This window comes from Aliamphritea hakodatensis, from assembly GCF_024347195.1.
In the GTDB taxonomy this organism is placed as follows: Bacteria; Pseudomonadota; Gammaproteobacteria; order Pseudomonadales; family Balneatricaceae; genus Amphritea; species Amphritea hakodatensis.
Genome location: NZ_AP025281.1, coordinates 3,286,125 through 3,747,497, shown reverse-complemented (window position 1 = coordinate 3,747,497; position 461,373 = coordinate 3,286,125). Strand labels below are relative to the sequence as shown.

The window sequence follows — 461,373 nt, the reverse complement described above, 5'->3', positions numbered from 1 at the left end:
TGACGAGATCCGTAACAGCCTGGCGAATAATGAACAGGTAAAGCTGTCTGGCTTCGGGAATTTTGATCTGCGTGACAAGCGGCAGCGGCCGGGGCGTAATCCGAAAACCGGAGAAGAAGTACCAATCTCTGCCCGCCGGGTTGTCACCTTTAAACCGGGACAGAAGTTAAAGGACCGTGTAGAGGCCTATGACGGCGACTGAACCCAGCTACGAAGATCAATTACCCATTCCAAACAAGCGCTACTTCACCATTGGTGAAGTAGCGTCTTTGTGTGACCTTAAGCCGCACGTGCTGCGCTACTGGGAACAGGAATTCGAACAGATCAGCCCGGTGAAACGGAACAACCGTCGCTACTACCAGCGGCAGGATGTACTGATTATTCGCCAGATCAGAGGCCTGCTGTATGACCAGGGCTACACCATTAACGGTGCCCGCCAATGGTTCAGCGGCGAACAGGCAGGGGATGATGCCGGCAAGTATAAGCAACTGCTGCGGCAGATGATTAACGAGCTGGAAGACATCAACAAGCAGCTTAAGAGCTCCTAGCTTAAGATCTGCCAGATAGCCCTCTCAGCGGCCAACTGCCCACACCCTACAGAGACCCACCCGGGTCTCTTTTGTTTTCTAAACCGCTAAAGCACCGCGTAACTCAGTGGGAGAATATTCGCTCTGAGCGCCTCAGGCCTGTTCTGAGGCTTTTTTTGGTCTACACCCATGCCCTTGATTAGTAACACTTAAATATCCCACCCTGCGGCCTTTCTGGCACGTGAACAGCCAAGTTGACCTGTGTCTCTAATAGACTCATAGTGACCCCTGAGGCGTCGAAACCTCTTACACAGTAGATTTTCCAGCGGTAATGCCGTTGGTTTTTTTGTGCCACAAATGTGGTACAAACTCCCGTTATGTCGGGAGGGCGGTGAATATAAAACCCCTTGTGGGGAATAAGCCCGCGGTCTCTGTGTAGCCGTTTCGAACCTCCCGACACCTCACGGACTGAGGCGTTATATCGAAGAAATATACAGGAGGCCAGGTATGGCTAACCATCAGATCGATAACACAGTGTATACCCTGCGTTCATGCACACAGGAAGACAACACCCCCACACTCACCACACTCGACGCCCGCATAAACCTCAGCCGGCTGTACAACTACCGGGTGCTGGACATTGGCACCATGGGCCTGTTCGGCAGCGCCCAGGGTGAATTCATACACTTGCTGAAAGACTGGGATGCCGGCAACGAACCGGACCCTGAAGATTTCCACAGCCTCATGTGGCGCTACGCCAGCGTACTGCGCAGCATCGATTTCGCCGACCGCTTCATGGCGGTACACAGCGAACCCCTGCATCCTAGCGATGAAATCACCGCCCTGCGTAAACGGCTCAACCGCCTGCTGCACAACCGCACCAAGGTCGTGATGTAAGGGAAGAAAACCCGCGACAAATCAGGCGCATACGCGCCTGAATTGCTCAAGAAATAACCGAATATTTAGCGGCCGCACAAGCCTAAAAAAGAGCTTTTAAAAAACAGAAAGTTAGCGTACTATTTCGCTTCTTCTAAGGCCTGTTCAGGCCAGTGTCGGGATGTAGCGCAGCCTGGTAGCGCACATGCATGGGGTGCATGGGGTCGGAGGTTCGAATCCTCTCATCCCGACCATTAAGATCAATAAGTTACGTTCGTGGCTTGTTTCTCAAATCTCAAAACTTCGTTTTTATCTACTTCTTGTGCCCACTTCGTGCCCATTTGTTTAAACTTCAGTGATATTTGCACTTAGAATGCATGATCTGTGTTGTGGTACCAACGTGTCGTAAGTGATAGATTTCTATTTTGTTTTTCTGCGCGATAAGGAGAGATTGCGTGGCTATCCCTGATTTTCAATCCTGCATGCGGCCGTTATTAGTAATGGTTGAAGACGGTGCTGTGCATAACTTCAATGAAACGGTTGAACGTGTTTGTGTTTATCTTGAGCTAACCGAAGATGAGATTCGAGAAAAGTTACCTTCAGGCAAGCAATCTTATATAAAGAACCGCCTGGCTTGGGCCCGTACCTATATGAATAAAGCAGGTCTGACGCAAGCTCCTGGTCGTGGGTTGATTCAGATTACACCGTTAGGCTTTATAGCCTTGAAAGAGTGTCCGCAGCGGGTGGATGTACGGTATTTGAAACAATTCCCAGCGTTTCTGGAATTTCATCAGGTTAAAAGCAAATCCGATGACGCTTCCAATAAAGCAGTATCAACGGCCACGCCTGAAGTTAGTGAAAAAGATCCTCAGGAACGCTTGGATGAAGCATTTGAAGAGATTCAAAGTAGCTTAGCTGATGAGCTTCTGGATATGGTTAAGCAACAAACACCGGACTTCCTCGAAGGCTTAGTTGTACAGCTGTTACAAGCGATGGGCTATGGCGGTTGGAGTGAAAGCTCAGGAGCAGCAACACAATATACGGCTGATGGTGGCGTCGACGGTTTGATAAATGAAGATCCGTTAGGTCTAGATACTATCTATTTGCAGGCAAAGCGTTATAGCGATAGCACTGTAGGTCGGCCAGATATCCAAGCCTTTGTTGGTGCGTTAGAAATGAAGCGCGCGCGTAAAGGCGTCTTTATTACAACCAGCCAGTTCAGTAGTGAGGCCAAAGAATACTGCCAGATGATTGAGAAAAAGGTTGTTCTCATTGACGGAAAGAAACTGGCCGAGCTGATGGTTAAATATAACTTGGGCGTATCGACGAAACAAAGCTATGAAGTTAAGTCGATAGATACGGACTTTTTTAGCGAGTAATTTTTGCGCTCAAAAGTATTTAAGGAACCTGGGATGGTTTTAACATCAAAGCCAGAAGTTGAAGTATGCCTAAAGATTGATGCTAGGTTGGAAGCGGTAGGCTGAGATTATTCAGGATTTTAGGTGTATTTAGGCAGGTATGTGTTAGGCGTACTTTGGGGATCTCGAAAAAAGTATAGAGACATTACAACCGCCAATACGGCCAGCATTATTAACCCAATAATTAGAGTAAAGATAAAAGCCAATGGTAGAACAGCATAAGAAGAATTTAGAGAAACAGCTCTGGAATATCGCCAATGCCCTGCGTGGCAATATGGCAGCGGATGATTTTCGCGACTATATCCTCGGCTTTATTTTCTACAAATACCTCTCTGAAAAGATTCATCTGTATGCTGACGACATCCTACAAGCAGATGGCTTTAGGTTTGAAGAGCTGGATGAAGAGAGTAAGCAGGGGCAGGAGCTACTGGAGGCTGTTAAAGAAGAGGCTATTGATCATTTGGGCTACTTCCTTAAGCCCAGTGAGCTGTTCCATGTAATTGCTGAAAGAGGCGAAAACGGTGAATTTATCATCGAATCGCTGACAGAAGTGCTGCGCCATATCGAGCAGTCGACTATGGGATCAGAATCAGAAGATGACTTTAACGGTCTGTTTGATGATCTGGATTTGACGTCTAACAAGCTGGGTAAGACTGAGAAGGCAAAGAATGAATTAATTACCAAGGTACTCACGCATCTTGATGCCATTGACTTTGCTCTGGAAGATACCGAAATTGATGTTCTTGGTGATGCTTACGAATATCTTATTGGTCAGTTTGCCAGCGGTGCTGGTAAAAAAGCCGGCGAGTTTTATACTCCGCAAATGGTGTCTAAGTTACTGGCACAAATCGTCACTCATGGGCGTGATGATATTCGCAGTGTGTACGATCCTACCTGTGGTTCAGGTTCTCTGTTATTGCGGGTCGCGCGAGAGCTATCCGGTCGTAAAAATGGCGCAGAACTAAGCAAAAATTTGCAGTACTTTGGTCAGGAGTCTAACCCCAGTACCTACAATCTGGCGCGCATGAACATGATATTGCACGACGTGCATTACAGCCGCTTTGATATTCAGCAGGACGACACCCTGGAAGACCCACACCATACCGATAAACGCTTTGATGCAGTAGTGGCTAATCCGCCGTTTTCTGCAAAGTGGTCAGCCGCTGCTGGTCATTTAACCGATGAACGTTTTCAGGATTACGGCAAACTGGCGCCAGCCAGTAAAGCCGATTTTGCTTTTGTGCAGCACATGTACCATCAGTTGGATGAAAACGGCACGCTGGCTGTAGTCTTGCCTCATGGGGTGTTGTTCCGTGGTGCAGCGGAAGGGCACATACGCAAATTCTTCATTGAGCAACATAATGCTTTAGATGCGGTGATTGGTTTACCGGCCAATGTGTTTTTTGGCACAGGTATTCCTACCTGTATTTTGGTGCTTAAAAAAAATCGAAAGAACACTGAAAATATATTCTTCATTGATGCCAGCGCTAATTTCGGTAAGGCTACTAACCAAAACTATCTGCGCGATGAAGATCTCGACCAGATTATAGATGCTTACACCCAGCGCCAAAATATCGATAAGTTTGCCTTTGTTGCACCTATCAAATCCCAGCAGGATGAAAACGGTGAGCTGCTTGAAGATACAGCCTTGAGCGGTATAGAGAGTAGTATTGAAGATAACGATTACAACCTGAATATTCCTCGTTATGTAGATACTTTTGAAGGAGAGGAGCCGGTTGATTTGGCAGTGGTAGCTCAAGCTATTTCAGAGATTGAAACCGAGCTTGACGGTGTGGATAAACAGCTGGCGGATTTTTGTAAGCAGCTTGGCATTCAGACACCTTAGGAAGTGGATATGACAAATGCACAGAGAAGAGAGCCTCAGTTAAGGTTTCCAGAATTCAGCGAGGAATGGAAGAGTATAATTATTGCCAAACTCATTGAGAGCAAGGCAATAATAGGTCACCTAGATGGAAATCATGGAGAGTTATACCCTCGTTCAGAAGAGTTTTCAGAAGAAGGTGTTCCATACATCGCTGCAAATAATCTTGTAAATGGCGAGGTTGACTTTGAAAAATGTAAAAGACTTCCTTTATCTAGAGCGGCTAAATTTAAAAAGGGGATAGCAAGAGACGGTGATGTGTTATTTGCTCATAATGCTACTGTTGGGCCCGTTTCATTATTAAAAACAAATCATGACTTTGTAGTTTTAAGTACAACAGTTACTTATTTTAGATTTGATGAAGAGAAGCTTAGCAATCACTTTTTTAAATTTCTTCTTGAAACTGACGCGTTCATCCATCAATGCCATAGGGTTAAATTTCAATCTACGCGTTTGCAAGTTCCGATAACTGCTCAGAGAAAGTTTAGATTAGATCTTCCTCGCTTAAATGAATCTCAGAAAATCTCTAGCTTCCTTTCTAGCGTAGATAAAAAAATCAGCCAGCTAAAACAAAAGCATGAGCAGCTAGTTAAATATAAAAAAGGCATCATGCAACAGCTTTTTAGTCAGAAACTGCGTTTTAAAGATGAACATGGGCGGGACTTTCCTGATTGGAAAAAAGATTGTCTTGGGAATCATTTAGAAGAGTATAGGGAAAAGTCGAAAATTGAAGATCAGCATGAAGTATTGACTTCGGCTAGATCAGGGATTGTTCGTCAACAAGATTACTTTAGAGAAAGTCGATTGATTGAACGATCTAATATTGGATTTAACGTAGTACCTAAAGGTTATATTACTTATAGATCGCGAAGTGATGATCGACGATTTTATTTTAATCTTAATGATACTGGTGAGATTGGAGTTATCAGTACTTATTATCCAGTATTTAAAATGAGGAACGGTGTGAATCAGTTCTTTATTGAGTTAAGTCGAATTTATGAGAGAACTTTTGGAAAATACAGCGTAGGGACATCACAAACAGTGCTTTCATTTAACGAGATGAAGAATATAAAAGTAAAGATTCCTTGCGACAAAGAGCAGCAAAAGATTGCCTGTTTTTCTGAGGAGTTGGACAGAAAAATCAATCTATCTCAGCAGCAGATAGAACAAACCCAAGCCTACAAACAAGGTTTGCTGCAACAAATGTTTGTATAAAGTTCTTACCTGATTAATAGCGAATAGTGACAGCGGTCAAAACTGCGTAAGGCCGCTGCTGAGTTAAGGAAAACCATGTCTACACAGTCTGAAGCCGCCTTGGAAGCCGAGTTGCTGAAACAGTTGCAACAGCAGTCATTTGAGTTAGTCAGTGTTACCGATGAAGCCAGCTTGTTGGCTAATCTTAAAGTTCAGATCGAAAAGCTTAATGACATACAGCTAAGCCAGAATGAGTTTAGGCAGATACTAAATCATCTGGCCAAAGGTAGCATTTTTGAAAAAGCCAAAACTCTCAGGGATCGTTTTCAATTCGATAAAGAGGACGGCAGCTCAGGCTATGTGCGGTTTTTGCACCAAGATCATGATGCAAATCAGTGGCAGGCTACTCAGCAGGTAACGGTAGAAGGGCGTTATAAAAACCGTTACGACGTGACTATTCTGGTCAATGGTTTACCTCTGGTGCAAGTTGAGTTGAAGCGTCGTGGCCTGGAGATGAAAGAGGCTTTTAATCAGATTCAGCGCTATCAGCGCCACAGCTATTGGGCCAGTTATGGGCTATTTCAGTATGTGCAGCTGTTTGTGATTTCTAATGGTGTTAATACCAAGTATTACGCCAATAATAAGAACCAGAGTTTTAAGCAGACTTTCTTCTGGACTGATGAGCACGGTAAACGCTTTACAGAGTTGGATCAGTTCACTGAGGAATTCCTCACCCGCCAGCATCTAAATAAGATGTTCAATCAGTACATCGTGCTGAATGAGACGGGCCGTTATTTAATGGCGATGCGTTCATATCAGATTTACGCCACTGAGGCGATAGTCAGGCAGGTAACAACGACCAAAGATAACGGCTATATCTGGCACACGACGGGTTCCGGGAAAACTCTCACTAGCTTTAAAACTGCTCAGATTCTTACCGCATCTCCTGATATAGATAAGGTGGTGTTCGTGGTGGATCGCAAGGATCTGGATTTTCAGACCAGCAAGGAATTTAATGCCTTTTCTAAAGGTTGCGTGGATGGTACGGATAAGACCAAGGTATTGTTTAATCAGTTTATCGACGCACCGCCACCGCTGGATAAAGATGGCAATGCGATAAACACCCAACGCAATATCAAGCTGATTGTTACTACCATTCAAAAGCTCAACAATGTGATCAGCCATAAGCGCTACACTCAGAAGATGGCTGGGGTAAAAGATCAGCGCCTTGTATTTATCTTTGATGAATGCCACCGAAGCCAGTTTGGTGATACCCATCAGCGGATTGTTAATTTTTTCAATAATCATCAGATGTTTGGTTTTACCGGCACACCAATCTTTGCTCAGAATGCCCATAGAAAAGCTTCGCGAAAGTACACTACCAAAGATCTGTTTGGTGAATGCCTGCATAAATACACCATTGTTGATGCCATTAAAGATGAGAATGTACTTAAGTTTGGTGTGGAATATGTAGGGCGTTACAAGCAGAAAGCCGGTAGCAAAAACGCCCTTGATATCGAGGTTGAAGGTATAGACACCAAAGAGCTGCTTGAGGATGAGCGGCGGCTGGAGAAAATCACCGATTACATTATTGCTAATCATAGCCGTAAAACACAGAGTAAAAGCTTTACCGCTATGTTCTGCGTGAGCAGTGTAGATGTGCTCATTAAGTATTACGAGCTGTTTCAGCGTAAGAAGGAGGCAGGAGAGCATCAGTTGTGCATCGCGACTATTTTCTCCTATGCCGCTAACGAAGAAGATCCGGACGCTGATGGTTTTCTTGATAATCTGGATGAGGCTGAGGCGTTAGTGGGTGACGGTCTAACCGTTCAGACACATGGCGTGGCCGAAGCTGCAGGTGTCTATGCTGCAAATAGCTTTACCCATAGTCGCGATAAACTGGAACAGTTTATTGGCGACTACAATGAGATGTTTGGCAGCAGTTACACCACAAAAGACAGTCAGTCGTTTTATAGCTACTACAACGATATCTCCAAGAAGGTCAAAGAGCGCAAGGTGGACATTCTGCTGGTGGTGAATATGTTCCTCACCGGTTTTGATAGCCCGCCGCTCAATACTTTATATGTGGATAAGAATCTTAAACATCATGGTTTGATTCAGGCTTATTCACGGACGAACCGAATACTCAATGAGCAGAAGTCCCAGGGTAATATTATTTCTTTCCGTAACCTGAAGACGGCGACTGATGATGCTCTGACCTTGTTCTCGAATAAAGAGGCCAAGGAAACGGTGATTATGCCGCCCTATGATGACTTCGTGAAACTCTTTAATAAGGCCTATGGCCAGCTGCTAGCGATAGCGCCAGACCTGGATAGTGTTGATGATCTGGCCGATGAAGAGCAGGAGTTGGCTTTTATTCAGGCATTCCGTGAACTGATGCGCCTTCGCAATATACTCAGTAGCTTCGCAGATTTTGATTTTGATGATGTGAAGATCGACGAGCAAGAGTTTGAAGACTACAAGAGCAAGTATCTGGACCTGTACGACAAGGTTAAATCCAATAATGTTGTTGAGAAAGAATCGATACTCAATGATGTGGATTTCGAGCTTGAGCTGATTCATCGCGATGAAATAAACGTGCTTTATATCACTCAGTTGTTAGCTAAATTAAAGGGCGCAGATAAAGGTAAAGATTACGAATATCAGTATAAAGCTATTATGGATCTCCTTGGTGGCACACCGGAGCTGCGTAGTAAACAGGAACTGATTGACCAGTTTATCCAGTCTAATCTCGATAATGTGCAGACCCCGGAGCAAGTTAGTGATGCTTTCGAAGCTTACTGGGAAGTGGAGAAACTGAAGGCATTGGATGGTTTGTGCAAAGAAGAAAAACTCATCCCTGACCATATTAAGAGTCTAGTGGAGCGTATGATCCACAATAATAAAGATCCTCTGAGAGAAGAGGTTGTAGCTTTGATGGAAACCCCACCGACGCTTTTACAGCGGAAAGCTCTGATTCCACGCGTTACTGAGAAGCTTAAAGGGTACATCGATACATTTTATAGTGGTTTTTAGTCTGATTTTATGTGTTATGGATGATGTTTCAGCAATGAGATTAGTGTACTTGTGGATTGAGAGTTATAAAAATGTCCAGCGGCGAGAGCTGTATTTCACACTGGATTATCGGGTCGTTCATGATAATCAAGATCGACAAATTCAAGTAGTAAAGACTGATTTTGGAAATCTTCGTGATAACCGAAGTAATCCGTTAGCTCTGTTAGATCAATTCTCTGCCATTGTAGGTGAGAATGGTACTGGTAAGTCTAATATCTTTGAACTTATTAGCTACGTAAATATCCAGGGCTGTTTTCCAGAGAATATATCTGAAGATACTGATAAAAATTTTGTTATTTTGGAAGGTGAAAGTAACGGAGAGAAAAATTTATATTTACTTACTTTGTCTTCAGTTTACCAAAAGAAAAACGACAGTGGCTTAAAGCTTAGTTTTATTCGTCATATCAATGAAGCTCAGATGTCTATAAATAATAGTACAATTCTGTACCACCCGCTAAATGATTTAGCTGCGGGTTCATCAACTGCAAGCATCAAAAATTTAAAAAAAATTACTTCTAATCCATTTCAGAAGTTAATAGCAGGGACTAGTGATGGAGCACTTGCGAGACGTTTTGTTGAAAATATATTGTCTCTTGAGACTCTTGGTGTGTTTGAGAAGATTGCTTCTAACCCTTATGGTCAGCTTGTCATTCTTTATCGTGAGGTTAAGAAGAAGTATTTTGAATTTGAAATGCTTCACGAACCTTTTACTAGGATGAGAAAAAAAACATGGACGTATGAACTATATCAGGAATTTGAACGGTTTATTGAGTCTGATGAACCCGGATTACTGCAGTATAAAGTTGTACATCTTGTCCTAAGTATCTGGCATGCTCTACAAGGATCTGCAGAAAAAGATGAATCACATCTTCATGCGCTAATATTGACTTCTGTTGTTCTTGGCGCGGAAAGTCCTTTTACTAAATATTCAGCAGAAATTGATAAGCGTCTTGAGCGATACTCGTATGGTTCGTATATAGAGAATTTTAGGCTGCACTTACAAACTGTAAACTATCAACTAGAGGAATTTAAACTTTTTAATAATCTTGTTAATGGTTGCTATCTATCGGCTTCGGTAAAAAATCCATTATCCTTTACGCTGTTTGACTTTTTCTGCTCTGATGAACGGATCAAATTAGGAACTGGACATCATAGCTTTATAGGTACAGGTATTCCTTTAAAAATTGATGGTTTAAGTTCTGGAGAAATTAGTGCGGTACATTTTATAAATGAGTTGAAGTCTGCACTTGTAGAAATTAAAGCCAAGGGCAGTGATTGTTTAATTCTTTTGGATGAACCAGAAAACTCATTTCACCCAGAATGGCAGAGAAAGTTGATTTCAATTTTAGTTGCGCTTTTTTCTCAGGTTGGCATTCGTCCACAAGTGCTCATATCATCTCATAGTCCATTTGTTTTATCAGATATGTTGAGTGGTAAGGCATTGATGTTAGGTGGGGGTTCACCATTAGAAAATTGCTTCGCAGCTAATATTCATGAGCTACTATCTGATAGTTTTTTTCTGAAGTATACAATTGGTGAGGCATCTAGAATTAGAATTAAAGAGGTTGTAGATTTTATTAATGAGCCAAAGGCCCAATCTCAACTTGGTAATACCATCGAAGAAAGGTGTTTTTCAGCTGAGATAGTTATTAACCAAGTATCAGATCAATTATTAAGAAGCGAGTTGCGTAAACGGCTTAATAAGGTTCTGGCCAAGCACTCAAATGAAGATGAGCTCTTTGCTCATTTAGCCATTGCAAGTAGAGATAATCCTGAGTTAACGAATCAATTAAGACAGTTGTCTGCTCATTATCGTAGGGAAACTAATGATGTTTAGTTTACATTATCTGGATAGACCTGAAACTGAAAATCTACATGCTACTTGGTGCAAGGATAATATTAACTTTTTTAGTCAGAGCCTCCCATCACCTGTCAATCCTTACCTGAGTTGGTTGCACGGGATTGGTGAAAAAATTTTTTTATGTTCGCCGGCTGAACAGCTAGATATCGTTAATAGCTATTACCAGGTATTAAAAAGTTCGATTCAGCATTATCCTCTAATTTTTGAAATACTTACTCGCACAGACTTTCCTGGTTTTGAGCCTGTTGTAAGAGCTGGGGTGTTAACTGACTTTCGGCTGTCTTTTCAATGGCCAAATACCTTAGAGTTTAGCGAGATTAAAAAACTATTAGGGAAGCAATCTTCTAAAACGGTGGATTTAGAATTGAGATCCTACTTGGCTCAGCTTGGTATTCAGGATGAAATTGAAACGCTCGCAGCTAGTCAAAATGGTAAGTACCTAAGTACAAAAATTAAAAATATATTTAATCCTAATGGAAGTATTAAGATTCTACTTTCTGTATTTGGGGTTTTTAAAACATATAAGGATTTTATTGATAATTGTAAAAATATTTTTGATTATTCAAAATTTATATCTAACTATACTGGATGGGGCGCTTATGGTCTAGTTAAATCTATTGTTAATACTGTCTGTCCTTATTGTAATAGAGGGTTTACTCACTCTATCGAAGATAATGAGCTCGGCAAGGGACGACCAGAGCTAGATCATTTTCTTCCAAAATCAGTATTTCCATTTTTTGCAGTTTCTCTTTATAACCTTATTCCTGTTTGTCATACTTGTAACCATGCAAAATCTGATACTTCTGTGTTAGAGGGGAGGGCTGGTGTATTTATGTTTTCGCACCTGCATCCAAACATCATGGGAGATGATGTAAGCGATAGTGTTGTTTTTAAAACTGTTTCTGAAGGTGATATAACAAACTTTTTATTGAATAATACAGCGACATTAAATGACAAATTAACCCTTACAAAAGAATGCTTAGATAATAATAGACTAGCAGAATCTCTTAAGACCTATAAGCTTGCACGTACAAGTAATGAACAAGAATACTTAATTGGATATTATTCTAATCATTATAAAGAAGTTGAAAGAATTTTAAATATGGTTAAGCGATATCCTGTAAAGGCTATTGAATCTATAGCGGCTTTGGTTGGTGATGAGGATAGTGCTAGTTTACAAAAAAAATTCATGGAAGTATTAGTTATTGATAGGCCAGGTGATGAGCCTTTAGGCAAACTAAAAAATGATTTAATTGCTGGCATTGCTGATAGTTGGAAAGCCTAGTTGTAGATAAACTGTCAGAAGGGGATTGATAAATTGACTCATGTAAATGGGGCCATGTGAGGGTAGGTAGAGCACTGGTTAAAATTGTTATCCTGACTTCAGAAATTTGGATTTAAGTAAGTGTAAAAGTTCTATAAAATATATTTGTCTAGTTGGATAGTTTTTCTTTGAAACAAGAAGATTCAAAACTCAAGGAAATTATAAGGATTTAATGTGAGTGAAAATACAGAACTAAATGAAGTTGAAGCGAAGCAGGGTGAGGTAATCACGAAAGAACAGTCTGCTTCTGAATTAGAAGCTATCACTGCTTTGCTTCAGGGAGTCGTAACTCCATTTGCCAAAGCTCAGGAAGTTTCGGAGCAAGAAGCAACTAAACGAGCTGGAATTATTGCCGGTGTTGCAAATAAAGCAATCTTAGCTCTTTTTGGAGTGGCGTTTTTTGTGCTTTTACTAGCAGCTTATGCTGTCAGTCAGGGTAATGAATCAATGGCTGAAAAGATGGTTATTGCTTTATTGGCATTTTTTGGTGGCTTGGGAGCTGGTAAAGCTACAAGCAATAAATAAGCAGGACGATACGAAGGATAGATAAGAGATTATATGTCAGCAAAAGATTTTATAGAGAACGTAGCCGATTCAATGGAGTCCCTAGTGTCCCTTTATAGCAAGGGAGCAGAAGGTCCTACATATCTTGGTTTTGAGTTGGACAGAATAGGACTTAGTTTTGAGCAGCGAGAAAAAGTGTTAGATCTAATCCAGTTGGCAGTTAGCGAAGCAACGCATTCGTTAATTTGTGGAATTGAAGGGAGCACATCTCTAGGAAAAAGCCTGACACGATATAAGCTCTTGGACGCAGAAGGAAACGAGCTAACCGGTGAGTTAGGTGCATTGTTAAGTGAAAAGCTAGAAGAGCAAACGTTTAATAGTACAGCTGAATAGTTTTTTTAGTAGGGGGAGCAGAGTAATGAGGGAAGGTTTTGTCTTGTACCTTTATGTCATTATAACTAAAGAGAACTTCTAAAAGATAAGTTCTGCCCTAAGTCGCTTTGCCACTCAGCCTGCTATATTCAAGAGATACCATCTTTATGTACTCACGGGGGCTGGTCTTGTTTTTGGCCAGTTTAGTAAGACCATCAAAATGAAAGATCTGACCCAGTAACTGCTAGAGATGTGTCGTGCATGCATTAGGTGACGGGGTCATAGGTGACGGGATCAGGCCTTGTTTATTGCCAATTTAGTAAGACCAGCAAAATGAAAAACTTGGCCCGGATCCTTTAGAAATGTGCCGTGTATGTGAGGCTTTGAATGCGGTGAGGGCGAAGGCTTCTGAGCAGCCGCTGTGGTGAGCTGCTTGGCAAGGGGTGTGAATCTTGAAGTTTTAAAATTGCTTCTTCATAACTGCAGCCATTCTGTCTATTGATAGGTAAAATCTCTTTTTTTCTCTCCAGTTTCTAAGGCTTCTGAATGCTTCTCCTTTCTTCTGTCTCCAGTGAAAAAACACTGAATAACCATCTGCCCGGATGCCTTACAGTATGATAAATCGTATTCGTCTGTGGCTGGTTGAGCTGTTTCTTACGGTGAGCAGTGGTCAGGCCGATCCGGTGAAAGTGGCTGCTCTTGTGGGGATTCTCAGCACTGCTGGATTGTTTTTGGTGATATTTGCGTACACGGTGTTCACTCAGAGTGATCTTACTTTTCACGTGTATGTTTCGCCGTTGCCGTTATACATGGGATGTAAGCAGGTTTTTGATCTGATGCTGGGTAAGCACGGTTGGCGTAACGGTGCTGAATGGTTGTTAAAGCCGGAGCAGAAAGCGCCTGATTCTGCTTCGTCTAAGCCGGATTTTCGTTTGTTAGCGCTGGCGTTGGTGTATATCTGGGGCGGGTTTTATTTGCTCAGGGTTTAAAGAACTTTCTGAGTCTGAGTCGCTGACGAGGGCAGGTTTTGTTTTATGCCAATTGAGCAAGGCCGATAAAAGGAGAAACCTGGCCCGCATCTGTATCCGTAAGATCGTTATTCTGCTCTCATCTTTCCTGAAAATCAGCAACTTCTGCATTACCTGATAAGCGGTTGGAACCTGCATAATGCCTGGGCAGTGATCGTATGGTGCTAACTGTTTACGTCTCTGCCAGCTCAGGTGAACACTCTATTAAGGTCTCTGTTGCGTAATATTCATTATTCGGCCAACGTTCGGGGGCGAGACAGGTGCCTGCGTTGGGTCGTCAGGAACCTAATCATAGCGTGGCTACCGATAGTTGATTCTGGCACAAAGTGGACATTGCTTATGGTGAAAATTAAGTGCCAGAAACAGGCATGTAATAGATCCGCTATTTAACTTTGGCTTTTCCGATATTCATCTGGTGTTGTATCAAGTAAGCGTCGGAACATAGCGATAAAAGCAGACGCAGAGCTATACCCCAGCTCCAGAGCAATACTTTCTACGCTATGGCCTTCTTGTAGCATGGGAAGGGAATGCATTACTTTCATGCGTTGGCGCCATTCACTTATAGCTATACCTAAATCTTTTTGTGCTTTGCGGGCTAAGGTTCGCTCTGAGGCTCCGAACAGTTCAGCTAACTCTGACAGAGGACGGTTACTGCCGGGGTTTTCCTTTAGATAGGCTAACACTTTTGCGAGCAAAGGGTCCTTGGAGTCAGGGAGGTAGCTACCCGCAATCGGGGTAACAACCAGTTGATCCAGTACGACGTCTAATAGTTTATTTTCTTCCTTTGTATAGGGAATCTGCGGTGGATTTAGCCGAAGGTGGTTCAATATTGCTTTAAGCATTGGGTTAACCAATAAAGCACAGGTTTTATCGGGCATACCACGTTCGGTAGCGAGTGCTTGATCGATGTAAAGAGAACAATGAATGGAGGCGTGACGATTTCCACCATGATGTTCAGAACCAGGAGGGTGCCATAAACCAAAACTCGGCGGTATACGAAATTCTTTGCCTTCTGCTTGCATCTCTAAGACGCCGCTAAATGAAAAAACAAACTCTCCCCAGGGATGCTCATGTGCAGGGTAGATCGTATGTTCAGGCAATGAACGTAACTGATAGTAAATTGAGTTCGGTAGCGCTTCCAGCTTGATCGGGGTATGGGTAAAAGGCTTTTTTGGCATTATCTGGCAGATCCTAACTATATCTTGTCTGATTCTAGCTATATGTATAGTTATAGACAACGTATTCTTATATGAAATATATCTTAGCCTCTGAAGGAAAGCCTATAAATAATTGGCTGTATCCTTTCTGAAATTGAGATATTTCTGTTTCTTCACACTCATAGTTTTTGATTAAAGGGCTATAAGTGTCTCGTTAAATTAAAGAGTACGTTATGGATTCACGCAAAGATATTGATGGGGTAGCGATTGGATTAGTTACTCTGATAAGTTTAATCTGGGGAATACAGCAAGTTTTTCTAAAAGCTGTTTCAACAGATATGTCGCCAGTTTTGCAAATAGCTCTGAGGTCAGGCATTGCGGCATTATTACTGGCCGTTGTTATGGTTTACCGAAAGGATGATTTAATTAGCCGTGATACTTGGAAGCCGGGGTTAATTGCTGGGGTATTATTCGCACTTGAGTTCTTTTTTGTTGGCGAGGGGCTTAGACATACAACCGCTTCACATATGATTGTTTTTCTTTACAGTGCGCCAATATTTGTAGCGTTAATTTTACATTTTAAAATTACTTCTGAACGCCTTAAACCATTACAGTGGTTAGGAATAATCACTGCATTTATCGGCTTAAGTGTGGCTTTTCTCTGGCGTGATTCTCAAGAAGTTGTGCCGTCGGCGGCAAACATGTTTTGGGGTGATATTCTGGCTTTGCTTGCGGCCATTTCATGGGCTCTGACAACCGTATTGATCCGTAGCTCTAGCCTTGCGAAAGCCTCTTCAAGCCAGACTCTTTTCTACCAACTGGTTGTGTGTTTTATCGCTGTGCTTTTTGCCGCAATTGTGACAGGGCAAACTGAATATACCCTCACAACCGCTGTCGTCTCTAACCTGGCGTTTCAGGGCGTAGTTGTTACGTTTGGAAGCTTGCTCGTATGGTTTTGGTTGCTACGTCGATATTCAGCTTCACAGATAGGGGTCTTTACGTTTATGACGCCGTTATTTGGTGTCCTGCTCAGTGTCTGGCTGCTGGATGAGCCACTTGAGGAAGGGTTTATTTTTGGCGCGATCATGGTGATGGTCGGTATTTTTATGGTAAGCAGCCATAACAAAATTAAAGAACGTCTAAAAATAGTTTTTCAGCAATAATCCTGGTTTGTATAAAGTAAAAAGATAAAACGCTATGTTTTTCTGTTTTCGATATAACGCTTCAACGTAATTAAAGGATACTTTGGCTTTGAATAATTCTACAGATTTAAAAACGCATAAGGTCTTAGATAGCCTTGGAATTGATTGTGAGATTATTAAATGTAAATCTGAATTGTCAGATACTAAAGTGTTTTGTGAACACTATGGATATTCAGTGAATGAATCTGCCAATCTATTATTGGTTGCATCTAAAAAGGGTGAAAAAAAGTATGCGGCATGCCTGGTTCTGGCGACAACCCGGTTGGATGTAAATAAAGCGGCCAGAAAAAAATTAGGTGTTTCGCGTATATCTTTCGCAAGTCCTGATCAAACACGGGAATTAACGGGCATGGAGCTTGGTGGAGTTACTCCTTTTGGCTTGCCAGAGAGCATTCCGGTATGGATCGATTCCCGTGTCATGCAGTGTGAGCAAGTCATTATCGGTGGAGGCAACCGTGAATCTAAAATCATAATGGCTCCAGAAATGTTAATGAAGATTCCAAATATGGAGATTGTAGAAGACCTTGCTTTTTAAGCCTGTTATCGAACGATTTTTTGGCGCAGAGCATCACTAAACTGTTTAAAGTTCTGTGGCTGATTGTCCTGTGAGTAACTCGTCGCTATGTCTGCATCGGGCAGAGCCGTCATTTTACAGTGGCTTCTGTTCCGATCACTTTTTTGAACTGGCGTGGCTTAGCCATCAGCCAGATCCCATCCCGTACAAATTATAAAACCAGAGAGCAGGTCTTTTTCTTGCCTGTTCTCCGCCCCCGCGTTTTGGGTTATACGCTATTCGGCTGAGTTGGCGGGATGTCTGTATCCAGCTGATTATGCGGTGTGACCTGGCTCTTCAGTAATTCGATAATCCATTTATGCACGGGGCTGTGGTTAGAGCGGCTGTGCCAGGCGGCGATGACTTCAAAGCTTGGCGGGGCAATGTCTAGCTGCAGCGGTGCCACTTTATCATTAGGCAGCAGCCGTGAGGGCAGAAAGGCAACCGTGTCAGACTGTTCAATAATATCGGCTGCTGCCGCAAAGCTTGGCACCGACATAACAATGTTTCGTTTGAGCCCCTGCTGGGCAAACCAGTTGTCGTGGGAGCCTTTCAGGTTGGCCCGCGAAGGGGAGACGATCAGTTGCGGCTGGCTGGCAATATCACTGAGTTGCAGTGGCTTACCGATTAACGGTGAATGCCGGGATGCAACGCAGATATGCTGTTCCCGGAACAGTAACAGCGAGTGGCATTTGTCGGGTACGAAGGCTGAGAATGTCAGGGCCAGGTCTATTTCAGATGATGCGAGCAGGTTATAGAGGTTGTCTGATTCGAAGTCCCGGATGATGAGTTTCAGGTTGGGTGCCGCTGAGCGGATGGCGGATGTGAGCGAGGGCAGCACGGCTTTGATTGCATAATCGGTGGCACTGATGATGAAGGTGCCGCTGAGTTTTTCCGCACTGAAGTTCTTATCAGAAAACAGACCTTCCACTTCATTGAGGATGGTGTTGATCTTGTCTTCCATCTCTTCTGCCAGTGACGTGGGGACCACACCGCTACTGCTTCTGACGAACAAGTGGTCGTTAAAAATGATCCGCAATTTACGCAGCTGTTCGCTGATGGCTTGCTGGGTCAGGCCCATCTGAGCGGCAACCCGCGACAGATTCCTTTCCTGTAACAGCCCCTGAATGATCCGTAACTGCTTGATATCAATCTTGTTAATTTCGCTCATCGTCGTATTGCCTGCCGTTTTACAAAGGGGATACAAGTTCAAAAAAACATCATCATTAAAGATTGTATCACTAACAATTAAACCTTGTTTTTAATTGTATCACTGAATAAATACCATTGAATCCTGATTGAGTTAGCGGCTTTTAAAAAAACGGATTGCGTCAGTTGATTACCGGATTTTTACCAGCCTTGTTCCCGTTTTTATCAGGAGAAAATCATGAACCAGCCAGTTACCCCATTACAGAATGTACGGCCCCAGGCGAAATATCAGCTTTATATCGGCGGCCAGTGGGTAGACAGTGCCAGCGGGCGCACCATGCCCAGTGAAAACCCGGCAACCGGTGATGTGCTTAGCCAGATCCCGCTTGCGAACGCTGAAGATGTTGAGGCGGCCGTCAGCGCGGCGGAGAAAGGGTTTGCTCTGTGGCGTAAGACGTCACCGGTTGAGCGCCAGAATGCCCTTTTGAAAATTGCGGATCTGATGGAGGCCGAAAAAGAAAAGTTTGCGTGGCTGGAAGCGCTGGAAACCGGTAAACCGATTCGCGAAACCTCACTGATTGATGTGCCGCTGGCAATTGATCACTTCCGCTACTTTGCCGGCGTTATTCGCGCTCGGAGCGATGAGGCGGTGATGATTGATGATCAGACAATGAGCCTGGTGTTCAGCGAGCCGATGGGGGTTGTTGGTCAGGTGATTCCATGGAATTACCCGATCATGATGGCGGCCTGGAAGATTGCGCCGGCCATTGCGGCAGGTAATGCGGTGGTGATTAAGCCGTCTGAAATGACCTCTACCACGCTGCTTGAACTGACCAAAATTCTGGATCAGGTATTGCCGGCCGGTACGGTTAACGTGATTACCGGGGTTGGTCCGGAAGCCGGTCAGGCGCTGCTGGATCACCCGCGTATTGCCAAGCTGGCGTTCACCGGTTCTACGGGGATTGGCTACAACGTTGCCCGTGCGGCGGCTGAAAAGCTGATTCCGGCTACGCTGGAGCTGGGCGGTAAGTCTGCCAATATCATCTTCCCGGACGCCAACTGGGATAAAGCAATGGAAGGGGCGGCGCTGTCAATTCTGCTGAACCAGGGGCAGGTTTGTGAATCCGGTGCCCGTCTGTTTGTGCATGAAGATATTTATGACAAGTTCTTAGCAGAGCTGAAAACCCGCTTTGAGTCGGTGCAGGTGGGTGACCCGATGGATTTTGCGACCCAGATGGGCAGCCAGGCCAGCGAAGCACAGATGAACCGTATTCTGGGCTATATCGACATTGCGAAGAAAGAAGGCGCGCAGATTCTCACCGGCGGTAACCGTTTACTGAAACCCGGTCTGGAAAATGGCTACTTCATTGAACCGACCATTATCACCCATGCAAACAATTCCATGGAGATTGCCCAGCAGGAGATCTTCGGGCCGGTTGTTGTGGTGATTCCGTTCTCTTCTGAAGAGGAAGTGATTGGGCTGGCGAATGATTCTGACTACGGCCTGGCAGGCGGTGTCTGGACGCAGGATATTAACCGTGCCATCCGCGTGGCCCGGGCGGTTGAAACCGGCCGTATGTGGGTGAATACCTACCACGAGCTGCCCGCTCATGCACCGTTCGGCGGGTATAAGAAGTCCGGTATTGGCCGTGAAACCCATAAAGAGATGCTGGATGCCTATTCTGAGAAGAAGAACATCTTCATCAGCCTTAACGAAGGCGGTTACGGCCTCTTCTGATCTTTATTCAATTTTCTATTAATCCGGCCTGCGCATTGCGCGCAGGCCTGCAACGAAGTGATTTCAACATGCAGGAAAAAACATTATTCAGCGCGGTGACGCTGGGCCCTTATACCCTTAAAAACCGCATTGTGCTGCCGCCTCTGACCCGTTCCCGCAGCAGCCAGCCGGGCAATATTGCTAACCCTCTGATGGCGGAGTATTACGGCCAGCGCACCGGGGCCGGTTTTATGGTCACCGAAGGGACACAAATCGAACCCCGTGGGCAGGGGTATGCCTGGACGCCGGGTATTCATTCTGCCGAACAGGTCGAAGGCTGGAAGCATGTTACCCGGGCGGTGCATGACAAGGGCGGCATTATTTTTGCGCAGTTATGGCATGTGGGCCGGGTGTCTCATGAGACGCTGCAGCCGGATGGCGGTGCACCGGTCGCGCCTTCTGCAATCCGCGCGGATGCGGTGAAGGTATTCATCGAGACGGGGCCAGGCGAAGGTGCTTTGGCAGATCCGAGTGAACCGCGGGCGCTGACCACCGCTGAAGTTAAAGCGCTGGTGCAGTTGTATGCACAGGCCGCCCGCAATGCTCTGGAAGCCGGGTTTGACGGGGTTGAGCTGCACTGTGCCAACGGCTATCTGATCAACCAGTTCATTTCTGAACATACTAATCAGCGGACGGATGAGTATGGTGGCAGCCTGGAAAACCGCCTGCGTTTCCTGCGTGAAGTGGTGGCGGCCGTGGCGGAAGTGGTAGGGCCACAGCGCCTGGGTGTTCGTTTTGCGCCCCTGTTTGAAAGTACCGATGAAGACCGGGTGTATCTGGGACTGGTGGAAAGCGATCCGCATACCACGTATCTGGAAGCGGTTCGTTTACTGAACCGGGCGGGCATTGCGTATTTATCACTGGCAGAGGCTGACTGGGATAACGCGCCGGATCTGCCGGAAGATTTCTATGCCGCGGTACGGGAGAACTTTTCTGGCACGATTATGTATGCCGGTAAGTACAGCGCGGAAAAAGCCCGCCGGGTACTGAGTAAAGGTTACGGGGATATTTTCGGCTTTGGCCGTCCGTTCATCGCGAATCCGGATCTGCCGGAAAGAATCCGCAACGGCTGGAGCTTAAATCAGGTTGACCCGGCCACCATGTACGGCGGCACTGACAGGGGCTATACGGATTATTCCCTGTATCAGCAGGATTAACGTCAGAAATGACGGCTGTGTTCCCTTTGCCAGGGAAGGCTTTTTTATTCGCAGGAGTTTTGTATGAAAGTTTTAGTTTCCTATAACCCGGGTGATGATTCTGTTCTGGGGGAAGTCCCGGTGACTGATGCGGGTGATTACCAGCGGGTGCTTAAGCAGGCCCGTCAGGCGAGTATTGGTTGGCAGGCAATGCCGATGGACAACCGGGTTGCACTGATCCGGGAGGCTTTCGGATTGGTGGATGGGTACAGTGATAACCTGGCGCGTCTGCTGAGCCGTGAGATGGGTAAAGATCTCCGCCGTTCTATGGGGGAAGTTAAAGGCGCGGTTTACGGTGCAGGGGTGATTGCCGGTAATGCCCGGCAGGCGTTGCAGCCAGAGCCGGTCAGCGCCCGGGAACGTGTTGAGTATCAGCCGCTGGGGGTCTGTGGCGTAATTTCACCCTGGAATTACCCGTTGGCGATGGCGGTTAATCTGATGGTTCCCGCACTGGTGGCGGGGAATGTGGTGATCTTTAAACCGTCTGAAGAAACCCCTTTGATCGCGGATCATGTGGTGCAAATCCTTAATCAGGTATTGCCAGACAATGTGTTGCAGATTATCCACGGTGACGCTGAGGTGGGCCGGATGCTGGTGGACAGTGACATTGATATTGTTGCTTTTACCGGTTCACGGCGGGCGGGTAAGGAGATCATGCAGAGTGCTGCTAAGCGTCTGACCCGGCTGGTGATGGAGCTGGGCGGTAATGATCCGATGCTGGTTCTGAATGATGCCGATCTGCAGTCAGCGGCCCGGTTTGCGGTTGCCAGCAGTTTCGAAAATGCCGGTCAGATGTGTACCTCAACCGAACGGATCTATGTGGATAGCCGTGTTGCTGAAACCTTCGAGCAGCAGGTGGTTGCTATTGCCCGGCAGTACAGTGTTGGGCAGTGGAATACCCCAAGGGTGAATATCGGGCCGATTATTAACAGCCGTCAGCATCAGAAGATTACTGAACATATCAGTGATGCAGTAGAGAAGGGGGCGCGCCTGTTATTGGGTGAAACGGCTCCGGCAGGGCCTTTTATCCCTCCAACCGTGCTGGCGGATATCACCCCGCAAATGCTCACCGAGCAGGAAGAGACGTTCGGGCCGGTGGTGGCCATCAGCCGGTTCAATGATCTTGATGACGCCGTGGCCAGAGCGAATGCCAGTGACTATGGCCTTGGTGCTGTGGTGTTTGGCGGGGAAGACGCCGCTGCTGTTGCCAGCCGTTTGCAGGCGGGCATGGTGGCGGTTAATCAGGGGGTGGGTGCCGGCGGTGACAGCCCCTGGGTTGGAGCCAAGCAAAGCGGTTTTGGTTTTCATGGTTCAGCAGCCGGGCATCGTCAGTTTGCGCAGCTGCGGGTAATGAGTCTCTGAACACAGGGACGGTTAATCGCGCCACACAAGGGTGGCGCAGTGGAGTATGTTATGAATGATACTGCAACAGACAGCAGCGGCCAGGTAACGGCCGGGTTTTATGTGGTGGCCCGGGAACCGGGGGCGGAGAATCCGTCGTTACCGACCTGGGGCAATGAGTCGTTAAACCCGCTGGCGTTGGACAACAATTATCAGGGAGATGTTATCCGCAAAGATCTGGCGGCAGTGCCTGGCGGTTTCCAGCTGCTGAATGTGTTTTCTGCCGAAGAATGCCAGCGGTTCATTGAGCTGACCGAGCAACTGGAATATCTGCCGGATGCCCCCGTGTCGCTGCCACGTCGGGTGCGGCATAACGACAATGTTACCTGGGTGGTGGATACCGCCACTGAGGAACTGATCTGGCAACGGGTAAAATCACTGTTCCCCCCGGAAGCGATTTATGATGACCGCGAAGCGCTGGGGCTGAATGCCCGGTTTCGTTTCTACCGGTATCAGCAGGATGATTTCTTCCGCCCGCATATTGACGGCGACTGGCCCGGCAGCCGGATTGTTGACCGGGAATTAATCACCAATGCTTACCCTGATCGCTGGAGCCGGATGACGTTTTTGATTCTGCTAAGCGATGATTTCCTGGGTGGCAGCACTCAGTTTTGGGTGGATAAGAACAACCCCAGGTTACCGGCAACGAATGCCAGTGATGCGCATTTGGTGGATGTCCGTACTCCCCGTGGCGGTGTGCTGTGTTTCCCGCACGGTACTCATCCGCTCCATTGCCTGCACAGTTCTGAGCCGATTCTCAAGGGTGTTAAGTACATCATCCGTACGGATGTTCTGTTCAGTCTGTAAACGGGGGAGTTGATTATGTTGCAGTATTTATATGACCGGCAGCATCGCCATGCAACCTGGCTGGAGCTGTTTTTCGACCTGGTCTTTGTCGCGGTGCTGGGGGTTGTTGCCCATGATCTGGCGTATACTCACGAAGGGCATATCAGCCTGGAGCAGTTGCTGAAGTTTGCGCTGGTGTTTATCCCCGTCTGGTGGATCTGGATGGGGCATACCCTGTTTGCCAATATTTACGACAGGGATGACCGGCAGCACCGGGTGATTACGTTGCTGATTATGGCCTGCATCGTGGTGCTATCAATCTTCAGTAAGAAGGTGCTGGCCGGTGACTTTGTGTGGTTTGTGCTGGTGTATTTTGTTATCCGGCTGTTTATTGCCGGGCTATACCTGCTTGAGCTGGCCTCCGGTCAGCCACATCACCGGGCAATTATTTTGCCCAAGGCTGGCATGATCACGGTAGGCGCGATGATTAGCCTGAGTGCTGTCTGGTTGCCGGATAATTACAAATATCTGCTGTTTTACGGCGGTATCTTACTGGATATGCTGGGGCAGCTGTGGATCCGCAAAAGCAATAAACGCCACAGCAAAACTGATTTGCGCCACTTTGTAGAGCGCATGGGCTTACTGTCGATCATTATTCTGGGTGAGTCAGTCATTGTGATGGTGGCCAGCTTGCCTGAGGCGACAGGTGACAGCCGGGGAATCTTCAGTGCGGCGGTCAGCTTTGTGTTGCTGGGGGCTGTCTGGTGGATCTACTTTGACAGTTTTCCCATGCTGGAACGCGCCCGGCGACTGGTGTCCGGTAATGTGCTGATTTATTCGCACTTACTCCTGTGTACCGGGTTACTGATTCTGGCGAACCTGATTCAGCATGCAATTCTGAATGATCTGGACCGCGCCACTTTCAGCTTGTTTGCGATCAGCGGGTTGTCTTTGTTTTATCTGGGTAAGCAGATTCCCTACTGGGTTGGCTTTCCACCCTGGCGTTTGCGTATCCTGCTGAATACCGTGATCTGCATTGGCTGTACTGTATTCAGCGTACTGCTGGCAGACATTGCCCAGGCCTTAATTGGCATGACAGTGGGAATGCTGGTGTACGTCTGGATGACTCTGCGTTATGTGGTGACCGTCGATGTCAGTGAGTATTTACTGAAGGAATAAACCCCACCGCTCAGGGATGAGCAACGGATGACGGTTGTGATTCAGGTAATGGCTGTCGCATCAAAGGCCCTGAACAGAAGCGGCCGGTTACTTTGCACATTCATCGTGACGACCGTTCCATCCACCCATCACCGGTATGATACAAGGTGTATTCCCGCCTTCCGGTTTTCCTCTGAAAGTTCGGTTATCCGACGCTTTGGATATCCGGGGAGTGCGCAGATGTTATATCGGCCCGTCTGTCTCATTAAGCATGGCTTTTAACCATCAAGGGGACGCGTACCTGTGAGGCAGAATCCGGGACTCGGAGTATTGTTAACCCGGTTAGCCAGGTGTCAGATAAGACTGGGAATTGCCTGCTTACAGATACAGGGCAGGGGGGAAGCAGGTACTGCGCCGTTAAACGGGCAACAGTACCTGAGCAGGGTTACAGCAGTGCAATAAATTCATCCACTTTTTCTTCCGGCGTTGCCCAACCGGTGACCAGCCGCACCACCGAGCTGTCGGCAGTTTTGCGGCTCCATACGTAGAAATCGAACTTCTCTTGTAAACGGGTAATCAGTGCATCCGGTAACACGGCGAAGATCTGATTGGTTTCGGTATCGGCTTCCAGTTGAAGGCCGTGACTTTGCAGGCCTGCAGAGAGCCTTTTGGCCATCTTATTGGCATGTTCTGCCAGCTCGAAATAGAGGTTATCTTTAAACAGTTCGACAAACTGAATGCCGAGTAACCGGCCCTTGGATAACATGCCTCCCCGTTGTTTCACGTTGAAGGCGAAGTCTTCTGCCAGCGCGGGATTATTAATAATGATTGCTTCTCCGATGAGTGCGCCGTTCTTGGTGGCACCCAGCGAAAACAGATCAGTCAGTTGGGCAATGTCCTGCAGGCTAAGATCATTCTTTTCAGCTGTTAAGGCGGTTGCCAGACGGGCGCCGTCAAGAAACAGGAAAAGATTATTCTCCCGGCAGAATTCAGAGATCGCCGTTAATTCCTGCTTACTGTAAAGCGTACCCAGCTCAGTGGCGTTGGAAAGATACACCAGTTTTGGTTTCACCATATGAGGCACGTGAGCATGATCAGTCAGCACCTGCTCCAGTTGCTTGACGGTAATTTTACCCTGCTGATTGCTGACATTGATGATCTTATGTCCGGTCGCTTCAATGGCCCCGGTTTCCCGTACCACGATATGACCGGTATCTGCAGATACGACAGCTTCGTAGGGGCGCAGGCAGGAAGACATGATGATAATGTTGGCCAGGGTCCCGCCTACCACCAGATACACTTCAGACTGTTCAGCATTAATATCCCGTTTAATCAGTTGCTTAGCCTTACTGGTGTACTCATCGTGTCCGTAAGCGGTTTGCTGGATGAGATTGGTATTCGCCAGGGCGCTTAGAATATTCGGATGACAGCCTTCGCTGTAGTCATCAAGAAAACTGTATTTAGTCATAGTTCTTGCCGTATAGGTTGTTCAGTAAGCTTACTATAAAAGGTTGCTGTTGCAGGGGCTTGTAAAATATTGCAATACATATACGTATGGGGCCAGATGATTTATTCAGATTGATTAATAACGCAATGGCGGTGACTTTTTACGGTGTTTTTTTAGTCTGTATTGCGGGGTCGTTAGTCATATTGGCGGGGTTTTATGCTGGATTGCGTTTTACTGTTATATGGAGATCTTTTATCAGGCGTGGGGCGTTTGTGATCATCGATTTTGTACCCTATGGTATTAAAAAATCAATCAGAGGTAGTTAAAGAAATGTTTTTAAGAGCCCTGGCAGTCGCCGCCACTTTGTTTATGCTGTCTGCGAATGCATACAGTAAAGTCAGTCTCAGTGAGTTTGTTGGCACGAAAGAGTTAGTTAATTCTTTTCTTGTTGATGATGGTAAAGATTCACTATTGATTGATGCGCAGATTGATAATGAAAATGCAAAGGAACTTGTAAAGGTTATCGAAAAATCCAATACGAATTTAAAGTATATTTTTGTTACCCATTCTCATCCTGACCATTATATGGGGTTGGCGTATATTCTGGATATGTATCCTCAGGCGCAGGTCCTGGTGGCCAACGAGGATATTAAAAACAGCATTATCGCTAATACAGTATTTATGCAGGAAAATGGCTTTTTGTCAGTGCCTGAAATGCATACGGATAAGTTCGACTATGAAGCAGCACTTGAGGTGATGAAGGGGAATAAGATTTATTTTCCGTCAGGTACGGCTTTACTTGTACAGGATGACTATCTGTCCAGTGAGACGGGATTTATTTCGACGCTGTACAGCCCTGATCTGAATGCTTTGTTTGCTTCAGATTTAGCCTACAACAAGGTTTTCCCGTGGTTGGGTGAGTGGATGGGCGCACCGGTAGGGAATCAGGAGATCACTAACTGGAAATTTAATCTGGAAATCATGGAACGTCGCTGGGGTGAGCTGAAGCCTGTTGTCTATGCCGGTCATGGTGAGGCTGGCGGTTTTGAAATCTTTGCTGATTTAATTGAGTACATGGAGATTTTCCAGTTTGTTGTGCGTACTTCAGGCAGCTTTGAAGAAGCATACAATAAGTTGGAACTGTTGTTTCCTGAATACAGTGAAGCAGAGCTGTTCCTGAATTTTTCTCTGAAAAATCATATACCCGGTAAGTAATACGTCTGTTGAGTCCCGTTGTTATGTCAGATGATTTGATTTTTAAAAGTCAGCGTCCCGCTACCCTGAAAGGCTGTAAGCGTAAGTTACAGATCATTGAGGTAGCTGAAAACCTGATGCATCAGCGGGGCTTTAAAGCAGTGAGTCTGGATGATGTTTTTTGTGCGGCTGATGTCACTAAGAGTCAGTTCTATTATTACTTTTCCGGTAAACAGGCGCTGGTTGATGAGGTTTTGTTCAGCTATAACCGGCGTTTTTTACCCGCCCGCTGTTTGCCTCTGGACAGTTGGGAAAAATTGCAGGAATGGTTTGATTATCTTAATGAAGCCAGCCGTAGCAGTGGTACAGCCCGCAGTTGTCTGCTGGGAATGTCAGTGGCTGAGGCGATGAGCCCGCCGCTCAGTTGTCGCCAGGCATCTGATCTGGACGCCTCAGTATTCGGGGCGGTTATCCGTGAGTTAAATGCCGGTTTTAGAGCCATGCAGCGCGCAGGTGAGTTTCCGTCTTCTGTGAATACTTACTCCCTGGCGGTGTTTTGTCTCGCCTGTATCCAGGGGGCTGCGCTGACCGTTAAAGCGTCCCGGGGTGGATATCTGCTTAAAGACAGCCTGGAGCATTTAATGGGCTATCTGCGTCAACCGGTGAAAATTCAGGGTGTTTTTTCTGAGTAGTCATTTGTTTTCAGTTTTTAGTGCTGAGAGTATTTTTTATTCTGTTCTTTGGTGATGAGTTTCAGTTGCTGGGTGTTTTCGGCAACGATTCGCAATCCTGTATTTTGTCATTCTGATACCATTTTTAAGTGTTGATATTGGTTTCCTGGTGCTGAAAAAAACGTAGTTTCAGGTTGGGAGGTATCGCTGGTTTCTGGGTAACTCCAGTTCAACAGGCCTTAGGGTCTGTTGCATATTTCCTGAGCATTTTTGAATGTTTTTAACCAATGATCTGAGAGAAACAGAAATGACTTTGGAGATGTGTTTATGCTGTATACCTTGCTCAAAATTCTTTTGGTGATTCATCTGGCCGGGGTAATTCTGGGATTTATCGGTGGCCGGGTACATGGTGCGCTAATTAGCTGGTTAGAAACAGCTCCGGCAGACACTGCCGAAATTCTCTGGCGCTATGAGAAGAGCGCTTCTTATATGGCGTTTTTAGGGACTTCCTTACTGATTATCACCGGTATTTTAATGCTGGTGTATAAGTGGGGCGGCCTTGCTGGTCAGGATTGGTTATTCTGGGTGAAGATGGTGTTGGTGGCTGCGGTGGGCGGTGCCGAAATTGTTCGCCATATTACTGCCGTGAAATGGCGTCAGGGTGATCAGTCAATGCTTGCCTGGACTAAAAACTCGGGTAAGTTTTCCGGTATTGCAGCCGTGCTGACGGTTATTGTCGGTGTGTTTAATTTTAATTAAATGAGTTGAATTCATAAGCAGTCATACATTTATGGCTGCTTTTTTTTGCGTTTTATAAAGAGGTTTTTATAGGTTCTTAATCCGGATCATAGAGGTGGCAATTTGATTGACTTATATGTCTTATATTTAGTGTTCTGTGTTTTTTTTTATATTTTTTAAGGTCGCATTAGCAACCCGATGCTAATAACTAGGTGGTAGTATTTTTCCCTGTCAGGTGAACGGTTTTACCTTCTTATCTGATTATTTAACTAACTCACAATCATGAGTTTGGTTGGCGATACAATAAAAAACTGGAGCTATTTATGCTTGCTAATAAAATAAAAAATGCGGCCGTCGGTTTAGGCTTTTCTGCTGCTTTAACCCTGTCTTCTGGTGTTACCTATGCGGAAGAAATGATTTTGGCTCACCCGATGCCAGCTGAGCATATTTTTGATCATACCTCGCAGATCTTTACCAAGAAACTTGCCGATCTGAACGGTGATGATATTTCTGTTAACTACCAGCCTGGTGGTGCCCTTGGTGACTGGACTTCCCTGTTTGAGCAGACAATACAGGGTGAGATTCCAATGACGATGACGTTTGCTTCGAGTGAATTTGATCCCCGGCTGAATATCTTCATTCTTGGATATATTTCAGATAACTGGGATACCGCTAAGTCATTATATGGCCCTCAGGGTGCCATGATGGATGTGTATAACGATATCTATGCTGACCTGAATATGAAGCTGCTGGCGATTTTGCCGTCGGACTTCGGAGGGGTGGCAATCCGTAAAGGGGTAGGCGCTGTACCTGTCAATTATCCTCAGGATGGTGAAGGTCTGAAGATTCGCGTACCGCCTATTTCTCTGGCGCAAAAACGGTTCGAACTGCTGGGATTTGATCCGATTCCAATGGCCTTCTCTGAACTTTATACCTCGTTACAGTTAGGGGCTGTGGATGGCCGTTCTTTTGGTCCTCCGTCTGAAATCTGGCAGATGCGCGATGTGCTGGAGACCTACATCTTTACTAAGGATGTCTTTGAACACGGTTTCTGGCTGGTGAATCTGGACTGGTGGAATGACCTGAACAGTGAGCAACAGGCGAACATTCAGGGAGCGGTTGATCATTCTGTTGAATGGGCCTGGCAGGAAGCACGTAACCTGAGTGACAAGACTCTGGCAGACATTGAAAGCTATGGCATCGATGTGGTCGAGTTGTCACCGGAGCAACTGGAAAATACCAAGGCGCTGCTGCGTGAGGAAGAGTGGTCCTGGTTGCAAAATGAAACTGACGCGGCCTTTGTGGCCGGTGTACGTGAGAAAATAGCTGCGAAGTAACCAACCTGTGTGAAGTCGGGGCGCTGGCCCTGACTTCCCCGTTAGTTGAAAGGTATGAATCATGTTGGTTATTTTTCTTAAAAAACTTGATGTCAGGCTGGCGCAGTTCCTTCGTTACAGTGTTGTGGTATTAAGCCTGCTGCTGGCGGCGCTGATGTTTACTGCTGTTATTCTGCGGTATGTCCTGAGCGCGTCTTTTCCTGAAGTTGAAGAGTTGAGTGTTCTGGTGGGCCTGTGGCTGTACTTCTTTGCGATGATTATTGTTACCCGTGAGCGTAGCCATTTGCACGGTGGGATCGCGGATCTGCTGAATATGAGCGATAAGTTAAGGGCTGGCATTCAGTATATGAATTACCTGATCGCGTTTGCGCTTACCTCTGCTTTTGCTTTTTATACCGTCAAGTATCTTCTCTTCACCATGAAAATAAACCGTACCAGCACCAGTTTGCAGTGGCCAACGGCTATTTGGGTGTCTGCTGCTGTATTTGGTTTTCTGTTGATGGCGATGTATCTGAGCAGAGAGTTATTCAGCTTCCGATTTAAAGTGGGTGATTACGACTATAAGTCGCCGCATCCTTCTAAAGATAAACCGTTAGGGGAGCTGTGATGCTGGTACTGAGCCTGACACTGTTATTTATTGTTGTTTTTCTATTGCTGGGTATGCCGGTTGCCTACGTGTTCGGTATTGGTTCATTAGGTTTTGCCTTGCTGGCCGGAAAGAGTCTGGGGTATTTGGTGCCTCATGCGTTCTGGCAACTGGGCAGTTTTGCCTTATTGTCGCTGCCGTTGTTTATTATTTCCGGTGCGCTGATGGGGGCCAGTGGGATATCAGACCGGCTGGTGAATTTTATTAATTCCATCGTAGGTTCGATTCGGGGTGCGCTGGGGGCGGTAACCATTATTACCTGCGCGCTGTTCGGGGCCATCGCCGGTTCCGGTGCGTCTGCAATTGCTGCTATCGGGTCGATTATGATTCCGAAGATGGTGCAGCAGGGGTATCCCCGGGGATACGCAACGGCACTGGTTGGCTGTTCTTCGGTACTGGCGTTGTTGATACCGCCAAGCGTGCCGATGATCGTATTTGCCCTGGCGGGCGGTTTGTCTGTGGCGGCGGCATTTTTATCGACGATCCTGCCGGGCATCATGATTGCCCTGATTTACTGTGTGATCAACTTCATCTATGTACGCAGGCTGCCGGGTGTTAAAGCGGATGTGAAACTTGAGCCCGCTGAGCGGCGCAAGTTAGTGTTCAGCTCCACCCGTAAGGCCAGCTGGGCGCTGATGATGCCCGTTATTATGCTGGGTGGCATTTATGGCGGCGTGTTTACGCCAACAGAGGCGGCAGCAGTGGCGTTAATTTATACGCTGCCGGTGGGCTTTTTCATCTATAAAGGGCTGAATTTTAAAACCGCGTCTGATGCCATCGTGAAGGGGGTGATCAGTATCGGTGCGATTGTGACGATGATCTTTTTCCTGTTCATCATGAGCCGGGCAATGATACTCGAACAGGTCCCTCAGCAGTTGTCGGCGTTCCTGTTGTCATTGTCTGATAATAAGATCTTTATCCTGTTGCTGATTAACCTGGTGCTGATTCTGATCGGGATGCTGGTGGATGATGTTTCCGGCAGTATTTTGGCCTCGATTATTCTTTTACCGGTTGCGACTGATCTGGGGATTCACCCGATCCATTTTGCTGCGATTGTCGGAACAAACCTGGGGCTTGGCAATATAACGCCCCCCTGTGCCCCCTTATTGTATATGGCCGGGTCTGTGGGTAAGGCGCAGATAAATGAATACCTGGCACCGACGCTGAAGTTTTTATTGCTGGGGCATTTACCGATTGTCCTGCTGGTTACCTTCGTACCTGATTTGGCGCTCTTCCTGCCACGGCTGTTACTGGGATTGGAATGATCAATTCATAACGCTTCTCACTCGATGCTGTCCAAGCATTTTTGCCCTCGTAAGAGGGCTTTTTTTTGTCTGCAATCGGGCGTGTGTTTTTTCTGATAAATCTTGGTTGTCTGCTAAAAGTCAGCCGTTTAGAGGTGCAGTACGCAAACGGGACAAAGCACTGTTTTGGTATATTCAAATCAGGATGAATGCACGGATTTCTTAGGCTTCCTGAGTTTGGAAGGTGTTGCGCGTGCCCTGTAACACCTTGTGTCAAAAGAAAATTATACAGGCTGATTATGAATAACAATTTATTAGTGAATTATGAGTATCGCGGTGCCCGTTATATCGGCATAACTAAGGGGGAGGGGATTGTATGTGTGGATCAGCATTCCGGTTATTCCAGCGATAGACATCCGTTCCTGAGTGCCGCATTACGTAATGAGTACCTCAGTGTTGCGGCCAATAATGATATTGATCATGAGCTGCAGGATGTCACTCTGTTGCCGCCGGTTGAGCACTCTCAACGGGTGATCTGTGTTGGCCTTAACTACGGCAAGCATGTGCAGGAAACCGGCCGCAGTCACGGTGATTATCCGGTGCTGTTTACCCGTTTTGCCTCTACTCAGGTGGGGCATGGCCAGCCTTTGTTGGTGCCTGAACAGAGTGATGAACTGGATTTTGAAGGTGAGTTGGCACTGGTGATCGGTAAGGGCGGACGCCGCATCAGTCAGCAGCAGGCGTTTGAGCATATTGCCGGTTACAGCTGCTATAACGATGCGACGGTACGCGACTGGCAGTTCCATACACATCAGTACACTGCGGGTAAAAACTTTCCGGCTACCGGTGGCTTCGGGCCCGGTCTGATGCCGGTAGAGTGTGTGCCTGAACTGGCGCAGCTGGAAATCAGAACTGAGCTGAACGGGGTGGTGGTTCAGCAGGCTAAGCTTGGTGAGATGCTGTTTCCGGTGGAACGGATTATCGAATACGTGTCTGCTTTTACGGACTTATCGCCGGGCGATGTAATTGTTACCGGGACCCCGGGTGGCGTAGGTTTCAAGCGCGAGCCGAAACTGTTCATGAAGGACGGAGATACCGTCAGCGTATCTGTCAGTGGCATTGGTGAGCTGGTGAATCCGGTAAGAAAAGAACAGCTGTAAGGAGTATTGCTTATGATTATTGAGCAGCGTACCTACCGTTTAAAGCCTGGGGCTGTGCCTGAGTTCTTACGTATTTATGGCAGTGAAGGTTATGAGCTACAGAAGTCTTTACTGAAAAATCCTGTGGGCTACTACTACACCGAAATCGGTGGCGTGAATGAAGTGGTTCATATGTGGGCGTATGAAAGTTTTGCCCGGCGTGAAGAACTGCGTGCAGACTTGCTTGCTCATCCTGAGTGGCAGGCATTTCTGGGTAAGGTTGGCCACTTGCTGGATCAGATGGATAACAAAATTCTGCGCCCGGCAGCATTTTCGCCGTTACCACAACTGAAAGATTAATGTTGTAAATGGAGGGCCGGAGATTGCCGGCCCATTACCTGAAGTCTGTATGGCTCAGAGTGGGATGGATGTGCTGTATTTCACCGGTTTCATGGTGATGGTCGTCTGAATGTTTTTGACGCCTTCGATCAGTGTCAGCTTATCCATCAGGAAGGTTTGGTAGCTGTCTATACTCTGCGCCACAATTCTTAAAATGTAGTCGTACTTGCCAGTCACCAGGTAGCATTCCATTACTTCCGGGTAATTCATGATGGCGTCTTCAAAGTGTTTGACGGATTCTTTGGTTTGTTTATCCAGGGCGACATTCGCGTAAATGCTGATCGGGAAACCGACTGCCGCAGGCTCTACCAGTGCGACGTATTCTCGTATGATGTTGGTGTCTTCGAGGTGCTTTACCCGGCGGGAACAGGGGGATTGTGATAAGCCTATTTCGTCGGCAAGATCTTTGTTTTGTTTTTTTCCGTCCTTTTGCAGTCTCCTGAGTATTTCCTTGTCAAATTTATCAATGCTCATTATGTGCTCCGAAATATAACTGATAAGTAAACTAACCCCATGATTTCATGGGGTTAGCCTTTTTGCTAGCTTTCCGAGGATAGCTTACCGACAGTATCTTCTGTGTGGTAGGACGGAATCTCGTCGTAATGAGGGCCGTCGTATATTTCCAGCATCAGGCAGTCTTCAATCGCCCTGGTCGGGCCGTGATAGGAGCCCTTTGGGTTCCAGTAAAAACTGTTGCCCTGCAGGATCAGGCTGTCCGGCTCCAGGTATTCGTAGGTACCTTTGACGCAGTACATGAACTGGTTCGAAGCGTGTTTGTGACGTACCGGGATACCCGCGCCCTTAGGGATGTCCAGCAGGGAGATGCTGGCACCGGTCTCAGGGTTTTCATACAGCGTGTTTACCCGCACACCGCCGGTTTTTTCTAATAAAACCCAGTTTTCTTCCGGTGGGCTGACAATCAGTGTTTCTAAGCTCTTAGTAATATCGCTCATTTCAGGCTCCTTATACAGACTGGCCAATCGCCGCTACTGCGCTGATTTCAATAAGGCATTCAGGATCAACCAGCCGGGTCACTTCAACCATAGCAGACGCCGGAGGATTTTCCGGGAAGTACTCTTTGCGCACGGCATGGGTTGTCTTGAATTGGGTAACGTCGGTGGCATAGACGGTGACATTCACTATGTCTTTCAGGCTGCCGCCGGCCGCTTCAACAGCGGTTTTCAGGTTTTCACAGATTTGCCGGGTCTGAGCGGGCATGTCGCCTTTACCAACAACCTCCCCCTGTTTATTGCGGGCGGTGACGCCGGAGATATACAGGTGTTTACCTGGCTCCGACATAACGGCTGTTGTCCATACGCCGAAAGGTGCTGACATCTCTTCTGGATTGATATGTGTAATGGCCACGTGAGTGCTCCTGTTGATTTGTTAACGGAGAGTTTTGCTCTACTGATGATGCTTGCATCATGTAAAAATATTATGATATGTTTTGTGATATATCAAGTGATATGAAATTTAGGCGGGCACAACTGGATAGTTGGATGAACTACAGTTACAGAATTGATGCTGGCCGGAGAGACAGAAATGAACAAAATTTCCACCCTGGGGCCCCGGGGTACTTTTTCAGATGCTGCCACGATGAACTATATGCAGCGCGCGGATGAACGGTCGGAGCCGGTGTATTTCCGGTCGATCAAGAGCGCACTGTGTGCAATCGGTGAAGAGTGCGATCTGGGGGTAATTCCGGTGGAAAATTTTTCAGAGGGCTATGTGTCGATTGTGCTGGATCATCTGGTTGCAGCACCGCTGATCATTCTTGGGGAAATTTACCAGAGCGTAAAATTTTCTTTCATCAGTAAAGAGAAAGATCTGGCTGCGATAAACCAGCTGTATGCACAGTTTGTGGCTAAAGGGCAGTGTGTGGATTTCATTGCATCGCTGGGTGAGATTAATGTCATCAATACTGACAGTAATATTTACTCACTGGAAATGTTGCGGGATAACAGCCATGGCTGCGGGGCGATTGTACCGGCGGGGAGTTTTGATCCTGCTGATTATCCGACGGTGATTGAAGATGTGGGGGATTTCAGTGACAACCAAACCCGTTTTCTGGTGCTGGGTAACGCTGATCAATACCCCCAGGTAAGCCATGCTGCTGAGAAGACCAGCATTATTATTCTTGATCATAATGATTACGCCGGGCTGTTGTGCGAGGTGCTGAAACCGATGGCAAAGCGGGGCATTAATCTGACCAGTATTGTTTCCAGACCCACCCGTAAGATGTTTGGTAAGTATTATATTTTTATCGATTTTATTGGCTCTCTTGCTGATCTTAAGGTGCAGGAGGCGTTGGCCGAAATGCGCAAAATCTCGACAGTGAAACTGTTGGGCTCCTATCGGAAAATCTATTAATTGGTAGCAGTAATTATGAAGCTTTATGCAATTAACGGTGCCTGTTCACAGGCAGTCAGAATTACCCTTAATGAACTGGGCGTTGATTATCAGGTTGCAGATGTTGATCCGGGATCAAAGCTAACCGGCGAAGGTGAAAATTATCTGGATATTAATCCTAACGGTTATGTGCCAGCGCTTGTCGCTGAAGATCATGGTGTGCTGACAGAAGTGCCGGCTATTTTGCAGTATCTGGCAGATGCATATCCGCAGGCTGAGCTGATTGCCGAGAACGGTAGCTGGGAGCGTTACCAGCAGCAGGCCATGCTGAACTTTTTATCTTCTGAATTACATAAAGCGTTCTCGCCATTTTGGTACCAGCCGGACATGACCTGGCAGGAACGCAGCAGTGCCTTGGATAAGCTGAAACGCCGGCTTGATTATATTGATGCTGTTCTGGCTGATGATACAGTGTTCTTACACGGTGAAAAGCTAACGGTTGCCGATATCTATGCGTATGTGATTATCAGCTGGACCCGGCATCATGATATATCCATTACGCCCTGGCAGAATATCTGTCGCTTTATGGAGTCTCATGCTAACCGCCAAAGTTTTTCTGCTGCGGTTGCCGCTGAAACTGCCGGCTGAACACCGGAAGGGCTCAGGACCGTTGAGTGACTTATGCAATGGCCTGGGGGATAATGCCTCGTTTTTTAATTACTCAGGTGCTGATTTTGGCTGCTGCAAAGAACAAAGTGTCTTTAACCGATCAGGTTTATGAAAATATTAAATGGAAGATCCTTTCAATGGAATTCGCGCCGGGTGCGTATCTGAATGAACTGGAACTTTGCAGCCAGCTTGGGTATACCCGGGCGCCGGTACATCATGCGTTGCAGCGTCTCAAATATGATGGGCTGGTGGATATCATTCCCCGTAAAGGCGTTGTAGTTAAAGCGCTGACGCCTAAAGATATTGAGAACTTGATTGAAGCACGGTTACCCTTGGAAGTGGCCATGGTCGCCTGTGCGGCTGAACGTGCGACTGAAGAGCAGTGTCAGGCACTGCAGGAAATTTTACAGCAGGCTTATGCCCTGATTGAAAATAATGATCAGCAGGGGCTTATTCGTCTGGACCGGGATTTTCATACCTCTCTGGCGCAGATGACCGGTAACGATTTCTTTGTTGACCTGGTGGGCAATCTGCACCAGCGGTCGACCTTACTCTGGCATTTTTCTGTCTCGGACAAGCAAACTTATGTGGCAGTACAGAAACAGCACGAAGCCATCGCGGATGCTGTGTGCCGAAGAGATCAGGCTGCTGCTGTGGCGGCGATTACCCAGCATCTGAAGTATTTTTCTAAACACTGAAACATAACCGAATGTCTTTGCCGGTGCTGCTCAGCTGTATTGCAGTTTCGGCAAAAAAATTTAGCTGATTTTTTGATATATCACTTAATATTTTAATGGTGTTTTCAGCGCCAGACTCAAAGCAGATATTTTCCGGGAGGCTGTTATGCAGGGTGATTTCTTACGGCTGACGACCGATGTAAAGCGATTCTCCGACGCGCTCGAGAAGCAGCTGTGTACCGCTTTGCATCAGCAGAACATTCATTTATCTCTGAATGCGCTCAATCTGTTGTTAGTACTGCGCAGAGAACCCGCACTGTCGGTGATTGAACTGGCGGGAAAACTTAATATCAGCCATGCCGCAGTGAGCAAATTACTGAAGCAGTTACGCCGGCAGCAATTCATTGAGCAACGTACGGTCGGCACTGATAAACGTCGCAACGAAGCTTTTCTCAGCCTTCGTGGAGAGCAACAGCTTGCTGCTGCCCGCCAGATTTTAGGGCAGCTGAATTCTGACGTGCGGTTTAACAACATCTGTATCGAGGGCATGGAATTGCTCAGCGAAGGCGGATGCCGGCACGTTTTTCAGCAACATTTTTGTAAAGAGGATACGTGATGAAACTCTGTCATTTAATCATTGGTCAGCGGGTTTTCAGAAAAGCAGTCATTGCAATGTTGGTCGGGCAGATGGCATGGCATGTATCTGCCGGGGACGCTGTGCAGGGCAAGCTTAAATCCGTCAGTTGCTGGGGGTGTCATGATCAGTCCGGTATTTCCGCTAATCCAGCTTTTCCTAACCTGGCAGGACAAAAGCCTGTTTATCTGATGAAAGCTTTACAGGATTATAAACAGGGTAAGCGCTCAGACGGGATGATGAACAGCGCTGCAGCCAGATTATCAGATGAAGACATCGCTGATATTGCGGCGTATTACAGCCAGATTTCAAACTGACACATAATTTTGGTGTTAAACGCCAGGACAAATTTGTTATGTGCTTTTCGTTTGCGGAAGTGGCTTTGTTCAGGGCAGAGAACGCAACCGGAACAAAGGCCTGTTTCGATATACTTTTCTCATGTCACAGATATGTTATCCAGCGTCAGATTCCCCTTTTATCGCTCTGTTTAACATCTGTTTTCTGTTATTTCTAAGAAAGGTGTATTCCGATGGCTGGTTTAAATTTTCTGCATACTCCGGGGCCAACATTTCTACCGGAAGAAATTCTTAATGCGATGAACCGGCAACCGCTGGATTTTGGTGATGAGCGCATTGCTGAGCTGGTAGCCGGTATTCAGCCGGATTTACAGACGCTGTTCCAGACACGCGCAGATGTGTTTATCTATATTGCTAACGGACACGGTGGCTGGGAAGCAACACTGTCAAATATCTGTGATCCTGGTGATACCGTCGTTATCCCGATGACAGGTTTCTTTTCATCACGCTGGGTCGAAGTTGCCAGAGCGCTCGGTCTGGAGATTATTGAAGTCCGTTCTACCGATGGCCATGATGTGGATTATGCTGCGGTGGAGAAAATTCTCAGCGAAGACCGGTCACATAAGATTAAAGCTGTGCTGGGTACGCAGATTGATACCGGTGCCGGCGTCGCACACGATATCAAACGGTTTCGTGGTTGTCTGGATGCTGCTGCGCATCCTGCATTACTGGTTGCAGACTGTATTGCTTCACTGGGAGCCGCTGAATTCCGGATGGATGAATGGGGTGTTGATGTGGCGATCACCGGTTCACAAAAAGCCCTGATGATGCCTCCGGGGCTGGCGCTGGTGGCCGCTAATGATAAAGCGAAGGCAATTGCAGCTGCGAATGTTCGGCCAAAGTTGTATTGGGACTGGCAGGCGCGTAATAGCGAGATTATCTACCACCGTTTTTGTGGCACCTTACCGATTCATCTGTTGTTTGGCTTGCGTGCAGCGCTTGATCTGATTCTTGAAGAAGGTCTGGAACGGCGAATTCAGCGGCATCAGCGTGTCGCCAGTGCAGTGCAGGCGGCGGTGGCTGAATGGGTGAAGGGCGGCGATATGGAGTTTTTTGTGCCTGAAGAAAATTGTCGCTCCGTGTCTGTTACGGCTATCCGGGTTGTATCTGATAATGCTTCAGCGGAAACCATCCGCAAGCTGGCAAGGCATCAGTTTAATGTTTCTATTGCCGGTGGTCTGGCCAGTTTGGAAAATCAGATTATTCGTATCGGTCACCTCGGGGTGGTTAACACGCCGATGATTCTGGGTTGCCTGGGTGGGCTGGAAGCGACGTTTGAACATTTAGGTGTTCGTTACCGTTCAGGGCTCAGTGCCGCTGCAAAAGTGTTAAGTACGCCTTTATAACGGCATTAGCATGAATGAAGAGAGGGCTGTGTGCTCTCTCTCTTTTTTTAGGGGGCGGGATGTATATCGAAACAGCGATTACTCCGGAAAAGCGCCCGTATTCATGACGCCACATTGTTTACTGACGCAGAGGTTGACTGTGATTCCTGAGCAAAACGTAAAAGTATCGGAGCAGATTGGCATTATTGGGCTGGGCAAAATGGGGCAGGCGCTGGCTTCCCGTTTAACGGGTCAGGGCCATGAGGTCAGAGGTTGGAACCGAAGTGGAATAAGTAATGTGACTGTGGAAGAAACACAGATAACCGCTTGTGACTCGTTAGCAGACCTGGCCAGTAACTCTACGATCATTATCATCTCAGTGTCAGATGCGGCTGCGGTCACATCCGTGCTTAAAGCGTTATGTAAACAACCGCTGCATGGGAAGCTGATCGCCGATGCAAGCACGGTAGAACCACGGGTGCTTCAGGATCTGGAGCATGCGGTCCTTAATCGCGGCGCATCTTTGATTGATGTGCCCGTGGCAGGAGGACCTGCCGTCGCTTTAAAAGGTGAATTAGGTGTGTTTGCCGGTGGCGCTGCTGAAGATGTGGCAAGGTATGCACCGGTTTGTGAAGCATTCTCGAACCGCATGTTTCATGTCGGCGCGCTAGGGAATGGCTATGTGATGAAAGCCATAAATAACATGGTTCTGGCGGGCTTTCTGCAGACAATGACTGAAGCCGTTTCCATGGGTAAGCATTCCGGCTTTTCTCTGGAGGATATTCTGAATGTGATTACCAGTGGACCGGCAGCCAATCCCTTCTTATTCTCTCGCCTTCCCGTTATCCTGAAGCAGGCCGATACACTTGAATTCAGCTTGATACAAGCACTTGACGATATGCAGGTATTTCAAAATATTGCGATTGATAAAGCGCTTAAAACACCTGCACTGGACGCTGCTCTCCGTTCTGTCAAGCACGCGATTTCTGTGGGTAAAGGTGATCAGGATATTGTCAGACTCATCACACATGCGTATGAGGATACAACGCCATACTGAGATGGGCGCTTGGCGTGGAGTTTGTGTCAGTCACTGAATATCGGCAGGAGGAAGGTTGCCGTTCACTGACGGTATCTGGCGCGTCAGCTTCCTGTTCAAGTGGTGTAAATGCGCAATTTTGTCCAAGCAATGCTTCTTTGCTTCCCCCTATACTGTATCTCAGCCTCTAAGTGGCCAGCGAAGTATAAAGCGGTGAATGCAGATGAAGCACAGAAATCAGTTCCGGTATGTAAAGAGCCAGCATCTTGAGCAGGTGTCTGTGTTGCGGGCAGAAATGAATGATTTTTCTTATGGTAAGCATGCCCATGAGGAATTTTCGTTCGGGGTTACTCTGGCCGGTCGGCAGGATTTTTTTGCCAGTGGCGCGTATCACCGCAGTCACCCGGGCAATACCATCATATTTAATCCCGATGAGGTACATGACGGACACTCAGGTGTGGATGATGAGCTGCAGTACCGTATGCTTTATATACATCCGGATCAGTTGGCACCGGTGTTAAAAAGTGTCTGTTCAAAGCAGAAGGCGGATTTCCGGATTGTTGATACTTTGCTGAATGATCCGTTGCTGCGCCAGCATATTCTCAGTTTAGCCTTGTTGATCGAAGATCAGACAAGCAACAAACTTCAGCAGGAATATGCGCTTTATCAGTTAGCCGTCGGTATTACACAGCATTACGGTGAATATTCTCCTGATCAGAAAGCGCGGAAGGTCGATCATTTACTGCGTCAGGCTCAGGATTATATTCATGAGAACATTCAGGCTGATATCTCATTAGAAGACGTCAGCCAGCAGGCTAATCTGTCGAAGTATCATTTCGTGCGTATGTTCCGTAAACAATTCGGTATTACGCCCCATCAATATATTCTGAATTGCCGCATTAATCGCGCCCGCGAAGATCTTGAATCAGGCGTCTCTCTTGATGATGTTGTATTTGAATATGGCTTTAGTGATCTGAGCCATTTTAACCGTCGTTTCAAGCCTGTTTTCGGTATGACCCCCCGGCAGTATCAACAGCACTTTCTCAGTTCCTGATATACCGCGCCGGGCCTTCCGGTAAGCCGTTTACATCTTCAGTTCTCTTATTATTCCAGGGTAATTACTATGGTTGAAATACTCGCGTATGCGTTTGGCATTATGTACACCCCAGGCCCGTCGAATCTGTTAAGCATGAACGCCGGCCTGAATGGTCAGTTTCGTGCTCCGCTGATGTTTTGTGTGGGAGTGGCCTGCGCTATGTTGCTGCTGTTTTTGCTCTTTGGTTATAGCGGCGCATGGCTGGTGAGCCCGGGTTATCAGTTACTGATAAGTTGTGCAGGCAGTGTGTATATTGCGTATCTGGCGTATAAAGTTGCGGGAGCCCATATCAAACTTACGGGTTCAGAATCGACTGCTGGCAAACTGAGCTTCCGCTCCGGGTTATGTATGCAGTTGCTTAATCCCAAGTCCTTTGTGGCGATTTTCCCCATTGTCACTGTGCAGTTTCCAGCGGCAGAAATTTCCGGAAGTTCGATTTTTGTCTGGTCTGTATTGCTGTCAGTCTTAGCGTTTGGAGCACCCGGGAGCTACCTGTTAATGGGGGCTCGCCTTGGAAAGCTTATTCGCAAGCCCCGTACTTTTCGTTTACTGAATATCTGTATGGCCCTGTTACTCTTGTACGTAGCCGGTGATATTGCTTACCACCATGTGTATCTGAAACTGAGTGAGTAGACTGTTCTGATTCTGGCTTGGAGAGTTTGCCAGCCGGGGTGATTTGCTGGTGGAATTCAGCTGTATTCAATCCTGATCTGCGGCAATCAGGAACATCTGCGTATGTGGCAAAGCTGTTTGGCCCGTTTGCTTTCATCTCAGGCTAAACAGGGGCCTGGTGACGTTGCAGGGCACAGGGTCACTCTTTGCTATACGGGCTTATGGAGTACTGTACAGTGTGCAGGGGCCAAAGTCCCAATCCTCCCGTATCGAACATGAAACCCTTATTCCTTATTTTTCATTCATCGAATAAATCTCTGTTCTCTGATTCAGTTTCTGGAACAAACTTTGCTCATTGAAATGTCGGATCTGAGTGGTGGCATTGATGTGCTTCAAGTGATAAATTTCAGGTTGGTTTTGCTCTCCGGATAATCAGTGATTACCGGTTTCAAATGCTGAACTGATTTTTAGCGTGATGCCGTGGCTGATACTGAGCCCTGTGCATTTGGTTGTAGTGGGAATTCCGCAACATTTACAGGTTGAACTCTATGCAAGAGTCAGAGGCAGTGCGTCAGCGTTTATGTGAGTTTGCTAAGGCTCGTGACCGGGGGCAGCCATTTCCCTAAGAATTTATTGATAGCCCTCAGTGCCGCAGCCGGTGGGTTGGTTGAACGCTTTCAATGCTTGACTGAAGAACCGTCATGTTTGTACGCGAATAAACAGCTATTTCGGGCGCGTCTTACTGGCTAGTTACTGTTTGTTTAATCGGGGGCGAAAGTGGGGGCGGAACTGCTGAGTTTATTGGGCTAATACAGCGTCTGTCATTTTAATCGATATGTTGTTTTTGGCTATTAATTATAAGTCATCTGTGGAATGAACAGTTTTTATAACAGTTTGAATGCTAAAAAATTAAGTGGTCCAGGTTGTTGGTTACTTAATGATTAATAAATTATGTGCAGTTTTACTAAAGTTAAACTGTATGGGTAGTGAGATTAGGGCTTGTTTAGTGAATGATGTAGAAAATAAAGTCATAGAGTTGAATGACGAGTTACTCTTATCGAAAGGAAGTGAAAGATCCTGTTATTTATATCCTGGAGATAACAGCAAAATAATAAAAATAGGTCCTGATGTAGGCAAGCACAGGAATCAAAATAAGCTGGACTATCATTATTATTCTTACCTTATTTCTGCAAATAAGGACTTACACTACGTTACCGAGTGTTTTGGCTTTGTAGAGACAAGTCTGGGAAGAGGTTTAGTCTTTAAACGAGCACTAAACTATGACGAAACACCTTCTCACTCGCTCAAGTACATGATGTTCCACAAGAAAATTACAGCTGATGTGCAACGAGAGTTATTGAATGATTTATTATCGTATTTGCAGGGACAGCAAATAGTCTTCGGTGACATATGCTGTGGAAATATCTTTTGTAAAGAAGTGAATAGTGGGAAATACGAGTTTATAATTGTTGATGGTTTAGGTGCGAGGCGCTTAAATTATAAATATTGGATGTACCTTAAAATCGGAATTTATCGTCGCTATAAAATCATGAAACAAGCGAAAAAAATGCGTAACGAGCTTGAAAGGCAGTTGAAAAAAGCAGAAGTGACTAATCCGGAAGACGTTGTCTATTATAAATAATAGTTGCTGCTTCTAAATTTATTAGAGGCATAATCTTGATTCAGGATTACTTGCAATAAAATAGTTTCCATTCTTGCGCCTGTTTTATACTAAGCCCGGTCTGAGTATAAGCGAGCAATGGGAGCTGCTTTCGTTTTTGCCTTTCTTTAAAGTCATGACGAAAATTGATGACTTCTAAATAATATGTTTTGGCCTAAGTAGCTTTGTCACCCGGCCTGCTATACCCAAGAGAGCCCACTCCGTGCCCCAGCCCAATCCATTAAACACTTTAACCTTTGAAACACCCGAAGCCCTCGGCCAGTGGCTTGAAACCCATCACGCCACTGAAACTGAGCTGTGGGTGAAGATCTTTAAGAAGCAGTCCGGCATTCCCAGTGTCACCTGGGATGATGTGGTGGTTGAGGCGCTTTGCTGGGGCTGGATAGACGGGGTTAAAAAGTCGGTTGATGATCATGCCTATGTGCAGCGGATTACGCCCCGCAAGCCGCGTAGCAGTTGGTCGAAAAGGAACCGGGCACATGTGGAGCGGCTGATCAGTGAAGGGCGGATGATGGAGCCCGGGCTGGTGCAGGTGCATGCCGCGCAGGCAGATGGCCGGTGGGAGAGTGCTTACACAGCGAGTGAGATGGAGGTGCCGGCGGATTTTATTGAAGCGCTGGCCAGCCAGCCGGAGGCGCAAGCTTTTTATGAAACACTCACGAAATCGGCCCGGTATGTGATTGCGCACGGCTTAACCAGTGCCAAGAAGCTTGAAACCCGGCAACGGCGGTTTACTAAGTTCATGGATGCTCTGACCCGGGGGGAGAAACCGGCGTAGGTGCTTGTGGCATTGTCCGCTCAGTTTTAGTGGCACGGTTGACATGGAATTACACGTGCATCAGGATAACCGCATGACTACATATCTCACGCAACAGGCCGTTCGAATTATCATCATTCCATAGGAATGGTGGGTTTCGTGATGCGCGAACATTTATCAGACCCGCCCCCAGAGGCGGGTTTTCTGTTTTTGCCTCCGGGGAATTTATCTCGCAAGGAGGAGCAAACATGAAGAAAGTGGCAGTATTCGGGAAACCGGCCAACGGTAAATCCACATTAAGTAAGCGGCTGGCGGCGGCAACCGGCATTTCGCTGTATCCGGTTGATTCGTTGTTGTATCAGCCTAACGGGCAGGAGGTTGAAAGGCAGCAGTATGAAGCGGCTCACGATAAGATTCTTGCTTCAGATGAGTGGATCATCGAAGGCTTTGGCCCGCTGAGTTCGCTGGCGTCGTTTAACCGGCGCCTGGAAGCCGCGGATACGCTGGTGTATATCGAGTTGCCGTATTTTGTTACCTATTGGCTGGTGACCAAGCGACTGCTGAAAAGTATGTTTAAAAAGCCGGAGGGCTGGCCTGAGGACAGTTCGGTTTTCAAAGGCACGTTGCAGAGCTATAAGGTGTTAAAGCTTTGCCCGATGTTCTGGAATGATGATTTTCTGCAAAGGGTTGATAAGCTCTCGGCGAATAAGTCGCTGCATGTGATCCGCTCGGTGTCTGAGCTGAATCGCTTTGTTGCGCAGCATGTGAAATAAACAGCGCTTAGCAAGCGGTCAACATACCGATTCTGTTGCTGTATGCTGCGCTGATCAGATTTTAATGAAGGCCGTTTATGGATACCCAGAGAACAAATTACATCGCTGCACTGGAGCTGCGTTTAATGCGGTTTTATATGGCCGTCAGGGATACAGGGGTGGCGGATGAAGTGGAGAATGCCGGCATTAAGGCTTTTATGGAGGCCGGTGTGATCACGGAAGTTGTTACCAAGCAGGATCTGGAAAACATTATTGAGCGCCAGCATATGTCCGCATTCGGGATGACGCTGGACGAGCGCTATCAGAAACGCATGGCTGAGGCGCAGGAAAAGGGCGATTTTGAGTTCTTTGATAAACCCGCCTGGGAACGCCAGGGTAAGCGGGTGAATTTGTCTGAGTGAGGCCGGCGCTGATGAAGGAGAGGATTGTATGGCTGAATCCTCTCATTTCATTTCTATACAGGCATTGCCTGGTTACAGCAGCCTTGATTTCCCCAGCCTGAAACTGAATTCCCAGATTGCCCCGCCCCTGTTAAACCGCAGGGTATCGGTGGCGGTGAGTGCCATGTAACGTTCGTTTTCGTTGGGGAACGGGGTGTGCAGCAGCGCAGAGCCTATGTCCGGGTAAATGCGGGCCGATACACCGATCACATCGTCGTCATCTCTGAAGGGGCGGTCCCGTACCCGGTATTCATTGGTGATTGTCCACAGGTCATCGGCGGTGGGCATCTCGCCGCGATTAAATACTGTGTCCAGCCGTTCTTCGAGGCGCTGTTCGGTGGCCCGTCTGGCGCTGCGGCGATCCCGGCCACTGCTTTTATCTCTTTCAATGGCAACCACTGCCAGCCCCAGAAAGGGATATTCTTCCGAGAGGAGTTCCTCACTGAAGGTGAGAGTCAGCCCTGCGGTATCACCGGCGGAGAGGTTTGCGCCGAGGCTTTCCGGCACAAAATCAATCAGCGTGAAGCTGCGGTAATGGCCCGGCGTAAAGGTTCTGACTTCCGCGCCATGGCGGTTCTGGGTAATGATATAGAAGGTGAGGGTAACGTCGTCGCCACTGCGTTCCTGGGTGTCGAGAACGTCCAGCGTGCCACTGATATAGAGGTTCATGATCAAAACTCCCTGTAATGAATATGAAAGGTGTTACTGCGTTGTTGCGTCCTGCAACTGCAGGTATCAGCTTAGTCTATTGCTCAGTAAAACGTATCTGAAAATGCATCTGACCGGGCATGGGTATAAGAAAACAGCAGATAATGTATCTGCTGTTTTGTGATACCTGAATAGGTTTTTTTAAGGCTGCTGGCGGGTGGCGGTGATGACCACGTCGCGGATGTTCACCCCCTGTGGCTGGGCATACATGAAGGTTGCAGTGCGGGCGATGTCGTCGGCAACCAGTACGCCGCCCATGGCCTGTTTCCAGTCTTCATAGCCGTCGATGATTGCCTGCGAGGTGGTGTGCCCCAGCAGTTCGGTTTCTACGGCACCCGGGCAGATGCTCATGATGCGCACGTTGCTGTCGGCCACTTCTTCACGGATGTTTTCGCTCATGGCGGATACCGCAAACTTGGTGCCCACGTAAGCGGCATGGTTCTGGAAGGATTTCTTACCGGCAATGGAGCTGATGTTAATGATGGTGCCGCCATTACGGGCTTTCATGTCTCCCAGTACGGCCTGCATGCTGTTCAGCAGTGCCAGCACGTTGATGTCGTACATGCGTTGCCATTCCTGCGGGTCCTGGGTGTCGATCTGGCCCAGTAGCATTAAGCCGGCGTTGTTCACCAGACAGTCTACCGGGCCGTGAAGGGCTTCGGCTTCTTTAACTGCCGCGCGGAATGCCGCTGCGTCGGTCATATCTACCTGACGGCACAGGGCGTTAGGCAGTTCCAGTGCTTCCAGTTTTTCAATGCGGCGGGCAACCAGCAACAGTGGGTGACCGGCAGCAGAGAAGTGTTTTGCCATTGCAGCGCCAATGCCTGAGCTTGCGCCTGTGATAACTACCAGTGAGTGAGTCATGTGCGTGTCCTTTGTGTGAATGTCGTTGGATGTTGCACATAGTAGGCTTTGGCATTAGTGTGATAAATATCACTAATCTGAAAACATTGTTTGGTTTATATGAACAATATTTCCTGGCGGGGAATACGCGCGTTTTTGTATGTGGCGGAACATGGTGGCTTTACCGCGGCGGCTGAGGTGTCTGGGTTTTCAAAGGCGAACCTGAGCCAGTTGGTTACCGAGCTGGAAGCGGCGCTGAGCGTACAGTTGCTGTACCGCACCACCCGGCAATTACGGCTCACGGAGATCGGGCAGGGCTATTATGAGCGCTGCAAAATTGCCATGCAGCAATTGGATTCCGCGGCGGAGTGGGCCAGCCAGTCCACTGATGAGTTGAGAGGCGAGATACGCATGAATGCGGTGGGCGGGCCGGTGGGGGAAGAGGTACTGGCACCGCTGATCATTGAGTTTCAGCGCCAGCATCCGGGCATCCGGGTGGATCTGGATTTTTCCAGTATTCATGTGGATCTGATCGCCAGCCATTACGATCTGGTGATGCGCATGGGTGAGTTGCCGGATTCAACGCTCATTGCCCGCCGATTGCATTCGGTGACAACCCGTTATGTGGCCAGCCCGGAGTTTGTTGCTGAGAACCATGAGATTGCCGGGCCGGATGATCTGAAAAGCCTGCCGCTGATCCGTGGCAGTGTGGATACCTGGACGTTAAGCAAAGGTAAAACCCGTAAAACGGTGCACGTAGCCGAGGGGATTAAAGTCACCAGTGGCCGGGTGATGCGGCAGGCCGCGCTGGCCGGTTTGGGTGTGACCCGGCTGGCGGATGTATACGTGCAGGCAGACTTACAGCAGGGCAGGTTAACGGAAGTGCTGCCGGCGTGGTCGGAGGAGACTCAGCTCACGCTGGTGTGCCCGCCTTTGCGGCATCAGTTGCACCGGGTCAGGGTGCTGATGGAATGGCTGAAGGCACATTTTGCCGAACGTTATCAGCAGGCGCTTGCGGAAGGGCCGGGTCAACATTTCAAAAGCAACTTAGGAGCTTCTTAAAAGCGCTTTAGAAACAGTTGCCTGAAGGTTTTTTTACGTTGTTTGGTGCTGAGTGAAATGGGCTGCTTTACAGGTGCTTTTCTGCCGGATATGGCCGGCTGGCGGGGGGGATGAGCTTTCCGAAGACATAGGTGATTGTTTGTACTTAAAATTTTCTTAAATTTAACTAAATAATTACTGGACAAGCACCGGAGATATCTATAAAGTTTGCCGCAGCTAGAAAGAAGTCTTTTATTTACAAATCTACATTTCGCAGTTTTATTCGTAAGCCTGGTCCTGCAGTTTTTAAGTTTCAGTCTATTTTTTATGCGATTATCGCCTGCAGTCTGTAGGCACAAATTAAATTTAAAATTTCAGGATATTTATTATGTCTAAAACTACCGGTACAGTTAAATGGTTCAACGAAACTAAAGGTTTTGGTTTCATCGAGCAAGAATCTGGTCCAGACGTTTTCGCTCACTTCAGCGCGATCCAGGGTTCAGGTTTCAAAACTCTGGCTGAAGGCCAGCAGGTTGAATTCACTGTTACTGCAGGCCAGAAAGGCCCACAAGCTGAGAACATCGTTGTTATCTAATAACTGATACTCGCTTGTATATAGAAAGCAGATCTTAGGATCTGCTTTTTTTTCGTCTGTTATTTTGCGAAGAATCATAAGTTTTTGTTTTTATAGCTTTTCTTCTGCAGCATTTTCAGCTGCTTTCGCTCAGCCTCTTGCTCTCATGCCGTCCCTGAAAGCCACACGTGAACTATCCTTATAGCGCTTTGTTCCGTTGCCGGCCCTGAACGTTTACAGATCTGTACTGTCTAGAAAACCATGTGCTACACGCTCGGAACACATTTTTTGTGGAGGTGATTTATGCGTTACAGTTTTCTGATTCTGGCCCTCGTTGCCGGTATTGCCAATGCGGGTGCTGACTACACCGTTAAGAAAGGGATCAACTGGAAAGGGGTGAAAATCGGTTCATCTTCACCGTCCGGTTCTGATCATATTTGCCGTAACTATGAGTGTTATCCGCTGTTTAAGAACATTCCGGTTTCCCGTCAGCTGATGGACCGTTACCAACTGAGTTCGCTGAAGTTCAGTGCGTTGCAAAAGGTGGCGACATCTACCGAGGGTGACCTGATTACATTGCCGGCAGACCTTGCCGATGTGCTGTTCAAGCGCAGTAAGGAGCGGGTACAGCGGGCTAAATTTTCAGATTCTAACTGAGCCAGCCAGTAATGAATCTGCTGAACCCTATGGTGCCAGGTTGCGTATAACGGTTTCAGTCAGTTAAAGATACGGAGGAATCGTTATGCGTTACTGTCTTTTAATGCTGGTTCTGGTGGCGGGTTTGGTGCAGGCCAGTGATGACTATTCAGTGAAAAAGGGGGTTAGCTGGAAGGGCGTGAAAATTGGCTCTCAGCCGCTTTCCGGATCGGATTACATTTGCCGTGAGAGCGAGTGCTATCCGCTGGTGCTGATCAGCCTGACGGCGAAGGAAATGAAGCAGTATCAGATTAAATCGGTACGCTATAAAGACCTGCAGCCAATTGCTCTGAGTGAGGCTGACAACCGGTTAGCCTTACCACACGCGCTGGCGGAGGATCTGTTCAGAAGGGCGCGGGATCATGCCCTGCGGGAAATTTTCTACGAGAGCAGTTTATAAAACTACATTCTTAACCGGCGCCGGCATGATTCCGGCGCTTTTTTTATAGGCCGGTGTGGCCGCTGGCGCAAACAAGCAAATTCTCTTTTGGCCATAGTGTTACCTTGCAGGCAACATTAATCGACAGGAATTTGTTATATGACCATTACCTACCGTGCCGCAGAGATTGCCGCAGATGCGCTGAATGAAGCCCCGCTGGCACAACCGACTGCCGAGCCGCTTTCCGGTGAGATCACTACCCGCAGCCAGGTGTTTTTTAATACGGAAGAACAGAACATTAAGTCTGGCACCTGGGAGTGTGAGCCGGGTGAGTCCCGCTGGGAATTCATGACCCGCGGTGAAGTGATTTATGTGCTGTCCGGCCGGATGACCGTTGTGGAAGACGGCGGTGAGCCAGTGGAGCTTACCGCCGGTTCAAGTGCTGTGTTCCCGGTGGGCTGGTGCGGCAACTGGACCGTACATGAAACCCTGCGCAAGGTGTACGTGATTTACGGCGCGTAAGGTGCAGCTGAGCAGGGAGCCTGTATGTGCTCCCTGCTGTTTTGGCCAGCCCGTGTCGGGTTGGCGTAGCAGTTCTGTTCGGATTATTTTCTGCTTTATTCTTCGGCCTCATACACAATCTCGCCCTGCAGAATCGTCATGAGGATTTGCGTGTCGGCTATTTTCGACGGTGCAAGCTGCGTGATGTCTTGGCTAAGCACCACGAAGTCTGCTGATTTCCCCACTTCAATGCTGCCGGTGATATCGTCCAGCCCCAGGCTGATGGCCGGTTTGAGGGTATAGGCATCAATGGCGGCGTCAATGTCTGGCAGGCCCCGTTTACCCATTTGTATGCTGCTGCCAATCCCGGACAAGGGGTTAATGTCGTTCACATTCCAGTCGCTGCTCAGGGTCAGATTCGCGCCGGTGTCGTAGATGGGCCGTAATTGCATCAGTTGGTGGGTGCGTTTTTTGCCGATAAACGGAATCGCCCAGTCATGATCGCCAACGCTGCTGGCAACCTGAAAATCCGCTGTAACTTTTAAGGGCTTAAAGCGTTGGATGTCTGCGTTCTGGATCATTTCAACGTGGGTGAGGGAATAGTCCCGGCCGGAGCCTTCATTGCGAACCGCTTCAATGGCATTCAGTGATTCGCGGACGGCACCGTCACCAATGGCGTGGATGTGTGCGCCATAACCGATTTCATTCAGTTCGCTCAGCCAGAACTTCATGTCTTCCGGGGGGATATAATTCAGGCCGTAGGGCATGTCGTCGACAAAACTGTCGCGGTAGGGTTTGATTATTTTGGCGGTGCCGTTGGTCAGAATGCCATCGCTGTACATTTTTACCTGATCGACGATCAGCCGGCTGTCTGGCTGGCGGGTCTGAATTTGCTTCAGGAAGGCCAGTTGCTCTTCCGGTTCGCCTTCCGGGTAAATCCAGGGCCGTAAAGAAACCCGGGCGGTGAGGTCGCCATTTTTCCGGGCGGCTTGCCAGACTTCATACCAGCCGCGCTGCCAGTACATCCGGCCGTCACCAATGGTGGTGATGCCGTGTTCCGAGGCGATATACAGGCCATTCAGCAGGCCGTTATAACTGCGCTGGAAAACATTGTTGAGGTTATTCCAGGCCAGTTCCATAACAATGTCGCCGGCGTTATCCAGCAGGATGCCGTTAAGTTCGCCGCTGTCAGGGTCTTTAAGGTGTCTGCCGCCCTGTGGCTCCGGGGATGCGAGGGTAATGCCCGCCTGATCCAGCGCTGCGGAGTTTACCCACATGGCGTGCGAAGTCTGTTCCATCAGGATGACCGGCTGATCCGGGAAAAATTCGTCCAGCAGCGCTAGCGGGGTCTGGGCGTTAGCGGCATCATCCAGAATCATTTCCAGTGAGAACCCGTAGCCAATCAGCCATTGCCCCGGCTGTGCCTCATCGGCGCAGGCTTCCAGATAGGGGATCTGGCCGTTGAGATCTTCATCCGGGCTCAGTTCACAGCTACCGCCGGCTTCCGAAGCCGCTTCAAACACATGGTTATGGTTATCAATGAAGCCGGGCAGCACCATGGCGCCTTCCATATCCAGCACGTCCGTCTGGTTACCCTGTAATTCTCTGGCCTGCTGGTTGCTGCCGACAAAGGTGATTTTGCCATCTTTAATGGCGATAGCTTCGGCGGGCTGCTCCGCATACACAACGGCATTTATCACAAGTGTATCGGCGTCGTCAGAGGCAGAAACCGACGGGCTACAAAGCAGCGCTGAAACCAGCAGAGAGGCAAAAGGCAATTTTTTCATGGATATTGTCTGTGTCATAAGCGGAAGAATGGCCGCGCTAAATGGCAGGTTTGCTGTGCAGGCAGTGTAAAGCGAATGGGCAGCGAATGGAAAGTGTCCGGTGCAGTGTTGCGAAAGCCCGAAAGATAAACATGAATCATGTGCACAGTCCGTGTGCTCAACAAAGGAATTGCGATCCGTAACTTTACATGAAGACGCCGTCAGGCTGACGGGGGGGGGGGGGTAGAACTGACAGCGACCGGACAAGTCTATGGAGGTACGGGGTATTTAACCAGTGATCCATTACCCAACTTGGGTAGTGTGTTGGCCGGTGTCAGACTTTCGGTTGTTTCTAACTGTTTGTGAATAAAGGAATAAATTTATAAAGCATTAGATTTGCTTCAGGTTGGTTTCAGTTTTTCTGGCTACAGTGCGACTCAATCTCAGGTAAGCGCATCATGATTGTGCTTGTTGTCCGTTTGATTCAGCCAGTGATTTAACTTGATAACCAGCCAGGAAAACCGCGATGCCATTTCATGTATATAAACGCAAAATTCAGGATGCCATGTTTGGCAATACACAGAATACTGCCGGAGGTGTGCAGGCCGATGAACTGGCTAATGCCCGGTTGGGTATTGTCTATTCACTGGCCCATACGGACATGAACCGGGTGCGTTCCTTCAGCGCTTCACCGTTCAATACGTTGGTTGTGAATACGACCGCCGCGAAAGATTTCATTGCCGGACAAAAAGCTGCCTACAGTATGGGCATTGATGCTGCCGGCCAGCTGATCGATAAAAGCCCCCTGAAAGATATGAAAGACTCGGCTATGGCTTACCTGAAGGAAAGCGAAGCGCTGGCGAAGGTGAAAGGGGCCGCTAACGTTGTTATTGACGGTGTTTCTGAGCTGAAAGCCAAGCTTAAACAGCTCATCAGTGATTTCTTTTACATGATGCTGGAAGCGGTAAAAAAGCGTTATGGCGTGAATATGCAGATGATGGAAATCCTCACGGACTTTGTTATCTGGGGAACGAATACTTTTGCTACCGGGTTGTCGGCGGCAATTCCTGGCTGGGGCTATGTGAAAACCGCCGCCGGCATGTATGCGGACGCTAAAAAAGCGTTTCTGAAATCTAAAATGCTGATTGAGCAATGCTATAGCGGCTACGGCGTTGAATTACTGGGCGGGCATCCGTCGATAATCGCGAATGCGCTGGCCCGCCATTCTGTGGCCGGTATTGCCAGTGCCGCCAAGGGGCTGGCGATCTCATCTACCAGTCTGGGGCTGAGCATCGCTGCTGATGTGTCCGGTGCCGGTGGCAGTGCGGGCATGATCTTCAGCGTTGTAACCAGCATCTTTAATAAGATTTTTAATCTGGTGGAAAGCCTGGTACAGAAATTTAAGGTGACTTCAGTGTTGGAAGACGCCAAACAGATGTGGCGTAACCGCTCAAACAGCAGCAGTAAACTGAAGGACCATAAGCGTTTTTCTGAGTGGTTCCAACACTCAGTGATCGCGACGCCGGTGATTGCATCGCTGACAATGAACTCTGGATTTGCCGCGCATCCTTACCGGTTTTTGCAGTTGCTGGAACCCTCAGGGAATGATGCCATGAAGGCTGATTTTGCCAAAGGCGCAAAACATATCGAAACTCTGAAAAAACAGGCCGGGCAACATATCCGGGAATTTTCCGGGGGGTACAGCGTCACTTTCAGCAGTGATGAAGCAATCGTGGAGGCCCGACTGAAAGAAGCGCTTTCCGGTAAAGCACAGCTGGACGGGCACGAGTACTTCATGGTCGGGGTTGATGAGTGGGATTCACTGCCTGCGCAGTATGATCGTAAACCGGCGGACAGTGATCCTGATCCGGTACGGATTCAGCAATGGAACAGCCTGCCGGATCAGTATGCGACCAGGGTCATAACCGTGGTATAGAACGGACGGATACGCCGGATAATCATTGTAATACCAGGCTATCCGGCGAAATCCGTGTAAACGCAGTTGTTAAGTAGTGTTCTGTTCTGAATCAGCAGAGAGGCAGGCAGATCAGAGGCTTAATGTTTATCTGACAAACACACTTCAAACAGATCGTTATAAAGCGGAGAAATCAGGCAGATTTACCGCTATACCTTTGCGGCTGAATCATTATAATGCCTGCCTTCGTTGGATTGTCTGGCTATTTTTTGTTCATTAATAAGTCGTAAGCCTGATGTTTTGTGTGAGTCTGTGTTGTTCCGGTTAGTGTTTGCATCTCTTTTTTCTTCTGTGTTTCGTTCATTCCTGGCGGCAGTGCTGTGTTATGCAATGCCGGCGTTCAGCAATGGCGCGGCAGATAAACCGGAATCGCCGGTCGCCCGGATCGTGGTGGAGCACTGGCCGCCCTGGCAAATAGCGGACGATGCCAGACAGCAGCAGGTTACCCGTGGGTATGCTATTGAGATTATAGAAGAATTGTTTAACCGGCTGGATGTGCCGGTGGCATTTCACTATGCGCCCTGGCGTCGCGGTTTACAGCTGATCAAAACCGGTGGGGGCGATCTGTTACCGATGGTTTCAGAACATCCGAGCCGCACCCCTTATATGGTGTTCACGGTACCGGTGTACCGCGATCCGATCCTGCTGGCTTATTCGCTGGATACCTATAAGTATTTCGGTTGGCAGAACTGGGCAGATCTCAAAGACTACTCTATTCGGGCAGTACGTGGTTATAACTATGGCGACAACTGGCATGATGCTGTTCGGAAGCAGCGTTTGCGGGTGAGTGAGTCGGCGACGGATATGCAAAACCTGCAGATGTTAGCGCAGGGCAGAGCAGAGCTGACGCCCTTGCTGTACTCAAATGGTGTCAGCCTGCTAAAGGATAAAGACTACACAAATATCCGTTTTGCAGATAAACCGATTTTCACCACTGTGCTGCGTTTTGGCTTGTCGAAGCAATCATTTCTGGTGGAGCGTCTGCCGGAAATTAACATCCATTTGAACGCGATGAAGCGGGACGGCACCTTCGCCCGGATTCTGGGAGAACTGTACCGGCCCCGTTTCACTGCCAAACGTTAACGGGCTGTTGCTCAGAGGAAAGCGTCTGAAGAGCTTTTCTCCAAAGGAAATACTTAAAGGGCAAAGCTGGCCTCGTCCCTGATACCGATCCGGTTGCCGTCCGGGTCGCAGATGTTGATGACTGATCCCCAGTCTGTAACGGTAATGTCAGCCTCTATCCCAAACGCCCGTACATCCGCCAGTGCGGCCTCAATATCACTCACGTTGAAACGCAGCTTGTGTGGGCTCTCTGCAATGTTCTTACCCTCCGGCTTTGCATGGCCTTCGGTTTCCAGCATCAAATAACTCTCACCAAATGCCAGACAACACAGCCGGAAACCCCCCTCCTGTTTCTCAAACATTACAGGCAGCCCGAACAGGGTGCGGTAGAAATGCACACAGGCGTCGAAGTGTTCGCAGTTGAGGATAATACCGTGGCGTTGAATGTTCATAGGGGAGTCCTTTCTAGAAATGTTCCTGAACGTTACTCAAATTCTTCAATTAAAGAAATAGCTGCTATTGCTAGGGAAGGGTATGTGGCACTTATAATGTGTGCTTCTTATTTGGCAGTGTTAAGGATTGACGAGTGGCGGATAGTCATTGGACCGATGAACAATTGCGTGCATCAGTAGAAGCATATGTGGATATGCTGGATAAGTCGGCAAGCAATGTTCCCTATGTAAAGAAGCATTATTATCAGGTACTTGCCGATAAGTTTGGCCGTTCTAATAAAGCCTACGAATATCGGATGCAAAATATTTCCTATGTATATTCATTGTTAGGTAGACGTTGGGTAAAGGGGTTAAAGCCTGCAAGAAATGTAGGTGCAACCAACCTTGCTAAATTGCAGAAGTTAATTGCGGATGTGGAACAGCAAAGCTTCGCACAGCAAACCGAGTTTGATGTGGAAGTGAACCGTTTAAAAGAGAAGCGCTATTTTGAGCCGCCAAAAGGGCAACGAATGGTACAAAGCCAGAGTGCTTCAGTTACGCAGCATAAACGTGATCCGAATGTGAAAGCTTGGGTGCTTCAGAACGCTAAAGGCATTTGTGAATCTTGCTGCGAACCCTCGCCTTTTGAAAGTTATTCTGGCGAACCTTTCTTAGAAGTTCACCATTTGCGGCGCTTGGCGGACAAAGGATCGGATACTGTTACCAATGCCGTTGCTTTGTGCCCTAACTGCCACCGTGAATTACATTATGGTCGTCATCAGGAAACCAAGTTACAGGCGATGTATGCGCGGATCGAGCGCTTAATCGCCGAGTGAATTCTCCAGCCCATCCCCAAGATGGGCACCTCTTTTTCTCCTCGGAACACCCCCCTGCTGGCCTCAAACCTAGGTACTAGGGGGTATATCTAAAACCTATCCAGAGCATTAGATTATTCTCGTTGTTTGCGTTCGGTTGATCCGCGATCTTGTGCTGTATAAGAAAGATAAAGGGTGGTGTAGATGTCTCATTGGAGTTTGAAGCGGAAGCTGCTGTTGGCAGCGGGTATTATTTTGTTACTGGTGCAGTCGCTGGTGGTGTTAACCGGCGTTGAGTCAATGAAGCGCAGCGGGCAGTACACGCTGGAAGCGATTAGCAGCAGCCAGCGGGAAAGTGCCGCGGAGTTGCTGGCCTTTATGGCGACGGATTCGGCGCAGCAGGTGAGTGATTACTTAAACCGTGCCTTTGATGTACCGCTGGCGCTGGCGTCGGTGTTATCGGCAACCAGTGGCGGGGGTGAGCCACCCCTGAGCCGGATGCAGGTGCAGCAACTGGTGCAGCAAAGTCTGGGGTCTAATGAGCATATCAGCGCGCTGTATTCGGAGTTCGAGCCCAACGGCTACGACGGTCTGGATGCGCAGAGTATTGGCAGCGGCGTACACAGCAGTTCCAAAGACGGTTCACTGGGGCTCTACTGGGTGCGGACGCCTGAGGGCCTGGAGCAGTTCGAAGGTGATCCTGATGGCCGTTACCTGACCGGCGTCACGGAGTTTGGTCAGCGGGAGTCCGAATGGTATTTGTGCAGCCTTGAATCCGCCGGATCCTGTGCGCTTGAACCGTATCTGTATGAGATTGAGCCGGGTGTCAGTGAGCTGATGACTACCCTGACAGCGCCGGTGATGAGCGGCGGTAAAGCGGTGGGCATTGCCGGGGCTGATCTGAACTTGCCGGCTATTCAGAAGCGGGTTGCCCGCATTGCCAAGTCTATTTTTGAAGGGCGGGGGGAGATTCATGTTATCAGCCCTGCAGGACGCATTGTGGCAAGTACTGCTTATGAGGCGCAGCTAACGGAAATGTTAGCGCAGGTGGATGCTGAGCTGGGCCGCCAGAATACCGGTGCAGAGAAAGCGGTTGTCCAGCTGACGGACCGTTTAGTGGCAGTTGCCCAGATTCAGATCGATGCAACCGGCACCCGCTGGCCGCTGATTATATCGGTGCCGAATGCCGTCATTATGGAAGACTTACTGGCGCTGAAATCGGATCTGAATTCGGGTATTGATACTGCCATGACGCGCATGCTGAGTTTGTCGGCGGGCCTGATTCTGCTGGCCATCGTGCTGATCTATCTGGTGGTGCGGGCGGTGACCAATCCGCTTAACCGGATGCGCGACAAGGTGTGGAGTCTGGTGAGCAGCGACGGGGATCTGACCCAGCATCTGGACATTGCTCAGCATAAGGAGCTGATTGAAATCCGTGACGGCTTTAACCAGTTCATGCAAAAACTGCGGGATATGATCGTGGTGTTTAAGCAGCAGTCCGATGAGTTGGCGGCGTTTTCCGGTCGGTTAAGCGGCTCTGCGAACCATGCTAACCGCTCGGTGGGGATGCAGGCCAGCCAGATCGACAGCGTGGCGGTGGCGATGGAGGAGATGTCGACCAGCAGTGCCCAGGTGACCGATTTTGCCATCGCCAGTGCGAATGAGGCACAGAACTCCAGCCAGGATCTTATGACTACCAAACACGCCATTGAGCAGAACCTGCAACAAATTCAGCTGACCGCGGATGAGATGGCCCTGAGCAGTCAGCGGATCACCCAGGTGGCTGAGCGCAGTGAGGGCATTAATACCATCGTTGAGACCATACGTTCGATCGCGGATCAGACTAACTTACTGGCCCTCAATGCGGCAATTGAAGCGGCCCGGGCCGGTGATCAGGGGCGGGGCTTCGCGGTCGTGGCGGATGAAGTGCGAACGCTGGCAGCCCGGACCCAGCAGGCAACGGAAGAGATTGGCGCGCTGGTGGCCACGTTGCAGGATGATGTAAGCGCTTCGGTGGCTCAGATCAGCAATAACCGGGCGCGGGTGAATACGGTTGCCGGTGAAGCGGCGGAATGCTTCACTATGATTGAGAAGGTTACCGAGAGTCTGGTGTCTATTTCAGATAACGCCACTCAGGTGGCCACGGCGGTTGAACAGCAAAGCCAGGTGGGAGAGGACATTAACCGGAATATTTCAGTGATAGGCGATGCCGCCGGTGAAATGGCTGATCAGGTGTCCCAGGTTGAAGTGGTCAGCCAGGATATGACCCGGGTGGTCTCGAACCTGAATGAGCAGCTGGAAAAGCTTAAGGTGTAAATTCAGCACCGCTTGCTCAAACGTAAAAAAAACCGGGCCATGTGCCCGGTTTTTTACTTTTGAGCGCGCGGATTAACCCAGCAGGGATTTGATCTGCGCTTCAATCTGGGCGTAACTGGCGTGATTGCTGACGCTGATTTCCCGGTAGCCGTCGCCGGCAAAGGTACGGTCCAGTTCGATCAGCACATGGGTGGTGTCCGGCGTCAGGATGAACGACAGTTCCGCTTCCTGAATGCTGCCAAACAGCGAGCCGTAACCGCCAGGGCGGAATTCAATTTCCTGATAGCAGCCGGAGTGCGAGCGGAAGGTATTGGCCCGCAGGAAGCCGCTTTCTACGTCGGCTTTTACCATGGCGTAGCCACAGGCGTTCATGGCCTGAATGAAGTAGGTGACGGCCTGTGGCGGGTGAATGTGCATCGGGTCACGGTCAGTCGGGTCGACCGCAAAGTCGATGTCCAGCGCAGTTTCGACCCATACCCGGCACTGGTTATTGTGGGTTTCCAGTACGGTAATCGGGGTTTCCGGGTGCAAATCGAAGCTGAAATCCATGCTGCGGGATTCGTTTGGCTTCAGAGTAAAGGCTTCAGTGACCTGGAACTGGTTGATCGGGTGAGCGACGTAGCTGACGGTGTCGTCGCTTTCCACTTTGGCATTGGTCATCAGCTTCAGGGTGATTGCAGAGATTTCCTGTTCCACATCGCCCCCTTTAACGTCTATGCGGCCTTCAACCCGGGCGCCGGGCAGGAAGTGTTCGGTGGTCAGAATGGTATCTACCGTGGCGGCACCCACACCGATCCGTGCAAAGAGGTTTTTTAACATGTTGCGTCCTTCTGTAACAAAAGCGTTATTTACCAGTGGCACATCATAGCAGGCCGGGCAGGGTTTAACAGGGAGGGCATATCCGGGGATTCCGTCTGGCAGTGCAGCCCGCCCGCCGGAGGCTGATGTGTATGGTTACCTGTGGATTTTGCTAGGGTGGAATGTCACAGAACTCATTTTGGTTAGGATATCTCATTGAAAAGTCAGGTAATTCCTTACTTTTTTCAGGGGGTTATTGCTACCATTGTGTGACCATTTTTTTACTTGCGTAGAAAGTACACAAACACTCAGGATTTGGTGTGACGTTATGACCCGTAAAATGCTGTTTTGGACTGCGGCGGTGGTGTTACTCGCCAGCAACTTTTTGTTAGACGGATATCTCGATGATCTGTATGTACGGCTTGCCCGTGATCTGGTGCTGTTTGGTGGCCTTTTCTGGGGCGCGATTCTGGTTGCCCAAAACCGGATTGGGTCGCTGCAGGCGAAGATCGATGCGGTGCTGGCTGAAGAGAAGATTGACTTGCGGGTACGTTTTGACAGCAAGCATCCGGAGATTCATGCCCTGACAGATAACATGAATAAGTTGCAGCAGCGGGTAGAGCAGGCGGTGGCCGGTGTGAGCAGTTCGGCAGCACGACTTATCCCTATGTCCCATGAACTGGCAGACAGCTATGGCAATGCGACGCAGAAAGCATCGCTGCAGGACAGCCGTTCGGATGAAATACTCCATGCGATGGACAGTATTAAAACCGTGTCTACTGAAGTGGCCGGCAGTGCCCGTACCATTGTGGATGAAGCTTCTGCGGGCAACGCCGCGGTAATGGAGTGCCAGCATTCGATGACGTCTGCCCAGGAAGTGGTGGATCGTTTATCCGGCCATATGCTGGAAGCACAGAGCATTCTGGACGGCTTAAAGACAGAAACGGATCAGGTGGGCAGCATTGTTGAGGTGATTAACGGCATTGCTGAGCAGACCAACCTGCTGGCGCTGAACGCGGCGATCGAGGCGGCCCGTGCCGGTGAGCAGGGGCGGGGCTTTGCAGTGGTGGCCGATGAAGTACGCAACCTGGCGGAGCGGACCCGGCAGTCGACCCAGGAAGTGCAGGGGATGCTGGAACGGATCCAGATTGGTGCCGGCAGCCTGGCTGACGCCATGCAGGAAGGTGGCGAAGCCTCGGAAGAAAATAACAGCCGGGTGAAAGAGGTGGGTGATCAGCTCACGGATCTGGTGAATATCATTGGCCGGGTGCATGGGGCTGCGGGGGCGATCAGTGAATCTGCCGAGCATCAGCAGCAACGGGCAATAGAGGTGCGTAATTCCAGTGATACACTGGCGGCCCTGAACCGTGAGACGCTGCATGAGTCTCAGGTTCACACCATTTCCAAGGATGACCTGGAGGCGCTGGGTAAGCAGCTGCGTGACAAGTTGCAGGTATTCAGCCTGGAAGGGGATCACTGGCATGTTCAGCGCAGAACCCGCTCCCGGAATACCGAACCGGCGGCTGTTGCAGCGGGCGCTGATGACGATGATATCGAACTGTTCTGAACAGGTGATACTGCCGCGGGTTTTACAGGCCGGCGGCAAGGCATAAAAAAACCGGTGTTCCCTGAGGAGCACCGGTTTTTTTATGTCTGGCGGTTCGTTTGGTTCCGCTTTGCGAACAGGCCCGCCGGTCAGTCCAGTAAGGCCATTGGTTCCGCAGTGAACATATCGGCACATTCCGCGGCGGGTACAGGACGGCTGTACAGGTAGCCCTGGAAGTGCAGGCAGCCGAGGGATTCCAGCAGCTCCTGATCGGCCTGGGTTTCAACCCCTTCAGCAATGATTTCCAGATCCAGGCTGTTGGCCATGGCGATAATGGTTTCCACGATGGTCAGGCTGCTGGCGTCGGTCCGGATATCATGAACGAATGATTTATCGATCTTCAGCTCATTCAGCGGCAGGGTTTTCAGGTACCGCAGGGATGAATAGCCGGTCCCGAAGTCATCAATTGACAGGTGAACCCCGAGTGCTTTTAAGCGACGCATCTGCCCGGCGGCGGCTTCGATATTTTCGATCAGCATGTTTTCCGTCAGTTCCAGACAGATCAGCGAGGAGTCGATGCCGGACAGCTGTTGCAGCGATTCCAACTGGTCGACAAAGTCCGGCTGAATGAACTGCTTCGGGCTGATATTGATCGATAAGCGGCGGAAGCTTTCCGGCAGCGACTGTGCCTGCCAGCTGATTAGCTGGCGGAAGGCTTCTTCCAGTACCCATTTGCCAATGGGCAGGATGAGCCCGGTTTCTTCGGCCACGCCAATGAAGTTATCCGGCGCAACCAGGCCATGCTGAGGGTGCCGCCAGCGCAGCAGGGCTTCCATTCCGATCAGTTGCCCCTGAACGTTCACCTGTGGCTGGTAGAAGAGTTCAAATTCTTCATTTTCAAGCGCATGGTGCAGATCTTTTTCAAGGGTCAGGCGTTCATTCACGCTTTCTTGCAGCTGTTGCTGGTAGAAGCACAGCTGGTTACGGCCCTGTCGCTTGGACTGATACATGGCGGTATCGGCCTGACGCAACAGGTCGTCGATGCTGACAGCGTGGGCCTGCGGGAACAGGGTGATGCCCACACTGGTTGAGACGAACAGTTTATGGCCGTTGATGATAAATGGCTGCTTAAACAGTTGCAGAATCTTTTGTCCCAGGTGCTGGATGCCGGTGGTCGCGCAGTATTCTTCCGTGGGGATCTCCGGCACCAGAATAACGAATTCGTCGCCCCCCAGACGGGCGACGGTATCTTCACTGCGCAGGCTGGATTTCAGCCGCAGGGCGACCTGCTTCAGCAGGTTATCGCCGACACTGTGGCCCAGTGAGTCGTTGATCAGCTTGAAGCGGTCCAGATCCAGGAACAGGATGCCGCCGGTGTGATCATGACGGTTGGCAATGCGCAGTGCCTGGGTGATCCGGTCGTTGAGTAACTGGCGGTTCGGCAAATCAGTCAGGGAGTCGTAGAACGCCAGATACTTGATGCGCTCTTCTGCCGACTTACGTTTACCGATATTACGGGCGGAGCTGAGCAGGCAGGTCTGGCCGTTGATCTGTACCTGTACGGTGCGGATTTCCATCAGGTTGATGGATTTATCCCGGCGATACATTTCCACTTCTTTGGTGATCGAGGTATTGAAGTCCGCTTCCTTGATCATGGCCCGCAGGTCGTCGTGGTATTTTTCGTTACAGATATCAAACAGGCTGCAGCTGAGCAGTTCTTCTTTACTGTGTTTGAGGGCATAGCAAGCGCTGGCGTTCACGTCCAGTAGCTGGCCTTCGCAGTCCAGCAGGAAGATACCGTCACTGGCCTGTTCCATCACGGCCCGGAAGTAGGCTTCACTGTCGGTGAGGGAACGTTCAATCCGCAGCTGTTTGTCCAGCATGTTGTTGAAGCTCTTGATCAGGAAGCCCAGTTCATCGCCTTTATGACGGTTTGGCAGGTCCAGCAGTTCCGGGTGTTCCGGGTCGGTATTCAGGCCGGCGATGTTATGGGTGATATTGATGATCGGCCGGGTTACAAAGAAGAAGAACACGCCGAAGAACAGGGTTGCGGTAATCAGGGATTCGATCAGTTTGATGTACACCACCTGCCAGCTGCGGCGGGTGAAGTCTTTCATTATTTCAGCCTGATCGATAGACACTTCCAGGCTGCCGACCCCTATGCCTTTGTCCGGCAGGGTGAGGACATGGGAAAAGGTCCGGTAACGTTCAATAAAGTTGTTGTCGTACCAGTAGACACTGGAGTTCATGACCGGCCGTTCCGTTTCCGCCAGCCGGTTGCCCCAGTCATCTTTGATCTCTGCTTTAAAGATAGACGGGGTTTTCATCAGGCTGACGACAATCCGCTGGGCCAGTACCCGGTCTAACTGATAGGCTGCCTGAATCGCCGATTCTTCCAGCAGCCCGAGGGTCTGGTGAACCTGATTTTCCATGTTGCGGGTCGTGGCCTGCCAGTCGGAGTATATCTGTACGGCGGAGGACGCAAGGCTCAGTGCCAGCATCATGATCAGTGCCAGTATGAAGTTTCTGAATCCCAGTTGCTGTCGTAACGGGATCATGTCTGCAGTCCCCGGGACGGGTTAAAAAGGTGTAAGACCATAGCGTGCGTGTATCTCCTGAAAAACGCCGTTAGTACGGATCCGTTGTAAGCCCTGGTTGAATTTGCTGATCAGTTGCTGAACCCCCGGCCACTGTTTACTGAAGCACACATACAGTTTGAGGGTGGGTTTTTCGGCCAGCGGGGTAAATTTAATTTTTTGGGCGAGGCCCAGTTGGTTGGCAATAAACAGGGCGGCTTCGCGTCCGATATAAAAAATATCCTGACGCTGGCGGGCGATGAGGTTGATGGCTTCATCCATGCGGTTCACGTTCAGTGTGTTGATGTTCCTGTTTATCAGTTCAGTCTGGGTCGCATACCCGTTGACTGATACCACCCGGTAGTTTCGTAAATCGTCCAGTGACCTGATGGCACCGGTATCCAGCGTTTTCAGGCTGATCAGCCCCACCTGACTACTGCTGATCTCGTCGCTGTAGTAGAGCTGTTTGCGGCGCTCAGCATTGACGCTGCAAGTTACCGCTGCTGTTGCCGTGCCGGCCTGAACATCCCGCATAATCCGGGCCCAGGGGCGAAACTCCACGTTTACATCAATGTCTGAGGCGGCAAACGCTGCTTCTGTTACTTCAACATCAAAGCCGGGAGTCAGCGGATTGTCGGCAATGTCAAACGGGGGGTAATGGCTGGCAAATATCTTTAACTCAGACGCTTTAACCGATACGGCCAACAGACTGGTTACGAACAGTATGAGTAAAGACATTCTGTGGGTAGATCCGGTCTTGCGATTCATGTACTACCATCCTTTGTACGACGGGTAAGGAAACCGATGAAAACGCTGTTATAGCCGCAAAGTGCTGGCTGTTCGGGAGTTATAACTCCCTGATTAAGCTCGTCCGTCAGGCCAAAGCCCTAACACTGAAGGCTTAACATACTATATATAAAACACGTGTTACAGCAGGATTCCCCGTTGTGGGTACTTGCCGGTATGTGGTGGGTATATCCTTATAGTCGTTGTCCGGATCAGACAAGAAAGGCTGGAATGGATTGGTTATTGGGCGATTTGTCGACAGTTAATCGCAGCGCCGGTGATGCGCGAGCAGTGGCCATGGTGACTGAGGGAGGTAAAGCAGGTGTTAAATATTGGGTATAAAAAAGCCCGGCTGAAATCAGCCGGGCTTTTGCAGAGTTCAGAGTAGACGTGATTACTTACGGGTGCGGCGGGAACGGCGTTCACGGCCACTGCCGCTGAGAGAGCCGCCGGCCACACTCAGGTCGCCGCCCAGCTGCGCTTTGGCACCCTGGGTGATCGGGCCGAGCTGCGCTTCAAGGGTTTCCACATCCGGGGTTTCGCCCGGCTCGTAACCGTCGAGGGAATCACGCATCGCGGCAATGTGTTCCGGAGATGTACCGCAGCAGCCGCCGATGATTTTAGCGCCCGCATCACGGACCAGACGGGCGTACTGTGCCATCAGTTCAGGGGTGCCGCTGTAAACGATCTTGCCGTCAACATATTCCGGAATACCGCAGTTGGCTTTTGCCACCAGTACCGGATCTGTCTCCTGCTGTTCCGCAGCATTCTTCATGTTCATGATGGCAGCAACCACTTCGGAGGCACCGATACCGCAGTTGGTACCGCAGGCGCCCGGCGGGTGATCCAGCTCGGTGCTCAATTTAATCAGGTCAGACGGGGTTACACCCATCATGGTCCGGCCGTTGGTATCGATGCTCATGGTGTAAACCACCGGCAGGCCGGTGCTGGCTGCAGCATCATAAGCGGCTTTGGCTTCGGTGGCGTCGGAAATGGTTTCGATCCACAGCACGTCAACACCGCCGGCTTGCAGCGCTTCGGCCTGTTCTTTGAAGGCGTCGTATGCTTCTTCAAATGTCAGGGTACCGGCCGGCACCAGAATTTCACCGGTTGGGCCCATTGAACCGGCGACAACAATCTCACGGTCGCTGGCATCAGCCAGTTCTTTTAACAGTTGGGCAGATTTTGCATTCAGTTCTGCTACCCGGTCCTGAGCGTTGTGCAGTTTCAGGCGGTAGCGGGTGCCACCGAAGCTGTTGGTCAGGAGAATGTCTGAACCGGCATCGATGAATTGCTGGGCCAGATCCTGAATGCGGTCCGGGTGGTCGGTGTTCCAGAGTTCCGGCGCGTCGCCGGTTTGCAGGCCCATTTTGAAAAGGTTGGTACCAAGGGCGCCGTCAGCAAGCAGGTAAGGGCGTTCATTTAATAAACGGGTGAACAGATTAGACATAGCAACAACCTTACAGTGAGACAATATTGCCCGCATTCTAACCCAAGAATCCCGGGGCGGATATGGCTGTGTATGAGAGTTTTGCAGGCAAATATGAATGAAATGATAGTGTTAGCGCTGACGTATCAGGTGCTGTCAGTTGGCTGAAAATACCGGGCTGGCGTTTTCCCCAGCGCTTTGCGGAACATACTGATAAACGCGCTCTGGCTACTGTAGCCCAGGTCCTGAGCGATGCTGGCAATGGACTGGCCGCTGGCGATTCGGCTCAGGGCTTCCAGCAGCCGGGCCTGCTGACGCCACTGGCCGAAAGTCATGCCGGTTTCTTTATGAAAGCGCCGCGCTAACGTGCGTTCGCTGCAACCGATCTGATCTGCCCAGTACTGCAGGGGGCGGTTATCCGCCGGGTTTTGTTGCAGGCTGACGGTCAGGGTTTGCAGCCGTTCACTTTTAGGTTGGGGCAGATGCAGGGGCACTTCAGGGGTGGTTTTCAACTGATCGAGAAAGACCTCCACCATCCGCCCTTCAGCACCCTCTTCATCATAGAGACGGGGCAGTTTAGACAGGGCCATAATTAATTCCCTTAGCAACGGGGTGATATGTACCACCTGACAGTGGTTCGGCATACCGGATGCCGCCTGCGGGCACAGATACACGTTGTGCATTTGCAGGCGCTGCAGTGACAGAGCGTCATGCTCGATGAACGGGGGAATCCATACCGCCCGCTGGGGCGGCACAATCCAGTGGCCGATATCCCGGGCGCTGACCTGAACCAGCCCTTCGGATATGAACAGCAACTGACCCCAGCTATGGCAGTGGTAAGGGGAGTAATGGTTGGCTTCATGACCGAAGTGACGGATCACCAGTTTACGGGGGACATCTTCCGGTAAACCGGCCTGGATATCTTCCGGGCTGATCCAGTGTGCTGGCCAGGGGGCTCTGTTTGTCTGTTTTCCGTTATTTTTTGTCATAGTGGATTATATACGACATATCGGAGAGCTTTTAAAGTAGACCGCGTAATGAAGAGCAATTCAGAGTGATCAGGGTGATGTATGAGTATGTTTAAAGGAATTGACTGGCGCAGCCCGGAAATGCTGCTGATGCTGATGGCGGTGTCGATGCCGATTTCATTTGGTGTCTGGCAGGCGCTGCTGAACAATTTTGTCATTGAGCGGGCCGCGTTCACGGGTGTGGAGATCGGTATTCTGCAGTCGTTACGGGAGATCCCGGGATTCATGGCGTTTGCTGCTGTGTTGTTGCTGGTGTTTATGCGTGAGCAGACACTGGCGCTGGTATCCCTGTTGCTGCTGGGATTAGGAACGGCATTAACCGGCTTTTTTCCAACGGAGGTCGGGCTGTATTGCACCACGGTGCTGATGTCCATTGGCTTTCATTATTATGAGACGATGAACCAGTCGTTGTCGCTACAGTGGTTCGATAAGAAAACCGCGGCGCATAAACTGGGTAAGCTGGTGGCGGTGCGTTCTTTTGCCAGCCTGGTGGCATTCGGGCTGGTGTGGCTGGCGCTGGATGTGGCCGGCATGGCAATGGAGTGGGTCTATCTCCTCGGCGGCGGCATTACCATGCTGATTGCCCTGTTTTGCTGGCGTTGGTTCCGGCACTTTCCGGAAAAAGTTGAACAGCATAAAAAGCTGATTTTACGTAAGCGTTACTGGTTGTACTACGCGCTGACCTTTATGGGCGGTGCCCGCCGACAGATTTTTGTGGTGTTCGCCGGTTTCCTGATGGTGGAAAAGTTTGGTTTCAGTGCCGGGGAAATATCTCTGCTGTTTTTGGCAAATGGATTTATGAATATGCTGTTGGCACCCAAGATCGGCAAGCTGATTGGCCACTGGGGCGAGCGCCGGGCGCTGACGCTGGAGTATATCGGCCTGATGCTGGTGTTCGGCGCGTATGCCTTTGTGTCTGATCCGTGGATTGCCGTGGGGTTGTACATTCTGGATCACATTCTGTTTTCCATGGCGATTGCCCAGAAAACCTATTTGCAGAAGATTGCTGATCCGAAAGATATGGCATCAACCGCCGGGGTTGCCTTTTCTATTAACCATATTGCGGCGGTGGTGCTGCCGGCGGCCTATGGTCTGCTATGGATATTTTCGCCGGCCGCCGTGTTTTTAACCGGCGCGGCAATGGCCGGGGTGTCACTGGTACTGGCCCGCCTGGTGCCTGAGCATCCGGCACCGGGTATGGAGGTTATCTGGCAGCAGACAAAGCTTTCAAAGCATTACTCCTGAGAGGGAGAGTACATTCACGAATGCAGTTAAGCATGGACATTAATAAACATAAGTGATAATAATTATCATTTATATTTGTCCTTAGTGAGATCTGTCATGTCGTATTACAGTATTCCCTTTGACCAGGACATGGTTAGCGAATCGATTCAGACCAATGGGAATATAGAGGTTCAGCACCGCTGCTGTGATTTATTTATCCGCAGCAGGGTGCTGAACTGTGATTTGGTTCAAACCGGTTTTTCGGCCAGTTTCCGTGCTCTGACTCAGTTGGAAGCCTTTGATGACGGAGAAAGTGATTCGGTTACTTTCATGCTGAATCTGAAGGGGGCGGTGTATTACCGTATCAATGGTCTTGATATGCCCAGAATTCTGCCGGGGAATTCGCTGGCGATCTGCTATGCCCAGGAGTATTCAGGCTTTTGCCGTTATCAGCATCAGAGTAATGATTTATTTACACTGCAGGTGCCAAGGTCTTTACTGATTGATTATCTGGAGATAATGAATCTGGACAGTGATCTGGTTAAGCAGCTGCGCAATGCTGAGCCATTTATGCTCATTGGCCCTGCTGATAAGGTGTTGTGTCATCAGGTGAAGAAGCTGTTACAGCTGAATATGCAGGCCCCTACGCCGTTGCAGAGCCATTTGGCCCATGCCTTTATCTGTGATGCCTGCCGTCAGCTGATGCAGGTGAATCAACGGCAGGCAAGGCATGACAGCGGCGATGTTCTGGAGAAAGCAGTACAGATCCTTGATAAAGACTTTGCCCAGCCTCTGACAATCACCGAGCTGGCTAAACGGTCCGGGACCAATGAAACATCATTAAAACTCTGGTTTCGCAGAGAACTCAATACCACGGTGCATCAGTATATGTTGCAACGCCGGATGGCCGAAGCAAAAGTACTTCTGGAACAGCAACTCCCGGTGTCTTTTGTGGCTCAGGAAGTGGGCTATTCAAATCATGGCCATTTTGCCGCGGCGTTTAAAAAGGCTTTTGGGTGTTCGCCTTCAGTGATGTCCCGTTCACAATCATCAGGCAATAGCCAGGCTGACTGAATTTCATTTCTGTCAGCCTCTGCCCGCCTTTCTGCCGAATTTTTTACGTGTTTTCAGATGTAAACGCCAGATGTTTGCAGACACGGTGGTGGTTACCTTTTTAATGTAATTGAGAATCACTCAAATAAGGCGTAAGTACTTTCTGAAAGATATCCTTATTGAGCAGTTATTTTTATCGGCTTTGCCATAGTAGGCCTCCTCAGAACAGGGGAGGTAAGGCAACGATGCAGGGGCGGGCGGTTACAAGTCTCAAATGGCTTTTGAATATTGCAGGCAGGCAACAGGTGATGTTGGCCGGGGCAGGTGTTTTAACGGTGCTGCGTGTTGTCGCGGCATTGGCGGTTGTATTGTTTGTGTACCGGCTGATTGACGGGATGGTGGATCAGGATCTGAACCGGTCGGATGCTGTTCTGCTGGCCGTGCAGGCCTCTGGTGCTGCTCTGCTCTCTTATGTTTTTTTCTTTGTATCGGCCTTGCTGAGTCATAAAGCGGCGTTTCATTTGTCAGCGGAAATTAAAGTCCAGCTGGCTGAGCGTTTACTGAGGTTGTCACCAGGGCTGATAGGTAAGCGTCACAGTGCCAGTATTCATCAGGTATTGCATGAAGACATCAACCGGATTGAGTTGTTTATAGCCCATCATGTGACGGATTTGCTGGCGGCGCTATTGATGCCGGTACTGGCGGCCGGTGTGCTGTTTTACTTTGACTGGCGGCTGGCTTTGGTGGCTTTGCTGCCTTTACCTCTGGCGTTTGTTCTGCAGGGGATTCTGTTTCGTGGTTTTGAGGCCCGGGCCAGTGATTATTATGAGGTTCTGGAGGCGTTAAACCGAAGTTCAGCAGAGGTGATTCGGGGAACCGCGGCATTACGTATGTTGCCCGGGGCCCGTGAAAATATGCCCCAGCTGACTGACAGTATCAGCCGTTACAAGTCAGTGGTGGAAGGTTGGATGAAAGGGGCCAGCTGGCCGTTTTCAGTGTTGAAGGTGTCTCTGGATGTGGGGCTGGTGGTGCTGTTGCCTCTTGCGGCCTGGCTGACGCTGCAGGGTGATATGGGGATAGCAACCTTCTTGCTGTTCATGATGCTGGGGCTGCTTCTGACGGAGCCGCTGTACAGCTTGCTGATGTTTATGGGTTTTTTGAATCAGATTTTGCAGGGCGTGCGGCGAATTGAAGATCTGGAATCATGTGTCCAGTCTGTGACTGGACAGACCGATTGGCCAGGGTCGGTGCCGCCGGTGGTAACAGAGGATTTGAGTTTTGCGTTTCCTGAGCGGGAGGCTCCGGTATTACAGCAGATTTCGCTGGCCATCAAGCCGGGCGAAAAGGTGGCTGTTATCGGTGCTTCCGGGTCCGGAAAAAGTACTTTCATTAAGCTGCTTGCCGGGTTTTATCCGGTTTCTCAGGGGCGGATTTTGTTTGCCGGAACGGATGCCGGAGAGTATCACGCCGATCAGCGTAACAGTCGTGTTGGTGTCGTGCTTCAGGAAAATCATATCTTCAACCGTACACTTCGTGAAAATGTCACGCTGGGGGATCAAATTCCGGATGAGCAGGTTTGGCGGGCTTTGCAACTGAGTCAGGCACTTTCCTTCGTGAAGGCAATGCCGGATGGGCTGGATACCGTACTTGGGGGGCATGTTGCCCGCCTGAGTGGCGGTGAAAAGCAGCGGATAGCGCTGGCGCGGGTGTTGGTCCGTGAGGCGGATATCTATCTGTTTGATGAGGCGACCAGTTTTTTTGATGCCCGTATTGAACGGCAGCTGTTGTCCGGCCTGTTTACGGAGCTGGCCGCTAAGACCATGGTTTTCGTGACGCACAGGCTGGCAATGGCACAACAGGCAGACCGGATTCTGGTAATAGATGCCGGGCGGGTTGTGGGCGATGGTTCTCCGGCTGAGCTGGCAGTTGCCTGTCCTTATTATCAAGCGCTTTGTGCTCAGGCCGAAATGTCGGTAGCTGAGGAGGTGGTCTGTGCTTAAGCCTTTGTTTGAAATGGATGTTTTTTCCCGTTCGGATCTTCGCGACAGCTTCCTGTTTGCCGTGGCTGAAGGTGTCTGTATTGCGGTGCCGTACCTGCTGTTTATTCCGTTGCTGGAAAGTCTGCTGTCGGGTCAGGCGGATGTAACGCTGATTGTCGGTCTGGCGCTGACGAATATGCTGGTGTTAATGCTGCGAACCTGGTTTACCCGGCAAACAATGATCTGCTCAGGCATGATGACGTACCGGGGGTGTGCGGTGTTAAGAGAGACGCTTGCCCGGCATTTTTTCAGGGTCCCGCTGGGGTTTTTTCAACGTTACAGTCCCGGGCAGCTTTCTCAGGCGATTAACAAAGATATTGAGTTCATTGAAACGATTCTGTCGCACTTTTTTTCACAGTTTGTGGCATCGGTGGCTGCGTATCTGACGATGTCAGCCGGGTTGCTTGCTTATGACTGGCGGCTGGGGCTGGCATTGCTTTGCGGTCTGCCTCTGGCATTGCTGGCGCAGGCCTGGTTCAAAGCTAAAAGTAACCGCAGTTCAAAAGCCTTTCTTTCGATGCTGGGTGAGGCGAATCAGGTGATGATGGATTGGGTATCCGGGGTGCGGGATATTCAGCTCAGTGGCCGTTCCGGCGCAGCGCTTGCAGTGTTGCGGCATCAGGTGAATGAAACCCGGGATAAAAGTTTGCGACATGAGATGAGCATTGGGCTGGCTCCTTTATTTTTTACTGTCCTTTCTGAATTCGGCTTTGTTGTCTTTTTACTGCTCAGTACCTACCTGTATTTTTCAGCGCAGCTGTCGCTGGCGGTTTTTCTGGTGTTTCTGGTTGCTTCAACGCGTTTGAGCAGGACCCTGATGCAGGTGTCTTTCACGATGGCTGAAACCCGGTTTATTGAACAGGCGGCGGTTCGGTTGTCCGAACTGGCAGACAGCCCGGCTATGGTGGTTGAGCAGGCAGATGCCCCGGTTAACGGAGATGTGAAGCTGACTGCCGTGGGATTCGGGTATCCGGGATGCGTGGTGCCGGCGGTCAGTGATATCAGCTTTACGGCCCGTCAGGGGGAGCTGACGGTTATTACCGGGCCCTCCGGCTCAGGTAAGACAACCCTGCTGAGCTTGCTGGCGCGGTTCTGGCCACAGCAGCACGGTGAAATCAGGATTGGCAATACCCGGTTGGCGGCTTGTTCTGACCGGTCGTTTTACGGGCAGTTGGCGCTGGTCAGTCAGGATATTTTTCTGCTTGACGACACAGTGCTGAATAACCTGATGTTATCCCGTGAAGGGTTGACCCGGGAGGACGTTATCCGGGCGTGTCAGGAAGCCGGTTGTCATGAATTCATTGGTCGGCTGCCGGCGGGGTATGACAGTCATATCGGCGAGGCGGGTGGCCTGTTATCCGGTGGCGAACGTCAGCGTCTGGCGCTTGCCCGTGCTTTGCTGACGGACGCCAGTGTGTTGTTGCTGGATGAGATCAGTGCGGCTCTGGATATTGAGAACGAAGCAAAAATTATGCAGCTGCTACAGCGCCTGAAGCTGAGCAGGACGCTGATTATGATTGCCCACAGAGAAACTCTGGTGGCCGGCGCAGATAAGGTGGTTTTCCTGCAGCAGGGTAAGTTGGCGGCAGAGGGTACGCATCAGGTTTTGTTGGCAGGTGTGCCGGAATATCAGGTGCTGTGGCGGCAGGGCTGATCCCTGTCAGTGACAGTTTTTGAAGGTTTTTGAAACGACAGTTGAGCGGCGATATGAATGTTCAGATTTTAGATCTGCAATCCCGGACAGCAAGGCCTGAAGGCCTGACGGAGGCTGTTTCGGGGGACGGGCGGTGTACGTCATTCGGGAATTGTCTGGGTTGTAATATTCATGCGTTGTCGGGCCGGGTGTGCCAGTCCCGTTTGGCGTTGGCCCGGGGCGCGCAAAGGTATTTGCGGCTGATCGCGGTGGTATCCGGTGCCGGTATCAGTTGGCGTCGTGATGACGGTGAAATCCGGATCATTCATCCGGGAGAGTCTGCTTTACTGTTTTCCGCTGAGGCATTTGCTGATGTGTTTACTGCGGTTCAGAGCAACAGCGATATTCAGTTACTTGATATTACGTTTGACTGTGAGTACCTGAAGTCTGTCTATCAGCAACTGTCTGAGTCAGTAACCTGTTTTCAGCAGGCACAGGGTTGCAGTCCGTGTGAGCCGGTGATTTTCAGGGCCGATGAGAAGTTGCAGTATGTTTTGCTAAAACTACAGCAGAATCTGGCAACTGAAGAGTTACAGGCTGCTGATCATCTTTCTGTCGTGTCTCAGGCTTACCAGTATCTGAGCCAGGTCATTGTGCATATTCGCAGGCTGGTTGATGGCGGCACAGATGCCGGGCGGAATATATCGGCCCGGGCACTGGCAAAGGTTAAGCGCGCTCACGAACTGATTACGGCCCATCCGGAAAAAAATTGGTCAATTAAGCGTCTTTGTCAGGAAGTTGGTACGAATGAAACCAGTTTTAAGCGGGGATTGAGGGATGTGTACAACACTTCTTTTTCTCAGCTGTTGCAGGAAGCGCGGATGGATAGGGCTGCTGTGGCGCTTCAGCAAACTGACCGGGCCATTATCGATATCACCTTTGATATCGGTTATTCGAGCCCTTCGCATTTCGCCAAGCTGTTTAAGCAGCACTTTCATACCACACCTTTGCAGTACCGTAAGCGTTCGCTGCCAGTCGGGATGAGCCATCTGAGGCAGAGGGCTGCAATGTAGGTATCGCTAAGAAAGAACTGATTACGCTTTTTTTGGCCCTGATTGAGTTAGCTGCCGGGTGCTGAAATCAGCAACATACTTTATTCATATTCAGAGGATTAAAAATGTTTAGTAGTAGTTATCTTCCCAGGGTTGCAGTGACTGCTCTGGTGGTCGCGTCAGGTCAGGCTGCGGTGGCAGAAACCCGGCAGGCAGATGTGGTGACCGTGGTTGCCAGTAAGCAGGATATAAGCCTGGCGGAGACCGACGCTGCAGTGCTGGTGAAAACCGGTGAAGAGTTAGCCCGGGCGGGAGTTACTGAGGTTAAAGATTTGCAGAAGGTTTTCCCCGGCCTGCTGATTCAAAGCCGGGGTAACCGGACCTATACCAGTACCACTGTCCGGGGAATCAGTTCTCCTGACTTTTATTCGCCAACGGTGACGGTGCTGGTGGATGGTGTGCGTCAGGACAGTGCGTTTGTGACGCAGCAACTGATCAATGTTGACCGGGTTGAGTTTTTGCGCGGGCCACAGGGCACCCTGTATGGCGGGAATGCTCAGGGAGGGATCATAAATATTGTGACCCGTAAGGGGAATGATCAGCCACAGGCGACGGCAGGTGTTACCTACAGTAATCTGACCCGGCAACTGGATGGTGCCGCTTCTTTTGCGTTAAGTGACGATGTTTATACCGACTTCGCCCTGCGTTCGCAGCAGACAGAAGGCCGGATTGATCATCGCCCTGCAACCGGCACAGGCGAGAAAGATGCTGATGGCAGCGAGAATTACAGTGGTCTGATCCGGTTGCACTACCTGCCGGAAGACAGCCCCTGGGATGCGTCTTTGTCACTGGGTTTTGATCATTTGAACAGCAATGAAGAGTGGTATCTGAGCGCTCAGGAATTTAAAAATAAGGCTACCACTCAGGCAGTACCCAAGCTTGACCGTGAAGTAGAGAGCTATACGCTGAATATCAACCATGAAATGGGTAACCGGAAATTCAGCAGCATTACCAGCTTCCAGAACCGGAGTGTTGACCGGTTGTATGTGGGAGGGCAGTGGCATGAAGATCAGAAAACGGTCAGTCAGGAATTGCGCTTGCAGACGGAGCACAGCCAGAAATTGTCAACGGTGTTTGGTGCTTACTTTGAAAACCGCCGTTTTGAGGGTGAAGCATTCGGCGCAACGAATACAGTTGATGTAGATACGGTGGCAATTTTTGGTCAGGGGCGTTATGCGTTGACGGAAGCTGTCGACCTGACAGTGGGCCTGCGGGGGTCAAGAATCGAGTCTGATTCAGATTATTCCGGTAATGCCGGTTTTGGTATTGCTGCGTATGATTCCAGCGTGACTGATAATCTGGTGACGCCGAAAGTAGCGCTTGGCTGGCAGGTAAATGAGGATTCACGGGTCTATGTATCTGTTGCCAGTGGCTATCGTCCGAAAGGTTTTAACAGAGTGCCTTTTGGCAATAACAGTACCGGTTACGATACGGAAAAATCTCTGAGTACCGAGCTGGGGTGGCGAACGTCGCTGTTTGATCACTCGCTTGATTTCAGCGGTGCGCTGTATCAGATCGATACCGATGATATCCAGCTGTATACCGGGAATATTCCCAATCAGGTGTTAGATAACTTTGGCGAGGCGCGGAGTCGGGGTGTGGAACTGGATCTGGCCTGGTATGCCACCGATAATCTGACCCTGAACCTGGGAGGAACATTCGGTAAGTCTGAGTTCCGGGATGGCAATGGTGCCCTTAACGGCAACCGCCTGGCTTATGCGCCGGATACAACCGTCGTATTAGGTGTGGATTATCTGTTGCCGGTATCTGTTGCTGGCGGTGGTTTGAGTCTGCTCGCTAATGCACGCCATAACTCTACTGTTTATTTCAATGAAACCAATACTTTGTCACAGTCGGCTCTGACGCTTGTGGATATGGCGGCTGAGCTTGAATATGACCGGTTCACGTACCGCTTTTATGTGAACAATGTGGCGGATAAAGATTACACAACCTATGCCTTCCAGCAGGGGGCAACCGTGTTAAGTAACTACGGTGAAGGTCGTGAATTTGGTGTGACTTTCAGAGCGGAATTCTAAGCTGATGAGTAACCGTGATTTGGCAACTCCCGAGCTGAGTCTGCCGTTATTACTGACGACGCTGGCTGGCGTTTACACATTGCAGAGTGTGATCGGCATGTTCAGTCTGCAGGGAATACCTGCCGTCCTGAGAGCTGAAGGTGTTTCGACGGCTCAGATCGGCATGTTGTATCTGGCGATGCTGCCCTGGGCGCTGAAATTTCTCTGGGCCCCCCGGGTTGAGCGTTTCCGGCACGCGGGCCCCGGATTGCGAAATCACGGTTTGTTGCTGATGTTTCCCCAGTGGCTGATTGCTCTGGGCATGCTGGGGTTACTGATGACCCCGCTATTGTCTGAGGTTACTGTGCTGTTTTGTGGGCTGATAGTGATCGCCATGATTTCTACGGTTACTGATATTGCTGCTGACGGATTAGCAGTGGATCAGTTGCCGGACAGCAAGCGCAGCCTGGGGAATGTCATGCAGGTGGGTGGTGCCTACCTGGGCACGATCATCGGCAGTGGTTTGTTTATCTATATTTCCGGAACCTGGGGATGGCAATACGGTGTGGGAATACTGATTGCTGTGTTAATGCTACTCCCCGGGTTTTTCTGGTTGCTGGTGCGCCGGCAGGGCGCACGGCCGGTTGTGAACGGTACCAGCCCGTCGCTGCTGCAAGTGTGGCGAAATCCGGTTATGCGCAAAGGGATTTTGTGGGTGGTGGTCTGTCAGGCGGGTACCCGCTGTGTGCTGGCGATGCTGTTTCCGTTCATGATTGATCAGGGAATGCAACTGGCTGATCTGGGCATACTGGCGGCTGGTGGCGGTGCGCTGGCCAGCCTCGGCGGTGTGTTACTGGCCGGTTTTTTATTGCAGCGTATCAGTTTTCTGTGGATGTTAGCCGTTTTTCTGGTCGCTGAGTTTTTCTGTTATCTGGGGCTGTATCTGCTGACAACCGGCTGGCAGCCGGGTGCCGGTTCGCTGGCTGTGATGTTTGTGCTGGTATCTGCTGTTTCCGCCGGAAAATTTGTTGCTTTGTTTTCTCTGATGATGGACTGGTCTTACGGTTCACAAGCGGGTGTTGATTTCACCGTGCTGCAATCAGCGGATATGTCGGTTGCAATTATATTCGCCCTGCTGGGTGGGTGGCTGGTTTCCGGGTATGGATACAACGTGTTGTTTGCTGTAGCTGTCATCGCGACTGCTGTGGCGGGTGTGACTGTTTTCCGGTCGGTCAGGCGGCATTATGCCTGTTGTCATATGTGGTCCGGAAATGCCTGAGGCCAGCGGAGTAATCAGCTGACCTCTGTTTTAAACCGAAATTACGCTTAATCCTTTTGTAAATTTCCTGATCAGCGGGACGGTTCCGTTCGTCCAAAATTTAGCCGGGAGGACGCTGTGCAGCGCCAGCAAAATATCATAACTCAGACTCGTTCAGCCATTTGTAAGGCCCTCAAAACAGAGGACTCACAGTTACACGGGGAAACCCGGTTACTGGAGTCAGGGCTGGATTCAATGTTCATGATGAAATTACTTAACAGTCTGCGTCAGCAGGGCTGCAAAGTTTCGCTGAAAGAAATTTATCAGGCGACCAGTTGGCAGTTGCTTGAGCAGTTAATTTGTTCCCGTCTTGAACTTGCTGATGCAACAGACCCGGTGGATGAGCAGTGTCGCTGGCCGGTGATGACCGATGGTAAGCCCTTTCCGCTGACTCCGGTACAGCATGCATATTTCATCGGACGGGGTGAGCATCAGCCGCTGGGAGGGAACGCTTGCCATCTGTATCAGGAATTCGATGGTGAGCAGTTGTCGGCCGGTCAGCTTAACGCTGCGATCAGTCAGTTGGTAGGGCGGCATCCCATGCTGAATGTCGCGTTTGCTGCGGACGGAACGCAGTGCTGGCAGGCTAATCCTGTGTGGAGCGGTGTCAGGGTACATGATTTTGCTGATCTGTCTGATGCCGATAGACAGCATGCGTTACAGGAGTTACGTCAGCAGCTAAGCCACCGTGTTCTAAATATTGAGTCCGGACAGACTTTTGATGTTCAGCTGTCTTTGCTGGGGAATGGCTGTCACCGGATACATGTCAATATTGATCTGGTGATCATGGATGCTTCGGGTTTTAGCTTGTTTTTTAATGAGCTGTCTGACCTGCTGAGGGGGAATATATTACCTGCGCTCGCTACGGATTATGACTTTTGCAGTTACCTGGTGCAGGAGCAGGGTGTTCTGAATGATAGCCGGGAAAGTGCAGAAGCTTTTTGGCGGCAGCAGCTTGAAGATCTGCCGCCTGCGCCAGCTTTGCCGCTGAGTACGGATCCAGGGTTGGTGACCCGTCCGGCATTTGTCCGTCGCCGGCTGGAATTGCAGTCGTCAGAATGGCAGCAGTTTCAGGCGTATGCTAACGGCCTGGGTGTGACGCCGACGATGGTACTGGCGGCGCTTTATGGTGAAGTTCTTGCGCGCTGGAGTGGTCTGCCCCGGGTTTTGCTTAACCTCACCGTGTTTGACTGTCATCCGTTTAATGAAGCGGTATCTCAGATGCTGGCAGATTTTACCAATATTGTGCTGCTGGATTATGCCGTCAGCGAAGCAGATTTAATCAGCGCAGTTCGCCGGCTGCAGGCCCGTTTTACGGAGGTTTATGAGCACCGCGGTATGTCCGGTGTTGAAGTGCTGCGTGAGTTGCGAAAACAGGGCTCTCATCCCCATGGCTGCCCGGTGGTGTTTACCAGTAACCTGAATCAGTCACTGTACGGGGATGATCTGAACGGTCCCTTAGGCGTGCCGGGCTGGGGGAGTTCACAAACGCCTCAGGTGTGGATTGATTTTGTTGCGTTTAAGCACGGTGACGGGGTCATATTGCAATGGGACAGTGTTGATCAGATCTTTCCTGATGATCTGGTGGCAACCATGTTCACTGCGTTCAGTCATCTGGTAACCCGGTTGCTGACCTCACAGCAGCACTGGCAACTGCCGTTACCTGATCTGTTGCCGGTCGATCAGAAGGCTGTGCGTGATGAAATTAACAGCTGTCGGGAAAAGTTACCGCAAGGTTTATTGCATCAGCGCATTTTTAACCATGCTGAATGCTGTCCGGATGCGCCGGCGTTGCTGAGCGAGCATCTGGATTTGACCTTTGCAGAGTTGACGCTGGCGGCCCGGAGGCTTGCCGCTGATCTGGTAACCTGCGGACTGAAGCCTGGTGGTAATGTGGCTGTCAGTATGGATAAGGGGGCAGGTCAGACAGTAGCGGTGCTGGGCATTTTGTATGCCGGTGGTGTATATGTCCCGGTGCCGCCGGATCAGCCACTGGCAAGGCGCTCTGCTATTTATGACAGTGCTGAAATTGACATCGTAATTCGCTGTGAAATGAGCCACGGTCAGTATGAGTGGCACCCTGATAAGACGTATGTTTTCTGGCAATCTGATACACAGCCGTTATCTGTTCAGCAGGGAGGTGCTGACCCGCTGGCGCCGGCCTATATTATTTTTACTTCAGGCTCGACCGGAACGCCCAAGGGGGTCGTGGTATCGCATCAGGCGGCGCTGAATACCTGTATGGATATTAACCAGCGTCATGGCGTAGCCCATCATGACCGTATGCTGGCACTGTCGGCACTGCATTTTGATCTTTCTGTGTACGATATTTTTGGTGTGCTGAGTGTTGGCGGGGCTTTAGTCGTTCCGCAACAGACTCAGCTGCGTGACCCGATGGCGTGGGAGAGACTGCTTGTTCATCACGGCGTCACACTGTGGAATACAGTGCCTGCGCTGTTCGATATGTTGCTGACGTTTTGCGAAGGCATGGGATTGCCGGGGCCGGGGTTGTTACGGACTGTGATGTTGTCCGGTGACTGGATAAGTCTGTCATTGCCGGCCCGTTATCGGGCTTTTAATAAGGCAGGCCGGTTCAGTGCAATGGGCGGGGCAACTGAAGCGGCTATCTGGTCCAACGAATGTATGGTGGATGAGGTGTTGCCGCACTGGCCATCGGTCCCGTACGGATATCCACTGAGCAATCAGGCCTACCGGGTGGTGGATGAATCAGGCAGGGATTGCCCTGACTGGGTTGCCGGAGAACTGTGGATTGGCGGTGCCGGGGTTGCGCTGGGATATTGCAACGATGCTGAAAAAACCGCGGCACACTTTATCGGCGTGTCTGAAGGCGCTTACGCAGGCCGCTGGTACCGGACCGGAGATATGGGCAGATACTGGCCGGACGGTATGCTGGAATTTCTGGGGCGACGGGATAACCAGGTTAAAGTGGGCGGATACCGGATAGAACTCGGTGAGATCGATGCGGCCCTGAACCGTCTGGCAGGTGTGAAAAACGGTGTCACCCTTGCACTCGGAAATGGCAATGGTGCGGATAAATATCTGGAAAGCTTCATCGTGCCGGAGGGCGCTGGCTTAATGAATCAGGTTATGCCGGACAGCCGGCTATCGGATTCTTACCGTGCCTTGTTTGATGTCGCTGAAAGATTTCCCGGTGGGAACAGGGATCAGGAGGCTGCTGCTCTTGCCAATTATATCGGCTTACATTTGCAGCGTTATTGTGCCGAACCGGGTATTTCTAAGCCGGTAAAGGCCTGGGAGTCGGATTACCAACTGGCCGGTCCTTTCAGTGAGGTGTTTGCTGACTGGTTTGAGTTGTTGGAACGGCAGGGGATGGCATGCCGGGTGGCCGGGAGGCATCAACTGGCCGAATATGCATTGTCACTGCCGGCGGAACCTCAGGCATGTTTTGAAGTGGATGAACATTCGGATCGGCAGCTGGCGGCAGTTATGCGCGGAACAGTCCCTCCTCCGGTGTTACTGGATACGGCGTTTTCGCCAGAGGCGCAGCTATTTGCAGATATTGATAACAGTTTATGTATTCAGACGATAGTGCTGGCAATCGCTGAATTGTCGGTTCAGTTACAGCGGCCTGTGAGGGTTGTTGAGGTGGATGCCCGCAGTGGTATTTGTGCCGCTCATATTGCCACACTGCTGAGTCCGCAGCAGATCAGCTATACGGCGCTGGACGGATCGCTGGCAATGGTGCAGAAAGCGACTCAGCGCTTGCAGCGTTTTAGCCATGCAGAGGCTATACATGGTTCAGATGCCTGGCCTGCAGATTTACACCACTGTGCAGATGTCATTTTACTTAACAACTGTCTGCACCGGCATGAGGACATTGATGCCAGATTAAAAGTTGTGGCCGAACTGGCTGCCCCCCAAGCGATGTTGGCGGTGCTGGAAATCCAGACGTTATTACCGCAGGTACTGATCAGTGCCCGGCTGCTGGAAATGTCTGTGCCTGTTTTGCTCAGTCAGTCCACTCTTCTGGATAGTTTTACCAGGGAGGGCCTGGGACTGGAATTACAGTGGCAGACAGGTAGCCAGTTCGGCTTCATTTTACGTTTTCAAGACCCTGTTTACAGGGGGGATGCTGGTCAGGCTGCTGAGGCGCTTGCACAGTTCTTGCCCGGCTATATGGTGCCCAGACGCTTCACGTTTATGGACAGTTTGCCCCTGACCCTTAACGGTAAAGTGGACCGTAAAGCACTGGCTGAATCAGTCCGTCCGGAAATCCTTCTTTCAGACCAGCCTGTACGGTTGCCGGAAACTGCCGCTGAGTGTGCAGTGGCTGAGGTTTGGCAGGTGTTATTCGGCTCAGGGCCGTTTCAGCGTGACAGTGATTTCTTCTTGCTGGGGGGAGACAGCCTGATGGCAACCCGCTGCGTTGGAGAGCTGGCCGGGCGGGGATATCATGCTGAGCTTACCGATGTTTTCAGTTATCCCCAGTTATCCGGGTTTGCAGCCCGGTTGTCGGATGCTGCTCAGTGCTGTACGCAGACGTCTGTACTGGTTAGCGACAGAGATGGTCTTCATCAGCCATTCCCCTTGACCGCTGTTCAGCAGGCTTACTGGATTGGCCGGCAACCGGGTTTTGCACTTGGCGAGGTGAGTTCACAGTTTTTCATTGAATTTCAGGTGGAAAATCTTGATACACAGCGGTTTAACCGCGCGATGGATCGCCTGATTGCGCAGCATGACATGCTGCGAGCGGTGGTACGTAATCACCAGCAACAGATTTTAAACGCTGTGCCCGCGTTTAACCTGCCGTTACATCAGGTTGCTGATGTTACCGGCGCGGAAGCGGAGCAACTGCGTGACCGTTTATCACATCAGGTAAGAGATCCGGCTATCTGGCCGGTATTCGATATTCAGGCCTGTGCTGACGGGCAGGGTAATGCCCGCTTATTTGTGTGTCTGGATAATATGTTACTCGATGGGCTGAGTATGCAGATTTTCCTCAGCGATCTGGAAACACTTTATCTTCATCCGGACGGGAAGCTGCCTGCCCTTGAGATCAGTTTTCGCGACTATGTCTGCTCTGTTTCAGAGCCGGAGCAGGCGGAGAGCCGCCGCTACTGGCTGCAGCAGTTAACAGACTTGCCGCCGGTGCCACAGCTGCCATTGCAGGCTGATCCTGATCATCTTCGCAAAGCTGCGTTTATCAGAGTTGCCGGCGAGCTTAATCCTGCGGACTGGCAGGCACTCCGGGGGCTGACCGCCCGTCATCAACTGACGCCGTCAGTGGTGCTGATGGGGGCTTATGCCGCGACGCTGGCAGTCTGGAGCAGGCAGTCCGATGTAACACTGAATCTGACGTTATTTGACCGTCGGGATGTACATCCTCAGATCGGCCAGATACTTGGCGATTTTACATCATTGTCATTGCTGGCCTGGCGTCAGGAGGATACCTGGCTTGCCAGTATTCAGCGTCTGCAGCAGCAACTGGCCGAAGATCTCCGGTATCAGGATGTTTCCGCTGTATGGGTAATGCGAGAACTGGCACGGCTGCAGAGTACTGCCAGCGCATCAATGCCGGTTGTTTTTACCAGTGCGCTCGGTATCGGCTCCGGGTCATTTCTTTCTGACAGTGGCTGGCTGAAGCCGGTATGGGGTATTTCTCAAACGCCTCAGGTGTGGCTGGACCATCAGGTTTACGAATCAGACGGTAAGTTATGTTTTAACTGGGATGCGGTTGAAGCGTTACTGCCGAAGCCGGTGCTTGAGCCGATGTTTGATGATTACTGTCAGTTACTGAACACGCTTATACGTCATCCGGAGCGCTGGGGGTTGCCGCTGGGCCAACTGACCGGTACGCCAACAGTTGTTGATAAGGCGACTGTGCCGCAGTCTGTTTTACCGGACGGGGGGGCAGTTGCCTGTCCCGGACAGGCCGACGCTGCCGTTGTGCGAACCATTTGTGAGCAGTTCCGCGAAACGGTTTCGTTGTCTTTGTCTGAAACCGATAACTTCTTTGATGCCGGTGCTAATTCGCTGCAACTGGTGCAGTTACATGGGAAGTTGCTGGCGCAGGGAATGCCTCTGGTTGTCACAGATTTATTTACCTATCCCTCTGCATTATCGCTGGCGGAATACCTGGGCGGCATTGCTGTGCCGCAAGTTGCTGATGGTCAGCAGCAGGTTTTTCAACAACGCCGTAAAGCCGGCCGGCGCCGGAATTCACTGTAACGCCTTACCGAGGATTAAAATGGAACATTTTGATAGCTATTACCAAAACTGTGATCCGGTCGCTGTCGTAGGTTTAGACTGCCGGTTTCCCGGTGCTGACGGGGCAGAGTGCTTTTGGGAAAGTTTGCTGGCGGCAAAAAGCGGCCAGTCAGTATTTTCTGAGCAGCAGCTGCGCGTGGCAGGTGTGGCTGCAGATGTGATGGCAGGTGCAAACTTTGTTGCACGCGGTTCAGTGATCGCTGAACCGGAATGTTTTGATGCCGGTTTATTTGGCTTTTCACCGGCGGAGGCTGAAACCATTGATCCCCAGCAGAGGGTATTCCTGCAGGTGGTCTGGCATGCACTGGAAGATGCCGGTTATGCGCCCAGAAATATCCAGCTGAAAACGTCCGTGTTCGGTGCCTGCAGGATCAGCACGTATCCGTCGCAGTCTCAGTTTGATGTTACCCGGGTGGGGCAAGTCAGTGGTTTACAGGCGTTGCTGGGTAACGATAAAGATTATCTGGCAACCCGGGTTGCTCATCGGCTGAATCTGAAAGGGCCGGCCATGACGGTCCAGACGGCCTGTTCCAGTTCGCTGGTGGCGGTGCATATGGCCTGTGAAAGTTTGCGCTCCGGAGAGTGTGATATGGCGGTTGCTGGCGGGGTGGCGATCTCATTTCCACAGACTGCCGGTTATTTGTATCAGCCGGGTATGATTTTCTCGCCGGATGGTCAGTGCCGGCCTTTTTCTGCGGATGCAAACGGCACCTATGGGGGGAGCGGTGCCGGAGCCGTTATTCTGAAACGCCTCAGTGATGCAATTGAAGCCGGTGACCCTGTTATGGCGGTTATCCGTGGAAGTGCGGTTAATAATGACGGTAATGATAAAGTTGGTTTTACTGCGCCAGCGGTGCGGGGGCAAACCGAAGTGTTACGTACCGCGTTACAGCTTGCGGATGTAAGTGCTGATGATATTGAGATGCTGGAGGCCCACGGTACCGGGACACGGTTAGGGGATCCGATTGAAATTACTGCGTTAAAGCAGGCTTATAACCGATCAGCGTTCGCCGCTAATCCATGTCATATCGGTTCAGTGAAGAGTAATTTCGGGCATCTGGATACCGCCGCCGGAATTTGTTCGCTGATTAAAACGGTTTTGTCTGTTTCCCGGGGAAAAATACCGGCAACGCTTAATATCAGTGAAGAAAATCCTGAGTTACGTCTGCAGGGCAGTGGTTTTAAACTGGCGGAGCAGGCCGTTGACTGGAGAACACCGTTACGCACAGCAGGGGTATCGTCGTTTGGTATTGGTGGTACGAATTGTCACATGGTTGTTCAGTCATTACCTGACGTTTTCAGTGTAACGACTCAGTCGCCGGGTACAGAGTCTGCTGGTGACAGTACCCTCACTCTATTGTTATCAGCGGCCAGTTCGGGAGCATTGCAGCGGCTTGCCGGCGATTATCACCGGGCAATTACGGATAAGGCGGTTGCTACTCAGGATCTGGCTTTTACCGCATTGCATGGTCGCCAGCTGGATTTACCCTGCCGGCTGGCCTGTACACTCGGAGCCGGGAAGGAAGATGCCCTGCGGGTGTTTGCTGAAACCGGTGAGACATCCGCAGGACTCTATGCTTCAGACGCGGTCCGTACTCCGCAAATGCTGTGGTGTTTCACCGGGCAGGGGTGTCAGCATCCGGGAATGGGAGAGCTGCTGTATCAGCAGTCTGCCGTTTTCCGAACAAGTATTGATGAGGCGCAGACCTGTGCCCTGAAGTACCTGGACGTCCCGGTGACCCGGGTTATGTTCGGTGACAGGACTGATCTGCTGGCCGGAACGGCGTATGCGCAAGTGGCCATTGTTGCCTTTGAGATTGCGCTGGCCCGGCATTGGCTGTCCATTGGTTTTACACCGGAGTATCTGCTTGGACATTCGGTCGGTGAATATTCCGCTGCGGTGGTTGGGGGGTATTTAACTCTGCAGCAGGCAATGCTGCTGGTATGCAGGCGTGGCACGCTGATGCAGGCCTGTGCGGAGCAGCAGTCCGGTGCCATGCTGGTGATCTTTGCTGTACCGGATGAGTTGCCCGGCGATGGGGTTTTTAGCCGGCTGGATCTGGCGGCTGTAAACGGTGAGCGGCATGTGGTTTTGTCCGGGAAACAGGAAGATATTTGTCAGGCAGAAGCCTTACTGACCGGGCGGGGGATTGTGTGTAAACAACTGAGCGTCAGTTGTGCTGCACATTCACGTTTGCTGGAACCCGTGCTGGATCAGTTTGAAGAGTATACCCGGGGCATTACACCGGTACCGGGCCGGATCCCGTTAATATCAACGCTGACCGGCACTTATGTATCGGCTGATAACCTGCCTGATGGCCGGTATTGGCGCCGCCATCTGCGCGAACCGGTGAAGTTTCATCAGGCAATGCTGACTGCTTTAGAAGCCGGTGTTGGATTGTGTATGGAGATTGGTCCCGCTGCGCAGTTGATTTCAGCATGTCGTCGGGAATCTTATGCTGACAGAGCAGGCTGGATACATGCCGCAGCAGAACACCATGATGTGATGATGCAACTGTATGCTCATGGTCTGAACCAGAACTGGCCAGCATTATTTTCTGTAACGGGCAAAAAATGTCACGGGCCGCTGTACAGCTTTGACCGTCACCGTTACTGGTTTACTCCGTCTGAGGTGCCGGACCCAGCGGTTAATAATCCAGCGGTATCGGAGCCGGTTAAGGCTCCACAGACTTTTGAGCATATGTTCCTGCAGTTTCGGGCGTTAGTGGCTGAGTCGTTTGTTCTGGATTGCCTGAAGGATATTCCGCAACAGGGGTTCAGCATTGCCACATTGATTCGCGCCGGGCGTCTTTTACCCCGTTACCGGCCATTACTGGCGGATATAGCCGGGTTGCTGACCGCTGCCGGGTTTTATGAGCAACAGGGGGATTTCTTTCGGTCAGCAGCGCTGCCGGATAAGCCCGTGCCGGAGGCTTTGACTGATGCTTTAGTGAATCTTGCCCCGGATAAAATTAACCGGGCGGCTCTGGGGCAACTGGCAGATGTGGGCAGCCGTCTGAAGACGGTATTTGCTGATCTGAAACAGGCAGAAACATCACCGCTTGAAAGACAGGATCTGGCTTCCCTGCTGGATGGAGTTCTGGCTGACAGGCCGGTGGCGTCGTCGCAAGTAACTGACAGCGCCAGTGCTGAGTTTGTTGATTGCCCAGGCCCGTCGGCGGGCGGGGACTTAAGCGACTGGTTGAGGTCACAGTTGGCAGAACGGCTGCCACCGGGTAACGAATCACTGTCTGATCTGAAATTTACCGGTGATGATCAGTTGGCCTGGCCTGACCGGATTGTTATTAACCGTTTATCCGGCCTGTGGGGACAAACTGCATGGGTGATTCGCGGAACGGCTGATGACGGTCACTGGCGGTTACTGGCAACAGCCGGTAATACCGACGCGTTGCAGGCGCACCCCCTGGCCTCTCCGCAAAACCGTTATGAATGGTATTGGCAGGCGGCTGACAGCGGCTCTTCACAGCCGCAACACTATTACCTGCAGGATGATTCGGATAGCTGGACGGATGCACTTCGTGCGGCAGGTATACAGTTTTCTGATCAGGCCGACACGGAATTGCTGATTGTACCGGATGCGGATATCCGTGATCTGAGCGCGCTGTTACACCGGTGTTTAGAGGCGTCCGGCCGGCATATTCTGGTGATTACGCATCAGGCATGCGACGTATTTCCGGATGATTCAGTCCGGGCGTCTCAGCATGCGCTGATGGCTTTATTACGTGTTATCCGGGTTGAGTATCCGGAGCGCCGGGTGTTGCAACTGGATATGTCCGAGCGTTCTGCCGCTGCTCTGGCAGCTGCTTTACTGATGCACCACGATAACCTGCCGGATACGGTGGCCTGGAGAGATGCCCGGTATTTTGTTCAGCAGCTCAGGCAGGCCACTGCCGTGGGAGCTGAGCTTCCGGCGGGTGTCTTTGCCGGCGCGCAAGGCTGGCATCTGGTTACAGGTGGCATGGGGGGCGTAGGGCGTCTGACGATCGCCTGGCTGGTACGGCAGGGCGTCAGGAATATTGCTGTATTCGGACGTAGCGAACATGCTGACTGGGCGGACTTTGTCGCCCTCCAGGCATCTGCCGGCTGCCTGATTGAAACGGTGATATGTGATTTGTCTGATTCGGCCGGTCTGGCTGAATCTCTGGAGGCATTTCGGCCCGGGGAAGCTGTCAGCGGTATTATTCACGCGGCCGGGAACGTCTGTCACGGTGCTTTTTCAGACTGGCCGGGTGACAGCGGGATGCAGAGTCTTTCTGTAAAAGCCGGTGCACTGGATGTTATGTATCCATGGCTTGTGTCCCGACAGGGCCGGTACTTGATCAGTTATTCATCAGCAGCAGTGCTGGGAGCTGCCGGGCAAGGCGCGTATGCACTGGCAAACGGCTATCTGGACGGGTTTTCCTTGCAGCATAACAGTGAACATTGCCGGGTGATGAGTGTGGCGTGGGGGGCCTGGGATCAGGTGGGCATGACCCGTGATGCCGGTTTGCTCCGGCAGCTTGCCCGGCAGGGGATGTATCCGCTGGCTGCTAATGAAGGGATCTGGCATCTGGAACAGTCATTCCTGACGGGTGATGTCCGGGTTATGGCAATGAACATCGATCAGAAGGATGCATATTTAGAGCAATTTCTGTCGGTGGGCCGGATCACTGAAAACAGGATTGTTCAGCGCACAGACCCGCTTCCTGAGCGGTCATGGGATGATGAAAGCCTGCTCGGCTGGCTGGATGAAAGGGTGCGTTATCAGTTGGCGTTACCGGCAACGGCAGGTCTTGATCAGCAACAGGATTTACTGACGGTCGGGATGGATTCGCTACAGTTTCTTGAACTGAATGCCGCTGTTTCTCAGTATTTCGGCATTAAACTGGATGCTGCACAGGCCTACCGGGATATGTCCCTTGCCGGGCTGGCTGCATTGCTGGGTAACACCCTGGGTGGTCAGGAGGAAGCACCGGAGAAAATCACTCTGACAGCGGATCCTGCCCGCCGGCATGAGCCATTCCCTCTCACGCCTATTCAGCATGCCTATTGGGTAGGGCGGGAACCGTGGATCAGCTTTGGTGGCATTGCCTGTCATGTAGTATTTGAGTGGGATAAAGCGCTGAGTGAGTTCGACAGTGAACGGTTTGGACAGGCCTGGAATGCGCTGATCAGACGCCATGACATGTTACGTATGGTCGTGAATGCCCAGGGTGAGCAGCGGATACTGGAGAACGTGCCGGAATATCTGTTTCAGTACACAGATTTACGGGGGCTGGATGCTGAGCGGCAGAAGGCCGAACTGGAAAATATTCGTCAGCGGCTGTCCTACGAAGTGCGTCCGGCTGATGTCTGGCCATTATTTGAAATAGCGGTCACCCGTACCGGCGAAGACCGGCTACGTCTGCATATGAATCTGGACTTGCTGCAGTTTGATGTACAGAGTTTCAAAATTATGATGGAGGATCTGGACCGTGCATACCGGGGAGAGTCCTTGCCGTATCTGGATATGTCATTCAGAGATTATGTGGTTCATGAGCAGTTGCTGCGGCAACAGCCGGACTGGCAGTCTTCATGGCAGTACTGGCAAGCATTGATTCCTGAGTTGCCAAAAGCACCGCAATTACCGGTCAGTGCTGATGCAGGAGACGGAGTACCTGCTTTTATTACGCTGGAAGGGCGGCTGGAACATCAGCAGTGGCAGGCGTTGCGGACAGTCTGGCAGAGCGCCGGAGTCACCGCCTCTGCCGGCTTGCTGACGATTTTTGCCGCGACCCTGGCCCGGTTTTCCCGGAGTGAATCTTTTACTCTGAATATGACCTTTTTTAACCGGCAGCCGTTTCATCCTCAGGTGCAGGATCTGATCGGTGATTTTACCTCGGTCCTGCTGATGGACTTTGATTTTACTGATGCTGACAGCATGCATGCACAGATGACGCTGACCCAGGAAAAACTCTGGGAGCGCTTATCACACAGTCAGGTGAATGGTGTTGAGGTTATCCGTGAGCTGGCTCGTTATCTTAAAGCCAGCGGCCAGCTGGAGACCGGCGAGGATCAGCAACCGCTGTTGCCGGTGGTATTCACCAGCATGCTGGGTATGTCTATGGATGGTCTGGATATAGAAAAAGCCATGACAGGGATGTTGGGTGATCCGGTATTTGTGCTAAGCCAGACCCCTCAGGTATGGCTGGATCATCAGATTATGGAGGTAGGCGGTGATCTGGTATTCAACTGGTACTGCATGGAGGGCGTGTTGCAGGGAGATACCTTGCAGCGACTGTTCTCGGATTACTGCTTGGCGTTGCAGGCGCTTGCGGCGCGACCGGCGTTGTTGGAGCAACCGGTCAGTACCGTCACACAGGAGGTGGTGTCTGCCGGACCGTTATCCGCGCTTAACCTTCCTTTGCCGGATGCTGCTGACTGTGACGAATTACGGGAAGCCTGGGCATATATTGAACATCAGGCCAGTGTTGGTTTGCTTGCAACTTTGCGCGGGCAAGGGGTTTTTGATGGTACGCAGGAGTATTACCGTAAGGACGAAATTCTTAGTATTCCGCTGTTCAGTCGTTGGCAAAAACTGATTGGTCAGTGGCTGAACCAGCTTTGTCATGAGCAGGTACTTAAATTAAGTGAGCAGGGTTATTCCCTGCACCGGGAGCCGGTGGCTCCGCAAGGGGCCTTACCTGATGCACCCTGGTGCCAGTGTCTTGCGGGCTACGTGGATGATTGTGTATCGGATCATCCGGCGCTGCTGGCAAGGAAAAAATCAGCGCTGGAGCTGTTGTTTGCCAGGCCCCAGATCACCGCGAGTCTGTATGCGGATAATCCGGCCTTACAGGCGCTTAACGCAACGGCTGCCAGGCTGGTTAAGTCACTGGCCGGACAAAGCGGTGACAGTGCTTTCAGGGTGCTTGAAGTCGGGGCCGGAACTGCTGCCACTTCAGCGGTTGTGCTGGCAGAGACTGCGTCGCTGATCGATCATTACTGTTTTACGGATGTTGCGGACAGTTTCCTGCGTGATGCCCGTAAACGGTTGGCAGAGTATGCGGCGAGCATGAGTTTTGGGAAACTGGATATTAATCAGCCGGTTGTGAGTGATGAACATCCGTCAGAGGGGTATCAGGTGATACTTGCGGTGAATGTCCTGCACGATGCGGTAGACTTGCCGCAGACGTTGCAGAATCTGCGCAGTATGCTGGTACCTGATGGGCATTTGATTCTGATTGAGGCCACTGATCCCTACAGTTCCATGCAACTGGCAACGGTTGGATTTATTGAAGGCATTAATGCTTTTGCTGATTTCAGAGAGTCAATGAACAGCGCAATGCTGGATTTACCGGCCTGGCATTCCGTGTTGCAGGCATCCGGTTACGAACCGGTCTTACATTATCCGCAGCAGCAGATCTCGCCATTGCGTCAGCATCTGATCGTTGTTCAGAACAGACAGGCGACAGAGGTGTTAACCACAGAGGTACCGTTCGTTTCAGTACCTGTACCGGAACCTGAACCGCGGCTAGCCCGGCAGGATTCCTCACCGGGTGATGTCACGGAAGGTTCAGTCAGTGCTGATTTACTGCTACAGGTTCAGACGTTTTGGGAACGGTTGCTGGAACAGCCTGTTACCCCTGACAGTGATTTCTTTCGTCTCGGCGGGGACAGCCTGTTAGCGACACGAATGGTAGTGGAGCTGAGTAAGCATCTTGGACAGCCGGTCAGTTTACAGCACGTATTTGAACAGCCTGTGCTGCAGGCATTTTGTGCAGCGCTGGAGGCTCCTGTTACCGAGGCAGCAGGAGATGACGTATTACTCAGTGAAACGCTGACCGGCATTTGGGAGGATATTCTTGAGCAGCCGGTTAATGCTCAGACTGACTTTTTCCGCGCAGGCGGGGATAGTTTATCTGCAACCCGCATGGTGGTTGCGGCGCAGCAGGCAGGGTTTAGTCAGATCAGTTTGCAGCAGGTATTCGAGCATCCCCGGTTCAGTGATTTCTGTCAGGTTCTGGGGACCGCTGAGATATCTGAAGTTGCTGAACCTGAGGGGGAAGTAACTGCAACGGAAACGTGCAGTTATCCGTTAACAGATTTGCAGCAAGCTTACTGGCTGGGGGAAACGGATCTGTTTTCATTGGGGAACGGCGTTGCTCATTTTTATGCCGAACTGGAAGCAACATCAGTGAATATGGAACGGTTTTCCCGTGCCTGGAATCAGCTGATTGCCTTCCATCCCCAGTTAAGAGGGGAGATAACCGGGGGCGAATACCGCGTTTTGTCTGCAGTGCCGGAGTACTGCCCGCAGTTTATGGATCTGAGTTATGCTGACCCGGAGCAACAGGCATTACAGATAGCCCGGATTCGTGAGCAGATTATTGGGCAGGGTATCAGTACCGACAGCTGGCCATTGTTCGATATCAGTATTATTAAGCTGGCTGAGACGCGTACCCTGATCCATTTTGTGATTGATCTGGTGGTGGCTGATGGCAAGAGCCTGGGGGTGGTGTTTAGCCAGCTACAGGCCTTATATGACTCACCGGATGCCGGTTTGCCGGAAACTTCTGTGGATATATTTGAGTATATGCAGGCGTTGGAAAATCACCGGCAATCTCCAGCCTATCTGCGCAGTAAAGATTACTGGCTCTCACGCCTCGACAGTTTACCCGAAGCGCCTGATCTGCCTGTCAGTGATGCGGTTAGCAGTCAGTTGGCGCAGAGTCTGCTGACCGGCGTTATCAGTGCGGAACACTGGCAGTCTCTGCAGAAAAAGGCTTACGCTGCGAACGTGTTACCTTCAATGGTGGCGCTGACGCTCTTTTGTCAGGTGTTGGAAAAGTGGAGTGGCAACGGGCATTTCGCTATCAATGTGCTGCACAGTAACCGCCTGCTGTTACAGCCTGAGTCAGATCAGCTGGTGGGTAACTTCTCAACCACTTCAATGCTGGAAGTACAGCTGACCGGATCCGCAGGGTTTGTTGACCGGGTGTGCGGGATTCAGCAGCAAATGATGGATGATCTGGCGCATGCTGACTTTAACGGTCAGCAGGTGCTTCGGGAAAAGAACCAGCGTAATCAGAATCTGAGTTCCGGCATGCCGGTCGTGTTTAACGATACGACAGCGCTGGGCAGTCAGCGGGCAGGCAGTTTGGGAACACTGCAGGATTTCGGTGCTCAGACTCCCCACGTATATCTGGACTGTATGCTGATTACTCTGCCCGGGGGTGATATTCAGATTAAGTGGGCTGTGCAGCGTGACCAGCTTAAACCGGGTGTCTTTGATGCGATGTTTGAGTGCTTTATTGCCAGTCTGGAGCAATTGGTTGCTGATGACTGGGAACAGCCTCTTCAGTTATCTGAAGATCCGCAGCATCAGGGGTTGGCGGAGGTGGCAAATAATACCTTTGTCAGCAGTGAAGATCTGCAGCCGAAAATGGCAAAAGCCCCTCTCAAAACCCTTTGCGAAATGCTGCTCCATGGTGTGCATTGTTATCCGGATAATATTGCCCTGACTGACACACAGCAGTCTTTCACTTATGCGCAGCTCTGGCATATGAGTGTGTTGCTGGCCAGACAGATTCAGCAGTCAGAAGATGATAGCAGTTCGCTGGTTGCTGTGGTTATGCATAAAGGCTGGCAGCAGGTGGTTGCGGTCCTGGCGATTAACCTGGCGGGGCGTGCCTATATGCCGGTTGATGCAGCGTACCCGGCAGCGCGTATTGAGGCTTTGCTGGCGCAGGGGAATGTCAGTATGGTGCTGACTCAGGCTGAGGTTGCCGGCAGTCTGGCACTTGACGACGTTTACCGGTGCGTCATTCCACAGTCGGATCTGCTGACTCAGCCGCTGCCGGATTTTGAACTGAGCACCGCTCCGGAAGATCTTGCCTATGTGATTTTCACGTCCGGTTCGACCGGACAGCCCAAAGGGGTTGTGATGGATCATCAGGCGGTTGTGAATACCTTACTGGATGTGAATCAGAGAATAGGTTTGTGTGCGCAGGATAACGTGCTGGCGATCTCTAATCTGAATTTTGATTTGTCCGTCTTTGATATCTATAGCACCTTCTGTGCCGGTGCGACGCTGGTCATGCCATTACAGGCGTCGGCTGAATCTCCGGCGTCGCTGGTGACACTGATTGCCGAACAGCAGATTACGGTCTGGAACAGTGTGCCGGCATTCGTGCAGATGCTGGCAGAGAGTGTGGAGCGCGATGGTCATCAGATTGATTCACTGCGCCAGGTGATGATGAGCGGTGACTGGATACCGGTTGATTTGCCGCAGCGCCTGATGGCCATTCATCCGGATATCTGTTTGCTGAGTCTGGGCGGGGCAACGGAAGCGGCGATCTGGTCGATCAGTTATCTCATTACCGGCAGTTGCAGCCATCTTGCCAGTGTTCCTTACGGTAAGCCGTTAGCGAACCAGCGGTTTTATGTGCTGGATGCCCGGATGGAGACATGTCCGGTCTGGGTTGCCGGTGATTTATATATTGCCGGGGAAGGGCTGGCACAGGGCTATTGGCAGGACCCGGATAAAACGGCTCAGGCATTTATGGCTCACCCCGTGACATCTGAGCGGCTCTACAGGACCGGTGATCAGGGGCGCTTATTGCCGGATGGCAATATTGAGTTTCTGGGGCGTAATGATCATCAGGTAAAGGTGAATGGTTACCGGATCGAGCTGGGAGAGGTTGAAAGTGCACTGCGCAACTATCCGGCCGGCCGGGGAGGAGTAACTGTCCGTGAAGCCATTGCCGGTACGGTGAAGCAATCCGGCGGTGCACAGTTGGTAGGGTATCTGGTACTGGCTGATGGCAGCAACAGGGATACCGGGCCGGTCAGCCAGTATCTGGCAGATATCCTGCCGGCGTATATGTGTCCGTCTGCCTACGTGGTTTTACCGGATATGCCTTTATCGGCGAACGGCAAACTGGACCGCAAAGCCTTACCTGAGCCAGTTGTTGCCACGTTGGATGACCAGCGACAGCCCGAAACGGATACTGAGGTGATGCTTGCCGGGATCTGGCAGCAGGAACTGGGTCTTACAGAGATCTGCCTGAGCGGTAACTTCTTTCATCAGGGAGGTAATTCACTGACCGCTGTGCGCCTGATCAGTGCGATCAATAAACAGATGGAGACAGCTCTGACCGCAGGCGTTCTGCAGGTACACAACAGTGTTGAACGGTTGGCCGGGTATATAGACAGTCACCGGTCTGCTGAGACTGCCTTGTCGAATATTATTGAACTTAATAATGTTGAAGCCACAAGGCCGGCGGTATTTTTGTTGCACCCTATCGGTGGACACTTACTTAGCTATCAGGCGCTGGCAGAGCAGTTCGACCGTTGCCGGGTGCTGGGCGTGCAGTACCCGGATGAGTTTGCCGGTCAGTCGCTGAGCCTGACTGAACTGGCACAGCATTACTTGCAGGAAATTCGCCGTGTTCAACCCTGCGGACCATACCGGCTGGCAGGCTGGTCGTTTGGTGGACTGGTCATTTATGAGCTGGCGCGCCAGTTAAGGCAGCAGGGTCAGGTAGTTTCACACTGTATTCTGATCGACAGTTTCAGGCCACAGCCCCGGGACGGTCTGGAACTGAATGCAGCCGGATACCGGCGTCATTTTTATGCAGATGTCTGCGGGCGTTTTCCTGCGCTTAACGGTGAAGACAGTCCTGACTTTTCCGGCGAGGCGGTTTTCCTGGCGGATCTGGCCCGGCAGCTGTCTTTATTGCCGGGATATCAGCATACGGATGGCAGGGCGCTGGAGCGGTTACTGAATATCTATCAGTCAAATCTTGATGCCATGCTGAAGTACGAGGCACTTCCCTGTGAGTTCCCTGTTACTCTGATCTCAGCAACGGAAACTCCCCATGATGGTTTTATGAGCTATCAGGCACCGGAGGTTGCGGCCAGAGAATGTCATGGCTGGTCTGATCTGTGCCCGGTATCAGTCGAATCATTATCCGGGGATCATTATTCTATTTTTCAGGCCGGTCAGGTGGATAAGCTGGCCCGGTTGCTGGATCAGTTGCTGTGTTCCGGGCAGGAAAACACGGATGAAACGTTAAGGAAACACTGTCATGAATAAAAGGCGTATTGTCATCGTCGGGGCTAAATTTGGTGAGCTGTACCTGAATCATTTTATTGACCCACAACCGGGGCTGGAACTGGCGGGTGTATTGTCGACGGGAAGTGCACGGTCAGCCTCTCTGGCTACAGCGTTTGGTGTGCCACTGTACACCTCTGCAGAGATGTTACCGGACGATATTGATGTTGCCTGTGTGGTGATCCGTGCTGCGAACATTGGCGGGCCGGGCAACGCGCTCACCGAACAGCTTATCCGAAAGGGCATTCATGTAATACAGGAACACCCGGTATCTCCCCATGAGCTGCAGCGCCATTTGCGTCTGGCCCGGGAGCACTCCGTGCAGTACCGGGTGAACAGCTTTTATGCGACTACACCGGCAGCTGCGAAATTTATCAGTGCTGCAATTCAGGTAAGTGCACAGTTTCCGGATCAGCCATCAGACGGTTCGTTTGTGACCAGCCGGCAATTGCTATATTCGGCGCTGGACATATTACTGCAGGCAATTGATTGCCGGGAGTCTGTCAGTGTTGAGTTGCTTGGCCGGCTGAGCCGGTTTGATATTTTCAGTCTGAAGACGGGGTCAACTGAACTGCTGTTGCGGTTACAGAACTATCTGGATCCTGATGACCCGGATATGCACAGTCTTGTGATGCATCAGATAACGCTGGGGTGGCCGGCGGGCTATCTGACCCTGAATGATAGCTACGGGCCGGTATGCTGGAGTCCTGTGTTATATGCTGATAATCATTTAGATTCGTCTTCAGGTATGTATCAGTCGTCAGGAACTGAGAACAGCTATCAGGATAAACACGCCAGTATCATATTGCACCGACCGGCAGACTGCGTTCGGGAATGTATAGAAGTACAGGGGCCAGAGGGGGTTGGCCGCGTGCTCAGTCAGTTTTGCGCCCTGCTTGAGGGAGAGACTGGCTGTGGAGGGCTGGATACTGCGCATCAGATCCGGGTGGCCGAATTATGGGAACAGATACTCCGGCTGGCCGGTGAGCCTCATCAGCGCTCAGTCTGTGCGGCAGAGTGGATTCACATGGAGGAAGAACAATGCCTTTAAATACCGTGTTTAAGACCCTGTACCGAAATGGTGACCGCATTGACCGGTTATGGATTATCTGTCCGTTTGCCGGAGGCAGCCTGAGCGCATTTCGCAGCTGGATGACTTTGCCTGCAGACGTTTTACCACCTGATTCTGCGGTGTTTCTGGTGACTTATCCCGGCAGGGATCACCGGATGCGTGATGTGCCGGCCAGCAGTATTGCCGGGCTGGCCGCGGAGATCGCTGGCAGCTTCTGTGACTGGTATGACAATACCGCTGAAATTCAGCCACAGCAGGTCATCATTTGCGGGCACAGTATGGGCGCTCAGGTAGCTTATGAAACCTGCCGTCTGATTAACAGTTTTTATACCACATCATCGCCGGTCAGTGGTTTGGTTATCTCGGCCTGCCAGGCCCCCCATCTCAGTGGTCGCCGGCTTCTCAGTCACCTCGATGATCATAATTTTATCGAGCAGTTAAGCATGATCGGTGGCTGCAGCCCTGCATTGCGTGACAGTCCGGAATTACTCCAGCTGTTTTTGCCGATGCTCCGGGCCGATTTTATGGCAACGGAAGGATACGGCTATCCCCGGGAAGCGTCACAGACACAGCGGTTAAATTTGCCTGCGGTGCTGCTGTATGGCGCTGATGATGAAGAAGCCTGGGGGGCTGAAGTCAGTCAGTGGCAAGACTGGCTATCCGTAATACATCAGGAGCCTGCGCTTAAAATGCAGGGCGACCATTTTTATATCAGCGACTCACCGGTTGATTTTCTGATCAGGGTTCAGCGTTATTTTGATGACGGTGAACAGGGGATACCCACCGTTACCTGCGTTGCATCTACTGTTACCGTTTAAGGAAATTTGTCATGGATATTTTTTCACCCACACAGTCCGGGCCACAAAGCCTGATGATTCCTCCTGCATACGAAAGCATGACACTGGGAGCGTTGCCGCAGATCTGGGCGGAACATTTTGTACATAGAACCGCTTTGCAGGATGCTGAAGGAAGCATGAGTTACGTGCAGTTCAGCCGTCAGATTGAAGAACAGGCTGCCGGTTTCAGCGCTCTGGGGTTGCAGCCTGGCGATAACGTCTTGTTGCACATGCATAACAGCTCGAGATTTGTCGTTACCTGTTTTGCATTGTTCCGGATCGGTGCTGTTCCTGTCTTAACCCTGCCCAGCCAGCGCAGAAAAGATCTTCTGGGACTGGCTGATATTGCCCGGCCGAAAGTATTTATTGCTACCGTGACGGAGACCGGTCAGGCTGAGTTTGAAGACACTGCAGCGGCATTGCTTGCCCAGGATAATGACGGTTTGCAGGTGATCGCTGATGGCGTGCACAGTTGTTATGTTTCTCTGGCTGATTTGCCGGTACGCTGCCCACCACCGTCGGTAAAGGTGACGGATGAAGAAATGGCGTTGTTACTGATTTCAGGCGGCACCACAGGAACCCCCAAACTCATTCCGCGTACTCACCGGGATTATCTCTATAACGTGACGGCATCTGCCAGCCTGTGCGGTGTTAATTCTGATTCAGTGTATTTGGCAGTGTTGCCTGCGGCACATAATTTTACTTTTGGCTGCCCGGGGATTCTGGGGACACTGGCTGCTGGCGGTAAAGTGGTTTTTCCTGATCATCCAGGTTGCGATGAAACAATGCCTCTGATCAGCCGCTACCGGGTGACGCATACTGCACTGGTGCCGACACTGGCACAGTTATGGACTGAAGCCCGCAGCTGGGAAGACAGTGACTTGTCGAGTCTGGTCATGATACAGATTGGCGGCGCAAGGCTTGATCCGTTACTGGCGCAGAAAGTTGAAACAAGCCTTGGTCCCTTACAGCAGGTCTTCGGTATGGCGGAAGGCTTATTATGTTATACCCGGCCGGATGATCCTCTGGATGTGCGGGTAAATTGCCAGGGGCGGCCGTTGTCCGCGGATGATGAAGTGCTTATTGTGGATGATCAGTTACAGCCAGTTGCACCCGGTGAAACCGGCGAGTTACTGACCCGTGGCCCGTATACCATCAAGGGATATTATCACGCGGAAGCACACAATAAGCTGGCCTTTACAGAACAGGGATATTACCGCACCGGAGATCTGGTGCGGTTAACTACTGAAGGGAATCTGCAGGTCATGGGTCGTAAGAAAGAGCAGATTAATCGCAATGGTGAGAAAATATCCGCCGCGGAAGTTGAGGATGCCTTACAACAATTACCGGATATCAGCGGCGCGGTCGTGGTGCCGGTGCCGGATAAAAACTACGGGGAGCGGATTTGCGCATTTGTCATCTGGGAGTCTGAAGCGGTAACGGCTTCAGCAGTGCGGCAACAGTTAGTCAGTGAAGGGCTGAGCCAGTATAAAATTCCTGATCAGATAGAAAGTGTCGGGAACTGGCCACTGACGGCTGTTGGGAAAATTGATAAACAGGCACTGATTCGCCGGGCTGAGACTTCTTCAGATAATTTTGATGAGCGTCGGTGTTATGAAACATTCTGTTTAGAGCATGATTCAGATCCGGCAACGTTAGCCGTGTGTCTGAGTGAAGATATACACTGTCAGGATTTTATAATCTATGAACAGGCGGGTGAATGGAGCATCGGAATTAACCGGGCGGCGTCTCTGACGGTTAATACCCGGGGAGAGATGTGTGATTTTTCCGGGCAGAAACATCAGCTTTCTGCCGGCGAAATTTGCACTGCCATTGATGCCCAGACAGCAGCAATAAATATTGCTGACTGGCGGCTTTATGGACGGGCGGATTTTGAGTTTTGCCGGTTTGCGCTGGACCTGCCGCAGGAAGAGGCTGAACGTACCCTGGTCGATATGTTCGTGCCGGAAACGGAAATCAGAATCAGTAAGACGGAGATACGGGTCCGGACCTTGCAGCCCTCAGCAATGCCTGATGTGGCTTCTGCCAGATTGCTCGCGGCGCAGCGCACTATATCGGCGGGGTCACCCTGTCTGTTATCGCAGCAGGATATTTTACAGCAGGCGGCCACCAGGCAGCATTATAAGAGTGCTGTCAGCAACTCGGTCGCTGACATTCAGCGTGATGATTATCAGAAGGTAATTTTATCCCGACGGGCCTGTCTGCCATGGCTAATTGATTTTGGTCGAAGTTACCTTGATGGTCGCCGGCATAACACGCCAGCCCGTTCATTCAGTCTGCGTATGGGGGATTTTCAGGCATTTGGTTTTTCCCCTGAAACGGTACTTGAGGTTGACCACAAAGGCCTGCTGAGCACCCAGCCTCTTGCCGGTACCCGTGCATTGCCTGATGATCCCTGTGAGGCTGCTGAGCTTACCCGGGAACTGTTACGTGATCCTAAAGAGATAACTGAACACGCGATATCCGTAAAGCTGGCGGTTGAAGAGCTTGAACAGGTCTGTGCACCGGGTACGACTGGTGTTTCAGAATTTATGTCGGTGTATAAGCGCGGGTCGGTGCAGCATCTGGCGTCCCGAGTGACCGGGCAGCTGCGTGATGACCGGTCTGTCTGGGATGCGTTTAAAGTTATTTTTCCGGCGATCACCGCTTCGGGTATCCCTAAACGGGAATCCATTGCCGCAATTATGGAATATGAAGAGGAGCCGCGGGGGCTGTACAGTGGCTGCGTGCTCGTGGCGGATTGCTCCGGCAGTTTTGATGCTGCGCTGGTGTTACGTTCGGCGTATGGCAACAGCGAAGGTCACTGGCTACAGGCCGGGGCAGGGGTTGTTAGCTTATCGACGCCGGAACGGGAGTGGGAAGAGACCTGTGAAAAAATGGCCTGTGTGCTGAATAATGTCTGGCCGGCGTAAAGAGAACAACAGTTGTTCAGAAGGAATTCCTGTCAGCCGGACGGTTTCCGGGGGAATTATTCGGGTCAGTTGCAAGTTTGATCATGATTATAACTGGATCTCCAGGCTTCAACGCCAGGAGATCTCTGTGCCGGCAGATCTGCAGGGGGCCGTGCTGAAGCGTCAGTGTGAATACCTTGCCGGGCGGTATTGTGCCGTTCAGGCCATGGGAATGGCCGGGATACTGAATCCGGAACCGCCTCTGCGCGGTTCCGGAGGCGCACCGATCTGGCCGGCGGGTATCCGGGGGTCTATTAGCCATAGCTGTCAGCAGGCGGTCGCGATACTCTGTCGCACCGATACCGGCTGCGCAGGGCTGGGGGTTGATATAGAAGGCTTTATTGCGGACGACAGTCTGGATACCGTGATGCCTTTGGTACTGCAGACTGATGAATGGTTGTTACTGCAATCGTACCATTGTCGGCGTGAATTGCTGACAGTGGCATTTTCTGTCAAAGAAGCGTTTTATAAGGCGATTTATCCTTATATATGCCGGTTTGCGGATTTCCATGAGGTGGTGATTACCGGGTTAGGAAAAGGCCGTGCAGCATTAACTCCCCGGGCAGGCCTGGCTGCAGAGTTGCCGAAAAATATATTGATACAAGCGAGTTACCGGATGGGAAGCTGCGGTGTCGAATCCAGAGTAGTTATGATGCGGAGGGCAGAAAAAGGTGAGGTGCCGGAAACCTTCTGTGAAGGTTCCCGACTGATTCAGACTCAGTGGGCAGGCTGAGAGAAATTCGGGGATTGCACCGGTCGCGGACGATTCTGGTGGTCGGGTGTTTCCAGTATACCGGTCAGTATCCGGGCTGCACTGCAGCCGTGGAAGAAGTTAATGCCTACCTGACAACCGTCTGTTTTCAGGTCTGCAAATCCCAGACCTATACCGTAGAGTCCGCTGACAGGATTGCCGTCATTCAGCAGCATTGAAGTAACGCTGTCCTTGAGTACATTGTTGCCCCCCACCGTTGTGTCCGGAACCAGTTGCTCACCGGTAGCGGTACAGATATTTGGCAGTCTGGGGCGGTAACCGGTGGCGTTGATATACACGGGGGCGGGGGAAGACTGAGTGAGTCTGATGTCTGCCTGAGGCCCGTATATAATTTCTATGCGGCTTTCTTCACCCTTACAGATCTGGCGATACAGTTCCCGCGCTACACCGCGTAAACCGTCAAATTTATTCACTTCACCGGTATCAGTGTTAATCAGGTCATTGTCTTTCAGCAGCGTTTGCTGAGCTTCACTGGGGGAGTACATTTCCTTTACCCGGCGTTTGCTGAGAATTTTAATGGGAGCCGCACAGTGGAAGTGGTCGGAAAAAAATTCCAGTAAATATCCTGCGGCAGAAAAACTGCTATGAGATCCGCCAACGATATATACAGGCCTTTTTTCAGCCAGGTAACGGGCGATCTCTTCATCAGCGTTTCCTCTGAGTAACTGTTCTGCATCAACAGTGATCTGTAATTCAGCGTCAGTAACTGATTTCGCACAGGCACCGGTTGCGAGTAACAGGTACTGACTGTGTAATGGGGTTTGCTGAGAGTGAACGATAAAACCTTCAGCGTATTTTATGCTTTCAATACTGTGCCCCCAGATAACCTGACAGCGGGAATGTGTGTCCAATAGCTTCACAACTGTTTGCAGCATTTGTTTCAGGAAGGATGCGATCAGTGTAAGGCATACGGGATTGGTGCCGCATGCTTTTAGCTGAGTGCCCAGGGGGCCTGAAAGCAGGGGGGCGAAAATGCCGTCAGTACGTATTTCACTGAGAAAATCCAGTGCTGGTGAGTTGCTGGGAATCCGGTATTTAAGGGACTCCCAGCTTTCAATGTCGCTGATTTTTTCATGTATGCAGATACCGGTGTTCAGTAGTTCAGTTAATCTGCCAACCCGGTCAGCTGCCACAAATATGCCCAGTGCAGCCGGGCCAAAACCGATAATCTGTAACCTGTATTCTTCCATAATTTTAATTATCCCTTCAGTTGAAAACCATAGAAACCGGGTGCCGCAGATACTGGCAGACGGTTGACTGAGAGATGGCTGCCTGTACGTATTCTTTCAGGTTCGCAATCCTGTTCATTTCATCGCTGTTGCCCTGTAACTGAAGCTGAATGTTCAGTAAATGTACCGGTACATCAGCAACGTCACACATACCACGGATATCAACCCGGGCGCTGGCAACAATTTTCAGCTGGCTTAACTGCTCCGTAACTGCCTGATGTTCTGTCAGTTTGCTGAGCACATCGGCAGACAGCGCCATGAGCAGGTATTCCTGGGGATTTGGGGCCCAGTCGACACCCCCCAGTTGCTTTGGCTGATCGATAGGGAGCTGAAGCTGATCTCCAAGGTTAGCCTGCAGCTGGGTACCGTAAAGCCAGTGACAGCTGAGATGTGTTTCAGCCGGGTCACCTGCCGGCGCTTCAGGGGTGCCGCAGGCATCAAATGCAAACGTCGTATCGGCGATCTGTACGGTTAGCGGTAATGCTTCTGCAAAGCTACGATGATTCGGACTCATTTGTTTTACCATGCCGACAATCCGCTCAAGGTCTTCCGGCCCGCGGTTGGTTTGTGCGTTGATGGTGTAAAGCGCCTGCATGTCCACTGGGGTTAATGTTAGCCCGATATTTAATGACTCGATGGTGCACTTGATGGAAGAAAGGCCATTGACGGTGGATACCAGAAAGCATCCGGCCAGTGCGACTGCAGCCATTTCTTGCGGTGTGGCTTCCGGCAGCATGGTGTGGCCGGCGACCGTTGCATGGGGGGGGACCGGTATCTCAAAAATCCGTGGTGCTTTCAGAGTACCTACTCTGGCCGGATTTACTCTGGCCAGAATGCCTGCGTTGGGCTTCCAGCTACTGACCGCTGAATAATCTATCTGACCCTGTCTTTCATCATTTCTGACTTCGTTAACGGTTTCGCTGAAGCTGGAAATATCAATGCCGTTTCTCATATTTCTGAGTCTCTCCGAATCTGGGTTAAAGCGTATTGCAGGTCCTGACAAAGGTCTTCGGGGTCTTCTATACCAACGGACAGACGCACCAATCCAAGATTCAGACCGATCTGTTCCTGCTGATAAGTAGTCAGGCCGCTATGAGATGTATTGAAGGGCAGACTGACCAGAGACTCCACACCTCCCAGGCTGGTGGCAGGGGTAATTAGGGTTAAATGGTTTAGCAGTTGAAGCGCTGCTGTGTTGCCACCTTCCACCTCAAAACTCAGAATGCCTGTGCTCAGATTCTGCGCATAGGCCATCAGACGATGGTTGTCATCACCTTCCAGATAGGGTGAATGTACCTTCTTAACCTGTGGATGCCTGGAGAGGAATTCGGTGATCCGCTTAGCCCCCTCCTGATGTGCTTTCATTCTGATAGCCAGAGTTTTCAGGCTGCGTTCCAGCAAATGGCATTGGGCAGGGTCCAGCATGGCACCGAATTTGAGCAGTTGCGCCCATACCCGGTCAACCAGCTTACGGCTGCCGGCTACGCTGCCACAGGTTTGATCACTGTGACCACTGAGATATTTTGTTCCTGAGTGAATGACGATGTCAGCCCCGTGTTGCAGCGGCTGGCAACTGATCGGAGAAAGGAATGTGTTGTCGATAATCAGTAGAACATCGTGACGCTTACAGATGCTGGCAATGGCCGGAAGATCAATTGCTTTCATTAACGGATTACTGAGGGATTCCAGAAACACGGCCTGGGTTTCCGGCTGAATGGCCTGTTCAACTGAGCTGATATCGAGTGGATCAACATAACTGACCGTACGGCCAAACTGGTGCATATCCGATCTAAGCAAACTGTAACTGCCGCCATAAAGGTCATAGGAAGATATGATATGACCGTTGCGGTTTGTGAGTGCTAGCAGGGTTGTGGTAATTGCTGCCATTCCTGAGGCCAGTACCAGAGCGCTCTGAGCTTTTTCCAGTGCTGCTATTTTGAGCTGTACCGTCCACTGGTTTGGGTTTCCGTACCGGCTGTAAATCGGGATGTCGCGGATGAAACCGTCCAGAAACGAATCGAAGGCATCTTCACAGAACCGAAAAGTAGTGGTGGCAAATAACGGGCTGCCTACTGCGCCTGTATTGGGGTCTTCATAAGTACCTGAGTGAACACAGAGGGTGGCTGGCCGGGCATCAGTGTTGATTTGTCTGGAACATGAAAAAGCAGGCCCTGCCTGTCTTTCCCGAGACAGATCATTTAGCCAGCGGACGTGTTCTCCGGCACCGGGGGCGTTGTTAAAACTTGGCTGTGAATTTCCATCATCATTCATTGCGGTCACTTTCTGGTCTGAAAAAAAGAATGCTTATCAGCAGGGATAAGCTAGCCAGAATCAGATCCTGAGGCTAACGCGATGAGGGCAAAAAACATCTGGATCAGGTGTTTCAGACGTTGTGGTTGTATGTGAAGTCAGAGAAGGGATATTGGCACACAGAAACCGCTGCCGTTTCCTGTTAGGGGAGAGGGAGGATATTCCCGGAAACAGTGTTTCCGGGCAATGTGCAGTTTAAAAGCGGCGGTTGATATAGCAGCCTTCTGTTATTCAGCAAGTTTTTCCGGCGTTGGTTTTTCAGGTGTCGCGCCGGCTTTGGGGCCCGGGACCTGTGCCGGAGTTGCATCCGATTTGGGAGGCGTAGGCCGTTCGATGATTTCAACCGTAAAGTCCTGCATTTCGCCGTCGCGCAGGGCTTTTATCTGAATCTGGCTGCCGGGGCGTACTTGTGCAATCTGACGCATGGAGGTACGGCCGTCGATGATCTTTTCACCTTCGATTTCCAGCATGATATCACCGGGTTGCAAGCCGCCCTGGTGCGCCGGGCCATCACGGTAAATACCGGCAATGATTAGCCCCCGATTTTCTTCCAGCGCAAAAGACTCCGCCAGCTGCGCGGTCATTTCCTGTGCTTCAATTCCCAGCCAGCCACGGATCACCCGGCCGTGTTCTATGAGGTCTTTCATGACCACAATGGCCTGATTGGAAGGAATGGCAAAGCCGATCCCCAGTGAGCCACCGCTGCGGGAGAAGATCGCGGTATTGATGCCGATCAGGTTACCGTAGGGGTCGATCAGTGCACCGCCGGAGTTCCCCGGGTTGATGGCTGCATCGGTCTGGATAAAGTTTTCATAGGTGTTCAGGCCAACCTGATTACGGCCGGTGGCGCTGATAATGCCCATGGTCACGGTCTGGCCTACGCCAAAGGGGTTACCGATCGCCAGCGTGACGTCGCCCACCCGCAGATTGTTTGAGGAGCTGATGGTAATGATGGGCAGGTCGGGCAGGCTAATTTTCAGCACGGCCAGATCTGTATCCGGGTCGCGGCCGATGACCTGTGCCAGTGCTTCACGGCCATCTTTCAGGGCCACGGTAATCTCATCGGCATTGGCGATGACGTGGTTATTGGTCGCAATGTAGCCGTCGTGGGTCAGGATTACACCCGACCCCAGGCTGGTGTGTACTTTGTCACGGCCCTGCAGGTTATCGCCTTCATACTTTTTCTGCAGGGGCGTATTCGGTGCAGTGGCCGGTTCCGTAATAGTGTCTGAATCTTTAGGCGGTACCACCGTGCGGGTGTAAATGTTCACAACACTGGGGGAGGCAATGTCTACCGCATCCGCGTAAGAGGCCGGGCCAACGGTAGTAATGGTGCGTTCGGCAGGGCGTTCTGCGTCGGCAAACAAATCTGTTACCTGGCTGGTGGGTAACAGCCCCGGGACGTACAGCAGTAATAAAGTAGCCGCAAGAACACCTGAAATAGTCGGCCAGATAAGAAACGATAGTCTACGCATGCGTCAGGATTGCCTTTTAATAGGTGCGATCAGGATCGACTGGATTTAGAATTATACGGATACTTATCCATTAATGGGAACTATTGCGGCACAATTATGGCAGTTAAGTTAAATGAAATCGTAAATTATACCAATAACTTGCTGACCCCTGAGCGCTACCGGGACTACTGCCCGAATGGCCTTCAGGTGGAAGGTAAATCCGATGTTCACTGTATTGTTTCCGGGGTAACAGCGTCTCAGGCATTACTGGATCAGGCAGTCGCGCTGAAAGCGGATCTGATTCTGGTACATCACGGTTATTTCTGGAAAGGTGAGAGTCCGGTGATTAAAGGGTTGAGAAAGCGCCGCTTACAGACCCTGCTGGGCCATGATATCAGTCTGCTGGCGTACCATCTGCCGCTGGATGGCCATCCGGAGCTTGGCAATAATGCTCAGTTGGCTAAACAGTTGGGGCTGATTACCGAGGGCGGGCTTGAGGCTGATAATCCCCTCAGTATTGGCTCTGTCGGCCGCTTACCTGCACCGCTGAAGGCCACGGAGTTTGCGGCTCAGGTGGCTGGCATTCTGGGGCGGGATGTTTTACACCTGGATGCCGGGCCGGAAACGATCAGTACTATCGCCTGGTGTACGGGCGGGGCGCAGGGCTACATTGACAAAGCCATTGAACACGGCGTGGATGCCTATCTTTCCGGGGAAATCTCAGAGCCGACTACGCACAGTGCCAGAGAAGAAGGGATTCATTACTTTGCTGCAGGCCATCATGCCACGGAACGTTACGGTGCGAAGGCGCTGGGTGAGCATCTGGCGGAGGCGTTCGGGGTTGAACATCACTTTGTGGACATTGATAATCCTGCCTGATCTGACTGAGCGGACTGAAAACTATGATGGTATTGTTTTATCTTTTGATTGCTGTATCCGCAGGTAGCGGGATCTTTGCGCTGGTGATGATGTTACGTCAGCAGCACATTCGGGCCGGCAAAGCGATCATGCTGTGTCTGGGGGCTGCGGTACTGGTGTCATATCTGGGAAGCACAGATCATTTTGTCAGCAGTTCCTGTGAGTCTCAGGGCGGACGTTACGATGCAATGGCGAACAGCTGTATGATGGACGGGCAGGCGCATAACTGACCGGTTTCCGGAAGAAAAAATGCAGACATAAAAAAAGGCCGCTACGGATGTAGCGGCCTTTTTTATTTGGGGCGGTTTGCCACCGGCAGAAAGCTGATCAGTGCAGCTTGGCGGCTTCTTCTGTTTTCTTGTCTGCAAAGTGATCAGCAGGAACCGGCTCAGGCTGAGGTTCTTCTGCTTCTTTCTTTACGCCGAAGTTTTCCGACAGGGTACCTTCCTGGTCCGGTGTTTTCGGTGCGTAATCCAGAGGCGGTGCCGGAATGTTCTCCGTTTCAGCTGCGGGAGCCTCTTTCGCATCTGCGTCAGCGTTTACCGCGGCGCTTTGCTCGGTGGCCGGTGCAGGCTGTTCGGCGGCCGGTGCCGGCGCTTTTTCAGTCTGGTCTGCAATGCCCGGTTTAATCGGTGCTGCTTCCAGCTTGCTGGTATCGGCATCGCACAGTGCTTCAGAACCTGTTGCCAGGTGCTGATGGACCGCTTTGTAGCTTTCGGTCATATCGTTGACCAGCTCTGCGGTACGTTCAAAGTGTTGGTTTACCTGTTGCTTGTAAGCATCCAGCTGACGTTGAGAATCTTCCAGTTGCAGGTTCAGGTCCCGTTGTTTGGTTGCACTGGTGCCGAAGCGGCCAGCGAAATAACCGATAACGCCTCCTGTAACCAGGGTAAGGATACTGATAATCCAGATACTGTTATCTTCCACAATGGCTCCTTTCAATAAATCGCGTATAACAGGTGTGGCATGCATTATATCAAGTTGCCTGAAGAGGGAAATACGCAGGGATCAATCAGGTGAATTTTTGTGTGTATCGGTGGCGTTTTATTGTCTGAATTCCCGAAGATCGCTGGTTTAAAGCGAATGAGAGTGATTTCTGAATATCACTGGGAAACTGACTGAAGGGTTAACCCGGTATGGGGCTGGCGATTATATTTGTTGTTAGCGGCTTCGGTAAGCATCCGGGCATTTCCGGTTTATCTGAACATGAAAAAAGCCCGCTGCACGTATGCGGCGGGCTTATGGTTATCGGTGGCGGTTAGCCGTACTGACCATCCAGCCTTGGCTGTAACAGCACCGGCGTATAGGGAATCAGGAACAGCATCCAGGCGATCATCCAGAAGAGGGCAGATGCATGCAGGGCCGGTACATACAGATCCGGTGCCAGTGGCAGCAGGCTGCGGATCAGGCCGCTGACGATCATGAAACCAAAGCCAACTTTCACCCAGTTAGTCAGTTTAAGTGGCCGGCCGGTATGCCCCAGCGAAACCCGCGCCATCATACCTATGGTGATTGAGCCGATTGCGCCGGCGGCAAATGCGTGAGTAGCCAGATAAGGTGAGATACCGGTAAATGCACTTGCGGCATACAGGGCGAAGCCGAGGGGAATGAACAGGTATGCCAGTTGCAGAATCCACAGCAGCGGATTGCGCAGTAAGCGGGGGTGGAACCAGCCGTAGAGTCGCAGGAACTGTGAGGCTGCAGCCAGAGCTGCCATGATGCCTGCCAGTTGCAGGTAGCCGGCAAAATGGCTCACCAGCCAGGCTACGGTGACCGCCGGGGTCATGTATTCCAGCCAGGTATATTTACGGGCAGTAAAGTTGCCCAGCGCCCGTTCAGTAAAAAACGGAATCACCCGGCCACCCAGTATCATGATGATCAGAATTACCAGGCCCAGCTGTAACTGCATCCCCTGCAGCATCGTATTTTCGGTGTAACCGAGTATCTGGGCGTGCATCAGCCCGTTTGCCAGCGTCATAACTGAGAGAATGGCCATGAACATCAGGTTGCGGTGGTTACCGCTGCGGACAATGGGAATTCCGATACCCACAATTACCAGTGGCAGAAACAGCATATCTGTGGCTGCAATCACCAGCGGTGGCAGTGCGGTAAACGGCAGAATTCTGCCGGCTACCCAGACCGCAAATATAATCGCCAGCCAGCTGCCGTGCGGGGTCTGCTGTGAGGTCCAGTTTTTGACGGCCGTCAGCAGGAAGCCGGCAATGATGGCAACGGTGTAGCCAAACAGCATTTCATGGCCGTGCCATATATAGCTGAGCTGATAATAAGACTGGCTGGCCTGACCGGTGCTCAGCATGATCAGCCAGATCAGCATGAGCAGCAATGCGGAGATTGCACCGAACAGAAAGAAGGGTCTGAAACCCAGGTTAAAAAGCGCAAAGGAACTGGAGTTTCTGGGTTCCTGAATTTGGATTTGCATGGCTCACCTTCACCGATTCATGCTGTTACTTCAGTAGGGGCATTAAAACATAAAATGTTTTTTAAATACATCTTAAGTCGTGGCAAAATCAACGCAACAACCTGCGCTAAATCAAAGCTTCATCAGATGGCTGTATAAAGGGGCTTGTACTGGCCAGTGAAAGACGCTGAGCGTTCTCTCTACGACGCTTTATGTCGCCTGCAGAATGTAACTTCGCTTGTCTCCGGTCAGGATAGCCGTTAGCTTAGGAGCCTGCATGTTTACCGATAAAAAGGCTGCCGATAATTTCAGGCTGTACAACAATGAAACAATTAATTTTAGGCGGTGCCCGTTCCGGTAAAACCGCGCTGGCAGAACAGCGGGCGCAGGACTGGCGTGCCGCAGAAGAAGGGCGTCAGGTATATTATCTGGCAACTGCCAACGCCGGAGATGGTGAGATGTCTGCGCGTATAAAACGGCATCAGGATTTACGTCCCGAAGGCTGGCTGACGATCGAAGAGCCGTTGGATCTGGCCGGGGTGCTGTCGGAACATGATGACCCGGACCGGTGTCTGCTGATCGATTGCCTGACCCTGTGGGTGACGAATTTGCTGATGCTGGAAGACGACGACCGGATGGCGGAGCATATGGCAGCCTTTGAAGCGGCACTGGCAGACTGTCAGGCCCAGATCATAATGGTCAGTAATGAGGTGGGGCTGGGGATTGTGCCCATGGGCGAGCTGACCCGTAAGTTTCAGGATCAGGCGGGTTTTCTTCACCAGCGGCTGGGCCAGGTTTGTGAGCGGGTAACGCTTACCGTGGCCGGCCTGCCGATGGAATTTAAAGCCTGAATCCCGTTATTCAGAACACATAATCAATGTACGCCGGTTAGCTTCTGACCGGCTGTTTTATATCAGGTGGTAACTATGTCCAACCTTGAATGGCTAACCCGGACGCCGCAGGCGATTGATCAGGCGGCAACTGTTGCCGCGACGGAACATCAGCAAATTCTGACAAAGCCGGCGGGTTCGCTGGGGCAGCTGGAAACGCTGGCGATCCGTTTCGCGGGGATGCAGGGCCAGTTAAAGCCACAGCTTGATAAGGTTCAGGTATCAATTTTTGCGGCGGACCATGGTCTTGCCGGTCAGGGGGTTTCCGCTTTCCCTCAGGAAGTGACGGCCCAGATGGTGAGCAACTTTGCCCACGGCGGCGCAGCCGTTTCAGTGCTTTCCAAAGCCCGGGGAGCAGAGTTTGAAGTGGTGAATCTGGGAACGGTAGGCCCGGTAGCAGATCATCCGACAGTGGTGCAGGCGGTGATTGCCAGCGCCACCGCAGACTGTTCACAGCAGCAGGCCATGAGCGATGAACAGCTGGCGCAGGCAATGAATACCGGCCGTGGACGGGTGTTGGCAGCCCGGGACAAAGGCGCACAGTTGTTTGTGGGCGGTGAAATGGGCATTGGCAACACCAGTGCCGCATCCATGATTGCCGCTGCACTGACCGACAGCACACTGGAACAACTGGTTGGGCCAGGCACCGGGCTGGATAACGCCGGTGTGCGGGCAAAGCAGGCGATTCTGGAAGGTGTTATGGCGCTGCACGCTGAGCATCTGAATACCCCGCTGGGGGTGCTGCAGAGCGTCGGTGGTTTTGAAATTGCGGCGCTGTGCGGTGCCTATCTGACCTGCGCACAGGAAGGGGTTCCGGCGCTGGTGGATGGCTTTATCTGTACAGCGGCCGCCCTGCTGGCCTGCCGTATTCACCCGGAGGTAAAAGAATGGCTGGTGTTTGCGCATAATTCGGCAGAACCGGGTCACCGGGCTATGCTACAGGCATTGCAGGTGCAGCCGTTACTGAATTTAGGTATGCGTCTGGGTGAGGGCAGTGGCGCGGTGCTGGCAGTCGATCTGTTACGCAGTGCTTGTTTACTGCATGGGAATATGGCAACTTTTGCCGATGCGGGGGTTGCCGACAAATCTGCCTGAGGCGCAAAAATATGCCGACTGAACCGAGTATTGATCTGACCATTGACCTGTTACGCCATGGCGAGACAGAAGGGGGGGCTATTTACCGTGGCCGGACCGATTCCTCTCTGACCAAGCCAGGTAAGAAGGCAATGCAGCGTACCCTTGCTGAGGCCGGTGAGCCCTGGCGGGGGGTCGTAAGTTCGCCGTTGCGACGGTGTTCCAAAGTAGCCGTGGCGTATGCAGCAGAACATGATATCAGTTGCCAGCTGGAGCCGCGGTTGCAGGAAATTGATTTTGGCGAGTGGGATGGCGAGTTACTGGCGGATATCTGGGAGAAGTTCCCGGACGATGTCACCCAGTTTTGGGAAGATCCCGAAGCGTTTACGCCACCGGAAGGTGAGCCGCTGAAGGTTTTCCGGGAGCGGCTGGCGGAATGCCTGGATGATTTTGTCCGTAATCATTCTCAGGGGCATTATCTGTGGGTCACCCACGGCGGTGTGATCCGGGCCCTGTTAGCCAGAGTACTGGCCATACCTGCCGGGAACTGGAATTGCCTGCAGCTGGATTATGCATCCCTGAGCCGGATTCATATTGTCGGTGAACCGGGAGAGCTGGGATACAGCGTGGCGTTTATTAATCGCTGATTGTCAGTTAAAGCACGTCAGAAACAAAAAAAGCGCACTTGGGTGCGCTTTTTTGTTGCTCTGTACAGGGAGGAAGTGTCAGTCAAAGATGCCTTTGAAGAATGACTTGGTGGAGTCCACCGCATCTTTACCGACTTCAACGGCTGTTTTCGCGCCTTCTTCGCCGGCTTCATACACTTCTTTGGCACCTTCTTTGGTGCTGCATACAGCGCGGCTGGCAGTGCACTTGGCATAACAACCGTTGACGGCGGCTTCATCACCGAGGTGGCGGACTTCACATTTGGCTTCACAGAAGCTTTGCTGGTCCTGACAGTCACCCAGTGCCATGGCCTGAGAGCTGATGGCGAGGGTAAGGCTTACGAACAGGGTTTTCAGTGGTGCGGTCATCTTCATAATCTTTACTTTCTGTCAGTACTCTTTATTGTCAGTACATTCTGTCAAAACAGGTGTTAAGTCCGGTTCTGTGACAAAGTATATCAGACCGCGTGAATTAACCCTTAACTGTCGCCGGCGGTGCGCTTTTGTTTGGGCTGCCAGAGTACTTCACTGCCATCATTACGGCGGGCCAGTACCCGGGCGCTGACAAACAGTAAGTCCGACAGGCGGTTTACATACGCAGCGGCAAAGTTATTGACCATTTCCACCGCGGCCTGTTCCCCTTCGGCCGGAGTATTTTCCAGTTGCACCAGTTCTACCAGCCGGCGTTCAGCCCGGCGGCACACACTGCGTGCCTGATGGCACAGGGCGGCGGCGCGGTTGCCTCCTGGCAGAATAAATTCCTGCAGGGGCGGTAAGTCTTCATTGAGTGTATCGAGTTGTTGTTCCAGCTGGGTAATATCTTCTGCACTGATGACTTTGTAGTCCGCGTCGGCCACTGCAATTTCACCGCCAATATCAAACAGGCAGTGCTGGCTCAGGGTCAGATATTCGCGGATCGGGTCATCGCTGTTCAGTTCTTCAGCAAGCACGCCGATCAGGCAGTTAAGTTCATCCACATCGCCCATGGTTTCAATTCGGGGATGATGCTTGTCTACCCGGCTGCCATTGGCCAGGGCGGTGGTACCTTTATCGCCGGTGCGGGTATAAATTTTTGTCAGGCGGCGCGCGACCATAAGTAGCTCCAACAGATGATAAGTGTTGCTGCAATAATGGGTTGGCAGGCGGGAATGGTCAACTGTTGTGACAGCGCCCGGTGAGTTCGGGCGCACAGGGAAAAGTACGGGTCGGATTCCCGCTATTGCGGCTGGAGGCTGACTGCCCTGAAACCAGCGGGGCGGGTTGTCAGAGCTTCTTCATGTATCTGCGTGAATTCAGCGTAAGGCCGGGTCGGGATAATCTTCCGGGTGCTGAATATCCCGGGTAAGGGCCTCTGCGACGATATTTACATCGGGCTGCAGGTCAGTTTCGCTGCTCTTTTCATCGTAGGGCAGATGATGCAGAACGTGTTTGATGGCGTTCAGCCGGGCACGTTTTTTGTCATCTGACATGATGGTCGTCCACGGGGCTTCCGGGGTATGGGTATAGGCATACATGGCCTCCTTGGCCTTGGTGTAGTCGTCCCATTTGTCCAGCGATGCCAGATCCATCGGGCTAAGCTTCCACTGCTTCAGCGGGTCGGATTTGCGATTTTCAAAGCGGCGTCGCTGTTCGTTTTGATTCACCGAAAACCAGAGTTTAAACAGCCGGATGCCACTCTGTACCAGCATCTTTTCCAGTGCCGGGGCCTGATCCATAAATTCCCGGTACTGCCCGTCGGTACAGAAGTTCATCACCCGTTCCACCCCGGCCCGGTTGTACCATGAACGGTCGAGCAGAACGATTTCACCGCCGCTGGGTAAATGCTGCAGGTAGCGCTGAAAATACCACTGGGTCTGTTCGGTGTCGGAAGGTTTTTCCAGTGCAACGATTCTGGCACCACGGGGGTTAAGGTTTTCCATAAAACGTTTGATGGCACCGCCTTTCCCGGCAGCATCACGGCCTTCGAAGATGATCATCACCCGTTCATTATGCTGCTTAACCCAGTACTGCATTTTCAGCAGTTCGATTTGTAGCAGGCGTTTTTCGGCTTCGTATTCCCGGCGGGATATCTTTTTATCGTAAGGGTAATCATCCCCCAGTCCGGTGGCTTTCTGTGCTTTGCTGTCCGTATATTCCATGGCGGATCTTCCCTGTCTGAGGTGTCAGCGCCCAGTATATGCCTTTGATGTGTCAAAAGGCATGACCGGTGTCATGCCTGCAGGTTGATGATCTGTGTGAGGAGGCGCTGATTTTCAGCCACTTCTATGTCCAGCTGTTCCGCCTGCTGGCAGAGGTAGCCGGTAATAGTATCGATTTCGCTGCGCCGTCCGTGCATCACATCCTGATACATGGATGAATAGTTGTCGGCGGTCTGTTCGGCGACCAGGCAGGCCTGATCGATCAGAGGCTGATCAAACAGGGGGATGTTAAGGGCGGCGGCCACCTGCTCTGCCTCATGGCAGATAACCTGCATATGCGCCCGGTATTCGGCGTGGCTGGCTAACTCACCGTTACGGCAACGGTAGATGGCTGTCAGGGGATTGATGGCGCAGTTAATGGCCAGTTTTTGCCACAGGGTGGCGTGGATATTATCACTGTGGCTCAGGGCCGGTTCACAACTGGTCAGCTGCTGGCTCAGTGACTGATCGTCGGGGGCCTTCAGGTGACCGATACGGGTCTGGCCATGGCCGGCACGGATCAGTTCAAAAGCGCTGTTCAGGTATGCGCCGTCGGTAGTGCTGCCGGCCCAGACCTGTAATTGAGGATTCTGTGCTGCAATCGTCTGTTGTGGCCCCATGCCGTTATGCAACAGTAATACCCGGGCGTTGTCTGTAAGACGGTCCCGCACACTGTTAAACGCCGCCAGCGCATCATAGCTTTTGGTGGTGATCAGCAAATGGCTTATGGGTTTCCCTTGCGGGTTATGCAGTGCCTCGGCAGGGACCGGAATCTGGCTGACCTGCTGGCCTTCCATGATTGAGAAAGCACCGCTGTAAACGGCCAGTTTAGCGGGGTTGCGTAACAGCAGGGTGGTGTTAACTCCGGCCCGCTGAAATTTTGCTGCCCAGAGCAGGCCAATGGCGCCGGCTCCGAGGATATGCCAATGCATAGGTAAACCTGTGGAATCTTCTGTAGTCCTGCGCATCATAACGGTATGATAAGCGCAAATAAATCACTCCGGATCAGGAACGTTCAGCGGATTGCCTGATCTGACATATGTTTACAGCGTGCCGTGTGTGATTCCGGCACAGAGGAGAAAAGCCCGATGCCTTCATTTGATATCGTTTCTGAACTGGACATGCACGAAGTTAATAACGCGGTTGACCAGGCAAACCGTGAAGTGACCACCCGCTTTGATTTTAAAGGGGTAAATGCGAAATTTGAACTGGCGGACGAAGTGATCACCATGCACGCTGATGTGGATTTCCAGCTGCAGCAAATGATCCAGATTCTGCGTGATAAGCTGGTTAAGCGTGGCATTGATGTGAAGAGCCTGGAAGAAAAAGACGTTGAAGTGGCCAACATGAAAGCCCGTCAGCAGGTATTACTGAAGCAGGGGCTGGATCAGCCACTGTGTAAGAAAATCATCAAACAGATTAAAGACGCCAAACTTAAGGTTCAGACTCAGGTACAGGGCGAACAGATCCGTGTTACCGGTAAAAAGCGTGATGATCTGCAAACGGTGATTGCCTTCCTGCGTGAGGCGGATCTGGAACTGCCGCTGCAGTTTAATAACTTCCGCGACTAATCCCGGGGTTCATATCCCAGTCAGTCAGGTTGCAGTATTTCTGCAGCCTGTTTTGTTTTTAGCTGAATAAATAATCTTGGGAGCACCACGGGTGGCAACATCAGAAACAGACGCTGCGGAACATAGTCAGCCGGTTAAAGAAAACTGGTGGGATTCGGTACTTAACCGCCGTACCCTGATCTGTATTTTTACCGGCTTTTCGTCCGGTATGCCCTTGTATGTATTGTTTCAGATGCTGCCGGCTTATTTGCGGGCAGAGGGCATCGGCCTGAAAGAAATCGGCCTGTTCGCTCTGGTCACCTTTCCCTATACCTGGAAGTTTCTCTGGGCACCGCTGATGGACCGCTATGTGCCGCCGTTTCTGGGCCGGCGCAGGGGCTGGATGCTGGTGATGCAGATCGCCCTGCTGATCTCCATTGCTTCGCTGGGCAGCTTTGATCCGCAGTTCTCTATTATGACCATTGCCTATCTGGCGACGGCGGTGGCACTGTTCAGTGCCAGCCAGGATATCGTGCTGGATGCCTATCGGCGGGAGTTACTGCCCGATAAAGAACTGGGCTGGGGTAACTCGGTGCATGTACAGGCCTACCGGATTTCCGGACTGGTGCCGGGAGCTCTGGGGCTGATTCTGGCCGACATGCTGCCCTGGTCGACGGTGTTTGTGATTGTGGCAGCCTTTATGCTGCTGGGTGTGTTGATGACCCTGGTTGTGAAAGAGCCGGTCAGCGAGCCTGCCGCCCCCAAGACCCTTAAAGAAGCCATCATTGAACCGTTCCGCGAGTTTATCGGTCGGCTGGGCTGGACGGGGGCGCTGCAGATTCTCAGCTTTATGTTCCTCTATAAGCTGGGGGACAACATGGCGACAGCCCTGTCGACGCCGTTCTACATCGACCTCGGGTTTACCCTGACAGATATCGGCGTCATCGCCAAAGCCTCGGCTTTGTGGGCATCGATTGTCGGCGGTATTCTCGGCGGCTTATGGATGATTAAACTGGGCATTAACCGGGCGTTGTGGATCTTCGGTGTGGTGCAGGTGGTGACCATTCTTGGCTTTGCCGTACTGGCACAGATGGGGCCGGATAAACTGGCGCTGGCGGTTGTCATCAGCTTCGAATACTTAGGCGTGGGGCTGGGGACAGCGGCATTTACTGCCTTTATTGCCCGTTCCACCAGTGTGGCGTTTGCCGCCACCCAGTTCGCACTGTTTACCGCGCTGGCTGCGCTACCGCGGACCTTTGTAAATGCTCTGACCGGCTACATTGTTGATGCAGTGGGCTGGGAACATTTCTTCTGGCTGTGTGCCTTGCTGGCGCTGCCCGGTATGTTACTGCTGTTCCGTGTGGCACCGTGGAATGGCGGGGAACAGGCCTCTGCCAAATAACTGCTGAAAGGAGTACACCCGGTGAAAGCACAAAAATTTCTCTTCGGACGTTTTGTTAAAGACTTACCACCGGGTGAACTAAGCTGGATCGGCCTGCGGCCGGGCCGTAAGCAGGAGATGACCGAAGTGCCGGAAGTACAGGCGCTGGAAACTCTGGGGCTGGAAGGGGATCACCGTTGTGAGAAAACCCCCGGATCAGGCCGTCAGGTGACGATTATTTCTGAAGAATATATCCAGATGATCCGTCACTTTACAGGTTTGGAGACCCTACCGCCCGGTGTTTTGCGGCGAAATCTGGTGGTGAAGAACATTAACCTGACTGCTTTGCGCCATCAGCAGTTCACCATCGGTGATGCGCTATTTGAAGCGACGGCGCTGTGTCATCCCTGTTCCAGAATGGAAACCGCGCTGGGGAAGGGCGGGGTGGCCGCCATGCTGGGGCACGGCGGGCTGTGTGCAAAGATCCTGCGTTCCGGCACCATCCGTATTGGCGATGCGGTTATCGCCCAACCTCCTGAAGAATAACTCAGAAAAACCGGGCCGGGTCTTAATGGCTGGGTTTGGGCATTTTAATCAGTTCTGATATTTCCAGCGAGCCGCCAATTTCCAGAAACGGGCAGTCCTGTGCCATGGCTCTTGCCGCGTCCATGGAGTCTGCTTCGATCAGGGTAAAGCCGGACATGCCGGTATCACCACCTTCTGTTACGTCACCACCGGGGTGCATTACACAGGTACCTTTCAGCGGATTGGCGGGGCTGACCACCGCGGTGCCCAGTGCTGCCAGCCATTGCATGTATCTGGCAAAGTGCTGCTTACCTTCTTCCGGTGTGGCGGGCTGTTTGCCCCCCAGGTAGGTGATCATGTATTGCGCCATGCTGCACTCCTTTCGCTTATGTGCTTCAGGTAAGCATAGTGGCTTTTGTGGATTTTTCGTGGCGAAATGTCTCAGCGCAGGATCAGCAGCCAGCGCCAGATACTGAGGATATCCGCCAGTGCACCGGCGACGTATGTGTAAGCCGCTGCTTTAAGCACTTCCCTTACCGCCGGTAAATGTTCCTCAGGCACATAACCTTCTTCCAGAATGGGCAGAGCCTTACCGAAGCTGGCGTCGTATTCTTCCGGCAGTACCATGGCATGAAAGACAACCGAAGCAAGCATAGTAGCGATGCCGGCAACAACGGTGAGCGCCATCACGGCAGGCGCCTTGGCGAGCAGGCCGATAAACGGCGTACTGGACAGAATGAAAATGCCAATGCCCTGTACCATTTTGGCCGGCACCGTATACTTACTGCGCAGCTTGCTGACGGCTTCCTGACGGTTGTACTGAATCGCATGGCCTACCTCATGGGTGGCAATGGCCACTGAGGAGAGAGACCGGCCATGGAATACGTCCGGCGCAAGGCCGACGATTTTTTCCGCCGGCGAATAGTAGTTCTGATCCGGCCCGGTTTCCTGCACCCTTACCCCTTCCAGCTTAAAGCGTTCGATCAGGTGCGCAGCGAGCTCCGCACCGGTGCCGGGCATGTTCTCCAGCGGTGTGTGGTGTTTACGGATAATGTGTCTGACCCAGTACTGGGGGCCAAAGGCCAGTACCACGAGGATCAGGCCGAGCAGGATAAAAAGCATGTACCGGTGTCCTTGCTGTTCATAAAATTACAGGGCGTGGTTATTAGATATAACCCGTCGCCGGATGTTCCTTTCAGGCGCAATAAGTATTGTAACCTATCCCTCCTGCCGGGGCAGTGTCCTGCCCGGTACCGTGGTGGCACTGAGCAGGCCGGTGAACCTTTTCAGACCAGAAAACGGAACAGATCCGGTTTGTCATTCAGGTATTCATAACGGACCTGCTGTTCATTCATCCGTAGCAACAGGCCCTGGAAGTTGTCTTTATGGCTCAGTTCAATGCCGATCAGAGCCGGGCCTTTGCTGCTGTTACTTTTCTTTGAATATTCAAAGTGGGTGATGTCATCGTCAGGGCCGAGCACCTGTGCCAGGAATTCTTGCAGAGCACCGGCCCGCTGGGGGAAGTTAACGATGAAATAGTGCTTCAGCCCTTCATGGAGTAACGCCCGTTCACGGATTTCTTCGGTGCGGTGGATGTCGTTATTGCCGCCGCTGATCAGACAGACCACGGTTTTACCGCGAATCTCATCCTTCAGGCTGTCCAGTGCGGCGATGGATAGTGCACCGGCCGGCTCCACCACAATGGCTTCCTGGTTGTACAGCTGCAGCATGGTGGCACAGACTTTTCCTTCAGGCACTGTGAGTATGTCCTGCAGGTTTTGACGACAGATTCTGAAGGTGTTTTCACCGACCCGCTGTACCGCTGCGCCATCCACGAAGGTATCGATATCTGGCAGGGTCTGGTTACTACCCGCGATGAATGAGGTGCTCATTGAAGCGGCACCTTCCGGTTCCACGCCGATTAACTGAGTATCCGGTGACTGGGTTTTAAAATATGCGGAAAGCCCGGATGCCAGTCCGCCGCCGCCCACCGGCATGATCATCATATCGGCATGATCTCCGGCCAGTTCCAGTTGCTGCAGTATCTCCACGCCGACGGATGCCTGACCTTCGATGACCTCCGGGTCATCGAACGGATGCACAAACGAGGCTTGCTGTTTTTCACAGAATGCCAGTGCCTGATGGTAGGCGTCGTCGAAGGTGTCCCCGGCGAGACGGATATCCACATACTCCTTGCCGTACTTACGGACCTGCTGCACTTTCTGGCTGGGGGTTGGCACCGGCATAAAGACGGTGCCTTTCAGGCCGAGCAGGGCGCAGGCGTAGGCAACCCCCTGGGCGTGATTGCCGGCACTGGCACAGACGATGCCCTGACTTTGCTGTTCTGTGCTGAGGGAGAGGATTTTGTTGTACGCCCCGCGAATTTTATATGAGCGAACGACTTGCTGATCTTCCCGTTTCAGGAAGATGTTGGCGCCGTACTGATCGCTCAGGTTCTGGCTGCGCAGCAGCGGGGTATAGCTGACGACCGTTTCCAGCCGTCGGGCAGCCGCCACGATATCTTCCTGCTGCGGGTAATAGACGTTATCTGCGGCTGTGCTGCGGGTGGCCGGGGTGTCTGTGTAAGTGGTTGCCGTCATGGCGGGTCTCCGTTTTCAGTATTTGAAAATTGGAAGTCCGCAGCGGCTGTCTGTGGCGTGGTTTTCTTCAGTCATAAAAAAACCCGCCTTGCCGGCGGGTTTTCCAATTTAGCGATGCACGCGCTACCCCACCATTTCCTGAGAAATGATGATAATAATGTTCTGGCTGTGGGTGCGGTGTAAGTTCATGGCGCTATGATTATTTATTTGTCGCAGGCCGTCAACCGTTATCGAATAGCATTCAACGTGGAATGCTGGTTTCAGAATAGGGAAATCGTTTTTTAATTGAAACGACGTGAAAGCAGAAACTGATCAGGCCGGTCACTGATCTGAACAAGGCTTACGTTCAGCCGCTTTCCATCATCAGGGCGACCTGTATGCAGGTTTGTATGGGCAGATAAAGCCTTTGCTGAGTTTCACAGTCAACTTCGGTAAAGCCGTAATTTTTATAGAAGTCCGCAACCCCTTCTTTAGCATCAACGAAGAGTCCGATCACCGCTGCAGGGTTGTCAGACTGAGTTGAAAGGGCTGTCTTTCTGATGCATTCAAGCAAAAGCTGCTCACCAAAGCGATGATTTTTAAAATGTTTATCTATCGCCATGCGGGCCAGCTTTAAGGCCGGTGCCGGATGAGGGTATTGAGTCAGGCGGGGATGCCCGTCCGGGACTGAGACCGTTGTATAGGCTAAGGTGTAAAAGCCAATAATTTTTTCAGGTTGCTCAGAATCAACGAGCACAAATGTTTTCGTCAGTGAGCGTTGGTCTGAACTGCTGGCATGCTTTGCCAGATAATTATTTAAAGCATCAACACCACAATCAAAATCGTTGCGGTTATGTAGCTGCTTATTCAGCTGAACTGTCCCCAGCATATCGAAATCCATTTTCCTTATTAAATGCTTTGGCAGCGTCTGAAAGCTTGCTATTGACTGGTGGCGGATTGTCCAGAGCGGCAAAGACAGCTTCTGCTCCCTGCATTGAGAGCCGAATGTTTTGCTCACTTTCATATACTGACCGGGCTTTGGCAGTGACAGCTTCTACAATAAATTGAGACAGTGTTGCACCAGACAGATCTGCAGCGTTCTTGACGAATTCCTGAACCTCCTGCGGCACACGTGCGACTAATCTTGCGTCCTTTGGTGCTACAACGGTCATCGTTTTCTCCGGTTTTAGTCTTAGTTTTTCGCCACCAGTGGTGGGTACTGTTGTTACCTAAGGGTATGGTTTTGTGTGTCAGTATGGCACACGCTTGGTGGCTGTCAATAATGTGTGCAAAACAGGCACACAAGTGAAAAGGAAAGGGGAAGGGCTGCGGTGAGAAAATAAGACGACAGTCTAATGATCGTTAATGTAGAAGTGGCCCGGAATACAGGCTGAAACAGCGTAGTGGTTGCAAAGTGTTTAGTGTTCCTGAAAATGAGCACTGACTGCCTTCGCGGGCAACGGCGTTTTTACATAGGCTGTGGCTCGTCGTCATAGCCAGCCAGAATGTAAAAAGCCCTGCGGTGGCAGGGCTTTAAAGTGTTTAACCTGAACGGTGCTTACTGAATCTTCGCGCCGACACGGACGATCTTCATGGTGTTAGTACCGCCCTGAGCGTTGACGTAATCGCCCTTGGTGATGATAACCAGATCGCCTTCTTCAACCACTTCACGCTGGACCAGTTCATCAACGGCACGCTGGTTGGTTTCTTCATTCGGTACTGCGCTCACGTCGAACGGAATGGTTTTAACCCCCCGGTACATGGCAACCCGGTGCTGGGTTTTGGTCAGCCGTGAGTAAGCGTAGATTGGCTGCTGGGAGCGAATCCGCGACATGATCAGCGGTGTCGCGCCGGTTTCTGTCATACAGATGATGGCTTTAACCCCTTCCAGGTGGTTGGCCACATACATGGCTGACAGGGCAACAGACTCATCAATATAGGTGAAGGACTCGTGCATCCGGTGCTTGGATACGTTGCTGCTTGGGTGCTGTTCCGCGCCGACAATGACCCGGGCCATGGCTTCAACGGTCTGAATAGGGAAGTCACCCATGGCGGTTTCACCGGACAGCATGACCGCGTCGGTACCGTCCAGTACGGCGTTCGCTACGTCGAATACTTCCGCACGGGTTGGCAGCGGGGAGCTGATCATGGATTCCATCATCTGAGTAGCCGTGATAACAACCTTGTTGCCGGTACGGGCACGCTCGATGATGTGTTTCTGGACGCCGATCAGTTCAGCATCACCGATTTCCACACCCAGGTCGCCACGGGCAACCATTACACCGTCAGATGCGTGGATGATGCCATCCAGTACACCGTCTTCAATGGCTTCAGCACGTTCAATCTTGGCAATCAGATTGGCGTTACAGCCGGCCGCTTCCATCAGCTTGCGGGCGGTTTGCATATCTTCTGCATCGCGGGGGAATGAGACCGCCAGAAAGTCTACGTCCAGCTTGGCAGCCAGCAGGATATCCCGCTTATCTTTTTCGGTCAGGGCGGCGGCTGACAGGCCACCGCCTTTGCGGTTGATGCCCTTGTTGTTAGAGATCACACCGCCAACCTGAACGGTACAGTGGATTTCCTGACCGACCACGGAGGTCACCTCGAAGACCAGGCGGCCGTCGTCCAGCAGCAGGATATCGCCCGGCTGGCTGTCGGTAACCAGTTCTTTGTAGTCGATACCGACACGGGTGCTGTCACCGGCATTGCCGTCCAGCGCGCCGTCCAGAATAAAGCTCTGGCCAACGGTCAGGGTTGCTTTGTCATTTGCAAAACGGGAAATTCGGATCTTAGGGCCCTGCAGGTCGCCGAGAATGGCGACGAAACGGCCCTGTTTAGCCGCCTGTTCACGGACCAGACGGGTACGTTCAATATGGTCTTCAGCGCAGCCGTGGGAGAAGTTCATACGGACAACGTTGACGCCGGCGGTAATCATGGCGGCGATATTTTCGGGAGAGCTTGTGGCGGGACCTAAGGTGGCGACGATTTTCGTTCTGCGTTGCATTTTTTAGCCTTACATCGAAAGTGGGCCTTATCCAAAAAGGCCCTGAATGGAGTAGGCCCTTAAGGATATAGTGTTTAAGTTACAGTTTCATCACAGATTCCATACTAAAGTATTGTCCAGCATACGGTTTGAGAATCCCCATTCATTATCGTACCAGGCCATTACCTTCACCAGACGGCCGTTTACCCGGGTCTGGGTGGCGTCAAATATGGATGACGCCGGGTTGTGATTAAAATCAATGGATACCAGCGGCAGGGTGTTCACCTGCAACACTTTACCCAGCGGGCCGGCAGCGGCATCCGTGATGATCTGGTTGACTTCTTCTGCACTGGTTTCCCGTTCCGCAATGAAGCTCAGATCCACCAGTGATACGTTAATGGTCGGTACCCGGACGGCCATGCCGTCCAGCTTGCCATTCAGTTCCGGCAGTACCAGGCCTACCGCCGCAGCCGCGCCGGTCTTGGTCGGGATCATCGACTGGGTGGCCGCCCGGGCCCGGTAAGGATCGGTGTGATACACGTCGCTGAGTTTCTGGTCATTGGTGTAGGCGTGAATGGTGGTCATCAGGCCGCTTTCAATGCCAATGCTGTCATTCAGGGATTTAGCCACCGGTGCCAGGCAATTGGTGGTGCACGAAGCGTTGGAAATAATCTGCTGTTCGTTGTTCAGCAGGTGATGGTTAATGCCGTGCACAACGGTAGCATCCACCCCGGCGGCCGGTGCTGAGATAATCACTTTCTTCGCCCCTGCGCTCAGGTGGGCGGCGGCTTTGTCACGGCTGGTAAACAGCCCGGTGCATTCGTATACCACATCGACCTGATGGGCTTCCCAGGGCAGCTTGGCCGGGTCACGTTCTGCATAAATGCGGATAGCATCACCGTTGACCAGCAAGGCATTGTTATCGACGCTGACCTCAGCATTAAAGCGGCCGTGCACAGAGTCGTAGCTAAGCAGGTGAGCATTGATGGCGGCATCTCCCAGATCATTGATCGCGACGATCTGAATCTGATCACGGTAACCGGACTCATACAGTGCCCGTAAAATATTCCGGCCGATGCGGCCAAAGCCGTTAATTGCTACACGTATTGCCATACTAAACCCCTTAGTGACGTAAAGTTGTTGTGTGGTCATAAAAGCTGCGACGCCGGCCGGTTAAAAACACCGGCGGCAATAACCTGTTAAGAAGCGGCGTCGAGGTTTTTAAAATTGAAATAGCGGTTCAGGTATTCCTGCAGGGCAGATACCTGTGCTGCATTCAGGAACAGACCCAGCTTGGTTCTGCGCCAGAGGATATCTTCAAGGCTGACGGCCCACTCATGTTTGAGCAGATATTCCACTTCACAGGCGTAGAGGCCGGCACCGAAGTCCTGACCCATGCGTTCAAGGCTGTCGATGTGCTGCAGCAGTTTATGGCTGCGGGTGCCGTAGCTGCGGACATAGCGCTGCGCAGTATGTGGGGGTAACCATGGGTATTGGCGCTGCAGCTGATCCAGTAACTGCGGCTGGCTGGTGAAGTCGCCGCCGGGCAGGGCTGCATCGGCAGTCCATTGCGGGCCGGCCTGCGGGAAATATTCACACAGTTTATCGACCGCCGCCTCCGCCAGCTTCCGGTAGGTGGTGATCTTGCCACCGAACACTGACAACAGAGTTGCCTGATTGAGCGGGGCATCCACTTCAAAGGTATAGTCCCGGGTAACTGCCTGCGCGTTTTCAGCGTCGTCATCCAGCAGGGGGCGAACACCGGAATAGGTGCGAACCACTTGGGTGCGATTGATCTGGGTGTTGAAATGCTGGTTGCTGATATCAATCAGGTAATCAATTTCAGCCTGACTGATGGCCACCGCAGAGGGATCACCCTGATATTCTTCATCGGTGGTGCCAATCAGCGAGAACTGCTCTTCGTAAGGAATCACAAAGACAATCCGACCGTCTTCATTCTGCAGAATGTAAGCCTGCGCTTCGTCGTGAATGCGCGGCACAATAATATGGCTGCCTTTTACCAGACGGATTTTCTTAGGTGAAGGTATGTCCATGGTATCGGCAAACAGGCTGGACACCCACGGGCCGGCAGCATTCACCAGTGCCTTACTGCGGATAATTTTGGTTTTCCCGGTGAGTATATTCTCGACGCTGATTTCCCAGATATCGCCATTGCGGGCGGCAGCCACGCAGCGGGTACGGGTTTTGATTTTAGCGCCTTGCTCTTCTGCCAGTTGGGCGTTCAGCACCACCAGGCGGGCGTCATCCACCCAGCCGTCGGAGTATTCAAAGCCTTTGGTGATGTGGCTTTTCAGCGGGCCGGAAGGATCAAACTTAATGCCTTTGGACGCCGGCAGGGTTACCCGCTTTGCCAGATGATCGTACAGGAACAGGCCGGCACGGATCATCCACGCAGGGCGCAGGTGTGGCCTGTGCGGTAAACGGAAACGCAGTGGCCACATAATGTGTGGCGCGTTTTTCAGCAGTACTTCCCGCTCAGCCAGTGCTTCTTTCACCAGCCGGAATTCGTAGTATTCCAGGTAGCGAAGGCCACCGTGAATCAGCTTGCTGCTGTTGGACGATGTTGCCGAAGCCAGATCATTCATTTCACACAGGTATACGCTAAGCCCCCGGCCTGCAGCGTCGGCAGCAATGCCTACCCCGTTAATGCCGCCACCGACGACAAACAGGTCATATACCTGGTGCTGTTTAGCCATGATCTTTGTTTCCTCCGGCGAATTAAGTGGCGTATAAAAAGTGCCATAAAATGTTCGATGCGTTAATCATAATGTTCGATTGTGAACAAAATCAACTAAAAAAGAACAAAAATTGCTCTCTATGTGAAAATTTTATGGCCGTGTAACAAAGGATGTACGACAGAATGCCGGGGATTAACCGGTAAAAATGTGTGGTTAAGTGTCGGTCATGCTGACGAAGGCTTTCAGGAGCAGTTAGTCTGGCGTACAGGAAAGGGCTTAAAACGTTTTACAGGTGCGTAAAAACTGTCTGAATGGTAAAAATTAGCAGGCGGGTGGAGCGGGAATTTTCACGGGAAATCTGAAGGTTAAGATTTCCCATGTAAAAGTTGATTCAACAGATATTGGAGTCAGGCAATCTGCAGATGGATTTCGTGTTCGTCGAGAATTTCGCTGATCACCTGCGGCGGCTGCATATCCGTATAAAGATGATCCACCTGGGTAATTGAACCCTGTTTCACCATGGCGCTGCGGCCAAACTTGGAATTATCTACCGCCAGAATCACACTGCGGGAATGATCGATCATCGCCTGTGCGACACGCACTTCCCGGTAGTCGAAGTCCAACAGTGAACCGTTCATGCTGATGCCGCTGATGCCGATGATACAGAAATCCATATGGAACTGGCTGATGAAATCGCTGGTGGCCTCACCCACGATACCGCCGTCCCGGTGGCGTACTTCACCGGCGGCAATGATCACGGTGAAGTCTTCCTTGGTGGCCAGAATAGTGGCTACGTGAATGTTGTTGGTAACAACCTTCAGATCCCGATGGTTAAGCAGGGCCCGGGCGATGGTTTCAGTGGTGGTACCGATATTGATAAACAGAGACGCGCCATCGGGAATCAGCTTGACCAGCTCCCGGGCGATGCGTTCTTTTGCTTCCAGATTCATGATCTTACGGGACTGGTAAGAAGCATTTACCGTGCTGGATTCACCGCCGGCACCGCCGTGGTGGCGCAGCAGTTTCTTTTCATCAGCCAGTTGGTTTAGGTCGCGGCGGATCGTCTGCGGAGTTACTTTAAAGTGCGTCACCAGTTCATCAATACTGACAAACCCTTTGTGCTGCACTAATTTTAGTATTTCCGCATGGCGCTGGCTTTGATTCATTGGCTGACCCTGTTATCGGTTACTTCTTTAACCGGCTGATTACCCATGTTGGGGAAACGTTTGCCGGCGCGTTCCTCATCTGAAACGGATGGGGCAGAACGGTTGAAAATTATCGCATACGGGGCAATTAGCGTCATTAATTTCACCGGTAAATGCGGTTAAAGTTCATATTCGAAAATCACTGTGTTAATTTAGCCTAAATAGTGAAATAGCGAAAAGAACAATTATTTATGCTGCCGGTTGTGTATACGCCGCAGCAAGTCCATGAAAAAGGCTTTCCTATGTCAGGCTACATATTATCTGTTGATCAGGGGACGACCAGTTCCCGGGCGATTCTGTTTACGGCTGAAGGCCGGGTACATAAGGTTGCGCAGGAAGAATTTACCCAGCACTTTCCCAATGACGGTTGGGTAGAACATAATCCGGCAGACCTGTGGGATACGGTATTACGCACCGCCCGTCAGGTGCTGAAAGATGCACAGATCAGTGCCACTGAGCTGGTGGCTATCGGTATTACCAACCAGCGGGAAACCACCCTGGTATGGGACAAACAAACCGGCGAGCCGGTATATAACGCCATTGTCTGGCAGGACCGCCGTACCGCTGAATACTGCCGCCAGCTGAGCGATCAGGGGCACGGCGACAGCGTTCAGGCAAAAACCGGCCTGCTGCTGGATCCGTATTTCTCCGCCACTAAGCTGCGCTGGATTCTGGAAGAAGTGCCCGGTGCCCGTGCAAGGGCAGAAGCCGGTGAGCTGGCATTCGGTACCGTAGACAGCTATCTGCTCTGGAAGCTGACTGGCGGCAAGGTACACCGTACTGATGCTACCAATGCCTCACGCACCATGATTTTTAACATTCACACCCAGGAATGGGATACTGAGCTGCTTGAGTTGCTGGATATTCCAGCCGGTATGCTGCCGGAAGTGATGGACTCCGCCGCCGACTTCGGTGTGGCCGATGCTGAACTGCTGGGGGCAGAAGTGCCGGTGCTGGGCATCGCAGGCGATCAGCAGGCGGCCCTGTTTGGCCAGACATGCTATCAGGCGGGTATGGCTAAGAGCACTTATGGCACCGGTTGCTTCCTGATGCTGAATACCGGCGAGAAAGCGCTTAAATCTGAAAACCGTTTGTTAACTACCGTGGCTTACCGGCTGAACGGTAAAACGACTTACGCACTGGAAGGCAGCATCTTCGTTGCCGGTGCGGCGGTGCAGTGGTTACGTGACGGTCTGCAGCTGATTCAGGGGGCCGGTGAAACTGAACCGCTGGCGGAACAGACTCCGCTGGATCACGGTGTTTTTCTGGTACCGGCCTTTACCGGCCTGGGCGCACCTTACTGGGACCCGGATGCCCGCGGTGCTATTTTCGGCCTGACCCGGGATACCGGCATTAAAGAAATCGTTACCGCCGGTCTGCAATCGGTGTGTTACCAGACCAAAGATCTGCAGAAAGCCATGGAGAGTGACGGGGTCCGGCCGACCACTTTGCGGGTAGATGGTGGCATGGTTGCCAATAACTGGGTGCTGAACTTTCTGGCGGACATTCTGGGGGCCAATGTAGACCGCCCGGAAATCATCGAAACCACCGCGTTGGGCGCTGCTTATCTTGCCGGCCTGCAGGCGGGCGTATTTACCTCGCTGGAACAGCTTGCCGACATGTGGCATTGCGATAAGCGATTTGAACCTACCATGGATAAAGCTCGCCGCGACGGATTTTATGCTGGCTGGAAAGATGCCGTGCGCCGGGTACAAAGCGGCCAGTAATCCTGATAGTTTTTGCTCTGTTGAGAGGCGTCCGAAGAAATCCGGTCGCCTCTTTTTTTTATGTCTGTTTAGCAGGAAAAGCCGTCAGTGAATTACTCACAGATTCTGTGGATAACTCTGTGAGTATTGTTTGGGCAGATGGCTTCAGGCCGCATCATTACAGGGTTTTTAACAAATCGTTCATAATCGCACCATCTGATATTTAGCTCTTTAAAATCAATGAGTTAAATATATCAATACGATTGCAGTAAAAAAAAACTAAAAAAAACCATAAAAAAACAGGGGGCCGGTGTTGACTGTGGATTATGTGTGACAGAAAAACGAAAATACAGCGTTATAAGCGAAGTGACTCCTTACATTTTTGTGCGCTATTGCAGCAAAAAAATACCGGACTTTAGCCTCACTCTGATTCACCTGCCCCAGATCAATTCATCTACAGCCCCCGTAGCGTATAAGGTAGAAGGTAAAGCGGAGAGTTAATAACCATTCGCATTTATTTTTTATGGAGCGCTGCACAATGTATGAGATCTTTTTGTTGTTACATGTTTTGGCGGCGACCGTCTGGACAGGCGGCCATCTGGTACTGGCGGTGGGGGTGTTACCCCGGGTGCTGAAACATTCAGATGTAGCCTACATTAAGGCATTCGAATCCGGATTTGAGAAGGTCGGTATTCCGGCGCTGATCATACAGGTGCTGACCGGTCTGCATCTGGCGTACCGGCTGTTACCGGACTTTGGACTCTGGTTCAATTTTTCAGACCCGATTTCCCGGGTCATCAGCTTCAAGTTAATTCTGCTGCTGTGTACCTTCCTGCTGGCGATCGATGCGCGCCTCAGGGTAATTCCTAAACTCTCGGCAGATAATCTGGTATCACTGGCCTGGCACATTATTCCGGTAACTGTTATCTCGGTACTGTTTGTGGTGGTGGGGGTGTCTTTTAAAACCGGCTGGTTCTTTTAACGCGGAGGGGACAGGGATAGGTTAAAAGAAACAGACCTGCCAGAGCACTGAACGGTTGGGGAACGCGGGGGGCACTCCTGACAGTACAGCATCTCCGGCAGGCCTGTTAAACAACCTCTGTTAACAACAACCATTGCTTAAAACAGTGATGCAACCCGGGGAGGAGGGTATAGCCCGTTCCGGTTCGCGGTGAGGTCGGGAACTGTTATACCTTCGTCGAAGTAAAAGAAAGGTAAAGACGGCAGGAAACGTTTTCTGTTGTACAGCACAGAAAGCATGAGTAAGCCCTGCTGCAGGCAGCACATAACAACAAGGCATTTTATTGCTGCTAAGCAAAGGTTGTGAGTCTTTACTTACATATCAAGCAGGCTTCGCAGGCACCGGTTCAGAACAGCGGCTGGCTGACCGGGGGAGGCACAATACACCGCAACGGAGCGGTACCTGTGAAGCCCGAGAGGGGTTGCATCCGGCTGTAAATCCTTCAGGGCAAACCGCCAGACACTGAAACGGGTTAAGGATTCATGCTGCGGATATAGGCAAAAATATCTGCCACATCGTTCTGGTTCAGTACACCTTTGAAAGCGGGCATGCCGGGTTTACCGTCCATTACTTTTTGCGTCAGCTTAGTATCTGAACTGAACATGGAATTCAGCTTCTTGCTGATGTTGGCCGGCTTGTTCGCCATGCCCGCAGCGGCGGGACCATCTCCCCAGCCTTTGTTGCCGTGGCACACCTGACAGTTTGTCAGAAATTTTGATTTGCCGTTATCCAGATTAGCGGCCTGTGCTGTTTCAGATGTCATACTGCTGGCAATAAAGATCATACCTGCGACACCTAAAGCGCCCAGGCCTGCAAAGGCGTATTTCATAGTGAATCCCGGTTAGTTAATCAATTGAGTACAGGCTAACCGGGTTGGGGTGGAATAAATGTTTTCGACATTTTTTTTACGTCATTTTCGCCTGGTAGGGATGCCTCAGATACTTTAGGAGCAGGGGGCTGGAACGCTGTTGTTTTATGCAGTACATTGCAGATTCGCCTGAGCAGGATCTGGTGGCCTTTGTAGCACGTTATGTGCTGGTTTGTCGGTCTTATCCGTGGAGTCAGGCCGTTTGTCAATGTATCAGGTGAGTTGACAAAGAGGTACACGACAGGTGTTAACCGGGGGGGAAGTGAAAAGGATTTTCAGACATGCAGACCGTTGATAACAGTGTCGTTGCAATGGTCGGTGTTTGGGTTTTTGACGATTTAACTGAGGCTTTGATATGCATTTAAGCCTCGTGGATGTGAATGAAAATTTTATAGCCAGTTAAGCTGTCGGCTCTGTTTAAGTAATGAGGGTCTTATGGAAAAGATGAAGTACGGCTTGGTAGGTGTTGCGTGTTTAGGTTTGGTTGCATGCGGTGGTAATCAGGTTAAAACTGAAGCGGTTGCGCAGCAGTTAGCACCGGCAAGCGCACCTGAATATAACGTAGGAGATAAGTTCGTCTGGAATATAAATGGCGAACAGAAAACCAATGTGGTGGCATCTGTTGCCGACGGAAATGTCACCTGGAAGCAGGGTGATAATGAAGTCTGGACAGATCAGGGGCCGCTTGTATTCCCGACCAAGAGCTGGAAGTCTGAAGATCATGGTAACGGATCACTGACGATCAGCAGTGTAAGCGGTGATCTGTTCCCGATGACGATTGGCAGTAAAGTGTCTATTTCTGCTAAAGGGCAGGGCGACAAGTATAAACCCTGGGAAGATGAAAGAACCTGTACAGTGGAATCTGAAGAACGGGTAACAGTACCGATGGGAAGCTTTGATACTTACAAAGTTAACTGCAAAGGTAATTATATAAACCGCACCTGGTACTACTCGCCGGAACTGAAAGCACCGGTTGTGTATGTGCGTTATCACAAGAGAAAGCATCAGACTACGTTACATGAACTGGTTGGCGTAGAAAGAAGTTAAATGGTGTGTTGTTGAGAAGGGGCTTTATTTAAGCCCCTTTTTTGTGGGCGTTAATCATATCAGTGCTGATCAGATCAGTACTGCTGAAGCAGTGGAATTTACTTCAGAAACTGCAACCTTTTGCATCCCATTGTCCGTTTGTCGGCATACGATTGCCGCCTCCATCGCTGAATGGCTGATTCTGCCTGCCTGTGAGTATGGCGTGGAACTTGCTAAAGAATGGGGATAGTCATAGCAAGCGTAATGCATCAGGAGAACAACATGATCAGGATCGATTCGGTAACTCAACCCAACATTGCAGGTGCTGCCAGCAGTCAGAAAGCAGCTGTTTCTTCCACCTTTGCAGATTTATTGGCTGAAGAGGCCGCCAGGCTTGCTGACGCAGCAAAGAGTAAGCAGGAAGAAGCGCCGACTACAGCCACTGCCACCGAAGAGAAAAGCACTGTGAACCACCGGGATGAGCTGATGCGTTTGCTCTCGATGAGCCCGGCTGAGTTAATTCGTTACCAGATGCTGGATGAAATGGGGCTGACGGAAGAATCGCTGAAAAATCTGCCCTATGAAGAGCGGATGAAGATCGAAGAGATGATCAGGGAAGAAATCGAGCGTCAGTTAGGCGGTAAAGAAGGCATTGGTGACATAGCCTCCCAGACTCTTTAAGGCCGTGGTGTTGGGGGGGAATATTCTTAAATTGCCCCCCATCTTGTTTTTAAGGCGCTTCCTGATTACCTTTATTTTACCCCGGGAAATTAACCGGCTTTTTTACACGGCTTCCAATATTTCATTTCAAAAACTCTCCCGAATCTTCCGTTCACTGCGAGTCCATTTTATCTTTATGATCATCTTGCCTGAATACTGAATACGCCAGTACTCGCTGCCACGTTTCCAGATATACCGGCTGGTAGAACAAACAGTTTTTTTGAGGCTGATGATTTTTCCGCACGTTTTCTGGCTTTTTACCCTGTCATCAGGCTTACCCCACGCATTAAAGAGTTTTTGGACAGGGTCACCTGGCTTGGCCAGATCGCCATTACTTAATCTAACAGCCTGTGCGTTGATGCTGATGAGCATCAGCAGTGTGGTTAAAATGATTGCTGATTTTTTCATAGCCTGATTCCTTTCATTTTATGTCTGTGCCTGGCTGACCAGTCCGGTCATCGCGGGCAATGGGGTCCGTCTTTCCTTTTGCATTAATATGCGGGTCCGCGTTGAAATAACTGATAGTTTCTTTCGGTCTTCCTGTCCTTTGTTTATCCTCCGGATACTTACAAAAACACTTTAACCGGAGTGTGAAAGAATGCTGCCAGTTTCTTAGCCTGTTGCTTGGTAATTTCCCGTTTACCGCTCAGGATTGCAGAGACGGTGCTTTGGCAAGCGATATCCTTTAAGTCAGCCTGTTTAATGCTGTGCTGCTTCATCAGTAGGGCCAACAGTTCGTGGGGTGGGGATACAGGTATTTCGATATCTTTTTCGTAGTCTTCGATTTTGCGAAGAATAAGTTCGGCGAAGCAGATACAAATGGTTGCCTGCTCTGGCTTGTTGGTGGCGATAGAAAAGAGTTCATCAGCCAGTGCTATTCGCTGTTGCTGTTCTTCATCAGAAGCGATGTCTTCACTAATGGCGGTCAGTAACTTCAGGCCATCATTTGCCAGCTGGCTGAATGTATCCGTTAGCTGATTCATCATCAGAGGAAGTGCTGAACGTTCGATCGAACTGCTGTTTATCGGGATATGTGCTTTCATTTGCGCTTCCTTGTATAACCGGTGTGATCCTTACACCATTTGTCATATTCAGCATGGGTGCCAATTAACCGGATATAGAGTCTGTCCGGTTCGACAAACCGACAAACAAGTCTGCATTCAGTGCCATGTACATCGAAGATATACACATCTGAATATAGCGTTCGGCGTTGTGCTGATCCGCCAAATACTTCTCTGACGGTTGCTCCCGGAATACGGTCAACGTTCCATCCGGATATTGATTTCCAGGTGTGTCTGAGATCCTGATAGCTCTGAAATCTGAATTCTTTTGATCCGAATATCTTCAGCCATAAGCTTAGACCCGGCTTCCAGCGTGGGTGTTGTCGCATTGCCAGCCGTAAACTGACCTTTGAAATAATATGCATCTTCCCTGTGCATCCCTTATACAGCATATCGCAATTTGCGATATTTTTAAATATATACTTAGGTTCTCATAAGACAGCAGTACATGCGAACCGAAGTCTTCTAAAAGTCGCCGGAAACCTGTGTTCCACATTTTTTTCACATTTTCACCACTAAGCTGCAGCCATTTGTTGTTATGCTTGAACAGGCCTCAGGCTGTGGAGTTGTCGTACCTTATGAAAATACTGCTGATTGAAGATAGCCAGGACATTGCCGGCGTGATCTTTGATTTTTTTGAAATTCGCGGCGATTACCTGCTGGACTACGCCAGTGACGGGCGACATGGTCTGGAGCTGGCGACCAGGAACCATTACGACCTGATCATTCTGGATATAATGCTGCCGCTGATGGACGGTCTGGATGTGTGTAAAACCCTGCGCAACCGGGGTGTGGATTTACCGGTTCTCATGCTCACTGCCCGCAGCGACCGGGAAGACATTCTGGAAGGCTTTGAGCAGGGGGCGGATGACTATCTGGTGAAACCCTTTGACCTGAACATTCTTGAGGCCCGGGTACAGGCGCTGTATCGCCGTAAGACCGGGGCGGTAGCCACCAAGTTTCTGCATTTTGGTGAGCTGAAACTGGATCTGGTGAACCGGGTGGTGGAGCGCAGCGACTGTCGCTTTAAGCTGAACCAGACTCAGTTTACTATTCTTAAAACCCTGCTGATGCGTGCCCCGGATGTTGCCACCCGGGATGAGCTGATTAAAGAAGTCTGGCAGGATGATGAGCCGGACGGTGACGTGTTGCGCAGCCATATTTATCAGTTGCGTAACCAGATCGATAAACCGTTCCGGCATGCTTACATTAAAACTGTGCCTAAGGTTGGCTATCAGCTGACCGCTGAGACCTGACTGTGAAATCTGTCCCCTCTGCTAAACGCTTAACATTTTTCTATTTTTCCATCGTGGCCATTGCGCTGGTCACCATCCATGCCTCGGTATTTGAATTAACCAAGGAAGATATCGAGCACCTTTATGGCAATAACCGGCTGCAGGCCAATGAAGCCTTTGCCCTGCGAGTGTTTGCCAATTCCGATTTAACCGGGCTGGATAAGGTTGAGCTACCCCGGGAAGAGATTTCCGAAGTAAACCGTCCGCCGGTTATTTACCTTAACTGGCGAAACCTGCCGCCGGGCTTCCCGGATCCGGACACCCTGGAGCTGAACGAAGAGCGGGAGGTGAAGTTTATTCCTGAATCTCAAGAGCGCGCTTACTTCATGAAACGGATTGATTTGCCCGCCGGGGGGAAAACGTATCCGGCACTGCTGGTGATCGATAATACCTTGTTTGAGTTCAGCGAGGAGCAGTTACTGGGGGCCCACGCTCAGCAGTTGGTGGTGTCTCTGGTACTGCTGGCCATCAGTCTGTTTGTCGTGATGAAAATTGCCGAACGCCTGACCAGTCCGATTTCCCGGTTTGCCAATACACTGGCTGAAAAGTCTCCGGATGATCTGGAGCCAGTGGATGTGCCGCAGGGAACCGCCACCCTTGAACTGTTAAAAATGGTTGAGACGTTTAATGACTATCAGGCCCGTATCCGGGATCTGCTGGAACGTGAGCGGGCATTCAACCGCTATACCAGCCATGAACTGCGTACCCCGCTGATGGTGATGAAAGGGGCCATTACCCTGTTGGGTGAATCAAAGGACGAAGCCTTTATAGAAAAGCAGCGGCAAAGGTTGGAGAAGGCCACCGGTGAGATCAGTGAATTCATTGAAACTCTGCTGACCCTGACCAAAGCAGTGGAAGGGGCTGAGCTGATTCCCCGGGCACTGTCTGAAGCGGAGCTGACCAATGTTGTGGCGAACCATCAGTACTTGCTGAATAACAAAACGGTGGAATGGTGGGTAAAGGTTGAAGGTGATCCGATGATCCGCATGCCGGAAGCCGCGTTTCATATTTTACTGGGGAACGTGGTGAAAAATGCCTTTGCCTGCATTGAGCAGGGTGAAGTCAGTGTGGTGGTGAATAACGGAGGTATTCAGGTTTGTGATACCGGGCCGGGGCTGTATGGGAAATCTTCAGCCAGCGAAGGCTTCGGGTTGGGGCTGTTACTGGTGCGTGATATCTGCCACCGCTATGGCTGGAGTTTTGAGTTGAAGGATAACGGTACCTCGGGCAGCAGTGGTTGCACCGCGGTGATTGGGTTTGCGTTGCAGGAAAAGGGGCCGGTGACGGGGAGCTAGGTTTCAGCGTTGAACGCCGGGCTTTATCCGTTGTCAGTATTACTTAACTGAAAACCTTAAAAAGCCCGAAAAAAGAAGCGCTTATGCCGAAAAATAAAAAGGTCACCGAGAAAGTCATTTACCGTTTGGATTTCCGCCCGCCGGCGACCATTCTCAAAGACGGTTTTGCCGGCACTAATAATGAATGGATGAATACCGTGTACGGAACCAGCACGGTATTTTGTGCCCGCACACTGCGGGGCATTTCCCGGTTCTTTCTGGAGTCCGCACTGGATATGGGGGCTGCCGGTATAGATGCCGCAGGCCGGCGTCCGCCGGGGCCGCTGAGTAGCAGTATGGGCAGTGTATACCCCACAACTCCGGAACAGGTGTATGTTTACTGCATCCGCGCCAAAGGACTTGAATACATCGACGTGCAGGAAGACCTTGAAGCGAAGACCACCGGCTATCCCATAAATCCGGATTCTAAAATTCTCAGTTATATCGAAGAGAAAAAGAATGCCAATGGGGTGATCGGTTTCGATGAGGAATACTGGGAAAGAAAGCTGCGTATTTATCTGAATAAATGTGCGCTCTACACGGAAGAACTGATCGTCAAAGGGCCGATAGAACCGGCCCGTATTACCCTGTATCAGACCCTCTGAAGATCTGCCTTTCCATTGCCCGTCAGCTCTGACGGGCAATGATGTTCGCCGGTAAGCGGTGCGGTGAATTGCCTATTTTCTTAAGCCCCTGCATTGCCAGCCACATGGCGATTGCGCTGGCCAGTAGCCAGGGCAGGGCGAAGCCGGGATTGGTCACGACATTGCTGAGCTGATACATGACGCTGGCCAGCCAGTAACCCAGGAAGGTGGACCAGGCGACCACCACCCCGGCCCAGTAGCGACCGGATTCCCGTTTCATTGCGCCAATCACCGCCACGCAGGGGGTGTATAGCAGGATCAGCACCAGATAACAGAACGCGGCATAGTTGCTCGGGAACAGCTGACGCATGGTGGTCAGGCTCTGGTTGCTGACCCCCTGATCGTCGGCGCTGTCATTGATGGCGGCTAATCCCAGCGGATCACCCAGCCCGCCGAGCAGACCGTAGGCATTATCGCGGATGGAAAGCAGCGCGGCGGAGAGTGTGCTGGTCAGGCTGAAGGCTTCTGCAGCTTCCGGTACCGCATCATCTGCCGGGTTCAGTGCGCTTTGGTAGAGCACATCCAGACTGCCCACTACCGCTTCCTTGGCAAAGATGCCGGTGAAGATGCCGACCGTGGCAGGCCAGTTTTCTTCACTGATGCCAATCGGGCTGAGCATCGGTGTCAGGGCTTTACTGCTGTAGCTGAGCAAGGAGTCCTTGCTGTCCTGATTACCAAAACTGCCGTCGGTGCCAATGGAATTGATTACGGTTAACAGGGTGACCATCAGCACAATGGTGCTGCCGGCCCGTTTGATGAAGCCGCTCAGGCGGTGCCAGGTGGTGGCAATGATGTTACGCATTACCGGCAGGTGGTAGTGGGGCATCTCCGTGAACGTCGCGGCATTGCTGCCGGGGAAAATCGTCCGCCGGAACAGCCAGCCGGTAAATACCGCCACCACAATGCCCAGCAGGTACAGCAGGAATACCATCAGGCTGGCCAGTTCAGCAAAGAAAGCCGCACTGAATAATGCATATACCGTGAGTCGCGCCCCGCAGGACATAAAGGGAGCCATAGCGACGGTGAGCAGGCGGTCCTGTTCCCGGCTGAGGCTACGGGAGGCCATCACGGAAGGAACATTACAGCCGAAGCCCACAATCAGTGGCACAAAGGCACTGCCCGGTAAACCGATGCCAGCCATCAGGCGATCCACCACAAAGGCCGCACGGGCCATGTAGCCTGAGTCTTCCAGTATGCTCAGGCACAGGTACAAAAAGCCGATCACCGGAATAAAGGTGCCGATTAACTGAATGCCACCGCCGATGCCGTCTGCCAGCAGGGTAACCAGCCAGGGCGAAAATTGCCAGTGAGTCAAGAGCTGGCCGAGCCCGGTGACGAGGGTTTCCCCCAGTAAAATATCAAAGAAGTCGATGAAGACTGCGCCGAGATTAATGGCGAAGAAAAACAGCAGGTACATCATCAGCAGGAATACAGGAATGCCCAGCCAGCGGTGCAGTGCCAGGCGGTCGAGCTGTTCGGTCAGGGAAGGTTTGTTATGCACGGTCGTGGTGCTGGCGTTTACCTGTTCGCTGGCCCAGGCAAAGTCTTCGCTGATGCTGGCATCGTAATACAGTGTTTCCTGTGCGCTTGTCGGTTGTTGTCCGGCCTGACCGGCCCGGGCGTTGGCCAGTGTTTCGTTCAGACCGGAAAGCAGGGCGGTAATCCCCTGGGACTTACTGGCGACCAGCGGGATAACCGGGACGCCTAAACGGGCTTCCAGCCGGGAGATATCAATGTTGATGCCCTGCTGGCTGGCCACATCCAGCATGTTCAGGGCGACCACTACCGGGGTGCCGGTGTTCAGCAGTTGCCGGGTGAGGGGCAGGTTGCGCTGCAGGTTAGAGGCGTCCACCACATTGATCAGCAGGTCTGCCTGCTGGGTGCGCAGGTAATCTACGCTGATGGCTTCATCAATCCCGGGGGTATAACCGGCTTCTTTGTGCATGGCATAAAGGCCGGGCAGGTCGATAAGCTCGGCGGTTTCATTGCCCAGTGGCAGGTTGCCGGATTTGCGTTCGACTGTCACCCCGGCCCAGTTACCAACGGTCTGGCGGGCGCCGGTCAGGCAGTTGAACAGGGTGGATTTACCTGCGTTGGGATTGCCGACCAGCGCGATGGTTATGCTCATAAGATTGTCACTCTGATTTGGCTGGCATCCTGTTTACGGATACTCAGATAGGTGTTGGAAACCCGTACCTGAATCGGGTCTCCCAGTGGGGCCGTGTTCAGATGAATAACTGTCGCACCGGGGGTGACACCCAGTACTGACAGGGGGTAAGCGTTTTGCTGATCGCCGGTGAAGCCGGTGATCTGCGCCGGTGTATGTTGCGGCAGTTGATCCAGAGTCATAACGGTTCCTGATTCAGAGTTGTCCTGATTTTTTATGAACGTAAATGCATCAATATCTGTGCGTGACGGATTTAAGGCGCATGAAGATAAAGCAAATGCAATTAAGAATGCTTAGCATTTATCAATTCTGATGATTATTCCGTTAAAAAAATGTGAAAAGCTTTCGGCTGATTGCGGGTGTGGAAACCATTTCTGGCCGGGTGCCTATGGTGGAGATACTTCTACGTTTTTTTGACATAGCAGTATTTAGGGTTGGCGGTGACGCGATTGAAATGAGCTTATGCGAGGACCCTTCTATGTCATTAAAACAACCAAAACAATTAAAAGCGTTACTTGCCGGTGCTGTTTCACTGGTTGTTCTATCTGCCGTTCCGGTTGCGGGTGTCAGTGCGGAGGAGGGCTTTAAGGGGGCCAAAGACTGGGTGTCCGGTGCGCCGGATCAGCTGACCAAAGATAAGCGGCTGGAAAAATATTTGCGGGGTTTTGACCAACCCATGTGGGAAGTAGGTGAGCGCTATGATCGTATGGAACAGGCGCTGATTGATGAGAACTATGAGTTGGCTCAGTACCACTGGAAGAAGATCAGAATTACGCTGGAAAACGGCCTGATGAAACGGCCGGGGCGGCGGGCGAATGCTGAGGCTATCTTGCTGAACAGAACCTGGTCAGAGGTTCGCGATGCACTGGCAACGGAAGATCCGGCGATTGTGAAAGCAGGCTTTCAGAAGGCCAAGAACGCCTGCATGGCCTGCCATGCGGCGGAGCGGGTTGCTTACATGAATGACCAGCCGTTGTTCATGCGGGACGGTTTTCTGGCTGATCAGCCCTGACAGATACAAGGAAACGCCTGAAAAATGGACGGGCTTATTGCGGTGACTCTGGCACTGTTGCAGGGAATCACCGAGTTTTTACCCATATCCAGCTCTGCCCACCTGATCCTGCCGGCCTATGTGTTTGGCTGGCCAGATCAGGGGCTGGCGTTTGATGTGGCATTGCATATCGGCACGCTGGCGGCGGTGGTGTGGTATTTCAGAGATGATCTGGTCAAGCTGCTGCAGGCCTGGCTGGACAGCTGGAAACCAGGTCAGCATCTGAGTGCTGCTCAGCGGCCGGAAGCGCGGATGGCCTGGTCGCTGCTGGTGGCCAGTGTACCTGCCGGGGTATTGGGGCTGTTTGCCGGTGACCTGATTGCCTTGTATTTGCGCCGCCCGGAAGTAATTGCCGTGGCAACGTTTGGTTTTGCACTGTTACTGGGCTGGGCTGACTATCGCTGTCGTCAGGTCAGAGCGCTGGAGGATGTGGGGTTCAGGGAGGCGCTGCTGATTGGCATGGCGCAGGCGTTGGCGCTCATTCCAGGCACTTCCCGTTCGGGTATTACGCTGACCGCCGGACTGATGTTGGGGCTGACCCGGCAGGCGGCGGCCCGTTATTCTTTTCTGTTGTCGGTGCCGGTGATTGCTGCCGCCGGTGGCTTGCAGGTGGTGAATCTGGTGCAGTCTGAAACGGCGGTGAATTGGGGCCTGCTGGCACTGGGGGCGGGCACGGCGTTCGTCAGTGCGTATCTGTGCATTCGCTGCTTCCTGCAACTGATTGAAAAGATGGGCTTGTGGCCCTTTGTGGTTTACCGGCTGCTGTTAGGCGGCGTGCTGGTGTGCTGGTTTGTGCTCTGAGTTTTTTTAACTTTGGTTTTACTGCTTGATACCCAGTTCCCGGAGCCGTTTATACAGGGTGTTACGGCTGATGTTCAGGGCTTTGGCAGTGCGTGAAATGTTGCCCTGATGCAGATTGTACTGCTTCAGGGTTTCATCCAGCGGGTCGATGGCTGCTATTGTTGGCGCGGTTGTGACCGGGGAGGATCCGGCTGCTGATGCAGCGGCGGTGACAGTTGAAGGTTCTGTCGCGGGTCCCGGTGGGATAGCTGTAGCAACAGTGGCCGCAGAAGGGGACATCGGCTCGCTGTTCTTAATGTCGTCAAAGAAGTCGTCCGGCAGGTGCCAGGGTTTGATCTCGGTGGCATCGGCCATCAGCAGGGCGATCTGAATTACGTTACTGAGCTGGCGGAAGTTGCCGGGCCAGGGGTGTTTGTCCAGTAACTGGATCACTTCTTCAGACAGAAAACGGGGCTGGTGGTCTTCCCGCAGATCGGTGTGGATCTGCTGGATGATCTGAACCTTGTCGGTACGCTGACTCAGGGACGGATAATCCAGTTTCAGGCCGCTGATACGGTAGTACAGGTCCTGCCGGAACAGGCCGGATTCCACCATGTCTTTCAGGTTACTGTGGCTGGAGGCCAGCAGTTTGAAGTCGATGGGGTGGCGGGCTTTGCTGCCGCTATGGTTGATGCTGCCTTCTTCCAGAATACGCAGAAAACGGGCCTGCATATCCAGCGGCATATCGCCGATTTCTTTTAACAGCAGGGTGCCGTTATCCGCCTGTTGTATCAGGCCGGGCACCGGCTGGTCAGTGTATTCATCAATGTGACCAAATAACTCTTCTTCAATGGTGCTGCCGGACAGCGACGCGCAGTTAATGATGATAAACGGCTGGTTTCGCCGCTGGCTGGCGCGGTGCAGTGCCCGGCAAAAGGATTCTTTACCGGAGGCGGTTTCACCCTGAATCAGCAGGGGAATGTCCCGCTCCATGATGGTGCTGGCCATCTTAATGCAGCGCTCTACTTTGGCATCACCATAGTTAATGCTTTGCCAGGGGGAGGCTTGCTCCGGCTGGGGTTGCAGGCGTTCGCGGAAGTCCGGGGCGATGACCGGTGCCTGAGACGGGCGGCGGACATGGGCATACATCTTGTATTTGCCCAGTGCATTGATGGCCACCGGAATGCCTTCCGGCTGATTCTTCAGTTCAAACAGGGGAATGCCAAAGACTTCTTCCACATTCATCAGTGCCAGTTCATAGCGCAGTAACATTTCTGCCCGGCGGTTGGCGGAGATAATGGTGCCTTCTTCATTAAAGGCGATCAGCCCCACCCACTGGCTGTCGAGGTTATCGGTGTGGGTGTTGAAGGTCATCAGGAATTCGGTGTCGCCAAACTTGCTGAAGATCAGCCGGTTCTCTACCGACTGGGACATCATCTTTACCATGCCCAGGGTATGTGCCTGGGGCAGGTAGGCATCGCTGGATACGTCCAGCACGCCCATCAGTTCCCGCTCGGTGTTATAGATAGGCGCGGCGGAACCTATCATAAAGCGGTTGGATTTCAGAAAGTGTTCGTCCCGCTGCACCTGAACCGCCTGCCCGGTTTCGATAGCGGTACCGATGGCGTTGGTGCCGTTGTGGCGTTCCAGCCAGCTGTTGCCGTCGCGAAAATAGGGGCGCTTCTTTGAGTCGATAAAACGGTTGTCACCCCAGCAGTTCAGCACCTGACCTTCGCGGTCGGCGAGAATGATCAAACAGCTGGAGTTATTCAGAATGTTCTCATAGAAGGGCAGTACCTCGTGCCCGGTGGTGTCGATCAGGTAATGGTGTTTGTCTTTCAGATGGCTGACCTCACCCCTGGCCAGTGCAAAGTCCGCCGGGGAAGCGTCCTGTTCAAGGCCATAGCTGTCGCAACGCTGCCACGAGCTTTTAATCAGCAGGTCGTGGCCGAGGTTGCCGGGTTTCTGGTCATTATCTTTCATCGGTCACGTTTTAGCTGATCTTTACCGAATAGTAAATATGCGCCTTAAAAGGGCAGGAAAGTGTTCAGAATATATGTTCAATAGTGTTCAGGGTCAATTGTGAACTGAACACTGTGTTTCGGTGGTGAATAATTATGTTCGTTATTGCACATGCGTAAAAATTATTATTTATATCTATAAAACAATGGGTTGTGTTTTTGTTTGATTTAATTGTTGCTGATTTGTTGCAGAAAATGACAGTATTCAGGTTCGAATTCGAACCAAGGCTGAGTTCGCACATCCCTGACCGGTAAGCTGGCAGGTATGTGGCAGATATTTTAATAACAATAAAGGCCGATATATGTCGCTTTGTTTGCAAAATGTTACCCGCGTTGTGGATGGCCAGATCCATATCGACGACGCTAACCTGACGTTAGAGCCCGGCTCTTTTAATGTCTTACTCGGACGCACGCTGGCGGGGAAAACCTCGCTGATGCGTCTGATGGCTGGCCTGGATAAACCCACCTCAGGCCAGATTCTGATGAACGGCGTGGATGTGACCGGCGTACCGGTACAGAAGCGCAATATCTCCATGGTGTATCAGCAGTTCATTAATTACCCCAACTGGACGGTGTTTGAAAATATAGCCTCGCCCCTGCGGCTGGAAAAAGTTCCTGAGGCTGAGATTACCCGCCGGGTGAATGAAACCGCCGAGATGCTGCACATTGAAGCGTTGTTGCAGCGCCGCCCGTTGGAACTGTCTGGCGGTCAGCAGCAACGTACTGCCATGGCCAGGGCACTGGTGAAAGATGCCAGCCTGATTCTGTTTGATGAGCCGTTGGTAAATCTGGATTACAAACTTCGTGAGGAGCTGCGTCAGGAAATCCGCGAGCTGCTGATCAGCCGGAATTCCATCGCCGTTTACGCCTCTACTGAGCCAAATGAAGCCCTGGCGCTGGGCGGCACGACGACCTTGCTGCACGAAGGTAAGGTGATTCAGACCGGTGTGTCTTCAGATGTATACCGTTACCCGGTAAACATTGATGCGGCGGAACTGTTCAGTGAGCCGCCGATTAACCTGATCCGCGGCCAGGTATCTGAAGCTGAAGTGACCTTCGACAGCACGGTGCATTTTCCACTGAATCAGGACATTCGTGGCCTGCAGCCCGGTGATTATTATTTCGGTGTGCGGCCGAGCCATATTGGCCTGGTACCCCACGGGGATGATGATCTGGAAGTGGCGGTTAAGGTAGAGATCGCGGAAATCAGCGGTTCAGAAACCTTTATGCATGTACGCAATGATCATTTCAATCTCGTGGCCCAGCTTTCCGGGGTGCATGAATATCATACGGATACGTCCATTAAGGTGTATCTGCCAACCCATAAACTATTTGTCTTCAGTCTGGATGGCCGCATGTTGCAGGCGCCGGGCCGGATGTATACGGGGGAATAAGGCATGGCAGAAATACATCTGAAAGCGCTGGCGCACAGTTATTCCGATGCGCCGAAAGGGCCGGCGGATTATGCCATCCGTGAAATGGATCATGTCTGGAAACAGGGCGGTGCTTATGCATTGCTGGGGCCTTCGGGCTGCGGCAAAAGTACCCTGCTGAATATTATTTCCGGGCTGTTGTCGCCGTCGGACGGTGATGTGCTGTTTGACGGCAAACGGGTAAATGAGATTCCGCCGGAAACCCGCAACATCGCGCAGGTTTTCCAGTTCCCGGTGATTTACGACTCCATGACAGTGTTCGACAACCTGGCTTTTCCGCTGCGGAATATGAAGGTGCCGGAAGCCAAGGTGCAGGCCAAAGTGCTGGAAATTGCAGAGATTCTTGAACTGCAGGACATGCTGAAGAATAAGGCCAAGAACCTGACCGCCGATGAGAAGCAGAAAGTATCTATGGGCCGCGGGCTGGTCCGGGATGACGTGTCTGCCATCCTGTTCGATGAACCGTTAACGGTGATCGACCCGCATCTGAAATGGAAACTTCGCCGCAAGCTGAAGCAGATCCATGAGCAGTTCAATATCACCATGGTGTATGTAACCCACGATCAGTTGGAAGCCTCAACTTTCGCCGACAAGATCGCGGTGATGTACAACGGCCAGATCGTGCAGTTCGGCACTCCCCGTGAGTTGTTTGAGTCGCCTAACCATACCTTTGTGGGCTACTTCATTGGCAGCCCCGGCATGAACGTGGTTGAGGTTGAGCGGCACAACGGCGGTGTGACGTTCAGCGGGGTGGATATCCCGCTGGATGACGGCCTGGTGGATTTCCTCAGCCAGGTGCCGGGTAACAATCTGAAGATCGGTATTCGCCCTGAGTTTGTGCATGTATCCGGCGAATCGGTACTGGGGGCTTACGAAGCGGATATTTCCCATGTGGAAGATCTGGGCACTTATAAAATTCTGACCTTCAGGCTGGGGGGCGAAACCATGAAAGCCCGTCTGGATGAAGATCAGGAAGTGCCGTCCGGCAAGGCTTACGTCAGCTTTCCGAAACAGTGGCTGAAGCTGTACGTCGACGAATACCTGGTGGAGGACACCTACGATGAATAAGGTTGAGAACAATAAGGCCTGGTTTCTGGTCACCCCGGTATTCCTGCTGGTGGCCTTCTCAGCGGTGATTCCGCTGATGACCGTAGTGAACTATTCCGTACAGGATATTTTTGATCAGAACACGGCATATTTTGTGGGCGCTGAGTGGTACCGGGAGGTACTGAATGACCCACGCTTACATGATTCGCTGTTGCGGCAGTTTATTTTCTCCGGATCGGTACTGCTGATCGAGATTCCGTTAGGCATTGCAGTGGCGCTGATGATGCCAACCCGGGGCTGGACGGCCTCTGCCGGCCTGATTTTGCTGGCCATTCCGCTGCTGATTCCGTGGAACGTTATCGGCACCATCTGGCAGGTGTTTGGCCGGGCGGATATCGGCCTGTTTGGCTGGGCACTGAACGGCCTGGGCATTGATTACAACTATGCCTCTAATCCAATGGACGCCTGGTTTACGGTCCTGCTGATGGATGTCTGGCACTGGACGTCGCTGGTGGCGCTGCTGTGCTACTCAGGTCTGCGGGCGATTCCGGAAGCTTACTATCAGGCGGCGCGTATTGACCGTGCTTCAAACTGGGCGATTTTCCGCTATATCCAACTGCCAAAGCTGAAAAGTGTACTGGTGATCGGCATTCTGCTGCGCTTTATGGACAGTTTTATGATCTATACCGAGCCGTTTGTCCTGACCGGCGGTGGCCCGGGTAACTCCACCACTTTCCTCAGCCAGACCCTGACTCAGATGGCGATTGGTCAGTTCGATCTGGGGCCGGCGGCAGCCTTCTCATTAATCTATTTCCTGATCGTATTGCTGGTGAGCTGGCTGTTCTTCACCACCATTACCCATCTGGATAAGGCGAAGTAGGGGATAGCAGAATGAATTACAGTCTTAAAAAGAAGCTGGGTATCAGCGCCTATATCTTCTTTGTGTTACTGCCGATTTACTGGTTGCTGAACATGTCGTTCAAAAGCAATTCAGAGATTCTCGGTGAGCTGACCTTCTGGCCGAAGGATTTCACGCTGGATAACTATGCGGTGATCTTCAGCGATCCCACCTGGTACATGGGGTATGTGAATTCCATGGCCTATGTGTCCCTGAATGTGATCATCACCCTGATGGTGGCCTTACCGGCGGCCTATGCTTTCAGCCGTTATAAGTTTGCCGGCGACAAGCAGCTGTTCTTCTGGCTGCTGACCAACCGTATGGCACCGCCGGCGGTATTCCTGCTGCCGTTCTTCCAGCTTTATTCTTCTGTCGGGCTGTTTGATACCCATCTGGCGGTAGCGCTGGCGCACTGTTTGTTCAACGTGCCACTGGCGGTATGGATTCTGGAAGGCTTTATGTCCGGTGTGCCGCGGGAGATTGATGAAACCGCCTATATCGACGGTTACAGCTTTCCCCGTTTCTTCATCAAGATTTTCCTGCCGCTGATCCGTTCCGGTATCGGGGTGACGGCCTTCTTCGCCTTCATGTTCTCCTGGGTAGAACTGTTGCTGGCCAGAACGCTGACCTCTGTTGAGGCCAAGCCGATCAGCGCCATCATGACCCGGACTATCGGGGCGTCGGGGATCGATTGGGGGGTACTGGCAGCAGCCGGCGTACTGACCATCATTCCGGGGCTGCTGGTGATCTGGTTTGTCCGTAACCATGTGGCTAAGGGTTTTGCCCTGGGCCGGGTATAAGGAGTCGGATGATGGAGAGCATTATGATCATGAAACGTAACCGAGCTGCTGTGTTTGGCTGTACCGGGCTGCGGATGAGCAGGTTTGTCCGAAATCACGTTACTCACACTGCCCGGGGCTTCGCCCTGGGCCGGGTATAAGAGGAGGGTCTGTTATGGGTTGGATGGCATGGACTCTGCCGACGGCGATCTTCTTCGCCACCATTGCGGCAATTTTAGTGGCAATGACGGTATACGAAATCAAGTCTCCCTGTGTGGAGCGTAAAGGCTTTTTGCCGATCGAGACTTCTCGGGGCGACCGGCTGTTCATTGGTCTGCTGACCAGTGCATATATTCATTTGCTATACGTCGGGTTAACGGAAATGACCCTCTGGATAGCATTAGGTATTTCCTGCGTGTGGCTGTTCATAGTCATGCGTTGGGGGTAATTCATCTCTGCTGGGATGTTGAGTGAGTTGAGTGAAGGATTCTGTGCACTGCCAACGTGCAGGCCGGAACCGGCTTTACCGCGTAAGAAAGTAAGTTAGGGGAAAGACGCACCGGTAACTGAGCCGTTAAAGGTGAACCGGTAAATACAGGAAACGGCGGTTAAGCTTGGGATTTAGCCGTCAGCTTTCCTAAACCACAATCTTCATTTATGAGGTTGATCATGAAAAAAAATAATAACTGGCCGAAGCGACTGCTGTTAAGCGCAGCGATTTCCATGGCCACCATGGGAGTGGCGCAGGCTGATCAGTACAGTGACGCAGCGCAAAAGTGGGTAGCTGAAGAGTTTGGCCAGTCCACCTTAACCAAGGAGCAACAGCTGGAAGAGCTGGCCTGGTTTGCGAAAGCGGCCGAACCTTTCCGTGGTATGACGATTAACGTTGCCTCAGAAACTATTGCGACTCACGAGTATGAGTCCAAGGTTTTAGCGAAAGCCTTTACTGAGCTGACCGGCATCAAGATTGTTCACGATCTGATTCAGGAAGGCGATGTGGTTGAGAAGCTGCAGACACAGATGCAGTCGGGCCGTAACATTTATGATGCCTACATCAACGATTCCGACCTGATCGGTACGCACTTCCGTTACGGTAAAGTGTTCCCTGTATCAGACATGATGGAAGGTGATGGTAAGGATTACACCCTGCCAACACTGGATCTGAAGGACTTTATCGGTCTGGACTTCACCACTGGCCCGGACGGAAAGCTGTATCAGCTTCCGGATCAGCAATTCGCTAACCTGTACTGGTTCCGTGCTGACTGGTTCGCCCGTGACGACCTCAAGAAGCAGTTTAAAGACATCTACGGCTATGAGCTGGGTGTACCGAAGAACTGGTCTGCCTATGAAGACATTGCTGAATTCTTCTCTAAACATGTGAAGGAAATTGATGGCCAGCGCGTTTATGGCCACATGGATTACGGTAAGAAAGATCCGTCACTGGGCTGGCGTTTCACCGATGCCTGGTTCTCCATGGCCGGTGCCGGTGACAAGAGCCTGCCAAACGGTCTGCCTGTTGATGAATGGGGGATCCGTGTAGAAGGCTGTCAGCCAGTGGGTGCAAGTGTTTCCCGCGGCGGTGCCACCAACGGTCCGGCGGCTGTCTATGCCACCACCAAGTATGTTGACTGGCTGCGTGATTATGCGCCACCACAGGCACAGGGCATGACCTTCTCTGAAGCGGGTCCTGTTCCTGCACAGGGTGCGGTTGCTCAGCAGATTTTCTGGTACACCGCATTTACCGCCAGCATGATTGAAGATGGCCTGCCGGTTGTAAACGAAGACGGTACGCCGAAATGGCGCATGGCACCTTCTCCGAAGGGCCCGTACTGGGAAGAAGGCATGAAGCTGGGTTATCAGGATACCGGTTCCTGGACCTTCATGAAGTCTACTCCGGATGATCGTCGTCTGGCGGCGTGGCTGTACGCACAGTTTACCGTGTCCAAGACGGTATCTCTGAAGAAGACCCTGGTTGGTCTGACGCCGATCCGTGAGTCGGATATCAATTCACAGGCAATGACCGACGCAGCACCTAAGCTGGGCGGTCTGGTGGAATTCTACCGCAGCCCTGCGCGTACCCAGTGGACGCCAACCGGTACTAACGTTCCGGATTATCCGAAACTGGCGCAGCTGTGGTGGCAGTATATTGCTGAAGCGGCAAACGGTGAGAAAACGCCACAGAAAGCACTGGATGGTCTGGCGGCTGCACAGGACAAAGTCCTTAAGCGTCTGGAGCGTGCCGGTGTTCAGGGCGAGTGTGGTCCTAAGCTGAATCCTAAGGTTGATCCGCAGGAATGGCTGGCCAAGCCGGGTGCTCCGAAAGCCAAGCTGGCTAACGAGAAGCCTCAGGGTGAAACCGTTGCATACGACGACCTGCTGCAAAGCTGGAAGGATGCTGCGAAAGTCGCTAAGAACTGAACCGCAAGCTGATCTGACAGCTTAACAGGCAGCCATGCTGCCTGACTGAAAATCACTGCACAGCGGGTAGTCTGCCCGGCACCGCTGTGCAGTGTTCATGCTTTTGAACAACTGTTCAGTGCTTACCTGCCTGCCTGGGGTGGGTAAGCATTTTTTTATACAGCCGGCTGACCTTCAGATACACATCTTTTTTGTCCGCTGTTGTGCAGGCTTTGTTTCAACAAAAACCGGGTTGCAACAGAATCTGCCCACGTGTGAGTACATCGGATGATGTGCCGGAAATAAGATTACTCCCGTATGATCCTTTCTTCTGAGAGCAAACGTCGGACTTCAGCGTCCGAAATTCCTTCTTCTAATTCTAAGTACTGGAACTCGGTAAAGTGTCCATAGCGGATGGTCAGGTTTTTTTGCCTGCCGCCGGTAATAGTTAGGTCGGCATCGATGCCGTACCGAATCCAGATTTCGAAGTCGAGATTGTCGTCACACTGATACCAGAGAGGCACGCTTTTGTGGACTTTTGCGTTCTTGGGGATCCATATTTCGTAGTCATATTCAGGGCGCCGGCTTTTACTGCGCCAGTCTGGCATGTTTTCAGGGCATTTATTATGCGTATTCAGATGTTCGCGGACCCTTAAGCTTTCATAGATGCCAAACTCATTTGCCTGCCAGATTATGTGCCTGTCGTTAACGCCCAGTGGGTTGGGGATAACGAAGGCGAAAAGCAGGGTGAGCCCGATGAGGAAAGCCACGATGGCGGCAAGCGCGAGGGCTATGTATTTTAACAGTTTCATCATCCCTGAGCTCCTCATACCTGATCAGTGAAATGTTCGCTCGAAACATTATTCTGAAAAGATTTCCTTTCAGTAAAAGATAGGTGGGGAAACAGGGCCGGGCAAATTACAGGATACAGACACCGGATCGGTGACCGGATATCCAAAAGAGCAAAAGCTTTTGTGTGGTCAGGGGATAAGCAGGCAGCCGGATCTGTCAGGGGGCAAAATCATGGCCGAATATCATTGCGTACACGCATGAGTATTTTGCCGAGTTTGTTTAAGCCTGTGCCATCTTTACCGCTGCCCCAGTAGTAATCACCGGGGGCGTTTTCGACAATCTCTTCCTGTGCGGTTGACAGCAAAAGAGCGGTAAGTGCCTGGTGGGTTTTGAATTTCTGTAACACGGCCCGGTACATAATTTCATCTTTAACCGCTTCCCAGTCACTGCGTAGCGGTATTTTTCTGCTTCTGCCCAGTTCTGCGGCCTGTTTGGCTGTATGGGCTGTCTGAATGCGGTTTTTATAATCCTGATCAGTGAACTTCTGTGCCTGAAAATAGTGCTCAACTGTCGGCCACCACTCCGCATCTATTTCGATGCCATGTTTCGAGAAATTGGAGAACTCTCCGTAAGGATCAGTTTTGGTATAGAAGTAAATCGTCATCGTTGTTCAGCCAGGTTTTAATCTCATCAGAACAGGTGCTACAGAGGCCGTCGGAGAGTATTCCTACAATGAGTTTTTCGGTTATGTCTGGCAGGCAGAGCATCAACTGTCAGGTAAATAAGTCTGGCACAGGCCTTGCGATCAGCTGTTACATCGCGGGTATCTGTATCTCGGTGCCGGATACCGGTTTACTGATTCGAAAACATCGTATCGGCGGGGTTCGGGCACTGCTCGTCGGCTATCGCCATCACCTGTTGCTGTAAATCCTGGCTCTGGCTGATTTCCGGATATTTTACCGACAGTTCATTAAAGCATTGGCTGGCCGCGTTGATCACGCCCATCATTTCACCCTGTGCTGCGATCAGTGCACTGGTATCTCCTGACGCCTGGGCGGCATTGAGCATTTCCATGGCCTGTTCAATCTGTGCGTAGGGTGCTTCCATACAGGCGCAAACGTCGTCGGCGGCTTCATTTAGATCAGGCGTAGCCCATGTAACGCCGGCCAGAGATATGAACATGCATATGATCAGTGAGTGACGCATTTGCTGTTCCTCCTTAACATCTTTGAATACGGGTGTGGTTACTTCCCGAATTTTTTTCAGGCGGGTCAGAGGGCGGGAGATGTTATCCGTGACGTATTTTGTCAGTCGCTACTGCGGTTTATCGGTGCGATTAAAGGTAACGCTGAACGAAAAGCCCTCCGTCTGACGTAACCACTGCTTTTACAGGTAATAACCATTGTAGATGCTATCAGTGCTTTTGTTACGTTAGTGACGCGGTGTTCTGAACGGTGATTGCAGTGTTAACTATTTTTCGGATTCTGCAGAATGTTTCTTTTCTGATCCAGTGCTGTTTGCCTGAGCGGTGCCGGTAATGAACAGATACAGATAAGCGGTTGGTGCTCAGGCATTTTGAGTGCCCGGGCTGAGGTACCTGCGGGGAGTTTTGTTTGTATCCGGATGATCTTTGTGGGTGTGATTTCAGTTCTGCCGAAATAAGATCTGACGCTGGTAAGCGTAGCAATTGGATTGCCTACAAGTGTTTAGTGGTTTTCTGCCTGGATTCCTCATATTCCTGATAGGAGGGGGAATACTGCCGTAAACAGGCATCAGTGGCGGTCTGGGGCAGATCAAGGCAGGCTCTGCGCTGATCTTCCTGAATCTGGCTGTAGATCTCTTCGTTGCTGCAGGCTGTTAGCAGCCCTATAACACAGGTGATGATGAGGGTTTTCATCTAGGGTATCCGTTTTTAAAACTCTGTGACGGCCGCGCGGCAGAAGGGCCGGCTGTCAGGTCTGTCTGAAGCCGGACACTTGCGTTCAGTCAGCAGGAATGAAAGCGACGATACGTAACGGTGCGCCGCTGCCGTTGGCGATCTTCATCGGTAAGCCAACCAGGGTAAAATCTTTTAAGGGAAGCTGATCAAGATTTGCGACATTTTCCAGTCCGGGTATATTTTTCTCAAACAGGATTGTATGGGTACCGAACAGGGTAGAGCTGCCGTAATCAATACTGGGGGAGTCGATGCCGACGGCTTTTATGTTTCTCTCTGACACTAAAAACTGGGCAGTATCCGGATGAATGCCCGGAAACTTCAGTTTGGGAACGGCTTCCTGACCCCGTTCAGCAGTGCCCATGTAGGCTTTTTTGTCAGGCCAGAATTTACCTGAGCCGCTGTCGATCAGCAGGATACTGCCATCCGGCAGTCTGCCGTTTTGGGCTTCCCAGCTTAGAATATCTTCAGTGGTGACCTGATAGTTGCGGTCTTTTTGGGCTTTATCGGTAATCCGGATGACGACGCCCGGCCCTATCAACTGATCTACCGGGATCTGATCGACGGTGTTGCGGTTCTCGGCAAAATGAATGGGTGAGTCGACGTGTGTACCACCGTGTTCAGCACCGCTGAAATTGTAGGCCGTGTAATAGAATCCGGCATCTGTCCGGCCCTGAAAAACCTTCTCCTGTTTAAAACCGTCTGCTGTGGGCCAGTAAATGGCCTCTTCTGAAAAATCGTGGGTTAGATCGATCCATTGTCCTTTAAACAGGTTGTCTGCATATGCAGTGAGGGATACCGCTGAAAGGAATACTGAGCATATAAAGCGTTTCATAAGCGTCTCCTGACATGATGAGTCCTGATGCCTGTTGGCGACAGGCGGTCAGGAAGTGTAAGTCAGGCGGTTTACTGAGAAGCCGTTAAATCCATCACAGTGGCAGATAAGATCTTCAGGTCTCTCCTTCCGGGCGCGTAATTCCCCGGGTTGATCTGTCTGTAGATATCGCTCAACGGTCTGAGCGATTAATGAGGTGACTAATCGCATGCTGTCAGCGCTTTGGTGGCAATACTGCGGGTTAACTCTTCCTTATGTCAGGAGGGCGGTGAATATAACAATCAGGGTGGGAAATCAGTTCATCGCGCCTTTCCGGCCTTTTATGCTAAAGAAATACTCAGTAGGCCGGGTGTGGTGACATAACAGTCCGTTATCCTTTACTCGAACCTGAGTGATTAGCTGGTAAGAAAGCGGTCAGAGAATCAGGCGCAGAGGCGCCTGATTTTGAGTCAATGATACCGTGCAGCAGCGAATGCTAAGGAACCGTTACCGTTACCGTGACGCTGAACCGTGCATTTTCTTAACAGCAACGACGCCGACGGGAATCAGTGCCACGACCGCCAGCGCTGAAACTCCGGTCAGCAGCGTTTGCATTCCGGTTGTGGCGATGAGTATTTTTATCAGAATCAGCACCGCCATGAACGGCAGCGACATTAAGGTCATGGAGATAAACTTTGTGTCTTTTGGGTTGCGTTTAAATCGCCAGACGATCAGTTGAATCATTACCAGAATTGCAGAGATGACAATGACCAGATTCACGTGATCAGTGACAAATGTTTGCGTGTCTGCTGACAGTAAGCCCATGACGGTTATCAGATTTTCAATGGCGACAACCGGAATCAGGTGGACAATGATTACCGTGGGAATGATCCGGATGAGGGCAGGTAAAGCGTCTTTAAAGCGTCGTCCGGCCTGAGGTTTATTGCTTTCGTAATGTTCTGAATGAATGGGGGCTGACATACTGACTCCTATGATTTTACGGAGGAAACCTGCGCGGCAGCTTGGTTACACCGGTTTCCGGTCTGATCTGAAGCCCTGTGTTAAAAGGGCCATTGCTTGTCATAGGTATCTGTATTATGTAGTTGTATCGCCGGATTGTTTTTACCGGCGTCTGCACAGGTTCTGCAGAAATATTTGCGGGCTATTATGCGTCACGTGATACGGAAGGCCAGCGTTAACTTTTTTTGTTTCAGAGTGAGTTTCCCGCTTACCTGGGGATGCATTCCAGCTTCAGCTATACCTCGTAATACCCGTACCAGAAGTACTGCAGTTGTTGATAGTGCAGGTTTTTCACGCGGTCACCCAGTAAGGTGCGGAAGTCTTCTTCAGTGATGAAGTTTTTAAGTATTTCGTGCTGGGTGCCGTCTTTCAGGGTGCGGGTCTGGTAGGTATTCCCCGCTGCATCCCGGCGGCTGACCGGAGTACTGTTACCTTCAACGTAGAGATTATCCGCAAAAATAACAGCACTGCCCGGTTCGAGGTTTTCGTGCAGGGTTTCTATGAATGAGCTGAGATTGTTCTTATTGACGTGTGAAAGCCAGAATCCTGCATAGCAGGCATTGGCTTTTTGGCGCACATTGCTGAGGCTGTAGGCATCGTCGGTGATAAAGGTGATATTGGGATTTGAATACTCTTTGCTTTTTGCGACCTCGAGCACTGCTTCGTTGTAATCTGTGGCCAGAACACTGGCGGTATCAGTACTGTATTTATGTGTCCAGAATCCTGTACCACAGGCTATTTCCAGTACATGTTTGCCGGCCAGAGTACATTGCAGAAAGTGTGTGAGTTGTCGGATGTCTTTTTGCCGCTCCGGCCTTGTGTAGATTTGATCAAACTCTGTGGCACGGTTTTTATAGTATTCCTTTAACTGAGTTTCCAAAATGTTCTTCCTTGTTAACGGGGTGAAGCGTATTTATTGATGAATTCTTTACAGGGTCAAACGGATTGAATGTTTTGATTAAAACATTCAGTGATATCTTTTTCTAACTGTGCTCCCTGAAAGTGCTTGCTGGTACGGCTTTTCAGGATTCGGACGGACTGAATTATATTGTCAAAAATTAATCTTACCCGCAGCTTATCATCACCATTACAAAATGCGTCGTAATCTATCCGCAGTCTGAAATCTGTTGATTTCTGTTTACGCTGAAATAATTTTCGCTCTTTAAACCAGCCTGCATTTTCCATGGATGGCGGTAGCTTCATGATGATCGGAATAATATTTAGTTCAAGTACTTCAGAGCCATAATCGGTTGCTTCGAGAACAGGTGTTAATTTTTCGGTGACAAAGGCGCTGGCGGTTTGAAACTTTTTGTCAATCAGGTCGTGCGGGTGGCTAGCATCAATTTCTCCGCTTAAAAAGAATTTCATATCAAAACCTTTTTGAGTTGCCGGGCCGCTGAATGGATTCTGCCCGGTTGGTCGGGTACAGAGACAAAGCAGTGTTGAACGTTGTCGGGTTGAACTATGGGACATGTCTTTTGATTTCTTCAGGACGGCGTTAATCAACAGAATACGTGCCTGTATTTCAGGTTCAGTTTTGTATTCTTCTCTGTTTCTTTTAGTCAGGTTAGCCGTTTTGGGAGCATTTGGTTTGCTCTTGCTAACAGAAATTCTCATAGCTTCTATATAAATTATCAAATTTACGGGTAGAGCCGGCGGGGCTATTATCGGGGTAAGTTCGGCAAACAATAATAATCTGCCTGTTGTATGGCCCGCGCCTATGAATTTGCTATCTAAACCTGTGTTTCTCGGTTCCTCTGTCAGCTCGTCTGTCAATTCCCTGCCTTTGCATGTGCCTCAGCTTTACCGTGACCGTGATTTTCCACCTGTTAATTCCGGGGTGGTGATACGGCCTGCTTTTGGTAAAGAAGCTGATCCCGCTGCGATGAATATGCTTACCGGGCCACAGCGGGTTGAGAAGGCAGAGGAAATTGCATTTCTGCTACTGCCGGGAACGGCAATGGCGTGTCTGAGTGCAGCAGTCGCTGTGCTGAGTAACGCCAATAAGCTGGCGGAGCAGACCTTGTATCGCTGGACGCTCTGCAGCCGGGATGGTTTGGCGGTGCTGTCGGAGGAAGGTTTTGAGGTGGGGGTGCAGCAGGGAATTCAGAGGCTTGATCCGGCGCGGCTGGATAAGCTGATTGTGTGCGGCGGTCAGGATTGTGATGACCCGCAGGTGCTGCGCTGGCTGCGGCAGGCAGGGCATTTCAGTCTGGAGATCGGTGCCTTCGGAGCGGGCAGTTATCCGCTGGCCCGGGCGGGCTTGCTGGATGATTATGCCTGTACCACTCACTGGGAGTATCTGGCGGCGTTGCAGGAGGAGTATCCCCGTCTGATGCTCAGTTCACAGTTATATGTGGTGGATAAGGACCGTTTCAGCTGTGCCGGTGGCAGTGATGTGCAGGATTTACTGCTGCATTTTGTCGGCGAGGCACATGGTCAGACCCTGGCCAGAGCCGTGTCTGACCGGTTGGTGTACCGCACCCGTCCGTCCGGTGAGTCTCAGCGGGGGGCGCACAGCCGGCAGCAGTCTGTGTATCTGCCGGCCTGTTTGCAGGATGCCATTTTGCTGATGGAGTCGAATATTGAGGAACCGCTGTCTTTGCAGGAGATTTCCGATTTGTTGGGCATTTCCCGCCGGCAGGTGGAACGGCTGTTCAGGAAGTATCTGGACAGCCAGCCGTCCCGTTATTACATGGAGCTGCGGCTGAACCGGGCAAGGGAGCTACTGCAAAAAACCAGCAAGAGTATTACCGAAATTTCCATTGCCTGCGGATTCTCCAGCACCTCACACTTCAGTAAAAACGTTAAAGATCAGTTTGGCTGTTCACCGAAATTACTGGGCCGGCAACTGAAGCTGGCCCGGTAGCTTTGCGGTTATTATGAGCTTTGTTTCAGCACATAGCCTTTTCCCGGCAGGGTATGGATCAGCGGCTGGCTGAAAGGCTTATCGACCTGTTTACGCAGGTGATACAGGTGGACTTTCAGGGCGTTACTGTCTGGCGGTTCATCGGACCAGATTGCCTGTTCCAGTGTTTCCCGGGTGATAATTGCCGGGCTGGCACGCATCAGAATTTCCAGCAGGATATAGCCGGTGGGTGAGATTTTCAGGGGATGTTGTTGCCGCCAGACTTGCTGATTATCCAGATCCAGCCGGAGGTCTCCCACCTGCAGAGTACGTACCTGTCCGCTGTGCCATCTGGCCAGTGACAGCACCCGTACTGTCAGTTCTTCCAGTGCGAAGGGCTTGACGAGATAGTCATCACTGCCGGCGGTGAAACCGGCCACTTTATCGTCCAGAGTATCCCGGGCGGTGAGCATCAGGACCGGTGTTTTGATGCCCTGGCTGCGCAGTTCCCGGCACAGGCTGAGGCCATCCAGCCCTGGCAGCATCAGGTCCAGCAGCAGTACATCGTACTGATTTTTGCTGGCCAGCTTCAGACCGTCAGGGCCATTGTTCGCATGGTCGACGCTGATTGACTTCAGACGCAGGTATTCACAGATGGAGTCTGCAAGGTCCTGATCATCTTCAACCAGCAAAGTGCTGAGTGTCATAGGCTTGTCTCCGCAATCTTAGTCTCCGCAATCTGAGGCTGTGTTGGCGATGTCTGCGCAGCCTTGTTTTTACCGCTCTTACTGAAACGAAAATCTTCACTGATCATCACCAGCGCCGGAATCAGTATCAGCGTAATCATGGTAGCAAACAGAATGCCATAGCCCATGGCAACGGCGGCCGGAATCAGAATCTGTGCACTTTCTGAGGTATCCAGTATTAGAGGAACCAGACCTACGTAGGTGGTTACAGAGGTCAGAATGATGGCCCGCATCCGGCTGCAGCAGGCGTCTACCATGGCCAGCTTTACCCCTTTGCCCAGATTTCGGTTTTCGTTAAAGCGGCTGATGAGTAACAGGCTGTCGTTGACCACCACACCGGACAGCGCAAGTATGCCGAACATGGCCAGAATACTCAGGGATAAGCCGTGTAACCAGAGGCCCAGCAACGCACCTATGATGCCGAAGGGAATGGCGGTCATGATCAGCAGAGGCTGGGTATAGGACTTCAGCGGAATGGCCAGCAGGGCGTAAATGGCCAGCAGGGCGACTGCAAATGCGATGACCAGCGAGCCGGTGGATTCCGCTTCTTCCTGTGCTTCGCCGCTGAGGACGATACTCAGTCCGGGGTTATCCAGCCGTAACTGCTGAAACAGTTCGCTTTCCAGTGCGGCGAGAATGTCGTTAGCATCGGCGACCTGTTTATTCAGGTCGGCGGTGATGACGGCGACCCGGCTGCGGTCGATACGCTCGATTTCCCGGGCCACATATCCGGAGGAAATATCCGCCACGGCCTGCAACGGCACCGCCTGACCGTCGGGCGTACGGATATGCGCACGGTTGAGGTCATCCGCGCTGCGGCGCTGTTCGTCAGGATAGCGAACCCTTACTTTCACTTCGTCTTTGCCACGCTGAATGCGTTGTACTTCATAGCCCTGATAGGCTTGCTGGATTTGCTGTGCCAGCATAGCGGTGGTCAGCCCCATTGCCTGACCTTCCGGGCGCAGTTGCAGGTCGATCTGTGGCTGGCCGGCTTTCATACTGTTCTGTACCCCGGAAACGCCTGCATAGTCACTCAGTGCCTGTTGCACTTTACGGCTGGCGGTTTGCAGGGTGGCAGAGTCTGTTGCACGCAGGTCAATGCTGATGTCGGCTTCGTCTTCATGGTCGGTAATGAAGCGAAGCCTCCGTACCGCTTCAAGAGCAGGGGTTGCCGCTTCCCAGCGTTCGGCGATCAGGTTGGTACCGAAGGGGCGGCCGCTGAGAGGGCTCAGTTCTGCCGTCAGGGTGGCGCCGGTGTCGGTGGTCAGCAGCGAAAGGCTTTGTATCGGCGCTAAGTCCAGACTGAATTCATCCTGTAACTGGCGGCTGATTTGCTGGCCGGCCTGTTCAATTTCCAGTGCCTGTGACTGCACCAGCCCGTAGCCGGCTTCGTCTTCCAGTGTCAGGGAGACCTGAATGGTATTCTCGGGAATATCCGGGAAGAAGACGGAGCGAATCTGGCCGGAGAGTACCATGCCGGTGACCATAATAAGTACAGTAACGGCCAGCAGCAGGGTGGCGTAGCGCAGTTTCAGCGCCTGATGAATAAACGGCCGGTACAGGTGCCTGATCCAGTAGTTCAGCCCCTGACTGATCTTGCCCTGTAACCAGCGCCAGCCTCTGGCCAGCGGGTTGTTACTGCCGGATGAATGCATTCGCAGATTGGCCAGGTGCGCGGGCAGAATCAGCTTGGATTCAATCAGGGAGAAGATCAGGCAGAACGCCGCGGCGTAGGCAAACATGGCAAAGATTTTCCCGAGGCGGCCTTCCACCAGTGACAGGGCCATAAAGGCGGCGACCGTGGTCAGCACGCCGAATACGGTCGGGACGGTTACCCGCTGCGCACCGCGTATGGTGGATTCGATACTGGCACCGTGCCGTTCCCGTTCGGCGTAGATGCTTTCGCCCACCACGACGGCGTCATCCACCACAATTCCCAGCGCGATGATAAAGCCAAAGGTGGTGATTTCGTTGAGGCTCAGGTTGTAGAAGTTTGGTCCGAGCAGCAGCATGGCGCCGGCAAAAATGACCGGCAGGCCGGCCCCGACCCAGAATGCCACTCGCACGTTCAGTAACAGGGAGAGCATTAGCATGACCAGAGCAATGCCCATCAGGCTGTTGTTCAGCAGCAGCCCCAGCCGTTCGGTGATGTAGACGCTGCTGTCGTTCCAGACGCTGGTCTGAACATTGGCCGGCAGTTGTGACTGAAATGCTGCCACTTCTGTTTTAACGTTTTCAGATATCTGCATGATATCTGAGCCGCCGTACATCTGTACTGCCAGCTCAACCGCCGGCTGGCTGTTATAACGGGCGATAATGCCGGACTGGGCGTAGCTGTCGTAGACCCGGGCGACGTCTCCGAGGGTGATCCGCTGGCCGTCGCGGGTTTCGCTGATCAGGATACTGGCAAACTCGCGCTGGAAGTATTTGGGCTGATCGGCTTTGACGATCAGGGTGCCGTTTTCACTGTAGAGCTCGCCGCCGGATTCAGTTACTGAGGCCGCAGCGATCCGGGTGGCAATGTCATCCAGACTTAGCCCCATGGATTGCAGTAACTGTTCATCTGCCTGAATGGTGATTTCCGGGGTTTGCCGGCCCTTGGTAACCACTTCTTCAATGACCGGATTGGCAAGCAGCTGATCCCGCAGGCGTTTGGCGGTATCTTGCAGGGTCTGCTGATCGGCGCTGCCGTACAGATGCACACTGAGTGCGTCTTCAACATCCAGCTGGCGGCTGACCACAGGTTTCTCGGCCTGATCCGGCAGGGTGGTGATGCTGTCTATGCGGTTTTTGACGTCCTGATACAGGATGTCGAGATTATAGCCGCTGGTCTGTTCAATGGTCAGCGAGCTGCCGCTGCCATCGGAGGTGCCGGAGATCTGTTTAATGCCCGGCACGCCGTTAAGGGCTTCTTCCAGTTTGATGGTCACCCCTTCTTCGCTGGTCAGGGCGGAACCGCTGTCGTAGCTGACGGTGACACTGATGCTGTTGGGGGGCAGTGAAGGGAAGTCTTCCACCCGCAAATTCATGGCGGTGAGGCTGCCGATCACCAGAATAAATATCATCAGCAGGTTGGCGGCCACCGGGTTACGGGTGAACCAGGCAACCCAGCCTTGGTTGGAGGAAACGGAGGTATTCATGGCTGGCTCTCCCCGCTGACTGAGGCCAGTGTGCGGGTGATGGATTCGCCGCCAACAGCCTGTACTTTCATTCCGGCCAGATAGCCGGATACCGGTTTACGCACCAGGCTGATCTGTTCCGGCAGGTTGCCTCTGCTGACGTAAAGGGTGTCGCCGTGACTGAACAGCACCGGGCGGGCGGCCCGTTCAAGGGTGTTGCCGGTGACGTACCAGAGGTAACCGTCGGCGGTCAGTGCGGTGGCGGGCAATGCAAACAGGTCCGGGGTTGCCTGTCCTTCGAGCTGAGCCTGAACAAAGCTGCCGAACAGCAGTGGCTGTTGCTGGCTGAGTGGCTGTTCGACGCTGATGGTCAGGCTCCGTAACCGGGTTGTTGCATTGATGTTATTGGATAACCGTTCGATTTTTCCCTGCCAGCGAGCGCCGGGCAGGTCACGGCTGAACAGTTCGACGGCTTCCCCCCGGGGATCAGCAGGTAACTGCTGCCACTGGCTGGCGGACAGTGCCACACGGACCTCCGCCTGGTTGCTGGTTTGCAGGTTGGCAACGGTATCTCCCTGATTAAGGTAGCTGCCCGTGGCGGTCAGCCGTTCGGTAATCAGGCTGTCGGCCGGGGCCTTGATCCGGGTTTGGGCCAGATTACGGCGGGCTTCACTCACAGCCGCCTGGGCCGCGCTGTGACGGGCACTGGCCGCGGTAAGCTGCGGTTCACGCAGCAACAGAGGGCTGGGTTTTTCGCTGATACCGGCCCGTTTCCAGTCCTGCAGCGCCTGTTCTTTTTGCCGCTGTTCCTGCTGCAGTGCCAGTCTGGCTTCCGCCAGTGTTTGCCGGGCGCTGGCCAGCCGGGCCTTATAGCCGGTGGGGTCGATGCGGATAAGCTCTGCGTCTTTTGGTATCAGCCCGCCGGCAACAAATGCCGGGTTGCGCCAGATCACTCTGCCACTGACTTCGGTTTTCAGACTGATCTGATCGGTGGCCTGCACTTCTCCGAATGCCTGAATCTGACTTCGGTAGGTGGTAGCCGTGACCGGCAGAACCGTCACCCGTGGGGCCGGAACAGCCTGTTCCTGACGTACCGGCTCCGGCTGATTGCTGACGGCATAGTTGGTGTAGACGAGTGCGGTGGGCACGGTGATAAACGCGAGGACCGTATATAAAATGGTTTTGCGGTGTTGTTTCAGTGTCATGATTATACTCCCATGCCCAGTGCCAGCCCCAGCGTAATGCGGTTGGTCAGCCGGGCCTGTTGAATCTCAAGAAGCCGGATGCGGTTGTTAAAGGCGTTTTGCTGGGCGGTCAGCAGATCCAGAATGTCATTCAGACCGCTGCGGTAGCGGGCCTGATAGTGCTCAAGGCTGGCTTCAGAGTGCTGTACCGCTGCCTGCAGCTGGGTTTGCTGTTCGGCCAGTGAGGTTTCCTGTCCCAGCGCGGTTTCCACTTCATTAACGGCAGTGAGCAGGGCCTGCTGGTAGCTGAGGTAACTGCGTTCTGCCTGCAGGTCAGCGATTTCTGCATCTGCTTTCAGGCGGCCCGCATTAAACAGCGGAGCGGTAAGCTGGCCAAGCAGGCTCCAGGCGGTGGAGCCTGATAGCAGATCACCCAGGTTTCCGGCTGAATTGCTCAGGCTGGCGGTGAGGTTAAAGCTGGGTAACAGTTGCTTGTGACTGGCGCGGGCCAGTGCATCAGCAGCGTCAATACTTAGCAGGGCTGCCTGCAGGTCCGGCCGGTTTGCCAGGACGTCAGCGGGTAAGCGGGCAGGGGGATTGCTGACGGACGGGATTGTCGCCGACAGGGGCAGTGTGGCGACCAGTTTGTCGGTGCCGGCGGTGCCCTGCAGTGCAGCCAGCTGACGCCATGCATTCGCCTGATTTTGCTGCCGGGCAGCCAGGCTGGCACGGGTCAGTGCGGCATTCGCCCGGGCAGCTTCAAGGTCCGCCAGCGAGTTGCTGCCGTCGAGGCCGCTAAGAAAACGCTCCTGAATGACGCCTTCGGTATCTTCCAGGCTGTTCAGCCACTGGCTTTCGGCGTTAATGATCCGGGCACGCATCTGAATATCCAGCCAGCCCTGAATGGTGCGGGCAGCCAGTGAGTCTCTGGCGGCGCGATAGTCCAGTTCGAGAGATTCAGTGGTGGCATCGGCTGCCTGGCTGCGGTCGGCCAGCCGGCCCCAGACGTCGGCTTCCCAGCTCAGGTCCAGCGACAGGGCATGGCTGGTGGCGGCGTCTTTTTTACGGTCTGAGTTCAGGTTGAGGTTCAGCTCCGGCAGTGTTGCGCCTGCCTCTTTATGGCTCACCAGCCGCTGTTCCTGTAAGCGGAGGGCGGTCTGGCGCAGGTCATAATTAGCCGCCAGCGTTTGTCTGATCAGCGTCCCGAGACCGGGATCACCGATCAGATCAAGCAGTTGGCTGGTCAGCGGTTGTTGCGGGGTGGGGCTGTTTTCCTGCCACTGGGCAGGTACCGCCAGTGCCTGCGCGGTACGCTCATCCTGAGAAGGCTGCAGGCTGCTGCAGGCTGACAGAACCAGTGTGGTCAGGAGAACACCGGCGCGGTGAGTATTTGTGTGTCTGGACATCAGGTTTCAGTCGGTTTGTTTCAGATGTCACAGTTATACGCGCCAGTGTTTCAAAAAGTGGTTAAGAAAACAGTATATGTACCCGGCTGCCGTTGCCTGTTTCGGAATCCACTTTGACTGACCAGCCGAATTGCTGGCAGATTCTTACCACGATGGATAATCCCAGCCCCTGCCCACTGCTGCCTTCCAGATACGCCTGACCAAGCTGTGGCAGCATGTCCGGCGGGAAGCCGCTGCCGGTGTCGGCGACGGTCAGCTGTTGTTTATTCAGGCTGATACGGATCTCACCTTCAGTGGTGTGGCGAATGGCGTTTTCCAGCAGGTTGTTGAGCAGCACCATAAACAGGGGGGGCAGAATCTGCAGTTGCGGGTCTTCTGTCTGTTCAAAGCTGATGGGCACCGAGGTGTTTTTCTGGTGTTGTTCGGCCAGCATAGTGCAGACGTATTCGCTGTCCAGAAACTCATCGGACAGGCTGAGATTTTCTTCCCGGCCCAGTAACAGGAAGGTTTCGATCAGCTGCTGGGTTTTATTATTGGCCCGGCGTATCCGCTGCAGGGCGGCAGGGTTATCCGGCTGAACTTCCAGAATATCCAGAGCACCGCGAATGACAGCGGTGGGGGTGCGCAGTTCGTGGGATACTTCTCGGGTAAAGCGTTTTTCGCGGATTAAAAACTGCTGACTGCGGTCATAAGCTTCCGCAAAGGAGTGAGCCAGACGGCCGATTTCGTCGGGCCCGAAGCTGGCTGTTTCGCCGAACTGTGCATTTTTTTCCAGCCCCTGAATCCGTTCGTCCAGGCGCAGTATTGGCCGGGCTGTCCGGCGGCCCATCAGAATGCCGACGCCGGCTCCGGTAATGGAGACGATCATAAAGACAATCAATCCTATCTGGTTAAACCAGTTCAGGCTGTCATGATCAATGTCCTGATTTCTGACGTTATATACAATGTACAGAGGCTTTGACTGAAAGGTAGTGTTGGCCACATGCAGGTTCAGCTCTTCGAGTTCATCAATGCCGGGGGGCATGCGGATGATTGTGTCTGCGTCCGGGTGGCTGTTGATTTCCTCACCCAGGTAGATGCTCATCCCGGTGGGGAGTTGATCAAACTTACCCCGCTGCAGGTAGTAGGTCTGTTGTCGTTTCAGCTCGATTCCCACTTGCTGATTAAAAATCGTATCCTCAGAAAACAGCAGGAATAAGGCCAGCAGGCCCCAGTAAAACAGTGCCAGCAAAATACTGAAGCCGGAAAAGGCCAGAATCATGCGGGTTTTAAGGCTTTTTATCATCACGGGTTATTTTTCCGGTGCCGTATCAGAGAGGCGAAAACCCACACCGTAGACGGTGTGGAGTAGCTGGGTACTGAAGGGTTTATCAATGGCGGTGCGCAGATGGTAAAGGTGGCTGCGCAGAACGTCCTGATCCGGCACATCGTTGCCCCACAGGGTGCGGCTCAGGGCTTCCCGGCTGACTACGTCCGGGGATCGCTGCATCAGGTGCTGTAACAGTTTCAGGCAGGAGCGGTTGAGTTTTAACGGCTTGCCTGCCCGGGTGACTTCCTGGCTGGTGAGGTCCATGATCAGGTCGGCGACCTGCAGGCAGTCGGCCTGTTGCCGGGGGCGGCGCTTACAGAGTGCGTCCAGCCGCAGATAGAGTTCTTCCATGGCGAAGGGCTTAACAAGGTAGTCATCCCCGCCGACGGAAAAGCCTTCAATTTTGTCATCCAGTGTGTCTCTGGCGGTCAGGAAGAGGATCGGTATTTGCCGGTGCTGTTCACGCAACTGACGGCATACTTCCAGACCATTGAGTACCGGCATCATGATATCCAGCACGATGACATCGTAAGTGGCGTGTTCGGTCAGGTTCAGTGCCTGCCGGCCATTGCCGGCCCAGTCTGTTATACAGTTTTTCAGTTCCAGATAGTCGGTCAGATTGGCTGCCAGATCCTGATTATCCTCTACTATCAGTACACGCATGGTGATTATCCGCTGGGAAAGTTAACGTCCTTAATTATGGCCCGGAAAATGTGAACCGGGGGTAAAGGCAATCATAAAAAAGCCCGCGGAGGCGGGCAATATCGTCAGGGAAATTGACTTGATCTGTATTTTAAAAGCGGTACATGTACAGCAGGCTTACGCTGGTGCTCTTGTCGTCTTCAACGATGCTGCTGTCAGCAATTTCATCGCCGTAACTGGTGTAGCTGGCGCCCACCCGGATCATTTGCTGCTGATCAATCTGATACATCGCACTGATACCAATCTCGTACACTGTATCTGCATCAGCGGTATAAGCGGCACGGTTTACGGTGGCTTCGCTGGCTTTGACGCCGTAGTAATAGTTGTTCAGATCATCGCTGCGGTAGCTGACCGATGCTTCCGGGGTGACCGACCATTTGGCAGATACGGGAAAGCTTTTTTCCCAGCCCAGTTCGATTTCATTGCCTTCGTGCTCGCTGCTGGCATCAGCAGCAAAGGTGGCAGACCATTCACCGTAGTCGGTGTCGTATGAGGCGGTAATACCCAGTTCGAAGGCGCCTTTACGTTCGTCCATACCTTTCAGGTCCGAGCTGTCGCTGGCCTTGTAGCCATCAGTCCGGTAACGGGCCAGTGCGCCGATTTTAAAGTCATCATTATCGATGATGTAATATCCGGCTTCCGGGCCCTGAATGTAAAAGCTGCCGTTTTCGTAGCTGAAAAAGGGAAGCGCTTCCGTTTCGGTGCCAACACCTTTATAAATGCTGTCTTCACTGGCAACGCCGATTCCCAGAGCAAAGCTGGATTCATTTTCCTCTGCCTGCACACCGGCAGCAGCTACCCCCAGCAGTGGAAGTAGCAACATGGTTTTGCGCATCTGATTGTCCTCAGTTGACTGTGTTTTGGCACAGCCTAGTGAGGCGGATGTCAAAAGCCGGTGAAGAGCGGGCATAAAAAAGCCCCCTGTTCAGGAGGCTGGATGTTCAGTTACCGGGTAGCGGTGGTTGTTATTCCGGCAGCGGCCGGTTTTCAGCACGGAACGGATGGGCTTCGTAGGTGCCCAGATTACGGACTTCCTTGGTGAAGAAGTCCAGTTCCTGCAGGGCGTAGCGCATAAAGCGTTCATCCGGATGACCTTCCACATCCAGATGGAAGCTGGTGCCTTTAGTGGCGCCGCTACCCATGTAGCTTTCCAGTTTCACCATGTTGATGCCGTTGGTGGCGAAGCCGCCAAGGGCTTTATACAGCGCCGCAGGAATATTCCGTACGGTGAACATCAGTGAGGTGATGTAGGTTTTTTCAGTTTCCAGAGCCGGCATGCCCTGTTCTTTGGACAGGATCAGGAAACGGGTGGTGTTACCGTCAACGTCCTGAAAGTTTTCCTGCAGCACATCCAGATTATACAGTTCAGCGGCCAGGCTTGAGGCGATTGAAGCGTGGGTCGGTTCCGGGTTCTGCGACAGTTCAAATGCGGAACCGGCAGTGTCCAGCCCGGCTATTTCTTCCAGCCCCAGGTGACGGATGTTGTCGTGACACTGGGCCAGCGCCTGTGGGTGAGAAGAGATGGTTTTCAGCTGGCTGATGTCGGTGCCTTTCAGGCCCAGCAGGCAGTGATTCACCGGCTCATAGTGTTCGCCGATAATATGCAGCTGGGTTTTGGGCATCAAACGGTAAATCTCTTCTACGCGGCCGGCGGTGGAGTTTTCCATCGGAATCATCGCCAGTTTTGCTTCGCCGCGCTCGACCATAAACATTGCATCCACAAAAGAGCCACAGGCCCTGGCAGTCATGTTCGGATAAACATGGCGGCAGGACAGATGTGAATAGGCGCCTTCGACGCCCTGATAGGCAATGATGTTCGGCAGTTGCGACATTGGGGGATTCCGTTTCTGGTGTGTTTGGAAAAATGTATCTTGTAAAAATAAGGGCGCCAATTATGGCACAGTTTGCCGCGGGCATGCCGGTAATTTTGCTATTATGTGCGCCATTTCAGCCGGTGTGACTATTGCCGGCCGGTGACTGGTCTTTGCTATGGGAACGGATATGACCCCTGAACGTCGCGACAAATTAATTGCTACGCTGAATCGCCGTCAGCCGGATATGACGCTGATTACCGATCAGGTGCATAAAGCCCGAAACACCGCCGCTCTGGTCCGTACGGCGGATGCGGTGGGTATCGGTGAGATTCACAGTGTGGAACCTAAGGAAGGGTACCGTTTTCGCGGCACCACCCAGGGCAGTGACCGCTGGGTAAAAAACCATGTATATACTGACTGTGAAGCGGCGATCAGTTCTGTAAAAGCCCGGGGTATGCAGGTATATGCCGCACATTTTTCAGACCGGGCTGTTGATTACCGCAGCCTGGATTACACGCAACCCTGTGCATTTCTGATGGGCTCTGAGAAAGACGGGGTCAGTGATGAAGCCGCAGCACTGGCCGATGAGCATATTCTGATCCCGATGATGGGCATGGTGGCTTCGCTGAACGTTTCCACCGCAGCAGGCATTATTCTTATTGAAGCGCAGAATCAGCGTTTGCAAGCTGGCATGTATGATCAGCGCCGGATTGCCGCTGACGTATTTAACGATACCCTGTTTGCCTGGGGCTATCCGGATCTGGCGAAATATTGCCATAGCAACGGGTTGGAATACCCGCCGGTAAATGACGCTTTTGAGTTGCTTGATCCTGCCGGCTGGTATGAGCAGGTTCGCCTGGGTCAGGCGCCGTTGCGTCAGTGGTAACAATCCAGGACGGGCTTCTCCGGCAATGTTTGTCAGAGTGTGTATCTGTTGCGGAGCCGTTTTTTTGTGCTTTTACGCCGGCCTGATGACTATTTGGTCATATGCCGTTAACCGCCATTCACCTTCTATTTACCTCTTGTGGTATTATCCGTTCTGATGTCCGGTGCTGTGCTAAGTGATTGATGAATAATCGGTACACCGACTTTTTATGTCGGTTATCTGCAACAGTTCCCGGATGATGATTTTTGAGGTAGGGATATACTATCAGCCGGGCTGATAATCATGCCTTAAGCTTTCATTTTGGTTGTACCGGTTATCATCACTGATGATAAAAACTGAACAGTAATACGGAAATGATCAATGGCTGCTATTAAAGTTGCTATACAACGGATGTTTAAGCCGTCTTCCTCCTGGATGATTCCATTGGTGTGTGGACTGCCTTTGTCGCTGGAAGCGGCGCAACAAGCTGATTGTTACCAGTCATATTCTGAGCGGGATTTAGTGGCCGCTCAGCAGTCATGCCAGGGGCTGGCTGAACAGAATGATGCCCGGGCGGCATTTATTCTGGCAACAATCTATTACCAGAAAGGCAGTGCCGCGGGCGATCAGCGGGGCATTTTCTGGGACAAGATTGCTGCTGAGAATGGTCACGCTGAAGCGTCCTACCGGCTGGCACTGGCGTACCAGCTAGGTCAGGGTGTGGAGCAGGATAACCAGCAGGCTGTCCGTTGGTATACACAGGCCGCTCAGGCCCATCACGCGAAAGCCCAGCGTAGCTTAGGTGCTATGTATGAAGGCGGCTATGGCGTTAAACAGAATCTCCAGCAGGCGTATGCCTGGTATAAACGTGCGGCCGCTCAGGGGTTGCCGGATGCGCAGTTGCGTTTGGGAACGCTGTTTTTTGAAGGCCGCGGCGTTAAAGCCGACCGAGTTCAGGCACAGCACTGGATTCGGAAGTCCGCGGAAGGTGGCAACCATAACGCCCAGATGGCTTTAGGGGTCATGCTGGCGGAAATTGATCCTCAGGACAGTGTTCGCTGGTACCAGCGTTCTGCTGATCAGGGCAATGTGTCTGCCAAACAGAATCTGGCGCTGGTGTATTTCAGCGGTCAGGGTGTTTCCCGTGATTTAACAAAAGCGCTGATGCTGGTGGATGAGGCCATAAACGCGGGTAATTATTCAGCCAAGTCATTACGTGAACAGATTCTGGCTGAGATGTCGCCGGAGGTTAAGGCGGAGGTTCAGGGCCTCATCGCCGAAACGGCTCCTGAAACTAAGCCTGAAGTACAGCCGGCAGCGGCTGAGGCTGTGGCGGCTACAGACAGCTCCCCCGAACCGGATAAAGCACTTACTCCGACTGCGCCGGTACCGTCGGCGGAGAATAATTTTGTCGTTACTGTTCCGGACGGAACAACGCCGGCAGAGGCGCAGCCGGATACATCGGTTGCGCAGGCTCAGGCCGCAGCGTTGACTGTGTCTGAAACATCAGTGTCTGATCCCCGAACAGATATTATCGCTGCTGCGGATAAAGAACCGCTGCGCAGTGAAATACTCGAGCAGACGGTCACCGGTGAAACGTCTGCTGTTAAGACGAATACTGATGTCGCAGATGAAACACTGACGCTGGCCTCAGTGCAGATAGATGCCGACGCCATTTCTCAGGTCACCGAATCACAGCCGCCGGCGGCCAGCGCCACAAAGGTAACCTTGCCTGAACCGGCGGTGGATGAAGTGACTGTGACGGCGACCCCGTCGGAATCAGACGCCTCAGAGGCTGAGCCGGCTGCAGCCGTATCGTTAACCGAAAGTGAGCCTGCAGTTTCTGTCGTGAATCCGGTCCCTCCGGTGCTGGAGAAAGAACCCGGCCCTTACGGGATGGAAGCGGATAACTGGCTGATGCAGCAGCCTTCCGGTCGTTACGTTATCCAGCTGACCAACGGTGAATATAAAGAAGGCATGGAAAAATATATCCGCCGGGTGGGGCTGACGGATGTGGATGGCTGGCATTTCTACCGCACCCAGCGGGACGCCGGTCTTTTCTATGTGCTGGTGTACGGTGAGTTTGAAACCGTTGCTGCTGCTAAGAAAGCACTGGACGAGCTGCCCCGTAAGGCGCGCCGCAGTCACTGGGTCAGGCAGTACAGCACTTTGCAGAAACTGTACCGGACTCCCGGATCGTTACCCTCTGATAATTAGAAAAAAAATGTGCGTTCTGAGTACTACACAGGTATCGTATATCGCTTTCTGAGCTCTAGAATTTAATCTGTCGTCGATGACGGCCGTGCAGGGTAACGAGATGATTAAACAGCGGTTTTACAATTTTCTGATGGCAGCGCTGGCGGTTGCAGGCAGTGCTGCAGTGTATGCTGCCGACAGTGCTGAAGAAAAGTGTCAGCAACTGTATACCGACGGCCGGTATGCCAGCGCATATACAGCCTGCAAACCCCTGGCGGATGACGGCGGTGCAATCGCCAGCTTTGTTATGTCTAATCTGTACGCCCGGGGGCTGGGGGGGGCCAGCGCAGATGTCAGCCAGGCGCTGACATGGCTCAAGATAGCCGCAGAGGCGGATTATGGCCCGGCCTGCTATAACCTGGCAGCGTTATATGAAAGCGGCGAAGTGGTTGAGCAAAGTCTCCCTGACGCATTTAACTGGTACCTTCGCGGTGCTGAGGCTGGCCATACAGAAAGTCAGCTGAAAGCCGGGGTGATGTTGCTGAAAGGGGATGGTGTCACGGCGAATTACCAGCAGGCTCAGGACTGGCTGGAAAAGTCAGCCATTGGCGGTGATCCCAATGCCCAGGTAACTCTGGCGATTCTGCAGGCGACAGCCGGTGATAAGCAGGCGCTTCACTGGTACCAGCAGGCTGCCGAACAGAATAATGCTTTTGCGCTGTATCAGCTTGCAGATATTTATGCCGAAGGCCGGCTGGGTGAACAGGTTGATCTGGCCAAAGCCCTGCGCTTATCCCGGCAGAGCCTGAGCCTTGGACGACTGAGCAGTAAACGTCTGGTGGAAGAAATTGAGGAACGTCTGGCCGAGACCCGTTCGGTGGTGGCTGAACCGGGGTCTGTTGGTGGCACTTCTTCCGCTCAGGCAGCGCCTGATCTGGTTACCGCCGGATTGCTGGCCCCCGATATAAAACAACCGGTTAAGAAACTGCAACCGGCGGTTGTTAAGCCTGAAAGTAAACCCGCTGAAAAACCGGCAGTTAAGCCTGTTAAAATTGAAAAAACACCTGCGTCAGAGGTGGTTGTTCAGCTCAGAAAGCCGAAAGCCGATAAGGCGGCCAGGGTAAACGTCGCCGGTGAAAAAACTGTTGCTGCTAACTTCCGTGATAAAGCATGGCTGATGCAGCAGCCGGATCAGCACATTGTGATGCAGCTGGCACAGATTACTGATAAAGCAGCGGTTGGCCGGTATATCGAAAAATATGACTTGCAGAATCAGGTTGATTATTACCGCGCCCGTACCCGGGCCGGACTGGTTTACGTATTGCTCTATCACCGCAATTACGAAACGGTAACCCGGTCCAAGGAAATCGCCCGGCAGGTGCTGGCTGAAGGCGTTCAGAAGGGGGTCTGGTACCGGCGTTTTTCTACTCTGCAGGCGGATTATGTTGCCCCGGACGGTGAGAGCTGATCAGGGCAGTGCTGATCAGAACACAGGTATTTCAGGCAGTGTGTAACTGTATTAATTCAGAGAAAATTCCGGTTTGACGGACAGGGATTCAGCCGCAGTTAGCGGTGAGGGAGAAAGTGATGTTTGCTAACAAATCTGTTTTGCTGTGTGTGTTGCTGGCCACCGGTTCAGCGTCGGCGCTGGCGAATCACGATCCCCGGGGGCCTGCCTGTCTGGACCGTCTGGAACATGAAGATTATGTCGCAGCAAACACCATCTGTGCCCGCTTGGCGGATGCCGGTGATGCACAGGGTCTGTTTGCCATGGGCCGTATTTATGGCGAAAGTCTGGGCCGTAAAGGCGATCAGGTTAAATCAGTTGAGTTGCTGACTCAGTCGGTGGCTGCGGGGTATGCACCGGCCGCGTATTATCTGGGCATTGCCTATGAATATGGCCGCGGAGTTGAACAGAATTTGCCGCAGGCAGTGGGCTATTATCGTCAGGCAGCCGCTGAAAATATGCCCGAGAGCCAGTTTAAGCTGGGGCAGATGCTGCTGAAAGGCAGTGGTGTTAAACAGGACCTTAATCTTGGGGAGCGCTGGTTGCGTCTGGCTGCCCGGTCCGGTCATCAGGATGCGCAGGTAACGCTGGCGATTCTGTTGGCGGGCAAGGATCATGCGGCCAGCCTGAGCTGGTATCAGAAGGCGGCGTTGCAGGAAAACCCGGATGCACTGTATAACCTGGCTGCGATTTATTTCAACGGTGAGCAGGTTGAAGCAGACCTTCCCCGGGCGCTTGAGTACGCCCAGCGCAGCAAGGTAGCAGGGCATGATAAGGCCGGCGTTTTATATACCGCCATTTCCGAGCGACTGCTGAACCTTTACGGGCCAACGGCTGCTGGCCAGCCGGCATCTGCCGCGTTTGATAATGTCGCGGGGCTGAAAAACCGTGACTGGCTGTTCAGCCAGCCGAAGGATAAGTTTGTGCTGCAATTGGCACAGTTTAAGGACGAGCCGTCGCTGAACGGTTTTCTGCGGGATACCGGTTTGCAGGGGCAGGTTGATTATTATCGCAGTGTGACGGTGCTGGGGCCTGTGTATGTTGTGCTTTACCGGCATCAGTTCGGCACTTACGGTGAAGCAAAGCGTGGTATGCAGGCGCAGCTGCCGGCTGATGTGGCCGAAGGTGGCTGGATTCGCCAGGTATCGGTACTGCAGGATATTTATCAACCGGCAGATTCGTAATTCAGTCCTGCAGATAATGATAACGGCAGCCCTGGGCTGCCGTTTTTAATGGCGGCTACTCAGGGGTGGATATAGTCCAGCGGAACCGAGGTGGTATCGACAATTTTACGCATGATGAAAGCTGACTTTACGCCGGTAACACCTCTGATGCGGGTGATCTTACCCAACAGAATATCGTGATAGCGGTCCATGTCCGGCACGGCGACCTTTAACTGATAGTCGGCGTCGTGGCCGGTAATAAGGTAGCACTCCATCACTTCCGGGAAGCGGTTAATGGTCGCTTCAAATTCTTCGAAGCGTTCGGGAATATGTTTGTCCATGCTGATATGCAGGATGGCAATCAGGTCCAGATTGACGGCCCGCTCATCTATCCGCACCACTTTTTGCTGAATCACGCCGGACTCTTCCAGCTGTTTCACCCGGCGGGAACAGGGGGCGGCAGTGAGGCCGACTTTTTCTGCAAGTTCCTGATTTGACTGGTTAGCGTCACGCTGTAATTCGCGCAATATTTTTATATCAAACGGGTCAAGGTTGATATTGTTTGAACGCATTATCATTTCTCGCGCAATTTTTTGTAAGCATTAAGCGTAATGTGTTTATGAAAATTGCGCAATTGGTTTTAAAAGGGATGATTTAGCACAGTAATTGCGCACAACACTGTTTACACTATGCCTTACTGATTGACGGGTGATCCCCGCTTTTCGGTCAGGCCCGCCAGAGACTTATCCGTCGGCGGCGGGCCTAAAAACTGCCTTTCACCGTGCCATAAGCACCCTTTGCAGACTTAACAAAAATTACAATTTTCAGCGCCTTACCGAGGCAAGATACCGGGAACTCAGCATGTTTGACCATCGTAAATATAAAGCTTTTGAGCCGTTAGCATTAACCGACCGTACCTGGCCTGATCAGGTAATCACCGCCGCGCCTGACTGGTGCAGTGTTGACCTGCGTGACGGTAATCAGGCACTGGTTAATCCGATGAATGTTGAACAGAAAACCCGCATGTTTGATCTGCTGGTTAAGCTGGGTTTCAAAGAAATCGAAGTGGGTTTTCCTTCTGCTTCACAGCCGGATTTTGATTTTGTCCGTAAGCTGATTGAAGAAAACCGCATACCGGAAGACGTGACCGTTCAGGTGCTGACCCAGGCACGGGAAGATCTGATTGCCCGTACTTATGAGTCACTGGAAGGTGCGCGGCGGGCCATTGTTCATGTCTATAACTCTACTTCGACTGTCCAGCGTGAACAGGTATTCGGTAAGTCCCGCGAAGGCATTAAGGCAATTGCGGTACAGGGTGCGCAGTGGGTGAAGTCCTACGCAACAAAATACCCGCAGACTGAATGGGAATTCCAGTATTCGCCGGAGAGCTTTACCGGCACTGAAATGGATTATGCCGTTGAGGTGTGTGATGCGGTAATCGCTGAGTGGCAGCCAGAAAATGGCCAGCCAGTGGTGATTAACCTGCCGGCAACAGTGGAGATGTCGACGCCTAACGTGTTTGCTGACCAGATTGAATATTTCTGCCGTCAGGTTAGCCAGCGTGAGCATATCCGTATCAGTTTGCATACTCATAATGACCGTGGCTGTGCTGTTGCGGCAGCTGAGCTGGGTGTGCTGGCCGGTGCGGATCGCATTGAAGGTACGCTGATCGGTAACGGTGAACGTACCGGTAACATGGACATTGTGACGATGGGGATGAACCTGTATTCCCGTGGTATTGATCCGAAACTGAACTTTTCGGACATTAAAGAAATTATCGAAGTGGTGGAATACTGCACTGAATTACCGGTATCTGCCCGTCATCCGTGGGCTGGCGAATTGGTGTATACCGCTTTCTCCGGCAGCCATCAGGATGCCATCCGTAAGTCGATGAACTACCATGCTGACAACGGTCTGGATAAGTGGGATGTGGCTTATCTGCCGATCGATCCCCGTGATATCGGCCGCGAATATGAAGCCGTGGTGCGGATCAACAGCCAGAGCGGTAAGGGCGGTGTGGCGCTGGTGCTGGAACGTGATTACAACATTGAGTTGCCGAAGTGGATGCACGGTGCGCTGAGCCAGAAGGTTCAGGGGGCGGCCGAAGCGTCCGGTGTGGAAGTTTCACCGACGGTAATTAAAGAACTCTATGACCAGCACTTTGTTGAAGTAGCACCTGAATGGGTATTGGGTAGCTATGATCTGCACACTGAAGGCCATCAGGTTGACGGACATTTCAGTGTCGGCAACAGCCAGTTTAACGGCCAGGGTACCGGCCCGCTGGAAGCGCTGTGTCAGGCACTGGGTCAGCGTTTCAGCTGCAGTATTGATGTGCAGCAGTTTGATCAGCACGCCATTGGCAGCGGTACGGCAGCACAGGCGCAGGCATGTATTGAAGTGATGATTGATGATCAGTTGCACCACGGTGTAGCGGTCGCTGAAGATACCTCGGCGGCGACAATGCAGGCGATGCTGTCCGCATTCAGCCGCAGCCAGGCCGCGGTGGCTCAGGCGGCTTAAGCAAGCTTCAGTAAAACTTAATAAAAGAAAACGCCCGGAGGTGTAAACCGCCGGGCGTTTTTTTGTATCCGGAAGAAAAGCGGTTTAGTCAGCTTTTGGCTTGCGCGGTGCTTTTTTCGCCGCCGGCTTATTACCCGCAGCTTTTTTGCTCTCGGCGGTTTTCGGGGTGGCAGGGCGGGCACCGGTTTTCGGTTTTTTACCTGCTTTTGCCTTTGGCTTGGCAGCTTTTCCCCTGGCTTTGCTTTTAACTTTTGTTTTGGCTTTAGACTTGGTTTTCAGCTTTTTCTTTTCGGTGGGTTCCGGCTTCTTTGACGCGAGGCCCGGATAGGTCGCACGGCTGATTTTCTGGCCGATAAAACGTTCGATCCGTCCCAGTGTTGGCCAGTCCAGCGCGTCTACAATTGACCATACATAGCCATTACGGCCGTCGCGGCCACTGCGGCCGGCACGGTGTACGTAGCTGTCCGCTTTCATGGGCAGTTGCAGGTTAATGATGTGATGGATATCCGGCAGGTCCAGCCCGCGGCCGGCAACGTCGGTGGCTACCATTATTTTGATGCGTTTGCGGCGCATGTCTTTGACTCGCTGACCACGGTCGCTCTGGCGCAGGTCGCCATGTAAACCGGCGCAGGTGATGCCCAGCCCGCGAATCACATGGACCCAGTGGTCCACCTGTTTACGGCTGTTAACGAACACAATGGCCTGCTCAATTTCATGGCTTTTCACCAGTGCTTTGAGCAGGTGGTCTTTGTGAACTTCGTTATCTGCCTGGTAGACGCTGTGTTTGATGTGTTCCGGAATGTGCCGTGGCTGTTCCACTTCCAGACAGCGGGCGTCTTCGTTAAGCAGGTCGCTGGCAAACTTCTGAATCTTGTCGCTTTCCAGGGTGGCGGAAAACATCAGGGTCTGGCGGGACTGGGGCAGGACATCAGCAATTTGCTGAATGCTTTCAATAAAGCCCATGTCCAGCATGCGGTCAGCTTCATCGATCACCAGCATATCCACCACAGACATATCCAGCCATTGCTGGGCGTTCAGCTCCAGCAGACGGCCCGGGGTTGCCACCATGATATCGATCCGTTCTGCCAGCATGGCTTTCTGCATGCCGAAGGGTACCCCACCCACAATCAGGCAGCTGTTAATGTGGCTGTTTGCCGTTTGCTGCTGAATTACTTCGTAGGTCTGTTTAGCCAGTTCCCGGGTCGGGCTGAGGATCAGCACCTGTGGTGCGCTGCTGCTGTCCGGTTCGCTGTCCAGTATGTGCTGCAGCCCGGGCAGAACGAAGGCCAGCGTTTTGCCGGTGCCGGTCGGGGCGCTGGCCAGCAGATCCAGACCATCAAGGATGGCAGGGATCGCCTGTTGCTGAATATCAGTGGGTTTCAGGAAGTCGTTATCGGCCAGTGCGCCGAGGATTTCCAGGTCCAGATCAAGATCGATAAAGGACATAATGCTCGCTTTGGTGGGCAGTGAAAATTAAACCGCAAGCATACACCATTTTCCGCCTGACCACCTGAATTTCCCTGCGTTATGTCATTCCCTCAACCTTTATAGTTAAACAGGAGTGTTTGCCTCTTGAGCTACATCTAAACAAGCCCTATCATGCGCTGCCGCCGTTCTTCCTGCTATGCTGTGTGAATGGTTTCAGGGTAAGCAAGATTTATATTGCGAAGAATTTTCAGAAATAGTGAGTCGTCTTTTGTCAGAGTTTATTCCCGGTCAGCGCTGGATCAGTAATACCGAATCGAATCTGGGGTTGGGGGTTGTTGTTGATGTTGCCAACCGCCGTGTCGTGATCAGTTTCCCTGCCGTTCAGGAAGAGCGTACTTATGCGGTGGATAATGCACCGCTCAGCCGGGTTATTTATCCCGTCGGTGAACAGGTGAAGTCCTATCAGGGGCTGGAAATTGTCATCAGCGAAGTGGTCGAAGAAGACGGTTGTGTGTATTACCTGGGCTTTGATGCAGAAGGCGAAGATCACAGTATTGATGAGCTTGAGCTGGACAGCTCGGTGCATTTCAGTAAACCCCATGACCGTCTGTTTGCCGGTCAGGTGGAAAAGAACAACCGTTTCCAGCTGCGGCTGGAAACCCTTAAGCATCAGCATCAGCATGTTAAGTCTGCCGGATTTGGTTTAATTGGCCCGCGGGTTCAGCTGTTGCCCCACCAGATGTATATCGCCCATCAGGTAGGCGAGCGGTTTGCGCCACGGGTATTGCTGGCAGATGAGGTGGGGCTGGGTAAGACCATCGAAGCGGGTCTGATTCTGCATCAGCAACTGATCAGCGGTAAGTCCAGCCGGGCATTAATCGTCGTGCCTGACAGCCTGATTCATCAGTGGCTGGTAGAGATGCTGCGGCGCTTTAATCTGCGCTTTACCATTCTGGATGAGCTGCGTTGTACCGCACTGGAAATGTCTGATGAAGGGGTAAACCCGTTCGAGACGGCTCAGTTAGTGCTCTGTACATTACCCTTCCTGGCTAACAGTACTCAGCGTCAGGCTCAGGCGATTATGGCCGGCTGGGATATGCTGATTGTCGATGAAGCCCATCACCTGGAGTGGGCGGAAGATGCCATCAGCACCGAGTATGCCTGCATTGAATCACTGTCTGCAGAAATTAAAGGTCTGTTACTGCTGACTGCGACCCCGGAACAGTTGGGCATGGAAGGGCACTTTGCCCGTTTACGCCTGCTTGATCCGGACCGCTATTATGATCTGCAGAAGTTCCGCGAAGAAGAAGCCGGTTATCAGCCGGTACGTGAACTGATGGATGCTCTGTTAGCCGATGATGTGCTTGAGCAGATTAAAGATGCCAGTGTACAGGCTTCGCTGGCTGAATACCTGGGGCAGGCCCGTGTGGATACTCTGCTGGATGCTGCTCAGAATCTGGAAGACTTTGTCGCCTTTGATGAGCTGTTACAAACCACCATCAGTGAGTTACTGGATCATCATGGCACCGGCCGGGTACTGTTCCGTAATACCCGGGATGCGGTGGAAGGCTTCCCTGAGCGTATTCTGCATCCGCATCCGTTACCGGAACCGGATTTCTATCTGGAAAGCGAAAAACAGCAACTGGAAGGTGCTGATCTGGATCTGCTGCTGCACCCGGAAAAAGTATTTCAGGATCGCTGGCTGGAAGCCGACCCCCGGGTTGCCTGGCTGGTGGAGTGGCTGGCGGCAAACCGCCACGAAAAAGCACTGGTTATCTGCGCGGCTGCGGCCACGGCTAAACAGCTGGAAGAACATTTACGTTTGTATGAAGGCGTGCGTTCTGCGGTGTTCCATGAAGGTATGAGCCTGGTGAACCGCGACCGTGCGGCAGCGTATTTCGCTGATGAAGATGACAGCGCCCAGGTACTGATCTGTTCCGAGATTGGCAGCGAAGGCCGTAACTTCCAGTTTGCCAGTCACCTGGTATTGTTTGATCTGCCGCTGAATCCGGATTTGCTGGAACAGCGGATTGGCCGTCTGGACCGGATCGGTCAGAAGAACGATGTGAATATTCACGTACCGTATTTCACGGAAGCCCAGAGTCATCTGCTGGCCTGGTATGAGCAGGGACTGAACTGTTTTGCAACGGCCTGCCCGGCGGGCAGCGCGCTGTTTGAACGCTTTGAAACACCGCTGCTAACCATGCTGCGCGGCCACGCCAATGATGATGAAGCGGAACAGCTGATTACTGAAACCCGCGCCGCTGCTGATGAAACCATGGCGGCTTTGCAGGCCGGTCGGAATAAGCTGCTGGAAATGAATTCCTGTGACCCGCTGCGGGCTGCAGAACTGATTGATAACATCGACAGCGCCAGTGCCAGCAGCAAGCTGAGCAAGTATATGGAAAAGGTGTTCGACCAGTTCGGTGTTGAACAACAGCACCACAGCACCAACTGCATTATTCTGCACCCGAGTGATCACATGCATTGTGAAAGCTTCCCGGGCTTGCCGGAAGAGGGCATGACCGCCACCTTTAACCGGACCACCGCGTTAAGCCGTGAGGATATGCACTTCCTCAGCTGGGAACATCCTATGGTGTCCGGGGCGATGGATATGATCCTATCCGGGGAGTTCGGTAATGCTGCTGTGTGCAGTATCAAACTGCCGCCACTGAAGCCGGGTACCCTGTTGCTGGAAAGCATCTTTACACTGCACTGTGCGGCACCGAGAGAGATGCAGGTTCAGCGTTATATGCCGGAAACTCTGGTGCGTATCGTGGTGGATGTAAACCGTACGGATCTGAGTAAGGTTCTGACCGAACAGCATATTAATAATCTTGCGGAACGGGTGGGTAAGCGGCAGGCGGTGGATATCGTTAAGCATACCCGTACCGAAATTAACGCTATGGTGGCCGAAGCTGAAGAGCTGGCAGATAAACAGCAACCGGCCATTTATGCCGCTGCGCAGGAAAATGTCCGTCATATTCTGGGCGCTGAAGTAGAGCGTCTGATGGCTCTGGCGGAAATTAATCCGAATATCCGCAGCGAAGAAATTGCTGCGCTGGCGGAGCGTCAGGCACTGCTGGAAGGGTATCTTGAAACCCTGCAGCTGAAGTTGGATGCAATTCGCGTTATTGTAGCCACCTGATATTACCTTTCTGGCCATCGCGGCCTGAATTATACTTTTTATACCGGGCGCTGATGCCCGGTACGTTTTTCTACTGAGCGGAGTTTTAACTTGTCTGAGCAAACCGATAATTTTCCGGATCTGGGACTGGATCACCGACTGCTGCAGAATCTTGAACATCAGGCGATTACCACGCCAACTGAGATTCAGGCGCAGTCTATACCGCTGGCGCTGGCCGGCCATGATCTGATTGCCTCTTCGAAAACCGGTTCAGGCAAGACCCTGGCATTTTTGCTGCCGATGATGCACCGGCTGGTGAAAACCCGTGCCCTGAGTAAACGTGATCCCCGAGCAGTGATTCTGGCACCGACCCGTGAGCTGGCGAAGCAGGTGTTTACCCAGCTGCGGGCGCTGACCAGCGGTGGCCAGACCAAGATTGCCCTGTTGCTGGGTGGCGAGAACTTTAACGAACAGGTTAAAGCACTGCGTAAAGATCCCCATGTAGTCGTGGCGACTCCGGGGCGTCTGGCGAACCATCTGGAAGAGCGCAGCCTGCAGCTCAACGGACTGGAACTGCTGATTATGGATGAGGCCGACCGGATGCTGGATCTGGGCTTTGCTGAGCAACTGACCCTGATTAATAAAGCGGCGGATCACCGTTTGCGTCAGACCCTGATGTTTTCCGCCACACTTGACCATGCGGAAGTGGACAGCATGGCGGACCAATTGCTTAAATCGCCAAAGCGGGTGGCGATCGGTGCGGCGAATGCCGAACACAAAGACATTACGCAGGAAGTGATCCTTTGTGATCATCTGGATCATAAAGAAGCATTGCTGCAAAACCTGCTGAATCACCGTGAATATCAGCAGGCAATAATTTTTACGGCTACCCGGACAGACACCGAGCGGCTGTCGGCGCTGCTACAGGCGGAAAATATCAGTTGCGCAGCCCTCAGCGGTGAAATGAGCCAGGCAGAACGTAACCGCATTATGGACGGTTTCAGCCGTGGCCATCAGCAGGTGCTGGTAACCACTGATGTTGCTTCCCGTGGTCTGGATCTGTTACAGGTGTCGCTGGTGATTAACTTCGACATGCCAAAGCAGGCGGAAGAATACGTGCACCGGATTGGCCGGACCGGCCGTGCCGGTGCCAAAGGTGAAGCTGTTTCTTTTGTCGGGCCGAAAGACTGGGATGCGTTTAAGCGAATTGAGCGTTTCCTGCAGCGTCATTTGCAGCGCGCTGTGGTGGAAGGGCTGGAAGCGAAGTTCAAAGGCATTAAGCCCGCCAAACCGGCGAAGAAAGCTGCCCCGGGTAAAGCTCCGGTTGCTGCCAAACCCAAACCTAAAGCCAAGCCTAAGCAGGATCAGCGCAGTCGCCGTCAGGCGAAACCTTCGCTGGTATCTGACGACGGACTGGCGCCACTGAAGAAAAAGCGCTAAGCGCTTCTCCTGTCACTTTTGGGTGGCTTACTGGCGGGCGGGCTGCAGGTATTCTGCCAGCGGGTCCGCCGGTGAATCTGCCCGCATCATCCGTAAAGAATCAATGAACAGGTGGAACATCTCTGCCTGTGAGCTGATATCCAGTTTGGCGTAGATGTTCTTGCGGTGGTGCTTGATAGTTTCCGGGCTGATATCCAGTTTCTGGGCGATAAATTTCACTGCGTAACCACGCAGAATCAGCTGCAATACCTGAGTTTCCCGCTGGGTCAGAATTGAGCTGCCGAAGTTAGCCAGAGCGCTGTCCAGCTTTGAATTAAGCAGGCTGGTCTTTTTCTGGTGATCAAGTGCGTCCTGCTGGGAGGCAGACCACCACTTGAGCAGGATTGCCCGCACGGTTGAAAACAGCCGGGTCAGCAGAGCGCGCTGCGCTGGGCTGAAGCGGGCTTTGTCATCCTGCCGGCTGATGGATATGTGAATGCTGGCATTATCCGGCGTGGGGACAATCAGACAGATCTCATCGCCAAAATCCACCACCCGGTAATAGACACGGTAAAACTCGGTGTGTTTAAAGCCGGACGGCGCAACCTTGCTTAACGGGAAGATGCCTTCGGTGGCAGGATTATCCACCGCCAGGCGGTAGAAAGGATCGAGTAGGTAAGCGCTGTCCAGATACTGGTCAATGTGAATCCGCGGATCGCTGCCGTCACCCCGTTTACGGAAAGGGCAATAAGGCTGCAGGCCGTCAGGATAAACGATCAGGCTACTGCCATCTGCATTGACCAGTAAACGCAGGGTATCGATCAGGTGATCAATGGCCTCGTCGCTGACCCCTGAAGTGATAATCTCAGCGATTGCATCATGCCACTGGATGAGTGGCTCGCCGGCCACACGGTAATATTTGGAAACGCTTTCTGCCACGGTAAAATCAGCTCTGTGGTTACATCTGCTGTCAGTCCCGGAGACAAAATCCGACCGGGAATTTCCTGTGCCGCCATTCTAGCGGCTCGGTACACGAAATACTAATAGCCAAAATGTGTAGGTCAGCAGGGTTTACAGCGCCTTTATTTACAGGCTGGGTTATGTATTGGCTGAGTTATTTACTGACCCAGTGTATAGAGCAAAGGGACCAGAACCGGTACCGCCAGGCTGAGAATAAAGCCACTGGCAATGGCGTTGGGAATGACACTGGCCCCGTGGCATTTGGCCAGCAGTGGCAGAGTGAAATCCAGCGCAGTTGCGCCACTGTAACCCACATTGATATGGCAACTGAGCCGGCTCAGAAAGGGTATCAGAATCAGGGCAGCCACTTCCCGGCCCAGATCCAGCAGGAATGCGGTGGTGCCCAGTACCGGTGAGCCCATACCGGTCAGCAGGATGCCGGTCAGGCTGTACCAGCCAAACCCGGAGACCACCGCCAGACCTTCCCGTACTTCCAGCCCCAGGGCCCATGCACCGGTCAGGCCTGCGAGCAGGGTACTGACGATGGTGACTGTTGCAATGATCAGCCCCTGCGGATTGAGAAACAGCTTGCGCAGTCGGTAGTTGCCCAGGTACAGCTGGCGGCCCACCAGAAACAACAGCAGATACAGCAGCCAGATGATGACCTGATCAATGAAGTGTAATGGCTGTTGCAGTAAATATCCGGCGATACCGCCGGCAAACGCCCAGCCAACTGTTTGCAGGGCTCCGCTGAGGTTTTGCCAGTTAAAAGGAATACTCTGGCTGGCAGACTGAGATTGGTCGCGGTGGGCTTTATCCAACAGGTGGCCACTGAGATACAGCGTTGCCATGTTGAATCCGGTAATCAGCAGGAACAGCCAGAGGGCGTTATAACCGGCAATGCTGAGTTTGTCTTCCAGTTGATCAAGGCTGCCGATACCAAAGCCGACAAAAGCCAGAATAATATTAGTCAGCCATGTTAAGCCACGGCTGACACGGGCATCCGTGAGGGCTTTTACCGGAAAAACATAGCCAAGGATCATGGCCAGCAACAGCGGGCCGAGGGTCATCAGTACAGTCATCAGTCAGCCAAACGCCAGCCAGATGCCGACGCCGATCATCAGTGAACCGGCGATACGGTTCATCATTTTTACATTGTTCTTATTTAGTAGCAGGTGGCGCAGGGCCTTACCGCCACTGGCGTAAATCAGCAGGCAGATAAATTCCAGCGTCAGAATAACTGCGATCAGGCTGGCTAACTGAGGGGCCAGTGACTGGCTGTTATCCAGAAAGGGCGGCAGCAGGGTAACAAAGAATGCCCAGCCTTTCGGATTGGCAACGGCGGTGATAAAGCCGTTACCGGCCAGTTGCAGCGGGCTTTGCTCAACGGGGGCGGAGCCGTCTTCCGGCAAAACCAGTTTGCCGCGGGACTGCCACATCTGCCAGCCGATATATGCCAGATAAGCACCGCCGGCATATTTAAGGAACAGGAAGGCTTCCGGGAATTGCAGCATCAGGGTGGCAACACCCAGTGCGGCAGCGGCAGCGACCAGACCCACACCCAGTAATTCGCCCCACATCATATGCAGGCTGCGGCGCACACCGATGGACATACCCAGAGTCAGTGACAGGGTCATGCACATGCCCGGGGTAATCGAGACAAAGAAAAAGGTTGGGATAAACAGCGAGAGCAGGGCAATGGACATCAGTATCATTCCGTTGAGATTCGGCGGCTATTTTAAGCAAAGCGCTGCCCGGTTGCAGCACAAATCTTGCTGTAGTTTGCTGTGGGGCTGATGAAGCTGTTAACGGCAGCGGGTTTAACTGTCGATGGCTTTCAGATGGGCAAGGAACAAGGTGAATATTTCAGACTGGGTAGAGGTTTTCAGCCGGGCGTGGATATTCTTACGGTGAACCTTCACCGTACCCGCGCTGATATTCAGCGTATTGGCAATGGATTTGGATGAGTGCCCCTGCAGGATTAAACCGGCAATCTGCTGTTCTCTTTGCGTGAGCACTCCCTGACCAAAACTGCTCAGTGCCTGTGCAATGGCGCCTTCGGCTTTTTCCAGTTTGGTATATTCACCGGCCTGTGAGAGCCAGAACTGGCGAATCAGCGCACTGATGACCGGCAGGGCTTCCTGCAGGCGGTTGAGCTCACTGCGGGTAATTGTCCCTAAGCGGGATTTACGGCCCAGACAGACGGCAAAGCAGACATCCTGCCCAAGGTTAACCAGCAGGTTAATCTCGTCAACAAAGTCGAAGTTTTTGTAGCAGTCCTGATAATAGTCACTGGTTTCGAAACCTTCCGGCGCTACTTCCGCCTGACGGCAGATGCCTTCGTTAACCCCTTGCTGAATCGCGGTATAGATCGGATCGAGAATATAGGAATGTTCGATATAACGGTGCAGTGCGGGGCTGTGCTGATCAGGATCCTGCGGATGGATAATAATCGGCCGGAATGACTGCTTGTAAGTAATGCACAGTATTGAGTCGAACTGGCAGAGTGCCTCCAGGTACTCGCTGAGTACCTGGGGGAAAGAGCGTAACCGGATATGATCAATCAGGCCGGCAATTAAGCGGGCAGAACCGGGGTCCTGACTGCGGTGTTGAAGTGCCTGCATGAAAAACTACCTCCGAAAACGCTCAGCTGTGCCGTTATTCTGCGACAGACCCGAGGGTTTTATCAAAGCATAATTTCGCTTTTTCGCAGATTTCATCCACTTCAGCATGGCTGATCACCAGTGGAGGAGACAATACCATCCGGCTGCCGACGGCCCGCATGATCAGGTTGTTGGCGAAACAGTGATCCCGGCAGATCATGCCGATATCAATGTCATCACCGAAAGGTGTTTTGGTCGCTTTATCCTTCATCAGAGCGATACCGGCTACCAGACCCATTCCTTCGATATGGCCAACCAGCGGATGGTCTGCCAGGGCTTCACGCAGTTTCTGCTGGAAGTACGGGCCGATATCGTTCGCTACCCGCTCAACAATCTTTTCTTCCTTCATGATGCGGATATTTTCCAGCGCCACAGCTGCCGCTGCCGGGTGGCCGGAGTAGGTGAAACCGTGGTTGAAATCATCATCATGATTGATCAGCGCGTTGGCAATGCGGCCTCCGATAGCGACGGCTGAGATCGGCAGATAGCCAGAAGACAGGCCTTTCGCCATCGACATAATGTCCGGCTGGATATCCAGTGTCTGGCTGCCGAACCAGTTGCCGGTGCGGCCAAAGCCACAGATAACCTCATCAGCGGCCAGCAGAATGTCGTATTTGCGGCAGATCTTCTGAATTTCCTGCCAGTAGTTCGCAGGGGGGACGATGACCCCGCCGGCACCCTGAATCGGTTCGCCGATAAAGGCGGCCACGTTGTCCGGGCCGACTTCCAGAATCTTATCTTCCAGCGCCTGCGCACAGGCAACACCGAATTCCTCTTCGCTCATGTCACCGGCTTCACCGTACCAGTATGGCTGGCGGATATGCTCAATGCCCGGTACACCCGGTGCACCCTGTTTATGCATGCCACCCATACCGCCCAGGCTGGCACCGGCCAGTGTGCTGCCGTGGTAAGCATTTTCACGGCTGATAATGATATTGCGGTAAGGCTTGTTTTCGATGCACCAGTACTGACGGACCAGACGGATGATGGTATCAACGGCTTCAGAACCTGAGCCGGCAAAGAAAATATGGTTCAGATCGCCCGGCGTTACTTCGGCGATGGCTTTAGCCAGCCTGGCAGCCGGGGCGTGGGTGGTTTTAAAGAAGGTATTGTAATACGGCAGTTGTTGCATCTGGGTGGCAGCGGCATCCACCAGTTCCTGACGGCCGTAGCCCAGGTTGACGCACCACAGACCGGCCATGCCGTCGAGGATCTTGTTACCTTCACTGTCCCAGAGATAGACCCCTTCGGCCTTTTCGATAACCCGGGCACCCTGTTTGTTCAGTGCGCCGGTGTTGCTGAACGGATGGATATGATGTTCCCGGTCAGCGGTTTGAATGTCCTGACTGTTGGCTTGCTGTGACATCTTTGCTCTCCTGATTCGGCAGGTGTGTGACACCGGCGCAGGTTTATTCTGTTAGGTATATCCCGAAGGATTGTTCTTAAACGCTGAAATTATTTTGTGATCACAAAATTTAAAAGTCAAATGAATATTTGTGCATTTTTTATTCACGGGCTTAAAAAATAATTAAATACAGGGCAGCAGAATTCAGGAATCCTGGCTATCTGAAGGGGGAGATGGGGTCTTATGACAGGTAAAAACTAGCCGTTGGAGTGATTAATGAAACTTTGCAGTTGCTGGGGGTTATTGGCGAAGGCCACGCCGTCGCGGATGTCAGCGGCAATGGCCAGTTGCAGTGCAACGGCGTCTTTGCGTTCAATCGCCTGCATCGCTTCGCTGTGCCGGTCAACCAGGTAGTGTTCGCTGATGCTGCTGCTGGCCAGACGCATAAAAGGCCCCAGCTGTAACCACAGGCTTTCGATCAGTGGCAGGCTGACCTGATGAGGGTTCGCACTGTACATCAGGCGATGGAATTCCTGATTGTGATGGTTTATCTGCGCAAGGTTGCCACTGTCCTGAGCGGCATTAATGGCGGCGTCCTGCTGCTGTAATGCGAGTAATTGCGGGGCGTCGATGTAGGGCAGGGCGCGAGCTGCTGCGTGGCACTCAATTGCAATACGTGCTTCACAGAGTTCGGTAAATTTCATGGCCGTCATTTGTGGCACCATTACCCGGCGGTTACCCAGAATAGTCAGGGCGTTTTCTGCCGCTAACTGGCGCAGTGCTTCACGAACCGGCATTGGGCTGACATCCAGCATCTGGGCCAGAGCACGGATGGTGAGTTGCCGGCCGGGCAGGAAATCACCGTCCATCACCGCACGTCGCAGGCTCTGATACACCCACTGGGTGATCGTCTGGCTGTCGTTCCGGGGACGTGGGTTAAGTGTAATGGGCGAGTGTTTATCCATAGTCGTATGTTAATCGCGCATTAGGGAAAAGTATATTGTGATCACAAAAAACATATTAATGTGATCACAAAATTGATTTTTCAGATCCTAATCTGTTAGAACTGTTTATTGAAATACAGCTTTTAGTTGCTACCCACTGAGGGGTATAGCACCGCAGCTGGCCTACAGGTTAATTTAAGCTGTACTGATCATAGGGTGATTATGCTTGGCGGGACGGGTATCTGAAATTACAGCACCGTCGCGGAGCCTGAATCCTTTATAGATCCGCCGGATCAATTTGTTACTATCATTAGAAACAAGTGTTTACGGCGGGCGTTAGCTATTTTGTGTGTCCCGGCACTACACCGGGTAAATAATAACAAACGGATTTGCCTGCCTCTGAAGCGAGCAGAGCAGATCTTACTGATATCCGAGGCAGGTTATGACTGAAACTCAGGTGATTGACAGCCCAGCTGTGGCGCAATCTACTCCGGACGAAATCCCTTTATGGAAACAGGACGGCGCCCAGCCATTTCTGCGGATTGAAAACATCACCAAGAAGTTTGGTGACTTTACCGCCGTGGATAACATCTCGCTGGATATCTATAAGAACGAACTGTTTTGTCTGCTGGGCGGCTCCGGCTCCGGGAAAAGTACCCTGTTGCGCATGCTGGCAGGCTTTGAAGCACCGACCTCCGGTAAGATCATTATCGACGGCGTGGACATGTCCGGCATTCAGCCGTGGAAACGCCCGGTGAATATGATGTTCCAGTCTTATGCTCTGTTCCCGCATCTGAGCGTGGAAGAGAACGTCGCCTTTGGCCTCAAGCGTGAAGGCGTGCCCCGGGCAGAAGTGAAAGACCGGGTGGCACAGATGCTGGAGCTGGTACAGATGGGCCATCTGAATAAGCGTAAGCCTCATCAGTTGTCCGGCGGTCAGCGCCAGCGGATCGCCCTGGCCCGCTCCCTGATCAAGCAGCCTAAGCTGTTATTGCTGGATGAACCTTTAGGCGCACTGGATAAAAAGCTCCGGGAAGAAACCCAGTTTGAGCTGATCAACATCCAGGAAAAACTTGGCGTCACCTTCGTGGTGGTCACCCACGACCAGGAAGAGGCGATGACCCTGTCGACCCGGATCGGCGTGATGGATCAGGGCAAGATCGTCCAGACCGCAGAACCCCACGATGTCTACGAATACCCGAGCAACCGCTTCGTCGCGGAGTTCATCGGTTCGGTGAATATGTTTGAAGGCCGGGTCATTGAAGATGAACCGGACAGCGTACGGATTCACTCTAAAGAAGCCGGCGGTGAGCTTTATGTCAATCATGGCATCAGCTGTTCGCCGAACCAGAAAGTGCATGTGGCACTGCGCCCGGAGAAGATCAAGGTCAGCCGCCGCAAACCGGATCAGGACGTTAACTGCATCGTCGGCACCATCGAAGAAATTGCCTACATGGGCAGCATGTCCGTGTTCCGTATTCGCCTGCCCAGCGGTAAGGAAGTCCGTATTACCCAGCCAAACCTGTCCCGTAACATGGGCGAACGCTTCACCTGGGAAGATCAGGTCTATATGTCCTGGGATGCCGACAGCAGCGTGGTATTAACCTCATGAACGCCCCGGTTTCCCTGAATATCCCCGGCCAGAAGCCGGCGTCAGGTATGGGGCGCCTGATCTATGCATTACGTCACCTGAGTCTCGGCCGCTGGACGGTTATCTCACTGCCAAGCCTGTGGCTGGCCATCTTCTTTTTCGTGCCGTTTCTGGTGGTGTTCAAAATCTCCCTGGCGGAGCCGACCATCTCGATTCCGCCGTACAGCTCCCTGCTGGAGTGGGACCCGGAAGAGTCCTTTGCCACCCTGAAGCTGAACCTGGGTAACTACCTTTACCTGTTTGAAGACGCCTTCTATCTGGAAGCCTATTTAAGCTCGATCCGCATTGCTGCGGTATCGACCTTCTTTACCTTACTGGTGGCCTTCCCGATGGCGTACCTGATCGCCCGCAGCAAATCCACCACCCGGATTTTACTGCTGTCGCTGGTGATCCTGCCATTCTGGACCTCCTTCCTGTTGCGGGTATACGCCTGGATGGGCTTCCTGAAAAAGAACGGCCTGATCAACGAATTTCTGTTGTCTTTTGGCATCATCGATCAGCCGCTGACCATGCTGCAGACCGACTTTGCCGTCTACATCGGCATCGTTTATACCTATCTGCCATTCATGGTGCTGCCACTGTACACCGCGCTGGAAAAAATGGATCTGACCCTGCTGGAAGCGGCGGAAGATCTGGGCGGACGCCCGCTGCAGAACTTCTTCCTCATTACCCTGCCACAGGCGGTACCGGGCATCATTGCCGGCTGCTTACTGGTGTTCATTCCGGCGGTAGGTGAGTACGTGATTCCGGCATTGCTGGGCGGCTCCGATACCCTGATGATCGGTAAGGTGCTGTGGGACGAGTTCTTCCTCAACCGCGACTGGCCGATGGCAAGTGCCGTAGCGACCGTGATGCTGATCGTGCTGGTCCTGCCGATCATGCTGATCCGAAACACTAAAGCCGGGAAGGAGCTAGCCTGATGCAACAACGTAAATCACTGTTCCTGAACACCAGCGCGACCCTGGGATTTATCTTCCTGTACGCGCCGATCATTGCGCTGATCGTTTACAGTTTCAACAAATCCAAACTGGTCACCGTGTGGGGGGGCTGGTCGCTGAAATGGTACAGCGCGCTGTTTAACAACGAGCAGATCATGACCGCCGCCTGGCTGAGTCTGAAAGTTGCCTTCCTCAGTGCCACCATCGCGGTGGTGCTGGGTACCCTGGCGGGCTTCGTGCTGTCGCGGATGGGCCGCTTTCCGGGCAAGCTGGTCCTGTCCGGCTGGATCACCGCGCCGCTGGTGATGCCGGAAGTCATTACCGGTCTCTCCCTGTTGCTGCTGTTTGTGGCGATGGAAGGGGCCTTTGGCTGGCCGTCAGGCCGGGGCATCGGCACCATCATCATTGCCCACAGTACTTTCTGTCTGGCCTATGTGGCGGTGATCGTGCAGTCACGTTTATCTGCCATGGATGAATCGCTGGAAGAAGCCGCGATGGACCTGGGGGCCAAGCCGTTCAGCCTGTTCTTCCTGGTGACCTTGCCGCTGATCTCCCCGGCGATCATCTCCGGCTGGCTGCTGTCGTTCACCCTGTCGCTGGATGATCTGGTGATCGCCAGCTTCGTCTCCGGCCCGGGTAACAGTACGCTGCCTATGGTGATCTTCTCCAAGGTGCGCTTAGGTGTGACGCCGGAAGTAAACGCCCTGGCGACCATCATGATCGGCATTGTGGCGCTGGGTGTGGTCGGGGCTATCTGGCAGATGCGCCGCCAGAACCGAATGATGAACCGGATCGATTAAGCCGGTTGCCTGACTTCACGCATATAACGCCGGCACCGAAATGTGCCGGCGTTTTTGTTTTTGCCGGTTCAGCGCCTTAACTGCTTAGAAATAAAGCTGTTTTTGTGCCACACTGAATTGCCTATCAGAAAGGAGTTGCCGGGTGTCAGAGCATTTAAAGCAGTTTGCTTATATCAGTCATGAATTACTGGATTTTCAGGAAGAGGATTTGCGTGAGTTACTGCTTCAGTCGCGCAAGAAGAATAAAGATATGGGCCTTACAGGCCTGCTGCTATTTGATAAGCCAGTATTTATGCAGGTGCTGGAAGGGCCGGCGGCTTCCATCGATCAGATCATTGCCGATATCCGGGCAGATAAACGCCATTATTCGATGGATATTATTTACTCCAATGATGATTTGCAGGACCGTGAATTTGCTAACTGGCGTATGGGGTGCCGCATTCTCGGCAACCGCACCCGCAATGATTATTCTCAGCTGGACAGTCGCATTCGCCGGTTACTGAGTGTTGGCCGGCCAAATGGCCAGTTGGCCCATCAGATACTGATGGAGTTTCACGGGATGAAGGATGCGTTTCTGGATCTGTAATAAACAGGGAGGCAGGTGTGTCTGCCGCTATTTTCTGAGTATCTGTTTTATCGGTTTAATTATTTATCAGGTTAACTTTCTGGTGGAACTTACAGCTTTTTTCCGGTGAGCCCAGTGGTGTTTCACCGCTGTTTTTAATCACGCTGCCGTTGTTGCTGTTGATCTTAAGCAAACACTGTGTAATTTCGCCTGATTAGTCATTTTATCTAATTGATTCTGCTTATTTTTTGTGTTCTTTTCACTCTATGATTTTCGGCGTTTGGTTGTGTTGTTTTGTCCGGAATTTTAATACCTGATTGTTGCTTTTTTGGAGTTGTCAGATGTTTTTCAGACGTCATTTGGTTGAAGAAAATAAACGGTTAAAAGAAGCGCTGGAAAATGCAGATATTTTGCACGAGCAGGAGATCAGCCTTTTGCGCCAGCAACTTCTGGAGCAGAAGGAGCAGAATGTATATTTTCAGACATCCCTGAGAGCAGATTCGGAGGTTATGTCCAGCCAGTTGAAAGGCGGGGTCATGCTGGAGACAATTCGTACCGGACTGGCCAACAGTGCTGAGGAGTTGTCGGTTGAGCAGGAAGGTTTAAAGCAACTGGGTATGATGTTTGAGCAGACAGGTGAAGCTCTGTCCAGACTTGAGTCCCGTGCCGGTTGTATTAATAAGCAGGCAGAAGAGAGCATGGAGTCTGTTTTGCATCTGGACCGTACAGCGGTTTCTATTACACGGTTGGTATCTGCTATTCAGGAAATTTCTGATCAGACAAATTTGCTTGCACTTAATGCAGCGATTGAGGCTGCGCGGGCAGGTGAGGCCGGGCGTGGCTTTGCTGTAGTGGCGGATGAAGTGAGAGGGCTTGCAAGTAAAGCCCATGATGCGAGTGCTGAAATTGAGTCGCTCGTTTCTAAAGTGATTACACAAACAACAGCCATCAAAGGAATGATTGAGCTGAACCAGACCAGTGCGGCTGAGGTTTCTGTTTCATCAGAACAGATTGACGGTGTGGTAAGTCAGGTTTTGAGCCGGTCACGCCGAATGCAGGAGGTTATCGATATTGCAGCGGTACGTGGGTTTTTAGATACTGTTAAGCTGGACCATGTTGTCTGGAAAAATGCGGTATACCGGCAAATTGAAACCCGGTCATTTTCTGAGTTACCGAACAGGCATACAGAGTGCCGCATGGGTAAGTGGTACTTTGAAGGTGATGGTTCAAAAATTTACAGTTCTTTAGTCAGCTACAGAGAAATGGATGGCCCGCATCAGTTGGTTCATGATTCAGGCAGAAGTGCTATTGAAGCCGGCAGAGAGGGTAATTTTGAACTGATGGCACAGCATCTGAATGTAATGGAAGAAGCCAGTTTAAAAGTTGTACAGGCTGTTGAAAAAATGATGCGGGAAGTTGTTGATGCACGTTACGGTGAACAGCGTCGCTGATGCCGTATTATCATCAGAGCATAAAAAATTTTTATGGGTCTGATTATTAGTGCGCATTCACATTCAGGTTGGGCAAATTAGTGACCCTGAATGTTCAAAAGTAAGCCCTGTTATCTGCTGGCCAGATAACAGGGCTTTGTTCATTAAGCCTTGCGAATATCCACAAAGGTGTCGTAGTAAGCGGCACCGTCGCCGATATCCGTACGGCTGCGGTTACTGATCAGCGCGTTAACGGTCAGGCCGGTAGAGCTGGTGTGGCACCAGGCACCTTTGTCGACCAGTACGATACCTTTGGCGACTGCATCAGTCAGTTTGGCCTGTACTTTTACCTCGCCCAGCTGGTTACTGATGATCAGGGGAGCACCGTCAGTTACCTTCAGTTGTTCGGCGTCCGCCGGGTTCAGTTCCAGTATCTGCAGGCCGTCAGAGGCTGTATTGCCACCAAAGGTCGCGTTGGTACGCTTGTCTGACGCCGGTGACAGCAGCTGGTAAGCTGCGTTGCCATGGATGGGCGTATATTCCGGTAAACCGGCCTGATAGCCATTCTGAAGTGTGTCTGAATACAGTTCTGCTTTCTGGCTCGGGGTGGTCAGTGTGCGGTTGTTCAGCCAGCGGAAATCCGCTTCCTGCATAGACATGGCCTGATCCGTTGGCAGTTTCCGCACACTGCTGATGCCGTGCTGTTCCCTGTTCAGGCTGAATGCCTGATCCAGCAGATCTTCGTCACTGGCGCGGAACTCCGCGTCAGTGAAGCCAAATCTGGCTGCTAAGCGGCGGAAAATTTCCGTATTGGGCAGGGCTTCACCCACCGGCGCAATCACTGGCTCTGCCCGCTGCAGGTAACCGTGACCATAGGCGGAGTAGGCGTCCTGATGTTCAAAGTGTGTGGCGGCGGGCAAAATCACATCGGCGTATTGCATGCTGTCATTCATTTCCACATCGCAGCCAACAATGAACAGGTCTTCATTGCTCAGTGCACGGATCATTTTTTGCTGATCCGGGTGAGTGGCGACCGGGTTATGGTTATAAATGAAGACGGCTTTCACCGGGGCATTGCTACCGGCGTCCAACAGGTGATCAGATACGTCAATGATGTTGAATTCCCGCTGGGCTGCCGCGTTGTTTTCAGGCACGTCTGTCAGTTGAGTGTTTCCCGGAAACAGCGGTCCATAGCTGCCGATAACCCCGTTACCGGCTTTACCCAGCGTGCCGAACAGGAGCGGGAAGCTGTAGGCTGCCCGGCAGGCGGCACCGCCATTGCGGGTCCGTTCCAGCCCCACACCGACATTAACAGTGATGCTTTCAGCCGTGGTCAGCAACGCGGTCAACTGCTCAACAGTATCAGGAGAGACGCCGCAGATGCTTTCCAGATCGGTATCCAGATAGCCGGCGGCATGTTCCAGATACGCGTCCAGACCGGTTGTCAGTTCTGTCAGACGACTGGTATCAATTTTCCCGGCAGCGGCAAGCCTGGCGGTGAGGTACAGTGCCAGGCTGACATCGCTGCCCGGTGTGACCTGCAGATAGAGGTCTGCCTGCCGGGCAACCTGGGTACGGTGCGGATCAATGACGACCAGTTTGGCGCCGCGTTTTCTGGCCCGCTTAATGGTACGCATGAAATGCAGGTTGGCAACGCTGACATTGCAGCCCCAGATCAGAATCAGGTCAGCAAATTCTGCCTGTTGCGGTGGCATTCCCGGGGAGCTGTTTCCGTACAGTGAGCGGTATGACAGTGAACGCACGCCACCACACAGCGGGCCACGGTTCAGCCGTGTACCTCCGAGTTTTTTAAAGAAGCGTACGTCCATCGAGCCGCCGGAGAGTTTGCCGTGTGGGCCTGCATAGTTAAACGGCAGCACGCTGGAGCTGCCATGGTTTTCGATGGCCTGACTCAGCCGCTGATGAACCCGGTCCAGTGCTTCATCCCAGCTGATCTGCCGGTACTGGCCGCTGCCTCTTGGCCCGGTACGCAGCAGCGGATGCCGCAACCGGCGGGGGCCGTGTACGAAGTCAGGGTAATAGCGGGCAACCTTGGTGCAGATGCTGCCTTCGGTGAGCGGGTTGACCTGCGAGCCGCGGATCTTGGTGATTTTGTTGTCGGCGACGGTGACTTTCAGGCTGCAGGTGTCCGGGCAGTCCAGCGGACATACGCTGAGTTTTTCCTGTACCTGAGGGGTACTGCTCTGTGTAGGACTGGTCATTTGGCGATCCATCTTTATTGTTTTATGCAGAGTATTCTATGGGTTACTGTACGTGGATATTGGGTACCCTATAAGACCCACTTAGTGACGAAAAATAGGGCCCACAATAGGGTGAGATGTGCGGTACGGATTTCGGCTGATCAGGCTCAGCTGTCACTGTCATAGTTCTCCGGGGATGTAGCAGTGTTAGTCTGCGCTCCACTCCGGTAATATCCTGTTAAACAGGTAGTTACCGGGGAAAGGCTGTGGATGTTGGTGAACGGTTAAAAGCAATTCGTAAGTTGAAGGGAATTTCGCAGCGGGAACTGGCGAAGCGGGTTGGCGTGACTAACAGCACGATTTCGATGATCGAGAAAAACGGTGTCAGTCCGTCCGTGAGTTCACTGAAAAAGGTGCTGAGCGGTATTCCGATTTCTATCGGTGATTTTTTTACGCTGGATTTAGCCAACATACAGCCGGACCTGGCAGTATTTCCTGCGGATAAAATGCCGGAAGTGGGCAACGCACAGTGGAGTCGCAAGCTGGTAGGGGCCGGGGTCATGCAGCGCCTGGCTGACTTTACCCGGGAGCGGTTTGCGCCGGGGGCCGACAGCGGGTCGGAAATGCTTCAGAGCAGCGGTGAGAAAACCGGTGTGGTGGTGCACGGCAGCATTGAACTGACGGTGGGTTTTCAGGTGTATGAGCTGCAGGCCGGCGACGGCTTTTGCTTTGACAGCAGCCGGCCACACCGTTTCAGAAATACCGGTGATACCGAATGTGAGCTGTGTGTAGTAAACGTTCCCTTACCGGCAAAGCTCCACCAGCCGGGAATGTCCTGACAGGTATAGGATTCAAAAAAAACGGGCTGGCAGGGGATCACCCCGCAGCCCGTGAAATCCCGGCAGGTTCCCGGGAGTGGGTGGCTCTCACCCCATTTTCTCTGCGCCTGCTCAGGCAAACATTTCTTCGGCGGTTTCCCGCAGTACTTTCACTAACTGATCAATTTGTTCCGGCTCAATGGTCAGCGGCGGTGAGAAGGCGACAATGTTGCCCATGGTTCTCACCATGACGCCGCGCTTAAAACAGTTCTTCTGGAAGTCCAGCCCAACCGGGCCGTTGGCGGCGACGCTGGCATCGAACTGTACTGCACCCACCAGACCGTAGTTACGGATATCCACCACCTTTGGCGCATCTTTCAGACTGTGCAGGGCATCGGCAAAGTAATCGCCAATGGCACCACTGGCCCGGGTGAGCAGCTGTTCTTCATCATAGATATCCAGGGTAGCCAGACCGGCGGCACAGGCAACCGGGTGGGCTGAATAGGTATAACCGTGATAGAACTCGATGGCGCCGGGGGCGGCGTTGCTGACGATCTGATCGTGAATATGATCGCTGACAAACACTGCACCTAAGGGCATAACGCCATTGGTAATGCCCTTGGCAGAGGTAATCATGTCCGGAGTGACGCCAAATTCGGTGGCAGCGAACGGTGATCCCAGCCGGCCCCAGCCGGTGATGACTTCGTCGAAGATCAGCAGAATATCGTGTTGGGTGCAGATATCGCGGATACGCTGCAGATAACCTTCCGGTGGCATGATGACACCGCCGGCACCGCTTATCGGTTCGATAATGACCGCCGCAATGGTGTCGGCGTTGTGGAAGTTAATCAGAGATTCCAGCGCGTCTGCCTTGCTCAGGTCTTCTGCGGGTAAGCCACGGCTGAAGGCATTGTTTTCAATGTCCAGGGTGTGGGGCAGATGGTCGGTTTCCAGTAGCGGGCCAAAGCCGGTTCGGTTAGGGGTAAGTCCGCCCACGGATATGCCGCCGAAGTTGACGCCGTGGTAGGCCATTTCCCGGCCGATGAGCTTGAACTTGCCACTCTTGCCACGGGACTGCTGATATTGCAGAGCAATTTTCAGGGCGGACTCTACCGCTTCAGACCCTGAATTGGTGAAAAATACCTTGTTAAGCGGGTCCGGGGTGTATTGCACCAGACGGTTGGCAAATTCAAACCCAATGCTGTGGCCAAAGTTGAATGGCGAGGCGTAATCGAGGCTGCGAAGCTGGCGGCTGACGGCATCGGCGATCTGATGGCGGCCGTGGCCGGCGTTGACACACCACAGGCCTGCGGTGGCATCCAGAATCGGTTGCTGTTGTTCGTTGAAGTAGTAATTACCTTCAGCCCGGTCCAGCAGGCGGGGCTGTTGTTTGAAGTCTTTGTTTGCCGTAAAGGGCATCCAGAAGGCATCCATGTTGATAGCAGTCATACGGCAACCTTTTTATTTTATGCGTAATAATATGACCGTTATTATCGTGCCAGCGGTGCCGGTGATGTATCCCCTTAGTGAGTGATTGATGCGGGCCGGTAATCCGGGGCCGTAATCTGTTTTACGCGGATGTTGCTACCGGGGGCCGCCGGGTTAGTATGTGTGTGGTTGAAACAGGGGTATGGGATGGTGGCCATGGGAATAGGGAAGAAAGTGAATGTTAGATGAGCCACAGATGCTGCTGATTGTGCTGCTGGTATTTCTGTTTGCAGGTACGGTTAAAGGGGTTGTGGGGCTTGGACTGCCGACGATCAGTCTGGCCCTGATCTTACTGGTGTCTGATTTGCCGACAGCAATGGCGCTGTTGCTGGTGCCTTCATTTGTGACCAATGTCTGGCAGGCTCTGAGCACCGGCAATGGAGAGGCGGGGCAAACCCTTAGGGTGTGGCGGCGGGTCTGGCCGTTTATGTTGCCCGCTACATGTCTGGTGTGGTTGGGAGGGCAGGTATTAGCGACGGTTGATTTCTCTTATCTGACCCGCTTGCTGGGCGTACTGCTGGTGCTGTACAGCATAACCGGGCTGGCAGGATTGCGGTTTGATATAAACCGGTTGGCTGCAGGCTGGCATTCACCGCTGGCAATACTGGTGGGGAGTGTTAACGGTGTACTGACCGGCATGACAGGGTCTTTTACGGTCCCCGGAGTGATGTATCTGCAGGCACTGAATTTGTCCCGTGACGAGTTAATGCAGGCGATGGGTATGCTGTTCAGCCTGTCTTCGCTGGGGCTGGCCGTTACCCTGCAGGGCAATGGTATGCTGACGGCTGAGCACGGGCTGATGTCTCTGAGCGGATTATTACCCGCGATGGCGGGGATGTTTATTGGCCAGAAAATCCGTCAGGGGCTGTCGGCGGAGGCGTTCAGAAAAGCGCTGTTTATCGCGCTGTTACTGCTGGGGCTGTATATCCTGCTATGAGGAAAAGCGGCCATCCAGAACGGGCTGAATGGCCGTTTAATTATGTATTCAGGCGCTGAGCAGCTGTTTGCCTTTGGCGCTGAAGTTTTCCATCTCTTCCTGCGGTACAAATAAACCGCCGGTGGTCCAGAGCAGATGGGTGCTGTTATCGAGCTTATCGCTCAGTTGCAGCGTGTTCAGATAAGCTTGCCCTGCCGGGGTGCTGGTCAGCATATCCGGGCCGGTGAAACCTGCAGCGGCAGAAGGTTCGATTGAAATACCTTCGTGCTGTTGCAGCTGATAAAGGTATTCGAACAGCCGGTCATCACCAACGGTGAAGACGCCATCCAGCAGGGTGTGCATCATTTCACATACCCAGGGTGAAGCTTTACTCACCGCCAGACCGTCGGCTTCGGTGGCAACTTTGAGACCGAAGTCATAGACGCTTTGAATTTCGGTGTGTTCCTTCGCCTGCAAGCCTACCAGTACACAGGGCGCTTCAACCGGCTCAGCAAAGAAGCAGTGTACATGGGGACCGAGAATCAGGCGCAGGCCGTAGGCGATACCGCCCGGTGCGCCACCGACGCCGCAGGGCAGGTAAACAAATAACGGATGTTCAGCACCGACGCTGATATCCGCATCCTTAAGTTGTTGTTGCAAGCGCAGGGCAGCAACCGCATAACCGGTGAACAGTTGCTGAGAGTTTTCGTCATCGACAAAGTAGCTGTTCGGATCGGCATCGGATTCTGCCCGGCCGGCGGCAACAGCAGCACTGTAGTCATCCTTATGTTCAACCACTTTGACACCGCGTTTACGCAGGCGGGTTTTCTTCCATTCTTTAGCTTCAACGGACATATGCACGGTGGCCTTAAAGCCCAGCGCGGCGCTGATGATACCGATACTCAGGCCCAGATTGCCGGTACTGCTGACGGCAACTTCGTACTGGCTGAACAGGTTTTTGGCGGCTGCAGATAACAGTTTCAGATAATCGTCGTCGGTGTCTGAAAGGATACCGTGTTCAAGTGCCAGAGTTTCACTGTGGCAGAGTACTTCATAGATGCCGCCACGGGCTTTAACTGAGCCGGCTACTGGCAGTGCATGATCGCCTTTTATGAACAGCTGTCCGGGCAGCTCCGGATAAACGTTTGCCTGTAAAGCCGCTACCGGCTGCAGGGCTGATTCGATCAGTCCGCCGGCTTCCTGAAGTTCCGGGAACAGTTGTGTCAGTAACGGGGCGAAACGGCGCAGCCGGTTATCGGCATTGCGGATGTCGTCAATACCAAGTGGCAGGCCGGCATCAAAGCTGGCCTGACGGTGCGGGTTGACCCACAAAAACGGACTGCCCTGGCGAATCTGGCCGGCAGTATCAGCAGACGGATGCATTATTGTATGTCTTCTTTTACAGATTAGCGCGGATGGCTCGGGCTGATTGGCAGTGAAAGGGTTTCTTTCACTTCTTCCATGACGATATAGCTCTTGGAGTTCTTTACTCCAGGCAGTGTCAGCAGCATTTCACCCAGCAGTGCCCGGTATTCCGACATGTCGGCAATGCGTGCCTTGATCAGGAAGTCGGCATCACCGGATACCAGGTGGCATTCCTGTACATAGGGCAGGGTAGCAACTGCCTGATTAAATTTCTGGAAGGCATCAGGAGACTGGTAAGAAAGGGATATCTCGACAAATACCAGCATGCCGAACCCCATTGCCTGGGGATCAATGCGGGCGTAGTAGCCCTGGATCAGACCGTCTTTCTCTAAACGCTTTACCCGTTCCATGCAGGGAGTGGTACTCAGACCCACTGTATCAGCCAGATCTACGTAGCTGATCCGGCCGTTTTTTTGCAGGGTGTTAAGGATATTCAGGTCAATTTTATCCAGCTTGCGTTTGAGATGGTTTTTAGTCAGAGCCATAAGATTTTCTACTTTTTGAATCCTGAAGGGTTATAAACCTGAAAATTTACGTATTACAAAATAATAAACTACGAAAGCTGCAATATACTAGCTGAAAAGTTTGTTAGCAAATTTTTTGCTTTGGAAGTCGAGAGGCTCAGGTGGGGTGCAGTGGCTGTTAAGTATAGCCCTGACGGATAGTTTAACCGATCTTTCAGGTGGATTCCTTTGATTCATAAAGGTTCCTGAAACTTGATTGCCGGTATCTGTTTGCCCCTCTGCAGGCTCCAGTTAATTATAAAAATAGTAAAAGGTAGTGCAATGCAGATTGTTATTTTGGGCAGTGGCGTCATTGGTGTCACCAGCGCGTGGTATTTGGCCAAAGAAGGTCACGAAGTGACCGTTGTTGACCGGCAGGGTGCACCGGCGATGGAAACCAGCTTTGGTAATGCCGGCCAGATTTCACCGGGCTATTCTGCTCCCTGGGCTGCTCCGGGTGTACCGTTGAAAGCGATCAAGTGGATGATGCAGGATCTTGCCCCGCTGATGATCAACCCTAAAGTAAATGCCAACACCCTTAAGTGGATGAGCAAAATGTTGGCAAACTGTACTCAGAGTTCTTATCACGTTAACAAGGCCCGCATGATGCGTCTGGCTGAGTACAGCCGGGACTGTTTCCGCGATCTGCGTACGGAGCTGGATATTGATTATGAGCAGCGTACCGGCGGTACGTTGCAGTTATTCCGTACCCAGAAACAGGTGGATGCGGCAGCCAAAGATATTGCGGTGCTGGAAGAGTGCGGCGTGGATTACGAAGTACTGGACAGCGATGGCTGTGTCAGCCGTGAACCTGCACTGGGTCAGGTAAAAGAAAAGATTGTCGGTGGCCTGCGTTTGCCGGGTGATGAAACCGGCGACTGCTTTAAATTCACCAACGCGCTGGCGGAAGAGTGTAAGAAGCTGGGCGTTAAATTTATGTTCGACACAGACATTGACGGCCTGTTGAGCGACGACACCCAGATTGTCGGTGTTAAAACCAGCAAAGGCACACTGACTGCCGATCGTTACCTGATGTGTATGGGCAGTTACTCGACGCTGCACCTGGCCAATGTGGGTGTGGTTGTGCCGGTTTATCCGATTAAGGGCTACTCGTTGACACTGCCGATTATTGATGAGAGCAAGGCGCCTGTATCCACCATTATGGATGAAACTTACAAGGTTGCTGTGACCCGTTTTGAAGACCGTATCCGGGTTGGCGGTACGGCTGAAATTACCTCTTACAACACCGAGCTGATGGAAAAACGTCGCCGTAATGTTGAGCATACGGTGTCGGATCTGTTCCCGGGCGGGGGTGATGTGGCTAAGGCTGAATTCTGGACCGGCCTGCGTCCGATGACGCCGGACGGCACGCCGATTCTGGGTGGCACCCGTTACCCTAATCTGTACCTGAATACCGGTCACGGTACCCTGGGCTGGACCATGTCCCTGGGCTCCGGCAAGTTTGTTGCCGATGTTATCTGCGGTAAGCAAACGGATATTGATCCGGAAGGTATGTCAGTGGCCCGTTACGGTCACAAATAAGTGGATTAGCCGATCGCACAGGGGCAGATTATTCCCTGTGCGCTGCGGTTTTTAGCCGCTATAATCCAGCTTCTCATAGGTTCTGTGCCGGCCTGATGATATCTGTCAGGCCCGTAAATTTTATTTTTAAGGAGCAGTAAAATGCCGACAAAAACAATTATCGCGACTGAAAAAGCGCCTTCTGCTATCGGTACGTATTCTCAGGCAGTTAAAGTTGATAACACGGTCTACATTTCCGGTCAGATTCCTCTGAACCCTGAAACCATGCAGGTTGAAGACATGGCGTTTGAAGCGCAGGCGGTTCAGGTATTTGAAAACATGAAGGCCATCGCAGAAGAAGCAGGTGGCTCTATGAATGATATCGTTAAAGTGACTATCCTGCTGAGCGACCTGGCTAACTTTGCACAGGTTAACGAAGTCATGGCCCGTTATTTCTCTGAGCCATACCCTGCACGTGCTGCTTACGCGGTTAAAGCACTGCCTAAGGATGTGGACATCGAAGTTGAAGCCATCATGGTGGTTGGTTAATTTCGCAGGATTCTCTGTTAAGCGCGGGTGTAGCGCTTAACCGGTGAACAAGTGATAAACCGGCCTTTGAGGGCCGGTTTTTTTTATTTCAGACTCCCGATGACAAGTGCCGGAGTCTGGCTGATTTAAGGTAATAAGAACATATGAGTCGTGCTGCCAAAATTCGTGTAGATCTGGATGCCATCCGGCATAACTTCCGTCTGGCCCGCTCCCTGAGCCCGAGCAGTAATGCTGCGGCGATCATTAAAGCTAACGCTTATGGTCACGGTGCCGTTGAAGTGGCTAAAGCACTGGAAAGCGAAGCGGATGCTTTCGGGGTTGCCTGTATCGAAGAAGGTGTGGAGCTGGTGGAAGCCGGTATCAGCAAGCCGGTTCTGCTGCTGGAAGGTTTTTTTGAAGCCAGTGAGCTGGAGTACATCAGCGAGAACGGTATGTGGACTGCTATTCACAGCCTGCAGCAAATTGATGTGCTGGCCGAAGCTAAGCTGAGCAAGCCGGTTAAAGTCTGGCTGAAAATGGATTCTGGCATGCACCGTCTGGGTGTTGCTCCGGAAGATTATCAGTTGGCGTACCAGCGTCTGACTGCGCTGGATAATGTATCTGATGTGATTCTGATGAGCCACTTCGCCAGCGCCGATGATCCGAATGACAGCATGACCACTAAGCAAATGGAAATCTTTGATGCCCATACCCAGGGCATTGATGCGCCAAACAGCATTGCTAACTCGGCCGGTATCCTGGAGTGGGGCGATGCCCGCCGTGACTGGTTGCGTCCGGGGCTGATGCTGTACGGTGCGACACCGTTTGAACAGGCACAGGACAATGCGGATAAGCTGATTCCGGCAATGACACTGACCTCTGAAGTGATCGCTGTACGTGATGTTCAACCGGGTGAAACGGTTGGCTACAGCGGTACCTGGACCCCGGAAGAGGGCGTTGCCCGTGTCGGCACTGTTGCGCTGGGTTATGCAGACGGTTATCCCCGTTATGCGGGTACCGGTACGCCGGTGCTGGTTAATGGCCAGCGTTCACGCATCATCGGCCGGGTATCTATGGACATGCTGGCGATTGATCTGACCGGAATCGAGGGTGCGGATGTTGGCACTGAAGTAGAATTCTGGGGCAAGGATCTGAAAGCGGCGGAAATCGCCGGTTATGCCGGAACCATTCCTTATACACTGTTTACCGGCATTACCCGCCGGGTGCACAAAGAGTATGTGAACAAGTAATCTGCTGAACTGACAGATAATAAAAAAGGAGCCGTCGGCTCCTTTTTTTGTGTACGTCTGTACGCTGTCTCTGCTGATCAGGCTTCTTTCGCCAGTGCCAGCGCGGCGTCATTCAGCGGGGTGGTGTCGTCTACATTCTTAGCCTGCATATCGGCATGGTAAGAAGAACGGACCATCGGGCCGCTGGCGACACTCTTGAAGCCAAGCTCATAGCCCAGTACTTCATATTCCTTGAATTCTTCCGGTGTGACATAACGTTCCACAGCCAGGTGGTGCTTGGTTGGCTGCAGGTACTGACCAATGGTGATCATATCAACGTTATGGCTGCGCAGATCGCGCATCACTGCAAGAATTTCTTCTTTGGTTTCACCCAAACCGACCATCAGGCCGGACTTGGTATCTACCTGCGGATGGCGGTCTTTGAACTGTTTCAGCAGGTCCAGTGACCACTGGTAATCAGCTCCTGGCCGTACCTGCTTATACAGGCGCGGTACGGTTTCCAGGTTGTGATTAAGAACGTCCGGCACGTGTTCACTGAGGTTATCCAGTGCCACTGCCATACGGCCACGGAAGTCCGGTACCAGCAGTTCTACTTTGAGATCAGGGTTCAGCGCTCTTGCTTCCTTAACACATTCGGCAAAATGGCCGGAACCGCCATCACGCAGATCGTCACGGTCAACAGAGGTGATTACGACGTAGCGTAACCCCAGCTTGTTGATCGTTTCAGCAACGTTTCTTGGCTCTTCAGGGTCAAGCAGCATAGGCTTGCCGTGAGCCACGTCACAGAACGGACAGCGACGGGTACAGATCGCACCCATGATCATCAGTGTGGCGGTTTTGTGGCTGAAACATTCAGCCAGGTTAGGGCAGGAGGCTTCTTCACACACGGTATGCAGTTTCAGGTCGCGAAGCTGCTTCTTTACTTTTTTAACATTGGCATTGGATTGCGCATCAATGCGGATCCATTTCGGTTTACGCAGGCGCTCACGGCTCGGGTCCGGTTTGATCTTCAAACGGGCCATCTTGGATTCGCCTTTTAAATCTTTAAGTGCCGGCAATTCCTGAACAGGGATAAGCTCCATAGCGGTTACCTATGCAAAGTTAAAACAAGAAAAAAAGAGAGCCAGGGTATTGCAGGCGTAGCTGAGAGGCAAGCTCGCTCACGAGGCTCTAAAAATATGCCCTAGAGACTAAGGCATTTGCTTCGGAAGTGCATAATCTCACCGAGTGTGACCCCGGTGAGACTGTTAACCGCGATAGTAGCGTTGTTCGATGAATGGTGCTTTGGACACCACCATAGGCAAAGCTTTACCGCGGACGTTAGCATATACTTCAGTGCCCAGAGCTGCGTGCGCAGTTGCGACATAACCCATGGTAATTGGCACACCCAGAGTCGGTCCGAAAGAACCGCTGGTAACTACGCCGATCTTGTTACCTTCCGCGTCGGTGATGTCAGCGCCTTCACGGATAGGGGCTTTACCCTGAGCAATCATGCCAACGCGCTTGCGGCTGATGTTCTTGGTCGCGATCTGTTCGAAGATGATGTCAGCGCCAGGGAAGCCGCCAGCACGTTCGCCGTCTGCACGGCGACACTTGCTGATCGCCCACAGCAGGCTGCCTTCAACAGGGGTAGTGGTCTGATCCAGGTCGTGGCCGTACAGGCACAGGCCGGATTCCAGACGCAGGGAGTCACGGGCACCCAGGCCGATTGGCTCAACTTCAGGCTCAGCCAGAATGCGGCGAACCAGGGCTTCAGCCTGATCACTCGGGATAGATATTTCGTAGCCGTCTTCGCCGGTGTAACCGGAACGGCTGATCAGGCAGTCAACGCCGTCAATGGTCAGTGCACGGGAATCCATGAATACCAGATCGTGTACTTCAGGACAGATGCGACCCAGTGCTTCAGCAGCCTTCAGGCCCTGCAGAGCGACCAGAGAGCGGTTTTCCATGATTTCCAGGGTTACACCGTCAGACAGGTTTGCCTGCAGGTGAGCGATGTCCTGCTCTTTGCAGGCAGCGTTAACAACCAGATACAGGTGGTCGCCGTAGTTAGCAACCATCAGGTCGTCCATGATGCCGCCTTCTTCGTTGGTGAACAGCGCGTAACGCTGCTTGCCAACGGGCAGATCAATAATGTCTACAGGTACCAGCTTTTCCAGTACCGCTGCAGCGTTTTGACCAACCAGCTTTACCTGACCCATGTGAGAAACATCAAACAGACCGGCGTTGTCACGGCAGTGCAGGTGTTCTTTCTTCACACCTAATGGGTACTGAACAGGCATATCATAACCCGCGAAAGGTACCATTTTCGCGCCCAGTTCCAGGTGCAGGTCATACAAAGCTGTTTTGTGCAGTTCAGACATTGCTATCTCCGATAGATGCATGGCAGCCAGTGGCAGGCCATTGCGGTTGTACAAATACTGCGGTCAGTCAGTAAACCGACCGCGGCTTATTCAGATTTATGGGAAATACACTATTCAGTGAGAGACTGAGGATAATGCATTTTCCATAAATCAGCCTTAACCTGGATCAGGATAAGGCTGAAGGGATCAGATAACCGCAGTTAGCTGATCGGGTACAGATTAACCGTTTTCTTTGTTGTCAAAGAATTCCCGGGTCAACTTGAATACGATCGGGCTCAACAGTGCCAGAGCGATCAGGTTAGGAATTGCCATCATAGCGTTCAGCGTATCCGCTACCAGCCAGATGAAATCCAGGCTAACTACTGCACCTAAAGGTACAGCCAGGATCCAAAGTACACGGTAAGGCTTAACTGCTTTCACACCGAACAGATATTCGATAGAACGCTCACCGTAGAAAGACCAGCCGATGATTGTAGTGAAGGCGAAGATAGCCAGAGAGATTGCAATCAGGTAGTTACCCAGGCCAGGCAGAGCACTTGCGAATGCCGCAGATGTCAGCGCTGCACCGGATACACCTGAAGTCCATTCACCGGAGGTAATGATTACCAGACCTGTGATAGAACAGATGATCAGTGTATCAATGAATGTACCCAGCATTGCGACCAGACCCTGACGAACAGGACTCTTGGTTTGCGCAGCAGCGTGTGCAATAGGCGCAGAACCCAGACCTGCTTCGTTAGAGAATACACCACGTGCAACACCGAAGCGGATCGCCATCCACACAGCAGCACCTGCGAAACCACCTTCAGCAGCAGTACCAGTGAACGCGTGAGTGAATACCATGTCCAGCGCAGCAGGGATCGCTTCAGAGTTGATACCCAGAACGATCAGACCGGCAGTCAGGTAAGCAATTGCCATGATAGGTACCAGAGAACCGGCAACATTACCGATACGCTTGATACCACCGATCAGTACCAGACCAACCAGAACCATCAGCACAACACCTGTTACCCAGGTAGGGATGCTGAAGTTAGCGTGGATAACGTCTGCAACAGAGTTAGACTGTACAGTGTTACCGATACCGAAAGCAGCTACCGCAGCGAATACTGCGAAAACAGTACCCAGCCAGGCCCACTTGTTACCCAGACCGTTTTTGATGTAGTACATCGGGCCACCAACATGGTTGCCTTCTTCGTCGACTTCACGGTATTTAACCGCCAGAACAGCCTCGGAGTACTTAGTAGCCATACCTACCAGAGCAGTACACCACATCCAGAACAGGGCGCCAGGGCCACCCAGAAATACCGCTGTAGCAACACCGGCAATATTACCAGTACCTACAGTCGCAGAAAGCGCAGTCATCAGCGCCTGAAATGGAGAGATCTCGCCCTCTTTTTCTTCACCTTGTTCGCTGGTACGGCCTTTCCAAAGAAGGCTGAAACCTGTACCCAGCTTAAGGATTGGCATCAGACGTAAACCTAACATCAGGAATAAGCCGACACCTAAGATCAAGACCAGCATCATTGGACCCCAAACGATGCTATTAATCTCACCAATAATCGAAGTTAACGTTTCCATAAAGGAGACTCCAGAAGGTTTTATTGTTGTTGTTAACCGACAACCCCTGGACGGGTCGACGGTTTTGAAAATCAGTTCCCGGTCAAAGCTTAGTCGATTTCTGGAGAAGTGATTTCCTCAGAAAACTTTTTTGCGAAAACAGAAAATTAATTTCCAATAGGAAACAAGATACACCACAAGGAAATATTTTTCCAACCCAAAATGGCGTAAAACCTGTTCTTTGTCAGCCAGTCCGGAAATATGTCCAGCGATTTGTCTTTAATTACAAGGGACTAAAGTCGTAAGGGGGAATGAAAAAAATCTACAAAACGACCTGAAATGGTGCATGTTTCCTAAAGTAAACGGAAAATCAGAGAATCTGTGCATTCCTGCCGGAGGGCAGGGCTGCGAGCAGGTATGTTTCTTTTTGGAAAAGCTGACGTATCAGCTGTTTTTGTATGAAATGCACAGGAATGGCGGTTATTGCCGGCCCGGCGGGGCGGTTACCGGGCGCCTGTAATAAAGAAGCAGCAGGCAGGCATTACAGGATCTGAAGTTGTGGTGTGTCAGGGGAGAGCTGTTAACAGAGGGGGGGTTGCTGCTTAATTAAGCAGTAACCCACAGTACTTCAGCGTCTTCTTCGCTGGTAGAAACCAGTGCATGACCCATTTCGCAATCATAGTAAGCGCTGTCACCGGTGTGCAGTTCAATGGGCTCATAGAACTCAGTGTAAAACATGATGCTGCCACTGATGACGAACAGGAACTCTTCACCGTCGTGGCGAATCCAGTCCTGGTATTCGTCCCATGAATGGGTGCGGACTGTGGTACGGAACGGTACCATTTTTTTACTGCTCAGCTGAGTGGCCAGCAGTTCATGCTCATAGGTTGGCGTCGGGTGGGGGCGACCTTCACCTTTACGGGTGATATCGCGGCGGCCACCGCTGCCGGGTGCTTTCTGTTTTGGCTGGCTGAACAGCTGGGGAATATCAATGCCCAGGCCTTTTACCAGCTTGTTAACAGCGGTGAAGGTAGGGGAGATCTGTTCATTTTCGATCTTTGACAGAGTTGAGCGTGCCAGACCGGTCAGCTTGCTGGCTTCTTCTAAGGTCAGATTTTGACTTAAGCGGATTTCACGAACCCGTTTACCCAGTTCAAGCGGCTCCACCATTGCTTCAGCATTGGGAGACTGGGTACTGACTTCCAGGGTTTTTTCAGATTGCAGAAAAGACGGTTTTTCGGACATATTTTTTTACCATAACGATCAGGGTGTTTTTGCCAAAAGTGTCACTGAAAATCTTCAGCGTATCCTTCATCAAAAACAGGTGTACAAGCATAGGTTCAAACAATAAGCACGTGTGGTCACGTTGTAATTATTAAGTTAAAAACACATCTAAGTCTCTGTTTAGCAAACGCTATGTTTACTGCCATTTGACCCAGACAAATCAATATGCCCTGCCAGCAATATTACACAAGGCAGCAATCCTTGAAAAGTGAATAACCTTATAGGCGACGCGAATAGACACAAAGGTGTCCGTTTACTCAAAAACAAGATGTTTCCTATAAGAAACTTTTTGTTGATTTTGGAAATAAGTGTTGCTAGTCTGAGAAAACTATAGTTTATGTTGCGTTGTTTCGCAGATAAGAATCAGACAGGTGTTATGAAACACTGCCTGAGGTAGCCATATAAAAGATGGCTGTCTGACGGAACAGCTTGCAGATACAGCCGACAGGCACATGCTGTAAGAGCTTTCAATAAAGGCTCTTTTAATAATAAGAGTGAACGTGGCAGCGCCACGCAGGTTATGACAATGCCGTTAAGTATTTTTGACTTATATAAAGTAGGTGTGGGGCCCTCAAGTTCTCATACAGTTGGACCGATGGTCGCGGCAAACCGTTTCCTGGATTCACTCGACGCATTACAGCTTATGGATCAGATCGCCAGCGTTAAAGTAGCGTTATACGGTTCCCTGGCAATGACCGGTGTGGGCCATGCAACCGATGTGGCGACCATGGTCGGGTTGCTGGGCGAAGCCCCGGATACTGTAGATCCGGACATGATTCCACAGTATATCCGCGAGATCGAAGCGCAGGGTGTGATCCGGCTAGCGGGTACACATGCCGTACCTTTTATTAAGTCTGAACATCTGCCGTTCCATTTTGGCGAGTCTTTGCCCAAGCATCCGAACGGAATGCGCTTCTTTGCCTATGATGCCGCCGGTGTGATTTTACATGATGCTATCTTTTATTCTGTCGGCGGTGGTTTTGTTCTGAGTGACGCCGAAGCCGATCAGCAGGGGGCCGGTGCTGAACCGGCTGTTCGCGTGCCATATCACTTTGATAATGGCGAAGAGCTGCTTGCGTTGTGTGACAGCAATAATATGACCATCGCAGAACTGATACAGAAGAATGAACTGGCGTTCCATGATCAGCAAACGGTGACAGTCAGGCTGCGTCAGATCTGGGATGTAATGGACGCCTGTATTAAGCGTGGCTGCAATGAAAAGGGTGATTTACCCGGTGGCCTGGATCTTAAACGCCGTGCACCTGTTTTATATCAAGAACTGCAGGATGATAGTCAGGCAGCATTACAGGATCAACTGGCCGTCATGGACTGGGTTAACCTGTTCGCCATTGCTGTGAACGAGGAAAACGCTGCCGGAGGCCGCGTGGTGACTGCTCCGACGAATGGTGCGGCAGGTGTTATTCCGGCGGTTCTGGCCTACTACGACCGTTTTGTACCGGGTGCCGATGAAAAGGGCATCTTTGATTTTCTGGCAACATCAGCAGCTATTGGCATGCTGTATAAAAAGAATGCCTCGATTTCGGCAGCTGAAGTGGGCTGTCAGGGTGAGATTGGTGTTGCCTGTTCCATGGCGGCCGGTGCGTTATGCGCAGTCATGGGCGGCACGGTTCAGCAGGTGGAGAACGCCGCTGAAATCGGTATGGAACATAACCTGGGGCTGACCTGTGATCCGATTGCCGGTCTGGTGCAGGTGCCCTGTATTGAACGAAACACGATGGGAGCGGTGAAGGCGATTAACGCTGCCCGCCTGGCGCTGCGAGGCGACGGTGAGCACCACGTTTCCCTGGATTCAGTCATCGAGACCATGCGTCAGACAGGGCTGGATATGCAAGATAAGTATAAAGAAACGTCCCAGGGCGGTTTGGCTGTTAACGTTGTTGCCTGTTAACAGCGGCCTGCTAATGCTGTGGAATAAAACTAAGAGCGAGTGTTAAAAATGAGTCATAACGATCAGGCCCTTGAAGCCTTTTTCAGCCAGGATCTGGCAGCTGCTGATGCCGAGCTGATGGCATCTGTCAACGAAGAGTTTGTCCGTCAGGAAAACCAGATCGAGCTGATTGCTTCTGAAAACATTGTTTCCAAAGCAGTGATGCAGGCGCAGGGTACTGTACTGACTAACAAGTACGCTGAAGGTTACCCGGGCCGTCGTTACTACGGTGGTTGCGAGTACGTTGATAAGGCAGAAGGCCTGGCAATTGAGCGTGCTAAAACGCTGTTCAACTGTGAATTCATTAACGTTCAGCCGCACTCCGGTGCTCAGGCGAACGGCGCGGTTATGCTGGCGCTGCTGCAGCCGGGCGACACTGTTCTGGGTATGTCTCTGGATGCCGGTGGTCACCTGACGCACGGTGCACGTCCTGCACTGTCTGGTAAATGGTTTAAAGCAGAACAGTACGGTGTGTCTGAAAAAGACTGCCGTATTGATTACGATGCGGTTGAGAAGCAGGCAGTTGAATGCCAGCCTAAACTGATCATTGCTGGCGGTTCTGCTATTCCACGTGAAATTGATTTTGCCCGTTTCCGTGAAATCGCTGACAAGGTTGGCGCATACCTGATGGTCGACATGGCGCACATCGCCGGTCTGGTTGCGACAGGTGTACACCCAAGCCCGCTGCCACACGCGCACGTTGTGACAACGACTACTCATAAAACCCTGCGTGGACCACGTGGCGGTATGATCCTGTCTAACGATCTGGATATCGGTAAGAAGATTAACTCTGCTGTATTCCCGGGTCTGCAGGGCGGTCCTCTGATGCACGTGATTGCTGCAAAGGCTGTTGCATTCGGTGAAGCGCTGCGTCCTGAATTTAAAACGTACATCCAGCAGGTTGTTGCTAACGCACAGGCGCTGGCTGAGGTTATGGTTGAGCGTGGCTGTGCGGTTGTCACCGACGGTACTGACACTCACCTGATGCTGGTTGATTTACGGCCTAAAGGCCTGAAAGGTAATGCGGTAGAAGACGCTCTTGAGCGTGCCGGCATTACCTGTAACAAGAACGGTATTCCGTTCGACTCTGAAAAACCAATGATCACGTCCGGTATCCGTCTGGGTACACCTGCCGGTACCAGCCGTGGTTTTGGTGAAGAAGAATTCCGCTTGATCGGTAATCTGATCAACGATGTCTTGGACGGCTTAGTGGCTAACCCTGACGACAATTCTGAGGTAGAGGCCAAGGTTCGCACCCAGGTGGAAGCTTTGTGCCAGAAATTCCCTCTTTACCGTTAATCTGAATATTACTTAAGGAAATTAAACATGAGCATTCCTGCAAACTATCGCTTCGCCCCTAGCCACGAGTGGGTTCTGGACAACGGTGACGGCACCGTAACAGTTGGTATTTCTGACCACGCTCAGGAGCTGCTGGGTGACGTTGTATTCGTTGAACTGCCTGAAGTTGGCCGTGAAGTTGCTGCTGGCGAAGAGTTCTCTCTGGTTGAGTCTGTAAAAGCGGCTTCTGACATCTACGCTGCAGTTGGCGGTGAAGTTGTTGAAGTGAACGAAGCGCTGGAAGACGAGCCGGATCTGGTAAACAGCGAGCCTTTCGAAGGCGGTTGGATTGCTAAACTGAAAGTGGCTGATGCTGCTGAACTGGAAAAGCTGCTGGATGCTGAAGCATACGCAGCAACGATTGCCGAAGAAGCCTAAGGACTCCCTGTGTAGATCAGATGGTTTGGGCACCGCTCTTACACGTTCACGGTTGAGAGTCGAACCGTCTGATCTGTATACATTAGGTAAAAGTTTAAGTTCTTTGGCAAACCGCGGGCCGGACGCTCAGCCCTCATGAGCACCGGCCCGCACCCCCTACGGGGATGCAGGGCAGTATGAACTGATTTTTCTGACTGCATTCTTCAAATAATTTGTTCCGGTCGTTGTTGTATTTTGATAAGCGGCCGGACGGTGTACTGACAGGTTATTGTTATGGCTACAGATACTCATACCCTGGGTGATCTATTACAGACGGGTGATTTCACCCGCCGTCACGTCGGCCCGGATGCTGAACAAACCCGCGAAATGCTGGATTCCCTGGGCGTTAGCTCTTTAGATGAGCTGATTGAAAAAACCGTTCCGGACTCGATCCGTCTGGATGATGCCCTGACGATGGATGACAGCGTTACTGAAAGTGATGCCCTTGCATACCTGAAGACTCTTGCCAGTGAAAACGTGGTAAATAAGTCTTACATCGGTATGGGTTATAGCAACACCAAGGTACCAAACGTTATTTTACGTAATGTTCTGGAAAACCCGGGTTGGTACACCGCTTATACGCCTTATCAGCCTGAGATTGCTCAGGGCCGTCTTGAAGCACTGCTGAACTATCAGCAGATGGTAATGGACCTGACCGGCATGGATCTGGCGAACGCGTCTCTGCTGGATGAAGCAACTGCTGCTGCAGAAGCCATGACGCTGTGCAAGCGTTCTAACCGCAAGAAGACTGACGTTTACTTTGTGGCTGACGATGTTCACCCACAAACCATCGCTGTTATCAAAACCCGTGCTGAATACTTCGGCTACGACGTGGTTGTCGGTAACCCGCTGACTGATCTGGAAGCTGCAGACGCTTTCGGTGCTCAGCTGCAATACCCAAGCACATACGGCGATATTCACGACATTAAAGCCGTTATCGAACAGGCAAAAGCTCAGAAGACCATGGTTGCTGTTGCGACTGACCTGCTGGCGCTGATGTTACTGAAGTCACCGGGCGAACTGGGTGCAGACGTTGTACTGGGTTCTGCTCAGCGTTTCGGTGTACCAATGGGCTTTGGTGGCCCACACGCTGCTTTCTTCGCTGCCAGTGAAAAACTGAAGCGTTCTGTTCCTGGCCGTATCATCGGTGTATCTGTTGATACCAGCGGTAATCAGGCGCTGCGTATGGCGATGCAGACCCGTGAGCAGCATATCCGTCGTGAGAAAGCTAACTCAAACATCTGTACTGCTCAGGCGCTGTTGGCAAACATGGCGTCTTTCTACACAGTTTACCACGGTCCGCAAGGTCTGAAGACCATTGCTGAGCGTGTACACCGTCTGACTGCGATCCTGGCGAACGGCCTGCGCAGCAAGGGCGTTGCTCTGAATGACACGTACTTTGATACCCTGACCCTGACGTTGCCTGAAACCGCTGCTGAGGTTTATCAGCGTGGTCTGGATAACGGTTGTAACCTGCGTAATGTTGCTGCTGATAAGCTGGGCATCTCTCTGGACGAAACCACTACTGCTGCTGATGTTGCACAGTTGTTTGATATTGTTCTGGGTGAAGGTCACGGCCTGGACGTTGCTGCACTGGATGCTGACATCGTTGGTGGTGCTGCGACTGGTATCTCTGCTGAACAGCGTCGTGAAGATGCGGTTCTGTCACACCCTGTATTCAACAGCTACCACAGCGAAACTGACATGCTGCGGTACATGAAGAAGCTGGAAAACAAAGACTACTCGCTGGTTCACGGTATGATCCCACTGGGATCTTGTACTATGAAGCTGAACGCGACTGCAGAAATGATTCCGGTTACCTGGCCTGAATTCGCTAACATGCACCCGTTCGCGCCGGAAGATCAGACTCAGGGTTACCTGAAAATGATCAACGAACTGGAAGCTGATCTGGTTGAGATCACCGGTTACGACAACGTTTCTATGCAGCCTAACTCCGGTGCACAGGGCGAATACGCCGGTCTGCTGGCGATCCGTAAGTATCAGGAAGCAAACGGTGAAGGTCACCGTAACGTATGTCTGATTCCTTCATCAGCACACGGTACTAACCCTGCATCTGCAGCCATGATGGGCATGAAAGTTGTGATCACTGAATGTGATGCCAACGGTAACGTTGATGTTGCTGACATGCGTGCTAAAGCTGAACTGCATAAAGACAACCTGTCTGCACTGATGATCACTTACCCGTCTACCCACGGTGTATACGAAGAAGAGATCGTTGAAATCTGTGACATCATTCACCAAAACGGTGGTCAGGTGTACATGGACGGTGCCAACATGAACGCTCAGGTGGGTATTTCCAAGCCAGGCGTTATCGGTTCTGATGTATCTCACCTGAACCTGCACAAAACGTTCGCTATCCCGCACGGTGGCGGTGGTCCGGGTGTTGGTCCTATCGGTGTTAAGAGCCACCTGGCACCATACCTGCCTGGTCATCAGGTCAGCCCGACCGGTGTGGTCAGTGCTGACAACGGTGCTGTCGCAGCAGCGCCTTATGGTAGCGGCGCGATCCTGCCGATTACCTGGGCATACATTAAGATGCTGGGTAAGTCTGGCCTGAAGCGTTCCACGCAGATGGCGATCCTGAATGCCAACTACATGACTGAGCAGCTGGCGGCACACTACCCGGTTCTGTACCGTGGCCGTAACAACAAGGTTGCGCACGAGTGCATCGTTGATATCCGTCCGCTGAAAGAGTCTTCCGGTGTATCTGAAGAAGATATCGCGAAGCGTCTGATGGACTACGGTTTCCACGCACCGACGATGTCTTTCCCGGTTGCCGGTACCTTGATGATCGAGCCGACTGAATCTGAGTCCAAGGTTGAGATCGACCGTTTCGTGGATGCTCTGGTTCAGATCCGTGATGAGATCAACAAGGTTGAGTCTGGTGTATGGCCTGCGGATAACAACCCGCTGCGCAATGCGCCTCACACTCAGGCTGATGTAATGAGCGCAGACTGGGAACGTCCTTACTCCCGTGAAGAAGCGGTATTCCCGAATGCTGCTACCCGCGCGAATAAGTTCTGGCCAGCGACTAACCGTATCGACAACGTTTACGGTGACCGTAACTTCATCTGTTCCTGCCCGGGTGTAGACAGCTACCGCGACGAGTAACAGATAACAGCCCGGATTCATGCCGGGCTGAACAAACATCGTTAGCTACCGATACGAGTAGTAAAATGATGTGCCCAAGCGTGAGAGTAAGCTCTATCCGTCGAGCTTAAACAAAGGCGTACCCTAACGGGTGCGCCTTTTTTCGTTGTAGGCTGCCATAGATGTTTATTATGATGCTTATCCGGTTATGTTTGCGCAAACAGCTTCATCAGGGAGGTACGTATAATGACACACAGCGTATTCAGTCATGTGACCCTGGGGTCTAATGATTTATCAAAATCAGCCGCATTTTATGATGCGGTAATGCCCACACTGGGGCTGCACAGAATCCCTAAGCCTGAAGGTAAGCCACCCGCTTATGCGCGGCCTGTAAAAGAGGGGGATGGGTTTGAACTGCCTTATATTTATATTTACTCCCCCTATGACGGTGCGTCTGCCAGCGTGGGAAATGGCAGCCATCTGGCGTTACAGGCAGGTTCCTCTGATGCGGTTAAGAGGTTTTATGAAGCGGCATTGGAAAACGGGGGCTGTGATGAAGGAGCGCCCGGCATACGCGGGCATTACGGTGATAACTATTTTGCTGCGTACGTGCGTGACCCGGATGGTAACAAGCTGCAAGCGGTGTGTTATCTGTAGGTGTTAAGAAACCGGCCGGGTAAGGACAACTTACCCAGCCGGTATTTTCAAAGCAGACAGAGAATGGGTTTATCTGAAACGTTCTTCTGCCAGTTGATCGGCAATCTCGCCGGTAGGGCGTTTCTGTTGTGCTGATCGCTGAAAGATTTCATTCAGTGTGTCACTGATCGTTTCAATATGTGCCCGGACTTTCAGGTGTTCATGGCCAATACGTTCATGGTAGAGGTCAATAATACCGCCGGCATTCAGGGCATAGTCCGGCGCGTAGAGAATGCCCCGTTCCTGCAACATCAGATCGTGACGCTGTCCAGCCAGCTGGTTATTGGCGGCACCGGCAACAACTTTGGCACTGAGCAGGGGAATGGTTGCATCGTTCAGCACGGCACCCAGTGCACAGGGGGCGAACACATCTGCGTCTACGCTGTAAATTTCCTGTCCGTCCACGGCGATTGCTCCAAATTCAGCCTGTGCCTGTGTGATCCGTTCCGGATGAATATCAGTGATATAGAGCTGTGCTCCGGCGTTATGCAACAGTTCGCATAGCCGGTAGCCGACATTGCCGATGCCCTGAACGGCGACCTTAATACCGTCCAGATGATTACAGCCCAGACGGTGCTGAACAGCTGCTTTCAGGCCGGTAAACACACCATAGGCGGTGGCCGGTGACGGGTCACCGTTACAGGGGGCACCGTCAATGCCGATACGGTCGGTGATGCCGGCAACATTGGTTGTATGCTTGGCCATGACACTCAGGTCAGCCACGCTGGTGCCGGAGTCTTCCGCTGCGATATAACGGTTGCCGGTACGTTCCAGCATTCGCCCCATTGCGGCCAGCAGTTCCGGTGTTTTATGGCGTTGCGGATCACCGATAATGACGGATTTACCACCGCCCAGGTCCAGATTGGCCAGCGCGGATTTATAAGTCATGCCCCGGGACAGACGCAATACATCTGTCAGGGCGTCTGCATCGCTGGCGTAATGCCACATGCGGCAACCGCCCAGTGCAGGGCCCCGGTTGGTATTATGGACAGCAATAATTGCTTGTAGGCCTGTGTCCGGATCATGGTAGCAACTGATCTGTTCGTGCTGGTCATATTCAGGATGGCTGAAAATGCTCATAGCCGTGTGTTTCCTTTTTCCTGTGCGTGTTAGTGGGCTGTTTAGCCGTAGGGTTAGTTAACAGGGCCGGGTACTTCTGTGCTGAAAGGTACCCGGCGGTATATCAGGTGGCCGTCATTTTGGCTGCCGGATTATTATCTGATGAAAAATGACTGAGTAATTGCAGACGTTCCGGCTGAACTTTCAGCCAGGCGGCATCTTTAACCGGGCCATAGCCCCGGATCTGGCCCGGCAGTTCTGCAAGGGCGCAGGCAGCGGCATAGTTATCCGCACTGAGATTGCTGAGAATCAGTCGGATATCCTGTTCGTACTGCTGAATCAACTGGCGTTCCAATTGGCGGTCATGGCTGTAGGCAAATATATCCAGCGCAGTGCCCCGCAACGGTTTAAGTTTAGCCAGCAGTTTCAGGACCGGCAGGTATTTCTGGCTGAATTTGCGCTTACGTGGCCGGCCGGTTGCCGGATCTGTTTTCGCCAGTAACGGCGGTGCCAGGTTGAATTCCAGTTCGATTTCGCCAGTGAACTGTTGTTTCAGCTGGTGCCGGAATGTGTCGGAGGTGAGTTGCCGGGCCACTTCGTACTCATCTTTATAGGCCAGTAATTTGCTGTACTGGGTTGCTACCGCGATAGCCAGCCGCTGGCCAAGACGCATATCTTTAGTGTGCAGCTGAACGCGCTGCACCAGTTTCTCATAGCGTTTGGCCAGCGCTCTGTTCTGATAACCGGTGAGGTGTTGCTTCTCCCGCTGAATGATAGTGTCCAGTGATGGCATCAGCTGAACCGCATCGGCGGCCGGTGCTGCTTTTCCGAAGGCAATGTCTCTGACTGCAGCAAGATCAACCGCTGCCCGGCGGCCCCAGAGGAAGGCATCAATATTCGCCTGTACTGCGACGCCGTTCAGTTTGATCGCCTGTTCAATGGATGCGCGTTCCAGCGGGATCAGGCCCTGTTGCCAGGCATAGCCAATGCAGAACAGGTTGACTGCCATACCGTCTCCGAGTAAGTGAGTGGCCAGCTCGGTGGCATCCAGTGCATAGCTTTGTACCGCGGTGTTCTGAATCACTGCTTCCATGGCGTCATTAGGCACTTCCAGATCAGGTTCCCGGGTGAAGGCGGCGGGCATGCTTTTATGGTTGTTAATCACCACGTGGCTACGGCTGCTTTCCAGTTTGCCGAGTGCTTCTTCGCTGGCGCCAACCATGAGATCAAAGCTCACCATCAGATCGGTTTCACCGGCAGGAATCCGCACGGTGTGAATCCGCTCCTGGCTGTCCGCGATGCGGATATGGCTCATGACCGCACCGAATTTTTGTGCCAGTCCGATCTGGTCCAATACCCCGATGCCTTTGTTTTCGATGTGTGCGGCCATACCCAGCAGGGCACTGACGGTGACCACACCGGTGCCGCCCACGCCGGTCAGCATGATGTTATAGGGCGTGTTACAGGCAGGTAACTGCGGTTCGGGTAAGGCGGGAAAACTGATCTGGCTGAAGTCCATATCCGGCTTACGCAGTTCGCCGCCTTTCACCGTGACAAAACTCGGGCAGAAGCCCCGCACGCAACTGAAGTCTTTGTTACATGAGGACTGGTTGATGTTGCGTTTGCGGCCCCGTTCAGTTTCCAGTGGCTCCACTGACAAACAGTTGGATTGCACGCCGCAGTCGCCACAGCCTTCACAGATTTCACTGTTAATGACAACCCGCTGTGCAGGGTTGTGCATCTGGCCCCGGTGACGGCGCCGGCGTTTTTCAGCGGCGCAGGTCTGGTCATAAATCATTACGCTGCAGCCTTCAATGTCTCTCAGTTCCAGCTGAACAGCCTGTAATTCGTCCCGGTGATGAAAGGTGACACCGCTGGCGAATTCACTGTAATTACGGTATTTGCCCGGATCGTCACTGACGATGGCGATTCTGCGGATGCCTTCCCCGTATACCTGATGGCTGATCTGTTGCACACTCAGGCTGCCGTCCACCGGCTGGCCGCCGGTCATGGCGACTGCGTCGTTATAGAGAATTTTATAGGTGATGTTGACGCCGGAGGCGACTGCGGCACGAATTGCCAGCAGGCCTGAGTGGAAGTAGGTGCCGTCGCCAAGATTCTGGAACACGTGATTGGTTTCAGTGAAAGGGGCCTGGCCGATCCAGGTTGCGCCTTCGCCGCCCATCTGGGTGAAGGTTTCGGTGCCTCTGTTCATCCAGGTTGCCATGTAATGGCAGCCGATCCCCCCTAGTGCCCGGCTGCCGTCCGGTAGCGTCGTTGAGGTATTGTGCGGACAACCGGAACAGAAGTGCGGGGTACGTTCAATCAGGGCACGGGGGCGGGCCAGTTCTGCTTCTTTAGCGGTTAGAAAGTCCAGCCGTTGCTGCGTTTCAGGGCTGCTGTAAAACGCTTCGGTGCGGCGGGCGATTGCCCGGGCGATCATCGCGGGCGTCAGTTCGCCCAGGGTGGTCAGCAGTTCCTGTCCAAGGTTATCCAGTTTACCGGTGATCCGGGGGGGCGTGTGTCCCTGTGTGTTGAATCGCTGATAGAGTTGTTGGCGCAGTTGCTCTTCGATTACCCCGCGCTTTTCTTCAATCACCAGAATTTCATCCAGCCCCTGGCTGAAGGCTTCGATTCCCTGAGGTTCAAGGGGCCACGGCATGGCAACCTTGTACAGGCGAATCCCCAGGTCTTCGGCCAGTTCGTGACTTATACCTAAATCTTCCAGTGCCTGCAGTACGTCCAGATAGGATTTACCAGCAGAGATGATCCCCAGCCGGGGTTTAAGCGGATTGATAATGGTTTTATCCAGCTTGTTGGCCCGGCAAAAAGCCCGTGCTGCTTCCAGCTTGTGTTCGTGCAGACGAACTTCCTGTTGCAAAGGTTTGTCTGGCCAGCGGGCATTGAGACCGTCACTGGGTTTACCTTCGCTGACTGGGTAACCGATTGTGACGCGGGTCTGATTCAGATCCACCCGGCTGCCGGAGTCCATTACCTCAGCCAGTGCCTTGAGGCCTACCCAGCAGCCGCTGTAGCGGGACATAGCCCAGCCATAGAGACCGTATTCGATCAGTTCCTGAATATTTCCCGGATACAGGTAGGGCATCAGGGCATCCATGAAGGCGTAATCACTCTGGTGAGGCAGGGTGGAAGATTTGCAGGCATGATCATCGCCGGCCACGGCCAGCACGCCGCCCAGTGGGGTGGTGCCAAAGGCGTTGGCATGTTTGAACACGTCACCGCTGCGGTCTACGCCGGGCCCTTTGCCGTACCAGAGGCCGAAAACGCCGTCATATTTTGCCCCGGGAAAGACATTTGCCTGTTGTGAGCCCCAGACTGCAGTTGCCCCCAGATCTTCGTTTACGCCGGGCTGAAAGGTAATGTTGTGGGCTGTCAGCCGGTCTTTGATTTGCCACAGGGTTTTATCAAAATGCCCCAGTGGCGAGCCCCGGTAGCCGGATATAAAACCGGCGGTGTTGTAGCCGGCCTGCTGATCCTGAATTGCCTGTAGCATGGGGAGCCGGGCCAGTGCCTGGCTGCCGGTCAGATAGACCTGACCATGATTTTGTTGCCATTTATCGTCCAGTGAAACCGGTGCAAAAGTGGTCATTTGCATACCTCCTGCTGCGACAGTGATGCCGCGCTGAATACTCGTGAATTAACCGCCAGAAAATGTGGAAAAATCAGCGGCGGAGTATCAGGGGAGGGCAGAGGTACGGGTGACGAACAGAAGAGAAAACGGGTGCAACAACGTTCTGGCCGGGTAAGGCTGCTTGTCGGGTCATAATGATTACCTTTCACCGTAACCGGATCGCGGTCTGGGTGATTTTTTGTTGTTATTGTCAACAGGTGTTGAATTTACCCTTGTGGGGTGTGGGTCTAACCTAGAGGGGCATTGTGACGCTGTCAAATCATCCCGCTTAGGGATATTTCTGTGCAGCGGAGGGCATTTCGCAGATATTTTTCTGGCGAAATCAGATTTTGGCGGATTTATCTGAATCTGCTGGCCGGTTCAGATAAATGCTGATTTTTTGACAGATGGCGCATATTTCCTGCCCTTTTGGTGCAAAAGTCGTACTACATTACCCGGTAACGTTAAGTTAAATATTTGTTTGTGTTACATTTTTCATCTGGTATTCAGAGGTGAACCAAGGAGAGTGCAGATGCGTATTGCAGCACTGTTAGCAGTATTATTAGGTTTGAGTGTCAGTGCTCAGGCTGAGGTCATGGGTGACCGGGATGGCGAGCTGCGGGAAACAGCATCAGGTGTGTTACTGGCCTGGGATGATGTCGGCCAGACATGGCGCAAACCGGTGGCGTTTTGGCAGGCATTTGCTCAGCGCGAAGGGGTAAAGAGCTGGGGGCAGAGCCGTGAGTATCCTCCTTATGATGATGTAAGAGAGCTGGATGTGTTCATGGTTGAACTGGATTCCGGTCTGTGTCTGATGCAGTTTTACCATCAGCGCTGGCGTCGGGCGAACGATGTGCGGCGCTGGTCTCCGGGATTTAACAGCCTGGCAGGCTGTCCGGACGTTTTTAAATAATCAAACCGGGTAACGGGCGGGAACTTGTCAGGGAATTCAATGGTCTACAGTTGACTGTTATTCCCTGTTCCGTATTAAGTTTCGCCGGTTCCCCGCCGGCGGACTGCTCAGAATAATAAATGGAGCCTGTATGTCTGTTTCCCGGATTTCTCCCGTTGTTCCCCGGATAGTGTCTGCCTGCAGTGTGTCTGTACTGGCATTGTCTGCGGCCGTTTCCCATGCAAAAGATACCGTTGTCATCCCCGCCGGCAGCTTTCAGATGGGCTGTTCAGTGAATGATACCGCCTGTGACCGTGATGAAGGTCCGCAGGGCGGAACGGCAGTGAATGTCCCGGCCTTTGAGCTGGATAAGTTTGAAGTGACGGTGGCCTCCTATCAGGCCTGTATTGATGCAGGTATCTGTGTACGGCCGAAAGATTTTCAGCGTAATAAATACTGTAATGTCGGTGCTGAGGGTCGGGATAATCACCCGGCTAACTGTGTCGACTGGCAGGAGGCCCTGACTTACTGCGAATGGAAAGGCGGGCGATTGCCCTACGAGGCTGAATGGGAAAAGGCAGCCCGTGCCGGTTCTGCCAGCCGTTACCCCTGGGGGGAGGAAGTCAGCTGTAAAAACGCCATTCTGGATGACGGCGTAACCATGGGGTCTGTTCCGAATGAGCCGGACGGTTGTGGTGAAGACCGCACCTGGCCGGTTGGCAGCCGTGATGCTAACGCCTTTGGCCTGTTTGATATGCAGGGTAATGCCGGTGAATGGATGATGAACTGGTATGCATCTGACGGTATCGCGCAGTATGCGGCGGGCAATCTGACTGATCAGGCGCAAAGCCGTCAGCGTCTGGTGCGGGGCGGTTCATGGGATGAGAATAAAGCCAATTTGCGCAGCTCGTTCCGTAATGTTAAACCGCCGGTCAGTGGCCGGAGTATTTACGGTTCTATTGGCTTCCGCTGTGCCTATGATCCAAGTTAATCTTTAAGGCAGGATAAAAAAAACGCTGCGCGGGTTATTCCGGGCAGCGTTTTTTTGTGGCCGGCAGTTAGCTTTGGGTCGCTGTCTGTGGCTCATCAGATTTATACACGTCGCTGTCCAGCTCGTTTTCACTCTTGCCGATCAGCACGGAGACCATCAGGTCACCGGATACATTCACACAGGTCCGGGCCATATCCAGGATACGGTCGATACCGGCAATGATTGCCAGACCTTCCATTGGCAGACCAACCGTGCTTAGTACCAGCGACAGCATGATCAGGCCGGCACCGGGTACACCGGCGGTACCGATAGATGCCAGTGTGGAGGTAGCAATGATGGTCATGTAGTCTGCCATGCTCAGATCAATGCCGAAGGCCTGAGCGACAAACAGTGCGGCAACACCCTGATACAGTGCCGTACCATCCATATTGATGGTGGCGCCTAAAGGCAGCACAAAGCTGGCAGTACCCTTGGATACGCCAAGATTTTCCCGGGCGCAACGGATGCTGACAGGCAGTGTGCCTGAGCTGCTGGTGGAGGTGAATGCCATCATTTGTGCGCTGACGATGCCTTTCAGATATTGCACCGGCGGCAGTTTAGCGATTATAGCGATAGCGCCGGTGTACACGACCAGTACGTGAATGATGCAGCCGATGTATACAGCCGCAATGACTTTTGCCAGCGGCAGTAACACATCTGCACCGTACTTACCGGCGACCCATGCCATCAGGGCGAAGATGCCGTAAGGGGCAAAGTTCATCACCAGCGAGGTCAGCTTGTACATGCCTTCAGCCAGGCTGTTGAAGACCTTGATGGCCGGTTTACCGGTTTCGCCTATCATGTTCAGGGCGATGCCCAGACCCAGTGCAAAGACGATGATCTGCAGAATCTTACCGCCGGCCAGTGCTTCAATCGGGTTTTTCGGAATCAGGTTAATGATCGTAGAGACCAGGCTGGGGGATTCTTTGGCGGCCACTGCCGCATTGGCATCCGCAACCATATTCAGGCCTTCGCCGGGCATGAAAACGGTGCCCAGACCCAGACCGATCGAGATCGCAATTGCGGTACTCAGCAGGTAGATAACAATGGATTTGATGCCGATACGGCCCATTTTGGCGCTGTCTTGCATGGAGGTCACACCGACCACCAGAGAACAGAATACCAGCGGGACAATCAGCATTTTAATGGCATTGATGAACAGGGTGCCGATCGGTTTAAGCACCTCAGCATCAGGACCCATAAATGCGCCGACGGCGACACCAGCGAGCATACCGATGAAGATTTTCTTCCAGAGTGCCATGGAGCGCCAGATGCCGCCTTTATTCATGGACAGGGATGAATCAGACATAGTTAACCTCTTGTTGTTTTGATTGTGAGGGTTGAACGGGTGACCGCTTAGCGGCCGGGATGAATCATGTTTTCGGGTTTCAGAATTTCCGCCAGCTGCTGATCAGACAGCAGGGCTTCTTCACGCACCAGATCGACAACGCTGGCACCTGAATGCAGCGCCTGCCGGGCAATACGGGTGGCGTTTTCATAACCGATATGTGGGTTCAGTGCGGTGACCACACCGATGCTGTTGTCCACCTGATGGCGGCAATGTTCACGGTTGGCCGTGATGCCTGCGATGCAGCGTTCTTCCAGCATCGGCATTGCCTGACTGAGCAGGCGGATGGATTCCAGTACGTTAAAAGCAATCAGCGGTTCCATGGCATTGAGCTGAAGCTGGCCGGCTTCGGCAGCCATACAGACCGCCAGATCATTGCCCATTACCTGATAGGCAACCTGATTGACCGCTTCGGGAATGACAGGGTTGATCTTGCCGGGCATGATCGAGCTGCCGGGCTGTTGCGGCGGCAGGTTGATTTCGTTTAAGCCGGCCCTCGGGCCCATGCTTAGCAGACGCAGGTCGTTGGCGATTTTTGACAGCTTGATGGCCAGCCGTTTCAACATGCTGGAAAAGAGTACGAAGGCCCCCATGTCTGAGCTGGCTTCCACCAGATCGGTGGCCTGAATCAGCGGGTAACCGCTGATTTTAGCCAGTTCGCTGACCGCCAGTTTGCCGTAACGTTTGTCGGCATTGATGCCGGTCCCGATGGCGGTACCGCCCAGGTTAACTTCGGTGAGCAGTTCAGCCAGCCCGGCAATGCGCTGAATGTCTTCGCCAAGGGTGGAGGCCCAGCTGTTAAATTCCTGGCCCAGTGTCATCGGCACTGCATCCTGTAGCTGGGTGCGGCCCATCTTCAGGATGTCGCTGAATTCTTCGGCTTTGGCAATCAGGCTGGTTTGCAGACTGGTCAGACGGCTGACTAAATTGCCGTGGCTGAGCAGAATGGCCAGCCGGACTGCGGTGGGGTAAGCGTCATTGGTCGACTGGGACATGTTGACGTGATTGTTCGGGTGCAGGTGCTGATAATCCCCTTTGCTGTGACCCGAAAGCTCCAGTGCCACATTGGCGATGACTTCATTGGCGTTCATATTGGTGGACGTGCCTGCGCCGCCCTGAATCATGTCGACGATAAAGGCATCATGAAATTCTCCGCCGACAATCAGACGGCAGGCCTGCTCAATGGCATCGGCCGGTTCCTGCTCAAGAAAGCCCAACTGATAATTGGCCCGGGCCGCCGCCTGCTTAACCATGGCCAGTGCGCTGATCAGGTGGGGAAAGTGTTGCAGGCTGACACCGCTTAAATCGAAATTCTGCTGCGCACGCCAGGTTTGAATGCCGTAATAGGCGTGCCTGGGAATGTCCGCCTGTCCCAGGAGGTCCTGTTCAGCACGGGTGTCGTTAGAACTGTTCATGAAGTATCACTCATTATTGTTATGGCGAAGCAAATATAGAAGCCAATAGAGCAAGGGCTGTGCCATGAGTGATTAATTGTTTTTAAGTATTTGTTATTAAAAGGGTTGTTGTCGTTTGGTAATAAGAGGTGTTAGCCGGAAAGGGGTATAATCATAGTTATATACTGAATATGTTGCTGGCGGTTCTGTCCGGCCCGGTCACTGATGGCAGAAGGGGCCGGGGCCGTTTATTGGGGAGCATAACCAAAGTTATGCATATAACTTTGGTTATAGGGGAATTAGCGCATGTTTTTTAAGCGCTTACTCAGAGCGGGTTGGGAGATGCCCAGCAACCGTGCTGCCAATGATTGGTTATTGTCCGCCCGTTCCATGGCTTCACTGACCAGCAGATGGCTGATTTCTGTGAGTGTTGGCAGGCTGCAGTCGGGGTTAAACACCACGGCTTCGGTATTCATTTGCGTACTGGTTTCTTCGCTGTCTTTGTTCAGCGCCTGCCGGAATACGTCCAGTGATAAGAGGTGGGAGCGGTGCCGACTGAGGGCATCAAACACCAGTGCCCTCAATTCGCGGATATTGCCGGGAAAGCTGTGGGTGGCCAGTAACTGGGTCAGTTCCTGCGGGTAGCCCGGCACCGTTTTCTGCATGTCTTCGGCGGCCCGTTTGAGAAAATGATCGAGCAGCAGAGGCAGGTCTTCTTTCCGCTGGCGTAGCGGGGGAATTCTTACCTGATGGGTGCAGAGCCGGTAATACAGATCGCGGCGGAAGTCGTCATTTTGCTGTTTGTGTTGCAGGTCCTGATGGGTGGCGGCAATGATGCGGGCACTGCTGCGTTTGGGGCGGTCGCTGCCCAGCGGGTAGTATTCGCCTTCCTGTAAGAGGCGCAGGAGTTTTATCTGAGAGCTTGGGCTCAGGTCGCCGATTTCATCCAGAAACAGCGTACCGTTGGCTGCCTGTTCGATCAGGCCGGGGCGGTCTTTATCTGCACCGGTGAAAGCCCCGCGGCGGTGGCCAAACAGCGTATCGGCAAAGATATGGTCATCCAGCCCGGCAATATTCACGGTGACCAGTTCACCTTTGCGATTGCTGAGCTGGTGGACGGCTCTGGCCAGCAGTTCTTTACCGGTGCCACTTTCGCCACTGATCAGCAGTGGTTGTGAGCTGGGCGCGATGGATTCGGTGTACTGAAACACCCCGTGCATTTGTTTGCTGCGGCTGATGATCGGGTCAAAGACTTGTGGATGCTCAAGGGTGTTGCTGAGCATACGTTGCCCCAGTGCCTGATTTTCACGCAGGAGTTCCTGCATCCTGATGGCCCGTTTAATGCCTTCGATCAGACGGCCTTCTTCGCTGGTCTTAACGAAATAATCAAAGGCTCCCTGTTGCAGACAGCTAACGGCGGACTCCACCTGATTCAGGCCGCTGATGATAATGACGCCGATGTCCGGGTAACGTTCGGTTATCTGCTGCAGCAGTTGCTCGCCGGATATATGAGGCATGGTCAGATCCAGCAGCACCAGACCGATATTCTGGCTGGCAAGCAGCGGCATTACTTCGCGGCTGTCGCTGCACTGGTGCAGGTGAGTGATATTACCGCTGCGACGCAGGGTCAGGCTGAGGCTGCGCAGAAAGGAGGTTTCATCATCGACCAGTAATATGCCGAATTCGGGGTACAGGTTGTCGGTGCTCATAGGGGTTCCTGATGGCAGGCAATCGTCATACGCACCCGGGTTCCCCGGGGTTTATTGGCGGCGAATTCTAACTGGCCACCGTGGCTTTTCACAATACCGCCGGAAATTGACAGACCCAGACCGGTGCCGCCGTGTTCGCGGCGGGTGGTGAAAAACGGGTCAAGCAGGCGGGGCTGGTCTTGCGGTGAAATGCCGTGGCCCTGATCGGTGATATCCAGCCCCACCAGATTTTGCGTGGGCAGGTAGAAGGTTTCCAGATGAATATTCTGTGTTCTGTTTTCCAGCGCCTGGCAGGCATTGACGATCAGGTTAATGATGACCTGTTCGATTCGCTGAGCATTGCCACTGCTGTCGGGCAGGTGGCTGGCCAGCCTGCTGCTGAAGTTATCGGTGTATTTCTGGATATTGTTGTCCAGCAGCCGGATGGTGGTATTGACGACATCGTTCAGGTTAAAGGTTTCCCGGATATCGTCGTCTTCCTGGCGGGAAAAGTCTTTCAGGTCGTTGACGATACGTTTGATGCGCCGGGCGCCGGTGTGCATATCTTCCAGCAGGGCAGGAATTTCCTGACGCATTTGTGAGTAGGGCAGGCCACCCAGATCAAAGTCTCCCTGTTCCCGGAAGCGCTCTTCGAGTGTTGCTTCACAGTCTCGCCAGGCATCCTGAATGATTGGCAGGTTTAGCAGTAACAGCCCGGTGGGGTTATTAATTTCGTGGGCAACCCCGGAGACAAGAATGCCGAGAGAGGTCATTTTGTCTGCCTGAATGAGTTGTTGTTGCTGGATATGCAGTTCCCGGGTGCGTTTGTTTACTTCCCGCTTGAGTAACCGGTTCCAGATCACGGCTACACTGAGAAAGATCAGCAGTAATACGGATGCCCAGAAGGTGATCTTGCCAATATCCCGCCATGGAATCCCTCTGTCCTGCAGAGATCCCAGCCATTTATTGTAAATTTCCTGTTTACGGCCGGTGTTATTCAGGATCGCCAGTCCTTCACTGAAGCGGGCCAGTAAAGCTTCGTTACCCCGTAATACCGCATAGCCGTATTGCTGGGCCTGAAAAGGCTGGCCGACAGGCATGATGTTATTCAGCCCCAGTTCCTGTTCCAGATACAGGCCGGGCAGGTTGGCTACCAGTGCAAAGTCGTGTTTGCCGGATGACAATTGCCGGAGGGCATCTGCGTGGGTTTCGGCGGTGTTTATGATGGCCCCGACGTTATTTTGCAGCAGGTAGTCATGCATGATGCCATTTTTCTGAACGACCACCTGTTTACCCTGCAGTTGTTGCAGACTGGATGCCCGGGGTTCGCCACGGCGGGCAAATATGGATTGATGGACAATGGCGTGGGGCGGGCTGAAGAGAAATTGCTTGCCCCGCTCAGCAGAACTGACCATGCCTTGCAACGCGTCAATTTCGCCATTTTGCAGTGCATCCCTGACAAGGGACCATTCGTCCATGCGGAATTCAATTTTCATTCCCATGACTTCGGCGATCGCCTGAGTCAGTTCAACGTTATAGCCGCTTGGCTGGCCTTTCTCATCAATGAACTCATAAGGCGGGTAGGAGTAATCACCGCCGATGATGATGGTTTCACTGGCAATGCTGTGCAGTGAAAAACAAAAAAGCAGGGCTGGAAATAACCGTTTGAAGTGAGTCAATCTGAGGGTTCCGGATCTGATAACGAATGGCTTGTAATCGTAGCTGACACTCACTATGTTGGGTGGCTGATGGCCAGATTGCAATAGTGGCAGATGCGCCGCTTAATTTTCAGTGACAGTATCAGGAGCATGTATGCTTAATTTTTCCCCCAGTTGTGAGCGAAATCAGCAGCCCATTCTTGAGCAGTTTCAGGGCTTGCTGGCTGACAGCCGGCACGTGCTGGAAGTGGGTAGCGGTTCAGGGCAGCATGCGTTGTTTTTTGCCCGCCGGTTTCCATGGCTTACCTGGCAGCCGACAGAGCTGATTATGAATTACGGGGCACTGCAGCTGAATCTGATGGAGGAGGCCGTTGAAAATGTATTGCCGCCGCAGGTTCTGGATGTGTGTCAGCCGCGCTGGGATGTTGATAGTGCCGATGTTGTTTTTACGGCCAATACCTTGCATATCATGGGCTGGCCACAGGTCGAGTGTTTTTTCACCGGAGTGGGGGCCACGCTTGAGCCGGGCGGACAACTGATTGTATACGGGCCATTCCGTTATGGAGGTGACTATACCAGTGCCAGTAATGCCGGGTTTGATCAGTGGCTGAAGCAGCGTGATCCGGTCAGCGGAATCCGTGACTTTGAGGCGGTCAATGCGCTGGCGGAAGCTGTGGGGTTAGCGCTGAGAGCAGACGTGGCAATGCCGGCAAATAATCAGTTGCTGGTTTGGGTTAAGCCTGAGGTGTAGAGGTGGTAATTCAGAGGGGGATAAAGCTGTAACCCGAAGGTTACAGCTTAGAAGCCAGCTTACAGAACAGAAACGTTCTCAGCTTGAGGACCTTTCTGGCCCTGAGTCACTTCAAAAGAAACCTGCTGACCTTCGGTCAGGGTTTTGAAGCCAGTCGTGTTGATGGCACGGAAGTGAACGAATACGTCAGGACCGTTTTCCTGCTCGATAAAACCATAGCCTTTATCGGCATTGAACCATTTTACGGTACCAGTAGTAGTAGACATAATGTGTATCCTACAAAAATATAAATAATTTAAGCGGCAACAACAGTGTGTTTATTACCGCGGTTGAGCTAAGAAATGTAGGTACTACATTTATGACTTTATGCTAAATATCTTCATCATTCAGGTTGGGATACCAGGATTTAAATCATAAAAAACGAGCCTTACTTTCAAGCCATCGCCATTCTATGCTATTTATCTGGAGAGTGGAAGAGGATATTCGGTGAAAAGATAACCAGCTTAAGGTGTTGATTTTTCTGAACTTGAGGGGCGGTTTTAGACGTTTTTTTGTAACATTTAGCTGCTACTTTCAGGCATTTTCGGGATTGTTATCTGTACCGGTCCGGCCGGATATTTACGGCCGGACCGGACGCGGGCAGATCACCACATTAAGTCATCCGGAATCTGGAAGTCTGCGTACGGATCATCCGGATCAGCCGTTTCTTTCTCCTGACGGCTGATGATCAGTTCTGGACGGCGTTCGTTAATCTTCTCAGCAGCCCCGGCGGGAATGACCACATATTTGCTATCCAGCTGGGCAATGGCCAGGTTGCCGTTTGCCAACTGATTCTGCAGTTCATTATCCACATAGAGTTTTTTGATTTTACTGCCGTCGACAAAGTTATATTCGACATCGCCGTTTGCAGGGATGCTGATGAGGTTTTGCTGAATGATCTGACGGGCAGCGGCATCAATTTCTTTTTGCAGACGCTGTTCTTCCCGTTCCCGGTTCAGGGCTTTGTCTTTTTCCAGTTTTTCTTCTTTTTGTCGGGCTATCACAGCCTGACGGTTCAGCTCATCCTGGTCCTGATAGACCTCGCCTTTTTTGACGGTTTTGGACTTTTTAGTTTTTTTACGCTGATCAGCTTTAGCTTTATTGGCCTGCTTTTTTGTTGCCAGACCTGCGCCCAGTAGTTGATCCTGAAGTGAACCTGCCATCTTAATTTCCAGATCGATCGTGAATTTGACGGACCGGAGTCTAGCATATTCGCGGTCCTGTCTCTAAAAATTTGGTTTTTTTGCGGCTAAGTTCATAAAAATTACACAAAAAGTGCAGATACTGACTTGCATATCTGCGTTTTTATACGTAGAAGATATAGTTGGTTTTTCTTTAGCACGCCCCGGCCTGGCTGAAAAGCTGATTTTTTGTTGATGTGAAATCTCTGTTCATCCGGGAGACAGTGATTTCTGAAATAGCAAAGGACGTCTGACGGAAAAAATCCGCAGACACCAAAATATAAGAAGAGGAAGGTATGTCTGATCAACTATTATCTGGTGTAGTAAAATGGTTCAACGACGAAAAAGGTTTTGGCTTCATTGAACGCCAGGGAGCGCCTGACGTATTTGTACATTTTCGGGCAATCAACGGTACAGGGCGTCGCTCCCTGGTTGAAGGCCAGCAGGTAACCTTCGAAGTAGTTGAAGGTCAGAAAGGGCTGCAGGCTGAAAACGTAACTATTACGGCCTAACTTATCCCAGAGAGCAGCTTGGCTTGCTCTGGCCGGGCTGCTTCCAGTTCGACGTCTTTTTACTGACCGGAATGTTCCGGGCAGCAGTTCTTTTTACCTCTTTTATTTCTCCTCTGATGTTTTACGCGCAAAAAAAATGCGCCGTAAGGCGCATTTTTCTGAGTGTTTCGCTTACTGGCGAATACCTTCTACATGCAGTTCCATGTAAACGGTTTCTGATGCAGGGCCCAGATTCTTGGTGATACCGAAATCTTTCATCTGAAATTCAGTGGTGCCGCTGAAGCCAGCACGGTAGCCGCCCCATGGGTCGTCACCCTGGCCGATCTTGGTAACCTGAATTTCAACCGGCTTGGTCACGCCGTGCAGTGTCAGATCACCGCTCAGTACGCCGTTGTCTGCTGAAAAACCGGTGCTCTTGAAGCTGGCTTTCGGATATGTATCTACATCCAGGAAGTCGCCGCTGCGCAGGTGCTTGTCACGTTCTGCATGGTTGGAGTCAACACTGGCAGTGTTAATTTCAACTTCTACAGCAGATGCATTTGGGTTGGCTTCGTCGTAGCTGAACTGACCGCTGAACTCATTGAAACGGCCTTCTAACCAGCTGTAACCCAGGTGGCTTACGCGGAAGTTAATGGAAGCGTGTGCGCCTTTAGTATCGATTGTATAGTCTGCTGCCTGGATGCTCGGGGCAGCTAGGACAGAGGTAGCCAACAGTGCGCCGGCCAGAGTCGTTTTCAGTTTCATGTGTTTACTCCTGGGTGGATTGTGCTTTCCCTAACATTCGATTCAGGGTTTGGTCTTTGTTAATAAAATGGTGTTTCAGGGCTGCCAGGGCGTGTAATCCTGCAAGGGATATCAGGCCGGTGGCAAGCCAGTAATGTAAAAAGCCTGCAGTATCTTCCTGTCGTTCAATTATGGCCGGTATTGCCGGTATTTCGAACCAGTTGAATACGGCGATGGCGCGTCCGTCTGCGGTGGAAATCAGATAGCCCGAGATTAGCACCAGTACAATCAGCAGATACATCAGTTTATGGACAACTTTTGTTGCCAGTTGTGCCATCGGTGGCTGAGGTAAGGGCTCGGGATGCGGGTTAATCAGGTTCCAGGCCAGCCGGCATACATAAAAACCCAGCAAAATAATGCCAATACTTTTATGCCAGTGTGGAAAGGTACGGTAATTGGGGTCGTAATAGTCGAGCGTGTCGATATACAGCCCCAGCAAATATAAGCCGATGATTGTCAGCGCCATGATCCAGTGTAATGAGATACTGGCCAGGCCATAGGTGCTGCGCGTATTTTTAAATGGCAGTGACATAATCAGATCCTGTTTCCCGTATTAATGATTGCAAGGGCTGGTTTTCAGTTGCCAGCGCTGTGCGGCGGCAGCAACCCGGGCGCCCAAAGCCTGGGCGGTGTCCCTGTCGGACTGTGGCGGCGTCAGTTCAGCACTCTGGTCACTGTTGCTTTGTGCCATGGCGCCCAGAAAACTGCCCAGCCTGTTCAGGTCAGCATCGCTGCCCTGACTGCTGTTATTACCCGGCATCAGGCCAAGGCTTATCCAGTTCATACTGTGAGACGCAGCATAGACGGATAGCTGGACCAGGGTGTTGAGTTTATCGCCGCTCTGGCTGGAAGAATTGGTAAAACCTGCTGCCAGTTTATCTTTCCAGCCCTGCTGAGCCCAGATTTTAGAGCTGGCATCCATAAATGCCTTAAACGGCGCGCTGACGCTGCCCATATATGTCGGGCTGCCAAAGATAATCGCGTCGGCCTCAGCCAGTTGTTCCCAGTTAAGTGCCTCAGGATCTGCCACTGATAGCGTAATTGCTTTGGCACCGGCATTTTCTGCACCGGCAGCCACGGCCTGAGCGAGAACCTCCGTGTGGCCATACCCGCTGTGGTAAGCAATAGCGACTTTTACCTGTTGTGACATTCTGATGCCCGTTGTTTGTGAATGGATGTCTGTAATGTAATACGGCATAATTCATTCATCTAATGCATTGGTGTGATTGTTGTTATGCGCGAAGTGAATTTAAGAAGCATCGACCTTAATCTGTTAGTGGTTTTGCTGGCCTTATTAGAGACCCGTCATGTTACCCGGGCAGCGGACCGTCTTCATATGAGTCAGCCGGCTGTCAGCCGGGCATTACAGCGGTTGCGGGGAACCTTTGACGATGAACTGCTGGTACGTACGACAGCGGGATATGACTTAAGTGCCCGGGCGGTGACGCTGTTACCTAAATTGCAGACCTTACTGGATGATACTGCTCAGTTAATTGCTGAGCCGGAGTTTATTCCTGCGCATGCACGGGACGTGGTGCGCTTTTACGGCCTGGATCTGGAAGCGTGTTGTTTTCTGCCATCGCTGATGAAGGTGTTACAGGAAGAAGCCCCGCAAATGAGGCTGGAAATGCGTTCGGATCCCCGGAATCATTTTGACCTGTTGGAAGAGGGGGATGTCCATTTTACGATCACTGCACTGTCACCGAGCCGTTCAGAAAGCCAGTACCGCCGATTGCTGATGGCCCAGACCCATACGGTTTGTCTTATGGGGGAGCATCATCCGCTGGTGAATCAGGAACTGACGCTGGAAAAGTATCTGGCGGCCAGTCACGGAATCGTGTCGGTTACCGGGCAGGGAATGGGGATCATTGATGAACGGCTTGAAACTTTGGGGAAGAGCCGGCATCTGGGGCTGAGGTTATCGAACTTCATGTCGGTGGCGGATTTCTGTGAAACCACCGACCTGCTTTTTGTTTTGCCTGAACTGATTGCGAAACGGATTGTGGATGGCCGTCGCGTGATTTACCGGGACGTGCCGGCGCCGTTGCATTCCACTAACATTAACTTTTATCTGTACTGGCATGAACGTTACCACCGGGATCCTATGTGTATCTGGGTCAGGCAACAGCTGATGCAGAGTTTACAGCACTGATGTTTCAGCCTGATTTTTTTAATCTGATCAGTGGCTTAACGGGTATTCTCCAAAAAGCTTGTGCTATAGTGGCATGACGTGGATTTCACGCTTCAGTAATTTTATAAAAGCAGGTATTTAACATGGCAAGAGCAACTGCCCGTCATATTTTGGTTAACACTGAAGAACAGTGTAATGATCTGAAAGCACAGATCGAAGCAGGCGCAGATTTTGCTGATGTAGCTAAGCAGCATTCAGGCTGTCCTTCTAAAGCATCCGGCGGCGATCTGGGATCATTTGGCCCGGGTCAGATGGTACCGGAGTTTGATAAGGTTGTATTTTCTGCCCCGGTAGGTGAAGTACAGGGCCCGGTAAAGACTCAGTTCGGTTATCACCTGGTTGAAGTAACCAGCCGCGAAGACTGATTACTGCCTGACTGCGGAAACCTGCAAGGGGTTTCCGCTGTATTCCCTTCCTGTATATATCCCCGTTTTGTTTCTTTTTTGTCGCTATCCTTTGGTTCTTGCTGTCCCGGTAAATTTTTCTGATTCAGGGCACTATTTCTGAGTTTTCTGCTTTATTCAGATTTTGAAGCGGAGTAACGTATTCCCTGTGAATAGATGATGGAAGGAGACAATGCAATGAAATCCGGGATTACTGTAAGCGTTAAGAAGAAAGGCGATAAGCAGGCGGGCGTGAGTGCTGATCAGCAGCAGGCGATTGAGCAGGCGATTCACTTTGTGCAGGGCCTGCGCAAAAAAGGCGATAACCTGAAAGTCATGATGGGTAAGCTGAATGAGCATGATCATAAGCATCCGGATGGCAGCGACTGGAGCTATGACAGCCTCGAACAGTTTATTCATGATCATCATCTGTAAGCAGGTAGCGAGTATGCGCTCAGCGTTTCTGAATATTGCATTTACGGGGCTGTTTATCGCCGGCGCTTCAGCACAGGCGGGTAGTGTGGTGATAGAAGACGTGCAGGCCACCCCCCGTAATGCCGGCCAGTATAATTTCTCGGTCACGCTTAAACATGATGATACCGGCTGGGATCATTATGCCAATGCCTGGGATGTGACGGACTTGCAGGGCAATGTGCTGGGCAAGCGGGTACTGCACCATCCACATGTTAATGAGCAGCCGTTTACCAGAAGCCAGACGATTAAGGTGCCCGCCGGGATAAAAACCGTTGAAGTCAGGGCCTATGATTCGGTGCATGGTTTAAGCGAACAAACTTATCAGGTGAATTTGCCTGATTAATCAGTACTGATTTTGTTGCCGGTAACACAGTTATCTGCGTTACCGGCGGCTGAAATTTCTTGCATTCAGGGATTGTTTTGTTAAATTGCGTAACTTGTTACGTAATTTGTTTTATTAATTCTCTGAGAATTGTATATGCAGCCAGATTTAATGCGCAGTTTCGGCAATCTTTCACTGGGCAGTCGCTTGCGACGGCTGTCTGATCGTCTGGTTCAGGATGTGGTGAGTCTGTATCAGGCTCAGGGCATTGATCTTAATCCGACTTTCTTCCCGCTGTTTAACCTGCTGGTTCAGGAAGGCCGGATGAGTGTTACTCAGGCGGCAGAACTACTGGGGGTGAGTCATCCCGCAATCAGTAAAATTGCCCGGAAAATGATTACCGAAGGCTGGCTGACTAAAACACCGGACCCGGAAGATGAGCGGCGTCAGTTGCTTGCTCTGACCCCCCAGAGTGAAGCGCTGCTGGATGAAATTAAACCGGTCTGGCGGGAGATTAAACAGTATCTGGACCGGCTGATGCTGACCCAGCAGCACCCGTTGCTGGATGCACTGAATGAGTTTGAACAGAGCCTTGATCAGCAGGGCTTCTATCAGCCAGTGCTGAACAGTATCCGGGAACGGCAGAATATCGAAGAAGTTGAGGTTGTCGGCTGGGATGAAACCCGCCGGGATGATTTCAACCGGCTAAATATGGCCTGGCTTAATAAGTATTTTAACGGTGAAATGATCGATCTGGATCATCAGGCACTGAATACTCCGGAAAGCTATTATCTGGCCAAGGGCGGCTATATCTGGTTTGCCTGCCGTCAGGATGAGTTGCGTACCCCTGTGGGCTGTATTGCGCTGGCCCGGGTCAGCGATGACCGGTTTGAAATTTCAAAAATGGCGGTGGATGAAGCCATTCACGGCCAGGGTGTGGGGCGTGAGTTGATGCTCACAGCGTTGACCAAGGCCCGTCAGTTGGGCGCGCGGGAAGTGTTTCTGGAGACTGCTAGTATTCTGGAAAGGGCGGTCAGGCTTTATCAGAATATGGGGTTTTCTGAAATTCCTCATCCTGAAGGCAAGTCTGCTTATCCCCGTTCGGATATGTATTTAACCCTGAGTCTGAGGGACTGAGTATGGCTGATATAGCATCGCCGCGGCAGGAGTTTTTGCAGGGGGCAAAAGCCACGCTGCCCTTGATCGTTGGCGCAATTCCGTTCGGCATAATTTTTGGCACGCTGGCTGAGCCCAGTGGATTGTCGCCACTGGCTGCGCTGGCGATGTCGGTGATTGTCTTTGCCGGCTCGTCACAGTTTATCGCACTGGGATTGCTGGCAGCCGGAGCGGCATTGCCAGTGATTATTGCCACGACATTCGTGGTGAATTTACGGCATTTGCTGTATTCGGCTAATTTAGTACCGAAGGTCAGGCATTTACCTCTGCGCTGGCGGATTCCGCTGGCATTCGGTTTAACCGATGAAACCTTTGCGGCGGTCAGCAACCGTTACTTACGTCAGGATGATCTGCAGCATGCTCACTGGTTCTATCTGGGATCATTTCTTGCCATGTATTCCAACTGGGTTTTGTGTACCGGAATAGGGGTTATGCTGGGAGAGGTGTTTCCGGGGATGGTCGACTGGGGGTTGGATTTTGCGATGTCGGTGACCTTTATTGGCATGGTGGTGCCGTATTTAACCAACCGGCCAATGTGGGCGGCGGTAATTGTGGCAGGAGCCATGGCGGTTGCCTGCGCAGCCTTGCCCCATAAGCTTGGCTTACTGGTTGCCGCACTTTGTGGCATCGCGGTAGGTGTGTCGCTGCACTGGTTGCAGCAGTCCAGACGGTCTTCGGTGTGTCAGGGAGGTCAGCGTTATGAATGAAGTGGGTTTGATTGCCGGGATGTTTGCGGTGACTTTCAGCGTGCGGTTTTTTCTGTTCGGGGTTGCAGGCAAGATCCGCTTTCCTGCGTGGATGGATCTGGCCTTAGGTTTTGTGCCGCCGGCGGTGCTGACGGCAATCATTGTGCCGGCGGTTATCATGCCGCAGGGCGATATGTGGTTCAGTCTGACGAATCCGTGGTTGGTATCTGCTGTGTTTGCGGTGCTGGTGGCGATGTGGCGTAAAGATCTGTTGCAGACCATTGTCTTCGGGATGCTGATGTTTTTATTGCTGCGTTTCGGTTTTGGCTGGTAGCACCGTCTGTTTGGTAGCCGCATAAAAGCGTCGGACTTCGGCGGAGCATCCTTTATACTGTTGGCTGTTACAGGTTAAACCTATAAGGAGCAGAAGATGATTCAGACAGGCGATAAAATCCCTCCGGTGAGTGTGGGGGTTGTACAGCAGGGTGAAACGCAAACCTTACCGCTGAGTGAGCTCTGTGAAGGCAAGAAAATCGTGTTGTTTGCTTTGCCAGGCGCCTTTACACCTACCTGTTCTGCCCGTCATTTACCGGGCTATGTGGATTATGCGAATGAGTTTTTTGCCAAAGGGGTGGACCTGATTGCCTGTCTCTCGGTGAACGACAGCTTTGTGATGAAGGCCTGGGCAGATGATCAGAATGCCGGTGAGATAACCATGCTGGCGGATGGCGGTGCTGAATTAACACAGGCTTTAGGCCTTGAAATGGATTCCGGTTCTTTCGGCGGTATTCGCTCCCGCCGTTATGCCATGATTATTGACGATGGCACGGTAACTGAGTTAGCGCTGGAGGCACCTAAAACCTTTGAGGTCAGCAGTGCTGAGGCGATGTTGGCTAAGCTGGGTTGATTTTACCCGGTTGCTGATGGTTTTTTGCCGCTGCTATGCAGCGGCTTTGTTGTTTGATGAAGTGCTTTTGTGAGGATATATGCAAGATGTAATTGACGCATTGCGTCATGCAAATCAGGTTGTGGCGATGCCGCTGGATTTGCCGGAGTTTGATGACATTGTGGATGTGGAAGAAGATATCTGCGTGCCGTTACATCCTGATTTTAAGCAGTTTCTGTTAACGGTTAGCGATGTTATCTGCGGTTCACTTGAGCCGGTAACCGCTGCAGATCCGGTGTCTCACACGCATTTACCTGACGTGGCGGCGTATGCCTGGTCCGTTGGGCTTTCCCGGGAGATGACACCGCTGTGTGCCTATGCAGACGGCTTTTATGTGGTGAATCTGGAAGGCGCTGTGATTCAGTGGAGCTTTGACGGTCACGAACATGAAGAGTGGACCAGTATCTGGGAGTGGGCCAGAGAGGTCTGGCTGGTCAGTTAACCGCGCCTGTAAGGGCGAACAAGCAAACCGGTTTTCTGCCGGTTATAGCTGGTTCGCTTTTCGGTAATTCCCCTGATAATCAAATATCCGTTCGGTGACACGCAAATGGTGGCCGGATTTTCGGGCAATCACAAAGTCCGGGTGGCTGAAGTGCTGCTGACAGCCAAGTACTTCTTCCAACGATTTAAACCGTCGCGGTTGCTGGCTCTGCTGTAAACGTCTGCCAAACAGCTGATTAAACACCTGCAGTTGTTTCGGTTTGCTGAAGTCGAAAGATTCTTTAAGTTCCTCTCCCTGTTCATCGTGGTAGATGATTTGCAGACGATTGCCCTGCGGGTGAAAGCTGATGCCGGCACAGCGGATGACGGTAGCGTCTTTCAGTTTCAGTGCGTCTTTGAGCTGGTCGTCCGGGTCGATAATTGCTTCACCGCAGTGGCCGCAGCGCCTTGCAGCTATATCATTTTCGCCGTTACAGAATCTGCATTCTTTAAAGCGGAACCGGTAATCACACTGGCTGGGCGGTTCTGTTGTCAGCATGCCCTGACAGCGACGGCCATAGTGTTCCATGATCGCGCCGTCGTCATCGGTTTTTCCCCAGAAAACATTGGCAAACTCGCAGGCAGGGCAAAATACCTGAACCGGCACACTGCTGCTGTCAGGACGGGGCTGGCCGACTTCCGGATAGTAAATGTTGAAGTTGTTGCCGGCATAATCCATCACCAGGCAGTCGATTTTTTCCGGTGCCAGACGCAGGCCTCTGCCGACGATCTGTTGATACAGTGAAACCGACTGGGTTGGCCGCAGGATAGCGATCATATCCACATGGGGAGCATCGAAGCCGGTGGTCAGTACCGCAACGTTGACCAGATATTTGTAACGCTTTTCCTTAAACGCACTGATCAGTGCATCCCTTTCCTGCTGTGCCGTAGAGCCAGTAATCAGCGCGGTATTTTCTTCTGGCAGATAGCTGACGACTTCATGAGCGTGTTCAACGGTGGCCGCAAAGATCATGACCCCCTGACGGGGTTCCGCCAGACTTTCGATCTGTTCGCAGATCGCCTGGGTTACCCGCGGATGGCTGACTAACAGCTGGTTGACCTCACGGCTGTTAAATTCGCCGTTATTGCCGGCCCGTAGCTGTGAAAAATCATACTGGGCTACCGGTGCATCAATCAGATTCGGGGGCGTCAGGTACTTGTGTTTAATCATGTACTGCAGTGGCAGTTCGTAGATGCAGTGGCTGAAAGGGCGGGGTTCCTCAGATCTGCAGATACCGTGGTAGTGGTAGCGGTAGATCCACCCCATGCCCAGCCGGTAGGGGGTTGCCGTCAGCCCCAGAACTTTCAGCTGCGGGTTGTTCGCGGCAAGTTGTCCGATGATTTGCTGATACTGGCTGTTATCTTCTTCACTGACCCTGTGGCATTCGTCGATAATGATCAGCGAATATTCCTGCTGAAAAGCCTCCAGATTGCGGGCAACAGACTGGACACTGGCAAATGTCACCTGGTGGCCGGTTTGTTTTTGCTTCAGGCCGGCGGAGTAAATGCCTCCGGTTAAGCCGTAGCTGTGGTATTTTGCGGCGTTCTGTTCCACCAGTTCTTTGACATGGGCCAGCACCAGAATTTTACGTCGGGCCAGCCGGGCCAGTTCGGCGATTACCAGGCTTTTACCGGCGCCGGTTGGCAGCACAATGACTGCTGGGTCATTGCTGCGGCGAAAATGCTGCAGTGTGGCCTGAACGGCTTCTTGCTGGTAGCTGCGTAAAGTAAAGGTAGTCATTGAGCGTTGCTGTACATCTGCCACGGAGTAAAAGAGGGATTATAGCGTTTTCCTGTGGGCTTGTTTGCTCATTCTCTGTTCATACTTATGCCGTTATAGTGGCCGGCTGAATCTCAGGGCGAACGGTTTCTGAAGATGAAACACAGTATTAAATTGGTTAAGCTGTGAACTGATTTCTGTTTACGGATCGGAAAAGGTCCTGATGTGGGCAGAAAGCGGTTGAATGAAAATATAACAATTTAGAAGTTGCTGGTGGCCTGTGCTGCTGCAATAACGGTCTATTCAACGGGGAATTCTGATATGGATCTTTCATTTTTTGATATGTATGTAATGCCGTGGATTATTAATATCGCACTGGCAGCCGCGATCTTTATCGTTGGTCGTATGATTGTAAAAGCACTGCGTGGTCTGTTGGAAAAAGTGCTGCGTAAGAGCCGTATGGACGACATTCTGATTAATTTTGTGACGTCGATTGCTAACATTCTGATGTTGCTGGTAGTTGTCGTTGCTTCGCTTGATCAGTTAGGCGTTGATACCACTTCGATGATCGCCTTGGTGGGTGCTGCTGGTCTGGCAATCGGTCTGGCGCTGCAGGGCTCCCTGCAGAACTTTGCTGCCGGTGTGATGCTGATTGTTTTCCGCCCGTTTAAAGAAGGTGACTTCGTTGAGGTTGCCGGTGTGTCCGGTATCGTTGAGCAGATCACGATCTTCAACACTGTAATGCGTACCGCGGATAACAAAGAGGTGATCGTCCCGAACGGTAATATCTACAGCGGTGTTATCACTAATTATTCCGCCCGTGATACCCGTCGAGTTGATATGGTATTTGGCATTGGTTATGACGATGATCTCAAGAAGGCCAAAGCGGTGCTGGAGGATATCATTAACAGTGACAGCCGGGTGCTGAAAGATCCTGCGCCGGTGATTGCCGTTTCTGAACTGGCAGACAGCAGTGTTAATTTTGTGGTGCGTCCGTGGGTGAACTCAGCGGATTACTGGAATGTGCTGTTTGAAACCACTGAGGCTGTGAAGTTGCGTTTTGACGCTGAGGGTATTTCTATTCCTTATCCGCAGATGGATGTACATCAGTACAAGCACGAGAGCAAGTAATTACAGTTGTTGCTCTGACAGAAAACGGTCGCTTTGGCGGCCGTTTTTTTTTGCCTGGAATCAGTGGCTGCTCAGGGCGGTTAAAGAAAATCTGATTTGTCTATAAAGTTTTGCACCTGTAATGGGTAGTCTCCCGCAGGGTTGGGCTTTCCGTCGGGTATACGGACAGGGTATGTTGCAGAGATGTCTGAGCGAAAGGATCCCGTTGTTGAAATCGCTTTAACTGCTTGTTTATTCGGTGTTATTGAGAGGTTTTATGGAAAGGTTGTCGGCAGAAGATTTAAGTATTCTGGTAGTTGAGCCATCAAAGATGCAGCGCAAGGTATTGCTCGAAGCGCTGACCAAAGAAGGCGTTGATAAGACGGCAGTATGTGGTAATAAGGCAGAAGCAATTCAGCAGATACGGGAGTTTAAGCCTGATCTGGTTATCTCTTCACTTTATTTTGAGGACGGTACCGGGCTGGAGCTTTTGCGGCTGATCAGGGCGGAAGAGGCGCTGGAGGATTTGCCTTTTATGCTGGTGTCCAGTGAAAGCCGCCGTGAGCAGTTGGAAGAGTTTAGACAGTCGGGGGTGATTGCAATCCTTCCGAAGCCTTTTAATGTGCAGAATCTGAATCAGGCGATCAATGCGACGCTGGATATGCTCTCTGAGCAGAATCTTGATCTTGAACTGTATGACATCGAACTGTTGCGGGTATTGGTGGTTGATGACAGCAGGATGGCGCGCAATGTGATCGTCAGGGTATTAACCAATCTTGGCATTAAGAATATTGTACAGGCTGCTGACGGTTCTGAAGCCATTGCTTACTTGCAGGATCAGGGCGTTGATCTGGTGGTGACTGATTATAATATGCCGGAGGTGAACGGTGTGGAGCTGACAGAGTTTGTGCGTAAATCTCCCACTCACGGGCATGTGCCTGTTCTGATGGTGACATCTGAATCGAATGACGCGCATTTGCAGAATGTGGCGCAGTCGGGGGTGAATGCCATGACAGATAAGCCTTTCGAGCCTCATGTGGTAAAACAGTTGCTTGCCTCAATCCTGGAAGGCTGATTACTGAGTTTATAAGTGCTTGTTTCTATTTGTATAAAGCAGCTAAGATAGAAACGTTTTAGTGTTTGAATGTGTTTGGAACATGTGTGTTTTTAACTGAGTTGTAAGCGCTCCACAGTGGGGGGCTGAACTTGTCAAAGCAGAGTTTTTCAGTATGAGGCAGGCGAGCGTGTCGCCGGCTTTTTTACCTGATGTTGGCAGAGGTTATATGGATAAATTATCACCTGCGGATCTGAACATTTTAGTGGTTGAACCCTCTCAGATGCAGCGCAAGCTGTTGCTGAACGCTCTGCATGAAGAAGGGGTTTTCAATCTGGATGTTTGCAGTAACTGTAAAGATGCATTCGAACAGGTAACCCGGATTAAACCGGATCTGGTAATTTCTTCATTATATTTTGAAGACGGTACCGGGCTGGATTTATTACGTTCAATTCGTCAGGATCCTGATCTTGAAGATCTGCCGTTTATGCTGGTTTCCAGTGAGACCCGCCGGGCGCAGCTGGAAGAGTTCAAACAGTCCGGTGTGATTGCGATTCTGCCAAAACCTTATACGCTCCAGCATTTGCACCGGGCAGTGAATGCCACTGTTGATTTGTTATCACCTCAGGCGCTTGAGCTGGATATGTATGAAGTGGATGACCTGCGAGTGCTGGTGGTGGATGACAGCCGACTTTCGCGGAATGTCATTACCCGTGTACTGAATAACATGGGAATTGAGCATATTCAGGAAGCGGACGACGGCTCCGCAGCGATTGAGATCCTTAATACTCAGACCTTTGATTTGCTGGTGACTGATTATCACATGCCAGAAATGAACGGCGCTGAGCTGACGGAGTATATCCGTCAGTCCGGTGATCATTGCCATATGCCGGTGTTAATGGTGACGTCAGAGGATAACGAAGCGCAATTGCAGAATGTGGCTCAGTCAGGTGTAAATGCGTTAAGTAATAAGCCCTTTGAGCCTGATGGTGTGCGCAAGTTACTGGCACAGATTCTTGAAGCGTAAATTCAGCCTGATGAATATCCGGCTATTCACTGATTTGCTGTAACGTCTGTAGCTGCTCGCTGAGTTTGTGTTTGTCGCGCTGGGCATGCTGAGCTGCAATACGGTATTTGAAAATCTGTTGGTGCCGTTCTTCTAATTTCAGTTCGAGTTTTTCTAGTTGTTGCTGCTGGGACAGGTTTTTCCGTTCCAGCAGACTTATCTGCCGCTGTAAATCATCTATTAGCCCAAAGTTTGTATCCCCGTGCTTAGTGGTCGGTTTATTGTCAATCCGGGTGTCCATCTCTGTGACAAGGTGGCTGTAGAGCGCTTTCAGGTCGGCGGTTTCCCGGCTAGTGTAGCGAATTCCGTTTTCCATGGCATTGTGGGCACTGGCGGCACCGATGGAGCCGGTAAGGGTGTGTTCCAGCATACGGTGGAACTCGATCAGTTCGATAATACTGATACGTTCTTTATCGGTAACCTGTAAGTCTTCGGTTATCTGGCTGATGGCATTCCGGGCTTTATCGGGGCTGAGGTAATTATTCAGCAGGGCGGAAGCTTCTTTTAGTTTGGTTTCCAGTAATATGTATTGTTCCAGCCCGGTTGGGCGGGCTGTTTTGCTGGCCTGATGGTGCATGGACTGCATAAATTCTGCGGTGAGCGTGCGCTCTGATTTATGCGGAGAGTAGAGCAGGGAGCCCAGCAGGTATGCGCCGATGTTAAAAATCATACTCCATAATACGCTGTGGGGAATGCTGGAAAGCCCTTCGGTGCCAAACAGCGCTTCCGGCCGTAACCAGCTTATCTGAAACAGGCCTTCAGTCAGTAATGCGTCCGCCATCCAGCCCTGTTTAATCAGTGTTGGTATGACCAGGGTATAGACCCAGATAACAAAGCCGGCCAGCAATCCGGCCAGCGCGCCGGCACTGTTACCTTTTTGCCAGAATATCCCGCCCAGAAGTGCCGGGCTGAACTGTAATACTGCCACAAACGAGATCAGGCCGATCGCCACCAGAATGTAGGAGTCACTGAAGGCGATGGCGAAGCTGTAACTGCTGAGCAGGATCAGGGTCACCAGTGCCCAGCGGATTTTCAGCAGTTCACCCCGTATGGCGGCATAGCGTTCGAACTTTTCCAGCACTGGCATGATCAGGTGATTTGAGCACATGGTGGCCAGTGTCATTGTGGTAATAATGATCATGCCTGTGGCGGCAGAAAAACCACCGATGAATGCCAGCATGGTCAGAAAGGTGTTGTCAGCCTGTTGTGGCAACAGCAGAACATAGTAATCAGCAGCCCCGGTATCAATGCCTTTTAGCAGGCCTGCACCGGCGATCGGAATGACAAATATATTGATCAGCAGGATGTAGAGAGGGAACACCCAGAGTGCTCTTTTGATGTAGTTTACATCCGCATTTTCAATGACTGCTACATGGAACTGCCGGGGCAGATTTTGTACGGCTGCGAAGCTCAGGATAATAAGCGTCAGCCACATCACCCCGCTGTCTGGCCGGGTATGGAGGCTGGTGACCTGATGTATGCCAGCCTGATCAAGCTGATTGAGAATGTCGTTGTAGCCATTAAACAGGTAATAACAGACAAAAATACCGATGCTCAGAAAAGCGATCAGTTTCACAATGCATTCGACCATAAGGACGCTGATCATGCCCTGATGGCGTTCGGTGGGGTCCAGCCGCCGTACGCCGAACATAATTGTAAACACAATCATGAAGAGAGTGATCAGCAGGCCTGAGCTGCCCCAGTCCATCGTTGTATTATGCAGGTCGGCGCCGTGACCGCTGAGGGTGATAATTTTAAAGGAGCTGATAACCGCTTTTAATTGCAGGGCGATGTAGGGGAGTACGCCTAACAGGGCCGTTATGGTGACCAGAGCAGCAATTTTCTGCGAGCGGTTATAGCGGGTAGATATGAAGTCGGCAATGCTGGTGACCCGGAAGGTGTTTTTTGCCAGGACCATGCGTCTGAGGGTAATCCACCAACAGGCAATGCTCAGTAATGATCCGATATAGACGCCCAGATACAGTAGCCCCGATTCGGAAGCAAATCCGACACTGCCGTAAAAGGTCCAGGAGGTGTGATAGACCGCCAGCGATAAGGCATATGTCCAGGGGCCGTTGAAATTTCTGCCGGTCTGTTCAATTTTTCGTTCCACCAGTTGTGCTATGGCGAACAGAATGACCATGTAGGATGAAATAACCAGTATAACTGTAATTGAACTGAACATAGCCGAAGGTAACCCTCCCATTCGTCCGGCTGTCCATGCCTGTGATCTCTCTGTTTTTACAAAGGTATTCTTTAAGCTATAGCGCTGGCTGGTGAATGGGTCAAATTTCAGCGAATACTGATTGGGCTATTACCGGTCATTGTCGGAAGGTTCTGATTGGTGAGCCGGACAGCATGAAGGTGCTTTTTCCGGCACCAGATCGACCCCGCCGGGGTGGCCCGGATGGCATTTAAGCAGGCGCTTTATTGTCAGAGCAGTGCCTTTAAGGGGACCGTGAATCTCGATTGCTTCCAGGGCATAAGCTGAGCAGGTAGGGTAAAAGCGGCAGCGTGGCCCCAGCACAGGGCTGATAACGTACTGATAAAATTTGATGAGAAAACGCAGCAGCATTCGCATACTTATATTTTCCGGTACCTGAAATGAAAATGCGTATTAAGTGTAACCTGTGTGCAGATTGCTGTCAGGTAAAGAAAATGCCGGCGTATTCACATACAAAATTCATCTTGGTAAAGACACAAGTATGTCGATTACAGCGTCTACCCGGCTCAAGAAGGGGAATTAGATCGTATAATTGTGCGCCGCATTATATAGAGATACAACAAAAAATAAAGAGATAAACTTTCATAGATTTAGTGGTGCAGGGCAGGTACTGATCACAAGATGTATGAATCAGGGGCGGTATTTACAGAAGAATCCCGCCACAGCAGGGCTGCGGCGGATGTGTGAGTGAATTGCAGATTACAGATGTTCTTCTGCGTATTCGGCTAAAGATGAACGGAACACGCCTTCGAAATGTACATTGCTGGCACCGTTGTAATCTTTAAAACGTTCCACAATGTAAGTAAGGCCTGAGGTCAGGGCTGTCAGGTAGTTAGAGTCGATTTGCGCCAGGTTACCCAGACACACCATTTTTGTGCCTTTACCGCAGCGGGTAAGGATGGTTTTTAGCTGTGAGGGTGTCAGGTTCTGGGCTTCATCGATCAGCACGATGGCGTCCTGAATGCTGCGCCCGCGAATAAAGTTAAGCGACTTGAACTGGATATTCGCTTTCTCTATTGCGTATTTGACGCTGCTCTGGGGCCGTTCGTCGCCTTCGTGCATGGCTTCCAGATTGTCCAGAATGGAACTCAGCCATGGAGTCATCTTTTCTTCTTCGGTACCGGGCAGGAAGCCTATATCTTCTGCTACTGGTGGGGTTGAACGGGTAACAATGATCTTGTTATAGCGCCCCTGTTCAATGACCATTTCCAGCGCACAGGCCAGTGCAATCAGGGTTTTACCGGAACCGGCCGCGCCGTTGAGCATGCAAAGATCAATGTCGCTGTCCAGCAGGGACTGCATCGCAAAGGCCTGGTAGATATTGATGGGGGATATGCCCCAGCAGTTCTGTTGCATCAGGTGTTCGTGGCCAAGGTCGCGCAAAACAATGGCTTCATGGTCTACACTGACAACCCTGGCGGCAAAGTCTTCGGAGTCATCATGGATGTACTGGTTGACGTAAGTGTCCGGTAACAGGTCCGGGCTGACCTTGTGAAAGGTGTAGGGGCCTTTCTGATAACTTTTGACCTGATCGACCTTTTCCCAGAACAGTCCGTCGATGTGCTGATGACCGGCAGATAGCAGATCAAGGTCAGAAACCAACTGATCTTTGCGGTAGTCTTCGACCTTTTGCAGACCCGCGCCCATGGCTTTAAGGCGCATATTTATATCTTTCGTGACCAGGATGATGTCCCGGTGTGAATCATTGGTTTGCAGGTGAAGCGCGCAATTGATAATGCGGTTGTCGTTGTTGGTTGTCGATGGGAGAAAGCCCTGGCGGCTGGTCAGTTCGTGATCGGGGTAGACACTGAGTTTCCCCAGAGTCGTGCTGTCGTCGGTGCCGGGCACTTTAATCTGAACGCCCCGGGTGATTTGTGTGGGGCTGGTTGCAACGCTGAGGATATTATCAATTGCCCGGATAGCGTGTCGTGCTTCCTGGGCAACGCTTTGTTTGCGGTCCTTTATGTTATCCAGTTCTTCCAGAACGGTCATGGGGATCGCGACGTCTTGCTCTTTGAATTCGTACAGGCAGTTTGGATCATGAAGTAAAACATTGGTGTCGAGGATATAAAGCTTTGTAGCAGCCATAAGGGATTCCTTCTCCAACCTTGTTGTCTATCTGAAATAGGCTTCCAGATATGTTTAGTTAAGCAGAAGTTGCAGTCAGTTAAAACCCTTTGTATTCATCCATGTATGAATTTGGGTAACTGTGGTGATTATGAGTAATAAATTCGTAACTTTGTTCGGGTTCTAATACATAGTGTATGGTTAGGGTTAGCTGGTTTTTGAGCCTCTATGTTTATAAAATTCAATGGCTTAGTAGATATGATGGCATTGATAGCATATATTGTAAGTGATACTGAGATTCGTTGACTGGCAGGGATAAGCGGTTTTGCGGGCCGGAAAAAACATCATTTGGCCGTAACTGAATAACGCAGAGAACCCTGTTTGCAGTACATAAATTCCAAGCTGTTTTGCTTTGTGTGATGTATCTGTCGATCAGCGTTGAGTGTGTCTTTGAAGGGAGCGTGAATTATGACAACTGATCAATTTGTAACAGCAAATATTACGCCTTTAGATAGTTTAAATACGTTATCGCCGATTGAAGTGGCGCGTTTACAGGATCGTAACCAGGCGGGTCTTTATCAGCTGTTCCGCCAGTGCTGTCTGGCGGTACTGAATTGTGGCAGCGAGGTGGACAGCACCAAGCAGGTGCTGGAAATGTACCAGGACTTTGATATACAGGTGGCACAGAAACATCAGGGCATTCAGCTTGAAATTGCGAATGCGCCGGCCAGTGCCTTTGTGGACGGCGAAATTATTCAGGGGATCAGAGAAAATCTGTTTTCTGTGGTTCGCGATATTTTATATGTGGGTGATGAAGTCGGGCAGGATAATCAGCTGGCCGAAAACGTTGCCATTACCAATCAGGTCTTTCAGATTCTGCGCCATGCTCAGGCAATCGAGCCGCACATTAAACCGAATCTGGTAGTGTGCTGGGGCGGTCATTCCATTGGCCGTACTGAGTATGAATATACCAAGAAGGTCGGTTACGAGCTGGGGCTGAGAGGGTTTGGTGTCTGCACCGGCTGTGGTCCGGGGGCGATGAAGGGACCAATGAAGGGCGCGACGATTGCCCACGCTAAACAGCGTATCAGTGATGCCCGGTATGTGGGTATTTCTGAGCCCGGAATCATTGCGGCGGAGTCTCCGAATCCGATTGTGAATGAGCTGATCATCATGCCGGATATTGAGAAGCGCCTGGAAGCCTTTGTCCGGTTAGGTCACGGGATTATTGTCTTCCCGGGCGGTGCCGGTACCGCGGAAGAGATTCTCTATATGTTGGGCGTACTGCTGCATGAGAAGAATCATAATATTCCGTTACCGCTTATTTTTACGGGTCCGGCAGGCAGTGAAGCTTATTTTGAAACCATAGACCGTTTTGTGCGCCAGACGCTGGGTGATAAAGCCGCTGAACGGTACCAGATCATTGTTGATGATCCGGTTGAGGTTGCCAGTCAGATGAAAGAGGGGCTGCAGCATGTTACTCAGTACCGTAAGGCCACCAGTGAGTCATTCCATTTCAACTGGCAGTTGCATATCCCTGAGACATTTCAGCAACCGTTTGAGCCGACCCATGAAAAAATGGCGGAGCTGAATCTCAGCCATGAGCAGGAAGATTATCAACTGGCCTCTAACCTGCGACGTGCATTATCGGGTATCGTTGCCGGTAATGTTAAAGCGCAGGGCATCCAGGAAATTGAAACCCATGGTCCTTTTGAGCTCAGTGGGGACCCTGAGATGATGCGCTCGCTGGATGAATTACTGGCGTCTTTTGTTGAGCAGCGCCGGATGAAGATTAATTATCAGGAATACAAACCCTGTTACCGGATTCGGGTGGGGGATGCCGCAGAGGCATAAACCGCCAGTTGACGGAAGAGACAGTATAAAGCGCAGGTTACTGCGCTTTTTTATGAGCAAAACAGTTTGAGGAGTCAGTCAATGCAGTGTCATGAAGTGGATTATGAAATTGTTGGCAGTTCTATGCCGTTGCTGGAAGTTGAGCTTGATCCGGGTGAAACCGTCATTGCTGAAGCCGGCATGATGAACTACATGGAAGACAGCATTGGCTATGAAACCCGTATGGGGGACGGTTCTGACCCTGATCAGGGACTTATGTCCAAGCTGTTTTCAGCCGGTAAGCGCATGCTGACCGGGGAGTCGCTGTTTATGACGCACTTCTCGAATCAGGGAGCCGATAAACAGAGAGTGGCGTTTGCTGCGCCCTATCCCGGTGATATTGTGCCGGTCAATATGGCTGAGATTGGTCAGCGGCTTTATTGTCAGAAAGATGCCTTCCTGTGTGCAGCGCTTGGTACCCGTCTGTCGGTTGCCTTCTCTAAAAAATTAGGGGCCGGCTTTTTCGGGGGGGAAGGATTTATTCTGCAAAAGCTGGAAGGTGATGGTATGGCCTTCATTCAGGCCGGCGGAACGGTTGTACGTAAAGAGCTGAATAATGAAACCCTGAGGGTTGATACCGGTTGTCTGGTCGGATTCAGTGAAGGGGTTTCATACGATATCGAGCTGACCAAAGGGATGAAGTCGATGCTGTTGGGGGGCGAAGGGCTGTGGTTGGCGACGCTGTCGGGAACCGGCAGTGTCTGGATTCAGAGTTTGCCGTTTTCCCGTCTGGCGGATCGGATCATTGCTGCAGCACCGGAACTGGGAGGGAGCCGTCAGGGGGAAAGTTAATGTTTGGCCTTCTGTAAAAATATCCTTGCAGGTGTGTGGTTGCCGGACTGGTGAGCGTAACCACACACTAATTATGACTTTTATGCCGAATACAGGTATATTTTCGTTTTTATTTTTCTCCGGCATCCAGACGTCAGAAGTAATGTTACGAAATAAACTGGTTATCACACTCACCACAGCTCAGGGGTCGCGTCAGTATACGCTGGGGCAGATTACGAAGTATTTGCTGGCGATGTTCCTGGTTATTTCTGTTTGCAGTTTCTTTGTTTCAAATCTCTTACTGGTGAAAACCACAGATCATTTGCTCAATCTGGAAGAAGGGTTTGATAGCCTTAGTCTGCAATATGAAGATACCCTGGGGGCGTCTGAACAGCAGAAGGGGCAGCTGGATCAGCTATCACGTTCTTTGTCTCAGCTGCAGGTGGAGAAAAAACAGCTTAAAGAAGAAAACCTGCGAATTGGCGAGCTTAATGCTGTGCTGGATGCCAGTCTTTACGGGTTGGAAGGTTTGCTGGGGTTGCCGGCTTCCGGTGAAATGACGCCTGAACGGGCGGGTGAGCTGAGTATGCTGATCAGCCAGCGTACCTTTTATCTCAACAGTATTCCTAACGGTTTGCCTATTCAGGGTATCCGTATCAGCGGTAAGTACGGTATGCGAATGCATCCGGTGCTTGATAAGCGTACCATGCATTATGGTATTGATTTTAAAGCGGATAAGGGGACGCCGATTTATGCCACGGCGGACGGGGCGGTTGAGTTTGCGGGATACAATAAGCAAAGTGGTTTCGGTAAGCTGATCATTTTGCAGCATGGCTTTGGTTTTAAAACCTATTACGCCCACTTAAATGATATCAAGATTAAATCCGGTCAGTTCGTATCCAAAGGGCAACTGATCGGTATGAGTGGTAATACCGGCCGTTCCACCGGGCCGCACTTACATTATGAAATCCGGCATTTATTCAGGCCAGTCGACCCTGCGCCCTTCGTGGCGTGGGATATGAGTAACTTTGATTCACTGTTTTCTACAGTTAAAGGTATCGAATGGGCTTCCTTAAAAAAGATGTACCCGCTAAACCAAACGCTGCAAACGGCAAAGCAATAACAATTATTGCTGAAGGGAATAAGTTCAGCGGTGATATGAGCATTGTTGGCAGGATGCATATTGACGGCATGTTCGAAGGGAATATTTCATCACTGGATAATATCTCTGTTGGCAAGAACGGCCATATCCGCGGGGTTGTGAAAGCCAATCAGATCAGCGTGTGTGGGCTGGTTGAAGGTGAGGTCTGGTGTGATGAGCTGGAAATTGACCGTGGTGGAAAAGTTTTTGCTACAGTGACCAGTAAGGTAATGGCAATTCATCCGGAAGGAAATTTTGTCGGCGAGCGTAAGATGAAAGAGTTGAGTACTGCTGAGCCGTTGCCGCATATGGAGTCTGGCATTGAAGCCATTGACTCTTTGCCGGACAAAGTGACGCTTAACAGTGATGATGAGCAGGTTTCCAAAGCCTGAACAGGCTGTGACTGAATAACAGGATTTAGCATGTGTGAACTGCTTGGCATGAGTGCAAATGTGCCGACGGATATTTGTTTCAGCTTTACCGGGCTGATGCAGCGTGGTGGAGAAACCGGCCCTCATCGGGATGGCTGGGGAATTGCGTTTTATGAAGGCAAAGGTCTGCGTGATTTCCATGACCCTGAGCCGAGTTGTGATTCAGAAATCGCTCAGCTTATTAAGAATCATCCGATCAAAAGTAAGACAGTTATCAGCCACATCCGGCAGGCGAATGTTGGCGAGATATGTCTGGAAAATACCCATCCGTTTACCCGTGAGTTGTGGGGCTATACCTGGACGTTTGCACATAACGGTCAGTTGGATGCTAAGTTATTTGACCTGCCGGTATCTTTTTATAAGCCCGTGGGTACCACGGATAGCGAATATGCATTTTGCTGGTTGCTGGGAGAGGTGCGCAGAGCATTTCCGGAGCGGCCGGATGATTTTACAGAAGTCAGTGCGCTGATCGCCCGTTGTGCTGATCAGCTTCGCGAGTTAGGCGTGTTCAACATGTTGTTAACTGAGTCAGAGTATTTATTTGCGTACTGCACGACCAAGCTTGCCTGGATAACCCGGCGGGCGCCTTTTGGAAAAGCGAGTCTGACTGATGCTGAGCTGACGGTTAATTTCCGTGAAGAAACTAACACGACTGATGTTGTGACGGTGATTGCCACAGAGCCGCTGACCGATAATGAGGAATGGACCGCACTGGCTGAAGGCGAAATGATTACCTTCATGGACGGTGAGCCTGTCAGACTTTCCTGATTAATACGTTTTTTATTTAATGATGCGCTGATGGAATTGTTTCCTTCAGCGCATCTTTGTTTTTAGCCTTTTCCGGACAGAGCCGTTAACGTGAGTCGTCAGTTTCAATCTTTATATCAACGCCTGGATGAGTGCCTGATCAGCGACCGGTTTCGGTTGCGCCAGAAATTGGGCAACCTGAGCCGCAGGGCAGAACAGGGGCAGCCGTTTGATAAACTGCTGGCAGACACTGAAGCACTGATTACTGAATCAGAGTCAGCGGTCAGGGCCCGTGCTTATGATGGCCAGAATATCTCCTTTCCTGATTTGCCAGTGTCCTCCCGGCGGGATGAGATTGCCGAGGCGATTCAGCATAATCAGGTCGTGGTTATCGCCGGTGAGACCGGTTCAGGTAAAACTACTCAGTTACCGAAAATCTGTTTGCAGTTGGGGCTGGGGACAAAAGGTCTGATTGGTCACACGCAGCCGAGACGTCTGGCTGCCCGGACAGTCGCTAACCGTATTGCTGAAGAACTGGGTTCTTCTCTGGGCAGTACAGTGGGTTATCAGGTACGTTTTACCGAGCAGGTTGCTGAAAATACTCAGGTTAAGCTGATGACCGATGGTATTTTACTGGCGGAAACCCAGCGGGACCGTTATCTGGAAAAATATCAGGTACTGATCATTGATGAGGCCCATGAGCGCAGTCTGAATATCGATTTTTTACTGGGCTATTTGCGGCAGATTTTGCCTAAACGGCCGGATCTTAAGGTCATAATTACATCGGCAACGATCGACCTGCAGCGTTTTTCGAAACACTTTAATAATGCGCCTGTTATAGAAGTGTCTGGCCGGACTTATCCGGTAGAGGTACTTTACCGGCCGCTTGAAGATATGCCAGATTCCGGAGAACGGTCTGTACCGGAAGCGATTGTTCAGGCAGCACAGGAATTACAGGTGCTTGAACGCCAGCAGCAGAAGGGCATTCAGGGAGATATTCTGGTGTTCCTGAGCGGTGAGCGGGAAATCCGCGAAGCGGCTGAGCATTTAAGGAAGGCGGTAACGGCACAGCGTCTGAAGCATATTGAGGTGATGCCTTTGTATGCCCGTCTGAGTGTGGCAGAGCAGAATAAGATTTTTCATGGTGGCCGGGGTGCCGGCCGCCGGATAGTGCTGGCGACCAATGTTGCAGAAACGTCTTTGACGGTTCCCGGTATCCGTTATGTTATTGATCCCGGGCTGGCCAGGATCAGCCGTTACAGCTATCGCTCGAAGGTGCAACGTTTACCGGTTGAAGCCGTTTCTCAGGCCAGTGCAAATCAGCGGATGGGACGCTGTGGCCGGGTCGCAGAAGGTGTCTGCATCCGGTTATATTCTGAAGAGGATTTTAACAGCCGTCCTGAATTTACGGATGCCGAAATCCGCCGTACAAACCTGGCAGCGGTTATCCTGCAGATGCTGACGCTGCGTCTGGGGAATATCGAGGACTTTCCGTTTATTGATCCGCCTGACTCCCGGTATATTAACGATGGCTTTAAATTGCTACAGGAGCTGGGGGCTGTTGATGACAAGCGTAAGATTACTTCGCTGGGCTGGCAGGTAAGTAAGTTACCGATAGACCCGCGCATCGCCCGGATGGTCGTCGCCGCTGTTAAAGAGGGCTGTTTGCGGGAAATGCTGATTATTGCCAGCGCACTGACGATTCAGGATCCCCGTGAGCGTCCGTTTGATAAGCAACAGGCTGCGGATGAAAAGCACCGGCAGTATGCGGATAAGGATTCTGATTTTGTTACCCTGGTCAATCTGTGGGCGCTGTTCGAAGAGCAGCGTCAGGAACTGAGTCAGAACCAGCTGCGGAAGTACTGTCAGAAACATTTCCTGTCGTATAACCGCATGCGTGAGTGGCGTGACGTGCATCGTCAACTGCATCTGATCTGTAAATCTCTGGAGTATAAAGAGTTACCGGCGGACGCGGGTTACGATCGCCTGCACCGGGCATTGTTGTCAGGCTTGTTAGGGAATATCGGCTTTAAACAGGAAAATAAGGAATATCTGGGAGCGCGTAACCGGCGCTTTTATGTGTTCCCGGGGTCCGGGCTGTATAAGTCAGCACCCAAATGGATTATGGCCGCTGAAGTAGTTGAAACCAGCAAGCTGTATGCCCGTATGGTCGCGAAAATCGATCCGTTGTGGGCTGAGCCTCTTGCCGGTCATCTGGTGAAGCGAAATTACTTTGAGCCTCACTGGGAGAAAAAACGTGCTCAGGTTATCGCTCAGGAGCAGGTGAGCTTATATGGCCTGATCATTGTCCCGAAAAGAAATATTGATTTCGGCAAGGTCGATCCGTTGGTTAGCCACGACATATTTATCCGTTCGGCACTTGTGGAAGGGCAGTTTCATACCAAGGGTAAGTTCTTTGCTCATAATCGCCGTTTGCTTACCAGTGTAGAAGGTCTGGAAGCTAAATCACGGCGCAAAGACCTGCTGGTGGATGAAGATACGCTCTGTGATTTCTATACCGCCAGAATGGCGAAGCACAAAGGTGACCATGTTGTTAATGGCGCCGGTTTTGAAAAGTGGCGAAAAACCGTTGAAAACGCGGATGACAAAATTCTGTTTCTGACGGAAGCGGATATTTTGCAGCGAAGTACGGAGCATGTAACTGCCCGTCAGTATCCTGAAGTACTGAAGGTTTCCGGGGCACCGCTGAAGCTGAGTTATCATTTTGAGCCTGGCGCGGCAGACGACGGCGTGTCAGTCAGTGTGCCACTGGTGTTGCTGAATCAGATTCCTTTGCAGCGTCTGGAGTGGCTTGTGCCGGGCATGCTTAAAGAAAAGTGTGTGGCCCTGCTGAAAGGTTTGCCTAAGCAAATACGAAAAAATTATGTGCCGATACCGGATTATGTGGATGCATTTATTCAGTCGGCCAGTTTCGGTGAAGGTAAGCTGGAAGAGGCGCTGGCACATCAGATGTTGCGTATGACCGGTGTGCGTCTTGATCCACAGTTGCTGGAAGCTGGGGAGCTTGAGGCGCATCACCGAGTCAATATTAAGTTGCTGGGTGATAAAGGGAAGCTAATTGCCCAAAGCCGTGACTGGCAGGCGCTGAGCGAACAGTATGGCGAACAGGCTGAAGCCGCGCTGACAAGCGAGGCGGATGAAACCTGGGGGCGCAAGGGGATTACCCGCTGGGACTTCGGTGATTTACCTGAGTCTGTCACGCTTAAGCAGGCAGGCGGTATAGAGGTCGAACTGTACCCTGCACTTGTCGACCGTAAAGAAAGTGTTGAACTGGTTGTTGTGGAAGATAAGCAGGAAGCGGTAATACTGACCCGAAGAGGTGTGATCAGGCTTGCCTGGTTAAACTTGCCGGCCAGTCTGCGTCAGGTGAAAAGTAAGCTTGTAAAGTTTGAAGAGTCAGCGTTGCTGTTTGCTAAAGTGCAGCGAAAGGAAGCGTTGAGGGAAGACATTTTACTGTTAGCTACCGAGGCCTGTTGCTTCGCTGCAGAAGATATTCCGCGATCAGAGGCAGCGTTTCTGAAGACGCTGGCTAAAGCGGAAACGGATTTTATATCGACTGCGAAGCAAGCTGCGGAAGCTGTGAATCAGATGCACCATTGTTTTCACCGTATCAATAAGCAGTTAAGCGGTAAGATGGATCTGCGGGTTATCAATGTTCTGAACGATATAAAACTGCAGTTGAGTGAATTGATGCATGCCGGCTACCTGAGCTCGGCTGGCTGGCAGCAGTTACAGGAGTATCCCCGTTATCTGAAGGCAATTGAATTACGCCTTGAGAAATATCAGCGCGAGTTGCCCCGGCAACGGATGCTCAGTGATCAGCTGGTTACATATATGCAGGGCGTGCAGAAACGGCAGAAGGACTATCAGCAACAACGGCGCAGTACTGCAGAGCTAACAACCTTTCGCTGGCTGCTCGAAGAATACAGAGTGTCGCTGTTTGCGCAGCAGTTAGGCACCCGGCAGCCGGTGTCTGAAAAGCGTATTAAGCAGGCCTGGCAGACGCTGTCTGAAGGGTAGGTGTGGCTGTTTTTTATACAGTGGTTTTTAATGAGCTAAATCCATGACAAATAAAGGGCGAAATAGTTGCAGAAGATTGTTGTGTATGCTGTAATGCGTCCAATTTATTAGACTAGACATTCATTTTAGGTTCATTTTTAGATTATTAGCGGTTTTGTATTAATAACGCTAATGAAAACTCAGTCAGTAAAAGTGTTTGTAAGCAGATAACTTTTAAAACTGAAAATAAGTATGATCTGATGATGAAAGTCATCAATATATGAAAGAAATTTCTTTCATATGTTTGAAATAATTTTGTTTTATAGTATTTTTTAGTGAGCGATGCGTTCGGAATATCTGTGATGTGGACATTCCAAGCACATTAAAGCTAAAAAAATTAAAGTTAACCGCTTTGGTTAACAAGAAAAGTTTAACTACTAGTACGTTAAATATTAAAGGGGAAATTGTTGATGAAAAAGTCAATCATCGCTCTGGCTGTTGCTGGCGCTCTGACTGCTCCACTGGCTCAAGCTGACGCTACTCTGTACGGTGTTGCTCAGTTCCGTCTGATCGATCAGGACGAGAAAAGCCTGAACGCTCAAATGGCTAAAACTCGTCTGGGTGTTAAAGGCACTGTAGACAACGATATCGAAGGCCTGACTACTGGTTTCCAGTTTGAGTGGGAATTCTCTGGCGCTAACGGCGACGACGCTGGTATCAGCGAAGTTCGTAAGTCTCTGGTTTACATGAAAGGTGACTTCGGTCAGGTAACTTTCGGTCGTCAGAACAACCCAGCTGCAGCATTCAAGAAAGCTGACATCATGGGTCGTCACTCTGCTCAGTTCGCGCTGGTAGGTGACCGTATCTCTAACGCTATCACTTATGCTTCTCCAGACCTGAGCGGTCTGCAGCTGCACGCTGGTTTCACAGCTGACGGTGCAAACGAAGATGCTGCTGCTGCAACAGCGACTACTATCCCAGCAACTGGTGCTCCTACTCTGGGTACTGATGCTACTACTGGTAGCGAAGATGCAGACGCTTACATCCTGGGTGCAACTTACGGCATCGCTGGTTTCGACCTGGCGCTGACTCACGTTGCTTCTAACAACAAAGCTGACAACACTGATACTGATACTACTAGCTTCGGTGTTGGTTACACTATGGGTGATCTGTACCTGGCGGCTTCTTACTCAGAGATGGATTCTGACGTAGCTGATTCTGATGCAGATGTTACTCAGCTGGCTGCTTCTTACGGTATCGGTAAGACTACTGTATATGCTCAGTACGAAGTTCTGGATCAGGACGGTGCTGATGAGAAGCTGAAGAAGACTGGTCTGGGCGTAAGCTACGCTCTGGGTTCTTCTGCTTCTGTAGCTCTGGAAACTTTCCAGTTCAACGACGAAGCTGAAGAAACTGTAGCTACTTCTACTGGTGCTACTTCAGTAGTTGCTGACGCTACTGTACTGCAGTACACTCTGAGCTTCTAATTCAAGCTTAACGAGTTTACTCAGAAAAAAGGCTCCTTCGGGGGCCTTTTTTGCGTTTGTAGAAAAATTGTTTTAAGAGTGCTTCTGTGTCGGCTGTTGCACCGCTATAATGCGCCAGTAATCAGATTGAAGAACATGGGAGTTCTTGCTTGTGAAATTTGCATCAGTTGCGTTAGTTTTAAGTGTGTCATTGTCCGGTGTTGTTTCGGCGCAGGAAGAATCCGTGGCTGATGTCGCCGGTGTATCTGCTGATGATCAGCATGTTTCTGACCCCTGGGAGGGCTTCAACCGTGCGATGTTCTCTTTTAATGAAGGTCTGGACACCTATGCGCTTAAACCTCTGGCAAAAGGCTACCAGGCGGTTACACCGGATGTTGTTGAAACAGGCGTGAATAATTTCTTTGAGAACCTGTCTGACGTTGGCGGTACTCTGAACGCTCTGTTGCAGGGTAAGCCGGATGCGGCGGTAGAAAACTTTGCTCGGTTTGCTTTTAATACCACGATTGGTCTGGGCGGTATCTTTGATGTTGCTACTCCAATGGGGATTACCAAGCACGAAGAAGACTTCGGTCAGACACTGGCGGCCTGGGGTGCTGATTCCGGTCCTTATGTGGTGTTGCCATTATTTGGGCCTTCCACGGTGCGTGACGGCATTGGTCTGATTCCGGATGCGCTGGTTGATCCGGTAAATGAAGTTGATCATGTCAGAACGCGTAACTCACTGATTGGTTTGCGTATTATTGATACCCGTGCTCAGTTGTTTGCTGCTGAAGAGTTACTGACCGGGGATGATCGTTATGTGGCGGTACGGGATGCCTATTTGCAGCGTCGCGAGTTTCTGATCAACGACGGCGAAGCAGACGTTGATTACGATAATGATTTTTAAGAATTTCTAAGTTGATGCGTGCAGTTGAAGTTTAAGAGCTGCACGATAGCATTGAACATCCTGGGCGCGTTCGTGCCCAGTCCGGCCGTTTTGCGGCGTATTCATCAAACTGTGGCTGCTCGCTATAAGGATTCCGGATCATTTCCTGTAAAGCGTGCAGCATACTGAGATCTCCTTCGGTTGCTTTGTCTGATGCTTGCTGGGCGAGATAGTTTCTCAGTATGTATTTAGGGTTAACTGTGTTCATTTGCTTTGCCCGCTCATCGGGAGCAAGGTTTTCTTCCGCGCAGATTTTCTGATATTGGTTTAGCCAGTTTTTTAATGCCTGAATATAGCTATCATTGATTTGCGTTGATTCATAATAAGCGTTTTTCAGGGTGATGAGTTGCCCGTTAATATCCGTTTCGAGTGACGTATTTGCTAATACCCGATAAAAGATTGTCATATCTGTTTCAGCGGAAGTTAACAGTTTTTCAAGTGAATTAATCAGATTATCTTTGCTGTCACTAAATGATGTATTTAAACCGAGTTTTTGGCACATCATCTGGTAATAGGCGCTCTGGTATTTCCCAGAGTAGCTGTTAAGGATTTCTTCCAGCGGTTTAGCGTCCCCGATCAGTGGGTAGATGGCATTTGCCAGCTGATAGAGATTCCACAGTGATATTTGTGCCTGATTACCAAAACGGTAACGCCTGTTTTGGGCGTCAGTTGTGTTGGGTGTCCAGTCGGGATCATAGTTATCCAGCCAGCCATAAGGGCCGTAATCAATTGTCTGGCCAAGAACAGACATATTATCGGTATTCATCACCCCGTGAACAAAGCCTACCCGTTGCCAGTGAACGATCATGCTGAGGGTCAGGTCGCATACTTCGCTGAACCATTCCAGATAGGTGTCTTTACCCGGCTTGCCCAGATGTGGGAAGTCGTTTTTCAGGGTGTAGTCGGTGAATTGCTGCAGTAAAGCAATGTCGTTTCTGGATGAATACAGCTGAAAATGTCCGAAGCGGGTAAAGGACTCGGCTACACGGCATACGATGGCCCCGGGTTCCTGTTGGGGGTTGCCGTCATAGAACATATCCCGGGTTACCGATTCGCCCGTGAGGCAAAGGCTGAGTGCGCGGGTGGTGGGTATCCCAAGGTGGTGCATAGCTTCACTGCAGAGAAATTCCCGTACGGATGAGCGTAATACTGCAAGACCGTCAGCCCGTCTCGAATAGGGGGTCATGCCGGCGCCTTTCAGCTGGAGGGTGAAAAAGCCGTTTTCTGTCGAGGCTTCGCCGAGATTGATTGCTCTGCCGTCGCCCAGTTGTCCTGCCCAGTTACCAAACTGATGACCGCCATAGCAGCTGGCGTAGGGCTTCATACCGGGGAGCAGTTTATTGCCCGTGAGTATTTCAGAAAATGCTGAATCATTCAGTAAATCGCTGGTATCCCCGATGATGCCCAGGCTTTCCAGTACTTCTGAAGATAGTGCCAGGGTTTTTGGGGACTGTACCTGTGTGGGGTTTACATACGAAAAACAGGCTGATTCAACCTGACGACAGTAGTTCTCAGTAACGGGGTCTGCAGGTAGTTGTTCTGCAAACCGATTGCTGAATTTCAGGTTGGTCAGGGAAGTGTTCATGTTGATCGCCAGCGATTAAAAAACGGTCTGAGTATAGTGCTACAGACCGCTTTAATAATACCGGCGATGGGTAGGGCTTAGCGTTTAGAGTGAATGTACAGATAACGCTGCCACCAGTTATTGGCCTGTAACAGCTTGCGGATAATATCCTGTTCCAGGCGATCGCCATAATGGATTACCGGACAGCTCTGATCCAGTGATGGCAGTGCCAGTGTGAAGTTTTGCTTTTGTTGCAGATAAAAATCCTGATAGCTGGTGCCATCAATATCCTGCTCATGAATAACCGGAAAAACAGGCAACTGAGGGCAGAGAAGAAAAAGCAGTTGGCTCGCGGTTTTCGTTGCATTGGCGTCGTTTAAGACTGTGCTGGCAAATGTGTTTACCAGGCTGACGGTGATGTCCTGGCGCTCTGAGTGGGTTAAATCATCGTACTCGGCCCAGTCTTCCTGCAGGGAATCTTTAATGAATGCAGCAAGGGCGGGCTGGATTTCTTCGGGTGAATGCGTGGCTTTGCAGCAGTGTAACAGGACAGCCAGATCCGAATCTGAGATAAGAGGCTGTTCATCAGTCCAGTGATTACGTGCGGCTTTTTCCAGGCTTCCATAGGCAATCGATAATAATCCGTTGCCGCTGCTACGGGAGTCGGAGTCGCGGAGCGCCTGTTGCCAGTGGTGGGCTGCTATATCAAACGAGCTGTTCAGTTTCATAGTGGCTAAACACATCAGAGGTATAAAGATACTTTAATATAAAAATTGTGTTCCCGGTGGGTTAGCGCCAGTCTCTGCGTAAAAGTGGGGCCAATTGTTTACTGTGAAATGCATTTAAATGAGGGGGTCTCTGTGGGTCGGTGTGAAAACTGTTTAGAAAATAGAATGTTAGGTTTTATATTTCTTTTTGGAATAGATTATCGTTTTTTATTCTTTTGAAATATAAGCGGTCTGCGCCATACTGGTTCCATAGAAGTTACACAACTGGCTCCACTTGTTATATCAGGAGTCATAACCGAGAGGTAAAAGGTATGTTAGCGCACAGAGCAAGTCAGCCACAGGCAGTAAACGTAACCGCTGGTCATCAGAACAAGATCAGAATCGTACTGAAGCAGCCAAAGCAGACGATGTGTGTAATGCCGGTACAGGCTAAGCCGAAAAGCGAGCCTAAGCCTGCGTATGATTTTGTAGGCATTGCAGGATAAGTCTGATTCAATAAAAAAGCCCCGAATGATCGGGGCTTTTTTGTGTGTGTCAGATGTCAGTCATCTTCACGCTCGGCCAGTGGCACGATCAGCATAGGGATACGTGAATGGCTAAGTACTTTTTTGGCAACACTTCCCAGGAAGGTATGCAGCATACCTTTTTCATGTGTGCCCATTACAATCAGATCCACATCTAATTCTTTAGACGTCTTAATAATTGTTTCGGCAGGGTACGCTTCAACAATCTCAATAGATTTGATTTGCTTACGGACTTCAGCTTCATCCGGGTGTAAAGAGTCCCAGAAGTTGTCCTGGCGGGCATGGAGCTTGTCTGTCGCGTTATGAATACGTTCCTGCAGGAGGTCGTGGCGACTTTTAGAGTCCATTACGTAAGTTTGCAGCGTGATTTTTGCATCACTGGACAGCTTTTCGACAACGTGCAGAATATGGATTTCGGCACCGGTTTGCTTTGCCAGATAGGTTGCGTGCTCAAAGGCCGCAGTAGAACTCTTGGAAAGGTCTGTGCTGTAAAGAATCTTACGAACTTTAGGTAGCATGATGGTTCTTCCTGTTTATTGGCTATAACAGCCGGCAGTTGCTGCCGGCTGAGTATTTCTGACAGGCTGGCTAGTAGCCAAATGCCCGTGGCAGGAACAGTGCAATCTCAGGGAAGAAGGCGATGATGAATACCGCCAGGGTAGACATGGCTGCAAAAGGCAGTGCTTTTACAGTTACTTCTTCCAGTGAAATATTGGATATACCTGAGGCCACGAAAAGGTTCTCGCCCAGAGGAGGGGTGGAGAAGCCGATCGATAAGCTACATACCATTACGATACCGAAATGAATCGGATCGATACCCAGGTTATAGGTAACAGGTAGCAGTACTGGCGTCAGGATCATGATTGCTGCCAGGGTTTCCATGAACATGCCGACAAACAGCAGGAAGGCAATGATCATGAACCAGATGATATACAGGTTGTCTGTCAGGCTGAGCATGGATTCAGCAACAATAGCCGGAATCTGGTTTTCTACCAGCAGGCGGCCAAATACGGTTGCGGTAAACAGGATCAGAAGTACTCGTCCGGATAACCACGTAGTGGTCTCCAGTGAGCGGAACAGGTCCTGCCAGCTCAGTTCTTTGTGGATGAAGACACCAACAAAGAGGGTGTAGAAGATCGCTACAATCGCAGATTCAGTCGGCGTAAAGAAGCCTGAATAAATACCACCCAGAATTACCAGCGGTGCCATGATGGACCAGAAGCCGGTTTTGAATGCATCAGCAATGTGCGCAATATCCCAGCCGCCTTCAGTGCCCATGTAACCGGCTTTCTTACAGCGGAAGTAGTTCATGGTCAGGATGCATGCCGACATTACTACGCCCGGCAGGAAGCCTGCGATAAACAGTTTACTGATAGATACGCTCTGGAACTCACCGTGAACGGCGATTGCTTCAGGCGGAACGGTCAGACCGATCGCTGAGATACCGAAGATTACCATTGGAATAGATGGCGGAATAACGATACCCAGGCCGCCTGATGATGCAGTAATTGCAGATGCGTAGCCTTTATCGTAACCACGCTTAACCATCGCCGGTATCATTAGCATGCCTACCGCCGCAGTCGTTGCTGGGCCTGAACCGGAAATCGCACCGAAGAACATACATGCCAGAACCGCTGCCGCTGAGATGCCGCCGGTGACGGGGCCGGCAAAGCTTTCAGCCAGGTTTACCAGCCGTTTCGATATGCCTGCCGCTTCCATCAGGGCGCCGGCAAGAATGAACGACGGTAATGCCATCAGTGGGAAAGAGCCAACTGAGGTAAAGGCGATCTGAACAAACTTAATTGGGTTTTGATCGAGGTATAAAAATGACGCTAGCGCCGCCACACCGAGAGATACGGTTACGGGAGCGCCCATCACTAAAAGGACCAGAAATGATCCAAATAATATGAGTACTATTGAGGTTTCTGCCATGATCAGCTCCTGGGATTAAACGGCGCTTTTATTATTTTTATCGTCTTCGTCGATATCGTGATCGATCAGTTCATCAAGTTCCTGAGAATCAGGATCACGGATATCGATGCCTTTAACCAGCTTGTAGTAGTTAACCTGGATTATCCTGAATGTCATCAGGGAGAAGGCAATTGGCAGAATGACGTAAATATACTTCATTGGAACGCCCAGAGTCTGGGATTTCCAAAACAGGTTCATCTTATTGAAAACAAAATCATAAGACAGGTATACGAAGTAGGCATTGAAGCATATCCATATAACGTCGGTAATAAATTCCAGAATTGGTGGCAGGAATGCCGGCATCATTTTGTACTGGAAGGTTACACGGTTATGTGCTGCAAGTTTTGCTGCGTAGCTGGCGCCAAAAAATACGAACCAGACGAACATGTAAACGGAGAGCTCTTCGGTCCAGGAAAATGAATAACCAAAAAGCTGACGAGAAACGATCTGCATAAACAACAAAGAGACAAAAATTGTCAGCAATGTGCGGCAGATGTAACTCTCGATATTATCGAGAAAATGTATGAATTTGCTGCCCATGGGAGGTACTCCGGTATAAGTATATGCCCCGGATGGGGCATATACGTTAGTGAGAAATCTGAGGTTAGATAACCTTAGATTTCTTCACGTCCCAGAGAGCGTAGCAGGGCATTAACTTTCTCTTTGCCGCCAACACTTTCGTAGAACTTAGGCCATACAGCCATCTGAGCTTTCTTAGCCCATTCAGCTTCGTCCTGCAGGGAGTCGATTTGCATGCCGTACTTGTTAACCAGCTCGTCTTTGATGGTCACTTCTTTGTCTTTCAGCCACTGCAGGCTGTAAGCAGTTGCTTCCTGACCGGCTTCCAGAATAGCTTTCTGAGTCGCTTCGTCCTGGTCCTGATACAGAGATTCAGAAACAATCAGAGGCTCCAGCAGGAACAGGTAGTGCAAGTCAGTGATGTACTTCTGAACTTCGCCGAACTTCATCGCGTAAATAGTGGTGTAAGGAGTATCCTGACCATCTACAACGCCCTGCTGAAGAGCTGTGAAAGTTTCAGACCAAGCCATAGGAGTAGGGTTGTTACCCCAGGACTTGTAAGTATCAATCATGATTTCGTTTTTAGGAACACGTACAACTACGCCATCCAGGTCAGCCAGTTTCTGAATTGGCTTTTTAGAGTTACTCAGTACACGGAAACCTGAGTAAGTCCAGCCAACGATACGAACGCCGGCATCACGAATAGTGTTGTCAACCAGCTCAGCTCCGATTGGACCAGAAACAACGCTTACCGCCTGATCCAGGTTTTCGAAGATGTAAGGCAGAGATAAAATGCCCAGAGTTGGAGAGAAAGGACCGATGTTGTTACTTGCAACGATGGAAAAATCCAGTGTGCCCAGTGCTGCATCGTTTACTGTGTCCTGCTCGGAACCCAGCTGACCGTTCAGGAACAGCTTAGCGCTGTGGTCAGTCTTAGCTTCCAGACGTTCGATAAACTTCAGACCTAAAGCTTCTTGAGCACTTCCACCACCATCACCTACTGCGATGTTCCAGTTAGCAGCTAATGTGCTGGCAGAGAAAAGCAAGCCAGCCGTCAGGGATAGTACTGTAGTGATCTTATTCTTATGCTTCATAAGTAACTCCTGATTTTTGTTATTGCACTTGTTCTCAGACAAGTGTTGAGCCATGTGATCCGTTGCCGAATCGACTTAGAGCCAGTGAAATTAATACCACATGGGGGATTAATAACAACTTTCTGTAAGCCATCATCACTCGGCGAAACCTGGTTTTTATGTCTGATAACAAGGTGTCATCAGACATCAGAATCTCAATGTGACAATGTCATACATAGTTAACCCATGGATGTTTGTTTTTTAGGGCCAGCCGGGCAACCTATATGGGGCCAGTCCTGGTGTCACACCTTTCTTCTACTGCAAGAACGGGTTACCGGTTAATACTATAGCCTTGATTCCCAATGCAAAAAATTAAATTTCCCAATTTATTTTCTTAAGTTATTGATCATTCATGCCTATACGACTTCCGGGTGAAACCTCAGGGGACAAAAAAGTAAGGTTTTTGAGTGCTTTATTTCAGCGCATTGTTGTTTAAGTGAAAAATCGACAAGTTTATTCACCAGGCAGATTGTTTGTTATGATGTCTGCGATTAATGGTGAAAGGTCAGATATGAAACAGGGGCATAAAGACAATATGGAAAGCGAAAACCTGCGTATAGGTAAGCAAATAAGGGATTTGCGCAAAGCGAAGGGTATTACGCTGACGGCGATGGCAGAAAAAATAGACCGTTCGGTAGGCTACGTCAGTCAGGTAGAGCGGGGTGTATCAGCGTTACCGATTCCAGTATTACAGGCGATCAGTGAAATTCTCGATGTGCAGATAAGCTGGTTCTTTCATGCCGACCGGGAAGCGCCTGTTGAAGAGCTGGATCACATCGTACGTCAGCATAACCGTCGCAGTCTGAATTTTGCCGGTACCGGCATGCGGGAAGAATTATTATCCCCGACACTCAGTGGCCAGCTGCAGATGGTGCTTTCGACTTTAGAACCAGGATCCGGTCGTCAGGGATCCCGCCGCCGTAAGAGTGAAGAGGCGGGATTTGTGCTTTCTGGTCATCTGGAGCTGGGAATCGGTGAAAAAGTATTCCACCTTGGTACCGGAGATAGCTTTGCTCTGACCGGTGATGAGCCTCACTGGCTGAGAAATCTCTCCGATGATGAAGACGTTGTTATTGTCTGGACATTAGCAGGAGCCAACTACTGATCTGTCAGGGAAACTGCAACAGTTTCTCTTTTCCCCTTCTTTTATTTATTCCACTGTTGATGCTCTCCGGTATACAGGCAATCTGTGTACCGGCCCGTTTACTGAAAAATTCTTCTTACTGTTTCCGGATCGCACCTGTCTGTAAGCCTGTTACCGGGCCTTTGCAGTGAGGGAACATCATCTGCCTGTCTGCTTCTATATATAGCCATTGCCGGTTATTTGTTTCCTGTAACGTTTCATATTCAGTGCTTGTTTTTCTTTAAGTTTCTCTGAGAGTGTAATTTATCCTTAATAAATTCTTTGACATAAAAAAATGCCGCGTGTATATATATAAATGAAATTTTAATAAATAATTTCATTTTACTTTGGTTTCTACCATCGTGATGTGAAAACGGTCTTGATGAGGTTGTGATGAAGATACTGGTCGCGATAAAGCGGGTTGTTGATGCGAACGTAAAGGTTCGCGTGAAGCCGGATAACTCTGCAGTTGATCTAAGCAATGTAAAGATGGCGGTTAATCCATTTTGTGAGATCGCGATCGAAGAAGCTGTCCGTCTTAAAGAAAAAGGTATCGCCACTGAAGTGATCGTGGTGAGCGCCGGTACCAAAGATTGTCAGGAGCAGTTACGTACGGGGCTGGCATTAGGTGCTGACCGTGCTCTGCAAATTGAGACGGATGCCGATGTTGAGCCGCTGGCGATTGCCAAGCTGCTGGCGGCACTGGTTGAAAAAGAGCAGCCAGGCATTGTCATGATGGGTAAACAGTCCATCGATGGTGAAAACAATCAGACAGGTCAGATGCTGGCAGCATTAACCAATATGACGCAGGGTACTTTCGCATCGGAAGTTGAAGTTGCCGGTGAAGAGTTACTGGTTACCCGCGAAGTGGACGGCGGCCTGCAGAAAATCGGCCTGAAGTTACCGACTGTTGTCACCACGGACCTGCGCCTGAACGAACCCCGTTATGCGTCCCTGCCCAATATTATGAAGGCTAAGCGTAAGCCGCTGGAAACCATCACGCCGGAAGATCTGGGTGTGGATGTGGCTCCGCGTCTGAAAACGCTGGAAGTCACCATGCCTGAAGAACGTCAGGCGGGTATTAAAGTTGCCAATGTAAGTGAACTGGTTGAGAAGTTAACCGCTGAAGCAGGAGTACTGTAATGACGATTCTGGTAATTGCTGAACACGATAACCAACAGCTGAATGTTGCCACCCTGAACAGTGTGCGTGCTGCGGAAGAACTTAAACAGGCGGGCGCCGGTGATCTGCACCTGCTGGTAGCGGGCAGCGACTGTGCAGCGGTAAGCGCGCAGGCAGCGGCAGTAGCCGGTGCTGATAAAGTGCTGGTGATGGATTCTTCGGCGCTGGCGCAGCAGCTGGCTGAAAACCTGGCTCCTGCAGTGGTTGCCCTGACAAAAGATGCTGGCTACTCCCACATCATTGCTGCCTCAAGCACTTCGGCGAAGAATGTTCTGCCGCGCATTGCAGCATTGCTGGATGTTGCTCAGGTATCAGACATTATAGAAGTCTGCAGTGCTGATACGTTTGTCCGGCCTATTTATGCCGGTAACGCGCTGGCGAAAGTACAGAGCAGTGATGCAGTCAAAGTTATATCCGTGCGGACCACCGCGTTTGAGGCGGTAGCTGCTGACGGTGGTCAGGCTGAAGTACAGACGCTGGAACAGGTTGCTGATCAGGGTGTGTCCCGTTTCATCGGTGAAGAAAAGAGCAACTCTGAGCGCCCTGAGCTGGCGTCTGCCCGGGTCATTATTTCCGGTGGCCGCGGCATGCAAAGTGGCGATAACTTCCCGTTACTGGAAAAGGTTGCCGATAAAATCGGTGCAGCCGTGGGTGCATCCCGTGCGGCGGTTGATGCCGGCTTTGTATCCAATGATTATCAGGTTGGCCAGACCGGCAAGATCGTCGCACCGGAACTGTATATCGCTGTTGGTATTTCCGGCGCAATTCAGCACCTGGCGGGCATGAAAGACTCAAAAGTCATCGTTGCTATTAATAAGGACGATGAAGCACCTATCTTTAATGTGGCTGACTACGGCCTGGTAGCGGATCTTTTTGAGGCCCTGCCAGAGCTGGAACAACAGGTTTAACGTTTTCTCTAAAGCACTGCTTAGCCTGCAGCTCTGCTGCAGGCATTTTTTTTCAGTGCTCATAATAAAAGTCTCTGCAGTCTGTAACTGACAGAGCGTAACAAGAATGTGCAGTTACAGCCTGACAGGCTGTTGGAGAATCATATGACAAAGCAATTACCCTCATCTGCCCGTGTCGTCATCGTTGGCGGCGGCGTAATCGGTTGTAGCGTAGCTTATCACCTGACCAAGCTGGGTATTACCGATGTAGTCCTGCTGGAGCGTAAGCAACTGACCTGTGGTACCACCTGGCATGCTGCCGGCTTAGTACCAACATTGCGTGCGACCTATAATATGTCGATGCTGGCCAATTACAGTGCCAGCCTCTATGACACGCTTCAGGCTGAAACAGGGCAGGCCACCGGCTTTGTCCGTAATGGCTCGCTGACTATCGCGACGAACAAAGAGCGTCTGTCTGAACTCAAGCGCGGTGCATCAATGGCGAAAGTTGCCGGCTTCCCGTGCGACGTGATCAATCCGGAACAGGCCCGTGACCTGTGGCCATTGCTGAACATTGATGACGTACTGGGTGCGATTCACCTGCCGATGGACGGTATGGCAAGCCCGGTTGATGTTACCCAGGCGCTGGCAAAAGGTGCCCGTATGGGCGGTGCGCAGATCATTGAAGGCGTAAAAGTGCTGGATATGAAGATCCGTGACGGTAAAGCTGCCGGTGTTATCACCGAGCAGGGCGATATCGATGCCGAATACGTAGTTAACTGTGCCGGTATGTGGGCCCGTGAGTTCGGTAAGAAAGCCGGCGTAAACGTGCCGCTGCACGGTGCGGAACACTTCTACGTCGTCACTGAAAACATGCCGAATCTGGATCATGGTCTGCCTACCCTGCGGGACATGGACGGTTACTGCTACTACAAAGAAGATGCCGGCAAACTGCTGGTCGGTATGTTTGAGCCAGGCGCTAAGCCATGGGGTCAGGACGGTATTCCTGAAGACTTCTGCTTTGATGAGCTGCCGGAAGATTTTGAACACCTGGAGCCTTATCTGGAAGCAGCAATGCACCGTGTACCTGAACTGGAAAAAACCGGCCTGCAGGTATTCTTCAACGGCCCTGAGTCGTTCACACCGGATGACCGTTACCACCTGGGTGAAGCACCTGAACTGCGTAACTACTTTGTCGCAGCCGGTTTCAACTCGGTAGGTATTCAGTCCGCCGGTGGTGCCGGTAAGATGCTGGCCGAGTGGATTGATAAAGGCCATGCACCACGGGATCTGTGGGATGTGGATATCCGCCGTAATATGCCTTTCCAGGGCACGCAGAAATATCTGCAGGAACGGACCACTGAAACCCTAGGCTTGTTGTATGAAACCCACTACCCGTTCAAGCAATTCAAAACCTCCCGCGGCGTGCGTCGCTCAGTGCTGCACGATCAGCTAAAAGCACAGGGCGCAGTATTCGGTTCAGAGAATGGCTGGGAGCGCGCTAACTGGTTCGCCAATGAAGGTCAGGAAGCTGAGTATGAATACTCCTTTGGCCGTCAGAACTGGTTTGACAACAACCGCGCTGAACATGAAGCCGTCCGTAACGCAGTAGGGGTTATCGATCAGAGCTCATTCTGTAAGTATCAGGTTGAAGGCCCGGATGCGGTGAGCTACCTGAACCGTATCTGTTCTAACAACATTGATGTTGCTGTCGGCCGTATGGTGTATACCCAGTGGCTGAACGAACGCGGTGGTATTGAGGCGGACGTAACCGTTACCCGTCTGGCGGAAGACCGCTTCCTGGTGGTATCAGGGGTTGCCTGTCAGAACCGTGACATGGCCTGGTTGCGCCGTAACAAGCCGGCGGATGCCATGGTGTTCTTCACCGATATGACTTCTGCGATGGCTGTTGTTACTGTAATGGGGCCGAAGTCCCGGGAAACCCTGAGCAAGCTGACCCGTGAAGATATGTCTGATGCGGCCTTCCCGTTTGCAACCTCTAAAGAGATTGAGCTGGGTTATGCGGTGGTTCGTGCTTCCCGTATTACCTATGTTGGTGAGCTGGGTTGGGAGCTGTATATCCCGACTGAGTTCGCGCCAAGTGTTTACGATCTGGTCAATGAAGCGGGTGAAGAGTTTGGTATCCGTCCTTACGGTTATCACACTATGAACTCTCTGCGGATGGAGAAGTGCTACCGTCACTGGGGTCACGACATCACCGACGAAGACACCGCGCTGGAAGCCGGCCTGGGCTTTGCATCTGACTTTAATAAAGAAGGCGGATTCATCGGTAAGGAAGCCTTGCTGGCACAGAAAGAGGCCGGGCCTCTGACACGTCGCTTCGTCGCCTTCCTGTTTGAGAATCCTGAGCCGCTTTGCTACCACGAAGAGCCGATCATTGCCGACGGTAAGATTGTTGGCCGTACTACCGCAGGTATGTTCTGCCACTCGCTGGGTGCAACTGTTGCGATGGGTTACATCGAAAACGATGCCGGGGTCACCAAAGACTGGCTGGACAGTGCGGCGTTTGAGATCGAAGTTGAATGTGAACGTTACAGGGTGAAACCGTCACTGCGCTCATTCTTTGATCCGGCGATGGAAAAAATTAAGTGCTGATGAACAGTATTTAATGAGGGTTTGAGGCAACCTGTGACTTAATTGCCGGATCAGAGAGGTATGCTCTGGTCTGGTCGTGCCCTAAAATTAAGTCGCACGGTTGCTTCTTTTACGCTGCTCATGCAGGATAGCCCCCAGCCAGGTTATACAAAAGTAGCTGTTCAAAAGTATAGTTATGACGATCTTCTGCTCAGGTGACTGGGACAGGAGATTTTTTTGGTGCGAATGTCAGGTTCGGCATGATTACCGGCAAGGTATTGTGGGTGGCAGAGTAAAAAGGGCAGGGTGCAGCAGACGCCGGACGGGTGCTGCCGCTACGGTCTGTATCTTTAATCAAATACAGGTCGCTTTTGGCAAATTATTGCTGAAGTATTGTCCTGATAATACCGCTCTGATGACCGGCTTTTCTGTCAGCGCTTGCTACAGATCATGCCAGTGTTTACCACTGCCCAATTTCCGGGTTTTCTTGTCGATAAGCGCTTGAACCTGACAGTGGTAGCTATATCATAACGGCTGTTTTGTCGCGTCGCAGATTGCTTTGCTGGCGGGCGTAAACCAAGGCTAATTTAGCTCCCGGATATATCAGTTCCCTAGATAGCAGTTGTGCTGCCGGGAATGCAGATGTGTCGGGTCGATACAGGATTACGATAGGTAAATTATGAGCAATATCATTGACGGCAACGCGTATGCTACTAATCTTCGTCAAACAATGGCGGGTGAAGTTGCTGAGCTTCAGCAAAAAGCCGGTAAGGCACCAGGCTTAACCGTTATCCTGGTAGGTGAAGATCCTGCTAGCCAGGTTTATGTTCGCAAGAAAGGCGAACAGGCAAAAGAAGTAGGTTTCGTCTCTACTGAGCACCGTTTGCCTGCAACCACTTCTCAGGAAGAACTGCTGGCGCTGGTTGATCAGCTGAACAATGACAACGATGTACACGGTATTCTGTGTCAGTTGCCACTGCCATCTCAGATCGACGAAAAAACCGTACTGAACGCGATCGATCCTGACAAAGACGTTGACGGTTTCCACCCGGTAAACGTTGGCCGTCTGTCTATCGGCGAAGAAAGCCTGCTGCCATGTACACCGCACGGCAGTGTTCACCTGATTAAACACGCACTGGGTGACAACCTGTCCGGTAAGAACGCTGTTGTAATCGGCCGTTCTAACATCGTGGGTAAGCCAATGGCGGCACTGCTGCTGGCTGAAAGCTGCACTGTGACTATCGTTCACTCCCGCACTCAGAACATCGAAGAAATCTGCCGTCAGGCGGACATCGTTGTAGCGGCTGTTGGTCGTCCTGAAATGGTTAACGCTGACTGGATCAAAGAGGGTGCATGCGTAATTGACGTAGGTATCAACCGTATCCAGCGCGACGGTAAGAACAAGCTGGTGGGTGATGTTGACTTCGCCAGCGCCTCTGAAAAAGCGGCTCACATTACACCTGTGCCGGGTGGTGTTGGTCCGATGACTATCGCGATGCTGCTGCTGAACACTCTGACTGCATTTAAGCGTCTGGAAAATCTGAACTAAGATTTTCTGTCATAAAAAAACCGGCCATGAGCCGGTTTTTTTGTGTCTGATGTCAGGCGCCGGGTAACGGATTATTCCCCCTGACAGCCTGTAAACGGTTCAGCAACCACTGGCCGGCGGAGCCAAGCGCTTTATGTTCTGTCCAGATCACATCAATTCCCTGAAAGACATCCACCTGCTGGTAAGCCAGCTGTAAGACCCTCAGCTCCCCATTACTGTGTTTTTCACGAATGACTGACTCATGCAGGAATGCCCAGCCAAGACCTGCACACACGGCTTCCAGCATGACGTGCGGGCTTTCAAAACGCCACAGGTCCGGGCTGAGCAAGTGACGGTCGTGGCTGCGGTCGTCAGGATTCCGGTTACTGGCCAGCAGTTGGCGGTGTTGTCGCAGCTGCTGATGGCTGACCGGTTGCTGTGCAACCAGGGGATGATCCGGGTGGCACACCGGTAATAAGCGGGCATAGCCGATACCGCTGAAGCGAAACCCCTTGGGATAGATTTCCTGCTCCATCATCAGGCCGATATCTGCCCGGCCGGAACGGATCAGTTCGGCCGCATCGCTGCTGCCCGGGTCCAGCAATTCCAGTGTGACATACGGGTATTTCTGTTCGAACTCCCTGAGGACTTCCAGCAGGGGCAGGTCCCAGACGCTCTGGGCAATGGCCAGACAGATCTCGGTTTCATTGGCTCCGTTCAGGGACGTCGCCTGGGCAATGAATTCCTGCCGGGTCTGTTGTAAGGCGTGCGCTTTACGTAGCAGGACTTTTCCCGCCGGGGTGAGGCTTGGGCTGCGGGCGCTGCGGTCAAACAGTTCTATGCCAAGATCAATCTCAAGATTCTGAATGGCATGGCTAACGGCTGACTGTGCTTTATTAAGGCTGCGGGCTGCCGCAGAAAATGAGCCGTGTTCGGCGGCGGCGATAAAGGCGGTGATCTGATCAGTGCTGAGCATTTAGCTACCTATCTAAAATATAGATACTAAGTAACTTTATTCCATCTGAATGATGATTAGAATAGCCAGCATATTATAAATTTTGATGTTGGTATGGAGAGCAGTGGAGATGGCGACAGAGATTGTTATCCGGAATAAATGGGACAGAATTCGTTATACCGTTATCTTTGAGATATTGTTAATCAGCACCATTACTCCGGCACTGAGTTATGCTCTGGATAAAGAGCTGCTGGAAATGGGAGCGTTATCGCTGATTCTCAGCGCTAAAGCGATGGTAATCAATCTGGCGTTTAATTATGTCTATGACCGGGTTGATGTTGCGTTTGGCAGGGTACCGACTGAACGGAGTTTTGTAGGCAGAATTATTCATGCCCTGAGTTTTGAGTTTACCCTGACGGCCACATCGTTGCCGATTATCATGTGGTGGTTAGGTTTCGGTCTCTGGCAGGCACTGCTGATGGACATTGCCGTGATGGCCAGTGTCGTGCTGATGACCTTTATGTATACCTGGGTTTATGATCGGATATTTCCGGTTGCTCAGCCCGACGCCGTGGTTTGAATGTTTGTTTTCCAGGGAATGAAAACAATTCTTAAAAGTTGTTGATAATCATTATCGTTAATGTATCATTGCTCTGCCTCGTAAGTGGTCAGCAACACTTCCTCACCTCACCGAAGGGTTGCTGCGGAAAAGAGTCTGATTTGGCCAGACGCTTTTCATTTTACGAACTATGCCTGCATCGTATTTGGCGCGATCCAGGCAATAGGCTCTTGTCATAAGTATTTTTACCGGGTGCTTGCACCCGGTTTTTTTTCGTCTGAAATCAGCGTTACACATTCCGGATGTATGTTTCTTTGTGATTTAACGGCAATTCACTTCTGCGGGAGGGGCTGATGTTGCAGTGTTTTCAGAGAAGGTAGAGCTTGAAATGAGATAAATTATCAAAAGTTGTTGATAATCATTATCAGTAATGTATTATTGCTCTGGCTCGTAAGTGGTTGGCAACACTTCCTCACCTCACCGAAGGGTTGCTACGGGAAAGGGCCTGATTTGGCCAGGCCCTTTTCATTTTACGATCAATTGCTGAAATCGTATTTGGCGCGATCCAGGCAATAGGCTCTTGTCATAAGTATTTTTACCGGGTGCTTGCACCCGGTTTTTTTTCGCCTGAATTCAGTGATTCAGTGCGCTGACTACGTTTGTTCGCTAACTACTTCAGAAATGATTTCACCCAACAGCTGACAGTCTTCTTCACTGAAGGTAAGCGGGATACGCATATCCAGCAGTTTACTCAGGATCTGTTCGGTTTTGGGTAGCTGAGGCATATCTTTAATGTAGCGCCAGCTGTCATACCGGCTGGTGTAATCTTTAGGATCTGCATCACCAAACCACTTCAGTACGACACCACGTCTGGCGCACTCCGTAACCACTTCCAAAATCTGCGCTTCTGAGAAGTCCGGTAGCGAGAACTGGATGGAGCTGGCAACAAAATCTTCTGCTGCGGGACGGGCCGGAATGTGAATACCGGGACAGGCGTTAAACAGGGTTTCAAGCAGACGGTAGCGTGCATTCCAACGTTGACACTGAGTATCCAGATCAGCCAGTTGCGGACGCAGGATAGCGGCGCGAAGGTTATCCATCCGACCGCTGTAGTTGGGTGTTTCAAAGCGAATGTCTGCAAAGGCTTCCTTTGGCGGCGCAGCAAAGTGGCGTTCAAACAGCATGTATGAGCCGGAGTGCATGATGGCACGGGCCATAATCTCCGGGTGACGGGTTGTCAGGAAGCCGCCTTCACCGGAGTTGATGTGCTTATAGGTCTGGGTACTGAAACAGGCAACATCACCGAAGGTGCCGCTTTTCTGACCGTTCCAGCTGGCGCCCATGGTATGTGCACAGTCTTCAATCAGGAACAGACCGTACTTTTCACAGATCTCCATGATGCGGTCCATGTCTGCCAAATGACCGCGCATGTGCGAGAGCATGAAAAATTTCGCGCCACTGCTGGCGGCTTTGGCATCCAGATCATCAAGATCAATGCAATAATCATCAGCAACATCCACCAGAACAGGTTCTGCACCGCTATTATGAATAGCGCCGGGAACCGGTGCCAGCGTGAAGGCATTACAGAGTACTTTGTCACCTGTTTTGACGCCCGCTGCACGCATTGCAACGTGCAGGGCATAGCCGCCGGAAGAACAGGCCAGACAATAAGGCACGCCCATGTATCCGGCATATTCAATTTCCAGCAGATCAGTTTCACTGCGTTCATCCGGCAGTGTGTTATAGCGGTGTAAACGGCCTGATTGCATAACGCTGTTTGCCGCTGCGATACCTGCTTCCGGGATTGCTTCCTGCTGGGTAAAGGATTTACTGAAAGTCTTCATAATTAATATCCTGAAATTACAAAGCCCTGCAGGGCAGGGCTGGAAATATAACGGTTAGCCGTGTGTGATCAGTCGTAACGTTTCTGATCGTAAACGTGGAAGTCCCATTCGGTATCCGGGTAGTACTTACGCAGACGCCAGTCACAGGCACGGGCGTGTCCTTCCATGCCTTCAGCACGTGAAATACGTGAACCTGCAGTACTGAATGCCAGGTTAGCGGACTCGTCAATTTCCTGATAGGTCAGAATCTTAAGGAATTTCTGAACGTTCAGGCCACCACTGTAACGGGCAACCCGCTTGGTTGGCAGAATGTGGTTGGTACCGGAGCACTTGTCACCATGGGTAACTGTACTGCCTTCACCGAGGAACAGTGAACCGTAGTTCGTCAGGTTCTCAGCCCACCACTGCAGATCTTCAGTGATGACCTGAAGGTGCTCACTGGCATAGTCATCACTGACTTTTACACATTCTTCCCGGCTGTCGCACAGGATGATTTCGCCGTGTACATCCCAGGCAGACTGTACAACCTCATGGTTAGGCATATCGGCGGCAACTTTTGGCATCAGTTCAGCCACTTTTTCACCGATACGGCGGCTGGTGGTGAACAGCCAGACCGGCGAGTCGTAGCCGTGCTCTGCCTGAGAGACCAGATCCACAGCAAGGGTCATCGGGTCCGCGCTGTCGTCGGCGATGATGGCTGATTCAGTCGGACCGGCAAATACGTCGATACCTACTTCACCGAACAGTAAGCGTTTGGCTTCAGCAACATAGCCGTTACCCGGGCCCACCAGAATATCGGCGGCTTCGCCGGTGAACAGGCCTTTGGCCATGGTTGCGATGGCATGAACACCGCCCATTTCCAGAATAATGTCAGCCCCGGCCAGATCCATTGCATAAACAATCGCAGGGTGGATGCTGCCGTCTTTTGGCGGTGAGCAGGCGATGATTTTCTTCACACCGGCAACCTTCGCAGTGGCTACGCTCATCAGTGCAGATGCCGCATGGGAGTAACGTCCGCCCGGCACATAACAGCCGGCACAGTTGACCGGGATGATTTTCTGACCCAGCTTAACCCCCGGCTCAGACTGAATTTCGAATTCCTGCATGCTGGCACGCTGTGCCTCTGCAAAGGTGCGTACCTGCTTATAGGCGAACTGGATATCCTGTTTGGTCTGTTCCGGTACCTGCGCAATCAGGCGGGCACGTTTCTCATCGCTGAGAATGAAGTCGCCTTCCCAGTTATCGAACTGCAAAGCGTAACCACGGACCGCCGCTTCACCTTCATCGGCAATACGGGCCAGCATCGCTTTGACGGCTGTCTGGATTTTTTCATCGGTTTCGGCAACCGGTGCGTTAGATTTCTTCAGGTACTCCATGGCCCACCTCATCAGCTTGTCAGATCTGCCTGCAGGGTTGTGTTCTGCGGCATTTGATTTGTTATTGATACCGATAGTAGAAGGGCGGCACGGTGCTGACCAATACTATTTTTGATCTTTAGCGGTTACTTTTTTGCATAGCTCAGGTTTCATGTGGGCTTTGGACGGTCACCCCAGGGCAGGAGCAGCCTGTTTAAATTGGCTTCAAATGTTAATGATTCTCGATTCATTGATGTGGTACTGTATAGACCGGCGGTTGAGCAGTAATTTGGTAAGGGTAACGAATGGAACTTAAGTGGTTGATTGATTTTACGGCGCTGGTTGAGCACGGCAGTTTTTCGAAAGCAGCAGAATCACGCTTTGTAACACAGCCTGCGTTCAGCCGTCGCATCCGGTCACTGGAAAACTGGCTGGGGGTCAGCCTGGTCGACCGTGATCAGTACCCAACGACTCTGACACCCACCGGCGTTGCATTTGCCGAGCAGGCGCAGCAACTGATCAATCAGACCTATGCCGTTCGTCAGCAAATGCAGGCGATCAGCCAACCCCGGGAACAGGTACAGGTGATATCGCAGCATGCACTGGCGGTGTCTTTTTTTCCTGACTGGATGCAGACACTTGAAAAGTCAGGTTCAGACACCCTTATTAAAGTTGAAGCCGGCAACCTCCATGATGCAATGGATGCATTTCTGAGCGGTAACGGTGACTTTCTGCTCAGTTATGCCAGCCATGAAGTGTTTCAGCAAATGCAGCGGGATGACATCGAAAGCCTTCATGTTGGTACTGACCGCCTGGTGCCGGTGTCGCTGGTGAAAGAGGGCCTGCTGCTTTTCGGAGAAGACTTACAGCGGCCGGTGCGGTTGCTCAGTCATCCTTCAGAATCTTTTTTCGGGCGCTTGTTACAGCAGCGCTGTCTGGCGGATCTGACCGATAAGGTGCAGCTGCATTCAGTGTGTGAAAATGCGCTGTCAGAAGCACTCAAAGCGCTGGTGCTGAAAGGGCATGGCATGGCGTGGGTTCCGGAAAGCCTGATTGCTGATGAATTGGCCTCAGGTCAGTTAGCGATTTTGCCGGAACCTTTCGCCAGTGTTGAGCTGTCTATAAAACTGTACCGTTTAGGGAAGCCTGCCAATGCCGCCTGTGAAGCTTTCTGGGAACATTTACAGGCCTGATGATTCCGCCTTTTTTGGAAGCTATGCCGAATAGTAACCACTGCTAAGCAAAATAGCATTGGAGCTGTTTTACCTCTGCTGCCTATACTCCCGGGCAATGACTGAATTGCCCTTTGGAGTAACCCTATGCAAGCTTATCTGGATATTCTCAACCGTGCTGTTGCGGATCACAGCCGTGGTGACCGTCCTGTAGTTCAGGCGCCGGCGGCAGCCGAGTTGCAGCAGATGCTGGATCTGAGCCTGCAACAGGACGGGGCTGATCTGGAGGCGCTGGAGCAGGCCGTGCAGGATTACCTGCACTATAACCCGGACAGTGCCCAGGCGGATTACTTCAAATTACTGTATTCCGGCCGCAACGACGCAGCGTTACTGGGAGACTGGATCACCAGCCTGAGCAATGCAACCATGCATACCTATCAGGTAGGGCCGGTGGCGACGCTGATGGAACTGGAACTGATTAAGAACTGGAACTCACTGGTCGGCTTCAACGAAGGCGATGGTCTGATGGTGTCCGGCGGCAGCCAGGCGAACCTTATTGGCATGATGCTGGCACGCCATAAAGCCTGTCCGGAATTTAAAACCCGGGGCGCAGACGGCCGGCGCTTAATCGCTTATGTTTCAGATCAGGCACATTACTCTGCACAAAAAGCTGTGAATGTTTTGGGGATCGGTTCAGACAATTTAGTGGCAGTAGCAACCGATGATGAAGGGCGTATGTGTCCCCGGGCGCTGGAAACCGCCATTGAAGAAAGCCTGGCCGCCGGCCATCAGCCGTTCTATATCAGCCTGACCGCCGGTACGACGGTTGTCGGTGCTTTTGATCCGGTGGTTGAATGCCGTGCCGTCGCCGATAAGTTTGATCTGTGGCTGCATATTGATGGTGCCTGGGGCGCGCCGGTGCTGTTTTCTGAACACTCCCGCCACCTGCTGGCGAACTCCGGTCTGGCCGATTCTTTCGCCTGGGATGCCCATAAACTGATGAACGTGCCGATTACCGCAGCGGTTATTTTGGTGAAGCAGGCAGGTTTGCTCAAAGAGTGCTTCAGCGGTGGTGGTGGAGAATATCTGTTCCATGCAGATGAGAATGCTGCCTTTAACCTGGGTGAACGCTCAATGCAGTGTGGCCGCCGGGCAGACTCTCTGAAAGTCTGGTTAAGCTGGAAGGCGCTGGGCTATAAAGGATTTGCTGCCAAAATTGATCACTTACAGGGGCTGAAGAGCCTGTGTGTCAGCCGGGTTGAGCAGACGGATCAGCTGGAGATGATTGCCCCGGCGGAATATCTGAACGTGGTGTTTCGCTTTAAGCCGGAAGGCATTGATGATGAGCAGACACTGCGCCGGTTAAACATTGCGATCACCAAAACGATGATGCGCAATGGCGGGGCGTATGTGGATTATGCCCAGTATAAGGGGCGTAGCGGTATTCGTCTGATTCTGGCGAATGATGCGGCTCAGGCTGAGAACATTGAACGTTTTCTGCAAGCCTGTCTCACCACTGGCGAGCAGTTAGTCGCCAGCGGTGAATACTGATAAATCCGCCTATTTACTCTCTTCCAGGCTGTGAATGTGCCGGGCAAGCTTACGGATGCCTGGCTCAATCGCTTCCGGTGTGATGGCTGAAAAGCCCAGTTTGATATAGTTTTTCGGCAAGTTGGCCGCAAAGTGGTAGCTGTCACCGGAGATGATTAACAAACCGTCTTTGGTGGCCTGCCGCTTTAGCTCTGCCGCGTCAATGTGCGGCGGTAATTCGCACCAGAAGGATGAGCCGCCACTGGGCTGGGTATAGCTGTCCGGTAAATAGGTATCCAAGGCTGCCGCCATAATTTCACTGCGCTGCTGAAATGCCCGGGCGAGCTTGCGCAGTAACGCATCGTGATAGCCCTGCGCCAGGAATAATGCCACCGCACGCTGGTTATTCAGCGGTGGGTGGCGGACCATTAACTGACGCAGGTTGCGGGCTTCCTGAATCAGTGCTCTGGGGCCGACCAGAAAACCCATTCGCAGGCCCGGTGCCAGGGTTTTGGATAAACTGCCGATGTACAGAACCCGGTCGTGGCTGTCGAGGCTTTTCAGCGCCGGCGTCGGGTTTGTGTCATAGTTCATTTCCATCTCATAGTCATCTTCAATGACAATGAAATCTTCTTCCTTTGCTTTATTAAGCAGTGCCCGGCGTCTTTCCAAAGGCATCGTAACCGTGGTCGGACACTGATAGCTCGGGGTGATGTAGAGCGCATCACAACAGTTCAGGCGGTCATCGACCATCAGGCCCTGTTCATCCACTTCCAGACTGGCAACCTTTGCACCGAATACCGAGGCAATATGCGCAGCACTGACATAACCGGGGTCTTCAATGCCGAAGCAACTGGTCTTATCCAGCAGCAGTTGTGCCAGCAAATATATCGCCTGTTGTGAACCCACCGTGATCAGGATTTCCTCAGGATCAGCCTGAATACCCCGGTTCGGCAAAATACGTTTCTGAATCTGTTCAATTAAAAGCGGATCATCACTGTCGTAACGGTCTGATGTCCAGTCGCGGATGGCCTGAACGCTGACCGCATCCCGCCAGCATTTTCGCCAGTTATCAATGGGGAACAGTTTTGAGTCCAGCTGGCCGTAAACAAACGGGAAAGGGTAACTCTGCCAGGAGTGCGCCAGGCTGGGGTTTTTCTGGGTACAGGGCTGTACTTTCAGCCTGCTGTACCAGTCAACCTTATCAACCGCTTCATCAGAGGTGGGTTCACTGCGTTCGCTACCGGCCAGTTTCTTGGCAAGAAAGTCAGGGTCAACATAGTAACCACTGCGTTCTTTAGAGATCAGGTAACCGTCAGCAGCCAGTTCATCATAGACAAGCACAATGGTATTGCGGGCAACATTCAGTGATTTTGCCAGCCCGCGGCTGGATGGCAAAGGCTCATCAAGCGGCAGGTAACCGCCAAGAATGGCGGTGACCAGTTGTTCCCGGATCTGCTGTTGCAGCGTTGCAGCGCTGTTATCGCGATCCAGATGAAAGAGTGCTGACATAGTTTTGGCTGCCTATGAATGATTGCAAATGGAGCACGGGAAATGCGCATATGGTATCGGGCCTGTGCCCGGATCGCCATAGGATGACGCTTTTATATAAGTAGCGCGTACAAATAAGCATGGATGAATAATGTGTATTTTTCAACATTATCAAATAAAAATGAGACTTAAAATTCCGTATTTTCTTAAAATTGTTGATTTTTATCTTAATTAAAATGATACTTTGTGTATCAGAAACATAAAATTCTGATGCCTTGGCGTGACAGCAGTAAGGCCGGACGCCCTCCGGGGCGTCCGAGAATGAATAACAAAAGTGTGGCCACCGGGGTTTTGCTTCGGACACGATTTCTCTGGTGAGCAACATACAGAAAATGGTAATGCTGATGTCTCTACAACAAGCATATGACTACATAGTAATCGGCGCAGGCTCCGCAGGCTGTGTGATGGCGAACCGGTTATCGGAAGATCCAAACAGCAGCGTTTTACTGTTGGAAGCAGGTAATAAAGACTCGAATCCATGGATTCATGTGCCGATCGGTTACTTTAAAACCATGCACAATCCGAACACTGACTGGTGTTATAAGACTGAGCCGGACCCGGGCATTAATGGCCGGCGTCTGGAATGGCCGCGGGGTAAGGTGCTGGGGGGCTCCAGTTCACTGAACGGTTTGCTCTATGTCCGTGGTCAGAAAGAAGATTATGACGACTGGGCAGCGCTGGGAAATAAAGGCTGGTCGTACCAGGATATTCTGCCGTACTTTAAAAAGTCGGAAGATCAGGAACGGGGGGCCAGTGAATATCACGGTGTTGGCGGTCCGCTTCAGGTATCCAATATAAAGATCCGCCGTGAGCTCTGTGACAAGTTCATTGATGCAGCGGAACAGGTTGGCATCCCCCGTAATGAAGACAGTAACGGCGAAACTCAGGAAGGGGTTGGTTATTTTCAGCTGACCATTAACCGTAACGGTACCCGTTGCAGTACAGCCGTTGGCTTTTTGCGCCCGGCGTTAAAACGGTCAAACCTGAGTGCCCAGACCAATGCACTGGTAGAGCGTATTGAATTTGACGGTAACCGTGCGGTGGGCCTGACCGTAAACATTAAGGGCATCAGTCACACGATTAAGTGCAATAAAGAAGTTGTGCTGAGTGCCGGTGCGATCAACTCTCCGCAAACCCTGATGCTGTCCGGTATTGGCGATCAGGAAGAGCTGCAGCGACATAACATACCTGTGGTGAAGCATTTACCAGGGGTGGGTAAAAACCTGCAGGATCATTTGCAGATCCGCACCATCTATAAAGTGAACAAGCCGATCACCCTGAACGATGAGGTTAACAATCCGATCCGTAAGGTGATGATGGGGCTTGAATACGCATTGTTCCGTACTGGCCCGCTGACCATGGCGGCCAGCCAGGTATGTATCTTTACCAAGACCGATGCTGCCATGCAGCGACCGGATATTCAGTATCACCTGCAACCGCTGAGTGCGGATAAACCGGCCGACGGCACCCACCGTTTTTCTGCCTTTACCGCCTCGGTATGTCAGCTGCGGCCAACCAGTACCGGGCATATCGAACTGAAGAGCAATAATCCTGCAGAGTATCCGGCGATTCATCCGAATTATCTGGCCACCGAAGAGGATCAGAAAACCGCGATTGAATCCATCAAGGTTACGCGCAATATAATTAATGCGCCGGCATTGAAACCGCTGATTCAGGAAGAGCATGAGCCGGGTATTCAGCATCAGACCGATGAGGAATTACTGGAGTATGCCCGTAACCGGGCGACCACCATCTATCACCCTACCGGTACCTGCAAGATGGGCCATGATGATATGGCCGTCGTGGATGACCGTCTCAGGGTACATGGTATTGAAGGTTTACGGGTTGTAGACGCTTCCATCATGCCGGTGATTGTCTCGGGTAATACCAATGCACCAACGATTATGATTGCCGAAAAAGCGTCGGATATGATCAGGGAAGATGCGGCGGCTCAGACCGTTGCCCAGGCCGTCTGATTCAGATACCGCCAGCCTGTAACTGCTCTGGCGGTGTATTTCGTGTGATCCGGATTATGTTTCAGCCTTAGCCTCCGAGCCTTACCGCCGGAGGTTTTTTTATGGGTGTTATTCAACGGTGCTTTCATCATCCATCAGCTCAGCCAGTTCGGCAGCAGCCTCCCGCATGGCAGGAACATTGCTGAGGGCTTCCTCAAGGCTCATGCGGGCGGTAGGGGCGTGCATTGCCAGTGCTGCATACAGGCGGCCCTGGCTGTCGCGGATAGGCACTGAAACGGCGATCATTCCCTGGAAGAACTCTTCATTATCTATTCCGATACCTTCTTTGCGAATCTTGCTCAGTACGGGTTTCAGGGCCTCCGCGCTGGTCAGGGTATTTGGAGTACGTTCATCCATTGGCAGTTTGCTGAGCAGCCGTGAGCGCTGCACACTGCTCATCTCACTGAGAAACAGCTTGCCGCTGGCGGTACAGTGCAGTGGAACGTGATCATTTATTTGCAGCTGAATCCGCAGTGGCCAGTGGGTTTCGACCCGGTCAAAGTAGATCATATGATCCCCGTTGGGGATTGAGATATTACAGGTTTCCCCCAGTTGTTCAGATAAGCGCTGCAGAATGACGTGGCGCTGACCGCGCAGGTAATCATTATTGCTCAGGATCCCCAGTGCGATACCGTTCAGTTTCGGGCCGGGTAACAGGCCGCGGCCATCCATTCGGGGCTGCAGGAAGCCTTCATCTTCAAGCTGGCTGCATAACCGGTGTACCGTCGGCTTGGGCAGGTTCAGATCGCGGTTAATTTCAGTAGGGGTAATTGGCTGTTTAGCGTTGGCGACAATTTCCAGAATGCGCAGGGCACGCTGAATGGATGAGTTTTTACCTTTGCTGGAGGCGTCTGTCATGACTGTGAGTTCCGGCGAGTTATCTGTGTTGACTGTATTCTACGGTATTAAAAGTCTCATTTGCAGTGATATATGAAATTTAAAAGGGTATTTAAATAGAAAAGTGTTGGAAATAATATTAATTAAATACAGTAAGTAATTAATTGTATTTAAATATACTGAGAGTTTTTTTCTTGAAATTAGTATTTTATGAGATTTTTTTTCATTGCTTTCTATATACCCGACGGCTATCGGGCAGGTATGGGGGAGAATAGTCGTGAATTATAAAGGTTATTGTTTTATAAAGAGTTTTTAGTGATTCAACGGGATATTTGATGTCAGTTTTTTAAGTATCATCAGTGAGTTTTGAAAATATATTTCTTGCAGAAATTAATATAAATGAGACTTTTGTTATCATAATATAATTGAAAACGTGTAAATCTTGTGTTTTATTTATATTGTCCATTGAGCAATACGCCAATTTAGCGCAATAAAAATAACTAAAGGTATATGCAATGAATAAGCGAGTAAGTGCATCCGGTTCAAATCAGGAAGGAGTTTCCCGCCGGGACTTTTTCCGTGTAGCGTCAACTTATGGTCTGAGTTCTACTATGCTGGCTGCCTCTGCCCTGGGAAGTTTTTCACTTTCGCAGCTGGCACAGGCGGCAGACGATACGTCCAAGAAACGCTATAAGAAAGCTGCGAAGCACACACTGACGTTCGGGGCGTCAGGATTTAATGAAAACAATCTGCTGATCGAACGCGCGGGTTCGATCGACTTCCTGAAAGATGTTGAAGCCCGTACAGACGGTGAAATCCGCATTGAGTTTGTGGGTGATAACCAGATCTGTGGTCAGCTTAACTGTGTGAAGAAGACCCAGCAGGGCATCATTGATATGTTCACGGCATCCACCCAGAACTCTGCCGGTGGTGCACCTTATCTGAATGTCCTCGATTACGCCTACATGTTCCCAACCCGGGCATCTCAGTATCATTTCCTTTATCACCCGGACAGCCAGAAGCTGCTGCGTGATCCGCTGCGTACCCGTCACGGTCTGCAGTTCCTGTTCTCTCACTGTGAGTTACGGGGTCTGCAAATGGGTCTTGGCTGGCAGGATAAGCCACTGATCACCAGTATTGATCAGCTGCGTGGTACCAAAAACCGGGTAACCGGTACCCAGCTGGGCCGGATTGCAATGCAGTTGCTGGAGCTGAATCCGGTACCGATTGCCTGGTCTGAGACGCTGGACGGTCTGAAGCAGGGCCTGATTGACGGTGCAGAAACCTGGGCCGGTGCAGTGGCATACGCCAATATGTCACCGGTGGTTTCACAGTCAGTGGATCTGCGTTTCTTCTGCGGTACCGAAGCGACCATGATGGATGCCAAGCTGTTCGACAGTTTTAGCGGTGAGTTGCAGGATGCGGTCATGGAATCTGCGTATCTGACGCAGGTTAAGATTCAGGCCGCCCAGGAAGCAGCACTGGTGAATACCGTGGGTGCGACCACGCCGTCACTACCGGGTACCCTGTTCGATGTTCATAATGTACGGGTTGCTGCTCTCTCTGATGCTGAGCGTGCCAAAGCAGAACGGATTTGTGCGCCGGAATTCAATCCCGAACCGTGGGAAAAGTGGCGTAACCGTCTGGACAAGTGGTCCGGTGGTCTGGATACCTACGGTTCTATCCATAAAATCGCCCGTGAAATTCCACGGGACACCCTGGCGGAGAATGTTGAACCCCGCCGCTGGTGGAAGTCAGTTTAAGTTAAAACAATAAAAACTGACTATGCTGTCATGACCAGGCCCCGGCAGTCAGGCTGCCGGGGCCGTTTCTTTTAGTGTGTTCCTTGTTTTTTTCAAAACCGCTGATTGTCCGATCAGCTGTTTTTTTGGGTGGAGGGCCTGGCTATGTCTCTGGGTTCGATGCTGCGTTACGCAGAACGAAATATCGAAAAATTTATAATTCTTGTGTCCTATACCTCAATGGCGGGCATTATCTTTGTGGAAGTTATCCGACGCTTTTTCTTCAATGAGCAGGCGCCGTGGAGTACCACAATACCTATTTATCTGTTTCTCTGGCTGACCTGGATGGGAGCCTCATATAACACCTTACGCCGGTCGCACCTGCGCTTCAGTGAAGTCCGTGAACGGATGCCCTATCAGGGGCAGTTTATCTGTCTGATTCTGGATGCCGTGTGCTGGTTTGTGATGGGGGCCATTGTCATCTACTACTCCGTTGAGCAGGTTTACATCTCTTACGATAACTTCGCCATCGTGCAGGGCACGGACGATGTGATGCAGTGGTGGTTCTATCTGGCAACACCGCTGGCCTGGGCTTTAATTCTGATTCGGGTGATACAGAACCTGCGCAAGGATGTGGATGATTTCAGAAACGGCCGTTCATTAACCACGCAAGCTGCGCTGTTTGACTGAGGAGAGTCTGATGGATGGTTTACTGATTACATTGATCAGCCTTGCGGTTACAGCACTGTTTATTGTGGGTGTACCGATTTTCCTGGTCATTTCTTTATGGGTGGTGGGCGTCAGCCTGGTCATCGATTTTACGCTGGCCAACGTAGGGGTGACCTTATATGAAGGCTTAAGTTTTTACGGTCTGCTGGCGTTACCGCTGTTTATTCTGACCGGCGACCTGATTAACGCGGCCGGTATCGCCAAGCGTCTTTCTGATTTTGCCTATGCCTGCCTTGGCTGGTTACGCGGCGGTCTGGGGATGGCCTCACTGGGTGCCTGCGGTATGTTTGCGGCGATCTCCGGGTCAAACTCGGCAACCACCGCAACCATCGGTGGCATTATGCACCCGGAAATGACCAAGGGTAACTACGAAACCAAGTTTGCAGCAGCAACGGTTGCCGCGGGCGGTACGGTGGGGATTATTATACCGCCGAGTATTATCTTCATTGTTTACGGTTTTATGATGAATCTGCCGATTGGTGATTTATTCATGGCCGGTCTGATTCCGGGCATTCTGATGGTAATTGCCATGCAACTGGTGTGTTACTGGATCTGTAAGAAGAATGGCTGGGGCAATATCCAGAGCTTTCAGATTAAGCGTGCTGCGAAAGCGGGTATGCGTGCCTGGTTAGGTTTCCTGGCGATCGGTATTGTTCTGTGGGGTATTTATTCAGGCGCCTTTTCGCCGACGGAAGCGGCGGGCATGACAACCGGCTTCTGTCTGCTGGCGGGGGTATTGGTCACCCGGGAAATCAAAATATCGGCACTGCCGGCTATTCTGATGCGTTCCGGGCAAATCACCGGCATGCTGGCACCGCTGATTGCAATTTCGGTTGTGATGCAACAGGTATTGTCTTTGCTGGGCGCGAAGGAGTTTCTCACCGAGCTGATCTACATGTTAGGCGGCTACTATCCGATTCTGTTCGCCTGTCTGCTGATTGTCCTGCTGGCGGGTACCGTACTGGAAAGTTTGCCGAATACCATTATTCTGGCGCCGATTCTGGCACCGATAGCCGCATCAATCGGAGTGGACCCGATTCACTTTGCGGTGCTGTTTCTGATCGGTGATGCCATTGGTTTTATTACACCGCCGTATGGTCTGAATCTGTACGTGGCCAGCAGTATGACAGGCATACCCTATCTGCAGCTGGTTCGTTCAACACTGCCATATCTGTATGCGCTGATGGTAACCTGGGTTCTGGTGGCCTTCTTCCCAAGTCTCAGTTTATGGATGCTAAGCTTCACCTAGCAGATGCCGGGTAAGTTAAAGAGTAAGCAAAGGCGCCTGTCAGGGCGCCTTTTTTGTGCTTGTGAGGGTGTAATGAGGCGGACAGTTTTTCATGCAATGCAGGCGTAAGAAATTGTTAGTTAAAAAAAGTATTAATAAACATAAGGTTAGCCGAGTTCCTGATGTTGTTAGGTGGTAAGGTGTAATTAATTTCAATTAATTGCTTACTGTAATTAATAGTGCTATCTTAATTTTGTCACGTCAAAAAATAACAATAGATTCTGCTTAACCGCAGATCGCAGACAGGCAAAACGGAGATCAATAATGTTCCCGATTAAATCTACACTACGGCGTTGCCTAGCCGCCGTATCACTTATGACTTGCGCCACACTGGTGCAGGCAGAGTATCCAAGTAAACCTGTTACTCTGATCTCGCCATATGGTCCGGGTGGTGCTGCTGATCTGGCGGCACGAAATCTGGCGGCAGTAGTGCCGGACTATCTCGGTGCCGATGTCATTGTGACCAACCGAACCGGCGCCGCCGGTGTGACCGGCTCTGCTTATGTGTCCAAGTCCCGTCCGGACGGGCATACATTGCTGCTGGCCCGGGTTGGTTCTCAGGCTGCCGTGCCGGCAATTAACCGCCGTATTCCTTATAAGTGGGATGACTTCACTTTCTTAGGTCTGCTGGAAAAGAACCCCTTTGCGCTGGTGGTGAACGCAGACTCCGAATATAAGACCTTTGATGACCTGGTGAAGGCTGTTAAAGACGGCGAAAAACTGAGTTATGCCTCGGCCGGTGTCGGTTCGTTGCTGCACATCGCCGTGGTGATGATGCTGGATGAGCTGGGTTTACCGGCAGGTGCAATGCAACATATTCCGTTCAAAGGGGGCGGTAAGGCCGCAGCGGCGCTGACCGGTGGTCATGTGGATGTTATGTTCCAGAACCTCTCCGGTGTGATTGGCGGTATCAAGTCTGGCCAGTTACGGGCGATTGCCGTGACGTCTGAAGAGCGTTTCAGTGACGTGGCAGATGTACCTACAGTGGCTGAGCTGGGGCACAAAAATCTGGAAGTCATCGTTGGTTGGAGTGCCCTGTACGGGCCGAAGAATATGCCAGCTGAAGTGACCGATAAGTGGCGCGATGTGTTGTCTAAAACCAAGCAGGACAACACCTGGATTGAGCAGACCAAGCGTCTGAACTCCATTCCTGATATCCGCAGCTCTGCTGACACAAAGTCATTTGTTGAGCAACAATACACCGGCTTTAAAGACGTTGTTGACCGTCTTGGCTTAGCGATCAAATAAGTCTGACGGGCAGTTAGCCAATACCCGAAGCGACTCAGCTTCATCCGGCCCGGAACAGCCTTCCGGGCCGGTACTACCGAACAAAGTCTGTGGCGTGACAACGCAAGGCGCAGGTGTATGCCTGATGCCCGGACGAATGTACTGATGACAACGAGAAAAAGGTACTAATGATGTCGTCTAAGCAAGAAAGACCTAATATTGTCCTGATCATGGCGGACCAGCTGACACCGTCAGTGTTACCGGCCTATGGTCATAAAACTGTTAAAGCACCGCATATCCAGGCGCTGGCCGATAACGGCGTGGTGTTTGAGAATGCCTACTGTAACTTCCCACTGTGTGTACCCTCCAGAGCATCCATGATGGCAGGGCGGTTAGCCAATAACATTGAGTGCTGGGATAACGCCACCGAAATGCCGGGGCAAATTCCGACGCTGGCGCATTATCTGCGCGGCAGTGGTTATCACACAGTGCTGTGCGGCAAGATGCATTTTGTCGGCCCTGATCAGGTACACGGTTTCAATGAACGGATAACCACGGATATTTATCCGTCTAACTTCTCCTGGGTACCTGACTGGATAGAAGGTGAAAAGTACCGGCCGACCGGCATTAATATGAGTGCTGTGGTGGATTCCGGAAAATGTGTGCGCAGTTTGCAGATGGACTACGATGATGAAGTGGAATATGCCGGGGTGCAGAAAATCCACGATCTGGCCCGCTTCCAGAACGATAAACCGTTCTTCCTGACGGTATCTTTCACCCATCCGCATTCTCCGTACATCATCACTGAAGAGTACTGGGATCGCTACAATCACGATGATATTGAAATGCCGACGGTTGATCCTATTCCGGTAGAAGAGCTGGATCAGCACAGTAAGTGGCTGCACTACGCTCACGCGCAGGAAAAGCACGAGGTTACTGATGAAAACATTAAGACCTCGCGCCATGCCTATTACGGCATGACCAGTTATATTGATGACAAAGTCGGCAATATCATGAATACCCTGAAGGCCACCGGGCAGGACAAAAATACCGTGGTGATCCTGACCGCGGATCACGGTGAAATGCTGGGTGAGCGTGGTATGTGGTACAAGCAGAGCTTCTTCGAAAACTCAGTGAGGGTGCCATTTATAGTCTGCTATCCGGAAGGCTACGAAGCGGCACGGATTAAAGAGAACGTATCGCTGGTGGATCTGTTACCGACCCTGGTAGACATCGCCACTGAAGGAAACATGCCGGAGTTCGCCTCCCCGATGGACGGTAATTCCCTGACGGGCCTGCTGACAGGCGACCGCTCCGGCTGGGGGGATGTGGTGATCTCCGAATACACCGGCGAAGGCGTGGTCGAGCCTTGCCGTATGGTGAAGAAGGGCAGCCTGAAATTCATGTATACCCACAACTATCCTGATCAGCTGTTTGATCTGGAAAGCGATCCGCTGGAGCTGAATAATCTGGCGGATACGCCGGATTATGCAGCGATTCAGGCTGAGCTGAAGGCAATTTGTCTGGATGGCTGGGACCCTGAAGACATCAAGCGCCGGGCGATTGCCACCCAGAAAGAACGCTGGTTAATCAAAAATACCACCAATGAACAGGATGACAGCTGGGCCTATGAAGTGAAGCACAGTAAAGATGCCCGCTATGTGCGGCACATCGGTGCGGTGCAGACTAAGGCTAAAGCCCGTTATCCGTATGTTGAGCCCACGCCGTTTAAACCTGAATAAGCGGTGTTATGACGCCGGGTGTTTCCCGGCGTCTGTTTTTCAGGGGGCTGTTTTTAGCTGTTTGTAATCAGACAATTAAACACAGCGGCCTGCCAGTAACCAAGATACATCAGACCGTGCGTATGTATGGGCCAGCGAGGTGAGAATATGACCAGCCCTGTTGAATTTAATCCTGCCAATACCTTTCACAGCCAGCCGGCGACGCCCTTTCATGTGCTGGCCAAGCCTACCGGGCCAAAGTGTAATCTGCAATGTGAGTACTGCTTCTATAAGGAAAAGGAAGACAACGTTTACCTTGAAGAACGCAAAGCCAACTCCCTGAATATGGATGAGCTGCTGCTTGAGCAATATGTTCCGGAATATATCCGTAGCCAGCAGCACGCACCGGGTAGAGAGATTAATTTTCTCTGGCAGGGGGGCGAACCGACCATGCGGGGGCTGGCGTATTTTGAAAAAGCCGTGGCCCTGCAGAAGCAGTATTGTCCGGAAGACAAGGTTATCCATAACCATTTTCAGACCAACGGCATTCTGATCAATGAGGCCTGGGCACAGTTTTTTGCGGAACATGGGTTTCTGATTGGCCTGAGCATTGACGGGCCGAAGGCGATTCATGACAAGTACCGTAAAACCCTGAAAGGCGGTGGCAGCTTCGACAAAGTGATGAAAGGGCTTAGCTGGCTTAAGAAATATGCTGTGCCCTTTAACACCATGACGGTGATTGGCCGGCATAACCAGAACGCCGGGGCTGACGTTTACCGTGCCCTGCGGGACATGGGGTCTGTAAACATGCAGTTTATCCCACTGGTGGAACGTTTTGACCCACAGCAGCATTTGTCTTCTCCGCCGGAGCAGGGGGAGCAGAAATACCATAAGGTCACGAAGTGGAGTGTCACTGAAGGGGGTTATGGCCGCTTCATGAATGATGCCTTTGATGAATGGATTAAGGCCGATGTGGGCAAGGTGTCAGTACAGCTGTTCGATGTACAGCTGGAAATCTGGCTGGGTAAGCCTTCCAGTCTGTGTATCTACACCAAAAATTGTGGCGGTGGGGTGGTCATGGAACATAATGGCGATGTGTATTCCTGCGATCACTACGTGTATCCGGAATACAAATTGGGCAATGCCTATGAAACAACACTGGAAAGCATGGCTTTATCTGCAGAGCAGCAGGCGTTCGGGGCGGCTAAGTATGAAACCCTGCCGGATAAATGCCTGAACTGTGATTATCAGAAAGCCTGTTACGGTGGCTGCCCGAAGCACCGTTTTAACGAAACCCGCGACGGTACTTACGGGCTGAATTATCTGTGTAAATCCTATATGGCATTCTTTGAGCATGCCGGCCCCTGGATTCATCAGATGGCACAGTTGATCCGTCATGGCCGTTCAGCGGCGGATATCATGCAGCATCCGCAGATCCGTGCCCGCCGGGAAGGCATGCAGGTGGTCGATCCGGGCAGTGTCAGCCGCAATGGTCCCTGTGTCTGTGGCAGCGGGAAGAAGTTCAAACGTTGCTGTGGCAGCGCCTGATTCAGGGATATGAATAAAATATGCCCTGTGGCAGGTACACATGGGCCACCCGGGTAAAGAAGTAATACAGCACCACCGGCAGAACGATGGCCAGTGGCAGAAGGACTTTCAGACGGCGCTCGCCGCCCAGCCCCATCAGGGCCAGTAATGCCAGCACTGAGCTGAGCAGAATACCTAAATGATCAATCAGCCAGTAATAGCTGAAAAATATACCCACGGCGGCGCTGAGAATGACGGTGCGGGGGCCGTCCAGCGGATACGTATCTGTGCTTTCTGCGGCAGGCTGAGCGGTTGTCTGCACCGGGCTGCGCCCTTGTCGGTACCGGGCAACCAGTCCCTGAATCAGAATAACCGCGCTGGTCAACAACAGTATCCCCATGATGATGTTTGGCCAGAATGCCGGCGACAGTGCCAGGCTGTCCAGCTGTTGCGGCACCACGATAAAACGGGGAATAAGGTAAAAAATTGCGCTGAGGGCGAGGGTTATCCCCGCCAGACCAATACCAATATCTTTTTTGTACATTCAGATGTTCAGCCAGTATCCGTCAGTTGGCTCAGCGCTATATCCCGGCTGGCGAGAAACTCGTTAAAAGCCAGATAAATCGCTGCCTGTTCAGGGCTGACGTTGCTGACCAGAATGTTTGCCTGCAGGTTATCACCGCTGCTGCACTCCTGACTGTCGTCGTGGCGGAAGTTATCCAGGACGCCATCTATATAAGCAGGGACGGTCGCCATCGGGCCTGCCAGCAGGATGGTTTCAGGCTGCAGCAGGGTATCAACAACATCGATGGTCTGGCTGAGCATCTGGCCGGCGTGATAAAACGCATCGGTGGCGGCCTGATCACCGCTGACGGAAGCACTTTTTAACTGCATCAGAGTATCTGCCGCCCGGCGGCCGCTGGTGAGATCCGGTTCGCCGGTCAGCTTGCTGAGCACGGCAATCCCTGCTGCAACCTCGTCCAGCAACAGGGCTGATTCTGCCTTATCCGCCTGGTGCAAACGCAGCTTGCCTATTTGCCCGGCAGAAAAACGTACGCCGCGGCGCAGCTGATTATCCAGTAACAGACTGGCCCCCATCCGCAGCGATGCGTTGAGCATGACCACGTTACGCTGGCCCTTGGTAATGCCGAAACGGGTTTCGGCCAGATTTAGGGCGTTGGGCACGGTTTCCACACAGATAGGAATGCCCAGCCGTTCGGACATCATCGGTGCTATATCCATCTCTCCCCAGTCCATTGTCGAGGAGAACAGCAGGCGGCCGGACTTAGGTTCAACCGCACCGCCAATGGCCACGCCACCGCCGATGAGCTGTTGCCGGTCAATGCCCGATTCTTCGATCATTGTCTGTGCTGCTTCAACGACCCTGTTGAGTACGTCGTCCGGATTGTCGACGCATTCCAGAGCCAGCTGCTGGCGGGCAATGATGTTGTTATCCAGCCCGGACAGGCTGACCCACTGGGCGAAGGCGTTAATGCTGATGCCGATCACATATGCACCGGTGGGGTTGAGATTAAGCTCGATCAGACGGCGCCCGGAGCGGTTCTGGGGTATCGAAGCGCTGCTTTCAACCACCAGACCTGCATTGATCAGATCGCGGGTAATACGTGATACTGATGCACCGGTTAACGCCGTGCGTTCGGCGATCTCTGTCCGGGCGATAGGGGCATTGTAAAGTATTTCTGCTAATACACTGCGGCGGTTTGCGCGACCTAAATCGACACGGGAACGCTGCTGTTCGCTGGACATGAGTGGCTCCAATCCGGAAAAGTACTGATGGATGTGTACTTATTGCTTACTGAAAGTAATATAAGTAACAATAATGCTTTCTGCCATTGGGTTCAACGCAGGGCGGGGGATTTAACTTCACCACCGGGAAAGAAGCAACGTTTTGAAATCTGATATTTACAAATCATACGGTTATCCGGCTTTTTCGGTCGCTGACCCGCTATTCAGCTGGCCGGCTGCACTGTGCTTATCCGTTTGGATGAAAAATAATCGGTTTGATTTTCTTGCAGGTTGGAGGGCTTTTAGCTATAAATAATAAATTACTTACTGTAAGTAATTAGATTGCAGGGCTGAAACAGCTTTGTAGCGGTCAAAAAATGCGCAACACAATAACAATAAGAGGGCTGTACTTTGAGAAAATCCACTGAGAGAAAAGCCATGAACGCCGGGCTGACCGGTGGCTGTTATCACAGCAGTGGCGTAGCTGCTGAGTCTGGTTATACACACTCAGCGAATGAATATTCAGGCCAAAACAGGGAGGAAAGGTTATGCTGACTCCCAGAGCCTGGGATCTGATCATCGGCAGCGGCGTTGTCGCGCTGGCCCTGTTGGGGCTGCTGGCGATTATTCCTTCCGGCGTTGTGTTACCCGGCGGTGTTGAAATTGCCGCATTATCGCCGGATTTCTGGCCTCAGATCGTCATGATCTGTCTGGCGCTTGCCGGTGCAATCGTTTTGTTTCAGGGCATGTTCCCGGCGGGCAACCGTAATGATGAAGGTGAGGGTGAGTCACTGTCATTTGGCATTGCATCACTGAAACTGGTAACGGCAATTCTGTCGGTATTTGTGTATTACTTTGCAATCACCCATCTTGGCATTGTGATCTCGTCCTGTGTTGTTCTGCTGGGGCTGATGCTTCTGGGCGGTGAACGCCGGCTGACAATATTGCTGCCGACGGCGGTGATTCTGCCGGTGTTGCTGTATTACTTCTTTACCTACGTAGCCAACGTGCCGCTGCCCCTGGGTATGTTTGAGTCATAGTACGGAAGTGCATTGGGAGATAATAAAAAATGTTTGAAAATATAGCTGATGCATTTGTCCTGTTTCTGAACTGGGACAATATTCTTGCAGTATTTGCCGGGGTGCTGATCGGCACTGTGACCGGCGCTATTCCCGGCATGACGACGCCGATGGGTGTCGCACTGGTATTGCCATTTACCTTTTCACTGAACCCGGTCACCGGCATCCTGCTGTTACTGGGGGTCTATAAAGGCGGACTTTATGGCGGCTCTATTACAGCCATTCTGATCAAGGCACCCGGTACGCCGGCGGCAGCCTGTACCGTGCTGGACGGCTTTCCACTATCCCGTAAGGGTGAAGCCCGTAAAGCACTGGATATCGCACTCTATGCCTCTGTTTTTGCAGACTTTATGTCGAATCTGGCGCTGATTCTGATGGCCGGTTTTCTGGCGAGTTTTGCGTTGCAGTTCGGCCCGCCTGAATTCTTTACCCTGATCATTTTTGCCCTGACGATCATCGCCGGTGTTTCCGGTGACCGCCTGGCGATGGGGGTTATCTCGGCCTGTCTGGGGCTGATACTGGCCACCGTGGGCCTGGACATTGTTTACGGAACCGAGCGTTTCGTGTTTAACGAATATGAGCTGATGGCCGGGCTGAACTTTATTCCGGTGTTAATCGGTCTGTTTGCTTTACCGGAAATTCTCAATCATTTTACCAAGCCGGTATTCCAGGATCTGGAAACCAATGCCCTGAAAGGCGCACATGCTACCTTTGCTGATTTTAAGCGCTGCTTTAAATCGATTTTCCGCGGCAGTTTATTTGGCGTTGTACTTGGGGCGATTCCGGGGATAGGCGGTGCGCCGGCTGCTTTCCTTTCCTACAGTGAGGCCAAGCGTACGTCCCCCCGGTCTGCCAATTTCGGTAAAGGTGAAATTGAAGGGGTCGCGGCTGCTGAAGCCGGTAACAATGGTGTTGCCGGAGCCACGATGATTCCGTTGCTGGCACTGGGTGTTCCGGGGGATGTCATCACCGCGGTGATTCTGGGTGCATTTATGATCCACGGCCTGACGCCGGGGCCGATCATGTTCCAGAATAATATCGACATGATCTATGCGATCTTCATCGGCATTATGCTCAGCTCCGCCTATCTGTTCCTGATCGGTAAGCTGTCAATCAAATACATCAGCAGGATTTCCGATGTGCCTAACCGGGTGCTGTATCCGGTGGTGCTGATCCTCTGTACGTACGGTGCCTATGCGGTAAACAACAACCTGTTTGATGTACTGGTCATGCTGGTTATGGGGCTGGTGGGTTTTACGCTGTTGCGTCTGGATATACCGACCGCACCTTTCCTGATTGCTTTTGTGCTGGGGCCGTTGCTGGAAGATAACTTCCGTCAGTCGCTGTTGTTATCGGAAGGCAGTATCGACATTTTTGTACGCAGCCCGATCTGCATTGTGTTCTGGTGTCTGACGGCAATTACGCTGGGTATGCTGATTAAGAGCTATTTCAGTAAACCTAAAACAATGGCCACCGCTGAAAGCGGTCGCTGATTCTAATCCGGAACTCCCGGTTCGCCGGGAGTGGAGGCTGTTATATGTATAACAAAATCTGCGTCGCGGTAGACGGTTCAGATACGTCGTTTCTGGCGGTTAAATCAGCGGCTAAGCTGGCTTCTCAACTCGGCGCTGAACTACTGATTGTGCACGTTATCCGCAACATGAAGGTGCCCCGCGAACTGAAGCGCTTTGTCAAACAAAACTCGCTGGATCAGCTCCGGCAGGAAGCGCTGGAAGGGGCGGGCAAGGAAATTGTAGAGCATGCTACCGGCATCGCGAAAGAACTGGGCATTGAGGTCTGCGATAAGGCAATTGTTCAGGGGGACCCTGCCGGTGCCATTGTTGCCGCTGCTGACAGCCACGAATGTGATCTGATCGTGGTGGGCACCCGGGGGCTTGGACAGGTGGAAGGTATGCTCATCGGCAGCATTTCACGCAAGATTACCTCGATTGCCCGGGTAAACGTCCTGGTCGTGAAGTAACCCTTCCTGGCCTGATCCCAGCTCAGATATGACAGGTCTGAGCTGTTGGGCCGGCAGCCGCTGAACTGCCGGTTTCTGTCACCTGCCAGAAATATCAATATTTGAAATTTTTACAGTGCTGCTGCGCTGCGGGCTCGCTCGTTCCGGATTTGGTCTTTCTGCTGATAATAACAATTAGGTAAATACTGATGGCTGAAATAAACATGCAAAACTCTGTTGAAAATGAGGCGCTTGGTAAGAAGCTGTTCTCAATGATCGTGGTGGCTGACACCCACCTCAGTGAGCAGGATATGGTGTCTAACTCGCCGTTTCCGGTGAACCGGCTGGCGAATGGCCGGATGAAATATGTGGTGCAGGATATAAACGCGCTGGCACCGGATTTTGTGATTAACCTGGGGGATCTGATCCACCCGGTGCCCGGTGTGCCTCACGCGTATAAAGATGCAGTAGCACGTTTTCTTGAACAAACCTCCAATCTGGAATGCCCGCAGTATCTGGTACCGGGCAATCATGATGTGGGAGATAAACCCATCGACTGGGCCCCGGCCGGCGTGGTGTGCGATGACTATCTGGCGTTATGGGAAGAATACTTTGGCCCGCACTATTATGCCTTTGAACATAAAGGCATTCATTTTCTGGTGGTCAATGCATCGGTCATTAATACCGGTATGCCCGCGGAACAGGCACAGCAGGCATGGCTGGAAGATTATCTCCGGCAGCATGCCGGCGAGCGTTTCTTTATCAATATTCATTACCCGCCGTTTCTTACCGAACCTGAAGAACCGGAACATTACGACAACATTGCTGAGCCTGGTCGCAGCTGGTTGCTGGGGCTGATGGATCAGTATGAGGTTGAAGCCCTGTTTGCCGGGCACGTCCATAATTTCTGGTATAACCGCTTCGGGGTCACGGATTGTTATCTGCTGCCATCGACGGCGTTTGTCCGCCAGGATTACAGCGAAATGTACCGGGTACCACCGCTGGAGAATGAAGAGCATGGCCGCAACGAAGACGCCAAACTGGGATACTTGCAGGTGAATGTGTATGAACATGGCCATGTGTGCCACAGTATCCGTACCTATGGCCAGTTGGGCGGCGAACAGACGGTATTATCTGCACAGAATCGCTGTACACCGGTGCATCCGCTGGAACAAGACCATGCGCCGCTGGGGTTTGATCTGCGCCAGACCTGGTCTGAAGTATTGGAAATACCGCCCTCCGGCGGGCTGGATGAATTCATCCGTAAGCCGGTCCGTAATGATTATCCGCTGATGGCGCTGTGGGAAATGGGCGTGAAAAAACTGCGGGTTCCACTGCATGATCTGCAGGATGATTATGTCCGCGAACGGATGGCGGTGTTACAGCAGCATGGCCATGAATTTACCGTCTTCAGTTTTGGTCTGCTGAATGAAACGGAGCGGGATTGTCTGCTGCAGCATCAGGCACTGCTGAGCAGTTGGGAGCTGGCGTATGCCAGTCAGGATCTGGACAAGGTGGCCGGGCAGTTACGCAGCCTTAAACCGGTGCTGGACCTGCCGGTGTATCTCTCCCGGTTACATACTCACGCCGATGTGAAACAAAACGGTGACCGCTATTTCCATGTCATCAACCATGGTTTTAAGCTGGATGATCAGTCCCGGATGCAGGAGGTTCTGGACGGGTGTGATCTCAGGGGAGTGATTGCCGGTTTTGTCTTACGGATCGGCCTGAATCAGTCGCCGGCAGACGCGGTTGCTGCTGCAGCGGAAATGGCTGCGACGATGGAAATGCGGTGCTCGCTGCATCTGCGGCTGGCAGGGGAAAACCCTGCCGAAGCTAATTATGATGACGGCGCCATTGCCCGGCGAATCGCCAGCAGCCTGATTGCCGCCAAGGCGCAAAACAGGGTGGATGTATTCGTCGATACCTTTGCCGATAACGACCGTGGCTATTTTGTCAAAAACGGTGTGGTGGACCGCCGCTACAATCCCCGCAGTGCCAGCCTGGTGGTGAGTAATCTGTATTCAGAACTGCTGGGGGTTACCGGGCTGCAGCCCATCGGCAGCGAGCAGGCTGAACATTGTGAGGTACAGCTGTTCAGCAGTGATCAACAGGTGTTTGCGCTGGTATTGCCGGAGCAGCCTGTTTATCTCAAACAGCTCAGTATGCCCTGTGTCGTGGAAGGGCCTGCCCGTTTGGCGGATCTGAAAATAGGGGAGGTGATGCCGTTGGAGTGGCAAGCGGGTGATAAGGGTCTGCTGCTGGATACAGAGGTGCTTTATCAGCATCCCTGCCTGATCCGCTGGCAAAAAGGCTAGCAACCGGCAGGTAAAAAAAACGCAGCTCAGGGCTGCGTTTTTTATATCTGAAGCGATTTACTTCATTTCTTCAATCTGGCGGCGCAGATCGTCGATCTTGGACGTCATGACTTTTTCCAGGTGATCCAGATCGTTCATCATGCGTTTCTTCGGATCCATCTGGCTGTCTTTTTCACGGGTCGCATTCAGCTGTTTGAGCTCATCAATGGCGTGCATCAGCTCAGGGTTAATGCTTTCCATCTGGTCGAACGCCTTAGAGTTACGGGCTTCGATTGGCAGATAGTTACGGCCACGCATGAAAGAAAATTTCTTGCTGCGGGACAGTAAAGAACCTTTTGGACGCTTGTAGTAGATCTTGAGTACATCTACTTCGCCCTGATGCTGTACAGTGTATTTATCGATGTTATCGACAGAGGTAATGCCCATCTTAGTCAGGGTAGGATACTTAGACATTATTGCGTGTTCTCATTCAGGGGTTATCAACGCTTGGATAACCGGGCTCAAAAAATATGTTATTCATCCGGGCATTACAGTAACAATATTCTCATTACTACCGCAATGGCTACTTTAATCAGTATAGATGAGGCTTTGCCGGTACGGAGCACTCAGACCGTAAGCGGCTGACCGGAACACTGTACTTCTTGTGGAAGTGCGTTGTGCCGGTAATCATGGATTACATGTTTCTTATTATTTGAGCTGAGACAGCTGAGGGAAGCTTTGTTCAGTGAGCTGAACGTGTTTCTTTAGGACTGTTTCAGGTATGCCGTCCGACCTGTGTATCTGGGGGAACTCTCTGCAGAAACGCTTGCATTTGGCAGTGTTTCTGTGGAGACACACAGAAGCTGTCGGACGATGGCGGCTATTCTATGCTCATACCTTAGTAGGGCTTAGGGCCAGTGATTTGTTTAAAATGGCACCAGAAACAAGGCCGTTTCCGGTGCCGGGAGGGCGCGTTGAAACAGGGCTTCAGCGTGCGCGGCGGCCGTGTTTGGCGATCATTTGCAGAATCTCTTTAAAGACTCCGTTTTCCAGCCGTTCAGGTAGTTCCAGCGCCAGGCTGTGGCGGTAATACGTACTCAGGTCCAGGCCGAAACCCAGCGCATAAAGTTCGATATCACCACGGGTTTCCAGCATGCCGGCCACCTGTTGCAGGTGATTATCCAGATAATCTTCCGGGTTGTTCTGGTTGGTGGCGGTTTCCATCGGGCAACCGTCGGACAGAACAATCAGAATGCGCCGTTCTTCTGAACGGGCGGTCATCCGCTCAGCGGCCCAGAGCAGGGCTTCACCGTCGATCCCTTCACGGAACAGGCTTGGCTTGAGCATCGCCGCCATATCCAGACGGGCGCGTTTGATCGGGGTGTCGGCATCTTTATAAATAATGTGTTCCAGTTCCGTCAGGCGGCCCGGATTTTCCGGTTTGCCACGGCGCTGCCACTGTTTATAAATTTTACCGCCCTGCCAGCCCCGGGTGGTGAAGCCCAGCACTTCTGTGCTGGCACCAGCCTGTTCAAGCGCCCGGCACATGATTTCCATCAGGGTAGCAATGGAGGCGATGTGAGTTTTCATCGACCCGGTGTTATCCATCAGGAAGGTGACCAGACAATTGCTCTTTGGCTGATAACGCTCCCGGCGGAAGATCTGCCGGTATTCAGGAGATGTCACCAGACGGGTCAGGCGCTTGGCGTCCAGATGTCCGGATTCTTCACCGAAGTTCCAGCCGTCCAGTTCCGGTGAGGAAAGAATAGCTGCCAGATCGCGGGCCAGACGGGGTACGTTTACTCCCTGACCTTTAATGCGCTGTTCCAGTTCTTCACGCAGGCGAATCCGCTGATCTTCAGACACCAGTTTGCTGGCATGAATAACCCGGTCGTTTTCAGTGGAATAAATTTTATATTTTTCCAGCTGCAGCATGAGTTCCCGGTAATCGCTGGCAGTGACCTGCGGGCCGTTCACGCCCATGGTACCTTCCAGACCGGCATCCGGATAAAGAATCAGGCCGAAGCTGTTTACCAGTTCTTCCATGTCTTCATCGGAGGTGTCGTCATCCTTTTCTTCGCCTTTATAGGCTTCAACCAGCTCATCAACCACCGCAATGATGCCCAGCGCCTGTTCTGCGTAGGCTGCCTGGTCGTGATTCATCCTGCGGATGTTGGTCATGTACTTGCCGGTGTGCGGTGCCAGCATCATCCGCTGCGGTTCGATCAGCTCTTCGGTGATTTCCATCACGTGATTAAGCGTCAGGCGGCTCCAGAACATCTGGCCGATGGTATACACCAGCAGACCGACATGGCTTTCTGTCAGACCGGAAGAATGGAACTGAAAACACCATTGTTCAAAACGGTGCTGCAGATTTGCTTTCATACCCGGATAACAGTCAGGTACCAGAGACTCAACCCGCAACTGTTCCATCAGTTCGAATAACAGCTGACCCACCGCGGTTTTAGGAATCAGGGAACGGTGCAGTTCAATATCACTGAGTTGCAGACGCAGGGCGATGCCGTCAGCAGCGCCCCGGAAAGAACCGAAGTCATCACTGTTCAGATCCGGTTGCAGGTGCGGGGCACGGATGCCGGAAGGCTTACCGCCAATTTCCGGCCGGCGACCACGGAAACGGAACTGAGGTTCATTCGCGGCGGCACGTACGATCGCACCACAGATCTCTTCAACCTGTTGCTGCAGTTTCTCGACCCGGGGAGCGTTTTCCTTTTCTTCCCTGCCCAGCTCGGACATTTCCAAATTAGTGCTGGCCATCTGCCATTACCTCAGCAGCCTGATGGGCCCAGGATTCAGACAGTTCCTGATTAAAGCAGCGTTGGAAGAATTCAGCGATCATCGGCTTCTCAGCTTCGTCACACTTGTTCAGGAATGACAGGCGGAAGGCAATGGCCGGGTTGTTAAAGATTTCGATGTTTTCCGCCCAGGAAATAACAGTACGCGGAGACATCAGGGTAGAGATGTCACCGGCAGCAAAGCTCTTACGGGTCAGATCAGCCACGGCGATCATAGATTCAACCAGTTGCTTGCCTTTTTCATCGTTGAAGCTTGGCAGGCGTGACTGGACGATTTTCACTTCGTCATTGGTCGGCAGGTAGTTCAGCGTGGTCACAATGTTCCAGCGGTCCATCTGGGCCTGGTTGATCATTTGCGTACCGTGATACAGACCGGTGCTGTTACCCAGACCGACGGTGTTTGCAGTGGCAAACAGGCGGAAGTGGCTGTGCGGGTGAATAACTTCGTTCTGGTCCAGCAGGGTGAACTTACCGTCACGTTCCAGAATACGCTGGATAACGAACATTACGTCAGGACGGCCGGCGTCGAATTCATCAAAGATCAGCGCAGTCGGACGGCGCAGTGCCCATGGCACAATGCCTTCCTGGAATTCAGTAATCTGCTTGCCATCGCGCAGCACTATGGTGTCTTTGCCCACCAGGTCCAGACGGCTGATGTGGCCGTCCAGGTTGATCCGTACGCAAGGCCAGTTCAGACGGGCTGCAACCTGTTCGATGTGGGTGGACTTACCGGTACCGTGCAGGCCCTGAACCATCACGCGGCGGTCACGGCTGAAACCGGCCAGAATGGCCAGCGTGACTTCAGGGTTAAACTGGTAGGCAGTATCGATTTCCGGGACGTGATCATCACGTTCGCTGAACGCCGGTACTTTAAGGTTAGTGTCGATGCCGAAAACATCGCGTACTGAAATCATGATATCCGGTTGTTGTACTTTAATATCGGACATATTCCTACCTGTTAAATGTTGGTGTTAAAGGTGCTGCAAGGCGCTTGTCGGCAAAATCAGGCACATAAAACGGTTTGTTATTAAGTGGCGTATCTGTCCGCTGAAAACACAGAACTGAAAACATCAGAAGAGACACATTACGCCGATTATGGATGTAGTGTACTGTAGGCGTAAAGGATGGGCCTGTGCCAGATTTTACCTTTGCATATGGCCAACCGTTCTATATGGCTAAAGGGGTAGGCCAAAAGGTTATGAAAGAGGGCGGTCGCAGGTGTAAAGCAGGTGAGGGGAGAACGCCCACCTGCGCAAAAAGGTCAGGCCGGAAACCGGACTCAGAAAGTGCTGATGACCAGACTGACGCCGATAATGATCAGCAGGAAGAATGCCAGACGGCGCATATTCGGTGTGGTTAGCGGTGGCGGATAACGTTTGCCGATCCAGGTAAAGAACATCACCACCGGAATACAAAGCACTGAGTACACCAGCATATCCCACGTCAGACCGCCCTGAATGCCGACAATTGCCGTACGGGCGACCGAGCTGCTGAGAAAGATCGTCATCAGGCACAGACGGATTGTCAGCAGTTCAAATGGCTGACGGTAAAACAGGTATACCAGCGGCGGTCCGGCCATGCTGAACAGGCCGGCAAGAAAACCGGCGGTGGCACCGGAAGCGGTGAAAGCCAGATCCGGTGATGGCTTTTCCAGTGGCTGGGGTTTCAGCATGATCATCAGGCCACCGAGAATGATGGTGATACCCAGTAACAACTGCAGCAGTTCGCTGAATTCTTCACTCATATAATCCAGCAATACCAGGCCGGCAATGACGCCGGGCAGAATGCCGGCGGTTGTCAGCATAACCTTGCGCCAGTCCACCGCTCTGAGATTACCTTTCAGGGCGAACAGGCCGTTAATCAGGGTAACGGCACTGATCACTACCGCCGTAAAGGCAATCGGCACCAGATTAATGGCAGTGACTGTACCCATCACAATCATGCCCAGCGCAAAGCCGGTGACTGTTTGCACATAGGTTGCAAAAGCAATGATGCCGGTAAACACCAGCAGGGTTATGAGGTCCATCAGATACCTGTCGATTATTCCAATAAGCGAAGCGACACATGGATGTTGTTATTGGAATCAGGTCGCGGGAAAAACGGGGCGCAATCATACGCGCTAACAGCTGGCTAAAACAACCCCCTGTGAAAGGCGTGTCTGTCTGCGTGCCTTTGCGGAAATCTGTTTGCGACCTGTTCCGCCCCGGGAAATTCGTTTTCAGGCAGCTTTTGGGTGTGCGTTTAATTTTATTAAACCTTGCATATAAAAGGTTTAAATATCACTGAAGGTATAGTCAGATATATGATGAAAAAAGATAACTAATAACTTTACGGAATAAACCGGGCTGATCAGAACCCATCATAACTACAGATTCTGACAGACGGAGTATTACGTCAGCGGATATAACTGACCCCGGGGTGAGGGCGGTTTATTTGCGGTATGTCTGCGAATTTTGCACAGGAACCGGGAATAGCGTTTTCGGGTTTCTGTTATAAGCTTATAGCTTTATGTTTTTACACGCGGGGAGTGAGGCCCCGTCGCTTTCAGAAAGCCTTGGTCCCATAAGGGATTTATGACTGGCCTTTGCCTGAGAGCAGTGCAATTTCTAGCATGTTTGGCAGCATCGGGGTTTTTCAGGTTTTAATTGTGCATCCACTGGCAATCCGGAAAACGCCTCAGCCAAACAATAAAAAATTCACATTAAGTGAATCGCACCTGAGCCGGCAGTACGGTTCAATGTTAGGGTGATAATAAATATGACAAGCCAAGCCAGTAAGATTCCGGTCGCTTCGGGTCTGCCAGAATTTGAAGATCGCGCGAATCAGGAGACCAAGTACACCACGTGTTACATGTGTGCCTGCCGTTGCGGTATCAAAGTAACTGTTGAAGATAACAAGGTTCGCTTCATACAGGGTAACCCGAACCACCCGATCAACAAGGGTGTGCTTTGTGCGAAGGGTAACTCCGGTATCATGAAGCAGTACTCTCCTGCGAAACTGAGTTCCCCTCTGCTGCGTAAGCCGGGTACCGAGCGTGGTGCCGGTGAATTCGAAGAAATTTCCTGGGATCAGGCACTGGATATTATGGAGAAGCGTCTTTCTCATATCCGTGCAACCGATCCGCGTAAACTTGCTTACTTTACCGGCCGCGACCAGATGCAGGCCCTGACAGGTATGTGGGCAAGCCAGTTCGGTACATACAACTGGGCAGCGCACGGCGGTTTCTGCTCCGTAAACATGGCAGCCGGTGGCCTGTACACCATGGGTCACGCGTTCTGGGAATTCGGTGATCCGGACTGGGATAACACCAAATACTTTATGATGTGGGGCGTGGCAGAAGACCACAGCTCTAACCCGATTAAACTGGGCCTGAAAAAGCTGAAAGAGCGCGGTGCCAAGTTTGTTGCGGTTAACCCTGTCCGTACCGGTTACCAGGCAATTGCCGATGAGTGGGTTGCGATCCGTCCGGGTACCGATGCCGTCCTGGCGCTGTCTATGGTTCACGTACTGCTGAAGAACCAACTGGTTGATGATGAATTCCTGATTCGCTATACCAACTCTGCGCAGCTGGTGGTTCACTCACCGGGTGAAATGGGCGATGGCCTGTTCTATCGCGGTGAAGGCGTTAAGAACATGCAGGGCGAGCCGCAGGTATGGGATCTGGTTAAAGAGCAGTTCGTGGATGCGAACCTGCCGGATATCAACCCGGCACTGTTCGGTGAATTCACTGCACCGGATGGCCGTAAACTGCGTACTGCAATGAGCATCATGCTGGATAAGTATCTGGATGAGCAGTATGCCCCTGAAAACGCCGCAAAAGAATGTGGCGTCGCAGCCGAAGACATTGAGCGCATGGCGCTGGAAATGGCGCACGTTGCTTTCAAAGAAACCATCACTATTGATGTTGAGTGGACTGACTGGGCTGGCCGTAAGCAGGACAAGTTCATCGGACGTCCGGTTTCCATGCACGCAATGCGTGGTATTTCCGCACACTCTAACGGTTTCCAGACCTGCCGCGCGATTCACCTGCTGCAGGTACTGCTGGGTACGGTTGACTGCCCGGGTGGCCACCTGGCCAAGCCGCCGTTCCCGAAACACATTCCGCCTGGAATTAAGCCAGCGAAAGAATGTGCACCGAATACACCGCTTAAGTCACCACCACTGGGCTTCCCAACCTGCCCTGAAGATCTGGCGATTGATGAAAACGGTAACCCGCTGCGTATCGATAAGGCATACAGCTGGGATGCACCGGTTTCCTGTCACGGTCTGATGCACATGGTGATCAGCAACGCCGTTAAGGGCGATCCGTACAAGATTGATACTCTGATGCTGTTCATGGCGAACATGGCCTGGAACTCCAGTATGAATACGGCGCAGACCATGGACATGCTGACTGCGAAAGAAGAGAACGGCGAATATAAGATCCCGTACATCATCTGTTCAGATGCGTTTAACTCTGAAATGGTGGCGTACTCTGATCTGGTACTGCCGGATACCACGTATCTGGAACGTTACGATACCATCTCTATGCTGGACCGTCCGATCTCTGAGCCGCACGCGGCCTGTGACTCGGTACGTATCCCGGTTGTTAAGCCTGACCGTGACGTGATGTCCTGGCAGGAAGTAATGGTAGAAATGGCCGGCCGTCTTGGCTTCCCTGCATTCACCAAAGACGGCGGTGAGCGTAAGTATTCTTCTTATAAAGACTTCATCGTCAACTTCGAGAAAGAGCCGGGTATCGGCTTCCTGGCGGGTTACCGCGGTAAGGATGGCGATAAGTCTCTGCGCGGTGAGCCAAACCCACGTCAGTGGGAAGCGTACGAAGAGAACGAAGGCTTCTTCGAGATGCATCTGGAACCTAACCAGCGTTATATGCGTCACGCCAACCTGGATTACCTGACACTGGCTAAAGAAGCCGCGTGGGTCGGTTCTACCAAGCAGATCGTGATCGAACTGTACTCTGAGAAGATTCAGTCGTTCCGTCTGGCGGGTCAGGGCTTGTACGATGGCCCGATGCCAACTGAAGAGCACCACAAAGAGCGCCTGGTGAAGTACTTCGATCCGCTGCCAACTTACTATGTACCTCTGGAAGAGCAGCGTATTGACCGCGAAGAGTATCCGTACCACGCGGTTAACCAGCGTCCGATGTTCATGTATCACAGCTGGGACAGCCAGAACGCCTGGTTGCGTCAGATCATGTCGCAGAACTACCTGTTCATGAACCGTGTTGCTGCGGAACGTGACGGCATTGAAGATCTGTCCTGGGTCTGGGTTGAGTCCCACAACGGTAAAATCCGTGTTCAGGTTAAGCTGATGGAAGGCACTAACGAGCAGACCGTCTGGACCTGGAACGCAATTGCTAAGCGTGGTGGCGCATGGGGTCTTTCAGATGACTCTAACGAAGCCACCGACGCTTTCCTGATGAACCATCTTATCTCCGAGCTGTTGCCGGCGAAGGGCGATCAGAATGACCGCGTAACCAACTCTGATCCGGTCACCGGTCAGGCTGCATGGTACGACCTGCGCGTTAAGATCACCCCGGCCGCGCCTGGCGAAACCGGTGCGTGGCCAAGCTTTGGCGCGCTGAAGCCGCAGCCTAATGCTGACGCTTCACCGGATATGCTGAGCTATACGTCGCATAAGAACGTTAATCTGGTTCGCCCGATGTCAGACATTCTGACTCGTGGTGAGAAGTAACTGCAGACGGAGAATAACAAGATGAAATTAGGTCTAGTAGTTGATCTGGATACCTGCGTAGGTTGTCACGGTTGTGCGACTGCGTGTAAGCAATGGAACACTTCCGGCACCATCGGTCCGCTGGCGGATAAAGACCCGTACGGCCGTGACCCTAGCGGTGCCTGGCTGAACCGGATCCGCACCTATGAAGTGGATGACAGCCCGAACAGTAAAACAGTGAACATGCCGATGTCCTGCATGCACTGTGACGATGCGGCCTGTGTCACTGTGTGTCCGACCGGCGCTTCTTATAAGCGCAGCGAAGACGGCATCGTGCTGGTTGACCAGGATAAGTGCATGGGTTGTAACCTGTGTTCCTGGGCATGCCCGTATGGCGCCCGTGAGCTGGATCCAAACGAAGGTACCATGAAGAAGTGTACCCTGTGTGTGGACCGTATTTACGATGAAAGTCTGCCGGAAGATGAGCGTAAGCCTGCCTGTGTACTGACCTGTCCGACCAAGTCCCGGGTATTCGGTGACTTTGATGATCCGAACTCAGAAGTCAGCCAGCTGGTACGTGACCGTGCCGGTAAGCAGCTGATGCCTGAACTGGGCTATAACCCGGTCAATACTTATCTGCCGCCGCGTAACAAGCCGGTTGTAGAGCAGTACCAGCCGTCACTGAAAGCCACTGTTAAAGGCTGGGTGAACAAGGTTATCTCCCGTTAATCCGGGAATCATCAATCGCTCCGGTGCCTGTCTGATATAACGGATCATGCACCGGTAAGAACAATAACAGTTTGTCCGGTATATGCTGAATTACCGCGACAAACCGGCCAGCTTAAATGCGCTGGCCAAAACGGAGACACGAATATGCATCCGGCTTTTTCCGTACTTGTATTTACCGTGATGTCGGGCGCCGGCTACGGCCTGATTACCCTGATGGTAATCGGACACCTTAGCGGCCTGTCACAACTGCAGGATTCTGCTGTACTCTTAAGTGCAGGTATCCTGTCTTTCGTCATGATTTCAGGTGGTCTGTTGTCCTCAACGCTGCACCTGGCAAATCCTAAGAACGCATGGCGTGCATTCAGCCGTTTCAAGACCTCATGGTTATCCCGTGAAGCGGTGTTTGCGATCCTGCTGTACCCGTTCATGCTGATTTACCTTGGCGCTATCTGGATGGAAATGACCGGCGCACTTGTAACTGCCGCAGGTATTCTGACGGCTGTACTGGCCATGGTGACACTGTTCTGCACCAGCATGATTTACGCCAGCCTGAAAACGATCCGCCAGTGGAACTCTTCCCTGACGCCGGTTAACTACATTGCCCTGGGTCTGATGTCCGGTGCGGTACTGCTGGCAGCGGTGCAGTCACTGGTAGGTGGCGATCTGGCCGGTGTACTGCAGCAACTGGCACTGGCACTGGTTGTGCTGGGCGCAGTCTGCAAAGTGATCTATTTCTTCTGGATCGGTAAACCGGCCGGTAGCACCATCAACACGGCGACCGGTTTTACCCAGGCAAGTGTTCGTCTGCTGGATCAGGGTCATACCTCTAACAGCTTCCTGAATGATGAATTCGGTTACACCGTTGCTGCAAACAAGCTGGTGCGTCTGCGTCTGCTGATGCTGGGTGTTGCCTTCGTGGTGCCATTCCTGCTGCTGCTGAGCGCCAGCTCTGCACTGCTGGTGATTGCTGCGGCGTCAACCATTGCCGGCCTGCTGGTTGAGCGTTGGTTGTTCTTCGCTGAAGCGCGCCACGTTGTACGTCTGTTCCACGGTGATCAGCGGGTGTAAAACACCCGGCTGAGTACCTTTTAAAAAATCCAGAGTTGGCCCTGCTGCTCTGGATTTTTTGTCTCTGGCAGAGTTATCCGCTGTTAAGTGCACAGCGTCTGTCAGCCTGTTTTGCTTCGTTTGGCCACCATAACTATTAATCCCAGGCCAGCTTTTTGTCCGGAGGAGTTGAATATGAATTTCGCAACCCGTAACCCTTATAACAATCAACTGATCGAAGAGTTTGCCTTTCTGTCTGATGCAGAAGTGGAAAACCGTCTGACGGCGTCCCGTGAGGCTGCTCTGCACTGGCGTAATACCAGCTTTGTTGAGCGGGCCGCGCTGGTACTGGCCATCGGCAGCAAGCTGAAAGAGCGCCGCCAGGAGATGGCAGAAACCATCACGCTGGAAATGGGTAAGTTGCTGAGTGAAGCGCTGGGTGAAGTGGATAAATGTATCGGTGCCTGTGAGTTTTATGCAGAACATGCGGAAACCATGCTTCAGGATGATCTGATCAGTACACCGGCAAGCCGCAGTCTGGTTAGTTATGAACCGCTGGGCACCGTGCTGGCGATCATGCCGTGGAACTTCCCTTTATGGCAGGTATTCCGTTGCATGATCCCTAACCTGATGGCCGGTAATGCAGTATTACTTAAGCATGCGCCAAACGTACCGCGCAGTGCCAAAGCCATTGAGCAACTGCTAACAGATGCCGGTGCGCCGGAAGGGCTGTTTGCCGATCTGACCATTTCGGTTGATCAGGCGGCGAAGGTGATAGCCGATTACCGGGTACACGGGGTGGCATTTACCGGCAGTGAAATGGCTGGCCGTCAGATCGGCGCGTTAGCAGGCCAGCATCTGAAGAAAGCAGTACTGGAGCTGGGCGGTTCTGACCCGCTGATCATTCTTGATGATGCGGATCTGGAAGCCGCAATGGATGTGGCCATGCGGGCCCGTTTTGCCAATGCCGGTCAGATTTGTATCGCTGCCAAGCGTTTCCTGGTGGTATCCAGCCGGATGGCCGAATTCACTGAGATGGTGGTAGAGCGGAGCCGGGCGTTACAGGCCGGTGATCCGATGCTGGCAGAAACAACTCTGGCGCCAATGGCCCGTCCGGACCTGCGTGATAAGGTGCACCAGCAGTTAAAGGCAACCGTTGCGGACGGCGCCAGACTGCTGACCGGCGGGGATGTGTTACCGGGAGACGGTTACTTTTATGCGCCGACCGTACTGGCAGACGTTGAGCTGGGTATGACCGCTTTTAATGAAGAAATCTTTGGTCCGGTTGCGGCCATTATTTCGGTGCGTGATGAAGCGGATGCCATTGCACAGGCGAATGCTACCCGCTTTGGTCTGGGAGCGAGTATCTGGACGCAGGATGTTGCCAAAGGTGAGCAACTGGCCCGCTGTCTGGATGTGGGGGCTGCATTCATTAATTCACAGGTGGCCAGTGATGTACGTATGCCGTTTGGCGGAACGAAAGCATCGGGTCTGGGCCGGGAGCTGGGTGTGAACGGTATCCGTGAATTCTGTAATGCTAAAAGTGTTTGGGTTGCCTGACAGACGATTTAGGTGAAACATTGAAAAATGGCCGCACTTGCGGTCATTTTTATTTGTTTTAGCAGCTGTTCGCGGATTTAGCGCTATACTTGGCTCCAGAAAATTACCGGCACTGGTTCTAGGGATATTGCTGGTCCACAGGTATATTGTTACGTATAGTCAGCTGCTGCACTTAGCAGGTTATACTAATAGTGCCCGGTGTTTTTGTTTAAGATACTGTGACCCGGCCACCGTTTTCAGATGTATCAGGAGTTATCATGTCCACTAAGACTGTTCAGATTGAATTAGCAGCAGAAACATTAGATCTGTTTACCCGTTACCAGAAGTACACGGGTACCACGACTGAGTTTTATATTACTCAGCTGGTTGAGAAGACCCTGCCAACCGTAAAAGCGATGGTTGAAGCGATGGATGAAGCCAGCGAGAACCCGGATGCAAATCTGGATGTGATGGAAATTTTCGGCCGTAAAATGGCCGCTGCTTCCATGGAGCAGCGTGACGAAGAACAGGCTAACCCGATCAAGGTTAACTGAGTAATACCCTTTTCATAGTGATCTCACGTTTGGGCCGCATTTATGCGGCTTTTTTTTTGCCTGCTGTTCAGTTTTTTTAATGATCAGGAACAAAAAAAATCGTCACATTTCATTCCTTACGATTCGTATGGATATAGATTAGCCGGCTGATTGGTTATAAAATGCGCACCGGCTGATGTGCCTGACTGCGTTCTGCAGCCGTGTATCTTTCAAAGCCGCTAAATCATGCCCTGTATGACGTCCTGTCATCTCGAATCAGGTTTAGGTAAATACTGTTTGTTTGATCAGAGCACTGTGCCTTAGCAGCTGCTCCTTTGTTGGTTGTATTGATTTTAGAAATCCGGAGACTTCATGAAAAATAGTCTATTCCCGTTTTTGGTCTGGCTAAAATGCTTAACATTTCAGGATGTTAAAGCGGATTTTATTGCCGGTATCACAGGGGCGATTATTGTTCTGCCACAAGGTGTGGCGTTTGCAACGATAGCGGGCTTACCGCCGGAGTATGGCTTATATACTGCGATGGTGACGCCGATTATCGCGGCACTTTTTGGCTCGTCCAGGCATCTGATATCCGGCCCGACGACGGCAATATCCATTGTGGTTTTTTCTGCCATCAGTGGTCATGCGGAGCCGGGCAGTGCTGAGTTTGTGTCGATGGCACTGACCCTGACCTTGCTGGCCGGTATCTATCAGCTGGCGTTTGGTCTGGCCCGGTTGGGGAAACTGGTGGATTTTGTCTCCCACACAGTGGTGATCGGTTTTACCGCCGGCGCGGCCATTCTTATAGCCACCAGTCAGGTGAAGCACATTACCGGCATTCCGGCAGAGAAAGGCTTATCGTTTACGGAAAGCTGGATGGTGACCCTGTCGAATCTGGATCAGCTTAACTGGGCGATCTTCTGTGTTGGTATGATGACCCTGCTGATGGCGGTGGGCATTAAACGTTACCTGCCTAAAATCCCGAATCTGTTAGTGGCGATGGTCTTCGGCAGCCTGATTGCGCTGGCATTCGGAGACGGCTACGGAATTTTACTGGTGGGTGCCATTCCGACCAGTTTGCCGCCATTGTCCATGCCGGATCTGTCGCTGGATACCATCCGCCTGCTGGCCCCTGAAGCTTTTGCGATTGCGCTGCTGGGCCTGATCGAAGCGGTGTCTATCAGCCGGGCGATTGCGATTAAATCCCAGCAGCGGATTTACCCCAACCAGGAGTTTCTGGGGCAGGGGCTTTCCAATGTGGTTGGCAGTTTTTTCTCCTGCTATGCCGGGTCCGGTTCGTTTACCCGTTCCGGGGTGAACTATTCTGCCGGTGCCAAATCACCGCTGTCGGCCATATTTGCAGCAATTTTGCTGATGCTGATTGTGTTGCTGGTTGCACCTCTGACGGCTTATTTGCCGGTGGCGGCCATGGGCGGTGTGATCATGATGGTGGCGTATAATCTGGTGGACTTCCATCATATTAAGAAGATTGTGCTGGCCAGCCGGCCGGAAGCCTCGGTGCTGATCATTACCTTTGTCTCAACCTTATTCCTTGAGCTGGAATTCGCGATTTATCTGGGGGTGTTGCTGTCGCTGGTGCTGTTCCTGGCCAAGACATCCACACCGGAAATTACCGAGATGTCCCTGAATACCGAACAGCGCCGGTTTGTGGAAGCGCGCAGTGGTAAAGGGGAACAGTGCCCTCAACTGAAGGTGCTGCGGGTTGAAATGTCGATTTATTTCGGCTCGGTGAACCATATCCAGAACCGGATTGAGCAGATCGCGGCGCAGGAAGGTGTGGAACGCATCCTGGTTATCTGTCTGGGGATAAACTTCATTGATATGAGCGGGGTGGATTTGCTGGTATCACTGGACGGTAAGCTGAAGGCCAAAGGCGGTGGTCTGTATTTCTTCGGTATGAAACCGGGGGTAATGGAGAATGCGGCTAAACTGGGGCTGGTTGAAGACATCGGCGAAGACCGCTTTTTTGCCAATAAGTCTTCTGCCATCAGCAGTATTTTCCCGGCACTGAATCAGTCCACCTGTGAGAACTGCCAAAAGCATGTGTTCCGTGAATGTGAGAAATTTACCCAGCCGCTGATTGCCAGAGCCTGATCTGTTTTTTAAAAACTCTTAAAGGTAAAAGCCTGTTTTTTTAACAGGCTTTTTTGTTTGTCTGATCTTCTTTCAGGCAAGCTTAACCGCCGCCGCTGTTCATCCATTCCAGGGTGGCTGAGCGGCTTTCATCCGTGACGCTTTTCACAACCGGGTTAGCCAGCACGGCAGCCCGCCAGGCGGTCATATTCGGCCCCAGTTTCAGTTCGCGGCCAAACAGGGGCAGCAGAATGTCAGCCAGTTCAATGGTGGCAGGAAATGCGCAGTCCGCATAGCCGATGTTTTTATCCACCATAAATGGCTGCGCGGTAAATAGCTCATCCAGTTTCGCCAGACGTTCCTCAAATTTATTCAGGTGATCATCCAGTTCAGCCTGTACCCGGGTGGCCGGATCACAGTGGGCAAATGTCCGGCGCAGGTGCGGCTCCAGCCAGAGATCATGGTAACGGGCCAGAAACCGGTGTCTGGCTCGCTTCAGCTGGTCGTCGGTGAGCAGGCTGTGTGCCGGGTAGGCATCTTCCAGATACTCCATGATGACATCTGATTCTGAAAAATACTCATCGCCCACCCGTAATGCAGGGATGGTGCCTAACGGAACCAGTTGCATGTATTCGGCGGTGCTGTAGCCCCCGGGAGGCGGAGAAATGGTACAGGTAATGTTCTTCAGACCAAGTGCAATACGCACCTTAGCACTATAGGTACTGACGGGAAGAGAGAAGAGTTCCATGGCTAACCTTTTGATCGTTATTGTGCAGCCGGTTTCAGCATAAAAACTGCTCTGATACCGGGGTGTGCCAGCGGCAGTCAGTTGCGACTTTACCTGAAATATCTGAAAGGTATATGAACGAATAATTCTATAACTGTAGCCCAAGGTTATTAAAAAAATCTTTCTTATTCGATTTATGGTTTTTTCTCCTTTGTCCAGCGGGGATTTACTGATCTGGATCAGTAGTGAATACGCCTGGTTTTTAATCCCTGTTTTACTTGATGAATGTCAAGACTCCTCAGCAGGTGCCTCTTTACACTTTCACCTGTGACAAAACGTCGCAGTGGCAAAACGTCGCAGGTAGAAATAAGGAGATACCGTCATGTTTATTCCGTTCAAAGATCTGGCGCTGGTGGGATGTTCAGTGATGCTGTGTGCCGCCGCACTGACTGCTCAGGCCGAAGAGCACCAGATGAAGCATAAACAGATGGCAAGTGCCGAAATGATGGCTGAAGTCGTGACCACTGCCGGTGTGGTGAAAGGCGTTCTGGCAGACACTAACCAGCTGAAAGTTCAGCACCAGCGTATTCCTGAGTGGGATATGCGTCAGATGCAGATGAAATTCAATTTAGCACCGGGTATGCAGGCGGCCGATTTTAAAGAAGGCCAGGCGATCCGTTTCCGCCTTAAGCAACAGAACATGATGAAGTTCACCATTACTGACGTGATTGAGCAGTAAGCGGGATTGCAGAGGTTACTGATGATGAACGGAGATTGCAGACAGTTAGCACGTTTTCTGAGCCGCTTATGGCTGGGCGTGATGCTGATGCTGGTGATGCTGAATACTGCGCTGGCAATGGTGCCGGTCAGTGAGGCGCAGCAGACAGATACTATTCTGCAGGCCTTTCCCGATGCTACCCGGGTGGCGGAGAAAGAACCTCTGGATGGCGATGATATTCTGATCCGGCGGGTCTTCGCCGGTGACAAAGAAATCGGATACGCCTTCAATACCAATGACGTGGTGAATATCCCCGCTTACTCCGGTAAGCCCATTAATACCCTGATTGTGATGGACCCTGATGGCCAGTTGGTGGCGACCCGGGTACTGGAGCATCATGAGCCTATCCTGCTGGTGGGCATTCCTGAACAAAAACTGTTTGATTTTACGGATAAATATCAGGGCCTGAACGTGACTGATCAGGTCCGGGTTGGCGCCGGTAATAATGAAAATGTCCGTAACGTGGATGTAGTGTCCGGTGCTACCGTGACTGTCATGGTGGTCAATGAGGCCATTATGCGGGCTGCCCGTAAAGTGGCCCGTCACCTGAACATTGCCGGGCTTTCAAAGCTGGCGGTTATACCGCCTGCGACTGTCAAACCTGACGTTTTCTCCAAAGCTGACTGGATTCAGTTAACCGGTGACGGTTCCATTCGCCGGCTGGCACTGCAACGCAAAGATATTGACGAGGCCTTCGTTGGCACCAAGGCGGAAAATCAGGCAGCGAAAACGCCTGCTGATGCCGAAAAAGAATTTATCGAGCTGTATTACGCACCCTTAGATATTCCCACTGTGGGCCGTAACCTGCTGGGCGATACTCAGTATGACTGGCTGATGGGTGAACTGAATCCCGGTGACAGTGCCATTGCTGTCATGGGGGAAGGGGAGTACTCCTTTAAAGGAAACGGTTACGTGCGCGGCGGCATCTTCGACCGTACCCAGTTACAGCAGTCCGGCAAGGTAATCAGCTTCCACGATACCGACTACTACCGCCTGGATGATGTCTATATCGACGGTTTTCCGGGATTCCGGGAGATGGCGATCTTCGTGATCCGCGATCAGTACGATTTTGATCCGGGAACTGCGTGGCAGCTGGAATTGCTGGTACGCCGTCAGATCGGTGCTCTGGACAGCGTATTCACCAGTTTCTATGGCGATTATCTGACACCTGAACAGTATCTGTTACGTCCTGAGCCGGTTGCTCCGGTTGCTGAAGCCGAACCCGAAGCCCTGTGGGTGAGTATCTGGCGTGAGAAGGCTTTCCAGATCGGTGTGCTGTCAGTGGCGCTGCTGGTGCTGTTCATCATTATTTTCATCCAGGATGTACTGGTCCGCTATCCGCGCCTGATGCATGGCCTGCGTCACGGCTACCTGGTGTTTACCGTTGTTTTCATCGGCTGGTATGCCCTGGGACAGCTCTCTGTGGTGAACGTATTCACCTTCGTGCATGCCTTCCAGGGAGACTTCCAGTGGGACCTGTTCTTACTTGATCCGATGCTGTTCATTCTCTGGGGCTTCGTGGCCATGACCATGTTGCTGTGGGGCCGTGGCATCTTCTGTGGCTGGTTGTGCCCGTTCGGCGCGCTGCAGGAACTGATCAACGAAGCCGCCCGTCGTCTGAAAATTAAACAGTACGAAATTCCTTTCGCAGTGCATGAGCGGCTGTGGGCGCTGAAGTATGTGATTCTGCTGGCGCTGTTTGCGGTGTCACTGGAGTCCCTGTCTGAAGCCGAGCGCTATTCAGAAGTTGAACCGTTCAAAACTGCTTTCCTGCTGCAGTTCAACCGGGAGTGGGGCTATGTGCTCTACGCCGTTGCATTGCTGGTGATCAACATTTTCACCCGCAAAGTTTACTGCCGCTATATCTGTCCGCTGGGGGCTGCTCTGGCAATCCCTGCACGCCTGCGTCTGTTCGACTGGCTGAAACGCCGTAAGGAATGTGGCCAGCCGTGCAAAGTATGTGCGAATGAATGTGAGATTCAGGCGATTCACCCTGATGGCTCTATCAATGCCAATGAGTGCCATCAGTGTCTGGATTGCCAGGTAACTTATTACCGAAATGACAAGTGCCCACCTTTGGTGGTTAAAGCCAGAAAACGCGCTAAGCAGCAAGCTGCTATGGCAAAAATTGAGACTTTGGATGTGACGGACTCGGCAGCGGTGCCGAACGCTTAAATCCTTATTGTGGAGAATGGAAAGATGATTGATCCGAAAGATAAAAGCCTGCCGGCGATCGATGTAGAAGATCCGAAGGCAACTGAACATGTGAAAGTCAGCCGCCGCTTATTCCTGGGTGGTTCCGCTGCACTGGCCGGTGTTGCCAGCACCTTCGGTGCCGGTATGGGCAGCGCGTTACTGCCATCCACTGCTCAGGCAGCCAGTGCCGACGGCATGGTGGGTCCGGGTGAGCTGGATGAATACTACGGCTTCTGGAGTGGCGGTCACTCCGGTGAAGTACGTATTCTGGGCTTGCCATCTATGCGTGAGCTGATGCGTATTCCGGTCTTCAACGTAGACAGCGCTACCGGTTGGGGTATCACCAACGAGAGTAAAGCGATCCTGGGTGAAAATGCACCGATGAACGGTGACAGCCACCACCCGCATATGTCTATGACTGACGGTCAGTACGACGGTAAGTATGTCTTCATCAACGATAAGGCAAACACCCGTGTTGCACGTATTCGCTGCGACATCATGAAGACCGACAAGATTACAACCATTCCGAACTGTCAGGCAATTCACGGTCTGCGGGTACAGAAAGTACCGCACACCAAGTATGTATTTGCCAATGCTGAATTCCGTATTCCGCATCCGAACAACGGTCTGAATATGGATGATGTACCGGGTTACTACACCCTGTTCAACGGTGTTGACGCCGAGAGCATGGACGTTTCCTGGCAGGTAATCGTTGACGGTAACCTGGATAACACCGATGCGGACTATACCGGTAAGTATGCGTTTTCTACCTGTTATAACTCAGAAGGCGCTGTCGATCTGACCGGCACCATGAAGGCAGAGCGTGACCATCTGGTTATCTTCAACATTGAGCGGATTGAAGCGGCGGTTAAAGCCGGCCAGTTCATTACCCTGCCAGGTTCTGACGTACCTGTACTGGACGGCCGTAAAGGCTCTGAACTGACCCGTTATGTACCTGTACCTAAGAACCCGCACGGCATTAACACTGCACCGGGCGGTAAGTACGCCGTTGCCAACGGTAAGCTGTCACCGACTGTTACTGTATTCCAGCTGGATAAGTTTGATGCTCTGTTTGCCAATGAGATCAAGCCACGGGATACCGTAGTTGCAGAAGTTGAGCTGGGTCTGGGGCCTCTGCACACTGCCTTTGACGGCCGCGGCAATGCCTACACCACACTGTTCATCGACAGTCAGGTATGTAAGTGGGACGTTGAAAAAGCGATCCAGGCATACAACGGTGAAAACGTTGACTACATCGTGCAGAAGCTGGACGTCCATTATCAGCCGGGTCACAACCACACAACAATGGGTGAAACCCGTGATGCTGATGGTAAGTATCTGGTATCTCTGCAGAAGTTCTCTAAAGACCGCTTCCTGCAGTGTGGCCCGCTACACGCCGAGAACGATCAGCTGATCGATATCTCCGGTGACGAAATGAAACTGATCCATGACGGCCCGACCTATGCTGAGCCGCATGACTGCATGATCGTACACCGTTCCAAGGTTAAAACCCGCAAGCTGTATGACCGTGAAGATCCGACCTTCGCCGGCACTATCGCCATGGCAAAAGCGGATGGCGTTAACGTTCACACCGATAACAAGGTGATTCGTGACGGCAATAAGGTACGCGTCTACATGACGTCTATCGCACCGTCTTACGGTATGAATGAATTCACCGTGAAGCAGGGTGATGAAGTAACAGTGGTTGTTACCAACCTTGACCAGATCGAAGACGTCACGCACGGCTTCTGTATGGTAAACCACGGCGTGCAGATGGAAATCAGCCCGCAACAGACCGCTTCTGTAACCTTCATGGCAGATAAGCCGGGGGTACAGTGGTTCTATTGCAACTGGTTCTGTCACGCACTGCACATGGAAATGCGCGGCCGTATGTTGGTTGAACCTGCATAACAGCAGTAATTGCCGGGCGGGTTTACCGCCCGGCATGTTTGAGAGGTAACATATGCTGAATCTGACTGGAAGGATTTTGGGCCTGCTGGCAATGCTGATCAGCAGCATAACCAGTGCGGCTGTGATTCAGATAACCCCGCAGGATGACCTGCAGCTGGCGCTGGACAGCAGTCAGCCGGGGGACACACTGGTATTGACGAAAGGTGAATACCGGGGGAATTATATTCTGCGCCGGACAGTTGAACTGACCGCAAAGCAGGGGGCTGTCATTGATGCGCAGGGCAAAGGCCACGCATTACAGGTAGAAGCTCCGGACAGTTATGTCCATGATTTACGAATTGTAAACTGGGGTGAAGACCTGACCAATCAGGACGCCGGAATTCTGCTGGCAACGTCCGCTACCGGTAGCCGGATCGAGAACAACAGCCTTTACGGGGGCGGCTTTGGTATCTGGGTAGATGCCACTCAGAACGCCCGGATTATTGATAACAAAGTACGTGGCAAGCTGGCACTGCGGGCATCCGACCGTGGTAATGGCATCCATCTTTTTAATGTCGGCAAGGCACTGGTACAGGGCAATGAAGTCTGGGAAACCCGGGACGGCATTTACATTGATACCAGTAACGGTAATGAGCTGATCGCCAACTATCTGCACGACCTGCGTTACGGTGTGCACTACATGTATTCCTACAATAACCTGTTACAGAGCAATCTGACTGAAAATACCCGTACAGGTTATGCACTGATGCAGTCAAAATATCTGACGGTGCTGAATAACCGTTCAGTGAATGACGTGAATTACGGCATTCTGATGAACTACATCACCAATTCCACCCTGCGTAATAATGATATCCGCGGGATTCAGAACAGCCATAACCCCCATATGAAGAAAACCGGCACCAACAAAGCCCGGCGGGTGGGGCTGGAAGGCAAGGCGCTGTTTATCTACAACTCACTGTTTAATGAATTCACCGATAACCGCTTCGCGGACAGTGATATAGGCATTCACCTGACAGCAGCATCTGAAGATAACACCCTGGAAGGCAACGCCTTTGTGAATAACAAAACCCAGGTGAAATACGTATCAACCCGGACCCAGGACTGGGCCGGTAACTACTGGAGCGATTACCTGGGCTGGGACATGAACGGTGACGGAGTCGGTGATATCGAATACGAGCCGAATGACAGCGTAGACCGGCTGCTATGGAAGTTTCCGGCGGCTAAGTTGTTGCTGAACAGCCCGGCCATTGAGACCCTGCGCTGGGTACAGCGGCAGTTTCCGGTGCTGAAAGGCCCGGGTGTGATCGACAGCCAGCCATTAATGGCCGAACGGCCACAGAAGCAGGCGGGTGTCGTTCCGGTAGCTGAAGAGCAGGCGCTGGCAATACAGATACAGGCAGGTACAGAATGATGAGCAGTACAGAAAATATTGTTGAATTACAACAGGTTGAAAAGAAGTATCTGGGGGTTCATGCCCTGCAGAGTCTGGATCTGAATTTACAGGCGGGTGAAGTGTTCGGGCTGTTTGGCCATAACGGTGCCGGTAAAACCACCATCATTAAACTGATTCTCGGGCTGATTGAAGCCACGTCCGGTAAGGTCAGTGTGTTCGGTCAGGACCCGACTCAGGCCGGTGCCCGCGAACTGCGCGGCAAGCTGGGTTTTCTGCAGGAGAACGTCAGTTTTTATGATCAGCTTACCGGTCTGGAAGTACTGGAATATTTTGCCCGCTTAAAAGGCTTTGCCCGCAAACAGTGCCGTCAGCAATGTCTCGAGTTACTGGCACAGGTCGGGCTGAAAGATGCCTGCGGTCGCCGGGTTAAAACCTATTCTAAGGGGATGCGACAGCGTCTGGGGCTGGCACAGGCACTCCTTGGCAACCCCCGTCTGTTGTTACTGGATGAGCCGACCGTCGGTCTGGATCCGATAGCGACTCAGGATTTTTACCACAGCATTGATCAGCTCAAGCATCAGGGCTGTACCGTGGTGCTGTGTTCGCACGTGTTACCTGGGGTCGAAAAGTATATCGACCGGGCGCTGATTCTGGGACGCGGCTCGGTACTTGCCAGCGGCAGTATCGAACAGTTACGGGCTCAGGCGAATCTGCCGGCGGTATTCCAGTTATACGGCCAGCCGGGTTTATCAGAAACATTGCCGGAAGATTTACGCTTGTTGGCCCGTGACGATAGCGCCGGGATGCGAATGGCCGTGCCTATGGATGAGAAAATGCACACCCTGCGTGCCCTGGCAGGTATGAGTGGCGTCGATAACATCGACGTTCAGCTGCCGTCTCTGGAAGACCTTTATACCCACTTTATTCAGCGCCACTGTGATCAGGAGGCCGCACTATGATGATTACTCCGTTACTGACCGTTGCCGGTAAAGAATTCCGTGACGGCCTGCGAAACCGCTGGGTTTTGTCGATCTGTATTATTTTTGCTGTATTGGCGATTGGCCTTGCTTACTTCGGTGCCGCCGCGGCGGGAAAGGTGGGCTTTACGTCTCTGTCGACCACCATTGTCAGCCTGGCGAGTCTGGCAGTATTTATTATTCCGCTGATTGCGCTGATGCTCTCTTATGATGGCATTGTTGGCGAAGATGAAAGCGGTACCTTGCTGTTGCTGATGACCTATCCGCTGTCCAGAACGCAGCTATTGTTAGGCAAGATGCTGGGGCAGGGGGCGATCATGGCCTTCTCAACCCTGATCGGTTTTGGGTCTTCTGCGCTGATGATCGGTATGTTCTCCGCAACCACCTCATGGAGCGACCTGCTGGTGCCTTACAGCGTGTTTATCTGCTCCGCTATTTTGCTGGGCTGGATTTTCATTGCCATTGCTTATGTGATCAGTGCCAGCGTGGCTGAAAAGTCCAAGGCTGCCGGCATTGCGCTGATTGTCTGGTTTATCTTCGTACTGGTGTTTGATCTTGGTCTGCTGGGATTACTGGTATCCACCGAAGGTAACGTCGACGCTAATCTGTTTCCTTACATGCTGTTACTGAATCCGACCGATATTTTCCGCCTGGTGAATATCACCTATTTCGCGGATCAGAACCTCACCGGTCTGATGGCCATTGCGCAACAGACTCAGTTCTCAATGTACGGTTTACTGGCCGGGCTGATAGCCTGGCTGGTGATGCCGGCGGGGCTGGCGATGTTTATCTTTAACCGTCGCGGTTTATAAGTCGGGAGGCCGGAATGAAACATTTACTGGTAAAGGTACTGTTTGTCCTGCTGGTGTCGGCAGGCATTCTGACGGGCTGTACGGAAGACGAACAGGCCGCGATGGTGCAGCAGGCGGTAGCCATTGAAAGCGGTGAGGAGTGCCATTTATGCGGCATGATCATTACCAATTATCCGGGGCCGAAAGGTCAGCTGTTCAGCAAAGGCATCGAAGGTAACCTGAAGTTCTGCTCAACCCGGGATATGTTTGCGTTTATCGTTGATCCGGAAAATAAGCACAATGTACAACAGGCATTTGTGCACGACATGGCTGTGACGCCCTGGGATCATCCCGATGAAGAAACCTATGTGGATGCCCGCGAAGCCTGGTACGTGATCGGTCACAGCAAACAGGGCGCAATGGGGGCAACCCTGGCCAGTTTTGCCAAACAGGAAGATGCCCGGGCATTTGCCGATGCAGAAGGCGGGGAAGTGCTGGGGTTTGATCAGATTGACCTTCAGGTGCTGGTTAACATGACCCGGGGGCACTGACAGAAAACCGCTTAACTTAAGAGCATAAGGCTATTAGAGCTTCCCGGATGACTGGCCTATAATCAGCCCACATTCAGAATTTCAGAGGGAAGCGCGGCATGGCCACACAGGCTCAGAATCATACCTATCAGGACTGGCTGAACAGCGCTGAACAACTTGCCGGAGATGGCTTTGCTAACCGGGCGTTTATTGATGGCCGGTTCTGCGATGCGGCCAGTGGCGCGACCTTTGAATGTATCTCCCCGCGGGACGGCCAGCCGCTGACCCGCATTGCCGCCTGTGATGCCGCCGATGTTGATAAAGCCGTTGCGGCAGCCCGGGCCTCGTTTGAAGCCGGCGTCTGGTCCGGCCTGATGCCTAAACAGCGCAAAAAGGTCCTGCAGGCGTTTGCTGCTGAACTGGAAGCCCATGCCGATGAACTGGCGTTGCTGGAAAGCCTGGATATGGGCATGACCATCAGCGACAGCCGTACCATGAATCTGCCCGGGGCTGTGGAATGTGTTCACTGGTATGCCGAGCTGGCAGACAAACTCTACGACGAAATCGCGCCTACTCAGCCCAATGCCTTAACCCGTATTCACCGGGTGCCTGTGGGCGTCGTTGCCGCAATTGTTCCCTGGAATTACCCGCTGATGATCGCCTGCTGGAAGGCAGCACCGGCGCTGGCTGCCGGCAACTCAGTCGTACTGAAACCCGCTGAACAGTCTTCCCTGACCGCTATCCGAATGGCTGAACTGGCCCACAAAGCCGGTATTCCGGCCGGGGTATTCAATGTGGTGCCGGGCATGGGGGATGTAGCCGGCAAAGCACTGGGGCTGCATAGGGATGTGGATGCGCTGGCGTTTACCGGTTCCAGTCGGGTGGGCGGTCTGTATATGCAGTATGCCGGTCAGTCTAATCTTAAGCGGGTTGCACTGGAGTGCGGCGGCAAAACCCCGAATATCGTGCTGGATGACGTGGAAGATCTGGATAAAGCCGCCGCTGCCATTGTGCTGGGGGCATTTTCCAATCAGGGGCAAATCTGCAATGCCGGCTCCCGTCTGATTGTTGACCGCAAGGTACACCGGCCGCTGATGGAGAAGGTAAAGGCACTGGCGGAAACCATTGTACCGGCTGATCCGCTGGACCCGGCGACCGAATTCAGCTGTCTGGTGGACGCCCGGCATACGGCGAACGTGCTGCAATATGTGCAGGCCGGGCAGGATGACGGCGCACGGCTGATCTGTGGCGGTGCGCAGGAGAGCGGTTCCGGTCGCCAGTGTTATGTTCAGCCTACCATTTTCGACAATGTCGGCCCGGACATGCAGATTGCCCGTGAAGAAATTTTCGGCCCCGTACTTTCCGTTATTCCGGTAGATTCTGTTGAACAGGCGATTGAGGTAGCGAATTCAACGGTATATGGCCTGGGAGCGGCGGTCTGGACCCGGGATATGAAACGCATGGAACAGGCTGCAGGGGCGATTAAAGCCGGGGTTATCTGGGTGAACTGTCATGATCACGGTGATATTTCATCACCGGTAGGCGGGTTTAAGCAGTCCGGTTTTGGTCGGGATAAGTCCATCCACGCGCTGGATAAGTACGTTGAATACAAAACCGTCTGGATCGATCTGAGCCGGTAAGGTTATTCCTCACCCATGGTGACATACAGGGCTTCAGTACGTGGCCCTGTGCGCACAGAGAGCATGGCCTCATCACTGATCAGTGCGGCGTCTCCCTGTGCCATTTGTGAACCGTTGATTTCAAGTTCTCCTTTAAGCAGCTGTAAAAAACCATACTTTTCAGCGGGCAATCCGCAGGCAGTTTTTCCCAGTTTCAGCTTATAAATGCAGATGTTCTGCTGCAGTGCCATTGAGTGATCGCGGCCATCCGGTGAGGCGACCAGCAGAATACCGTTGGAAGGGGAGAGTCTTGCCTGCTGCAGGTTAGCCTCAAGGGGGGCACTCTTGGTGGGGGTGAGCCACAGCTGCAGCATGCGCAGGGTTTTACCGGCACCGTTATTGGTCAGGTTAAAATCGATTTCATCGGCGGCACTCAGCAACAGGGCGCCGCCGGGGCTTTTAAACGTTCCCTTGCGGCCAAGAGAGTCATGGAACTGTGCCTGACCTTCCAGTATCAGGCTGAACACTTCGGTTTGCTGAAACTGGCAGGGGTCAATACTGGCACCGGGGTGTAGTGAATCTTCATTGCAGGCCCGCAGATTAGCAAGGCCCATGAAGTCAGGATCAAAATAGCTGGCAAACGAGAAACAGTAGCGGCTTTCCAGCCAGCCATAGTGGGCAAAACCCCGGTCATCCGAACGTCTGATTCTGATCATGTCTGTTCTCTTTGGTGGGTGTGTTTGCTGTGCAACCGCCTTAATACTGTCAGTACTGCTTTAAAAATATCCTAACTGCTTGTTTTTAATAATGCCAGTTATGGTCTGTCATTCTGTGGCTGTGATACAGAGCCGGCGCTGAACGCGGTAACTAAAACTGCCGGCATGAAGCCGGCAGATCAGGGGGATGTTAAACAGGATTATGCGAGACGGAAACGGCTCACAGTATTCTGTAAATTGTTCGCCAGTTCCGAAAGCTCCTCGCTGGAACGTGCGATCTCCAGTGCACCTTCACTGGAAGCATTGGAGGTGTCCTGAATGGTAACCAGTGAGCGGTCGATTTCTTCAGAAACACTGGTCTGTTCGCTGGAGGCGCTGGCGATCTGGGTGTTCATATTGGTAATGTTTTGTACCGCAACCGAAATCGCTTTCAGGGCATCACCGGCTTCTGCCGCTTTTTCGCCGGCATTTTTTGCTTTCTGCTGCCCGTCAGACATGGCATTTACCGCGTTCATGGTGCCGGTCTGTAAGCGCTCAATGGCGTTCTGAATTTCCTGGGTAGACAGCTGGGTACGCTGTGCCAGCGTACGGACCTCATCGGCAACGACAGCAAAGCCCCGGCCCTGATCACCGGCCCGGGCGGCCTCAATGGCTGCGTTCAGCGCCAGTAAGTTCGTCTGTTCCGCAATCTCTTTAATCACATCGACGATTGAGCCAATACTTTCGCTGTCTGCCTCAAGTGTGCGGATATGTTCGGATACAGTAACAACATCATTAACCAGTGCATTGGTTGCAACGATCGCCTCTTCAACAATGGCATTACCCTGTACTGCCTGTTCACTGGTGTCCTGGGCGTCTTTGTCGGCCATTTCAGCGTTCTGGGAAATTTCATGAGCGGTGGCGACCATTTCATTCATGGCGGTGGCCACCTGTTCAATCTCCAGACGCTGGGAATCAATGCTCTGGTTGGCCTGGCTGCTGACGTCGGTCATCCCACTGGCTGAACCTGATAACTGAGTGGCTGCACTGCTGATCTGAACAATGATGTCGCGCATTTGCTGCAGCATTTTGTTAAAGCTGGTGGACATTGCCCCCAGCTCATCGTTGTTTTGAACCTTCAGCTCCAGCGTCAGGTCTGAATTTTCGGAAATGGTTTCAATGGTTTTCTGTGCCGCCTGTAAAGGCAGGATAACTGAACGGTATACACCGACAGCAAAGAACAGGAAAGCAGCGATAACAATCAGGCTGGTGGTACCCAGAAACATGATGCTGTCTTTATAAAGTTGCTCAATGTTTTCATGTTCCTGCTTGGCAACCCGTAATTGCAGGTTAACCAGCTCAGTGATTTTTTCACTGATCGGATCAATGTCTTTGTATAGCGGGCCGTCGAATTCAGACAGGTTATTCTTTGGATCACCGGAGAAGGATTTCAGTGAGCTCAGCAAGCGGTCAATAGCACGGTTGGCAGAGATAAACAGCTGTTCTGCCTCCTGCGCCAGCCTGGCTTCCTCGGTGGTCAGTTCAGTTGCCATGTATTTTTGCCATTTGGCAGCGATTTCGGTTTTTGAAGCCTCAATGTCGGCAACAGCACGGCTCACCGGAATCAGACCCGCGTTGGCTTTGTTCACGGCATCAATCACCAGCACGGCATAATCGTCAGCGATGACTTTAAGATCTTCGAGGGGGACAACACGGTCGTTATACATCCGGGCAGAGCCGTTGACGGTGCTTTTGAGTTCAAACAGGGCGGTTGCTAATACGATTATCAGACCCGCAATTGGCAGACCTGACATAATAATCAGCTTGGACTTGATGGATATATTCTTAAACATAACTAGCGATTCCGTAGTATAGCAGTTTACGAATTGTATCCTTACGCGTGGCGCTACCAGTCGATAATCTGATGAGGTTCAAAATTGCCAAACCAAAGCAGCACTTATGTCGTCCCAGTTATTTCATCCTAGCATCCTGATTTCCCGCTTGAGAAGCCTGCGGTGGTTTTATGACCCCCATTTTGGGAGATAACAATGAAAAATGCCGGATTTTAACTCGTTGTTTGTAAAAGCTTTTTTGTATTGATTAAACGTTTGTTTGGCTTTGTGCTGTGAAATGTGCCGCCCCGTATGTTTATGTTTTATAAGCTTTTTTCAGGATTTGAAGGGGCCGTTTGAATGGGGTAGCGCGGGCGATTTAATATACAAATGTGGGAGTCATTGTCCGGTTAAAAGAGGGTGAATTAAATATTAGGTTTAATTCAAATCTGTTAATTTTAGGTTCAGGATTCTGGTCTTTTATTCTCTTTTTTCTGACTGAAAGGTCAATAAAATAATATGTTTTTGGGAATGATTATTAATTGTTTTTATCTGTTTGGCCGGTAATTTATAACAGTTTAATGCTTCTGCTTTCTGATCAGGTTTTTAAGTAAATACCTATGTGATCCGGTGATTACTCTGTTTGTACTGATGAGCAGTTGCGATTGTCGGGCAGTGTTGAATGCCGGTATTCTGCTTTAGCCTGGTTGTCCGGTGCTCTCCCGCACAATCAGTTCTATCTGTACTTGTTCAGTGCGGGGTATGTCTTTTCCTTCTATCCGGTTTATCAGGTTTCGTGCGCTTATTTTTCCGATCTCCGAGCCGGGGACATGGATGGTTGTCAGCGCGGGATAGGCGACAGAAGAAAAACTGTTGTTATCTATGCCGGCAATGGAAATATCCCTGGGAATAATTAATCCGTTATCACGTGCTTCAGCGCAGGCGCCCAGGGCCAGAATATCTGTCAGACAAATCACAGCTGTAGGTTTTACATCGAGTTTTAATGCTTTTTGTAACCCTGACCGGCCTCCGTCCAGGCTGAGTGGGCAGCTAATGATATGCGTGTCGGGTACATTTAATCCGTGGGATTTCAGCAGTTGCTGAATACCTTCTGTTCTCAGCCACATGCGGTCATTCTGAAGAGAGGGGCCAGTAATGACAGCAAAGTGTTGATGGCCCAGTTCTAACAGATGCCGGGTGATCATCGTTCCGGCATCTCTGTTATAAAACCCAACGCAGTATTCGTCGCTACATTCATCCAGTGACCACATCAGGATATAAGGGCGTCCAGCTGATCTGAGTGTGTCTGTCACACTTTCATCATGATTTGTGCCGATCAGTAGCATGCCTTCCACACCCCGCTCGATAAGGTTCTGGATGCTGGATAATTCTGTAGCAGGATCGTATTCGTGTGAGGAGATCAGTAACTGATATCCCAGGTCATGGGTTTGTTTCTGAATGGCCTGGATTGCATCGGCAAAAATAGGGTTATTAATCGTTGGGAAGATTGCTCCGATACTGTGCGTCCGTTTTGACGCCAGGGCGCGCGCCGCGCCATTTCTGACATAGCCCAGTTGCTGAACGGCTGCCTGTACCCGGCTGAGGGTTTTAGGTTTCACTGATTCAGGTGCTGAAAGTGCCTTTGACGCGCTGCCGAGTGAAACGCCAGCAAGTTCTGCAACGTCTGCCAGCCTGGTGTTTTTATGTGTAGTCATTCAGTTGGTTGCTTTATGTACAGTATTGACGTTAAGTATTGGATGATGCTACAAATGAAGCGCTTCATTTTCAAGAGGGATGAACTTAGTAAGCTTTTCCGGAGCAGTGTTTTATCTGAAAACGCCCACCAGCGTTTTTTTTTATCACACAAAAATGAAGCGCTTCATTTTTAGGGAAAGCTGAACAAAAGGATAAGGATATGAAAAAAATAATGAAATCCTGGAAGGTACTTGTCGGTACCGCCTTCGCAATGATTGTCTCTTTCTCTGCTGGAGCAGACACTAAGCTGGGGGCGTTATATCCCTTTAGTGGTGGGTTGGCACTGTTAGGCGACGAAAGTTATCGGGGCGTAGAAATCGCCGTTGCTGAGCGCAATGCATCCGGTGGGCTGAGAGGCGAAAAAATTGTCTTGGTTAAGGCTGATGCGGTTGATGCTGGTCAGGCGGTAGGTGCGGCAAGAAAACTTACTTCAGTTGAAGGGGTAAGGGCCGTGTTTGGCAGTTACTCTTCTTCAATATCTTTTGCGGCCACTCAGGTGACTGAACTGGCGGGTATACCTTACTTTGAGCTGGGGGCCGTTTCGGACAGCATCACCGACCGGGATATGAAATACGTATTCCGCAGCAATCCTACTGCGAAAAAATTTGCTGCCGGAACCGTGCGTACTGTGATTGATGTAGTCGCGCCGGCGCTTGGGGTAAATGCTTCCGATCTAAAGGTCGCAATCATTCATGAAGATGCCCTTTACGGTACAACCGTGGCTGAGTTTCAGAAGATATTCGCAAAAGAGAAAGGCCTGAATGTGGTGGAAGTACTGCCGTATTCGGCAAAGTCAGTAGATTTATCGTCTTTGGTGTTGCGCCTGAAAGGGGCCGGGGCTGAAGTCATTCTCCAGACGTCTTATCAGAATGATACGGTTCTGTTTTTCCGCCAGATCAGGGACGCAGATTACCGTCCTAAAGCGCTGATCGGGGCCGGCGGTGGTTATTCGATGCAGGACACCGCAAAAGTAGTCGGCACGGAAAATATTGAAGGTGTCCTGGATGTCGATTTTCCACAGTTTGAAATGAAAGATGCGGGTGCACCGGGAATTCAGGCTTTTAGGAAAATGTATAAAGCCCGTTACGGAACAGAACCCCGTTCGGGCCACAGCCTTATGAATTATGCCGGAGCCAGGATCTTTCTGGATGCAATGGAACAGGCTGAGTCGCTGGATGCCGATGCTATCCGTACGGCTGTCATGAAACTTGATGTTCCCGTGGGGATGACTGCTGCAGGCATTGGCGCGAAATTCGACAGTCGCGGGCAAAATCAGCGCGCCGAAGCGGCAATTATGCAGTGGCAGGATGGTGTACTCAAGACAGTTTATCCTGCGTCGGCTGCAGTCGCCGATCCTAAGTTTCCTTAAACACTTCTCTCTGAGTGGTTTGTCCGGAAGTTCTGGTTAAGAGCTTTCGGAGTCTTTGTATGCCAGAGGGAAGCGTTATGGAAATTTTTATCCAGCTTGTGCTCAACGGGCTGCTGCTTGGTGGGACACTGGCGATCATCAGTGTGGGACTGACATTAATTTTTGGAATAGTCCGTGTGGTGAATTTTGCTCACGGTGAATTTCTGATGATTGCTATGTACGGGATTTATCTGCTCAACCAGTATGTTGGTTTACATCCATATATCGCGATGCTGCCGATGCTTATTCTGATGTTTGCAGTGGGCGCTGTGATGCAGCGGTTTATCATTCAGCCTTTGCTGGATGCCGATGATCACATCCAGATATTTGCCACGGTCGGTATGTCTATTGCACTTATGAATGCGGCGCTGATGATTTTCGGAGCAGATGTATTCGCGGTGGATAATCCTTCAGAAGTGGGAGTGGGTTCACTGTCGGTGGGCCCCTTCAGGGTAAATATCGGGCAACTGATTACGTTTACGGTATCACTTTTACTGATCGGCGGGCTGAACTGGTTTCTGGCCAGCACCTTTTTAGGCCGGGCTGTACGGGCAACTGCGCAACACCGCACTGCGGCCCTGCTGATGGGGGTGAATGTAAACAGTATATATATGTTTGCATTTGGTCTGGGAGCTGCCTGTCTGGGGCTGGCTGGTGGGCTGATGGCGCCTCAGTATCCGGTATTTCCGACCATCGGAACTTTTTTCGTACTGACGGCCTTTGTCATCGTTGTGCTCGGTGGCCTGGGCAGCCTCCATGGCGCTTTTCTCGGGGCAATGATCATCGGGGTTGTTGATAGTCTTGCCGGGTACTATATCGCGCCGGATCTGAAGGAGGTGGTCTACTTTTTGATCTTCCTCTGCATTCTGATCCTTCGTCCCACCGGGTTATTCGGCGCAGGCCGCGGTTCAGAATAAGGAGTGCTGAAATGAATTTTTTCAACCCGCGTATTTATATGAGCCTGATGGCGTTATCTCTGTTGCTGATCATACCGGTCACTGCAGGCTCTCCTTTTGTTTACCATCTTTTTATTCTGGTCTGCAGTTATGCCGCACTGGCCAGTGCCTGGAATATTGTTGGGGGATTTGCCGGTCAGTTATCACTGGGTCATGCTGTGTTTTATGGCGTGGGTGCTTATACGGCGACAATACTGATGTCGTATTTTGATGTATCTCCCTGGCTGGGCATGATTGCCGGAGCACTGTTTTCAGTGTTACTTGCAGTGATTATCAGTTGGCCATGCTTCAGGCTCAGAGGCCCCTTTTTTGCATTGGCGACAATTGCTGTGCTGGAGGTCGTACGGTTGCTCGTTATTCATCAGTATGAATTGACAGGAGGAGCCGCCGGACTGGCCGTTCCGTTACGACTGGGCGGGGAATGGATGCTGTTCAGGGAGCGCTGGCCATATCTGTTGATTGCGTTTAGTTTTTTAAGCCTGGCGTTATTGATTACCTGGAAGATAAAACATTCCCGTTTGGGGTATTACCTGATTGCTGTTCGTGAGCGGGAGGATGCGGCTCAGGCGGTAGGGGTAAATACTGTCCGGGTTAAACTCATTGCCGTTATGATCTCGGCCTTTCTTACCAGCCTGGTCGGAAGCTTTCATGCCATGTATCTGACGTTCATTGAACCGGGCGCTGTTTTTTCGTTAGAGCTCTCGATACAGATAGCCATGTTCGCTTTGATCGGAGGCTTGGGCACCATTTCCGGACCGGTTGTTGGCACCTTGTTAGTGTTGCCTCTGGCTGAACTGGCCAGAGGCTGGCTTGGGGATTACGGCGCGGGTTTTCACGGCATTGTCTACGGTGTAGTGCTGGTGGTGGTTGTCCTGACTATTCCCGGCGGTCTGGTTGGCCGGTTTGGTAACCGGATCAGCGCGTGGGTCAGCTGTTTACCGGGCGGTGCAACAGGTTCTGAGCAGCCTAAGGTTTCGGTCATGGCTGAACCTGAGCGCCCTCGGGTATCCGGAGAACCGATTCTGATAGCGGAGAACTTACATAAGTTTTTCGGTGGCTTACATGCCACGAATGATGTTTCGCTGACGCTCCGGGAAGGTGAAATTATCGGCGTTATCGGACCCAACGGAGCAGGGAAAACAACGGTGTTTAATCAGCTGTCGGGATTTTTGAAACCTTCCGGAGGCTCCGTTCGCATCCGTACTGCTGCCGGAAAATGGATAACCCCGGACAGCCCCGAGACATTTGCGGTGGCAGGAATTGGCAGGACCTTTCAGATTGTACAGCCGTTTGCAGACCTGAATGTCTGCGAAAACATCATGCTGGGGGCTTTTATGCATACCGGCAGTCTTGCTGAAGCCCGCTCAATGGCACACGACGTTGCCGGATTAACCGATCTGACCGGGTTATTGGATAAACCTGCACGTGATCTGACAGTCGGTGGTATGAAGCGGCTGGAAATGGCCCGGGCACTGGCGACACGCCCGCGAATCCTCCTGCTGGACGAGGTGCTGGCGGGTTTAAATCCTGCTGATATCACTAAGGCAATCAGGATCATTCGGCGCATCAGGGAAAGCGGTGTCAGTATTCTGATGATCGAGCATATTATGCAGGCGACGATGAGTCTTTCTGATCATATCGTGGTGATTAATCAGGGCATGGTATTAGTCGAAGGAAGTCCGGAGAGTGTGGTCAGTAATCCGGAGGTGATCGAAGCGTATCTGGGTAAGGAGTACAGCCATGCTTAAAGTCAGCAATGTTTACGCCGGTTATCACGGAACGGAAGTGTTGCGGGATGTTTCATTTGAGGTGAATGCCGGAGAGGTCATCACCATTGTCGGCGCAAACGGAGCCGGGAAAACAACAGTACTGAGAAGTGTATGTGGCCTGATCAAGCCTCAGGCAGGGGCCATTGAGTTTGAGAACCGGCGAACCGACGGTATGCGCCCTGATGAAATTGTTGACCTTGGCATTACGCTTGTTCCGGAAGGCCGGCAGCTTTTTCCGTTTATCAGTGTACGGGACAATCTGTTGATGGGAGCTTATAAGCGCAAAGCGCGGAAGGGGGCCGGTGAGCGGCTGGATGAGGTATTAGAACTGTTTCCGGCAGTCCGTGAGCGTCTGAATCAGCATGCAGGATCACTGTCCGGAGGGGAGCAGCAGATGGTTGCAATTGCCCGGGGGCTGATGGCAAAGCCTGAATTACTGATCTTTGACGAACCCTCTCTGGGGCTCTCACCGCTGCTGGTGTCTCAGGTCTTCGGAATCATCGGTGAAATTGTTAAATCAGGTTCAACAGTGCTGATTGTGGAGCAAAATATTGTCCATACCCTGCGTATGGCCGACCGGGGGTACGTACTGGAAAATGGGGCTGTGGTAGCGACTGGCGCAGGACCGGATCTTCTGAATGATCCGCATGTGAAGAGGGCCTATCTGGGGATCTGAACTGAATTCATACGCCTGGTAAAAGAACGTCTTTCAGGGACGCAGAGAGCTGTCAGTTCATTTTGCGAGTCAGTGTTTAGTTGGAAAACGGCGGGAGGGATGCCTGTGAAAAACAATACTCATGCAGGAAGAGTGGTAATGATCAGCGGTGCGGCCAGCGGAATCGGTGCTGCGATTGCGGAGCGTTATTGTAATGAGGGAGCCTCAGTTGCTCTGCTTGATGTGAACAGGGCAGACCTTTCAGTCTGGGCAAATGAATTGTCTTCGCAAGGTTTTACAGTTGCCTGGGCGGTCGCAGACGTTGCCGATTATTCGGCTTGTACTGAGGCCTGTAACCTTCTTGTTTCTCAGTTAGGTCCGGTAGATACACTGATTAATAACGCGGGAATTTCACCTAAGCATGCCGGTAAACCTGCTTCGTTTTGGGAAATGGACCCGGAAGAATGGCGGAAGGTTGTTGGCGTTAATCTGAACGGCGCATTTAATCTTTCAAGGATTCTCAGCCCGGGGATGGCCGAGCGTCAGTTTGGACGCATCCTCAATATGTCCTCAGTCGCAGCTAAGGTGCATTTACCTTTAGTTGCTGCCCATTACAGTGCGACCAAGGCCGCTTTAATAGGATTAACGCGGCATCTGGCTGGCGAACTTGGCCCCTATGGCATTAACGTGAATGCTATAGCACCGGGGCGGATTGAAACGCCATTACTGAAGACAGTGGCCGATGATATCAACCGCCAGGCTGTTAGCCAGACGGCATTAAGGCGGCTGGGGACAGCGGAAGAAGTAGCAGATACCGCCTGTTTTCTGACATCCGCTCAAAGTAATTTCGTTACTGGTCAGGTGATTGACGTTGCCGGTGGCTGGCTGATGAGTTGACAGGCGTTTTTTTCAGGAGCGTAAATTGTTGAGTAAGCGTACCCGTTCAGACAGGAGGTCTTTGTATGATTACCGGTTACACCCAGTTAGTTGCGATATTAGCTGATCCCATACATCAGGTAAGAACCCCGGAGTTTATTAATGCGATTTATGCGCAGCAGGGGGACGATATTCTGATGGTTCCGGTGCATGTTGGAGCGGAATCTTTAGAGCAGCTGTGGGGGGCTCTGAAAGTGATTCATAACTTCAGGGGAATGGTAGTGACGGTGCCGCATAAAGGGGTTGCTGCATCCTTATGCGACGAAGTGAGTGAACTGGCCAGCGTGGTAGGGGCTGTCAATGTTATACGCAAAGATAAGGATGGCCGCTTTGTCGGAGACATTCTGGATGGTGAGGGGTTTTACGCTGGCTTACTTGGGCAGGGTATTGATCCGTCAGGATCAGCAGTACTGATGGTCGGTGCCGGAGGGGCCGGAAGAGCGATTGCTTATGCCCTGGCGAAGCATGGGGTAAGCCGCCTGACGATCACTAACCGCACTGTGGAGAAAGCGACTGATCTGGCGAAAAAGTTAGCGAAGCTGTTTCCCACATTGCGGGTAACAGGAACAGACATTCCCGAAGGTAAGTTTGACTTGATTATAAATACTACTTCACTGGGAATGCATGAGAGTGATCCGCTACCGGTCGATGAGTCTTTGATCACCGCTGACACGATTATCGCAGATATTATTATGAAACCCAGATTTACCCGGCTTTTGAAAACCGCCAGAAATAAGGGCTGTAAAGTGTATCTGGGGGAAAGCATGCTGGAAGCTCAAAGCCATAAAATGGCTGCATTTATGAAAATGGGAAATTGATTTTTATACCGTTTCGACGGTGATGTTATTCCTGTTGCCGGGCAGACCGGATATGTAAACCGGTAAACGTTTGTGATGAACAGTCCTGCCCGGCACAGGCAAATACAGGCAAACACAGGGAGCGTGTTATGTATGACAGATTTGGTCTGCTGATTAATGGCGAATGGCGGGGAAGTTCTGACCAAAGTACCAGAACAGTGGTAAACCCGGCGACGGAAGCAATAATCGGCTCAGTTCCTATGGCCACTGAAAAGGATGCTGAAGCGGCTCTGATATCTGCGCAACAGGCTTTTGAAGGCTGGCGAAATGAAGATCCCCGGGTAAGGTCGGAAAAGCTGCGCAAGGTGTCCGGAATCTTGTGCCAAAGGGCTGAAGAGATAGCCGGTATATTGTCCAGCGAGACCGGTAAACCGTTACCGGAATCCCTGGCGGAGGTGCAGGCTGCGGCGGAGCAGTTTGAATGGTACGCAGATGAAACCAGGCGGGTGTATGGTCAGATCATAGAAGCCGGAAACCGACAAACCCGTATGCAAGTGATTTATGAGCCTGTGGGAGTTGTTGCTGCTTTTTCAGCATGGAATTTCCCGTTATTGCTGCCGGCGCGAAAAATAGCCGCAGCGCTTGCCGCAGGCTGCACCGTAATCATAAAGCCCGCCAGTGAAGCTCCGGGGTCATGTATGGCGTTATTGCAGGCATGTACCGATGCTGCAATTAACCGGGGCGCTATCAATTTACTTACGGGGAATTCCGATTTTCTGTCCCGTATCCTGATTAACTCGCCGGTGATACGTAAAATATCCTTAACCGGATCAGCCCGGGTCGGGAAATGCCTGCTTCATCTGGCCGCAGACCGTATTACAAAAGTATCTCTTGAGCTGGGAGGGCATACGCCGGCTATTGTATTCCGAGATGCCAATCCAGTTCTGGCAGCCCGCCAACTGGCCGCTTCCAAGTTCAGAAACTGTGGACAGGTGTGTGTTTCACCAAGTCGTTTTTTTGTACATGAATCGTTGTATCAGGTTTTTACCGATGAGTTTGTTCGGTGCGTAAATCAGCTCAGGCTGGGGAACGGGATAGACAGGGATGTGACCATGGGACCACTGATTTCTTCAGGTGCCCTGGATACTGCCCTGGCGCTGATTGAGGATGCTGTTGCCGGAGGCGCAAATATTCTGGCAGGGGGACGCAGGGCCGCGGAATATCCGCAAGGCTTTTTTCTGCAGCCGACCGTGTTAGGAAACGTATCTGATAAGACCCGGATTATGTCCGAGGAACCTTTTGCTCCTATTGCTCCCATAACGACCTTCTCTGATTATGATGAGGTTCTTACCCGGGCTAACCGGCTGCCCTATGGGCTGGCAGCCTATCTGTTTACAGATCAGTTAACGACAGCTGTCAGGGCTTCTTCTGATATAGAGGCCGGAATGGTGGGCATTAATGACGTTTCACTGGCTTCGGCGGAAATGCCATTCGGTGGCATTAAAGAGAGTGGCTTTGGCCGGGAAGGGGGGAGTCTGGGAATACATGAATATCTCCATGCCAAGTTTATTAAGACCCGCCTGATGTAAATTCCGTTTGTGAATACAGAGCCAGTAGCAACCAAAGGCTGCTGTCCTGATGAGTCAGTTGAATGCAGTTATTCAGATGAAGCGCTTTTTAGATGCTTTGGAGACGGGCAGAAGTGCGTTTTTCAGGTTTTCAGGATGAATCCCTGATAAGTGAGGTGTACATGGAGTGTTTTGATTATGTAGTTGTGGGTGGTGGAACGGCAGGGTGTATTCTTGCTAACCGGCTAAGTGCGTCAGGGAAGCACAGGGTGTTGCTGTTAGAGGCAGGCAGTGAACCACGGAATTTATGGATTTCTGTTCCTGCAGGTTTCAGTAAGCTGTTGACCAACAATAAATACAACTGGTGTTTCAGCACCACGCCTGAAGCGAATACTTACCATCGCAAAATTGCTGTGCCAAGAGGCCGGGGGCTGGGGGGCTCCAGCCTGATTAACGGAATGATTTATGCCTGGGGGCAGCCCGAAGATTATGATGCCTGGGAGTCTGCCGGTGCTTCAGGCTGGGGGTTCAGGGATGTGGAACCGTATTTCAGAAAGATGGAAACATTTATGTCCGGTGGTACCGGACGCGGTCAGCAGGGGCCAATGAACATTGAACGGGTTCATGAACGTTTTCCTGTCTCTTCTGCCTTTATACAGGCAGCCAAAGAGGACGGCCACCCCGTTAACTGTGATTATAATTCAGGCAGTCAAAACGGTTTCGGCTATTACCAGACAACACAGAAAAACGGCCGGCGCTGGAGTGTTGTTGACGGTTACCTTAACCCCGCTCGTCAACGGCAGAACCTGACCGTCTTAACCAGTGCTCAGGTACTTGAGCTGAATTTTCTGGGGACACGGTGTAACGGCGTAACCTATATGAAAAGTAACCGGGCGGTCAGCGTACAGGCCGGTTTAGAAGTGATCATGGCTGCCGGTGCTGTGCAAACGCCTCAGATTCTCGAATTATCCGGTATTGGTGATCCGGAATTATTGACTAAATATAATATTCCCGTAAGGCATGCACTGAGTAATGTGGGGGAAAACTATATTGATCATTTTGCCACCCGTATGAGCTGGCGGGTGAAGAATACTGTAACGCTGAATGAAATGGCGAGGGGCTGGCGGCTTATCAGGGCAGTAGGTGAATATATTTCCCGGCGCACCGGTATCCTGACTCTGGGCACCGGGCTGGTTCATGGTTTTGTTAAAACCTCTCCTGATCTGAAAACACCGGACATACAATATTTCTTTGTGCATGCCAGTTATGCAAATGCTGCCGAAAGAGTATTGGACAGAGAACCGGGGATGACAATCGGGGTGACTCAGTTGCGGCCGCAATCTGTCGGCAGCATTCATATTCAGTCTTCAGATGTTAATGTGGCGCCTTCAATTAAGCCGAACTTTTTGTCTGCTGCGGTGGATCGGCAATGCCTTACTGAAGGGATGAAGATTGCCCGCAGAATCATTAATCAGCCCGCAATGTCAGACTATGTCAGTCATGAAATGTGTCCCGGGAAGCATGTAACCGCGGATCAGGACTGGCTTGAATTTGCCTGCCGTGAAGGGCAGACCATTTATCATCCGGTGGGTACCTGTCGTATGGGCAGTGATGCTGAAGCAGTGGTAGATCCGCAGCTCAGGGTAAATGGGCTTCAGGGATTGCGTATTGCTGATGCGTCGGTGATGCCGCTGATTGTTTCAGGCAACACGCAGGCCGCGGTTATGATGATTGCTGAGAAAGCTGCCGACCTGATTTTGTCAGGGAGCGAATGTTGCTCTGTCTAGCCAACTTATCAGCGTAAAGAGGCCGGTCAGGGATCTGTTGCAGGGCAGACGTTCAGAGCTTGTTGTTATCTTCAGCGCAGATGCACTGAAGATAACGTATTTCCGGGGCTGATCAGTTGAGCTTAAACTGATTGATCATTGCCTGCTGTTGCATCGCCAGATCTGACAGCACTTCACTGCCCCTTGCGCTTTCTTTGGCGTCCTGTAAACCGGACTCTGCGGTGTCGGCAATCTGCTGCACCGACTGAGAGATCTCCATACTGACGGCGGTCTGCTCTTCAGCCGCTGTTGCAATACTGATGGACATCTGACGGACTTCACCCAGCTGGCGGACCATTTCGCTCAGTGAATCACCGGCCTGAACGGTCTGTTCTACGCTGGACTGGGCTTCCTGCCGGCTGCTGTCCATGATGCGGACAGCATCGGTGGCACCGGATTGCAGCTTATCGATCATGCCCTGAATCTCCTGGGTGGAGTTTTGCGTCCGGCTGGCCAGGTTACGCACTTCGTCGGCGACCACGGCAAAGCCGCGGCCCTGTTCACCGGCCCGGGCGGCCTCGATGGCTGCGTTCAGTGCCAGCAGGTTAGTCTGCCCGGCGATTTCTTCAATAACTTCCAGAATCCGGCCAATGTTGAGGCTGTCTTCATTGAGCTGGTTGATGACCCGGCCGGTACGTTCCAGCTCTTCGGCCAGTGCGTTGACCCGCTCTATACTGTGCTGCATCAGTTCCCGGTTGCTGTTCGCCGCCGCATCGATACTGCTGACCTGTTGCTGGGCCAGTTCTGCGCTCTGGGCGACTTCTGAAACCGTGGCCGACATCTGGTGAATGGCAGTGGCAACCTGAGTGGTTTGCATTTGCTGGTCATTCATCATGTTATGGGTGCGGTGGCCAATATCCGAGGCCTGCTGAGCGGAGTGGCTGATCTGGCCTGCTGCTGTGTGGATCTGACGGATGACGTCTTCCTGTTTATCCACCAGTTCATTGACCCAGCGGGACAGCTGACCAAATTCATCGCCGGATGTAACGGCCAGGCGCTGAGTCAGATCACCGTCGGCAATGACCTTAAGAATGTTCATAATACGGCGCATGGCGTTGCGGATATTGCGGCTCACCCAGACAGCGATTGCCACCGCGATCAGAACGGACAACAGGCTGATGACGATATTGGTTGTCTGGCCGAGGTTTACCTGTTGTTCGGCATCCGCGGCGGCTCTGGCGGCCAGAACCTGAGCATCCTGCATCAGCTGTTCCAGTGCCTGGTTGCTGGCGTCGGCACTGTCTGACAGTTGGGCTACCAGGGTTGCCAGTTCTGCATCCAGCTGTACTTTTTGTTTGTGTAGCTGAGTCAGTCCGTCCGCTCCGTTGGCCGCCTGCTCAATCGGCGCGGTGTATTTTTTCAGATCCGGCGCGATAGTGTTGCCGGCATCAATCATTTTTTGCAGCCGGGTGTTCAGGGCCAGCACGCTGTAACCATAGCCTTCAGTGGCAAACGATTCTTCGATCGGCGTAATCTGTTCTTCGAGGGTGGTTTTGAGCAGGGTGTTAAATTCCACTTCAACCGCTTTCAGGTTTTCTTTCAGTTCCCGGCCACTGCTTTTTTCCGCTTCAGAAATGCCAAAGGTAATCAGCAGTTCGATATCGTTAAAAAAGAAATGAATTTCGCTGCGCAGGGCCTGTTCGGCCTGTTCCAGCTGAGTACTCAGCTGCAGGTACTGCTGGTGGCCACTTAATGCCTGTTCAGCGGATGAGAAGTAGATATCGGCTTTGCTGTCCAGTCCGCTGACAGCTTCACTGACAGCAGGGTAGGTTTGAGCAAATAACAGTAACTGTTCCCGCTGTTGCTGATACTGCTGACGCTGCTGTCCAAAATTACTCTGGTACAGCGTCAGCGTTTCTTCATCGGTACTGTCCAGATATTGCAGCATCGATTTATTGGATGACAGCAGGGATACAGCCATCGCTGCACTGCGAACAATAATAGGGGTGATTTCATCGTTGGTGATTTCTACCTGATGGTTAACTTGGCTGAGACCGCGGAAAGATGATCCGCTGATGATCAGCAGTAAAATAACCAGTATGGCAAAACCACCACCAATACGTTGCGTAACGGTTAAGTTCATTATTATTTTAATCCTGTTATGCAAAAAATGAATGTATTAATCGCAGCCTTATCCTTAACCCTACGACTTTAATTACCCTGTTCAATTGCGGAAAATAACTGTTTCCTGATCAGGTAATAAGTGTGTCTGAGTATATAAAGATCGATTTAGGAAAAGAAAAAGATCACATGTCAAAATGGTTAGTCGCTGAAGTAATTGTCATTAAATTCAGGTGTATGTCGTAATTGTTTGATTTTTCTTTAGATATACTTATGTGTGGTTTTAGAAATTATAAATCATTGATGTGTCATGAAAATGCAACACTGGTGGGGTATGTGGGGAATTAGCCGGCCGGCAGGAATAAGATCGGTATTATTTAAATACCGGATGTTACTTTAATTATTGTATGGAATGTATTGTGATTAATTTATATTTTGTAGCGTTTTAATCAGGCTGTAAATAACCCGCTGCAAAATATTACAGCGGGTTGTTTGAATTATTCAAATTCAATCCAGGTGGTTTTTAATTCAGTATAATCATCCATCGCATGTAATGATTTATCCCGGCCGTTGCCCGATTCTTTAAAACCGCCAAAAGGAACCGTGATATCGCCGCCGAAATAGTTATTCACGCCCATGGTACCGGTGCGGATGGCAGCGGCTACCTTGTGGGCAGTATTGATGTTGCTGCTCCATACGGCGCCCGCAAGCCCGTACGGGGAGTCATTGGCGATCCGGATGGCATCATCCATGTCCTGGAAAGGAATGGCAGAGACAACCGGTCCGAAGATCTCTTCCCGGGCGATACGCATCTGGTTATGAACATTTTTAAAAATGGTTGGCTGGTGATAGAAGCCGCCATTGCCCAGGTCAACGGCTTTACCGCCGGTGAGCAGTTCAGCACCTTCTTCCAGGCCAATATTGACGTAGCGCTGTACCGTATCCAGTTGCCGCTGGTCGATGAGCGCACCCATCGCGGCAGCAGGATCCAGAGGGTTACCCGGTTGCCAGCTTTCCGTATAGGCTTTTACTTTTTCCAGAAACTCGTCGTACACAGAGGCTTCTACTAAAAGCCGGGTACCGGCGGTGCAGGTTTGGCCTGAATTATAAAAACCGGCAACCGCTGCCATTTGCGCAGCTTTTTCAAGATTGGCATCGGCAAATACGATGTTCGCGCTTTTACCTCCCAGTTCCAGAAAGGTGCGTTTGAGATTGGACTGACCGGCATACTGCATCAGCAGTTTACCTACGGCGGTTGAACCGGTGAAGGTCTGGCCGTCAATGCCCGGGTGCAGGCACAGGTGTTGGCCGAGAACCGGACCGTCACCGGGGAGGACATTGAGCACGCCGTCTGGCAGGCCGGCTTCAGTGGCCAGCTGAGCAATCCGTAATGCGGTTAAAGGTGTCTTCTGATCCGGTTTGAGGATCACTGAGTTGCCGGTTGCCAGCGCCGGTGCCAGTTTCCATGCGGTGGTCGAAAGGGGGAAGTTCCAGGGCACAATCGCCAGTATTACCCCCAGCGGTAAACGGGTTACCAGGGCGAGGGTGTCTTCACCGGTAGGGGCAATCTGTTCATAGACTTTATCAACGGCCTCGGCAGTCCAGCGAACGGTTGTGATTGCGCCGGGGACGTCAACGTTGACTGTATCGGATATAGGCTTTCCGGCATTCAGACATTCCAGTAAGGCCAGTTCTTCACTGTGTTTTTCCAGCAGGTCTGCCCAGCGCAGCAGAATTTTTTTGCGCTCTGCCGGGGCCATTTTTGACCACGGGCCCTGCTCAAAGGTTTGCCGGGCAATGTTGACTGCCAGATCAGCATCTTCCGGGCCGCAGTCGGCTACGTCTCCCAGGCTGAGGTTGTTGGCCGGGTTAATGCAGGCAATGGTTTTGCCCGAAAGCGCAGCAGCATTTTTGCCGTTTATGAAAGCTTGTGAGGGGATCGTCAGGGCTTCAACCCGCTGGTTCCAGTCGGCTAAATTCATCTGTTTACCTTGCACATAAAATTGAATGATGCTTCGGATAATATGTGTTTTGTACAGATAAGATATACCCCGGGCGGGGTAGGTCAGCTGTTTTCCAGCTTCTCCAGCTCTTCCATGTATGCATCCAGAATCAGGTTAGGGCGTGCCCCTTTACGGGTGATCGCAGAAAACTCGGTATAAAAGAAACGGCTTTGGGGCTGAATGCTGCGCATCCGTTTTTCCCGCACCCAGCGGGCAGCAAAGTGGGTGGGCAGAAAACCCAGGTATTCACCGCTGAGGATCAGAAAGGCGATGCCTTCGCGGTCGGTGGAGCTGGCACTGGTCTGTAAATCCGTATGCTGTTTTCTGGCGTCAGCGCTTTGCGGATAGGCAGGGATAACCGTATTGGCTTCTGCCAACTGCTGTGGGGTGATCTGCCAGTCTTTCATTTCATAGAGAGGGTGTTCGTCGCTGCAGTAAAGTAATGACTGTTCATTGTACAGCGGGGTGTAATTCAGCCCGGTCAGAGTACGGATATCCGGTACGACCCCGACATGGAGGCGGCCTTCCAGTACCGCTGATTCAATCTTATTAGGGGGGATCATCCGGATATTGATGACCACCTCCGGCCCCCGCTGTTTGAGTTTTGCCAGTGCCCGGGTGATGCGCATCTGGGGCACGGTTACCATGTTATCGGTAATGCCGATGTTCAGCTCGCCTTTGAGCTCCGTATTGATGGCATTTATCTGTGACCGGAAGGTTTCCAGATTACTGAGTAGCTGCAGGCTCGCCTGATATACCTGTTCACCCTGTTCTGTTACCGAGAAGCCGGAGCGGCCCCGCTGGCAGAGTTTCATATTCAGCAGGCTTTCCAGCTCATTCATTGCCAGGCTGATGGCCGGCCGGCTGATGTTCAGTTCAACTTCTGCTGCCGCAAATCCGCCGTTTTCAATCACGGCTTTGTAAATGCGCAGTAAACGAATGTGGGCGTCGCCAATTTGTCTTGGCAGGCGTGAAACGGTCTGGCTCATGGTAAGGCTCTGGCTTGTGTCTGGAAGGGTTCTCTTAATAGATAACCAATAGCTTATCTTAAGTTTATAAATTATGAATTTAATAAACTAACACCATCGCCATAATGAAGTCATCACTATTTGAGATGTTTTCTACCGGAGTGTTGTATGACCAACAATAACGATAAGTTTGCAGGACTCTCTCAGGCGCAGCTGGATGCGTACTGGATGCCGTACTCTGCCAACCGTCAGTTTAAAAAAGATCCGCGGATGATCGTGTCTGCGGAAGGCCGCTATTACACCTCTGCGGATGGCCGGCAGATTCTGGACGGTTTGTCAGGTCTGTGGACCTGCGGTGCCGGACACTGTCACCCAAAAATTACTGAAGCGGTCAGCAAGCAGCTGGGCGAAATCGACTATTCACCTGCGTTCCAGTTCGGTTATCCGAAAGCGTTTCAGCTGGCGCACAAAGTCACTGAGCTGATGCCGGATGGCCTGAACCGTGTATTTTTCACCGATTCAGGTTCAGAGTCTGTTGAAACCGCACTGAAAATTGCCCGTGCTTACTGGCGTAAAAAAGGCATGGCCAGCAAGACCCGTTTCATCGGCCGTTCCAAGGGGTACCACGGGGTAAACTTTGGCGGTATCAGTGTGGGCGGTATTGTGGGTAACCGGGTACTCTATGGTCAGGGGATTGAGGCCGCTCACATTCCTCATACCATGCTGGCCGAAAACCGCTTTGTAAAAGGTATGCCGGAAGAGGGTGCGTTCCTCGCGGAAGATCTGGAAGCACAGATCGCCATTCACGATGCTTCGAATATCGCCGCGGTGATTGTTGAACCCCTGGCAGGTTCTGCCGGGGTTATTCCACCACCAAAGGGTTACCTGCAGAAGCTGCGCGAAATCTGTGACAAGCACAATATCCTGCTGATCTTTGATGAAGTTATTACCGGGTTTGGCCGGATGGGTTCCTACACCGGTGCTGAAGAGTTTGGTGTAACCCCGGACATGCTGACCGTTGCTAAACAGCTGACCAACGGTGTTGTGCCGATGGGTGCAGTGGTTGCCAAGCAGGAAATTTACGATACATTTATGGCTGAAGGCGGTAAGGAGCATATGCTTGAGCTGCCTCACGGTTATACCTATTCAGGCCATCCGGTTGCCTGTGCCGCCGGTCTGGCTGCACTGGATCTGCTGGTTGAAGAACAACTGGTTGACCGGGTTCAGGCAGCAGCACCGCAGTTCCAGGAGCTGTTGCACGGCCTGAAGGGTGCAAAATATGTTACGGATATCCGTAACTACGGTCTGGCCGGTGCGATTACCATTGAGTCTGCACCGGGCGATCCGGCACTGCGTCCGTTTGAAGTGATGCTCAAGTGCTGGGAGAAGGGCTTCTACGTACGTGCCGGCGGCGACACTATTCAGCTGGGTCTGCCGTTTACCACTGAAGTTCAGGAAATGGATGACATCATCAATGCTCTGGGTGATTCCCTGGCAGAGCTGGACTGATACAGATAATAAAGGGTCTGCGGCGGTGAGACTGCGGCAGGCCAGTGCATAATTGAAATACAGAATTTAGGAGTCAGTAATGACAATCGTTGGACATCTGATTAACGGTGAAGTACGCACCGATGCTGCGCGCACGCAGGACGTTTTTAACCCGGCCACTGGCCTGGCGACCAAGCAGGTTGCACTGGCAGCTAAAGAGACCGTTGAAGAAGCGATTGCCGCTGCACAGGCTGCTTACCCGGCATGGCGCAACACGCCAACCGGTAAGCGTGCCCAGGTTATGTACCGTTTTAAGGCACTGCTGGAACAGCATGCAGACAAAATCTGCGAAATGATCGGCGATGAACACGGTAAAATTTCTCACGATGCTGCCGGTGAACTGCAGCGCGGTATTGAAAACGTTGAATACGCCTGCGGCGTTGCTGAACTGCTGAAAGGCGAGCACAGCCGCAACGTTGGCCCGGGCATTGATTCCTGGAGCGAGTTTCAGCCATTAGGTGTGGTTACCGGTATTACGCCGTTTAACTTCCCGGCGATGGTGCCACTGTGGATGTACCCGATGGCGATTGCCTGCGGTAACACTTTCGTACTGAAGCCATCTGAGCGTGATCCAAGCTCTACTCTGTTCATTGCACAGCTGCTGCAGGAAGCCGGTTTACCGGACGGTGTTATGAACGTTGTTAACGGTGATAAAGAAGCGGTTGACGTTTTGCTGTCAGATGAGCGTATCAAGGCGGTAAGCTTTGTCGGTTCAACGCCGATTGCTGAATACATTTACAGCACGGCAAATGCTAACGGTAAGCGTTGTCAGGCGCTGGGCGGTGCTAAGAACCACGCCATCGTTATGCCGGATGCGGATATGGACAATGCGGTTAACCAACTGCTGGGGGCTGCTTTCGGTTCTTCCGGTGAGCGTTGCATGGCACTGTCAGTTGCCGTTGCGGTAGGCGATGCTGCGGCAGATGCACTGGTTGCGAAAATGCAGGAAGCGATGAAGCCGCTGAAAGTTGGTGCAGCGACTGACAGCAGCAATGATTTTGGCCCGGTAATTACCCGTCAGCATCAACAGAAAGTGGTTGGCTACATCGACAGTGCTGAGCAGGACGGTGCAACGGTGGTTGTGGATGGCCGTGATCCGCAGGTTGAAGGCTTTGAAGACGGTTTCTTCGTCGGCGCAACCCTGATCGACGGTGTAACCTCTGAAATGACCAGCTACCAGGAAGAAATCTTCGGGCCGGTTCTGCAGGTTGTTCGTGTCGACAGCATGGAAGCCGCTATGAAGCTGATCAACGACCACGAATACGGTAACGGTACCTGTATCTTTACCCGTGACGGTGAAGCAGCACGTTACTTCTCTGACAACATTGAAGTGGGCATGGTAGGCATTAACGTACCGCTGCCAGTACCGGTTTCTTATCACAGCTTCGGTGGCTGGAAGCGTTCACTGTTTGGTGACCTGCACGCGTACGGTCCTGATGCGGTGCGATTCTACACCAAGCGTAAGACAATCACTCAGCGCTGGCCTTCCAGCGGTGTCCGTGAAGGTGTGTCTTTCTCCTTCCCGAGCTGATTGCCTGAATAACCGCTTCTGTAAGCCTGTTTGCCAGGCTTACAGGTGAAGCTTAAAACGGTACAGATGCAGGTCTGTGCCGTTTTTTTATGCCCGGAAAACGGGATTAATTTTACGTGATCGTTCAGTTAAACTCTTCCTATCCAGCTTCTGCATGCTAAAATTCATGGCCTTCAGGATTACCTGATCCCGTTATTAACCCGTGGAATGTTTTATGTCTGAATTACCTGCCAGTGAAAACGACAAGCCGAAAAAAGCCCGTCGCCGTTCGGTGATTCGTGAAAATCATGAAGCCCGAATTTTACAGGTAGCGGAAGATCTGTTTGCCCGTAACGGCTTTAATGGCACCGCGGTGGACAGCATTGCTGAAGCGGCGGGCATGTCTAAGCAGAACATGCTGTACTACTTTCCCTCCAAGGAAATTCTCTACCGCCGGGTGTTGCAGCAGATCCTTGATCTCTGGGTCGAGAAGATGGTGTTGTTGCTGGATCAGGATGGTGGCGAGCCGGCTGAAATTCTGGAAGACTATATCCGCCGTAAGGTTGAAATGTCCCGTACCCATCCGAACGGTTCAAAGGTATTTGCTAACGAGATAATCAACGGTGCGCCTTATTTGCGTGAATATCTGCAGGAGAATCTCATCGATTCACTGGAGAAAGATGTTGCGCTGGTCCGTAGTTGGATTGAGGCTGGCAAGATGGACCCTGTGGACCCTTACCACCTGTTTTTTGTCATCTGGGCCTCTACCCAGACCTATGCGGATTTCTCCACGCAGATCTGTCTGGTGATGAAGAAAGATGCGCTGGAGGATACCGATTATCAGGGTGCCAGCGACTTTATTGCGAATGTCATTCTGAAAGGGATCGGACTGCGTTAATCCGTATGATAATGTGCAGAAGAACAGCGCCGGCGGCGCTGTTTTTGTTTCTGTCTGCTGGCAAGCGGAGTTATGACAGTTGTTCCGGCTCGAATGGGAACGGTAAACAGAATTCGCTGCCGGTTGCGGTGTCCAGTATCCGTGTTGCAGTCGGTAATGGTGAATACTTACATAACCCGGTTAGTGCGCATGAAGGTGCATTCTGACTTAGGCCCGGTATCATCGGCATAAAGCGTCACGCCGGATTTCAGGCAGATAGACAGGTTCATATGCGATGCTTCAGTCTCGGCGGGCAGTAAATGCTCAATAACCGTTTTTTCGTCGAGTAATTCCTGTTCGGTTTTGCGCAGCATGCCCCGGCTGTAGTCATTGACGTCGAAACCGGGAACGATCTGGTAACGGCCATAGTTACAGCGCACCGGAAATGAAAAGAAGATACCTTTTTCAATGCCGTAGCTGCCATCACTGAGAATGCCCATGCTGACAATTTCTCCCGGCGCAGTGCCCAGCACCCAGTCATGCATCTGATTGACGATGGCCTGCGCAGCGGAAGCCGCACTGGATAAGCCCCGGGCCTGTATAATTTCCCCACCCCTTTGCTGAACTTTGGGAATGAGCTGCTCCCGGTACCAGTCCTGGTCAATTTGCTGTAGCGCCGGGGTGCCGTGAATCGTGGCGTGATGCAGGTCCGGGTACTGGGTAGGGGAATGATTGCCCCAGATAATAATATTGCGGATATCCAGCGATGAAGCACCGGTCTGGCTGGCCAGAATGCCTTTGGCACGGTTGTGATCCAGCCGCGTCAGGCAGGTAAACTGCGAGGGGCTTAAATCGGGAGCATTGCGGCTGGCGATCAGGGCGTTGGTATTCGCCGGGTTGCCGGTGATCAGCACTTTAACATCCCTGCTGGCGAATTTATTAAGGGCTTTACCCTGACGGGCAAAGATCTCGGCATTTACTTCCAGCAGATCACTGCGTTCCATACCCGGCCCCCGGGGGCGTGCGCCAACCAGCAGTGCATAGTGGCAACCCTTAAAGCCTTCTTCTACCGTGTCGTGCAGGGTGACGGTATGGAGCAACGGGTAGGCACAGTCTTCCAGTTCCATGGCGACACCCCGTAACGCGCCGATGGCTTCCGGAATTTCAATCAGCTGCAGTATGACAGGCTGATCTTTCCCCATCATTTCACCGGCAGCAATTTTGAATAATAAGCTATAAGCGATGGCACCGGCAGCACCTGTAACCGCTATACGAACTGGCCTTCTCATTGTGTCACCTCTGAGTATTCCTGAAGAAAGTAAGTGCTCAGCCTACTACTTTTGTATGAATCTAAGAAGACAGTGCAGAGATGATCTTTTTGCGTAATACGGAATGCATCAGGTAAAGCGTGGGCAATAAATTATGCCAGATGAAACTGCGAATAAGGCATATCTTATTGTTAACAGAGAATTATTAATAATAATTACTTGTCTTTGAGGTCAGGTTTTCTGTAATCAGTTTTTTTGCATTCTGAAACCGTTAACCCTGTGAGAACACAATGTTGTAGCGGTCAGAACAGAGGGCATCAGAATTTTTTCACCAGAATGACCCCGGCAGCAATCAGGAGCACCCCGATTATTCTGGGCAGGGTTATTTCCTGTTGGATGTAGCCGGCGGCTCCGAAGTGATCCAGTAAGAGCGACATCACTATCTGCCCTGCAATGATCAGTGCCAGAAGGGTTGTTGCACCGAGTTTTGGTGCGAAGAATGCCATGCAGGTCACAAAAAATGCGCCCATTAATCCGCCGGTCCAGGCGAGGGCAGGTGCTTCTTTCAGCTGCATAATGCCGGGCCATGGCAAGCGCATCATAAAGAAGATACTCAGCAGGGCCAGCGTACCGACAACGAAAGACAGTCCGGATGCCCAGATAGCATGACCGCTGGCCTTAGCCAGTTGCGAGTTAATACCGGCCTGCAATGGCAGCATTGCGCCGGCCATGAATACCAGAAAAATACTTAACCAGACCATACGGTTATCCTGTGATAAGTTATGCGGGCGTCATTATAGCCCTTCCGTCAGGAAGTTAAATTCTGTTGATTTCAGATAGTGACGGTTGTCGGAAAGAGAATGCTTTTGCTGCTGTATTGGTCACGGTGCGCGGAAGGTTTATTATCATCGCAACGGGAATATGAGGGACTGACATGACGGCTGTGACGGCGCTGAGCCTTGCCCAGGCAACAAAACTTGTTCTGCGGGCGCAGGGGTTGCACAAGCCCTTGGGTAAGGGGGTAAAGGGCACTCTGGAGGCGGTCAGTCGGCTGGGATATGTGCAGATCGATTCAATCTCTGTGATACAGCGTGCTCATCATCACACCTTGTGGAACCGGGTTGTGGGTTATCACCCGGAGCATCTTGATACCCTGATCGCTGACAAGCAGGTGTTTGAGTACTGGTCTCATGCGGCGGCGTATTTGCCAATGCGTGATTACCGCTTCAGTTTACCCCGAAAGCAGGCGATAGCAGCGGGTGATAAGCATTGGTTTAACCGGGACGATCATGGCCGTCTGATGCAGGAAATCAGAGCACGAATAACCGCCGAGGGGCCGTTAATGGCCCGGGACTTTGAGCAACCGCGTAAGGGCACGGCAGGCTGGTGGGACTGGAAACCTGCCAAGCGGGCGCTGGAGCAGCTGTTCATGGAAGGTGAGCTGATGGCTGTTGAACGGCGTGGTTTTCAGAAGGTGTATGATTTAGCCGAACGGGTATTACCTGACGGCTTAGATACTTCAGTACCCAGTGAACGGGAGTATCTGGAATATCTGATCAGACGGTTTCTCAGCGCCAATGCTTTGGCAAAACCTGAGCAGTGCATTTATCTGTTGAAAGGCATGCAAACGCCACTGAAGCAGGCGGTTGCTGAAATGCTTGAAGAAGGCACGTTGGTCAGCGTGGACGTGAGTGGGGAGTCTTATCTGGCGCTGGCAGGTATAGAAGAAGGCTTGCGGCAGCGTTTGCCCGCTGGCCGGATCCGGATCTTATCGCCGTTCGACAATCTGCTGATTCAGCGTAAGCGGATGCAGAGCCTGTTTGGTTTCGGCTATCAGCTAGAATGTTACGTGCCGGAGCCTAAGCGTCAGTATGGGTATTTCGTGTTGCCAATCATGTTCGGCAGCCGCTTTGTTGGCCGGATGGATGTGAAAGCTGAGCGTAAGGCGGGTGAATTGCTCATTAAGCACCTGCACATTGAGCAGCCGCTGTCGGAAAAAATATTACTGGCTTTGCGGGCTGAGCTGCAGGCATTCTGTGAATTTAACCGGATGCAGCACCTGCGGATTGACCGGATCAGTTTTTCCGGCAGAGATGCCGGAACAGAGAAGCAGGTGCGTGACTATCTGTTAGGTTGATAATTGCTGACTGACAAAAAACAATCCAACTTCAACGGGCTTTTAAATCACAAACTGCAGACACAAAAAAGGCGCGTAAAACGCGCCTTTTTTAATCGCAGAGGATGCTATTACTTCTTAGCTTCCATCTGAGCCCTGAACAAATCACCGATATTGCGCAAGGGGACGTACCAGCAGTTTCAACGGATTTCTTAAGCAGAAAATGCAGACACAAAAAAGGCGTACTGCAGATAGAAAGTGCCTTTTCTTACAAGCTCGAAGTTAAATTACTTCTTAGCTTCCGTCTGAGCCCTGAACAAATCACCGATAGTGCGTAAGGGGACGTACCAGCAGTTTCAACTGGCTTTTAAATCACAAACTGCAGACACAAAAAAGGCGCGTAAAACGCGCCTTTTTTAATCGCAGAGGATGCTATTACTTCTTAGCTTCCATCTGAGCCCTGAGCAAATCACCGATAGTGCGCAAGGGGACGTACCAGCAGTTTCAACTGGCTTTTAAATCACAAACAGAAGACACAAAAAAGGCGTACTGCAGATAGAAAGTGGCTTTTCTTACAAGCTCGAAGTTAAATTACTTCTTAGCTTCCATCTGAGCCCTGAACAAATCACCGATAGTGCGCAAGGGGACGTACCAGCAGTTTCAACGGATTTCTTAAGCAGAAATTGCAGACACAAAAAAAGGCGTACTGAGGTACGCCTTTTCTTACAAGCTCGAAGTTAAATTACTTCTTAGCTTCCATCTGAGCCCTGAACAAATCACCGATAGTGCGCAAGGGGACGTACCAGCAGTTTCAACTGGCTTTTAAATCACAAACTGCAGACACAAAAAAGGCGTACTGCAGATAGAAAGTGCCTTTTCTTACAAGCTCGAAGTTAAATTACTTCTTAGCTTCCGTCTGAGCCCTGAACAAATCACCGATAGTGCGTAAGGGGGCGTACCAGCAGTTTCAACTGGCTTTTAAATCACAAACTGCAGACACAAAAAAGGCGTACTGCAGATAGAAAGTGCCTTTTTCTTACAAGCTCGAAGTTAAATTACTTCTTCGCTTCCGTCTGAGCCCTGAACAAATCACCGATAGTGCGCAAGGGGACGTACCAGCAGTTTCAACTGGCTTTTAAATCACAAACTGCAGACACAAAAGAGGCGTACTGCAGATAGAAAGTGCCTTTTTCTTACAAGCTCGAAGTTAAATTACTTCTTAGCTTCAATCTGAGCCCTGAACAAATCACCGATAGTGCTCAAGGGGACGTACCAGCAGTTTCAACGGATTTCTTAAGCAGAAATTGCAGACACAAAAAAAGGCGTACTGCAGATAGAAAGTGCCTTTTTCTTACAAGCTCGAAGTTAAATTACTTCTTAGCTTCCATCTGAGCCCTGAACAAATCACCGATAGTGCTCAAGGGGACGTACCAGCAGTTTTAACGGATTTCTTAAGCAGAAATTGCAGACACAAAAAAAGGCGTACTGCAGATAGAAAGTGCCTTTTCTTACAAGCTCGAAGTTAAATTACTTCTTAGCTTCCATCTGAGCCCTGAACAAATCACCGATAGTGCGCAAGGGGACGTACCAGCAGTTTCAACTGGCTTTTAAATCACAAACTGCAGACACAAAAAAGGCGTACCGAGGTACGCCTTTTCTTACAAGCTCGAAGTTAAATTACTTCTTAGCTTCCATCTGAGCTTTGATCAGGTCACCGATAGTGGTTGGACCAGCAGTTTCAACTGGCTTCTCACTAACTGCTTTGATTGCAGCTTTTTCGTCAGCCTGGTCTTTAGCCTTAACAGACAGAGTGATCGCACGGTTACGACGATCCAGGTTAACGATCTTAGCTTCAACTTCGTCACCTTCTTTCAGAACAGTGCTCGCGTCTTCAACGCGGTCAATGCTGATGTCAGATGCTTTCAGTACGCCTTCGATGCCTTCAGCCAGTTCGATAACAGCAGCTTTAGCGTCTACAGACTTAACAGTACCGGTAACGATAGTGCCTTTTTCGTTTGCAGCAGCGTACTCAGAGAACGGATCGCTTTCCAGTTGCTTGATACCCAGAGAGATACGCTCTTTCTCAGCATCGATAGACAGGATAACGGCTTCAACTTCTTCGCTCTTCTTGTACTGACGCAGCGCTGTTTCGTTGTCAGCATCCCAAGAGATGTCAGACATGTGAACCAGACCGTCCAGATCGTTTTCCAGACCAACGAAGATACCGAAGTCAGTGATCGTCTTGATAGAACCGGTCACTTTGTCGCCAGCAGCATATTGCTCAGCGAAAGTTGTCCATGGGTTAGCAGCACACTGCTTGATACCCAGGGAGATACGACGACGATCTTCGTCTACGTCCAGGATCATAACTTCAACAGCATCACCTACCTGTACAACCTTGGATGGGTGGATGTTCTTGTTAGTCCAGGACATTTCAGAAACGTGTACCAGACCTTCAACGCCGTCTTCGATAGATGCGAAGCAGCCGTAGTCAGTCAGGTTAGTAACGCGAGCTTCAACCTTGCTACCTGCTGGGTAACGAGCCTTGATAGAGGCCCATGGATCTTCGCTCAGTTGCTTCAGACCCAGAGACAGACGGTTGTTCTCTTTGTCGAACTTGATGATCTTAACAGTGATTTCATCACCTGGAGTCAGCATGTCGCTTGGGTGAGAGATACGCTTCCAAGCCATGTCGGTGATGTGCAGCAGGCCGTCAACACCGCCCAGATCTACGAATGCACCGTAGTTGGTCAGGTTCTTAACGTAGCCCTTAACTTCCTGACCTTCTTCCAGAGTGGCCAGCAGTTCATCGCGCTGCGCGCTGTTAGCTTCTTGCAGAACCGCACGACGGGATACAACGATGTTGTTGCGCTTCTGGTCCAGCTTGATCAGTTTGAATTCAAGCTCTTTGCCTTCCAGGTGGTCAACGTCGCGTACTGGACGCACGTCTACCAGAGAACCCGGCAGGAAGCCTTGAATGTTGTTAACGTTAACGGTGAAACCACCTTTAACCTTGCCGCTGATGTAACCTTTAACAGTTTCTTCAGCATCGAATGCACTCTGCAGTACTTCCCAAGCTTCAGAACGCTTAGCTTTTTCACGGGACAGACGTGTTTCGCCGCTGCCGTCTTCAACGCTTTCCAGAGCAACCTTAACCATGTCACCAACTTGGATTTCAAGTTCGTTAGCATCGTTCAGGAACTGGTTGCGAGCAATGATTGCTTCAGACTTCAGGCCAGCGTTAACAGTAACCCAGTCGCTATCGATATCGATAACTTCACCCATAACCAGGGTGCCTGGAGTCATATCAACGTGTTGCAGGGATTCTTCAAATAATTCAGCAAAGCTTTCGGACATGTGTATTCCTATCCAGTAAATTCCGGGAAAACAAGAACTTACTTTGGTTAGCCTGTAACGTCAGCCGGAAACAGGGTCAGTTTTAGTATCTGTTTTCCGGCTGAATGGCTGACAATGGGCAACCGGAGTACAGATATAAGGGCGGTCATTATACAGCCGCTTTTGGCAAGTAGAAAGTAGCAGGTACGATAAAAATCGTAAAAGTCCCGGGGGATAATGGCTTTTTTCAGCAATTCAGCCCGAAAATACTGCTCCGGGCTGAAGGGCGGGGATCAGTTGGTCAGGTAAGCAAGGCGGGTGTAGAGGTTTTCCCTGCAGGGCTTGGAAACCACCTTCAGGTCATTGAGCAGGCCGGCAGGCATCAGGGCCTCGTTACGGGTTTTGAAAAACTCCACGGCCATCTGTTCTTCTTCTTTATTGTTGGCGGCAATGTCGACACCGTTGCCGATGCAAAAGGCATAGGCAGGTAAGTGCTCATTCACCACGTTATCGATCTGGTCCTGATCCAGCGCCAGTTTATTAATGGTAATAAAGCGACGGTATTCCTGAGCGGCAGCGGCTGACATACTTTCTATCTGGCGGCGGTTAAAGCGGCGGGTTTCCGCGTGGCCGGCCAGCAGTTGTTTAATGCGGGTGTGAATCAGGGAAATTTCTTCGTCGAGCGAGTAGGGCGCGTAGCGCTCATTGGTGCGCTTGTATTCTTCCAGCAGTTCAACCTGTGCCTGCAGGGTGATGACCTCGGCCTGCAGGTTGTCAATTTCCAGGCTCATCTTGCGGCGTTCGGAACGCAGTTTGGCGATAATTTTCTGATTCGGTGACAGGTTGGGGTTGGTGTCTATTGACGGGGCCAGATGAGCATCTTCCCCTTCAAGGTCGTACCGTGAGTCACCGGGCATGACGCTGTCGCCAAAGCTTTGCAGGCTTTTGTTGTTCTCTGCGGTCTGCGCCGTGAGGATGGTGTACAGCATATAGCCACCAATACCGAGCAGGATCAGCAATAAAGGTATTCCGATAATCAGTGCCAGCTTATTTTTGCTCAAGGACATATGCCTTCCCCGGTAGGTGTATGGTCTGTAACAAAATGTGCGGCGGATGTCTGGCCAGGTTTATTGTCTGGCCAGCAGTTTCTTATAGGTAACAGAAATAACATCCAGCAGTATTCTTCCTGTTTCGGCCAGAATGGCTTCAGCTTCAGGATTAATTATCCGGCCCTGGTCATCTTTCTCCAGTGTGTCTTCAAGATCGGAGAGTTTATCCAGTGCGGGTAACTGCTTGGCGGACCGGCGCTGATTCTCAATGTCCAGCTGCCAGGCTTCAGAAGCATCGCGCTCAGCCTGTAGCATTGTTTCATTGAGGGTGATCAGGTTGTCGTTTTTGATCTCAGTGATCCGGTCGATCTGAGCCTGCATGTAGCGGAAGTCCGGATCGGTTTTGATACGGGCTTTGTGGCGGGCAGTCAGCTCCGGCAACGTGCTGGACAGGCTGATGAACTGGCGGTGCGGTACAGGGTGAACCTGATCCCATGGCAGGGCACCGTCCAGTGCGCTTTCACCGATTTCATCCATGTCATACAGGGAAGGGAAGCGGATATCCGGCACAACACCTTTATGCTGGGTGCTGTCACCGGAAATGCGGTAGAACTTGGCGTGGGTCAGTTTCAGCTGGCCCTGACGTAAAGGCGAGAGGGTCTGTACGGTGCCTTTACCGAAGGTCTGGTTACCGACGATGATGCCCCGCTGGTAATCCTGAATGGCGCCGGCAAAGATTTCAGAGGCTGAAGCGCTCAGACGGTTTACCAGTACCGCCATCGGGCCGTGGTAGACAACCTTCGGATTAGAATCCTGCAGAATATTGACCCGGCCCTGCTGGTCGCGGATCTGTACGGTAGGGCCCCGGTTAATAAACAGGCCAACCAGTTCATTGGCTTCACGCAGTGAGCCGCCGCCATTGTCGCGCAGGTCGACAATCAGGCCGTCAATTTTATCTTCCCGCTGCAGTTCTTTAATCAGCCTTTCAACATCGCGGGTGGTGCTCTTGTAGTTGGAGTCGCCGGATTTCAGTGCGTTGAAATCAATATAGAAGGTAGGGATGCTGATGACACCAAGGCGATACGTGCTGCCGTCTCTTTCCAGCTCAATGACGCGTTTCTGGGCGGACTGTTCTTCCAGCTTTACCTTGTTGCGGATAATTGAAACGATCCGGCGGGTACCGTCTTCAGCGTCGGCGGGAATGACTTCCAGACGCACGGTGGTGCCTTTTGGCCCACGGATCAGGGCAACAACTTCATCCAGCCGCCAGCCGATAATGTCCTGAATTTCACCGCTGGCGCCCTGGCCAACGCCAACAATGACATCGGATGTTTTAATCTGACCGGTTTTTTCAGCCGGTCCTGCCGGTACCAGGCGAACAATCTTGGTGTTCTCATTTTCCGTTTGCAGTACCGCGCCGATGCCTTCCAGTGAAAGGCTCATGTTGATGTTGAAGTTCTCAGAGCGGCGGGGCGAAAAGTACTGAGTGTGCGGGTCAAACTGCTGGGCAAACGCATTTGCGTAACTCTGGAATACGTCTTCAGGGTTAGTCTGTTCCACCCGGGTGAGCTGATTTTTATAACGTTTGAGCAGGGTTTCTCTGGCGTCGGCAATGTCTTTGCCGGCCAGTTTAAGGTTCAGCAGTGTACTCTTCAGGCGCTTGCGCCAGAATTCATCCATCTCCGCCTTGTTGGTGGTCCACTGGCTGTTGCTGCGGTCTGTCATCAGGGATTCATCAACGGTGAAGTCGATTTCCGTGTCCGGGCTTTCCAGCTTGCCTATAAGATACGTCAGGCGCTCTGTGATGCGCTGCTGATAGCGGTTAAAGATCTCAAAGCCGGCGTCCAGATTGCCGGCCTTAATCTGGTCATCCAACAGCGTGCGGTAGGGCTCAAAGCTTTTGATGTCGTCAGCAAAGAAATAGGCTTTGCTGGGATCAAGGTTATCAACAAAACTGTCCAGAACCTTGCTGGAGAGAGAGTCGTCGACAGTAATGTCGGAATAGTGATCATCAACCAGGGAGCTGGCAATATCGCGGATGACCTGGCTGTGAACCGGTTCAGGTGTCAGTTGTGGGCTGACAGCAGCCTGAGCGGGCAGGCTGCTCAGAAGCAGGATCAGGCCACCAAGGGCGGCTTGTTTTACGTGCGTAACTAACTGGCTGGTGCTCAAGGTCAATATTCCTGTATAGCTTCAACTATAACTTCAACAAAATGAAACCCGGTAATGCATTCCTGGGCGGGATGGCCGTCAGGTAATGGTTTCTTACTGGTTAAGACCTGTAAACCGTTTTTTAGGTTCCCTAAGTTTAACTCCTGGTTCCGAGTGTAGTCTTCGCCTGTGCTGATGTAAATTCAATCACTTACTGATATAGAATATCAATTTCCCCTGGCAGAACGCAGATAATGCACTCATCATGGGTAGCCTTCGTGTCATGGCTACTGCAAACTGATACGCTGGCAGGGTAAGTTTAGTTCTCAGTAAAGTGTCGGAGTTCCGGGCGCTTTTATCAGGGTAAATATGTTAAGACAGATTAAATATGCTGCGGTGTTCAGTGTGATCAGCAGTGTGATGCTGCTGGCCGGTTGTGGCGATGATCAGAATGAGGCTGAGTTCCGGCGTCAGCTGATCGAGAAAGCACTGAACGATGATGTAAAGAAAGAAGGTGTGGCATTTCTGGCTGAAAATAAACAGCAGCCAGGGATTCAGGAAACCGCAGACGGGCTGCAATATCTGGTTATACAGCCGGGCAGTGGCGACAAGCCCCGGTTGCAGGACAGTGTAAAAGTGCATTATCAGGGCTGGCGGGTTGACGGCGAGCTGTTTGAAAGCACGCTTGAGCAGGGTGAACCGTCGGAATTTCCTTTGGGCGGTGTTATTAAAGGCTGGCGTAAAGCTTTGCTGATGATGCCTGCCGGTGCTAAATGGAAAATCTTTTTGCCGTCTGAACTGGCATATGGCGCGATTAGTCCGAATGAAAAAATACCGGCTAACTCGGCGCTGATATTTGAAATTGAATTACTGGAGATAGTGCCTGCACAGCAGGCTGAATGATTATGCTTAAGAATGAATTTAATCAACGGCTATTTGAGTTTTTAGCGGCGTCTCCGACCCCTTTTCATGCGGTCAGCGAAATGCGTGGCAGGCTGCAGGAAGCCGGCTTTGTTGAGCTGGAAGAACAGAATGCCTGGTCTGTGAAGGCCGGTGGCCGGTATTTTCTGGTCAGAAACGACTCCGCAATTGTTGCCTGGCAGATGCCGGCGGACGGTGGCTTAGCGGAACGCGGATTCCGGATGGTGGGCGCACATACTGACAGCCCCTGCCTGCGGGTGAAACCAAACCCGGTGCTGCTGCGTCAGGGTTGCGTCAACCTTGGGGTGGAAGTCTATGGCGGTGTGCTTTTAAATCCGTGGTTTGACCGTGATTTATCACTGGCTGGCCGGGTCAGCTATCTGGCAAAAAATGGTGACGTCTGCAGTGCGCTGATCAATTTTGTTAAACCGATCGCTATTATTCCAAGCCTGGCGATTCATCTGGATCGCACCGCAAACAGCGAGCGCAGTGTTAACCCGCAGACCGATATTCCGCCGCTGCTGGCGCAGGTACAGGTAGAGGGTGATGAATTTGATTTCCGGGCGATGCTGAAAGCTGAGCTGGCCCGTGATGATATCGATGATGTCGATAAGATTCTCGACTACGAGCTGAGCTTTTATGATGTACAGGGTCCCGGTTATGTCGGCCTGAATGAAGAGTTTATGGCGTCGGCGCGGCTGGATAATCTGCTCAGTTGTTTTATCGGGCTGGAGGCGCTGATTGAATCTGATTCTGAAGAAGGTGCGCTGTTAATCTGTAATGATCATGAAGAGGTTGGCAGCCTGAGTGCCTGTGGCGCGCAGGGGCCGATGCTGATGAATCTGCTGGAACGTTTAATGCCGGATAACGAACTGCGAAACCGTGCACTGGCCAACTCAATGATGGTATCTGCCGATAACGCCCATGCGGTGCATCCGAACTTTGCGGATAAGCATGATGCTAATCATGGTCCGAAGCTGAATGCCGGTCCGGTTATCAAGATCAATAATAACCAGCGTTACGCCACTAACAGTGAAACAGCGGCTATTTTCCGGAACCTGGCGGATCTGGAAGATGTGCCGGTACAGAGTTTCGTGGTCCGTACAGACATGGGTTGCGGCAGCACCATTGGTCCGATTACCTCAGGTGAGCTGGGCGTAAAGACCATTGATGTGGGCGCGCCTCAGTATGCGATGCATTCTATCCGGGAAATCTGTGGCAGTGATGACGCAGTGAATCTTGCCCGTATCCTGCAGCGTTTCTACCGTCTGGAGAAAATCTGACGGCTAACGGTCTGTCGGATATCTGAGAAACCGCCTTCGGGCGGTTTTTTGTTGTCTGCGGTTACGTGAGTAAGAGGGGGCTGTCCCATTTCATGGCTGGCAAGATCCGGTTTTATCTCGCTACGGCCGGTTCAACCCGAACCGGAAACCTGTAGTGCTTGATTGTGATGATGGATATACAGGAAAGAATTGGTCGGGGCAGCAGGATGACCATCGCAAAAAGCACGATGTTGTTTCGCTGCGCTTAACTCGAACCAGAGATCTGTAGTGCTTGATTGTGATGATGGATATACAGGAAAGAATTGGTCGGGGCAGCAGGATGACCATCGCAAAAAGCGCGATGTTGTTTCGCTTCGCTTAACTCGAACCAGAGGTGTGTCGTTTTAGTCGATGGAGATTTGAATATGAGAAGTAAGTGGTCGGGGCAGTAGGATGACCATCGCAAAAAGCGCGATGTTGTTTCGCTTCGCTTAACTCGAACCAGAGATCTGTAATGCTTGATTGTGATGATGGATATACAGGAAAGAATTGGTCGGGGCAGCAGGATGACCATCGCAAAAAGCGCGATGTTGTTTCGCTTCGCTTAACTCGAACCAGAGATGTGTCGTTTTAGTCGATGGAGATTTGAATATGAGAAGTAAGTGGTCGGGGCAGCAGGATGACCATCGCAAAAAGCGCGATGTTGTTTCGCTTCGCTTAACTCGAACCAGAGATCTGTAGTGCTTGATTGTGATGATGGATATACAGGAAAGAATTGGTCGGGGCAGCAGGATTCGAACCTACGACCCTCTGCTCCCAAAGCAGATGCGCTACCAGGCTGCGCTATGCCCCGACGATTAGCTGTTTATACACGGCTGAGTGTTGAGAAGTGGTCGGGGCAGCAGGATTCGAACCTACGACCCTCTGCTCCCAAAGCAGATGCGCTACCAGGCTGCGCTATGCCCCGACGATTAGCTGTTTATACACGGCTGAGTGTTGAAGAAGTGGTCGGGGCAGCAGGATTCGAACCTACGACCCTCTGCTCCCAAAGCAGATGCGCTACCAGGCTGCGCTATGCCCCGACGATTAAACGGTTTATACACTGTTTAAGTGTTTCAGAAGGTCCACTTTAAAAAAGTGGTCGGGGCAGCAGGATTCGAACCTACGACCCTCTGGTCCCAAACCAGATGCGCTACCAGGCTGCGCTATGCCCCGTCTTCTGTGTTCTGATGGCTCCTCGAGCTGGACTCGAACCAGCGACCAATAGATTAACAGTCTACTGCTCTACCAACTGAGCTATCGAGGAATGTTATCCATCAAAACGTTACTAGTTTAAGCAGAATTGGCTCCTCGAGCTGGACTCGAACCAGCGACCAATAGATTAACAGTCTACTGCTCTACCAACTGAGCTATCGAGGAACTGCTTAACTAGTGGCGGCGTATGTTAATGATCAGCCCTATGGGCGTCAAGCACTTACGTTAAAAAGTTTTTCATTCAACAGAAATAATGGTTTGCGGTGATTTGCCGGCGTGCTGCAGGCGGCTTTTTTAAAGGCGGTCTGTAAACTGTTGTAAATCAGAAAACACTTTATGAGAACACAAAATACCCCTGCCGGAGTTTCGGTGCGCGGCGTATTTCTGTATAACGTGGAGTTTGAGCGGGGTTTATTCTCCTGCGGATGTGAAGATTGGCTTGCTAGGATTTAGTTATATGACGATGATTCCCGGAAAAGATGCGCCTTTAGAGGAGTCGATTGAAACAATGTCTGCTCAGTTAGAGGCTCTGGGCTTCGATATAGAGCAGGCACAATGGCTGAATCCTGTCCCGAATGTGTGGTCTGTACTGATCCGCGACCGTCACTGTCCGCTTCTGTTTACCAATGGCAAGGGGGCCAGTAAAGAGGCCGCTCTGGCCAGTGCGCTGGGTGAATATTTTGAACGCCTCAGCTGTAACTCTTTCTTTACCGACTATTATCTGGGGCAGGAAGTTGCCGAAGGCGACTTTGTTCACTACCCGAATGAGCGCTGGTTTGATGTCAGCGGTGAAGACATCCCGGAAGGGCTTTTTGATGAGCCGACCCTGCAGCATTACAATTTACATGATGACCTGACCGCGCCAGGCCTGATCGATACTAACTCAGGCAACTCAGGCCGGGGTATCTGCGCAATACCCTTTACCCGCCAGCGTACCGGCGATGAAGTCTGGATTCCGGTAAACATCATCGGCAACCTCTATATAAGTAATGGCGCTGCTGCCGGCAACAGTGTCGCGGAAGCCCGGGTACAGGCGTTATCCGAAATATTTGAACGTCATATTAAAAACACCATCATTACTTCCGGCATCAGTCTGCCGGAAATTCCGGAACATATTATCAACCGCTACCCGCAGGTAGTGGATGCCCTTAACGCCTTGCGTGATTACGGCTATGTAGTGCTGGTGCGGGATGCATCCCTGGGCGGTAAATACCCGATGGTGAATGTAACCCTGATTAACCCTGATGATGGCGGTTGCTGTGCGTCATTCGGTGCGCATCCCAAGTTTGAGGTGGCGCTAGAGCGGACGATCACTGAACTGCTGCGGGGCAGGGCGCTTAATTCGCTGGCAGATTTTCCGCCGCCGAGCTTTAATCTGGCCGACGTGGCCGATTCGCAGAACCTTGAAGCGCATTTTATCGACTCCAGCGGCGTGGTGGCCTGGGATCTGTTCTCCCGGGATACGGACTACGAGTTTGTAGAATGGAATGTGGAAGGTGACAGTCAGGCGGAATTTGAGCACCTCTGTAACCTGATCCATAAAGTGGATATGGATATTTACATTGCCGACTACGAACATCTGAATGTATACACCTGCCGGATCATTGTGCCGGGTATGTCAGAGATTTATCCGGTGGATGATCTGGTATCCAACAACAATAATGCCGGGGTTGAATACCGTGAAGGGCTGCTGGATCTGGCTAACTTCGATAAAGATCAGGGCGCCGATTTACTGGTCGACCTGAATACCGAAGGCTTCGATGATAAACAGCTGGTGGCTGAACTGATAGGTATCGTGGCGGATAAAGGCACTGCCTGGAGCACCCTGCGGATTGGCGAACTGAAGTGTTTGCTGCATTTACAGCAGGGAAATCTGGCGGATGCGCTGGACTGGTGTCACTGGCAGCTGGAAAACGCCCGGCTGCAAGAGTCGCGGGAAGCGCTGTACCGGTGCCTGTATCAGTGTCTGCAGTTTTCACTGGATGCCGAACGGGACTTTGCTGACTACAGCGGTCTGCTTGAGCAGGTCTATGGTCAGGCGCTGATGGAACGGGTATCTGAAATGCTGACCGGCGAGCGGATTTTCAGGGATTTCCCTGCCAGCACGCTGAGCCTTGAAGGTTTTACCGCCCATCAGAAAATGCTGGAAGTGTACGACCGTCTGCAGTCCGCCAAGCGTGCCTCTGGCTGACATTTAACCGCCCGCGAATCGCTGTTGTTTTTGAAAAGGCCGTTTTCCCCAAAACGGCCTTTTTGCTACTTGGTCAGGCGGTCTATTTCCGTTATTATCTTCGGCTATTTTATGCTTTTGTCTGGCTGCGTTTTCTGGCTTTAAGGGCCTGTTATTTGCTTACCAAGAGCGTTGACCTTAGTTAATGTCAGGCATTCAGTATGTCTGTCAGGAGATTTGATTCTCGATGCTTTTTAACAAGCTTCCCGAAGACCTGTTCCTGCCCCTTGCCGGCCAGAACCGTCAAATCTATCAGGCGGTATTGCTCGACCTTGCTGATCAGTTCTTTGATGAAGATCTGGTTGATCCCTTTGTACCGAAAGATCTGATCCGTTCTTCCATTGAAGACACCGTTGTTAAACTGGGGGTGCGGCGCTGGGAGCCGGAAGAAAATGATTCGGAAGCCGAACAGGAAGCGCCCCGTTCCACTGCTGAATACACCAGCCGGATTTATCGCCGTTTAGTGGTGACCGGCTGGCTGGAGGAAGAGCAGCGTATTTACCGTACCTTTGTACTGCTGTCGCCGGCCAACAGTTACCTGTTGCGGACGCTGGTATCGATCAATAATCTGGAAAAACGCAGCTACGGTGGCGCGGTACTGAACGTACTGAGCTCACTGGAAGCGGCCATCAATGATCCGGCCGGCCGGGGGATTACCCTGCAGGAAGCGGCACAGACGGCGTCTGATTTCAGTGCCCACCTGACGGACATGATGCTTGGTCTGCGGGAGCTGAAAATCAGCCTGGCGGCCACCAAGAATCCGCAGGAGATTGTGCGTAACTTCTTCGACCACTTCGTGGCGCACATTCTGGTATCCGATTACAAAACCCTGAAGACCAAAAACAACCCGTTCCGTTTCCGCCGTCAGATTCTCACGCAACTGCGTGAACTGCAGTTTGATACGCCTAAGGTGGGGTTGCTGAGCGTTCACTATCAGGAACAGTTCGAAACCGGCTATGACGACGCCGAAGCCATGGTGCACAGTCATATCAACCGGATTATCCGGATATTTGAATCCGTGGATCAGCGTCTGGCGACCATCGATGACTTCCGGTACCGGCTGGAAAAACGTGTGGCGGATACCGTCCGTTACATGGACAAAACCACACCGGGAATGAGTGCCCGCCTGTCACGGGTGATTACCGATGCGGCACAGCTGGATCAGCGTAAGCTACCGAAGCTGGAAACCCTTGAGGAAACTGGCTTTCTGGCACCGGGCAGTGTGCGCTCGCCGGTTCGCCGCCGGGTAGCAACCAAGCCACGGGTGATTCAGCAGGACATCATTGATCCGCGGGTGCTGGAAATGCGTCAGCTGTTCAAAGAGTACAAAGCCCGCCGGGAAGTGCGCCCGGAAAAGATCGAAGATTACATCGAACGTCATCTGCTGGGCGAGACACAGATCTCTGCCGGTCAGTTTACGATCGACAGCATTGAAGACTACATCTGCTTCAGTTATCTGAGGCATATGCGTTCCCTGGGTAAGAAGGGGCGCACTACCGCTAATAAATACGATATTCAGTTCAGCGATACATATGTCAATGTCGCCGATATGGTTGAGTGTCGCGACTTCAGTATTCAGAGACGATAAACATGTTAGGTGATCTGCAGAAAATCATAGCCCGCAGCGATCAGTATCAGGAAGAAGGCTTCGTGCATGCTGCCAATCTGCTGCTGGTGAATCAGTTTTTATACGCTGAGCGTTCAGGCCACCGTGACAGTTACTTTCTGGTAGCGTCGCATGTGGATTATTTTACCAACCTGTTTGCCGCACTGGGCTGGTCGTTTGTGTACCAGCCGGACGAAGCCTTTCTGGGGATTCTGCCTCAGGGCGATGAACGTTTTATGCGCCTGAAACTGGATGAATCATTCTTCCTGCTGTGCCTGCGCCAGCAATATGAAGAAAAACTGGAAGCCTTTGAAGTTGAAGGCGGGCGTGCCTACATTACCTCGAATGATTTGCTGACGGTCTATGAAAACCTCACCGGCAAAGACATCCCGAACGAAACCCGCTTAAAGGAAATCCTGTCGCTGTTCAGCCGCCACGGTGTTATTGAGCGGGGCAAGCCCCACGAAACAGACCCGAAAAACATTCCGCTGACCATTAACCCGACGATCCGTCAGGTGGTGGTGGAAGACTTTATCGGCCAGCTTGAAGCCCTGTGTGAAGATGCCGAACAAACTCCTGCAGCTGAGGCGGCAGAGAGCACTGACGCTCCGGCGGAAGATCAGCCGGCAGAAGAGACGCCTGCAGCATCCGATGAAGCGGAACAGACCACAGAAGCAGCGCCGTCAGATGTACAGGCGAACACGCTTACTGAAGAGGTAACCCCGGAGGAGCCGGTACAATGAAACAGTTAAATCGCATCGTACTGGTTAACTGGTATGTTCTGGGTGCCGTAGAGGTACCGATTAAAGGCAACGTCGCGGTCGTCGGGCCAAACGGTTCCGGTAAGTCATCCCTGCTGGATGCCATTCAAACCGTACTGATGGGCGGTAACAAGCGTTACCTGAGCTTTAACGCCAGCGCCGGTGACAAGAGTGAGCGTAGCCTGCGAACCTACTGCCTGGGCTTTATGGATGACTCGGGTAAGAAAGACAATGCCCGTCAGGATTCCATCAGCTATCTGGCGCTGAGCTTCTACGATACCGAAACCGGCAAGGAAACCTGTGTCGGTCTGGCCATCAGTGCCTCGCTGTCATCGCCGGAAGAAGAAATTCTGGGCCGTTTTATCCTGCCTGATTTTTCCGTCAGCCTGGAAGATTTTACCGACAAAAAAGACGGCGGCCGGCTGCCGAAAGAATGGCCGGAAGTGCGTGAGAGCCTGCTGAAACAGTGCCCGGACATGAAGCTGGAAAAACGTGCCAGCCGCTTTATCCGTGAGCTGGTCACCGAACTCAGCTACGACCCGCAAATGCCGAACGACGACGAGAAGTTTGTGAAGAACTTCCGTAACGCGCTGAAATTTGTGCCGATCAACAGTCCGACCCGTTTTATCCGTGAATTCGTGCTGGATGAAAACATCGTCCACGTCGGCGCGTTCCGAAAATCCCTGGATGAATACCGGGTGATGGAACAGAAGACCCGTGAAGTAGCCAACCGCATTGGCGAACTGGAGAAGGTTCAGGAGCAGTGCAAAGGCATTCACCGCAACGTTAAGAACTCGGCGGAATACGAGTGGGTGGTGCATGAGACCCGTTTTGAACACGCCGACTTGAAAAAGGAAGGTGCCCAGGACCGTCTGGAAGCCAATCAGGAAAAAGAAACCCAGTTACAGACAGATCTGGAAGCCAACAGCGAACAGCTGAATACGGTAATGCAGAATCTGGCGGAAGCACGCGCGGAACTGAATAACACCGACAGCGCCCACAAGGTTAAAGCACTGGAAAACTCCATTGATGCCAAGCAGCACGAGCTGAATGTGGTCAAAGAGAAGATCCAGAACGTCTACAGCCTGCTGCGCTCAACCGTTACCTTCTCTAACTTCCAGCAGTTCCTGCCTTCAAGCTTTATTCCTGTGGTTCAGGAGTCGGTTGCCCTGTGGCGCTCCGGCGAAGACATGATGGCGGAAGCCTGGCCGCTGGAACCGGTGAACGTGGATAACAACCTTGAGAAGCTCAAGGGCAGCATCGACGAAGTACGCCGTGAAATTTCCCGCCGGTTTGAAGCCTCGGTGATTCGCATGAATGAACTGCGTACCGAGATTCAGAACCAGCGCAGTGCCGTTGAACAGCTGAAAGAAGGTCACGCGCCATTACGTCGCAATACCCGCGAGCTGATGCAGCTGCTGAACGATTATGGCATTCAGTCCACCCCGATCTGTGAGCTGGTGGACATCAACGATGAGAAATGGCGCATTGCTATCGAGAGTTTCCTGGGCGCACGCCGTGAAGCCCTGATCGTTGATCCTGACCGGGTGAAAGAAGCGATTACGCTTTACCGCCGTAAAGGCCGCCATCTGAAAGGCTGCCGGATCGTTAACACCACCAAGAGCCACGAATGGCTGAACCGCAGCAAGCCAAACTCACTGGCGGAATTTGTGGATTGCCAGACCGACGATGCCAAAGCCTATATGAACCGGGCGCTGGGTGCTGTGATCGCGGTGGAAACCGAAGCGGAACTGATCCGTCAGGAACGGGCACTGACCTACGACTGCATGTTGCAGACCGAAGGTACCACTACCGCCATCCGTGAAGAAACACCAATGCTGGGCAGCGGCGGTGGCCGCCGTCAGCATCAGCTGCAGCAGCAGGGCCGTCAGGTCGATGAAATGATGGCTGAGTTCAGCGTGCTGAACAAAGACCATGAAGATCTGGATAACCTCAAAGAAAATCTGGTCCGCATGACCACCGGGCTGACCGGTGTCGGCGAGCGGGTTTTCGATCTGGCCAACCAGCGTGACATGCTGCACAGCGAAATTGACGGTTACCGTCAGGGCATTACCGACCTGCGTAACCAGGACGACAGCGGTGTACAGCAGCGCATCTCTGATCTGGTAGACGCACAGAAGCAGGCACAGGATCAGCAGAAGAAGCTGATGGATAAACTGCAGACCACCCGTACCAGCCTGATTAAAGATAACGCCTCGCTGGAACTGCTGGATAAAGAACTGGTAGAACATGCGGCTGCACGGGGCAAGTGTGAAGATGATGCGAATTTTGATGCACAGTCCGCGCAGGAAAAACGTGACTACATGGATGAATCCTGCTCCGGTGATCTGGACCGGATCATCTTTGAATCGGCCAAAAAGGCCCAGTCTGAACTGGGTCTGATCGAGAAGAAAAAGAATTCCGTCCGTGACGGTGTGGCTCAGTACAAGGCCCGTTACCACGGTTCCGGCCTGAGCCATCAGGAACTGGATAAAGTTACCCCGGACTCCACTCACGAACAGCTGGAGCGTTTCGTCAACGATACCATTCAGTCCCTGCGTGACAGTGAACTGGCGGAATACACCGAGAAAGCTGAACGGGCCCGTCTGGAAGCGGAAACCTCATTCCGTTCCGACTTCGTGGCTCACCTGAAAGATCAGATCGACAAGATCAAAGAACTGATCCGCGAACTGAACGCCCACCTGAAGAACCGTCCGTTCCATAAAGAGCGTTACGGCTTTGAAATGACACCGAACCCGGAACTGAAAGACATTCTGGAGCTGGTGGAGGCGTACACTAAGATGGATCAGGCCAATGTTGGTAGCCTGTTTGATCTGCAGCATGATCAGGACAAACCGCATCAGGATGCGCTGGCGAAGATCCACGAAGTACTGAAAGACGAAGGTGAAAGCAGCCTGCTGCAGGATTACCGTAACTTCTACAACTTCGAACTGGTGATCAAAGATCTGGACGGCAACCGCAAGACCACCCTGAGTCAGCGGATCAAGACAGGTTCCGGTGGTGAGCACCAGGTACCGTTCTACGTGGCCATTGCCGCCGCGATGGGTGCTACCTACCGTCTGCGTGACAGTGCGGATGGCGTGACGCTGGGCGGCTTCAGCCTGTCGGTATTCGATGAAGCATTCAACAAGCTGGATGCTGAGAACACCCAGACATCACTGGGCTTCATGAGCGATCTGGGTCTGCAAACCCTGATTGCCGCGCCGGATGATAAGTACTCGCTGATGGCGACCACCATGGATACGGTTATCAACGTATGCCGTGATGGTCGGGTGGTGGATATCGACGTTGAATTCCCGACCCCGAAAGGCAAGGAGCTGCTTAACTCAGATAACCCGTTCCGTCTGGCAGCCAGGAATACGGCGGAATCTGAAGACGTTGGTGAGCTGGAACCTGCCTAGGTTCCGGCAGCCGCAAAGCAGTAACCGGATCAGCGATCCAGATTGTGCCAGTGGGAACCCCTCTGGTGCATTCTGGGTTCCGGCCGGCTCAGGTTTGGCCGCAAGCTGTAGCGGGGCTGGCCTTTCTCATAAATTCGCAGATGAAAAGGCGTGTTAGCGTGGCTGACCGGGCGCACCTGCCATTCGTGGGGGGCATCCAGCAGGGTCAGTAACAAGGTTTTTGGGCTGATAACCGCTTCACTGCTTGTCTGAAGATTACCGGGCAGCGCCAGTTGCTGATTATCCAGATGGCTGAACTGCTGATTGGCAAGCAGGCGACAGACGCCGGCTATATTCCAGACCTCGGGTAAGTGTTGCATCGGGCTGAGCAGGCCCATATGGGAAGGTGAGACAATATTCTTATCTTTAGAGAAGAATTTTCTCACGGTCAGATCAGAGTGGGCCTTAAGCAGCGAGTTATCCCGAACGTTGCCGTCGAAATCCACCTGATTCAGCCCGTCGATCATCAGCTGCAGATCGAAATCACAGGCCTTGATAAACCGCCAGGCAGGCTCCATTGATGTTCTGGAACCTATGCTGTACTTCAGGGCAGCTTTACCGTTGCGGGTTTTGCCTTCCAGCAGGGTGATCAGCAGGTAAGTGGTCTGAAAGTCCACCAAGGCTTCCGGAGACGCAATAAAGCAATACGGCTGTTCCCGCTGGCAAAAGCTGATCCAGGCATCGCGGTCATTCAGATGAGGCAGGTGGCGGATATTCATTGATAGCGGGATATTCAAACGACAGTATTATCACCGCAGTATACCAAGTTGGAGACTCTATGAAATTAATAAATCGTTCGGCGTTTTCATTGTTGCCGAAACAGCCCTTCGCTGACTGGGCAAACACGCTGGCTGCGGATGAGCTGAATGCGCCGATGAGCCTGGAAGACCATCGCCGTGAAGCCAGTGTGTACATGGTGGATGAGTTTCAGGAGGAGACCGATATCACCCGGCTGCTGCAACAGCATTTTGCGGCGATGTTTGACAATGAACTGGCGGCCTGGGATGAATTTGGCGATGACTGGCCGTCCGACCGCAGTTTCAGCGTGTTTCAGGAATGGTTCGATGTGACGCCACAGGTGATTGCGGTGGACTTGTCCGCCCAGCCGCTGATGCTGGCCCCCTTAACCGACTGATTCTGCACAGCTGATACTGACCTGTCTGGCTTTTTCCGGGGCGGCGGCTCAGGTAAGATGCAGGCACACGCCAGTAGCGAGTTAATATTCCCTATGACCATGCAATTTTCTGCCAAAGACAGTTTATCCGAGCACCCGTTACGGGAAGAGCTGTATGCCGAAATGCATTCCCGGCCTTTCCGGGTGATAGATGCACCGGCACGGATCAGCCATCTGGTGATCATGTGCGACGAGTCGCAGAAAAAATCCCAGTATCAGCATTTACTCAGCCTGTGTGAAAACTACGGGGTTGCGCCACCGGATCAGGACGTCGCTTTTTTTCAGATGGACCTGAACGGCTTGCAAATGCGCCGTGAAAAGCACCTTGAGTTTATAGCCTACACCTTTACCAGCCGTTGTGATGATGCCGAAGCACCCTTTGCCCACAGTTGTGTGGGTGGCTTACCGGAAGCCTGGCTGGCCGGGCTGGAAGGGCAGATCATTACCGCCTTTCACGTCACCGTACTGGATGTAGCGGAATCCGGCGAACCGGATATTCCGCAGGTTAAGCAATACTTCGACGACATGCGTCTGATTGGCAGCCAGCCCTCACAGGGGGCGGTACAGGTCTGGACCACCTATCAGCTGCACGATGACGGTTACGGCCGTTTTCTGGTCTATAACCGGGAGATGAGTGCCAGCCAGTTAGGCCGTCTGGTACAGCGTCTGGTGGAAATTGAAACCTACCGTTTAATGACCCTTCTTGGCCTGCCGCTGGCCCGTTCAATCAGCCCGCAACTGCGGCAGATGGATTTGCAGCTGGCAGAGCTGACCCAGACCCTGGCGCAGGGGGAGCAGCAGGAAGGTTTTGAAGATGCCCAGCATTTGCTTGGCCGGCTGACGGACATTGCCTCGCAGGTTGAAGCCTACCGGGCGCAGTCTACTTTCCGCTTTAATGCCACCCTGGCTTATCAGGCCATCATGTTTAATAACATTGATGAACTGCGGGAAGACGAAGTGTCCGGCCACCTGACCTTGCAGGAATTCATCGGCCGGCGGGTTGGCCCTGCGGTTAAAACCTGTGAATCGGTCGCCGCCCGTCTGGAAGACTTGTCCCGCCGGATCGACCGGGTCAGTGATATGCTGCGTACCCAGGTGGATCTGTCGATTCAGGGGCAGAATCAGGAACTGCTCAGCTCCATGGACCGGCGCTCAAAAATCCAGCTGATGATGCAACACACCGTAGAAGGGTTATCGGTTGCGGCGATCAGTTATTACACCATCGGGCTGGTGAAAATATTTCTTGGGGTGCTCTACGATCAGGGCATCTCATTCGATAAAAGTCTGGCGCTGGGGATCTCCATGCCGCTGGTGATCATTGTGGTTGCCTGGCTGACCCGGCGTATTCATTCGAAATTTAATAAACTGGCTGATGATCCGGATTCCCGGTCAGGTCATGGGTAAAGGTGTGAAATGACACAAACAATTGCTGCACAGATTGAGTCCATGCTGCGTGATTCACTGGCTGTGGACCAGCTGTATATTGAAAATGAAAGCCACATGCACAGCGGCCCGGCAACCGACAGCCATTTTAAAGTGGCAATCGTCTCTGACGACTTTACCGGCAAACGACTGGTTGCCCGTCATCAGGCGGTCTATAAAGCAGTGGACAGCCTGATGAACAATCCGATCCATGCATTCTCCATGCATCTGTATACCCGACAGGAATGGACTGATAAAAACGGTGAGATTCCATTGTCTCCTAACTGCATGGGCGGCTCTAAGTAAGCCTCAGAAACAAGCGCTCCGGCCCCGGCCACAGCGCTTTTTTTGTGTCTCAGTTCTTACTTAGAGATTGATAAGAAAAGGTGCATCTATTGTTGATGAACATCAATGTTTTTCTTTACCGGCAGCGCGATAGTTAAGTCATCAAAAGCATCTGTTAAGGGAACGAAGATGAGCATTGAGCACCACGATCTGATCCACGAACTGCCGGAATATCGCCAGCGTATCCACGATTTAAAGATATCAAACGCACACTTTTCACGGCTGTTTGATGAGTATCATGACGTCACCAAGGAGGTGGAACGTATGGAGACACTCACTGAGCCGGTCTGTAGCGACACAGAAAATGCCCGTAAAGCCAAACGTCTGCACCTGAAAGATCAGCTGTTTGCGATGCTGACGGCTGAGCCGGCCTGATAACCAAATACGCCGAATTCTGATTTCGTTATCAAACCCGCTTTATTGCGGGTTTTTTTATATTTATAGTGTCAGTAACGGTTATATTTTTTTGTAGGATTATTAATGCATTCAAGCGGTTACAACTGGCGCTACATTTTTTCCATCGCCCGTGAATATAAGCCGGAACTGATAAAGGCTAATCTGATTGCGCTGGTGGCCACCATTGCCAGCGTACCTTTACCCCTGCTGATGCCATTACTGGTCGATGAAGTCTTGCTGGGGCAGCCGGCAACCCTGGTGGAAATCTGTCAGCAACTGTTCCCTGCATCCTGGCAGGGGGCAATACTCTACATCACCGCGATACTGGTGCTGACCATCATCCTGCGCTGTATCGCGCTGGTGCTGAACGTCTGGCAGGGCAGGCAGTTTACCCACATTTCCAAAGAAGTGGTGTTCCGTATCCGGCAGGGGCTGCTGCAAAAACTTAAACGTATCTCCATGGCGAAATACGAAACCCTGGGCAGCGGTAAAGTCAGCAATCACTTTGTGGTAGATCTGGATACCATTGATCAGTTTGTCGGTACGTCTCTGAGCAAGCTGCTGCTGGCAGGGCTGACCATTGCCGGCACCGCAGTGGTGCTGCTGTGGATGCACTGGCAACTGGCACTGTTTATTCTGCTGCTGAATCCTATCGTTGTGTACTTCACCATGGTGCTGGGCAAACGGGTTAAAGAACTGAAGAAGGATGAAAACGCCGCCTACGGAGCATTTCAGAGTTCCCTGATTGAAGTCCTGGAAGGGATTTACCAGATCCGTGCTGCCAACCGTGAAAAACATTATCTGCAGCGCTTACAGGATCAGGCCGCCGAGGTCCGGGACCGTTCCGTTGCCTTTGGCTGGCGCAGCGAGGCGGCTGGCCGGTTCAGCTTTATGGTGTTCCTGGTGGGGTTCGATTTATTCCGTGCCCTGTCCATGCTGATGGTGGTGTTCTCCGACCTGAGTATCGGCGAAATGATGGCCGTGTTTGGTTACCTGTGGTTCATGATGGGGCCGGTGCAGGAACTGTTGGGCATTCAGTATGCCTACTACAGCGCCAATGCGGCCTTATCCCGCATCAATGAACTGCAGAATCTGGAAGAAGAACCGGACTACCCCCATCTGGAAAACCCGTTCAGTCAGCGGGAATCCATCGGCATCGCGGTGGATAACATTCACTTTGGTTATCTGCCGGAGCAGGAAGTCCTTAAAGGGCTGAGCTTAACCATTGAGCCCGGCCAGAAAATTGCCTTGGTCGGGGCCAGTGGTGGCGGTAAGTCGACCCTGGTGCAGATTCTGCTGGGGCTGTATCCGATTCGCAGCGGTGCAATCCGTTACGATGGCGTGCCGGTAGAAGAGATCGGATTTGATCTTATTCGTGAAAATGTTGTCACAGTGTTACAGCAGCCTATGTTGTTTAACGATACCGTCAGAGGCAACCTCACACTGGGCCGTCGCTTCGATGATGATAAGCTCTGGCAGGCGCTGGACATCGCGCAGCTGAAGCCTTTTGTTGAAGAACTTGACGGCAAACTGGATGCGCTGGTGGGGCGTCAGGGCGTCCGGTTATCCGGCGGTCAGCGGCAGCGTCTGGCAATTGCCCGGATGGTGTTATCCGATCCAAAAGTGGTCATTCTGGATGAAGCAACATCGGCGCTGGATGCGCAAACTGAATTTGAAGTACTCTCGGCGCTGGAAACCTTTCTGGCCGGCAGAACAACAATTATCGTGGCGCACCGGTTAAGTGCGGTGAAGCAGGCTGACCGGGTCTATGTCTTCGAAGACGGCCAGATCAGTGAACAGGGCGAACATCAGGACCTGCTACAACAGGACGGACTGTACGCTAAACTGTACGGGCAGCATCAGCACTGAACCTGAAGGGCGATAAGCACGTTAAAACAGTTAAAAACAGGTTAAGCAAGATTTTGCTACATTGGCAGGATCAGTTATTTGGAGGCAACCCCGATCAATGCATTGGGATGCGAGGTAAGTTATGAATAAGATTTTAGTGGCGACAGTGCTGGCATCATCCTTAATGTTGCAGGGCTGTGCATCTTCACTGACCGGGGATACTTACTCGCGTAGCGAAGCGCGGAAAGTTCAGCAGGTCCAGTATGGCCAGGTGCTTTCCGTAACACCGGTTGTCATTGAAGGCCGCACCAACAGCCCGCTGGGTGCCGGTGCCGGTGCTGTGATCGGCGGGATTGGCGGCAGTAAGATCGGCGGCGGCTCCGGCCGGACCATCGCCACCGTGCTGGGTGCGGTTGCGGGTGGTGTGGTAGGCCAGCAGGCCGAAGAAAAACTGACCCGTAAACAGGGGCAGGAAATTACCGTTGAACTGGAAAGCCGCCGGATTATTTCAGTGGTTCAGGAAGTCAGCGGCAACGGCATCTTCCAGGCCGGTGACCGGGTCCGGGTACTGGGTCAGGGCGGAACAGCAAGGGTTGTTCGCTAACCGCGGTAACCTTTTAAAACCCAAAAAGCCTGCTTAAAGCAGGCTTTTTTGTGTCTGCTGACCGGGCTGGTATCGGGTTTTGCCCACAGCTGTTCAGGCCGGAAATCTTTCAGGCCGGTAGTCTTTGTCTTCAGAAAAATGCTGCCTGCCACTCAGGCACAGCTACCACTAATCAACAGGTCAGCTCCGGCTAAGTACCTTCTTTATACTAATGAAGGTTTTATCTTTCAATATGGCCGCAAGCTGGCAATGCTATTCACCATTGCAAACACAGTTCGCCCGGAGCAGGTGCTGCGAATAGCCGTTTTAAGTCTTTTGCATGAAAGGAATCAGGCATGTGGACAACAAGGGCTCAACAAAATGCAGTGCTGAATTAACCACCTGTCACGAGTGATGAAACGGAATTTGTCATGGATTTACCCCAGTCAGGGCAAGCAGCCCTGTTTTGCAGCGTACTGATATTTGCTTTTCAGGCTTTGGCTGCCCCGGAACCGTCAGTCATCGCTGAGGACCAGCTGCAGCGTGCTGAGCAACAACAGGAAGCCTTGCAACGTCAGTTACAGCCCTCATCAGACAGTATTCACCTATCTGTTCCGCAAGCCGATCTGCCGCAAAGTATCAGCGATGAACAATGTTTCCCAATTGAAGACGTTGTCCTTAAGGGAGATGAGTCACTGACCGACCGTTCAGCGATCACCGCCATACTTGCCCGGCACAACACGGATTGTCTGGGGCCGCAGGCGATCAAAAGCCTCATGAATAAACTGCAAAACCACTATATAGAACAGGGGCTTGTGACAACGCGCGTGGTAGCACCCCCACAGGATTTAAATGCCGGCACACTCACTTTGCAGATTGTTGCCGGCAAGGCAGGGAATATTGGCCGCGACCCATCCGCCCCTGAGGGTGATATTAATCTGAATACAGTCGTGCCTTTAAATAAGGGCGATTACCTGGATATCAGAGCGCTGGAGCAGGCGCTGGAAAACTTACACCGCCTGAGCGCTGCCACTGCCAGTTTTTCGTTGCATCCAACTGAAGACGTGGGTGTCAGTGATATCAGGGTGAAATGGCAGCAGGAGAAAATGTGGCGGCTGATTCTGTCGGCGAATGACAGCGGCGCAGACAATACCGGCAAGTATCAGGGCAATGCCACCTTATTTATAGAAAACCCGCTGCAGCTGAGTGACGTGTTTTATATCAGCAAAGGGCGTGACTTACATACTGACAGCGACACCGGCTCAGACAACTACAGCGTTCATTACTCGCTTCCCATCGGTTACTGGCAATTCGATCTTAACAGCTCACGTAATGACTATGAGCAGAGTGTGGCGGGTTTGAACGGCAATGTTGCCTATACCGGGCAAAGCACGCGGCACAGTGTGGATGTTACCCGGGTAATACGCCGTACCGGCACCGCTAAAACCAGTATAAGGCTCGGCCTGACCCGGCGGGCTTCACGTAACTTTGTAAATGGTACCGAAGTTGGGGTACAGCGCCGTGATACCAGTTATGCACAGCTCAGTCTGATACACCGTCAGCAAATACCGGTCGCCAGTCAGCAGCTACAACTGGACACCCGTATCAGCTTCCGCAAAGGCAACCGCTGGTTCGGTGCTCAGCCGGCACCGGAAGAAACGACCGGAGACGCCACCGCACTTAGTGACATTCTGCTTTTCTCGCTCTATACCAATTTGCCATTTCAGTGGGGTGAGCAGCCGCTGCGATGGGGCAGCAGCTTTCAGGCCCAGTGGACCGACAGCAAGTTAACCTCACAGGACAGATTTACGATCGGTAACCGTTATACCGTTCGCGGCTTTGACGGTGCCGTTACCTTAAGCGCTGACCGCGGCTGGTTCCTGCAAAACGAACTGGCGATGCGCCTGGGGGAAACACCGGCGGAAGCGTTTGTCAGCCTGGATATGGGGGAAGTATCCGGGCGGGGCAGTGACGAACTGCTGGGAACCAGACTGGCAGGGGCCTCTGTCGGCGTTAAAGGAAGCCACAAGGCGTTCAGCTATCAGTTTTTCATTGGCACACCTTTGTATAAGCCCGAGGGCTTTCAGGCACGTGAAACCAGTGTGGGTTTTACCCTGAACTGGGAATTTTAAGATTGGGCGCGTAATTCCGGAGGGAACGGGAAATGACGGGTAACGGATTTACTTTCAGCAGCGCAAGAGCTGGCAAAAAAACGCTGCATAAGGCGCTGAGCCTTCTATTGGCGGGCAGCCTGATATTCAGCAACCTGCATGTCTACGCGGAAGATATTCGCGCCGATGCCTCTGCGCCGGGGGCTCAGCAACCGGCGGTATTACAGGCGGCCAATGGTGTCCCTCAGGTCAATATAAAGACGCCAAACAGTGCCGGGCTGTCTCATAACAGCTACAGCGCTTTTGATATCGATCCCCGCGGCGTCATCCTGAACAACAGCCGTACTGACGTTAACACGCAGTTGGGTGGTTTTGTGACCGCTAACCCGGAAATGGCCGGTGGCGAAGCCCGTGTCATTCTCAACGAAATCAACTCGAATAAGCGCAGCGATATTAACGGCTTTATCGAGATCGCCGGCAAACGCGCGGATGTCATCGTCGCTAACCCTTCCGGCATAAGCTGTAAAAACTGCGGCTTTATCAATGCGCAGCAAGGCACGCTGACCACCGGGGAAGTGCGCTTTAACGGCGGGCAAATAGAGGGCTATAAGGTTGAGCAGGGCAGTATTGAGCTGAATGGCTTCAATGCTGAAGATGCCGACTATGCCAGCATTATAAGCCGTGCCGTTGAGATTAATGGCGATGTGCGGGCGCAGGAGTTGCGTGTAACAACGGGCCTCAACACCGTAGATGCCGCCAACCTCAGCGTGCAGCGCGATACAGCCACCGCCACAGCCGCACCGCAGTTTTCGCTGGATGTTAAAGCGCTGGGCGGCATGTACGCAGGCAAAATCACCCTGATAGGCACCGAAGACGGCGTCGGGGTTCGCAACGCCGGCAAGATAGGTGCCACCGCCAGTGAACTTGTGATCCGCGACGGCCAGCTGATGAATAGCGGCACCCTCAGCAGTACTGCCGGTATGCAACTGGACATTGCCGGAACCTTAGATAACAGCAGTATCATCAATGGGGGTGATCTGACGCTGGACGCGTCTGAGCTGAAGAATACCGGTTCTATTACAGCTGAAAAAACACTGACCGTGGAGGCCGGACCGGTCACTAACTCCGGCGATATCAGCAGTAAACAACATTTAGACATCAGCGCCGGCCAGTCGATAAATAATCTTGTTAATGGCCGGATGATAGGTGGTTCAGCCACGCTGACAGCGGATACCGGCTCGGTCACGAACTCCGGAGAGATCAGCAGTCAGCAACACCTGAATATTCAGGCTAACCAGTCGATTGAGAATAACAGCGGCCGGATGATTGGCGATTCGGCAACGCTGACGGCGGATACCGGCCCGGTCACCAACTCCGGTGAAATCAGCAGTACCCAACACCTGAATATTCATACTGATACCGGCATTAATAATCAGATCAATGGCCGGATAACCGCTGATTCCGCAACGCTGACAGCGGAGTCAGGACCGCTTACGAATGCCGGTGAAATCAGCAGTAACCAACACCTGGAAATTCACGCGAATCAATCGATTAGCAATCAGATAAATGGCCGGATGACAGGCGATTCAGCAACGCTGACCGCGGCTACCGGGCAGGTCACGAATGCCGGTGATATCAGCAGCCAGCAACACCTGAAAATTTACGCCAATCAATCAATTACCAATCAGACCGATGGCCGGATGATTGGTGATTCAGCAACCTTGACAGCGGACACCGGGCCGCTCACCAACGCCGGTGAAATCAGCAGCCTGAAACACCTGAATATTCACGCCAAACAATCGATTACCAATCAGATTAATGGCCGGATGACAGGCGATTCAGCAACCCTGACCGCAGATACCGGATCGGTTACCAACGCCGGTGAAATCAGCAGTACCCAACATCTGAATATTCAGGCTGATACCGGCATCAATAATCAACCCAGTGGCTGGATGACAGGTGGCTCAGCAACGCTGACCGCAGACACCGGGCCGGTCACGAATGCCGGCGACATTGGCAGCACCCGGCACCTCAATATTCGCGCGCATACAGCGGTAAATAATCAGCCCACTGGCCGGATGACAGGCGGCTCAGCAACGCTGATCGCAGATACCGGATCGGTTACCAATGCCGGTGACATCGGCAGCCAGCAACATCTGAGCATTCACGCCAGTCAGTCGATTAACAATAACGATGGCGAAATAATTGGCAGTTCAGCAACGCTGACGGCTAAAACCATTCTTAATCAGGGCGCTGATGCGCTGATCGCCGCCACTGACGCGACCCAGAAACTCTCCCTGCATGTCAGCGACAGCCTCATTAACAAAGAAAAAGCCCTGATATACAGCAAGGGAAATCTGTCCGTTGATGGCCAGGTGAGTGACAACCTCAGTGAGGATACTGCCGCGCAACAGCTTACGAACCTGTCGGCCACCATCGAGGCGCTGGGGGATATCAGCTTTAAGCTTGATCAGCTCCTCAATGAAAGTCTTGGCCACAGTGAAATAACGACAGAAACCACCACCGAAACCGTCCAGATGCGCATCCCCTCATGGCTGACGAACGGTTCAAACGGAGACAAAGGCGTTAATAAAATCGCCACGACTTCAAATTATTCTCCTTATGTAACCTATCTGTTACATCCACACGATCTGCTTGAGAAGGAAACCCTGTACACCCCCAGCGGCGAACAGGTTTATAAAGTAAAAGTCAGGTTGCGCAGTAATGACACTGTTTTCTTTCGGGCCACTGGCTGCACGTACGGAAGATGTGAAACTCGTAAGCGTCTGAAGGCGAAAGACACAACAAAAGTTTTATACCTCACCAGTATCTCAATCGGGCAGGCGAACCCTGATCAGGTGAGCACACCGGACATCTGGGGAGGCTATAACTCAGCTACAAAGGCTAGTACCCGAAAAGATGAAATCGTATATCAGAATACCTTCGGTAACTGCACGACCGACTGCGTACGGTTAACCCAGCCTTATAAATACGAGAATCCAAGAACAACCATCGCCAGAAATGCGATGCATCATGTCTTGCCTAAGAAGCCGAAACTGGAAAGGAGCCGCGTAGCCGTACACAGCATCACAAGGGATATACAGGATACCAGCCAGCAAGGCGCTAAGGCCTTGGTTGTTGCCGGAGGCAAACTGACAGCAGCGATCGGTAAGAGCCTGGATAATAAGTTCTCAATCCTTTCCGCCAGAGGAGATTTAACAATAACCGGTGTCGGCAGTGATGCTGAACTGACCAATCATGCAAAAAGCCTTTTTGAGCAACATACCTTTAACAATACGACGACGGCCTTTGACGGCACCAAAGAAGCCTGGGTGAACCCTGAACGCACTGTAAAAGCCGACAGTATTAAGTCTGTTATCAGTAGCGGCGGCAAGTTAACGACAACCGACATAAAGGTAAACAATGAGGATCTGGGGGCCGGAGTCGCTAACCCGACTGACCGCGTCATTATCGTAGGCGAAGCGCCTGCACCCGGTCAGGCATTAGCCCCCTTAAACACAGCACCGACACTGGCTCCGTTAACGCTAAACAGCAGCCTGTTTACCTATGACGCAACAGCCCCTGCCGGCTACGTCATTGAAACCGATCCGCGCTTTACGGATAAAAAGCAGTGGCTTTCCTCTGATTACATCTTAAGCCGGGTGGCGCTTGATCCCGGCGTTACCCAAAAACGCTTAGGCGACGGCTTCTATGAGCAGCAGCGGCTGCGCGAACAGCTGGTTAACCTCACCGGCAAGCGCTTTGTCGGGGAACACCCGACCGATGACGCCATGTTTCAGGCCTTAATGCAGGAAGGTGTTAACTACGCCACTGAATACAACCTGAGGCCGGGAATTGCCTTAACCGCAGAGCAGATGGCCCGCTTAACCAGCGACATCATCTGGCTTGAAGAAGAACAGGTAACACTGCCAAACGGCGAAGTGGTTGCTGCTCTGGTGCCGAATGTGTATCTCGCCCCGGCGACAGTTGCGCAGAACCTGGCAACCGGCGGTGCCCTGATTACAGCGAACACTGTGGATCTGAAGGTTACCTCACTGCAGAACCAGGGCGGCTCGATAGTTGCGGATGAGCGCCTTAGCCTTATTGCCGATACCGATATCATCAACCGGGGCGGAACAGTTACCGGTAAGCGTGTCGATTTATCTGCAGGCCGGGACATTAACAATGAAACCCTCTCTGTTGAGCGCCGTTTTGAATCGGCCAACAGCACCGGCAGCTATAAAGAACAAAGCACCGCCATCAGCCAGCGCGGCAAGATCACCAGCACCGGTGGAAACCTCTCACTGAATGCCGGGCGTGACATCCTTAATCAGGGCGCAACCATTCAGGCGCAGGGTGATCTGGATCTCCGCGCCACTGGCGATATCACGTTTAATACCGTTAAAACCGGCCGGGAAATACAAGCCCGGGTAGGCAGGGATGGCTCCCGGGTGTCCAGCCAGAGCGGCAATACCCGCAGCACCCTGACAAGCACCGGAGACACAACCCTCAACGCAACCAATGTTGAGCTGACCGCCTTAGCGCAACAGAGCGGGGGCGACTTAGCGGTTACCGCTGAAAACGACCTCACCGTTACCAATGCGTTCAACAAGAGCAAACAAGAGAGCAAATATACAAACCACCTGTATAAAGGCGACTCAACCACGGTTGTCAGTACCACGCTGGATGCCGGCAATGTCAGCCTGAAATCCGGTGCAGATACCCGCTTACAGGCGGCCAAAGTCAATGCACAGGGCACGATAGAGGTCGCCGCCGGGGAAGATCTGGAGATCTCCTCCGCCGCCAGCGAGCGGTACCAGTACGCATACTCCAAATCGAAGAAGAGCTTCGGCCGCAAAAAAGTATCGACCCGCGAAAAGTACTCACTGGATCACATAGGCACTGAACTGAACGCCGGGGCCGACATACTGATCAACAGCGAGCGTAATGATGAGGGAGAAATCATCCGCCTCGACAGCGGTAAAACAACAGTCAGCAGCAGCCATCTGAATGCGCAGGACCAACTGGTCATTAATGCCGATGAGGGCATCGAGCTTACCTCCCGCAAGAATATCGACTACGAGAAAAGAACCACCAAAAAGTCGGGCCTCCTCGGCCTGACCCGCTCATCATCCGGCTCCGTTAAGCGCCGGGAACTGCTCAGCCAGAACCGTCTGGCCACCCGGCAGGACGACCTGAGCCTGCTCTCAGGCGCGGATGTAACCATCATCGCCAGTGACCTTGAATCCGCTGCAGACCTTAACCTCGAAGCGGCAGATAACGTACTGATCACGGCAGCGAACGAAAGCAGCGAATCGCAAGAATGGGATGTGTCCGGCGGCTTCTTAACCGGGGGCAGTTTTTACAGCCTGGAAAGTGAGAAATCCACCAAGGTTACTAATACAGCTAAAAGCGCCACGCTGGACGCCCGCGGCGATGTCGACATCGATGCCGGCAGTGCCACCGTCATCGGCTCGCAGATAAATGCCGACGGCAATATCACTGTGAACACCGATGTCGGCTCTGTTGAAGTCCTTTCCGCCGTTGAAACCGGTCAGTCCACCTCTGAATCGAAAAAAATCACCGTCAGCTTTGTTGATGCACTCAAAAATCTGGCTGAGCCTCACAAGCTCATCACCGTTGACGACGGCAAGCTGAAACTGTCGCTGGCAAAGGCCACCTACGATCAGGTGGATACCGAAGGTAAAAACCTTAGCCAGAAAGCCAGCACCCTGACGGCCGGCGGCAACATTAATCTGGACAGCGCCGAAAGTATTACGGTCACCGGCAGTGATCTAGCCGCAGGTGTTGAAAGGCAGGGCGAACCGGATGCAACCGGCGATGTAAACCTCACCGCGCGTGACGGCGACATCACCATCAATGAAAGCGTGGATTCACTGGCAAGCATCAGGCAGGAAGTACACGCCATTGCCGAAGTCAGTGCGGTTGTTGAGCATAAATCGGTCGAAATCGTCAAAGCGCTGCAGTCACTGAAGAAGGCAAAAGAAAAGTTACAGCAGGCGAAACGCGATTACCGCCAGTACAAAAAAGACCGCACACGCATAAAGGCAGAACTGGCCGGGTTAGAGCAGGACTACGTCAATAAAGTGCCGGGGGTTTCATACGATGACCTCATTGAAGTACGTGACCTGAGCGAAGATCTGGAATCCGATAAAGACTGGTACATCGCCGGCATTGCGCTGGCCTCCGTGGATGTGGCTACCAAGGGTACCGCGTTGGCGTATCAGGTCGATGCGGCCTCACGCAGCCGTGTGACATGGGGATTTGATGCCGGTCTCCAGTTGGATATAGAAGGCTCTAAAAGCGAGCGTAACCGGCAAACAAGCACGGCCAATGCCAGCACCCTCAGCGGCGATAACATCACCATCAATACCGGCCTGTCGACGGAAGAGGGGCAAAGCAAAACCACCATCCGCGGCAGCCATCTGGCCGCGAACGACACCATTACCATCAACACCGGCGAGCTCAATGCAGAGGCGAGCCAGTCAACCAGTCGGGCGCACAACAGTAAAGAATCTTTCAGCACCAGTATCTCGCAAACCCTTCACGGTGCAGCAACTGGCGGGGTTGCGGTCAGCGGCAGTTATTCACGCAGTAAAGACGATCAGAAAAGCACCACCTATGAAAACAGCACCATTACCGCTGATCAGGTCACCCTCAACAGCCGGGGAGATACAAACATCAAGGGTGCCAATATCCGCGGCAATGAAGTCTTAGACGTAGATGTTGGCGGCGACCTGCAGGTTGAATCCAGGCAAAACCGCAATTCAGGCAGTAATAAATCCTTAGGCATCGAGGCCGGCTTCAGCACCGGTGGCACAGCCGGGAGCGAAGGCTATGCACAAAGCGCCGGGGAATTCGCCGACAGAGTGGCAGATACCGCCAGCGAGCCGGGCAAATACCTTGGCGGTGATGCCACAGGCTCACTGAGTGCCGCCAATGGCGGCTTAAATGCCGGTTCCGGCCGGTTCACCAACAGGCAAACCGTAGAATCATCCCTGACCGGCGGCGAAGTGAATGTGGACGTTGCCGGCCATACCCAGTTAAACGGCGCAGTGATTGCCGCCACTGACGAAAAGGGTGCCGATACCGGCAACCTGGAATTAAACACCCAGAGCTTTGGGTTTGAAGACCTGACCAACCGAAGCTACAGCACACAACGCAGTGCAGGCATCACTGCCGGCGTGAACGTAGCGACAGAGAGCAACACCGGTAAAGACGGCAATGTCACCGAAAAAGGCGACACCGCCTTCGACAGTGGCGGCGTTGAGTATGAAAACACCTCGGGCTACCGAAAAACCAAAACGCTGGCCACGCTGGGAAGTGGCGACATCACCATCCGTGATGATCAGGACAACGGCACCGACAGCACCGAACGCTTAAACCGCGACGTGACAAACACCGGTAAATCACTGGTTGATATCCGGCGTCAGCAGGGCAACTTCGATGTCACCATCACCGAGGAACTGCTGGCTGGTGGCATTGCGACCGTTGTAGGGAACTATGCAGAGCAGCAGGTTCAGGCGGCAGAGGCGCTTAAAAAACTGGCGGAAAAACTACAGGAAACTGATCCGGAACAGGCTCAGGCCCTGCGGGATCAGGTTCAGGCCATTAACGATGACTGGGATGAAACCGGCACCTTCCGGGTTGCCCTGCATACCATTACCGGTGCGTTAACCGGCGACCTGCGCGGTGCCGCCACGGCACTGGCAACCGCCTATACCATTCCTGAGTTAAGCAACAAGCTGCAGGGCATCGACGGCTTAGATACCGAAAGCCGGGAGCGTATTTTAACCCTGGTGGCCGGCAGTGTAGGCGCTGTGGGCGGCGGTGCCATTGGTGCGGCCGACAGCGTTAACCAGACGGTGAATAATTATCTGAGTCATCAGCAGGCTGAGCGGAAAGATGAACTATTCGAGCAGTTAGCAAATTGTCAGGGAGCTGAGTGTCAGTCGATCAATGAAGAACTGGCAGCAATTGATGCGTTGGATAAGTTAACCGATGTCGAGTTTACTCAGGCATGTGCTGATCAAACAAGTTCTGACTGTTCAGCAGCAACAGGCAGAATGCTGGTAGCGCTTGGATCGTATGATGATCAGAACTTAGGTGTCGAAGGGAAAAAGCAGCTTATCAATATGGCCTATCGGCAATTGCCGAAGTACACATTGGAAAGTGGACAAAAAGTTGCTGTTGGCGTTGTGAACCAGTGTGAAGGGGCTACCTGTGTTCAGGGTCTGGCTTTTTTAGACGGGCTTACGATCAGTTATGTCGATGCTTCACGAATTAAAGACCCTGAAGTAAAAGCAGTTTACCGGTCAGCTCAAGAGACTGGAGAGGTTGCTGGCTTAGTCTTGGCAGTTCGCTCTCTGCCTAATCTATTAGAAGCCGGAGTTAGTAGTGTAAGGAAAATCGGTAAAGGTCCTGAGAGTAACGGGCTAGACAGTGATCTGCAAAATACAAATCCGTCAAATCCTAATACCAATACTGCAGGAAGTAATACCGGTGATATAAATCTCGGCAATGGAAGCGGCATAGACTCTACGCCAACAATTAATCTTGAACGAGGCACAAAAGGTGACTGGAATAAAATAGCCAATAACCCTGAGCCCAACACTAAGTATGAATTTGACAATGGTTACAGCTATAAAACTGATCCAAATGGGCGGGTTGACACTGTTGAAGCTGATTTGCAGTTAGGCGCTTGGGATAGAAATCGCTATCAACAGAGGATTTCTGGTGGTGAGTGTCGCGGTCCTAATGACTGTGGCGGTCACTTGATCGCGTCTATGTTTGGTGGTCCAGGAGAAAGGGTTAATCTAGTTCCCATGGATGGAAAGTTGAATGGCTCTGGCGGAGAATGGTATAAGTTGGAGCAACAATGGAAAGGCGTTTTAGAAGGCGGTGGTTCTGTTAAGGTTAATATTAAACCTTCCTATAGTGGCGATAGTGCGCGACCAGATAGTTTTTCGGTTAGATACTCTATTAACGGTGTAACTCAACCGCCCAAAGTTTTACAAAATACTCCTACAGGTCAGTAAATGACAGAAGATCAAAAGATATATCAAGAGATAGGGAAAGCACTTTGGTCGCTTATGCCTGATAACGCACAGCTAATTTATTGCATAGGTATGGTTTATTCAGATACGCATCAGATAGGACCTGAATGGGTAAATCATGATGGATCCTTGGGACAATTTGATTTTGAAAATTATCCTGATGATTTTTGTGCCGATGTGTATCAACTTGTAGTTAAATTGCAAGAGCTTCCACCTTATGAACGGCAGCCTTGGTCACACTTCAAGGCTAGCTTGACTGAAGAAGGCAGATTTAAGATGGATTTCGCTTATATCCCTCAGGCAGATTCGTGGCCAGGTTTGTTTATGAAAGGAGTTAGTGATTTGAGTTGGGAGGAGGCCCAAGAGCATTATATTCCCCAAAAAGATTGGGAAAAATGCATTGCTGATCGTGAAGCAAACTACAAGTAATGCACAGCATATAGGGGTCACCCATTAGCCGTTTCCGGTCAACAGGGTGAGTAAGTTCCTGATGTTTTGTACACCATCCGTCTGTTTTAAAGTTGTTATTAGACCGCACCTGTCTTTTCATCGGCGGATGTTGTTTCATCGAAACAACGGGGTCACGAAACAACGGGGTCAGGCCTTGCCTTTTGCTATTGCTTACTTATATAGAGTTAGGCAAGAAATAAGCCCCAAGCCTGTCGACTCCGATTCGTAGTTGAGTTCTGGAAAACTATTGTTAAAAATAATATGGTTTATTGATGAATTATCTTATTTGTATCATAAGCATCATATGATATAGGTAATCCTTTTTTTTGACCTTCTTGTATTCTATATATTTTATCTAATAAATATGGTTGTAAGAAGTTTTCATATTTAGTAAAATAATTTTTTCTTTGATTAATTATATCCATTGCTACAGCTTTTGATTCTACTACATCTGATAAAGTAGAATCTAATAATATTTTATTGAATCTATTTATTACTTTTTGTGATTTTGCTGGTGAAGCCAGTGCTATAGCCATTGCTGTGATATTATCTTTAGGCATTGTTTTACCATCTTGCAGGATTTCCATCAGAAAAAGGGTAGGTGCGTCAGAGGGAATGTCGAATTGATGGCCACTATTTATAATATAAGCGCTGACTAAATAAGTTATACCAGAATCAGAATGGTGATATTTATCTTGCACTTTCTTTTCTAGAATTAATTGCGCTTTTAAGAAGTCTATTTCCCAAATAGTCCAATCATTTTTATTTTGTAGTTCTTTATAGGCATCATCATATCTTAAATTATTAATATGATGTTTTGCTACAAGAAATGTTCCAATTCGAGTTAGTGAAATTGCTTTTGGTAAATTATCTAACAGGCTAGTGTTTTTTGTTTCAAAGTAAGTTATTAAAGCATTAAAATAATTTGATGAATATTGGTTTTTTAAGTCAGATTTCTCAAAAAAAGCACGTGCTTCTTTAATCTTAACTTCTCCAAGTCTTCCAGATAAAAGTAAACTTATATATCGTTGTTGATCAAATTTGTTAGTGGAGTTCTTAAGCGTGTCAGCCGCTAGCTTGTACTCTTGATATTGGTATAAAAGAGAGCCGATTTTTTTATCTGACTGATCTGCTGAAGATAATGGAGATATAAATGTCATTGCTAGTTGGATAGTAAATAGACATAAATTTCTTTTTATAAACATGTAGATAATCATCCTTTATTATCTAGAAAATTAGTTTGTTTTTCGATAATATCAAATTTAACTATTAGGGGCTATGGAAAATCTTTTTTAAAATTAAAAAAGGATTTTTTGCTAGATGTAAAAATACATAGCAGGGTCAAGAGATAACGGGGTTAGGTCTTGCCTTTTGCTATTGCTTATATTGAGTTAGCAAAGACCTAACCATGAAGAAATATCAGGCTGCATTCAAAAATTGCACCAACTGATAAATTGGGAATAGCTAAATGAATGATAATAAACTTTGTGGTACATGTGCTTGCGGGAGTGTCGCATATGAGATCACACCGCCTTTTCAGTTTTTCCAATACTGCCATTGCAGTAGATGTCGGAAAACATCTGGAGCAGCGCATGCAGCCAATATTCGACTGGATCGGGAACAGTTCACTTGGACACGGGGAGAGGAACTGGTAAATCGTTGGGAGGATCCCGCCGCAGAGCGTTTTAGCAATTCGTTTTGTTCGATGTGTGGCTCTAAATTACCCTCGCTTAATCGCACCGGGGAAAGTGTTCTTGTTCCAGCTGGAACCTTAGATGATACCCCAGCAGTTTCACCCGAACGCAATATCTTCTGGAAGTCTAAAGCTGATTGGTATTCTGAAGTGGGTACACTTCCTTTCTTTGATGAAAGACAGGAAAAATAAAAGGAAAGCAGGATCAGGTCTTGGCTTACTTACATCGAATTAGGAAAAAGACAAGACTTGACCCCCATGATCGCTCGTGATCGCTTTGTTTATTGTTGTTATCTTTTCTTTAAACTGGGAAGGTGCTTAGAAAAATCTTGCAGGTTATTGTGAACAATGTATGACTTCCCTTTCATGGATAATTGAATGATATTTGGTTGATTGCTCTTAATAATAAGCTTATTGCCGAGTAGTGCCATGATGATTTTTTCAATGTTTTGTGGAGTGGTAGGGAGGGCTTTAAATGAGTTTAAAGTGGCAATGTTATCAGGGGCATTAAATAAAATGAGTAATGCTTTAATTGACCAGAAGTTAGCTGCTGGATTACTAGATATAGTTTCAATGTCTGAAACTTTAAAATAATGATACGAAAGCTCTAAATCTATGGCATGTACGTCTTTAAATTCTCTGTTTTTAACTGCGGTATTAAATAATGTTTCAACTTGAATGATTTCGATAGGATCAGTAAGGCCGATATCCTGAAAGCTGAAAATGTCATTTAGTCCAAATTCCACGTTGCCTAATGTTTGTATCCGCTTTTTGATTTCTGTATAGAAACTCAGGTTTTTAAGTGCAGGGGCCGTCGCGATGGATAATATCGGGTAGGACTCTTCAGGTGCTGTGTTGTCTGATTCTCTAGTACTTTCCTGTTGGATTGAGGTATTTGTGTCAACTTCAACAGAAGAGAGGGCTAGTTTTGTCGGTTTAAATGTAGCATCTGAGACTACAGGTTCCAGAGGGATATCTGAGGTTGCCGGCTCAAGGGTTAGGTTAGCGCTTGTCGGTTTAAGTGTGACATTTGAGACTACAAGTTCAGGGGAGGCAGTTGAATGTAATGGCTCAGATGTGAGGTAAGAAGCGGCAATATGTTCGTGGTTTTGGGCGGATTCCGGAGCTTGTTTGGTGTTGTCATTATCACAGTTTTGATCGTTTTCAGACACTTCGGGAGAAGTGTCTGATCCATTATAATTATCAAGCACGTTTCCCAGCTTTTCATTCAACCTTTCAGTGATTTTAGCAGCTGTTAGATTATTTAGGTCGGAGGAAGGGTTTGCATCTAGAATGATATTTTCATCCGGGGAGTTTGAGATGCCGGTTTGGATATCGTGTTGTTTAATAAGTGCTTGAAGCCCAGTATTTTTCTTCATATAGGCTTCGATTTCACGCTCTTTTTCCCGCATATCTTTCGTATATTTCTCCTGTAGCTCCCGGTTAGTGATGATGTATTGTCTGGATTCTTCGAGAGTTAAAAGAGTTTCTTCCTGAATCAGGTCTCTGGCTTCTTTTAGCTTTTTTTTATTTTTTAGACTCAGTTGGTAGACGGGTTTAGCAATATACGGAAACATAACGATATATAAAAATACAAAGTATGCAGGAACAACAAAGTTATGGTAGAGGTAGCCGTCCATTGTGAATGTATACCAATCCAGGATTCGTATTTCAATTTCAGAAAAATATAGGCTGATGTTATCCAGTTTTTCTTTCAGGTCGGCACCGCCTGAAAACGCAATGAGGATTAGTTTATAGTTGCTGATAAGCCAGGCAGCTATCAGGCTACCCACTAGTGGACTGGCGATGCGGTCGTACATGTAGGCTTTGAATGACTGAATGATATCATCCATGCAGGATGTCCTTATCTGAGAAGTGGTGCATGATAAAGCCGGTACAATACCACAGTGGTTTTCCAAAAAAAGTATCATCTTGGTATCAGTTGAAGGGGGCATGTATGGTGTCAGGGAGATGCGCTTTGTTTGTTCTATTTTTTGGGGATGAGGTTGCAAGGCAACAAGTTTTTTATAAATGAATTTCCCCCGAGCAGGTATGCTTGGGGGGAAGTATTTTCATTATCTTAGTGTGGATAATCGTTCTAATGCTGATAGTCTTGCAACATCGATAGATTGCCCTTCCCACGAGGGCAGGAAGTTTCGATTTTCTCTGGAGCTATTTATAAATTCACTGATCTCTGTAGGCGAATTAATTTGTAGAATAATTTTCATCTTATTAAAATATTCAGTGGAAACAGCCCTAGAAAAAATCTCGAAAGCTCTGTAATGGTAATCTGCATACAGTAATGTTTCAGGCCACCATTTAGAGTTGTTTGTTATATAAGTTGCTTTAGCTCTGATAAATAAAACAAAATCAGTTTGCATCAAGTCTTCGAAATCAATTCCAGGTGAAGTAGTACGTTGTTTAAGCATGTCTGCTCGTAAGGAAATTTTTCTAAGCTCTAACCTTTCGTTTCTATATGAAATTGATTTTATATATTCTCTTATAATTGTGAAATCTTGAATGGTATGATCTGGAGAGTAGTGCCAATTTTTCGGTATGTATAAATATTTACTTAAAGTAAAATTAACTTCTTGAAATCTCTCGTCTTTAATTAAGATTGTTATATAGTATAGAAATAATTCATGAATAATAAACTTGTAGTTGTCGAAGTCCCAGTTAGTTCTTGGGCTATCATCGATAGCGCAGTAATATTTAAGTGATTGCTCAAAGAAATTATTTATTAGAGATATATTTCTTTCAGATGGATCATATAGAGATACAGCTTTAATAACACTAATTAATTCATTTCGATGCGGTAAAAATAGTTCAATGTTTTTAGTAATTATATCATCTTTGATTTCTTCATTTTTGTATTCTATTTTAAATTTAGAAAGAGATGATACAAATGCATTCAGGTATTCAGCGAGATTTGCGGTTGGGTTTCCTTTACCTTCTTTTATAGAATGTATTAGCCTTTTGAACAAAGCTGTTGTTCCTAGTGAAATCGTTTCTCCTTCATCTAGGTAAGCTGGTTTTCTACCTAGCTCTGGCTTTAAGTGAACAGGCTTGTTATATATCCATCTTAAGAGCTTTTCAAAATTTTCAGGATAGCTAGATGAGTCGCTTAGGTCTATGTATAGTCGAGATTTATAATATACTGGTAAACAAGGGGTGTTTTCTTCATCGCGTTCAGCTACGACGACTACAAACTTATTTTGCTCTTGATTATCATAAATTTCTTTCGAAATTATTTGTGATTCCGTACCTACACCACCATGTCTTGCATCTGATTTTCGAGCATATACCTCATCGGAAACAATAATAACTTTTGATATGGTAGCATCTGTCACCATTTTTTCCATAAAAGCATAAGCATCATGCCCTTCTTTCAGATCCCACTTATCTAATATAACATCGACGCCTGATTCTCTCAGTTCAGTTGCTAAGTTTAATACCCATTCTTCATGCTCGGCATTAGACCAGCTATATGAGATAAATAATTTCTGTGAATCCATTCGAAACTCCTTTTTAAAATAATCATATATGTTGAGAAGCTGATATATTCGGAACTATTAAAAACTATCATCTGGTTATTAATTGAACGATAATACTCTATATTAAGCTGGTTTATGTGTGTTTAATACTTCCCTTTAGAGGGGCTCGGATTATGATATTCTGCACTGATAAAATCTCTATAAGTAGGCTGTTAGAGGGATTTATGCGCGTAAATTTCTACAGTACTGATGAATTCACTTCTTTTCATTGCGGATAGCTCTTCAAACTGTGCTTTGTTGAGTTCAATTTTTTGTTCACTTTGACCAGTGTTTTTTGACAGAACAATTACGTAAATCTGGGCAGTTTCATCTGACGTGAGTTTAGCGTTATATGATTCACCTAAAATAGAAATGTTCTCTGATTTTAAAGTCCGTAATGCATATCTTGCGGTCATATGAAGTCCTTTCATTGGGAGGGCTTAGTTTTAAGATCGCCAGACTAGCATACTGATTTCACAGAAAAAGTATCATCTTGGTATCAGTTGAAGAGGCGTTGAGCTGTGTCAGCGTGAATAACGGGTTCCCCATTAACTGTTTCCGGTCAGAATAACGGGGTCAGGTCTCATGACTCTGTAACTTTCAAGACCTGCTCCTGTCTAACCCCGTCGTCTCCCTAATTGGCATACCGCTTGCTTCTCACTCACCTGTGTAATCAATGCAGTTCACAATGGCGATGAATGTGTCTGAACATTTTGAAATCACATTCAGTCGCAAAAGATGAAACAGGCTAACAAAGGGATTCGTTTACGTGATTATTAATAACCATTTTAATGCCGCAGCCAGCCAGAGTGCTGCTGCACAGCCACCCGTTGATGAAAGCAAATTTATACCTCAGGGAGAGCTTCCTGAAGAGGCTTTAAAAAATACCGGTGAGGCAACAATTTTCTATACCGCTAAAAGCCCGACAGAAGCCTGGGATGAATACCTAACCAGCACAACAGGCAGCATGATAGAAGTGTCGAGCACGATTCCTGCTGGCTACAGCGATGTAAGCAACCGGCTGAGTGCCATTCTCAAGGAAAACGGTGTGGAAGCGTCTGAGGGTATGACCATCAGGCACGGAATACCTGAGCCGGAGGAAGGGGAAGAGGAAGATCCGGATGCTATTAAAGAACCTCAGTTTATTGTGGGTGGCCTGCCAAACAAAGCTGCTCAGGAGCAGGTCGAAGCGATTTTAAACAGTGAACAATATGCAGGGTTTGAACAACGCTTTCTGGCGCTGGATAAACTCACTGCTTCGGAGAACATTAGCAATGCCAGCCAGCGGGATGCCTTGCTGGGCAATATTCAGCCAGCCCCGGATGCCGACGGTTCACGGGTGACCTATGGGTATCAGCAACAGTTTGCCATGCAATACAGCGATGCCAGCTGGCAGATGGACACCCAGATCGAAAAGGTAGAGCTTTTGCGGATTGAGAAAATCGCTGGCAGATAGGGAAGGGCATTTCTCACCCGGCCAGCCCTTAATTGTGAATGTTACGGGCTATCCTGAATGGTTACCGGTTTAGCTTTGAGGCTGCAATTGTTTGCATACCCTTGCCATTTACCGGCGTGCTGTTGCCGCTTTATCCGCATAACGGTGTTAGGCAAACAAGGAAGTAGGTCTTTTTTGATGTTTCTGATTTTTGTTGTAACAGATAAAAAGAAATGACCAAGCGTCATGAATATATGTTGCGTTGATTGAGGTGAACATGATGGAGAAGTCGATTCTGCATGCCGTTTATGAAAGCGCTGAAGGCTTGCATAATGCCGGAGTGATGAACGCGACGACCTTACGGGAGTTTGATGCTTTGTGCTTACCGGCAGTTAAAGAATATTCGGCAGTTCAGATCAGAGAAATACGTACCCGTGTGCAGGTCAGCCAGGGGGTGTTTGCTGCTTATCTTAATACCAGTAAATCGACTGTTCAGAAGTGGGAGCAGGGGGCTAAGAAACCAAACGGGCCGTCATTAAAGTTGCTTAATCTGGTGGCTGATAAAGGTCTGGAAGTGCTGGCTTAAGCGCCTTTGAATATCTATACCCGGCTCAGCCTCAAACAACACAATCAAAAAAGCCTGCTATCAGCAGGCTTTTTTAATATTTCGAAACGGCAGCTTAACGCTTGTCTTTCGGCGCGTGGAACAGCAGGTAGAGGTCTACCAGCAGGTCCGGAATGCTGCGGCACATTTCGTCGCACAGACGCTGGTCGTCACGCATGGTGTTGAATTCAGGTTCTTCGAACAGGTCAGAGGCGATCATGATTGGCAGCATCAGTTCGGCCACTTCTTCTTCCGCCTGGTGGTTGAACCATTCGTCTTCCTTCAGGAATACGCCTTCCATGAAGGCTTGAGCCCATAAGGTCAGTTCGGCAACGTCGTCTTCGGTGTCGTGCAGGGTCAGGTCGCATGGCATCTGCATGTCCTGATCGTTATACAGGTCGCTGCCGATGTTGCTGAACAGGCGGTTCAGCAGGTGAGTAATACGCTGCTTCTGTTCTTCAGAAGAATATTCAGGCTTACCGTCAAATACTTCCTGCAGACGCTGTTTTTCAGAGATCTCAGCGGGGCTGATATTCAGTGCGCAGAAGTAACCGTGGGTGCCGATCAGGTCCAGGGCATCTTCAGACACCGCATCACTGAACAGAAATGCCTCTAATTCATCGAGTTCATTGTCATTCAGAGGGGCCGTCAGAAGAGGGTTTTGCATAGTGAATATCCGCTAAGTTTCGTGAAGCCGCGATTTTACCAGTGATTGATGACAAATGCGTAGTCTTTATCGCACTTAGTTGGATTATCGGGTGACACCCTGATCTGGATTAAGGATAATCCCCGCCATGATTGAGCAAGCCCAGCATATTTTAAAGCACGTTTTCGGATACGATCAGTTTCGCCCGCCCCAGGATGAAGTGATTGAGACCGTTCTGAATGGTCAGGATGTGCTGGTTGTTATGCCCACCGGCGGCGGTAAATCCCTGTGTTATCAGTTGCCGGGGCTGATCCGGCCGGGGGTGGCGATTGTGGTGTCACCGCTGATCGCACTGATGCAGGATCAGGTGCAGGCATTGTCGCAGCTCGGGCTGCGGGCCGGCTGCCTGAACTCGTCGCTGGATTTCTCCCTGATCCAGGAAACCGAGCATAATTTACGTATCGGTAACCTTGATCTTCTTTATATTGCCCCGGAACGGTTATTACAGCCCCGTACCCTGCAGTTGTTGCAGGAATGCCAGTTAGCCCTGTTCGCCATTGATGAAGCGCACTGTGTGTCTCAGTGGGGGCATGACTTCCGGCCGGAATATTTGCAGCTGGGCCGTTTGCAGGAAATGTTTCCTGCGGTTCCCCGTATTGCACTGACCGCTACCGCGGATACCCGTACCCGGCAGGAGATTGTCGAGCGACTGGGGCTGATGAACGCCAGAACCTTTGTGCAGGGCTTCGACCGGCCGAATATCCGTTACCGCATTGGCCAGAAGCAACAGGCCAAGAATCAGCTGCTGAAATTCATTAAAGCCGAGCACAGTAAAAGCTCCGGCATTGTGTATTGCCTGTCCCGCAAGAAGGTGGACGATACCGCCGAGTGGCTGCGGGAGCAGGGATACAACGCACTGGCGTATCATGCGGGGCTGGCTTCGGATGTGCGCAGCCAGCGCCAGCACCGTTTTCTCACTGAAGAAAACATCATCATGGTGGCCACGGTTGCCTTCGGCATGGGCATTGATAAGCCTAACGTCCGCTTTGTGGCCCATCTGGATTTACCTAAGAGCATTGAAGCCTATTATCAGGAAACCGGCCGCGCCGGGCGTGACGGCTTAGCCGCCGATGCCTGGATGGTATACGGCCTGCAGGACGTGATTTTCCTGCGGCAGATGCTGGAAAGCTCTCAGGGCAGCGAGATGCATAAAAGCATTGAGCGGCAGAAGCTGGAGTCGATGCTTGGGTTGTGTGAAATCACCACCTGCCGGCGGCAGGCCCTGTTGCAGTATTTTGATGATGATGCCAAAGATGAATGCGGTAACTGTGATACGTGTTTGGAGCCGGTGCCGGTATGGGATGGCACCGAAGCGGCCCGAAAGGCGCTGTCGACTGTTTATCGCACCGGCCAGCGTTACGGCGTGGGCTATGTGATTGATGTCTTGCTGGGCAAACTGAACGACCGGATTCAGAGCAGTAATCATCAGGGGTTATCGACCTTTGGTATCGGTAAAGAACTGAACGTACAGCAGTGGCGCTCGGTATTCCGGCAGTTGGTAGCGCGGGGATATCTCGGCGTACTGGCAGACAGCCACGGGGTCTTGCACCTGACCGAGGCCTGCCGTGGATTGCTGCGCGGCGAAGAACAGATTCAGTTACGTCAGGATAAGCGCAAGCACGAAAGCCTGAGCAAACGTAAAGATCCGCAACACCAGCTGGAAGCTGAAGATCACAGCCTGTGGACTGCACTGCGCGAGCTGCGCATGCAGTTATCTAAAGAACAGGATGTGCCACCCTATGTAATTTTCCATGATGCCACGCTGATGGAAATGGTGATGTACCGCCCCCAGACCCATCAGCAAATGGGCCGCCTCAGCGGTATCGGCGATAAAAAGCTGGCCCTTTACGGTGATGATTTTCTGGCGGTGATTCACGACCACGCCAGCAGCCAGCAGGCGCATGCCGACGGTGACCTTCAGGCGCAGGAATCCGTGACGCTGTATCAGGCGGGGATGACTGTTGAGCAGGTGGCCCGGCAGCAGCATTTGTCTGCCAAGGTGATTTATCATCATCTGGCGCAGGGCATTTCCAAAGGCTTGCTGGACCTGCAGTCTGTGGTGGAAATCACCAGCGCGGAACTGACCAATATTCAGCAGACCATTCTGGAGCATGAAGCCTCCAGTGGCGTAGCTCTGAAGCCGGTGTTCGATGCACTGGGCGGCGCGTATGAATACCACGTGCTGCGCTGTGTGCGGGCCTCCATGCAGGCGGCAACGGCGTGACCTCCTTGATCGACAGCCTCGATCTGTGGGGGCTGTTTGCCAGCAGTTTTATCTCCTCAACTTTATTACCCGGCGGCTCGGAAGTGGTGCTGGGTTATCTGGTGAATACCGCCACCTACCCGGTGTGGTTGCTGTTACTGGTGGCAACCCTGGGCAATGGCCTGGGCGGCAGCGTGACCTTCGCGCTTGGCTGGTGGATCGTTAACCCGTTCAAAGCCGACAGTAAAAAATACCAGCGGGCCATGAAGTACGTGCAGCGATACGGAGCCTGGAGCCTGTTGCTGTCGTGGGTGCCGGTGATAGGTGATCCGCTGTGCCTGCTGGCCGGCTGGCTGAAACTGCCGGTGCTGTTATCTGTTGTGCTTATCTTTCTGGGCAAGCTGGCCCGCTACTGGGTGGTTTTCTGGGTAGTGTCGTAGGTTAGGTTTTTGCTTTGGGTGTGTCTCTGATTCATGTGCAGTGTTTTGAGTTGTGATGATCTTGTTCGACTTCGTCGAGTCAAGGCCTTGAAACGACGAAGTCGAAACAGATCATCAGACTGTCCGCCAACACGTCAATAAATCAGCGCACCAAAACCCCGACTCAACGCACAATAAAACAATGAATGCAGGCTATGTAGCCTGCATTAGTCGTTCAAAATATTCCCATAAATACTCCGCATAACTGATCCGGTACTGGATCAGATATCCATCCTCCTGCCGGGCGATCAGCACGCCGGCCTGCCCGCACTGGGTTTGCTGACAATCCCCCGGCATAAACTGATCAAAATCCAGATGAAACAGCTGGCTGAGTATATGCCTCAGTGCCGGTGAATGCTGATCAGAGGCATCGGCCAGCCAGAGCTGCTGATAGTAATCGCTTACGTCGGTCTGAATATAATCCGCAAACTGCTGTTGCAGCGCTGGCAGATTGTCTTCATCTGCAGTGACCAGTAGCTCGTCCGGACCGAGCCAGTAGAGCTGGCTGCTTTGCGGGCCGCTGATAAAACCGCGGGGGGCGGGCTGATCTGCAAGTGCAGAGAAATTCCCCCGCAGAATCAGTTTTCCACAGTGAGGCAGTGGCTGCAGGCTGACCGACTGGCAGTGTAACGGGGCTTTATCCTGCAGGGGGAAGCAGGCCCGGGGCAGGGTATGATCGACGGCGTTCATGAGGCCTCCTGTTGTTCAGTCTGTTGCAGTGTTTCCAGAAAACGGGTGCCGGTAACAGTTACCGGAATGCGCTCGCCGTTGAGTAACATCACTTCCAGTGTTTCGCCTTTACGTTGTCTGCCACCGGCCACCATGGCCATGGCAAAGCCGGAGTGCAGTGCCGGGCTGAAGTAGGCAGAGGTGACATGGCCGATGCCTTTGTCTTTACCCTGAACTGCGCCGGGTAACACCACCTGAGCGCCTTCTGGCAGGGTTTTACTGCTATCCGTTGGGATAAGGCCGACAAGTTGCTTGCGGTCTTTCTGGCTGAACACACTACGTTGCAGCCCGCGCTTACCGACAAAGTCGGCTTTGTCGCTGGCGACGATCCACTGCATGCCTAAATCCTGCGGGGTGTGGGTGCCGTCGCTGTCCTGCCCGACGATAATAAAGCCCATTTCCGCCCGTAACAGATGGATGCTTTCTGTGCCGTAGGCGACACAGCCGAAGGCCTGCCCCTGTTGCCAGATCTGTTCCCAGATGTACTGGCCATAGCGGGCCGGAACGTTGATTTCATAGCCGGCTTCGCCACTGAAACTGATACGGAAGACCCGAGCCGGTACGCCGGCAATGTCCATGGCCTGCCAGCTCATTTCCGGGAAGGCGGCTGCGTTCACCGGCTGACCTGTCAGGGGCTGAAGGATGGCCTCGGCCCGGGGGCCGCTCAGGCTGATCACGCTCCACTGTTCAGTGACCGAGGTGAGATACACATCCAGTTCCGGCCATTCTGTCTGGCGGTAATCTTCCAGCAGCTGATAGACCCGGGCCGCACCGCCGGTGGTGGTTGTCATATGGTAGTGGTGCTCGCCGATCCGGCTGGTGACACCGTCGTCGATGACCATGCCCTGTTCATTGAGCATCAGGCCATAGCGACACTGGCCAACCGCCAGATTGTGCCAGCGGTTGGTGTAGATCCGTTCGAGAAATTCGGCGGCATCCTTCCCCTGAATATCAATTTTGCCCAGGGTGGAGGCGTCCACCATGCCGGCGGTTTTGCGCACTTGTGCACATTCCCGCTGCACGGCGTCGTGCATGCTTTCACCGGGGTGTTGCTGATAGTAGCGGGGCCGCCGCCAGCCGCCGGCATCTTCCATGACGGCTCCGTGCCGGTCGTGCCATGGCTGAATGCTGGTGTGGCGCTTGGGAGCAAACAGGTTTTGCAGGTCTTTACCGGCGATCGCCCCGAAGGTCACCGGGGTATAGGGCTGGCGAAACCGGGTGGTGCCGACTGCGGCGATGGGCAGGCGGCGGTATTCGGCCATCAGCGCCAGCGCGTTTACGTTAGAGGTTTTGCCCTGATCGGTGCCCATGCCGGTGGTGGTGTAACGTTTCAGATGCTCCACCGAATGAAAGCCTTCCCGGGCGGCCAGTGCTATATCTGCCGCGGTGGAATCGTTCTGCAGCTCGTGGAAATGTTTCTTTGGCCCTTCACCGATGGCGTGATCACAGGGGACGGCCCACAGGGTACGGGGGGCAAGCTGCACGGGCTGGTCTTCCGGGTCTGCCGGCGGTGCTGCAACCGGCTGCTTGCGGTTGCTGATCTGCAGGGCGTCCAGTGCCTGCCGGGCAGCATCTTCCCCTTGGCTGATGCAACCTGGCAGGTCGAAGCGGCCATTACAGGCACCGGCGCTTATGTTGGGGTTAATGGCGACACCGCTGTCGGGCACGAAGTGTTGTTGTGCTTCATCGAACCGCAGCTTGCCCCGCGCCTGGCTGAACAGGCTGACGTTCGGCGTCCAGCCGCCGGAAGCTGCAATGCACTGGCAGTCCAGCTTTAACGCCGGCCCCTGAATCTTGCTGGCGTCATTACTGAGTTGGTGAACCGTGACCGCTTTTACCTGCGTTTTGCCGTGCACAGCAGTGATGGCGCTGTTCCAGTGAATGCTGATGCCCGCTGCCTGAGTCAGGCCGGGCAGGCTGTCTGCGGGCAGGGTGTCTGGCTGCGGGCGCAGGTCGATGATCTGAACCTGTGCACCGGCGGATTGTGCATCCAGCGCCGTCTGGTAGGCGGAGTCATTATTGGTGAATACACAGAGTTGCTGTGCCGGTAATACGCCGTAGCGGTTTATGTAGCTGCGGACCGCGCTGGCGAGCATGATGCCGGGGCGGTCGTTATCGGCAAACACCAGCGGCCGTTCGAACGCACCGCTGGCGATGATGACCTGTTTGGCGCGGACCTTCCAAAGCCGTTGGCGGCAGTCCTGCCGTTCAGCCGGGGGAAGGTGATCGCTGACTTTTTCCAGCAGGGTGCAGAAGTTGTGATCGTAATAGCCGCTGAGGGTGGTGCGCAGCATCAGGCGGACGTTCGGCAGCATTGCCAGTTCAGTGGTGACCTGCTGCAGCCAGCTTTCGGTGGCCGGGCTGTTGCGGCGGTCGTTGAGCTGGCCGCCGGTGTAGGGATGTTCGTCCACGAGAATGACCCGGGCACCGCTGCGTCCGGCGGTGAGGGCGGCTGCCAGCCCGGCGGGGCCGGCACCGGCGATGAGCACATCGCAGTGGCGGTGGTGCTTTTCGTAGTGTTCGGCATCCGCTTCTTTAGGGCATTCTCCCATGCCGGCACTCTGGCGGATAAAGTGTTCGTACTTCAGCCAGAAGCTGCGGGGCCACATAAAGGTTTTGTAATAGAAGCCGGCCGGAATAAAGCGGCTGATCAGGCTGTTGATGCCCAGCATGTCAAAATCCAGGGAGGGCCAGCAGTTCTGGCTGCGGGCTTCGAGGCCGTCAAAGAGTTCAACCTCAGTGGCCCGTACGTTAGGTTCGGCATAGCCGCCGGTGCCGATTTCCACGATGGCATTAGGCTCTTCACTGCCGGCGCTGAATATTCCCCGGGGGCGGTGGTATTTAAAACTGCGGCCCACAAAGTGAATTCCGTTGGCCAGCAGGGCGGAGGCGAGGGTGTCTCCCTGCAGGCCGGTATAGGTTGTGCCGTTAAAGCGAAAACGTAGGGTGTTGGCACCGGGTGGTAGCGCGTGACCGGTGCGGTTGGCAGATTCAGGCATCGGTGGTGTCCTGTGGGGCGCTGTGGCCGGGTTTATAGGTACAGATAAAGCGGTCGTCGACGGTGTTACGCCGGGCGTTAAACCAGCGCCGGCATCCGGCGGCGTGGAACCAGCGTTCGGCGGTATCCCCCCGGAAATTACTGCGCAGGAACAGAAAGGCAGCGAGTTCTGCGTCATTACTGTCTGCTGTTGCCCGGCTCAGATGGGCTTCACCGCCGTACTGAAATTCGCTTTGTTCACACTGGCCGCACCAGGGGCATTCGATTAAAAGCATGCTTGTGTCCCGTAAAGTCAGTTAGTGGGCAACGCCGGCGGCAGCGCCTTCGTCGATCAGTTCGCCGCTGGCAAAACGTTCCAGCCCGAACGGTTTGAGGATCGGATGCATCCGGCCGTTGGCCAGCGAATCGGCGAACAGATCTCCGGAGCCAGGGGTGGCTTTAAAGCCGCCGGTGCCCCAGCCACAGTTGAAGTACAGATTGCGTATAGAGGATTCCCCGAGAATGGGGGAACGGTCCGGTGCCAGGTCGACGGTACCGCCCCACTGACGCATCATTTTCAGGCGGCTGATGATCGGGTACAGCTCGGCCATGGGGCCGACCACGTGTTCGATCTGGTCGAAGCCGCCCCGTTGGGAGTAGCTGTTGTACGGGTCGGACGAGCCGCCGATAACCAGTTCGCCTTTATCCGACTGGCTGACATAGCAGTGCACCGTGTTGGAGGTAACCACCGAATCGAGCATGGGCTTGAGCGGTTCCGACACAAAGGCCTGCAGGGTGGCGGATTCCAGTGGCAGTTTCAGCCCGGCCTGTGCCGCCAGTACGCTGGAATTGCCGGCGGCCACACAGCCAACTTTATCGGCGCGTATCAGCCCCTGAGAGGTATGCACGCCACGGACTTCGTTGTTCTGAATCTCAAAGCCCTGCACTTCGCAGTTCTGAATGATATCCACCCCCAGTGCGTCAGCGCCCCGGGCATAGCCCCAGGCGACGGCATCGTGCCGGGCGGTGCCGGCACGGCCCTGATACAGCGCGCCCAGTACCGGAAAACGGGCGTTGAGGTTGATCATGGGTACCCGCTGTTTTATTTGCTGCGGGGTGAGCAGTTCCGAGTCGATACCGTTCATGCGGATGGCATGGCAGCGGCGGGTGATTTCATGCAGGTCATGTTCGTTGTGGGCCAGATGCATCAGCCCCCGCTGGGAAAACATGACGTTGTAGTTCAACTCCTGCGACAGGCCTTCCCAGAGCTGCATGGCATGTTCGAACAGGGCAGAGGATTCATCGTACAGGTAATTTGAGCGCACAATGGTGGTGTTACGGCCGGTATTACCGCCCCCCAGCCAGCCTTTTTCGATGACCGCCACCCGGTTGATGCCATGCTTCTTCGCCAGATAGTAGGCGGTGGCCAGCCCGTGGCCACCGCCGCCGACAATGATGATGTCGTAGTGATCTTGTGGTGTTGGGGTACGCCAGTTACTTTGCCAGCCCCGGTGGTACCCAAGCGACTGGCGAATCAGGTTAAAGAGCGAATAACGCTGCATGTTAAGCGCCCCGCATTTTGCTGCCGCTTGGGTCATATGGTGGCTCTGCCAGACGGCTGGCCGGGTGCATGTTACCGAGGATTTCAACGGTGAAGTTGTCTTCCGTGGCAATGCTGCTGTCCACATAGGCCTGTGCGAGGCTCATCTGTACGCAGTGGCCATAGGCACCGGATGTCACCCAGCCGACCACCTGATCATTGAAGAATACCGGCTCGTCGGCAACGGCGTCGGCATCGCCCCCCAGATCATCAATGGCCAGTTGAATCAGCACTTTATCGGCCTGCTGGCCGGCATTTTCGGCCGCTGCGGCCTGACCGATAAATTCCCCTTTAGCCGGTTTCACGAAGCGGCCCATACCGGCCTGATAAGGTTGGTAATCCGGCGTGAATTCCCGGGTCCAGCCGCCGAAGCCTTTTTCATGGCGCAGGCTGTCCAGTGCCCGGGCACCGAAGTGGCGCAGGCCAAATTCTGCGCCGGCTTCTATCAGGCTCATATACACGGCCCGTAAATAGTCCGGCTCAACCCAGATTTCATAACCTTGTTCGCCGGTAAAGCTGATTCTGCCCACCAGCGCCGGGGCATGGCCGACATCCATAGCGGCAAAGCGCATGAAATTGAAGTTATCCAGACCATGGTGGGTCAGTTTGCTGAGCAGGGCTTTGGCATGGGGGCCGGCGATGGACAAGCCTGTCAGACGGGTGCGCAGGCATTCCAGCTGAACGTCTGCAACGCCTTCCAGTTGTTGTTCAAACCAGCGCATGTGAAATTCTTCGGCGGTGCCGGAACCGAAAATGTAGAACTCGTCTTCTTTCAGGCGGGCAACGGTGAAGTCCCCCAGCAGTTTTCCTGAGCGGTTAAGCATAGGGGCGAGTACCATTCTGCCGGTGGCTGGCAGGCTGTTGGCCAGCAGCTTATCCAGCCAGGCCGCTGCGCCGGTGCCGCTGATGCGGTATTTGGCGAAGTTGGATATTTCCAGCAGGCCCACCTGATTACGCACGGCATGGCATTCCGCAGCCACCTGTTCAAAGGCGTTGGAGCGGCGGAAGCTGGGAATTTCTTCCGGTGTTTGCCCTTCGGCAGCAAACCACAGGGCGTGTTCCAGCCCGTAACTGGTGCCGAATACGGCATTTTGGTCTTTCAGCAGATCATAGATGGCAGTGGTACGGTGGGGGCGGGCTGCGGGCAATTCTTCGTTCGGATAGCTTATCCGGAAACGGCGCTGATAGTTTTCTTTCACCTTGGTGTTGGTGTAGGCCATGGTGGCCCAGTCGCCGTAGCGGGCCACGTCCATGGCGAAAATATCACTGCCGGGATCGCCGTGGACCATCCAGTTAGACAGGGCCAGACCGACACCGCCGCCCTGACTGAAGCCAGCCATAACGCCACAGGCCACCCAGAAATTTTTCAGGCCGCGGACCGGACCAACCAGCGGGTTGCCGTCCGGGGCGAAGGTGAACGGGCCGTTGATGGTTTGTTTAATGCCGGCTTCCGCCAGCGCCGGTACGTGGGCAAAGGCCACTTCAAGGCTGGGGGATATACGTTCCAGATCCGGGTTGAGCAGTTCGTGGCCAAAATGCCACGGGGTTTGCCGTTCCGACCATGCCACACAGGCCTGTTCGTAGGTGCCCATAACCAGCCCCTGACCTTCCTGCCGCATATACATTTCGCCGGCAAAGTCGATGCAGTGGGGCAGTTCTTTATCCAGTGCCTGCACTTCAGGCATGGTGTCGGTGATCAGATACTGGTGTTCCATGGCGAGAATCGGCAGTTCCAGCCCCACCATACGGCCCACTTCGCGGGCCCATAAACCGCCGCAGTTAACTACATGCTCGGCATGAATGGTGCCTTTTTCGGTGACCACTTCCCAGTGACCTTCCGGGGTCTGTTTAAGGTCCACCACCGGGCACTGGCGATAGATTTCAGCGCCGCCGATGCGGGCCGCCTTGGCGTAAGCATGGGTGACACCGGAAGGATCAACATGGCCTTCCAGCGGGTCGTACAGCGCGCCGCAGAAGTGGCTGGTGTCCAGCAGGGGGTGCAGCTTCTTAACTTCATCCATGTCGATGAATTCGCTTTCCAGCCCCAGATATTTACCCTTGGCGTGGGCGGTTTTCAGGAATTCCAGCCGTTCCGGGGTATCGGCCACCATGATGCCGCCACTCATGTGGATGCCGCAGGATTGGCCGGATATTTCTTCCAGTTCTTTGTACAGGTTGATGGTGTAGTTTTGCAGCTTGGCGACGTTCGGGTCGCTGTTGAGGGTGTGCATGCCCCCGGCCGCGTGCCAGGTGGAGCCGGCGGTGAGTTCGGAACGTTCGATCAGGCAGACGTCTTTCCAGCCCAGCTTGGTCAGATGATAAAGTACGCTGCAACCCACAACGCCACCGCCGATGACGGCAACCTGTACATGAGATTTCATAGTGCTGTTTATCCTTATTTTGTTAGCGTCCGGCGCTGGCCGGGGGGGCAGGGTTAAAAGTCGGTGGCGACACCGCCGGCGGCTTTACGCTGGCTGATGAAAGCTTCAAGTTGTTCATCAATAGCCGGATCAAGCAACGGCTGCTGATACTCAGCCAGTGCTTTTTTATAGACCTGATTGGCTTTTTCGAAGGCGGTGGGGCGGCCTTTACCGTCCCAGGTTTCATAGTTGCTCCAGTCGGAAATCAGCGGGGCATAAAAGGCATTTTCGTAGCGCTCCATGGTATGGGCGCAGCCGAAGAAGTGCCCGCCGGGGCCGACTTCTGCAATGGTGCTGACCGCCAGACTGGCGTCACTGACTTCCGGGGGCTTCAGGTAGCTGGCCATCATTTGCAGCAGGTCTACATCCAGCACGAATTTTTCAAAGGAGGCACACAGACCGCCTTCCATCCAGCCGGCACCGTGCATGAGTAAATTAACGCCGCCGCCGAGTGCGCCCCACAGGGCCATGGTGGATTCAATCCCCGCCTGAGCATCGACGGTGTTGGCGGCATTCACATTGGAGCTGCGGTAAGGCAGGTTGTAGCGGCGGGCTAACTGGCCACCGATCTGCGCCGCCTGCATGTATTCCGGAGTACCAAAGGCCGGCGAGCCGGATTTCATATCGACATTAGAGGTGAAACCGCCGTAGACCACCGGGGCCCCGGGGCGGATCATCTGGGCGAAACACAGCCCGGCCAGCGCTTCGGCATTTTGTTGTGCCAGTGCGCCGGCGAGAGTGACCGGGGCCATGGCCCCGGCCAGGGTGAACGGCGTGATGACGACCACCTGATTGCGTTTGGCCATTTCCATGATGCCCTGCAGCATGGGTATATCCAGTGACAGGGGTGAGTTGGTGTTGATGATGGTAAACAGGCTGGGTTCGGCATCCAGCTGTTCATGGCTGATGCCCCGGGCGATCCGGGCGATTTCAATGGCGTCCTGATTACGTTCGACCCCCAGTGAATAGCAGTTCATGACTTTGTCGGTGAGGCGGGCGGCATCGGCCAGACAGTCCAGATGACGAACACCGGGATGCACATCCACCGGCTCCACCGGGTACCCGGAGAGAAAATGAATAATATTGAAGTGCTGTGCCAGCCGCAGAAAGTCCTGATAGTCCTGCCGGTTACCGGCCCGGCGGCCTTTGTCCATGCAACTGGCATTGGGGGCGCTGGCCACGGTGCCGAAGTTCACATAGTTACTGCCAAAGCGCAGGTTGTGAGCCGGGTTACGGGCGTGCAGGGTAAATTCTGAGGGGGCCAGGGCGATCAGGGATTCGATCATCTCCCGGTCAAAAAATACCTGTTCAGAATCCGCAGACGTTTTCGCCCCTGCCTGGCGCATGATGTCCCGGGCTTCAGGCAACAGCACTTTGATGCCCACCTGTTCAAGAATATCCAGCGAGGCGTGGTGGATGCTTTCTAACTGATCATCGCTGATGACTTTAACGGGGGTTAACGGATTTCGCAGCTGTTGCCACGGCAGTTGCTGCATGGCCTGAGCGGCCCGTCCGGCGCTGCGGGAGTTACCGCGGCGGCGGGATGTACGTTGCCCGGATTGTGTTTGCATAGCTGGCCTGTTTGTTTTTATGAATTGGCTTCACGGCAAAATAAAACAGGCGGGAACAAGGCAAAAACGATTTAAAATCATTAAGCATGAGTTTTAGTCATGCTTAATGGGCGGCCGTCTTTAACCGGCAGAATGAGGGGGTAACGGCTTACTGTTCGCTGCTGGCCAGCCGGGCACTCAGGGCAACAAAGATGCCGGCAAAGCTGCGCTGCAGCCAGCTCAGAATTGTCGGGCTGTGCTGGATGTAGTGTTTAACGTGGTGGGCAAACAGGCCGTAGCCAATAAAGACCAGCAGTGTCATCAGCATGAAGGTCAGGCTGAGGAGCAGCATGTCTGCCAGCGGTGTAGTTGTGGCAGTGGGTAAAAACTGCGGCAGAAATGCCAGAAAGAATATTGATAACTTGGGGTTCAGCACGTTAATCAGCATGGCCTGCAGGGCAATCCGCCAGTCTTGTACGGGGGCGGTGCCGGCATTGTCAAAGCGGATGCTGCCGGTGTCGCGCCACATGCCCCATGCCAGATAGAGCAGATAGATTACCCCGGCGTATTTAAACAGCTGGAATGCCAGGCTGCTGGTGTGCAGCAGGGCGGCCAGCCCAAAGATACTGGCCAGCAGGTGCGGAATGATCCCCAGCGTACAGCCCGCCGCCGCAAACAGACTGGCCCGGCGGCCGAGGCTGAGGCCGGTGGCCAGGGTGAAAATGACCCCGGTGCCCGGCAGCAGGACCACCACTAATGATGTGATTAAGAATTCAGTACTGAGCATATCCGTATGGCCTGTGTGTTTTTCATGAGGGGGCTGATTCAGCGGGTATCGGGGATCTGCATGCCTTTGGTGATGTAATCCTCCACGGCCAGCCGCTGCATCCAGCGGTGTACGGCGGGGAAGTCATCCAGTTCGACGGTTTGCCATTCGTAACGGCAGGCCCAGGGGTAGATGGCAAAATCGGCAATGCTCTGGTTTTCACCGCAGATGTAGGTTTTGTCTGCCAGATGTTTATCCAGCACGCCCCAGAGCCGTTTGGCTTCAGCGGTATAGCGCTGTTTACCGTAAGGCACATCTTCTTTGGCGAAGCGGTTGAAGTGGTGGGCCTGCCCGAGCATGGGGCCAAAACCGCCCATCTGCCACATCAGCCATTCCATGCAGGTGATTTTTTCGCGGGGATCTGCCGGCAAAAAGCGGCCGGTTTTCTCCGCCAGATAGAGCAGGATGGCACCGCTTTCAAAGACGGATACCGGCAGGCCGTCCGGACCGTCGCTGTCGGTTATGGCGGGAATGCGGTTATTCGGGCTGATGGCCAGAAACTCAGGTGTAAACTGGTCGCCGGCGCCGATATCAATGCGGTGAACGTGATAGGGCAGGCCGCAGGCTTCCAGCATAATGGAGACTTTGCGGCCATTGGGGGTGCCCCAGGTATACAGATCAATCATTGCGATGCCGGTTACTGGTTAACAAAGTGATTATAGATGGCGATTAATTCTGCTTCTTCAAAGCTGACAATGATCAGTTCCTGACCCGGGGTGATCAGATCAGGGTTCTGGCCAAGAATACCTTTCTGATAGTTATACACGTAGGTGTCTTTCACTTTGCGGTCCAGGATGGCCCCGAGGAATGAACTGCTGCGGTTTGCCAGACGCTCATCGGCTTCCCGGGGAATGTCGGCGGTCATCACTTTATCCTGAATACGGATGCCCTTAGCAAAGGTTTTAATCACACCGTGCTGGATAATGCCCCACAGACCCTGTTTGTCGCCGCCGGTGACCGCGTGAATAAAGAACACCTGATCTTTGGCGGTTTCCGGATTGTTCAGCAGTGCCTGCAGTTTAATCTGGTTATCCAGCTGGGCGATGGCTTCTTCGGTGGCGGCCTTGGTGCGGGAGACTACCTGTGGAGAAGGCTCTGAACCGTCTTCTTCATCACTGAACACAGTGACGATTTTGCGTTTGATGTTCTCAAATGAGAAGCCGGTGCTTTCTGGCTGTTTCGCTGCTGCCTGACCGCTGCTGGCAGGATCATCCAGTGACCGGGATTTGATCGGGCCGGTATCCACGGCAAAGGTTTTCGCGTTGTCTTCGTCTGCTACCGGTGCCTGGGTAGTGGCCGGGGTAATCAGTTGTTGTAAAGGCAGTTCCAGCAACTGGTCGACGGTTACAAAATGGTCGGCCTTCTGAATATCGATGGCTTCCTGCGGCGAACGGGTAACCTCTTCAATATGTTGTTTGGCAGCCTGTTTGGTCAGTTCATCTACCGGAGAGGCGATCACTTCTTCGAGGATGTTATCGCTGGCAGACAGCTGTGCTTCATCCACCGGCTGAACTTTGATGGTGCCGGTGATTGGTTTGTTGCTGCCGGTGTCCGGGGCTGAACTGGCTGGCGAGGGGGTGTCAGGTTGTGATGTTGGCTGGTCGCCCTGGCTGCTGTGCGTGACTTTGGGTAGCTGGCCGGATGTGGTCCGGTCTGATCCCTGGCTGGCGGGTTGAGGTGAAACAGCAGGTTGCATTGTCTGGTAGATATACACACCGGCAATCGCCAGAACGGCGATAACGGCTACGATAAGTAACGCACGCATTTCGGATTTCCTCGGCTGAATATAGTCTCAGACTAAAGCAGAAGCTGCTGACTTTAAAGATATAAATTATAAGTTTACGGGTATATCTTATACTCTGTAGTGGATTTTGAAGACGGATAATCTGCATGACTGAGAAAATTGAAGAGATTCTGCATTTCTGGTTTGGTGATTTGTGTGATGGCCTGGCGACCCCGGACCGGAAAAAACTCTGGTGGTATGGCGGGGAAGACGTGGATAACCTGATCCGCGATGCGTTTGGCCAGCGGGTCCGGCAGGCGCTGGCCGGTGAACTGGATGAATGGGCCCGGCAGCCCCGGGGCCGTCTGGCGCTGATTATTTTACTGGATCAGTTCAGCCGCAATATTTACCGTGGCAGTGCTGAGGCGTTTTCCGGAGACAGCAAAGCCGCGGCACTGAGCAAAGAGGGCATCGAACTGGGCCATGACCGGGCGCTGGAGCTGAGCGAGAAACTGTTCTTCTATATGCCGCTGGAACATGCGGAGTCACTGCAGGAGCAGGATCAGCATATTAAATGTCTGGAAAGCCTGTTCGGTGAAATGGGCATTGAGCACCGTCAGGTACTGGATAATGCGCTGGATTTCGCCCATGAGCACCGGGAGCTGATTGCCCGTTTTGGCCGTTTTCCATACCGCAATACGGTGCTGGGCAGGGAATCCACGCCGGAAGAACTTGCGTATCTGAATCAGCCCCATAAAACCTACGGACAGTAATCATTTCGGGCGGTTGTGCGTTGCATCACCCGGGAAAAGATATTAGGTTTGTAGAACGCCTGTACCGGGCGCCCGGCGGCTGATTGCCGGGGCAGATGTTACCCGTAATATTTAAGGAAAGATTTTGTCTGTGACAGAACAAAACCCACGTGAAGGCTGGTTTTCCCAGTTGCTGATGGCCGCTGCCGGTGGTGCTGTCGTGTGGATGGGGACGGTTTTCGGACTGCATGCCTATGAAGAGCAGGTTGCTGTGCAGGGAATCCGTGTGGCGCTGGAAGCGCAGGTCAGCGGGGTAAGCCAGCAGGCAGCTGACGGGGTAAACAGTATTGATGAACTCTGGCAGATGTATGCGGCCAGTGGTCTTGAACGGGCAGATTTTGACCGGGTTTCTCAGCCGGTCATTGATAGCCATTTCACCTTGTTACCTGAACTGATTGCCGGCCTGGCGGCGATACTTATTTTCTTTACGGTAAATTTGCTGGTGATGAACTGGCGGCGTAACCGCCGGTATGAGGCGCTGGTGGATGAGCATCAGCAGTCGCTGGAAATGAGCCGTGAACAGATCGAACAGGCCAGCGGCAAAGACCCGGCAACCGGGCTGGTGAATGCCAGCCAGTTCGAAATTTTGCTGGATATTGAATGCCGCCGTGCAGTGCGTGAGTTTACGCCGCTGTCATTAATTTTGCTGGAACCGGACGGTGAATATCTGAATGATTTACCGGAAGAAGATCATCCGGTAATGGCACAGTTACTGGCGGAAAATCTGCAACAAACGGTATTCCGTCCCGGCGACGTGATTGCCCGGATCAGTGACAACCGCTTTGCTCTGCTATTGCCGGCCACCAATGAACAGTCGCCACAGCTGGCGGAACGTCTGCGGCAGCAGGCTGCTGAAATTATTCTGGGCGGACAGCCAATGCTGCTGAGCCTGGGGGTGAGCACGATGCAGCCGTCGGCACAACTCAGTGCTGCGCATATTCAGCAGTTAACTGAAGACCTGCTGCAACAGGCGCAGGATAATGGCGGCAATCAGGTCAGCTTCAATACAGAACAGTCGCTGGAAGTACCAGTGACCTATTCAGACTGATTCTTCTTTTCCCATGTTAACCCGTGAATATCTGCAGCAGCTGTCGGCCTGTGCCGGCGCACGGCGGCAGCGCGCTCTGCTGGTTATCAGTGGTGAGCCTGACTGGCTCAATCAGCAGCTCAGCGGGCTGGACAAACCGGAAGGGTGCTTATGGCTGGGCAGTGATGCGTCGCCTTTAAACAGACCGGACGGTGTGGAATGTATCAGCCCGAAACAGGCCGGCAGCTGTCTGGGGCAGGAACGCCAGCGTCTGGTGGTCGATGCCTTTGCAGGGTTTAACCCGAATGCCTTTGGACAGGTCAGCGGTGTACTGGTGGCCGGTGGGCTGATGTTACTGCTGGTGCCACCGCTGGATGAGTGGCCGGGTTTTAACGATCCTGAGTTACAGCATATCGCGGTGGAGCCCTATTGCGCGGATGATGTTGGCCGGCGGTTTATCCGCCGTCTTGCTGGGGTGATTTCCGGCGACGACGCGCTGTATCTGATCCGTCAGGGGCAGCCGCTGCCGGGTATGCCTGATCTGCCTTTGCCGGAAGCCGGTGACCCATATAAAAACCCTTATCGCAGCCTGGAACAGCAGCAACTGGTTGAGCATCTGACCGCACAGTGCCTGTCAAAACGGCCGGCGGTGCAGGTGGTAACGGCCGACCGGGGGCGGGGAAAGTCAGCCAGTCTTGGCTTGCTGGCGGCCGCGCTCATTCAGCAGGGCGTTGCAAAAATCACTGTGGTGGCACCGGCTCTATCTGCCGTTGAAGCGCTGTTCAGTGCGGCGGCAGCGAACCTTGCTGAATGCCACGCTGAACCGGGTGCGGTATGCCTTGGGGATGCGTCAGTCCGTTTTTATCAGCCAGACCGTATGCTGGAAGTCATGCCTGAAACAGATGTTCTGCTGGTGGATGAGGCGGCAGCGATTCCGGTGCCGGTGCTGGCCCGCTTGCTGGCCGGTTATTCCCGGTGTGTATTTGCTTCAACAATTCATGGCTATGAAGGTACCGGACAGGGGTTTGCGGTACGTTTTAAAGGCTTGCTGAACAGCCAGCGCCCGGGCTGGCACGATCTGCGTCTGACGACGCCGGTGCGTTGGGCGGCGGGCGATCCGCTGGAAGTATTTACCTTTAAGGCGCTGATGCTGGCCGCTGAACCTGAGCCGTTGCATGACGACCCAGGGGCACTGACGGCCGCAATACAGGTGCGGTTACTTGACCGGGATGCGCTGGTGGCAGATGAGGCGCTGCTCAACGATGTTTTCGGCTTACTGGTACTGGCCCATTACCGGACTACGCCGGGGGATTTACGTATTCTGCTCGACAGCCCGAATCTGCAGGTCTGGGGGGCGTTTTCTGTCGCCGGCAATGAACTGCTCGGCACCATGCTGGTGGCGGAAGAAGGCCCGCTGGATGATGCTCTGGCAGCCGCTGTGTTTGCCGGTACCCGGCGGCCAAAAGGTCACCTTATTCCTCAGACCTTGCTTGCCCAGGAGGCGATTGCCGGGGCAGGACGGCTAAAAGGCTTGCGGATTATGCGCATTGCGGTGCGGCCGGAATTGCAGCGTCGCAGGGTAGCAGAACACATGCTGCAGCAACTGGAGCAGCATGCCGGTGAAAGGCATATGGACTGGCTGGGAACCGGCTTCGGGCTGACCCCTGAATTGCTGAGTTTCTGGCGGCATAACGGTTACCGGCTGGCCCGGATCGGCCTGACCCGGGACAGCGTGGGGGCAACCCACGGAGTCATTATGCTTAAGGCATGCAGTGGTGCCGGTGAAGGGGTGTTACTGGAGGCGCGGAACCGTCTGATCTGTCAGTTCAGCCCGTTACTGAGCAGTTATCTTCAGCATATGGAGGCCCGGCTGGTGGCAGATATTTTTGCCGATCTGGCTGTGGGGGCAGGTGAAAGCAGCGCTCTGCTGAGTCCGTCCGACGCCGCTGAACTGGGTTCATTTGCCGGGGCGCACCGGCAGTACGAAAGTTGCCAGTTTACCTTACGGCCATGGCTGTATCGCTGCGGGCTGGCAGGAAAACTGGCCGGGCTGAATGCTGCTCAGCGGCAGTTATTAATCAGCAAAGTGTTGCAGAATAAACACTGGGACGCCTGTCAGCAGAGGGGCGCGCCCGCCGTATCGCCACGCAACCTGCTGAAACAGTTGCGTGACGTCGTTGGGCAACTTCTGGATGAATGCCGGGCTGAGTAATCAGATTTGTGCCGGTAACAGGCTTACCGGGGTTTTGCCGCCGAGTATTTCCACCGTATCACCCACGCGGATCACTCCCTGATTACGGGGGATCAGGTTCTGGCCGAAGAACACTTCACCTTTTTCGTCGCGACGGTATTGCTTCAGGGTTTTTAACGGTTCTTTGAATTCATTGCGGATGCCGGTTTTCGGATCCACCGTGGTAAACACGCAGCGGCTGCAGGCTTCCACCACATCAAATTCAACGTCTCCGATCCGGATTTGCGACCAGCTGTCCTCGGCAAAAGGCGCGATGCTGCTGATTACAATGTTGGGCCGCATGTGGGCAAAGCTGATTGGGGCCGGGCACTTCGAATTCAGGTCATTCAGGGAACCCTGAGAGATCAGCAATAACGGGTAGCCGTCGGCAAAACTGACCGGCTGACCTTCATGACCGCTGACTTCCCGTTGTGACTGTTCACCGAAGTAGACGAGCTGGCAGTCTGTTTCCAGATAGGTACTGAACCACTGGTCGGCATCGGCCTGACAATGCTGCGCGCTGATTTCACTGCCCCAGACTTTTACATCCAGATACTGGTTGCTGAAGGCGGCATAGCTGATGTCCAGATCTGGCATTCCCGGGGCGCTGAGCAGCAGGCCGCCGGGGGTCAGGCTGGCTTCAGCCAGGACCAGTTTGGGGTGAGTACGGGCGGTGATAAACCGGCCTTTTACATCCCGCAGAATAAAGTCGCGGTCAAAGCTGAGACCCCGGGGGGATACGTGGCTGCGGTTCAGGCTGATGCCGGTGGTGGATTTGATCGGGTATACGTGTAACTGGCTGAGCGTACAGGTCATTTATTGCCTCGGTGGATCGGTGTAATTAGCCGGCTGAGAGTGAGCGGTGAACGTGCTTCAGCCAAATGATCATATTTTTGAGTGTAGCGATTACCACAGGGTAAATCAGCAAAATTTTCTATTTAAAGCAGGCTGTTATCGGTTAAAGTCTGGGTTTGATTTTGATTGTCACCCCGGACCGGAAACGCCCATGGATTTAACCACGAAACATATCGAAAAACTTGCCACCATGAAGATGCCGTTTGGCAAGTATCAGGGGCGGGTGCTGATGGATCTGCCGGAACCTTATCTGGTCTGGTTTTCCGGTAAGGGCTTTCCCGCCGGCGAAATCGGTATGTTGTTGCAGCTGTTATACGAAATAAAACTCAACGGTCTTGAGGATATCCTTGAACCGTTACGGCGACGTTAAAATACCGTACCCGGCAGGGAAATCAGCCGGTTTTTTTTCAGTGATCAGAAAGTAAGGCATTGTATGACCCCCGCAATTACGCTGGCAGAGAAGCGTGGCATTGTGCATCAGGTGCACAGTTATACCCATGATCCGGCATGTGCCTCCTATGGTGAGGAAGCCGCTGCGGCGCTGCAGATTGATCCTGCTCAGGTGTATAAAACCCTGATGGTGGCGCTTAACGGCGATAACAAGCAGCTGGGGGTCGCCATTGTGCCGGTTGCAGGCCAGCTGAATCTGAAGGCCGCGGCGAAAGCCTTTAAGGTTAAAAAGATTGCCATGGCAGACCCGCAGGCGGCGCAGCGAAGTTCCGGTTATCTGTTGGGGGGCATCAGCCCGCTGGGGCAGAAGAAAGCCCTGCCGACCCTGTTGGATAAAACGGCTGAGCACTGGCCGGCGGTGTTTGTCAGCGCGGGTAAACGGGGGCTGGAAATCGAGTTGGCGGCCAGCGATTTACTGTTACTGACCCGGGGGCAGTTTGCTGACCTGACGGGGTAAGTACACTGCCGGTGATGCCGGCAGGTCAGGCGTATAGTGCTGAAAAAGCCTGTGTTTTCAGGCGGTTTTTGACAGTTTGGTTTTGGCCGTGGTTGCTGAAGTGGGGGCCGCTGTCTCTTTGAAATCCGCCGCGTTCAGTTCATGTTTTGCCAGTAATTTATAGAAATCTGTCCGGTTCCGCTGGGCCAGCCGGGCTGCTTTGCTGACTTTGCCTGAGGTAAATGTCAGCATGCGGATCAGATAATTACGTTCAAATTCTGCCCGCGCCTGGCTGAATGAAGGGATCTGCGGGGCAATGTCTTCCAGTACCGCGAGGATCTCCCCGGCCTGAACGCTTCTGTCTGGCTGTCCACCTTCCTGTTCCTGAAGCAGGTTTTCCATGCAACGTTTCAGCTGGGCAACATTGCCTGCCCAGGGTTCGTGTAACAGTAACTGTTTGGCACTGTTGCTCAGGGTCGGGCGGCTGTCTTCACTGCGCAGAAAATATTCTGCCAGCAGGGGGATGTCTTCACTGCGGGACTGCAGATCCGGTACCTGCAGGCAGATGTCACTGATCTGGTAAAAGAGGTCGGCTGCCAGTTGTCCGCCGGTAAACAGCGCATCAGGATCACAACAGGTGGTGGCAATGATACGGGCCGGGGATTCACTCTGTTCCAGACAGACGCTGAGCTGGATCTGTAAACGGAAATCCAGTTGTTCAATATGCTGCAGTAACAGGGTTGTTCCGGGTTGCTCTGCGGCTGCCGCTACGTTCAGTTCCGGGTCGCCAAACAGGGTTTTACCGATCAGGCTGCCGGACAACTGAGCACAGTTCAGTTCGGTGAGCGGCTGGTCGGCAAACTTGCTGGCGGCGTGCAGGGTTCTGGCGATGCTGCTTTTGCCGCTGCCGGCAGCGCCGGTAATTGTCAGGTGATTGCTGGCGGCAGCAATGCGCCGGGTTTGCTGCAGTGTTGCCTGCATAGCCGGGCTGAGAACCGGGCCAAGGCGGGTGTTGAGCAGTTCGGGCTGGGCTGATTCAGTGCCGTGGAGCTGTTCACGGATGAGTGCCAGAACTTCCGCTTCCGGGACGGTTTTATCCAGCATCAGCAGCTTGTTTGCTGCAGCTTCAGCGACCTGCCCCAGCAGAATGGTTTTACGGATGGGAATAAGACTGAGTAATTCGTCCGAAAGTGGGGTCGAAAGGTCCACCAGTAACTGGTCAAACCTGTCCTGGCTATCCAGTTGGCGGATAGTATTTATATGACTGACGGCATATCCCTGAGCGCTGAGACACAGGTGCCAGCGACGGATAGTTTGCGGTGTATCTGCCAGTAACAGGATACGATGTTGCATCTGCATAATGGGGATTTTTCCTGAACGACCTATAATCATTGTAACCGATCCGTTTACGGCATCAATATACAGATGCGGTTTAAGGGGAATATTCCGGCTTTTTTTATCTTTATCTCAAGAAAGAAAGCTGCCCGCTAGAGGATGAGTCGGTTGGTTGTTAAGATACTGTATTTTTTAGTGTTTTTAAATCTGAGACAGAGCTGTAAAGGGGGTTCTGTGTGTCATTCTAACAGCGCAGCAAGGCTATCATATGACAAACGTTTCGCGATTGCCGGTCGCTGGCGGCTGTTTGAAACACTGTGCCTGCTGTTTCTGTTAGCGGGCTGTAAGCCGGTTACCCTGACGTCTGATCAGGCGCTTGAATTACGTGGCATTGTGCAGTTAAAAGATGATCAGTTACGTTTCCGTCCCTGTTTTGATACCGGCTGGTGGCCGCTGATTGATAATACGTCAGATGGCAGTGTGCAGCGGTTTTACCGCCAGTTAGGCGCTGATGGCCTGCCGGTGTATATGGAGTTTCTGGCGGCCCAGGCCGATGCACAGAACCGGGTCAGTGTTTCAGAATTACAGGTGGCCGGGGGAACTGAAAGCACCTGCTTCTTCGATTTGTCCAATGTCAGTTTCAGGGCGGCCAGTTCTTCACCTTACTGGGTGGCGGATATTCAGGAGAACGGTGTCCGGGTGCAGAGTGTTGAACCACTGGGCAGTTACAGTTTTCCGGTCAGCAGGCAACTCCCGGACGGTTCCGGCGCTGAAGCGTTTACTGCCGGTGCCCGCAGTAGCGGCGCGCTGAGCAGAGAGCAAACCTTTGCCAGTGTGGTGTCTGCCAGAGGCATTCCTGAGTTTAAAATCGCCCTTAAGCCCGGCCGGTGTATTGATCCGGAAAACGGCACCCTGCTGAATTTTCGCGCCAGTATGCTGTTGTATGGCAATGAATACATTGGTTGTGCACGGCAGGGGGAGCCGGCGGAAGATATGGTCAGTGGGTTTTATAAGTTTCGTACCGGCGATACTGAGGCATTATTAAAACTGCATAAAGATGGCCGGGTGAGTCTGGTTCACCGGCAGCAGAACCATGCGGTCACGGAACGGGGTACCTGGCAGTTGCTTGAGTCGCAGAAGCTGGTGCTGACGATGTCGGATGTGTCCGGGAAGGCCTTTTTGTTAATTTTTAAACGGCTGAACCGGGCAATGTATCAGTTGCAGGGCGGCAGGCTTGCCGGGCTGCCGGAAGGTGCCCGTTTTCAGCGCTGGATGCAAAGCCCGCTGGTCTGGCGTAATCAGCCGGAGGCTAAGCCCCGGGAAACAGCTGAACCACAGGTGTTATCCGAGGCAGATACTGCCGGGCAGAAGAATCAGTACAGCCAGGAAGTGCGGACTTTCAGTTTTGATGCAGTGACGGTGCAGGCAAATGAGCAGCCGGTTCAGGAAATTGAGCTGCTCGAGCTGGAATAGTTGCTAGCGTTTCATCAGTACATCTTTTGCCTGATTAATTTTCGCGGCCAGATAATCACTGCCACCCCGGTCGGGATGCATTTTCTGCATCAGACGGCGGTGGGCTGCAATGATCTCCTGTTCGCTGGCGCCTTTTTCCAGCCCCAGAATCTGATAAGCCTCTTCGACTTCGCTCAGAGGGGCGTCGCCGGTGTGCTGGTCGTCGTCCCGCCAGCTGTCTCCGAAGCGTTTATCCAGATAGGTTTCCAGCAGGCGGGCTGACTGCTGATCATGCTGGCGGCAATAATCAAGTAACTGCAGAAATTCCTGCTCGGTCATGTCGCCGAGCTGGCGGTCTTTCAGCGGGCCTTCCAGCACGGTGCCAAACATAATGCCGCTGTCATGATCCAGCTCCATATGCAGGATCGGGGTGTCTACCGCTGAGGTATTGCCTCCCTGACGGTTGCGTCTTTGCTGCAGAAAACGGCCAATAAATGGCAGGAAGGGCCACAGCCTGCGAATAAAAGGCAGGGCCACGGCAACGGCTGCGCCCAGCCAGTGCAGTTTACCGGCCAGAATCAGATAAAAAATCAGAATGCCGAGAATGAAGATCAGCAACTTTATATTGGTCTGGCGGCGCTGTTGTGGGGGTTGCCGGCGGGTCCAGATAAACCAGACAGCAAACAACGCGCTGAGAATAAAAAAGTAGACTGGATTCACGGCAGATTCCCGGGTTAATTATTTGTGCCCCAGTTGCTGACTGAGGCGTTTTACTTCGCCGCCGGCCTGGTCTGCAAAATGTTCCAGTGCCTGACGACCGCCAGCGGCATAAACCGCCACGGCGCTCAGTAGCGCCCGCAGCTGGGCAACACTGCTGCTGTCAAAACGGCAGTAAGCGCCGTTTGATACTTTGGCCATCTGACGGAAAGCCTGGGCAGCGGTTATATCACGGCCTTCATGAAAAATAAAAATCGGCGTGCCTAATAATCCGGCCTGACCGGCCAGCTGACAGAGAAAATCCACCGGTTCTTCAACACAGTCTCCGACAAATACCAGCGCCTGTACCGGTTGCTGACGTATTTCGCGGAGTACATGCTGCAGGAGCCGGGCTATCTGGGTATGGCCGCCGATACAGTGGACGTTACGCATCTGGCTGAGCAGGGCATCCGGGGTGTTCATCCACTCAGATGCGGCGAAATGATCAAAGCCGGCATAATGGCAAAGTTGTATTGAGATGCCCCCCAGTGACTGACATTCCAGAAACATCTGGTTCTGGATCTGGCAGGCCTGATCCCAGGTGCGTTCCCGGCTGGCGGTGGCGTCCAGTGAAAAAATCAGCCGCCCCTGACCGCCGGAGCTGATGATTGCCGGACTTTTCTGAACCTGTTCCAGAAAAGCTTCAATTTCCTGGTTACTGGAGGTTTTCTGTGGCAAAGATGACTTGTCTGACATGCGCTGGCTCCGTGATTGTCGGTGCAGGCGGGTTTCCTGCGGGCCTCTTTCAAGTATAGAACGGTGGGATGAAAAGAAGTTTCCCCGGATTTTTCAGCCGGGCAGGCTTTCATGACTGATCAGGGTATTGAGTCATGCTGCTAAGTGCAAACCCGGGCAGTGCGTTGCCCGGGCCGGGGGAGCGGCTCTGTGCTGGCTCAGGTGATGGTCAACTCAGTGGTCAGTGGTCAGTCATTGCTGACCGGGTCACCGATATAACGCTGGCGCTTTTTGTCTTTCAGATAGTGCATATCGACCAGTACCAGACCGTCGATACAGTGGTTGAAACCGGCGTCGACACCGAAGTCCAGAAAGCGCACCCCGCCGGCATGGCAGACATCCGCATACTGTTTATAGAGCGTCGGAACTGTCAGGTTCCAGAAATCCATCTGGTGTTTGAGCTCCCTGAAATCATCTTTGTAGTTATCACCGCTGAACACTGCCTGCCACTGTGCTTCTGTGGCAGGGTCCGGTTGGTAAGGCGTATGGGAGGCTGCAAGATTATCCGGGTCCGGAAAATAGTGCCGGTAAAAACTCACCAGCAGATTCTTGGCATCATCAGGATAGGCATTGCTCAGGCTGACCGGGCCAAACATATAGCGCACCTGCGGATGGCGTTTCAGGTATGCGCCAATGCCGTACCAGAGATAATCCAGACTGCGTTTGCCCCAGTACTGAGGTTGCACAAAGCTGCGCCCCAGCTCGATGCCCTGCTGAAAATAGGGCTGCATATTGTCTGAGTAACTGAACAGGCTGGCGCTGTAGAGATGTTGCTGGCTGTTACCGGGCTGCTGACGCCAGATTTCAGCCAGACGGTACGCGCCGGCGATTTCCAGATTTTCATCGTCCCAGAGTATCAGATGGCGGTAATGGGGATCATAGTGGTCGAGATCTGTCCGTTCTCCGGTGCCTTCACCCACCCGGCGAAATGCTATCTCCCGCAGTCGCCCGATTTCGGCGATGACCGCGGAGTCGGCCCGGTAATCAAACAGATAGATTTTCTTGCCGTCAGCGGTTTCGCCCAGCAATTCGCTGCCCCGCAGTTCCTGTTTCAGGGCCTGCCGGTCCTGCGGATGGCTGATGGTTTTCTCAGTGATGAATAAAGGCTTTTTGCCCCTGGCCAGCCGGTAAAGATGACGCCTGATCAGTTTTACTTTTTCCCGGTTATTCAGGGGCAGCTTGTCAATCTGGCTATAGGCAACCGGTTCGCCAACTTTAATCGGTAAAACGGCAGCGTGTTTGTTGAACATTTCATGGGGTAACAGCACCGAAGACATACTCCGGTTTATCATTGATAAGCCGTAAAACAGCGGTGAGTTTTTCCCGCCGATGTATACCGGCAGCACGGGACTGTTAGTCTGGCGGGCAAAGCGCAAAAAGCCACTGTTCCATTTGCTGTCTTTAATGCCGGTCAGTCCTGCTCGGGAAACTTCGCCGGCGGGAAAGACGATCACCGCTTCTTCATTGCGCAGGGCCTCAGTGATATTGGCGATGTCCTGCTTGCGGGTTGTTTTACTGATGTTATCGACCGGCAGTAATACCGGTGCCAGCGGGGCGAAGTTTGCCAGCATGTCGTTGGCGATAATTTTTACATCACGGCGGACTTCGCCCACCAGTTTGATCAGAGCCAGACCGTCCAGCGCCCCCAGTGGGTGGTTGGCGATTATCACGACCCGGCCGCTGGCGGGGATATTCAGGCGGTCAGTGTTACTCAGGCTGTAGCTGAAGTTAAAGTAATCCAGCACCCGGTCAATAAACTCAAAGCCTTCGCAGTGACTGTGCTGTTCCAGAAAGCTGTTGACTTCAGATTCATGGAACAGCCGCCGCAGACAATATAAAGCAGGCCTGCGGACCGGTGCCGGTTTGGTCATGAAAGCGGGGTATTTATCACGGATGATCTGTTCGACATTGATCACGGAATCTGAACCTTAATCTGCGTGGAAAAGTAGCAGATAATGTAGAGTTACCCGGTGACAGTTCGCTTGCCGGTTTATGACATTCCGGTTAAATCCCCTGTTAATTCAGGGCAGCAGGGTACCCGCTTAGGTGAACAGGGGCTTTACAATTGGCTGTCTTGCCTATAGTTTCAGGTAAATTGATGCGATGCGTCGGACGTTATCTTTATTCATTGTGTATTGGTTGTATTGCCGGGCTTCCGGCAGAATCAGACGCCAGCATCCAGACTAAGAGTGTCTGCCGGCTTTAGTAGCTTGGTTATCCGGATCTGAAGGGCACTCCGAAAAGGACTTATTGTGACCTCTGATCTTATTGATACGGATGCTTCACGGTTATTTCAGCAGTTGATCGATGGAGTGGCTAACCTGTATGACGAAGCCTTTTTTCAGGGGCTGGTTAACGGGTTGGCAAAAGCACTGGGTGCTGACCTGGCAATGGTGTCTCTGCTGGATCACGAAAACCCGAATAACGCCACCAGTCTGGCGCTTCGCCTTGACGGCGTACCTGCCGCGAACATTTATTATCGTCTTGAAAATACCCCCTGTTTTGACCTGAAAGGGCGAAAGGTCCTGTATATCCCTGAGGGTGCCATGATGCGTTATCCCCAGGCGGATATGCTTAACAGGCTGGAGATGGACGGTTATCTTGGTATTCCCCTGTGTGATCATGACGATCGGCCCATGGGTAACCTGCTGGTTGCCTCCCGCGGGCGGCTTAAGGTGGCCTCCGGGCTGATGCGTTTATTACCGGTGCTGATTAACCGGGTTGAATCTGAACTTACCCGGCTGAGCCTTTCCAAACGCCTGCGTGACAGCAATGATCAGTTACAGCGTATTCAGAGCCTCGCCAGCCTCGGCGGCTGGACGCTTGACGTGCAGAGCCGGCAGCTCAGCTGCTCGGCGCAGGCACGGAGCCTGTTCGGGCTGCACTCCCAGCGCAGTGCCTTTTTAAGTGATGTACTTGAGAAACTGTTTACTGAAGACCGTGAACAGCTACAGGGCCTGACGGAAAAGGTGCTGACCCGCAAGTTGATGGATACCTGTCTGGTGCGGCTGAAGCACCCGACCGGCTCGACCCGCTGGTTGCATATTCAGGCGGAGCCGGTAACCGACCCTTTCAGGGAAGTGACCCTGATCAGAGGGGTTGTTCAGGATATGACCGAACTGATTAACAGCCAGAATCAGGTCATAGATAACGAGATGCGCTTCCGGGCGCTGGTCGACGCATCGCCCTACGGCATCATTGAGATCAACCTTGAAGGGGTGGTCATTTTTGCCAACCCCAAAGCCCACCAGATATTTGCCTATCCGCCGGACCGGATGGTAGGCCGGTCAATCAGTGAAACCATGCTGACAGAGGAACGGGAGTATTACAGCCGGAAACTGACCCGGATGGTGGATGAGTTCCCCCACCTGGATACTTACAGCCGCAAAGGTATCCGGCAGGACGGCAGTGTGATCGATATTCAGGTGAATATTAATTACCGGCTGAATGAGCAGGGTAAAACCCGCGGCTTTGTCGGGTTTATTTCCGATATCACCAGCCGTAACCGCCGGGAGCTGAAGTTACGCCAGCTATCGACGGTGGTTGAACAAAGCCCGTCCGCGATTCTGATTACCAACCAGCAGGGCGTTATCGAGTATGTGAATCCGGCCTTTGAAGCCAGCACGGGCTATGACAGCCAGGTTGCGATTGGCGAAACGCCGCGGATTCTGAAATCCGGCAAAATGCCGGAGCATATTTATGCCGGCCTGTGGGAAAATCTGCATCAGGGATTGCCGTGGCGGGGAGAGCTGCTGAATCACCGGGCGAATAAAGAAGAGTTCTGGGCGCTGACCAGCATTGCGCCGATTACCGGCGATGATCATCAGATCACCCATTATGTCTGCATCATGGAAGATATAACCCGGCATAAACAGCAGGAACAGCAGCTGGCGTTTCAGGCCAAATATGATGCGGTCACAGGATTACCGAACCGGATGGTTGCGATGCAGCGCCTGACGAACAGTATCAAGCTGGCAAAAAAGCGGGGTACCCATGTACTGGTTATATTCATCGATCTGGATCACTTTAAACGTATCAATGACAGTTTCGGACACAGTACCGGTGACCGTTTCCTGAGCAGCGTGGCAGAACTTCTGAAAGAAGCTGTCCGCAGCGAAGATATCATCGCCCGGTTTGGCGGGGATGAGTTTCTGCTGATCATGGATGATATCGACGAAATTTCCGTGGCAGAGCGGATCATTGAAAAAGTACTCCGGGCCTTCAATGCGCCGGTGTACATTGATGAGCATGAATTGTTTGTCACGGCGTCTCTGGGAGGCGCTGTTTATCCGCAGGACGGGGACAGTGCAGAAACCCTGCTGCGCAACGCGGATGCTGCGATGTACATTGCCAAGTCCAGAGGCCGTAACGATTACCACTTCTTTACACCTGAAATGAACCAGCATGCCCAGCAGCAGATGATCATGGAAACTCATTTGCAGCGGGCGCTGGAATTTGAAGAGATGAGCCTGCACTTTCAGCCCATCACCTGTAGCCGGCGAAGTGAGATCGTTGCCTGTGAGGTACTGTTACGCTGGCACAGCCCGGTGCTGTCCAATGTCAGCCCGGATGACTTTATTCCACTGGCGGAAGACCTTGGCCTGATTAATGAGCTGGGTGAGTGGGTGATTGAGCGGGCGCTGGAACAGTATCTGAAGTGGCGCAGTTCGCTGCCGGATGATTTCCGGATGTGTATCAATGTGTCGCCCAAACAGTTTCAGAAAAACGGCTTTGCTGACTGGTTGCTGGCATTACTGGAACAGCATCAGTTGTCACCGCAGGTACTTGAACTGGAAATTACCGAGGGCCTGTTGCTGAACCGCTGGTCGGAAGTGGATGAGCAGATACAGAAGATTACCGGGGCCGGTATTCGTTTATCCATCGATGATTTCGGGACAGGTTTTGCTTCTATCAGTTATTTACGCCGCTATTCATTTAATACCCTGAAAATTGATAAGTCTTTTGTCGCCGCCTCACTGACGGATTCTGCCGATGCGGCGCTGATCCGTTCGGTGATTGCACTGGCCCAGGGGATGGGGTTAACCACCGTGGCTGAAGGGGTTGAAACCCCGGAACAGGCAGAGCTTCTACAGCAGCTCGGCTGTGACCGAATGCAGGGGTTTCTGTACAGCAAACCCGTCAGTCAGGAGCTTTTCATACACCTGATCCGGTCATCTGAAGACGTGCAGCCTGCTTAGCAGCCCGTTTTTCTGTCTCTCCTGATGTTTCTTTGCCGGAAATTTTTCTGGGGCTCCTAGCATTCGTGCTGCAAAATTATTATTCTTGAGTCAAGCGTAACGGTCTTTCTTGCAGAAGGGCTAAAGGGATAAACGCTGTTGGTACTGCGCATGCAGTGAAATACCAGGACCTCTAAAGGGATGTAGAACTCATCATGAAAAAATTCAATTCCGCCTTTGCTCGCCGTTTAGTTATTTCTCACCTTGTTAACACGATTGAACGCCCCAGTGTGCCTGCGCTGATGCAGGAAACCGGCTGGCCACGCCGCACCATTCAGGACGTCATTAAAGCGATCCCGGGGCTGGGGATCAAAATTCATTTTAAGCAGGATGGCCGCCGAAATAACGATGGCTACTATGTGATTGATAACTGGGGCCCGTTTGATCCGGCCTGGGTCGGCAGCCACCTGAAATCACTTGAGTCTTCTTTAAAGCGTCATTAAGCGCCATACAGAATCTGACCGGAAAAGGGATGAAAACAGTGCACAGCTAAAATGCTTTGCACTGTTTTTTTATACAGTGAGTTGCATTACACTTAGGCCATCAGCTCTGATTGTGTAACGTAATTTATGTCTGACGAAAAAGGGACATCAGGCCCGCCACGTAAAATCATCCATTGTGACTGCGACTGTTTTTTTGCCGCCGTTGAAATGCGCGATGATCCTTCTCTGAGAAATATACCCATTGCTATTGGCGGCGCGTCAGACCGCAGAGGCGTTATCTCTACCTGTAATTATCCGGCCCGGGAATTCGGTATCCATTCGGCTATGTCGACCGCCAAGGCGCTGGTGAAATGCCCGCATTTGCATTTACTGCCCGGTAATATGGAAAAATACCGTCAGGCATCGCAGCAGATTATGGCCATTTATCAGGATTACACTGACCTGATTGAACCCCTGTCGCTGGATGAAGCCTTTCTGGATGTCACCGGTTCAGAACATTGCGGCGGCAGTGCGACCCGTATTGCTGAAGAAATCCGCGCCCGGGTATTTGCTGAGGTCGGCATTACCATTTCTGCCGGGGTGGCAGGGAATAAGTTTCTGGCTAAAATCGCCAGTGACTGGCGTAAACCGGATGGCCTTTTTGTGGTGCCGCCCTATGAAATGGAATCTTTTATTGAAACCCTGCCGGTGGCAAAGATATTCGGCGTGGGCAAGGTAACTGCGGCAAAGCTTCATGAAATGGGCATTGAGACCTGTGGCCAGTTAAAGCAGTTTTCGCTGGCACAGCTGGTTGACCGTTTCGGCCGTTTCGGTAAACGCTTATATGAGCTGGCCCGGGGCATTGATGAGCGGCCGGTAAAGGTATCCCGTGAGCGTAAATCAGTCAGCGTTGAACATACCTATCCGCAGGACCTGAAGGACCTGAATACCTGTTTGCAGCAATTACCGGTGCTGATGCAGGAATTGCAGCGCCGCTATCATAAACATAAAGATAAACGGGATATCAGCGGGGCGGTTGTAAAGCTGAAGTTTCATGATTTTTCGCAAACCACGGTTGAGCAGGCGACACCGACGCCAAACCTCGCACTTTACCGGCATTTATGCGAGCAGGCCTGGCAGCGTGGCGAACGCCCGGTAAGGCTGATCGGTCTGGGTTACCGGCTGGTGGAGCATAAACCCCGGCAGGGCGTACAGCTGAGTCTGTTCGACTGAGTCCGTCCCCTGAGCGCCGATGCGCATCCTATGATGCCACTGCATAACGGTTGTCATAATTTCATGGTTAAATCCTCCGGCAAATTTCAATTGGCGCTGTCATTGCAGTGTTGCGATGTTATATAATCCTGCGCCTTTCTTGCGTCATTTGTACCCGAACAGCCCGGTTTAGCCGGTTCGCTGTCGCTACAGGTGTAATTATTTTTCCCGGAGCACATAAATTCTATGCTGCAATTGTTAGTTAAGCGTTCACAGAGCCTGAAAGCTGATGTTCTTTCCGGCCTTACTGTTGCTCTGGCCCTGGTGCCGGAAGCTGTCGCCTTTGCCTTCGTGGCGGGCGTAGAACCGTTGGTCGGCTTATATGCTGCCTTCATGGTTGGTCTGATTACTGCCACGATTGGCGGTCGTCCGGGTATGATTTCCGGCGCGACAGGCGCGTTGGCGGTGGTAATGGTCAGCCTGGTTGCCATGCACGGTGTGGAATATCTGTTTGCCACTGTGGTGCTCATGGGGATATTCCAGATACTCGCCGGGGTGTTCCGGCTGGGTAAATTTATCCGTATGGTGCCGCATCCGGTGATGCTCGGCTTTGTTAACGGTCTGGCGATCGTTATCTTCCTGGCCCAGATGAAGCAGTTCCAGATGCTGGACGATGACGGCAATCTGACCTGGCTGGACAGCGAGTCCATGATGATGATGCTGGGGCTGGTGGCGCTGACTATGGCCATTATCCACTTCCTGCCGAAGCTGACTAAGGCACTGCCTTCTACCCTGGTGGCCATCATTACTGTCACCGCCATTGTGATCGGCCTGGATCTGGATGCCCGCAGTGTTCAGGATGTACTGGCTGATATGACGGGTAATCCGGCTGCTTCTATTGCTGGCGGCTTACCGCAGTTCCATATCCCTATGGTGCCTATTACTTTTGAAACCCTGCAAATTATCGTGCCTTACGCGCTGATTCTGGCGGCAATAGGTCTGATCGAGTCACTGCTGACGCTGACGCTGATCGATGAGATCACCGAAACCCGCGGCCGTGGTAACAAGGAATGTGTCGGTCAGGGGGTTGCTAACGTGGCGACTGGCTTCTTTGGCGGTATGGGCGGTTGTGCCATGATCGGTCAGAGCATGATCAACATCAGCTCCGGCGGTACCGGCCGTGCCTCAGGTATTTCGGCGGCATTATTCCTGCTGACATTCATTCTGATCGGCTCCAGCTGGATCGAAATTATCCCGGTAGCAGCGCTGGTTGGCGTCATGTTTATCGTGGTAATCGGTACCTTTGAGTGGGCCAGTCTGCGTCTGATTAATAAGATTCCCCGGGCCGATATATTCGTGGTAATTACAGTGACAGTGGTCACGGTACTGACGGATCTGGCGATTGCCGTGATTGTCGGTGTCATTGTATCGGCACTGGTCTTTGCCTGGCAGCATGCGAAAAATATGCGTGTGGAAACCAGCATGGAGAACAACGGTTATCTGAAGATTTACGAGCCGAATGGCCCTCTGTTCTTCAGCTCTGTGCAGAATTTCCGTGACCAGTTCACGCCACGCTACGACCCGCAGGAAGTGATTATCGACTTTAAAAACTGCCGGGTAATGGACCACTCAGGGATCGAAGTCATTGATTCTCTGGTGGAGCGTTACCAGAAGGGCGGTATCGATATTCACCTGCGTCACCTCAGCCCGGAATGTATCCGCTTGCTGGAAAAGGCTGGCAGTGCAGTTGAAATCAACCGTGCTGAAGATCCTGAATACAAAGTGGCAGACGACAAGTTAGCCTGATTCAGCGACTGAAAAACCTGAAACGCCGGCTTTTTTTGCCGGCGTTTTTGTTTTCGTTGCCGCCATCCGGAAAAGACGGGCTGGCGTGATATATCTCATGAATCTGGCTTTGCATTCGTCGCCGGGTTTTGAAATAGTGGCCGGGTTTCAAACGGTTATTGTCAGATAAGAGGTGAGCATAGCGATGCTGGAACTGGAATTTATATTTGCCTATATCGCACTGGGTTCGGTGGTCGGTGTGCTGGCGGGGCTGCTCGGCATCGGTGGCGGCTTGCTGATGGTACCGGCGCTGACCAGTCTGTTCATCTGGCAGGGCTACCCGCTGGAACAGGTGGTGCATTTGGCACTGGGCACCTCAATGGCGTCGATTGTTTTAACCTCTGTTTCCAGTATGCGGGCTCATAACCGTCGGGGCGGGGTAATCTGGCCGGTGGTGAAGAATATCTCCCCGGGGATTGTACTGGGGGCGTTTCTGGCGACCTTTCTGGCGGCCTCGTTAAGCGGGGTGTTTCTGGCGGTATTTTTCGCCTGCTTCCTGGTATTTGTTTCGATTCAGATGTTCCTGAACAAGAAGCCCAAACCAAGCCGTTCGATTCCCGGATTCTGGGGCTTGTTCTCCGCCGGTACCGGTATCGGAGGGTTTTCCGCACTGGTATCCATCGGCGGCGGTACCCTGACAGTGCCGTATCTGAGCTGGCATAACGTCGATGTTAAACAGGCCATCGGTACCTCGGCAGCCATCGGTTTGCCAATCTCACTGGCGGGCACTGTCGGCTACCTGATCAACGGCTGGTCCGTGGACATCAATGGCTGGCTGATCTTTGGTTTTGTAAATCTCCCCGCGGTGCTGCTGATTTCAGCACTGAGCTTCACCACAGCGCCACTGGGAGCCAAACTGGCCCACAGCCTGCCGGTGCCGGTACTGAAAAAAGGCTTTGCTGTTCTGCTGCTGGTGCTGGCCGCGCGGATGCTGTTGTCGGTCAGTTAAGGGGCTTAACCTTCAGATAATAAAAAAGCAGCCTGATGGCTGCTTTTTTGTGTTCGGGTAACAGGGGGCTATTTAGCCGCCAGTGCTTCACCTTCAAACTGAATGCCGGCCCAGCCGTATTCCATGAAGTTACGGATGTTGCCGTGGTCGCTGCCTTGCGGGTTTTTCAGCACATCTTCACGGTAAAAACGGCCGAAGCAGTTCAGGGTTTGCTGTTCGCTGAGTTTGTTCTGGCTGGCGAATGCAAAAATTTTACAGGAGCCTTCATTTGTGCCGGCTTCATTCACAACCGGATTATCGCCCAGGCCGTTCATGAAACGGGTTGGGGTGTAGTTATAGTGCTGTTCAATAACAGCCATGGTGTCTTCGAAATCCATCTGTACTGCGTTGTTCAGGTTTTGGATGAAGGTGTTCAGATCCATGGGGTGCTCCTATGCAAAGTTTGTCCTGATTGTACGGTTAACCTTGTCGGCTTAGAAGCGTAAAACTGTAGATTTTTCAGTTTATTAAGACCAAAGGGGAAGAGGTCCGGCAGGGCGTAAAAAGCCCTGCCAGATGTAAGGATTTACGTGAGGTTAACGGAAGGCCAGATCCCGGGGCCAGAGGGCGATTTCCGGGAAGGCCATCATCAGTGCCGTGACCACAAACAGGATGATCAGGAACGGATGAATGCCGCGGATAACCTCAACAAACGGCCGGCGGAATACCGCAACGGCGGTAAAGATGTTACAGCCAAATGGCGGGGTTGCCGCACCGATGGCCACCTGCAGAGTGATCATCACACCCACCAATACCGGGTCCAGTCCGGTGGCTTTTACCAGCGGTGCAAAGATCGGTACCAGAATCAGGATAACCACGATGGAGTCCACAAACATACAGCCGACGAAGAAGGCGATGTTGATGGCGATCAGGGTGGTAATCACGCCGGCGCCTTCAAGGCCCAGTGAGGCAATGATCTGCTGGGGAATTTGCGCGTAAGACAGCACCCAGGAGAAGGCGGCACCGGCGGCAATCAGAATGAATACCACTGAGGTTACCGCACCGGTCGACAGGGCGATGTCGGCGACATCCTTCAGGTTGATTGAGCGGAACACGCACAGTTCCAGTATCAGGGCATACAGTACACAGATGGCTGCCGCTTCTGTAGGGCTGAAGATACCGCCGTAGATACCGCCCACCACGATCAGCGGGAAACCTGCCGGCCACATTGCCCGGCGCAGCGCGGTTAAACGCTGTGACCAGTTAGCTTTCGGTTCTACCGGAATATTGTGGCGTCGGGCGTACCAGATACAGTACATCGAGAACAGCACGATGATCAGCAGCCCCGGGCCGAGGCCGGCGATGAACAGCTCAGAAATTGAGGTGCCGGAGATGACCCCGTAAATGATCATGCCGATAGACGGCGGAATCAGATAGGCAAGGTCTGCTGCGTTGATGATCAGGCCGATGGAAAACGAATCGTTGTAGCCGGCTTTGAGCATCCGCGGACGCATCGCGCCGCCAATGGCAACCACGGTTGCCTGAGTCGAGCCGCATACCGCACCGAACATGGCGCAGGCGGTGGTGACCGAGACTGCCAGACCGCCACGGATATGGCCCATAAAGCGCATTACCACATCCACTAAACGGTCGGCTGAATGGCCTCGCGTGATGATGTCCGCCGCCAGAATAAACATCGGCACGGCAATCAGGGCAGAGGGTTTAACCCCACCGATCATCTGCTGGATGACCAGCTGCAGGCTGAGATCCGGATAGTAAATTGCGAATGCCAGTACTGCAGCACACAGCAGGGGCATCATCATTGGGAATCCTGCCAGTAACAGGACCAGCATTACGCCGAGCATCATTAACGTCATGATTTAGCCTCCTGTGTCTCCGGCTGGGCATCACTGCTGTTGCCGGTCTGGCAACGCTGGATCGCTTCGGTAATTTCAGGGTCGTCGTAGGTATCGACGGTGGTATACGAGATGTAGACGGTTTCGTCCTGCAAATCGAGGTTTTTGATTGCCGTCAGCAGGTACTGAATAGCACCGATTAACAGTCCCAGTGCAACCCAGACATAGGTCAGGTACAGGGGGAATTGCAGTGCCGGTGTGACCCGGCCGCGGCGGGCAATTTTCTGAACATATTCAAAGGCGTACCAGGCCAGCACAAACATCATGATGGCTGTGACCAGCGCAATGACGACCATGAATATCTTTTGCCAGCGGGGCGCAAGCATGTCGTAGAAGGCGGACATCCGGATGTGCTTGCCTTTACGGGTAATGTAGCCCAGACCCATGAAGGTGATGATCACGATGAGAAACTGATTCAGTTCATCGGAGAAATATAAACTCTGGTTAAACACATAACGGCCGAAGACGTTAGCGATGGAGTTGGTTGCCATAGCGATGATGGCGATGCTGAGGATACTGGCTTCGATACGGCCAATCCAGATATCAAGCCGTGTCAGCATGCTGGCAAAAACTTGGGACATAAGACGCTCCCGGGGGACAGCTAGAGTGAGACCGGACAACAGCGGGCACTGCCGTTATCCGGAGAGTGCTACCGACCGGTATTATAACCGGCCGGTAAGGCGGGACGCTTATTGTGCGTTAACTTCGGCAAGCAGGTCCTGAAGCAGTTGCTGGCCACGTTCGCCGGCAATGTCAGTAAAAGCAGCGTGAGTATTGCTGCTGCGCTCACGGAATACTGCCTGTTCTTCAGGGCTCAGCTTAACAAACTGGATACCCGGCTTGGCGGCTTTGATTTTTTCCAGCTTTTCCTGGTTGAAGCGGGTGACCACATCATCAATGAAGCCACGCATTTCGGTCATGGTTTCTGTGATCAGCTGCTGCTTCTCAGGGCTCAGGGTTTCGTACCAGTCAGTACCGGACACAATGGTAGTAACCAGTTCCTGTTCGCCGGCCCAGATCATGTAATCGGTGACTTCGTAGAACTTCATCTCTTCGATGGTCGGCACCGGGTTAATCTGGCCGTCAACTATCTTCAGCTGCAGTGCGCCATAGACTTCACCGAATGGCAGCGGTGTCGGATTAGCACCCAGATCTTCATATGCCTTCAGCAGGATAGGGGATACCATTACCCGCATTTTGAAGTTGTCCAGATCTGCAGGCTTACGGACTTCTTTATTGGTCGTCCAGACCTGCGGGCCTTCTGAGTACATAGTGTGGAGTTTCAGACCCTTGCTGGCGAAATCTTCGCCCAGATCGTTGTAGATTACCTTGCTGGTGGTCAGCATTTCGGAAATGGCTGCCGGCTCAGAAGGCAGGGTATAAGGCAGCAGGAATACCTGAGATTCCGGCACGATGGTACCCAGGTTACCGACGGATACGTTGGCGAAGTGCACGACGCTGTCGGCGGCCTGCTCAACCATTTCGGTTGGCGTACCCAGTGAACCCAGCGGGTAAACATTAACAGTAATGTCGCCGTTGGTTTTGGTTTCAATTTTACGCTTAAACTCCTGGGCGTAGGCATCCATGATGGACCCCGGAATCTCTTCAATGGCGAACTTCCACTCTTCTGCCTGGGATAATACCGGCAGCATGGCAACAGTGGCAGTAACCGCCAGATTTTTTAACCCTTTCTTTAGCTTGAACATCTTACAGGCCTCGCTTCGTAGCATTTATTATTGTTTGCGAAATCGGTCATAAATCATGTGATTCACAATCAGTATTGCAAAAGTATATGCATTGAAAAATACAATATTGACTATGTATACATCATAAAATTTGATGTAAATTATGGTCTACAGAGTTATAAGGAGCGGATTATGGCGCAGTATTCAATGAAACACATGCAGACTTTTTGCACCGTGGTGGAATGTGGCGGTTTTGTCAGTGCACAGGCCGCTCTGGGGATGAGTCAGCCGGCAATCAGCACCCATATCCGGGATTTCGAGATCCGTCTGGGCTTTCAGTTATGCCAGCGGGGCCGCAGCGGTTTTAATCTCACGGAGAAAGGCGAGCTGGTCTATGCAAAGTGCCGCAGCATGCTGAACAACGTCTCAGATTTTGAAGCAGATCTCGGTGAGCTGCGTAACAGACTGACCGGCACATTGCGGATCGGTCTGATCGACACCACTATCAGTAATCAGGACTTTCCGATCAATGCGGCCCTGCAGCGCTTCTTCAGCCGGGATAACGACGTCTCTATTAAACTGGAGGTGTTGCCCCCGGAAGACCTTGAGCGGGATTTGCTTAACGGCCACATTCATGTGGCTATCGGCCCGTTCCAGCGCCGGGACAATACCCTGACCTACCGCTTGTTACATAAAGAAGCCCACGGTTTTTATTGCGGTCAGTATCATCCTTTGTTTAAGTTGCCGGCGGCAGACATCAGTTGGGAAACCCTGCAGCAGTATCCGGTATCCACCCGGGCGTATTTACAGCAGACCGATCTGCCGGGTATCCAGAACACGGCGTTTGTCACTAACATGGAAGCCCAGGCAATGCTGATCACCAGCGGCCATTTTATGGGCTATCTGCCGGAGCATTATGCCCAGGCATGGGTCGACAGTGGCGAGATGCGGGCCATTGATCACCTTAATCTTGAACATCATTCTTCGTTCTATCTGGCGATGCGTGCTTCCCCCGCGGTGCGTAATATCGTGAAGGTTTTTGTGAAGGATATTGAGGACGTTCTGGGGCTGGAAGCAGAATAGATACATAAAATAATCAAATATAAGCATCATAACTTTCATATTTTTTGATGCGAGGTTCTTTGTAATACTCCTCTGAATCCCCCGGTTAAAACAACATAAAGGGGGCAATGTTAGCAGCGGGAGTATTTGTCTCCTGTTGTATTGAGCCGCAGTGGTTGCTGAACAGGAGTAAATAAAGATGAGCGATAATGCTTACGAGAAAGGCCGGCTGAACCTGCCGTTTGTCGGATTCTGTACCTTTGCCAAAAGTCCTACCTGTGAAGACTGGGACAACATTCAGGGTGATGTTGCATTTATGGGGGCACCGTTTGATTGCGGTACCCAGTGGCGTTCCGGTGCCCGTATGGGACCCCGTTCGGTCCGTGAGGCGTCTACGCTGTTTTCTTTCGGTCATGGCGGTGCGTATTCCTATGAAGAAGACACCATGTACCTGGAAGGCGTGAAAATTGTTGATATCGGTGATGCGGATATCGTACATACCGATACGGTTAAAAGTCATGCCAACATCGAATACGGCGTGCGCAAGATGCTGGAAGCGGGTGTATTACCGGTCACTGTTGGCGGCGACCACTCTGTTAACGCGCCATGCATCAAGGCATTTGAAGAATATGCCAATAAAGGCCCGATCCATATTATTCAGATCGATGCGCACCTGGACTTTGTGGATGAGCGTCACGGGGTGCGTTATGGCCACGGTAACCCGATGCGCCGTGCATCTGAGCAGAGCTATATCAGCGGTATGACCCAGCTGGGTATCCGCAACGTATCGTCTTCTAACCGCAGCGATCATAAGCTGGCGGAAGATTCCGGCTCAACCATTCTTTCAGTCCGTGATGTACGCCGTCTGGGTCTGGAAGGTGTGATGAAGCTGATTCCTAAAGATGTGAACTATTACATCACTATTGATATCGACGGTTTTGACCCGTCAATTGCACCGGGTACCGGTACGCCAAGCCATGGTGGTTTCCAGTACTACGAAGTGATGGAAGTCCTGCAGCAGGTCGCCCAGCAGGGTGACGTTGTAGGCATCGATCTGTGCGAAGTGGCACCGGATTACGACCACACCGGCACCACCAGTATCCTGGCTGCACAGGTTCTGCTGAACCTGCTGGGTTACGTATTCCATGCCCGTGCTCAGCGTGCCGAACAGGCCGGCTGACACACCTGAGGCTTCTGTACTCTTGGGTACAGAAGCCTGATCTCCGATAGATTCCAAACACCTTAGCGCACAGTGCGGACCTACTCCGGTCAGTTGAACCGGGGGCGCTGTGCGTTTTTTTATCCTGCCTGTTTACAGTAGACCCTTGCATCTCTTGGGGTATAAATGCCCAGTGTGATCAGCCCGAGGAAGCCGTTAACAAAGGTTTCCTGTGTTTCAACCTTGATAACCTTGTCTGCACCGCCACATAACTGCGCTGCATCGGTGGTTTTTTCCTGACCGATGCCGTTGATGAAAAACGTCTGAGAGGCTTCATTATCCGCCGGGTGGTCAGTTGTGCCGTTAATGTTAAAGGTCTGAGTTGAACAGCCGCTGATGAACGTGGCAGCAGTCACCGCCAGTAGGGTTTTTTTCATGGTTTGTCCTGTTTCCGGTAGAGGTTGTCAGTATCCGGCTTAGTTTAGTGGCAAGCTGCAGGAAAGATTGTAAGGCTTTGTACAGAACCGGTAAGACAGTGTAGCGCCAGCGGCAATGAGGCGTTTGGGGGGAAGGCTACTTCTCTGCGATGATCTCATACACCTGAATGGCAGCGCTTTTAAGATTACTCAGCAGGTTGCCTGCCATTTGCGGGAAACGTGCACCGAATATCAGCTGCGGTGACAGTTTGGCAACTGCTGTGGGTATATCAGCTTCTTTCCTGCTTTGCCGCTGACGCCATTCAAGGGCTTCGGCGGACCAGTCCTGTTGGGAGGTTATCTGAAAACCGGCACCTCTTAACTGATCGAGTAACACTGCTGGGCTGATCAGATGGCTGTGGGTAGCGTCACTGGCCCAGGGTACCGGGTAGATGATGGGGTGCTGTAAATCTCCCCGTAAAACTTCATGCAAAATCAGTATCCCGCCAGGTTTAAGTACCCGGTGGCATTCAGCCAGGCAACGTTGCGGAGCCGGCATATTCAGCAGGCTGTGCTGCAGAATAACAGCATCGAACTGGTTGTCGGCTATGGCCAGTTGCTGGCCATCACCGGTCAGTACGCTGCTTTGGCCAGTATTGTATGCGTGGCGGCATAAGTGGTTCAGTTCCCGGTTCAGCTGGCTGAAACCGGGGGTGATATCCAGAGTGGTGTAGTGCAGTAACAGATGTTCCGGTAACTGGCTGATACACAGGCGCTGCAGCCCGCCAAGACCGGCACCTATTTCCAGTATTTCACAGGGAACGCCGGGATCAGTCTCCAGATTGCCCAGCAGTTTTTTGCTGGCTTGTATCCCGCCAATGTGTAACTGATCGATACCCGCTAACTGGTGGGGCAGTGCCCCGTTCGGAAACGCAGCCTGTACCCGGCGCAGCAGCGCTGCCGGGTTAAGCTGTTCGCTGTAGTGGCTGGCAACCATGGGTTAGTTGTCCAGCCCCAGTTCAGCGATGGATATCTCCCGCATTTTGAATTTCTGGATTTTACCGGTGACAGTCATCGGGAATTCTTCGACAAATTTGAAATAGCGGGGAATCTTAAAGTGGGTGATTTTCCCTTTGCAGAAGGCCTGCAGATTTTCCGCTGAAACCTCACCGGCATCAGCAGACAGTTTGACCCAGGCGACCAGCTCTTCACCGTATTTTTTATCCGGTACGCCGGTGACCTGAACATCGATGATGTCAGGATGGGTGTAGAGAAATTCTTCCACTTCTTTCGGATAGACGTTTTCGCCGCCACGGATCACCATGTCTTTGATCCGGCCGACTATCTGTACATAGCCTTCTTCATCCATAGTGGCCAGATCGCCGCTGTGCATCCAGCCGCGGTCGTCGATGGCGTCGGCGGTGGCGTCCGGGTTGTTCCAGTAGCCGATCATCACGCTGTAGCCCCGGGTACAGAGTTCGCCGATTTCGCCACGGGGTAACACCTGTCCGTTAGCCGGGTCGATGATCTTAGTTTCAATGTGGGGCTGGCTGCGGCCAACGGTGGATACCCGCTTATCGAAGGGGTCGTCGGCAGCGGTCTGGGTGGAGACCGGGCTGGTTTCGGTCATGCCGTAGGCAATCTGCACTTCCTGCATGTGCATTTTTGAGTTGACGGCTTTCATGACTTCCGCCGGGCAGATGGAGCCGGCCATAATGCCGGTACGCAGGCTGGAAAGATCATACTGTTCAAACTGCTCATCCCCCAGTTCGGCAATGAACATGGTGGGCACGCCGAACAGGGCGGTGGCTTTTTCTTTTTCCACCGCTTCCAGTACCGCCCGTGGCTCAAAGCCTTCCGTCGGATAGATCAGGGTCGCCCCGTGGGTGATGCAGCCCAGATTGCCCATTACCATGCCAAAGCAGTGGTACAGGGGCACCGGTACGATCAGGCGGTCCTGATCGGTAAAGCGCATGCTTTCGGCCACAAAGAACCCGTTGTTAAGTATGTTGTGGTGGCTCAGGGTGGCGCCTTTCGGAAAGCCGGTGGTGCCGGAGGTGTACTGAATGTTGATCGGGTCATCAAACTGCAGGCTGGCCTGAATGTCGGCGACGTCTGCTTCGCTGCGGTGGCTTGCCTGTTCAAGGAAGTCCGCCCAGCGCCACATGCCCGGGTGCTGTTCATCCGCCAGATTGATGATGCATTGCAGTTGCGGCAGCTTGGCAGACTCAAGCTGGCCCGGTTCGCTGTGGTGCAGTTCCGGTGCCAGTTCCAGCAGCATAGCGGTGTAGTTGGAGGCTTTGAAACTGTCGGCGGTCACCAGAAAACGGGTACCGGACTGGTTCAGGGCATATTCCAGTTCATGTAACCGGTAGGCCGGGTTAATGTTCACCAGAATGGCACCGAGCTTGGCGGTGGCAAACTGGGTGACCAGCCACTGGGCATTGTTCGGTGACCACATGCCCACTCTGTCACCGGTTTTGACCCCCAGACTCAGCAGGGCACGGGCGCAGTTATCTACCTGCTGTTTCAGGGTGCGGTAGTCCCAGCAGATGTTCTGAAAATGAACGATCAGGGCGTCGTTATCCGGATATTGGGCGCAGGTGGCATCGAATTTATCGCCAATGGTCATGCCTAACAGAGGCTGTGCGCTGGCGCCGTTGGTATAGCTGGGCGTGTTAAGTGTCGTCTGGTTGCTCACGGTGTTGTTTCCCTGTCGTTGTTATTGTTGTTGCTGTCCGGTGGCGCGGCGCTGCCCTCAGCGGCAGTGACGGTGATATTCCGGATTAGGCTGCATATCCACGGCGCTGGCAATGCGGTTGGTCATATTATAAAAACCGGCCAGGTTGGCAATGTCCCAGATATCCGGATCGCTGAAGCCGGCGTCGCGCAGTTGCTGCCGGTCGGCTTCCAGAATGGCGTCCGGTGTGTCGGTCATTTTTACAGCAAAATCCAGCATAGCGGTATGCCTTTCGGTCAGCCCGGCTGCCCGGTAGTTGATGGCAATCAGCTCCCCCAGCGCCGGGTCACCGGAGTATTCCCGGATAGCCGCGCCGTGGGCAACGATGCAGTAGAAGCAGTGATTACGGGATGAAACGGCGACGGCAATCATCTCCCGCTCCAGCGGGCTGAGGTTGCTGTCACCAAACATCAGTTCGTTATAGAACTTACTGAATACGTCCAGTTGAGCAAGGTTCTGGCTGTAGGCTTTCAGCACATTCGGCAGCAGGCCGAGTTTCTCTTCGCATTTGGCAAAGTATTTCTGCACGTCCGCCGGGTATTGGTCCGGTGCCGGGACCGGCAGGTCCAGTGCGGTCAGATCTGCGGTTTGGTAGCGTACCTGTGGTTCAGAATCCTGCATGATTGAGTCCTTTACGCGTTTATTGTTATTTAACCGCCTGACAAGGGCTTGCCAATGCGACTTTAGACCCGGAACGTCGACCCAGCTGAGCGCTGATCCAGTGGCCGGTGGCGATCATTTGCTGCAAATCGATGCCGGTTTCAATGCCCAGTCCGTTCAGCATATAGAGCACGTCTTCACTGGCGACGTTACCGGAAGCGCCCCGGGCATAGGGGCAACCGCCGAGCCCGGCAACGGAGCTGTCGATGACGGCGATCCCTTCTTCCAGCACGGCGTACAGGTTGGCCAGTGCCTGCCCGTAGGTGTCATGGAAATGCGCGGCCAGCTGTGAAACCGGCACCTTCTTGCTCACGGCTTCAAGCATATGTTTGGCCTTCAGCGGTGTGCCGGTACCTATGGTGTCGCCCAGTGATATTTCGTAACAGCCCAGTTGGTACAGCAGGTCGCAGACATGGGCGACTTTTTCCGGCTGAATGTCACCTTCATAGGGGCAGCCGAGCACGGTGGATACATAGCCCCGTACCCGGATGTTGTGTTGTCGGGCCAGTTCAATCACCGGGGTAAAGCGTTCGATGCTTTCGGCAACCGAGCAGTTAATGTTTTTCTGGCTGAAGCTTTCCGATGCCGCACCGAAGACGGCCACTTCATTAACACCGGCAGCGATAGCAGCTTCCAGCCCCTTAAGGTTAGGGGTCAGGGCGCTATAGGTTACGCCCGGCTGGCGACTGATACCGGCCATCACTGCGCTGGCATCGGCCATCTGCGGCACCCAGCGGGGCGACACAAAGCTGGTGGCTTCAATGTTGCTGAGCCCTGTGTTGCTGAGCCGGTTGATCAGTTCGATTTTAATGGCCGTTGAAATCGGTTCGCCGGGTTCGTTCTGGAGGCCGTCCCGGGCACCCATTTCAAACAGCCGGACTGTGTTGGGCAGTGCCATGATCAGACCTCCGCTTCCAGTGCGATCAGTTCTGCGCCGTCGTCCACCAGTTCGCCTTCCTGATAGAACACTTCGGCGACGGTACCGTCGTGGGGGGCTTTGAGGCTGTGTTCCATTTTCATGGCTTCCATAATCACCAGTGTATCCCCGGCGGCAACTTTCATGCCTGCCTCTACCAGTACTGCCACCACCGCACCGTTCATCGGTGCGTTCAGGCTGTTACCGGTATCCTGTTCGTGATTGGTGAAATCTTCCCGGTGACGCTGGCAACTGAACTGTTCGGCACCGGCGAACAGGGTTAATTCATCGCCATTTAAACTCACATCCAGGGTTTGCCGGTGGCCGTTAAGGCTGATGGCTAACTGCCCGGCCTGTAAGCTGGCCTGCAGTTCGATCTGCCGGTCATCGATGCTGACGGTGTAGCAGTCTCCCTGACTGCTCAGTGTCAGGCGCGCACTGCTGCCGTTGCCATAGTTCAGGGTCAGCGGACGGGCATAACTGCTGTTTAAGCGCCAGTTGTCCGGGTTGTTAAAGGGGGAATCCGGATCAGCCGGGCTGATATTATTCTGTTTCTGGCTGGCAGCGAAACAGGCTGCGGCGATCGCCAGCCAGCGGGGCGTATCGGTTTCTGTGTCCGGGAAGAGCAGGGCCTGATGTTCTTCAATAAAGCCGGTATCCAGCTGGCAGTCACGGAATGGCTGGCTGTCCGCCAGACGGTGCAGAAAGCCCAGGTTGGTGGTGAGCCCGGCAATTTTATAGTCTTCCAGCGCGCTGACCATACGGTTGATGGCGCGGTCCCGGTCGGCGTCCCAGACGATCAGTTTGGCGATCATGGGGTCATAATAGACGCTGACTTCATCGCCTTGCAGTACACCGGTATCCACCCGCACGTGGGCGTTTTCCGCCGGTGTTTTCAGGTAGTCCAGAACACCGGTGGCGGGCAGGAAGTCATTATCGGGATCTTCCGCATAAACCCGTGCTTCCAGTGCGTGACCGGTGATTTTAACCTGATCCTGAGTCAGGGGCAGAGGTTCACCGGCGGCAATGCGCAGCTGCCATTCCACCAGGTCCAGCCCGGTGATCATTTCGGTGACCGGATGTTCAACCTGCAGGCGGGTATTCATTTCCATGAAGTAAAAAGATCCGTCGGTGTCATAGAGAAACTCAACGGTACCGGCACCTGTGTAATCGATTGCCTGAGCGGCCCGCACGGCGGCTTCGCCCATGGCTTTGCGGGTGGCATCGCTAAGCCCGGGAGCCGGGGCTTCTTCGATGACTTTCTGATGGCGGCGCTGTACTGAACAGTCCCGCTCAGCCAGATACACGCCGGCACCCTGGGTGTCGCAGAATACCTGAATTTCCACGTGGCGGGGCTCGGTCAGATAGCGCTCAATGAGCATGTCCGGGTTGCCGAAAGCGTTACTGGCTTCCCGGCGGGCAGATTCCAGCGCTTCGGGGAATTCCTGCCGGTTATTGACGACCCGCATGCCTTTACCGCCGCCACCGGCAACCGCTTTAAGCAGTTGCGGGTAGCCGCATTTTTCGGACTCTGTCAGAAGCACTGCGTCACTCTGGTCCGCTTCATGGTAGCCGGGCACCAGCGGCACGGCGGCGTCAGACATGATTTGTTTGGCGGCGGATTTTGAGCCCATGGCTTTAATCGCCCCGGTGGGCGGGCCAATGAATACTACACCGGCGTCGGCACAGGCGGCGGCAAAATCTGCGTTTTCCGAGAGGAAACCGTAGCCGGGATGAATCGCCTGAGCACCGCTACTGATCGCAATGCTGAGAATTTTATCGCCGCGCAGGTAGCTTTCGGTGCTGGGGGCCGGGCCAAGCAGGAAAGCTTCGTCGGCCATGTGGACGTGGCGGGCGGCGGCATCGGCTTCGGAATAGACCGCCACGGTTCTGATACCCAGCGCGCGGGCTGTCTGAATGACCCGGCAGGCAATTTCGCCACGGTTGGCAATGAGAATCTTACTGAACATGGTAGCTCCTTATTCCTTAATCCAGGCCGGGGGGCGTTTTTCCAGAAAGGCGCTTAAGCCTTCCTGCCCTTCAGGGCTGACCCGGATATCGGCGATACGGTTTGCGGTGTCGGCAATCAGGCTGTCATCAATGGTCTGCTGGCTGACCGCCTGTATCAGTTGTTTGGCGGCGTGCATGCCTTGCGGGCTGTTTTGCAGCAGTTTGCTGATCATGGTGTCGGCGTTGGCCTGAAGCTGATCTTCGGCAACCACTTCATGTACCAGTCCGTAATCCTGTGCCTGCTGCGCACTGAATGGCTCCGCAGAGATGAAGTAACGGCGCGCCTGCCGTTCACCGATGGCACGGATAACGTAAGGGCTGATGACCGCCGGGATCAGGCCGATGCGGACTTCACTGAGACAGAATTTACTGGCATCGCTGGCAATGACAATGTCGCAGCAGGCCGCCAGACCCACCGCGCCGCCGTAGGCAACCCCCTGAATCAGGGCGATGGTGGGGCGGTTAAAGTCATTCAGCAGTTGCATCAGCCGGGCCAGCCGGTGAGCATCCTGCAGGTTATCGCTGTGGCTGTTGTCGGCCATGCGGCGCATCCACGCAAGATCGGCACCGGCAGAGAAGTTTTTACCGGCAGAACGGAGGATCAGCACCCGCAGATCGGGCAGGTCCGCGGCGATTTCCAGATGGCTGATCAGCGCTTCGATGATGTTGTCATCAAAGGCGTTATGGACTTCCGGACGGTTGAGGGTGAGTTCCGCTACACCGTCACTGAAGCTGAAAAGTACCTGACTGTTGGCCATATCTGATCGCTCCTGATTACATGCGGAACACGCCGAAGCGGGTCTCGTCTATCGGTTTGTTGAGGGCGGCAGAGAGCCCCATGCCAACCACTTCGCGGGTCTGACGGGGATCGATGACACCGTCATCCCAGAGCCGGGCGCTGGCATAATAAGGGTGGCCCTGGGCGTCGTAGGTATCGATGACCGGTTGCTTGAATGCGCTCTCTTCTTCGGCCGACCAGCTGTCGCCGTTGCGTTCGATGTTGTCCCGTTTCACGGTGGCCAGCACCCCGGCGGCCTGTTCACCACCCATGACAGAAATCCGCGCGTTGGGCCACATCCACAGCATATTAGGGCTGTAGGCCCGGCCACACATGCCGTAGTTACCGGCACCGAAGCTGCCGCCGATCAGCACGGTAAATTTCGGTACATTGGCACAGGCCACGGCGGTGACCATTTTCGCGCCGTGCTTGGCAATGCCTTCGGATTCGTATTTCTGGCCCACCATGAAGCCGGTGATGTTCTGCAGGAACAGCAGAGGGATTTTCCGCTGGCAGCAGAGTTCAATGAAGTGCGCGCCTTTCTGGGCGGATTCGCCGAAAAGAATGCCGTTATTAGCAACGATACCCACCGGATAGCCGAAGATATGGGCAAAGCCTGTTACCAGCGTTGTGCCGTAGAGCTGCTTAAATTCATCGAATTCGGAATTGTCGACGAGGCGGGCAATGACTTCCCTGACGTCAAAGGGCTTTTTCAGATCGGTACCGACGATGCCGTAGAGTTCATCAGCATCAAAGCGTGGTGCCTGAGCCGGACGGGTGTTGAGCTGAATGTCTTTACGGCGGTTCAGGTTGGCAATGCAGTGGCGGGCGATCTGCAGGGCGTGTTCATCATTTTCTGCGTAATGGTCGGCCACGCCGGACGTACGGCAGTGGACATCGGCTCCGCCAAGATCTTCCGCGCTGACTACCTCGCCGGTGGCCGCTTTTACCAGCGGAGGCCCGGCCAGGAAGATGCTGCCTTGCTGGCGCACAATAATCGATTCATCCGCCATGGCCGGTACATAGGCGCCGCCGGCGGTACACAGACCCATGACCACCGCGATTTGTGGAATGCCCAGTGAAGACATGCGCGCCTGATTGTAGAAGATCCGTCCGAAGTGATCCCGGTCGGGAAATACTTCATCCTGCTGGGGCAGGTTAGCGCCGCCGGAATCTACCAGATAAATACAGGGCAGGTGGTTCTGTTCGGCAATTTCCTGCGCGCGCAGGTGCTTCTTTACGGTGAGCGGAAAGTAAGTGCCGCCTTTTACAGTGGCATCGTTGGCGATGATCATACATTCCTGACCGCTGACCCGGCCGATACCTGTGATAATACCGGCGGCGGGCACGTCGTCGTCATACACCTTATAAGCGGCCAGCTGCGACAGCTCCAGAAAAGGGGAACCTTCATCCAGCAGGGTGTTAATGCGGTCCCGGGGCAGCAGTTTGCCCCGTGACAGGTGACGTTGCTGATACTGACTGCCGCCGCCCAGTTCCGCCTGGGCAACTTTTTCACGCAGGTCTGTAACCGCAGTGGCCATAGCGTCGTAATTGGCGAGAAACTCTTCGCTGCGCGGGTTGATCTTGCTGTTGAGTAAAGCCATTGTTTAGCCATCTCCTGTTGTTCTTGCTGAAAAAGGCGTGGGGAGTGTCTCCCCACGCAAGGCTCTCGTCTGAACGGCCAGTTGTTTTCTGAACAGTTCGTTTGAGATCAGCAAAAAATGCCCGGTTGTCCGCGGTGCGGTTTATTTATTCTGAAACAGTTCACGGCCGATCAGCATCCGGCGGATTTCTGAGGTGCCTGCGCCGATTTCATAAAGCTTGGCATCCCGCAGTAAACGGCCTGTCGGGAATTCATTGATGTAGCCATTGCCCCCTAACAGCTGAATGGCATCCAGTGCCAGCTTGGTGGCTGTTTCAGCGGTATACAGGATCACGCCGGCACAGTCTTTACGGGTGGTCTCGCCCCGTTCTGCAGCGCGGGCCACGGTATAGGTGTATGACTTGCAGGCGTTCATCAGGGTGTACATGTCGGCGACCTTGCCCTGTACCAGCTGGAATTCGCCGATGGACTGGCCGAACTGCTGCCGGTCACGGATATAAGGTACAACGATGTCCATGGCTGCCTGCATGATGCCCAGCGGTCCGCCGGACAGCACCAGGCGTTCGTAATCCAGACCGCTCATCAGCACCCGGACACCGCCGTTCAGTTCGCCGAGTATGTTTTCTTTGGGGACCGGGCAGTTATCAAACACCAGTTCACAGGTATTCGAACCGCGCATCCCCAGCTTGTCCAGCTTCTGGTGGCGGGAGAAGCCCGCAAAGTCTCGCTCAACAATGAAGGCGGTAATGCCTTTGGGGCCGGCGTTGACATCGGTTTTGGCATAAATGACGTAGGTATTGGCATCCGGACCGTTGGTGATCCACATCTTGTTACCGTTCAGCAGGTAGTGGTCGCCGTTATCAGTAGCGTGCAGCTTCATGGAGACCACGTCTGAGCCGGCATTGGGTTCAGACATGGCCAGCGCCCCGATATGTTCACCGCTGATCAGTTTTGGCAGGTATTTCTGTTTCTGCTCTTCATTACCGTTGCGGTGGATCTGGTTTACACACAGGTTGGAGTGCGCCCCGTAGGAAAGCCCTACGGATGCTGAGGCCCGGCTGATTTCTTCCATGGCGATCACATGGGCAAGGTAGCCCATATCCACGCCGCCGTATTCTTCTTTAACTGTGATACCTAATAAGCCCATGTCACCGAATTTACGCCACAGGTCCATTGGGAAGGCATTTTCCCGGTCGATTTCTTCTGCCCGCGGGGCGATCTCTTCTGCGGCAAAGCTGTTGATCTGGTCACGCAGCATGTCGAGGGTTTCACCGAGGCCAAAATTCAGGGTGTTGTATTGTGAGATCATCGCGTGGGTACCTGTTACTTATGGTTATGGTTTCGTCAGCCGGTGCTGAATTATTTCGCGTTCTGTTCCTGTGAAAGAAGCGCTTGCATGGCGGACTGGCAGCGGGCTTCGGCGCTGTCCAGTTCAATTTGCAACATAGCTATGTCATTCAGTTGCTGTTCCAGCGCCTGTTTCTTTTCGGTGATCTTCGCCTGCAGACGTTCCAGCTGTTTTATGCTGCCGCCGGGGGTCTGATCCCAGAGTTCGAATAATTCCTTACTTTCTGCCAGTGAGAAGCCCAGGCGCTTGCCGCGCAGAATCAGTTTCAGCCGTACTCTGTCCTGGCTGCTGTATATGCGGGTCTGGCCTTTGCGGGTCGGAAACAGCAGGCCCTGATCTTCATAGAAGCGGATGCTGCGGGTGGTGACGTCAAACTCGCTGGCCAGGTCGCGGATCGAAAATGTGGTTTTACTCATAACTGCTCTGATCTGTCTGAAAACCAATGATGATTCGAATATAGTGTAAGTTTACGTAAACGTAAAGATGTTGTTGGTGTGACTAAGGTATAAGTAATAATTGGCTGAATGTATTTATCTTATTGATTTATTTGATTTTTTGTTGAATTTTAAGTGACTAAGAAATGCGCATTAAACTAAAGTAGTACTTGTTAACCCTTAGGGGTAATTGCTAACTTCATCTTGCCGCTCAGGGACGTGCAAGACATTTTGAACGGCTCTGAAAACAACAAAAATAACAAGAGGCCGGTTCCGCATGACTGCTGACTATGTTCTCGAGACCAGACATCTGGTCAAAGAATTCAAAGGGTTTACCGCCGTTGATGGTGTCAATCTCCGGGTGAAGCGGGGCACGATTCATGCCCTGATTGGCCCGAACGGTGCCGGTAAAACCACCGTATTTAATTTGCTGACCAAGTTTCTGACGCCGACAAAAGGCCAGATCCTGTATAACGGTGAAGACATTACTTCGCTCAAGTCAGCCGCCATTGCCCGTAAAGGCATTGTCCGTTCTTTTCAGATCTCAGCGGTGTTTCCGCATCTGAGTGTGCTGGAGAACGTGCGCATTGCCTTACAGCGTAAAGAGGGCAACAGCTTCCATTTCTGGACCTCCGATAAGGTGCTTAACCGGCTCAATGACCGGGCACTGGAGTTACTGGATCAGGTGGGGCTGAAAAGCTTTGCCAACACGGTGACGGTTGACCTTTCCTATGGCCGCAAGCGGGCACTCGAAATCGCCACAACGCTGGCGCTGGAGCCTGAAATGCTGTTACTGGATGAGCCGACTCAGGGCATGGGGCATGAAGATGTCAGCGTGGTGGCAGACCTGATTAAAAAGGTTTCCCAGGACCGCACTATTCTGATGGTCGAACACAACCTCCATGTGGTGGCCAAACTGGCGGATACCATTACCGTGCTGCAACGCGGTGCCATTCTGACGGAAGGGGACTACGCCGAAGTGTCGCAGAATCCTCAGGTACGTGAAGCCTATATGGGGGTTGAGGCGGACGAGCATCAGGCTGAAGCCGAAGCAGACAAGGAGGTGGTGTCATGAACAGCAGTGTGATGACTCCTCCGGGAGATGCCCCGTCGCAGCAGGCTAAAAAAAGCAGCACGGGCGAAAAAATCCGCATCCATGACTTACATGCCTATTACGGCGAGTCACATATCCTGCATGGCATCGATATGACGGTGATGCAGGGTGAACTGGTGACGTTGCTGGGCCGCAACGGTGCGGGCCGTTCCACCACCCTCAAAGCCATTATGAATATGGTGGGCCGGCGGACCGGCAAGATCAACATTAACGGCACCGATACCATTCCGTTACCGGCGCACAAGATTGCCCACCTGGGCGTGGGGTACTGCCCGGAAGAGCGGGGCATTTTTTCCAGCCTGAATGTGGAAGAAAACCTCATGTTGCCGCCGGATGTTCGTTCCGATGGCATGTGCGTTGAAGAAATTTACGAACTTTTTCCTAATCTGGCGGAACGACGTTTCAGCCAGGGCACCCGGCTGTCCGGTGGTGAGCAGCAGATGCTGGCGATGGCGAGAATTCTGCGTACCGGCGCGAATATCCTCCTGCTGGATGAGATTACTGAGGGGCTGGCGCCGGTGATTGTGCAGAAGCTGGCACAGGTACTGCAGATGCTGAAGGAAAGAGGGTTAACGATTTTACTGGTGGAGCAGAATTTCCGTTTTGCTGCGCCCATTGCCGACCGTCACTATGTGATGGAGCACGGCCATATTGTCGAGGAAGTAAAGCAGCATGAACTGGCTGCTAAGACGGATTTGCTGAACACCTATCTGGGTGTGTAACCGGATTAACTGAAAGCGTGAATAAAAATAAGAGCTTTAAAGGAGTGACGTTATGCAAGCGATGAAGAAAACCCTGATGGCTGTGGCGATGAGTGCAGCTGTTGCCGTAACGGCCCAGGCAGAAGGTGTCTCGGATGATGTGGTTAAAATCGGCGTACTGGCGGATATGGGCGGTGTGTATGCCGATATCTGCGGCAAAGGCTGCGTAACTGCGGTTGAGATGGCCGTAGAAGATTTTGGCGGCGAAGTACTGGGTAAGCCGATTGAAGTGATCAGCGCGGATGATCAGAACAAACCGGATGTGGGGTCGGCTAAGGTCCGTCAGTGGATTGAAAGCGAACAGGTGGATGCAGTGAATGGTCTGGTGGCGTCTTCAGTGACCGGTGCGGTCACCAAAGTACTGACGGATGCGAAAAAAGTCGCACTGATTTCCACCTCTGCCAGCCATGCGTTTACCACCAAGGCCTGCTCGCCTTACAACGTCCACTGGACCTATAACGTTGCGGCGCTGGCCAACGGCACCGTGAAGCCCATGGTGGATTCCGGTAAGAAGAAATGGTTTTTCATCACCGCTGACTATGCCTTTGGCCATGCGTTAGAAGGCATTGCCACCAAGGTGATTAATGAACAGGGCGGTGAAGTAGTCGGGGCCGTCCGGGCGCCGTTAGGCACCACTGACTTCTCTTCCTATGTACTGCAGGCACAGGCTTCCGGGGCGGATGTTATCGGCCTGGCAAATGCCGGTACCGATTTCGTGAACGCGCTGAAAACCTCCGCAGAGTTTGGCCTGACCGAAACCTCTGATGTAGCCGGCCTGCTGGTGTTCACCCATAACGCCAAGGCGCTGGATCCGGCGATTGCTGCCGGTATGAAGGCAACCACCGGTTTCTACTGGGATATGGATGACCAGACCCGGGAATGGTCGGCACGCTTTAAGCAGCGTCACGGATCGATTCCTGCCATGGGGCAGGCCGGTGCATATTCTATGACCATGCATTACCTGAACGCCATTAAGGCGGCCGGTACCGATGATGCGGATGCGGTGATGGCGATGATGAAGGCGACCAAACCGGATGATTTCTTCGCCCGTAATGCTTACCTGCGGAACGATGGCCGTATGGTTCACGATATGTTGCTGGTGAGCATTAAGGACGCCGCGAGTCGTCAGTCGGATGATGATATCTACAACATCGAGGCGGTTATCCCCGGTGATGTCGCGTTCAATCCGATGATGGAGTCCTGCAATTTCGCAGCGAAATCCTGATTACGCGGGTTAGGGAAGGGCTGCCGGGACTGGCAGACCTTCCTGATTTTTACCTTTTATAACAATAAAAATACACAGCAACTGATCCCCGGTTGGCTGTTGTGCTCAGTGTCACAAGAGATTCTGCCGTTCGGAGCGAAGCCATGGCGACATTATTCGGAATTAATCTTTTTGCCCTTTCCGGGCAGCTGCTGGTCGGTCTGATCAACGGCTCTTTTTACGCCCTGCTGAGTCTGGGGCTGGCAATCATTTTTGGTCTGTTAAAAATTATTAACTTCGCTCAGGGCGCGATGTATATGCTGGGGGCATTTCTGGCATGGATGGCGCTGCAGTATTTCGGCATCAATTACTGGGTCGCGCTGGTGCTGGTGCCGTTGGCGGTAGGGGGCTTTGCGATTCTGATCGAACGTTTTCTGGTACGTCCGATCGCTAAGGAAGATCACCTTTACAGCCTGTTGCTGACCTTTGGTCTGGCACTGATTCTTCAGGGGCTGTTCACGCAGCTGTACGGTTCGTCCGGGCTGGCGTATCAGATTCCTGCGGAGCTGAAAGGCGGTACTAAACTGCCGTTTATGTACCTGCCGAATTACCGGGCCTGGATCATTATTGCCTCACTGGTCGTGTGTGCCACAACCTGGTGGGTAATCGAGAAAACCAAGCTGGGCGCATATCTGCGGGCGGGCACCGAAAACCCGCAACTGATGCAGGGCTTTGGCATTAACGTACCCCTGATCACGACACTGACGTTCGGCTTTGGTGTGGCGCTGGCAGGCTTTGCCGGTGTGCTGGCGGCTCCGGTGTATTCAGTCAGCCCGGAGATGGGCTCTAATATTCTGATTGTGGTGTTTGCCATTGTAGTGATTGGCGGCATGGGCTCCATCGGCGGGGCGATTCTGACCGGCCTGATGATGGGCGTTGTTGAAGGCCTGACCAAGTTCTTTTACCCGGAAGCATCCAGCACAGTGATCTTTCTGGTGATGGTGATCGTGCTGCTGTTAAAGCCCGCCGGTCTGTTTGGTAAAGAAGCATGAGGGGCGAAACGATGAAAGTGAATAAGTTATATCTGAGTCTGTTTGGCCTGTCGCTGGTGGCACCGCTGATATTGTATCCGGTATTCCTGATGAAGGTGTTGTGTTTTGCGCTGTTTGCCTGCGCGTTTAACCTGCTACTGGGCTTTGTCGGCCTGTTGTCTTTCGGCCACGCGATCTTTCTGGGCACCGGCGGCTATATCACTGGCAGCCTGATGCTGAATACCGGCATTACCCCGGAACTGGGGATTCTGGCGGGTACCCTTGCAGCAGGTGTACTCGGCGCGGTTTACGGCAAGCTGGCGGTCAAACGTGAGGGCATTTACTTTGCCATGGTAACTCTGGCGCTGGCGCAGCTGGCCTTCTTTTTCTACCTTCAGGCGCCGTTTACAGGCGGTGAAGACGGTTTGCAGGGGGTCCCGCGGGGTAAGCTGTTTGGCCTGATTGATCTGTCGGATAACATGGTGATGTATTACTTTGTACTGGCGATCTTCCTGTTCGGTTTCTGGCTGATTCACCGCACCATTCATTCGCCTTTTGGTCAGATATTAAAGGCCATCCGTGAAAATGAGCCAAGGGCTGTTTCGCTGGGGTACAACGTCAATGACTATAAGTGGGTGGCGTTCATCATTTCCTCGGCGCTGGCCGGGCTGGCAGGGTCGACCAAGACGCTGGTGTTCCAGTTGGCATCCCTGACCGACGTGCACTGGCATATGTCCGGTGAGGTGGTACTGATGACTCTGCTGGGCGGCATGGGCACGATCTTTGGTCCGGTGGTCGGTGCCGGTGTGGTGGTGACCATTCAGAATTATTTGTCCGGCGGGGAGCTGGGTAACTATATCAGTATCATTATGGGCGCTATCTTTATTGTATGTGTACTGGCATTCCGCAGCGGTATCGTTGGGGAATTCCAGAAGATGGTGAAGAAGAATTTCTAGTCACCGGGTGACAAAAGGATTAAGTATGACCGTTGAAAATGACGCAATTGTAATTGTTGGCGCAGCCCGTACCCCGATGGGCGGCATGATGGGCTCACTCAGTGAAGTACCGGCGCCGCAACTGTGCGCAACCGCCATTGCCGCGGCAATGGCACGGGCCGGTGTGGCCGGTGATCAGGTTGATGAAGTCATTATGGGCTGTGTGTTGCCGGCGGGTTTAGGCCAGGCACCGGCACGGCAGGCAGCAAGGGCTGCAGGCATTGCTGATGCTGCCGGAGCGACCACTATCAATAAAATGTGCGGTTCCGGTATGAAGGCGGTGATGCTGGCCCATGACCAGCTGAAGGCCGGCCAGGTGGATGTGATGGTGGCCGGCGGCATGGAGAACATGAGCCTGTCGCCTTACCTGCTGCCTAAGGCCCGTGCCGGGATGCGCATGGGGCATCAGCAGGCGTTGGATCATATGTTTTATGACGGCCTGCAGGATGCTTACGAAGGCGGGCTGATGGGCAACTTTGCCCAGCAAACTGCGGATAAATACGGCCTGACCCGCGAAGCGATGGATGACTTTGCCATCGGGTCGCTGGAGAAGGCGAATAAGGCCATTACAGAAGGCCGTTTTAAAGCCGAAATTGCACCGGTAACGGTCAGCAATCGTAAGGGCGACACCGTGGTGGATGTTGATGAACAGCCGGGTAATGCCCGGGTGGATAAGATCCGCACCCTGCGGCCGGCCTTTGCGATAGACGGCACAGTAACCGCAGCCAATGCCAGTTCGATTTCCGATGGCGGTTCCGCGCTGGTGCTGATGCGCGAAAGTACTGCCAGAGCGCAGGGGCTGAAGCCGCTGGCGAAAATTGTTGCTCATTCAACCCATGCTCAGTTGCCGGAAGACTTTACCATCGCGCCGATCGGAGCGATTCAGAAGGTGCTGGACCGCAGTGGCTGGGGTAAGGGTGAGGTTGATCTGTATGAGATCAATGAAGCCTTTGCGGTGGTGACCATGCTGGCCTGCCAGGAACTGGGGCTGGACAGCGACAGGGTGAATATTCATGGCGGTGCCTGTGCGCTGGGCCACCCGATTGGTTCATCCGGTTCACGGATTCTGGTCACGCTGCTGTATGCCCTGCAGCGAAAAGGGTTACAGCGGGGAGTCGCTTCGCTGTGTATCGGCGGGGGAGAAGCAACGGCGGTTGCCGTCGAAATGCTGTAAATCAGCGGTGTGTTAAGCGATTAAAAAAAACGCCCTGTTGGGCGTTTTTTTATGTTTTGAAGGTGCGACCTTTCAGAGGGTTAAGGCCGCTCAATGCCCAGACGTTTAAGATAGTTTTCTAAACAGGTAATTGCTTCTGCCGGCGTTACCGGATGTTTACCTACCGAGGCCCGAATCCAAAAGCCGTCTATTAAGTTGCTGATTTCGTGGCTTATCTGGTCAGGATCATGCTCTGTTAACAGGGCTTTTAAAATATGTTTGAGGTTGCTGTGCATGCGGTTGTGAATGACTGCCTGTATCCGGGCGAAGGTGTCATTGAAAGGTACTTCACTGCAGAAGGATACCCATAGGCGGGTTGTCTGAGGGTTAAACCAGTGGGGGGCGAAGTTAATATCCAGGATTTTGAAGAGCTTTTCGGTTGGCGTTTCTGTCCGGCCCATTTCCTTAACCAGTTCGGCGCGTAGCTCAGCATTTACATGACGGATAGCCGCTTCAATAATTTCCGCCTTATTTTTGAAATAGTGATGCACCATTCCCTGTGACATGCCCGCGGTTTTACTCAGTTTTGCCACAGTGATGTTATGCAGACCCTCGGCATGAATGGTATCCAGCGTTGCCTGCAGTAACTCTTCCCGACGAATGTCTTTAATTTTCTTTCGCATACATAACCCTCTGCAGCAGCGTTTGACTCGCCGTTGCTTATTCTGCTTTCACTATAACTGAAAAAAAACTTCTAGTTGAGTTCAAGGCGTTGTTTTCTTAGGGGTAACTGTTTGTAGATAAGTGTGTCGATTAAAAAATTGGTTGAGTGTCCAGTATTTTGGTTGTATGTTAAATAAAAAGTAATCATCCAAAGGTACTCATGATGAAAAATAACAACCAAGCATTACTCTCAAGTGCGGTGCTGGCAGTCTCTCTGACGACGGCGACGGTCTCTGTTGCCAGTGACTGTCAGACGGTTCAGCTGGCAGAGCCTGGCTGGACGGATCTGGCCTTTACCAGTGGTGTGGCGCAACTGTTACTCAACGGGCTGGGGTATCAGGCGTCGGTGGATATTCTCGGCATGTCGGTGATGCTTGAGGCCATGAAGAACAGTGATATTGATGTGATGATGGGATACTGGGATCCGGCGATGGATACCTACATCAAGTCATATATTGATGAGGGAAGCATTGAGAAGGTTGCTGTAAATCTGGTGGGGGCTAAGTACACCTATGCCGTGCCTCAGTATGTGTACGATGCCGGCGTCACGGATATCAATGATCTGCATAAGTATGCCGATAAGTTTAAGAAGAAACTCTACGGGCTTGAGCCGGGCAGTAACAACATTATTCTGGATGCCATTGCGGCCGGGAAGTACAACCTGGGTGGCTGGAAGGTTGTTGAGTCCAGCGAGCAGGGGATGCTGGCGCAGCTGAAGCGGGCTGAGCGACGTTCTGAATGGATTGCTTTTCAGGCCTGGGAACCTCACCCGATGAATGTGAAATTTGATATAGCCTACCTGACCGGTACTGATGATACCTATGGCCCTGACTTTGGTGGCGCGAGTGTTCACACAACGGCCCGTAAAGGCTATCTGGAGGCATGCCCTAACGTGGGACGTTTACTGCAGAATATGACATTTACACTGGACATGGAGAACGTGGGTATGGGCTATATCCTTGATGACGGTATGACGCCCCAAGAGGCTGCCCGCACTGTCATCCGGACGAATCCTGAGGTGCTGAATACCTGGCTGGAAGGGGTGAAAACCCTGCAGGGAGGTGACGGGGCTGCAGCCGTTTCGGATTATCTTGAATCCTGAGCCTGAGGTATCTGAACATATGGCGTTAGCAGGTGTGACTGAGCCAACCCCTGACGGGGCGGGTATTCGTCTGGCATATGAAGTTCATGGTGCAGAGAATGACCAGACATTGCTTCTGATCCAGGGGCTGGGCATGCAGCTGACAGACTGGCCGGCACCGCTGGTCAGCGCGCTGGCCAGCCGGTATCGGGTTGTTCTCTTTGATAACCGCGATGCGGGACTGTCTTTTAAAACAGAAGTGCCGGCGGATGTTGCACCGGTTTATGTCGCTCACGAGATGTTTGAGGTTCCCCCTGAATACAGTACTTATACATTGTACGATATGGCGGCCGACGCTCTGTATCTGATGGATTGTCTGGAAGCAGAACAGTTCCATGTGTTGGGGTTTTCGATGGGAGGGATGATTGCCCAGATACTCGCTGGCGGGCATCCCCGGCGGGTTTTAAGCCTGGTGTCTCTGATGTCTTCCGGTGGTGAGGCTGAGATTCTGTCAACTCAGGCTGCGACGGAAAAAATGAATCAGTCCGCCAGGCGCTTCCCCGCGGAGAAAGCGGTTGATCTGATGGTATCGGGCTGTGAGATTTATGCAGGCAGTCAGACCGTTATCAGCGGCGAGGCGGCCCGCCACTGGGCTGAGACAGCAGTCAGGCGAAGTTATTGTCCGGAAGGGATTTATCGACAGGGGCTGGCACTGCGGGCCACCGGTTCACGGCAACATGTGCTGGAATCTGTGACGGCACCAGCACTGATCGTTCACGGCAATGAAGACCCCTGTATTCACTGGAGCCAGGGGCAGCGTGCCCATGAGCTGATTGCGGGCTCTGAATTCTGGTTGGTGGAAGGGCTGGGGCATGATTTTCCGGACGGGTTTGTGCCTCGTCTGACTGACAGGCTGGCGTGTTTCCTGTCAGGCATTCAGTGTTGATAGCGTCGCTGGAATTATCTGCACGGAAAGGTTTGTCGGGCTATAAAATAGCGAAAAACTACCCATCCGGGATGAGTGTGCACGGAGGCCCGGACGGGTAGCTTTTCGCTAGGGGTAAGTATAGTCCGGCTCGGTAGGGTGGCAAATATTCAGCTGGAAATTTTTGAGGAGGCTGTTTTTAAAAGCTTTATTTCCGGTTTTGAGGCTTTTCTTTCGGTTGAGCAGGCCCTGGTTGTTGGCCTGCCGGGGCCCTGCTTAAGGCTATATTCCGTTTATCGCATGCTATAATCGCCCCACTCAATCTTACATTCCAGGGACGGACTGTTAACATGTTTCACACCTTAATCTGCGCGGTGACGCGTGATGAATCCATCAGCCGGCATCAACTGTCCGGTGGTGCTGTTTTTCTGTTCAGGTTTTCTGGCAGAACCGCTAACTTCCTAATGAAAGCCCTCTGTTTATATACCCGGAGGGCGGCATGAAATTCATAAACGTTTTGCTCCTGTGGCTACTGGTGAGCGTGCCGGCAGCAGGCAGTAATCTGAATGTTGTAACCTTTAATGTTGATTCCTCCGCCAATACCTATCCGTACCGGGTCGGTGAGATCATTCAGCAACTGAAGCGGCCTGAAATACTGGCGTTGCAGGAAATTGATAACGAAAAAGATCTGGCCTGGTATGCTGCTGCCGCTTCACTGGACAGCGGTTACCGCTACCGCTACGTCATGAGCCGTGCAGGCAGGAACCGTGAGTCTGACCGGCTGAATGATCATCTGGCAATTGTTTATAACGGTACTGTGTTGCGCCTGTTAGAAATGATTGAGCTGGATGCTGTCCGTTCAAGGCCTGACACGTCCAGTCTGGGGGTAGAGGATATGCGTTTATTGCCGGTTTTATTTGCGCGTTTTCAGCACCGGGCCAGTAAACAGGAGTTTTATGTCGGTAATGTGGATTTTAAATGTTGCAGCAGTGGCGAAGCGATCCGTGCACATCAGGCCCGGTTGCTGGTGGAGTGGATTTCCCGCACCAATGTGCCGGTCATTCTCACCGGCAACTTCAGCATCGTTCTGGACCCGGAGTATCTGACGAACATTACATCAACAGCTTTTAACCGGCTGACAAGAACGCTGAAGTGGCTGAAACCGTCGAATCCTGTGAAGACGTTGTGTGATCCCCATTATGATTCGATGACGGATCATTTTTTTCTCAAAGGAGGGCTGGCAGTTTCGGATGTAACTGTGCTGTTTCAGGAGGACGAGTATTGTGAACGGAACAGTACCGGCGGGCCCGGTTACCGGCCGGTTTCTGCTGTATTTCAGTTTAATCGCTAACGGATTCTGCACCGCCGGCCGGGACTAAGCCGGCAGGGGCTACGGCTCCGGGTCAGGCCGTTCGTTTTCCGGCGGTTCACTCATTCGGGCCTGCTCCAGCAATCGGGTGGCAAAGGTGTCACTGATCATGCGTTCCGGTGTGATCAGATAGTAGCTCTGAAAGACGTTACTCACCTGGCCGATAAGCGTGACCTGGTGGCTGTTTTTGACATCATCCCTGATCAGGATAGGTGCGGGGAAAATTCCCAGACCCTGCTTGCCAAACGCTTTCATCAGGGCGCTGTCGTCTACGTGGCTGACAATACTGACGTTGAGATGTTGTTCATTGAGCCAGTATTCAATGGCCCGGCTGGTGGGGCTGTCTTTACCCGGAAGCACCATTCGTTGCTGGCTGAGGCTGCGGGGAAAGTCTGGCTGTAACTCCCGGGCGAGTGTATGACGGGCATAAAGTCCAATGTTACTTTTGCCGATTTCATGGCAAAAAACTTTAAGGTTGTAGCTGTTATCAGCCGGGGTATCTGACAGGAGCAGGTCCAGCTTGTGAATAGCCAGCTGGCTGAGCAGTTCTTCCTGTTTGCCGTCGATACAGGTGAGTTTGATATTGCTGTCTGAGTTAATGATCGGCGCAAGCCACCGGGTGACCAGCGACTTTGGCAGGGCATCAGAAATTCCCACCTTGAGGGTTTTCAGGTAGGTGTCGTTACCCTGGGTGGTTTCCAGCCACTCTTCAGCAATGGCAAACATGTCGTCGGCATACTGTTTACTGATACGGCCATAGTCGCTGAGTACTAACTGCCGGCCTTTGCGAATAAAAAGTGCTTTACCCAGCCGCTGTTCCAGCATGGAAATCTGGGCACTGATCGTTTGTGGTGTCAGGTGCAGGGTTTTACTGGCTTTGGCTATGCTGCCGGCATTACTGACCACCCAGAAATAGTAGAAGTGGTTGTAGTTTATATTGGTAATCATTCGGCATTTTCGAAGAGAGAGGAAGAAATAATCAGTTTTTATCTTAGCTGATAGCCTATTAAATTATTCTCAACTTAGCCAGTTGGACTATGTTAGATAGATGGCTGTTGATTTTGACGGATGAATTCGGGATCGCACAGGCGTGTATCTATGGAGAGAGTGAATGACAACATTGCGTAATTTCCTGCAGCGTGAGGCGGCGGGCGGTATCTTGCTGATGCTGGCGACGGTGGTGGCTTTACTGATCGCGAACAGCCCGCTGGCGGTATATTACAATTTGCTGATTAATCTGATAGCCGGTGTTTCGCTGGGGGATTTCTCCATTGAAAAACCCTTACTGCTGTGGATTAACGATGGACTGATGGCGGTTTTCTTCTTCCTGGTTGGTCTGGAGCTTAAACGGGAAATCATGGAAGGGGAGCTGGCTAAGCCTTCACTGGTTGCCTTGCCGGCCACCGGTGCGGTTGGCGGTATGCTGGTGCCGGCACTGATTTACCTGAGTTTCACCGCTTCTCAGCCGGAGTTTACCGCGGGCTGGGCGATTCCGGCTGCTACGGATATTGCGTTCGCATTAGGGGTTCTGTCATTGCTGGGCAGGTCGGTACCGGCCTCGATTAAGTTATTTCTGGTGACGCTGGCGATTATTGATGATATCGGCGCGATCCTGATTATTGCGGTGTTTTATACCGAGAGTATTGATCCGGCCGCGCTGGCGGTGGTGGCTGTCTGTATTGTTTTCCTGTGTATTCTGAATTACCGGAAAATCTGCGACATTCCTGCCTATATTCTGCTGGGTGTGCTGTTCTGGATGGCTCTGCTGAAGTCCGGTGTGCATGCGACGCTGGCCGGGGTGGTACTGGCGTTCTTTATTCCGATGCGTGATCCGAAAAATTTACGGTATTCACCGGTCAGGCATTTAGAACACAGCCTGCACCCGACGGTTGCGTTTATAATTTTACCGCTGTTTGCCTTTGCCAATGCGGGGCTGGATCTGTCGTTTATCACCATGGATTCCCTGACCCATCCGGTCACCATGGGTATCGCGGCGGGCCTGTTCGTGGGTAAGCAGGTTGGGGTGTTCGGCTTCAGTTATCTGGTGGTGCGCTTTACCCGGGCCGAGCTGCCTAAAGGGATGGACTTCCTCAGCCTGTACGGGGTTTCGATCCTCTGCGGGGTGGGCTTTACTATGAGTTTGTTTATCGGAACGCTGGCCTTCGAAGAAAGCGGTGTCAATATGCTGATCGATGAGCGTCTGGGTATTCTGATGGCGTCACTGCTCTCTGCCGTTACCGGTTATCTGATGATTAAGCTGGCGATGCGCCGCAGTCAGGTTGCCAGGTCAGCTCTGCGCCGGCGTAAGCTGGCTGAGCAACGGCGCTGATGCTCAACTGATTTTTCTGTTTCTTCTCACCTTTTAATCCAGGGACGGATTATTTTTTTTGAGAATCTCTTCTAACTGCTGTTTTACGGATTATCCGGGCGGTTTATTGATCCCGGACAGTTTGCGCACGGACAACCCCGGTTAACGTAAGCAAGCCATGCTTGGTACGTCACGTAATGCTGTTTATTACATGAGCGGGTTGTAACCAGTTTGGCATCTTTATCGCCGCTGAAGCACATGCATCATTGGCTTTTTAAGGGTGTATCTATTAGGCTAGAACGCACGGATTAAAGGTTGTACGTGTCTGTAATTTGTGTGGTTGTGTATAACAGATACGGTGTCTGAGCGAAAAATATAGTAAGTGTGTAAAGGCAACGGGAATTTGCCGGAAACGGTCCGTTGTGAGTTATATGAAGTTATCATTTGGGGTGTTTTGCAGCGGGCAGTTGAATGCAGATTTTAGTTGTAGATGATACAAAGCTAGTCAGAGATTTACTTGAATCCATTATTCTTGACGCGGGTGACACGCCCTTTCTTGCCAATGGCGCCAAAGAAGCCAAAACCATTCTGAATACCGTTGATATCGATCTGATTCTGATGGATGTCGAAATGCCTAAAATGGATGGTTTCACTCTTACCCGTCAGATCCGTCGTCACCTAGGTGATAACTGGATCCCGATTATTTTCCTTACCGGTAAAAGTGATGATCAGCATCTGGCTGATGCCATTGATGCCGGCGGGGATGATTACCTGACCAAACCGATTAATCCGATTGTGCTTGGAGCAAAGATCCGGGCGATGGCACGTATTGCGCAGATGAAAGCGGATCTGGAAGAAGCGAATCATGAGTTAATGAAGTTAACCCATATTGATCCGCTGACGGAGACCGTTAACCGCCGTGGTCTGGAGGAATCCTTACAACGTGCCTGGAAGTTACATCAGCGGGAAAAAACCGAACTCTGTGTGATGTTCATCGATATCGATCAGTTTAAGCCTTACAACGATAATTACGGTCATCAGCAGGGGGATGTCTGCCTGAAAGAGTTCAGTGCAGTACTGAAGCAGCAACTGCGCCGTCCTGCGGATCTGGTGGCCCGTTTTGGGGGGGAAGAGTTTGTTATTCTGCTCCCGAATACCTCACTGGCAGGCGCAGAGAAAGTTGCCAGCGATATTATCAGCGCACTTGCAGACGCCAGCCTGGCACATGAGTATTCGCCGGTGAAACCCTATATTACTGCCAGTATAGGTATCAGTTCCAGTCAGTTTTCCGCCGGTTCCAGCCAGGCGCTGTTGTCCCAGGCGGACAAGGCACTGTACTTTGCCAAAAGCAACGGCCGTAACCGTTATGCAACCTTTGCAGACAGCGAAGCCGGAATCGCTAAACAGGCCTGACAGGGTCTGTTAGCTATGAGGTGTTCCTGCTGAAATCAGGGTATGCCCACGCCCCGGTCTGTAATTTTCGGTACTGGCTGGGGGATATCCCCATTACCTTTTTGAACACCCGGGAAAAATAATAGGCGTCTTCGTACCCCAGTTGCAGAGCTATTTCGGTGACGCTTTTGTGGCTGCTGTCCAGCAGTTGGCAGGCCCGTTCAATCTTCAGATGAATAAAGTGGCTGATCGGTGTGGTATCGGTCAGTTCCTTGTATTTCTTAATGAAATGATACTTCGATAAATTGACACTGGCGGCCAGTGTCCCGAGGTCCAGCTGTTCATGTAAGCGCGCCTGCATCAGGCTGTGAACCTTTTCCAGATCAAAGCCTTCAGCGGCATGTGCCTGGCCCCGGCTCAGCGGCAATAAAACAGCAATATGTGTCAGTATCTGGCGCAGCTGATTCGCCGCATGCAGATAGGTATTGAGGTGATACTGGGTTTGCCTGGCATCCAGAAAGGCCTGAAAATCGCTGATCAGCTTGCTGTGAATCCCCAAATGAACCACCGGACGATTACGTTTCTCGCTTATCAGCCGAATGAACTGACTGCTTTCACTGCCTGAAAAGTGACTCCAGTAAATGCTCCACGGCTGCTGTTGGTCAGATGAG

377 protein-coding genes, 7 tRNA genes and 1 pseudogene (2 of these 385 running past the window's edge) are annotated in these 461,373 nt (G+C 51.8%); 225 read left to right on the top strand and 160 right to left on the bottom strand.

Annotated features, from left to right (window positions below; all coding sequences use genetic code 11):
* The 13 genes from ihfA to PCI15_RS17055 all read left to right on the top strand — a co-directional run.
* A protein-coding gene (ihfA, locus tag PCI15_RS17115; protein ID WP_205658112.1) for an integration host factor subunit alpha crosses the window boundary here: on the top strand, positions 1-202 show its 3' portion. The gene continues 95 nt to the left of window position 1, outside the view; the window shows 202 of its 297 coding nt (coding positions 96-297); its start codon lies off the left edge, out of view; it ends in the stop codon at positions 200-202.
* Positions 189-548: a MerR family transcriptional regulator gene (locus PCI15_RS17110; RefSeq protein ID WP_271271145.1), complete on the top strand. Its 360-nt coding sequence runs from the start codon at positions 189-191 to the stop codon at positions 546-548. The genes ihfA and PCI15_RS17110 overlap by 14 nt, the downstream gene beginning before the upstream one ends.
* 486 nt (positions 549-1,034) lie before the next feature.
* A complete protein-coding gene (locus tag PCI15_RS17105) occupies positions 1,035-1,424 on the top strand; it encodes a hypothetical protein (RefSeq protein WP_271271144.1) in 390 nt (129 codons plus the stop codon).
* Between the two features lie 156 nt (positions 1,425-1,580).
* Positions 1,581-1,657: transfer RNA gene (locus PCI15_RS17100), tRNA-Pro, on the top strand.
* A 201-nt stretch (positions 1,658-1,858) separates the two neighbouring features.
* The gene (locus tag PCI15_RS17095) at positions 1,859-2,782 is read left to right on the top strand and encodes a restriction endonuclease (RefSeq protein WP_271271143.1); all 924 of its coding nucleotides are present in this window, start codon (positions 1,859-1,861) and stop codon (positions 2,780-2,782) included.
* Positions 2,783-3,026: 244 nt separating this feature from the next.
* Positions 3,027-4,667, top strand: coding sequence for a type I restriction-modification system subunit M (locus PCI15_RS17090; protein WP_271271142.1), 1,641 nt, complete (start codon positions 3,027-3,029; stop codon positions 4,665-4,667).
* A gap of 9 nt (positions 4,668-4,676) precedes the next feature.
* Entirely contained in the window at positions 4,677-5,918 is a 1,242-nt protein-coding gene (locus PCI15_RS17085) for a restriction endonuclease subunit S (RefSeq protein WP_271271141.1), read from the top strand.
* 75 nt (positions 5,919-5,993) lie between these two features.
* Positions 5,994-8,933 carry a type I restriction endonuclease subunit R gene (locus PCI15_RS17080; RefSeq protein WP_271271140.1) on the top strand — a complete coding sequence of 980 codons (2,940 nt, stop codon included), beginning with the start codon at positions 5,994-5,996 and terminating at the stop codon, positions 8,931-8,933.
* Positions 8,934-8,949: 16 nt separating this feature from the next.
* The gene (locus PCI15_RS17075) at positions 8,950-10,809 is read left to right on the top strand and encodes an AAA family ATPase (RefSeq protein ID WP_271271139.1); all 1,860 of its coding nucleotides are present in this window, start codon (positions 8,950-8,952) and stop codon (positions 10,807-10,809) included.
* Positions 10,799-12,118: an HNH endonuclease family protein gene (locus tag PCI15_RS17070; protein ID WP_271271138.1), complete on the top strand. Its 1,320-nt coding sequence runs from the start codon at positions 10,799-10,801 to the stop codon at positions 12,116-12,118. The genes PCI15_RS17075 and PCI15_RS17070 overlap by 11 nt, the downstream gene beginning before the upstream one ends.
* 213 nt (positions 12,119-12,331) lie before the next feature.
* Complete coding sequence (locus PCI15_RS17065) at positions 12,332-12,682, top strand: hypothetical protein (protein ID WP_271271137.1); 351 nt, start codon at positions 12,332-12,334, stop codon at positions 12,680-12,682.
* 33 nt (positions 12,683-12,715) lie between these two features.
* Positions 12,716-13,054 (top strand): hypothetical protein, encoded by a 339-nt coding sequence (locus tag PCI15_RS17060; protein ID WP_271271136.1) that lies wholly within the window; start codon positions 12,716-12,718, stop codon positions 13,052-13,054.
* 593 nt (positions 13,055-13,647) lie between these two features.
* Positions 13,648-14,022, top strand: a complete 375-nt coding sequence (locus PCI15_RS17055) for a hypothetical protein (protein WP_271271135.1) — start codon at positions 13,648-13,650, stop codon at positions 14,020-14,022.
* Between the two features lie 425 nt (positions 14,023-14,447).
* Here PCI15_RS17055 and PCI15_RS17050 read toward each other — a convergent pair whose 3' ends face one another.
* On the bottom strand, positions 14,448-15,239 hold the full coding sequence (locus PCI15_RS17050; RefSeq protein ID WP_271271134.1) for an AraC family transcriptional regulator: 792 nt from the start codon (positions 15,237-15,239) through the stop codon (positions 14,448-14,450).
* Between the two features lie 212 nt (positions 15,240-15,451).
* Here PCI15_RS17050 and PCI15_RS17045 point away from each other — a divergent pair, with 212 nt between their 5' ends.
* Both PCI15_RS17045 and PCI15_RS17040 read left to right on the top strand, forming a co-directional pair.
* Positions 15,452-16,381, top strand: coding sequence for a DMT family transporter (locus tag PCI15_RS17045; protein ID WP_271271133.1), 930 nt, complete (start codon positions 15,452-15,454; stop codon positions 16,379-16,381).
* A gap of 88 nt (positions 16,382-16,469) precedes the next feature.
* Positions 16,470-16,955, top strand: coding sequence for a YbaK/EbsC family protein (locus tag PCI15_RS17040; protein ID WP_271271132.1), 486 nt, complete (start codon positions 16,470-16,472; stop codon positions 16,953-16,955).
* 247 nt (positions 16,956-17,202) lie between these two features.
* Here the strand turns inward: PCI15_RS17040 and PCI15_RS17035 are convergent, their stop codons facing one another.
* A complete protein-coding gene (locus PCI15_RS17035) occupies positions 17,203-18,144 on the bottom strand; it encodes a LysR family transcriptional regulator (RefSeq protein ID WP_271271131.1) in 942 nt (313 codons plus the stop codon).
* Between the two features lie 216 nt (positions 18,145-18,360).
* Here PCI15_RS17035 and PCI15_RS17030 point away from each other — a divergent pair, with 216 nt between their 5' ends.
* The 5 genes from PCI15_RS17030 to PCI15_RS17010 all read left to right on the top strand — a co-directional run bounded on the left by PCI15_RS17030 (position 18,361) and on the right by PCI15_RS17010 (position 24,461).
* Positions 18,361-19,860 (top strand): aldehyde dehydrogenase family protein, encoded by a 1,500-nt coding sequence (locus PCI15_RS17030; RefSeq protein ID WP_271271130.1) that lies wholly within the window; start codon positions 18,361-18,363, stop codon positions 19,858-19,860.
* A gap of 68 nt (positions 19,861-19,928) precedes the next feature.
* Positions 19,929-21,056, top strand: a complete 1,128-nt coding sequence (locus tag PCI15_RS17025; RefSeq protein ID WP_271271129.1) for an alkene reductase — start codon at positions 19,929-19,931, stop codon at positions 21,054-21,056.
* A gap of 63 nt (positions 21,057-21,119) precedes the next feature.
* The gene (locus PCI15_RS17020; RefSeq protein WP_271271128.1) at positions 21,120-22,457 is read left to right on the top strand and encodes an aldehyde dehydrogenase family protein; all 1,338 of its coding nucleotides are present in this window, start codon (positions 21,120-21,122) and stop codon (positions 22,455-22,457) included.
* A gap of 51 nt (positions 22,458-22,508) precedes the next feature.
* The gene (locus PCI15_RS17015; protein WP_271271127.1) at positions 22,509-23,303 is read left to right on the top strand and encodes a prolyl hydroxylase family protein; all 795 of its coding nucleotides are present in this window, start codon (positions 22,509-22,511) and stop codon (positions 23,301-23,303) included.
* 15 nt (positions 23,304-23,318) lie between these two features.
* Positions 23,319-24,461 (top strand): low temperature requirement protein A, encoded by a 1,143-nt coding sequence (locus tag PCI15_RS17010; protein ID WP_271271126.1) that lies wholly within the window; start codon positions 23,319-23,321, stop codon positions 24,459-24,461.
* 424 nt (positions 24,462-24,885) lie between these two features.
* Here PCI15_RS17010 and PCI15_RS17005 read toward each other — a convergent pair whose 3' ends face one another.
* Positions 24,886-25,908, bottom strand: a complete 1,023-nt coding sequence (locus tag PCI15_RS17005; RefSeq protein ID WP_271271125.1) for a threonine aldolase family protein — start codon at positions 25,906-25,908, stop codon at positions 24,886-24,888.
* Positions 25,909-26,181: 273 nt separating this feature from the next.
* On the opposite strand from PCI15_RS17005, the gene PCI15_RS17000 reads away from it, so the two are divergent.
* From PCI15_RS17000 to PCI15_RS16965, 8 genes are all read left to right on the top strand, one after another.
* Complete coding sequence (locus tag PCI15_RS17000; protein ID WP_271271124.1) at positions 26,182-27,102, top strand: MBL fold metallo-hydrolase; 921 nt, start codon at positions 26,182-26,184, stop codon at positions 27,100-27,102.
* A 23-nt stretch (positions 27,103-27,125) separates the two neighbouring features.
* Positions 27,126-27,773 carry a TetR/AcrR family transcriptional regulator gene (locus tag PCI15_RS16995; RefSeq protein WP_271271123.1) on the top strand — a complete coding sequence of 216 codons (648 nt, stop codon included), beginning with the start codon at positions 27,126-27,128 and terminating at the stop codon, positions 27,771-27,773.
* A 306-nt stretch (positions 27,774-28,079) separates the two neighbouring features.
* Complete coding sequence (locus tag PCI15_RS16990; protein ID WP_271271122.1) at positions 28,080-28,511, top strand: hypothetical protein; 432 nt, start codon at positions 28,080-28,082, stop codon at positions 28,509-28,511.
* A gap of 302 nt (positions 28,512-28,813) precedes the next feature.
* Positions 28,814-29,827 (top strand): TRAP transporter substrate-binding protein DctP, encoded by a 1,014-nt coding sequence (gene dctP / locus PCI15_RS16985; protein WP_271271121.1) that lies wholly within the window; start codon positions 28,814-28,816, stop codon positions 29,825-29,827.
* A 61-nt stretch (positions 29,828-29,888) separates the two neighbouring features.
* Positions 29,889-30,434, top strand: coding sequence for a TRAP transporter small permease (locus PCI15_RS16980; protein ID WP_271271120.1), 546 nt, complete (start codon positions 29,889-29,891; stop codon positions 30,432-30,434).
* Positions 30,434-31,738 (top strand): TRAP transporter large permease, encoded by a 1,305-nt coding sequence (locus PCI15_RS16975; protein WP_271271119.1) that lies wholly within the window; start codon positions 30,434-30,436, stop codon positions 31,736-31,738. Before PCI15_RS16980 ends, PCI15_RS16975 begins: the two co-directional genes overlap by 1 nt.
* 278 nt (positions 31,739-32,016) lie before the next feature.
* Positions 32,017-32,877 (top strand): fumarylacetoacetate hydrolase family protein, encoded by an 861-nt coding sequence (locus tag PCI15_RS16970; protein WP_271271118.1) that lies wholly within the window; start codon positions 32,017-32,019, stop codon positions 32,875-32,877.
* Positions 32,878-32,889: 12 nt separating this feature from the next.
* Entirely contained in the window at positions 32,890-33,216 is a 327-nt protein-coding gene (locus PCI15_RS16965) for an NIPSNAP family protein (RefSeq protein ID WP_271271117.1), read from the top strand.
* A 54-nt stretch (positions 33,217-33,270) separates the two neighbouring features.
* Here PCI15_RS16965 and PCI15_RS16960 read toward each other — a convergent pair whose 3' ends face one another.
* The 3 genes from PCI15_RS16960 to PCI15_RS16950 form a co-directional block, all read right to left on the bottom strand.
* Positions 33,271-33,729, bottom strand: coding sequence for an Lrp/AsnC family transcriptional regulator (locus tag PCI15_RS16960; RefSeq protein ID WP_271271116.1), 459 nt, complete (start codon positions 33,727-33,729; stop codon positions 33,271-33,273).
* 65 nt (positions 33,730-33,794) lie between these two features.
* A complete protein-coding gene (locus PCI15_RS16955) occupies positions 33,795-34,208 on the bottom strand; it encodes a cupin domain-containing protein (RefSeq protein WP_271271115.1) in 414 nt (137 codons plus the stop codon).
* A gap of 10 nt (positions 34,209-34,218) precedes the next feature.
* Complete coding sequence (locus tag PCI15_RS16950) at positions 34,219-34,620, bottom strand: RidA family protein (protein WP_271271114.1); 402 nt, start codon at positions 34,618-34,620, stop codon at positions 34,219-34,221.
* A gap of 177 nt (positions 34,621-34,797) precedes the next feature.
* Between PCI15_RS16950 and PCI15_RS16945 the strand changes: the two genes are divergently transcribed.
* From PCI15_RS16945 to PCI15_RS16885, 13 genes are all read left to right on the top strand, one after another.
* Positions 34,798-35,625 carry a prephenate dehydratase gene (locus PCI15_RS16945; protein WP_271271113.1) on the top strand — a complete coding sequence of 276 codons (828 nt, stop codon included), beginning with the start codon at positions 34,798-34,800 and terminating at the stop codon, positions 35,623-35,625.
* Positions 35,626-35,640: 15 nt separating this feature from the next.
* Positions 35,641-36,252, top strand: a complete 612-nt coding sequence (locus PCI15_RS16940) for a glutathione S-transferase N-terminal domain-containing protein (protein WP_271271112.1) — start codon at positions 35,641-35,643, stop codon at positions 36,250-36,252.
* Between the two features lie 53 nt (positions 36,253-36,305).
* Complete coding sequence (locus PCI15_RS16935) at positions 36,306-36,971, top strand: GntR family transcriptional regulator (RefSeq protein ID WP_271271111.1); 666 nt, start codon at positions 36,306-36,308, stop codon at positions 36,969-36,971.
* Between the two features lie 145 nt (positions 36,972-37,116).
* A complete protein-coding gene (locus tag PCI15_RS16930) occupies positions 37,117-37,566 on the top strand; it encodes a MarR family winged helix-turn-helix transcriptional regulator (RefSeq protein WP_271271110.1) in 450 nt (149 codons plus the stop codon).
* Positions 37,566-37,901 carry a c-type cytochrome gene (locus tag PCI15_RS16925; protein WP_271271109.1) on the top strand — a complete coding sequence of 112 codons (336 nt, stop codon included), beginning with the start codon at positions 37,566-37,568 and terminating at the stop codon, positions 37,899-37,901. Before PCI15_RS16930 ends, PCI15_RS16925 begins: the two co-directional genes overlap by 1 nt.
* A gap of 212 nt (positions 37,902-38,113) precedes the next feature.
* Positions 38,114-39,286 carry a pyridoxal-phosphate-dependent aminotransferase family protein gene (locus PCI15_RS16920; protein ID WP_271271108.1) on the top strand — a complete coding sequence of 391 codons (1,173 nt, stop codon included), beginning with the start codon at positions 38,114-38,116 and terminating at the stop codon, positions 39,284-39,286.
* 139 nt (positions 39,287-39,425) lie between these two features.
* Entirely contained in the window at positions 39,426-40,322 is an 897-nt protein-coding gene (locus PCI15_RS16915; protein ID WP_271271107.1) for an NAD(P)-dependent oxidoreductase, read from the top strand.
* Positions 40,323-40,524: 202 nt separating this feature from the next.
* Positions 40,525-41,355, top strand: coding sequence for an AraC family transcriptional regulator (locus PCI15_RS16910; RefSeq protein ID WP_271271106.1), 831 nt, complete (start codon positions 40,525-40,527; stop codon positions 41,353-41,355).
* A 69-nt stretch (positions 41,356-41,424) separates the two neighbouring features.
* On the top strand, positions 41,425-42,030 hold the full coding sequence (locus tag PCI15_RS16905; protein ID WP_271271105.1) for a LysE family translocator: 606 nt from the start codon (positions 41,425-41,427) through the stop codon (positions 42,028-42,030).
* A 916-nt stretch (positions 42,031-42,946) separates the two neighbouring features.
* Positions 42,947-43,651, top strand: coding sequence for a YrbL family protein (locus PCI15_RS16900; protein ID WP_271271104.1), 705 nt, complete (start codon positions 42,947-42,949; stop codon positions 43,649-43,651).
* A 241-nt stretch (positions 43,652-43,892) separates the two neighbouring features.
* On the top strand, positions 43,893-44,468 hold the full coding sequence (locus PCI15_RS16895) for a YdeI/OmpD-associated family protein (RefSeq protein ID WP_271271103.1): 576 nt from the start codon (positions 43,893-43,895) through the stop codon (positions 44,466-44,468).
* 227 nt (positions 44,469-44,695) lie between these two features.
* The gene (locus tag PCI15_RS16890) at positions 44,696-45,220 is read left to right on the top strand and encodes a P-loop NTPase family protein (RefSeq protein ID WP_271271102.1); all 525 of its coding nucleotides are present in this window, start codon (positions 44,696-44,698) and stop codon (positions 45,218-45,220) included.
* A gap of 77 nt (positions 45,221-45,297) precedes the next feature.
* A complete protein-coding gene (locus tag PCI15_RS16885) occupies positions 45,298-45,621 on the top strand; it encodes a hypothetical protein (RefSeq protein ID WP_271271101.1) in 324 nt (107 codons plus the stop codon).
* Between the two features lie 72 nt (positions 45,622-45,693).
* On the opposite strand, the gene PCI15_RS16880 is transcribed toward PCI15_RS16885, so the two are convergent.
* A complete protein-coding gene (locus tag PCI15_RS16880) occupies positions 45,694-46,329 on the bottom strand; it encodes a hypothetical protein (RefSeq protein WP_271271100.1) in 636 nt (211 codons plus the stop codon).
* A gap of 180 nt (positions 46,330-46,509) precedes the next feature.
* A complete protein-coding gene (locus PCI15_RS16875; RefSeq protein ID WP_271271099.1) occupies positions 46,510-47,232 on the bottom strand; it encodes an SDR family oxidoreductase in 723 nt (240 codons plus the stop codon).
* A 99-nt stretch (positions 47,233-47,331) separates the two neighbouring features.
* Here PCI15_RS16875 and PCI15_RS16870 point away from each other — a divergent pair, with 99 nt between their 5' ends.
* The 5 genes from PCI15_RS16870 (at position 47,332) to PCI15_RS16850 (ending at position 50,423) form a co-directional block, all read left to right on the top strand.
* The gene (locus tag PCI15_RS16870) at positions 47,332-48,273 is read left to right on the top strand and encodes a LysR family transcriptional regulator (RefSeq protein ID WP_271271098.1); all 942 of its coding nucleotides are present in this window, start codon (positions 47,332-47,334) and stop codon (positions 48,271-48,273) included.
* Positions 48,274-48,640: 367 nt separating this feature from the next.
* A complete protein-coding gene (locus PCI15_RS16865; RefSeq protein WP_271271097.1) occupies positions 48,641-48,847 on the top strand; it encodes a cold-shock protein in 207 nt (68 codons plus the stop codon).
* Between the two features lie 282 nt (positions 48,848-49,129).
* Entirely contained in the window at positions 49,130-49,483 is a 354-nt protein-coding gene (locus tag PCI15_RS16860; protein ID WP_271271096.1) for a hypothetical protein, read from the top strand.
* An 85-nt stretch (positions 49,484-49,568) separates the two neighbouring features.
* Entirely contained in the window at positions 49,569-49,922 is a 354-nt protein-coding gene (locus tag PCI15_RS16855) for a hypothetical protein (RefSeq protein WP_271271095.1), read from the top strand.
* A 138-nt stretch (positions 49,923-50,060) separates the two neighbouring features.
* The gene (locus PCI15_RS16850) at positions 50,061-50,423 is read left to right on the top strand and encodes a cupin domain-containing protein (protein ID WP_271271094.1); all 363 of its coding nucleotides are present in this window, start codon (positions 50,061-50,063) and stop codon (positions 50,421-50,423) included.
* A 95-nt stretch (positions 50,424-50,518) separates the two neighbouring features.
* On the opposite strand, the gene PCI15_RS16845 is transcribed toward PCI15_RS16850, so the two are convergent.
* The gene (locus PCI15_RS16845; RefSeq protein ID WP_271271093.1) at positions 50,519-52,189 is read right to left on the bottom strand and encodes an amidohydrolase; all 1,671 of its coding nucleotides are present in this window, start codon (positions 52,187-52,189) and stop codon (positions 50,519-50,521) included.
* A gap of 505 nt (positions 52,190-52,694) precedes the next feature.
* On the opposite strand from PCI15_RS16845, the gene PCI15_RS16840 reads away from it, so the two are divergent.
* Both PCI15_RS16840 and PCI15_RS16835 read left to right on the top strand, forming a co-directional pair.
* Positions 52,695-54,104 (top strand): hypothetical protein, encoded by a 1,410-nt coding sequence (locus PCI15_RS16840; RefSeq protein ID WP_271271092.1) that lies wholly within the window; start codon positions 52,695-52,697, stop codon positions 54,102-54,104.
* 330 nt (positions 54,105-54,434) lie between these two features.
* Positions 54,435-55,226 (top strand): substrate-binding periplasmic protein, encoded by a 792-nt coding sequence (locus PCI15_RS16835; protein WP_271271091.1) that lies wholly within the window; start codon positions 54,435-54,437, stop codon positions 55,224-55,226.
* A 53-nt stretch (positions 55,227-55,279) separates the two neighbouring features.
* On the opposite strand, the gene PCI15_RS16830 is transcribed toward PCI15_RS16835, so the two are convergent.
* Positions 55,280-55,657, bottom strand: coding sequence for a VOC family protein (locus tag PCI15_RS16830; protein WP_271271090.1), 378 nt, complete (start codon positions 55,655-55,657; stop codon positions 55,280-55,282).
* A 134-nt stretch (positions 55,658-55,791) separates the two neighbouring features.
* Here PCI15_RS16830 and PCI15_RS16825 point away from each other — a divergent pair, with 134 nt between their 5' ends.
* Positions 55,792-56,472, top strand: coding sequence for an HNH endonuclease (locus PCI15_RS16825; protein ID WP_271271089.1), 681 nt, complete (start codon positions 55,792-55,794; stop codon positions 56,470-56,472).
* A gap of 183 nt (positions 56,473-56,655) precedes the next feature.
* Positions 56,656-58,767, top strand: coding sequence for a methyl-accepting chemotaxis protein (locus PCI15_RS16820; protein ID WP_271271088.1), 2,112 nt, complete (start codon positions 56,656-56,658; stop codon positions 58,765-58,767).
* A 72-nt stretch (positions 58,768-58,839) separates the two neighbouring features.
* Here the strand turns inward: PCI15_RS16820 and PCI15_RS16815 are convergent, their stop codons facing one another.
* Positions 58,840-59,586, bottom strand: a complete 747-nt coding sequence (locus tag PCI15_RS16815; RefSeq protein ID WP_271271087.1) for a sporulation protein — start codon at positions 59,584-59,586, stop codon at positions 58,840-58,842.
* Positions 59,587-59,893: 307 nt separating this feature from the next.
* Between PCI15_RS16815 and PCI15_RS16810 the strand changes: the two genes are divergently transcribed.
* Positions 59,894-61,132, top strand: a complete 1,239-nt coding sequence (locus tag PCI15_RS16810) for a methyl-accepting chemotaxis protein (RefSeq protein WP_271271086.1) — start codon at positions 59,894-59,896, stop codon at positions 61,130-61,132.
* A gap of 128 nt (positions 61,133-61,260) precedes the next feature.
* Here PCI15_RS16810 and PCI15_RS16805 read toward each other — a convergent pair whose 3' ends face one another.
* From PCI15_RS16805 to PCI15_RS16790, 4 genes are all read right to left on the bottom strand, one after another.
* On the bottom strand, positions 61,261-63,669 hold the full coding sequence (locus tag PCI15_RS16805; RefSeq protein WP_271271085.1) for a sensor domain-containing protein: 2,409 nt from the start codon (positions 63,667-63,669) through the stop codon (positions 61,261-61,263).
* A gap of 21 nt (positions 63,670-63,690) precedes the next feature.
* Positions 63,691-64,425, bottom strand: a complete 735-nt coding sequence (locus PCI15_RS16800; RefSeq protein WP_271271084.1) for a substrate-binding periplasmic protein — start codon at positions 64,423-64,425, stop codon at positions 63,691-63,693.
* Between the two features lie 442 nt (positions 64,426-64,867).
* The gene (bmt, locus tag PCI15_RS16795; RefSeq protein WP_271271083.1) at positions 64,868-65,923 is read right to left on the bottom strand and encodes a betaine--homocysteine S-methyltransferase; all 1,056 of its coding nucleotides are present in this window, start codon (positions 65,921-65,923) and stop codon (positions 64,868-64,870) included.
* Positions 65,924-66,048: 125 nt separating this feature from the next.
* The gene (locus tag PCI15_RS16790; protein ID WP_271271082.1) at positions 66,049-66,891 is read right to left on the bottom strand and encodes an AraC family transcriptional regulator; all 843 of its coding nucleotides are present in this window, start codon (positions 66,889-66,891) and stop codon (positions 66,049-66,051) included.
* Positions 66,892-66,972: 81 nt separating this feature from the next.
* On the opposite strand from PCI15_RS16790, the gene PCI15_RS16785 reads away from it, so the two are divergent.
* The 13 genes from PCI15_RS16785 (at position 66,973) to PCI15_RS16725 (ending at position 101,283) form a co-directional block, all read left to right on the top strand.
* Positions 66,973-68,175, top strand: coding sequence for an MFS transporter (locus tag PCI15_RS16785; RefSeq protein WP_271271081.1), 1,203 nt, complete (start codon positions 66,973-66,975; stop codon positions 68,173-68,175).
* Positions 68,176-68,271: 96 nt separating this feature from the next.
* Positions 68,272-69,228, top strand: coding sequence for a helix-turn-helix transcriptional regulator (locus tag PCI15_RS16780; protein WP_271271080.1), 957 nt, complete (start codon positions 68,272-68,274; stop codon positions 69,226-69,228).
* A 287-nt stretch (positions 69,229-69,515) separates the two neighbouring features.
* On the top strand, positions 69,516-71,207 hold the full coding sequence (locus tag PCI15_RS16775) for an ABC transporter ATP-binding protein (protein WP_271271079.1): 1,692 nt from the start codon (positions 69,516-69,518) through the stop codon (positions 71,205-71,207).
* Positions 71,200-72,900, top strand: a complete 1,701-nt coding sequence (locus PCI15_RS16770; protein ID WP_271271078.1) for an ABC transporter ATP-binding protein — start codon at positions 71,200-71,202, stop codon at positions 72,898-72,900. Before PCI15_RS16775 ends, PCI15_RS16770 begins: the two co-directional genes overlap by 8 nt.
* A 53-nt stretch (positions 72,901-72,953) precedes the next feature.
* On the top strand, positions 72,954-73,952 hold the full coding sequence (locus tag PCI15_RS16765; protein WP_271271077.1) for an AraC family transcriptional regulator: 999 nt from the start codon (positions 72,954-72,956) through the stop codon (positions 73,950-73,952).
* A gap of 104 nt (positions 73,953-74,056) precedes the next feature.
* Positions 74,057-76,027 (top strand): TonB-dependent receptor, encoded by a 1,971-nt coding sequence (locus PCI15_RS16760; protein ID WP_271271076.1) that lies wholly within the window; start codon positions 74,057-74,059, stop codon positions 76,025-76,027.
* Positions 76,028-76,031: 4 nt separating this feature from the next.
* On the top strand, positions 76,032-77,285 hold the full coding sequence (locus PCI15_RS16755; RefSeq protein WP_271271075.1) for an MFS transporter: 1,254 nt from the start codon (positions 76,032-76,034) through the stop codon (positions 77,283-77,285).
* Positions 77,286-77,402: 117 nt separating this feature from the next.
* The gene (locus PCI15_RS16750; protein ID WP_271271074.1) at positions 77,403-83,534 is read left to right on the top strand and encodes a non-ribosomal peptide synthetase; all 6,132 of its coding nucleotides are present in this window, start codon (positions 77,403-77,405) and stop codon (positions 83,532-83,534) included.
* A gap of 19 nt (positions 83,535-83,553) precedes the next feature.
* Positions 83,554-95,652, top strand: coding sequence for a non-ribosomal peptide synthetase/type I polyketide synthase (locus tag PCI15_RS16745; RefSeq protein WP_271271073.1), 12,099 nt, complete (start codon positions 83,554-83,556; stop codon positions 95,650-95,652).
* The gene (locus tag PCI15_RS16740) at positions 95,645-96,721 is read left to right on the top strand and encodes a Gfo/Idh/MocA family oxidoreductase (RefSeq protein WP_271271072.1); all 1,077 of its coding nucleotides are present in this window, start codon (positions 95,645-95,647) and stop codon (positions 96,719-96,721) included. The genes PCI15_RS16745 and PCI15_RS16740 overlap by 8 nt, the downstream gene beginning before the upstream one ends.
* Positions 96,712-97,560, top strand: a complete 849-nt coding sequence (locus tag PCI15_RS16735) for a thioesterase II family protein (protein ID WP_271271071.1) — start codon at positions 96,712-96,714, stop codon at positions 97,558-97,560. Before PCI15_RS16740 ends, PCI15_RS16735 begins: the two co-directional genes overlap by 10 nt.
* Before the next feature lie 11 nt (positions 97,561-97,571).
* Entirely contained in the window at positions 97,572-100,511 is a 2,940-nt protein-coding gene (locus PCI15_RS16730; RefSeq protein ID WP_271271070.1) for a salicylate synthase, read from the top strand.
* A gap of 127 nt (positions 100,512-100,638) precedes the next feature.
* Positions 100,639-101,283 carry a 4'-phosphopantetheinyl transferase family protein gene (locus tag PCI15_RS16725; RefSeq protein ID WP_271271069.1) on the top strand — a complete coding sequence of 215 codons (645 nt, stop codon included), beginning with the start codon at positions 100,639-100,641 and terminating at the stop codon, positions 101,281-101,283.
* Here PCI15_RS16725 and PCI15_RS16720 read toward each other — a convergent pair.
* The 4 genes from PCI15_RS16720 to PCI15_RS16705 all read right to left on the bottom strand — a co-directional run bounded on the left by PCI15_RS16720 (position 101,268) and on the right by PCI15_RS16705 (position 106,336).
* A complete protein-coding gene (locus PCI15_RS16720; protein WP_271271068.1) occupies positions 101,268-102,512 on the bottom strand; it encodes a hypothetical protein in 1,245 nt (414 codons plus the stop codon). The genes PCI15_RS16725 and PCI15_RS16720 overlap by 16 nt on opposite strands.
* A 16-nt stretch (positions 102,513-102,528) precedes the next feature.
* Entirely contained in the window at positions 102,529-103,503 is a 975-nt protein-coding gene (locus PCI15_RS16715) for a hypothetical protein (protein ID WP_271271067.1), read from the bottom strand.
* Positions 103,500-104,822, bottom strand: coding sequence for a trans-sulfuration enzyme family protein (locus PCI15_RS16710; protein WP_271271066.1), 1,323 nt, complete (start codon positions 104,820-104,822; stop codon positions 103,500-103,502). The genes PCI15_RS16715 and PCI15_RS16710 overlap by 4 nt, the downstream gene beginning before the upstream one ends.
* A gap of 266 nt (positions 104,823-105,088) precedes the next feature.
* Positions 105,089-106,336 (bottom strand): S1C family serine protease, encoded by a 1,248-nt coding sequence (locus PCI15_RS16705; RefSeq protein ID WP_271271065.1) that lies wholly within the window; start codon positions 106,334-106,336, stop codon positions 105,089-105,091.
* 96 nt (positions 106,337-106,432) lie between these two features.
* Between PCI15_RS16705 and PCI15_RS16700 the strand changes: the two genes are divergently transcribed.
* Positions 106,433-107,194 (top strand): Nif3-like dinuclear metal center hexameric protein, encoded by a 762-nt coding sequence (locus PCI15_RS16700; protein WP_271271064.1) that lies wholly within the window; start codon positions 106,433-106,435, stop codon positions 107,192-107,194.
* A gap of 23 nt (positions 107,195-107,217) precedes the next feature.
* A complete protein-coding gene (locus PCI15_RS16695; protein ID WP_271271063.1) occupies positions 107,218-107,463 on the top strand; it encodes a hypothetical protein in 246 nt (81 codons plus the stop codon).
* Positions 107,464-107,560: 97 nt separating this feature from the next.
* Here the strand turns inward: PCI15_RS16695 and PCI15_RS16690 are convergent, their stop codons facing one another.
* A complete protein-coding gene (locus tag PCI15_RS16690) occupies positions 107,561-108,160 on the bottom strand; it encodes a Z-ring associated ZapG family protein (protein WP_271271062.1) in 600 nt (199 codons plus the stop codon).
* Positions 108,161-108,491: 331 nt separating this feature from the next.
* On the bottom strand, positions 108,492-109,673 hold the full coding sequence (locus tag PCI15_RS16685) for an NnrS family protein (RefSeq protein ID WP_271271061.1): 1,182 nt from the start codon (positions 109,671-109,673) through the stop codon (positions 108,492-108,494).
* A 302-nt stretch (positions 109,674-109,975) separates the two neighbouring features.
* Between PCI15_RS16685 and cobU the strand changes: the two genes are divergently transcribed.
* The 3 genes from cobU to PCI15_RS16670 all read left to right on the top strand — a co-directional run bounded on the left by cobU (position 109,976) and on the right by PCI15_RS16670 (position 112,263).
* A complete protein-coding gene (cobU, locus tag PCI15_RS16680) occupies positions 109,976-110,503 on the top strand; it encodes a bifunctional adenosylcobinamide kinase/adenosylcobinamide-phosphate guanylyltransferase (protein ID WP_271271060.1) in 528 nt (175 codons plus the stop codon).
* Positions 110,504-110,578: 75 nt separating this feature from the next.
* Positions 110,579-111,637: a nicotinate-nucleotide--dimethylbenzimidazole phosphoribosyltransferase gene (gene cobT / locus PCI15_RS16675; RefSeq protein WP_271271059.1), complete on the top strand. Its 1,059-nt coding sequence runs from the start codon at positions 110,579-110,581 to the stop codon at positions 111,635-111,637.
* An 11-nt stretch (positions 111,638-111,648) separates the two neighbouring features.
* On the top strand, positions 111,649-112,263 hold the full coding sequence (locus PCI15_RS16670; protein ID WP_271271058.1) for a histidine phosphatase family protein: 615 nt from the start codon (positions 111,649-111,651) through the stop codon (positions 112,261-112,263).
* A gap of 78 nt (positions 112,264-112,341) precedes the next feature.
* On the opposite strand, the gene PCI15_RS16665 is transcribed toward PCI15_RS16670, so the two are convergent.
* The 4 genes from PCI15_RS16665 to PCI15_RS16650 form a co-directional block, all read right to left on the bottom strand.
* Entirely contained in the window at positions 112,342-112,656 is a 315-nt protein-coding gene (locus PCI15_RS16665; RefSeq protein WP_271271057.1) for a hypothetical protein, read from the bottom strand.
* Between the two features lie 104 nt (positions 112,657-112,760).
* The gene (locus PCI15_RS16660) at positions 112,761-113,375 is read right to left on the bottom strand and encodes a cob(I)yrinic acid a,c-diamide adenosyltransferase (protein WP_271271056.1); all 615 of its coding nucleotides are present in this window, start codon (positions 113,373-113,375) and stop codon (positions 112,761-112,763) included.
* A 198-nt stretch (positions 113,376-113,573) separates the two neighbouring features.
* Positions 113,574-114,419, bottom strand: coding sequence for a polyphosphate kinase 2 (gene ppk2, locus PCI15_RS16655; protein ID WP_271271055.1), 846 nt, complete (start codon positions 114,417-114,419; stop codon positions 113,574-113,576).
* 71 nt (positions 114,420-114,490) lie between these two features.
* Positions 114,491-115,390: a ketopantoate reductase family protein gene (locus PCI15_RS16650; protein WP_271271054.1), complete on the bottom strand. Its 900-nt coding sequence runs from the start codon at positions 115,388-115,390 to the stop codon at positions 114,491-114,493.
* A 156-nt stretch (positions 115,391-115,546) separates the two neighbouring features.
* Between PCI15_RS16650 and PCI15_RS16645 the strand changes: the two genes are divergently transcribed.
* The 3 genes from PCI15_RS16645 to PCI15_RS16635 all read left to right on the top strand — a co-directional run bounded on the left by PCI15_RS16645 (position 115,547) and on the right by PCI15_RS16635 (position 117,935).
* Entirely contained in the window at positions 115,547-116,029 is a 483-nt protein-coding gene (locus PCI15_RS16645; protein ID WP_271271053.1) for a YajQ family cyclic di-GMP-binding protein, read from the top strand.
* 91 nt (positions 116,030-116,120) lie between these two features.
* Positions 116,121-117,410: an AmpG family muropeptide MFS transporter gene (locus tag PCI15_RS16640; protein WP_271271052.1), complete on the top strand. Its 1,290-nt coding sequence runs from the start codon at positions 116,121-116,123 to the stop codon at positions 117,408-117,410.
* A 21-nt stretch (positions 117,411-117,431) separates the two neighbouring features.
* Positions 117,432-117,935 (top strand): MOSC domain-containing protein, encoded by a 504-nt coding sequence (locus PCI15_RS16635; RefSeq protein ID WP_271271051.1) that lies wholly within the window; start codon positions 117,432-117,434, stop codon positions 117,933-117,935.
* Positions 117,936-117,957: 22 nt separating this feature from the next.
* Here the strand turns inward: PCI15_RS16635 and PCI15_RS16630 are convergent, their stop codons facing one another.
* The 9 genes from PCI15_RS16630 to PCI15_RS16595 form a co-directional block, all read right to left on the bottom strand.
* Positions 117,958-118,284 (bottom strand): YciI family protein, encoded by a 327-nt coding sequence (locus PCI15_RS16630; protein ID WP_271271050.1) that lies wholly within the window; start codon positions 118,282-118,284, stop codon positions 117,958-117,960.
* Positions 118,285-118,355: 71 nt separating this feature from the next.
* The gene (locus PCI15_RS16625; RefSeq protein ID WP_271271049.1) at positions 118,356-119,036 is read right to left on the bottom strand and encodes a zinc metallopeptidase; all 681 of its coding nucleotides are present in this window, start codon (positions 119,034-119,036) and stop codon (positions 118,356-118,358) included.
* A gap of 164 nt (positions 119,037-119,200) precedes the next feature.
* Positions 119,201-120,514 carry a threonine ammonia-lyase IlvA gene (gene ilvA / locus PCI15_RS16620; protein ID WP_271271048.1) on the bottom strand — a complete coding sequence of 438 codons (1,314 nt, stop codon included), beginning with the start codon at positions 120,512-120,514 and terminating at the stop codon, positions 119,201-119,203.
* A 346-nt stretch (positions 120,515-120,860) separates the two neighbouring features.
* A complete protein-coding gene (locus PCI15_RS16615; protein WP_376787821.1) occupies positions 120,861-121,466 on the bottom strand; it encodes a GNAT family N-acetyltransferase in 606 nt (201 codons plus the stop codon).
* On the bottom strand, positions 121,357-121,665 hold the full coding sequence (locus PCI15_RS23760) for a type II toxin-antitoxin system TacA family antitoxin (RefSeq protein WP_376787820.1): 309 nt from the start codon (positions 121,663-121,665) through the stop codon (positions 121,357-121,359). The genes PCI15_RS16615 and PCI15_RS23760 overlap by 110 nt, the downstream gene beginning before the upstream one ends.
* A 386-nt stretch (positions 121,666-122,051) precedes the next feature.
* Positions 122,052-123,497: a pyruvate kinase gene (pyk, locus tag PCI15_RS16610; protein ID WP_271271046.1), complete on the bottom strand. Its 1,446-nt coding sequence runs from the start codon at positions 123,495-123,497 to the stop codon at positions 122,052-122,054.
* A gap of 90 nt (positions 123,498-123,587) precedes the next feature.
* Positions 123,588-124,589 (bottom strand): type I glyceraldehyde-3-phosphate dehydrogenase, encoded by a 1,002-nt coding sequence (gene gap / locus PCI15_RS16605; RefSeq protein ID WP_271271045.1) that lies wholly within the window; start codon positions 124,587-124,589, stop codon positions 123,588-123,590.
* A gap of 86 nt (positions 124,590-124,675) precedes the next feature.
* The gene (gene glpD, locus PCI15_RS16600; RefSeq protein ID WP_271271044.1) at positions 124,676-126,193 is read right to left on the bottom strand and encodes a glycerol-3-phosphate dehydrogenase; all 1,518 of its coding nucleotides are present in this window, start codon (positions 126,191-126,193) and stop codon (positions 124,676-124,678) included.
* 389 nt (positions 126,194-126,582) lie between these two features.
* The gene (locus tag PCI15_RS16595; protein WP_271271043.1) at positions 126,583-127,341 is read right to left on the bottom strand and encodes a DeoR/GlpR family transcriptional regulator; all 759 of its coding nucleotides are present in this window, start codon (positions 127,339-127,341) and stop codon (positions 126,583-126,585) included.
* 281 nt (positions 127,342-127,622) lie between these two features.
* Here PCI15_RS16595 and glpK point away from each other — a divergent pair, with 281 nt between their 5' ends.
* On the top strand, positions 127,623-129,107 hold the full coding sequence (gene glpK / locus PCI15_RS16590) for a glycerol kinase GlpK (RefSeq protein ID WP_271271042.1): 1,485 nt from the start codon (positions 127,623-127,625) through the stop codon (positions 129,105-129,107).
* A 517-nt stretch (positions 129,108-129,624) separates the two neighbouring features.
* Positions 129,625-130,068 (top strand): CopD family protein, encoded by a 444-nt coding sequence (locus PCI15_RS16585; RefSeq protein WP_271271041.1) that lies wholly within the window; start codon positions 129,625-129,627, stop codon positions 130,066-130,068.
* 511 nt (positions 130,069-130,579) lie between these two features.
* Here PCI15_RS16585 and PCI15_RS16580 read toward each other — a convergent pair.
* Positions 130,580-130,936, bottom strand: a complete 357-nt coding sequence (locus tag PCI15_RS16580) for a c-type cytochrome (RefSeq protein ID WP_271271040.1) — start codon at positions 130,934-130,936, stop codon at positions 130,580-130,582.
* Positions 130,937-131,410: 474 nt separating this feature from the next.
* Between PCI15_RS16580 and PCI15_RS16575 the strand changes: the two genes are divergently transcribed.
* Both PCI15_RS16575 and PCI15_RS16570 read left to right on the top strand, forming a co-directional pair.
* The gene (locus tag PCI15_RS16575) at positions 131,411-132,022 is read left to right on the top strand and encodes a hypothetical protein (RefSeq protein ID WP_271271039.1); all 612 of its coding nucleotides are present in this window, start codon (positions 131,411-131,413) and stop codon (positions 132,020-132,022) included.
* A gap of 261 nt (positions 132,023-132,283) precedes the next feature.
* Complete coding sequence (locus PCI15_RS16570; protein ID WP_271271038.1) at positions 132,284-132,682, top strand: hypothetical protein; 399 nt, start codon at positions 132,284-132,286, stop codon at positions 132,680-132,682.
* 126 nt (positions 132,683-132,808) lie between these two features.
* Here the strand turns inward: PCI15_RS16570 and PCI15_RS16565 are convergent, their stop codons facing one another.
* The 3 genes from PCI15_RS16565 to PCI15_RS23755 all read right to left on the bottom strand — a co-directional run bounded on the left by PCI15_RS16565 (position 132,809) and on the right by PCI15_RS23755 (position 134,111).
* On the bottom strand, positions 132,809-133,129 hold the full coding sequence (locus tag PCI15_RS16565) for a hypothetical protein (RefSeq protein WP_271271037.1): 321 nt from the start codon (positions 133,127-133,129) through the stop codon (positions 132,809-132,811).
* Positions 133,130-133,287: 158 nt separating this feature from the next.
* Positions 133,288-133,764, bottom strand: a complete 477-nt coding sequence (locus tag PCI15_RS16560) for a helix-turn-helix domain-containing protein (RefSeq protein WP_271271036.1) — start codon at positions 133,762-133,764, stop codon at positions 133,288-133,290.
* Positions 133,761-134,111: a type II toxin-antitoxin system HigB family toxin gene (locus PCI15_RS23755; protein ID WP_376787844.1), complete on the bottom strand. Its 351-nt coding sequence runs from the start codon at positions 134,109-134,111 to the stop codon at positions 133,761-133,763. The genes PCI15_RS16560 and PCI15_RS23755 overlap by 4 nt, the downstream gene beginning before the upstream one ends.
* Positions 134,112-134,360: 249 nt before the next feature.
* On the opposite strand from PCI15_RS23755, the gene PCI15_RS16555 reads away from it, so the two are divergent.
* The 3 genes from PCI15_RS16555 (at position 134,361) to PCI15_RS16545 (ending at position 137,016) form a co-directional block, all read left to right on the top strand.
* Positions 134,361-135,038 (top strand): response regulator transcription factor, encoded by a 678-nt coding sequence (locus PCI15_RS16555; protein ID WP_271271035.1) that lies wholly within the window; start codon positions 134,361-134,363, stop codon positions 135,036-135,038.
* Between the two features lie 2 nt (positions 135,039-135,040).
* Positions 135,041-136,372 carry a sensor histidine kinase gene (locus PCI15_RS16550; protein WP_271271034.1) on the top strand — a complete coding sequence of 444 codons (1,332 nt, stop codon included), beginning with the start codon at positions 135,041-135,043 and terminating at the stop codon, positions 136,370-136,372.
* 83 nt (positions 136,373-136,455) lie between these two features.
* Positions 136,456-137,016: a hypothetical protein gene (locus tag PCI15_RS16545; protein WP_271271033.1), complete on the top strand. Its 561-nt coding sequence runs from the start codon at positions 136,456-136,458 to the stop codon at positions 137,014-137,016.
* A gap of 22 nt (positions 137,017-137,038) precedes the next feature.
* Here the strand turns inward: PCI15_RS16545 and feoB are convergent, their stop codons facing one another.
* Both feoB and PCI15_RS16535 read right to left on the bottom strand, forming a co-directional pair.
* On the bottom strand, positions 137,039-139,183 hold the full coding sequence (feoB, locus tag PCI15_RS16540; RefSeq protein WP_271271032.1) for a ferrous iron transport protein B: 2,145 nt from the start codon (positions 139,181-139,183) through the stop codon (positions 137,039-137,041).
* Positions 139,180-139,404 (bottom strand): FeoA family protein, encoded by a 225-nt coding sequence (locus PCI15_RS16535; RefSeq protein WP_271271031.1) that lies wholly within the window; start codon positions 139,402-139,404, stop codon positions 139,180-139,182. The genes feoB and PCI15_RS16535 overlap by 4 nt, the downstream gene beginning before the upstream one ends.
* 296 nt (positions 139,405-139,700) lie before the next feature.
* Here PCI15_RS16535 and PCI15_RS16530 point away from each other — a divergent pair, with 296 nt between their 5' ends.
* Together PCI15_RS16530 and PCI15_RS16525 are read left to right on the top strand one after the other, a co-directional pair.
* Entirely contained in the window at positions 139,701-140,234 is a 534-nt protein-coding gene (locus PCI15_RS16530; protein ID WP_271271030.1) for a hypothetical protein, read from the top strand.
* A gap of 24 nt (positions 140,235-140,258) precedes the next feature.
* A complete protein-coding gene (locus tag PCI15_RS16525) occupies positions 140,259-141,074 on the top strand; it encodes an undecaprenyl-diphosphate phosphatase (protein ID WP_271271029.1) in 816 nt (271 codons plus the stop codon).
* Positions 141,075-141,092: 18 nt separating this feature from the next.
* Here the strand turns inward: PCI15_RS16525 and PCI15_RS16520 are convergent, their stop codons facing one another.
* Positions 141,093-143,036 (bottom strand): sigma-54-dependent Fis family transcriptional regulator, encoded by a 1,944-nt coding sequence (locus PCI15_RS16520; protein WP_271271028.1) that lies wholly within the window; start codon positions 143,034-143,036, stop codon positions 141,093-141,095.
* Between the two features lie 340 nt (positions 143,037-143,376).
* Between PCI15_RS16520 and PCI15_RS16515 the strand changes: the two genes are divergently transcribed.
* The 6 genes from PCI15_RS16515 to PCI15_RS16490 all read left to right on the top strand — a co-directional run bounded on the left by PCI15_RS16515 (position 143,377) and on the right by PCI15_RS16490 (position 149,649).
* A complete protein-coding gene (locus PCI15_RS16515; protein WP_271271027.1) occupies positions 143,377-144,468 on the top strand; it encodes an ABC transporter ATP-binding protein in 1,092 nt (363 codons plus the stop codon).
* A gap of 3 nt (positions 144,469-144,471) precedes the next feature.
* Complete coding sequence (locus PCI15_RS16510; protein WP_271271026.1) at positions 144,472-145,575, top strand: ABC transporter ATP-binding protein; 1,104 nt, start codon at positions 144,472-144,474, stop codon at positions 145,573-145,575.
* Positions 145,568-146,434: a carbohydrate ABC transporter permease gene (locus PCI15_RS16505; protein WP_271271025.1), complete on the top strand. Its 867-nt coding sequence runs from the start codon at positions 145,568-145,570 to the stop codon at positions 146,432-146,434. The genes PCI15_RS16510 and PCI15_RS16505 overlap by 8 nt, the downstream gene beginning before the upstream one ends.
* An 11-nt stretch (positions 146,435-146,445) precedes the next feature.
* Positions 146,446-147,252, top strand: a complete 807-nt coding sequence (locus tag PCI15_RS16500) for a carbohydrate ABC transporter permease (protein ID WP_271271024.1) — start codon at positions 146,446-146,448, stop codon at positions 147,250-147,252.
* Between the two features lie 154 nt (positions 147,253-147,406).
* Entirely contained in the window at positions 147,407-147,679 is a 273-nt protein-coding gene (locus tag PCI15_RS16495) for a DUF2160 domain-containing protein (RefSeq protein ID WP_205658191.1), read from the top strand.
* A 221-nt stretch (positions 147,680-147,900) separates the two neighbouring features.
* Positions 147,901-149,649: an ABC transporter substrate-binding protein gene (locus PCI15_RS16490; RefSeq protein ID WP_376787819.1), complete on the top strand. Its 1,749-nt coding sequence runs from the start codon at positions 147,901-147,903 to the stop codon at positions 149,647-149,649.
* Positions 149,650-149,936: 287 nt separating this feature from the next.
* Here PCI15_RS16490 and PCI15_RS16485 read toward each other — a convergent pair whose 3' ends face one another.
* The 8 genes from PCI15_RS16485 to PCI15_RS16450 all read right to left on the bottom strand — a co-directional run bounded on the left by PCI15_RS16485 (position 149,937) and on the right by PCI15_RS16450 (position 155,966).
* The gene (locus PCI15_RS16485; protein ID WP_271271023.1) at positions 149,937-150,443 is read right to left on the bottom strand and encodes a hypothetical protein; all 507 of its coding nucleotides are present in this window, start codon (positions 150,441-150,443) and stop codon (positions 149,937-149,939) included.
* A gap of 206 nt (positions 150,444-150,649) precedes the next feature.
* The gene (ybiA, locus tag PCI15_RS16480; protein WP_271271022.1) at positions 150,650-151,084 is read right to left on the bottom strand and encodes a riboflavin biosynthesis intermediates N-glycosidase; all 435 of its coding nucleotides are present in this window, start codon (positions 151,082-151,084) and stop codon (positions 150,650-150,652) included.
* A gap of 188 nt (positions 151,085-151,272) precedes the next feature.
* Entirely contained in the window at positions 151,273-151,626 is a 354-nt protein-coding gene (locus tag PCI15_RS16475; RefSeq protein WP_271271021.1) for a hypothetical protein, read from the bottom strand.
* A 490-nt stretch (positions 151,627-152,116) separates the two neighbouring features.
* The gene (locus PCI15_RS16470; RefSeq protein ID WP_271271020.1) at positions 152,117-152,317 is read right to left on the bottom strand and encodes a hypothetical protein; all 201 of its coding nucleotides are present in this window, start codon (positions 152,315-152,317) and stop codon (positions 152,117-152,119) included.
* 85 nt (positions 152,318-152,402) lie between these two features.
* Positions 152,403-153,191: a cyclase family protein gene (locus PCI15_RS16465; protein ID WP_271271019.1), complete on the bottom strand. Its 789-nt coding sequence runs from the start codon at positions 153,189-153,191 to the stop codon at positions 152,403-152,405.
* Between the two features lie 492 nt (positions 153,192-153,683).
* Positions 153,684-154,151, bottom strand: coding sequence for a hypothetical protein (locus tag PCI15_RS16460; RefSeq protein WP_271271018.1), 468 nt, complete (start codon positions 154,149-154,151; stop codon positions 153,684-153,686).
* A gap of 274 nt (positions 154,152-154,425) precedes the next feature.
* Positions 154,426-155,070 carry a class I SAM-dependent methyltransferase gene (locus PCI15_RS16455; protein ID WP_271271017.1) on the bottom strand — a complete coding sequence of 215 codons (645 nt, stop codon included), beginning with the start codon at positions 155,068-155,070 and terminating at the stop codon, positions 154,426-154,428.
* 56 nt (positions 155,071-155,126) lie between these two features.
* Positions 155,127-155,966, bottom strand: a complete 840-nt coding sequence (locus PCI15_RS16450) for an Imm44 family immunity protein (RefSeq protein ID WP_271271016.1) — start codon at positions 155,964-155,966, stop codon at positions 155,127-155,129.
* Between the two features lie 109 nt (positions 155,967-156,075).
* Between PCI15_RS16450 and PCI15_RS16445 the strand changes: the two genes are divergently transcribed.
* Entirely contained in the window at positions 156,076-157,059 is a 984-nt protein-coding gene (locus PCI15_RS16445) for a GlxA family transcriptional regulator (protein WP_271271015.1), read from the top strand.
* A gap of 11 nt (positions 157,060-157,070) precedes the next feature.
* Here PCI15_RS16445 and PCI15_RS16440 read toward each other — a convergent pair whose 3' ends face one another.
* The 8 genes from PCI15_RS16440 to PCI15_RS16405 form a co-directional block, all read right to left on the bottom strand.
* Positions 157,071-157,745, bottom strand: a complete 675-nt coding sequence (locus PCI15_RS16440; protein WP_271271014.1) for a response regulator transcription factor — start codon at positions 157,743-157,745, stop codon at positions 157,071-157,073.
* Positions 157,742-160,924, bottom strand: a complete 3,183-nt coding sequence (locus PCI15_RS16435; protein WP_271271013.1) for an efflux RND transporter permease subunit — start codon at positions 160,922-160,924, stop codon at positions 157,742-157,744. Before PCI15_RS16435 ends, PCI15_RS16440 begins: the two co-directional genes overlap by 4 nt.
* Positions 160,921-162,108, bottom strand: coding sequence for an efflux RND transporter periplasmic adaptor subunit (locus PCI15_RS16430; protein ID WP_271271012.1), 1,188 nt, complete (start codon positions 162,106-162,108; stop codon positions 160,921-160,923). The genes PCI15_RS16435 and PCI15_RS16430 overlap by 4 nt, the downstream gene beginning before the upstream one ends.
* Before the next feature lie 2 nt (positions 162,109-162,110).
* Positions 162,111-163,493, bottom strand: a complete 1,383-nt coding sequence (locus tag PCI15_RS16425) for a TolC family protein (RefSeq protein WP_271271011.1) — start codon at positions 163,491-163,493, stop codon at positions 162,111-162,113.
* Positions 163,494-163,554: 61 nt separating this feature from the next.
* Positions 163,555-164,778, bottom strand: a complete 1,224-nt coding sequence (locus tag PCI15_RS16420) for a sensor histidine kinase (RefSeq protein ID WP_271274638.1) — start codon at positions 164,776-164,778, stop codon at positions 163,555-163,557.
* Between the two features lie 6 nt (positions 164,779-164,784).
* Entirely contained in the window at positions 164,785-165,465 is a 681-nt protein-coding gene (locus PCI15_RS16415) for a response regulator transcription factor (protein ID WP_271271010.1), read from the bottom strand.
* Between the two features lie 130 nt (positions 165,466-165,595).
* Entirely contained in the window at positions 165,596-166,339 is a 744-nt protein-coding gene (locus tag PCI15_RS16410) for a MipA/OmpV family protein (protein WP_271271009.1), read from the bottom strand.
* Between the two features lie 130 nt (positions 166,340-166,469).
* Complete coding sequence (locus tag PCI15_RS16405; protein ID WP_271271008.1) at positions 166,470-167,336, bottom strand: prephenate dehydratase; 867 nt, start codon at positions 167,334-167,336, stop codon at positions 166,470-166,472.
* A 169-nt stretch (positions 167,337-167,505) separates the two neighbouring features.
* Between PCI15_RS16405 and trmH the strand changes: the two genes are divergently transcribed.
* The 4 genes from trmH to PCI15_RS16385 all read left to right on the top strand — a co-directional run bounded on the left by trmH (position 167,506) and on the right by PCI15_RS16385 (position 173,070).
* Complete coding sequence (gene trmH / locus PCI15_RS16400) at positions 167,506-168,204, top strand: tRNA (guanosine(18)-2'-O)-methyltransferase TrmH (protein ID WP_271271007.1); 699 nt, start codon at positions 167,506-167,508, stop codon at positions 168,202-168,204.
* 360 nt (positions 168,205-168,564) lie between these two features.
* Positions 168,565-170,400, top strand: a complete 1,836-nt coding sequence (locus tag PCI15_RS16395; protein ID WP_271271006.1) for an SPOR domain-containing protein — start codon at positions 168,565-168,567, stop codon at positions 170,398-170,400.
* 100 nt (positions 170,401-170,500) lie between these two features.
* Complete coding sequence (locus tag PCI15_RS16390) at positions 170,501-171,847, top strand: hypothetical protein (protein ID WP_271271005.1); 1,347 nt, start codon at positions 170,501-170,503, stop codon at positions 171,845-171,847.
* Between the two features lie 119 nt (positions 171,848-171,966).
* Positions 171,967-173,070, top strand: a complete 1,104-nt coding sequence (locus PCI15_RS16385; protein ID WP_271271004.1) for a hypothetical protein — start codon at positions 171,967-171,969, stop codon at positions 173,068-173,070.
* 59 nt (positions 173,071-173,129) lie between these two features.
* Here PCI15_RS16385 and PCI15_RS16380 read toward each other — a convergent pair whose 3' ends face one another.
* Positions 173,130-173,621, bottom strand: a complete 492-nt coding sequence (locus PCI15_RS16380; RefSeq protein ID WP_205658218.1) for an Lrp/AsnC family transcriptional regulator — start codon at positions 173,619-173,621, stop codon at positions 173,130-173,132.
* A gap of 289 nt (positions 173,622-173,910) precedes the next feature.
* Between PCI15_RS16380 and leuA the strand changes: the two genes are divergently transcribed.
* The gene (leuA, locus tag PCI15_RS16375; protein ID WP_271271003.1) at positions 173,911-175,569 is read left to right on the top strand and encodes a 2-isopropylmalate synthase; all 1,659 of its coding nucleotides are present in this window, start codon (positions 173,911-173,913) and stop codon (positions 175,567-175,569) included.
* 84 nt (positions 175,570-175,653) lie between these two features.
* On the opposite strand, the gene PCI15_RS16370 is transcribed toward leuA, so the two are convergent.
* Complete coding sequence (locus PCI15_RS16370; RefSeq protein ID WP_271271002.1) at positions 175,654-177,015, bottom strand: DEAD/DEAH box helicase; 1,362 nt, start codon at positions 177,013-177,015, stop codon at positions 175,654-175,656.
* A gap of 238 nt (positions 177,016-177,253) precedes the next feature.
* On the opposite strand from PCI15_RS16370, the gene rapA reads away from it, so the two are divergent.
* Both rapA and PCI15_RS16360 read left to right on the top strand, forming a co-directional pair.
* Positions 177,254-180,145, top strand: coding sequence for an RNA polymerase-associated protein RapA (rapA, locus tag PCI15_RS16365; RefSeq protein ID WP_271271001.1), 2,892 nt, complete (start codon positions 177,254-177,256; stop codon positions 180,143-180,145).
* Positions 180,146-180,235: 90 nt separating this feature from the next.
* On the top strand, positions 180,236-181,564 hold the full coding sequence (locus tag PCI15_RS16360) for a DEAD/DEAH box helicase (RefSeq protein ID WP_271271000.1): 1,329 nt from the start codon (positions 180,236-180,238) through the stop codon (positions 181,562-181,564).
* A 27-nt stretch (positions 181,565-181,591) separates the two neighbouring features.
* Here PCI15_RS16360 and PCI15_RS16355 read toward each other — a convergent pair whose 3' ends face one another.
* The 6 genes from PCI15_RS16355 to PCI15_RS16330 form a co-directional block, all read right to left on the bottom strand.
* Positions 181,592-182,482, bottom strand: a complete 891-nt coding sequence (locus PCI15_RS16355) for a helix-turn-helix transcriptional regulator (RefSeq protein ID WP_271270999.1) — start codon at positions 182,480-182,482, stop codon at positions 181,592-181,594.
* Between the two features lie 179 nt (positions 182,483-182,661).
* On the bottom strand, positions 182,662-183,585 hold the full coding sequence (locus PCI15_RS16350; RefSeq protein ID WP_271270998.1) for a LysO family transporter: 924 nt from the start codon (positions 183,583-183,585) through the stop codon (positions 182,662-182,664).
* Positions 183,586-183,588: 3 nt separating this feature from the next.
* On the bottom strand, positions 183,589-184,209 hold the full coding sequence (locus tag PCI15_RS16345) for a LysE family translocator (RefSeq protein ID WP_271270997.1): 621 nt from the start codon (positions 184,207-184,209) through the stop codon (positions 183,589-183,591).
* A 114-nt stretch (positions 184,210-184,323) separates the two neighbouring features.
* Positions 184,324-185,127, bottom strand: coding sequence for a response regulator transcription factor (locus PCI15_RS16340; RefSeq protein WP_271270996.1), 804 nt, complete (start codon positions 185,125-185,127; stop codon positions 184,324-184,326).
* Between the two features lie 34 nt (positions 185,128-185,161).
* Entirely contained in the window at positions 185,162-186,532 is a 1,371-nt protein-coding gene (locus PCI15_RS16335; protein WP_271270995.1) for an aspartate aminotransferase family protein, read from the bottom strand.
* A gap of 236 nt (positions 186,533-186,768) precedes the next feature.
* Positions 186,769-187,476, bottom strand: coding sequence for a GntR family transcriptional regulator (locus tag PCI15_RS16330; RefSeq protein WP_271270994.1), 708 nt, complete (start codon positions 187,474-187,476; stop codon positions 186,769-186,771).
* A gap of 421 nt (positions 187,477-187,897) precedes the next feature.
* Between PCI15_RS16330 and PCI15_RS16325 the strand changes: the two genes are divergently transcribed.
* The 6 genes and pseudogenes from PCI15_RS16325 (at position 187,898) to PCI15_RS23745 (ending at position 192,860) form a co-directional block, all read left to right on the top strand.
* Positions 187,898-189,067 carry an ABC transporter ATP-binding protein gene (locus PCI15_RS16325; protein ID WP_271270993.1) on the top strand — a complete coding sequence of 390 codons (1,170 nt, stop codon included), beginning with the start codon at positions 187,898-187,900 and terminating at the stop codon, positions 189,065-189,067.
* Between the two features lie 47 nt (positions 189,068-189,114).
* A complete protein-coding gene (locus PCI15_RS16320; RefSeq protein WP_271274637.1) occupies positions 189,115-190,026 on the top strand; it encodes an ABC transporter permease subunit in 912 nt (303 codons plus the stop codon).
* Positions 190,026-190,844: an ABC transporter permease subunit gene (locus PCI15_RS16315; protein WP_271270992.1), complete on the top strand. Its 819-nt coding sequence runs from the start codon at positions 190,026-190,028 to the stop codon at positions 190,842-190,844. The genes PCI15_RS16320 and PCI15_RS16315 overlap by 1 nt, the downstream gene beginning before the upstream one ends.
* Positions 190,845-190,986: 142 nt before the next feature.
* Entirely contained in the window at positions 190,987-191,430 is a 444-nt protein-coding gene (locus tag PCI15_RS16310; RefSeq protein WP_271270991.1) for a BLUF domain-containing protein, read from the top strand.
* 320 nt (positions 191,431-191,750) lie between these two features.
* Positions 191,751-192,410, top strand: a pseudogene (locus PCI15_RS23750) (methyl-accepting chemotaxis protein); the annotation flags it as partial.
* Positions 192,411-192,461: 51 nt separating this feature from the next.
* A complete protein-coding gene (locus PCI15_RS23745; RefSeq protein WP_376787843.1) occupies positions 192,462-192,860 on the top strand; it encodes a CZB domain-containing protein in 399 nt (132 codons plus the stop codon).
* 143 nt (positions 192,861-193,003) lie between these two features.
* On the opposite strand, the gene PCI15_RS16300 is transcribed toward PCI15_RS23745, so the two are convergent.
* The gene (locus PCI15_RS16300) at positions 193,004-195,061 is read right to left on the bottom strand and encodes a molybdopterin-containing oxidoreductase family protein (RefSeq protein ID WP_271270989.1); all 2,058 of its coding nucleotides are present in this window, start codon (positions 195,059-195,061) and stop codon (positions 193,004-193,006) included.
* Between the two features lie 245 nt (positions 195,062-195,306).
* Between PCI15_RS16300 and PCI15_RS16295 the strand changes: the two genes are divergently transcribed.
* Complete coding sequence (locus PCI15_RS16295) at positions 195,307-195,879, top strand: helix-turn-helix domain-containing protein (RefSeq protein ID WP_271270988.1); 573 nt, start codon at positions 195,307-195,309, stop codon at positions 195,877-195,879.
* Between the two features lie 111 nt (positions 195,880-195,990).
* Here the strand turns inward: PCI15_RS16295 and aptA (PCI15_RS16290) are convergent, their stop codons facing one another.
* Complete coding sequence (gene aptA / locus PCI15_RS16290; RefSeq protein ID WP_271270987.1) at positions 195,991-197,307, bottom strand: omega-aminotransferase AptA; 1,317 nt, start codon at positions 197,305-197,307, stop codon at positions 195,991-195,993.
* Between the two features lie 217 nt (positions 197,308-197,524).
* On the opposite strand from aptA (PCI15_RS16290), the gene PCI15_RS16285 reads away from it, so the two are divergent.
* The gene (locus tag PCI15_RS16285) at positions 197,525-198,283 is read left to right on the top strand and encodes a sulfite exporter TauE/SafE family protein (RefSeq protein ID WP_271270986.1); all 759 of its coding nucleotides are present in this window, start codon (positions 197,525-197,527) and stop codon (positions 198,281-198,283) included.
* A 48-nt stretch (positions 198,284-198,331) separates the two neighbouring features.
* Here PCI15_RS16285 and dsdA read toward each other — a convergent pair whose 3' ends face one another.
* Positions 198,332-199,645, bottom strand: a complete 1,314-nt coding sequence (gene dsdA / locus PCI15_RS16280; protein WP_271270985.1) for a D-serine ammonia-lyase — start codon at positions 199,643-199,645, stop codon at positions 198,332-198,334.
* 23 nt (positions 199,646-199,668) lie between these two features.
* Complete coding sequence (locus tag PCI15_RS16275) at positions 199,669-200,172, bottom strand: Lrp/AsnC ligand binding domain-containing protein (RefSeq protein WP_205658237.1); 504 nt, start codon at positions 200,170-200,172, stop codon at positions 199,669-199,671.
* Between the two features lie 300 nt (positions 200,173-200,472).
* Here PCI15_RS16275 and PCI15_RS16270 point away from each other — a divergent pair, with 300 nt between their 5' ends.
* The 3 genes from PCI15_RS16270 to alr all read left to right on the top strand — a co-directional run bounded on the left by PCI15_RS16270 (position 200,473) and on the right by alr (position 203,489).
* On the top strand, positions 200,473-201,732 hold the full coding sequence (locus PCI15_RS16270) for a D-amino acid dehydrogenase (protein WP_271270984.1): 1,260 nt from the start codon (positions 200,473-200,475) through the stop codon (positions 201,730-201,732).
* A gap of 141 nt (positions 201,733-201,873) precedes the next feature.
* A complete protein-coding gene (locus PCI15_RS16265) occupies positions 201,874-202,260 on the top strand; it encodes a RidA family protein (protein ID WP_205658239.1) in 387 nt (128 codons plus the stop codon).
* Positions 202,261-202,403: 143 nt separating this feature from the next.
* Positions 202,404-203,489 carry an alanine racemase gene (gene alr / locus PCI15_RS16260; protein WP_271270983.1) on the top strand — a complete coding sequence of 362 codons (1,086 nt, stop codon included), beginning with the start codon at positions 202,404-202,406 and terminating at the stop codon, positions 203,487-203,489.
* A 77-nt stretch (positions 203,490-203,566) separates the two neighbouring features.
* Here alr and lipA read toward each other — a convergent pair whose 3' ends face one another.
* The 4 genes from lipA to PCI15_RS16240 all read right to left on the bottom strand — a co-directional run bounded on the left by lipA (position 203,567) and on the right by PCI15_RS16240 (position 208,654).
* Positions 203,567-204,571: a lipoyl synthase gene (gene lipA / locus PCI15_RS16255; RefSeq protein WP_271270982.1), complete on the bottom strand. Its 1,005-nt coding sequence runs from the start codon at positions 204,569-204,571 to the stop codon at positions 203,567-203,569.
* Between the two features lie 165 nt (positions 204,572-204,736).
* The gene (gene gcvT / locus PCI15_RS16250; RefSeq protein ID WP_271270981.1) at positions 204,737-205,852 is read right to left on the bottom strand and encodes a glycine cleavage system aminomethyltransferase GcvT; all 1,116 of its coding nucleotides are present in this window, start codon (positions 205,850-205,852) and stop codon (positions 204,737-204,739) included.
* A gap of 219 nt (positions 205,853-206,071) precedes the next feature.
* Positions 206,072-207,430 carry an alanine/glycine:cation symporter family protein gene (locus tag PCI15_RS16245; RefSeq protein WP_271270980.1) on the bottom strand — a complete coding sequence of 453 codons (1,359 nt, stop codon included), beginning with the start codon at positions 207,428-207,430 and terminating at the stop codon, positions 206,072-206,074.
* 585 nt (positions 207,431-208,015) lie between these two features.
* Positions 208,016-208,654 (bottom strand): helix-turn-helix domain-containing protein, encoded by a 639-nt coding sequence (locus tag PCI15_RS16240; RefSeq protein WP_376787818.1) that lies wholly within the window; start codon positions 208,652-208,654, stop codon positions 208,016-208,018.
* A gap of 565 nt (positions 208,655-209,219) precedes the next feature.
* Here PCI15_RS16240 and PCI15_RS16235 point away from each other — a divergent pair.
* From PCI15_RS16235 to PCI15_RS16215, 5 genes are all read left to right on the top strand, one after another.
* Positions 209,220-210,602, top strand: a complete 1,383-nt coding sequence (locus PCI15_RS16235) for an L-serine ammonia-lyase (protein WP_271270979.1) — start codon at positions 209,220-209,222, stop codon at positions 210,600-210,602.
* 48 nt (positions 210,603-210,650) lie between these two features.
* Positions 210,651-211,940, top strand: a complete 1,290-nt coding sequence (locus PCI15_RS16230; protein WP_271270978.1) for a serine hydroxymethyltransferase — start codon at positions 210,651-210,653, stop codon at positions 211,938-211,940.
* Between the two features lie 27 nt (positions 211,941-211,967).
* Positions 211,968-212,357, top strand: a complete 390-nt coding sequence (gene gcvH, locus PCI15_RS16225) for a glycine cleavage system protein GcvH (RefSeq protein WP_271270977.1) — start codon at positions 211,968-211,970, stop codon at positions 212,355-212,357.
* 273 nt (positions 212,358-212,630) lie between these two features.
* Positions 212,631-215,528 (top strand): aminomethyl-transferring glycine dehydrogenase, encoded by a 2,898-nt coding sequence (gcvP, locus tag PCI15_RS16220; RefSeq protein ID WP_271270976.1) that lies wholly within the window; start codon positions 212,631-212,633, stop codon positions 215,526-215,528.
* Positions 215,529-215,753: 225 nt separating this feature from the next.
* Complete coding sequence (locus PCI15_RS16215; protein ID WP_271270975.1) at positions 215,754-216,164, top strand: VOC family protein; 411 nt, start codon at positions 215,754-215,756, stop codon at positions 216,162-216,164.
* Positions 216,165-216,233: 69 nt separating this feature from the next.
* On the opposite strand, the gene PCI15_RS16210 is transcribed toward PCI15_RS16215, so the two are convergent.
* Together PCI15_RS16210 and PCI15_RS16205 are read right to left on the bottom strand one after the other, a co-directional pair.
* The gene (locus PCI15_RS16210; RefSeq protein WP_271270974.1) at positions 216,234-217,283 is read right to left on the bottom strand and encodes a Leu/Phe/Val dehydrogenase; all 1,050 of its coding nucleotides are present in this window, start codon (positions 217,281-217,283) and stop codon (positions 216,234-216,236) included.
* A gap of 103 nt (positions 217,284-217,386) precedes the next feature.
* Positions 217,387-220,872 carry an indolepyruvate ferredoxin oxidoreductase family protein gene (locus PCI15_RS16205; protein WP_271270973.1) on the bottom strand — a complete coding sequence of 1,162 codons (3,486 nt, stop codon included), beginning with the start codon at positions 220,870-220,872 and terminating at the stop codon, positions 217,387-217,389.
* A 553-nt stretch (positions 220,873-221,425) separates the two neighbouring features.
* On the opposite strand from PCI15_RS16205, the gene PCI15_RS16200 reads away from it, so the two are divergent.
* Positions 221,426-221,806, top strand: coding sequence for a hypothetical protein (locus tag PCI15_RS16200; protein ID WP_271270972.1), 381 nt, complete (start codon positions 221,426-221,428; stop codon positions 221,804-221,806).
* 130 nt (positions 221,807-221,936) lie between these two features.
* Positions 221,937-222,776, top strand: coding sequence for a formylglycine-generating enzyme family protein (locus PCI15_RS16195; protein ID WP_271270971.1), 840 nt, complete (start codon positions 221,937-221,939; stop codon positions 222,774-222,776).
* Positions 222,777-222,843: 67 nt separating this feature from the next.
* Here PCI15_RS16195 and PCI15_RS16190 read toward each other — a convergent pair whose 3' ends face one another.
* From PCI15_RS16190 to PCI15_RS16175, 4 genes are all read right to left on the bottom strand, one after another.
* On the bottom strand, positions 222,844-224,124 hold the full coding sequence (locus tag PCI15_RS16190; protein ID WP_271270970.1) for a dicarboxylate/amino acid:cation symporter: 1,281 nt from the start codon (positions 224,122-224,124) through the stop codon (positions 222,844-222,846).
* Between the two features lie 47 nt (positions 224,125-224,171).
* Complete coding sequence (locus PCI15_RS16185; RefSeq protein WP_271270969.1) at positions 224,172-225,578, bottom strand: aspartate ammonia-lyase; 1,407 nt, start codon at positions 225,576-225,578, stop codon at positions 224,172-224,174.
* Positions 225,579-225,856: 278 nt separating this feature from the next.
* Positions 225,857-227,266, bottom strand: a complete 1,410-nt coding sequence (locus PCI15_RS16180; RefSeq protein ID WP_271270968.1) for a sigma-54-dependent transcriptional regulator — start codon at positions 227,264-227,266, stop codon at positions 225,857-225,859.
* A complete protein-coding gene (locus PCI15_RS16175; protein ID WP_271270967.1) occupies positions 227,263-228,924 on the bottom strand; it encodes a transporter substrate-binding domain-containing protein in 1,662 nt (553 codons plus the stop codon). The genes PCI15_RS16180 and PCI15_RS16175 overlap by 4 nt, the downstream gene beginning before the upstream one ends.
* Before the next feature lie 133 nt (positions 228,925-229,057).
* On the opposite strand from PCI15_RS16175, the gene PCI15_RS16170 reads away from it, so the two are divergent.
* Positions 229,058-229,654, top strand: a complete 597-nt coding sequence (locus PCI15_RS16170) for a DUF938 domain-containing protein (RefSeq protein ID WP_271270966.1) — start codon at positions 229,058-229,060, stop codon at positions 229,652-229,654.
* A 59-nt stretch (positions 229,655-229,713) separates the two neighbouring features.
* On the opposite strand, the gene PCI15_RS16165 is transcribed toward PCI15_RS16170, so the two are convergent.
* Together PCI15_RS16165 and PCI15_RS16160 are read right to left on the bottom strand one after the other, a co-directional pair.
* On the bottom strand, positions 229,714-229,920 hold the full coding sequence (locus tag PCI15_RS16165) for a cold-shock protein (RefSeq protein ID WP_205658261.1): 207 nt from the start codon (positions 229,918-229,920) through the stop codon (positions 229,714-229,716).
* A gap of 378 nt (positions 229,921-230,298) precedes the next feature.
* Entirely contained in the window at positions 230,299-230,856 is a 558-nt protein-coding gene (locus tag PCI15_RS16160; protein WP_271270965.1) for a DUF2058 domain-containing protein, read from the bottom strand.
* A gap of 314 nt (positions 230,857-231,170) precedes the next feature.
* Here PCI15_RS16160 and PCI15_RS16155 point away from each other — a divergent pair, with 314 nt between their 5' ends.
* Positions 231,171-231,386, top strand: a complete 216-nt coding sequence (locus PCI15_RS16155; protein WP_205658263.1) for a cold-shock protein — start codon at positions 231,171-231,173, stop codon at positions 231,384-231,386.
* 171 nt (positions 231,387-231,557) lie between these two features.
* On the opposite strand, the gene PCI15_RS16150 is transcribed toward PCI15_RS16155, so the two are convergent.
* From PCI15_RS16150 to PCI15_RS16140, 3 genes are read right to left on the bottom strand one after another with little or no spacing between them, the layout of a single operon-like run.
* A complete protein-coding gene (locus PCI15_RS16150; RefSeq protein WP_271270964.1) occupies positions 231,558-232,130 on the bottom strand; it encodes a YceI family protein in 573 nt (190 codons plus the stop codon).
* 4 nt (positions 232,131-232,134) lie between these two features.
* Positions 232,135-232,701: a cytochrome b gene (locus tag PCI15_RS16145; protein ID WP_271270963.1), complete on the bottom strand. Its 567-nt coding sequence runs from the start codon at positions 232,699-232,701 to the stop codon at positions 232,135-232,137.
* 21 nt (positions 232,702-232,722) lie between these two features.
* Entirely contained in the window at positions 232,723-233,319 is a 597-nt protein-coding gene (locus PCI15_RS16140) for a flavodoxin family protein (protein ID WP_271270962.1), read from the bottom strand.
* An 84-nt stretch (positions 233,320-233,403) separates the two neighbouring features.
* On the opposite strand from PCI15_RS16140, the gene PCI15_RS16135 reads away from it, so the two are divergent.
* From PCI15_RS16135 to PCI15_RS16095, 9 genes are all read left to right on the top strand, one after another.
* Positions 233,404-234,321: a LysR family transcriptional regulator gene (locus tag PCI15_RS16135; protein ID WP_271270961.1), complete on the top strand. Its 918-nt coding sequence runs from the start codon at positions 233,404-233,406 to the stop codon at positions 234,319-234,321.
* Between the two features lie 122 nt (positions 234,322-234,443).
* Positions 234,444-234,725, top strand: coding sequence for a peptidylprolyl isomerase (locus PCI15_RS16130; RefSeq protein WP_271270960.1), 282 nt, complete (start codon positions 234,444-234,446; stop codon positions 234,723-234,725).
* 216 nt (positions 234,726-234,941) lie between these two features.
* A complete protein-coding gene (locus PCI15_RS16125) occupies positions 234,942-235,178 on the top strand; it encodes a hypothetical protein (RefSeq protein WP_271270959.1) in 237 nt (78 codons plus the stop codon).
* A gap of 13 nt (positions 235,179-235,191) precedes the next feature.
* Entirely contained in the window at positions 235,192-235,560 is a 369-nt protein-coding gene (locus PCI15_RS16120) for a hypothetical protein (protein WP_271270958.1), read from the top strand.
* 135 nt (positions 235,561-235,695) lie between these two features.
* Complete coding sequence (locus tag PCI15_RS16115; protein WP_271270957.1) at positions 235,696-236,676, top strand: bifunctional helix-turn-helix transcriptional regulator/GNAT family N-acetyltransferase; 981 nt, start codon at positions 235,696-235,698, stop codon at positions 236,674-236,676.
* Positions 236,677-236,678: 2 nt separating this feature from the next.
* A complete protein-coding gene (locus PCI15_RS16110; RefSeq protein ID WP_271270956.1) occupies positions 236,679-237,422 on the top strand; it encodes an AzlC family ABC transporter permease in 744 nt (247 codons plus the stop codon).
* Entirely contained in the window at positions 237,415-237,735 is a 321-nt protein-coding gene (locus tag PCI15_RS16105) for a branched-chain amino acid transport AzlD family protein (protein ID WP_205658272.1), read from the top strand. Before PCI15_RS16110 ends, PCI15_RS16105 begins: the two co-directional genes overlap by 8 nt.
* A 96-nt stretch (positions 237,736-237,831) precedes the next feature.
* On the top strand, positions 237,832-238,308 hold the full coding sequence (locus tag PCI15_RS16100; protein WP_271270955.1) for a peroxiredoxin: 477 nt from the start codon (positions 237,832-237,834) through the stop codon (positions 238,306-238,308).
* Positions 238,309-238,387: 79 nt separating this feature from the next.
* On the top strand, positions 238,388-238,789 hold the full coding sequence (locus PCI15_RS16095) for an SMI1/KNR4 family protein (protein ID WP_271270954.1): 402 nt from the start codon (positions 238,388-238,390) through the stop codon (positions 238,787-238,789).
* 42 nt (positions 238,790-238,831) lie between these two features.
* On the opposite strand, the gene radD is transcribed toward PCI15_RS16095, so the two are convergent.
* Positions 238,832-240,568, bottom strand: coding sequence for a DNA repair helicase RadD (gene radD / locus PCI15_RS16090; RefSeq protein ID WP_271270953.1), 1,737 nt, complete (start codon positions 240,566-240,568; stop codon positions 238,832-238,834).
* A 300-nt stretch (positions 240,569-240,868) separates the two neighbouring features.
* Between radD and PCI15_RS16085 the strand changes: the two genes are divergently transcribed.
* The 3 genes from PCI15_RS16085 (at position 240,869) to PCI15_RS16075 (ending at position 243,738) form a co-directional block, all read left to right on the top strand.
* On the top strand, positions 240,869-241,678 hold the full coding sequence (locus tag PCI15_RS16085) for a mechanosensitive ion channel family protein (protein WP_271270952.1): 810 nt from the start codon (positions 240,869-240,871) through the stop codon (positions 241,676-241,678).
* A 256-nt stretch (positions 241,679-241,934) separates the two neighbouring features.
* Positions 241,935-242,732 (top strand): response regulator, encoded by a 798-nt coding sequence (locus PCI15_RS16080; protein WP_271270951.1) that lies wholly within the window; start codon positions 241,935-241,937, stop codon positions 242,730-242,732.
* A gap of 208 nt (positions 242,733-242,940) precedes the next feature.
* On the top strand, positions 242,941-243,738 hold the full coding sequence (locus PCI15_RS16075) for a response regulator (RefSeq protein ID WP_271270950.1): 798 nt from the start codon (positions 242,941-242,943) through the stop codon (positions 243,736-243,738).
* 22 nt (positions 243,739-243,760) lie between these two features.
* Here the strand turns inward: PCI15_RS16075 and PCI15_RS16070 are convergent, their stop codons facing one another.
* From PCI15_RS16070 to PCI15_RS16060, 3 genes are all read right to left on the bottom strand, one after another.
* Positions 243,761-245,962, bottom strand: a complete 2,202-nt coding sequence (locus PCI15_RS16070; protein ID WP_271270949.1) for a sodium:solute symporter family protein — start codon at positions 245,960-245,962, stop codon at positions 243,761-243,763.
* Between the two features lie 129 nt (positions 245,963-246,091).
* Entirely contained in the window at positions 246,092-246,352 is a 261-nt protein-coding gene (gene yidD, locus PCI15_RS16065) for a membrane protein insertion efficiency factor YidD (RefSeq protein WP_271274635.1), read from the bottom strand.
* A 348-nt stretch (positions 246,353-246,700) separates the two neighbouring features.
* Positions 246,701-248,089: a PhoH family protein gene (locus PCI15_RS16060; RefSeq protein ID WP_271270948.1), complete on the bottom strand. Its 1,389-nt coding sequence runs from the start codon at positions 248,087-248,089 to the stop codon at positions 246,701-246,703.
* Between the two features lie 447 nt (positions 248,090-248,536).
* Between PCI15_RS16060 and ppnN the strand changes: the two genes are divergently transcribed.
* The 8 genes from ppnN (at position 248,537) to PCI15_RS16020 (ending at position 259,444) form a co-directional block, all read left to right on the top strand.
* On the top strand, positions 248,537-249,922 hold the full coding sequence (gene ppnN / locus PCI15_RS16055; protein WP_271270947.1) for a nucleotide 5'-monophosphate nucleosidase PpnN: 1,386 nt from the start codon (positions 248,537-248,539) through the stop codon (positions 249,920-249,922).
* 81 nt (positions 249,923-250,003) lie between these two features.
* Positions 250,004-250,753 carry a TIGR00266 family protein gene (locus tag PCI15_RS16050; RefSeq protein WP_271270946.1) on the top strand — a complete coding sequence of 250 codons (750 nt, stop codon included), beginning with the start codon at positions 250,004-250,006 and terminating at the stop codon, positions 250,751-250,753.
* A 142-nt stretch (positions 250,754-250,895) separates the two neighbouring features.
* Positions 250,896-251,855, top strand: coding sequence for a M23 family metallopeptidase (locus PCI15_RS16045; protein ID WP_271270945.1), 960 nt, complete (start codon positions 250,896-250,898; stop codon positions 251,853-251,855).
* A complete protein-coding gene (locus tag PCI15_RS16040; RefSeq protein ID WP_271270944.1) occupies positions 251,795-252,265 on the top strand; it encodes a bactofilin family protein in 471 nt (156 codons plus the stop codon). The genes PCI15_RS16045 and PCI15_RS16040 overlap by 61 nt, the downstream gene beginning before the upstream one ends.
* A 30-nt stretch (positions 252,266-252,295) precedes the next feature.
* Positions 252,296-253,072 (top strand): class II glutamine amidotransferase, encoded by a 777-nt coding sequence (locus PCI15_RS16035; RefSeq protein ID WP_271270943.1) that lies wholly within the window; start codon positions 252,296-252,298, stop codon positions 253,070-253,072.
* Between the two features lie 90 nt (positions 253,073-253,162).
* On the top strand, positions 253,163-257,092 hold the full coding sequence (hrpA, locus tag PCI15_RS16030; RefSeq protein ID WP_271270942.1) for an ATP-dependent RNA helicase HrpA: 3,930 nt from the start codon (positions 253,163-253,165) through the stop codon (positions 257,090-257,092).
* Between the two features lie 449 nt (positions 257,093-257,541).
* On the top strand, positions 257,542-258,558 hold the full coding sequence (locus tag PCI15_RS16025) for a porin (protein ID WP_271270941.1): 1,017 nt from the start codon (positions 257,542-257,544) through the stop codon (positions 258,556-258,558).
* A gap of 151 nt (positions 258,559-258,709) precedes the next feature.
* Positions 258,710-259,444, top strand: coding sequence for an MlaA family lipoprotein (locus PCI15_RS16020; protein WP_271270940.1), 735 nt, complete (start codon positions 258,710-258,712; stop codon positions 259,442-259,444).
* 31 nt (positions 259,445-259,475) lie between these two features.
* On the opposite strand, the gene PCI15_RS16015 is transcribed toward PCI15_RS16020, so the two are convergent.
* Both PCI15_RS16015 and PCI15_RS16010 read right to left on the bottom strand, forming a co-directional pair.
* Complete coding sequence (locus tag PCI15_RS16015) at positions 259,476-261,068, bottom strand: protein adenylyltransferase SelO (protein ID WP_271270939.1); 1,593 nt, start codon at positions 261,066-261,068, stop codon at positions 259,476-259,478.
* Positions 261,069-261,145: 77 nt separating this feature from the next.
* Positions 261,146-261,775, bottom strand: a complete 630-nt coding sequence (locus tag PCI15_RS16010; RefSeq protein ID WP_271270938.1) for a hypothetical protein — start codon at positions 261,773-261,775, stop codon at positions 261,146-261,148.
* Between the two features lie 311 nt (positions 261,776-262,086).
* Here PCI15_RS16010 and PCI15_RS16005 point away from each other — a divergent pair, with 311 nt between their 5' ends.
* Positions 262,087-262,260: a hypothetical protein gene (locus PCI15_RS16005; RefSeq protein ID WP_271270937.1), complete on the top strand. Its 174-nt coding sequence runs from the start codon at positions 262,087-262,089 to the stop codon at positions 262,258-262,260.
* Positions 262,261-262,316: 56 nt separating this feature from the next.
* Here PCI15_RS16005 and PCI15_RS16000 read toward each other — a convergent pair whose 3' ends face one another.
* From PCI15_RS16000 to PCI15_RS15985, 4 genes are all read right to left on the bottom strand, one after another.
* Positions 262,317-262,817: a universal stress protein gene (locus PCI15_RS16000; RefSeq protein ID WP_271270936.1), complete on the bottom strand. Its 501-nt coding sequence runs from the start codon at positions 262,815-262,817 to the stop codon at positions 262,317-262,319.
* A gap of 70 nt (positions 262,818-262,887) precedes the next feature.
* The gene (locus PCI15_RS15995) at positions 262,888-264,231 is read right to left on the bottom strand and encodes a TRAP transporter large permease (RefSeq protein ID WP_271270935.1); all 1,344 of its coding nucleotides are present in this window, start codon (positions 264,229-264,231) and stop codon (positions 262,888-262,890) included.
* Between the two features lie 15 nt (positions 264,232-264,246).
* Positions 264,247-264,810, bottom strand: a complete 564-nt coding sequence (locus PCI15_RS15990; RefSeq protein WP_271270934.1) for a TRAP transporter small permease — start codon at positions 264,808-264,810, stop codon at positions 264,247-264,249.
* Positions 264,811-264,884: 74 nt separating this feature from the next.
* Positions 264,885-265,883 (bottom strand): TRAP transporter substrate-binding protein, encoded by a 999-nt coding sequence (locus PCI15_RS15985; RefSeq protein ID WP_271270933.1) that lies wholly within the window; start codon positions 265,881-265,883, stop codon positions 264,885-264,887.
* 550 nt (positions 265,884-266,433) lie between these two features.
* On the opposite strand from PCI15_RS15985, the gene PCI15_RS15980 reads away from it, so the two are divergent.
* The 5 genes from PCI15_RS15980 (at position 266,434) to folD (ending at position 273,258) form a co-directional block, all read left to right on the top strand.
* Positions 266,434-267,027 carry a helix-turn-helix domain-containing protein gene (locus PCI15_RS15980; protein ID WP_271270932.1) on the top strand — a complete coding sequence of 198 codons (594 nt, stop codon included), beginning with the start codon at positions 266,434-266,436 and terminating at the stop codon, positions 267,025-267,027.
* Positions 267,028-267,438: 411 nt separating this feature from the next.
* Positions 267,439-268,188, top strand: coding sequence for an electron transfer flavoprotein subunit beta/FixA family protein (locus PCI15_RS15975; RefSeq protein WP_271270931.1), 750 nt, complete (start codon positions 267,439-267,441; stop codon positions 268,186-268,188).
* Positions 268,188-269,135, top strand: a complete 948-nt coding sequence (locus PCI15_RS15970) for an electron transfer flavoprotein subunit alpha/FixB family protein (RefSeq protein ID WP_271270930.1) — start codon at positions 268,188-268,190, stop codon at positions 269,133-269,135. Before PCI15_RS15975 ends, PCI15_RS15970 begins: the two co-directional genes overlap by 1 nt.
* A 144-nt stretch (positions 269,136-269,279) precedes the next feature.
* Positions 269,280-271,730: a GcvT family protein gene (locus PCI15_RS15965; RefSeq protein ID WP_271270929.1), complete on the top strand. Its 2,451-nt coding sequence runs from the start codon at positions 269,280-269,282 to the stop codon at positions 271,728-271,730.
* 658 nt (positions 271,731-272,388) lie between these two features.
* Positions 272,389-273,258, top strand: a complete 870-nt coding sequence (folD, locus tag PCI15_RS15960) for a bifunctional methylenetetrahydrofolate dehydrogenase/methenyltetrahydrofolate cyclohydrolase FolD (protein ID WP_271270928.1) — start codon at positions 272,389-272,391, stop codon at positions 273,256-273,258.
* A 52-nt stretch (positions 273,259-273,310) separates the two neighbouring features.
* Here folD and PCI15_RS15955 read toward each other — a convergent pair whose 3' ends face one another.
* Positions 273,311-274,213, bottom strand: coding sequence for a LysR family transcriptional regulator (locus PCI15_RS15955; RefSeq protein ID WP_271270927.1), 903 nt, complete (start codon positions 274,211-274,213; stop codon positions 273,311-273,313).
* Positions 274,214-274,322: 109 nt separating this feature from the next.
* Between PCI15_RS15955 and PCI15_RS15950 the strand changes: the two genes are divergently transcribed.
* Positions 274,323-274,772, top strand: coding sequence for a PACE efflux transporter (locus tag PCI15_RS15950; protein ID WP_271270926.1), 450 nt, complete (start codon positions 274,323-274,325; stop codon positions 274,770-274,772).
* A 632-nt stretch (positions 274,773-275,404) separates the two neighbouring features.
* Here PCI15_RS15950 and PCI15_RS15945 read toward each other — a convergent pair.
* Together PCI15_RS15945 and hisD are read right to left on the bottom strand one after the other, a co-directional pair.
* Entirely contained in the window at positions 275,405-276,595 is a 1,191-nt protein-coding gene (locus tag PCI15_RS15945; protein WP_271270925.1) for a DegT/DnrJ/EryC1/StrS family aminotransferase, read from the bottom strand.
* A gap of 68 nt (positions 276,596-276,663) precedes the next feature.
* Positions 276,664-277,971 carry a histidinol dehydrogenase gene (gene hisD / locus PCI15_RS15940; RefSeq protein WP_271270924.1) on the bottom strand — a complete coding sequence of 436 codons (1,308 nt, stop codon included), beginning with the start codon at positions 277,969-277,971 and terminating at the stop codon, positions 276,664-276,666.
* Between the two features lie 284 nt (positions 277,972-278,255).
* Between hisD and PCI15_RS15935 the strand changes: the two genes are divergently transcribed.
* Together PCI15_RS15935 and PCI15_RS15930 are read left to right on the top strand one after the other, a co-directional pair.
* Positions 278,256-279,143 (top strand): LysR family transcriptional regulator, encoded by an 888-nt coding sequence (locus PCI15_RS15935; protein WP_271270923.1) that lies wholly within the window; start codon positions 278,256-278,258, stop codon positions 279,141-279,143.
* Positions 279,144-279,269: 126 nt separating this feature from the next.
* Positions 279,270-280,673, top strand: a complete 1,404-nt coding sequence (locus tag PCI15_RS15930; protein WP_271270922.1) for a pyridoxal phosphate-dependent decarboxylase family protein — start codon at positions 279,270-279,272, stop codon at positions 280,671-280,673.
* A gap of 9 nt (positions 280,674-280,682) precedes the next feature.
* Here PCI15_RS15930 and pdxR read toward each other — a convergent pair whose 3' ends face one another.
* Entirely contained in the window at positions 280,683-282,164 is a 1,482-nt protein-coding gene (pdxR, locus tag PCI15_RS15925) for a MocR-like pyridoxine biosynthesis transcription factor PdxR (protein WP_271270921.1), read from the bottom strand.
* 383 nt (positions 282,165-282,547) lie between these two features.
* On the opposite strand from pdxR, the gene PCI15_RS15920 reads away from it, so the two are divergent.
* The gene (locus PCI15_RS15920; RefSeq protein ID WP_271270920.1) at positions 282,548-284,179 is read left to right on the top strand and encodes a GMC family oxidoreductase; all 1,632 of its coding nucleotides are present in this window, start codon (positions 282,548-282,550) and stop codon (positions 284,177-284,179) included.
* A gap of 108 nt (positions 284,180-284,287) precedes the next feature.
* On the opposite strand, the gene PCI15_RS15915 is transcribed toward PCI15_RS15920, so the two are convergent.
* Complete coding sequence (locus tag PCI15_RS15915; protein ID WP_271270919.1) at positions 284,288-285,076, bottom strand: IclR family transcriptional regulator; 789 nt, start codon at positions 285,074-285,076, stop codon at positions 284,288-284,290.
* Positions 285,077-285,570: 494 nt separating this feature from the next.
* On the opposite strand from PCI15_RS15915, the gene PCI15_RS15910 reads away from it, so the two are divergent.
* The 6 genes from PCI15_RS15910 (at position 285,571) to PCI15_RS15885 (ending at position 293,310) form a co-directional block, all read left to right on the top strand.
* Positions 285,571-286,818: a TRAP transporter substrate-binding protein gene (locus tag PCI15_RS15910; RefSeq protein ID WP_271270918.1), complete on the top strand. Its 1,248-nt coding sequence runs from the start codon at positions 285,571-285,573 to the stop codon at positions 286,816-286,818.
* 144 nt (positions 286,819-286,962) lie between these two features.
* Positions 286,963-287,487, top strand: coding sequence for a TRAP transporter small permease (locus PCI15_RS15905; protein ID WP_271270917.1), 525 nt, complete (start codon positions 286,963-286,965; stop codon positions 287,485-287,487).
* A gap of 10 nt (positions 287,488-287,497) precedes the next feature.
* Complete coding sequence (locus PCI15_RS15900) at positions 287,498-288,775, top strand: TRAP transporter large permease (protein ID WP_271270916.1); 1,278 nt, start codon at positions 287,498-287,500, stop codon at positions 288,773-288,775.
* Between the two features lie 354 nt (positions 288,776-289,129).
* Positions 289,130-290,062: a Bug family tripartite tricarboxylate transporter substrate binding protein gene (locus PCI15_RS15895; RefSeq protein WP_271270915.1), complete on the top strand. Its 933-nt coding sequence runs from the start codon at positions 289,130-289,132 to the stop codon at positions 290,060-290,062.
* A gap of 170 nt (positions 290,063-290,232) precedes the next feature.
* Positions 290,233-291,783 carry a choline-sulfatase gene (gene betC, locus PCI15_RS15890; protein ID WP_271270914.1) on the top strand — a complete coding sequence of 517 codons (1,551 nt, stop codon included), beginning with the start codon at positions 290,233-290,235 and terminating at the stop codon, positions 291,781-291,783.
* 147 nt (positions 291,784-291,930) lie between these two features.
* Entirely contained in the window at positions 291,931-293,310 is a 1,380-nt protein-coding gene (locus PCI15_RS15885; RefSeq protein WP_271270913.1) for an anaerobic sulfatase maturase, read from the top strand.
* A gap of 1 nt (position 293,311) precedes the next feature.
* Here PCI15_RS15885 and PCI15_RS15880 read toward each other — a convergent pair whose 3' ends face one another.
* A complete protein-coding gene (locus tag PCI15_RS15880) occupies positions 293,312-293,833 on the bottom strand; it encodes a tripartite tricarboxylate transporter TctB family protein (protein ID WP_271270912.1) in 522 nt (173 codons plus the stop codon).
* 8 nt (positions 293,834-293,841) lie between these two features.
* Positions 293,842-295,056 (bottom strand): ROK family transcriptional regulator, encoded by a 1,215-nt coding sequence (locus tag PCI15_RS15875; RefSeq protein ID WP_271270911.1) that lies wholly within the window; start codon positions 295,054-295,056, stop codon positions 293,842-293,844.
* Positions 295,057-295,583: 527 nt separating this feature from the next.
* Here PCI15_RS15875 and PCI15_RS15870 point away from each other — a divergent pair.
* From PCI15_RS15870 to PCI15_RS15855, 4 genes are all read left to right on the top strand, one after another.
* Positions 295,584-296,075: a tripartite tricarboxylate transporter TctB family protein gene (locus PCI15_RS15870; RefSeq protein ID WP_271270910.1), complete on the top strand. Its 492-nt coding sequence runs from the start codon at positions 295,584-295,586 to the stop codon at positions 296,073-296,075.
* 29 nt (positions 296,076-296,104) lie between these two features.
* The gene (locus PCI15_RS15865; protein ID WP_271270909.1) at positions 296,105-297,607 is read left to right on the top strand and encodes a tripartite tricarboxylate transporter permease; all 1,503 of its coding nucleotides are present in this window, start codon (positions 296,105-296,107) and stop codon (positions 297,605-297,607) included.
* 44 nt (positions 297,608-297,651) lie between these two features.
* Complete coding sequence (locus tag PCI15_RS15860; protein WP_271270908.1) at positions 297,652-298,095, top strand: universal stress protein; 444 nt, start codon at positions 297,652-297,654, stop codon at positions 298,093-298,095.
* Positions 298,096-298,283: 188 nt separating this feature from the next.
* Positions 298,284-300,392 (top strand): metallophosphoesterase family protein, encoded by a 2,109-nt coding sequence (locus PCI15_RS15855; RefSeq protein WP_271270907.1) that lies wholly within the window; start codon positions 298,284-298,286, stop codon positions 300,390-300,392.
* Positions 300,393-300,449: 57 nt separating this feature from the next.
* Here the strand turns inward: PCI15_RS15855 and PCI15_RS15850 are convergent, their stop codons facing one another.
* The 4 genes from PCI15_RS15850 to PCI15_RS15835 form a co-directional block, all read right to left on the bottom strand.
* Complete coding sequence (locus PCI15_RS15850) at positions 300,450-300,845, bottom strand: DUF3461 family protein (protein ID WP_271270906.1); 396 nt, start codon at positions 300,843-300,845, stop codon at positions 300,450-300,452.
* A 513-nt stretch (positions 300,846-301,358) separates the two neighbouring features.
* Positions 301,359-303,146 (bottom strand): cobaltochelatase CobT-related protein, encoded by a 1,788-nt coding sequence (locus PCI15_RS15845; RefSeq protein ID WP_271270905.1) that lies wholly within the window; start codon positions 303,144-303,146, stop codon positions 301,359-301,361.
* On the bottom strand, positions 303,133-304,131 hold the full coding sequence (locus tag PCI15_RS15840; RefSeq protein ID WP_271270904.1) for an AAA family ATPase: 999 nt from the start codon (positions 304,129-304,131) through the stop codon (positions 303,133-303,135). Before PCI15_RS15840 ends, PCI15_RS15845 begins: the two co-directional genes overlap by 14 nt.
* Before the next feature lie 332 nt (positions 304,132-304,463).
* Complete coding sequence (locus tag PCI15_RS15835; RefSeq protein ID WP_271270903.1) at positions 304,464-305,210, bottom strand: sulfite exporter TauE/SafE family protein; 747 nt, start codon at positions 305,208-305,210, stop codon at positions 304,464-304,466.
* Positions 305,211-305,941: 731 nt separating this feature from the next.
* Here PCI15_RS15835 and PCI15_RS15830 point away from each other — a divergent pair.
* The 6 genes from PCI15_RS15830 to PCI15_RS15805 all read left to right on the top strand — a co-directional run bounded on the left by PCI15_RS15830 (position 305,942) and on the right by PCI15_RS15805 (position 314,823).
* On the top strand, positions 305,942-308,881 hold the full coding sequence (locus PCI15_RS15830) for a molybdopterin oxidoreductase family protein (RefSeq protein ID WP_271270902.1): 2,940 nt from the start codon (positions 305,942-305,944) through the stop codon (positions 308,879-308,881).
* Positions 308,882-308,902: 21 nt separating this feature from the next.
* Complete coding sequence (locus tag PCI15_RS15825; protein WP_271270901.1) at positions 308,903-309,589, top strand: 4Fe-4S dicluster domain-containing protein; 687 nt, start codon at positions 308,903-308,905, stop codon at positions 309,587-309,589.
* Positions 309,590-309,733: 144 nt separating this feature from the next.
* Positions 309,734-310,657: a dimethyl sulfoxide reductase anchor subunit family protein gene (locus PCI15_RS15820; protein ID WP_271270900.1), complete on the top strand. Its 924-nt coding sequence runs from the start codon at positions 309,734-309,736 to the stop codon at positions 310,655-310,657.
* 174 nt (positions 310,658-310,831) lie between these two features.
* The gene (locus tag PCI15_RS15815; protein WP_271270899.1) at positions 310,832-312,196 is read left to right on the top strand and encodes an NAD-dependent succinate-semialdehyde dehydrogenase; all 1,365 of its coding nucleotides are present in this window, start codon (positions 310,832-310,834) and stop codon (positions 312,194-312,196) included.
* A 257-nt stretch (positions 312,197-312,453) separates the two neighbouring features.
* Positions 312,454-312,729, top strand: a complete 276-nt coding sequence (locus PCI15_RS15810; RefSeq protein WP_271270898.1) for a hypothetical protein — start codon at positions 312,454-312,456, stop codon at positions 312,727-312,729.
* Between the two features lie 351 nt (positions 312,730-313,080).
* Complete coding sequence (locus PCI15_RS15805) at positions 313,081-314,823, top strand: SulP family inorganic anion transporter (protein WP_271270897.1); 1,743 nt, start codon at positions 313,081-313,083, stop codon at positions 314,821-314,823.
* Positions 314,824-314,905: 82 nt separating this feature from the next.
* Here the strand turns inward: PCI15_RS15805 and PCI15_RS15800 are convergent, their stop codons facing one another.
* Entirely contained in the window at positions 314,906-315,550 is a 645-nt protein-coding gene (locus tag PCI15_RS15800; RefSeq protein WP_271270896.1) for a glutathione S-transferase family protein, read from the bottom strand.
* 361 nt (positions 315,551-315,911) lie between these two features.
* Between PCI15_RS15800 and PCI15_RS15795 the strand changes: the two genes are divergently transcribed.
* The 8 genes from PCI15_RS15795 (at position 315,912) to PCI15_RS15760 (ending at position 325,745) form a co-directional block, all read left to right on the top strand.
* A complete protein-coding gene (locus PCI15_RS15795; protein WP_271270895.1) occupies positions 315,912-316,268 on the top strand; it encodes a copper-binding protein in 357 nt (118 codons plus the stop codon).
* A 21-nt stretch (positions 316,269-316,289) separates the two neighbouring features.
* Positions 316,290-318,482 carry a transcriptional regulator NosR gene (gene nosR, locus PCI15_RS15790; protein ID WP_271270894.1) on the top strand — a complete coding sequence of 731 codons (2,193 nt, stop codon included), beginning with the start codon at positions 316,290-316,292 and terminating at the stop codon, positions 318,480-318,482.
* 24 nt (positions 318,483-318,506) lie between these two features.
* Positions 318,507-320,414, top strand: coding sequence for a TAT-dependent nitrous-oxide reductase (nosZ, locus tag PCI15_RS15785; RefSeq protein ID WP_271270893.1), 1,908 nt, complete (start codon positions 318,507-318,509; stop codon positions 320,412-320,414).
* 52 nt (positions 320,415-320,466) lie between these two features.
* A complete protein-coding gene (locus tag PCI15_RS15780) occupies positions 320,467-321,825 on the top strand; it encodes a nitrous oxide reductase family maturation protein NosD (protein ID WP_271270892.1) in 1,359 nt (452 codons plus the stop codon).
* Positions 321,822-322,766 carry an ABC transporter ATP-binding protein gene (locus PCI15_RS15775; protein ID WP_271270891.1) on the top strand — a complete coding sequence of 315 codons (945 nt, stop codon included), beginning with the start codon at positions 321,822-321,824 and terminating at the stop codon, positions 322,764-322,766. The genes PCI15_RS15780 and PCI15_RS15775 overlap by 4 nt, the downstream gene beginning before the upstream one ends.
* Positions 322,763-323,596 carry an ABC transporter permease gene (locus PCI15_RS15770; protein WP_336296712.1) on the top strand — a complete coding sequence of 278 codons (834 nt, stop codon included), beginning with the start codon at positions 322,763-322,765 and terminating at the stop codon, positions 323,594-323,596. The genes PCI15_RS15775 and PCI15_RS15770 overlap by 4 nt, the downstream gene beginning before the upstream one ends.
* Positions 323,597-323,610: 14 nt before the next feature.
* On the top strand, positions 323,611-324,126 hold the full coding sequence (locus tag PCI15_RS15765) for a nitrous oxide reductase accessory protein NosL (RefSeq protein ID WP_271270890.1): 516 nt from the start codon (positions 323,611-323,613) through the stop codon (positions 324,124-324,126).
* 98 nt (positions 324,127-324,224) lie between these two features.
* Positions 324,225-325,745, top strand: a complete 1,521-nt coding sequence (locus PCI15_RS15760) for an aldehyde dehydrogenase (protein WP_271270889.1) — start codon at positions 324,225-324,227, stop codon at positions 325,743-325,745.
* A 2-nt stretch (positions 325,746-325,747) separates the two neighbouring features.
* Here the strand turns inward: PCI15_RS15760 and PCI15_RS15755 are convergent, their stop codons facing one another.
* The 3 genes from PCI15_RS15755 to PCI15_RS15745 form a co-directional block, all read right to left on the bottom strand.
* Positions 325,748-326,440: a pirin family protein gene (locus PCI15_RS15755; protein WP_271270888.1), complete on the bottom strand. Its 693-nt coding sequence runs from the start codon at positions 326,438-326,440 to the stop codon at positions 325,748-325,750.
* A gap of 200 nt (positions 326,441-326,640) precedes the next feature.
* Entirely contained in the window at positions 326,641-328,272 is a 1,632-nt protein-coding gene (locus PCI15_RS15750) for a methyl-accepting chemotaxis protein (RefSeq protein WP_271270887.1), read from the bottom strand.
* A 677-nt stretch (positions 328,273-328,949) separates the two neighbouring features.
* Positions 328,950-329,966 (bottom strand): LacI family DNA-binding transcriptional regulator, encoded by a 1,017-nt coding sequence (locus tag PCI15_RS15745; protein WP_271270886.1) that lies wholly within the window; start codon positions 329,964-329,966, stop codon positions 328,950-328,952.
* Positions 329,967-330,166: 200 nt separating this feature from the next.
* Between PCI15_RS15745 and PCI15_RS15740 the strand changes: the two genes are divergently transcribed.
* The 8 genes from PCI15_RS15740 (at position 330,167) to PCI15_RS15705 (ending at position 339,882) form a co-directional block, all read left to right on the top strand.
* Entirely contained in the window at positions 330,167-331,375 is a 1,209-nt protein-coding gene (locus tag PCI15_RS15740; RefSeq protein ID WP_271270885.1) for an ABC transporter substrate-binding protein, read from the top strand.
* A gap of 77 nt (positions 331,376-331,452) precedes the next feature.
* Positions 331,453-332,331 carry a branched-chain amino acid ABC transporter permease gene (locus PCI15_RS15735; RefSeq protein ID WP_271270884.1) on the top strand — a complete coding sequence of 293 codons (879 nt, stop codon included), beginning with the start codon at positions 331,453-331,455 and terminating at the stop codon, positions 332,329-332,331.
* 11 nt (positions 332,332-332,342) lie between these two features.
* Entirely contained in the window at positions 332,343-334,118 is a 1,776-nt protein-coding gene (locus tag PCI15_RS15730; protein ID WP_271270883.1) for a branched-chain amino acid ABC transporter ATP-binding protein/permease, read from the top strand.
* Positions 334,111-334,815, top strand: coding sequence for an ABC transporter ATP-binding protein (locus PCI15_RS15725; RefSeq protein ID WP_271270882.1), 705 nt, complete (start codon positions 334,111-334,113; stop codon positions 334,813-334,815). The genes PCI15_RS15730 and PCI15_RS15725 overlap by 8 nt, the downstream gene beginning before the upstream one ends.
* A 105-nt stretch (positions 334,816-334,920) precedes the next feature.
* Positions 334,921-335,691, top strand: a complete 771-nt coding sequence (locus PCI15_RS15720) for an SDR family oxidoreductase (protein ID WP_271270881.1) — start codon at positions 334,921-334,923, stop codon at positions 335,689-335,691.
* Between the two features lie 65 nt (positions 335,692-335,756).
* On the top strand, positions 335,757-336,548 hold the full coding sequence (locus tag PCI15_RS15715; protein ID WP_271270880.1) for a shikimate dehydrogenase family protein: 792 nt from the start codon (positions 335,757-335,759) through the stop codon (positions 336,546-336,548).
* Positions 336,549-336,676: 128 nt separating this feature from the next.
* The gene (locus tag PCI15_RS15710; protein ID WP_271270879.1) at positions 336,677-338,116 is read left to right on the top strand and encodes an NAD-dependent succinate-semialdehyde dehydrogenase; all 1,440 of its coding nucleotides are present in this window, start codon (positions 336,677-336,679) and stop codon (positions 338,114-338,116) included.
* 92 nt (positions 338,117-338,208) lie between these two features.
* Positions 338,209-339,882, top strand: coding sequence for a GMC family oxidoreductase (locus PCI15_RS15705; protein ID WP_336296711.1), 1,674 nt, complete (start codon positions 338,209-338,211; stop codon positions 339,880-339,882).
* Positions 339,883-339,994: 112 nt separating this feature from the next.
* On the opposite strand, the gene PCI15_RS15700 is transcribed toward PCI15_RS15705, so the two are convergent.
* The 3 genes from PCI15_RS15700 to PCI15_RS15690 all read right to left on the bottom strand — a co-directional run bounded on the left by PCI15_RS15700 (position 339,995) and on the right by PCI15_RS15690 (position 344,974).
* On the bottom strand, positions 339,995-342,004 hold the full coding sequence (locus tag PCI15_RS15700) for a methyl-accepting chemotaxis protein (protein WP_271270878.1): 2,010 nt from the start codon (positions 342,002-342,004) through the stop codon (positions 339,995-339,997).
* A gap of 475 nt (positions 342,005-342,479) precedes the next feature.
* Positions 342,480-343,964, bottom strand: a complete 1,485-nt coding sequence (locus tag PCI15_RS15695; protein ID WP_271270877.1) for an aldehyde dehydrogenase — start codon at positions 343,962-343,964, stop codon at positions 342,480-342,482.
* A gap of 83 nt (positions 343,965-344,047) precedes the next feature.
* Positions 344,048-344,974, bottom strand: a complete 927-nt coding sequence (locus PCI15_RS15690; protein WP_271270876.1) for a LysR family transcriptional regulator — start codon at positions 344,972-344,974, stop codon at positions 344,048-344,050.
* Between the two features lie 147 nt (positions 344,975-345,121).
* Between PCI15_RS15690 and aptA (PCI15_RS15685) the strand changes: the two genes are divergently transcribed.
* The 3 genes from aptA (PCI15_RS15685) (at position 345,122) to PCI15_RS15675 (ending at position 348,909) form a co-directional block, all read left to right on the top strand.
* A complete protein-coding gene (gene aptA, locus PCI15_RS15685; RefSeq protein WP_271270875.1) occupies positions 345,122-346,462 on the top strand; it encodes an omega-aminotransferase AptA in 1,341 nt (446 codons plus the stop codon).
* A 79-nt stretch (positions 346,463-346,541) separates the two neighbouring features.
* On the top strand, positions 346,542-348,032 hold the full coding sequence (locus PCI15_RS15680) for a CoA-acylating methylmalonate-semialdehyde dehydrogenase (protein WP_271270874.1): 1,491 nt from the start codon (positions 346,542-346,544) through the stop codon (positions 348,030-348,032).
* Positions 348,033-348,246: 214 nt separating this feature from the next.
* Positions 348,247-348,909: a TetR/AcrR family transcriptional regulator gene (locus PCI15_RS15675; protein ID WP_271270873.1), complete on the top strand. Its 663-nt coding sequence runs from the start codon at positions 348,247-348,249 to the stop codon at positions 348,907-348,909.
* A 167-nt stretch (positions 348,910-349,076) separates the two neighbouring features.
* Here PCI15_RS15675 and PCI15_RS15670 read toward each other — a convergent pair whose 3' ends face one another.
* Together PCI15_RS15670 and PCI15_RS15665 are read right to left on the bottom strand one after the other, a co-directional pair.
* Entirely contained in the window at positions 349,077-350,177 is a 1,101-nt protein-coding gene (locus tag PCI15_RS15670) for a malate dehydrogenase (protein WP_271270872.1), read from the bottom strand.
* Between the two features lie 296 nt (positions 350,178-350,473).
* Positions 350,474-350,917, bottom strand: a complete 444-nt coding sequence (locus PCI15_RS15665; protein WP_271270871.1) for a DMT family transporter — start codon at positions 350,915-350,917, stop codon at positions 350,474-350,476.
* Between the two features lie 173 nt (positions 350,918-351,090).
* Here PCI15_RS15665 and PCI15_RS15660 point away from each other — a divergent pair, with 173 nt between their 5' ends.
* Positions 351,091-352,293 carry a winged helix-turn-helix domain-containing protein gene (locus PCI15_RS15660; RefSeq protein ID WP_271270870.1) on the top strand — a complete coding sequence of 401 codons (1,203 nt, stop codon included), beginning with the start codon at positions 351,091-351,093 and terminating at the stop codon, positions 352,291-352,293.
* A 1,656-nt stretch (positions 352,294-353,949) separates the two neighbouring features.
* On the opposite strand, the gene rpsA is transcribed toward PCI15_RS15660, so the two are convergent.
* The 3 genes from rpsA to PCI15_RS15645 all read right to left on the bottom strand — a co-directional run bounded on the left by rpsA (position 353,950) and on the right by PCI15_RS15645 (position 358,829).
* The gene (gene rpsA / locus PCI15_RS15655; protein WP_271270869.1) at positions 353,950-355,629 is read right to left on the bottom strand and encodes a 30S ribosomal protein S1; all 1,680 of its coding nucleotides are present in this window, start codon (positions 355,627-355,629) and stop codon (positions 353,950-353,952) included.
* Positions 355,630-355,901: 272 nt separating this feature from the next.
* Positions 355,902-356,675 (bottom strand): hypothetical protein, encoded by a 774-nt coding sequence (locus PCI15_RS15650; RefSeq protein ID WP_271270868.1) that lies wholly within the window; start codon positions 356,673-356,675, stop codon positions 355,902-355,904.
* Between the two features lie 60 nt (positions 356,676-356,735).
* Positions 356,736-358,829 carry a carboxy terminal-processing peptidase gene (locus PCI15_RS15645; RefSeq protein WP_271270867.1) on the bottom strand — a complete coding sequence of 698 codons (2,094 nt, stop codon included), beginning with the start codon at positions 358,827-358,829 and terminating at the stop codon, positions 356,736-356,738.
* A 348-nt stretch (positions 358,830-359,177) separates the two neighbouring features.
* Here PCI15_RS15645 and bamJ point away from each other — a divergent pair, with 348 nt between their 5' ends.
* The gene (gene bamJ, locus PCI15_RS15640; RefSeq protein ID WP_271270866.1) at positions 359,178-359,711 is read left to right on the top strand and encodes a BamJ family beta-barrel-assembly machinery protein; all 534 of its coding nucleotides are present in this window, start codon (positions 359,178-359,180) and stop codon (positions 359,709-359,711) included.
* 2 nt (positions 359,712-359,713) lie between these two features.
* A complete protein-coding gene (locus tag PCI15_RS15635) occupies positions 359,714-361,012 on the top strand; it encodes a M18 family aminopeptidase (protein ID WP_271270865.1) in 1,299 nt (432 codons plus the stop codon).
* A gap of 755 nt (positions 361,013-361,767) precedes the next feature.
* Here PCI15_RS15635 and PCI15_RS15630 read toward each other — a convergent pair.
* The 6 genes from PCI15_RS15630 to PCI15_RS15605 all read right to left on the bottom strand — a co-directional run bounded on the left by PCI15_RS15630 (position 361,768) and on the right by PCI15_RS15605 (position 362,410).
* Positions 361,768-361,844: transfer RNA gene (locus PCI15_RS15630), tRNA-Pro, on the bottom strand.
* A 37-nt stretch (positions 361,845-361,881) separates the two neighbouring features.
* Positions 361,882-361,958: transfer RNA gene (locus PCI15_RS15625), tRNA-Pro, on the bottom strand.
* A 38-nt stretch (positions 361,959-361,996) separates the two neighbouring features.
* Positions 361,997-362,073: transfer RNA gene (locus PCI15_RS15620), tRNA-Pro, on the bottom strand.
* A 56-nt stretch (positions 362,074-362,129) separates the two neighbouring features.
* A tRNA-Pro gene (locus PCI15_RS15615) sits at positions 362,130-362,206 on the bottom strand.
* Positions 362,207-362,221: 15 nt separating this feature from the next.
* Positions 362,222-362,297 (bottom strand) — tRNA-Asn (locus PCI15_RS15610).
* 37 nt (positions 362,298-362,334) lie between these two features.
* Positions 362,335-362,410: transfer RNA gene (locus PCI15_RS15605), tRNA-Asn, on the bottom strand.
* Positions 362,411-362,702: 292 nt separating this feature from the next.
* Here PCI15_RS15605 and ycaO point away from each other — a divergent pair.
* From ycaO to PCI15_RS15585, 4 genes are all read left to right on the top strand, one after another.
* Entirely contained in the window at positions 362,703-364,436 is a 1,734-nt protein-coding gene (gene ycaO, locus PCI15_RS15600; RefSeq protein WP_271270864.1) for a 30S ribosomal protein S12 methylthiotransferase accessory factor YcaO, read from the top strand.
* Positions 364,437-364,662: 226 nt separating this feature from the next.
* On the top strand, positions 364,663-366,063 hold the full coding sequence (locus tag PCI15_RS15595) for a Wadjet anti-phage system protein JetA family protein (protein ID WP_271270863.1): 1,401 nt from the start codon (positions 364,663-364,665) through the stop codon (positions 366,061-366,063).
* A gap of 2 nt (positions 366,064-366,065) precedes the next feature.
* Entirely contained in the window at positions 366,066-366,824 is a 759-nt protein-coding gene (locus PCI15_RS15590; RefSeq protein WP_271270862.1) for a DUF4194 domain-containing protein, read from the top strand.
* Complete coding sequence (locus PCI15_RS15585) at positions 366,821-370,264, top strand: SbcC/MukB-like Walker B domain-containing protein (protein WP_271270861.1); 3,444 nt, start codon at positions 366,821-366,823, stop codon at positions 370,262-370,264. Before PCI15_RS15590 ends, PCI15_RS15585 begins: the two co-directional genes overlap by 4 nt.
* Positions 370,265-370,293: 29 nt before the next feature.
* On the opposite strand, the gene PCI15_RS15580 is transcribed toward PCI15_RS15585, so the two are convergent.
* A complete protein-coding gene (locus PCI15_RS15580; RefSeq protein ID WP_271270860.1) occupies positions 370,294-371,040 on the bottom strand; it encodes a hypothetical protein in 747 nt (248 codons plus the stop codon).
* Between the two features lie 41 nt (positions 371,041-371,081).
* Here PCI15_RS15580 and PCI15_RS15575 point away from each other — a divergent pair, with 41 nt between their 5' ends.
* From PCI15_RS15575 to PCI15_RS15535, 9 genes are all read left to right on the top strand, one after another.
* The gene (locus tag PCI15_RS15575; protein ID WP_271270859.1) at positions 371,082-371,438 is read left to right on the top strand and encodes a hypothetical protein; all 357 of its coding nucleotides are present in this window, start codon (positions 371,082-371,084) and stop codon (positions 371,436-371,438) included.
* Between the two features lie 93 nt (positions 371,439-371,531).
* Positions 371,532-372,881, top strand: coding sequence for a DUF3422 family protein (locus PCI15_RS15570; RefSeq protein ID WP_271270858.1), 1,350 nt, complete (start codon positions 371,532-371,534; stop codon positions 372,879-372,881).
* Between the two features lie 9 nt (positions 372,882-372,890).
* Positions 372,891-373,205: a BolA family protein gene (locus tag PCI15_RS15565; RefSeq protein WP_271270857.1), complete on the top strand. Its 315-nt coding sequence runs from the start codon at positions 372,891-372,893 to the stop codon at positions 373,203-373,205.
* Between the two features lie 168 nt (positions 373,206-373,373).
* A complete protein-coding gene (locus tag PCI15_RS15560) occupies positions 373,374-373,619 on the top strand; it encodes an HP1242/YdcH family protein (protein ID WP_271270856.1) in 246 nt (81 codons plus the stop codon).
* 105 nt (positions 373,620-373,724) lie between these two features.
* Positions 373,725-375,509 carry an ABC transporter ATP-binding protein gene (locus PCI15_RS15555; protein ID WP_271270855.1) on the top strand — a complete coding sequence of 595 codons (1,785 nt, stop codon included), beginning with the start codon at positions 373,725-373,727 and terminating at the stop codon, positions 375,507-375,509.
* 121 nt (positions 375,510-375,630) lie between these two features.
* On the top strand, positions 375,631-376,092 hold the full coding sequence (locus PCI15_RS15550) for an outer membrane lipoprotein (RefSeq protein ID WP_271270854.1): 462 nt from the start codon (positions 375,631-375,633) through the stop codon (positions 376,090-376,092).
* Between the two features lie 410 nt (positions 376,093-376,502).
* Entirely contained in the window at positions 376,503-378,203 is a 1,701-nt protein-coding gene (locus PCI15_RS15545) for a ShlB/FhaC/HecB family hemolysin secretion/activation protein (protein WP_271270853.1), read from the top strand.
* Positions 378,204-378,235: 32 nt separating this feature from the next.
* Complete coding sequence (locus PCI15_RS15540) at positions 378,236-387,241, top strand: two-partner secretion domain-containing protein (protein WP_271270852.1); 9,006 nt, start codon at positions 378,236-378,238, stop codon at positions 387,239-387,241.
* The gene (locus tag PCI15_RS15535) at positions 387,242-387,688 is read left to right on the top strand and encodes an immunity protein YezG family protein (RefSeq protein WP_271270851.1); all 447 of its coding nucleotides are present in this window, start codon (positions 387,242-387,244) and stop codon (positions 387,686-387,688) included. It begins immediately after the preceding gene.
* 287 nt (positions 387,689-387,975) lie between these two features.
* Here PCI15_RS15535 and PCI15_RS15530 read toward each other — a convergent pair whose 3' ends face one another.
* Entirely contained in the window at positions 387,976-388,914 is a 939-nt protein-coding gene (locus PCI15_RS15530; protein WP_271270850.1) for a hypothetical protein, read from the bottom strand.
* Between the two features lie 263 nt (positions 388,915-389,177).
* On the opposite strand from PCI15_RS15530, the gene PCI15_RS15525 reads away from it, so the two are divergent.
* On the top strand, positions 389,178-389,594 hold the full coding sequence (locus PCI15_RS15525; protein ID WP_271270849.1) for a GFA family protein: 417 nt from the start codon (positions 389,178-389,180) through the stop codon (positions 389,592-389,594).
* 98 nt (positions 389,595-389,692) lie between these two features.
* Here PCI15_RS15525 and PCI15_RS15520 read toward each other — a convergent pair whose 3' ends face one another.
* From PCI15_RS15520 to PCI15_RS15510, 3 genes are all read right to left on the bottom strand, one after another.
* A complete protein-coding gene (locus tag PCI15_RS15520; protein ID WP_271270848.1) occupies positions 389,693-391,255 on the bottom strand; it encodes a hypothetical protein in 1,563 nt (520 codons plus the stop codon).
* A 222-nt stretch (positions 391,256-391,477) separates the two neighbouring features.
* Positions 391,478-392,917, bottom strand: coding sequence for an SEFIR domain-containing protein (locus tag PCI15_RS15515; protein WP_271270847.1), 1,440 nt, complete (start codon positions 392,915-392,917; stop codon positions 391,478-391,480).
* 191 nt (positions 392,918-393,108) lie between these two features.
* The gene (locus PCI15_RS15510) at positions 393,109-393,351 is read right to left on the bottom strand and encodes a hypothetical protein (RefSeq protein WP_271270846.1); all 243 of its coding nucleotides are present in this window, start codon (positions 393,349-393,351) and stop codon (positions 393,109-393,111) included.
* A gap of 353 nt (positions 393,352-393,704) precedes the next feature.
* Here PCI15_RS15510 and PCI15_RS15505 point away from each other — a divergent pair, with 353 nt between their 5' ends.
* Entirely contained in the window at positions 393,705-394,391 is a 687-nt protein-coding gene (locus PCI15_RS15505; protein ID WP_271270845.1) for a hypothetical protein, read from the top strand.
* A 256-nt stretch (positions 394,392-394,647) separates the two neighbouring features.
* Positions 394,648-394,956, top strand: a complete 309-nt coding sequence (locus tag PCI15_RS15500; protein WP_446680445.1) for a helix-turn-helix domain-containing protein — start codon at positions 394,648-394,650, stop codon at positions 394,954-394,956.
* A 94-nt stretch (positions 394,957-395,050) separates the two neighbouring features.
* Here PCI15_RS15500 and PCI15_RS15495 read toward each other — a convergent pair whose 3' ends face one another.
* Positions 395,051-395,641, bottom strand: coding sequence for a YecA/YgfB family protein (locus PCI15_RS15495; RefSeq protein WP_271270844.1), 591 nt, complete (start codon positions 395,639-395,641; stop codon positions 395,051-395,053).
* Between the two features lie 127 nt (positions 395,642-395,768).
* Here PCI15_RS15495 and recQ point away from each other — a divergent pair, with 127 nt between their 5' ends.
* Together recQ and PCI15_RS15485 are read left to right on the top strand one after the other, a co-directional pair.
* Entirely contained in the window at positions 395,769-397,904 is a 2,136-nt protein-coding gene (recQ, locus tag PCI15_RS15490) for a DNA helicase RecQ (RefSeq protein WP_271270843.1), read from the top strand.
* Complete coding sequence (locus PCI15_RS15485) at positions 397,901-398,323, top strand: YqaA family protein (protein ID WP_271270842.1); 423 nt, start codon at positions 397,901-397,903, stop codon at positions 398,321-398,323. Before recQ ends, PCI15_RS15485 begins: the two co-directional genes overlap by 4 nt.
* 192 nt (positions 398,324-398,515) lie before the next feature.
* On the opposite strand, the gene PCI15_RS15480 is transcribed toward PCI15_RS15485, so the two are convergent.
* The 9 genes from PCI15_RS15480 to PCI15_RS15440 form a co-directional block, all read right to left on the bottom strand.
* Positions 398,516-399,052 carry an aminomethyltransferase family protein gene (locus tag PCI15_RS15480; protein WP_271270841.1) on the bottom strand — a complete coding sequence of 179 codons (537 nt, stop codon included), beginning with the start codon at positions 399,050-399,052 and terminating at the stop codon, positions 398,516-398,518.
* Positions 399,049-402,090, bottom strand: coding sequence for a sarcosine oxidase subunit alpha family protein (locus PCI15_RS15475; protein WP_271270840.1), 3,042 nt, complete (start codon positions 402,088-402,090; stop codon positions 399,049-399,051). The genes PCI15_RS15480 and PCI15_RS15475 overlap by 4 nt, the downstream gene beginning before the upstream one ends.
* Positions 402,083-402,364 carry a sarcosine oxidase subunit delta gene (locus PCI15_RS15470; RefSeq protein ID WP_271270839.1) on the bottom strand — a complete coding sequence of 94 codons (282 nt, stop codon included), beginning with the start codon at positions 402,362-402,364 and terminating at the stop codon, positions 402,083-402,085. The genes PCI15_RS15475 and PCI15_RS15470 overlap by 8 nt, the downstream gene beginning before the upstream one ends.
* Before the next feature lie 21 nt (positions 402,365-402,385).
* Positions 402,386-403,630: a sarcosine oxidase subunit beta family protein gene (locus tag PCI15_RS15465; protein ID WP_271274631.1), complete on the bottom strand. Its 1,245-nt coding sequence runs from the start codon at positions 403,628-403,630 to the stop codon at positions 402,386-402,388.
* A gap of 1 nt (position 403,631) precedes the next feature.
* On the bottom strand, positions 403,632-406,049 hold the full coding sequence (locus PCI15_RS15460) for a GcvT family protein (protein ID WP_271270838.1): 2,418 nt from the start codon (positions 406,047-406,049) through the stop codon (positions 403,632-403,634).
* A gap of 53 nt (positions 406,050-406,102) precedes the next feature.
* On the bottom strand, positions 406,103-407,659 hold the full coding sequence (locus PCI15_RS15455; RefSeq protein WP_271270837.1) for a trimethylamine methyltransferase family protein: 1,557 nt from the start codon (positions 407,657-407,659) through the stop codon (positions 406,103-406,105).
* A 148-nt stretch (positions 407,660-407,807) separates the two neighbouring features.
* Positions 407,808-408,425 carry a LysE family translocator gene (locus PCI15_RS15450; protein ID WP_271270836.1) on the bottom strand — a complete coding sequence of 206 codons (618 nt, stop codon included), beginning with the start codon at positions 408,423-408,425 and terminating at the stop codon, positions 407,808-407,810.
* A gap of 38 nt (positions 408,426-408,463) precedes the next feature.
* Positions 408,464-409,090: a glutathione binding-like protein gene (locus PCI15_RS15445; protein ID WP_271270835.1), complete on the bottom strand. Its 627-nt coding sequence runs from the start codon at positions 409,088-409,090 to the stop codon at positions 408,464-408,466.
* Between the two features lie 11 nt (positions 409,091-409,101).
* The gene (locus PCI15_RS15440; protein WP_271270834.1) at positions 409,102-410,229 is read right to left on the bottom strand and encodes a hypothetical protein; all 1,128 of its coding nucleotides are present in this window, start codon (positions 410,227-410,229) and stop codon (positions 409,102-409,104) included.
* A gap of 125 nt (positions 410,230-410,354) precedes the next feature.
* Between PCI15_RS15440 and PCI15_RS15435 the strand changes: the two genes are divergently transcribed.
* From PCI15_RS15435 to PCI15_RS15425, 3 genes are all read left to right on the top strand, one after another.
* Positions 410,355-410,960, top strand: a complete 606-nt coding sequence (locus tag PCI15_RS15435; protein WP_271270833.1) for a DUF924 family protein — start codon at positions 410,355-410,357, stop codon at positions 410,958-410,960.
* 130 nt (positions 410,961-411,090) lie between these two features.
* Positions 411,091-412,047: a GGDEF domain-containing protein gene (locus tag PCI15_RS15430; RefSeq protein WP_271270832.1), complete on the top strand. Its 957-nt coding sequence runs from the start codon at positions 411,091-411,093 to the stop codon at positions 412,045-412,047.
* A 13-nt stretch (positions 412,048-412,060) separates the two neighbouring features.
* On the top strand, positions 412,061-414,238 hold the full coding sequence (locus PCI15_RS15425) for a tRNA(Met) cytidine acetyltransferase TmcA (RefSeq protein WP_271270831.1): 2,178 nt from the start codon (positions 412,061-412,063) through the stop codon (positions 414,236-414,238).
* On the opposite strand, the gene PCI15_RS15420 is transcribed toward PCI15_RS15425, so the two are convergent.
* Positions 414,239-415,072, bottom strand: coding sequence for an MOSC domain-containing protein (locus tag PCI15_RS15420; RefSeq protein WP_271270830.1), 834 nt, complete (start codon positions 415,070-415,072; stop codon positions 414,239-414,241).
* A 190-nt stretch (positions 415,073-415,262) separates the two neighbouring features.
* On the opposite strand from PCI15_RS15420, the gene PCI15_RS15415 reads away from it, so the two are divergent.
* A complete protein-coding gene (locus tag PCI15_RS15415; protein ID WP_271270829.1) occupies positions 415,263-415,481 on the top strand; it encodes a DUF3820 family protein in 219 nt (72 codons plus the stop codon).
* Between the two features lie 63 nt (positions 415,482-415,544).
* Positions 415,545-416,018, top strand: coding sequence for a Cys-tRNA(Pro) deacylase (gene ybaK / locus PCI15_RS15410; RefSeq protein WP_271270828.1), 474 nt, complete (start codon positions 415,545-415,547; stop codon positions 416,016-416,018).
* A 57-nt stretch (positions 416,019-416,075) separates the two neighbouring features.
* Here the strand turns inward: ybaK and PCI15_RS15405 are convergent, their stop codons facing one another.
* Positions 416,076-417,356 (bottom strand): sigma 54-interacting transcriptional regulator, encoded by a 1,281-nt coding sequence (locus PCI15_RS15405; protein WP_271270827.1) that lies wholly within the window; start codon positions 417,354-417,356, stop codon positions 416,076-416,078.
* Positions 417,357-417,566: 210 nt separating this feature from the next.
* On the opposite strand from PCI15_RS15405, the gene PCI15_RS15400 reads away from it, so the two are divergent.
* Positions 417,567-418,805 (top strand): hypothetical protein, encoded by a 1,239-nt coding sequence (locus PCI15_RS15400; protein WP_271270826.1) that lies wholly within the window; start codon positions 417,567-417,569, stop codon positions 418,803-418,805.
* 3 nt (positions 418,806-418,808) lie between these two features.
* Here the strand turns inward: PCI15_RS15400 and PCI15_RS15395 are convergent, their stop codons facing one another.
* From PCI15_RS15395 to olsF, 3 genes are all read right to left on the bottom strand, one after another.
* Entirely contained in the window at positions 418,809-419,504 is a 696-nt protein-coding gene (locus tag PCI15_RS15395) for a DnaJ domain-containing protein (protein WP_271270825.1), read from the bottom strand.
* 18 nt (positions 419,505-419,522) lie between these two features.
* The gene (locus tag PCI15_RS15390; RefSeq protein ID WP_271270824.1) at positions 419,523-420,236 is read right to left on the bottom strand and encodes a VWA domain-containing protein; all 714 of its coding nucleotides are present in this window, start codon (positions 420,234-420,236) and stop codon (positions 419,523-419,525) included.
* Between the two features lie 227 nt (positions 420,237-420,463).
* Complete coding sequence (gene olsF, locus PCI15_RS15385) at positions 420,464-422,191, bottom strand: bifunctional ornithine lipid synthase OlsF (protein WP_271270823.1); 1,728 nt, start codon at positions 422,189-422,191, stop codon at positions 420,464-420,466.
* A gap of 336 nt (positions 422,192-422,527) precedes the next feature.
* Between olsF and PCI15_RS15380 the strand changes: the two genes are divergently transcribed.
* From PCI15_RS15380 to PCI15_RS15360, 5 genes are all read left to right on the top strand, one after another.
* The gene (locus PCI15_RS15380) at positions 422,528-425,473 is read left to right on the top strand and encodes a sensor domain-containing protein (RefSeq protein ID WP_271270822.1); all 2,946 of its coding nucleotides are present in this window, start codon (positions 422,528-422,530) and stop codon (positions 425,471-425,473) included.
* A gap of 194 nt (positions 425,474-425,667) precedes the next feature.
* A complete protein-coding gene (locus PCI15_RS15375) occupies positions 425,668-425,955 on the top strand; it encodes a helix-turn-helix domain-containing protein (protein WP_271270821.1) in 288 nt (95 codons plus the stop codon).
* 126 nt (positions 425,956-426,081) lie between these two features.
* On the top strand, positions 426,082-427,167 hold the full coding sequence (gene dinB / locus PCI15_RS15370; protein ID WP_271270820.1) for a DNA polymerase IV: 1,086 nt from the start codon (positions 426,082-426,084) through the stop codon (positions 427,165-427,167).
* A 225-nt stretch (positions 427,168-427,392) separates the two neighbouring features.
* Complete coding sequence (locus PCI15_RS15365; RefSeq protein WP_271270819.1) at positions 427,393-428,952, top strand: SulP family inorganic anion transporter; 1,560 nt, start codon at positions 427,393-427,395, stop codon at positions 428,950-428,952.
* A 184-nt stretch (positions 428,953-429,136) separates the two neighbouring features.
* Positions 429,137-429,940, top strand: coding sequence for a sulfite exporter TauE/SafE family protein (locus PCI15_RS15360; protein ID WP_271270818.1), 804 nt, complete (start codon positions 429,137-429,139; stop codon positions 429,938-429,940).
* A 68-nt stretch (positions 429,941-430,008) separates the two neighbouring features.
* Here PCI15_RS15360 and PCI15_RS15355 read toward each other — a convergent pair whose 3' ends face one another.
* The 4 genes from PCI15_RS15355 to dctP (PCI15_RS15340) all read right to left on the bottom strand — a co-directional run bounded on the left by PCI15_RS15355 (position 430,009) and on the right by dctP (PCI15_RS15340) (position 433,541).
* A complete protein-coding gene (locus PCI15_RS15355; protein ID WP_271270817.1) occupies positions 430,009-430,362 on the bottom strand; it encodes a HopJ type III effector protein in 354 nt (117 codons plus the stop codon).
* 153 nt (positions 430,363-430,515) lie between these two features.
* Positions 430,516-431,796, bottom strand: coding sequence for a TRAP transporter large permease (locus tag PCI15_RS15350; protein WP_271270816.1), 1,281 nt, complete (start codon positions 431,794-431,796; stop codon positions 430,516-430,518).
* On the bottom strand, positions 431,793-432,416 hold the full coding sequence (locus PCI15_RS15345) for a TRAP transporter small permease (protein ID WP_271270815.1): 624 nt from the start codon (positions 432,414-432,416) through the stop codon (positions 431,793-431,795). Before PCI15_RS15345 ends, PCI15_RS15350 begins: the two co-directional genes overlap by 4 nt.
* A gap of 108 nt (positions 432,417-432,524) precedes the next feature.
* On the bottom strand, positions 432,525-433,541 hold the full coding sequence (gene dctP, locus PCI15_RS15340; RefSeq protein WP_271270814.1) for a TRAP transporter substrate-binding protein DctP: 1,017 nt from the start codon (positions 433,539-433,541) through the stop codon (positions 432,525-432,527).
* Between the two features lie 171 nt (positions 433,542-433,712).
* On the opposite strand from dctP (PCI15_RS15340), the gene PCI15_RS15335 reads away from it, so the two are divergent.
* Positions 433,713-434,603 carry a LysR family transcriptional regulator gene (locus PCI15_RS15335; RefSeq protein ID WP_271270813.1) on the top strand — a complete coding sequence of 297 codons (891 nt, stop codon included), beginning with the start codon at positions 433,713-433,715 and terminating at the stop codon, positions 434,601-434,603.
* A 178-nt stretch (positions 434,604-434,781) separates the two neighbouring features.
* On the top strand, positions 434,782-435,762 hold the full coding sequence (gene speB, locus PCI15_RS15330; protein ID WP_271270812.1) for an agmatinase: 981 nt from the start codon (positions 434,782-434,784) through the stop codon (positions 435,760-435,762).
* Positions 435,763-435,881: 119 nt separating this feature from the next.
* On the opposite strand, the gene PCI15_RS15325 is transcribed toward speB, so the two are convergent.
* From PCI15_RS15325 to PCI15_RS15280, 10 genes are all read right to left on the bottom strand, one after another.
* Entirely contained in the window at positions 435,882-436,178 is a 297-nt protein-coding gene (locus PCI15_RS15325) for a Bor family protein (protein WP_271270811.1), read from the bottom strand.
* 136 nt (positions 436,179-436,314) lie between these two features.
* Complete coding sequence (locus tag PCI15_RS15320) at positions 436,315-437,154, bottom strand: class I SAM-dependent methyltransferase (RefSeq protein WP_271270810.1); 840 nt, start codon at positions 437,152-437,154, stop codon at positions 436,315-436,317.
* Between the two features lie 3 nt (positions 437,155-437,157).
* A complete protein-coding gene (locus tag PCI15_RS15315) occupies positions 437,158-438,858 on the bottom strand; it encodes an AMP-binding protein (protein WP_271270809.1) in 1,701 nt (566 codons plus the stop codon).
* Between the two features lie 57 nt (positions 438,859-438,915).
* Positions 438,916-439,518, bottom strand: coding sequence for a peroxidase-related enzyme (locus PCI15_RS15310; RefSeq protein ID WP_271270808.1), 603 nt, complete (start codon positions 439,516-439,518; stop codon positions 438,916-438,918).
* Positions 439,519-439,543: 25 nt separating this feature from the next.
* Positions 439,544-440,455: a hydroxymethylglutaryl-CoA lyase gene (locus tag PCI15_RS15305; RefSeq protein WP_271270807.1), complete on the bottom strand. Its 912-nt coding sequence runs from the start codon at positions 440,453-440,455 to the stop codon at positions 439,544-439,546.
* Positions 440,456-440,457: 2 nt separating this feature from the next.
* A complete protein-coding gene (locus PCI15_RS15300) occupies positions 440,458-442,443 on the bottom strand; it encodes an acetyl/propionyl/methylcrotonyl-CoA carboxylase subunit alpha (protein ID WP_271270806.1) in 1,986 nt (661 codons plus the stop codon).
* A 9-nt stretch (positions 442,444-442,452) separates the two neighbouring features.
* Positions 442,453-443,241 carry an enoyl-CoA hydratase/isomerase family protein gene (locus PCI15_RS15295; RefSeq protein ID WP_271270805.1) on the bottom strand — a complete coding sequence of 263 codons (789 nt, stop codon included), beginning with the start codon at positions 443,239-443,241 and terminating at the stop codon, positions 442,453-442,455.
* A 16-nt stretch (positions 443,242-443,257) separates the two neighbouring features.
* Positions 443,258-444,865 carry a carboxyl transferase domain-containing protein gene (locus PCI15_RS15290; protein ID WP_271270804.1) on the bottom strand — a complete coding sequence of 536 codons (1,608 nt, stop codon included), beginning with the start codon at positions 444,863-444,865 and terminating at the stop codon, positions 443,258-443,260.
* A 141-nt stretch (positions 444,866-445,006) separates the two neighbouring features.
* Positions 445,007-446,173 carry an isovaleryl-CoA dehydrogenase gene (locus PCI15_RS15285; protein WP_271270803.1) on the bottom strand — a complete coding sequence of 389 codons (1,167 nt, stop codon included), beginning with the start codon at positions 446,171-446,173 and terminating at the stop codon, positions 445,007-445,009.
* 50 nt (positions 446,174-446,223) lie between these two features.
* Positions 446,224-446,628 (bottom strand): MerR family transcriptional regulator, encoded by a 405-nt coding sequence (locus PCI15_RS15280; protein WP_271270802.1) that lies wholly within the window; start codon positions 446,626-446,628, stop codon positions 446,224-446,226.
* A 295-nt stretch (positions 446,629-446,923) separates the two neighbouring features.
* Here PCI15_RS15280 and PCI15_RS15275 point away from each other — a divergent pair, with 295 nt between their 5' ends.
* From PCI15_RS15275 to PCI15_RS15250, 6 genes are all read left to right on the top strand, one after another.
* Positions 446,924-447,721, top strand: a complete 798-nt coding sequence (locus tag PCI15_RS15275; protein ID WP_271270801.1) for an ABC transporter ATP-binding protein — start codon at positions 446,924-446,926, stop codon at positions 447,719-447,721.
* Between the two features lie 11 nt (positions 447,722-447,732).
* The gene (locus PCI15_RS15270; protein WP_271274630.1) at positions 447,733-448,482 is read left to right on the top strand and encodes an ABC transporter ATP-binding protein; all 750 of its coding nucleotides are present in this window, start codon (positions 447,733-447,735) and stop codon (positions 448,480-448,482) included.
* A 52-nt stretch (positions 448,483-448,534) separates the two neighbouring features.
* Positions 448,535-449,746 (top strand): ABC transporter substrate-binding protein, encoded by a 1,212-nt coding sequence (locus tag PCI15_RS15265; RefSeq protein ID WP_271270800.1) that lies wholly within the window; start codon positions 448,535-448,537, stop codon positions 449,744-449,746.
* 143 nt (positions 449,747-449,889) lie between these two features.
* Entirely contained in the window at positions 449,890-450,777 is an 888-nt protein-coding gene (locus PCI15_RS15260) for a branched-chain amino acid ABC transporter permease (protein WP_271270799.1), read from the top strand.
* Between the two features lie 11 nt (positions 450,778-450,788).
* Complete coding sequence (locus tag PCI15_RS15255; RefSeq protein ID WP_271270798.1) at positions 450,789-451,712, top strand: branched-chain amino acid ABC transporter permease; 924 nt, start codon at positions 450,789-450,791, stop codon at positions 451,710-451,712.
* A gap of 25 nt (positions 451,713-451,737) precedes the next feature.
* Complete coding sequence (locus tag PCI15_RS15250; protein WP_271270797.1) at positions 451,738-452,925, top strand: acetyl-CoA C-acyltransferase; 1,188 nt, start codon at positions 451,738-451,740, stop codon at positions 452,923-452,925.
* Between the two features lie 80 nt (positions 452,926-453,005).
* Here the strand turns inward: PCI15_RS15250 and betI are convergent, their stop codons facing one another.
* Positions 453,006-453,587 carry a transcriptional regulator BetI gene (gene betI, locus PCI15_RS15245; protein ID WP_271270796.1) on the bottom strand — a complete coding sequence of 194 codons (582 nt, stop codon included), beginning with the start codon at positions 453,585-453,587 and terminating at the stop codon, positions 453,006-453,008.
* A gap of 203 nt (positions 453,588-453,790) precedes the next feature.
* Here betI and choX point away from each other — a divergent pair, with 203 nt between their 5' ends.
* The 3 genes from choX to PCI15_RS15230 all read left to right on the top strand — a co-directional run bounded on the left by choX (position 453,791) and on the right by PCI15_RS15230 (position 456,984).
* Positions 453,791-454,729 (top strand): choline ABC transporter substrate-binding protein, encoded by a 939-nt coding sequence (choX, locus tag PCI15_RS15240; protein ID WP_271270795.1) that lies wholly within the window; start codon positions 453,791-453,793, stop codon positions 454,727-454,729.
* Between the two features lie 19 nt (positions 454,730-454,748).
* Positions 454,749-455,654, top strand: coding sequence for an alpha/beta fold hydrolase (locus tag PCI15_RS15235; RefSeq protein ID WP_271270794.1), 906 nt, complete (start codon positions 454,749-454,751; stop codon positions 455,652-455,654).
* 478 nt (positions 455,655-456,132) lie between these two features.
* Entirely contained in the window at positions 456,133-456,984 is an 852-nt protein-coding gene (locus PCI15_RS15230; protein ID WP_271270793.1) for an endonuclease/exonuclease/phosphatase family protein, read from the top strand.
* A 39-nt stretch (positions 456,985-457,023) separates the two neighbouring features.
* Here PCI15_RS15230 and nhaR read toward each other — a convergent pair whose 3' ends face one another.
* Entirely contained in the window at positions 457,024-457,950 is a 927-nt protein-coding gene (nhaR, locus tag PCI15_RS15225; protein WP_271270792.1) for a transcriptional activator NhaR, read from the bottom strand.
* Positions 457,951-458,113: 163 nt separating this feature from the next.
* Here nhaR and nhaA point away from each other — a divergent pair, with 163 nt between their 5' ends.
* Positions 458,114-459,331: a Na+/H+ antiporter NhaA gene (nhaA, locus tag PCI15_RS15220; protein WP_271270791.1), complete on the top strand. Its 1,218-nt coding sequence runs from the start codon at positions 458,114-458,116 to the stop codon at positions 459,329-459,331.
* A gap of 450 nt (positions 459,332-459,781) precedes the next feature.
* Entirely contained in the window at positions 459,782-460,723 is a 942-nt protein-coding gene (locus PCI15_RS15215) for a GGDEF domain-containing response regulator (protein WP_271270790.1), read from the top strand.
* A 13-nt stretch (positions 460,724-460,736) separates the two neighbouring features.
* Here PCI15_RS15215 and PCI15_RS15210 read toward each other — a convergent pair whose 3' ends face one another.
* Positions 460,737-461,373, bottom strand: the 3' portion of a protein-coding gene (locus PCI15_RS15210) for an AraC family transcriptional regulator (RefSeq protein ID WP_271270789.1). It continues 287 nt past the right edge of the window; the window shows 637 of its 924 coding nt (coding positions 288-924); its start codon lies beyond the right edge, outside the window — the gene reads right to left on this strand; the stop codon is at positions 460,737-460,739.

Bases quoted from the DNA above. Each gene is read 5' to 3' on its own strand.
- PCI15_RS16215 (WP_271270975.1), top strand. From the start codon at position 215,754: ATGACACACAGCGTATTCAGTCATGTGACCCTGGGGTCTAATGATTTA.
- PCI15_RS15460 (WP_271270838.1), bottom strand. From the start codon at position 406,049: ATGAAATCTCATGTACAGGTTGCCGTCATCGGCGGTGGCGTTGTGGGT.
- PCI15_RS16720 (WP_271271068.1), bottom strand. From the start codon at position 102,512: ATGGAAGAATACAGGTTACAGATTATCGGTTTTGGCCCGGCTGCACTG.
- PCI15_RS15810 (WP_271270898.1), top strand. From the start codon at position 312,454: ATGTCCACTAAGACTGTTCAGATTGAATTAGCAGCAGAAACATTAGAT.
- PCI15_RS16320 (WP_271274637.1), top strand. From the start codon at position 189,115: ATGGGGCGCCTGATCTATGCATTACGTCACCTGAGTCTCGGCCGCTGG.
- PCI15_RS16435 (WP_271271013.1), bottom strand. From the start codon at position 160,924: ATGAATACCTCCGTTTCCTCCAACCAAGGCTGGGTTGCCTGGTTCACC.
- PCI15_RS16430 (WP_271271012.1), bottom strand. From the start codon at position 162,108: ATGACACTGAAACAACACCGCAAAACCATTTTATATACGGTCCTCGCG.
- PCI15_RS15870 (WP_271270910.1), top strand. From the start codon at position 295,584: ATGCTGACTCCCAGAGCCTGGGATCTGATCATCGGCAGCGGCGTTGTC.
- PCI15_RS15990 (WP_271270934.1), bottom strand. From the start codon at position 264,810: ATGGGCAGCAAATTCATACATTTTCTCGATAATATCGAGAGTTACATC.
- PCI15_RS15305 (WP_271270807.1), bottom strand. From the start codon at position 440,455: ATGGCACTGCCCAACACAGTCCGGCTGTTTGAAATGGGTGCCCGGGAC.
- PCI15_RS16735 (WP_271271071.1), top strand. From the start codon at position 96,712: ATGCCTTTAAATACCGTGTTTAAGACCCTGTACCGAAATGGTGACCGC.
- PCI15_RS16575 (WP_271271039.1), top strand. From the start codon at position 131,411: ATGGAAAAGATGAAGTACGGCTTGGTAGGTGTTGCGTGTTTAGGTTTG.
- PCI15_RS15880 (WP_271270912.1), bottom strand. From the start codon at position 293,833: ATGTACAAAAAAGATATTGGTATTGGTCTGGCGGGGATAACCCTCGCC.
- PCI15_RS16415 (WP_271271010.1), bottom strand. From the start codon at position 165,465: ATGCGTGTACTGATAGTAGAGGATAATCAGGATCTGGCAGCCAATCTG.
- PCI15_RS16070 (WP_271270949.1), bottom strand. From the start codon at position 245,962: ATGTTCAGTTCAATTACAGTTATACTGGTTATTTCATCCTACATGGTC.
- PCI15_RS15495 (WP_271270844.1), bottom strand. From the start codon at position 395,641: ATGCAAAACCCTCTTCTGACGGCCCCTCTGAATGACAATGAACTCGAT.
- PCI15_RS15575 (WP_271270859.1), top strand. From the start codon at position 371,082: ATGAAATTAATAAATCGTTCGGCGTTTTCATTGTTGCCGAAACAGCCC.
- PCI15_RS16580 (WP_271271040.1), bottom strand. From the start codon at position 130,936: ATGAAATACGCCTTTGCAGGCCTGGGCGCTTTAGGTGTCGCAGGTATG.
- PCI15_RS16975 (WP_271271119.1), top strand. From the start codon at position 30,434: ATGCTGGTACTGAGCCTGACACTGTTATTTATTGTTGTTTTTCTATTG.
- speB (WP_271270812.1), top strand. From the start codon at position 434,782: ATGAGCGATAATGCTTACGAGAAAGGCCGGCTGAACCTGCCGTTTGTC.
- PCI15_RS23755 (WP_376787844.1), bottom strand. From the start codon at position 134,111: ATGCGACAACACCCACGCTGGAAGCCGGGTCTAAGCTTATGGCTGAAG.
- PCI15_RS15980 (WP_271270932.1), top strand. From the start codon at position 266,434: ATGAAACAGGGGCATAAAGACAATATGGAAAGCGAAAACCTGCGTATA.
- PCI15_RS15550 (WP_271270854.1), top strand. From the start codon at position 375,631: ATGAATAAGATTTTAGTGGCGACAGTGCTGGCATCATCCTTAATGTTG.
- PCI15_RS16885 (WP_271271101.1), top strand. From the start codon at position 45,298: ATGGATACCCAGAGAACAAATTACATCGCTGCACTGGAGCTGCGTTTA.
- betI (WP_271270796.1), bottom strand. From the start codon at position 453,587: ATGCGAAAGAAAATTAAAGACATTCGTCGGGAAGAGTTACTGCAGGCA.
- PCI15_RS15545 (WP_271270853.1), top strand. From the start codon at position 376,503: ATGGATTTACCCCAGTCAGGGCAAGCAGCCCTGTTTTGCAGCGTACTG.
- PCI15_RS15760 (WP_271270889.1), top strand. From the start codon at position 324,225: ATGGCCACACAGGCTCAGAATCATACCTATCAGGACTGGCTGAACAGC.
- PCI15_RS15825 (WP_271270901.1), top strand. From the start codon at position 308,903: ATGAAATTAGGTCTAGTAGTTGATCTGGATACCTGCGTAGGTTGTCAC.
- PCI15_RS15590 (WP_271270862.1), top strand. From the start codon at position 366,066: ATGTTAGGTGATCTGCAGAAAATCATAGCCCGCAGCGATCAGTATCAG.
- PCI15_RS15995 (WP_271270935.1), bottom strand. From the start codon at position 264,231: ATGGCAGAAACCTCAATAGTACTCATATTATTTGGATCATTTCTGGTC.
- PCI15_RS15905 (WP_271270917.1), top strand. From the start codon at position 286,963: ATGTCTCTGGGTTCGATGCTGCGTTACGCAGAACGAAATATCGAAAAA.
- PCI15_RS16395 (WP_271271006.1), top strand. From the start codon at position 168,565: ATGGCTGCTATTAAAGTTGCTATACAACGGATGTTTAAGCCGTCTTCC.
- PCI15_RS15635 (WP_271270865.1), top strand. From the start codon at position 359,714: ATGCTTAAGAATGAATTTAATCAACGGCTATTTGAGTTTTTAGCGGCG.
- gcvH (WP_271270977.1), top strand. From the start codon at position 211,968: ATGAGCATTCCTGCAAACTATCGCTTCGCCCCTAGCCACGAGTGGGTT.
- PCI15_RS15450 (WP_271270836.1), bottom strand. From the start codon at position 408,425: ATGCTCAGTACTGAATTCTTAATCACATCATTAGTGGTGGTCCTGCTG.
- PCI15_RS16845 (WP_271271093.1), bottom strand. From the start codon at position 52,189: ATGAAAAAATTGCCTTTTGCCTCTCTGCTGGTTTCAGCGCTGCTTTGT.
- PCI15_RS15285 (WP_271270803.1), bottom strand. From the start codon at position 446,173: ATGATCTCACAATACAACACCCTGAATTTTGGCCTCGGTGAAACCCTC.
- PCI15_RS16210 (WP_271270974.1), bottom strand. From the start codon at position 217,283: ATGAGCATTTTCAGCCATCCTGAATATGACCAGCACGAACAGATCAGT.
- PCI15_RS15795 (WP_271270895.1), top strand. From the start codon at position 315,912: ATGTTTATTCCGTTCAAAGATCTGGCGCTGGTGGGATGTTCAGTGATG.
- PCI15_RS16920 (WP_271271108.1), top strand. From the start codon at position 38,114: ATGGCTGGTTTAAATTTTCTGCATACTCCGGGGCCAACATTTCTACCG.
- PCI15_RS16500 (WP_271271024.1), top strand. From the start codon at position 146,446: ATGAATTACAGTCTTAAAAAGAAGCTGGGTATCAGCGCCTATATCTTC.
- yidD (WP_271274635.1), bottom strand. From the start codon at position 246,352: ATGCTGCTGCGTTTTCTCATCAAATTTTATCAGTACGTTATCAGCCCT.
- PCI15_RS16190 (WP_271270970.1), bottom strand. From the start codon at position 224,124: ATGTCTGATTCATCCCTGTCCATGAATAAAGGCGGCATCTGGCGCTCC.
- PCI15_RS16170 (WP_271270966.1), top strand. From the start codon at position 229,058: ATGCTTAATTTTTCCCCCAGTTGTGAGCGAAATCAGCAGCCCATTCTT.
- PCI15_RS16115 (WP_271270957.1), top strand. From the start codon at position 235,696: ATGCAGCCAGATTTAATGCGCAGTTTCGGCAATCTTTCACTGGGCAGT.
- PCI15_RS16035 (WP_271270943.1), top strand. From the start codon at position 252,296: ATGTGTGAACTGCTTGGCATGAGTGCAAATGTGCCGACGGATATTTGT.
- PCI15_RS16370 (WP_271271002.1), bottom strand. From the start codon at position 177,015: ATGTCCTTTATCGATCTTGATCTGGACCTGGAAATCCTCGGCGCACTG.
- PCI15_RS17105 (WP_271271144.1), top strand. From the start codon at position 1,035: ATGGCTAACCATCAGATCGATAACACAGTGTATACCCTGCGTTCATGC.
- PCI15_RS16240 (WP_376787818.1), bottom strand. From the start codon at position 208,654: ATGTCCGAAAAACCGTCTTTTCTGCAATCTGAAAAAACCCTGGAAGTC.
- PCI15_RS16955 (WP_271271115.1), bottom strand. From the start codon at position 34,208: ATGAGCGATATTACTAAGAGCTTAGAAACACTGATTGTCAGCCCACCG.
- PCI15_RS16815 (WP_271271087.1), bottom strand. From the start codon at position 59,586: ATGTTAAAAAACCTCTTTGCACGGATCGGTGTGGGTGCCGCCACGGTA.
- feoB (WP_271271032.1), bottom strand. From the start codon at position 139,183: ATGAGCATAACCATCGCGCTGGTCGGCAATCCCAACGCAGGTAAATCC.
- PCI15_RS16805 (WP_271271085.1), bottom strand. From the start codon at position 63,669: ATGATCCCGTTACGACAGCAACTGGGATTCAGAAACTTCATACTGGCA.
- PCI15_RS15415 (WP_271270829.1), top strand. From the start codon at position 415,263: ATGGATTTAACCACGAAACATATCGAAAAACTTGCCACCATGAAGATG.
- nosR (WP_271270894.1), top strand. From the start codon at position 316,290: ATGATGAACGGAGATTGCAGACAGTTAGCACGTTTTCTGAGCCGCTTA.
- PCI15_RS15945 (WP_271270925.1), bottom strand. From the start codon at position 276,595: ATGAAGACTTTCAGTAAATCCTTTACCCAGCAGGAAGCAATCCCGGAA.
- PCI15_RS16715 (WP_271271067.1), bottom strand. From the start codon at position 103,503: ATGAGAAACGGCATTGATATTTCCAGCTTCAGCGAAACCGTTAACGAA.
- PCI15_RS15375 (WP_271270821.1), top strand. From the start codon at position 425,668: ATGAAAAAATTCAATTCCGCCTTTGCTCGCCGTTTAGTTATTTCTCAC.
- PCI15_RS15755 (WP_271270888.1), bottom strand. From the start codon at position 326,440: ATGATCAGAATCAGACGTTCGGATGACCGGGGTTTTGCCCACTATGGC.
- PCI15_RS16665 (WP_271271057.1), bottom strand. From the start codon at position 112,656: ATGAAGATGACCGCACCACTGAAAACCCTGTTCGTAAGCCTTACCCTC.
- pyk (WP_271271046.1), bottom strand. From the start codon at position 123,497: ATGCAACGCAGAACGAAAATCGTCGCCACCTTAGGTCCCGCCACAAGC.
- PCI15_RS16560 (WP_271271036.1), bottom strand. From the start codon at position 133,764: ATGAAAGCACATATCCCGATAAACAGCAGTTCGATCGAACGTTCAGCA.
- PCI15_RS16650 (WP_271271054.1), bottom strand. From the start codon at position 115,390: ATGCATTGGCATATCCTCGGAGCCGGCGCCATTGGCCTGCTCTGGGCA.
- PCI15_RS16040 (WP_271270944.1), top strand. From the start codon at position 251,795: ATGGGCTTCCTTAAAAAAGATGTACCCGCTAAACCAAACGCTGCAAAC.
- PCI15_RS16050 (WP_271270946.1), top strand. From the start codon at position 250,004: ATGCAGTGTCATGAAGTGGATTATGAAATTGTTGGCAGTTCTATGCCG.
- PCI15_RS16710 (WP_271271066.1), bottom strand. From the start codon at position 104,822: ATGAATGATGATGGAAATTCACAGCCAAGTTTTAACAACGCCCCCGGT.
- PCI15_RS23760 (WP_376787820.1), bottom strand. From the start codon at position 121,665: ATGACCGTTGTAGCACCAAAGGACGCAAGATTAGTCGCACGTGTGCCG.
- PCI15_RS16385 (WP_271271004.1), top strand. From the start codon at position 171,967: ATGTTTGCTAACAAATCTGTTTTGCTGTGTGTGTTGCTGGCCACCGGT.
- PCI15_RS16325 (WP_271270993.1), top strand. From the start codon at position 187,898: ATGACTGAAACTCAGGTGATTGACAGCCCAGCTGTGGCGCAATCTACT.
- PCI15_RS15800 (WP_271270896.1), bottom strand. From the start codon at position 315,550: ATGGAACTCTTCTCTCTTCCCGTCAGTACCTATAGTGCTAAGGTGCGT.
- PCI15_RS16180 (WP_271270968.1), bottom strand. From the start codon at position 227,266: ATGAGCACCGACAACCTGTACCCCGAATTCGGCATATTACTGGTCGAT.
- PCI15_RS15770 (WP_336296712.1), top strand. From the start codon at position 322,763: ATGATGATTACTCCGTTACTGACCGTTGCCGGTAAAGAATTCCGTGAC.
- PCI15_RS15845 (WP_271270905.1), bottom strand. From the start codon at position 303,146: ATGGCCAGCACTAATTTGGAAATGTCCGAGCTGGGCAGGGAAGAAAAG.
- PCI15_RS16475 (WP_271271021.1), bottom strand. From the start codon at position 151,626: ATGCGTCACTCACTGATCATATGCATGTTCATATCTCTGGCCGGCGTT.
- PCI15_RS16695 (WP_271271063.1), top strand. From the start codon at position 107,218: ATGATGGTATTGTTTTATCTTTTGATTGCTGTATCCGCAGGTAGCGGG.
- recQ (WP_271270843.1), top strand. From the start codon at position 395,769: ATGATTGAGCAAGCCCAGCATATTTTAAAGCACGTTTTCGGATACGAT.
- PCI15_RS16775 (WP_271271079.1), top strand. From the start codon at position 69,516: ATGTTGGCCGGGGCAGGTGTTTTAACGGTGCTGCGTGTTGTCGCGGCA.
- PCI15_RS23745 (WP_376787843.1), top strand. From the start codon at position 192,462: ATGCAGGAGGTTATCGATATTGCAGCGGTACGTGGGTTTTTAGATACT.
- PCI15_RS17060 (WP_271271136.1), top strand. From the start codon at position 12,716: ATGTCAGCAAAAGATTTTATAGAGAACGTAGCCGATTCAATGGAGTCC.
- PCI15_RS15405 (WP_271270827.1), bottom strand. From the start codon at position 417,356: ATGCAGATGCAACATCGTATCCTGTTACTGGCAGATACACCGCAAACT.
- PCI15_RS16410 (WP_271271009.1), bottom strand. From the start codon at position 166,339: ATGCGCAAAACCATGTTGCTACTTCCACTGCTGGGGGTAGCTGCTGCC.
- PCI15_RS16245 (WP_271270980.1), bottom strand. From the start codon at position 207,430: ATGGAAACGTTAACTTCGATTATTGGTGAGATTAATAGCATCGTTTGG.
- PCI15_RS15830 (WP_271270902.1), top strand. From the start codon at position 305,942: ATGACAAGCCAAGCCAGTAAGATTCCGGTCGCTTCGGGTCTGCCAGAA.
- PCI15_RS16315 (WP_271270992.1), top strand. From the start codon at position 190,026: ATGCAACAACGTAAATCACTGTTCCTGAACACCAGCGCGACCCTGGGA.
- alr (WP_271270983.1), top strand. From the start codon at position 202,404: ATGAGTCGTGCTGCCAAAATTCGTGTAGATCTGGATGCCATCCGGCAT.
- PCI15_RS15855 (WP_271270907.1), top strand. From the start codon at position 298,284: ATGGCTGAAATAAACATGCAAAACTCTGTTGAAAATGAGGCGCTTGGT.
- PCI15_RS17035 (WP_271271131.1), bottom strand. From the start codon at position 18,144: ATGAGCGAAATTAACAAGATTGATATCAAGCAGTTACGGATCATTCAG.
- PCI15_RS15535 (WP_271270851.1), top strand. From the start codon at position 387,242: ATGACAGAAGATCAAAAGATATATCAAGAGATAGGGAAAGCACTTTGG.
- PCI15_RS15350 (WP_271270816.1), bottom strand. From the start codon at position 431,796: ATGACGTTAATGATGCTCGGCGTAATGCTGGTCCTGTTACTGGCAGGA.
- PCI15_RS16565 (WP_271271037.1), bottom strand. From the start codon at position 133,129: ATGAAAAAATCAGCAATCATTTTAACCACACTGCTGATGCTCATCAGC.
- PCI15_RS16270 (WP_271270984.1), top strand. From the start codon at position 200,473: ATGCAGATTGTTATTTTGGGCAGTGGCGTCATTGGTGTCACCAGCGCG.
- nhaA (WP_271270791.1), top strand. From the start codon at position 458,114: ATGACAACATTGCGTAATTTCCTGCAGCGTGAGGCGGCGGGCGGTATC.
- PCI15_RS15290 (WP_271270804.1), bottom strand. From the start codon at position 444,865: ATGGCTTTACTCAACAGCAAGATCAACCCGCGCAGCGAAGAGTTTCTC.
- bmt (WP_271271083.1), bottom strand. From the start codon at position 65,923: ATGTCTAATCTGTTCACCCGTTTATTAAATGAACGCCCTTACCTGCTT.
- PCI15_RS15325 (WP_271270811.1), bottom strand. From the start codon at position 436,178: ATGAAAAAAACCCTACTGGCGGTGACTGCTGCCACGTTCATCAGCGGC.
- PCI15_RS16785 (WP_271271081.1), top strand. From the start codon at position 66,973: ATGAGTATGTTTAAAGGAATTGACTGGCGCAGCCCGGAAATGCTGCTG.
- PCI15_RS15860 (WP_271270908.1), top strand. From the start codon at position 297,652: ATGTATAACAAAATCTGCGTCGCGGTAGACGGTTCAGATACGTCGTTT.
- PCI15_RS15260 (WP_271270799.1), top strand. From the start codon at position 449,890: ATGGCGACATTATTCGGAATTAATCTTTTTGCCCTTTCCGGGCAGCTG.
- PCI15_RS16840 (WP_271271092.1), top strand. From the start codon at position 52,695: ATGCCATTTCATGTATATAAACGCAAAATTCAGGATGCCATGTTTGGC.
- PCI15_RS16510 (WP_271271026.1), top strand. From the start codon at position 144,472: ATGGCAGAAATACATCTGAAAGCGCTGGCGCACAGTTATTCCGATGCG.
- PCI15_RS15690 (WP_271270876.1), bottom strand. From the start codon at position 344,974: ATGAGCCAGACCGTTTCACGCCTGCCAAGACAAATTGGCGACGCCCAC.
- PCI15_RS16265 (WP_205658239.1), top strand. From the start codon at position 201,874: ATGCCGACAAAAACAATTATCGCGACTGAAAAAGCGCCTTCTGCTATC.
- PCI15_RS15445 (WP_271270835.1), bottom strand. From the start codon at position 409,090: ATGATTGATCTGTATACCTGGGGCACCCCCAATGGCCGCAAAGTCTCC.
- PCI15_RS15440 (WP_271270834.1), bottom strand. From the start codon at position 410,229: ATGCGTGCGTTACTTATCGTAGCCGTTATCGCCGTTCTGGCGATTGCC.
- PCI15_RS15345 (WP_271270815.1), bottom strand. From the start codon at position 432,416: ATGTCCCAAGTTTTTGCCAGCATGCTGACACGGCTTGATATCTGGATT.
- bamJ (WP_271270866.1), top strand. From the start codon at position 359,178: ATGTTAAGACAGATTAAATATGCTGCGGTGTTCAGTGTGATCAGCAGT.
- PCI15_RS15665 (WP_271270871.1), bottom strand. From the start codon at position 350,917: ATGGTCTGGTTAAGTATTTTTCTGGTATTCATGGCCGGCGCAATGCTG.
- PCI15_RS15840 (WP_271270904.1), bottom strand. From the start codon at position 304,131: ATGTCCGATATTAAAGTACAACAACCGGATATCATGATTTCAGTACGC.
- PCI15_RS16595 (WP_271271043.1), bottom strand. From the start codon at position 127,341: ATGAATCAAAGCCAGCGCCATGCGGAAATACTAAAATTAGTGCAGCAC.
- PCI15_RS15360 (WP_271270818.1), top strand. From the start codon at position 429,137: ATGCTGGAACTGGAATTTATATTTGCCTATATCGCACTGGGTTCGGTG.
- PCI15_RS16460 (WP_271271018.1), bottom strand. From the start codon at position 154,151: ATGTCAGCCCCCATTCATTCAGAACATTACGAAAGCAATAAACCTCAG.
- PCI15_RS15875 (WP_271270911.1), bottom strand. From the start codon at position 295,056: ATGTCCAGCGAACAGCAGCGTTCCCGTGTCGATTTAGGTCGCGCAAAC.
- betC (WP_271270914.1), top strand. From the start codon at position 290,233: ATGTCGTCTAAGCAAGAAAGACCTAATATTGTCCTGATCATGGCGGAC.
- pdxR (WP_271270921.1), bottom strand. From the start codon at position 282,164: ATGTCAGCACTCTTTCATCTGGATCGCGATAACAGCGCTGCAACGCTG.
- PCI15_RS16425 (WP_271271011.1), bottom strand. From the start codon at position 163,493: ATGTCCAGACACACAAATACTCACCGCGCCGGTGTTCTCCTGACCACA.
- glpK (WP_271271042.1), top strand. From the start codon at position 127,623: ATGTCAGGCTACATATTATCTGTTGATCAGGGGACGACCAGTTCCCGG.
- PCI15_RS15935 (WP_271270923.1), top strand. From the start codon at position 278,256: ATGGAACTTAAGTGGTTGATTGATTTTACGGCGCTGGTTGAGCACGGC.
- gap (WP_271271045.1), bottom strand. From the start codon at position 124,589: ATGGCAATACGTGTAGCAATTAACGGCTTTGGCCGCATCGGCCGGAAT.
- aptA (WP_271270875.1), top strand. From the start codon at position 345,122: ATGACCAACAATAACGATAAGTTTGCAGGACTCTCTCAGGCGCAGCTG.
- PCI15_RS17050 (WP_271271134.1), bottom strand. From the start codon at position 15,239: ATGCCAAAAAAGCCTTTTACCCATACCCCGATCAAGCTGGAAGCGCTA.
- ppnN (WP_271270947.1), top strand. From the start codon at position 248,537: ATGACAACTGATCAATTTGTAACAGCAAATATTACGCCTTTAGATAGT.
- PCI15_RS16585 (WP_271271041.1), top strand. From the start codon at position 129,625: ATGTATGAGATCTTTTTGTTGTTACATGTTTTGGCGGCGACCGTCTGG.
- gcvT (WP_271270981.1), bottom strand. From the start codon at position 205,852: ATGTCTGAACTGCACAAAACAGCTTTGTATGACCTGCACCTGGAACTG.
- PCI15_RS15435 (WP_271270833.1), top strand. From the start codon at position 410,355: ATGACTGAGAAAATTGAAGAGATTCTGCATTTCTGGTTTGGTGATTTG.
- PCI15_RS15230 (WP_271270793.1), top strand. From the start codon at position 456,133: ATGAAATTCATAAACGTTTTGCTCCTGTGGCTACTGGTGAGCGTGCCG.
- PCI15_RS16140 (WP_271270962.1), bottom strand. From the start codon at position 233,319: ATGTCACAACAGGTAAAAGTCGCTATTGCTTACCACAGCGGGTATGGC.
- gcvP (WP_271270976.1), top strand. From the start codon at position 212,631: ATGGCTACAGATACTCATACCCTGGGTGATCTATTACAGACGGGTGAT.
- PCI15_RS16730 (WP_271271070.1), top strand. From the start codon at position 97,572: ATGGATATTTTTTCACCCACACAGTCCGGGCCACAAAGCCTGATGATT.
- PCI15_RS16330 (WP_271270994.1), bottom strand. From the start codon at position 187,476: ATGGATAAACACTCGCCCATTACACTTAACCCACGTCCCCGGAACGAC.
- PCI15_RS17005 (WP_271271125.1), bottom strand. From the start codon at position 25,908: ATGACTAAATACAGTTTTCTTGATGACTACAGCGAAGGCTGTCATCCG.
- PCI15_RS15310 (WP_271270808.1), bottom strand. From the start codon at position 439,518: ATGCAGGATTCTGAACCACAGGTACGCTACCAAACCGCAGATCTGACC.
- lipA (WP_271270982.1), bottom strand. From the start codon at position 204,571: ATGGAGCTTATCCCTGTTCAGGAATTGCCGGCACTTAAAGATTTAAAA.
- PCI15_RS16130 (WP_271270960.1), top strand. From the start codon at position 234,444: ATGGCAAGAGCAACTGCCCGTCATATTTTGGTTAACACTGAAGAACAG.
- PCI15_RS15480 (WP_271270841.1), bottom strand. From the start codon at position 399,052: ATGAACGCCGTCGATCATACCCTGCCCCGGGCCTGCTTCCCCCTGCAG.
- PCI15_RS15540 (WP_271270852.1), top strand. From the start codon at position 378,236: ATGACGGGTAACGGATTTACTTTCAGCAGCGCAAGAGCTGGCAAAAAA.
- PCI15_RS16740 (WP_271271072.1), top strand. From the start codon at position 95,645: ATGAATAAAAGGCGTATTGTCATCGTCGGGGCTAAATTTGGTGAGCTG.
- PCI15_RS16925 (WP_271271109.1), top strand. From the start codon at position 37,566: ATGAAACTCTGTCATTTAATCATTGGTCAGCGGGTTTTCAGAAAAGCA.
- PCI15_RS15680 (WP_271270874.1), top strand. From the start codon at position 346,542: ATGACAATCGTTGGACATCTGATTAACGGTGAAGTACGCACCGATGCT.
- PCI15_RS16345 (WP_271270997.1), bottom strand. From the start codon at position 184,209: ATGTCCATTGCCCTGCTCTCGCTGTTTATCCCAACCTTTTTCTTTGTC.
- PCI15_RS16195 (WP_271270971.1), top strand. From the start codon at position 221,937: ATGTCTGTTTCCCGGATTTCTCCCGTTGTTCCCCGGATAGTGTCTGCC.
- PCI15_RS16660 (WP_271271056.1), bottom strand. From the start codon at position 113,375: ATGGTCGCGCGCCGCCTGACAAAAATTTATACCCGCACCGGCGATAAA.
- PCI15_RS16515 (WP_271271027.1), top strand. From the start codon at position 143,377: ATGTCGCTTTGTTTGCAAAATGTTACCCGCGTTGTGGATGGCCAGATC.
- PCI15_RS15585 (WP_271270861.1), top strand. From the start codon at position 366,821: ATGAAACAGTTAAATCGCATCGTACTGGTTAACTGGTATGTTCTGGGT.
- PCI15_RS15730 (WP_271270883.1), top strand. From the start codon at position 332,343: ATGAATTTTTTCAACCCGCGTATTTATATGAGCCTGATGGCGTTATCT.
- PCI15_RS15525 (WP_271270849.1), top strand. From the start codon at position 389,178: ATGAATGATAATAAACTTTGTGGTACATGTGCTTGCGGGAGTGTCGCA.
- dctP (WP_271270814.1), bottom strand. From the start codon at position 433,541: ATGTTCAAGCTAAAGAAAGGGTTAAAAAATCTGGCGGTTACTGCCACT.
- PCI15_RS17070 (WP_271271138.1), top strand. From the start codon at position 10,799: ATGATGTTTAGTTTACATTATCTGGATAGACCTGAAACTGAAAATCTA.
- PCI15_RS16535 (WP_271271031.1), bottom strand. From the start codon at position 139,404: ATGACTCTGGATCAACTGCCGCAACATACACCGGCGCAGATCACCGGC.
- PCI15_RS15365 (WP_271270819.1), top strand. From the start codon at position 427,393: ATGCTGCAATTGTTAGTTAAGCGTTCACAGAGCCTGAAAGCTGATGTT.
- PCI15_RS16010 (WP_271270938.1), bottom strand. From the start codon at position 261,775: ATGAAACTGAACAGCTCGTTTGATATAGCAGCCCACCACTGGCAACAG.
- PCI15_RS16555 (WP_271271035.1), top strand. From the start codon at position 134,361: ATGAAAATACTGCTGATTGAAGATAGCCAGGACATTGCCGGCGTGATC.
- PCI15_RS15555 (WP_271270855.1), top strand. From the start codon at position 373,725: ATGCATTCAAGCGGTTACAACTGGCGCTACATTTTTTCCATCGCCCGT.
- PCI15_RS16110 (WP_271270956.1), top strand. From the start codon at position 236,679: ATGGCTGATATAGCATCGCCGCGGCAGGAGTTTTTGCAGGGGGCAAAA.
- PCI15_RS15270 (WP_271274630.1), top strand. From the start codon at position 447,733: ATGACTCCTCCGGGAGATGCCCCGTCGCAGCAGGCTAAAAAAAGCAGC.
- hisD (WP_271270924.1), bottom strand. From the start codon at position 277,971: ATGGAGTACCTGAAGAAATCTAACGCACCGGTTGCCGAAACCGATGAA.
- PCI15_RS15390 (WP_271270824.1), bottom strand. From the start codon at position 420,236: ATGTCAGACAAGTCATCTTTGCCACAGAAAACCTCCAGTAACCAGGAA.
- PCI15_RS15660 (WP_271270870.1), top strand. From the start codon at position 351,091: ATGACGGCTGTGACGGCGCTGAGCCTTGCCCAGGCAACAAAACTTGTT.
- PCI15_RS16125 (WP_271270959.1), top strand. From the start codon at position 234,942: ATGAAATCCGGGATTACTGTAAGCGTTAAGAAGAAAGGCGATAAGCAG.
- dsdA (WP_271270985.1), bottom strand. From the start codon at position 199,645: ATGCATCCGTCTGCTGATACTGCCGGCCAGATTCGCCAGGGCAGTCCG.
- PCI15_RS15275 (WP_271270801.1), top strand. From the start codon at position 446,924: ATGACTGCTGACTATGTTCTCGAGACCAGACATCTGGTCAAAGAATTC.
- PCI15_RS15970 (WP_271270930.1), top strand. From the start codon at position 268,188: ATGACGATTCTGGTAATTGCTGAACACGATAACCAACAGCTGAATGTT.
- PCI15_RS17020 (WP_271271128.1), top strand. From the start codon at position 21,120: ATGAAAGTTTTAGTTTCCTATAACCCGGGTGATGATTCTGTTCTGGGG.
- PCI15_RS16100 (WP_271270955.1), top strand. From the start codon at position 237,832: ATGATTCAGACAGGCGATAAAATCCCTCCGGTGAGTGTGGGGGTTGTA.
- PCI15_RS16790 (WP_271271082.1), bottom strand. From the start codon at position 66,891: ATGACAAAAAATAACGGAAAACAGACAAACAGAGCCCCCTGGCCAGCA.
- PCI15_RS16935 (WP_271271111.1), top strand. From the start codon at position 36,306: ATGCCTCGTTTTTTAATTACTCAGGTGCTGATTTTGGCTGCTGCAAAG.
- PCI15_RS17030 (WP_271271130.1), top strand. From the start codon at position 18,361: ATGAACCAGCCAGTTACCCCATTACAGAATGTACGGCCCCAGGCGAAA.
- PCI15_RS15725 (WP_271270882.1), top strand. From the start codon at position 334,111: ATGCTTAAAGTCAGCAATGTTTACGCCGGTTATCACGGAACGGAAGTG.
- PCI15_RS16405 (WP_271271008.1), bottom strand. From the start codon at position 167,336: ATGTCGCAACTGCCGAACATCATTGCCTATCAGGGCGTCGAAGGCGCC.
- nhaR (WP_271270792.1), bottom strand. From the start codon at position 457,950: ATGATTACCAATATAAACTACAACCACTTCTACTATTTCTGGGTGGTC.
- PCI15_RS17110 (WP_271271145.1), top strand. From the start codon at position 189: ATGACGGCGACTGAACCCAGCTACGAAGATCAATTACCCATTCCAAAC.
- PCI15_RS15320 (WP_271270810.1), bottom strand. From the start codon at position 437,154: ATGGTTGCCAGCCACTACAGCGAACAGCTTAACCCGGCAGCGCTGCTG.
- PCI15_RS16990 (WP_271271122.1), top strand. From the start codon at position 28,080: ATGCTGTATACCTTGCTCAAAATTCTTTTGGTGATTCATCTGGCCGGG.
- PCI15_RS16495 (WP_205658191.1), top strand. From the start codon at position 147,407: ATGGGTTGGATGGCATGGACTCTGCCGACGGCGATCTTCTTCGCCACC.
- PCI15_RS15300 (WP_271270806.1), bottom strand. From the start codon at position 442,443: ATGTTCAGTAAGATTCTCATTGCCAACCGTGGCGAAATTGCCTGCCGG.
- PCI15_RS16910 (WP_271271106.1), top strand. From the start codon at position 40,525: ATGAAGCACAGAAATCAGTTCCGGTATGTAAAGAGCCAGCATCTTGAG.
- PCI15_RS15955 (WP_271270927.1), bottom strand. From the start codon at position 274,213: ATGCTCAGCACTGATCAGATCACCGCCTTTATCGCCGCCGCCGAACAC.
- PCI15_RS15695 (WP_271270877.1), bottom strand. From the start codon at position 343,964: ATGAATTTAGCCGACTGGAACCAGCGGGTTGAAGCCCTGACGATCCCC.
- PCI15_RS17075 (WP_271271139.1), top strand. From the start codon at position 8,950: ATGGATGATGTTTCAGCAATGAGATTAGTGTACTTGTGGATTGAGAGT.
- PCI15_RS16380 (WP_205658218.1), bottom strand. From the start codon at position 173,621: ATGCGTTCAAACAATATCAACCTTGACCCGTTTGATATAAAAATATTG.
- PCI15_RS16060 (WP_271270948.1), bottom strand. From the start codon at position 248,089: ATGGCTGCTACAAAGCTTTATATCCTCGACACCAATGTTTTACTTCAT.
- PCI15_RS15705 (WP_336296711.1), top strand. From the start codon at position 338,209: ATGCTTTGGAGACGGGCAGAAGTGCGTTTTTCAGGTTTTCAGGATGAA.
- PCI15_RS15570 (WP_271270858.1), top strand. From the start codon at position 371,532: ATGACCATGCAATTTTCTGCCAAAGACAGTTTATCCGAGCACCCGTTA.
- PCI15_RS15950 (WP_271270926.1), top strand. From the start codon at position 274,323: ATGGCGACAGAGATTGTTATCCGGAATAAATGGGACAGAATTCGTTAT.
- PCI15_RS15965 (WP_271270929.1), top strand. From the start codon at position 269,280: ATGACAAAGCAATTACCCTCATCTGCCCGTGTCGTCATCGTTGGCGGC.
- PCI15_RS15920 (WP_271270920.1), top strand. From the start codon at position 282,548: ATGTCTCTACAACAAGCATATGACTACATAGTAATCGGCGCAGGCTCC.
- PCI15_RS15235 (WP_271270794.1), top strand. From the start codon at position 454,749: ATGGCGTTAGCAGGTGTGACTGAGCCAACCCCTGACGGGGCGGGTATT.
- PCI15_RS16485 (WP_271271023.1), bottom strand. From the start codon at position 150,443: ATGATGAAACTGTTAAAATACATAGCCCTCGCGCTTGCCGCCATCGTG.
- PCI15_RS16880 (WP_271271100.1), bottom strand. From the start codon at position 46,329: ATGAACCTCTATATCAGTGGCACGCTGGACGTTCTCGACACCCAGGAA.
- PCI15_RS17015 (WP_271271127.1), top strand. From the start codon at position 22,509: ATGAATGATACTGCAACAGACAGCAGCGGCCAGGTAACGGCCGGGTTT.
- PCI15_RS15985 (WP_271270933.1), bottom strand. From the start codon at position 265,883: ATGAAGCATAAGAATAAGATCACTACAGTACTATCCCTGACGGCTGGC.
- PCI15_RS16470 (WP_271271020.1), bottom strand. From the start codon at position 152,317: ATGAAAACCCTCATCATCACCTGTGTTATAGGGCTGCTAACAGCCTGC.
- PCI15_RS15455 (WP_271270837.1), bottom strand. From the start codon at position 407,659: ATGCAAACACAATCCGGGCAACGTACATCCCGCCGCCGCGGTAACTCC.
- PCI15_RS16865 (WP_271271097.1), top strand. From the start codon at position 48,641: ATGTCTAAAACTACCGGTACAGTTAAATGGTTCAACGAAACTAAAGGT.
- PCI15_RS15850 (WP_271270906.1), bottom strand. From the start codon at position 300,845: ATGTCTAAGTATCCTACCCTGACTAAGATGGGCATTACCTCTGTCGAT.
- PCI15_RS15820 (WP_271270900.1), top strand. From the start codon at position 309,734: ATGCATCCGGCTTTTTCCGTACTTGTATTTACCGTGATGTCGGGCGCC.
- PCI15_RS16390 (WP_271271005.1), top strand. From the start codon at position 170,501: ATGATTAAACAGCGGTTTTACAATTTTCTGATGGCAGCGCTGGCGGTT.
- PCI15_RS16875 (WP_271271099.1), bottom strand. From the start codon at position 47,232: ATGACTCACTCACTGGTAGTTATCACAGGCGCAAGCTCAGGCATTGGC.
- PCI15_RS16230 (WP_271270978.1), top strand. From the start codon at position 210,651: ATGAGTCATAACGATCAGGCCCTTGAAGCCTTTTTCAGCCAGGATCTG.
- PCI15_RS16700 (WP_271271064.1), top strand. From the start codon at position 106,433: ATGGCAGTTAAGTTAAATGAAATCGTAAATTATACCAATAACTTGCTG.
- cobU (WP_271271060.1), top strand. From the start codon at position 109,976: ATGAAACAATTAATTTTAGGCGGTGCCCGTTCCGGTAAAACCGCGCTG.
- PCI15_RS16340 (WP_271270996.1), bottom strand. From the start codon at position 185,127: ATGCAGGCACTTCAACACCGCAGTCAGGACCCCGGTTCTGCCCGCTTA.
- PCI15_RS16965 (WP_271271117.1), top strand. From the start codon at position 32,890: ATGATTATTGAGCAGCGTACCTACCGTTTAAAGCCTGGGGCTGTGCCT.
- PCI15_RS16980 (WP_271271120.1), top strand. From the start codon at position 29,889: ATGTTGGTTATTTTTCTTAAAAAACTTGATGTCAGGCTGGCGCAGTTC.
- PCI15_RS16075 (WP_271270950.1), top strand. From the start codon at position 242,941: ATGGATAAATTATCACCTGCGGATCTGAACATTTTAGTGGTTGAACCC.
- PCI15_RS15675 (WP_271270873.1), top strand. From the start codon at position 348,247: ATGTCTGAATTACCTGCCAGTGAAAACGACAAGCCGAAAAAAGCCCGT.
- radD (WP_271270953.1), bottom strand. From the start codon at position 240,568: ATGACTACCTTTACTTTACGCAGCTACCAGCAAGAAGCCGTTCAGGCC.
- PCI15_RS16520 (WP_271271028.1), bottom strand. From the start codon at position 143,036: ATGAAAGATAATGACCAGAAACCCGGCAACCTCGGCCACGACCTGCTG.
- PCI15_RS15715 (WP_271270880.1), top strand. From the start codon at position 335,757: ATGATTACCGGTTACACCCAGTTAGTTGCGATATTAGCTGATCCCATA.
- PCI15_RS17055 (WP_271271135.1), top strand. From the start codon at position 13,648: ATGATAAATCGTATTCGTCTGTGGCTGGTTGAGCTGTTTCTTACGGTG.
- PCI15_RS16570 (WP_271271038.1), top strand. From the start codon at position 132,284: ATGATCAGGATCGATTCGGTAACTCAACCCAACATTGCAGGTGCTGCC.
- PCI15_RS16015 (WP_271270939.1), bottom strand. From the start codon at position 261,068: ATGAACACTTCCCTGACCAACCTGAAATTCAGCAATCGGTTTGCAGAA.
- PCI15_RS16945 (WP_271271113.1), top strand. From the start codon at position 34,798: ATGAACAAAATTTCCACCCTGGGGCCCCGGGGTACTTTTTCAGATGCT.
- PCI15_RS15475 (WP_271270840.1), bottom strand. From the start codon at position 402,090: ATGCCTGAATCTGCCAACCGCACCGGTCACGCGCTACCACCCGGTGCC.
- dctP (WP_271271121.1), top strand. From the start codon at position 28,814: ATGCTTGCTAATAAAATAAAAAATGCGGCCGTCGGTTTAGGCTTTTCT.
- ybiA (WP_271271022.1), bottom strand. From the start codon at position 151,084: ATGACGATTTACTTCTATACCAAAACTGATCCTTACGGAGAGTTCTCC.
- PCI15_RS15740 (WP_271270885.1), top strand. From the start codon at position 330,167: ATGAAAAAAATAATGAAATCCTGGAAGGTACTTGTCGGTACCGCCTTC.
- PCI15_RS15885 (WP_271270913.1), top strand. From the start codon at position 291,931: ATGACCAGCCCTGTTGAATTTAATCCTGCCAATACCTTTCACAGCCAG.
- PCI15_RS16765 (WP_271271077.1), top strand. From the start codon at position 72,954: ATGAATGTTCAGATTTTAGATCTGCAATCCCGGACAGCAAGGCCTGAA.
- PCI15_RS15750 (WP_271270887.1), bottom strand. From the start codon at position 328,272: ATGTTTAAGAATATATCCATCAAGTCCAAGCTGATTATTATGTCAGGT.
- PCI15_RS16205 (WP_271270973.1), bottom strand. From the start codon at position 220,872: ATGACCACTTTTGCACCGGTTTCACTGGACGATAAATGGCAACAAAAT.
- PCI15_RS16000 (WP_271270936.1), bottom strand. From the start codon at position 262,817: ATGCTACCTAAAGTTCGTAAGATTCTTTACAGCACAGACCTTTCCAAG.
- PCI15_RS15470 (WP_271270839.1), bottom strand. From the start codon at position 402,364: ATGCTTTTAATCGAATGCCCCTGGTGCGGCCAGTGTGAACAAAGCGAA.
- PCI15_RS16530 (WP_271271030.1), top strand. From the start codon at position 139,701: ATGTCATTAAAACAACCAAAACAATTAAAAGCGTTACTTGCCGGTGCT.
- PCI15_RS16185 (WP_271270969.1), bottom strand. From the start codon at position 225,578: ATGAACAGTTCTAACGACACCCGTGCTGAACAGGACCTCCTGGGACAG.
- PCI15_RS15765 (WP_271270890.1), top strand. From the start codon at position 323,611: ATGAAACATTTACTGGTAAAGGTACTGTTTGTCCTGCTGGTGTCGGCA.
- PCI15_RS17090 (WP_271271142.1), top strand. From the start codon at position 3,027: ATGGTAGAACAGCATAAGAAGAATTTAGAGAAACAGCTCTGGAATATC.
- PCI15_RS16105 (WP_205658272.1), top strand. From the start codon at position 237,415: ATGAATGAAGTGGGTTTGATTGCCGGGATGTTTGCGGTGACTTTCAGC.
- PCI15_RS16080 (WP_271270951.1), top strand. From the start codon at position 241,935: ATGGAAAGGTTGTCGGCAGAAGATTTAAGTATTCTGGTAGTTGAGCCA.
- PCI15_RS15520 (WP_271270848.1), bottom strand. From the start codon at position 391,255: ATGGATGATATCATTCAGTCATTCAAAGCCTACATGTACGACCGCATC.
- PCI15_RS16830 (WP_271271090.1), bottom strand. From the start codon at position 55,657: ATGAACATTCAACGCCACGGTATTATCCTCAACTGCGAACACTTCGAC.
- PCI15_RS16300 (WP_271270989.1), bottom strand. From the start codon at position 195,061: ATGACCAGTCCTACACAGAGCAGTACCCCTCAGGTACAGGAAAAACTC.
- PCI15_RS16420 (WP_271274638.1), bottom strand. From the start codon at position 164,778: ATGATAAAAAGCCTTAAAACCCGCATGATTCTGGCCTTTTCCGGCTTC.
- PCI15_RS15465 (WP_271274631.1), bottom strand. From the start codon at position 403,630: ATGCAGCGTTATTCGCTCTTTAACCTGATTCGCCAGTCGCTTGGGTAC.
- PCI15_RS16160 (WP_271270965.1), bottom strand. From the start codon at position 230,856: ATGGCAGGTTCACTTCAGGATCAACTACTGGGCGCAGGTCTGGCAACA.
- glpD (WP_271271044.1), bottom strand. From the start codon at position 126,193: ATGGCTAAACAGCACCAGGTATATGACCTGTTTGTCGTCGGTGGCGGC.
- cobT (WP_271271059.1), top strand. From the start codon at position 110,579: ATGTCCAACCTTGAATGGCTAACCCGGACGCCGCAGGCGATTGATCAG.
- PCI15_RS16645 (WP_271271053.1), top strand. From the start codon at position 115,547: ATGCCTTCATTTGATATCGTTTCTGAACTGGACATGCACGAAGTTAAT.
- PCI15_RS16870 (WP_271271098.1), top strand. From the start codon at position 47,332: ATGAACAATATTTCCTGGCGGGGAATACGCGCGTTTTTGTATGTGGCG.
- nosZ (WP_271270893.1), top strand. From the start codon at position 318,507: ATGATTGATCCGAAAGATAAAAGCCTGCCGGCGATCGATGTAGAAGAT.
- aptA (WP_271270987.1), bottom strand. From the start codon at position 197,307: ATGACTGCTATCAACATGGATGCCTTCTGGATGCCCTTTACGGCAAAC.
- PCI15_RS15515 (WP_271270847.1), bottom strand. From the start codon at position 392,917: ATGGATTCACAGAAATTATTTATCTCATATAGCTGGTCTAATGCCGAG.
- PCI15_RS15560 (WP_271270856.1), top strand. From the start codon at position 373,374: ATGAGCATTGAGCACCACGATCTGATCCACGAACTGCCGGAATATCGC.
- PCI15_RS16465 (WP_271271019.1), bottom strand. From the start codon at position 153,191: ATGAAACGCTTTATATGCTCAGTATTCCTTTCAGCGGTATCCCTCACT.
- PCI15_RS16960 (WP_271271116.1), bottom strand. From the start codon at position 33,729: ATGAGCATTGATAAATTTGACAAGGAAATACTCAGGAGACTGCAAAAG.
- PCI15_RS15865 (WP_271270909.1), top strand. From the start codon at position 296,105: ATGTTTGAAAATATAGCTGATGCATTTGTCCTGTTTCTGAACTGGGAC.
- PCI15_RS15915 (WP_271270919.1), bottom strand. From the start codon at position 285,076: ATGACAGACGCCTCCAGCAAAGGTAAAAACTCATCCATTCAGCGTGCC.
- PCI15_RS17000 (WP_271271124.1), top strand. From the start codon at position 26,182: ATGGTATTAAAAAATCAATCAGAGGTAGTTAAAGAAATGTTTTTAAGA.
- PCI15_RS16860 (WP_271271096.1), top strand. From the start codon at position 49,130: ATGCGTTACAGTTTTCTGATTCTGGCCCTCGTTGCCGGTATTGCCAAT.
- leuA (WP_271271003.1), top strand. From the start codon at position 173,911: ATGTTTGACCATCGTAAATATAAAGCTTTTGAGCCGTTAGCATTAACC.
- PCI15_RS16445 (WP_271271015.1), top strand. From the start codon at position 156,076: ATGAATATGCTTACCGGGCCACAGCGGGTTGAGAAGGCAGAGGAAATT.
- PCI15_RS15530 (WP_271270850.1), bottom strand. From the start codon at position 388,914: ATGTTTATAAAAAGAAATTTATGTCTATTTACTATCCAACTAGCAATG.
- ppk2 (WP_271271055.1), bottom strand. From the start codon at position 114,419: ATGGAATATACGGACAGCAAAGCACAGAAAGCCACCGGACTGGGGGAT.
- PCI15_RS16810 (WP_271271086.1), top strand. From the start codon at position 59,894: ATGACCCGTAAAATGCTGTTTTGGACTGCGGCGGTGGTGTTACTCGCC.
- PCI15_RS16490 (WP_376787819.1), top strand. From the start codon at position 147,901: ATGAAAAAAAATAATAACTGGCCGAAGCGACTGCTGTTAAGCGCAGCG.
- PCI15_RS16440 (WP_271271014.1), bottom strand. From the start codon at position 157,745: ATGACACTCAGCACTTTGCTGGTTGAAGATGATCAGGACCTTGCAGAC.
- PCI15_RS15215 (WP_271270790.1), top strand. From the start codon at position 459,782: ATGCAGATTTTAGTTGTAGATGATACAAAGCTAGTCAGAGATTTACTT.
- PCI15_RS16630 (WP_271271050.1), bottom strand. From the start codon at position 118,284: ATGGCGCAATACATGATCACCTACCTGGGGGGCAAACAGCCCGCCACA.
- PCI15_RS16625 (WP_271271049.1), bottom strand. From the start codon at position 119,036: ATGCTTTTTATCCTGCTCGGCCTGATCCTCGTGGTACTGGCCTTTGGC.
- PCI15_RS15735 (WP_271270884.1), top strand. From the start codon at position 331,453: ATGGAAATTTTTATCCAGCTTGTGCTCAACGGGCTGCTGCTTGGTGGG.
- PCI15_RS16760 (WP_271271076.1), top strand. From the start codon at position 74,057: ATGTTTAGTAGTAGTTATCTTCCCAGGGTTGCAGTGACTGCTCTGGTG.
- PCI15_RS15975 (WP_271270931.1), top strand. From the start codon at position 267,439: ATGAAGATACTGGTCGCGATAAAGCGGGTTGTTGATGCGAACGTAAAG.
- choX (WP_271270795.1), top strand. From the start codon at position 453,791: ATGAAAAATAACAACCAAGCATTACTCTCAAGTGCGGTGCTGGCAGTC.
- PCI15_RS15670 (WP_271270872.1), bottom strand. From the start codon at position 350,177: ATGAGAAGGCCAGTTCGTATAGCGGTTACAGGTGCTGCCGGTGCCATC.
- PCI15_RS16235 (WP_271270979.1), top strand. From the start codon at position 209,220: ATGCCGTTAAGTATTTTTGACTTATATAAAGTAGGTGTGGGGCCCTCA.
- PCI15_RS15930 (WP_271270922.1), top strand. From the start codon at position 279,270: ATGCAAGCTTATCTGGATATTCTCAACCGTGCTGTTGCGGATCACAGC.
- PCI15_RS15425 (WP_271270831.1), top strand. From the start codon at position 412,061: ATGTTAACCCGTGAATATCTGCAGCAGCTGTCGGCCTGTGCCGGCGCA.
- PCI15_RS15420 (WP_271270830.1), bottom strand. From the start codon at position 415,072: ATGACCTGTACGCTCAGCCAGTTACACGTATACCCGATCAAATCCACC.
- PCI15_RS16350 (WP_271270998.1), bottom strand. From the start codon at position 183,585: ATGACTGTACTGATGACCCTCGGCCCGCTGTTGCTGGCCATGATCCTT.
- PCI15_RS16820 (WP_271271088.1), top strand. From the start codon at position 56,656: ATGTCTCATTGGAGTTTGAAGCGGAAGCTGCTGTTGGCAGCGGGTATT.
- PCI15_RS16670 (WP_271271058.1), top strand. From the start codon at position 111,649: ATGCCGACTGAACCGAGTATTGATCTGACCATTGACCTGTTACGCCAT.
- PCI15_RS15775 (WP_271270891.1), top strand. From the start codon at position 321,822: ATGATGAGCAGTACAGAAAATATTGTTGAATTACAACAGGTTGAAAAG.
- PCI15_RS16755 (WP_271271075.1), top strand. From the start codon at position 76,032: ATGAGTAACCGTGATTTGGCAACTCCCGAGCTGAGTCTGCCGTTATTA.
- PCI15_RS15780 (WP_271270892.1), top strand. From the start codon at position 320,467: ATGCTGAATCTGACTGGAAGGATTTTGGGCCTGCTGGCAATGCTGATC.
- PCI15_RS16005 (WP_271270937.1), top strand. From the start codon at position 262,087: ATGTTAGCGCACAGAGCAAGTCAGCCACAGGCAGTAAACGTAACCGCT.
- PCI15_RS15280 (WP_271270802.1), bottom strand. From the start codon at position 446,628: ATGAGTAAAACCACATTTTCGATCCGCGACCTGGCCAGCGAGTTTGAC.
- PCI15_RS16800 (WP_271271084.1), bottom strand. From the start codon at position 64,425: ATGTCTTTACTCATACTGTTCGTAACCAGTCTGTTGGCCGTATCGGTT.
- PCI15_RS15895 (WP_271270915.1), top strand. From the start codon at position 289,130: ATGACTTGCGCCACACTGGTGCAGGCAGAGTATCCAAGTAAACCTGTT.
- PCI15_RS15815 (WP_271270899.1), top strand. From the start codon at position 310,832: ATGAATTTCGCAACCCGTAACCCTTATAACAATCAACTGATCGAAGAG.
- PCI15_RS16095 (WP_271270954.1), top strand. From the start codon at position 238,388: ATGCAAGATGTAATTGACGCATTGCGTCATGCAAATCAGGTTGTGGCG.
- PCI15_RS17080 (WP_271271140.1), top strand. From the start codon at position 5,994: ATGTCTACACAGTCTGAAGCCGCCTTGGAAGCCGAGTTGCTGAAACAG.
- PCI15_RS16120 (WP_271270958.1), top strand. From the start codon at position 235,192: ATGCGCTCAGCGTTTCTGAATATTGCATTTACGGGGCTGTTTATCGCC.
- folD (WP_271270928.1), top strand. From the start codon at position 272,389: ATGAGCAATATCATTGACGGCAACGCGTATGCTACTAATCTTCGTCAA.
- PCI15_RS16335 (WP_271270995.1), bottom strand. From the start codon at position 186,532: ATGTCACAGCAAGCCAACAGTCAGGACATTCAAACCGCTGACCGGGAA.
- dinB (WP_271270820.1), top strand. From the start codon at position 426,082: ATGTCTGACGAAAAAGGGACATCAGGCCCGCCACGTAAAATCATCCAT.
- PCI15_RS16705 (WP_271271065.1), bottom strand. From the start codon at position 106,336: ATGCGTAGACTATCGTTTCTTATCTGGCCGACTATTTCAGGTGTTCTT.
- PCI15_RS16545 (WP_271271033.1), top strand. From the start codon at position 136,456: ATGCCGAAAAATAAAAAGGTCACCGAGAAAGTCATTTACCGTTTGGAT.
- PCI15_RS17010 (WP_271271126.1), top strand. From the start codon at position 23,319: ATGTTGCAGTATTTATATGACCGGCAGCATCGCCATGCAACCTGGCTG.
- PCI15_RS16685 (WP_271271061.1), bottom strand. From the start codon at position 109,673: ATGCAAATCCAAATTCAGGAACCCAGAAACTCCAGTTCCTTTGCGCTT.
- PCI15_RS17025 (WP_271271129.1), top strand. From the start codon at position 19,929: ATGCAGGAAAAAACATTATTCAGCGCGGTGACGCTGGGCCCTTATACC.
- PCI15_RS16045 (WP_271270945.1), top strand. From the start codon at position 250,896: ATGTTACGAAATAAACTGGTTATCACACTCACCACAGCTCAGGGGTCG.
- PCI15_RS16135 (WP_271270961.1), top strand. From the start codon at position 233,404: ATGCGCGAAGTGAATTTAAGAAGCATCGACCTTAATCTGTTAGTGGTT.
- PCI15_RS15650 (WP_271270868.1), bottom strand. From the start codon at position 356,675: ATGTCCTTGAGCAAAAATAAGCTGGCACTGATTATCGGAATACCTTTA.
- PCI15_RS16150 (WP_271270964.1), bottom strand. From the start codon at position 232,130: ATGAAACTGAAAACGACTCTGGCCGGCGCACTGTTGGCTACCTCTGTC.
- PCI15_RS16285 (WP_271270986.1), top strand. From the start codon at position 197,525: ATGTTAGATGAGCCACAGATGCTGCTGATTGTGCTGCTGGTATTTCTG.
- PCI15_RS17045 (WP_271271133.1), top strand. From the start codon at position 15,452: ATGGATTCACGCAAAGATATTGATGGGGTAGCGATTGGATTAGTTACT.
- PCI15_RS15835 (WP_271270903.1), bottom strand. From the start codon at position 305,210: ATGGACCTCATAACCCTGCTGGTGTTTACCGGCATCATTGCTTTTGCA.
- PCI15_RS15900 (WP_271270916.1), top strand. From the start codon at position 287,498: ATGGATGGTTTACTGATTACATTGATCAGCCTTGCGGTTACAGCACTG.
- PCI15_RS15295 (WP_271270805.1), bottom strand. From the start codon at position 443,241: ATGGCCAACAGTCAGGTACTTTTCAGCTTCAGTGACGGTGTAGCGGAA.
- PCI15_RS16525 (WP_271271029.1), top strand. From the start codon at position 140,259: ATGGACGGGCTTATTGCGGTGACTCTGGCACTGTTGCAGGGAATCACC.
- PCI15_RS16890 (WP_271271102.1), top strand. From the start codon at position 44,696: ATGAAGAAAGTGGCAGTATTCGGGAAACCGGCCAACGGTAAATCCACA.
- PCI15_RS16155 (WP_205658263.1), top strand. From the start codon at position 231,171: ATGTCTGATCAACTATTATCTGGTGTAGTAAAATGGTTCAACGACGAA.
- ybaK (WP_271270828.1), top strand. From the start codon at position 415,545: ATGACCCCCGCAATTACGCTGGCAGAGAAGCGTGGCATTGTGCATCAG.
- trmH (WP_271271007.1), top strand. From the start codon at position 167,506: ATGACCCCTGAACGTCGCGACAAATTAATTGCTACGCTGAATCGCCGT.
- PCI15_RS16970 (WP_271271118.1), top strand. From the start codon at position 32,017: ATGAATAACAATTTATTAGTGAATTATGAGTATCGCGGTGCCCGTTAT.
- PCI15_RS16995 (WP_271271123.1), top strand. From the start codon at position 27,126: ATGTCAGATGATTTGATTTTTAAAAGTCAGCGTCCCGCTACCCTGAAA.
- PCI15_RS16145 (WP_271270963.1), bottom strand. From the start codon at position 232,701: ATGTCACTGCCATTTAAAAATACGCGCAGCACCTATGGCCTGGCCAGT.
- PCI15_RS16855 (WP_271271095.1), top strand. From the start codon at position 49,569: ATGCGTTACTGTCTTTTAATGCTGGTTCTGGTGGCGGGTTTGGTGCAG.
- PCI15_RS16900 (WP_271271104.1), top strand. From the start codon at position 42,947: ATGATTAATAAATTATGTGCAGTTTTACTAAAGTTAAACTGTATGGGT.
- rpsA (WP_271270869.1), bottom strand. From the start codon at position 355,629: ATGTCCGAAAGCTTTGCTGAATTATTTGAAGAATCCCTGCAACACGTT.
- PCI15_RS15500 (WP_446680445.1), top strand. From the start codon at position 394,648: ATGATGGAGAAGTCGATTCTGCATGCCGTTTATGAAAGCGCTGAAGGC.
- PCI15_RS15565 (WP_271270857.1), top strand. From the start codon at position 372,891: ATGACACAAACAATTGCTGCACAGATTGAGTCCATGCTGCGTGATTCA.
- PCI15_RS16275 (WP_205658237.1), bottom strand. From the start codon at position 200,172: ATGGCTCTGACTAAAAACCATCTCAAACGCAAGCTGGATAAAATTGAC.
- PCI15_RS15510 (WP_271270846.1), bottom strand. From the start codon at position 393,351: ATGACCGCAAGATATGCATTACGGACTTTAAAATCAGAGAACATTTCT.
- PCI15_RS15335 (WP_271270813.1), top strand. From the start codon at position 433,713: ATGGCGCAGTATTCAATGAAACACATGCAGACTTTTTGCACCGTGGTG.
- PCI15_RS16940 (WP_271271112.1), top strand. From the start codon at position 35,641: ATGAAGCTTTATGCAATTAACGGTGCCTGTTCACAGGCAGTCAGAATT.
- ilvA (WP_271271048.1), bottom strand. From the start codon at position 120,514: ATGACGGCAACCACTTACACAGACACCCCGGCCACCCGCAGCACAGCC.
- PCI15_RS16930 (WP_271271110.1), top strand. From the start codon at position 37,117: ATGCAGGGTGATTTCTTACGGCTGACGACCGATGTAAAGCGATTCTCC.
- PCI15_RS16085 (WP_271270952.1), top strand. From the start codon at position 240,869: ATGGATCTTTCATTTTTTGATATGTATGTAATGCCGTGGATTATTAAT.
- PCI15_RS15910 (WP_271270918.1), top strand. From the start codon at position 285,571: ATGAATAAGCGAGTAAGTGCATCCGGTTCAAATCAGGAAGGAGTTTCC.
- PCI15_RS17085 (WP_271271141.1), top strand. From the start codon at position 4,677: ATGACAAATGCACAGAGAAGAGAGCCTCAGTTAAGGTTTCCAGAATTC.
- PCI15_RS15355 (WP_271270817.1), bottom strand. From the start codon at position 430,362: ATGGATCTGAACACCTTCATCCAAAACCTGAACAACGCAGTACAGATG.
- PCI15_RS15255 (WP_271270798.1), top strand. From the start codon at position 450,789: ATGAAAGTGAATAAGTTATATCTGAGTCTGTTTGGCCTGTCGCTGGTG.
- PCI15_RS15595 (WP_271270863.1), top strand. From the start codon at position 364,663: ATGCTTTTTAACAAGCTTCCCGAAGACCTGTTCCTGCCCCTTGCCGGC.
- PCI15_RS15745 (WP_271270886.1), bottom strand. From the start codon at position 329,966: ATGACTACACATAAAAACACCAGGCTGGCAGACGTTGCAGAACTTGCT.
- PCI15_RS16025 (WP_271270941.1), top strand. From the start codon at position 257,542: ATGAAAAAGTCAATCATCGCTCTGGCTGTTGCTGGCGCTCTGACTGCT.
- ycaO (WP_271270864.1), top strand. From the start codon at position 362,703: ATGACGATGATTCCCGGAAAAGATGCGCCTTTAGAGGAGTCGATTGAA.
- PCI15_RS16780 (WP_271271080.1), top strand. From the start codon at position 68,272: ATGTCGTATTACAGTATTCCCTTTGACCAGGACATGGTTAGCGAATCG.
- PCI15_RS15710 (WP_271270879.1), top strand. From the start codon at position 336,677: ATGTATGACAGATTTGGTCTGCTGATTAATGGCGAATGGCGGGGAAGT.
- PCI15_RS16745 (WP_271271073.1), top strand. From the start codon at position 83,554: ATGGAACATTTTGATAGCTATTACCAAAACTGTGATCCGGTCGCTGTC.
- PCI15_RS15700 (WP_271270878.1), bottom strand. From the start codon at position 342,004: ATGAACTTAACCGTTACGCAACGTATTGGTGGTGGTTTTGCCATACTG.
- PCI15_RS16850 (WP_271271094.1), top strand. From the start codon at position 50,061: ATGACCATTACCTACCGTGCCGCAGAGATTGCCGCAGATGCGCTGAAT.
- PCI15_RS15805 (WP_271270897.1), top strand. From the start codon at position 313,081: ATGAAAAATAGTCTATTCCCGTTTTTGGTCTGGCTAAAATGCTTAACA.
- PCI15_RS15265 (WP_271270800.1), top strand. From the start codon at position 448,535: ATGCAAGCGATGAAGAAAACCCTGATGGCTGTGGCGATGAGTGCAGCT.
- PCI15_RS16905 (WP_271271105.1), top strand. From the start codon at position 41,425: ATGGTTGAAATACTCGCGTATGCGTTTGGCATTATGTACACCCCAGGC.
- PCI15_RS16505 (WP_271271025.1), top strand. From the start codon at position 145,568: ATGAATAAGGTTGAGAACAATAAGGCCTGGTTTCTGGTCACCCCGGTA.
- PCI15_RS16200 (WP_271270972.1), top strand. From the start codon at position 221,426: ATGCGTATTGCAGCACTGTTAGCAGTATTATTAGGTTTGAGTGTCAGT.
- PCI15_RS15250 (WP_271270797.1), top strand. From the start codon at position 451,738: ATGACCGTTGAAAATGACGCAATTGTAATTGTTGGCGCAGCCCGTACC.
- PCI15_RS16165 (WP_205658261.1), bottom strand. From the start codon at position 229,920: ATGTCTACTACTACTGGTACCGTAAAATGGTTCAATGCCGATAAAGGC.